The organism is Pseudomonas sp. LBUM1662 (assembly GCF_059695915.1).
In genome coordinates this window covers 3,275,001-3,736,373 of sequence record NZ_CP166793.1, presented here as the reverse complement: position 1 = coordinate 3,736,373, position 461,373 = coordinate 3,275,001, and the positions used below count along the sequence as shown (strand labels likewise).

Genomic DNA, 461,373 nt, shown 5'->3' with positions numbered 1-461,373 from the left:
AGCCGATTCAGCAGTTGTTTGCCAACTGTCTCGCACAAGTCGCTGACTGAAGCCGATACCGCAGATAGGGCCTGCAAAGAATGTAGTTTGGCTCTTGAAGACGCTAAAACTGTTATTTCTGACAGTGATGTTTTGTTCGGTTTTCCCCCTATCGTGGCGCTGTCAAACGGACTCGGCCGTCGGGAAGAATAGTTTCGTGGCATTCCCCTGACTGCCTGGAAACAACACTTCAAGAGGATGACGGCATGACAGCGCACGCTAGCAGGGAGCAAAAACCAGGTGATCTGGATGCAGGATTTGCTGACAACGGCATGATCAATATTGCACAAGGCTCGTCTCAGTGTGTCGTTGAGACAACCGCCGGAGAACTGCTTTACGTGGCTCAAGCAGGCAGTTCCCAATGGGTTTATCGTGCCGTTTCTGGCGGCACTCCCGACCCTGACTTCGACTCGTTCGAGTGGAACTTCGCCAAAGGCGCATTTGAAAGTCCTACACGTTTACTGGCTCGAGAAGACGGCAAGTTCCTGTTGATTGGTGACACGGGTCGTGGCCCCTTCACCAAACAGACGGCGATTACGCGATTCAACGAAACAGGAAGTCCTGATTTAATCTTTGGCACAGAAATTTTTCCTTTGCCCGTCGATCCTGTTCCTCCGGGCCACGGTTTGCAGACGTATGAACCCACGGGATGTCTCACTGCTGACAACCATGTTTTAGTTGGCTCAAGCTTCCAATTGGCCGACAGCGACGGCAACACCATCGATTCGGCAGGTCGCGTCTACAGCCTTGATGATCAAGGTAAGCCGGATATCGGCTTTGGCGACTCAGGAATGATCGAAGTCAGGTTCAACGGCCCGATTTCGAAGATCCTAAGCCTATCCGTCTTGCCAGACGGGCGTATCGTTGTGTTTGGGATCGTTGATCGCTCGACTCAGCACCAGGCAGAATCGAGGGCAGCTTTGGCGTGTTATCACCGGAATGGCAAGCTGGACACGACCTTCGGTATGGGCGGTTTTTGGGAGAATGATGATTTCACCAATTTCGGCGCGATGGCAGTGGATGGCTACAAGATAGTCATGGCAGCAGTCACGTCGATCGATAACGATGGCAAAGGTTATATCGCCGTGCAACGGGTGCTGGGTAATGGCACGAAGGATCCGTCCTTTAACGGTGGAACGACGCTGGTGGTTGATTTGAATACCGGCTTTTTAAACATACCTTCCATCGCCGTACAACCGGATAAAAAAATCGTGATCGGAGGGAGCGAGGATTTTCCTGAGCAGAAGCTGTACTGGTTGCGTATCACCGAAGGCGGGGTGCTCGACACTTCTTTTGGAGACTCGGGAGTCGTTCGGCAGCAAGCAGGCCGCGTCAATGACATTGTTGCCCAGCGCACCGGCAATCGAATCTTTATCGCGGCCGATCTGGACTCCCCTCAAGGTCGGCAACCGAAAGTCCTGGGTATCCAGAGCTAAATACGAACCCGCTCTCACAGGGGATTTGCGTCAAGCCTGAAATGCCGGGCACAAAAAAACCCGCCTATCGAGGCGGGTTTTTTAGTGGCTAGTGGAAGATCACTCTTCCAGGCTACCCATCGCAGTGGTGTTGAAGCCACCGTCTACATACATGATTTCGCCGCTGATGCCGGACGCCAGGTCCGAGCACAGGAAGGCGCCGGCGTTGCCGACTTCGTCGATGGTGACGTTGCGACGCAGCGGGGTTTGCGCTTCGTTGGCGGCCAGCATCTTGCGGAAGTTCTTGATGCCGGAAGCGGCGAGGGTGCGGATCGGGCCAGCCGATACGCAGTTGACGCGGGTGCCGTCCGGGCCCAGGGAGCCGGCCAGGTAACGAACGCCAGCTTCCAGCGAAGCCTTGGCCATGCCCATCACGTTGTAGTTCGGCATGGTGCGCTCGGCGCCCAGGTACGACAGGGTCAGCAGGCTGCCGTTGCGGCCTTTCATCATTTCGCGACCGGCCTTGGCCAGGGCCACGAAGCTGTAGGCGCTGATGTCGTGAGCGATGCGGAAACCTTCGCGGGTGGTGGCTTCGGTGAAGTCGCCGTCCAGTTGGTCGCCCGGGGCGAAGCCGACGGAGTGCACGATGCAATCCAGGCCGTCCCACTTCTTGCCCAGCTCGACGAAGACCTTGGCGATTTCTTCATCGCTGGCCACGTCGCACGGGAAGCACAGGTCAGGGTTGGAACCCCAGCTCTGTGCGAACTCTTCGACACGACCCTTGAGTTTGTCGTTCTGATAAGTGAAGGCAAGCTCAGCGCCCTCGCGATGCATGGCGGCAGCGATGCCGGATGCGATGGACAGCTTGCTGGCGACACCGACGATCAGTACGCGCTTACCGGCGAGAAAACCCATGTGTTGCTCCTCTCTTTCAGGTTATTGCGCAGTGGCCGGAGCCAGGAAAGCGGCTTCCAGCAACTGCTGTGTATACGGATGTTGGGGGGCGGCAAAGATACTTTGCGCGTCTCCCTGTTCGACCACTTGGCCATGCTTGACCACCATCAGCTGGTGGCTCAGCGCCTTGACGACAGCCAGGTCATGGCTGATAAACAGATACGTCAGGTTGTACTTGGTTTGCAGTGAACGCAGCAGCTCCACCACTTGGCGTTGTACGGTGCGGTCGAGGGCCGATGTCGGCTCGTCCAGCAGAATCAACGCCGGTTTTAGCACTAATGCCCGGGCAATGGCGATTCTCTGCCGCTGCCCACCGGAAAATTCGTGGGGGTAGCGGTTCCGGGTTTCCGGGTCCAGGCCTACCTCCTTCAATGCCGCAATAATCGCTTGTTCCTGTTCCGCCTCAGTGCCCATCTTGTGGATCCGCAGGCCTTCGCCGACGATCTGGCTCACGCACATCCGCGGGCTCAGGCTGCCGAACGGGTCCTGGAATACCACCTGCATCTCCCGGCGCAACGGCCGAACCTCGGCCTGCGTCAGGCAGTCTAGCTGCTTGCCTTCAAAACGGATGGCGCCTTTGCTGCCGATCAGCCGCAAAATCGCCAGACCGAGCGTCGACTTGCCCGAACCGCTTTCTCCCACAATCCCCAGGGTCTGTCCCTGAGGCAGGCTGAAATTGATGCCGTCCACCGCTTTGATGTGGTCGACGGTCTTTTTCAGAAAGCCTTTCTTGATCGGAAACCAGACTTTCAGGTCCTCGACCTGCAGCAGCGGCGGGCCGATAACGTTGGTCGCCGGCTTGCCGCTGGGCTCCGCTGCCAGCAGTTCCCGAGTGTACGGATGCTGCGGCGCGCGGAACAACTCTTCGCACGATGCCTGTTCGACGATGCAACCGCGCTGCATGACACATACGCGATGCGCAATTCTTCGCACAAGGTTCAAATCGTGACTGATCAGTAGCAATGCCATGCCCAGACGGGCCTGTAATTCCTTGAGCAATTCGAGGATTTTCAGCTGAACGGTCACGTCCAGCGCGGTGGTCGGCTCGTCGGCGATCAGCAGTTCGGGCTCGTTGGCCAGTGCCATCGCGATCATCACCCGCTGACGCTGGCCACCGGACAACTCGTGCGGCAGGGCCTTGAGGCGCTTGTGCGGCTCAGGAATGCCGACCATTTCCAGCAACTCCAACGTACGCTTGGTCGCGACCTTGCCGATCAGGCCCTTGTGAATGCCCAGCACCTCGTTGATCTGCTTCTCGATCGAGTGCAGTGGATTAAGCGAGGTCATCGGCTCCTGGAAGATCATCGCGATCCGGTTGCCGCGGATATGGCGGATGGTTTTCTCTTTCAGACTCAGCAAGTTTTGCCCGGCATACTCGATGGTTCCCGACGGATGACGGGCAAGCGGGTAGGGCAGCAGTCGCAGGATCGAGTGCGCGGTCACTGATTTGCCGGAGCCGCTTTCGCCGACCAGCGCCAGGGTTTCACCACGCTTGATGTCGAAGCTGACGCCTTCCACCACTCGCTGACAGTGATCGCCGACGACAAATTCGACGGCCAGGTCGCGCACTTCGATCAGATTGTCCTGATTCATTTCACTTCCTCGGGTCGAAGGCATCGCGAGCGGATTCGCCGATAAACACCAGCAAACTCAACATCAACGCCAGCACGGCGAACGCGCTCATACCGAGCCACGGCGCTTGCAGGTTGGATTTGCCCTGGGCCACCAGTTCACCCAGGGACGGTGCGCCCGGTGGCAAGCCGAAGCCCAGGAAGTCGAGGGCGGTCAGCGTGCCGATGGCGCCGGTCAAAATGAACGGCATGAAGGTCATGGTCGAGACCATGGCGTTGGGCAGGATGTGGCGGAACATGATCGCGCCGTTCTGCATCCCCAGCGCGCGGGCCGCGCGCACGTATTCCAGGTTACGCCCGCGAAGAAACTCGGCGCGCACCACGTCCACCAGGCTCATCCACGAGAACAGCAGCATGATCCCCAGCAGCCACCAGAAGTTCGGCTGCACGAAACTGGCGAGGATGATCAGCAGATACAACACCGGCAACCCGGACCAGATCTCCAGAAAACGCTGCCCGGCCAGATCCACCCAGCCACCATAGAACCCCTGCAAGGCCCCGGCAATCACGCCGATGATCGAGCTGAGAATGGTCAGGGTCAGGGCAAACAGCACCGAAATCCGGAAGCCGTAAATCACCCGCGCCAACACATCGCGGCCCTGATCGTCGGTGCCTAGAAGGTTGTCGGCTGAAGGCGGCGCGGGCGCAGGGACTTTCAGGTCGTAATTGATGCTTTGGTAGCTGTAGGGAATCGGCGCCCACAGCACCCAGGCGTCCTTGGCTTTCAGCAATTCGCGGATGTACGGACTCTTGTAGTTGGCTTCCAGCGGAAATTCGCCGCCGAACGCGGTTTCCGGGTAGCGCTTGATCGCCGGGAAATACCAGCCGTCGTCGTAGTGCACCACCAGCGGTTTGTCATTGGCAATCAGCTCGGCACCGAGGCTCAGGCCGAACAGCACCAGAAACAGCCACAGCGACCACCAGCCACGCTTGTTGGCCTTGAACAGTTCAAAACGTCGGCGATTGAGCGGGGACAGATTCATCTCAATGCTCCCGGCTTTCGAAGTCGATGCGCGGATCGACAAAGGTGTAGGTCAGGTCGCCGATCAGTTTCACCACCAGACCGAGCAAGGTGAAGATAAACAGCGTGCCGAACACCACCGGGTAATCGCGGTTGATCGCCGCTTCGAAACTCATCAGGCCGAGGCCGTCCAGGGAGAAAATCACTTCCACCAGCAGCGAGCCGGTGAAGAAGATCCCGATAAACGCCGATGGGAAGCCCGCGATCACCAGCAGCATGGCATTGCGGAACACGTGACCGTAAAGCACGCGGTGATTGGTCAGGCCCTTGGCCTTGGCGGTGACCACGTATTGTTTGTTGATTTCGTCGAGGAAGCTGTTTTTGGTCAGCAGGGTCATGGTCGCGAAGTTGCCGATCACCAATGCGGTCACCGGCAATGCCAGGTGCCAGAAGTAATCGAGGATTTTGCCGCCAGTGCTCAGTTCATCGAAATTGTTCGACGTCAGCCCCCGTAACGGGAACCAGTCGAAATAGCTGCCGCCTGCAAACACCACGATCAGCAGGATGGCGAACAGGAACGCCGGGATCGCGTAGCCGACGATGATCAGCGAACTGGTCCAGACGTCGAAGTGGCTGCCGTGTCGCGTCGCCTTGGCGATCCCCAGCGGGATCGACACCAGGTACATGATCAGCGTGCTCCACAGCCCGAGCGAGATCGACACCGGCATCTTTTCCTTGATCAGGTCGATGACCTTGGCGTCGCGGAAGAAGCTGTCGCCGAAATCCAGGGTGGCGTAGTTCTTGATCATGATCCACAAGCGTTCCGGCGCCGATTTGTCGAAGCCGTACATGTGCTCGATTTCCTTGACCAGCATCGGGTCCAGGCCCTGCGCGCCGCGGTAGGCGGAGCCGGCCACCGAGACTTCGGCACCGCCGCCGGCAATGCGGCTGGTGGCGCCTTCGAAGCCTTCGAGCTTGGCGATCATCTGCTCCACCGGCCCGCCGGGAGCGGCCTGGATGATCACGAAGTTGATCAGCAAAATGCCGAGCAAGGTCGGAATGATCAGCAGCAGTCGCCGAAAAATATACGCCAGCATTGATTACTCCGTGCCCGCAGGGTCGGCTTGCAGTTTGGTTTCGACTTCTACCGCAGGTTTCGCATCGGGCTTGACCCACCAGGTGTTCGTGCCGATGTCGTACTTGGGAGAGACTTTCGGGTGACCGATGTGGTTCCAGTACGCCACGCGCCAGGTCTTGATGTGCCAGTTGGGAATCACGTAATAGCCCCATTGCAGCACACGGTCCAGTGCCCGGGCGTGGGCCACCAGACTGTTGCGCGAGTCGGCGTTGATCAACTGTTCGACCAGTTGGTCCACCACCGGGTCTTTAAGGCCCATGGAGTTGCGGCTGCCGGGTTTGTCGGCGGCGGCAGACATCCAGAATTCACGCTGTTCGTTACCCGGCGAGTTGGACTGCGGGAAGCTGCCGACGATCATGTCGAAGTCCCGTGAACGCACGCGGTTGATGTACTGCGAGACGTCGACCCGGCGAATCACCAGGTCAATGCCCAGATCGCTGAGGTTGCGCTTGAACGGCAGCAGCACCCGTTCGAATTCGGTCTGGGCCAGCAGGAATTCGATAGTCACCGGTTTGCCGGTGGCGTCGACCATCTTGTCGTCGACGATCCGCCAACCGGCTTCCTGCAACAGCTGATAGGCCTTGCGCTGCTGCGTGCGGATCATGCCGCTGGCGTCGGTCACCGGGTTCTGGAAGGCCTCGGTGAACACCTGTTCGGGAATCTTGCCGCGGAACGGATCGAGGATCGCCAGTTGAGCGGCGTCGGGCAGGCCGGTCGCGGCCATTTCCGAGTTTTCGAAGAAACTGCGGGTACGCACGTAGGCGCCATTGAACAGTTGCTTGTTGGTCCATTCAAAGTCCATCAACAACGTGAGCGCCTGGCGCACGCGCACGTCCTGGAACACCGGACGGCGCAGGTTGAAGACAAAACCCTGCATGCCGGTCGGGTTGCCGTTGGGGATCTGTTCCTTGTTCAATCGGCCTTCGGTGACCGCCGGGATGTTGTAGGCGTTGGCCCAGTTCTTCGCGCTCATCTCCAGCCAGTAATCGAACTGCCCGGCCTTGAGGGCTTCCAGCGCCACCGTGTTGTCGCGGTAGTAATCGGTGGTCATCACGTCGAAATTGTAGAAACCACGGTTGGCCGGCAGGTCCTTGCCCCAGTAATCCTTGACCCGCTCATAGCGTATCGAGCGCCCGGCCTTTACTTCGGTGACTTTGTAGGGGCCGCTGCCCAGCGGGATTTCAAGGTTGCCTTTGTTGAAGTCACGGTTTGCCCACCAGTGCTTCGGCAACACCGGCAACTGGCCGAGGATCAGCGGCAGTTCGCGGTTGTTGCTGTGTTTGAACTTGAACAGCACGGTGAGCGGGTCTTCGGCGACCGCTTCCTCGACATCACTGTAGTAACCGCGATAGAGCGGGGCGCCGTCCTTGGTCAGCATCTGGAAGCTGAACACCACGTCTTCGGCGCGGATCGGATGGCCGTCGTGGAAGCGACCTTCCGGACGCAGGTAGAAACGTACCCAGCTGTTGTCCGGGGCTTTCTCGATTTTGCCGGCGACCAATCCGTACTCGGTGAACGGTTCGTCCAGACCCTGTTTGGCGAGGGTGTCGTAGATCATGCCGATGTCGTCGGCCGGCACGCCTTTGCTGATGAACGGGTTGAGGCTGTCGAAGCCACCGAACCCGGCCTGGCGGAAGATCCCGCCCTTGGGCGCGTCGGGGTTCACGTAGTCGAAATGCTTGAAGTCGGCCGGGTATTTCGGCGGCTCGTTGTACAGGGTCACGGCATGTTGCGGGGCGGCGCAGGCCAGCCCGGCGAACAGCAGACCGCTGGCCTGCAACAGCAGGGCGCGTACGGGTTTCATCGATCTTTCTCCGAAGATTTCAGCCACCACGCGGAGAGGCCCAGGGTGTAGGGCGGCGTAGTGACGAAGGCGAACCGGTTGCGGTAAGCCAGGCGGTGATAATTGAGGTACCAGTTGGGAATGATGTAGTGCTGCCACAACAAGACCCGATCGAGGGCTTTGCCGGCGGCGACTTGTTCGTCGCGGGTTTGCGCGGCGAGCAATTGCTCAAGCAAGTGATCGACCACCGGGTTGGCGATGCCGGCGTAGTTTTTACTGCCCTTGACCCCGACCTGGCTGGAATGGAAATACTGCCATTGCTCCAGGCCCGGGCTGAGGGTCTGGTTGAGCGTCATCAGGATCATGTCGAAATCGAACTGATCGAGGCGTTGTTTGTACTGGGCGCGATCGACCGTACGCAGTCTCGCGTCGATGCCGATGCTGGCGAGGTTCTCGACGTAAGGCTGGAGAATGCGCTCCAGGTTCGGATTGACCAACAGGATCTCAAGCTTGAGCGGCTGGCCTTTGGCGTTCTCGATCCGTTGCCCATTGAGCTTCCAGCCCGCCTCTGCGAGCAGCGCCAGGGCCTTGCGCATGGTTTCCCGGGGAATGCCGCGTCCTTCGGTCTTCGGCAGGCTGAAGGGCTCGGTGAAGAGCTTGGCAGGCAACTGCTCGCGATACGGCTTGAGCATCAGCCATTCGTGACCGACCGGCAGACCGGTGGCGGAGAATTCACTGTTGGGGTAATAACTCATGGCGCGTTTGTAGGCGCCGCTGAACAGCGTGCGGTTAGTCCACTCGAAGTCGAACATCAGCCCCAGCGCTTCACGGACCTTGGTCTCGGAGAACGTCGGGCGGCGGCTGTTCATGAACAGGCCTTGGGTCTGGGTCGGGATCTGGTGCGGGATCTGTGCCTTGATCACGTCGCCGCGGCGCACGGCCGGGAAGTTGTAACCGTTGTCCCAGTTCTTCGCCTGGTGTTCGATGTAGATGTCGAATTCGCCGGCCTTGAAGGCTTCGAAGGCCACATCGCTGTCGCGGTAGAACTCGACTTCCATGCGGTCGACGTTGTATTTGCCGCGATTGACCGGCAGGTCCTTGCCCCAGTAATCCTTGACCCGTTCGAAAATGATCTGCCGTCCAGGCGTGACCGACGTGATGCGGTACGGCCCGCTGCCCAGTGGCGGTTCGAAGGTGGTGGCCTTGAAATCACGACCTTTCCAGTAATGCTGCGGCAGCACCGGCAATTCACCCAGGCGCAGGATCTGCAACGGATTGCCGGCGCGCTTGAAGACGAATCGAATGCGCTGCGGATTGAGGATGTCGACCCGCAACACTTCCTGAAGGCTGGTGCGGTATTGCGGATGACCTTCCTTGAGCAGCAAGCGGTAGGAGAACGCAACGTCGTAGGCGGTAATCGGCGTGCCATCGTGGAACCGCGCCTCGGGGCGCAGGTTGAACACCACCCAGCTGCGGTCTTCGCTGAATTCCACCGATTGGGCGATCAGGCCGTAACTGGAGGTCGGCTCATCGCCGGACGGCGCGTACTGGCCGGTGCCGACCATCAACGGTTCGTTGAGCTCGTTGATGCCGTATTGCAGGAAATTGGGGGTGGAAACCGGGCTTGAGCCCTTGAACGTGTAGGGATTGAGCGTATCGAAGGTGCCAAACGCCATCACCCGCAACGTACCGCCCTTGGGCGCTTGCGGGTTAACCCAGTCGAAGTGGGTAAATCTGGCCGGGTACTTGAGCGTGCCGAACTGCGCATAACCATGGCTTTCGCTGATCGTCGCGCTTGCGGGGGAGCTCAAGGCCAGGCTGATCAGGAAGAGGAGGAGGGGACGCTTCAAGTCAGAGATCCGATCCAGGCGGCTTGGGCTTTGTGGGCCGTACAGTAACAGCTTGTATCGACAGGAAAAAGACAGGGGCTTAATGCGCTGCTAATGGCTGGCGCGATAGCACTGCCCATCGCATAACCTGTGGGAGCGGGCTTGCTCGCGAAAGCGGTTGTACATTCAACATTTATGTTGGCTGACACACCGCTTTCGCGAGCAAGCCCGCTCCCACAGGGCATCGCATTCTCGCCAGACGATCCGGGTTACAGGCAAAAAAAAGCCCCTGAATTCAGGGGCTCGTTTTTAGCGTGGCGAAGACACCGTCAACATCTGCCCAGGCTTCAACGCCTGGCCGACGCGCGGGTTCCAGCGCTTGAGGTGCTGCATTTCAACGTTGAAACGCTTGGCGACCATGTACAGCGAGTCGCCTTGCTGGACCTTGTATTGGGTCTGCGGCTTTTCCTTGGACGCCTTGCTGCTGGTTTTGCTGTTCGCTGCCACGACGGTGTTGACGCGACCGCTGCTGCGCTTGGCAGTGTCCTGCATCACCAGGGTTTGGCCGACCTTGAGGTTCTTGCCGGTCATCTTGTTCCAGCGCTGCAAGTCCTTGACGTCGACCTTGTTGGCCTTGGCGATGGCAGCCAGGTTGTCGCCGCGTTTTACACGGTAGGCACGTTTGAGGCTGGCAATTTCGGATTCATCAGCACCTTCGAAGACCGGCTTGAGCGACTTCTTGCTGATCAACTCTTCAGGACGCATGGTCGAGAGGCTGGCGGTCAGCAACTGTGCCTTGGACGTTGGCACCAGCAAATGCTGGGGACCGTCGATGGTGGTGCGCTGCTTGAAGGCCGGGTTGAGCTGGAACAGTTCGTCTTCGTCGATGTTGGCCACCGCGGCAACCTTGGACAGGTCCATGCGCTGGTTGATTTCGACGACCTGGAAGTACGGTTCGTTGGCGATCGGGTTGAGGTTCACGCCGTAGGCTTCGGGAGCCAGCACGACCTGGGACAAGGCCAGCAGCTTCGGCACATAAGCCTGGGTTTCCGCTGGCAGCGGCAGGTTCCAGTAATCGGTCGGCAGGCCGAGTTTCTCGTTGCGCTCGATGGCGCGGCTGACCGTGCCTTCACCTGCGTTGTAGGCCGCGAGGGCCAGCAACCAGTCGCCGTTGAACATGTCGTGCAGGCGGGTCAGGTAATCCATGGCCGCGGTGGTCGAGGCAGTGATGTCGCGACGGCCATCATAGAAACGGGTCTGACGCAGGTTGAAGTAACGGCCGGTGGAAGGAATGAATTGCCAAAGGCCCACCGCGTCGGCCCGGGAATAGGCCATCGGGTTGTAGGCGCTTTCAATCACTGGCAGCAGCGCCAGTTCCAGCGGCATGTTGCGCTCTTCAAGGCGTTCGACGATGTAGTGAATGTAGAGACTGCCGCGTTCGCCGGCGTTTTCAAGGAAGGACGGGTTGCTGGCGAACCACAGGCGCTGTTGCTCGATGCGCGGGTTGACGCCCAGGTTGTCCTGCAGCTGGAAGCCCTGGCGCATGCGCTCCCAGACGTCCTGCGGTATTTGCGGTGTAGGTTTCTCGCTGAGCCAGATAGGTTTCTGCTTGGCTCGCGCGGCAATATTCGGAACGTGTGTCGCTTCGGTCTGCGGCACATGGCTGGAACAGCCCGCCAGAGTGGCGGACACAGCCACCGCGATGGCTTGAGCCAGGCGGGTCAATGCGTCTGAATTGATGGCTTTACGAATAGATGACGACATTGGCTGGAAGTAAGTTCCGGGCAAAAATGTCGGGCGATTCTAGAAAGCGTACCCCCTGCGGTCAACCATTCAGAATTTTTGTACCAGCGGAGCGCCCGGTTAGAACTTATCTTTCCAAGCCCGAAGAGCAGCAAAGACCGCACTCGGAGCCCGGTTTTGGGTTCCATTCCGTTCGTCCACTTTTTCTTTAACGGATGTTTCGTCGACACGCAAAAACGGGTTGGTCTGCTTTTCAAGCGCCAGAGTAGAGGGCAGCGTCATGATTCCGGCTGCACGTTGCTCGGTCACTTTTTCCAGACGTGCGGCGGTGTGCGGATTGCCCGGTTCGACCGCTGCGGCAAACTTCAGGTTGCTCAGGGTGTATTCGTGGGTGCAGTAGACCAGCGTGTCTTCGGGAAGCGCGGCGAGGCGGCTCAGCGAGGTGTGCATCTGCTCCGGCGTGCCTTCGAACAAACGCCCGCAACCGGCAGCAAAGAGGGTGTCGCCACAGAACAGCAGGCCGTGATGGTAATAGGCGATATGTCCCAACGTATGTCCGGGCACGGCGAATACATCGAACTCCCAGCCCAGCACGCTGACACGGTCGTTGTCTTTGAGCGCCACGTCCCGCGCCGGAATGGTTTCGCTGGCCGGGCCGTAGACTGTCGCGTCTGTCGCTTTTTTCAGCTGCTCGACGCCGCCCACGTGATCATGATGGTGATGAGTGACCAGGATATCGCTCAATACCCAACCCGGATGTGCCGCCAGCCAGGCTTGCACGGGCGCGGCATCGCCCGGATCGACCACGGCGCAGCGCTGGGTGCTGTGGTCTTGTAACAACCAGATGTAGTTGTCGGTGAAGGCGGGCAGGGCACTGATCTGTATCATCGTCGGATTCGCCAAGCGGAAAACAATGGCGCATCTTAGAACTTCCTGGCGCGTTGGAGAATGCAATGACCGATAAAGCGTTCGCTCAGGCCGATCCTGAGTGGCTGAATTTGATCAGCGCGGCCCGTGAATGGCTGTCCGGCTCGATCGGGCAATTTCTGCTGGACGAAGAACGACGCATGCTCGAAGACGAGCTGGGGCGCTTCTTCGGTGGCTACCTGGTGCATTACGGTCCTTCGGCCCAGACGCCGCCGTCCGCACCGCAAGTGCAGCGCAATGTGCGGCTCGGTGCGCCGTTGCCGGGTGTCGAGATTGTCTGCGAAGAGCAGGCCTGGCCGTTGAGCGAGCATGCCGCAGATGTGGTGGTGATGCAGCACGGTCTGGATTTCTGCCTGTCGCCCCACGGTTTGCTGCGAGAAGCAGCGAGCAGCGTACGGCCCGGTGGGCATCTGCTGATCATCGGGATCAATCCCTGGAGCAGTTGGGGCTTGCGCCATGTGTTCGCCCACGACGGCTTACGCAAGGCGCGCTGCATCTCGCCGTCGCGGGTCGGCGACTGGCTGAATCTGCTGGGCTTCGCGCTGGAGAAACGCCGCTTCGGGTGCTATCGTCCGCCGCTTGCGTCACCCGCCTGGCAGGCTCGCCTGGCCGGTTGGGAACGCAAGGCCGGTGACTGGCAACTGTCCGGTGGCGGCTTCTATTTATTAGTGGCGCGCAAGATCGTTGTGGGCTTGCGGCCCGTCCGCCAGGAACGGCGTGAACCGATGGGCAAGCTGATTCCATTGCCGATGGCCAAGGTCAACCGTCGCAACATCGAGCCGTAATACACTCTTTATTTCCCGGCCGGGTCCGACCCGGCCTCGGGCATCGTCGGTCACTGATCGGCGAGCCACCGCATTTTCTGGATAGATTGGCATGAGCGATAGCGTAGAACTCTTCACTGACGGCGCCTGCAAAGGCAACCCTGGCCCGGGCGGCTGGGGCGCATTGCTGGTGTGCAAAGGCGTTGAAAAGGAACTGTGGGGCGGCGAAGCCAATACCACCAACAACCGCATGGAGCTGATGGGCGCGATCCGCGGCCTGGAAGAGCTCAAGCGTTCCTGCGACGTGCTGCTGGTGACCGACTCCCAGTACGTGATGAAAGGCATCAACGAATGGATGGACAACTGGAAGAAGCGCGGCTGGAAAACGGCGGCGAAGGAACCGGTTAAAAACGCTGACTTGTGGAAACTGCTCGATGAGCAGGTCAACCGCCACAACGTCACCTGGAAATGGGTGCGCGGGCACATCGGTCACCACGGCAACGAACGGGCCGACCAATTGGCCAACCGTGGCGTGGACGAAGTGCGCGGCTACAAACAAGCCTGACCACAATTCCCTTGTAGGAGCTGTGTAGGAGCTGTGTAGGAGCTGTCGAGTGAAACGAGGCTGCGATCTTTTGATCTTGCTTTTAAAAAGATCAAAGTCAAAAGATCGCAGCCTCGTTTCACTCGACAGCTCCTACAGGGGGTCGTGTTCACCGCATCAGTCGACCTGGCGGCGCGGCGTGTTAATATCGCCGCTTTTGCACGATTGACCCGTTGAGAGCTGAGCACTGATGGCCACCAGATCCGTTGTACTCGATACCGAAACCACCGGCATGCCGGTGGCCGACGGCCACCGGATTATCGAAATCGGTTGTGTCGAGTTGATCGGTCGGCGCCTGACCGGCCGGCATTTCCACGTCTACCTGCAACCGGATCGCGAGAGTGACGAAGGCGCCATCGGCGTCCACGGCATCACCAACGAATTCCTCGTGGGCAAACCGCGTTTCAATGAAGTGGCCGATGAGTTCTTCGAATTCATCAAGGGCGCGCAGCTGATCATCCATAACGCGGCGTTCGACGTTGGCTTCATCAACAACGAATTCGCCCTGATGGGCCAGCACGATCGTGCGGACATCACGCAACATTGCTCGATCCTCGACACCTTGATGATGGCCCGGGAACGTCACCCGGGGCAGCGCAACAGTCTCGATGCGTTGTGCAAACGTTATGGCGTCGACAACTCCGGCCGTGAACTCCACGGCGCCTTGCTCGACTCCGAGATCCTCGCCGACGTTTACCTGACCATGACCGGCGGCCAGACCAGCCTGTCGCTGGCCGGTAATGCGTCCGACGGCAACGGCTCCGGCGAAGGTGCAGACAACTCCGCCACCGAAATCCGCCGCTTGCCGGCCGATCGCCGACCGACCCGGATCATCCCTGCCAGCGAAGATGACCTGGCCCGGCACGTGGCACGCCTGGAAGCCATCGCCAAGTCCGCCGGCGCTCCGTCGCTGTGGCAGCAACTGGCCGAGGCCAAGGCGCAGGCGTAGGTCCTTTAAAGAAAAGATCGCAGCCTCGTTTCACTCGACAGCTCCTACATGGGTTTTGCGTTCCCCTTGTAGGAGCTGTCGAGTGAACGAGGCTGCGATCTTTTGATCCAGACAATGCCCAACGCCCCAGATGACCCATTTCAGTGCATCGACGCTCGCCACATCCGCTTCAACCCTCTACCCTGAGCATATTGGCAGGCCACGGTCTGCAGCCTCAGGACACTGAGCCTCATGTATAAAGATTTGAAATTCCCGGTGTTGATCGTCCACCGCGACATCAAGGCCGACACCGTCGCCGGTGACCGCGTGCGGGGCATCGCCCGGGAGTTGGAGCAGGAAGGCTTCAGCATTGTTTCGGCGGTGGACTACACCGAAGGGCGGCTGGTCGCTTCGACCCATCACGGCCTTTCCTGCATGTTGATTGCCGCCGAAGACGCCAGCGCCCATTCGCATTTGTTACACAATATGGCGGAGCTGATCGGCCTGGCGCGGGTTCGTGCGCCGGACTTGCCGATCTTCGCGCTGGGCGAGCAGGTGACGCTGGAAAACGCCCCGGCCGATGCCATGGCCGAGCTCAATCAACTGCGCGGCATTCTCTATCTGTTCGAAGACACCGTGCCCTTTCTGGCCCGGCAAGTCGCTCGTGCGGCGCGTAAATACCTTGATGGTTTGCTTCCGCCCTTTTTCAAGGCGCTGGTGCAACACACTGCCGATTCCAATTATTCCTGGCACACCCCCGGTCATGGCGGCGGTGTGGCGTATCACAAGAGCCCGGTCGGCCAGGCGTTTCACCAGTTTTTCGGGGAAAACACCCTGCGTTCGGACTTGTCGGTCTCGGTGCCGGAACTGGGCTCCTTGCTCGATCACACCGGCCCGCTGGCCGAGGCAGAAGCCAGGGCTGCGCGCAATTTCGGCGCCGACCACACCTTTTTCGTGATCAATGGCACCTCGACCGCCAACAAAATTGTCTGGCACTCGATGGTCGCTCGCGACGACCTGGTGCTGGTGGACCGCAACTGCCACAAGTCGGTGCTGCACTCGATCATCATGACCGGCGCGATTCCGCTGTACCTGTGTCCGGAGCGCAATGAGCTGGGGATCATCGGCCCGATCCCGCTGAGCGAATTCAGTCGCGAATCGATTCAGGCCAAGATCGACGCCAGCCCGCTGACCCAAGGCCGGGAGCCCAAGGTCAAGCTGGCGGTGGTGACCAATTCGACCTACGACGGCCTCTGTTACAACGCCGAGTTGATCAAGCAGCAACTGGGCAACAGCGTCGAGGTCCTGCATTTCGACGAGGCCTGGTATGCCTACGCGGCGTTCCACGAGTTTTTCGCCGGTCGTTACGGCATGGGCACCTCCCGTGGCGAAGACAGCCCGCTGGTATTCACCACCCATTCCACGCACAAACTGCTGGCCGCGTTCAGCCAGGCCTCGATGATTCATGTCCAGGACGGCGGGGCGCGGCAACTGGACCGCGATCGCTTCAATGAAGCGTTCATGATGCACATCTCGACGTCGCCGCAGTACAGCATCATCGCTTCGCTGGACGTGGCATCGGCGATGATGGAAGGCCCGGCCGGACGTTCGCTGTTGCAGGAAATGTTCGACGAGGCGCTGAGTTTTCGCCGGGCCCTGGCCAATCTGCGCCAGCACATTGCTGCGGACGACTGGTGGTTTTCCATCTGGCAGCCACCGTCGGTGGAAGGCATCGAGCGTGTGGTCACTGAAGACTGGTTGCTGCAACCCGACGCCGACTGGCATGGCTTCGGTGGCGTGACCGACGACTACGTGTTGCTCGATCCGATCAAAGTCACCCTGGTGATGCCCGGTCTGACGGCGGGCGGCGCACTGAGCGAGCGCGGGATTCCGGCTGCGGTGGTCAGCAAGTTCCTTTGGGAGCGTGGGCTGGTAGTCGAGAAGACCGGCCTGTATTCATTTTTGGTGCTGTTCTCGATGGGCATTACCAAAGGCAAGTGGAGCACGCTGCTGACCGAGTTGCTGGAATTCAAGCGCAGTTACGACGCCAACGTCAGCCTGGCGACGTGCCTGCCGTGCGTGGCGCAACAGAACCTCGCACGGTATCAGGGCATGGGCTTGCGGGATCTGTGCGATCAACTGCACGCCTGTTATCGCAGCAATGCCACGGCCAAACACCTCAAACGCATGTACACCGTGCTGCCGGAAATCGCCATGAAGCCGGCTGACGCCTATGATCATTTGGTGCGCGGCGAAGTGGAGGCGGTGTCGATCGATGCCCTGGCAGGACGAATTGCCGCTGTGATGCTGGTTCCGTATCCGCCAGGCATCCCGTTGATCATGCCGGGCGAGCGGTTTACCGAGTCGACCCGGTCGATCATCGATTACCTGTCGTTTGCTCGCACGTTCGACAGTAGCTTCCCCGGGTTTGTCGCTGATGTGCATGGACTGCAACACGAAGATGAGGGCAATGGACGGCATTACACCGTTGATTGCATCAAGGAATGAGGACCTTTCCGAGCATGCAACCGATCATGAATCCCAAATACCCAGGCCTTTCGGTGCGTGTCGCCGACGAGGGTTTCGCGCCTTACATCTGGGGCAGCGATTTCAGTTTTGAAGTTGCGGCCTATGGCGCAGCCGAAATCGGCAAGCCGGTGGAGCAGTGGCGGGTAACGCCGATCACCCCTTATCGAAAGTGTTACGGCATTGATCCCGAGGAGTTCAGCAGCTTCCGCGATGCCGCCGACAGTGCGGTGTTCATGGCCTATCTCGACGACGAGCCTGTCGGCCATCTGGTGGTCAGCACCAACTGGAACGGTTTTGCCCATATCGACGAGTTGGCCGTGCATGCGCCGGCGCGCCGTCATGGTGTGGCCAAGGCGTTGCTGGACGTGGCGCAGTTCTGGAGTCGCAAGAAGAAACTGCCGGGGATCATGCTTGAGACCCAGAACAATAATCTGGGTGCCTGCCGACTGTATGAGCGCTGCGGGTTCGTGGTAGGCGGCATCGATCATCTGCGCTATCGCGGCATCGACCCGAACACTGCCGAGGTGGCATTGTTCTGGTATCGACTGTTCGATAATCCGCTGGAAAACCCGCTCAGCTCGCCAACATCGCCACGGCTTGTTCCGTGATGATCTCCAGCAACACCTGAACGGACGGCATTGGCTCACCGTTTTTCAGGGTCAGGGCATAGAGGCTGATCGGCACCGCCGGCGCCAATGGGCAGGCATCCAGACCGCTCGATCTGGCACCGAGGGCGGTAAACGGGTCGACAATCGCCAGGCCTTCGCCGGCCTCGACCATGCTGCGCATCATCTGATGCGTCTGCACCCGCGTCTGGATGACCGGGGCAGGACGCAGGGCATGCAGTTTGTTGTCGAGCGCCGGGCTCAGCGGATCATGACCTTCCAGGCCAACCATCGATTGGCCGGCCAGATCCTGCAACGAAATGTATTTCTGCTTGGGTTGCAGCCAGCCATGGGGCGCCAACAGCTGGAGTTTGCCTTGGGCAATCACCTGGCAATGAATGTCGGCGTGGTCGGGATCATGCAGGCTTAGTCCCAGATCGCTTTCACGCAGCAGCAGGCTTCTGACGATTTCGCGGGTGGGTTGGCTCAGCAGGGTGCAAGGCGCGTCGGGAAGGCGTCGACGCAGGGCAGCGATGCTCTGGGGCAATAATTGCTGGGCCAGCGGCGGCGTGCAGATGATGCGCAGCGGGTGCGCCTGATATTGCTTGAGGCTGCTGGCCAGGCGCTGGACCGGCTCTAATGCGTCGTAGACGTGGGCGATTTCAACCTGCAGCTCCCGCGCCTCGCGCGTGGCCTGCAAACGTCCACGCACGCTGGAAAACAGCATGAATCCCAACTGATCCTCGGCGTCGCGCAAAAGGCCTTCGACCTCGGCCACCGGCAACTGCAGCCATTCAGCGGCGGTGCCCAGGTGACCGGTCTGCAGGAGCGCGTGGATCACTTCGATATGACGTAAACGCATGCGTGAAGTCCATGTTCAGCAGGTGAGGGAGTCAGTGACTGAATCCTAACTCAAGTGCGCGCATATGACTTCTGCTCATAACGCGAGGTTATGAGGCGGTAGTGATTTCCGGCCGGCTGCCGACATAGGTGTCGGGCTCGCGCACGATGGTGATGTTCGATTGCACCAGCAGAAACTGGTTGTCGTCGAGCTTATTGACGCGATCGCCAATGGCCAGTTTGTAGGTGGTCACAGGCGCCGAGCCAGTGAGGCCGTCATGCGAGGGGGTGGATTCCTGGAACTCATGCACGGAATAAACGCGGCCTTCCGCGTCTCTTGCATGGAACTGACCGACGAGTACTGCTGCCATCTGCTTAGAACCTCTGGAGATAAATCACTCAATTTGCGGTTCTGTAGACCGTGGTTAAGCGAAGTAAGTTTTCCTACAGGAAAAAAATAGTCAGGGACGTGAAATTCAACAGCCCACTGGGTGATTCGTCATCTATAACTACAAGTCTTTCCATCGAACAGTCGAGAATCTTCCATGAGCAACGTCTACACGATCGCCGTACTGGTCGGCAGCTTGAGAAAGGAATCGATCAACCGCAAGGTTGCGCTGGCCCTGGCCGACCTGGCGCCTGCCAATCTCAAGCTCACGATCGTCGAAATCGGCGATCTGCCGCTCTACAACGAAGACATCGATGGCGCTTCACCGCCGGCAGCCTACAGCACTTTCCGACAACAAGTGAGTTCATCCGACGCAGTGCTGTTCGTCACCCCGGAATACAACCGCTCGGTGCCGGCGCCGCTGAAGAATGCGATCGACGTGGGGTCCCGTCCGTATGGAAAGAGCGCCTGGAGCGGCAAGCCAGGTGCGGTGATCAGCGTTTCGCCGGGCGCTGTCGGCGGGTTTGGGGCCAACCATCATTTGCGCCAATCCATGGTGTTTCTGGATGTGCCGTGCATGCAGCAACCGGAAGCCTATCTGGGCGGCGCTGGATCGGCGTTCGATGAGGCGGGCAAGTTGTCTGAATCGGTGAAGCCGTTCTTGCAGAAGTTTATTGATGCTTATGGCAAGTGGGTCGAACAGCATAAGAAGGTGTGACCCAAACTGGAAATCCCCTGTAGCAGCTGCCGAGCAACGCGAGGCTGCGTTCGGCGACGAAGTCGTCGTAGACCCATAGCGCGCGGTATTCCTGAGACACTGCTTTGCCTGTTTTCACGACGACTCCGTCGTCGAACGCAGCCTCGCGCTGCTCGACAGCTGCTACAGAAGCCGGGCTATTCAGTCTTTGCTTTACTGCATATTCGAAATTCCATATATTCACGCCTCGTTTGTCCAGAGGCGTGTTTGTTCATGTCCAGTTCCCGCAGTCCCGTCGATATATTCAAAGCCCTGGCAGATGACACCCGCAGTCGCATCGCATTGTTGATTGCCCGCGAAGGTGAGTTATGCGTGTGTGAATTGACGGCCGGGCTGAACCTCAGCCAGCCAAAAATCTCCCGTCATCTGGCGCAGTTGCGCAGCCATGGCCTGTTGGCAGACCGCCGTCAGGGGCAGTGGGTTTTTTATCGCCTGCACCCGCAATTGTCGCCGTGGGTCATCACGCTGTTACAGGGCGCGCTGGCCGACCACGCTGACTGGCTGGCCGCTGATGTCGACCGTTTGCAAGCTATGGCAGATCGCCCGGTTCGCTGCTGCTAAATCCCGATTCTTTCTTTGAAGGCTGTTTCGCATGCTCATAGCGTCGCTGATTTTTCTGCTGACCATCACCTTGGTGATCTGGCAACCCAAAGGCTTGGGTGTTGGCTGGAGTGCGACACTCGGCGCAGTGCTTGCGCTGGTTTTCGGGGTAGTGCACCTGGGCGATATCCCGATCGTGTGGGAGATCATCTGGAACGCCACCGGCACCTTCGTGGCGCTGATCATCATCAGTCTGCTGCTGGACGAGGCGGGTTTCTTTGCCTGGGCAGCCTTGCATGTGGCTCGTTGGGGGCGGGGCAGCGGACGCAAACTGTTTGCTTATATGGTGCTGCTCGGGGCGCTGGTGTCGGCGTTATTTGCCAATGATGGCGCGGCACTGATTCTGACGCCCATCGTGATTTCCATGCTGCTGGCGTTGCGCTTTTCCCCGGCGGCGACCCTGGCGTTCGTGATGGGTGCTGGCTTCATCGCAGACACCGCGAGCCTGCCGCTGGTGGTGTCGAACCTGGTGAACATCGTTTCGGCAGATTTCTTCAATATCACCTTCAATCGTTATGCGGCAGTGATGATTCCGGTCAACTTCGTCAGTGTCGCCGCCACGCTGGGGGTGCTGATGTGGTTTTTCCGTCGTGACATTCCCAAGGATTACGACCCCGAACAACTGGAACATCCGTCAACCGCGATCCATGACAAGGCCACGTTTTATGCCGGTTGGGCGGTGCTGGTTATCCTTCTGCTGGGTTGCTTTGCCCTTGAACCGCTGGGCATTCCGATCAGTGCCATTTCCGCGGTATGTGCCGCGTTGCTGCTGGCCATCGCTGCCCGAGGCCACAGGATTTCCACGCGCAAGGTCATGAAAGAAGCACCGTGGCAGATCGTGATTTTTTCGTTGGGCATGTACTTGGTGGTGTACGGCCTGCGCAATGCCGGGCTCACCGGGTATCTGGCCGGGTGGCTGGACGGGTTTGCGCATTACGGTGTGTGGGGCGCGGCCATGGGCACCGGCGTACTGACGGCGCTGTTGTCGTCGATGATGAACAATTTGCCGACGGTGTTGATTGGTTTGCTGTCGATTGATGCCAGCCAGGCCACGGGTGTGGTGAAGGAGGCGATGATTTATGCCAACGTCATTGGCAGCGATCTGGGGCCGAAAATTACTCCGATCGGCAGCCTGGCGACGTTGTTGTGGTTGCATGTGCTGCAGCGCAAGAACATTCAGATTGGCTGGGGGTATTACTTCAAGGTCGGGATTGTGCTGACGGTGCCGGTGTTGTTGGTGACGTTGGCGGCTTTGGCGTTGCGGTTGTCCCTTTAGACCGAGGCGGCCCCTTCGCGGGCAAGCCTCGCTCCTACAGGATTTATGTCGAATGCAAATTCGGCGAACGACACAAAACTGTAGGAGCGAGGCTTGCCCGCGAAGAGGCCAGCGTAGACGCTACAAATCTCAGCCACTACCCGGCACATTCGGCCAAAGATCCGCCACCAGAAACAACCGCTCCGCTTCCTCCCAATCTCCCTCCGCATTCTCGATCAGCCGCACCATCAACTGGGCCGGCGCCTGCGGTTCCAGATCACTGAGCCACACCTCCAGCTGCTCGGTGGTCCAGGTCTGTTCCACCGGGTAATGCGCTGGCGCCAGCCACGCATGGCGGGGCAGGGGTTGCCAGCGGCCGAACGGGCGCTGCACGACAAAATCCGCCCAGTCCTTCTGATGCAACCAACTGCCGCGAAGATGCTGCGGATGCGCGCCGCCGGGTGGTTCTGCTTGTCCTGGCCACGGATACAACAGATAACCGCCCAGCCACAGATGCGCGCTGAACTGTTGAATATCCAGCGCCGCCAGCACCTCGCGGCTCTCTGCTCGAGCTGAAATCGGCAGTTGATGCTGCGTCAGGTGCGCCAGTTTGCGGTCCAGGCGATCATGACAGCCCGGCCCGAGCCACTGCGCCGTATCGTGTCCATTACCATTCTGCGGGCCCAGATACAGCTTGATCGCCAGTTCCAGGTGATGCACGCCATCGCGATCGCGCAGCAGCATGTCCAGCTCACCCAGCGTGTGGCCGGCGCGGCGGATCGGCATGTTGGCGGCAATCAACTCGATACCCGGCGCATGGCGCACCGCGTATTGCCACAGCCGTTCGTAATACAGGCCCAGTCGCCGGGTCCTGGCCTGCGCCAGCCAGTGCAGCAAGTCATAACTGTCGCGGTCGAGTTGCCTCAGCCAGCGTTCCAGCTGCCCGGGCGCCTGCACCCAGTCGCTGCCGGCCAGCGGATGGCGTTGCGGCCATGGCGTGATGTCGAGCATCGGCGGCGCGAGGATGACCCAGGCCAGGTCGCGCACTTCAGGGTGGCGCAACTGGTGGGGTAGCTGGAGCAAATCGGGAAATAGGATCATCTTGCGAGCATAGCCCTAAACATGAGTACACCCTTGTGGCTGAAAGGATTTTGTCTATCCCGCGCTTTCGCCCATAATCGTGTTTTTCGCCGTCGCAGGCGCCCGCATCCTGATAGGAGCCACATGGAGCAATTTCGTAATATCGGCATCATCGGTCGCCTGGGCAGTTCACAGGTGCTGGATACCGTCCGCCGACTGAAACGGTTTCTGCTCGATCGTCACCTGCACGTGATCCTCGAAGACACCATCGCCGAAGTCCTGCCCGGTCATGGCCTGCAAACCTCGTCACGCAAGATGCTCGGCGAAGTGTGTGACATGGTGATTGTGGTCGGCGGTGACGGCAGCCTGCTTGGCGCCGCGCGCGCCCTGGCCCGACACAATATCCCGGTGCTCGGCATCAACCGTGGCAGCCTCGGTTTCCTGACCGATATTCGCCCTGATGAACTGGAAGTCAAAGTCGCCGAAGTGCTCGACGGCCACTATCTGGTAGAAAACCGCTTCCTGCTGCAAGCTGAAGTCCGCCGCCACGCCGAGGCCATTGGCCAGGGCGACGCACTGAACGACGTGGTTCTGCACCCCGGCAAATCGACGCGGATGATCGAGTTCGAGCTGTACATCGACGGCCAGTTCGTCTGCAGCCAGAAGGCCGACGGCCTGATCGTCGCCACGCCCACCGGTTCGACCGCTTACGCGCTGTCGGCGGGCGGGCCGATCATGCATCCCAAACTCGACGCTATTGTGATTGTGCCGATGTACCCCCATACCTTGTCGGGTAGACCGATTGTGGTCGATGGCAACAGTGAGCTGAAAATCGTCGTGTCCAAAGATATGCAGATTTACCCGCAAGTCTCCTGTGACGGGCAGAACCATTTCACCTGCGCGCCGGGCGACACCATCACCATCAGCAAAAAAGCCCAGAAGCTGCGGCTGATTCACCCGCTCGACCACAACTACTATGAGGTCTGCCGGACCAAGCTTGGCTGGGGCAGCCGGTTGGGTGGTGGAGGCGACTGATGCTCGATCCCGCGCGTAGCTACGACCTGATCGGTGACGTGCACGGTTGCGCTCTGACCCTTGAGCACTTGCTCGACCGGCTCGGTTATCACAAACAAGGTGGCGTCTGGCGGCATCCATCGCGCATGGCGGTGTTTGTCGGTGACATCATCGACCGCGGCCCGCGGATTCGCGAGGCGCTGCACATCGTCCACGACATGGTCGAGGCCGGTCAGGCGCTGTGCATCATGGGCAACCATGAATTCAACGCCCTCGGCTGGGCCACACCGGCGCCGCCGGGCAGCGGCAAGCAGTTCGTGCGCGAACACACGCCACGCCATGCGCGCCTGCTTGGTGAAACCCTGACGCAATTCGAAGATCACCCGGGCGACTGGCACGACTTCCAGCAATGGTTCTACGAATTGCCATTGTTCGTCGATGCCGGACGATTCCGCGTGGTGCACGCCTGCTGGGATTCCGGCCTGATCGAACCGCTGCGCGCGTTGTTCCCCGACGGCTGCATCGATGAGCATTTCCTCCAGGCGTCTGCCGTGCCGGGCAGCTTCGCCTGCACCGTGTTCGATCGCCTGCTGCGCGGCACCGACATGCGTTTGCCCCACGGGCTGACCATGACCAGCGGCGATGGCCTGACGCGTTCGTTTTTCCGCACCAAATTCTGGGAAGACGACCCGCAAACCTACGGAGACATCGTGTTCCAACCTGACGCCTTGCCCGAGCCGGTGGCCCAGACGCCGCTGTCGTCCACCGAAAAAAACACCTTGCTGCGCTACGGCGTCGATGAGCCGCTGTTGTTCGTCGGCCACTACTGGCGCAGCGGCAAACCGGCACCGATCCGTCCGAACCTGGCCTGCCTGGATTACAGCGCGGTGCTTTACGGAAAACTGGTCGCCTATCGCCTGGACCAGGAAACCCGTCTCGATCCGCACAAGTTTGTCTGGGTCGATGTCGAGCGGCCGGAGGTGCTGCAATGACGGCCGTTGCTGTTTTACGCCTGCCGCTGGCAGTGGATTTGAGCGGGTTCGTCAAACTGCTGCAACGCATGCAGGTGCCGCATCGGGTCAGCGAAGAGTCCGGCGAGCAAGTGCTGTGGGTGCCGGCCAACATCAGCGAAGACGTGCGTTCCTTATATGAGCGCTTTCCGGCTGGCGACCCTGATCAGCAGCTGGATATTCCCGTCGCGCAAACCACCAGGCGCCCCGGTTTCGTCGAGCAACTCCGTCACGCCAAGGCGACTGCGCTGGTGTTGCTGCTGAGCCTGATTGTCGGCGCGGTGACGCTGCTGGGTGAAAACCTCGACACGATGCGCTGGCTGACCTTCCTCGATTTCCGCATCGTCGGCGAGTACATCCATTTTGTGCCCTTGGCTGACAGCCTGGCGGCGGGGCAGTGGTGGCGCCTGGTGACGCCGATGCTGATCCACTTCGGCATCCTGCACCTGGCCATGAACGGCATGTGGTACTGGGAACTGGGCCGACGCATCGAGTCGCGGCAGGGCAGCATCAACCTGATCGGCCTGACGTTGTTGTTCAGCCTGGTGTCCAACTACGCCCAATTTGTTTTCAGTGGCCCGACCTTGTTCGGCGGGCTGTCCGGGGTGCTTTACGGCCTGCTCGGGCATTGCTGGATATTCCAGTTGTTGTCGCCGAACCCGGCTTATCGCCTGCCGCGCGGCGTGCTGGTGATGATGCTGGTGTGGCTGGTGCTGTGTATGTCGGGGCTGGTCTCGATGATCGGTTTCGGCGAAATAGCCAATGCGGCCCACGTCAGCGGGTTGCTCGTCGGATGCTTGACCGGTTTGTTGGGTGGTTTGTACAACCGCCGTAAACTGGCCGTCTAATCAGTTATGTATTAAAGAGCGGAGCCCTTGATGTCCTCTTTTAACGAAATGATTCAAAACATCACCCCCGATATCTACCAGAGCCTGAAACTGGCGGTGGAAATCGGCAAATGGTCCGACGGTGGCAAACTCACCGCCGAGCAGCGTGAACTGTCGTTGCAAGCGATGATCGCCTGGGAAATCCAGAACCTGCCCGAGGAAGAGCGTACCGGCTACATGGGCCCGCAGGAGTGCAGTTCGAAGTCGATCAGCGTGCCGAACATCCTGTTCAAATCGGATGCCGTCCATTGATCGAGATTGGCCGTGGTGCAATCAGCAAAATGTCGGCACGCCTTGACGGGCCGAACGTGCAGTACGCGTTTCGTCTGGATGACGTCGAGGTGCCGGTCAATCCATTGATCGGCACCACGGTGCGCCTGGAATACCTGGGGGCGATCCATTGCTCCCATTGCGGGCGCAAAACCAAAACCAGTTTCAGCCAGGGTTATTGCTACCCGTGCATGACCAAACTGGCCCAGTGCGACCTCTGCATCATGAGCCCGGAGCGTTGCCACTACGACGCTGGTACGTGCCGTGAGCCGGAGTGGGGCGAGAAGTTCTGCATGACCGATCACATTGTGTATCTGTCCAACTCGTCGGGGGTGAAAGTCGGGATTACCCGCGCCACCCAGCTGCCGACTCGCTGGATCGATCAGGGTGCCCGTCAGGCGCTGCCGATCATGCGCGTCTCGACCCGCCAGCAATCGGGGTTTGTCGAAGACCTGTTCCGCAGTCAGGTAGCGGACAAGACCAACTGGCGTGCTTTACTCAAGGGCGATGCGGTGTCGGTGAACCTGGCCGAGGTTCGCGATCAGTTGTTCGACAGCTGCGCCGAAGGGTTGCAAGGTTTGCAGGAACGATTCGGCCTACAAGCGATCCAGACTATTGCCGATGTAGATGTCCTCGAAATCCGCTATCCGGTCGAGCAATACCCGGCCAAAATCGTCAGCTTCAACCTGGACAAGAATCCGATTGCCGAAGGCACGCTGTTGGGAATCAAGGGCCAATACCTGATTTTCGACACCGGCGTCATCAATATTCGTAAGTACACGGCTTATCAGCTCGCCGTGCATCAGTAAGGACTCCAGCATGCGCACCGAACAACCGAAGATGATTTACCTGAAGGACTATCAGGCGCCCGAGTACCTGATCGACGAGACGCACCTGACCTTCGAGTTGTTCGAGGACCACAGCCTGGTCCATGCGCAACTGGTGATGCGCCGCAATCCCGAGCGTGGCCCGGGCCTGCCGCCGCTGGTGCTGGATGGCCAGCAACTGGAGCTGTTGACGGCCAACCTCGCCGACCGCGAACTTGGCGTCGGCGACTATGAGCTGACCGAAAATCATCTGACGCTGCAGCCGTTGAGCGAACGCTTCACGGTCGACACCAGCGTGCGCATTCACCCGGAAACCAATACCGCGCTGGAAGGCCTGTACAAATCCGGCACGATGTTCTGCACCCAGTGTGAGGCCGAAGGCTTCCGCAAGATCACCTATTACCTCGACCGCCCGGACGTGATGAGCACGTTCACCACCACGGTGGTCGCCGAGCAGCACAGCTATCCGGTGTTGTTGTCCAACGGCAACCCGATTGCCTCAGGTCCTGGCGAAGACGGCCGGCACTGGGCGACCTGGGAAGATCCGTTCAAGAAACCGGCGTACCTGTTTGCGCTGGTGGCCGGTGATTTGTGGTGCGTCGAAGACACCTTCACCACCATGAGCGAACGCTCGGTGGCGTTACGCATTTACGTCGAGCCGGAAAACATCGACAAGTGCCAGCACGCCATGAACAGCCTGAAGAAGTCGATGCGCTGGGACGAAGAGGTCTACGGTCGCGAGTACGATCTGGACATCTTCATGATCGTCGCAGTCAACGACTTCAACATGGGCGCCATGGAGAACAAGGGCCTCAACATCTTCAACTCCAGCGCCGTGCTGGCCCGCGCCGAAACCGCGACCGACGCTGCACACCAGCGTGTCGAGGCGATCGTCGCTCACGAATACTTCCACAACTGGTCGGGCAACCGCGTGACCTGCCGCGACTGGTTCCAGTTGTCGCTGAAAGAAGGCTTCACCGTGTTCCGCGATTCCGGTTTCTCCGCCGACATGAACTCGGCCACCGTGAAGCGCATCCAGGACGTGGCTTACCTGCGTACTCATCAGTTCGCAGAAGACGCAGGCCCGATGGCGCACGCCGTGCGCCCGGACAGCTTCATCGAGATTTCCAACTTCTACACCCTGACCGTGTACGAAAAGGGCTCGGAAGTAGTTGGCATGATCCACACCTTGCTTGGCGCCGAAGGCTTCCGCAAAGGCAGCGACCTGTACTTCGAACGTCATGACGGCCAGGCAGTGACCTGCGATGACTTCATCAAGGCCATGGAAGATGCCAACGGTGTCGACCTGACTCAGTTCAAACGCTGGTACAGCCAAGCCGGTACGCCGCGTCTGGCGGTGAGCGAGTCTTACGACGCCGCCGCGAAAACCTACAGCCTGACCTTCCGCCAGAGCTGCCCGGCGACCCCGGACAAGGTTGAAAAACTGCCGTTCGTGATTCCGGTTGAATTGGGCCTGCTGGATTCGAAAGGCGCGGCCATTGCGTTGCGTCTTTCCGGTGAAGACCGTGATCAGGGCACCTCGCGGGTCATTTCGGTGACCGAAGCCGAGCAGACCTTCACTTTCGTCGACATCGCAGAACAGCCACTGCCATCGTTGTTGCGCGGCTTCTCGGCACCGGTGAAGCTGAGCTTCCCGTACAACCGCGATCAACTGATGTTCCTGATGCAGCACGACAGCGACGGTTTCAACCGCTGGGATGCCGGTCAGCAATTGTCGGTGCAGGTGCTGCAAGAGCTTATCGCTCAGCAGCAGAAGGGCGAGAAGCTGGTGCTGGATCAGCGCCTGATTTCTGCCTTGCGCACCGTGCTGTCCGACGAGACGCTGGACCAGGCGATGGTGGCGGAAATGCTCTCGCTGCCGGGCGAGGCTTACCTGACTGAAATCAGCGAAGTGGCAGATGTTGATGCCATTCACATCGCTCGCGAGTTTGCTCGCAAGCAATTGGCTGACGGTCTGTTCGAGGCGTTGTGGTTGCGTTATCAGGCCAATCGCGATCTGTCGAAGAAAACCCCGTACGTGGCGGAGGCCGAGCACTTTGCACGCCGCGCCTTGCAGAACATCGCGCTGTCGTACCTGATGCTCAGCGGCAAGCCGGAAGTGTTGGCGGCGACGCTGGAACAGTTCGAAACCAGCGACAACATGACCGAGCGCCTGACGGCGTTGGCAGTGTTGGTCAACTCGCCGTTCGAAGACGAGAAGGCCAAGGCGCTGGCGAGTTTCGCCGAGCACTTCAAGGACAATCCGCTGGTCATGGATCAGTGGTTCAGCGTGCAGGCGGGCAGCACGTTGCCGGGTGGTCTGGAACGAGTCAAAGCGCTGATGCAGCATCCGGCGTTCAACATCAAGAACCCGAACAAGGTGCGGGCACTGGTTGGCGCGTTTGCCGGGCAGAACCTGATCAACTTCCATGCGGCTGATGGTTCGGGGTATCGCTTCCTGGCGGATCTGGTGATCGAGTTGAACGGGTTTAACCCGCAGATCGCTTCTCGCCAACTGGCGCCGCTGACTCGCTGGCGCAAGTATGACGACGCTCGTCAGGCGTTGATGAAAGGTGAGCTGGAGCGGATTCGTGCTTCTGGTCAGCTGTCCAGCGATGTGTTTGAAGTGGTCAGCAAAAGCCTGGCTTGAGTCTGGCGATGCTCCTGCAGGGTTCGCTTGGGCCCTGTGGGAGCTGGCTCGCCTGCGATAGCGGCCTGACTGCTGAGCAGATCAAAATCAAAAGCAAAAGCAAGGCGGGCCAAGCCCATGCGTACGCGTAAACCAACGCACACGCGTCTCCTGTAGGAGCTGTCGAGTGAAACGAGGCTGCGATCTTTTGATCTTGCCGTCGCTTTACCCGACCCAAGCAATGCGCGCATTCAGTCCCTGAAAGATCAAGATCAAAAGATCGCAGCCTCGTTTCACTCGACAGCTCCTACAGGGTAATAGGTGTGTTGGAGTGAACACGCGCCCTGAGCCAGGCCGGCCGGTAGGCCGCCTCGCGTTGCTTTTGCGGTGCACACCCCATCGAGAGGCCGAGAGGAGGTTCTGCGCAGTGGGCAACCCGGCATGGATGCCGGGTTAGCCGCCCCCGGCCATGGATGGCCGATGGCGGCGGGCCCACGGAGCAGGACCGGAGCGAGGGCATGCCGAGCTTTAGCGAGGCACCGAACGTCAGGGGCAAGAGCCCTTGGTTACTTGGGGCTTTTCCAAGTGACCCGCTGTAAGAGCGGAACCAATAGCCGCCGTTACCGCAGAAATGGATATGTCCACAAAACCCCGAACCCCGAAACCCAATCACCCCGCCTGATACCCAATCATTCACCCAAACCCCATACCCCCCAGGTTAACAAAACATAACGTGGCGTCGATTGTCAGACCTTTCCAAACCCCGATAGGATAAGCCAGCTTCCGAAGGGGCTCTAGATTGCGCATTTCAGTACTATGCTCCAGAACAGGCAATCCCGATAAGCACCCCTTACGGCGCCCTGAAAGGTTGAACGACCTAACAATAATAATGGGGGAAGGTCTATGAGTGAGCCTGTCATGGGTGTGGGTATCTGCCGCCCGCCGGCATTACGCAAATTCGCGTTGCTGGCTACAGCGCTCTCGCTGTTGGGTTGTGCCGTGCTGTCGGCACCTGCGTTGGCCGCTGCGGCGCCAGCGTCCGACATTGTTTATGCCGTTGAATCCGCCAAAGCCAGCAAAAGCCTGATGCTCGACGTCGTACACGCCGGCAAGCGCCTCGTGGCCGTCGGGGATCGCGGGCACATTCTGTATTCCGATGACCAGGGCGCCACCTGGACCCAGGCCAAGGTGCCTACCCGGCAACTGCTGACATCGGTGTTTTTCGCCGATGACAAACACGGCTGGGCCGTCGGCCACGACGCACAGATCCTCTCCAGCGAAGACGGTGGCGCGACCTGGACCAAGCAATTCGAAGACCTGAAACGCGAATCGCCGCTGCTCGACGTCTGGTTCCAGGACGTCAACAGCGGCTTTGCCGTGGGCGCTTACGGTGCGTTGCTGGCCACCACCGACGGTGGCAAGCACTGGGAAGATGCCAGCGATCGCCTCGACAACGAAGATCAGTACCACCTCAACGGCATTGCGGCGGTCAAGGATGCCGGGCTGTTCATCGTCGGCGAGCAGGGCAGCATGTTCCGCTCCGCCGACTGGGGCCAGACCTGGGAAAAGCTTGAAGGCCCGTACCAAGGTTCGCTATTCGGCGTGATCGGCACGGCTCAGGCCAACACGCTGCTGGCCTACGGGCTGCGCGGCAATCTGTTTCGCTCCACCGATTTCGGCACCACTTGGGAACCGGTCGAGCTCAAGGCTGCCCGCGGTGCGCTGGAGTTCGGTCTGTCCGGCGCAACGGTACTCGACGACGGTTCCATCGTGATCGTCGGCAACGGCGGCTCGGTGATCCGCAGCAACGACAACGGCGAAACCTTCAGCGTGTTCAACCGTCCGGATCGCATTTCCGTTTCGGCAGTGACGGCAGCAGGCAACGGCAATCTGATCCTGGCGGGACAGGGCGGCGTTCGCGTCACCTCGCCGACCGGCGCAGAGAATGGCAAAAACGGGTCGTCCAAATGAGCCGGGCAAATAATAAGAAGGCGGGTCTATGACATCCTTGAGCAGTCATCATCAAGACAAGGCGACGTTTCTTGAGCGCCTGATTTTCAACAACCGCCCGGCAGTGATCGTCATCTGCCTGCTGGTCAGCATCTTCCTGTTCTGGCAGGCGACGCTGATCCGGCCGTCCACCAGTTTCGAAAAGATGATCCCGCTTGAGCATCCATTCATTCAAAAGATGATGGAACACCGCAACGATCTGGCGAACCTGGGCAACACGGTACGCATTTCCGTTGAGGCCACCGACGGCGACATCTTCTCCAAGGAATACATGGAGACCCTGCGTCAGATCAACGACGAAGTGTTCTACATTTCCGGCGTCGACCGTTCCGGCCTCAAGTCGCTGTGGAGCCCGAGCGTACGCTGGACCGAGGTGACGGAGGAGGGCTTCGCCGGTGGCGAAGTGATCCCGCAGAGCTATAACGGGTCCCAGCAAAGCCTCGACCTGCTGCGCAACAACGTGCTCAAGTCCGGTCAGGTCGGGCGTCTGGTGGCCAACGACTTCAAGTCGAGCATCGTCGACATCCCGCTGCTGGAGTCCTACCCGGACCCGCAGGACCAGGGCAAGTTGCTGGCGCTGGACTACCGCAAGTTCTCCCACGAGCTGGAAGAAAAGATCCGCGACAAGTTTGAAGCGCAGAACCCTAACGTGCAGATTCACATCGTCGGTTTCGCCAAGAAAGTCGGCGACCTGATCGATGGCCTGGTCATGGTGGTGATGTTCTTCGGCGTCGCCTTCATCATCACTCTGATCCTGCTGTACTGGTTCACCAACTGCATGCGCAGTACCGTGGCGGTGTTGAGTACGACACTGGTGGCGGTGGTCTGGCAGTTGGGCCTGATGCACTTCTTCGGTTTCGGACTTGATCCGTATTCGATGCTGGTGCCGTTCCTGATTTTTGCCATCGGTATTTCCCACGGCGTGCAGAAGATCAACGGCATCGCCCTGCAGTCCAGTGAAGCGGACAACGCGTTGACCGCCGCACGACGCACATTCCGTCAACTGTTCCTGCCGGGGATGATCGCGATTCTGGCGGACGCGGTGGGTTTCATCACGCTGCTGATCATCGACATCGGTGTGATTCGTGAACTGGCGATCGGCGCTTCCATTGGTGTGGCGGTGATCGTGTTCACCAACCTGATCCTGCTGCCGGTGGCGATCTCCTACGTCGGCATCAGTAAACGCGCCGTCGAGCGCAGCAAGAAAGACGCACACCGCGAACACCCGTTCTGGCGCCTGCTGTCGAGCTTCGCCAGCCCGAAAGTCGCCCCGGTGTCGATCGTCCTGGCCTTGCTGGCCTTCGGTGGCGGCCTCTGGTACAGCCAGAACCTGAAGATCGGTGACCTCGATCAGGGCGCTCCCGAGTTGCGTCCGGACTCGCGTTACAACAAGGACAACAACTTCATCATCAGCAACTACTCCACCAGTTCCGACGTGTTGGTGGTGATGGTCAAGACCAAGTCCGAAGGCTGCTCGCGCTACGAAGCCATGGCGCCGATCGACGAGCTGATGTGGAAGATGCAGAACACCGAGGGCGTGCAGTCGGCGATTTCCCTGGTGACCGTATCCAAGCAGATGATCAAGGGCATGAACGAAGGCAACCTGAAATGGGAAACCCTGTCGCGCAACCCTGACGTACTGAACAACTCCATCGCCCGTGCCGATGGCCTGTACAACAACAGTTGCTCCCTGGCGCCGGTGCTGGTGTTCCTCAACGACCACAAGGCCGCCACCCTGGATCGTGCGGTGCATGCCGTGCAGGACTTCGCCAAAGAGAACAACAAAGATGGCCTGGAATTCATCCTCGCGGCGGGTAACGCCGGCATCGAGGCGGCCACCAACGAGGTGATCAAGGAATCCGAGCTGACCATCCTGATCCTCGTCTACATCTGTGTTGCGACCATGTGCATGATCACCTTCCGTTCCTGGGCGGCGACCTTGTGCATCGTGCTGCCGCTGGTGCTGACCTCGGTACTCGGCAACGCCCTGATGGCCTTCATGGGCATCGGCGTCAAAGTCGCGACTTTGCCGGTGGTGGCGCTGGGTGTGGGGATTGGCGTGGACTACGGCATCTACATCTACAGCCGTCTGGAAAGCTTCCTGCGTGCGGGCTTGCCGTTGCAAGAGGCGTACTACCAGACGCTGAAGTCCACCGGTAAAGCGGTGCTGTTCACCGGCCTGTGCCTGGCGATCGGCGTGTGCACCTGGATCTTCTCGGCCATCAAGTTCCAGGCCGACATGGGTCTGATGCTGACCTTCATGCTGCTCTGGAACATGTTCGGTGCGCTGTGGCTGCTGCCGGCACTGGCGCGGTTCCTGATCAAGCCGGAAAAGCTGGCGGGGCAGAAGGGCAACTCGCTGTTCGCTCACTGATCCCTGGCTGAAACTAAAAAGCCGCAACCCAGGTTGCGGCTTTTTTACATCCCGAATTTCACCCCAACCTTTGTAGGAGCGAGGCTTGCCCGCGAAAGCGGTGTATCAGTAGATATTACTCGTGAAGTGACGGCCTCTTCGCGGGCAAGCCTCGCTCCTACAGGGGATTGTGGTGTTTAGGAGGGATCGGTGCCGAGCACGACGTTCAGTGCGCTGCGCGCATCGTCCAGCTGCACGAGCGTCGCATGCCGCGCACCCAGCGCATCACGGTTCTCGATCGCGGTGAGAATCGCCCTGTGCCGAGGCAGTGCCAGTTCATGCAGGTTCGGCCGCTGGTTGGAATGCTTCAGCGCTTCAGCAATCGCCACCGACAGCATGTTGCACAGGTTGGCCAACAGGTCGTTGTGGGTCGCATCGGCAATGCGGCTGTGGAAATCCAGGTCCGGTTGCAACAGCGCTTCAGGCGTCGGCGCAGCTTCCATGCGCTGGTAGGCTTCGCCGATGGAGGCGATGTCGGCGTCGGTCGCGAATTGCGCGGCGAGGGCAGCGGCAGCGGGTTCGATGATAGCGCGCACACTGGTCAGCAGGTCGAAGAATTCATTCTGCGGGCTGCTTTGCATCAGCCAGTGCAGCACATCCGGATCGAGCATGTGCCATTCCTTGCGCTGCTTGACCACGGTGCCGACCCGCGGACGGGAATACACCAGGCCTTTGGCAACCAGCACGCGGGTGGCTTCGCGCAGCACCGGGCGGCTGACCGCGTACTCCTCACAGAGCAGCGCTTCGGCAGGCAGTTTGTCACACGGCTTGAAGCGCCCGGAAACAATCTGCATGCCCAGTTCCTGGACGATGCGCGAGTGCATGCTTTTGCGGTCGGAGGGTTTGCGGTAATCCATGGGGAACGGCGCGATCCTGTGCGATGGAGATGCCGCGCATGATAGCAGGCGCGGCGCGGACGGTCGCCAGAGCAAGCACGGTCCTGAATAAGATGAAGATCAAAAATGTGGGAGCGGGCTTGCTCGCGAAGGCGGTGTGTCAGTCAACAAACGTGCTGAATGCGCTACCGCTTTCGCGAGCAAGCCCGCTCCCACAGGGTTTTATGGGGTTAGTGAGAGTGGCGGGGCACTTCGGAGCCGCGGCAACCGACGAGGAAGTCGAAATCGCAACCCTGATCCGCTTGCAGTACGTGGTCGATGTACAGCTGGCGATAGCCGCCCACGATCAATTGCTGCGGCGGTTGCAGATCCGCCATGCGCGCCGCCAGTTCTGCGTCGGGGATGTCCAGGTGCAAACGCCCGTTGGCGCAATCCAGTTCAATCCAGTCGCCTTCCTTCACGGTCGCCAAAGGTCCGCCGGCCGCGGCTTCAGGCGCTACGTGCAAAACCACCGTGCCATACGCCGTGCCGCTCATGCGCGCGTCGGAAATGCGCACCATGTCCGTCACGCCCTGAGCCAGCAGCTTGGCCGGCAAGCCCATGTTGCCGACTTCAGCCATGCCCGGATAACCCTTCGGCCCGCAGTTCTTCATCACCAGAATCGAATTGGCATCGACGTCCAGTTCCGGATCGTTGATCCGTGCCTTGTACATGTCGAAGTTCTCGAACACCACCGCACGCCCGCGATGTTGCATCAGTTCGGCACTGGCGGCGGACGGCTTGAGCACCGCACCCAGTGGCGCGAGGTTGCCGCGCAACACGCAGATGCCGCCGTCGGCGCGGATCGGGTTGTCGAGGGTGCGGATCACTTCGTCCTGGCCGTAGATCGGCGCGTCCTTGGTGTTCTCGCCGAGGGTCTTGCCGTTGACGGTCAAGGCGTTCGGGTGCGGGATCAGATTGGCTTCACCGAGGCGGCGCAGCACGGCTGGCAGGCCGCCGGCGTAGTAGAACTCTTCCATCAGGAAGCGTCCGGACGGTTGCAGGTCGACGATGGTCGGCATGCCGCGCCCCATCCGGGTCCAGTCATCCAGGTCCAGCTCGACGCCGATGCGACCGGCGATGGCTTTCAAGTGGATCACGGCGTTGGTCGAGCCACCGATGGCGGCGTTCACACGGATGGCGTTCTCGAAGGCCTCCTTGGTCAGGATCTTCGACAGCCGCAGATCTTCGCGGACCATCTCCACCGCACGCATGCCGGACATGTGCGCCAACACATAACGCCGCGCATCCACCGCTGGAATTGCTGCGTTGTGGGGCAGGGACGTGCCCAGTGCTTCAGCCATGCAGGCCATGGTCGACGCGGTGCCCATGGTGTTGCAGGTGCCCGCCGAGCGGGACATGCCGCCCTCGGCCGCAAGGAAATCGTCGATGGTGATGGTGCCGGCTTTCACTTGTTCACTGAGCTGCCAGACCACGGTGCCGGAACCAATGTCCTGGCCTTTGTGCTTGCCGTTCAACATCGGCCCGCCGGTGACGACGATCGCCGGCACGTCGCAACTGGCCGCGCCCATCAACAGCGCCGGGGTGGTTTTGTCGCAACCGGTCAGCAGGACCACGCCATCGATCGGGTTGCCACGAATTGCTTCTTCAACGTCCATGCTCGCCAGGTTACGGGTGAGCATGGCGGTGGGGCGCAGGTTGGATTCGCCGTTGGAGAACACCGGGAATTCCACAGGAAAACCACCGGCCTCGATCACCCCGCGTTTGACGTGCTCCGCGATCTGGCGGAAATGCGCGTTGCACGGGGTCAGTTCCGACCAGGTGTTGCAGATGCCGATGATCGGCTTGCCATGGAACTGGTGGTCGGCGATGCCCTGATTCTTCATCCAGCTGCGGTACATGAAGCCGTTTTTGTCGGCGGTGCCAAACCATTGGGCGGAGCGCAGGTTGGGTTTCTTATCAGACATGATCGATTCTCTTATTGTATGACTATATTGTTCGAGCTAAGGCGTAACATAAGCGCAATTTCGTCTCTTTGGAAGTGTTGTTGGGTAATTAGTATTACTATATAGTCGCTTTCAACGGAGGGATGGCCCTGGCGGTTTTCCGCGAGAGGCGTCCCCCGAGGTTCTATAACAACAACAATCGGAGACCGATCTCATGAGCCAGGAACTGCGGCTTATTCGTCGCATCACGCTGAAACTGATTCCCTTCCTGATCCTGCTGTACCTGATCGCCTATGTGGATCGCTCCGCGGTAGGTTTCGCCAAGCTGCACATGGGCGCCGACATTGGCCTGGGTGATGCGGCTTACGGTCTCGGCGCAGGGTTGTTCTTCATTGGCTACTTCCTGCTGGAAATCCCCAGCAACCTGATGCTCGACCGCTTCGGCGCCCGGCGCTGGTTCGCGCGGATCATGGTCACCTGGGGCGCCATCACCATCGGCATGGCCTTCGTCCAGGGGCCGCACAGCTTCTATGTCATGCGCTTTCTGCTCGGCGCGGCCGAAGCCGGATTCTTCCCGGGCGTCCTCTACTACATCACCCAATGGTTCCCTATTCGCCATCGCGGCAAGATCCTCGGGCTGTTTATCCTGTCCCAACCCATTGCGATGATGATCACCGGCCCGGTGTCCGGCGGTTTGCTCGGCATGGACGGCATCCTCGGCCTGCACGGCTGGCAGTGGCTGTTCATCGTGATCGGCACCCCGGCGATCCTGCTGACCTGGCCGGTGTTGCGTTACCTGCCTGATGGCCCGCAACAGGTGAAATGGATGGACCAGGCCGAGAAAGACTGGCTGACCGGCGAGCTGAAAAAAGACCTCGAGGAATACGGCCAGACCCGCCACGGCAATCCGCTGCATGCCCTGAAAGACAAACGCGTGTTGCTGCTGGCGCTGTTTTATCTGCCGGTGACCTTGAGCATTTATGGCCTGGGCCTGTGGCTGCCGACGTTGATCAAACAGTTTGGCGGCACCGATCTAGTGACCGGTTTCGTGTCATCGGTGCCGTACATCTTTGGGATCATCGGTTTGCTGATCATCCCGCGCAGTTCCGACCGCTTGAATGATCGCTACGGCCACTTGGCGGTGCTTTACGTATTGGGTGCCATCGGCTTGTTCCTCAGTGCCTGGCTGACGGTGCCGGTGCTGCAACTCGCGGCGTTGTGCCTGGTGGCGTTTGCGTTGTTTTCCTGCACGGCGGTGTTCTGGACCTTGCCCGGTCGTTTCTTTGCCGGGGCGAGTGCGGCGGCGGGGATCGCGTTGATCAACTCGGTGGGCAACCTGGGTGGCTACATCGGCCCATTCGTGATCGGTGCGCTGAAGGAATACACCGGCAACCTGGCCTCGGGGCTGTATTTCCTGTCAGGGGTGATGGTGTTCGGACTGGTGTTGACGGGTGTGGTGTATCGGTTGCTGGAGCGCAAGCATGTGCTGTCGGCGGACCAGTTTGCCGCCAGTGCGCGCGGTGCGACCCGTACCTGAAGATTCACACCGATCCATTGTGGGAGCGGGCTTGCTCGCGAATGCGATTGAACATTCAGCATTGATGTTGGCTGACACACCGCCTTCGCGAGCAAGCCCGCTCCCACATTAGCTTTGCGGTGTTTTCTAGTTTTGTTTACAGGAGAAAATCCATGCGTTTAGTGCAGTTCGAACTGAGTAACGGCGAGCGTCGCGTAGGCGTCGTCGAGGAGGGGCTGATCCGCGAAGTGCAGGATGCGCGCACTGTCCGTGATCTGGCCCTGGCGGCGATCGAGGCGGGCGTCAATCTGCAGCAGCAGGTGAAAAACCTGGGCCTGGGCATCAGCCATGATTACGCAGAGCTGCTGGCCCAATTGCGAATCCTGCCACCGCTGGATCACCCGGACCCGGCGCACATGCTGGTCAGCGGCACGGGCCTTACCCATCTCGGCAGCGCTTCGGCCCGCGACAAAATGCACCAGCAGGCCGGCGACGAAGCCGCGATGACCGACACCATGCGCATTTTCAAATGGGGCGTGGAGGGCGGTAAACCGGCGGCTGGGCAAGCCGGCGTACAACCGGAGTGGTTCTACAAGGGCGACGGCAGCATCGTCGTGCGTCCGGGCCACCCGTTCCCGCTGCCGCCCTTTGCCGAAGACGCGGGTGAAGAACCCGAACTCAGTGGCCTCTACGTCATCGGCCACGACGGCAAGCCGTATCGCCTCGGATTCGCGGTGGGCAACGAGTTCTCCGACCATGTGATGGAGCGCAAGAATTACCTCTACCTGGCGCATTCAAAATTGCGCAGTTGCAGCTATGGCCCGGAACTTCGCGTCGGCGAACTGCCGCAGCATCTGGCCGGCACCAGCCGCATCCTGCGTGACGGTGAAGTGCTGTGGCAGAACGAGTTCCTCAGCGGCGAGGCCAACATGTGCCACAGCCTGGAAAACCTCGAGTACCACCATTTCAAGTACAGCCAGTTCCTGCGTCCAGGGGACGTGCACATCCACTTCTTCGGCACCGCGACCCTGTCCTTTGCCGACGGCATTCGCACCCGACCGGGTGACGTGTTCGAGATCAGTCAGGCCGAGTTCGGCGCGCCGTTGATCAACGGGATTGCACCGGTTGAAGCAGCGTTCGAGCCCGGCACCGTCGGCACCCTTTAAAGGAGACACGCATGACCCAGATTCTTGGTCACAACTACATTGGCGGCCAGCGCAGCGCTGCCGGCACCGTCAAACTGCAAAGTGTCGACGCCAGCACCGGCGAAGCCTTGCCTCATGATTTCTTCCAGGCGACACCTGAAGAAGTCGATGCCGCCGCCAAGGCCGCCGCCGCAGCGTACCCGGCTTATCGCAGCCTGAGCGCGGAACGTCGCGCACAATTTCTCGATGCCATTGCCGACGAACTCGACGCCTTGGGCGATGATTTTGTCGCGGTTGTCTGCCGTGAAACGGCATTGCCTGCCGGACGTATTCAAGGCGAGCGCGGGCGCACCAGCGGCCAGATGCGTCTGTTCGCCAAAGTACTGCGTCGCGGCGATTTCTACGGCGCTCGAATCGATCAGGCATTGCCGGATCGCCAACCGCTGCCCCGGCCGGACCTGCGCCAATACCGCATCGGTCTTGGGCCAGTCGCAGTGTTTGGCGCGAGCAACTTTCCGTTGGCCTTCTCCACGGCGGGCGGCGACACCGCATCGGCGCTGGCCGCCGGTTGCCCGGTGGTGTTCAAGGCGCACGGCGGCCATATGGCCACTGCTGAACAGGTCGCTGATGCGTTGATTCGCGCAGCGGAAAAAACCGGCATGCCGGCCGGTGTGTTCAACATGATTTACGGCGGCGGAGTCGGCGAAGCGCTGGTCAAGCACCCGGCGATTCAAGCGGTCGGTTTTACCGGTTCGCTGAAGGGTGGCCGCGCGTTGTGCGACATGGCCGCCGCACGTCCACAACCCATCCCGGTGTTCGCCGAGATGTCGAGTATCAACCCGGTGATCGTGTTGCCGCAGGCCTTGGACGCTCGGGCAGACACCGTCGCCCGCGAACTGACCGCTTCGGTGGTGCAGGGTTGCGGACAGTTCTGCACCAATCCGGGTCTGGTGATCGGTATTCGCTCGCCGCAATTCACCGCGTTTGTGCAACAGATGGCGGGGCTCATCGGCGATCAGCCGGCGCAGACGATGCTCAACGCCGGAACCTTGAGCAGCTATGGCAAAGGCCTGCAAAAACTCCTCGCTCACCCGGGCATCGAGCATCTGGCTGGCAGCCCGCAGCAAGGCAATCAGGCGCAACCGCAGTTGTTCAAGGCTGACGTCAGCCTGTTGATCAATGGCGATGAAGTGCTGCAGGAAGAAGTGTTCGGTCCGACCACGGTGTTCGTCGAAGTCGCGGATCAGGCACAACTCAGTGCCGCGTTGAACGGCCTGCACGGGCAGCTGACGGCGACGATCATTGGTGAACCGGCGGACTTCGAACAGTTCAGCGAGTTGACGGCATTGCTTGAGCAAAAGGTTGGGCGGATCCTGCTCAATGGCTATCCGACGGGTGTTGAAGTCTGTGATTCGATGGTCCACGGCGGGCCGTATCCAGCGACTTCCGATGCGCGCGGCACGTCGGTGGGCACGTTGGCGATTGATCGCTTCCTGCGGCCGGTGTGTTTCCAGAACTATCCGGACAGCTTGCTTCCAGAACCGTTGAAGAACGCCAACCCACTGCGAATCCAACGCCTGGTGGACGGCAAACCCTCCCGCGACGCTCTCTAACAGCCGAGCCCCCCCCTGTGGGAGCGGGCTTGCTCGCGAAAGCGGTGTATCAGTCAATACATGTGTCTACTGACACTCCGCATTCGCGAGCAAGCCCGCTCCCACATTGAGCTATCATTGCGTCTTTCCCTTCAAAGATTGACTGCCATGACTGCCGCAACCGACACCTTGATCTCCACCCTCGAACACTGCGATATGGTGGAAATCGACGGGCTGCACGCCTTCGAATTCTCCCTCGATGAAGACGACAATCTGCACATCGAGCTCCTCGACGGCCGCGTGTCCAAGCACTGGGAATTCACTCCCGCCGAGGTCGAGGCCGCGACCTTCGATTCAACCCTGCAAAGCTGGCTGATCACCGGTGCTTCCGGCGAACACCGGTTGGTGTGCATGACCGCGTTCCGCGGTGATGACGACGAGGAAGAAGGGAATGAGGATGCATAAGCTCTGGCCACTGTTGATGGCCGGCAGCATCGGCGCGATGGGCATTGAGGCAGCATCGGCCGACGACTATCAATTGCTGGTCGGTTCCTACACAGCGGGGCAAAGTCAGGGGATTTATCGCCTGAACTTCGACAGCGCCACAGGCCAGATCAACCCCAAGCCGTTGCAAGTGGTCACCAGTGAAAACCCGTCCTGGCTGACCGTTTCCAACGATCAGCAGCGCCTGTTCGTGGTCAACGAAAACGGCCCGGGACAGAAAGACCCGGTCGGACGCGTCAGCAGTTATGCGATTGACCCCAAGACCCATGCACTGAGCCTGATCAATCAGGTGCAAAGCCTGGGCAACGAGCCTACGCATTCCAGCCTCAGCGGTGACGCCAGTCACTTGTTCGTCAGCAATTATTCGGTGGTTGAAGACCCGGGCGGCACACTGGCGGTGTTGCCGGTCGGCGCCGACGGCAAGCTCAAACCTGTGGTGCAGATGAGCAGTCATCCGGCGAGTCGGGTCAATCCCGAGCGGCAGATGTCGGCGCATGTGCATTCGACGGTTTCATCGCCGGACGGAAAGTACGTGTTCTCCAACGACCTGGGTGCCGACAAGGTCTTTGTCTACCGCTTCGATCCAAAGTCCAACCCGGAGCTGCCGTTGACAGCCGCCACACCGGCCTCAGTTGCGATGCCAGCCGGCAGCGGGCCGCGTCATTTGCTGTTCAGCGCCGATGGCAAACACGCCTGGCTGACCATGGAAATGAGCGCGCAGGTCGCGGTGTTCGATTACCAGGACGGCAAGCTCGAGCAAACGCAAATGGTCGATCTGGCGGCAGGTCAGCCGGTCTCCGACAAGGCTGCCGCGGCACTGCACGCATCGGCTGATGGCAAGTTCCTCTACGTCAGCAACCGTGGCACCGCCAATCAGTTGCTGGTGTTTGCTATCGACTCTGCGAGCGGCCACCTCAAGGAGCTGCAGCGTCGTTCGGTGGACGGTGATCACCCGCGCGAGTTCAGCCTTGATCCGAGTGGCAAGTTCTTGCTGATTGCCAATCAGAAGAGCAACCAGATTGTCGTCGTCGAACGCGATGCCAAGAGCGGTCTGCTGGGTAAAACCGTGCAGAAACTGCCGATGGATGCCCCGAGCGACCTCAAGTTCCTGGTGCGTCAATAGGCCGCAGGCCCCGGTTGATGGGGCCTGCACCCTTGTATTAATGAGACTGATATCTGCTAATGCTACAAAAGATTTCAAGGCGCCAACCTCGAAGGTTAAGTTTGCTTCACGGCCCCACCGGGCAAGCAAGCCAACTGAATCCGAGGAATACCGCCATGAACTTCAATCTCTTCTCCATCATCGCCGCATCCGCCATCTCTGCCACCGTTGCTCTGCCAGCCAGCGCCAACGTTGAAATCAGCGACAAAAAATCCCACACCCAGAGCTACACCCAGAAATACCTGCAACAGAGCGCCAACTTCTACGCGGCACTGGATCACAAGACCCAAGCCTGAAATTCAAGCCCTGCACCTTTTATGCAGGAGCGAAGTCACTTGCGTCGATCGGGCTGAACAGCGTCGAGAAACCTGAGTGATGTCGCTCCTGCATAACGCGTTTACGACAGCATCACATTGCCATCAATCAAGCGCTTGATATCACATAGCCATGCGTTTAGATTCGACGCTGAGTTTTTGACTCCTTATCTGATAACAAGGATCGACAGCATGGCGATGCGTCTGGCAGTGGTTCTTCTTTTTCTCTATTCCACCCCCATTCTTTCGGCTGCCCAGCCCGTTCCAGACGAGCCGGATGCGGCCCGTGAGCGCTTGATGAGTTTTATTGAAGACTGAAATAGACTGGCTTAATGATTAACGAAGCTGATGGTTACTATGGAAAACCCTGAGTGGTTGTCACAGCTTTTTTGATCGATTCTGTGGGCTCTGAAACATGCCCACGGAGATCACCATGGCCAGCTCAATCCTCACTTCTGCCAAATACGGCGCCTACCTGGCCATAGGTCTTTACGTGGCCCTGGTACTGGTCGTCAGCATTTCGGCGCAATCGCAACACACGTTTGAAGCTCCCGTTCAGGTCGCTTATCCCGCCATCCAGTTCGAACACCGCGCCCAAAACGCAGGGGTCGATCACGACGACTTGGCGGGAGTGGCAGGGGCATGAAAGGAGGCAAACTCTGGGTCATCGCCTTTCTGGCGTTCATGACCAATGGCGCTTCACTGTTGGGGATCGGGCAGGGCTCGGCGGGGTCCGTTGCGCGGTCCATCGAAGCCAATCACAACCTTGCGCGTAACATCGAAACCGCAAAAGCGCTGGGCCTGCTGGCCGGAAATCCACCCATGAAACGCCAAGACGATTTCTTCGGGCCGTTCCAGGTTGATTGTTCCGTTCTTGAAATGTGCGAAGTATTCGCCTGACACCGCCCCTTGTAGGAGCGCAGAGGTTGGTTACTTCTTCATGATTGCGGTGAACAGCTCTGACTCCAGAAACCGCTGCAACCACGCCTGCAACCGCACGTAAGGCGTCTGCCCGAACCATTCGCGATCGACATGAGCGAATTGCCGTATGAACGGCATCAACGCCACATCCGCGAGGCTCGGGTGGTCAGTCAACAAGTAGTCGCGCCCCTCCAGCAATTCATCCAGCTTGCGCAAGAACACCTCGCCCTGCGTCCGATAAAACGTCATCGGCTGCTCGGGGTAACGCTCGGCGTACTTGTAGCGATTCAGATGCACCTTGAACGCCTGATCGTTCTCTTCGATCAACGCGGCGATCAGTTGTTGCCCGGCAGGATCATCCTTGAGCAACCAGTCCTGCGGATCATTCTGCGCCAAGGCCCAGTGCATGATCGCCAGGCTTTCATCGATCACCTGACCGTCGACACTCAACACCGGGACCGTGCCTTTGGCCGATAGCGCGAGCATTTCGGCAGGCTTGGCCTTCAGGCTGACTTCGACAATCTGCAGCGCAACGCCTGAATAGCGCAACGCCATGCGCGCTCGCATGGCGTAAGGGCAACGGCGGAACGAATACAGCGTATTCATTTCACCTCCAGGGTGCTCAGGCCATTGCCCTGGCGGTGGACCTGGATCTGCACCGGAATTCGCTCATGCATTTCCTGCACGTGGGAAATCACCGCGACCTTGCGGCCCTGCGCCTGCAAGCCATCCAGCGCATCCATGGCCAGTTGCAGGGATTCCGGATCAAGGCTGCCAAAGCCTTCGTCGATGAACAGCGATTCGATTTTCAGTGTGCTGGAGGCCATCGACGCCAAGCCAAGGGCCAAGGCCAACGACACCAGGAACGTCTCGCCGCCCGACAACGAATGCACCGAGCGCAGCTCGTCGCCCATCTCAGTGTCCATCACCAGCAACCCGAGCATGCTGCCACCGCGTTTCAGGCGATAGCGCCGCACCAGTTGCCGCAACTGTACGTTGGCGTGATGCACTAGCAAGTCGAGGTTGTAGGCCTGGGCGATTTTGCGGAAGGTGTCGCCGGTCGCGGAACCGATCAACGCATTCAAACGGGCCCAGCGCTGATACTCGCTGTACGCATCGGCGATCTGCTGCGCCAGGGCCTGATTGGCGTTCTGCCGACGCTGATCCTCGGCCTGTTCGGCACGCAGTTCGGCGCAACGGTGTTCGCTGGCGGCGAACAGGTTTTGCAGGTCTGCCAGCGCCGTGGCGAGTTGCTCGGCGTCGAGATTGCCGTTGTGTTGCGCCTGGTGATTGAGCAAGCGCTGATCGCGTTCCTGCAAGCGCACGTTGGCCTGTTCGATGGCTTTTTCGCTTTGCTGCAAGTGCTGCCGCAGCTCGCTGACCTGTTGATCGTCGACGCTCAGCAGCGCTTCCAGTCCGCCATCGTCGAGCTCCGGATGCAGGGCACGCCAGTCGGCAATCTTCGCGCTCAGTTCGCGGTCTTCGGTTTCCAGAGCCAGCAGGCGCTCTTGTTTGGCTTTGAGTTCGGCGGCCAGTTCGACCAACCGCGTGCGCACTGTTTGCAGTTCCTGACTGGCCGTTGCCTGGGCATTGCGCGCCTGTTCGACGGCTTGGTCCAGTTGCTGCTGCCAGTGTTCGGCGCTGCTGTGTTCGCCGAGCAATTGCGTCAGCTGTTGTTGGCAAGCCTGTTGCTGCTCGGCGAGGACGCTGAACTGTTGTTGAGCCGTTTCCAGTGCCTGGATGCGAGCCAGTTGCCGGTCCTGTTCTTTTTCCAGCGTCTGCTGACGTTGTTGCTGTTCGCCGAGCTCATCGCGTCGTTGGTCAAGTTGCTCCAGACGCTGGACGATCTGCCGGTCAAGCTGCATGAAGGTCGCCGCCGGTTCGTTGCGCAAGGCCTCCAGCGTCTCGGCCGGGAGCAGGGTGCTGAAGGCGCCCAATTCTTCGTCGAGACGCTGGCGATCACTGCTCAGCTCACGCTGCTGATTGCTCAGGTGCTGAGTCGCTTGCTGGCTTGCTGCTTCGACACTGCGCAGTTGCTGCTGAAGGCGAGTGGCGTCTTGTTGGAGGGTGAGCAGGGCGGTTTGCCGCTGTTCATCCTGGGTGATGCTTTGGTTCAACTGGCTGTTTTGCTGCGCCAGCCAAGCGTCGCGTTTACTCGCGTCCTGAGCCAGCAACTGCGTGGACAACGGATGCGCTTCGAGGCTCGGCGTCAGGCCCTGTTGCTGGATGGCGAGTTGTTCCTGCTGCTGCAACAGTTCCTTTTGCTGGGCGATCAAGCCGCCGACTTCACCGCGTAAATCAGTGAGTTTTTCTTTGAGCAGGTCAACGGCTTTTTGCGCGTTGGCCTGCTCGCTTTCATCATGGCGGCCGAGGCTTTGCAGCAACGCTTCGGGCTGATGATAAGGATGGTCGGGGCTGCCGCAGACCGGGCATGGCTGATCGTCCTGCAACTGTGCGCGGAGTTCTTCGACACTGGCGCTGCGGGCCAGACGCTGACGCTCGAGCAGTTCGCGAGTGACGCTCAGGGTCTGTTCGGCGACCACCAGGTCGTTCTTGGTTTTCACGCCGTCCTGGGTCAGGCGATCACGTTCCTGCTGAGCGCTGAGCTGGCGTTGCGAGAGCTCGGCGCCGCGCTTGTCGATCTCCTGCTGGCTGGCCCACAGGCGTGTCAGTTCTTCGAACGCTCGCAGTTGTTTGCGGTTGTCCTGCAACAGGTTGCCCAACAACTGGATCTGTTCGGCCACGGCTTCGGGTTCGGCGCCGGCCTCTTTGTAGAGCACTTCCAAGTGCTGCTTTTGAGCCGTCAGTTCTTCGCTAGCGCGGGTGGCGCTTTGCTCCAGGGCGGCCAGTTCAGCCTGGCCCTTGTTCAAGCGATTGCCGATCAGCATCAGCTGTTGCAGGCGATCACGGTAAGCGTTCCACGCCTCGCTCAACGGTGCCAGGGGCGTGCTTTGCTCAAGCTCCCCGGCAATTCGCTCCAGACGTGCAGCCACCTGCTTCTGTTGCTCAAGCAGGCCGTGAATCGTGTTCTGCCCTTGAGTGCTGGCCAGTTCTGCCTGCTGCTTGAGTTCTGCACTCGCACTGGCGTCTTTGATCAGCCGGGCGAGGGTGCTTTGCGCTTCAAACGCCTGTCGCAGCAGCGGAGCCTTTTCGGTGTGTTGGCTTTGCGCTTCCACCAGCGCAGTCTGCGCAGCGCTCAGGCTCTGTTCGAGTTGCGCTTTGCGCTCGTCCAACTCGGCTTGCTGCTGGGTGTGTTGCTGAATCTGCGCCGCAAGCGGTGTGAGCTGGGCGGTGAGTTCGGTTTTGCGGGCGAACTGGTGCCGTTGCGGGGCCAGTTGTTCCAGGCGCGTCAGCTTCAACCGCTCGCCGGCCAGGCTTTCCCAGTGCTGCCGGGCGCCGGTCAGTTGCTCGACGGCGCTCTGCTGGTCATCTTGTATCTGGCGCAGCTCCTTGAGCCAGGTGTGCTGCAACTCAAGCTGTTTGAGCTGCGCTTGCTGGGTCTTGAGTTGCTGCTGCGCCTCTTTGAAACGTTCATCCAACTCAGTTCGCGCTTCGGGTGACAGTGGCGTCACGCCCGTGGCCTGATCTTGCAACAGCTTGTGTGCTTCGCGAGCCTCTTTAGCTTTGTCGAAAGCACGGCGACCGAGGCGGGTGTACAGCGCGGTGTCGGTGAGCTTTTCCAGCAGTTCGCTGCGTTCGTTGTCGTTGGCCTTGAGGAAGGCACTGAACTCGCTCTGGGCCAGCAGCACGGCGCGGGTGAACTGTTCGAAGTTCAGGCCCAGCACGGCTTCGAGCTGGGTTTTGAACTCGACTTTCTGACTGGCCAGCAACTGATCCTGATCGATGTCGCGCAGACTCTGACGACTGATTTGCATCTTGCCGCCGGCCTTTTCCCGGGCGCGATTGGCTTCCCAGCGCGCGCGATAACGACGGCCGTCGATGCCGACAAAATCCACTTCGGCATAGCCTTCGCCGGTGCCACGTCGCAGCAAGGTGCGTGGGTCGCCGGTGCTGATTTCGCCGTCGGCGTCCGGCGCTTTGGCAGACACTTGGGCATTGCTCAACCGTGGCACGGCGCCAAACAGGGCGAGGCACAAGGCGTCGAGCAAGGTGCTTTTGCCGGCGCCGGTCGGCCCGGTGATCGCGAACAGGCCGGCGCTCGCCAGCGGTTCAGCGGTGAAGTCGATTTCAAAAGGTCCGGCCAGGGAGGCGAGGTTTTTCAGGCGGATCGCGAGGATTTTCATGGTTGTTCGCTCTCCATCTGCACATCCTGCAACAGCTCGGCAAAGTCCTTCAGCGTCTGCTCATCGACCTCGCTGCCGTAGCTGTCCTGCCAGGCGCGACTGAACAATTCCTGGGGCGTGAGCTGGTCCAGTTCAATCAACGTGGTGCCGTCATCGGCGCCTTCGCGACTGCCGTTGCCGGCGTACTCGGCGGCGATGCGCACCAGGCGCACGGCTTTGCCTTGCAGGGCGGTTTCAACCTGGTGGCGCAAGTCGGGTTGCGGTTCGTCGAGCCGCACGCGCACTTCCAGCCACGGCTGGCGCTGGATGTCGGCGAGCAAATCGATGTTCGGCAGGTCGGCCAGTTGCAAGAGGATTTCAGCCAGGGGTGCAGGGCCGATGCGTTGCAGGTTAACCGCGCGAGGGATCAGTTTTGGTTCGACGCTGACCAGGGTTTCGCCGTCGAGCGTGACGTCGAGAATCTGATGCTGATAACCGATTTCCGAGAACGACAACGGAATCGGCGAGCCGCTGTAGCGGATGCGCTCTTCACCGTTGACCTTCTGCGGTTTGTGCAAATGCCCGAGGGCGACGTAGCTGATGCTCGGCCCGAACAGGCTGGCGGGCAGGGCTTCGGCATTGCCGATGATCAGGCTGCGTTCGGAGTCTTCCGAGACCGAACCGCCGGCCATGTGTGCATGGCTGATGGCAATCAGCGCCTGGCCCGGCTTGCGCTTGGCATTGGCCGCCTCGATCAGCCATTCATGAACCTGACCGATGCCGCGCAGGTAGTTGTCACCCAGCTGCGCGCCGGTCACTTCGGCAGGTCGCAGGAATGGCAGCGCCAGGCACCAGCCGGCAATTTCACCGCTGGCATCCGGCAGCGGCAGCAGCAGCCGTTCGGCATCCAGTTGGCCGTCATCCAGCCACAAGACCCGGCCGAGCGCATGGGTGCGCAAACGGCGCATCAACGGCGCAGGCAGTTCGATTCGCGAGCCGGAATCGTGGTTGCCGGCGATGATCACGATGGTCAGCAACGGTTGCTGCTCGTGGGCGCTGACGATGAATTCGTAGAGGCGTTCCTGGGCTTTGACCGGCGGATTGACCGTGTCGAAGATATCGCCGGCGATCAACAGCACATCAGGCTGGTCCAGCTTCAGCTGGCGCAACAGCCATTCAAGAAAGCAGGCGTGCTCGAAATCGCGTTCCTGGCCGTGCAGGTTCTGCCCAAGGTGCCAGTCGGAGGTGTGAAACAGACGCAAGGCGAACTCCGTAGGAAATAAGGTAATGGCCGCGTGGAAAATGATGGCGGCGAAAGGGGAGAGAGTTTACGGGTAAAGCGATATCAAACCTACCGCGGGAACTGGTTGCCAGCGATGGCTGCCTCAAACTCAACTCCAATTTCAAGGGCCCCTTCGCGGGCAAGCCTCGCTCCTACAGGACCGGGTGGCGACACGACCCTTGTAGGAGCGAGGCTTGCCCGCGAAGGCGTCCTAGAGGGCGGCGCGGGATTCAGGTTCGTTTCGCCAGCAAGCCGGCTCCTGCAGGATTGGGGTTATTTCGGATAAAGCGGCGGCAGGCCACTGTCACCCACCGGGTCCTGTACCCGCTCGGCAATCGGGATCGCCTTGATTGCCCGCCACAGTTCTTCGCCTTGCCAGTGCTGGCCGGTTTCGCTGTAGAGCGCGCCGTTCAGGCCGTCCAGTGCGTCGGACAGTGGCACGAAGCGGGCGGCCATGTCGGCAAGGGTTTCCGGTTGTTGCCGGGCCCAGGCGTCGAGGGCCTGGCGGGTGGCGTGAGGATCGTTGGCCTGGCAGGCACGTTTGAGTTCGTCGAGGACGGTGCGTGGGCTCGGGCCGGTCTGTGCGGCACGCAGCACGGCCGGTTGCCAGCGGCCACGCCACCAGAGGCCGAAGCCCAGCAACGTGGTGCAGGCCAGGATCAAGGTGCTGAGTTTCCACTTCCACAGGATTTCACTGTCGACGCCGGCATTCACTTGCGCGGTGCTCATCGGCGTATCGACCACCAGGCTCGGGTTGCTCGCCACTTCCAGGCTGCGGGCCGGCAGGCTGCTGTGTTCCAGGTGATCTTCGAAGGTGTTCCACCAGACCACTTCCACCGCAGGCAGCTCGATGGCGCCACTGCGGCCCGGCACCAGTGCTTCGCGATCTTCACGGCTGCCGATCAAACCGCGTTCGGTATTCTGGTTGCTCAGCACCGGTTGATCCGGGTAGCGCCGCAGGCCGTTGACGTCGGTGGCGGGCAGCGGCGGCAGTTGTGAGCTGGCCAGGCCTTCGGCCTTCAAGGTCAGGCTGCGGGTCAGCGAATCACCGACCTGCGCATGGTCCGGCTCCGGGTTCCAGCTTTCGCTCAGGCTCAGGCTGCGAGCCGGCAGCCAGGGCAGGTCGGCCGGGTAGGTAATGGGTTTGGCCTTGACCGTCAGCAGAATCGGGGCCGAGCTGACACGCATCAGTTTCCCGGATTTCGGCGCCTGGGCGGCGGCGTCCTGAGCGGGCTGCGCGTCCACAAGCGTGGCGCTGAACATCTGCGCCGGAATGGTCAATTCGCCGCTGTGTTGCGGGTAGATCGCATAGCGCATTTCGATCACGCCATGCCGCAGATTGTTGATGACTTTCTCGTACGTGCGCGACTCGCCCAGTTGTTCGATGCGCGCATCGGGAATCTGCAATGGGGTCAGGCTGCTGTCGTCGTACAGCGACACCGAATGGTAGATGCGCAAGGTCAGGATCGCCTGGGCCTGCACGTAGACGCTGGTCTGGTCGAGACTGGCATCGATGAATACCGGCGCCAGTTTGTTCGCGGTGTCCTGTGTTTCGCTTTCGACCACTTGCACGGTGATCGGCTGACTCTGGACGTCGCCCAGCTGCAACGGTGGAATCGTCACGCTGCCGTTTTCCTTCGGCAGCAAAGTGATGATCCAGCGCGTGGTGGCGCGGTTGTCGCCGTTCAGTGTGGTCAGTTGGTTGACCTGGCGGGTGCCGCGCACTTCGAACAGCGGCTCCAGCGGCGCCAGGTCAGGCTTGCCGAACTGCGTCACGTCGTTGGATTCCAGGGTCAGTTCAACCGTCTCGCCGGAGTTCAGGCGACTGCGATCGACGCTGGCGACCAGCGCTGCCGCCTGGGCCTGGGCGGTGCAGAGCAGCAGGGCGAGCATGAAAAGGGTGAAGCGGGTCATCGCGTTTTTTCCTGATCCTGATGTTGTTGCTGTTCGTACCAGAATTTGCGTCTGAGCAATTCGCCCGGGTCATCGGGGATCTTGCGCAGCCATTGCTCCAGCGCCTGACGCTGTTCGCCATCGATATTGTCGCTGGCCGGCCGCATCGGTGGCGTGGTGGTTTGCTCGTCCTCCAGTTCGCTGCCCGGGACTTCATTGGCGCCCGGCTTCGGTGGCGTCGTGGCCTGCTGCCCGGCGTCCGGAGTGGTCTGCTCGGCGTCGGATTTCGGATGGTCAGTGTCCGCCGGTTGCGTGGCAGCACCCGGTGGCGGCTCTTGCGCCGTGGTCTCGGGGTCGTCACTCGCGGTTTTCTGCGGCTCGACCGGTGGCGGTGCGTTTTTCTGCTTGAGCAGACTCTCGACCAACGCCTTGTTGGTCTGTGCCGGGCGCAGATCCGGTTGCCGCTCCAGTGCCTGTTCGTAAGCGTCCAGCGCCGCTTCCAGCTCACCGCTTTTAGCCAGGGCGTTGCCACGATTGTAGTGGGCGTGGGCATCGTTGCCCTGGGCGAACCGCTGGGCGGCGCCGCTGAAGTCGCCGGCCTCATACAGCGCCACGCCTTGCCACTGCGGATCTTCAAAGTGCTGCGACGCCTTGGCCGGATGGCCCTGCCTGAGCAAATGCAGGCCCCGTTGATCGGGGCGCAGCCACAAGTCTTCAAAGTCGAAGGCATAGCTCGGTTGCGGCAGCAGGAACAGCAGCGGCAGGCAGAACAACCAGCCACGACGACCGGCACAGGCGGCGAGCAACAACAGCGGCAGCAGCAACCAGTAACCCTGATCGGCCCAGGTGTCGAGGCGCAAGGTCTGGCCGTCGTTACGCAAGGTGCGTGGGCCATCGAGCAGGCCAAGCCCGCGCAAGTCGGCATCGTCCAGACGCGCCGGGCGATAGCGTCCGCCGAGGTCGTTGGCAAAGGCTTTCAGGCTCGGACTGTCCAGGTGCGGCACCAGAATCGCGCCCTGATCGTCCTTGAGGAAACTGCCGTCCTCTTGCGCGACCGGCGCGCCTTCGGCGGTACCGATCCCGAGCATCAGAAACTGCGTCGATTTTCTCTCCAGCGCCTGGCGAATGCCTTCACGTTCCAGGTCCGTCAGGGTGGAACCGATCAACAGGATCCGGCCTTCACCCAAATCGCCCTGATTGAGCAGCGCCAGGGCTTTGGTCACCGCCAGATCGGCGCGATGGCCGGCCTCGGGCATCAGCGATGGCTTGAGTGCGTCCAGCAGATTGCGGCTGGTCGACAGGTCGTCCGACAGTGGCACCAAGGTGTGCGCGCTGCCGGCGTAGACGACGATCGCGGTCTGGGCGTCGCTGCGGACTTGCAGCAGGTCCAACAGCTTGCGCCGGGCCTGTTCGAGTCGGTTCGGCGCGACGTCGGTGGCGAGCATTTCCGGGGTCAGTTCCAGCACAACCACCAGCGGGTCGGCGGGCTTCTGACTGAGTTGTTCGACGCGCTCCCAACTCGGCCCCAGCAAGGCCAGAACGGTCAGCACCCACGCCACGCCGAGGACGACCCACGGCAACTTGCTGTCGCGACCGTTGCCACCGCTCAGCAATGCGGCGTGGAAGGCCGGCGGCAGGATCATCTGCCAGCGCCCGGCGCGTTTTTGCCGGTGCCAGAGTTGCCAGAGCAACCAGCCCAACAGCGGCAACAACAGCAGCCACCATGGGCGGAACCAGTACGGCCACAGCGCACTCATCGGCGCCTCCGCAGGCGCAGGCGTTTGAGCCGCTGGCGCCAGTCAGGCAGTTGCGTCTGCAAAAACAGATCCTTGGTGAACAGCCGTTGCAGCGGGTTATCCGGCCAGCGCTCGCGCACCACCAGCAACATGCTCAACAGCAACGCCAGCGCCAAAGGCCAGTGATACAACGCTTGCGCCGGGCGTGCCTGGGTCGGTTGTTGAGTCACCGGCTCGAGTGTGTCGAGGGTGTCCTTGATGGTCTGCAGTTCTTTGCCATCGCGGGCGCGGAAGTACTGGCCCCCCGTAGCTTGGGCGATGGCTTTCAGCGCCGGCTCGTCGAGGTCCAGGCTCGGATTGACCCCAAGGAAACCCAGGGTGCCGCTTTGCTCCGGATCGGCGCCGATGCCGATCGGGTAGATTTTCACGCCTTCTTTGGCGGCCAGTCGCGCCGCTGTCAGTGGATCGATTTCACCGCCGTTGTTTGCCCCGTCCGTGACCAGGATCAGCACGCGGCTCTGGGCCGGACGCATGCGCAGCCGTTTAAGGGCCAGGCCGATGGCATCGCCGATCGCGGTGTTTTTGCCGGCGATGCCGATGCGCGCTTCGTCGAGCCACACGCGCACGGTGCGCCGGTCGAATGTCAGCGGCGCTTGCAGGTACGCCTGGCTGCCGAACAGGATCAGGCCGACGCGGTCACCGTCGCGACTTTCAAGGAAATCACCGAGCAAATGCTGGACCAGTGACAGGCGGCTGACGTCTTCGTCCTGCCACTGCATGTCGGGGAAATCCATGGAACCGGACACGTCCACGGCCACCAGCAGATCGCGACCACTGGCGGCAATCGGCAACGGATCGCCCAGCCATTGCGGGCGCGCCGCCGCCATCAGCAGCAACAGCCACAGCAAAATGAACGGTGCTTGCTGGCGCCACGCCGGCAGGTTGGCCCGGGCGCGCCGACGGGCCAGGCCTTCGAGGTCATTGAGAAAGCTGACTTTGAGCGCCGGTTCGCCACTGTCGGCCACCGGCAGCACGATGCGCATCAGCCAAGGCAGCGGCAGCAGGGCAAAGATCCACGGCCAGGCGAACTCAAACATGTTTGCGAATCCAGGTGTCGACGGCTTGAGTCAGGCCGGCGATGGCCTTGTCGTCGAGTTTGCATTCGGGTTTATAGGCGCCTTCGACCAGCACCATCCAGCGAGTCAGGCCGGCGGCGGGGCAGCGGTTGTCGAGGAACGCCAGCCATTTGCGCCCGTTGAGGGTGTGGCTCTGGCTGTAGGGGTAGTGGTTGCGGCACAGGCGTTTGAGCAAGCCGTTGAGCTGCTGCAACCAGGCGCCGGCGGGTGCGCCGTCGTAGGGTTTTGGCATCCGCGCGAGTTCCGCCAACGCAGCGATACGCACCGGGTCCAGCGGTTGTTCGGCGCGGATGATCGGGCGTTTATTCGGGATGAAGCGCCGCGCCTTCCACAGCCCGAAGCCGATCAGCGGCAGCAACAACAGCAACAGCCACCAACCGGGCGCGGGCGGCCAGAACTCGATGGGCGGCGGGGAGATCAGCGGTTGCAGTTGATCGAGGCTGCTCATCGACCTTTCCCCGGTTTTTGTGGGTTCAGGTATTCGCGCAGTTGCTCGACCATCTCGCTCTGGGTGCTCAACGGCATCAGCAATACGCGCAGCTTTTGCGCGAGCAGTTCCCAGCGAGCGATACGGGCTTCGGCCTGGGCGCGGTAGGTCTGGCGCAGGTCGAAATTCAGCGTGTCGAGTTCCAGTTGCGCGCCGCGTTCGGCGAAGCGAAGCAGCCCGGCGGCAGGCAGGGCGTGGTCCAGCGGATCGGACAGCGGCAGCAGCAACAGGTCGCAATGGCGTGACAACAGACTTAGCTGTTGCTCCGAACCTTCGGTCAAGGCGCGTTCATCACAGATCACAATCACCAGACTGCCTGGACGCAGCACTTCCCGTGCACGCCGCAGGGCCAGGTTCAGGGAGTCGCGGTTCTGCTCGCTTTCGGTGTGCAGCGACTGATTGACCCGTACCAGACGGTTCAGCAGTTGCAGCAGGCTTTGCTTGCTGCGCCGAGGCTTGATCTCGTAGTGCTCGTTGTCACCGAACACCAGCCCGCCGACCCGGTCGTTATGGCCCAGGGCGGCCCAGCCAATCAGGCTCGCGGCCTGGGCGGCGAGTACCGATTTGAACATCAGCCCGGAACCGAAAAACAGCCGACGGCTTTGCTCGACCATGATGAAAATCGGTCGTTCGCGTTCTTCGTGAAACAGCTTGGTGTGGGGTTCCTGGGTGCGGGCGGTGACGCGCCAGTCGATGGTGCGCACGTCGTCGCCGGCCTGATAGACCCGCACCTGATCGAAGTCGACGCCACGGCCACGCAGCTTGGAGTGGTGCAGGCCGATCAACGGGCTGCGCTGGCTCGGCGTGGAAAACAGCTGCACTTCGCGCACGCGATGGCGCATCTCGATCAGCTCGGCGAGGCTGACGCGGATGCCCGGCTCGGGCGGCAGGAGGGCGTTCATCGGGGTCAAGCGACGGCTACGACGTCGAGAATCCGCTGGACCACCCGGTCCTGATCGATGCCAGCGGCTTCGGCTTCAAAGGAAAGAATGATGCGGTGGCGCAATACGTCGAACAGCACCGCCTGAATGTCTTCCGGGCTGACGAAATCGCGACCCGCCAGCCAGGCGTGGGCCCGGGCGCAACGGTCGAGGGCAATCGAACCGCGTGGGCTGGCGCCGTAGGCGATCCATTCGGCCATCTCGGGGTCGAACTTGGCCGGGGTGCGCGTGGCCATGACCAGTTGCACCAGGTATTCCTCCACGGCGTCGGCCATGTACAGACCGAGGATTTCCTTGCGTGCGGCGAAAATCGCCTGCTGGCTGACCCGACGCTCGGGTTTGGTTTCACCGTTCAGGGCTTCGCCCCGGGCCTGTTGCAGGATCCGGCGTTCGACAGCAGCGTCCGGGAAGCCGATTTTGACGTGCATCAGGAAGCGGTCGAGCTGGGCCTCCGGCAACGGATAGGTGCCTTCCTGCTCGATCGGGTTTTGCGTGGCCATCACCAGAAACAGCGGCGACAGCTCGTAAGTGCTGCGCCCGACACTGACCTGGCGCTCGGCCATCGCTTCGAGAAGGGCTGATTGCACCTTGGCCGGGGCACGGTTGATTTCGTCCGCGAGCACCAGGTTGTGGAAGATCGGGCCTTGCTGGAACACGAAGCTGCCGGTTTCCGGGCGATAGATTTCGGTGCCGGTGATGTCGGCGGGCAGCAGGTCGGGAGTGAACTGGATGCGATGGAACTGGGCTTCGATGCCTTCGGCGAGTTCTTTGATGGCCTTGGTCTTGGCCAGCCCCGGGGCGCCCTCGACCAGCATGTGGCCGTCGGCGAGCAAGGCGATGAGCAAGCGCTCGATGAGTTTTTCCTGGCCGAGAATCTGCGTTGAAAGAAAGGTTCGCAGCGCTAGCAGCGCTTCACGATGTTCCATCGATGACTGTTCCTGGAAAGGGTGACCGAAGACGTTCGAATAACGCCAGGGCTGGGGGCGTTACTTTAATGCATCGCGGGGGGCGGCGACTAACGGCATTTTGTGCAAAGTGTGGGAAATGAGGGGCGAATTTGTTGGAGATTTGTAGGGGCGGGGAATTGCGGCGTGCTTTCGGACGCCTTCGCGGGCAAGCCTCGCTCCTACAGGTGACCGCGTCTGTCAGATACACGCGGTCCACTGTAGGAGCGAGGCTTGCCCGCGAAGAGGCCCTCCCAGACACCATCAAAGCTCGCTTATATAAGTCCCGGTGCCCTTGAGGATGTTCTGCAGGGTCAATTCAACTTCAGCCAGATCACTCGCATCCGTGCTGTGAATGATCTCCAGCGAATCATCGCCATTCAACGCATCCGCATCCGCCGCCGCGATTTCAATCAGCAAGCGAGTTGCGCTCAAGGTCACCTTCACGCCATCCAGCGTCGAAGGCTCGCCATCAAGGGTGATTTCCAGCTCGTCTTCGTCCGGGTAACGGGTCATCAGGAACATGTCGCCCTGTTCGCTGTGGCAGCAGAGCATGGCCATGTTGTCTTCTTCGTCATCGCACGGGTTGACGATCAAGAGGGGGGTGGTCATTTGCATGGGGAAATCCTGGCTCGGCGAGCGTTGAGAACGCAATAAAAGGCGATTCTGCCAGCCCTCGGGAATTTCTGCTTGGCTGAGTGTCAGAGGATGTGTCGTGAACACTTGGTGTGTTGCTGGTCATTTCTGGTACGGATGTGCCGTAAAACCGGGGATAAACCGCCCGTTTTCCTGCACGACTGCTAGTGTTGTTCGAGGCGTATGCCGCCAGCTGCGTACCGATGACCGAATATGTCGCAGCGCCGCAAGCACAGGCCTTGCCGCACTCGTTAAGCTGCGCATCGAATGGATATCCGTAAAGACATTGTGCAATTCATCGCACAGGCGTTTTTGCCGATAGCCATCCATGGAAGGTGAATGTGACCTGAGTGTCTCGTCCAGCTTCACCCACCTGTCATCCTGTTTCCTCTGCCCGAGAATCAGGAACAGGGTGACGGATCGCCCCGAAAGGGGTTTTGCACGCGACGCTTCCATCAATAACAAGCCCAAGCGGAGTACCACAGATGGCGTTCTTCACCGCAGCCAGCAAAGCCGACTTCCAGCACCAACTGCAAGCGGCACTGGCCCAGCACATCAGTGAACAGGCACTGCCACAAGTGGCGCTGTTCGCTGAACAATTCTTCGGCATCATTTCCCTGGACGAGCTGACCCAGCGTCGGTTGTCCGACCTCGCCGGCTGCACTCTTTCTGCGTGGCGCCTGCTTGAGCGCTTCGATCACGCGCAACCGCAAGTGCGCGTCTACAACCCTGACTACGAACGCCACGGCTGGCAGTCGACCCATACCGCGGTCGAAGTGCTGCACCACGACCTGCCATTCCTGGTGGACTCGGTACGTACCGAGCTGAACCGTCGCGGCTACAGCATTCATACCCTGCAAACCACTGTGCTGAGCGTGCGTCGCGGCAGCAAGGGCGATCTGCTGGAAATCCTGCCGAAGGGCACCCAGGGCGAAGGCATTCTGCAAGAATCGCTGATGTACCTGGAAATCGACCGTTGCGCCAACGCGGCCGAGCTCAATGTCCTGACCAAAGAGCTGGAGCAGGTTCTCGGTGAAGTCCGCGTCGCGGTCACCGATTTCGAACCGATGAAAGCCAAGGTTCAGGAAATCCTGACCAACCTGGACAGCAGCCAGTTCGCGGTTGATCCAGAAGAAAAAGCCGAAATCAAAAGCTTCCTTGAATGGCTGGTGGGCAACCACTTCACGTTCCTGGGCTATGAAGAATTCGTGGTTCGCGATGAAGTCGACGGCGGCCACATCGTCTACGACCAGGATTCCTTCCTCGGCCTGACCAAACTGCTGCGCACCGGCCTGACCTACGATGACCTGCGCATCGAAGACTACGCCGTGAACTACCTGCGCGAACCGACCCTGTTGTCGTTCGCCAAGGCTGCGCACCCGAGCCGAGTCCACCGTCCGGCTTACCCGGACTATGTGTCGATCCGTGAAATCGACGCCGACGGCAAAGTCATCAAGGAATGTCGTTTCATGGGCCTGTACACCTCTTCGGTGTATGGCGAGAGCGTGCGGGTCATTCCGTACATCCGCCGCAAGGTCGAAGAAATCGAACGCCGTTCCGGCTTCCAGCCCAAGGCTCACCTGGGCAAGGAACTGGCGCAGGTGGTTGAAGTGCTGCCGCGCGATGATCTGTTCCAGACCCCGGTGGACGAGCTGTTCAGCACCGTGATGTCGATCGTGCAGATCCAGGAACGCAACAAGATCCGCGTGTTCCTGCGCAAAGACCCGTACGGCCGTTTCTGCTACTGCCTGGCCTACGTGCCGCGCGACATCTACTCCACCGAAGTGCGCCAGAAGATCCAGCAAGTGCTGATGGATCGCCTGAAAGCCTCGGATTGCGAGTTCTGGACCTTCTTCTCCGAATCCGTGCTGGCTCGCGTGCAGCTGATTTTGCGCGTCGATCCGAAGAACCGGCTCGACATCGACCCGGTCCTGCTGGAAAAAGAAGTCGTGCAAGCCTGCCGCAGCTGGCAGGACGACTACGCCAGCCTGATCGTCGAAAGCTTCGGCGAAGCCCACGGCACCAACGTGCTGGCTGATTTCCCGAAAGGCTTCCCGGCCGGTTACCGCGAGCGTTTCGCTGCCCACTCGGCCGTGGTCGACATGCAGCACCTGCTGAGCCTGAACGAAAAAAATCCACTGGTGATGAGCTTCTATCAGCCACTGGGTCAGGTCTCCGGTCAGCGCGAGCTGCACTGCAAGCTGTATCACGCCGACACGCCGCTGGCACTGTCCGACGTGTTGCCGATCCTGGAAAACCTCGGTCTGCGCGTGTTGGGTGAGTTCCCGTACCGCCTGCGTCACAACAGTGGCCGCGAGTTCTGGATTCACGACTTCGCGTTCACCGCCGCTGAAGGCCTGGAACTCGACATCCAGCAACTCAACGACACCTTGCAGGACGCCTTCGTCCACATCGTGCGTGGCGATGCCGAGAACGATGCGTTCAACCGCCTGGTACTGACCGCCGGCCTGCCATGGCGTGATGTGGCGCTGCTGCGCGCCTACGCCCGTTACATGAAGCAGATCCGCCTGGGCTTCGACCTGGGTTACATCGCCAGCACCCTGAACAACCACACCGACATCGCTCGCGAGTTGACCCGGTTGTTCAAGACCCGTTTCTACCTGGCGCGCAAGCTGACCAGCGACGACCTGGAAGACAAGCAGCAACGCCTGGAACACGCGATCATCGCCGCGCTGGACGAAGTCCAGGTGCTCAACGAAGACCGCATCCTGCGTCGCTACCTGGACCTGATCAAGGCCACACTGCGGACCAACTTCTACCAGACCGATGCGAACGGCAAGAACAAGTCCTACTTCAGCTTCAAGTTCAACCCGCACCAGATTCCAGAGCTGCCGAAGCCAGTACCGAAGTTCGAAATCTTCGTTTACTCGCCTCGCGTCGAAGGCGTGCACCTGCGCTTCGGCAACGTGGCGCGCGGTGGTCTGCGCTGGTCTGACCGTGAAGAAGACTTCCGTACCGAAGTCCTGGGCCTGGTAAAAGCCCAGCAAGTGAAGAACTCGGTCATCGTGCCAGTGGGCGCCAAGGGCGGCTTCCTGCCGCGCCGCTTGCCACTGGGCGGCAGCCGTGACGAGATCGCAGCCGAGGGCATCGCCTGCTACCGCATCTTCATCTCGGGCCTGTTGGACATCACCGACAACCTGAAAGACGGCGCGCTGGTTCCGCCGGCCAACGTCGTGCGTCATGACGACGATGACCCGTACCTGGTGGTCGCCGCGGACAAGGGCACTGCAACCTTCTCCGACATCGCCAACGGCATCGCCATCGACTACGGCTTCTGGCTGGGTGACGCGTTCGCGTCCGGTGGTTCTGCCGGTTACGACCACAAGAAGATGGGCATCACCGCCAAGGGCGCGTGGGTCGGCGTACAACGTCACTTCCGCGAGCGCGGCATCAATGTCCAGGAAGACAGCATCACCGTGGTCGGCGTCGGCGACATGGCCGGTGACGTGTTCGGTAACGGCTTGTTGATGTCCGACAAGCTGCAACTGGTCGCAGCGTTCAACCACCTGCACATCTTCATCGACCCGAATCCTGAGCCGGCGAACAGCTTCGCCGAGCGTCAGCGCCTGTTCGACCTGCCGCGTTCGGCGTGGTCGGATTACGACACCAGCATCATGTCCGAAGGCGGCGGGATCTTCTCCCGTAGCGCGAAAAGCATCGCGATTTCCCCGCAGATGAAAGAGCGCTTCGACATCCAGGCGGACAAGCTGACCCCGACCGAACTGCTGAATGCCTTGCTCAAGGCCCCGGTGGACCTGTTGTGGAACGGCGGTATCGGTACTTACGTCAAAGCCAGCACCGAAAGCCACGCCGATGTTGGCGACAAGGCCAACGATGCACTGCGCGTGAACGGCAACGAACTGCGCTGCAAAGTCGTGGGCGAGGGCGGTAACCTCGGTATGACCCAGCTGGGTCGTGTCGAATTCGGCCTCAATGGCGGCGGTTCCAACACCGACTTCATCGACAACGCCGGTGGTGTGGACTGCTCCGACCACGAAGTGAACATCAAGATCCTGCTGAACGAAGTGGTTCAGGCCGGTGACATGACCGACAAGCAACGCAACCAGTTGCTGGCGAGCATGACCGACGAAGTCGGCAACCTGGTGCTGGGCAACAACTACAAGCAGACTCAGGCCCTGTCCCTGGCGGCCCGCCGTGCTTTCGTGCGGATTGCCGAATACAAGCGCCTGATGAACGATCTGGAAGGCCGCGGCAAGCTGGATCGCGCCATCGAGTTCCTGCCGTCTGAAGAAGCGATCAACGAACGCCTCGCGGAAGGCCACGGCCTGACCCGTGCCGAGCTGTCGGTGCTGATCTCCTACAGCAAGATCGACCTCAAGGAAGCGCTGCTCAACTCCCAGGTGCCGGACGACGACTACCTGACGCGCGACATGGAAACCGCTTTCCCGCCAAGCCTGGTGAGCAAGTTCTCCGCCGCCATGCGCCGTCACCGTCTGAAGCGTGAGATCGTCAGCACCCAGATCGCCAACGATCTGGTGAACCACATGGGCATCACCTTCGTTCAACGACTCAAAGAGTCGACCGGCATGAGCCCGGCGAACGTGGCCGGTGCTTATGTGATCGTGCGTGACATCTTCCACCTCCCGCACTGGTTCCGTCAGATCGAAGCGCTGGATTACCAGGTCTCCGCCGACGTGCAACTGGAGCTGATGGACGAGTTGATGCGTCTGGGCCGTCGCGCCACACGCTGGTTCCTGCGTGCCCGTCGCAACGAGCAGAACGCTGCCCGTGACGTCGCGCACTTCGGTCCGCATCTGAAGGAGTTGGGCCTCAAGCTCGACGAACTGCTGAGTGGCGAGATCCACGAGAACTGGCAGGCCCGCTATCAGGCATACGTCGAAGCCGGCGTGCCGGAGTTGCTCGCACGCATGGTGGCTGGCACTTCGCACCTGTACACCTTGCTGCCGATCATCGAGGCCTCCGACGTGACCGGCCAGAACCCTGCGGACGTAGCGAAGGCTTACTTCGCCGTGGGCAGCGCGCTGGACATCACCTGGTACCTGCAACAGATCAGCGCTCTGCCGGTTGAAAACAACTGGCAGGCCCTGGCCCGTGAAGCGTTCCGTGATGACGTCGACTGGCAGCAACGTGCGATCACCATCTCTGTCCTGCAACAGGGAGACGGCACTCAGGACGTGGAAACCCGCCTGGCGCTGTGGATGGAAGAGCACAACGGCATGATCGAACGCTGGCGCGCCATGCTGGTGGAAATCCGTGCCGCCAGCGGCACTGACTACGCCATGTACGCGGTGGCCAACCGTGAACTGCTGGACCTGGCGTTGAGCGGGCAAGCGGTAGTGCCTGCACCTGTTGCTGCAGCTGCCGAGCTGGAACCGGCTGCCTGAACAGGCGTTGAATGAAAAAGCCCCGCATTGAGAGATGCGGGGCTTTTTTTTGTCTGAAGGTTTTGTGTTGTCTGGACAGGCCTCTTCGCGGGCAAGCCTCGCTCCTACAAGAGACTGCGCATCCCTGTAGGAGCGAGGCTTGCCCGCGAAGGGGCCATTTGCCTTAATACAACTTCCGACCCGTTGTGTTATCAAGCATCGACACTTTATCTGTCGGCCTGGTCAATAAATTACTGAGCGACTGGTCAAACTTTTGCAATGCCCGAACTTGAACATTCTGTTGTTCGTTAATATCCGCCACGATCTCCTCACTGCGTTTGTAATCCGCCCATACCGGACTCAACGCTCTGGCATCATGCCCTTGTGCAGTGCCAATGTAATTGAAGTTCGCGTCATAGAACTGCGCACTGACATTCGCTTCGATATCCGAACTGCGCGATGTCATCAATTGGCTGCGGGTGTCGACGATGGCGACCACATCGGGCTTCGCCGCTTTGAGGCTTTGCATGTCCGGGTACACGGTCACCGAGCCGAACTGACGTTGCAGGGAGGCCTTGATCCAGTCCACGGCCTGGTCCGGTCTTGAGGTGGCGACGTAGGCGTCGTGGATCGACTGCACCAGCAGGCTCTGGCCGAAACCGGTGCCGGCGTTGGCCTGGTAGTCCTGTAGGTACGCGCGGTTGTCCTGGGTGTTGCGGCTGTAGACGACGCCCAACGAAACCTGGCTGCCGTTGGGAACGTGAGTGGCACTGCTGCGGCCCACCGGCTCGGTGAAGAGGCCGTCCAGCGAAGACACTGCTTTGGGCGCGGTGGGAACCGAACAGCCGGTCAAGAGAACAGTCATTGTCAATGTACTGACAAGCGCAAGTTTCATGGTGTTTCTCCAGTGAAACAACTTGAGTCGGAAAGTTGTAATGTCGGATTAATCCGGCGTGAGTCCAGACTAAACCCGTCGCTGCTGAATGAAATAGCCAATAACTGCACTTCCTGAGTGGCCAATAGTTTAATTGGATTTAAACAGTGCCCGGTCATTACGCCGGGAAATAAAAAGGCCCGAAAGGTTAATTCGGGCCTTTTTATTTATGGCTATTCGTTCAGCTATCAGTTTTCCAAGGGGATCAACACTTTCTCGTCGGGGGACAAGACCATGAAGACCAACAGTTTGGCAGGCTTGGTCGCGCTGGCGTTTTTCGAGATCAGATGTTCCGAACCGGCCGGCTCGTACCAATACTGCCCGGCCTTGTAGGTGATCGCTATCTCACCCTTCACTTGAGAAGTGATCGAGCCTGAAAGCACGTACGCCATGGCCGTGCCTTCATGCTTGTGGGCAATCGAGGATTGGCCGGGCTTGTAGTCGACCTCGATCATCATGGCTTTTTTGCCGGGTACGTTTTTCAACGCTTCATCCTGCAAAACCGTGACCTTCTCTGAAGGGCCTTCGTGAGCAATGGCAGTCGCGGAAATGGTCAGGGCAAGGGCGGCAAGCGGCGCAACAAGGAAACGCAAAGCTTTCATGGTTATCACCTGCGGTGGTTAGTAGTCAGAACCAACGATAGTCCGCAGGTGAGGCCAATCAAACAGCCAATGTTCGCGAAGGTGAGGGGACCAATCCAGCAGCTGAAAAGCAAAGATCGCAGCCTCGTTTCACTCGACAGCTCCTACAAAGTACGCAATGACCTGTAGGAGCTGTCGAGTGCAACGAGGCTGCGATCTTTGATCTTGTTCTAACGGATCGGAAAGCTGTTGAAGTCGACGGAATTAGCCAATTGGTTGTCGATCAGGCCAATAAAGCCTTGTACTTCAGGGCAATTGAAATGCGATTGCATGGCCGCTTCCGATTGCCAGCGGGCGCTGACGGTCCAGCGGTTGCTGTCCTCTGGGCAGCGGTCGACCATATAGGATTCACAGCCCGGTTGCTGACGCAGGGTGTCTACAATCTTTTGCAGTTGCTTACCCAGTTCTTCCGAGCGGCCGGCGGCGGCCTGCACCTTTACGGTATTGATCACTTCGTTGGACATTGCTCACACTCCTGAATCAGGCCGGACGAATCCTGCTCACTGAGGGATAACGCTTATGCAGGATAGGCCTGCACCTTGGGACCGCCAATAGCCAATCGCCGGATAAAGCCGCAGTCCAATCGATCAGGCGACCTGCTGCAAAATGTCACGCAAACGGTCCAGGGCGATGTCGATGTCCAGGGTTTCGATGGCGCCAAAGCCCAGGAAAAACCCGGCCCTTGGCGTTTGCTGGTAGAAAAAGCTGTCGATGGCGTAGAGCCCGACTTCGACCTTTTTCGCCAATTCGATCACCAATGGAATATCGACAGGCACTTTGCACATAACTGTCATGTGGAACCCTGCCGTGGTGGGCACCGGTTCCAGCCAGGGTGAAAGGTCGCCCGCCATGCGCGTCAGGATCCGTTCGCGGCGCCCGGCGTAGATCGTATGGCAGCGCCGAATGTGCTTGAGCAAGCAGCCTTCGGCGATGAACTTGGCCAACGCCCATTGGGGCAGGGTGGAGGTGTGCAGGTCGGTGAGCTGTTTGGCGCGGATGACGGCTTCAAGAATCGCCGGTGGCAACACCGCATAACCGAGCCGCAGTTCCGGCAGCATGGTTTTCGAAAAGGTCCCGACGTAGGCGACAATGCCGCGTTCGTCCATGCTCTGCAGTGAATCGGTAGGCCGCCCTTCGTAGCGGAATTCACTGTCGTAATCGTCCTCGATGATGATCGCGCCCAACTCGTACGCCCGCTCCAGCAGCGCAACCCGTCGCGCCTGACTCATCGGCATGCCCAGCGGAAACTGATGGGACGGGGTGACGTAAATCAGCCGGGTGCCCAACGGGATCTTGTCCACCTCAATCCCTTCAGCATCCACCGGCACCCCGATCACCGTCGCCCCGTGGGTGCCAAACAACAGGCGAGCCGGCGGGTAGCCGGGGTCTTCCATGGCGACAATGCTGCCTGGACGCGTCAGCACCCGGGAAATCAGGTCCAGCGCCTGTTGCGCGCCGTTGCACACCACCACGTCTTCATCCTGGCAATTGACCCCGCGGGAAAACGCGATATGCCGGGCGATCGCGTTGCGCAGCGCCGGCAAGCCTTCGGGCAGGCTGTAAAAGCCCTTGGAAGCGGCAATCTGGCGCAACGCGTGGGAGGTGCAGCGCCGCCAATCGTCCTGCGGAAACTGACCTTTGCTGGTCGCGCCTCCGATGAAGTCGTAGCGTAACGAGCCTTCCAGGGTCGGGTGGCGCAGGAACACCGGCAGGGTGCGCCAGGACTCGATTACCTCAAAGCTCGCCAGCTGCGAATGGCTTTGCTTGGGCGCGGCTTTCGCTGTGCGGGCATTGACGAAGGTGCCTTTGCCGATCACTCCGGTGAGGAAGTTTTCATAGGTCAGTTGCGCATAAGTGTCGGAAATGGTCTTGCGCGAAATGCCCAGCTGTTCGGCCAGCAAGCGGCTGGGCGGCAGCTGCGTCCCGGCTGCCAGACGACCGGATTCAATGGCGCTGCGCAGTTGGTTGTACAACTGGCCTGCCAGGTCCTTGCGGCCGTTGATGACAACATGAAGTTCCATACCGGCGAGGCTCCTGGGGCGATTGAGGCGCGTGTGCGTCGCGCAAGATTACCCGCATGAGCCGCTGTGCAGAAGTTGCGTGGGCGAAAAACCCAGGATTGGTCTGCTGGCGAATGGTCCACGGCTTTTTCGCCGAATTGGATCTGTAACGTCCGCGTGTCAGCGCCTACCTTGGAGGTCTCTACTCGATCCAAGAGACCGCCCCCATGAGTTCCCGCCTGGATTACTACAGCGCATCGCCCAAGGCGATGAAAGCGATGATTGCCATGGAGGCGCTGACCAGCAACCTCAGCATCGAGCCAGCGCTGCTGCACCTGATCAAGATCCGCGCCTCGCAACTCAATGGCTGCGCCTTCTGCACCGACATGCATTCGGTGGACGCGAGGCGCCTCGGCGAGACGGATCGGCGCTTGTATTCGATTGTGGTGTGGCGCGACAGCGGCTTCTTCAACCCTCGCGAACGCGCGGCGCTGGCCTGGACCGAAGCGGTGACGTTGCTCTCTGAAAGCCATGTGCCGGATGACGTCTACGCCTTGGCCCGGGAGCAGTTCAGCGAAAGCGAAATGGTCGACTTGACCATCGCGGTCACCACCATCAACAGCTGGAATCGCCTGGCGGTGAGTTTTCGGCAAACCCCCGGCGGCTGAATCGATTTTCCGCTGCGGCTGTCACGTCAGGTTCATAAACGCTGCGCAGGATGAGGGCTTCAAGGATAGAGCGACAAGGAGTCATAGATGTCATTCATGGAATCCACCCGCGCCGCCGGTATCGATCCGGTGCTGGCGCAGTCTTTCCGGGTCAGCGCCCGTTGCGGCTGTTTCATGCAGGCGGCCCGCAGCCTCAATATCAAATCAACCCAGTTGCGCAAACACCTGGCGCAGCTTGAAACGCAATTGCAGTGTTCGCTGTTCAATCATCAGGACAATGGCCTCGCCTTGAGCCGTGAAGGGTTGCAGCTTCAGGCGCAATTGATCGCCCTGGCTCATGAATACGACGTGCCGGTGATCGAACAACCGTTGATTCGACTGGCCGTGGCCGAGTCGATTCTGCATGACATCCTTGGCCGTGATCTGGTCGCGCTGTTGCGACGCAACGCCAGCGTGCGCCTGGACATCATCACACTGGACAGCGAGCTGTCGCTGCAAGCGGTCAGTGCCGATGTGGTGCTGTGGCTGGCCGGCACCGATTCCCCGCTGCCGGGCCCGAGTTTCCCGGTCAACGAGCCTCAGCGTCTGGCGCGACTGGATTATCTGCCACACATCGCCAAACGGTATTCACGCGTCGCGGCCCGGCCTGACAACCTCGATGACCTGGCCGACTTCATGCTGGTGCAATGGCAGCCGGACCGTCAGGTCGAGAGTTTTCGGCCGTGGAATGGCGTGGTCGATCAGCGTCTGGCCGGTGTGGTGCAGTTGCATTCTTATGAGTTGATGCTGGAGATGATCCGTTGCAGCGCCTGCATCGGGTTGCTGCCTAATTACATGAGCCGGTTTGACCGGGGCCTGGTCGCGCTATCGGGGTTGTTCGATCAGCCGATGCAGCGCCAGGTGTGGATGGCGGTCAATGCTGAGACCGCGGGTCAGGCCGAGGTGCAGATGATTGTCGAGCTGATCCACAACACCTTCAACGAGCGCCGGGACTGGTTCGAAGGCTGACACCGTCCCTGTGGGAGCGGGCTTGCTCGCGAAAGCGGTGGATCAGTCAAATCAATGCCAACTGAGCCGCCGCATTCGCGAGCAAGCCCGCTCCCACATTGGGTCTCGCCATGCCACAAGAACGCGTTGTAGAGTAAGCGGCCATGTCTGCATCAAGGATGAGTCACCCATGCGCGCCACCGATTCCGCAATCACCCTCGAACGCTTCAGCGAATCCCACATCGACGGCATCACCGCGCTCTACAACGACACGGCCATCACCCGTCAGGTCCTGCAAATGCCGTTTCAATCCACCGAGATCTGGCGCCAACGCCTGGCATCGGATAACGAGCGGCTGGTGAAACTGGTGGCGCTGCATCAGGGCGCGGTCATTGGCAACATTGGCCTGGAGCAATACTCGCGAATTCGCCGCAGCCATGCCGGCAATTTAGGCATGGCGGTCGCCGTGGAATGGCAGGGCAAAGGCGTGGGATCAAAACTGCTGGCGGCGGCGCTGGACGTCGCCGACAACTGGATGAACCTGCAGCGGGTCGAGCTTTCGGTGTACGCCGACAACGAAGCGGCCATCGGGCTCTACCGCAAGTTCGGCTTCGAGACCGAAGGCTTGTTCCGCGACTACGCCGTGCGGGACGGCCGCCTGGTCGACACCTTGAGCATGGCGCGTCTGCGCCGCATGCCAAGGTCTGACTGACTCAGTCACCCAACGCGAACGCCACCTCGGCCTGCGCATGCAGTGGCGTACGGTCTGGCGTTCTTCAGCGTTCTTGAAACTAGATAAAAACATGTAAACGTCACTCATGATGAGTCGCAGCAGATCAATAAATTGATCCCGCTTTTTACATCGCCTTTTCGGAAAATCAGTTGTTGTCAACTGTCAGGTCTGACAGTTGTCGGAAGAAGTGCTCAGGCGTATTAAAGGAGGCGATAGCGTCACTATTAAAAGCGCTCGTAGTGGCTTGGAAAAGTGATGTTGTTAATGCCTTTTACATAGAGTGTGGAAGGAATATTAATTATTTCGGGTGGATTGAACATGGCTGATGAACTTAAGAGTAAAAAAAGCACGACTGGTATTTTCAATGTGCGTGTGGAGGGGGAAAAGCCACTAAAGCAAGACTTGAAATCGTTTGATGTAAAAGCAGGAAGTGTTGAAGTTTTTGTTCAAGAGGGGGTCGGCGGTACTATGGAGACTAAACGTCTGTTCTTGCTTGGTTTTCATGGGGACTGTCCCAGTGGCCGCCATGAGGCTACTAGCCTGTTGAAAGTTGAATGTAAAGAGTGGTCGGACATGCATTCAATTGAGTATAAGGCCAAATCGGGCTGGGTCGAAGTCAGCACCACACCATCGCCGCGACGTATCACCGGGAAATTTGAAATGGTAGTGGGCATACACTCCAGTTCGCCACCTGGCGCACCTTCGGAAAAAAAGGTGTCGGGAGATTTTGATTTGACTAACGGCTAGTGTTTTTTTTGAGGCGAATTCCAGAGAAAAATTTGCCCGTAGTGCGATTTTGTACTGGCTGATTTGAGTTGTAAGTTTTACTAGGTTGAGAGTGTATCAGGCACTTTCGTCTGTGCCTGATACAACACTTTTGTGAAGAATTTATCGCTGTACCCAGAGCATGACACGCTTGCGTCGCACGCCCAGGTCAGGCTGACTCAGTCGCCCAACGCGAACGCCACCGCCGCCTGCGCATGCAGTTCGGTGGTGTCGAGCAAGGGGAGAGCGCAGTGCTCGGGTTTGATCAGCAGGCCGATTTCGGTGCAGCCGAGAATGATCGCCTGGGCGCCACGTTGGGTCAGCGACTCGATGACCTGCTGATACACCTTTCTCGATGCCTCGCTGATTACTCCGACGCATAACTCGTCATAGATGATCCGGTGCACGGCGCTGCGCTCCTCGGCGTCCGGCACCAGCACCGTCAATCCCATCGCGCTCAGGCGATCCTTGAGAAAGTCCTGTTCCATGGTGAAGGCAGTTCCGAGCAAACCGACTTTCAGCGCTCCGGCAGCTACAGCGGCTTGGCCTGTCGGGTCGGCGATGTGCAAGAACGGAATATTGATCGCCGCCTGAATCTGCCCGGCCACCTTGTGCATGGTGTTGGTACACAGCACCACGCACTCGGCACCGCCAGCCTCGAGCCGGCGCGCCGCATCCACCAGAATCGCCGCTGCGTCGTCCCAGCGTCCGGCATGCTGAGCTTGTTCGACAGGGCCAAAATCGACGCTGTACATGAGCAATTTCGCCGAACGCAACGGCCCGAGCCGGTCGCGGACCTGTTGGTTGATGAGGCGGTAATACTCGGCGCTGGACTCCCAGCTCATGCCGCCGATAAGGCCGATGGTGCGCATCCTGTTCTCCCATTATGTGAGTCGGGAGAGTGTCCTTTGTTTTAGGTAGATGGCGCTAGAGGGAGGCGCGATTTGCCGCACAGTGCCCTGGCGCTCGCGCTTCAGGGCAGCTAGTAGCGAGGCATCAGGGGAGGACCAGTTGATCCGATGCAACATATTGAAAACTCGCCTTCCCAGCCATGGTTGAAGGGGGTATGAGCCTGATCACAGGTACCCAGATCCTGGCAGTGGTTGAGTCACGGAAGTCTTTCTGATTGCTCCGGGCTTCCGCAAGACCGGCATTGTCACCACCCGCGATAAAAAAGAAGGCCATGAGTGGCAGGGTATTTTGCAGATTCTGCGGCCAGGTCTTGATGACGATTTCGTTTTGTTCGTTGAGTCCGGCAACGCCCAACATTCCTCTTGCCCGTACCGATTGATAAAACGGAACTGAAGCTGGTTTTCCAGTCGCCTCCGACACGTCAAATCCGCATTGCCGGATATGTTGATTGGTCGGTGAACTATCCCAGGCACTTTTCCATTGTTCCGCTGTAGTCACGCCGGCACTGCGGCAACGCTGGCTTTGAGAGGGATACGAGGCGTGATGACCGCAGGGTGTGGTTCGATTCCAGGTCCAGCCATCGATGGGAAAGGAGCAAAGGTAATCGAGATCGATCTTGTCCACTGGTGCGCCAAAGATGGGGTACAACATGAAGCCGTTGTTCTTACCCCATGCAAGGCGTCCCATATTTGCATCCTCCCTCAGGTAAGAAAACGAAACACCACCGTTTTTGACGGACGTCGGGCTTGGGTTCCAGACATGATGTGTTTCACCTGGTTGTTTATCGGTGACTCTGAGTGTGACCCCTGAGCACAGGAACGCCGGTGCAGTGACCGAGTTGTTGCAATTTTGAGATGTTTGATTGTAAAGATTGGTAAGTAAGTTAACGACTTCCGGTCCGGTCATCGCAGCATGTACGTTCCCGGTCGCGCCGATCTCCTGAGGCAATTGTCTATCGATCTGAGTACAGCCGAAAATGGATATAACAAGTAAAGTAAGTATGATGTTTTTCATAAGCGCTGGCTCAATCGTCAGATGGGTCTTTGCTGTTTCTACATGGTGATGGTTAATGCTTGTTCGGAATCAGCATGTGGCGTTTTAGTGTTTCGAGAAGTCAAGGGGCCTTTTCGGGTAAAGGAACAACATGGTTGCAACCGCCCTCCAACGTTTTTTCATATCCCACATCAGGTCGCCATGGCTCCAGGTTCCACTGCGGCTTATCTCTTGCTATTGCCAGGTGGCAGATCAGTTGATGGCGTAGTCCATGAGTGTTTTTCCAGTAGCGACTGTTTGAATAGTCGCGGGTCAGTTCGTCCCACAGATAAGGGGTGCCTTCCGGCTGTGTCCGTCTCGCACAAGGCGTGGGCGTGATAGAAAATGACCACTGGTAGTCGCGATAAAACCATTGCGCACTTTCTACGTATTGTACGCAGCGCTCAACGGTAAGAATGTAGCTGTCAGTTTTTACGGTTGCTGTTTGCGCATAGAGAGATGTATTAAAGCCTGACATTAACCCGATGATCAGCGGAAAATGACGGATAACGTTCAGGGCCGTTACGAAAGAGTTCCATCGCAAGATCTTCATTGGGTCACCACCTGATCTGCGGCAATGTAGGTAAACGTGGCTGTTCCGGTAGCGTTGACGGGAGGTGTCAGGCGGATGATAGGTACAACAATTTTCGGATTGGTCGAGTTGTAGAAATCTCGTTGATTATATTGGGCGTCTGCCAATCCTTCGTTTGAGCCACCTGCAATGAAAAAGAACGCCATGATGGGAAGGGTATTGGCGCGACCCGCAGGCCAGGTTCGTATAATAATTTCGTTATGTTCGTTGAAACCCGTAGTGCCCAGCATGGATTTTGCCAACAAGGACTGGTAAAACGCCGGCCCTGCCAATGTATTACGGTCATCCTCGACGTCGAAACCACATTGGCGAAGGTTTGGATTACCCCCCGACAAATTCCATACGGCAACTGCTTGTGCTGCGGTGGTCACACCGGCGTCTTGGCAACGTTTGCTTTGTACAGGATAGCTGGCGGAGGGTCCGCAAACTTCCGTTGCACTTCGATGCCAACCCCATGCATCCATCGGGTAGGCGCAAAGGTATTGCAACTGGTCTTTGCCAGCCGGCTGTTCGAGGAAGGGGTAGAGGATGTAACCATTGCCAAAACCCCATGCGAGCCGTCCAAAGTTTGCATCAGCCCTTAAGTGCGAGGCGGATATGCCGCCACTCGTCGTGGAGGTGGGGCTGGGGTCCCAGACTTTATAGTGTCCGGCAGGATCTCTCACCGTAACCCTGAGTGTGATGCCAGAACACAGGAACGCCGGTTGTGAGTCTACCTTGTTACAGTTGGTGAACTTCCTGCCATAAAGCGTAGTGAGCTGGGCCGCTACAGCGGGCCCATTTTGAGCATTGTTCCCACTGAATACGTCTATTGCATCAGTTGAGGTTTTATCTATCTGGCTACAACCCGCCGTCAATGCGAATAGAAGAATCCCGATTATTCTGAGCATGGCATAACCCCTCGCCGACAGTCGTATAACGATCCCGGCTTAATGATCAGTTGATTGTTTGGTGTGTCTAGTTAAAGTCAGGCGTAGTGTTCGTGTATCTATAAAGCAACTCTCAAACACCATGAAAAAATAAGCAGCTCATTAGTGTCAATTTTTTTCAGGGTGTAATTAAAAAATACGTCAAACCCCTTGTTCTCTGTCAGCCATGCCTGCAAGACAGGCAGATTTGTATAGGAGGGGTCTGTGATAGTGACTTCATCACCATATCGAGTGACCCGCCCGAACAATGCGAGCCGCACTTTATAATGACCTTCCAGTGTCGGGTAATAGGCTCTGAGGTTGGTTTTGTCCGAGGAGAGTGTGGGTTCTGGAAGGTGGTGTTTTTGCCCGGTGATTCGAATGTCCAGGGGGGCAGACGGAAGGTCCTCGGTGGTGCCCGGTAACCTGACGGTGTAACTGATCCGCGCACCTGTACCGATGCAGTCAACAACTTCCAGCCTCGGGATGTCAAACTTCAGCGTCTGCCCCGCATAAGAAACAGTTTGAATCTCACTGCCATACGTAGAATTGCGCCCGAGCCAATAAACTTTGACAGTTTGCCCGGCGGCGGAACCGGTGAAGTTAACCTCGATCGTAGCAAACTTGGCCTCATAGAAGTCTTTTTCAAAGTTTAATACGGTGCCGTTCTGTTCCTTGGCTTCCAGTACTTTGGGTTTGAGTAGATCCAGAATCGGTCGTTTGATGTGCACATCGATGTAAGCCGTACTTGACCAAATTGCCTGCGGGCCGGAAGAGTTGCCAACTTGATCGACGACCCTGTAGCGCATTGCAAATCGAGGGTTATCATTTTTGAACGCGTCTGCAAAAAGCTTCAGTACGATTGTGCCGGCAGTGGCTTGTGCAGCCGTTACCGTGTGCGGAACAGTGTGGCCATGACAATCAAGCGTGATTTTGTCGTACGCCCGCATGTAAGGGTACTTGAGTGTGACATCTACCCCTTGAGCGGCACGAATGGCATCGACACCCTTGGCGATAACGTCAGCAGGAAGTGTCATTCCAAGGTTGGGGTTGGCCCCGGATCCGGTTACTTCGCCGCCAGGGCGAGGAGTGTTAAAAAGAACGACAAGGTCTTCCGAGGTTTCCGGTTGCCCCTGACCAAGACGTTTGACGCTCAAACGAACCCGGTTGATTCCGTTCAGCAGGAATCCGCCCGGCAGATCCAGCGTGAATCTTTTGTTTTCCTCTCCGGGCTGGATTGTCTTGGTGTCAACGGCCGAAGGCAGGTTATTAAGCAATAGATCTGCGGTGTCGTATGCCCTCATGGTCAGCCAGGGGTCGACCACCGCTTGCACGCGGCCAGATGTAACAAGGGAAAGCGCAATGCCTCCCTGGGGATTGTCGGGATGAATAACTGGCGTCGTCCACCCCGGTATCAAGACCCTGTCGATCTTCAACGTTGAGTTGCTCATGAGCGTTGTTCCTTGGCTATGGGCCGTTGGCCTTCTTGTTACGTCCGCTGTGGGTTATCAAACACCTATCAGGCGAGCGCCGACTACTGTCAGATCTGACAGGTGAGGGTGTCTAAACCCCTGAAAAATTAACCGTTCGTCGTTTTCATCCACCGTCAAGAGATGTCCTTACGGCAGCTTTGTCGTACACCGATCACTGGCATCTGCCATGATTGACTCCCGCAGCACCGCTTCAACCAAAGGAACACCGCAATGGACGACGTACAGCAACTGGGCGAGATGCTCCGCCACTACGCGGAAAGCGAAGCGCACAAGAAGCAAGTGTTTGAGTCGCAATCGGCCGTGTGGGCGACGCGCATCGGTGAACTGTTCGACCAGATCCAGCAGTGGCTGGAGCCGGTCCAGATGCCGAATCTGCTGGAGGTGAGCCGCGAGGTGTATGTCGCTTCAGGGCCGAGCGTCCCGGTCGAGGCGTCGACGTTCAAGAGCGAGAAACTGAGCATTGTCATCGCCGGCAAACCGGTGGAGTTTGTGCCGGATGTGATGGGCACGGGTGGTCAGATTTCGTTGGCGGTGATGGGGTTGACGGCTGCGCGCTATGGCAGCATTTCGCTGGTGTGCCTGCCGCCGGCGACGAGCTGGCAGTGGCGCAAGACCAATGGCTTGAAAGACCCGGATACGTTTGCGTTCGATGCGAATTTCCTGGCTCAGCAACTGCAAAGCCTGATCCCCCGCGAACGTGGCTGAACCCTTGGCCTGACACATAACCCTGTGGGAGCGGGCTTGCTCGCGAAGAGGCCATAACATTCAGCATCAATGTTGAATGTCAGTCCGCCTTCGCGAGCAAGCCCGCTTGTATGTTTAGACTTGAAGGGGTGGGTCAGATTTCCAGGTTGCCCCAGCCTGGTTTAGCTTCTTCCGGCGCCACCGCTTTCACTGTTTTTCCCGTCGCCAATTCCACCCGCCGCGCCACCTCAGGGTCATCCGCAAACGGAATCAGGCTCGCATCCTCCAGACTCTCGTTCGTCTGGTGTTTCAGGCAATACTCGATCGCCAGCCAGAACCCCACGACCCCAAACAGATTCAGCACAATCTCGGTCATCTCAAACCTCACGCAATCTGCGCTTCACGTTCGGCCATCGCCACGTCCGAAACCCGCACGGTGCGCCACACGTTGTACGCCATCAGCAACATCCCGCTAAGGAAGAAAATTCCACCGGCAAAGCGCACCACAAACCCCGGATGGCTGGCCTGCAACGCCTCGACGAACGAATAGGTCAGCGTGCCGTCGTCGTTGATCGCACGCCACATCAACCCTTGGGTGATGCCGTTGACCCACATCGAAGCGATGTACAGCACCGTGCCGATGGTCGCCAGCCAGAAGTGCAGGTTGATCAGCGGCGTGCTGAACATCTGCTCCCGGCCGAAGACTTTCGGGACCATGTGGTAGATGGCGCCGAACGTGATCATCGCTACCCAACCGAGGGCGCCGGCGTGGACGTGGCCGATGGTCCAGTCGGTGTAGTGGGAGAGGGCGTTCACCGTCTTGATCGCCATCATCGGCCCTTCAAACGTCGACATCCCGTAGAAGGCCAGGGACAGCACCAAAAAGCGCAGGATCGGGTCAGTGCGCAACTTATGCCAGGCGCCCGAGAGCGTCATCATGCCGTTGATCATCCCGCCCCAGCTCGGTGCCAGCAGGATCAGCGACATCGCCATGCCCAGTGACTGCGCCCAGTCCGGCAACGCGGTGTAGTGCAAGTGGTGCGGGCCGGCCCAGATGTACAGGGTGATCAGCGCCCAGAAATGCACGATCGACAACCGATAGGAATACACCGGGCGTCCGACCTGTTTCGGCACGAAGTAATACATCATGCCGAGGAACCCGGTGGTCAGGAAAAAGCCCACGGCGTTGTGCCCGTACCACCACTGCACCATCGCGTCGGTCGCCCCGGAATACACCGGATAGGATTTGAACCAGTCGACCGGAATCGACAGGTGATTGACCACATGCAGCATCGCGATCACCACGATGAACGCGCCGAAGAACCAGTTGCCGACGTAGATATGCCTGGTCTTGCGTTGCACCACGGTGGTGAAGAACACGATGGCGTAAGCGACCCAGACCACGGTCATCCACACTGCGCCGGAGAATTCGATCTCGGCGTATTCCTTGGTGGTGGTGTAGCCCAGCGGCAGGGTGATCAGCATCACCACTATCACCGATTGCCAGCCCCAGAAGGTGAACGCGGCCAGTTTGTCGGAGTACAGCCGCACCTGACATGTGCGCTGCACCGCGTAGTAACTGGCGGCGAATTGCGCGCTGCCGGCAAAGCCGAAAATCACCAGGCTGGTGTGCAGCGGGCGCAAGCGGCCGAAGGTGGTCCACGGCAGGTCGAGGTTCATCTCGGGCCACACCAGTTGCGAGGCGATCCACACCCCCATCGCCATCCCTACGACGCCCCAGACGATGGTTGCCACGACGAATTGGCGGACGACCTTGTAGTTGTAGGCCTGTCCGATTATTGCTGTGCTCATGGTCAATGCTTCCACGGTTGCAAAGTCTTGCCAGGCCACCCGGACTGGCATGCCGTCAACTGTAGAAACACTGCCGTAAACAAAACAGACTCAGAAAAACCGAGTTTATGCGGATCAGATACAAGGCCTGCCTGCGGTGATCTGACGCAGTCTGATACGGTTTTTTAGTATTCAGGTGAATCTGTAACGCGCTGCGCCGCAGGTTCATAGTAATTACCTCAACGAGCCCCAGAGCTCGGCACCCACCGCAATCCCTGTGGGAGCGGGCTTGCTCGCGAAAGCGGAGTGTCATTCAACATCTTCGTTAGCTGATATACCGCTTTCGCGAGCAAGCCCGCTCCCACAGGTTCTATGCCAGACCCTGATGAGGTAGCCACATGTATCAGTACGACGACTATGACCGGGCCCTGGTCTTCGAGCGGGTTGCGCAGTTTCGCGATCAGGTCGAGCGTTTCATGACGGGCGAATTGAGCGAGGAAGAATTCCTGCCGTTGCGCCTGCAGAACGGCCTGTACATGCAAAAGCACGCCTACATGCTGCGCGTGGCGATTCCCTACGGGACGCTGAGCGCCAGGCAAATGCGCACGCTGGCGAGCATCGCCCGGGACTATGATCGCGGGTATGGCCACTTCACCACCCGACAGAACATGCAGTTCAACTGGATCGAGCTGGCGCAGGTGCCGGACATTCTCGAACGGCTTGCCCAGGTCGAGATGCACGCGATCCAGACCTCCGGCAACTGCGTGCGCAACATCACCACCGAAGCCTTTGCCGGTGTGGCCGCGGACGAGTTAATGGACCCGCGACCGCTGGCCGAGATCCTGCGCCAGTGGTCGACCATCAACCCGGAATTCCTCTACCTGCCGCGCAAGTTCAAGATCGCCATCTGCTCGGCGGAGCAGGACCGCGCCGCGATCATGATGCATGACATCGGCCTCTATCTTTATCGTGATGACAGTGGGCAGATGCTGTTGCGCGTCATTGTCGGTGGCGGGCTGGGGCGTACGCCGATCCTTGGCTTGCAGATTCGCGAGGGTTTGCCGTGGCAGCATTTGCTGTCCTACGTCGAGGCGGTGCTGCGGGTCTACAACCGCCACGGTCGGCGCGACAACAAGTACAAGGCGCGGATCAAGATTCTGGTCAAGGCCCTGGGCATCGAAGCCTTCGCCAAGGAAGTGGAGGAGGAGTGGCAGTACCTCAAGGACGGTCCGGCGCAGTTGACCGACGTCGAATATGAGCGGGTCGCCAGTGCCTTTGTGTCCCCTGACTACCGTTCGCTGTCCGACACGGACCTGGATTTCGGCACACGCCTGGCCGAGACCCCGGCCTTCGCGCGCTGGGTCACGCGCAACGTCCAGCCGCACAAGATCCCGGGTTACACCAGCGTGGTGCTGTCGACCAAACCGGGCTTCGACTCACCGCCGGGGGACGTGACGACCGAGCAAATGCTGGCCGTGGCCGAATGGTCCGAGCAGTTCGGTTTCGGCGAGATTCGTATCGCCCATGAGCAAAACATCGTCCTGCCGGACGTGCCCAAGGCCGATCTCTACGCGCTGTGGTGCCTGGCCTGCGAGCAGGGCCTGGGTTGCGCCAATATCGGCTTGCTGACCGACATCATCGCGTGCCCCGGCGGCGACTTCTGCGCGCTGGCCAACGCCAAATCGATCCCTATTGCCCAAGCGATCCAGGCCCGTTTCGAGGACCTGGATTACCTCCACGACCTGGGCGACATCAGCCTGAACATCTCCGGCTGCATGAACGCCTGCGGTCACCACCACATCGGCAACATCGGCATTCTGGGGGTCGATAAGAACGGCAGCGAGTGGTACCAGATCACCCTCGGCGGCAGCCAAGGCAAGAACAGCGCCCTGGGCAAGGTCATCGGCCCATCGTTCAGCGCCGCCGAAGTGCCCGGGGTGATCGAGCGGATCATCGCCACATTCGTCAGCTACCGCGAGAGCGAAGAACTGTTCGTCGACACCTTGCAGCGCATCGGTCTTGAGCCGTTCAAGGAACAGGTGTATCCGAAGATGCTGGAGGTTTCGGCATGAACAATCTGCTGAGGCTGGAGGAGGGTGGGGCGCGGATTGTGACTGACGATCCGTGGGTGCTGGTCAAGGATCCAGAGGGCGAGTTACCGGACGGGCCGCTGATAGTGCCGTTGAGTCGTTGGCTTCCAGAGCCAGGCCGGCACGCAGTCTGGCTGGGGCCGGATGATGAGGTGGAAAGCCTCAAACCGTGGTTTGACTCGTTGCCGCTGATTGCCCTGGATTTTCCGAGCTTTCGCGACGGTCGCGGTTACAGCCAGGCGTACCTGTTGCGCACTCGATTGGGCTGGACAGGGGAATTGCGCGCGGTCGGGGACGTGCTGCGCGATCAGCTCAGCCACATGCGCCAATGCGGGTTCGACAGTTTCGCGGTGCGTGAAGACAAATCCGCTGAGGACGCGCTGAAGGGGCTGGCCGGGATGAGCGTGTTGTACGGGCGTTCGGTGATTGAACCGCGGCCGTTGTTTCGTCGGCGATAGGCCGCCGACGAGGCGGGCGCATCCTGTTTCGCAGGATGCGCGGGGTTATCAGTTGATGCGGATCAGGGACGCGCGGGCGTCCGGGGAAAGCTGATCGATCTCCAGCAGCGTCAGGTCTTTTGGCGCTTCGGCGGTCAGGGGTTTGCCAAAGTTGCCCGCCGCATCCGTCGGCAGTTTGTACATCGCACCGGTCAATGGATCGACCACCAGCATGCCAATCAGACCACCGAACACCAGGTTGCCCCAGTACCAGCCACTCATGCTCGATTCCAGTGTCGCGCTGGTATCGGCAAAACCTTCTTTTTTGAAGGTGACGGTGTAGGACTCGCCCTTGAAGTAGCCACGGCCCGACGGCAGCGTCACAGAGTTGGGCGTGGAACCGCTGTGCACGACAACACCGGCCTTGTTCTTGATGACAAAGTTGGCACCGCTTGGCGTGCTCGACACGTTCACCGGGTATTTGCTGTCACCCACGATACTGGCGCAGCCTGAGGTCAGCAGTGCGGCGGACAGGGTGGTAACGGTGAACAGCGTGCGAAGGGCTTTCATTGTTGATCCTTTGGACAGGGCTTTGCCGTCTATGGCCGAGGCGCGCTTCATGCCGCCTCGAAGTTTTCTGGGGTGTTTTGCGCCGCGCACTTTATCACTGATATCAGTGGGCCATCATCCTGAATTTATGGATGAATCGATTATTCATGCGTAGGGGTATGTTGCGTTGCGGCGCAGGGTATTTTTGCTTGGGGCGCTGATGGCATTTTGGTAAAGTCCGCGCATTCTCAAAAAGGAGTCGGGTATGCGCAGGATTTTCGCGGTCGGGTTGGTGACATTGATGTTGGCGGGTTGCGGTGGTCCGAAACTGGACGGCACCAGCGACGAGAGCCTCACGGCATCGCTGGACAAGGTCACGAAAGACATGCCACAAGACAAGAAAGCCCAACTCCTTGAAGACTTGAAACTCATCACCTTCAGTAATATCGGCGAGGCTCTGACTGGCCAGATCACGGCCGAGCAAGCCAAAAACAACGTGCGCACAACGCTCAACGGTAAAACCGCTGAAGACGTCGCCGTCATCGCCGCCAACCTTCGCACCGAGCGTGCCCTCAAAGAAAAACAACAAGCCCTGGCCGAGATCAAGCAGCTGCAGGATATCCAGCAGATGGCGGAGAAAGCCAAGGTCGAGATGGCCAAGTTCCAGATTCTCAAGTCGGAATTTTATTTCACCGAGAAGAACAAGAATGTTGCGGCGCCGCACGGTCAACCGGTGGTGGTAGCGAAGGTCAAGAATGGCACGACGTACTCCGTGGCTCGTGTGGGTTTTAAAGGCACCGTGGCCAGCCCGGGCCGTGCCACGCCATGGTTTGTCGGCACAGTCGAATTGCCGATTCCTGGCGGTATAGAGCCGGGCGAGTCGCCAACCTGGGAAATCACGCCCAACCAGTTCAGCGACTGGGGCAAGCTTGATGCGCCCCCGGAAGCGCTGTTCAGCCTGGAAATCATCAAATTGGTGGGTGCCGACGGCACGCTGTTGTTCGACGCCAGCGGCCTGACTCCGCAGCAGACCGAGCGCCTGCAGGCGCTGCAAGACAAATACGCCGCTAACTAATCACTGAGATAACCGAGAACCCGCGCCAGCGGGCTTTCGGCTGCATGGAAGAAATCGGGAAAGGAGTCGAGTCGTGGGTGTGGGCAAGAAGGTTTTGGGGTTGATTGCGCTGTTGCTGATGTTGGCGCTGTGGGCCAGTTATTTTTATGTGTTCAAGGAAAACCGCGACGGCCAGTTAGGCGGAGCCTTTGACAGTACGGCGTGGTGCGGCACGCCACCGGCCAGCGACGCGGCTGCGCTGGGCAAGGATCAACTGACGCTGCGCATCACCAACACAATGCGCGGCGAGTTCATGCTCAGCGGTGCCGTGGTGGTGTCCGAGCGCACCTTTAACCGCTACGACCTGGGCCGTAACGAACTGCGCCTGCGCCTGGAACCCTTGCAGTGGTCGTTCGGCGTCACGCCGATTTTCCTCGAGCAGGTCAAGGTCCAGCCGCTGAGCCGCAACCTCGCATCCGCCCGCAAAAGCGCCTACGCCGAACTCGAGCCAAGGCCCATCGGGGTGCAGGGGCGGGCCACGGATTTTCCCTTCGATACCTATCGTTACGGCTACAAACCGGTGCTGTATTACCTCAAGGGCAACGAGCGCATCGACCTGAGGTTCAAGAACATCACCACGCTGATGGAGATGTCGAACACCTTCACTCCGATCCAGAAGTACAACCGCGTCGACTACATCAACGAACGCAACTCGATGATCCGCGATGAAGATTACAAGGCCTATGGCGCCCACGAGTGTGCGTTCAGCGTCGAGCGCAAAGGCTCGTTCAAGGTGATCGTGCTGTTGTTGCTGCTGGTACTGTGCCTGCCGTTGCTGCACGTGTTCTACCGCGATGAACCGGGGATCGATTTTCTCGCCACGCTGGTGAGTATCGGCGCGATCCGGGTGTTGTTGGTGGGGCCGATGAAGGACTTCCAGCTGTACACCATCGACTTCCTGTTCGCCGGGGTGATTATCTTGGTGGGCACGGTGTCGCTGATCAAGGCGATGCGGGCGAACAGTCGGCGGGAGTTGGCGTTGAAGAGTGGTTCTTCGTGGTGATTCTGATCTGAGACCGTGGTGACGCCATCGCGGGCAAGCCACGCTCCCACAGGTTTTGCGCAATCCTGTGGGAGCGTGGCTTGCCCGCGAAGGGGCCATTGGATCAGACCCCAATCACTTCAACGCCGGATCGCCCATGTTCATTTTCTTCCAGCCCTGCAACAACACCTGCGCTTTCGGTTCCTGTCCGTTTTCCAGGTAGTACTGGATCAGCGACAGCCGCGCATTGCGGTTGGCCGGCTGCACTTTCAACAACCGCTCCAGCTCTTCGCAGGCCTCATCGACCTTGCCGCTGTCGTGCAACGCCACGGCCAGCACGTAACCGTATTGGGCGCTTTGCGGTTCCAGTTGCGCGGCTTTGCGCAAGGCCGGCATGGCCTGGGCTGATTGGCCTGCACGTACCAGCGACAAGCCTTGGGTGTGTTGCAACAGGGCGGCATCCGGGTGTTCTTTCAGGCTTTGCGCCAACAGCGTCTGCGCTTCCTGACCGCGTCCGTTGGCTTCCAGCCATTGCACCAGCGTCACCAGCGCCGGGTAGAAATCCGGATCACGCTTGAGGGCGCTACGCAGCAGCGGTTCGACTTCATTGTTGCGACCGCTGGCCTGATAGAGCATTGCCAGGTTGAGGTTGGCCTCGGCGCGCTCGGCCAGGCTTATCTGCACCGCTTCGTACTCGGCAATCGCTGCATTCCAGTTCGCCTGGGCGTTGCCCAATCCGTTGCGCGCCACGCTCAGCAAGTCCCGGGCCGCGACGATGCGCACAGCCTTCACCGGATCGCCCAGCAACGGCGTCAGCAGCGGCGCACGCTCCGGTGGTGGCAGGAACGCGCTGATCGCCCGCACCGCGCTTTCACGCACTTGCGGTGCAGGGTTGCTCAGGTCTTTGGTCGCGAGTTTCAACGCCTGCTCGCTCGGGTACAGCGGCAATTCCGCGAGCAAGGTCGCACGCTGGATCGCCGGCAGGTTGCTGCGCTGCAGTTGCTCGTACAGGGCCTGCGCGGCGCCGGGCTGACCGTTGCGAATCAGCCACAGGCTTTCGTCGTAGCGCGGCGCCTGCAACGGGGTGGCGCTGTTCCACAGTTTGAATTGCTCGGTGACCTTGTCGCCGGCCTTGCCCTGGTGACAGGTCAGGCAGGCGTCCGGTGTGCCGAGTTTTTTCGCCCGCTCCGGGTTGGGGATGCTGAAGCTGTGGTCATGCCGGAAGTCATTACCCATGTAGAACTTGCCGGGCATGTGGCAATCCACGCATTGGGAGCCGGGCTGTCCCGGAGTGTGGCGGGTGTGTTCGATGGAATCGTAGTTCTTCGCCTGGAGGCCCTTGCCGTCGACGCCCGCCACCGAAGTTTTGCCGGCGGTGTTGTGGCATTGCAGGCAGACGCCGTTGCCCGGGGCCTTGAGTTCGGTGCTGTGAGGGTTGTGGCAGTTGCTGCAACGCACGCCCTTGTCGAACATTTTGCTTTGGACGAAGGAGCCGTGCTCGAACACCTCATCCTTGATCTTGCCATCCAGCGCGTACAGCTCGCGGGTCAGGGGACTCGGCAGGTAGTCGTCCATCAAGCGTTTGCCGACGGTGTAGCCGTCGTCCAGCGGTGCGCGGCGCGAATGGCAGCGGGCGCAGGTTTCGATTTCGACGGTGGCGTCCTTGTCCTTGAGGTCGACGGCAAAGCCTGCATGGATCAAATCAGTTTTTTTCGCCGTCCATTCCAGGTGATTGGATGCAGGACCGTGGCACGCCTGACAACCGACACCGAGGCTGTTCCACTGACTGTCGAAGGTGTTTTTTGTCGCGTCGAAATTACGCTTGTAGCCGGTGGTGTGGCACTCGACGCACATGAAGTTGGCGTTCTGGCTCGGCTTGCTCCAGTGCAGCGGGTTTTTGAAGTTCACGCCTTGGCCCGGATAGAGGTGAAACCAACGGTTTTTCTCGGTATCCCACGCCACGCCCAGCGCTTGCAAGCGGCCTTCGCCAACCTCGATCAGGTATTGCTGCAACGGCGCGATGCCGAAGGTGTAGGCCACTTTGAAGTCAGCATTCTTGCCATCAATGCCGGGCGTGTTGACCCAGAAGCCGTCGTCCTTGCGCGAGAAATGGGTGGTTTCGTTTTCCGTTTTGAACGTGACGTTTTTGAAGTCGCCCAGCATCGTCTCGGCATTGGCTTCCTGCATTGCCAATTGGTGATGTGAGCCTTGCCAATCCTTCGTCTGCGCGCTGTGACAGCCCTGGCATTGTTGCTCGTCGACCATCTTCGCCGGTGCCATGGCGACGGGTTGCGGTTTGGCCGGCTGAACGACCGGGGAGCTGACGGGTACGGTTTTGATCGGCGCTGGCGTACTGCTGAGCAGAAACCAGCCGATTGCCGCCACGGCCACCAGCAAGATGCCGATGGTGACGGGAAACAGGTAGCGGTTAATCAGGGTCGGTGACGAATCAGGGTTTGGGATTGCTGCTTTATTTTTATATTTCGGCATTGCGACTTCCGTAGTCCAGATGCGTTTGCCGTCAGGCGCGCGTTCATGCTTGGTGCAGCTTTGCCGGATGCTCTGCGTCTGTCAAATGGCGCATGTGAGCCATCCCGCAGCGATAGATGAATATTGTACTTTTTGAAAACAAAAACGCTGTGTGTTGGCTATAACTGTAATTCCCCTACGCAATACCGTTGTCGGCCTTCTGACAGGAGTTACAGCATGAAGCTAGCGTTAATGATGAGCACGTTGTGCATTGCCTCGATCGGGGTGGTGGGATGTGCCAGCAAAGTCGTTGAGCCGGACCAGTATTCAGGTTTTCTCAAGGACTACAGCCAGCTCAAGGAAGCCAAGTCGCCCTCTGGCGCGACGGTGATGCGTTGGGTTGATCCCAAGCTCGATATCAATAAATACACCAGCGTCTACATTGAGCCGACTCAGCTGTATCCGAAGCCGCAACCGACGGTGAAAATTCCGCAGGCGACCCTCAATGGCATCACCGCTTATTACGATCAGGCGCTGAAGCGCGAAGTGGGTAAATCCCTGCCATTGGCCGCAGGTCCCGGCCCGGGCGTGATGGTGGTGCGCGCTGCAATTACGGCAGTGAGCAGCAAGACAGAAGGACTGAAGCCTTATGAAGTGATCCCGATTGCGCTGGTGGCCGCGGCGGTCAGCACGGCCAGCGGTATTCGTGATCAGGAGACCGATCTGGCCACCGAAGCGGTGTTCCTCGATGGCGGCGACAATCACGTTTTAGCCCAGGTCGTGCGCAAGGGCACCGGCAAGCCGCTGGAAAACAGTGCTCAGGTGATGAAGGCCGATGACGTGAAAGGCGTGATCGATGGCTGGGCGTCGGATTTGCATCAGTCGTATCTGAAGCTTAAATCCAAGTGAAGCAGTGAGGCTGATGGCCTCATCGCGGGCAAGCCTCGCTCCTACGGTATTGAGTCGTTCGTCAATTTCATGAACGACCTGATCCTGTAGGAGCGAGGCTTGCCCGCGAAGGCGGCCTCAAGAACAACACATCAATCAATACTCAGCCCGCGCCAACCGGTTGTAATGGCTGATCAGCGAATCATACCCACGCGTCACCGCATAAAAATCATCACTCAATCGCTGCGGCTCAGCCTTGTTCTGCCAATCCTTGTGCAAGGTGTTCAACGCATTCAGATACTTCTGGGTCGGCCTGGCAATATGCGACCAGAGATAACTCGGCACTTCGTTGCGTTTTTGCGTTTCCGGCAATTGACGTCGGATGAACTGCTGCCGGTAATCCCAGGCCAATTGCAGGTCAGCGGTGGTTTTAGCCAGTGCCTGTGGCGTCAGGGTTCGATTTTTCACGCCCTCGGTGACAAGGTTCAGCGTGTCTCTGGCCTGGATCATGTAAGCCAGCAAATACCAGTGAATGTCCTTGCCCAGACGTGCTTCGATCAGGTTGAGTTGCTCGCGCCGTTGTTCAAGGTCCAACGATTCAACCTGCTGTCTCAGTACCGTTGACGCCGTGAGGTAGTCCTCGGCCCTGGATCTGAATTGATCGGCAAAGGCGGGCTGCACCTCACTGATGACGGTCGAAAAACGCGCCTGTCGGTAAAAGGTGATTTGCTGGGTAAGGGGCATCACTTGCTGTAATGCCTGCGCGTAGGCATCGGCTTTCAACACCAGCGGTGGTTCGTATTTCAGCAGTTTGAGTTTTTCGCTGATTGTCGACGAACAGATATCCCTTTGGATGCCAGGCGCATCACTGGCACCGTTGTCGTCGAAATCATGCTGGTTGGCGATCCAGTCGAGCACCGGCTCCGCAGGTTGCTTCGGCGATTTGTACAGTTCGTAGGCCACCCGCCAATGCACGTCGACCCGGTTGATGCAGTCGATCACCGGGCTCAGGGCATTGGCCTGCGCGGTGAGCGGTGCGTCGTGTTGATCCAGCCACAAGTCGATGCGGGCGACGAATTTCGAAGAGCCGGCCAACCCCATCAGGATCAGCATCGCAACGGTCGCCACCGGCAACAGCCATTTCGGGTTCATGGCTGGTTCTCCTGGCCGTACCACTGCTCAACGGTGGCCGGTGCGTTGCATTCGCTGGCGGTGACCGGCATGCGGCTGCACAGGCGTTCGGTCCACTGTTGCAGGCCCTGGTTGCGGTTGACCGTGCCTTGGCTTGAGATCACTTTGAACACGCCGAGTATTAACACCAGCCCCAAAATGCCCGCGCCCATCAGGCAGCGTTTGAGCACGGGGCTGGCGTGTTGCCAGGAAACGTGCGGGTTGACCTCCCGCCGGCGTACAAGTCCGACACCCGTCAGTGTGGTGACGTAAACGATGCTGCCGACCACGCCATAAACGTTGCCAATGCCCACCGCCATCGCAATGCAGGGAATCAAGTCGCGGAGTACTCCAAACGGCAGGGGCATGAGCGAGGGCGAAAGGCGCACACTCAATCGATCTTCCAGCAACCAGAAACGATGGGCGATGTGCCCCGAAAGCCAGTTGAGTACCCAACCGGCGACCGCGAATATTACCGACCAGAACACAGCAACGCCGATCAATCCGCCCAGACGCGTGCCCAACGGCGCGAATTGAACAAAGGAGCCGACCAGACAGGCAAGGACGATCCCCAGGTACATCGGCCAGCTGTCGTAGGCATGTTCCCAGTCTCGCCAGAAGAACGACGTGCCGCCCGGCAAGTCGGCGCAGACGTCCGGGTGGTTGGCATACAACGCAGAGCTGAGCTTGCGACATTGCACCCAATCGTCTTCGCGCAGGCGTCGGGCGAGGGCGCGACGCTGATTGAATGGGCCTGGTGCCAACAGCAAGTGGGCAGCACGATGCTCTGGCGTGGCGGCGGGTTCTGTGGCGAGGCGCCGTTGCCCGGCGAGGAATATCGGTGCTTCACGACGTTCCGCCAAGCGCTTGCGCTGTTGCGATAATTCTTCGATCAGTTCTTCGTCCAGCTCCAGCCGCTGCCAGAGACTGAACCAGTGAAAGGTCTCCATGGCCCAGTCGAGTAGCGTTTCGGAGGTCTCGAAGTGGTCGACGCAATGCCTCAGCACCGCATCTTCCATGACATCAACCGCGCCATGTTCGACGGCGATGGCATGGCGACGGTCAAGCTCGACACGGCTGATTCCGTCCAGCGAACGGCTGACCAGTTGCAGCGTGTCGACTTCCACCACCGACAGCCCGGTCAGGTCCCACGAGGCTTCGTCGCTTGCGTCATCCTCACGCAATTGCTCCCATTCCTTGATGCGCAGCGCTTGCTCGTACGCCTCTCGCAGCCGCTGAAAACCCTCGGGGTCTTCATCCGGGCGCGTCTGTTTGAGCAGGGTTGCGTATTGGCGTTTGATACGGCGTGTATCGGCATCGGCCGGGAGGCCGAGGATGGTCCAGCAACTCATTGCGTGTGCAACTCCATGAAAACCCGCGACGCGATCCGATAGTGGCAATTTGATTTTGCGCACCCTACCTGTTTCGCGTCGAAAAGTCCTCGGGTCTTACATCAGTCGCCGACGAACCAGCGGTAATACGGGTTGCCGCCATCGCCGCGCATCACCTCGCGGATGTCCCTGGCCCAGGCGTCCCGGTCACCGTCATAGGCATGCAGGCTTGCCCGATAGAACTGCATCAGCCGCTGCTGATGAGCGTTCATGCGCTCGATAAAGCCTGCGTCGGCATTCAGCAGCAACGGCGGCTGACGCAAGTCGAGCAGGGCCGGCAACACGCGACTGATTTCCTTGGCGCGTACCCACGGCGCGTATTCGATGCGCGGTTGATCGTCGGTCACTGGCTGCGCATCGGCGGCGAAACGTTCCAGCCCGGCGCGATCGGTCACCCAGGTCGCCAACAACGCAGCGGATGAACCGATGCCGACGTCCTGCAAGGTGCTGCGCACGCTGTCCTGCTGGAAGCGTTGGCTGATTTTGGCGGCGTCCAGTTCGATCGGTTCCATCGAGCCCACCAGCAGCATTTCGTGGAACTCGCTGGTCCACAGCGTCGCGTAGGGGAAGACGTCGAGAAAGCTGCGCACCAGCGAGCGCGAGTCGTCGATGTTCTGGGTCGGTAGCGGCAGCCATTGGGCGACCAGGCCTTTATTCTCAAGACGACTGGCGGCGAGTTGATAGAAGTCGCGCGAATACAGATTCACCACGCCGGCAGCGGAGGGCGGTGGTGGTTCAAGAGTGATCAGGTCGTAACGCTGCGGGCTGCGCAGCAATTCCTGACGCCCATCGCGCAGGCGGACATCGACCGTCGGGTCGGCCGCGGCATTGAAGTTGCCCTTGAACAGCGGCGCGGCTTTCACCACCGAGGGCAGCAATTCGGCGACGACGCGGTGTTCCAGCCCCGGATAGCGGGTCAAGGCGCCCGCAGTAATGCCCGTGCCAAAACCGATGACCAGCGCCGAGCGGGGTTCGCCGTTATGGATCAACAACGGCAGCAGCGCCTGAATACGCATGTAGCGCAGCGATGGCATGGCGTCACCGGTGTTCGACACGCCCTGGATGTACAGACGCTGGAACGCTTTTTGTCCCTTGCCCTGGGTGACCACGGCCACCGTTCCACCGCGTCCTTCTTCGTAGAACGCCAGCGTACCGTTGCGTGCACCGGGCAGCAGGTTGGCGAGTTTGCTGGTCGGGGTAAACACCGCCACGACAATCGACAACAGAGCGATGGCAATCACCGCCTGACGTCGGCCTTTCTTGACGTGATGGCCCTTGCGTACCGCGAAATAGCCGACCCCGGCAGCGACAATCGCCAACAGTCCCAAGGTGCGCACCAGCCCCAGCAGCGGGATCAGCAGGAATCCGCAGAGCATCACGCCGATGATCCCGCCGATGGTGTTGAACGCGACCACGGCGCCGACATCCCGGCCGACCCGTTCACGGCCGACACTCAGGCGCAGCGCCAGCGGAAACGCGGCACCCAGCAGCAAGGTCGGCACGAACACGATGCTCAGCGCCGCCACGGCAAACCGTGCGCTCATGCCCAACAGTTCGCTGCCGCCCATGGCCAGCGCAAGTATTTCGGCCTGGGATTGCAAGTACACCAGCCAGCGCCCGAGAAAGGCGACTTCCAGCAGGGCAATCAGGCCTGCGCCGGCAATCAGCAAGCCGAACACGCCCCAAGGATCTCGAATGCGATCAACCCGACGGGCCAGCACGGCGCTGCCGAGGAACAACCCGGTGAGGTACGTCGCCAGCACCACGGCAAAGGCATAGGTGCGGGTGCTCATGAATTGCACGATGGACTGCGACCAGACCACTTCGTAACCGAGCGCCACGCCGCCAGCGATGGAGTACAGCCACAGCGCCAGGCGATCAGGGGCTTTCTCAGTGTGATGTTTCACCGGGGCATCGATCGGTGCCACGCGCTGGCGTTGAAACCACAGCGCGCCTGCGGCGGCGAGCAAGTTCAGCATCGCCGCCGCCAACGCGCTGCCACGCACGCCAAGGGTGGCGATCAGCACAAACGCGGCGAGCAGGGTGCCGGCAATGGCCCCTGCGGTGTTCGCGGCATACAGTTGGCCGCCAGCCTTGCCCGATTGTTGCGGGTCAGCCGCCAATGAGCGAACCAGCACCGGCAGGGTGCCGCCCATCAGCAGCGCCGGAATGCCCACCAGCGCAAATGGCAACACCCACGCCGCCAGGCCGACGTGTTGCTCAAGCCAGGCGAACGGACTGGCGGCGAAGCTCAAGGCGAAGGTCGCACCGACACCCAGCACGGCCACCAGCACTTCCAGCCCGGCATACAGCAGCACCGGTCGTTGCAAGCGATCCGCCCAACGCCCGAACAGCAAACCGCCCAAGGCCAGGCCGGCAAAAAATGCACTGATCCCGGTGGTGATCGCATACACCTCGACGCCGACCACCAGCGACAATTGCTTGATCCACAGCACCTGATACACCAGCGCCGCGGCGCCGGAAACGAACAGCAGCAGGGCGGGAATCAGCAGCGTCGGGGACGCGGCGGTATGGGAAGCGGGTAGGGCCGACGACTTGCTGGCGACACGTGAGGACATTGCGGCTTGCCTTGTACAAAATTCGAATTCAACACAGATCTCTGTAGGAACTGTCGAGTGAAACGAGGCTGCGATCTTTTGATCTTGATTTTCGGCGGATCTGACATTGCTGAAGATCAAAAGATCGCAGCCTCGTTTCACTCGACAGCTCCTACAGGGTTCCTACACATTTCGGAAATAGGGCCGCTCGCCGGTGAGGGCGAACGGCGGTCGAGCGGTTTTACTGTGCAGGTGCAGCTTTCATTTTCTCAGCGATTTTTGCATCTACCGCAGCGCGGATCTGGTCGATGCTGAAGCTGGCCGGTTTCTGGCTAGGTGGATACTCGATGAACGTTTGCAGGAACCCCGCCGACTTCTGTACCGCTTGAGCGGCCAGGTAGACGTTCTTGGTTTGCCAATCGTAATACTGATCGGAAACCACGTCGGCGCGTTCGTACGGGTCCATCCTCAGGTTGAGGATTTTCGGCACGCGCAGGCACACGAACGGTTCGCTCCAGACTTTAAAGCCGCCCGGTTCGCGTTGTTCGCAGAACACCACTTTCCAGTTATCGAAGCGCATCGAGACCAGTACACCGTCGTCGTTGAAGTAGTAGAACTCCTTACGCTCGCCTTTCGGTTGTTGGCCGGTCAGGTATGGCAGTTGGTTGAAGCCGTCGAGGTGCACTTTGAAGTTGTTGCCACCCGATGTCGGCGCCCAGCCTTTGAGCAGCTTGCCTTTGACGTCGGTCTCGCCAGCCGCCGCGAGCAGGGTCGGGAACCAGTCCATGCCCGAGAACAGCTCGTTGGAGACTTCACCGGCCTTGATCTTGCCCGGCCAACGCACAATCGCCGGTACGCGATAGGCACCTTCCCAGTTGGAGTTTTTCTCGTTGCGGAACGGCGTGGTCGCCGCGTCCGGCCAGGAGAACTGGTTCGGGCCATTATCGGTGGAGTAAACGACGATGGTGTTGTCGGCGATTTTCAGGTCGTCGAGGGTTTTCAGCAGTTTGCCGACGTCGCCGTCATGCTCCAGCATGCCGTCCGCGTACTCGTTGCCGGGCATGCCGCTCTGGCCCTTCATCGAGTCACGCACGTGAGTGAATACGTGCATGCGCGTGGTGTTCATCCAGACAAAGAATGGCTTGTCCGCCTTGGCCTGTTTCTCGATAAACGCCTGGGCAGCCGCCGTGGTTTCGTCGTCGATGGTTTCCATGCGCTTGGTGGTCAGCGCGCCGGTGTCTTCGATCTTGCCATCGGCGAAGCTGTGAATCACGCCACGTGGGGTGTTGGCCTTGACGAATTCGGCATCGTCTTTGGGCCAATACGGCCGCTCCGGTTCTTCTTCGGCGTTGAGGTGATAGAGGTTGCCAAAAAACTCGTCGAAACCGTGGTTGGTCGGCAGGTATTCATCCTTGTCGCCCAAGTGGTTCTTGCCGAACTGGCCGGTCGCATAGCCCTGGGACTTGAGTGCCTGGGCGATGGTGATGTCACGTTTTTGCAGGCCGACCGGTGCACCCGGAATGCCGACTTTCGACAGGCCGGTACGCAACGGCGTCTGCCCGGTGATGAAGGAGGAGCGTCCGGCGGTGCAGCTGTTCTCCGCGTAATAGTCGGTGAACATCATGCCTTCCTTGGCAATCCGGTCGATGTTGGGAGTCTTGTACCCGACCACGCCCATCGAATAAGCGCTGATGTTGGTCTGGCCGATGTCATCGCCAAAAATCACGAGAATGTTGGGTTTCTCAGCGGCCCCGGCAGTCGCCGAAATCGCCATGACCGAGGCTGCCACCAGGGCGAGTTTCGGTAGCCACTTGCGTATGCGAGTCATCTGACTTGCTCCTTTTGCTCACTTGCGTCGCTCAAGCGCGACAAACGTTTATTGCTTTCCTGCGTAACGCTTTTTTATTTCACTTGCTCGGGCGCGGCGGCATCGAACGGATAGATGCGGCGCCATTCGGACGCCATATCCACGATAGTCCAGCCGCGGTTTTTTGCTTCGTCCAGGGCCTTGTCCAGGCGCCCGATCTGCGATTGACGGTCATAGGCCCATTCGCGTTTGGCGTCGGTGTGATGCACCAGGCCCATGAAGCGTTTGCCCGGGCCTGCGGCGGTCCACTGCAGCATTTGCAGGTCGCCATCGGAGTTGCCGAACGCGAGGATCGGTCGACGCCCGATCACCGCGTCGATGCTTTCCGGTTTGCCCGGGCCGTCGTCGTTGTGGGCCAGTTTCGGAGTACGCATGATCGAGGCCTTGCCGTCCTTGAACTCGAACGCGGTGACGAAGGTGGTGCCGATCACTTGCTCCGGCGGGATGCCGTAGACCTTCTCGGCAAAGGCACGCATGAACGCGGTGTCGCCCCCGGACACGATGTAGGTCTTGAAGTCCTGGCTGCGCAGGTAATCGAGCATTTCCAGCATCGGCTGGAAGATCATCTCGGTGTACGGCTTGCCGGTTTTAGGATGTTTGGCCTGGCTCAGCCAGGTTTTGGCGTAGTCATCGAAGGCGTCGGTGGTCATGCCGGTGTGAGTGGCACCGAAGATTTTCAGGATGCCGTCCATGCCCGTGGCGGCCAGGGCCTTGTGGTCGTTTTCCAGTACGGCCTGGAACGGCTGGGTGGTTTTCCATTCCGGATGCTGTGGCGCGGTGCGCTTGACCTCTTCCAGGGCAAACAGCAATTCGAAGTACATCGGCTGCTCGCTCCACAGGGTGCCGTCGTTGTCGAACACGGCAATGCGGTCCTCGGGCTTGACGAAATCCTTGCTGGATTGGTCGGTGACGGCCTGGACGAACTCGATGATGTTTTTCTTCGATGGCCCGTCGTTCCACGACGGCAGGGGTTCCGCGGCCAATGCCAGCAGCGGCAGGCTCAGGGCCAGTGCGAACAGCAGTTTTAACCCGTGGTGTTGGCGCAGCGATATCGGGTTCGTCATGGGAATTCCTTCTCGTGAACGGGATTGAGTGGACGTAAAGCGGGAGCCGCAGTGGATGTGTTGCGTCCAGCCTGACTATGCAGCGTAGCCAAGGATTTCTTGAATTGGCGCAGCGCCTGATCTTTGGTCGGTTGCTGGCTGTAACAGGCGCGTAGCAGGTCTTGCAGGCGCGGGCCGAGGTTGCCCAGTTTCACGCCCAGGCGGCTGCGACGGGCCCAGAGATAAAGGGCGCTCAGTTGCGCCGGTTTGCCATCGATCTGCGCCGGGATTTGCCGCCAGGCGAAGTCGGCGGACTCCAGCCAAACCGCGTGTCGGGCGCGGCGTCGGGCTTGCACATCAAGGTAAGCCCGCAGGATGAACGGACGGGCAAACCAGCCGAGCATCACCACGACCAGCAGCAGCGCCGACAGCACGAGCCAGTGGCCGGAGAGGTGCACGCGACTTTGCTGGCCGAGTTTTTTCAGGTCTTCGGTGATCGAGAACACGGGTTTGTAAGCGCTGTTGGCGGCGGCGTCGAAGCCCACGGCCGGAACCTGTGCGGTGCGGGTTTGTCCGGTGCTGGCGTCCCACCATTTCAGCTCGATGGCCGGCAAGCTGTGATGGCCTTCGGTGTCGATTCGATAAGTCACGGTGTCGATGCGTTGGCCGCCGTTGAAGTTGCCACGGCCGTCGTCGAGATTGCTGATGTGCGGGCTCTTGGGGTAACGGCTCAGACCGTTCACATCGCCCATCGACGGCGTCGGCAGTGACATGGCCATGGCGTCGTCGGCCTGCAAGGTCAGTTGTCGGGTAATGCTGTCGCCGACTTTCAGCGGCGTTGCCGAGTTGACGACGGTTTGCGTGAAGCGCAGCCCTTGCGCGACGAGCACCGGTTCACCGGGTGTGAAGCCTGGCGGTGTCGCGGCGGTGAAGTGCAAAGGCTGACTTTGCGCGCTCAGCGCGGTGCTGGCCTGGCCGGGCGTGGCGCGAACGGTCAGTGCCGGGATGTCGAAACCCTGAGCCAGATTCGGCGTGATCCGGTAGCTGTAGCGCATGCCGTTGAAGGATTTGCCGTCCAGCGTCTGGTTGATGTGTTCAGCATGACCGTCGGGTGGCAGGACGAGTGCGCCGGGCAGCTTCAGGTCGGGCAGGGCGGGAGCGTCGGTGAACCAGGTGTCGGTAAGGACGTCGAGTTGCAGCTCTAGCAGGCCGCCGACCATGATTGAGTTCGTGGGTTGCAGGCGGGTCTGAACGCGCAGGTCGGGTTCGGCGGCGTGGGTCGCTGTGGTGACAAGGCAGAGGATTATGGCTGTCAGGGTTGTGGTGAATGTTTTGACGCCATCGCCAGCAGGCTGGCTCCCACAGGGGATTTGTGGTGTGCGCAAACTCAATGTGGGAGCCAGCCTGCTGGCGATGGCAGCGACGCGGTTCATGGCTTGCCCCCCGCCTGATCCTGCAAACTGAACTTCTGCTTCAAAAACTTAGCCGGCGAAGTGCTCAGGTTCTGCAACCATTGCTCATCGGAAGCCGCTTGCTCGGTCTCGACCGGTTTGCTCTGTCCTTTGCCCGGTGCCTTGTCCATCTTGATTTCGTCCGGTTTGACCTCGGGTGCATTCTGTTCAGCGCTTTCAGTGTCCTTCTGCAAGGCAATCGCCAACGCCAGATTGGTCGTGGCTTCCGGGAACTGCGGCTGCAACTTCAATGCTTGCTGATACGCCGCAATGGCCTGATCAAACTTGAAGCGCCGCACGTAAATATTGCCCAGGTAGAAGTACGCCTGCGGCGTGTCGAGGCGGGCAAAACTGGCCAGCGCCAGGTCAAAATCGGCGGCGTTGTAGGCAGCGATGCCTTTCCAGTACGGGTCGACAAAATGCGCGGCGGCCTGGGGGAAGTGCTCGTGTTCGAAGGCCCAGCGGCCTTGCTGGTCGGGGGTGAAAAATGCATCGGTCAAGGCGTTGGCCTCGGCCGGTGCCGGTTGCAATCCGATGCCCAGTGCCAGCAACAAACCCGCCATCCAGTTCAGGCTCCAGCCCTTGCGCACGCTGAAGAAGGCGAGCAGCAGCAACGGCCAGCACAGCCAGTAACCGGCGTCTTTCCAGTGCAATTCGCGCTGTTCCTCGCTGGCACTCTGGAAATGTTGCTGGGCGTGCAGCTCGACCCAGTCCAGATCGTCGTCATTGAGGGTCAGGCTGCCCAGCGGCGCATTCACCGCTGACGCCAGTTGCTTGAGCGCGGCTTGGTCGAAGCTACCGAGCGCAGGGCGACCGTTGTTGTCGGTGCGTGGCTGGCCGTTGGCGTCGCGGATGATCCCGCCGTCCTCGCTGCCGACCGCCAGAATCAGCACTTGCAACGCGCTGTCGTCGAGTTGCTGGTCGAGCCCGGTGAGTTGCGACGTGTCCGCACCGTCGGTGATCAACAGCAGCGTCCCCGGGGTTTTCTCGGCGACCAGCAGTCGTTTGGCTTGCTCGATGACCGCGCCGACGTTTTTCCCCGGTTTGGCAATCAGGTCGGTACTCAAGGCCTGAATGAACGTGTCGAGCAGCGCCGGATCGTCGGTCGGCGGCAACACCAGATGCGCGCTGCCGGCGTAGGCGATCAAGCCGCTGCGGGCGCCGGCCCGGCGCTGGATCAGGTCGTGCAGCTTGTGTTTGGCCGCTTCCAGGCGACTCGGTGGCATGTCGCTGGCGTCCATCGACGGCGACAGATCGATGGCGATGATCAGCGGCGCACGGTTTTCCAGGAAGTCCGGGCGGTCCTGTTCCCAGGTTGGGCCGGCTGCCGCAATCGCGCCCAGAATCAACACCGCGCAGAGCAGATGCACGGGGCGAAAGCGCTGTTGATCCTGAGGCGTGATCAGCAAATGCGGCAACAGGTGCTCAGCGATGTTGCTGCGCAAACGCCGTTGCAGATCACGGCTACGTCGCCAGAGCATCGGCAGCAACGCGGCGAACGGCACCAGCAACAGCCACAGCGGACGCAGGAAATGGAAGTCACTGAGATTGATCTCCATCTCAAGCCTCCTGCCGCTGACGCGCGAGTGTCAGGTGCGGACGGAGCAGGGCGCCCAAATGGTAGAGCGCAAGCATGCCGATCGCGGCCCCGAGTGGCCACCAGAACAGGTCCTTTTTCGGCTGATGGCTGAGGGTTTTCACTTCGTGCGGAGTGAGCTGGTCGAGGGTGCTGTAGACCTGATCCAGCGCTGTGCGGTCTTCAGCGCGGAAGAACTTGCCGCCAGTGGCCTCGGCGATCTGCTGCAAGCCCTGCAGGTTGACCTTGGCTTCACCCTCCGCAGTCGGGTCGCCGATGCCGATGGTGTGAATCACCACGCCTTTGGCCGCGGCCATGGTCGCTGCGTGATCGGGGGGGATCGCGCTGCTGGTGTCATTGCCGTCGGTGAGCAGGATCAGCACTTTCTCTTGCTCATGGGCCTGATCGAGCAGCTTCAGGCTCAGGCCGATCGCATCGCCAATCGCGGTGTTCGGGCCGGCCATGCCGATGCCGGTGTCGTCGAGCAGCAGTGACAGACTGGCGTGATCCAGCGTCAACGGCGCCTGCGGATACGCGCCGCTGCCGAACACGATCAGGCCCAGGCGATCATCTTTGCGTTTATCGATAAAGCCGTGGACCACTTCCTTGACCGCCGCCAGACGATTGATCTTCTGGCCATTGGCGTCGGTGAAATCGGTGGTTTCCATGGATTGGGAAATGTCGATGGCGAGCATCAGGTCGCGCACCGGTTGCTGGCGTTCGATCGGTTTTTCGACGAACACCGGGCGCGCGGCGGCCAGCAGCACCAGCGCCCACACCAACAGATTCAGGACCCACTGCCAGCGGTTGTTGCGGGTTCCGGCCTGACTTGGCGCCTGACCGACCGCGCGGCTCATCGCGCCGAAAAACGGTACGCGCACGGCGCTGCGGGCTTCGCGGTAATCGGGCAGGTAGCGGTAGCCCAACCACGGCAGCGGCAAAAGGATCAGCAGCCAGGGGTAATCAAGCTGCCACATGATGATGCTCCACCCAGTGTTTGCAGGTGTCGAACAGGTGCTGACGCTGTTCCGGTGGCAACGCCTGCAATGTCGCATCAGGCGCGTAAGCCAGTCGGGCCAGTTGCTGGCTGAAGTCCGCCGGCAATCGCTGCGAACTGTGCCGCACCAAAAAGGCCTGCCAATCCTCACCCCCAAGTGCCCCGACATCCTCCTGTGGGAGCGGGCTTGCTCGCGAAGGCGTCCGGTCAGTCGACATCAATGTTGAATGTGAGGCCCTCTTCGCGAGCAAGCCCGCTCCCACAGGTTTTGTATTCCAAGGGGAGGGCATGGAGAGGGCTACTCGTTTGAGTAACTCTGGAAGTTCGCGCAGGGCGTTTAATTGATCGCTATGGCTTTGCAGTTCAGCCAACCGCACCAACGCCTCCCGCCGATACCGATCCCGCCGCCACTGCCAATACCGCCGCGCACCGACCAGCAACACAGCCATCACCAACACCCCGAGCAGCACCCACCAACCCCACGTCTGAGGCGCATAACTGACCGGCGCCGGCAGCGCAATTTCCTTCAGTTGTTCAATGCTCGGGACTTTCGGGTTCATCGCCGACCTCTGCCGAGTTCAGTACGCAATTGTTCCTGGGCATCGGTCGCCGTGCTGAACATCATCAGCGGCACCTGACTGCGTCGCAGCAGGGTGGCGACATCCTTGAGGCGGCCGCTGAGGAAGTCCCCCAGCGGCTGATGCACGCTGCGTTGTTCGACGGCCAGTTCTACCTGCAACTGGCCCTGGGTAACCAGCAAGCGCCCGTTTTTCGGCAGGTTCAGCGCCAACGGGTCATACACCTGCATGGCGATCACATCGTTGTGCGCGGCCAATTGGCGCATCAACTGCAACGTGCGCTCACCGGCGCCGGCAAAGTCGCTGATGATGCAAATCAAATGGTCGTGCCCGGCCACCGCCAGGCAATGCTGCAACACCTTGTCGAGCTGGTCTTCGCCCTCGGCGTCCGGGTTGGCGGCGTTGAGCTGTTGATTCTGCTCGGCAATTCGGCTGCACAACGCTTCGATCCGCTTGCGGCTGCGCAGCGGGGCGATGCGGTCGATGCGTTGGTCGTTGAACACCAGGCCACCGACCCGGTCCCCGGCGTTGAACACCATCCACGCCGCGAGCGCGCCCAACTCGGCGGCGATGGCCGATTTGAAGCTGCGTTGCGAACCGAAGAACATCGACATGCGCTGGTCCACGAGTATCAAGGCCGGGCGATCGCGTTCTTCGGTAAACGTGCGCACCACCGGTTTGCCGGTGCGCAGGGATGCGCGCCAGTCCAGGTGGCGCAGGTCATCCCCGGGTTGATAGCGGCGCAGTTCATCAAAGTTCAAGCCACGGCCGCGCAGGCGCGAAGCATGGTTGCCGGCCAGAATGCTGCCCTGGGGCTGACGCGCCACAAAACTCAGGTCACGGGCCTTGAACTCCAGCGCCATCAAGTGCGCCAGAGAGACATAGACCAGACCGTCGGCACTTTTCATTTTCAACCTCAGGCAGGAATCGCCACTTTGTCGAGCAAGCGATCAAGCACCTGATCCGCCGTGACACCGTCCGCCACCGCGTCATAGCTCAGCTGCAAACGATGACGCAGCACCGGATGCACCACGGCGCGCACGTTATCGGGCGAGACGAAATCCTGCCCCTGCAACCAGGCATCCGCCCGGGCGCAACGGTCCAGGCCAATACCGCCCCGAGGACTGGCGCCGATGGCGATCCAGCGGCCCAGATCGGCGTCGTAATCAGCCGGGTGGCGGGTGGCGTTGATGAGGTCGATCAGGTAGCGGTCGATGGCCGGGGAAACGTGAATGGCGCTGACTTCCCGGCGAGCGGCGAAGATCACGTCCTGTGACAGAGCAAAACCTTGCACCGCTGCGGTTTTGGCGCCCAAGGCAAATTCTTCCTCACGCAACAGCCGCAGCACCTGGCTCTCATTTTCCGCACTGGGGTAATCGAGCAGCACCTTCATCAGAAAACGGTCCATCTGCGCTTCCGGCAGCGGATAGGTGCCTTCCTGTTCGATCGGGTTTTGCGTCGCCACCACAATGAACAGCTCCGGCAGCACGTGGCTTTTGCCGGCCACGGTGATCTGGCGCTCTTCCATCGCCTCCAACAACGCAGCCTGAACCTTGGCCGGGGCGCGGTTGATTTCATCCGCCAGGATCAGGTTGCCGAACAGCGGGCCGGGCTGGAACTGGATCTCGTTCTTGCCATCGATCTGGTGCAGCACCTCGGCGCCGGTGATGTCCGACGGCAGCAGGTCGGGAGTGAACTGGATGCGACTCATCTTCGCGTCCAGGTGTTTGGCCAGCGCCTTGACCGTGCGGGTCTTGGCCAGCCCCGGCAAGCTTTCCAGCAGCAAATGCCCGTTGGCCAGCAGACCGAGGAGAATCTGCCGGATCACCTGGTCCTGGCCGAGCACCGCTTCGGCGATGCTGGCTTGCAGGGCGTTGAGGTCATTGAGTGCGGTCATGGAATGTTCCCTTTCTCAAAGGCATGCTCAAAACATGAAAGTAGGAATGACGGGAATGAACGACAAGCGGAAATTCCAGCGGCTGCTGATCAGGTCGTCCGGGTGGATCGCCGAGTATTGAATCTCCCCGGAGATCCGCACCGGCAGCTTGCCGAAGTTGAAAATCCGCCCGGCGCCGATGCCGATGGGGAAGGTGACTTTGTTGCCGCCCTCGGCCTTCCAGTTGACGGTGACGTTGGGCGTCATGCCGACGCGCCATTGCTCGGGGCCGGGGATGGTGCGCTGGATGAAGTACTGGATGTTGGTCAGGCTGACGTCCTTGCGGTTGCTGTCGCCACCGACTGACCACCAGTGCTGCGGGAACAGGCTCAAGGTCCAGTCTTCGCCCAGGTACGCCGCGACGAACGCCGGGCCGAGGGAATATTTTCCGGTGCCCAGCACGTCTTCTTCGGCGGTGGGAAACATCGCGGTCGGGCCGAACCCCCAGACCATCTTGCCGCCACCGGCGAAGCGGATCGGTTCTTTGGGCGAGAACACGCCGACGTAGGCCAGGTCGCCGAAGCCGCTGGTGCGGTCGAACGGGTCCCGCACCACCGAGGCGAAGTCGCTGCGGTCGCTCAAGATGTCGTTGGGGCCCATGCCGATCAGGTTGCCGGCCCGGTGATTGACCGGCGCGCTGACATAGCTGATGGGCAGGCGGTTGATCAGGTTCCAGTCTTCGCCGATTGAAATCGGGAAGGTCGGCATGAAGCTGTATTTGCCGAGCATGCGCGTGCCGTTGCTGTTCGGGCCCTTGAGCGCGGTGTAGTCAAACTGGTTGAACAGCAGCACCAGATTGCCCACGGGGTTGTCCATCAGCTTGGCGATCTGTTCCGTGGACGGATCGCAACCGGCGGCCACGACCTTTTTCAGGTCGATGTCGAAGTCCTGTTGGAGGCGATGGCAGTTTTCCGGATCACCCTTGGCGACCGGTTGCGCCGGGGTGTTGCCCAGGGTCGGCAAGTCGCCGCTGGCACAGGCGAAACCGCTGAACAGCACACCGCATAAGGTCAATCTGGAACCGATGGCCATCCCTGGTCACTCCTCAGAAAAACGCCAACGTCAGGTTGATGGCCACACCGTTACCTTCCGGGCGGTCCTTGGTGTCGAACTCGGGCACCCAACGAGCGCTGACGCTGGCCTGGGCATCGTTGAACTTGCCGGCCCAGCCAATCACCGGACCGGCGCCCACGGAACGCCCGCGAAAGCCATTGAGCGAGTCAGCGGTCTGGCCTTTGTCGTCGGTAATCTGCTGCACATAACCGCCCACCAGCCCGGCGCTCCAGCCATTGCCGAAGCCGTGCGTCCACATCGCATCGAGGGTGAAAATGTTGCCGTTGCGATAATCCGTGGCGTCGTTCTCGGTGTAGAACTCCAGGCCGCTCGACAGGGTGAACTCGCCCCCTTTGCCGTCCAGGTGAGTGAACGCCACGGTGGGCATGAAGGTGTAAGTGTTCTGTCCGGAGTTGGCGAGGCGATCGTCGTTGTAGGCACCGGTCGGCACGTAGATCGGCAGGGAAAACGAGATGTGGTTGACCTCGTCGAAGTGATAACCGGCCGCGATCGGTGTGATCAGCATATCGGCGAACTGCGTGCCGCTGTCTTCGCTGCCCAGCGTGCGACCGCGAGGGCCGGTAATGCTGATGTTGACGTCGGTGTATTGCACCGGCACACCGATGGCCGAGGCGTAGTTCCAGCGTCCCTTGCCGGTGTCCCAGACATGGGTGAAGTTGGCCATGGTGTAGGAGACTTTCATGTCCAGATCGGCGCCAATCTCGCCAACAATCGGCACACCCTTGCTGCCCTTGAGGTCGCCGTCATACCAGATGCTGGTAAAGGACATGACCCAGCCCGGTTCGGGCGGCACGATCCCTGCGTTGGAAAACACCTGTTGCCCGGTAATCGGGCGCCCGACACCCCCCTCGGTGGCGAAGCCCACCGGGCTTGCACCGATCACACACAGAGCCAGTAAAGGACGTACTACAAAGGGCCTGACCATGACTGACTCCGCTTACTGTTTTTGTGGGTTGACGGGCGTCAGTGGCGGAATTTGCCACTGGCCGCTGGTGACTTCAGGTTTTGGCAGGTACAAGCGCAAGACCCCGTAGAACGGGCCATTCGGCGCCGGTAACCAATTGCTTTGCAGCTCTTTGGCCGGTGCCTTGTTCTGCACGTAAAGGGTCAGGCCGCCGTCGGCATCAAGCTTGAGGTCGGGCAACATGCGCGAGTTGATCAGGTAACGATTCAGCGGGTTGGCCACCAGCAATTTGTTCTTGCCGTTGTACATCGTCAGCGACCAGAACGCGTCGGCCGGGGGCAGGGCGCCCTTGTCGAAATGCAGGGTGTAATCGTGTTTCGAGGCGTCGACCGGTTGACCGTCCTTGTCGACGAAATAGCCGATGTAGTTCGCCTCTTCGGCGGAGTTGCCGAAAATTCCCATGTTGGCGCCGGCGTAGCGGTACAGGTAATTGCCCTTTAGGTGATCGCGGGTGCCAAAGAAGTCGCCGCTGGTGACCTGGTGGGTATCGACTTTGTCTTTTTTGAATTGGGCGAACTCGGCTTTGGCATCACTGATACCGTCTTCCAGCGCTTGGCGCTGTTCAGCTTTCAGCTCGTGCAGTTTGAATGGCTGACCGGCTTCGATACCGATTTTAGCGAAGCGCGCGAGCAGGTCCTTCTCCACATCCTGGGCCGGGGCGAACGCCAGCATGAAGTTCAGGTAGCGGAACAGGTCCGGGGTGTCGCTCATGGTCGGCGTGGGTTTCGGCCAGGCAATCTTCGGCGCGGCCGGCGGGGCTTTCTGTTTGACGTAATGGCTCAGCGTTTCGACCTTGTAGCCTTTCTGGATTTGCTTGACCTTGGCCAGGTCTTTGTCATCGAACAGCTGCGTGCGATACAGGGCGTAGGCGATGTTGGTTTCGCTGCGCAGCAGCCGGTCCATGTTCACCGGTTGCTGACCTTTCCAGTCGGGGCCCGCGATCATGAAGTGACCGCCGTGGTTGCCCGTGCTGCGGGTGCCCAGGTAGGCAAAATTTTGCGTATAGGCGTCGATTAACTGCACGGAGTAGTAACGGTGTTCATCGATAGGTGGCAACGTCAGTACCACCGGTTCTGCGCGCAGGTCCATCCAGACGAACGAGTAGGGTGTGTCGGCATTCGGCGTGACGAAGGCGGTGTCCTTGGCCGTGAAGGCTTTGGCGGTGTTGCCGATCTTGTTGAACGGCGCCTTGAAGTTCGAACTCTTTTTGTCCACGGCCTGGGTGTAGAGGGTCTTGTACATCTCCACCACCGGGAAGCCGTACAGATAGGCTTCCTTGGCGATGCCCCGGGCTTCTTCGGGTGTGGCGGTGAAGTCGGCCCAGGCGCTGGTGCTCAGGGTGAGAGAGAGTGCGGTGAGCAACAGGCGGTTATTCATAAAACTTCCTTAGTAAACCCTTGGGCGTCATTCCACGGCCGTGATGTTGTCGAGTGCCGAGAGGGATGGCCGCTCGATCAAGAGCGGACCGGCGTAGAACCCGTGGATTGCTTCATGGCCCGGCAGACTGTTTTCCAACCCGATCTGGCCGACTCGGGTATCGAGGTCCTGGGCACCGACGCCGCAACTGACGAACATGGTCATCAGGCTGTAGCCGGCTATGCGAATTGCACTGTGCATACGAAATTCCTTACTTGCCGAACGTGACGTTGATCCCCGCGAACAGCGTGAACTGCGGCAGGCCGTCACCTTTGCGTTCGACGGTCCACTGCGGTTCGATGAAGGCGTTGAGGATATTGGACCCGGATTTCCAGACCTTGCCGCCACCCAAACCGAGTGGGATGTAATGGGTGTCGTTCTTCAGATCGAACGTCCACGTGCCGGTCGAGCGCAGGTACCAGCCCTTGTCCAGGTTATGAATGATGAAGGGCTGCAGCGTCGCGGTTTCGACGTGGGCACGGTCATGGTCGCCGGCGAAGGAGCTTTGATACTGCACCAGTGCGCCGAGCAAGCCGCGTGGCGATGAATCAATCGCAATGGCGGCCAGGCCCGCCTGCCATTTGCCGGTGCCCAGTTCATCCTGATCGGCAGTGGGGGCGGTGATTTGCGGGCCGATGCCCAACTGCACACCGTCGGTCTTGAGCAGAAAGATATCGAAGACGTTCAGATCACCTTCACCGGTGCTGTAGCCGCCATGCGGGTCGGGGCGCGTGCTGATCGGCACGGTGGCGCGCAGCAATTGCGGCACACCGATGAAATCACCGGGTGCAATCGGCAGCGTGCCGCGTAACAGCAGATCGTTGGTGTGGGCATTGGTGTCGTAAAGCTTGGGCGTGTAGTAGTCCTGAAGGTTGGCGCCGGGCGCCAGGTTCAGGGGGTTGTTACTTTTGTTGGCTGTGTCGGCGTTGTCCGCATGAGCACAAATCGCAGACGCCATTGATGCCGCCCACAGAAAGGCGTGCGCTCCCAATTTCTTTGACATGACTCCCCCGTTCCTTCGTGGCTCATATGGACAACTCGGCACTTGACGGCCGTTACTCCGTAATCTCTTTCCTATCAAGCCTGTAGGACACGTCTGTTGAAGTTAGCAGCTAACTTCGGGTTCGCCAGTCGGAAGGGGGGGGCTTTGGCTTTTTGTACAAGTTTTAGGTGTTTTTTTTTGTGTGCTAAAAAGTTAATGCGAATCAGGGGGTTGGGACAAAAGGCGTGAAGATCAAAAGATCGCAGCCTCGTTTCACTCGACAGCTCCTACAGTTGGAACGCGATCGCCTGTAGGAGCTGTCGAGTGAAACGAGGCTGCGATCTCTTGATCTCATGAAAATACTCAACGCGTTTTCATCTGCTCGCGAATCCGTTCTTCCTGCTCGCGCAGCTGCGGCGTGAACTCCTCGCCGAAATCTTCCGCCCCATATATAGGGCGTATCTCGATTTCCGCTTCGGTGCCCGGCATTGGGTTCGGACAGCGCTTGACCCACTCGATCGCTTCCTCTTTCGACTTGACCTCCCAAATCCAGTAGCCGGCGATCAGCTCTTTGGTTTCGGCGAACGGGCCGTCGATGACGGTGCGTTTTTCGCCCGAGAAACGCACCCGGGCGCCTTTGCTGCTCGGTTGCAGGCCGTCGCAGTCAATGAGGATGCCGGCCTTGGTCAGTTCTTCGTTGTAATTGCCCATCGCAGTCATCAACTCCTCGGTGGGCATCACGCCGGCCTCGGAGTCCGGGCTGGCTTTCACAATGATCATGAATCGCATGGTCTTGTCTCCGCTGGATTGTGGGTGATTCGAGTGTTAGTCGAATGGCCGCGTTGAATCGACAGGGATGCGTGAAATTTTCCTTTCGTCATGAACACCGGGTGGAGGCGGGAGAGGGCGGTACGCTGTACCCGACCCTGTGGGAGCGGGCTTGCTCGCGAAGGCGGTTTAACCTTCAGTGATGAATTGCCTGACACACTGCTTTCGCGAGCAAGCCCGCTCCCACAGGGTGATGTGGGTTGTATACAAGTTTTGTACAGGGGATAGGTCGTCGGCCCATTTCGTGGTTAACTTCGGCCTCTTCAAAATTCTCCACAACAACGTCAGAAGGACTCCGTTCATGGCTCAAGTCACTCTTAAAGGCAATCCGGTTCAAGTCAACGGCCAACTGCCACAAGCCGGTTCCAAGGCGCCAGCCTTTTCACTGGTTGCCGGCAATCTGTCCGACGTGACCCTGGCGAACTTCGCCGGCAAGCGCAAAGTGCTGAACATCTTCCCAAGCGTCGACACCCCGACCTGCGCCACTTCGGTACGCAAGTTCAACGCCCAGGCCAACGACATCGCCAACACCGTGGTGCTGTGCATCTCGGCTGACCTGCCGTTCGCCCAGGCACGCTTCTGCGGCGCCGAAGGCCTGGACAACGTACAGAACCTGTCGACCCTGCGCGGTGCCGAGTTCATCGAAAACTACGGCGTGGCCATCGCTGACGGCCCGCTGAAAGGCCTGACCGCCCGTGCCGTTGTGGTACTGGACGAAAACGACAACGTGCTGCACAGCGAACTGGTCAAGGAAATCGCTGAAGAGCCGAACTACGAAGCGGCACTGGCCGTTCTGAAATAAGCTCGCTTTTACAATTGTTAACGGCCTGGCCCTGTCCAGGCCGTTTTCATTTGTGCTTCAGTGTCTTAGATAAACCTCCTGTTACGTAAGCCGAAGGTAAATTGCCGGTAAAGGCGCTTTGCTTAATACCCACCAGTGCTTATCGTTCAGCCTCCTGTAGAAAGAAGCTCACGCGCCCAATGGTTGATCATTCCATGCAATCCTCCGCTTCCCGTAATCCTCGTCGCTGGCTGCTCGGCCTGCTTGTCCTGTTGGTCATCGCTGGCCTGTGCTGGAAATTCTGGCCTGCCGGCTCTGCCCAGAAGGACGGAGCTGCGCCGAAAGCCGTGGCCGGCCATACCGGCAAGTCGGGGGGAATGCGTCCGGGCTTCGGCGGGGCGACCGGACCGATCCCGGTGCGCGTGGCGCCGGCGGTCAAGGGTGACTTCCCTCTGTACTACAAGGCGCTGGGCACGGTCACTGCGTTGAACACCATCAATGTCCGCAGCCGCGTTGGCGGCGAATTGATGAAGGTCTCCTTCGAAGAAGGGCAGATGGTCAAGGCAGGCGACCTGCTGGCTGAAATCGACCCGCGTCCTTACCAGAACGCCTTGCTCCAGGCCGAAGGCACGCTGCTGCAGAACCAGGCCCAGCTGAAAAACGCTCAGGTCGACGTCGAGCGCTATCGCGGCCTGTTCAAGGAAGACAGTATCGCCAAGCAAACCCTGGACACCGCCGAAGCACTGGTCGGCCAGTACCTGGGCACGGTCAAGACCAACCAGGCGGCGGTCAACGACGCCAAACTCAATCTCGAATTCACCAGGATTCGCGCACCGATTGCCGGGCGTGTGGGCCTGCGGCAACTGGACGTCGGCAACCTGGTGGCGGCCAACGACACTACGGCGCTGGCGATCATCACCCAGACACAGCCAATCAGCGTCGCTTTCACCTTGCCGGAAAACAGCCTCGACATCGTACTGGCGCGCTATCGCACGGGCGCGAAACTACCGGCCGAAGCCTGGGACCGTGGCGACACCAAGTTGCAGGCCACCGGCGTGTTGCAGAGCCTGGACAACCAGATCGACGTGACCACCGGCACCCTGAAATTCAAGGCGCGCTACGAGAACCGTGATCAGGCGCTGTTCCCCAATCAGTTCGTCAACGTCCACTTGCTGGCCGACACGCTCAAGGATGTGGTGCTCGCACCTTCGGCGGCGATTCAGTTCGGCACTAACGGCACCTTCGTCTACGCCCTGGACGGCGACAAGAAAGTCGCGATCCGTCAGTTGAAAGTCGGCGCCAGTGACGGTGAAAACACCGTGATCACCGAAGGTCTGGCCCCCGGAGACCGCGTCGTCCTCGAAGGCACCGACCGCCTGAAAGAAGGCAGTGAAGTGGAAGTGGTCAACGACACCAAGGACGTACCGACCACCCCGACCGGCCACCTGCAAGGCAAATCGGCGGCCAGTTCGACTGAGCCGGCCGCTGCCGACAAGGCGAAAAAGGGCGGCGCATGAACATCTCGCGGCTGTTCATCCTTCGCCCGGTCGCCACCACGCTGAGCATGCTGGCCATTATCCTGGCCGGCGTGATCGCCTATCGGCTGCTGCCGGTGTCGGCATTGCCTCAGGTCGATTACCCGACCATCCGCGTCATGACCCTGTATCCCGGCGCCAGCCCGGATGTCATGACCAGCGCTGTGACCGCGCCGCTGGAGCGTCAGTTCGGGCAGATGCCCGGCCTGACCCAGATGGCGTCGACCAGTTCCGGTGGCGCCTCGGTGCTGACCCTGCGTTTCAGCCTCGACATCAATATGGACGTTGCCGAGCAGCAGGTGCAGGCCGCGATCAACGCCGCGACCAATCTGCTGCCCAAGGACCTGCCGGCACCGCCGGTGTACAACAAGGTCAACCCGGCGGACACCCCGGTGCTGACCCTGGCCATCACCTCCAAAACCATGTTGTTGCCCAAGCTCAATGATTTGGTCGACACGCGCATGGCGCAGAAAATCGCCCAGATCAGCGGTGTCGGCATGGTCAGCATTGCCGGCGGCCAGCGTCAGGCGGTGCGGATCAAGGTGAATCCGGAGGCCTTGGCGGCCAATGGCTTGAACCTGTCGGACGTGCGCACCCTGATCGGCGCGTCCAACGTCAACCAGCCGAAAGGCAACTTCGACGGCCCGACCCGGGTCTCGATGCTCGATGCCAACGACCAACTGACCTCGCCCAAGGACTACGCCAACCTGATCCTGGCCTACGCCAACGGCGCGCCGTTGCGCCTGAAGGATGTGGCGGAGATTGTCGACGGCGCCGAGAACGAACGCCTGGCAGCGTGGGCCAATGAAAACCAGGCGGTGCTGCTGAACATTCAGCGTCAGCCCGGTGCCAACGTCATCGAAGTGGTTGACCGGATCAAGGCCTTGCTGCCAAGCATCACCGACAACCTGCCGGCCGGCCTCGACGTCACGGTCCTCACCGACCGTACCCAGACCATCCGCGCCTCCGTCACCGACGTGCAACACGAATTGTTGATCGCCATCGCGCTGGTGGTCATGGTCACGTTCCTGTTCCTGCGCCGCGCGAGTGCCACGATCATTCCGTCGGTGGCCGTGCCGCTGTCGCTGATCGGCACCTTCGGCGTGATGTACCTCGCCGGTTTCTCGGTCAACAACCTGACCCTGATGGCCCTGACCATCGCCACCGGTTTTGTGGTGGACGATGCGATCGTGATGCTGGAGAACATTTCCCGGTATATCGAAGAAGGGGACAGTCCCCTGAATGCCGCGCTCAAGGGCGCCAAGCAGATCGGCTTCACCCTGATTTCCCTGACCCTGTCGCTGATCGCAGTGCTGATTCCGCTGCTGTTCATGGCCGACGTGGTGGGGCGCTTGTTCCGCGAGTTCGCCATCACCCTCGCGGTGGCGATCCTGATTTCCCTTGTCGTCTCCCTGACCCTGACACCGATGATGTGCGCGCGGTTGCTCAAACGTGAACCCAAGGAAGAAGAACAGGGCCGTTTTTACCGCGCCAGCGGCGCAACAATTGATTGGATGATCGCGGCTTACGGTCGCAAGTTAAAGTGGGTTCTCAAGCATCAGCCGCTGACCTTGCTGGTGGCGATCGGCACCTTGGCGCTGACTGTCTTCCTGTACATGGTCGTGCCCAAGGGCTTCTTCCCGGTGCAGGACACGGGCGTTATTCAGGGCATTTCCGAGGCGCCGCAGTCGATTTCCTTTGCGGCGATGAGCGAACGTCAGCAGGAACTGGCCAAGGTCATCCTGGCCGATCCAGCGGTGGAGAGCCTGTCGTCCTACATTGGCGTCGACGGTGACAACTCGACGCTCAACAGCGGTCGACTGCTGATCAACCTCAAGTCCCACAGCAACCGCGACCTGAGCGCCACCGAAGTGATCGCTCGCCTGCAACCGGAACTCGACAAACTGGTGGGCATTCGCCTGTTCATGCAGCCGGTGCAGGACCTGACCATCGAAGACCGCGTCAGCCGCACGCAATACCAGTTCAGCATGTCGTCGCCAGACTCGGAGTTGTTGAGCCTGTGGAGCGGTCGTCTGGTGGAGGCGCTGGCGCAACGGCCAGAGTTGACCGACGTTGCCAGCGATTTGCAGGACAAGGGCTTGCAGGTCTATCTGGTGATCGACCGCGATGCGGCGTCGCGGGTCGGCGTGTCGGTGTCGAACATCACCGATGCGCTGTACGACGCCTTCGGTCAGCGGCAGATTTCCACCATCTACACCCAGGCCAGCCAGTACCGTGTGGTGCTGCAATCGCAGTCCGGCGAGAAGATCGGCCCGGACGCGCTGAACCAGATTCACGTCAAGACCACCGACGGCGGGCAAGTGCGCCTGTCGAGCCTGGCGCACATCGAGGAACGGCAGGCGCAACTGGCGATCACGCATATCGGCCAGTTCCCGGCGGTGATGATGTCGTTCAACCTGGCCCCCGGCGTTGCGCTGGGGCATGCGGTGGAAATCATCGAGCAGGTGCAGAAAGACATCGGCATGCCGATTGGCGTGCAAACCCAGTTCCAGGGCGCGGCCGAGGCGTTCCAGGCCTCGTTGTCGAGCACCTTGCTGCTGATTCTGGCGGCGGTGGTGACCATGTACATCGTGCTTGGCGTGCTCTACGAGAGCTACATCCACCCGATCACCATTCTCTCGACCTTGCCCTCGGCGGCGGTCGGCGCCTTGCTGGCGTTGCTGTTGAGCGGCAATGACCTGGGGATGATCGCGATCATCGGCATCATTCTGCTGATCGGTATCGTGAAAAAGAACGCGATCATGATGATCGACTTCGCCCTCGACGCTGAACGCAATCAGGGCATGGACCCGGAAACGGCGATCTATCAAGCGGCGTTGCTGCGTTTCCGGCCGATTCTGATGACCACGCTGGCCGCATTGTTTGGTGCAGTGCCGTTGATGCTGGCCACCGGTTCCGGCGCGGAACTGCGCCAGCCGTTGGGTCTGGTGATGGTCGGCGGTTTGCTGGTGAGCCAGGTGCTGACGCTGTTCACTACGCCTGTGATCTATCTGTATTTCGACCGTCTCGGTCGGCGCTGGGGGCGCAAGTCTGAAGCCGCGGAAGCGGTCGAGCAGCCATGAACCTGTCCGGACCTTTCATCAAGCGCCCGGTCGCGACCATGTTGTTGAGCCTGGCGATCATGCTGCTGGGTGGCGTGAGCTTCGGCCTGCTGCCGGTGTCGCCGTTGCCGCAGATGGACTTCCCGGTGATCGTGGTCCAGGCCAGCCTGCCCGGCGCCAGCCCTGAAGTGATGGCTTCGACCGTGGCCACGCCGCTGGAGCGCTCCTTCGGCGCCATCGCCGGCGTCAACACCATGAGCAGCCGCTCCAGCCAGGGCTCGACCCGGGTGATTTTGCAGTTCGACCTGGATCGCGACATCAACGGCGCGGCCCGGGAAGTGCAGGCGGCGATCAACGCTTCGCGCAATTTGCTGCCGAGCGGGATGCGCAGCATGCCGACCTACAAGAAGGTCAACCCGTCCCAGGCGCCGATCATGGTGCTTTCGCTGACCTCCGATGTGCTGGAAAAAGGCCAGCTCTACGATTTGGCCTCGACGATTCTGTCCCAGAGCCTGTCCCAAGTGCAGGGAGTCGGTGAAGTGCAGATCGGCGGCAGCTCCTTGCCGGCGGTGCGCATCGAACTTGAACCCCAGGCGCTCAACCAGTACGGCGTGGCCCTGGACGATGTGCGCAACACCATCGCCAACGCCAACGTGCGCCGGCCCAAGGGCTCGGTCGAAGACGGCCAGCGGCTGTGGCAGGTGCAGGCCAACGATCAACTGGAAAAAGCCAAGGATTACGAGTCGCTGATCATCCACTACGCGGACGGCGCGGCGCTGCGCCTGAAGGATGTGGCCAAGGTCAGCGATGGCGTCGAGGACCGCTACAACAGCGGTTTCTTCAACAATGATGCGGCGGTGCTGCTGGTGATCAACCGTCAGGCCGGCGCCAACATCATCGAGACGGTCAATGAGATCAAGGCGCAGCTGCCGGCGTTGCAGGCGGTGCTGCCGGCCAGCGTCAAGCTGAACCTGGCGATGGACCGTTCGCCGGTGATCAAGGCCACGCTGCACGAAGCGGAAATGACCCTGCTGATCGCCGTGGCGCTGGTGATTCTGGTGGTGTTCCTGTTTCTCGGTAACTTCCGCGCTTCGCTGATTCCGACCCTGGCGGTGCCGGTGTCGCTGGTCGGCACCTTTGCCGTGATGTACCTCTACGGTTTTTCCCTGAACAACCTGTCGCTGATGGCGCTGATCCTGGCCACCGGGCTGGTGGTGGACGACGCCATCGTGGTGCTGGAGAACATTTCCCGGCACATCGATGAAGGCGTGCCGCCGATGAAGGCTGCGTACCTGGGGGCTGAGGAAGTCGGCTTCACGTTGCTGTCGATGAACGTCTCGCTGGTGGCAGTGTTTCTGTCGATCCTGTTCATGGGCGGGATTGTCGAAAGCCTGTTCCGCGAGTTTTCCATCACATTGGCGGCGTCCATCGTGGTCTCGCTGATAGTCTCTTTGACGCTGACACCGATGCTCTGCGCCCGGTGGCTCAAGCCGCACACGCCGGGGCAGGAAAACCGTTTGCAGCGTTGGAGTCAGCGGGCCAACGAGTGGATGGTGGCCAAATACGCCACCAGTCTCGATTGGGTGCTGCGTCACCGTCGATTGACCTTGCTCAGCCTGATCGTGACGGTCGGCGTTAATATCGCGTTGTATGTGGTTGTTCCTAAAACGTTTATGCCGCAGCAAGACACCGGCCAATTGATCGGTTTCGTGCGCGGCGACGACGGTCTGTCATTCAGCGTGATGCAGCCGAAAATGGAAATCTTCCGCCGCGCCGTGCTCAAGGACGACGCGGTGCAAAGTGTCGCCGGTTTCATCGGTGGCACCAACGGCACCAACAACGCCTTCATGCTGGTGCGCTTGAAACCGATCAAGGAGCGCAACATTTCCGCGCAGAAGGTCATTGAACGGCTGCGCAAGGAAATGCCCAAGGTCGCTGGCGCGCAATTGATGCTGATGGCGGATCAGGACCTGCAATTTGGTGGCGGCCGCGAACAGACCACCTCGCAGTATTCCTACATCCTGCAAAGCGGTGATCTGGGCGATTTGCGCGAGTGGTACCCGAAAGTCGTTACCGCGTTGAAAGCGTTGCCGGAGCTCACAGCGATTGATGCCCGTGAAGGTCGCGGGGCTCAGCAAGTGACCCTGATCGTCGACCGCGATCAGGCCAAGCGCCTGGGCGTCGACATGGACATGGTCACCTCGGTGCTGAACAACGCCTACAGCCAGCGGCAGATCTCGACGATTTACGACAGCCTCAACCAGTACCAGGTGGTGATGGAGGTCAACCCGAAATACGCCCAGGACCCAATTACGCTCAAGCAGGTGCAGGTGATCACCGCCGACGGCGCGCGGATTCCGCTGTCGACCATTGCCCACTACGAAAACAGCCTGGAAGACGACCGGGTCAGCCACGAAGGTCAGTTCGCCTCCGAAAGCCTGTCTTTCGACATGGCCGATGGGGTGACGGTGGAGCAGGGCACGGCGGCAATTGAGCGCGCCATCGCCAAGGTCGGCCTGCCGGAAAGCGTGATCGCGAAAATGGCCGGCACCGCCGATGCCTTCGCCGCCACACAGAAGAGCCAGCCGTGGATGATTCTCGGCGCGCTGGTGGCGGTGTATCTGGTGCTGGGTGTGCTGTATGAAAGCTACATCCATCCGTTGACCATTTTGTCGACACTGCCGTCGGCAGGGGTCGGCGCGCTGCTGTCGATCTATGCGCTGGGCGGGGAGTTCAGCCTGATTTCGTTGCTCGGGTTGTTCCTGCTGATCGGCGTGGTGAAGAAAAACGCCATTCTGATGATCGACCTGGCGCTGCAACTGGAGCGGCATCAAGGCATGGCGCCGCTGGAGTCGATTCGCAGTGCCTGCCTGCAACGTCTGCGGCCGATTCTGATGACCACACTGGCGGCGATCCTCGGTGCGTTGCCGTTGCTGCTGAGCCGTGCCGAAGGTGCGGAAATGCGTCAACCGCTGGGCTTGACCATCATCGGTGGGCTGATCTTCAGTCAGGTGCTGACCCTTTACACCACTCCGGTGGTTTACCTCTATCTCGACAAACTGCGCCATCGCTTCAACAAATGGCGTGGAGTGCGTACCGATGCTGCTCTGGAAACTCCGCTATGACTGACCGTTCGCTTATCAATCTGGCCACGCCGTTGGCCGCGGCCCGAGGCTCGCGCTTGCTGAGCCTGGCGCTGTGCGTGGCGATGCTCAGCGCTTGCGCTGTCGGCCCGGACTACCAGCGCCCGCCAGCCGCCGCGCCGGTGCAATACAAGGAAGCGGCCGGCTGGCGTCAGGCCAGCCCGAGTGATTCCCTGGCCCGTGGCGCTTGGTGGGAACTGTATGGCGATCAGCAGCTCAACGGCCTGATCGAAAAACTCAACAGCTCCAACCAGACCGTCGCCCAGTCCGAAGCCCAGTACCGTCAGGCCCAGGCCTTGGTGCGCAGTGCTCGGGGGGCGTTTTTCCCGACGGTGGATCTGACCGTCGGGAAAAACCGCTCCAGCCAGGGCACCGGCAGCAGCAGTTCGAGCCTGACCAGTTCCTCCAGCGGTATTCGCGATACCTACACCGCTCAGGCCGGGGTCAGTTGGGAAGCGGACATCTGGGGCAAGTTGCGCCGAGGCCTTGAAGCCGACACCGCCAACGCCGAAGCCAGTTTTGCCGATCTAGCGGCGATGCGCCTCAGCCAACAGTCGGAACTGGTGCAGAACTACCTGCAATTGCGGGTGATCGACGAACAGAAACGCCTGCTCGAAGCGACCGTCGAGGCCTATCAGCGCTCGCTGAAAATGACCGAAAACCAATACCGCGCCGGTGTCTCCGGCAAGGACGCGGTGGCCCAGGCGCAGACTCAGCTCAAAAGCACCCAGGCGGACATGGTCGACCTGATCTGGCAGCGCGCCCAGTTCGAGAACGCCATCGCCGTGCTGATCGGGTTGCCGCCCGCCGAGTTCAGCCTGGTCGAAACCAAGAACATTCCGGCATTGCCCGAAGTACCGCTGGGCTTGCCTTCGCAGTTGCTCGAACGTCGCCCGGACATTGCTTCGGCAGAGCGATCGGTGATGGCAGCCAATGCCAATATCGGCGTGGCCAAGGCTGCGTATTATCCGGACCTGACCCTGAGCCTGAACGGCGGTTACAGCAGCAGCACCTATGCCAACTGGATCAGCGTGCCGAACCGCTTCTGGTCGGTGGGGCCGCAACTGGCCATGACCCTGTTTGATGGCGGCCAGCGTTCTGCCGAGGTCGATCGCAGTGAGGCGGCCTACGACGAAACCGTCGCCAAGTACCGCCAGACCGTACTCGATGGTTTCCGCGAGGTGGAAAACTACCTGGTGCAGCTCAAGGTGCTGGAAGACGAAGCCGGCGTGCGCCAGGAAGCACTGGATGCCGCGCGAGAGTCCCTTCGGTTGACGCAAAACCAATACAAGGCCGGGGTGATTGCTTATCTGGATGTGGTAGTGGTGCAGGCCACGGCCTTGAGTAACGAACGCAGCGTGTTGAACCTGTTGCAGAGTCGCTTGATCGCCAGCGTGCAACTGATCGCGGCGCTGGGCGGTGGCTGGGACGGAGCGCTTGAGGTAAGCGAAAACAAATAGCCCGGCCCTGCGGGACTGCGGGGCCCGTGGATCCTGTAGGAGCTGTCGAGTGAAACGAGGCTGCGATCTTTTGACTTTGATTTTTTAAAAACAAGATCAAAAGATCGCAGCCTCGTTTCACTCGACAGCTCCTACAGGTCCTACAGGTCCTACAGGTCCAAAGGGATGCGTGGTGTTTTAGAGCCTTTGCGCACGATCAAACAAGCGTTTCATCGGTTTGATGGCCATCTGATTGCTTTTGTCAGTGCGTTCTTTTGTGCAATCAGTACAATCGCCCGATTTGCCCTCCCGAGAACGGAAGCAGTACGGTAGGGCGATCGCGAGAATGTCACATGCTTATCGGTAGCTATTCACCCACGCTGGTTATCATTTCGCTCTGTGTGGCGATTCTCGCCTCATACACTGCGCTCGACCTGACCGAGCGCATTGCCACTGCCAAAGGCCGTGCCGTGTTCCTATGGACAGCGGGCGGTGCGTTTGCCATGGGCGTTGGCGTCTGGTCGATGCATTTTATCGGCATGCTCGCGTTCACATTGCCCATCGACCTGGGTTACGACTTCACCCTCACGTCCCTGTCGCTGCTGACGGCGATCCTGTCCTGCGGCTTTGCGCTGTGGCTGGTCAGTCAGCCCCGGCTGCCGTCCTGGCAACTGGGATTCGGCGCGTTGATCATGGGCGCCGGGATCAGCGCCATGCATTACACCGGCATGGCCGCCATGCGCATGCAGCCGGGGATCGATTACGACCCGACGCTGTTTGGTGCGTCGCTGCTCATCGCCGTCGGCGCCTCGGGCGCAGCGTTATGGATCGCCTTCCGCCTGCGTCAGCACACGCCATACGTGGGCCTGCTTCGCGCCGGTGCTGCGGTGATCATGGGCCTCGCCATCGTCGGCATGCACTACACGGCCATGGCCGCAGCGCGATTCCCGGACGGCAGTTTCTGTGGCGCCGCCATCAGCGGCTTGAACGGCAAGGGCCTCGACAACCTGGTCCTGATTACCACCCTCGCGGTGTTGAGCATTGCCTTGCTGACCTCGGTTCTCGATGCGCGTCTTGAAGCCCGCACCGCCGACCTGGCGCGCTCGCTGACGGAAGCCAACCGTGAACTGACCCAACTGGCTTTGCACGACACCCTGACCGGTTTGCCCAACCGCATGCTCCTGGCCGACCGAATCGAGCAGGCCATGTCCAAGGTCCAGGAGCAGGGCGGCTGCTTTGCGCTGATGTTCATCGACCTCGACGGCTTCAAACCGGTCAACGATGCCTTCGGCCATCACATGGGCGATCAGTTGTTGCGTGAGGTCGGTTTGCGCCTGCGCGAGGACATGCGCAGTCAGGACACGCTGGCGCGCATCGGCGGCGATGAGTTCGTGCTGCTGGTGCGGCTCAGCGAGCCAAACGATGCATTGAATGTCGCGGCGCGTCAGGTCGGGTTGATCGGCAGTTCGTTCCGGGTTGCCGAACATGAGCTGCAGATTTCCGCCAGTCTCGGCATCGCGCTGTACCCGGGCAACGGCCAGACCGCCCAGGAATTGCTGATGAACGCCGACGCGGCGATGTACCACGCCAAGGGCGCCGGGAAAAACGGTTACAGCTTCTTCGACGCCTCGATGAACAGCAACGCGCGCAAACAGCTGCAATTGCTGCAGGATTTGCGCAACGCCCTCGAGCAGCAGCAGTTCAGTCTCTATTACCAGCCCAAGTTCGACGCCAGCAATGGTCGTCCGGTGGGCGCCGAGGCGCTGCTGCGTTGGGAGCATCCGACCCAGGGCATGTTGCTGCCGGACAAGTTCATCGACCTGGCGGAAAGGACCGGGCTGATCATTCCGATTGGTGAATGGGTGCTGAACGAAGCCTGCCGCCAGATGCGCGAGTGGTACGTGCTTGGCTACACCGATTGGCGCATTGCGGTGAACCTCTCGGCGTTGCAGTTCTGCCATGCGGGCCTGGTCAAGAGCGTCTCCAAGGCCTTGGCTACGCATCAGCTGCCGGCCAATAGCCTGACCCTGGAAATCACCGAAACCACCGCCATGAGTGATGCCGATGCAAGCATGACGGTGCTTCAGGAACTCTCGGAAATGGGTGTCGACCTGTCCATCGACGACTTCGGCACCGGCTATTCGAGCTTGATGTACCTCAAGCGCCTGCCGGCCAACGAACTGAAGATCGACCGCGGTTTCGTCCGCGATCTGGAGCACGACAGTGACGACGCCGCCATCGTCTCGGCTATCGTCGCCCTCGGCCAGGCGCTGGGCTTGCGCATCGTTGCCGAAGGCGTGGAGACCGGTGTCCAGCAAGACTTCCTGACCAAACTCGGATGCGATTCGTTGCAGGGCTACCTGCTCGGGCACCCGCTGCCGGCAGATCGCTTTATGGCCGACATTGTTCGCGGGGAACGATTGGCGACGGACGTTGTGCCTGTAGCAGCTGTCTAGCCCGCGAGGCTGCGTCCGGCTGCGCAGCAGTCTTAAACACGGTACGCACGTTCCTCTTGAAACACCGCGCTGTCTGATTTCACGGGCAGCTTCGCTGCCGAACGCAGCCTCGCAGGCTCGACAGCTGCTACGGAAGAATGCGGCTTCGCAGGCGCGAAAGCAGCTACAGGGAACGCCTACGGACGCCGCGTTGGCAGGATCAGTTGATGTGAGTCCATGCAAAAGCCGGCAATGGCGGTTATTCTTGGCCCCGATTGCTTACGCGTGAAGGGGAAAGTCAGCATGGACAAAGTCATTGTCATCACCGGCGGCGGCCGTGGTATCGGCGCGGCAACCGCGCTGTTGGCCGCTGAGCTTGGCTATCGGATCTGTATCAACTATCAGTCCGACGAGTCGGCTGCGCATGGCGTATTGGCGCAAGTCCGCGCACTGGGCGCTCAAGCCATTGCGGTGCGTGCGGACGTCAGCATTGAAGACGAAGTGATCAGTCTGTTCCACCGGGTGGACACCGAGCTGGGTCGTGTCACCGCACTGGTGAACAACGCCGGCACCGTCGGGCACAAATCCCGCGTCGACGAAATGTCCGAATTCCGCATTCTCAAAACCCTCAAGACCAACGTTCTGGCACCGATCCTCTGCGCCAAGCACGCGATCATGCGCATGTCGCCCAAACATGGCGGGCAGGGCGGCAGCATCGTCAACGTGTCCTCAGTGGCTTCGCGTTTGGGCTCGCCCAATGAGTATGTGGATTACGCCGCCTCGAAAGGCGCGCTGGACAGTTTCACCATCGGCCTGTCCAAGGAAGTGGCAGGCGAGGGGATTCGCGTCAACGCGGTGCGACCGGGGTTCATCTACACCGATTTCCATGCGCTGAGTGGTGATCCGGATCGGGTGAGCAAGCTGGAATCGGCGATCCCGATGGCTCGCGGTGGACGGCCGGATGAAGTGGCGGAGGCGATTATCTGGTTGTTGTCGGACAAGGCTTCTTATGCGACCGGGACGTTTGTTGACCTCGGGGGCGGGCGTTAACCTCTGAGACTTGTGTTGGGCGGGCTGGCCCCTTCGCGAGCAAGCCCGCTCCCACAGTTGAACGCGTTCCCCCTGTGGGAGCGGGCTTGCTCGCGAAGGCGCCAGGCCAGGCAGCATTCAACTATCAGAACGACCGCACTATCCGCCCCAACGTCTCCATCGCCTTCTCCGAATCCTCGGTCCACGGGCTGCCGTAATTCAACCGAATACAATTCCTGAACCGCTGTGTCGGTGAAAAGATGGGCCCCGGTGCGATGCTGATGCCTTGCGCCAGTGCCATCTGAAACAACTTCAACGAATCCATCTGCGGTGGCAATTCCAGCCACAGGAAATAGCCGCCAGCCGGCTGGCTGACGCGCGTCTGCGCCGGAAAATAGCGGGCGATGGCGGCGAGCATGGCGCTTTGCTGTTCTTCCAGGGCGTAGCGCAGTTTGCGCAGATGCCGGTCGTAGCCGCCGTGTTGCAGGTAGTCGGCGATGGCGGCCTGGGCCGGCATCGAGGCGCACAGCGAGGTCATGAGTTTCAGACGCTCGATCTTCTGCGCGTAACGCCCTGCAGCCACCCAGCCAATGCGGTAGCCGGGGGCCAGGCTCTTGGCGAAGGAACCGCAATGCATCACCAGCCCTTCGGTATCAAACGCCTTGGCCGGTTTCGGTGCCTGTTGGCCGTAATAGAGTTCGGCGTAGACGTCGTCCTCGATCAGCGGCACTTGATGGCTGCGCAACAACTCAACCAGCTCCTGCTTCTTCGCCTCGGGCATGGTCGCGCCCATCGGGTTCTGGAAGCTGGTCATGCACCAGCAGGCCTTGATCGGGTGGCGTTCCAGCGTTTGCGCGAGCACGCCCAGGTCGATGCCGTCGCGCGGGTGCACCGGGATTTCGACGGCTTTGAGTTTCAGGCGCTCGAGGATTTGCAGGCAGGCATAAAACGCTGGCGCCTCAATGGCCACCAGGTCGCCGGGTTCGGTGACCGCTTGCAGGCACAGGTTCAGGGCTTCCAGCGCGCCGTTGGTGATCAGCAGTTCTTCCATCGGCAGCATCAGCCCGCCGACCATGTAGCGCAGGGCAATCTGCCGACGCAGTTGCGGATTGCCCGGCGACATGTCGGTGACGACCATGCGCGGATCCATGTCCCGGGCGGCGCTGGCCAGGGAGCGGGACAGGCGTTGCAACGGGAACAGGGTCGGGCTGGGGAAGGCCGAGCCGAAGGGCACGGTGGTCGGGTCCTTGATCGAGTCGAGAACCGAGAACACCAGTTCGCTGACGTCGACTTCGGTGGATTCATTGACCTGGCTGCTGATCACCGGCTCCGAGAACGGGCTCGGCGCGTGCGCGTTGACGAAGTAGCCGGAGCGCGGCCGGGCACGGATCAGGCCCCGGCGTTCAAGCAGGTAATAAGCCTGGAACACGGTGGACGGGCTGACCCCGTACGTCTGGCTGGCGTAGCGCACCGACGGCACGCGCTGGCCGGGGCCGAGGACGCCGGAGCGGATCAGTTCAGCGATGTCGTCGGCGAATTTTTCGTAGCGTTTCATCGAGTGCCTGGATTGGTGTCATTCAGAGAAATCGAGGTGACTTCTTCGCGGGCAAGCCTCGCTCCTACAGTCAACACCGTACCGTAGGAGCGAGGCTTGCCCGCGAATAGCGCACCGCAGTCTAAGGGATCAACGGTTCATCGGCGCAACAAAACGGCTTTTAGCCACGCTGTAGATGTCCGGCTCGTCGCTGTCGGCAATCTTGAAACTGATCGTCTGCGAGCTGCTGCTCGGCCGTTCGGTGGTCATGGCCACCGACACCGGTACATCGACAATTTCACCCGGGGCCAGGCTCAGATCGGTCTTGCCTTGCAGCACGAAGCCTTCGCCATCCACCAGGCTCAGCCGGTAATCCTGACGCAGCTGGGTCTTGTTGATGACCTTCAGGCTGTAGATGTTTTCGATCTGCCCCTGACTGTTCTCGCGGAACAGGCCACGGTCCTTGCTCACGTCCAGCGACACCATCGGCCGTTCGACCAGGGCGAGGGCGAGGGCACCGATCATCACCAGCAGCACCGCCGTGTAACCGATCAGCCGTGGCCGCAGCAGGTGAGTCTTGCCACCTTGCAACTCATGCTCCGAGGTATAGCTGATCAAGCCACGGGCATAGCCCATTTTGTCCATGATCGAATCGCAGGCGTCGATGCACGCCGCGCAGCCGATGCATTCCATCTGCAAACCGTCGCGAATGTCGATCCCGGTCGGGCAGACCTGCACGCACAGCTGACAGTCGATGCAGTCACCCAGGCCTACCTCGGTCGGTTTCACCTCACGTTTGCGCGGGCCACGGTTTTCACCCCGGGCGACGTCGTAGGAAATGGTCAGGGTGTCCTTGTCGAACATCACGCTCTGGAACCGCGCATATGGGCACATGTGCATGCACACCGCTTCACGCAGCCACCCGGCGTTGATGTATGTCGCACCGGTAAAAAACAGCACCCAGAACAGACTGACACCGCCCATCTGCAGGGTCAGCAGCTCTTCGGCCAGCGGCCGGATCGGCGTGAAATAGCCGACAAAGGTCAGGCCGGTGAGCAGGCTGATGGCCAGCCACAACGTGTGCTTGGCCGAACGGCGAATCAGTTTGTTTAGCCCCCAGGGAGCGGCTTGCAGCTTGATCCGCTGGTTGCGTTCACCTTCGGTGATCTTCTCGCACCACATGAAAATCCAGGTCCAGGAACTCTGCGGGCAGGTGTAGCCGCACCAGACGCGGCCGGCGAACACGGTGATCGCGAACAGGCCGAACGCGGCGATGATCAGTAGCGCCGACAGCAGGATGAAATCCTGGGGCCAGAACGTTGCGCCGAAGATGTGGAATTTGCTTTCGGAGAGGTCCCAGAGCACCGCCTGACGGTCGCCCCAGTTCAGCCACACGGTGCCGAAGAACAGCAAAAACAATAGGCCCGCACCGCTTAGACGCAAGGTGCGAAACAGGCCGGTGAAGCTGCGGGTGTGGATCAGGTTGTCGCTTGACTTGGCCTTCATCTTTGGACGCGAAGGCTCATAGCTGTGTACTGAAGGGACGCTTTCTACGGTTCGGACGGGGATTCTTTCGCTCATGGTCTTTCGCTCATCAGCCTCCATCAGGCATGAGCACTATGACCAGCGATCTGTTTGCATAACAGACTCAGGTATTGCAATAAAAAGCGGATCAGATGGGCTTTGATCCGCTACCTGCGACAACTTGATGCACCCCGTCACAGCGAGGCGCAAGCGCCTATATCAAGCGCTTGCGGCGGTTGTTGATCCGCATCAGTCAAATCACCGAATCACTGTCCGTAGCCTTCAAATGCTTACGACCGTCCACTGCCCCTGCTACGGTCAATGCGTCGGCTTCTGCTTCGGTGATGTAGACGCGCTGGCCGTTGAGCTCAACCGCCGACATGGCTTTTTCCGAGTCGGTGATGATCGTGACATCGGGGCACAGGCGAATTTCTTCGCCGTTTTCGGTCAGGAAAAAGCAGGTCTGGTTTTCGATGCGCACAGTCATGGAGGTGTCCTTTTTTTAGCGGGTTCTAAACTGTTAGGGCGCATCCGACGGACATCGTTCTGTGCAACTGATTAATGGTCGGCGCGGTCCATCCACCCATAACGATCAATCACAAGGATTGCACCATGAACGCCTGGTGGCATGAGGTTTGGGTAACGCTGCAAGCAGAGTTCGCCGACATCGGCGATGCGTCACAACTGACGCGTATCACCGTGAGATTGCTGATCGCAGCCATATTGGGCGGCATTCTCGGTTTCGAGCGTGAACAAAAGGGCAAGGCCGCCGGGGTGCGCACACACATGCTCGTGGCCCTCGGTGCCGCGCTGTTTGTGCTGGTGCCGCAGATGTCCGGTTCCCAGGCCGACGCCATGAGCCGGGTGGTACAAGGGGTGATCGCCGGGATCGGCTTCCTGGGTGCCGGCACCATCCTGAAAAACCAGGAAGGCGATGAAGGCCACGTCAAAGGCCTGACCACTGCTGCCGGGTTATGGATGACCGCCGCCATCGGCGTCTCGGCCGGGTTGGGCCGCGAGGCGACGGCGGTGTTCAGTACGCTGCTGGCGTTGGCGATTTTCAGCGTGATGCCCAGGGTCGTGAAAATGCTCGACCGGGATAAGGACGAGCAGGAACGGCCCTGACGGAGGAGGTACTCGGGGTGACTGTAGGAGCTGTGTAGGAGCTGTCGAGTGAAACGAGGCTGCGATCTTTTGACTTTGATCTTTTTAAAAGCAAGATCAAAAGATCGCAGCCTCGTTTCACTCGACAGCTCCTACATTGGATTGTGTTGGGTTTAAGGGGAAACGATCACCGGCGGCATGGTGTTCGGTGGGTCTTCCCGAGGGGGTGGAGTGGTGCCGGGCGGCTCTTGCTCGGGCACCGGTTCCGGCTCGGTTGGCGGAATGGTCGGGTGGTCGATGTTCGGATCGGGCGTCTCGGCCGGGATAGGAATACTCATCGTTGAAGCCTCCAGTGGCACATGGCGTAAGTCGTGCTTAAGTTTGTTGACCGTCGTGCGAGGGATTTGATTCCCCGGCAAATGGGCGTGAACTTTTCCCCGCGCTTGTCGCTCGGAACCTAAGTGAGTTCATTTCGGGACCGATGGTTCTGCGTGAACGACGACCAGACACAAGAGCGTCCATGGGGCGTTAAGGAGAGATGCTCGATGACTGCTGAAAAACCGACAGAGCTGAACTACAACCCTCATATGCCGCTGTCGCAGGCACTACTGCTGCCGCGCATCGCTATCGAAAACGTTATGCCGACCCTCGATGGCGGGCAGTTTGCTGCCAAAGCCGTGGTGGGTCAGGACGTGGTGGTGACCAGCAAAGTGTTCGCCGACGGTCACGACAAACTGGCCGTGCGCATCCGCTGGCGTGCCGACGGTGACGAGGCCTGGCACAGCGAGGCCATGACCGAACTCGGCAATAACGGCTGGCAGGGCCAGTTCCGTGTCGAGGATCAGGGCCGCTATGTTTTTTGTATCGAAGCCTGGATCGACCAGTACGCCAGCTTTCTGTATGAGATCGAGAAGAAACACATCGCCGGCGTACCCATCAGCCTGGAGTTGCAGGAAGGGCGCAACCAGGTGCAACAAGCGGCCGAACGTGCGGAAGGGCCACTGAGCGAAGCACTGGCGGCGCTGCACCATGAATTGTCTGGTCTGCTCGAAGCCGAGCAGGTCGCTCTGTTTCTGCACCAACGCAGTGCCGACCTGATGGTCCAGGCGAATAACCGCGCTTATCTGAGTCTCAGCCCTGAATTTCCGCTGGACGTCGAACGTGAGCTGGCGCAGTTCGCCAGTTGGTATGAGCTGTTTCCGCGCTCGATCACCGACGATCCGGCCCGTCACGGCACGTTCAACGACGTGCACTCGCGACTGGCGATGATCCAGGACATGGGTTTCGACGTGCTGTACTTCCCGCCGATCCACCCGATCGGTCGCAGCTACCGCAAAGGTCCGAACAATTCATTGACCGCTGGTCCTGACGATCCGGGCAGCCCGTATGCCATCGGCAGCGAGGAGGGCGGGCACGAGGCGATTCACTCTGAACTCGGCACCCGCGAAGACTTCCGCCGATTGGTGGCAGCCGCCGCCGATCACGGTTTGGAAATTGCCCTCGATTTCGCGATCCAGTGTTCCCAGGATCACCCGTGGCTCAAACAGCATCCGGGTTGGTTCAACTGGCGTCCGGACGGCACGATCAAATACGCCGAGAACCCGCCGAAAAAATACCAGGACATCGTCAACGTCGACTTCTATGCCAGCGATGCGATTCCGAGTCTGTGGGTTGAGCTACGCGACATCGTCGTCGGTTGGGTCGAAGAGGGCGTGAAGATCTTTCGCGTCGACAACCCCCACACCAAGCCGCTTCCGTTCTGGCAATGGCTGATCGCCGATGTGCGAGCGTTGTACCCCGAGGTGATGTTCCTCGCGGAAGCCTTTACCACCCCGGCAATGATGGCGCGGCTGGGCAAAGTCGGTTACTCCCAGAGCTACACCTACTTCACCTGGCGCAACACCAAAACCGAACTGGCGACGTACTTCACGGAGCTCAACGAGTCGCCGTGGCGTGAATGCTACCGGCCGAATTTCTTCGTCAACACGCCGGACATCAACCCGGCGTTTCTCCATGAATCGGGACGCGCCGGATTTCTGATCCGCGCGGCGTTGGCAACCATGGGTTCCGGCCTGTGGGGCATGTACTCGGGCTTCGAACTGTGTGAAGCCGCGCCGGTGCCGGGCAAGGAGGAATACCTCAATTCCGAGAAGTACGAGATCCGCCCGCGGGACTTCAACGCGCCGGGCAACATCATTGCCGAGATCGCCCAGCTCAACCGCATCCGCCGCCAGAACCCGGCGTTGCACACGCACTTGGGCTTGACGGTTTACAACGCCTGGAATGACAACATTCTGTATTTCGGCAAGCGCAGCGCGGATGGCAGCAACTTCATTCTGGTGGCCGTCAGCCTCGATCCGCATAACGTCCAGGAAGCGAACTTCGAATTGCCGCTGTGGGAAATGGGCTTGCCCGACGACGCCAGTACCCAGGGCGAAGACTTGATGAGCGGCCATCGCTGGACCTGGCACGGCAAGTACCAGTTCATGCGGATCGACCCGACGCATCAACCGTTCGGCATCTGGCGAATCAGCACTTCTTAAATGTGCCACGCATCCCCGCGACGGTGAATCACCTGTAGGAGCTGTCGAGTGAAACGAGGCTGCGATCTTTTGATCTTGATCTTAAAAAGCAACATCAAAAGATCGCAGCCTCGTTTCACTCGACAGCTCCTACAGAGGGCCGTGCCGATCAGGTAATGGTGTGGCTTTACCGAATTCAACAGGAGTTTCAAATGGCGAAGAAACCCAAGGCAGCCACCTTCATCAAGGACCCGCTCTGGTACAAGGATGCGGTGATCTACCAGGTTCACGTTAAGTCTTTTTTCGACTCCAACAACGACGGGATCGGTGACTTTCCCGGCCTTATCGCCAAACTCGATTACATTGCCGACCTCGGCGTCAACACCATCTGGCTCTTGCCGTTCTACCCATCGCCTCGGCGCGACGATGGCTACGACATTGCCGAGTACCGTGGTGTCCACCCCGACTACGGCACCATGGCCGACGCCAAGCGTTTCATCTCCGAGGCCCACAAACGCGGTCTGCGGGTGATTACCGAGCTGGTCATCAACCACACCTCCGACCAGCACGCCTGGTTCCAGCGTGCGCGAAAAGCCAAACCCGGTTCGGCGGCGCGGGACTTCTATGTCTGGTCCGATGACGACCACAAATACAACGGCACTCGCATCATCTTTCTCGACACCGAGAAGTCCAACTGGACCTGGGACCCGGTCGCCGGCCAGTACTTCTGGCACCGCTTCTATTCGCACCAGCCGGACCTGAACTTCGACAACCCGCAAGTCATGAAAGCGGTGCTGTCGGTGATGCGCTACTGGCTCGACATGGGCATCGACGGCCTGCGGCTGGACGCGATTCCGTACCTGATCGAACGCGACGGCACCAACAACGAAAACCTGCCCGAGACCCACGACGTTCTCAAGCAGATCCGTGCCGAGATCGACGCCAACTACCCGGACCGCATGCTGCTGGCCGAGGCCAATCAATGGCCGGAAGACACCCAGCTATATTTCGGTGACACCGACAAAAAAGGCCTCAACGGCGACGAATGCCACATGGCGTTCCACTTCCCGTTGATGCCGCGCATGTACATGGCGCTGGCCCAGGAAGATCGCTTCCCGATCACCGACATCCTGCGTCAGACCCCGGAGATCCCGGCCAACTGTCAGTGGGCGATTTTCCTGCGCAACCACGATGAGTTGACCCTGGAAATGGTCACCGACAAGGAACGCGATTACCTGTGGAATTACTACGCGGCTGACCGTCGGGCGCGGATCAACCTCGGTATCCGTCGCCGCCTCGCACCGCTGATGGAGCGGGATCGTCGTCGCGTGGAGCTGCTCAACAGCCTGCTGCTGTCGATGCCCGGTACGCCGACGATGTATTACGGCGATGAAATTGGTATGGGCGACAACATCTACCTCGGCGACCGTGACGGCGTGCGCACACCGATGCAGTGGTCGATTGACCGTAACGGCGGCTTCTCCCGCGCCGACCCGGCGAGCCTGGTGCTGCCGCCGATCATGGACCCGCAATACGGTTACCTGTCGGTCAACGTAGAAACCCAGGCCGGCGACCCGCATTCGCTGCTGAACTGGACCCGACGCATGCTCGCCGTGCGCAAGCAGTCCAAGGCCTTCGGGCGTGGCACGCTGAAAATGCTCTCGCCGAGCAATCGACGGATTCTGGCCTACACCCGTGAATTTACCGGTGCCGACGGCAAGCACGAAATCATCCTGTGCGTGGCCAACGTGTCCCGTAGCGCGCAAGCGGCGGAACTCGACCTGTCGGCCTACGTCGGCATGGTCCCGGTGGAGATGCTCGGCGGTAACGCCTTCCCGCCGATCGGCCAGTTGAATTTCCTCCTGACGCTGGCGCCTTACGGCTTTTATTGGTTCGGACTCGCTGCGGAGAATCAAATGCCTAGCTGGCACGTAGAACCGGCGCAAAGCCTGCCGGACTTCACCACCCTGGTGCTGAAAAAACGCATGGAAGAACTGCTCGAAGCGCCGTCTCGCGGCACGCTGGAGCAGGGCATCCTGCCGAACTGGCTGCAAAACCGCCGCTGGTTCGCCGGCAAGGACGCGGCCATCGAGAAGGTCAACCTCGCCTACGGCGTACGCTTCGGCGATGCGCAACATCCGGTGCTGTTGAGTGAAATCGAAGTCACCAGCGGCGGCCAGACCAGCCGTTACCAGCTGCCGTTCGGCTTCATGGCCGATGATCAGGTCGGGCCGGCGTTGCCGCAGCAACTGGCGCTGTCTCGGGTGCGACGTGGCCCTCAGGTGGGCTTGATCACCGATGCGTTCAGCCTGGAAAACTTCATCCGCGCAGTGCTGCTCGGCATGCAGGAAAACACTGTATTGCCTTCGGACGGCGGCGAGATTCGTTTCGAGCCGACTGCCGAGCTGGCCAAACTGGGCCTGACCGCCGAATCGGAAGTGCGCTACCTGTCCGCCGAGCAGTCCAACAGTTCGGTGGTGATCGGCAGCAGCCTGGTGCTGAAGCTGATCCGAAAGGTCGCCTCGGGCGTGCACCCGGAACTGGAAATGAGTGCGTACCTGACCAATGCCGGTTTCAGCAATATCTCCCCGCTATTGGGTTCTGTGGTTCGCCGCGACGCTCAGGGCGAAGACAATCTGCTGATGATCGCCCAAGGCTATTTGAGCAATCAGGGCGACGCTTGGGAATGGACCCAGAACAACCTCGAACGGGCCCTGCGCGATGAACTGGCCGACGCCATGTCCGAGCAGGAGCAGCATTACAACGCCCTGGGTGAATTGAAAGACTTCGCCGGCATGCTCGGCCAGCGGCTGGGCGAAATGCACCAGGTGCTGGCGGCCCCGACCGATGACCCGGACTTCGCCCCGAAGGTCACCACACAAAAAGAGGCCCTGGCCTCGGCCAAGGACGTCGCGGCGCAGCTGGAACACTCGCTGAAGTTGCTCAAACAACATCAAAGCGAACTGAACCCGGCGGACAAAGCGCTGGTCACTCGTTTACTGGACAACAAAAAAGCCATCCTCAGCCACGTCCAGGACCTGGGCAAAAAAGCCGTCGGTGGTTTGCGCATTCGCGTCCATGGCGACTTGCACCTGGGTCAGGTGCTGGTGATCAAGGGCGACGCCTACCTGATCGACTTCGAGGGTGAGCCGGCACGGCCGCTCAGCGAGCGACGCGGCAAGCACAGCCCGTATAAAGATGTGAGTGGCGTGTTGCGCTCCTTCGATTACGCCGCGGCGATGGCGATCAACGTGCAGAACGTCGACAACACCGCCGATGCCCACGCGGCACGGCAACGGGTAGCCGACCGTTATTTGAATGAAGCAAAACAGGCATTTGTCGACGCTTATCGGCTGGCGGCAGCTAGTCTTGCTCATGCGTGGCAAGATCCGGAAGGCGAGGACGCCGCGCTGGCGTTGTTCGGGCTGGAGAAGGCGGCGTATGAGGTGGCGTATGAGGCGGAAAATCGCCCCACGTGGCTGCCGGTGCCATTGCACGGTTTGTATGGATTATTGAGTGGGCTTAAACCCTTTTCCGATCTTGGTGGAGAGTAGTTATGAGTTTCTCGAACAAGGAACAGGGTCACGCTAAAGAGGCGCTACTGCCCAGATCGCGGGATATCGACGCGCTGGTTCGCGCCGAACATCACGACCCTTTTGCAATTCTCGGCCCCCACGGCGATGACGCCGGTGGGCAATTCATTCGGGCTTATCTGCCGGACGCGCTGAGCGTGCAAGTGCTGGCCAGGGACTCCGGGGAAGAACTCGGCAACCTCGAAGCCACCCAGACGCCAGGCCTGTTTGTCGGCCACTTCGACCGGGCGCAACCGTACTTGCTGCGAACCCGTTGGGCCGGCGGCGAACAGGTGTCCGAGGACCCTTACAGCTTCGGCCCGTTGCTCGGCGAGATGGACTTGTACCTGTTCGCCGAAGGCAATCACCGCGACCTCAGCGCCTGCCTCGGCGCGCAGCTGAAGAATGTCGACGGTGTCGATGGCGTGCGTTTCGCCGTGTGGGCGCCGAACGCCAAACGGGTGTCGGTGGTCGGCGACTTCAACAACTGGGACGGACGTCGTCACCCGATGCGCCTGCGCCATCCTACCGGGGTCTGGGAAGTGTTCATTCCGCGCCTGCAGGCGGGGGAAACCTACAAATACGAAATCCTCGGCGCCCACGGCATTCTGCCGCTCAAGGCTGATCCGATGGCCCTGGCCACCTCGCTGCCGCCAGATACCGCGTCTAAAGTCGCTGCACCGTTGAGCATCGATTGGCAGGATCAGGCGTGGATGCAATCCCGTGCCGACCGTCACCTGCCGAGTGCGCCGCTGTCGATCTACGAATTGCACGCCGGTTCATGGCAGTGCGAACTGGACGATCTGGGTGAAGTGGCACGCCAGTACACCTGGCACGAATTGGGCGAGCGGCTGATTCCTTATGTGAAGGAACTGGGCTTCACCCACATCGAATTAATGCCGATCATGGAACACCCGTTCGGCGGTTCCTGGGGTTATCAGCTGCTGTCGCAATTCGCCCCGAGCGCCCGCTACGGTTCGCCGGAAGACTTCGCGGCCTTCGTCAACGCCTGCCACCAGGCGGACATCGGCGTGATCCTCGACTGGGTGCCGGCGCATTTCCCGACCGATACCCACGGTCTGGCGCAATTCGATGGCACCGCGCTGTACGAATACGGCAATCCGCAAGAAGGCTTCCATCAGGACTGGGACACGCTGATCTACAACCTGGGCCGCACCGAAGTGCACGGTTACATGCTCGCTTCGGCACTGCACTGGCTCAAGCATTTCCACGTCGATGGCCTGCGGGTCGATGCCGTGGCGTCGATGCTCTATCGCGATTATTCGCGCAAGGCCGGGGAGTGGGTGCCGAACCGCCACGGCGGACGCGAAAACCTCGAAGCCATCGATTTCCTGCGCCACCTCAACGACGTGGTCAACCTGGAAGCGCCGGGTGCGCTGGTGATCGCCGAGGAATCCACCGCATGGCCGGGTGTCAGCCAAAGCACGCAACAGGGCGGGCTGGGCTTCGACTACAAATGGAACATGGGCTGGATGCACGATTCGCTGCATTACATCCAGCAGGACCCGGTGTACCGCGGTCATCACCATAACGAGCTGAGTTTCGGCCTGGTGTATGCCTGGTCCGAGCGCTTCATCCTGCCGATCTCCCACGATGAAGTGGTGCACGGCAAGCACTCGTTGATCGACAAGATGCCGGGTGACCGCTGGCAGAAATTTGCCAACCTGCGGGCCTATCTGAGTTTCATGTGGGCGCATCCTGGCAAGAAGTTGCTGTTCATGGGCTGCGAATTCGGCCAGTGGCGCGAATGGAACCACGACCAGCAACTGGACTGGTACCTGCTGCAATACTCGGAACACAAGGGTGTGCAGAAACTCGTCGGCGACCTCAATCGGCTGTACCGCGAAGAGCCGGCGATGCATGACCAGGACGACGCGCCGCAGGGCTTCCAGTGGTTGATCGGCGACGATGCGATCAACAGCGTTTATGCGTTCCTGCGCTGGAGCAAGGAAGGGCGGCCGGTGCTGGTGGTGGCGAACTTCACGCCGGTGCCGCGTCAGGCCTATCGCATCGGCGTACCGTTCGCCGGGCGCTGGGGCGAGGTGATCAACAGCGATGCGGCGATGTATGCCGGGTCCAACTATGGCAACAGCGGCGGAGCCTTTACCGAGGAAGAGCCGAGCCATGGGCAGGCGCTTTCGCTGGTGTTGAATCTGCCACCGCTGGCGGTGTTGATCCTCAGTCCTGAGGGTTGATCTAGAACCGCTTTCGCGGGCAAGCCTCGCTCCTACAGTACGGTGACAACCTGTAGGAGCGAGGCTTGCCCGCGAAAGCGTCGGGTCTGACAAAACATAGCTTGAAGCCTGCCACTCACCACCGCATCCGCACCCCAAGACTCCCGATCAACCCGTTCAAATCATTGTCATCCACATCACTGCTGTAATCGGCGCTGACGTAAAGACTTACTGCAGGCGTCACTCTCGCCACCAGCCCCAACCCCACTTCGACCGTCGATGAATTGCGACTGCTGCTGATCTTCTCGACCTGATCGAGGTTCACGGTATTGCCGGTGTACACGGTGTGCCACAAGTTGGTCCGCACATAGGGTTCGACGCCCAGTCCGTTGATGTCGTAACTCCCTTTCAACCGTGCACCGACCCGGCCGCTCCAGGACGTCAGGTCACTGGACGACGCATTGCCTGAGCCGGCATAAGGTGTATCCAGGGTAATGCGCTGATTGATCAACTGCGCTTGCGGTTCGACCACCCAGTTCTCGCTCACGCCAATCGGAAAACCGCCTTCTACCGACAACGTTACCGCGCTGCCTTCGGTCGCCATCCGTGCGCCCTGGTCGTTACGGCTGTAGCCGTTGACCCGGCCGCCACTGGCCGACAAATCCACGTGCCAGCCTTGTGGCCCGGTCAGGCTCCAGTAGGCGCCGAGGCTCTGGCCTTGCAGGTTGAGGGTGTCGTTCGCCGGGTCGGCGAGTGCGCGACTGGTCAACAGGCCGTTGCTGTTGCCTTGTATCTGAGTCGTCCCGCCGATCAGACCAACCCGCTGGGTATGGCCACTACCGCTCTGCAGGGTCAGGATCGCCGGGCCTTTGAAATCGGTGCTGCCAGGGATAGCGAAACCCTGGGTCATGACATCGGCTTGTGCTTGTCGCGACGCTTGCCCGTACAACTGATCCCAGGCTGAAGGCGCGGCATCTTCGATGGTCAGGCGTGAACTTCGTGTATCGGAGGCGGCGCTGAAATGGCCGGGGTAGGGCGCGGTGATGTTGATGGTGGGCAGGGTCATTGCCGGCACATCCTGGCGATACCAGGGGGCGGTTTCATCCCCTGCAGGCCCTGCTTGCACCTCCATGGACGAACACAGCAACAACGAACTTGAGACAGTGCAAAAAGTGACTTTGATCTCTTGTTGGGTGAATGAAGTTTTCATGGGGGTCTACCTTGCAATCGCATGCCGTATCTCGCTCTGGCGTCTCTCCTACCCCGAATGAGGGGCGACCGAATGGATTGAGGCAAGCCGCTGGCCGCCCGATTTCGCGGGTGTCCTGGAGGTTTGCCCCTGGTGGAATTTCCGGGGGTAGTAACGTGTAGCTAAGAAGACCCTTGACACGGCGTCAAGAAAATGGCCGATAAGTGGTATTGGTATTTTAGCGATCGCAAGTGACTGATTTTTGCCACGCATCTAAGTTCTTGTTTGTTCGAAAAATCGTCAAAAACCCCGCGTGCCAGAGCCTTTGGGTAGCGGGCTATCGGTCTGTCGGAGGGAGGCTTTCGGCAAGGTTGTGCAGCTGAGTCCATGTCTCGATTCTGTCAGTAATGGCTCGCTGAAATGAACGCCTGGTGACCGGCATCCTGGTACCGGTTTGTCTGTCTGGCGAACAGGGTAGGCTGCGACTAGGCTGAATAATCAGCCATGAGAACCGGGCGCCTTGCCCGGCGCGGGGCAGGAGCGAAATCAATGAAAACCCAACCCAGTGTTTTCTGCCTGATGTTCACCCTGGCCTTTGCCCCGGGGGTTCGCGCCGAAGAGGCACCCGCGACGGACGCTACCCCGACGATCAACCCGCAGGTGGTCGACAAGCTGATTGATATGGGCAACTACTTGCGCAGCCTGTCGAAGTTTCAGGTAGACGCTGAAGTGTCCCGCGATACCGTTCTGGAGACCGGGCAGAAGATCAAGTCCGAGGCTTCGACGACCCTGAAAGTACTGGGGCATGATCGGATGTATGCCAAGACAGAAGGCGATATTCGAACCCGGGAATTTTTCTACAACGGCAAGAAACTGACCCAGTACTCGCCGTACCTCAAGTACTACACCACGGTGGATGCGCCGCCCAAGGTGTCCGAAGCCCTGCACATGATCGAAGACCATTACGGTATTCAGATCCCTATGGAAGACCTGTTTCTGTTTGGCAGCGATCAGGCGCAGATCGATGCACTCAAGGCAGCCTTGTATGTCGGACCGTCGACGATCAAGGGCCAACTCTGTGATCACCTGGCCTTTCGCCAAGAGGGCGTTGACTGGCAATTGTGGATCACCCGGTCCGAGAAGCCGCTGCCGTGCAAACTGGTGATCACCACCACCGATGAGCAGAGCTTTCCGGAATACAGCGCGGTGTATCACTGGAACCTGAAGCCTGGCCTGCAGGAGTCGATGTTCACCTTCAAACCGGCCAAGGGCGATGTGGCGATTCCACTGAAGAAAGCCGCTGAGCAGGGAGGGAAATGACATGAACAGGACAATGTCGTGGAGCCTGTTGTTATCGCTCGCCGCCACCACGGTGCTGACCGTCGGCCTGATCGCCGAAGCCGATGCCCGGCCACGCGCGCAAGGGCAGGCAAGGGCGTCGGTCAACCGCCCGCCGGCACCCAATGCCCAGCGGGCGCAGCGGATGAATACCTCGCAACGGGCAACCCAGGTGAATGCAGGTAATCGGGTGAATTCAGGCAACCGGGTCAATGCCGGGAACAACGTCGGCAACCGTACCAACATCAACAACAGCACCCGTAACGTCAACATCAACAACAATCGCGATGTCGACATTGATGTCGACGGTCGTGGCCGCTATGGCTACGACAATCACTACCACCCGATCGCCACGGCGGCGGCCGTGACAGCCACGGTCGCGGTGACGGCGGCGGTGGTCGGCTCGATCCTGACGCCGGCACAAATGCCCACCAGTTGCGTGCAGGTCATGCAATACAACACGGTTTACATGCAGTGTGGTTCGACCTGGTATCAACCGCAGTATCAGGGCAGCAATGTGACCTATGTGGTGGTCAACGCGCCGTGATGCGCTGACCGTTCAGAGGTGCACTTCAACTGCCAACGGCAGGTGATCCGACAGGTGTGTCCAGGGTTTATTGCCGAGAATGCGCGGGTTGTGGCTGCTGGCGTTGCGCAGGTAGATCCGGTCCAGGCGCAGCAGCGGAAAGCGCGCCGGGTAGGTTTTCGCGGGTCGGCCATTGTGACGCTCGAACGCTTCGTGCAGGTAATCGCGACGGGCGAGGGCGGCGTTGCCTTGCAGCTTCCAATCGTTGAAGTCACCGGCAATGATCACCGGCGCATCGTCGGGCAAGGATTCGAGCAGCAGGCATAGCAGCTGGAGCTGCAACTGGCGATGACTTTCCAGCAGGCTCAAATGCACGCAGATCGCGTGGACTTCAGCGTGCCCCGGTACGTCGAGGATGCAGTGCAGCAAGCCGCGCCGTTCGGGGCCGGTGATCGAGACGTCAAGGTTGCGGTGTTCGCGAATCGGGTACTTCGACAGCAGCGCGTTGCCGTGATGACCGTTGGGGTAAACGGCGTTGCGGCCGTAGGCAAAATCGCTCCACATGCTGTCGGCCAGGAACTCGTATTGCGAGGTCTGCGGCCAGTCGTTGTAACGGGAAGAATGCCGGTCATGTTCACCGACCACTTCCTGCAGGAATACCAGGTCGGCCGACGTACTGCGCACCGCTTCGCGCAGCTCCGGCAGGATGAAACGCCGGTTGAGGGCGGTAAACCCCTTGTGCGTGTTGACCGTCAGCACCCTCAAGCGATGAATCGCCGGGGGCGAGTCCAAGGGCACTGATTCGACGGCTCGCTGCTCGGAATCACTGGTCACGTTCACTCCTCTGAATCTGGGCTGCTTATGCATGCGACTGATGCAGCGGCGGGCAGTTCAGTTTGAGCGGCACCCATTCCATGTGGGAGCGGGCTTGCTCGCGAAAGCGGTGGGTCATCAACATTGATGTCGCCTGACACTCCCTCTTCGCGAGCAAGCCCGCTCCCACAGGGGATTTGCGTTGGAGGGGGAGTTGGGTCAGACGAAGACGACTTCATAGGGCAAGCGCATGCGCTCCAGAATGACCCGGGGCAGCAACGGCGCGATGCCGATGGCCGGTTCGCCGTCGAGCTGACTCGCGTAGGCGTGGGTGGCGTGGCTTTTGCGCGCGACGGTCCAGGTGTCGAGGCGGATTTTTCGTGCACGATGCCAGGGAAACAGTCCTTGATCCCGGGTCGGCCAGTGCCAGGCCCAGACCGGTAATTCGTTGATCGTCGCGCCGACCATGTTCGCCGCATTGGCGCTGGCGCGGCCGACGGCGTCATGGTCCGAGGTGCCGTCTTCGCGCCAGGTGCTGAACACCACGTCGCCGGGGCGCAAATAACGGGCGATGAATTGGGTCAGTTGGGTTTCACGCTCGGCCAGGGCGTTGTCGGTGAAGCCGCCGCGAATCCACTTCAGGCTGTGCATCGGCAATCCTAGCCGACGCAAGGCTTCGACGCTTTCCTGGCCGCGAAACACACTCAGGCGTTTCTCTGACCATTGTTGCGAGCCCGGATGGCTGGCGCTGCCATCGGTGATCGAGATCAATTGCAGGGGGTGACCGAGGGAGCAAAGGAGCTGAAGCAAGCCGCCGCACATGACCACTTCATCGCCGGGATGCGGCGCGATCACCACAGCGCGGGCGCCAGCGGGGACCAGGGTCTCGGTGTTGATGACGGGGATATTGTCCAGTTGCAGGGCGCTGTTCCAGATCTGTCCCGGCAAGCTGCTTTCGATGATGGAAACGGGTTTCATCGGGCTACGTCCTTGTTCTGTTTGATAGCAAAGTGCAGCGCTCCATACCCTGGATTGCCGCGAGCAGAGTATTGCTCAAGTCAGGCTGTTCGTCGCGTAGCGGTGTGATCTGATCCGGTTTTTTTTAACCAGCCTGTGCCAGACCTCGCAAATAATCGCCAAAACCACCGCGTGCCCGACTGTCCAGGCGGGCGCTGGTGAGTACTTGCGGACGATGGCTCCAGGCAATGTTGGCGCCGCAGCGTTCGAGTTGTCGCACCAGTTGCACATCTTCATCGCAGGCCAGCGGTTCGAAGCCGCCAGCGCGCCGGTAGGCGTCGGCGCTGATGCCCAGATTGGCCCCGTGAATGTGCCGATGGCCGTCGCGGGCCTGGTAATGCTGGTGATAGCGAATCTGTGCCGATTCATCGATCGACTCGTGCCATTCGTCCACCGTGACCGTGCCGCACACCGCATCGACGTCGAGGGCCAGTTGCGCCACCAGCCAATCCTGCGCGACCCGGCTGTCGGCGTCGGAACAGGAAATCCAGCGCGCCCCGCGATCCAGCAGAAACCGCGCCCCGGCGGCGCGGGCCTGACCGACGTTTCGCGCCTCGATCACCAGGCTGTGCACCGGATAAGCACCAACGATCTCCAGAGAGCGGTCGGTGCAACTGTCGAGCACCACCAGCACCTCGACGGTTTCACCGCCCAGAAGTTCGTGTTCGGCGGCGAGCAGGGCCGCTTCAAGACAGTCTTCGAGCAAGTCTTCTTCGTTATGCGCAGGGATCAGAATGCCAATCATCGCAAGCCCTCCAGAGCCGCCACGGAGCGGGGTTCACGACTCCAGAGTTCCAGCAGGAAATCCGCTTCCTGATGCAGGACCAGGCGCGGCAACCGCAAATGTTCGTGCAGCAAGTCATGCACCTGCCGGGCATTCAGCGGGCAGCCGTCGATGGGCGGGCGCCAGTGGCAGGCCAGGAGTTGGCCGTCGGCGGTCAGCGACTGGCCAGCCTGTTCGATCAGGCGTTTCAGGTCTTCTGCGTCCAGGTAATAGCCGATCTCGCTGAGTACGATCAGGTCGAATTTTTCGTCGGTCCAGTCAGCAGGCAAGCGAAGGTGACGGACCTCGGCGTGGTCGAACGGGCCCAGTCGGGTGCGGGCCAACGAAACGGCCGCGACGGCGGTGTCGCAACACAGCAGGCGATCACAACGGCTGGCCAGCTCAAAGCTCAGCTCGCCGTTGGCACAGCCGGGTTCAAAGATCGCCCGGTAGTGTGGACGGGGCAGTGCGGCGAGGGTGATTGCGCGTTTGCGCTGTTCATACCAGCGCTGGCGAAAGGACCAGGGATCATCGTTGCCGGCAAACATACCGTCGAAGTAGCGATCCTCCACGCTCATAAAAACACCACCTCGAACGGTTGCAGCAGTCGCTCCAGCACATAGGGCGCCAGCACCGGCGGCAAGCCGATTTGCGGGTCACCTTCCAACTGACTGGCAAAGGCGTGGATCGCGTGGCGTTTGCGCGCGACCAGGTGCGGGGCCAGGAGGATTTTCCGCGCCCGGTGCCACGGCACGAAGCTGTCTTCCGGCGCGGCCCAGTGCCAGGTCCACACGGGCAGCTCATGCACGGTCGCACCGGCACGTTTCGCTGCGGCAGCACTGGCCCGGCCCACGGCTTCGTGATCGCAATGGCCGTCTTCGCGCCACGTGGTGAACACCACATCGTTGGGGCGCAAATGACGTTCGATGAATTCGCTCAATTCTGTTTCGCGATCAGCGACCTGGCTGTCCTTGAAACCGCCGCGCAGCCATTTCAGGCTGTGCAGTGGCAACCCGAGACGGCGCAAGGCTTCGACCGATTCCTGAGGCCGGACCGCGCTCAAGCGCTCCACCGGCCAGCGTTCGGAGCCTGGATGGCTGGCGCTGCCATCGGTCACAGAGATCAGCTGCAAGGGGCGGCCGGCGGCGGCAAGGAGTTGCAGGAAACCGCCACAGCCCAGTACTTCGTCATCCGGATGCGGCGCGATGATTACCGCTCGTGCGCCTTCCGGCACCAGATTCAGGATGTCGATGACCGGCAACTGCGCGAGGTGACTGGAGGTCTGCCACACATGCAACGGCGTTCCTTGACCGACAATAGGGTTGGTTTTCATAACGTCCATGTTCCGCTGATGACCGTCTGGCCGAGGACGGCGAGGTCCCGTTCGGCGTGGCTTTGGCGCAGGAACACCGGCAGGTCGGCGATCAAGCGGGCGAACTGACGATCCTGGCAATAAGGACCCGCACCGAGGGCGTGGCCGACGTGCAGCATGACTTGTTCGGCAGCGTGTTCCACCACCGCCCGGGCGCGCCGGGCCAGCAGTTCGGCGTCGTCCAGCGGCGCAGCGTCGATCATTAATGCGCTGACCCGCAACACCTCGGCAGCGGCATGCAGCGCACTGTCGACGGCGCCCAGGTGGGCGAGGGCGTGGGGTTCTTCCCGTTGAGCGCAATGGCTGCGCAGGCGTTCGGCGATGCTCTGTGCCGCGCCGTACCAGCAGGCTGCAATGCCGATGCCGCCTTGCCAGAAACCGGGCCGGTCCAGGTAATCGCCGCGGTAGCCGATGGCTTGTGCTTCGGCGCCTTCGAACAGCACCTCGACGCTGCCGGTGGCGCCCATGCCGACCGCTTGCCAGCCCTGATCGGTCACGGTCACGCCGGGTTGATCCAGCGCCACCGCGACCAATTGCTGGCAGTCCTGATGATCCCAGGCCGTGAGCAACGCATGACTGACCACCGCCGCGCCCGAGCACCAGGCTTTGCGCCCGTTCAGCACAACCATATGGCCTTGCGGACGGACGCGCACCCGCGCCTGGGGCGGTTCGGCGGCCCACATGCCCCACGTGCTGCCCGGTGTGGGCGAGCCACCCAATTGCTGGATGATCGCCAGCGCATCGGTATGGCCCTCGTACAACTTGCACAACCCAAGGTCATGCGCACCGACCTCGGCCAGGCGCTGGAACCGCTCCAGCGTCTGGCCGCTGCCTGGCAGCGGAAGCTGATCGAGACCAGCCTCCACCAGCGCCCGCAGGCATAGGCCTAGTGCCTGAGTATCGGCGTAGTCCGGTGACTGGCGATCAAGAAATGCTTGAAGGTCCATTTCACTCTTCTTCCTCATGCTGCAATTCGAACAGCAGCAGCGAACGACCGGTGACGGAATATTCAACACCGAACTCGAAGCGTTCCTGCCCGCGAATCGACGGTTGATTGGTGTCGATCATGCACGTCCAGTGACCGCCGTCCGGCACTTCCGGCAAGGTGAAGTTGACGATGTCGTGGTGCGCGTTGACCACCAGCAACAAGGTCGCGTCACCGCCCTTGCGGCGGATACCGGTTTCCTGGGCACGGCCATCCATCAGCATGCCGAGGCAGCGGCCGTGGGCTTCTTCCCATTGTTCGATGGACATTTCATTGCCATCCGGGGCGAGCCAGGTCACGTCCTTGACGCCGATGTCCTCGTTGTAATTGCCCACCAGGAAGCGCCCGCGACGCAGGATCGGATAAGCCAGGCGCAACTTGATCAGGCGTTTGACGAACTTGAGCAGGGCCTTGCCGTCTTCGCTCAGGTCCCAATTGACCCAGCCAATCTCACTGTCCTGGCAGTAGGCGTTGTTGTTGCCATTTTGTGTCCGGGCGAATTCGTCGCCGGCCACCAGCATCGGCGTGCCCTGGGACAGCAGCAGCGTGGCGAAGAAGTTGCGCATTTGCCGCAGGCGCAGTTCGTTGATTTCCGGGTCGTCGGTCGGGCCTTCGACGCCGTGGTTCCAGGACAGGTTGTTGTTGCTGCCGTCCTGATTGTTCTCGTCGTTGGCTTCGTTGTGCTTATCGTTGTACGACACCAGGTCATTGAGGGTGAAACCGTCATGCGCGGTGATGAAGTTCAACGAGGCGTAGGGGCGACGGCCGCGCTGGTTGAACATTTCGCCGGACGCGGTCATGCGGCTGGCGAAGTCCGCGAGTTGGCCGTCGTCGCCTTTCCAGAACGCGCGCACGGTGTCGCGGAATTTGTCGTTCCACTCGACCCAGCCCGGCGGGAAACCACCGACCTGATAACCACCAGGGCCGCAATCCCACGGCTCGGCGATCATTTTCACCTGACGCAGCACCGGATCCTGGCGACAGGCGACGAGGAAGCTGTGACGTTCGTCGAAGCCCTCGTGGTAGCGGCCGAGAATGGTTGCCAGGTCGAAGCGGAAACCGTCCACGTGCATTTCCGTGGCCCAGTAACGCAGGGAGTCGGTGACCATTTGCAGCACGCACGGGTGACTGAGGTCGAGGGTGTTGCCGGTGCCTGAATCGTTGATGTAGTAGCGCTTGTCATCGGGCATCAAGCGGTAGTACGAGGCGTTGTCGATGCCGCGCATGGACAGGGTCGGGCCTTGTTCGTTGCCCTCGGCGGTGTGGTTGTAGACCACGTCGAGGATTACTTCCAGATTGGCTTCGTGCAGGTGCGCGACCATCTCCTTGAACTCGGCGATCTTGCCGCTGGCCAGGTAACGCGGGTCCGGGGCAAAGAAGGCGATGCTGTTGTAGCCCCAGTAATTGGTCATGCCCTTGTGCAACAAATGCTGGTCGTTGACGAAGGCGTGGATCGGCAGCAACTCCACCGACGACACCCCGAGCTTGCGAATGTGTTCCAGCACGTCATCGACCATCAACCCGGCGCAGGTGCCACGCACGTTCTCGGGGACGGAGGGGTGACGCATGCTGATGCCGCGCAGGTGGGTTTCATAAATGATCGTTTTGTCCCACGGGATGCTGACCCGTTGATCGTTGCCCCAGGTGTGAGCGGGGTCGATTACCTTGCACTTGGGCACGAAGGGCGCGCTGTCGCGCTCATCGAAACTCAGGTCAGCGTCCGGGTGGCCGATGGTGTAGCCGAACAGCGCTTCGGACCATTTCAGCTCGCCGACCAATTGCTTGGCGTAGGGGTCGATCAGCAGTTTGTTGTGGTTGAAGCGGTGGCCGTTGGCCGGGTCGTACGCACCGTAGACACGGTAGCCGTAAATCAGCCCCGGATGGGCGTCGGGCAAGTAGCCGTGGTAGATCTCGTCGGTGTATTCCGGTAGCTCGATCCGCTCCAGTTCCACTTCGCCGGCATCGTCGAAGATGCACAGTTCGACCTTGGTGGCATTGGCGGAAAACAAGGCAAAGTTGACCCCCAGACCATCCCAGGTCGCACCCAGCGGGAAGGGCAAGCCTTCACGGATTCGCGACGCCTCGGCGTGAGGTTCTGGCGCGGCATTCTTTGGACTGGTCATACATGCTCCTGCAAATAGGGGTGATGCAAACGATGTAATGTCGGCCGGCTCTTTGTAGGAGCTGTGTAGGAGCTGTCGAGTGAAACGAGGCTGCGATCTTTTGATCTTGATCTTCAAAAAAGCAAAGTCAAAAGATCGCAGCCTCGTTTCACTCGACAGCTCCTACACAGCTCCTACAGGGGAGCGGCGGTGTTCCGGTTTTTCGTGGGCGAACGCGCCCACAGTGGCCAGCGCGCTGGCCACGAGGTCAATCAGTACAGGTTCGGGAAGCGTCAGACAGCAGGCGGTTTGCGCGCTGCTTTTGGCTTCTTCTCTGCAGCTTTTTCGCCGGGCGGAATCACCTTCGACGCCGCTGCAGGCTTGGCCTTGGCTTTTGGCTCCGGGACCTTGCCATTGGCGGCTTTGGACACAGCAGGTTTGGCAGCGGTTTTACTGCCGGCCGCCTTCGGCGATTTTTTAGGGGCAAGGGCTTCGGCTTCAGCCAGTTTGCGAGCCATCTCCCAGTGCCGGGCTTCCTGGCCCTCGGGCTTTCCTTCCGATTCCCAGATTTGATAGGCAAATTCGCGGACGCGTTTATCGTCGGTACTCATCGCAATACTCCTGAACTGAACTCAAGCTTGGGTAAGAGTTTGAATAAAGAGATTGACCGGGAAATCCCCCAGCGCGGCGCTGATGTTCAGCTCCCTGTGGTGTGTGACTGCTGTGCTCGAAAAAAGTCCCTTCAGATTTTCCTCAGAGGCGGTGAGCGGTAATTTGACCCGCGTATCGCCCCAGCGCAGCGCATCCACCCGGGGTTCAGCACTGTTTTCCAGCAATGCGGCGCAACGTATCGGTACGATCACGATGGCCCGTTTTCCTTCATGTTCGCGAGCAAACGCCAGCACCCGGTGAGCCTGGCTACCGACGACGTCGAGGGCTTGATACGTCCCTCGTCGAAACAGCTCGGCATGCTCGGCCCGCAGGTTCAACACCTGCTTGATCAGGGTTTGCTTGATGCGCCCGTCACGCCAGTTGGCCAACAGGTCGGGCAGGTTCAACGGCACCTGCATCGCCTGTTGGCGGTTGGCGTAATCCACTGGCCGACGGTTGTCCGGATCGACCAGCGAGAAATCCCAGTATTCGTTGCCCTGGTACAGGTCCGGGATCCCCGGCACCGTCATTCGCAGCAAGGTTTGCGCCAAACCGTTGAGCGCGCCGGGCGCGGTAATCGTTTGAACCGCTTTGCCGAGGGCCGCGCGTAGCAGCTCACCCTCAGCACTCAGCAGCAGACGTTCGATGAAGACCTGCATGGCCTTTTCATAAGGCTCGTTCGCCGCGCTCCAACTGCTTTGCAGCTTGGCTTCACGCAAGGCCTTTTGCTGCCATTGCCACAGCCGCTTGGCGTAGTCCTCAAGCGCAGGCTGATCGTCACTGCGCAGGTCCAGCGGCCAGCTGCCGAGGATCGCTTGATAGAGGATCAGCTCATCGCCCGCCGAGGGCATCAGGTCATCGTCACGCAGGGGCCGGGCGAGTGTTCGCCAGAGCGGCACCTGCTCGGCGTACCAGGCGCTGCGTTCGCTCAACACTGCCAAGCGCGCGCGGGTGTCTTCGCCGCGTTTGTGGTCGTGGGTGGCGGTGGCCAGCAGGTTGTCCGGAAACTGTTCCAGGCGATTGAGGCAGACGGCATGGAAATCGGCGACCGGCGCACTGAATTGCTCGGTGCTGAAGCCCACGTCATTGCGCGACAGCAACACCGCCGAGCGATAGAACGCAGTGTCTTCCACTGCCTTGGCGGCGGCCGGGGACGTCAGTTGCTGGAACCGTACGCAGGCATGTTTGAGGATCTTGCGCGGGCGACCCACCGGGCGTTTGCGCCACGGCTCACCGCCCAGCCAACAGGCCAGGCAATCGAGCACCGGCCAATCGGCCTCGCTGAGGGTTTGCCGTGCACCGTCCATGGCTTGCTGGAAAAACACATCGTCTTCGGCAGAGCGGCCACGCGGACTGATGTAAGTGCGGTACACCGGGAAGTGCACGATCAGTTCCTGCAACGCCCGACGGATCGCGCCAAGGGTCAGGTCGCGGGTCATCACGTCGTCCCGGGCCACTTGCAGCAGCGCCTGGGCGACACTCTCGAAGTCACCGGCCAAAGAACCGTTGAGGATTTGCTGGCGCGCCAGTTGCGCTTCCTGGCGGAAGTCGGCGGGCCGTTCGCTGTAGCGATTCCACAGATTGCCCAGGTTTTCTGCACCTTGGGGATCATGCTGCAGCAACGACAACTGGTTCATGAATTCATAACCGGTGGTGCCGTCCACCGACCAGTCGCGGTGCAGGGTTTCGCCTTCGCCGAGGATCTTCTCGACGTAGATCGGCAAGTGCCGGTCGGGCGACAGCGTATCGACCCGACGCCGCAGTTTGCGGCAGTAACCGCGCGGATCGGCGAGACCGTCGATGTGGTCGATGCGCAGACCGTCGACCAGGCCTTCAGCCACCAGCTCGAAGATTTTCGCGTGGGTCGCTTCGAACACGGCGGGGCGTTCGACGCGCAAACCGCCCAGCTCGTTGATATCGAAAAAACGCCGCCAGTTGATGTCATCCGCCGCCGTGCGCCAACTGGCTAGGCGATAACTCTGGCGTTCGAGCAGGTGGTGCAGGCGCTGGAAACCCTCGGGCGTCAGCGAGTCGTAGGCTGTGAGATTCTGCTGGATGCACTTTAGGAGCGCAGGGTCACTGGCCAGTTCACGCAGCTCTGCCTTCAGCGGTTGCGCCAGGCTGTGCGCATCGGTCTGGTAGCTCAAGGCAGCGAAGCGGTCGGCGAGAAACTTGAGGGGTTCGTCGTCGGTTCGCAGCAGCTCACCGTAGCTCGACGGGCAGATCGGGAAATGATGCTCGTAGTGCTCGACATAAAACGCGCCGCGTTGGGCATCGAAACGCAAGGGCAGGGTGCCGTCCTGCAAGGCGACGCCGTAATCGCTGCCGAGGAAAGGCAACAGCAACTGGCCCTCCATCAGCGGATCGGGCGAGTGCCATTGAATATCGAAGAACTCGCCGTAAGGGCTCAGGCGCCCCCATTCCAGCAGGTCCAGCCACCACGGGTTATCACTGCCACCGACCGCCATGTGGTTGGAGACGATGTCGAGGATCAGCCCCATCTTGTGTTCGCGCAGGGTGCTGACCAATCGGCGCAAGGCGGCTTCGCCACCCAGTTCGGGGTTGACCGTGGTCGGGTCCACCACGTCGTAGCCGTGCATGGAGCCGGCGCGGGCGGCGAGCAGTGGCGAGGCGTAAACGTGGCTGATGCCCAGGCTGGCAAAGTACGGCACCAGCGGCACCGCTTGATCCAGCGTGAAACCTTTATGGAATTGCAGGCGCAGGGTCGCGCGCAGCGGTTGGATTAACGGATGAGTCATTGGTCACGCTCGCCAGCCTGAAGTCGCGCACAGGCGAGCAATTCCAGGCGCCGGGCGGCGTCCGGCACATCGAGCAGCACTTCGCTGCTACCGGGCAAGCGCCGCGACCAGTTGGGGTGCGTGTCGATGGTGCCCGGCAGGTTGGCCTGCTGTTCAATGCCCAGGGCATCTTCCAGCGGCAGCAACACTAACGGTGCCTTGGTATGACCGAGAAAACGCACCGCGGCATCCAGCACCTGGTCGGTTTCGTGGGACTCTTCGCGAAAGTTCTGCGGGTCCTCGCTCAGCACGCGGCGCAGACCTTCACGCTCGCGCTCACGGTGGTGGCGCCATTCGATTTCACCCGTGGCGTCGACCAGGCCCAGTCGGGCATTCCAGTCGATATCGCGGCCATGCCACCAGCCATTGAGTGTGGGCAGGTCATGGGTGCTGGTGGTCGCGAGGGCGTTGTCCGGCCAGTCGAGAATCGATTTGAAGTGCGCGTTGTCCTGTTCAAACAACAACACCCGCATGCCGAGAATCGAACGGGCGATGAGCTTCTCCCGCAGGCCATCCGCTACCGTCCCGAGGTCTTCGCCCAGGACGATCGCCTGATGACGATGGGATTCAAGGCTGAGCAAACGTAGCAAGTCGTCTACCGGGTAATACAGGTAGGCGCCGTCGGCCGGTGGTGAACCGTTGGGAATCACCCACAGGCGTTGCAGGCCCATGACGTGGTCAATGCGCAAGCCGCCGGCGTGGGCGAAGTTGGCCCGAAGCATTTCGATGAACGCACGAAAGCCGTTACGCACCAGGCCTTCCGGAGAAAACGCGGAAATACCCCAGCCCTGGCCAGTGCGGTTGAGAATGTCTGGCGGCGCGCCCACCGTCAGTGAGGCGAGCAATTCGTCCTGGCGACTCCAGGCCTGACTGCCACCGCCATCGGCACCCACGGCCAGGTCAGCGATCAGCCCGATGCTCATCCCCGAGCTGCGGGCAGCGGCTTGCGCGCGCTCCAGGCAGCGGGTGATCAACCATTGGCTGAAGGCGAAGAAGCCAATGCGACCGGCGTTCTCTTCGGCAAATTCGGCGAGGGCGGCGCTGCGCGGGTCGCGCCATTGTTCCGGCCACTCGCGCCAGTCGAGGGTTTCACCCTTGGCGGCGCGGGCTTCTTGAATGGCCTCGAAGCGGCAATGGTTTTCCAGGGCTTCGCCGGCGGCATGGCGGAAGCTGCTGAAGTCGGCATGCAACGGGTGTTCGCCCTGGACGAAACCTTCGTACAAGGCTTGCAGCAAACGATGTTTGGCTTCGGCGGCGACGGGCCAGTCAATCAGCGGCTGTTCTTCCAGATGTTGCAGCTCGGCGGCCAGGCCGGTGGCATCAATCGCAGCACGCCACGCGCGTTCGCCGAGGATTGCACCCGGTGCGGCATAGAGGCTGTTGAGGAACAAACGGCTGGACGGTGAATACGGGCTATAGCGCTGGGTGTCGCTGCCGAACATCGCATGCAGCGGACTGATCGCCAGCGCCTCGGCGCCGCGTTCGCCGGCCACTCGGGCGAGATCCTCCAGCGCCTGGGTATCGCCGAATCCGCAGTCGCCAGGGCGACGCAGCGAATACAACTGCACGCTCAGGCCCCAGGTACGCGGAATCGGACTGTCCACGGCATCGCCGACGCTGTAGCAACGTGTCGGTGCCACGGCCAGGGTAAAGGATTGTCCGTCGATGCTGACGTGCTGATACCCGACCGGAACCAGGCCCGGCAGCTTCGCCTCGGCATCCAGTTTCAGGTTGAGTCGTGAGCCATCTTCAAGGTGGATCTCGCACGGTGTTTCCGGCTCGAAGAAGTGCGCCAGGTCGAGGCTGACGCCGACGTCGGCGGTGATCAGCGGCGGCAGATGCCGGGTCTGTTGCACCTCCTGCAATTGCAGCAGGCTGGCGTCGATTTCCTGTGCGGTGCTGGCAGGGTGGCCGAGCCCGATCAGGACATTACGCAATACCGATGGGGCGACTTTCTGCGGGCGGCCGTTGGCGTCGATCCAGTCGACTGCCAAGCCGGCTCGGCTGGCCAGTATTTCCAGTTGCGCATCACTCATTGGCGCTCTCCATCCGGGGGTAGCAAGGGGGCTGCGGCCGTGAGGCTGACTAGCGCGCTATACGGGGCAAGGGTGCCCTGTTCCAACAGGCCGGCTGACTGAGGCGGTGTTTCGAACAACAACCTGGCGTCGGCCTGTGGGGAGTGGACCACTGGCTTGTCGCTGAGGTTCAGGTCAATGCGCAGCTGTCGACCATTACCCAGCAGCCAGCGCGCCGTCACGGCACCTTCGGCGAGCACCTCGGCCCCCAGTGCCTGAGCCCCTGGCAGATGCGGGATGATGTGGTCATGACGAATCCGCAACAGCTGGTGATACAGGCCCTGCATGGCCGATTGCCGGGTGGCGGTCAGTTTCGGCCGCGACGCCTCAAAGGTCTGCTGCGCGTTGGGGTCGGGGATCTGCTCGCGTTTATGCGGATCAGCAAAGGCGCTAAACGCTGCAAATTCATTCCGTCGGCCTTCGCGGACCAGCTCCGCCAGTTCACCGTGGTGGCTGGTAAAGAACAGGAACGGCTCCTCGGCCGCGAACTCATCGCCCATGAACATCAGCGGAATCATCGGTGACAACAGCAGCAGGGCTGTCGCTGCTTTCAAGGCGTCGAGGTGCGCCAGCTGATGCAGGCGCTCGCCGAAGGCACGGTTGCCGATCTGGTCATGGTTCTGCAAAAACAGCACAAACGCGCTGGGCGGCAAGTGACCGCTGGGCTCGCCCCGGGTTGTGCCGTGGCGGGTCACGTGGCCCTGAAACACGAAGCCCTGGCTCAGGCAGCGCGCCAGTTGTTCCGTGGGGTTGTCGGCATAGTCGGCGTAATAGGCGTCGGTTTCACCGGTCAGCAGAACGTGCAACGCGTTGTGGCCGTCATCGTTCCACTGCGCATCGAAGCCTTCTTCCAACAGGCTGGCCTGGTTGTGTTCGTTTTCGACCGTCAGCCAGACATGCCGCGCCGGATCGGTCTGTTGCCGAACCCGTTGCGCCAGTTCCTGGAGAAAGTCCGGGCTCTCAATGGCGTGCACGGCATCCAGACGCAAGCCGTCGAAGCGGTATTCCAGCAACCACATCAGCGCGTTGTCGATGAAGAAGTCCCGCACCTCGCGCCGGCGGAAGTCGATGGCTGCGCCCCAAGGCGTGTGCTTGTCTTCGCGAAAGAAGCCCTTGGCGTAGTGATGCAGGTAATTGCCGTCCGGGCCGAAGTGGTTGTAGACCACGTCGAGAATCACCGCCAGGCCATGGCCGTGGGCGGTGTCGATCAGGTGTTTGAGTTGTTCGGGAGTCCCGTAGGACGCTTGGGGCGCGTAGGGCAGAACCCCGTCGTAGCCCCAATTGCGATCGCCGGGGAACTGCGCCAGCGGCATCAGTTCGATGGCGGTGATGCCCAGATCGACCAGCCGCGCCAGGTGCTGCTCGACCTCACTGAAGCCGCCGAGCGCACCGACGTGCAATTCGTAGATCACGGCCTCGTTCCAGGGGCGGCCGGTCCAGGCACTGTTTTGCCATTGATAGGCGAGGGGATCGACCACCACGCTGTGGTCGCCGATATCGCCGGCCTGCGCTCGGGAGGCCGGGTCCGGCACCTCCAGTTCGCCATCAATGTTGTAGCGGTAACGCGTACCCGCCGGGCAGCGGGTCTTGATCACGAACCAGCCATCAGCCTGAGGCAACAGCGGCAAGGATTGTCCATCTTCCAGTTCGACACTGACGTAAAACGCATCTGGCGCCCACAAGGCAAAACGCGTGTGTTCTGCGTCCAGCATGATTGCGCCGTGGGGCCAGGTCTCAAGGGTCCGTAACGGCATCGGTGAAAACCTCTTTTTTACTGCCTACCCGATTTACCCAGGGCTTTGGCGACAAGTTGTTCGTAGAGTTCGGCGTAGGGTTCTACCGCCTTGCACCAGTTGAAAGGCGCGGCCATGGCGCGGCAACGCATGGCGTTGAGCAGGCCGGGGAAGGCAAACACCTTGAACGCGCGGCTCAGGGCTTCCTGGTAGCTCTCGACGGTGGATTCGTCGAACAGGAAACCGGTCACGCCGTTTTCAATGGTGTCGGCCAGGCCGCCGGTATTACGTGCCACCGGCAACGAACCGAAGCGCTGGGCGTACATCTGGCTCAGGCCGCAAGGCTCGTAACGCGAAGGCATCAGCAGGAAATCACTGCCGGCAAACATGCGTCGGGCGTCGGTTTCATTGAAGCCGATGCGCACGCCGATCTGCCCGGGGAAACGCAAGGCCAGTTCACGCATGGCTTGTTCTTCTTCTGGCTCGCCGCGACCGATGATCGCGATCTGGCCACCGTTGGCGACGATGTATTCGGAGACGGCTTCGGTCAGGTCCAGACCCTTTTGATAGACCAGGCGCGAGACCACGGCGAACAGCGGGCCCTCGGAATCTTCCAGGCCGAACAGCTCACGGACATGGGCGGCGTTGACCGCTTTGCCTTCCCAGTCACCGATGCTGAACGGGCAGAACAGGTGCGGGTCGGTGGCGGCGTCCCAGCTTTCATCAATGCCGTTTGGAATACCGCTGAGCAGACCTTGCTGGGTCTTGGCGGCAAGAAAGCCGTCGAGACCGCAGCCGAAGGCCGGCGTAGTGATTTCCTGGGCGTAGGTGGCGCTGACCGTGGTGATGTGACTCGAATAGGCCATGCCGGCCTTGAGGAACGACATCTTGCCGTAGAACTCCATGCCTTCCTGTTGCAAGGCATGGTTGGGAATGCCGAGTTCCGGGCACGAGCCAAGGCTGGTGACGCCTTGATAGGCCAGGTTGTGAATGGTGAACAGCGTCGGGGTGCGCTGTCCACGCCAGTGCATGTAGGCAGGTGCCAGCCCGGCCGGCCAGTCATGGGCGTGCACCAGATCCGGGCACCAGTGAATTTGTGCCAGATTGGCGGCAATATCGGCGGCAGCGAGGCCCAGGCGAGCAAAACGAATGTGGTTGTCCGGCCAGTCGCGGCCGTTGTTGGCGCCGTAGGGCGAACCTTCGCGCTCGTAGAGTTCGGGGCAGATCAACACGTAAATGACCAGACCGTCCGGCATGTCCATGCGTCCGATCTTGCAGGGCGGCAGTGCGGCATGCCCACCCAGTTCACCGATGATATGAATCGGGTTTTCGCTGTGCAGCACTTGCGGGTAACCGGGGATCAGCACCCGCACATCGTGCAGCAGTGCCATTGCTCGGGGCAGCGCTGCGGAAACGTCACCCAAACCGCCGGTCTTGACCAGATCGGCAATCTCGGAGGTGACGAACAACACCTTCTTTCGGTTCGGATTCTGACTGGCAGCCGGTGTCAGCGTCTTGGTACCCGGTACGCTGATCGATTGGGCGCTCGGAGCATTCACGGCGCTTGATTCGCCGACCTGCTGATGAGCACGCTCTCCCTGAATATCTAAAGCCGCACTAATCATATGAATCTCCCGTGTTGTTGATCTAATTCCAGGTCTGGCACCAACGGTGTTCGTGGCCAAATCCTGTGGCCGGGCGCAAACGCGCTTCGCATCGGTGAGCAATGCTGCCCCATGCGCTAATGCAGAAAGGGTGGAAGGGCCGTTGCAAGGAATGCACCAGTCGCTGTGGCCCCACCTTTAACCTGACCCCCGGTCAGGACCAAAAGTTTCGAGTTTCTTACCGCCAGATGACTGACCGGTTTTACCTCGCGAAAATGAGTCTAGGCCAGATCCTAGAGCGGTGCAGGTCAAGTGGCGAAATTGTTCGACAATCGGTGGGAAGAGGGTAAAGGCACAGCGGCTGAAGGGGGAAACGCACCGACGAAGGGCAGGTTTATTTTTCAGAGTGGGTCAAAACGGGACTGGCGAGTCACGTAAAAGAGCGAGATTTGGAGCGGGTTGCACCATTGCGGTGCGACTGTCTGAGGCAAATGCAGTGGGTTTGAGGGCCTCTTCGCGAGCAAGCCCGCTCCCACAGGTTGTCCGCGATCCAATGTAGGAGCGGGCTTGCTCGCGAAGAACGATGACGCGGTTTTCAGGCAAGCAAACGAATCGGCTCACCCGCCGACCACGCCTGAATGTCCTCGATCATCTGCGCAAAGAACTGATGGTAGTTCTGCTGGCTGACATACCCGACATGCGGCGTCGCCAACACATTGTCCAGCGTCCTGAACGGATGATTCACTGGCAACGGCTCCACGTCGAACACATCCAGCGCAGCCCCTGCCAGACGATTTTTCTGCAACGCCTTGATCAGCGCGGCCTCATCGACAATCGGTCCGCGTGCAGTGTTGACCAGCAGCGCCGAAGGTTTCATCCAGTTCAGCGCCTGGGCGTCGACCAGGCCACGGCTGCGATCACTGAGCACCAGATGAACCGACAGCACATCGGCCTGCTCGAACAACTCCTGCTTGCTGACATAAGTCACGCCGGCTTCAGCGGCCCGTTCGGCCGTGAGGTTTTCGCTCCAGGCGATCACCCGCATCCCGAACACCTGACCGAACTGCGCGACACGTTGGCCGATGCTGCCAAGGCCGAGGATCGCCAGCGTCTTGCCGTGCAGGTCGCCGCCCAGGCCTTGCTGCCATTTGCCGGCGCGCAGGGCATTGGCTTCGACCACGAGATTGCGGGTCGCGGCCATGATCAGTGCCCAGGTCAGTTCCGGCGCGGCGTGTTTGTAGCTGTCGGTGCCACTGACCTGGATGCCCAAAGCAGCAGCGGCCTTAAGGTCCAGCGCGGCATTGCGCATGCCGCCGGTGACCAGCAGTTTGAGTTTTGGTAACTGGCGCAGCAGCTCTTCATCGAACCGGGTGCGCTCGCGCATCACGCAGATCACTTCGAATGCGCCCAGCCGTTCAGCCAGGGTTGCGTTGTCGGCGGGGTAGTCATGGATAAAACTCACCTCGCCGAGGCTGTCCAGCACGGACCAGTCAACCACGTCACGGGCGACGTCCTGCCAATCATCGATCACCGCAATCTGCACAGCCATCAGCCTTACCTCATCAATGCACGGGATTGGTTTTGTTCAGCCAGTCGAGCAATGCCTGGTGGAATTTCGCCGGTTCTTCCATCTGCGGCGCGTGGCCCATGCCGGGGAATTCAACCAGGGTCGACTGCGGAATCAGCTTCGCCACTTGCTTGCCAAGCACATCGTAATGACCGAGCTTCGCCTTGACCTCGGGGGAGGCAATGTCACTGCCGATGGCGGTGGTGTCGGACGTGCCGATCAGCAACAGCGTCGGCATCTTCAGGTCCTTGAATTCGTAGTACACCGGCTGGGTGAAGATCATGTCGTAGATCAACGCAGAGTTCCATGCCACTTGCGTGTGCCCCGGGCCCTTGTTCAGGCCGGCCAGCATGTCGACCCAGCGATCGAATTCAGGCTTCCAGCGGCCGCCGTAATAGGTGTTGCGTTCGTAAGTGCGGATGCCGTCGGCGCTGAGTTTCAGCTCGCGTTCGTACCATTGATCGACGGTGCGATACGGCACGCCGAGGGCTTTCCAGTCTTCCAGGCCAATGGGATTGACCAGCGCCAGTTGCTCGACCTGATCGGGGTATTGCAGCGCATACCGCGTGGCGAGCATGCCGCCGGTGGAATGGCCGAGTACGCTGGCCTTCTGGATGCCGAGCGCTTTGAGCAGCTGCTGGGTATTGGTCGCCAGTTGCTGGAATGTGTACTGATAGTTGTCCGGTTTACTGGAGGTGCAGAATCCGATCTGGTCCGGTGCAATGACCCGGTAACCGGCTTCGCTCAGGGCTTTGATCGAACTGTCCCAGGTGGCGCCGCAGAAATTCTTGCCGTGCATCAACACCACGCTGCGCCCGTTGGCCTTGCCGTGGGCGGCGACGTCCATGTAACCCATCTGCAAGGATTTGCCCTGGGACTCAAACGCGAAGTGTTTGACGGTGTAGGGGTACTCGAACCCTTGCAGTTCCGGGCCATATTCCGGGCCTTCAGCGTGGGCCAGGACAGGCAATGCAGCCGTGAGAAAAAGACCAGGCAGCCAACGTGAGAGGGCAAGGGACATGGATGAACTCCGTAGGAAAGCTGCCGATGCTGGATCGGCATGATTAGGGCGACATTAAACACAGGCAATCGCCGCCGCTGATCGTTCAACCGATCCAGCCCAGCGTCGCCAGGGCCAGCACCCCGTAACGAGCGCCCTTGGCGAGGGTCACGATCAGCAGGAACCGACCCAGCGGCTCGCGCATGACGCCGGCCACCAGCGTCAGTGGGTCACCGATGATCGGCACCCAACTCAGCAGCAATGACCAGTGACCATAGCGTTGATAATGCTTTCGGGCCTGCTCCAGATGGCGCGGGCTGACCGGAAACCAGCGTCGGTCGCGAAACCGTTCGAGGCGACAGCCGAGCCACCAATTGACCACGGAGCCGAGGACATTACCCAGCGTCGCGACAGCCAGCAGCGACCACAGCCAATATTGTTCGCTGAGCAACAGCCCCACGAGCAGCGCTTCGGATTGCAACGGCAGCAAGGTCGCGGCACCGAATGCCGCGAAAAACAGCCCGATGTACGCGCCGCCGATCAATGAGCCGGGTAGTCCGCCACCACCACATCAGTGCCGTCCTTTTTCAGGCCGATCACTTGATAAGCGTCACTCATGCCGTCCATTTCCATGCCCGGCGAACCCATCGGCATGCCCGGCGCCGCAACACCCAGCAGGTCATCGCGTTTGCTCAAGGCCAGGACTTGATCCGCCGGCACGTGGCCTTCGACGAATTTGCCGTTGATCAGGCCGGTGTGGCAGGACGCCAGGCGCGGAGGCACGCCGTGCTGTTGCTTGAATTCGCTCATGTTGGATTCAACGTGGTCTTCAACCTTGAAGCCATTGGCCTCGAGGTGGCTGATCCATTTTTTGCAGCAACCACAGTTGGCGTCGCGGTGGACTTCGATCGGGATCAGGTCGGCGGCCTGGGCCAGGGAGGAGATGAAAAGGGCGCTCAGGGCGAGCAGACGCAGGTGGGTTCGCATGGGAGGATCTCGACTCGGATGGCGGTCAAAAAAAGAGCCATTTTGACCACTTTAGCCAATAAAACGGAGCGAGATTGTTTCGAAGTAATTCGCGCCCCGTGTAGGAGCTGTCGAGTGAAGCGAGGCTGCGATCTTTTGATCTTGCTTTTTAGGGTCAAGATCAAAAGATCGCAGCCTCGTTTCACTCGACAGCTCCTACAGGGGGCGGTGTGCCTACGGGTTCAAGCTATCAACGAACCTTGAACCGCCCCATGATCGAGCTGACGCGCGCATTGGCTTCGAGCAATTGATGCGTGTTGAGCTCGCTGGCCTGGCCGCTTTTCACCAGCTCATCCACCATGTGGCGGATCTGCACCATGCTGCGGTTGATCTCTTCGGTTACCGCGCTTTGTTGCTCGGCGGCGGTGGCAATTTGCGTGCTCAGGCTGTTGATGTGGCTGACCGAGCCGGCCATCTCATCCAGCCCCGTGTTGACTCGCGCCGTGGCATCGGCGGCGGACTGGCAACTGGCCTGGGTGTTTTCCATGGCACTCACCGACGAACTCACGCCCTGGGTCAGGCGCTTGAGCATTTCATTGATTTGCGAAGTGCTGGCCTGGGTGCGGGCGGCGAGGGCGCGGACTTCATCGGCGACCACCGCGAAACCGCGACCTTGCTCACCGGCCCGGGCCGCTTCGATCGCGGCGTTGAGCGCCAGCAAGTTGGTCTGCCCGGCAATGGCGCCAATCACCCCGAGAATCTCGGTGATGCGCTGCGCGTCCTCCTGCATGCTTTCGACTTTATGGGTGGCGCTCGCCACCTCGTCAATCAAGGCGATCACGCTGCTGGACGCTTCGCCAACCACAACCCGTGAACGGTCGGCGTTTTCGTTGGCGCGTTGGGTGAAGGCAGCGGTTTCGGCGGCATTCTGCGCGACGCTTTCAGCGGTCGAACTCATCTCGGTGATCGCCGTGACCGTCTGATCGGTTTCAGAGGCATGGCGCACCAGAATCTGGTTGGTATGGGCCGAGGTGCGTTGCAGGTTGTCGAGGCTGGACGCCATGGCGCCGGTGGCCTGGGTGACTTCGCCGATCATGTTCTGCAAGTAGACGATGAAGGCGTTGACCGAGTGCCCGATGGCGCCCAGTTCGTCCTCGGCGCGAATGGTGATGCGCTTGGTCAGGTCGGCATCGCCCGTGGACAAGGCGTCGATGTTGGCCTTGAGGATTTTCAAGCGCTGGACCAATTGGCGAATCGCGTAGATCTGCAGCAGTACCAGCAGGATCACCATCGGAATCTGCAGCAGGCTCAGTGTGCTGAGTACATCGTCACGCTGGGCGGTGATCAGCTTGGTCGGCAGGGCGGTGGCGAGGAACCACGGTGTCCCTTCGATCGGGCGCATGAAGAAGGTGCTGGCTTCACCGTTGTTGTCGAACTCGACCCGCTGCGACTGATCACGGTTTTGCAGGCCGGCCTTCACTTGACTGGCGAATGGCGAGTTGCCGGCCAGCTCACTGATGTTCTTCAGCACGATCGGCCCGCTGATCCGCGAGCTGTTGCTGATGATCTTGCCGTCGGCCTCGACGATCAGCATTTCTGCGCTGAGGTCTTTCTCCTTTCGCGCGATCAGGTCATTGAAGAAGCCCAGCGTCACGTCGATGGTGGAGACGCCATACGCCGCGCCATTTTTCTGAATGGCCATGGCGCAGTTGGTCCGTGGCTCGGCGCTGGCGTCATCTTTATAGGCTGCCGCCCAAGCGCATTGGCCGCGTGGGGTTTGCATGCCGCCCTTGTACCAGCTTTGGTCGTAATAGTTGGGGGCCGCGTCGCTGTTCCAGAACGTATTGACTGCCAGCTTGCCCGAGGCATCGCGGTGCCAGAATGTTCTGAATTTGTTGCGTCCGGCCTCACGCTGGCCGGGCAACGGCCAGATCCCGCCGCCGAACACTTTCAGCTCGCCGTACTGATCGACCAGGCCTGGCAGCACGGTATCGATGGCGGCGCTGTCGAGCAACGGAATGGTCTGGGTGATGCTGCGCTGTTGCGCCTGTACCTTGTTCAGTTCGCCCTGGATTTGCTCGGCGACTTCGGCGATGCGGTTCAGGGCGACCTGTTCTTCGGTGTGGCGAAGTTTAGGGGCGACCAACTGGCTGATGCCGACGACTGTCAGGACGAACAACAGCAGGATGAACAGGACCAGAAACAGCGTGTAGCGAGCCTGGATGGTACGGAATGCGGGCATGGGACCGGTCCTTGTGCAGCGTTCTTATTGTGGTTTTTTCGCTCGGAAAATCGGCGCTTCGAAGGGCTATCGGCCTGCACTTGGCGAGCTTTAGGTACGAACGTACAAGAATGCGGCGGGGGGACGGATGGTCGGGTCTTGAAAGGTGTCAATGTGGATACAAATGAGGCTGATTAGTTGCCTATACCAATATTGGAAAGTTGATATAGACCAATCAATCAGGGCACTTGGGCTGTGTATCTGAAATGTACGGAAATTGTAAAAACAGCAAATAGTTGTTGGTATGGCTAGTTGCCACGTTGATACTTGCCCGCTCTGAAATCGGGTTAAACAAGGAGTTTTGTATGGTCACGCAGTCGGGAGCTCAGTCATGACTATCGGCGATGCCGGGGCTTGGACGTCCAAGGCCGGTTTAATGGTCCAGAATACGGGCGGCGGCAAGCCTATCAAGCAAAGCGCCCGGATCAAGCAGATGCTGGCACTGGTAGGGACCAATCCAAACGCGCTGAGCACGGCGAAAATGGATGCAATGAAAATCCATCGAAACGTAAAAGGTTTCGACCCGGAAAATGTCTCCGCCAAACAAATGGGCAATCTCAGTTCCTTTTTGAGAGGCAAGGGACTGATTTCCGACATTACGTGGATGACGTTGATGAATGCCGGCGACAAGTTTGACCGTTTCGGGGTGCCGAATGACCCGGATGCAAAATTTAATGCGCTGGAGTATTTCGCCACGCAACTGGACACCATCCAGAACAACAGCATCAAGGGCGACAAGTATTCCGTTGGCCTGATTCCGGAATTCAAGACGGCGATCTACGTACTGCAGAACTTGCAGACTTACGGCAAGGGCAACGGTACGACAGTGCCTCCTACCGATGGTGGCGTCAGCTCCAAGGCCTGACGCTCGGCAGTGCTGGCCCACTCAGGCTGAGTGGGCCAGGCTCGATTACCGGTCAAGCAACTTCATGACTTCTTCTGGATAGCGCAAGCCGGCGGTGGCATGGGCCGGGAAGATCGCCTCCAGCGCGTGCAACTCGTCACGGCTGAGTTTCACCTCCAGTGCGGCAACATTCTCCTCAAGGTATCTACGCTGTTTGGTACCCGGAATCGGGATCAGGTAATCACCTTGCGCCAGCACCCAGGCCAATGCCAGTTGGCCCGCCGTCACCCCTTTGTCGGCGGCCAGGGCCTGCACCTGCTGCACCAGCAACAGGTTCTTCGCAAAATTTCCCCCTTGAAAGCGCGGGCTGAAGCGACGGTAATCGTCGGCGGCGAAGTCATCCGCGCTTTTCAGTGCACCGGTCAGAAAGCCTCGACCCAATGGACTGTAAGGGACGAAGGCAACGCCCAGACGCTGACACGCGGCCAGGCAACCGTTCTCTTCCTGGTCGCGGCTCCACAGCGAATACTCACTTTGCAGGGCGCTGATCGGATGAACCTTGTGCGCGCGCTCCAGCGTGGCGACTGACGCCTCACTCAATCCCAGATAACGCACCTTGCCGGCCTTCACCAACTCGGCCATGGCGCCGACGGTTTCTTCGATGGCCACCTGCGGATCGATCCGGTGCTGGTAATACAAATCCAGGGTTTCAACACCCAGGCGTTTAAGCGTGCCGTCGATAGAGTCGCGAATGTACTCCGGGCGACCGTTGACGCCGCGGGCGCCGGGGTTGGACGGATCGCGGACGATCCCGAATTTGCTGGCCAGGAACACCTGCTCGCGCTTGCCGACAATGGCCTTGCCGATCAGTTCTTCATTGGTGTGCGGGCCGTACATGTCAGCGGTGTCGAGCAGGTTGACCCCCAGTTCCAGCGCCCGATGCAGGGTGGCGGTTGCTTCGCGCAGTTCAACTCCGGTGGTATAGAAATCGGTCATGCCCATGCAGCCCAGACCGATGGCAGAAACCTGCGGGCCATTGTTGCCCAATTGACGTGTTTGCATGAATTCAACTCCCTGTGGTGTAAGCCCCTAGTGTTGACCTCGACAGAAACAAGATAAACCGGCTAAAACTGCTATCACTGTTTGTAATTTCTAAATAATCAACCGGAACGCCCCGACAATGGACCGTTTTAACGCCATGCGCGTGTTTACCCGGATCGTCGAGCTGGGCGGTTTTGCCAAAGCGGCAGACAGCCTGCAGTTGCCCCGCGCTTCGGTGACCATTCTGATCAAGCAGCTTGAGGCGCATCTGGGTGTGCAGCTGTTGCAACGGACCACCCGGCAGATCAGCCTGACCCTCGACGGTGCGGCCTATTACCCGCGATGTGTGAGGTTGCTGGCTGATCTGGAGGAAACCGAATCGGTGTTTTCCGCCGCCCGCCACAATCCCAAAGGCTTGCTGCGGGTGGACATGCCGTCGGGAGTCGGGCGCCTGATCGTGATTCCCGCATTGCCGCAGTTCACCCGTCGCTATCCCTTGATCGAACTGGACATCGGTTTGAATGACCAACCTGTCGACCTGATTCGTGAAGGCGTCGACTGTGTGCTGCGCGGTGGTTCGGCGCTGGATGATTCACTGGTGGCGCGGCCGCTGGTCATGCTCGACCAGGTGACCTGCGCCAGCCCCGACTACGTCGAGCGTCACGGCGCCCCGCACACGCTGGCGGACCTCGAAGGCCATCGGATGGTGGAGTATTTCTCCAGTGCAACCGGCAAGCGATTCGGGCTGGAGTTCATGATCGACGATCAGGTCCGGGTGGTGGATCTGCCCAAGCATGTCTCGGTCAACAGTGCTGATGGTTACATTGCAGCCTGCGAGGCAGGCTACGGACTGGTGCAGACGCCGTACTACCACGTCGCCCGGCAGTTGACCGAAGGGCGTCTGTGCGAAGTCATGAAATCGACGCCGCCCCCGGGGATGCCGTTGACGGCGCTCTATCCCCCACACCGCCAGTTGTCCCGGCGGGTGAGGGTGTTTGTCGACTGGCTGGTGGAGCTTTGCGCGCAGCCGGGCAATGACTTTCACAGGAAAGACTCAAGCGGCTGAGCGTGCGCTGCCCAGTGTTTTGGTGTTTCGCTGCAAGTCGTCGTGCAACTGTTGCATGTAGGGGCAATGCAGGTTGAGCGGCCGAAGCTGCGCCCCGCGATGAAACAGGGCGAACCATCCCTGACTGTCGGGGGCGGGCATCAACCCGGTGAAGGTGAAACCAAGCATCGTCAAACTGCGCAGGTCCTCGGTAAAGTGCCGCGACAACGCCAGTTGGGTCGAGATCATCCAATGTCCGGGCAATTGCCGGATCTGTTCCAGCAGACGGTTGTTCAAGCGGTGAACAACCACGTCGAAGCGGTTGTGGTGCTGGTTGATCTGCAAAGGCACCGCAGGCTGCATTGGCGTCTCGGGATGCGTCCCGAACAGCGCGCACAGGTGCTGCATAAATTCTCGGTAACGCTCGGGCCAGGGGATGTCGGGGAGTGGGCGCGCATGCCCTTCGACCACGTAGCAACCCATCACAATGGTTTCCGGATGCGGCTCGGCGAAGGGCGAAGGCACGTAGTCGGGAAGCACTCCGGTGCTGTGGAAACCGATGTTTGCGGCCATGCGTTGGGTGTACGGGTGGTGGGTCACTTGTTTGATCAGGACGCTCTTGAAACCCGAAGGCCCGGACTGCAACAGCAACTCCCGGCCCAGACGGGTCGCGATACTGAGCCCCTGCGCGGCGGGGTGCACCACGCTGAGGGCCAGTTCGGCAGTTTGCGGGGACACTTCCTGGCACAACGCGGCATGCCCCAGAACCCTTGTTTCGTCCACCGCCAGCATCGATTTCCAGCGGCCGTCGGCAATGTGCTGGCTGATCATGTTCGGCAGGTAAACATCCGGTTGCACGTAATGATCGCCATAGACCTCACGAAACAACTGGCTCACGGCGCGGGCGTCGCAAGGGCGAAAGCGTCGAAAAATCAGATGAGACATCACGCAGTCTCCGGTGATGGCGCGTCATAGGTGCGCAAATCCAGGACCCGCATCTGCTTGCCCGAGCGAGGGTGCAGGTTCAGGTCGGTGACGAGGCAGGACAGCACGCGCAATTCCAGCAGCCCTTCACGATTCAGTTGCTCGAGCGCCGGGTAGTGGGCCACAAGCGCTTCATACAGGGTCTGGCACAGCGGGGCGGTAGCCACGGTCTTGGCCTCAGGCACCCATTTCACACTGACGATGTCCTTGTAGCCGTCATGGTCGATACGCAGTTGCCATTGATCGGTGTCAGCCACGCGCTGGACGATCTGCATGATTTCGTCGATCAACAACGACATCGACCCCACCCGAACCCGCTGACTATGGGCGCTACGTCCCTTGAGGGCGAATTTGCGCATCGGGGTTGTGCCGGGCTCACGCCAGCAGGCGCAGTCGCCGACCGGATAACGCAGCAGTGGCATGAGCCGGCGTGTCAGGTTGGTCACCACCAACAATCCGGTACGGTCGCATTCTTCGATGACTTCGCCGGTCAACTCATCGACGATTTCCAGCACAGTCTGCGGTTCAAACACCCGATGCTCGCCCAGGGCGCAATCGCGGCTTGTCGCCCCGATCAGGCCAGCGTCGACGCTGGCATAGCCGATCGAGGCGATGCGCACGTTTGGAAACACTTGGGTGAAGATTGCCATTTGCGGGCCGAACAGGCTTTCGCCGCCGTACAACAACGTATCAACGCCACACAGCACCCGACGATGCTGAGCCAGGTACGCCGCAAAGCGCAGTAACTGCGCCGGTACGCCGACCAGCACGTTGATCCGGTGCTGATCCAGCGCATCGGCCAGGACGTCCATGCTGACTTCACCGGTGAACGGAAACTCACAGATGGACCGTTTGACATGCGCCAGCGCATCGTGGATGAACACGAAGCTGGCATAGAGATCGCCGCAGAAGAACAGATTGGCAACGCGGTCACCGTTCTCCAATTGAGAGGACATGCTCTCGCCAAACGTGCTGACCAGCGTTTGCCATTCCTCCTGGGAGTAAACCGACAGTTTGCCGTGGCTGGTCGAGCCCCCGGTCTTGAACACCAATCCATTATTGATCTGTCCTGTCAGCACGGGCCATTTGGTCAGGTCGTTACTGTCAGCCCAATAGTTGGCCATATCAGTCAGCGGCAAGTCTTTTAAAGTAAAACCTTCAGCGGGTAAGTGCTGCAGGTGTTTGCGATAGAAGTTCGAGTGTTGCCTTATATAAGGCACGAGTTGTTCAAGCGAATAAGGTGTGTTCACTGGGTTCTCTTTTTATCAGGCGTTTCTACGGTTTGAAAATTATCGATAGGTTTATTGTCTGTTATCGATAACTAACGGTATTTTTCCGCTGTGTTTGTTTCGAGTGAACTCGGACTCGGCGCACTCGTGAACTTCCACGGTTAACAGTGCCGCGCTCACGGCATTGGCCAAGGCTTCATGTTTCAACAAGTTTGCATACACCGTGTCGGCATTCAGGTTCGCCAAAACCGTCAGCCGCTCCCGGCCGTCGAGGGCATGGTCCAGGACCAGTTGAACAGGCAGGCCGACACTGTCCTGTAGCGCCAACGGAGAAATGAATTCCGTGCCCATCCGAATCAGCTTGCCGTGACGCTGCAGCAATTCGAATCGCGGTGAGTCGAGCCCGCAGGGACAGGCTCCGGGTATCCAGCGCCCGGTGTCGCCAACGTCGTACCGGCGCACGCTCTGACCTTGCCGGGCGCGGGAGGTGAACAGCAGTCGGCCGACCTCATTGGCCTGCACCGGCATGTCGTGTTCGAGATGCACGATTTCCAGGTGCTGGGTATCGCACATCAAATGAAAGACGCCGTCCTCGGTCGCCGTGCAGGCATGTCCCAACGGACCCGCGTCGACCGAACCATAGATCGCCGAGCGAATCGTCGACACTCCGCAGCTTTCCATCAGGCGCAGGCTCGTCTGGCCGGGGTGTTCACCGCCGAGGAACACTTTGCGGATACCGGCGTAGGTGCGAAGTCGGCTCTGTTCGTTGAAAAACAGGCGATGCAACGTACTTGGCATGCCGATCAACACGGTGATTTGGTGGTCGACAATCAGCTGGGCAATTTCGCTGAAGTCATCATGGTGTGGCGCGCCCATGGGAAAGTGGGTAACGCCCATCTGCTCCAGAACCTTGCTGAAGCTGGAGAAACCGCCATACAGGCTGCCACCGTAAAACAGGTTCATCACCCGGTCCGTCGACGGGTCGAGTCCGGCGGCAAACATCCCGTCCGCCGCCGCGCGCATCTGCCGATGAAAGTCGTGATAGCTGAACCCGGCCAGGGCCGGCGTGCCGCTGCTTCCTCCGGAACGGAAATACAGCTGTGCAGCGGCGTTGATCGGCTGGGTCATGAATGTATTTTTGTCCATGATCGGGTCATGGCGTGTATCCGGCACGGCAGGGAGCGCATCGAGCGTTGCCCGGCCCGGCACGGCCTCCGGCGCCAGACTCACCGACAGGCGACGACTGAAGCGAGACAGCGCGTAGACGCCGTCATGGGGCTCCCCCGGATAACCGTCATGAATCGAACCGCACGGGGCGATACGCGTGACGCCGGCATTGACCAGCGTGCGTACCAGTTCAGGCGTCTGTGCCGGAGCGCAAATCAGCGCGCAGCTTTGCAGGACTCTGCGCCAAGGCAATAGCGTCTCGGCGATCAAGTGTTGCGGCACCGGTTTGAGCAGCAACGTGCGAAACAGCGGCGAAGGCGCGAGCGTCTGCTGGTGATCCCAGATGACCCTCCATCCGGGGCCGGCCCAGACCTGGCCGGTCTGGTTTGCAAAGCAATGTTCCAGGCGCGCCATGGCGGTGCGGGTGGTGATCTCCGAAGCCTCCTGATCTGTCGGAACCAGCGCCGGCCAATGTGAAGCGCGACGCGTGAAGGCTTGCGCCAGACGCTCACCCAGGTCGCACAAAACCGTCGGATCGTCGCTGTCCACCAGCAGCCATTGCGGGCTGGAACACGCTTGTTGATCCAGACTGCACACCTCATCCACCAACGTATCCAGCGCCGAAGAACTCGCCGCCTCGGGCGACAGGTAAGCGAAGCTGATTCTGTGGCCCCAATCGATCCAGCGACACCCGGCCGGGATCTGCTGACGAATTGCCTTGAGTGCCTGTTCACCGCCCCAGGCGGCGACGCCATCAGCGTGGGTGCAGAGTTGCGCTACCTGAGCAGTGCTGACCGGCAACACCGCAACGTAATCCGCCAGCTTGCCGCTGGTGTCGCAGTGCACCAGCGCCGCGAGTAATCCGGCGGTCAATCCGTCATCGCTGGAGCTGGGGCGCAGCCAGTTGATGTTGCCGGCCAACAGGCTTTCCACGACCGCACAGAACGCCAGCATCGGCGCATTGCCCGGCGTGATGTGAACCACCAGTCCCAACGGGTGCCAGCTTTCAAAACACGCTTGCCGGTAATCGATGCGCCGCAGCGAGCGCGGTTGCACACCCAACTCTCGCTCAAGCTTGGTGACGAGGTTGCTGCGCTGGCAGAAGTCGACAAGTCCCAGTCGTTGATCGTTGTCGAGGGGAACATCCAGCCTGCCAGCCTGCAATTGCAGGATAAAACGGGCGGCTGCGTCGATCACGGTGGCACTGTCGATCGGCGCATTCAACAGCCGTGGCAGGTGTGGGTGCAGGTGTTCGAGGGCTGTCTCGAGGGTGACAACGTCACGCAATTCGCCATGGATCAGGTACATATCAGGCTCCTCCAATCAGTTCAGACGCGGCCATTGCGCAGCTTCGGCTGGCGGTCGTGCCGGCGCGTCCATGCAGTTCAAACCAGTCGGTCTGCAAGCCGCATCCGCAACTTGTACCGGGGTGCAGCGTCGCCAGATCGCCCATGACCACAGCGTGCGCGGGGCTGGAAGAAATGTAGGGCGACACGAACTCCAGCAACCCGCGCTGGCCGTAAGGCTGGACGGTGAACCCAGATGGATTGCGCACGAAGACCTTCGAATAAACCGGCACATGGAAATGCTGGTGAGCACACTGGATATACGGCACGGCATGCTCGACAGCGCCGTAGCCGTCCCGGCAGCGGGACAGGTCGATGCCCAGTTGGCGATTGATCCGTTCATACAATTGCGCCAAAGGGATTTCCTGCGCCGCCTGGGTTTTCCAGCCGCCACCGAGAAACACCAGTGACTCGGCCGGCAACTTCAGATCCGCCACGCCGGTGTCTTCCATGTGCTGCAACGCGTGGGAAAGGAACGCGGGGAAGCCGAGAATGCGCACGGGCAAACCGTCTTCGGCAAATTCCTGCAAGGCGCGGATCACCCCGAACAGATCGAACGCGTGACCGCTGCCGGTCAGGCGTAATCCGTAGGCGACGCGATTGACCGGCGCATAGCTGCACAGAAACTGATCGGTGTAGGCGGTGCCCAAGGTGATCGCAGCCTTGGGTTCATAGCTCAGGAGCAAGTAGTTGCACGGGGTGTCGGGAGTGTCCCAGCCGTAATGGCGAAAAATGTGGCTCACCATGCCTTGGGCGGCGGCCATGCTGCGCTCGTCGTAGCGCAGGCGACTTTTCTGGCCGCTGGTACCGGACGATGTCAGCTCCAGCGCGCCTTCGCCCGAGGGGCCGAACAACAGGTGACGTTTGAAATAGTGGGCGAAAATCGGCGGCAGTCTTGACCAGTCATCCAGTGTCTCCAGGTCCTGTGCGCCCAGACCGTTAGCGTTGAGCCAGCGCTCATAGCCCGGCGTGTGGTGACAATGGAACAGGCTGATTTCCCTCATGGCCCGGTCGAACAGGCCTTCGGGCACCGAATCCAGGCAATAGGGATGCGTTAACGCGCAAAGCGCGTCGGTGTGGGGTAAATGAATCATCAAAAAGACCTATCGGGTGGGGTCAGGCAGCAAGCGGGAGGAGGGAACGCCGCAGAAACAGGCGCAAGGGCAGCAGGCACATGAGCCCCGCTGTAGCCGCCATCAGGGCGAAGGATTCGTGACTGTCACCAACGCCGGCCGCCGCGATCAGCGAACCACCGCCGCCCATCACGGCGATCGAAATCATGCCGATCATGGCCGAGACCAGGCCTTTGCTGTCGTCGCTTGAGAACAGTGCGAGCCGGTAGAGTGCGGCATTGCTCATGCCAAGACCGATGGCATACAGCGCCAGGGCGCCGATCAGCAACGGTGTCGACGCGCCGTAGAAACCAATGACCATCAAGGCGATGAGCCCGACGCAAAACGGCCACAGCGCGTAGCGAATCAGTTGTGGCAATTGAGTATTGGCAATCAATCGGTTGAGTATCAGGTTGCCGAGAATAACGGCTGCAAACACCGGGATTTGCCACAGGCCGTACTGCAGCGGTGAAAGTCCCTGATTGTGGATGAGCAGGAGTGGCGCCAGCCCGATCCAGGCAATCAGGGGCAGGGTCATGAGCCCCAGCGCGACAGAGGCGCCGAGAAATCGCGGGTTGCCGAACAGCGAGGCATAACGGCGCACGGTGCCGCGCCATTCAAACGGCACCGCCGTCAGTCGCTGACCGTCATGGCGCAAGGTGCCCACGGTTTCCGGCATGAACACATAAAGCCCGAGCCAGACCACCAGACCGCCCAGACCCAGCAATAAAAACAGCTCCCGCCACGACAACCATTCCAGCAGCAGGCTGCCGAGCAATGGCCCCAGCAGTGGAGAGAGCAGCGCAACGTTCCCCAGCATCGCCATGATCTTTACCGCGTCGGCTTCGCAGAACACTTCTTGCAAAGCCGGGTAGCTGACCGCGATAACAAACCCCAGCCCCATGCCCTGAATCAGCCGCAAGCCATTGAACGCATAGATGCTGTGCACGCTGAACGCTGCGGCGCAGGCCAGGGCAAATACCGCACAACCGATCAGCAACAGCGTGCGGCGACCGAACTGATCCGACAGCGGCCCGATAAGCCATTGCAAAAGAATGCCGCCTGCCAGATAGAGATTGAAGGCGTAGGGGACATGACGCCCACTGGCGTTCAGTTCATGAGTGACGGTCAACATGGCCGGCATGATCATGTCGCTGGCCATGTAGGTCAGCAGTTCAAAAAGTGTTATTGCAATGCAAAAGCCGAACACATGAAAGGGGCTGATGTTTATAAGCGGTTTGAGCATGGCATCCCTGTTCTTCTTTTTAAGTTGAATAGCGGTTGTTGCGATGCGCCAAAGTTAATCAAACACGTATGAATACCTCCAACAGACTATTAAGACTGAAAGCTTCAATAGTTTGCGCGAGGTTTCGATGGGGGGAAGGGAAGTAAATGGGAAGTGAAAATGCATGTACGAAAATGCCCGCTACAGTGCGGGCATTTATTCAACAGTGGATTGGATAGGCTTCTTTTCTTACGAATGGATGTTCAACTACTTACGCACTATGACCTGAACAAACGTTATCGATGCTGGTAATAACCCGGTCCGCCGCGATCGTAATGGTGGTCGCCGTGCCAGCCGCCGTGGGGGAAAACGATGCAGCCGCTCAGGGTCAGCAGAGCGAGCAGGGGAATCAGCAGTGTGATTCGACGTAACATTTGAAAATCCTCATGGTTATCGCCGCAATAAAGCCAAATCTCTTCATCGGCTGTAACATGAGACCCCGTTTGCAGCGTCCCATTCCCGCACAAAGGTAGGGGCTTGGCATGCTTTCGGATACAAACCGGATACATTTTTCAGGTTCAGGAACTCGCAATGACTCAGTCGCAACGTTTGAAATACTCGATTCTGATCTCCCTGGTGGTGTTGGGGATCATGTTCGGCCTTTCGTATCTGCAAAACGCAGGCGTCATCAGCGAGAAGCTGTTTCAGTACATCGCCATCGGCGTGGCGGTTATCGTGGTGGTGATCAATGGCGTGATGCGTCGCAAGGTCAAGCCTTGAACGACGCACCTTGAGCTGATCAGTCGCGATGCAGCAGGGCTACAGCGTGTGGATGCAGGCTGTAGCTTTTGTCCGCGTTGAGCGTGATCACGCCTTCGCTGCACAAGCGTTTCAACACTTCTCGCACACTGAGAAAGGACAGGGGGATATCCAGGTCCAGCAAATGGCCGTGCACGCCGCGCACGCCCAGGCTGCGCTCGCTTTCGGCGGCGACCAGCAAGGCGTCGATGACCTTGAGGCGAATCAGGCTGGTTCGCAGTCCAAAGCTTTTGAGCAGCAACCTGATCCGCTCGTTGCCATTGCGCTCGCCTCGTTGACTGAAGACCCCGGAGCCCATGGCTGAGCTCTTGGGCGCGTGACTACCGTCCGTTGGCAGTTGCGAGTTGTACATGCAAAAAACTCCTTTTCCGAGCCGGCCAGGAAATGTGATGGGTGCTCTCATTGAATAAGACGTACGAGCAGGCCAAATAATGAAGGCCCGAATGTAGAAAATTCGTCACAGGCATGTCAGCGGCCTGTGAGATGGACGGATAAAGCGCCTTTCATGGCCTAAATTTTTGTCGTTGGTTTCGTTCCTAGAAGATGGCGCGGTGCGTGTTTGACGCAGGGTGTTTGTCTTTTCGATCAGGAGCGAGCGTGATTATTTCCAGGCAATTAACCAGGTTGAGCCTGGCGGGCATGTTGGTGGGGCTGAGTCTTGCGGCAAACGCGCGCAGTACGCCCGAGCAGGCGAGCGCCGATATTCGCCGCACCAGTTTCGGTGTGCCGCATATCCGTGCCGAGAACGAGCGTGGTCTCGGCTATGGCATCGGTTACGCCTACGCCCAGGACAATCTGTGCTTGCTGGCCAATGAGATTGTCACCGTCAATGGCGAACGTTCACGCTATTTCGGCCCGGATCAGCTGACGGTCGAGGAACGCGAAAATCAGGTCAGCGACCTGTTCTTCACCTGGCTCAATACCCCTGAAGCCGTCGCCGGATTCTGGAAGGCGCAAACCCCGCAGGTGCGTGATCTGGTCGAAGGTTATGTCGCGGGGTACAACCGCTCGCTGACCGAACGTCGCGCACAGGGTTTACCGCAACAGTGTCAGGGCGAATGGGTACGCGACATCACCTCGCAGGACCTGGTCAAGTTGACCCGCCGCCTGTTGGTCGAAGGCGGAGTAGGGCAGTTCGCCGAAGCGCTGGCAGGGGCGACGCCACCCAAGGCCGTTGCGCAGGCAGCGGGCGAAGGGGCGTCGTTTCAGCTGGCAGCCACACGCATGCAACGGTTCTCCCTGGATCGCGGCAGCAATGCGGTGGCGGTCGGCAGCGAACGCTCGTTCAATGGCCGCGGCATGCTGCTCGCCAACCCGCATTTCCCGTGGATCGGCGGGATGCGCTTCTACCAGATGCACCTGACCATTCCCGGCAAGCTGGATGTGATGGGCGCGGCGTTGCCGGGGCTGCCGATGATCAACATCGGTTTCAACCAGCATCTGGCGTGGACCCATACGGTGGACACGTCCAAGCACTTCACTCTGTATCGCCTGCAACTTGATCCCAAGGATTCGACCCGTTATCTGCTCGACGGCAAGTCGCTGCCGATGGACAAGCAGACCGTGACGGTGAACGTGAAGCAGCCCGACGGCCAGACCCAAGCGGTGTCGCATGTGGTCTACAGCTCGCAGTTCGGTCCGATCGTGCAGTGGCCGGGCAAACTCGACTGGGACAATCAGTACGCCTACAGCCTGCGCGATGCCAACCTCGAAAACGACCGGGTGTTGCAGCAGTGGTACGCGATGAATCAGGCCACCAGCCTCAAGGATTTGCAGGCCTCGGTGCACAAGATTCAGGGCATCCCGTGGGTCAACACCCTGGCGGTGGATAATCAGGGGCATGCGCTGTACATGAACCTGTCGGTGGTCCCGAACGTCAGCGCCGACAAACTGGCCAAGTGCAGCGACCCGCGCATCGGCTTGCAGATGATCGTACTCGACGGTTCCAACAGCGCCTGTGCCTGGGACATCGACCCGAACGCCGCGCAAAAAGGTATTTATGCGGCGGACAAGTTGCCGCAACTGCTGCGCAAGGATTACGTACAGCACTCCAACGATTCGGCGTGGATGGCCAACCCGGCGCAACCGCTCACCGGTTTCTCGCCGCTGATCAGTCAGGAAGGCCAGGCACTGGGGCTGCGCTCGCGTTTCGCTCTCGACCGGTTGAGCACGCTAGGCAAGGCTGGCCCGGTCACGGCGGCTGATCTGCAACGGATGGTGATGGACGATCAGGTGTATCAGGCCGGGCAAGTGATGCCGGATCTGTTGCAGTTCTGCGCTGGCGACCTGGGTGGCGATGCCGCAACGCTTGCTCCGTTGTGTGCCAGTCTCAAAGCGTGGGATCGCAGCGCGAATCTGGACAGCGGGCTCGGTTTTGTTCACTTCCAGAACGTGATGGAACCGTTGCAGCAAGTCCCAGGCATCTGGCGAGTGGCGTTCGACCCGAAAGACCCGCAACACACACCGCGTGGGCTGGCGCTGGATAATCCGCAGGTGGGCCAGGCTATTCGCGAGGCGATGCTGGCGTCGGTGGAACAGGTCAAAAAGCTTGGGCTCAAGGATGACAGCCGCTGGGGTGACATTCAGGTGGTCAGCAGCGGCGGCCAACAGACACCGATCCACGGCGGGCCGGGCACGCTGGGCGTGTACAACGCCATACAGAGTGTGCCGAGAACCGATGGCAAACTCGAAGTCATCAGTGGCACCAGCTATTTGCAAGTGGTGACCTTTGATGACAAAGGCCCGCATGCTCAAGGTCTGCTGGCGTTCTCGTTGTCCAGTGACCCGGCGTCGAAGTATTCCCGGGACCAGACCCAGGCCTTTTCGAAGAAGCAGTTGAGCCCAATGCCGTTCACCGAGCAACAGATCACCGCGGACCCGCAGTACCAGGCGCAGACGATCCGCGAGCAGGATGAAAAAGCCGGGAAGGTGGCCGCTCAGTAAGAGGAGGGTGGTTCAAGCAATAAAAAAGGCCGCATCCCGTTAAGGGTTGCGGCCTTTTCAGCTTTTAGGGGCTTGTAGCGGGATCGAATTGAGCACCGGATTACCTTCCTTGTTACGGGTCAGGTAGACCGGCAGCACCTTGGGCAGGGAAGCCACCAGGTTGTTCAGTTCCTTGATGTTGTAGATGCCGCCCAGACGAATCGTGCCAGTGCTGTGGTCAGCGACCATGATCGGTTTGCTCAGGTAACGGTTGATCAGCGGCAGGGCATCATTCAGCGCCAGATCGTCGAGCACCAGTTTGCCACTGCGCCACGCCAGGGAATTGTCGTTGGGGTAGGTCTGATTGATCTGCGGTGTGAAGTCGCCGTGTTTATAGCGCGCCTGCATCGCAGGCCCGAGGCGCAAGCCATCGCCCGGAAGATCTGCGTTGCTGCTGACCAGCACCGAGCCTTCAATCAGGTTGACGCGCACCTGATCCTCGTACATCCAGACGTTGAACTTGGTCCCGGTGACCCGAATCCTGCCGTCCGCTGCCCTCACGACAAAAGGGTGCGCCATGTCGTGGCTGACGCTGAAGAAGGCCTCGCCTTTCTCCAGCGTGACCCGGCGCTGATCCTTGTAGTTGCTGAACGTCAGCTCGCTACCCAGGTTCAGTTCCACCTGGCTGCCGTCGCTAAGGGTGACCTGACGGACCGTGTCACTCGCTTCGAAGTGCTGATACGAATTGGGTAGCCAGCCCATGTTCCAGCCGCTGTACGCCGCCAGTGGCAACGCCAGGGCGCACACGGCGGCGATGCCGACCGAGCGCCAGGGCGTGGCAGTTTTGAAGCGAGGCACCGATGTGACGGCTTCTGGACGCGGCAAATCCCCCGCGACCTCCCAGATCTCCAGCATGGCCTCGTATTCAAACGCGTGCAGCGGATGAGCGTCACGCCAATGCTCGAAGGCAATCCGCTCTTCGGTGGTGCAGTCGACAGCGTGCAGACGCATGCACCAATGCGCAGCGGCATCGGTGATGGCGTCATATTCGGCTTGCGAGAGAGAATTGTCGGTCATTGACTCATCCTGATTTCCCACATTCTAACCTCGTGGGGAAGCATGCGAGAACAGCCGTCATGGCAATTAACCATCAAATGAGAACTATTTTTGACATCAGGGGGTGCTGACGTGCAGTTCACGGCCCAGATGACTGATCAACCAGGCAACGCTGTCGGCGTTTGCGAGTTGGACCGACAGCCTGGCCATTGGGTCTTTCCTGAATGTGTGGCGGGCACCGCTCAGGTTTTCTGCGCCGGTCAGGGCCAGAATATGCTCCTTCACACGATCGGTATCTTCTCCGGAAGTGCTGCCCAAGTCCTCCCACTCCGCGGTATCTGGGTCCTGGACCATAAACAGCCGGGTAAGGGGAGTTTTCAGCGACAGTGCGGTGCTTTGCAGTTCGCTTAATGCTTTTTTCAGAGCCCTGGCGATCGGGGTAGCTGTTCCGATCAGATCGGGAAAAGGTCTGCCGGAATCAACATAGGAAATATCCGAAGCCTTGCAGGCCGTGTGGGCGAGCTCATGAATCAGCGTCGCCGCTCGGGAATGGGTATTGATAGGGAAGGCCGTGTCGGAAAGATGCTCACGGTAATGACTGAATCCGGGCGCGAAGAATTTTTCTGCCAGATAGATCTTTTGTTTTACATCCGCTGGAACGGTAAAGCCGTACGTATGTTCCGCCCCTTCGATCAGCCGGCCCACCACAAAACGCTTCGACTTGGCATTCCTGAGCGTGGGGTCCAGCAACGCTGCAAAAATATCGCCCACCACTTTTTCGAGTTTCTCCACCTGGGCCGCTGACACCGACGGCACGTCGATGAAATCCATGATGAGCTGATGTACGGGAGTGACCGTTCCGTCGGTCGATTTCAGCAATTCCAGATTCCGAAAGGCATTCCAGGCGTAGGTGGTCGCCAGGTCCAGCGCGGAATCAATCTGACGGGCCTTCTGCGGAAACAGTTGGCGGATCCGGTGCATGCCATCGGCGTCGACATTCATGCCCTCCCAAACCGTCAGGGCCGTCTCCAGCCTGCTGACGAGGCCAGGACGGGCCGCCGACGGTTCCCTGTCCAGCATCCATTGTTTCGCTACATTCTGGCGCAGGCGAGGCCCCCGTTTTTCTCCGTCGCTGATGCGCCAGCGGGTGCCATGTTTGGCGACGGGATAGACTTTACCCTCCACCGGTCCGTAGTGCTTTTTGGTCGTCGGGTGCGTGTAGAGCCCAAGCGTAGAGTCGTGTGTCAGCGACCCCAGGTCGACTTCGAGGCTTTCATGTCGCTGCAGTCGAGTGCGTTCCGGTGCTGTTATATCGACGTTCTGCCACTTGGCTCGAGTGTCAGGGGGTTGCGTCGCAGGCACGACCGGAGACGAAGGATGCTGCGATTCATCTCCCAGCGACAGGCGTAACGAGGCCAGTTGTGAGATGCCGCTGATAAACGCGCTGATCGCTGCGCCCCATTTGTGCGTCTGAAGGTCTTCGGCGGACTGCTTGATATCGCGATAACTGCGCCACACCGTGAGGGGGTAAGCGAGTTTGCCCATGCAGAACGAAAAGGCCTCGTGCAAATCTTCGCCCAGCACCTGCTTGATGGTTGCCCATTCGCCTTGCTTCTGGTTATCCGACTGAAAACCGAGTAATCGCCCCAATAGCGCGGCATTGTCATTGAACAAATGCTGGAACAGATTCCCTTGGACCGGGTTGGACGCCAGCGTGACCGGCGCCAACTGGGGGCTGTTGGTCATCATCCGGTATTGCACCTGCGTGCGGTCAGGCTGAGGAAGGTTCATGAGCACCCAATCCAACAATCCGCCGTGGGACTTCAGTTCCGTCAGCAATTGTGTTTCGTTGGCGTATTCCTTGACTCCGTGCTGCGGACTGTGAGGCGCGACAAGCACGTGTGGCGCCTTGCTATCGGCTTTGGAGCCGATCAGATAAACGCCAGGCACTTTGATCGACCGCCCGTTCCTGATACCCAGAAATTCCAGCGGACGAATGATCGCGTTCGCACCCTCGATTGCCGCACGGGCGATGGCGTCGGGCATGTCCATGACTTGCCGGATCAGGTCAAACCCCGTCTTGCTCAGACGCTCCTGGAGTTTTTCCGCGTGGGCGTAGTGCATCAGTTGCCACGGCAATTGGGTATGGAACCGTTTCCTGCGCCCCGCGTTTGCCTTTGTGTCTGCGAGGGCGTCACTCAAGATCTTTTGCTGATGCTCGCCCGGTTTCAGGTTGCGTATCAGGTCTTTGATGTAGCTTTCGTCCATATCCTCGGGAATCACAGTGGCATCCAGCGACACCAGTTTGAAATGGGCCTTATCCAGATCCTCAAGGTGATTCAACGCAAAATCAGTCAGGATTTGCGGCCTGACCGCAGCGCCTGGGCGTGCGTTGATGCGGACCTGAACTTGATCCGGATCGATGTTGAACGTGTCTGCCTTGAGCTGTTTCTCAAGTTCATCGTGAGCCGTGCGGCGCAGTGACGGAATACCGGCAAGGTAGTCCTGATCGTCTTTGACGTTATCGAGGTATTGCTGCAGCAGTTCGCCATGCAATATCAAGTCTTTGACCGGCACTTTTGCCAGCCAGGCCGGCAATTTTTGCCGGGTCGTCAGGGACTGGGCAATGTCCCTGGCGCGGCGTAGTCCCGTCTGGGGCTCGCGTAGCCCCACCAGATTCAAAAGGCTGGCGAGTGGCGTGGCAGGGAGCTTCGTGGCTAGCGCGCGGCTGACCAACGTTTTGTCCAGATGGACATAGGGTTTTTGCAGGTAATCGAGAAAATGGCCAAAGATCTGTTGCAGCGGCGCCAGCGTGTAAGTCATTCCCGGCAATCGCTCGCTGCGGCCAAGATTCTCCAAAAGGGTTGTTCGCTGATCATCGTCTTTGAGACGTCGACCGAGTTCGTCCAGCAGCGGCGTCAAAGCCTTGAACGCTTCGAACCCGAATGCAGGTGTCCACAAGATCGCTTTGCCCGAATGCATAGGGTCCAGGCCACCTCGCTCAGTCAGCAAAAAACAACTGGCCAGTTTCAGCACGTCTGTCCCATCGCCGGCCTTTAATGCCAGGGAGAAGACATCGGGCAAGAAACCGTTTAATGCCGCGCGTTGCAGGTGTACCGGGGAATCGAGCACGGTGCTGACGATGGCCTGTTCTGTCGGCCCCAGCGTGCGGGTGACAGCGCGCAGCTTCAGTTCACTGCGCAAGGCTGTTGACAGGGTATGCGTAAAACTCGATTGCAAGCTCGCCACCGATGAGCTGACGAGGTCCAACGCCTCGGTCAGCGTGCTGGTTGTTGCGGGAATGGCCGGGTGGCTTTCAAGGCGCTGGTCAAGCGCCTGCTCAACGGTATCAAGCAGTGCCAGTTCGGCTTTGGCCGACTCGGCGCGCACGGTGGCCGGTCGCGCGCTCCGGCGATGGTCGATCCGGGTACTCCAGCGCCCCCCAGCGTCGCTGGTCAACAGTCGGTCATCAATCAAACCCCGGACGTCCAGCGCCTTATCGATCAAGGCATAGGGGTTTAGCGTGCCTTCACTTTCGCGGTACAGACCCAGGGCATGGCTCAGGTTATCCCGCTGTTTGACCAGAATGTCGGCCATCAATTGTTTAAACACCGGGCCGACGACTGTTTTGCCTTCAATCACGCGCTCATCCGGCTCGAACGCCAGAAAAGTCTCGCGTTCGTTCAACGACATGAAATTGAATAACGTGTCTTCATGGCCTTCGCTTTTCATCATCTGCAGCACGATGTTCCTGACGGCTGGCAAATTGCTTGTCGCCTCGATGCCTCTGGATGGGGTGTACAGAAAGCCCAAGGTGTTGACGCTCCCGATCATCAAGGAGGAGGCCAGTTCGGCGAAATGCTTGAGGGGCGCGGTGACACGTACCTTTTCGATACGAAGCGGATCTCTCCTGTCAGGCGCAAGGCTGACATTCATCAGTTTCAGGTATTCCTGCGTCGTCAACGTCCCTTGTTGACGCTGGTTGAGAAGTCTCATGTGGAAGGTGTCGCGCAGGCACTCGGTGAAGAATTCCAGCCGTGACAGCCCGTTGCTCATGGGGGTATTCCAGAATGTGTCGAGCAGGCTTTGCAGATGAGGCGTAAAGCTGTATGCGATCTCTTTTATTCCGTTCTCCCAGGCCAGGTTGTCGGCGTCGCTGCTCACACCGTGTTCGGGGTTGGAAAAAACCCTGGAATCACCCGTAGGCCAGTGATGGGTCAGGTAAAAGTGCAACAGGGCATCGCTCAGTGAGTACGATGAAATCGTGTGCTGGTTTTCGCTGTCGTCGAGGGCTGAAATTGTCCTGACAAAACTCTTCAGGCGCGTCAGGCGCTGGTCCAGTTTGGGGAAGGGTATTTCCAACGCGTTCTTGAGGACGTCGTCGAGCATCGATTGCAGGGTCGGTGCCTTGACCAGTTCGGCCATCATCGTGGTGAGGTCTTGCGCCTGATTGCGGTCGAGGATGAGCTGCTGGTCCTGGAAGACCGCGCCTTCGATTTCTTTCGTTGCAATGTCGGGTATCGCGCTGGCCGGTAAAGACGTGCGCTGTTCGATGGAGAGAAAACGCAACAGCTCTCGCTTGCCGATGGTCTGCGCCAGCCACTCCTTGAGCCGGCTTTTGAGGTCGTCCATGTCGGCGAATTTGATCAGGCCTTTCCACGGCGTGTAGAGCGTGACTTCGCCATCGTCGGGTCGACTCATGGCGAAGGCTCCAGCCAATGGGATATCCGGGGCACCCGTCACCCGCAGCAACAGCTGACAGGCGAACATCGGGTCTTTATGCGTGATGCGGGCGGTGTGGGTGGCCCGATACACATGCTTCAACCACTTCAGGTCATCCATCGAGAACATCAGCGTTTTCTCGCGATCCCCTGGCTGTTTGGCAATGGAGGCGCGTTCTGCTTCGTCAAAAAAATACGGCAGGGAGGGATCAGTCATGTGTTTTTCTCAGTGTCGCGACCGGCGCTTGATCGCGGGTCGTCAGGTCGGGAAAAACACTACGGTCATTGAAAGGCGCCGGTGCGGTACATATTGCTTGAGCGGAGCAGGCGCTCGAGACTTGACAGGACGCCGGTACAACAGCGCTTAATCGACGTCTGCTGTTGGTTGCCGAGCAACCTCGTTTCCCCTGGTGCCCGTATTCAATAATAAAACTGGAGCTTCAGATGACCGCAACGCCCGAAGTGGCCGTCAGTTCGACCACCCAATCGCTCGATTTCGACGCGCTCGTTCTATTGCTTGAGCAAATTTTCCTGCGCCACGGCACCTCCGCCGAAGTCGCCAAGACCCTGGCGTTGAACTGCGCCGGCGCTGAACGCGATGGTGCCCACAGCCATGGCGTGTTTCGTATTCCAGGTTATGTCTCGACGCTCAAGAGTGGCTGGGTCAATGGCCAGGCCGTGCCCGTGGTCGAGGACGTAGCCTCGGGGTTTGTCCGGGTTGATGCCGACAACGGTTTTGCCCAGCCCGCGCTTGCGGCCGCCCGAGCCCTGCTGGTGGAAAAAGCCCGCAGCGCCGGGATTGCGGTGCTGGCAATCCGTAACTCCCACCATTTCGCGGCACTGTGGCCGGATGTCGAGCCGTTTGCCTATGAAGGGCTGGTGGCGTTGAGCGTGGTCAACAGCATGACGTGCGTGGTGCCCCACGGCGCCGATCGGCCGTTGTTCGGCACCAACCCGATCGCCTTCGCCGCGCCCCGGGCTGACGGTGAACCGATTGTCTTTGACCTGGCCACCAGCGCCATTGCCCATGGCGATGTGCAGATTGCCGCGCAAAAAGGTGAGCGCTTGCCAGCGGGCATGGGCGTGGACGGTCTTGGTCAGCCGACTCAGGATCCGAAGGCGATTCTGGAGGGTGGCGCGTTGCTGCCGTTTGGCGGGCACAAGGGTTCAGCGCTGTCGATGATGGTGGAACTGTTGGCGGCGGCCCTGACCGGCGGCAATTTCTCTTTCGAGTTCGACTGGAAGAACCATCCGGGCGCCAAGACGCCGTGGACCGGGCAACTGCTGATCGTGATTGATCCGAGCAAGGCGGCCGGACAGAATTTCGCCGAACGCAGTCAGGAACTGGTCCGTCAGATGCACAGCGTGGGGCTCAAGCGCCTTCCGGGTGATCGACGTCATCACCAGCGAACCAAGTCCAACGCGCAAGGTATTCAACTGGATGCCCAGACATTGGCGAATTTGCGAGAACTGGCAGGGCTCTGAAACGCATTTTGTAGGAGCCAGGCTTGCCGGCGAAGGCGTACTTGAAATCGCCTTCGCCGGCAAGCCCGGCTCTTACAGCTTCAATGTGTTTCTGTTTAACGGATTAACGACGGCCCAGCAACAACCCGACCACCAGGCCGAAACCGGCTGAGATCGCGACGGTCTGCCATGGATGGCCACCGATGTAGGTTTCCGTCGCGTCGACCACCGGTTTTGTGCGGTCGCGAACGCTGGTGACCGAATCCCGGGCCTGCTGGAGTTTCTGGGCGATTTGCCCGCGAAGGGTCTCTGCTTCCTCACCCACCAGTGAAGCGCTGCTTTTCAGCAGTTTTTCCGACTCTTCGATCAGGGCTTGAAGTTCGCTGAATGCCTGATCCTTGATCTGGTCATTGGCAACTTGTGCGGCGGTTTTCCGGGCCATTGGGTACTCCTTGCAGGTAAATGGGCAGTGAACAATGGAGTCTTGCACGATAGAAAAAGTTGCAGTGGATTTGCACGTCGACTGTATGCCGAGGAAAAAATCCGGAGTCGGACATTTCGCCCTACAGTGTAAGATGTCGCCTATTTTACGCAGCAGGTAACTCCCATGAGCTTCAATCTGGCCGACAAACCCCTGGCTGAGCGCGCAGCGCTTGAAGATGAGAAATCCCGTCTGTTCGACCTCTGGCAAAGCAACCTTGGCAAATCCAAGGGCGAGGCCGCGCGGTTGTTTGGCGAGCGCGCCAAGCGCAAGGGCAAATGGGCGGAATGGGTTCGTGCAGAACTTGACGCCATGTCGCCGCCGGAATTCGCGAACATGGTACGCAGTGAAGTGAACCGCTTGATGGCCGCCAAGTAAGGCCCGCCTTTCACGCAAAACTCGCGACAATGGCCTCGCGCACTTTCAACACCACCGGATCGAGTTGCGTGCTGGTGCGCCAGCCCAATTCGATCGGGTAGCGCGGCAAGGCCAGAGGGCAGGGCAGCAGCGCCAGTCCGCAGAGCGCCGCAATGCTTGCAGCAGCATGCGCCGGAATGGTCGCCACCGCCTGACTGCCCTTGAGCAGGTGTGGCAACGCAGCAAAGTGCGTGGTCGAGGCGCACACCCGCCGATTCAGCCCCAGCGCTGCCAACCCCTCATCGGTGATCCCGATAAAGCCGCCCGATGACACCAGAATGTGCTCGCGGGCGACGAACTCCTCCAGCGTCATGGTCTGTTGCCCCTGCGCCAGGCTGAGCGGATCCACCAGGCACAGATAACCGCCTTCACCCAGCACTTGACGACTGAGCAACCGCTCGGTGAACCCGCCTGCGGTGATCGCCAGATCAATGCTGCGTTCCATCAACGCCTGAGCGACGATCTGACTGTGCGTCTGCCGAAAGATCAGGCGCAACTTCGGCGCACTGTGGGCAATGGCCTCGATCAATCGTCGACCGTAGGCAATCTCGAAATCATCCGATAACCCCACCGTGACCGAGCGACCGTCGTAGTGATTGGCCGCTGGATCGACCATCGCCAGGCTCTGCCGGCATTTGTTCAGCGCGTCACTCACTACCGGTTTCAACTGGTTGGCCTTGAGCGTCGGCGCCAGGCCACGGCCGGTGCGCACGAACAACTGATCGCCATACAGTTCGCGCAGCCGCCGCAACGCCGCGCTGACGGCCGATTGCGTCACGCCCAGGCGCAGCGCCGCACGGCTGGCGCTGGACTCTTCATGCAACGCTTCGAAGACTTTGAGCAGGTTGAGGTCAACGGTGGCGATATTCATTTGGCTCATATCATTCAGCAGTGAATCGGGCTGTATACATGATCCTGTGACGCATCAGAATGAGCAACACCTCATTGCTATCGGAGTGACCGCCATGCCCAAGTCCAGTGTTGCAGCGTTGCAAATCGGCGCCTCGCCCGGCGGCAAGGCCGAAACCCTTGAACAGATTCTTGCGTGGGAAAACGCGATTATCGAATCAGGCGCCGCGCTGGTGGTGATGCCGGAAGCGGTGTTGGGCGGTTATCCCAAAGGCGAGGCGTTTGGCACGCAATTGGGCTACCGGTTGCCGGAAGGCCGCGAAGCGTTTGCCCGGTATTTTGCCAACGCCATCGACGTGCCCGGCGCCGAAACTGAAGCACTCGCCGGATTGTCGGCCCGCACCGGGGCCAACCTGGTGATCGGCGTCATCGAGCGCGCCGGCAGCACGTTGCATTGCACGGCGCTGTTGTTTGATCCGCAGGCCGGGCTGGTCGCCAAACACCGCAAACTGATGCCGACTGGCACCGAGCGATTGATCTGGGGCAAGGGCGACGGCTCGACGCTGCCGGTGATCGACAGCCAGGTCGGGCGGATTGGCGCAGTGGTGTGCTGGGAAAACATGATGCCGCTGCTGCGCACCGCGATGTACGCCAAAGGCATCGAGGTCTGGTGTGCGCCGACAGTGGATGAGCGGGAAATGTGGCAGGTCAGCATGCGCCACATCGCCCATGAAGGACGCTGCTTTGTGGTCAGCGCGTGCCAGGTCCAGGACTCACCGCAGGCCTTGGGCGTGGAGATCGCCAACTGGCCGGCGGATCGGCCGCTGATTGTCGGCGGCAGTGTGATTGTCGGGCCTATGGGTGACATTCTGGCGGGGCCGCTGCGTGAGGGCGCGGGATTGCTGGCCGCTGAAATCGACACTGACGACTTGATCCGCGCGCGGTACGACTTTGACGTGGTCGGGCACTACGCGCGCCCGGATGTGTTTGAGCTGACCGTCGATGAACGGGCCAAACCGGGTGTCCGCTTCACCACATGACCCCCTGTGGGAGCTGTTGCTGTTCACATAAAACCTGTGGCGCCTGCGCTAAAGTGAACAACACTACCTTGTGGGAGCGGGCTTGCTCGCGAAGAGGCCATAACATTCAACATCTATGCTGAATGTGCCGGCCTCTTCGCGAGCAAGCCCGCTCCCACAATGGCGTCGTTTTACCAGTTGCCCGCAGTCGCGCCCGGCAAGCTCAGTTTGCCGGTGTCGACAAAACGCATCGTGCCAAACAAACCACCCGCCAGTTTGCCCCGCAGCACGTAAGGCAGGTTATTCAGCGTTTGCGTCTGGCTCAGCCCCAACGTCTGGCGAATCACCGAAAACGCCGAAACGCTCACCGGCACGCTCAACACGGTTTCGGAAAAGCGTGCAATCGAGCCCGACTGATCGCTGACCCCGGAGGCCAGCGGCTGGCCGTTGACCTCCAGGTCCAGCGCCACGCCGTTGTAGTCGATGGGTGTTTCATTAGGGTTTTGCACGCGGATCTTCACGGCAAAGCGCACTTCCATGTCCTGGCTTTGCAGCGGCTCGATGCCGACCACATTAATGTTCAACGGGTCGCGATGGGGGAAGAGGGCGCAGGCGCTCAGGGAGAGCAACAGCAGGGAAAGGATGACGGCGTGGACGCTGCGCATGTAGACGCTCTCATAAAAAAAAGGGCTGACCCGCCACTGGCTCAGCCCTCGAGCTTTCTAGCGGTTCAACTGTGCGACCGCTTGAGGCCGTGCGGGTTCACCCTTGGCCGGGACATCGGGGTTTTCCATGACCTGGAGGATTGAAGCTTCCGGGTCGAAATCGTCCTCTTCCAGCTCGATGAACTCCTCGGGCAGGAAGATGTTCAGCACGATAGCGCACAACGCCCCGACGGTGATTGGCGATTCGAAGATGTTGTGCAGCGCCTTCGGCAACTCGCGCAACACCTCCGGCACCGCCGCAACCCCCAGCCCCATGCCGATGGAAATCGCCACGATCAGCATGTTGCGTCGATGCAAGCCGGCTTCGGCGAGGATCTTGATCCCGGCCACCGCCACGGTGCCGAACATCACCAGTTCCGCGCCACCGAGTACCGGTTTGGGCATCAGTTGCAACACCGCGCCGATCATCGGGAACAGCCCCAACAGCACCAGCAGGCCGGCGATGAAAAACGCCACGTAACGGCTGGCCACGCCCGTCAACTGGATCACGCCATTGTTCTGCGCGAAGGTCACCATCGGCATGCTGTTGAACACCGCCGCCATGGCCGAGTTCAGGCCGTCAGCCAGCAGGCCGGATTTGATCCGACGGATGTAAATCGGGCCCTTGACCGGCTGCCGGGAAATCATCGAGTTGGCGGTCAGGTCACCAGCGGCTTCCAGCGGCGACACCAGGAAAATCACCGCCACCGGCACAAACGCCACCCAATCAAAATTAAAGCCGTACTTGAACGGCACCGGCACGCTCATCAGCGGCACGTCGGGCAGGCTGGCGAAATTGACGTCGCCCATCAGCCAGGCGACGACGTAACCCAGCGTCAGGCCAATGACAATCGCCCCGAGGCGCAGGAACGGCACATCGACCCGGTTCAACACCACAATCGTGCCGAGCACCAGCGCCGCCAACGCCAGATGACTCGCCGCACCAAGGTCCGCCGCGCCGAAGCCGCCGGCGATGTCGGTCATGGCGACCTTGATCAGCGACAGGCCCATCAGGGTGATGATGGTGCCGGTCACCACGGGCGTGATCAGCATCCGCAACTTGCCGATGAACTGGCTCAACACCACTTCGATGAACGCGGCGAAAAAGCACACGCCGAAGATCGTCGAGAGGATTTCGTCGGTGCCGCCACCCCGGGCCTTGACCATGAACCCGGCACTGAGGATCACGCTGATGAACGAGAAACTGGTGCCTTGCAGGCACAACAGGCCGGAACCGATCGGGCCGAAGCGCCGCGCCTGAACAAACGTGCCCAGGCCCGAGACAAACAGCGCCATGCTGATCAGGTACGGCACTTCGCTTTGCAGGCCGAGGGCGCCGCCCATGATCAAGGTCGGGGTGATGATGCCGACAAAACTCGCCAGTACGTGTTGCAGGGCGGCGAAGACTGTGGCGGTGAGATGCGGGCGGTCGTTGAGGCCGTAGATCAGGTCGGAACGGGACTGGGGTTTTGCGTGTTCGGAAGAGGTCACGAGGAAAGCGCCAGGGAGCGGGTCAAAAATGGAGGCGCAGGATGCCAGAAAGCGGCGAAAGATCAAAAGATCGCAGCCTCGTTACACTCGACAGCTCCTACATTGAAATGCGATCCCCTGTAGGAGCTGTCGAGTGAAACGAGGCTGCGATCTTTTAATCCTCAGGCAAACGCCGCCAGCAAATCCTCTTCAAAGGCTTTCTGCGCATCCCCCGGCACCTGCGCACGATGGCGCGCCAGGTGAAATGCCACATCAAAACTCAGGTCATCCCGGCGCACGGCGCGCAGCAAGCCTTTTTCTTCCCAGCTACGGGCGAAATGATCGGGCAAATAACCCACATGCTTGCCGGAAAGGACGAAAGCGAGGGTGCCTTCGACCTGCTCGGACCGAGCTGAACATAATTTGCCTTGAAACGGCTCGTCGCTGCGAAGAAAACGATAGGGATGATCAACCCGGTCACATGCCTGCAACGCCAGATCGTCCGGCGCATCGTCGGTAAACAATGGATGCCCAGGGGCGCAGTACAGGTGCTGGGTTTCGCTGAACAACTCGCGGTAGTCAAACGCGCTTTGTACCTGGGAGAAATAGCCGATCGCCAAATCCAGTCGTTGTTGCAGCAGCAGGCGTTCCATTTCGCCGGGCATGGCGCTCATCAACTCGATGCGCACCGACTCGTTCCGCTCACGAAAACGCCGGATCGCCTCGGCGACTTTTTGCAGCACCGATTGGTCAAGGGCTTCGGACAAGCCCAGGCGCACTTCGCCGATCAACCGTCCTGCCACGCCATTGGACTGATGACGGAACGCTTCGATGGACTCAAACAGCCCGCGCGTTGCGCTGAGCAACTGTTCGCCCTTGGGTGTGATCCGGAATCCACCCTTGCCGCGACTGCACAGTCGATAGCCGAGTCGGGTTTCGAGTTTGGCCATTTGTTGGCTGATGCTTGACTGGCTCAACCCCAGTTCACCTTGCGCTGCGCTGAACCCGCCGCACTCCACCACGCGGACAAACAATCGCAGCAGTTGCAGGTCGAGGTCGTGGAGTTGACCGAGCATCAAACATTATTCCGCAATAAAGTCAGGTTAACAAACTTGATATTTCGCCAATGTAACCGAGCGCGCACGCTGCAACCACTTCCTCTGGTCAGGTGTTCGTCATGGCTCCCGTATTCAAGCTGTGTTTGCCCGCGCTGTTCCTCGCCATGGCCGCGTCGGCCCAGGCTGAGGAAAAGACCCTCAACCTCTACAGTTGGGCCGATTACGTGGCGCCCGAAACCTTGCAGCGTTTCGAAAAGGAAACCGGGATTCACGTGCGTTACGACACGTTCGATTCGTCGGAAGTGCTGGAAACCAAACTGCTGACCGGTGGCAGCGGCTATGACGTGGTGGTGCCGTCCTCCAGCGTCCTGGCTCGCGGCTTGGCGGCCGGTGCGCTGAAGGAGATTCCTCACGAAGGGCTCAAGGGTTACGCCAACCTCGACCCGGACCTGTTGGAAAAACTCGCCGCCGTCGACCCCGGCAATCGTTTCGGCGTGCCGTATACCTGGGGCACGCTGGGCTTGGGGTTGAATGTCGAGGCGGTGCAAAAACGTTTGCCGGGGGTGCCGCTCAACAGTCTCGACTTGCTGTTCAAGCCGCAATACGCAAGCGCGCTGAAGGACTGCGGCATCGCGATTCTCGATTCGCCGCAAGAAGTGATCGGCCTGGCGTTGCACTATCTCGGTAAAGATCCCTACAGCACCGACAAGGCGGATCTGACCGCCGCCGAGGCCTTGTTGCATCAGTTGCAGCCCAATGTGCTGTACGTCGCCACCGGGCGGCAGATCAACGATCTGGCCAATGGCAGCGTGTGCCTGGCCTTGACCTACAACGGTGACGCCAGCATGGCCGCCGACCAGGCGCGCAAAGCCAACAAACCCTATGAAGTGGCCTACCGGATTCCGAAGGAAGGCACGCTGGTCTGGCAGGACAACCTAGCGATTCCCAAGGACGCGCCGCACCCCGAAGCCGCCCGGGCGTTCATCGAATTCATGCTGCGCCCCGAATCCGTGGCGGCGCTGACCAACACACTGTTCTTTGCCACAGCCAACCAGGCCGCGACGCCGCTGGTGGACGAAGCCGTGCGCACCGACCCGGACATCTTCCCGCTGGCCGACACCCGCGAACGGCTGTACGCCGACCGCAGCATGAGCCTCAAGGACATGCGTTCGCGCACGCGCCTGTGGACCACTTTCCGTAGCCGCCAATAAATAAAAAGGAGATCACCATGGACGCCCCGATGCAAAACGATCAGGCCATCACCCGCGACAGCCTCTACGGTACTGCCGCCGAAAGCACCTACGCCGGTATCACCAGTTTCATGCGCCGTCGCTACAGCCGTGATTTGCGCGGTGTCGACGTGGTGGTCAGCGGCGTGCCTTTCGACACCGCCACCAGCAACCGTCCCGGTGCGCGCTTCGGACCGCGCGGCATTCGCGCCGCGTCTACCGGCATCGCCTGGGAACGCCACTGGCCGTGGACCTTTGATCCGTTCGATCATCTGGCGGTCATTGACTACGGTGATTGCGACTTTGATTACGGCTCGCCGCACTCGGTGCCTGAGAGCATCGAGGCCCACGCCGAGCACATCCTGAATGGCGGTTGCGCGATGCTGACGTTCGGCGGCGATCACTTCATCAGCTATCCGCTGCTCAAGGCCCATGCGCGCAAACATGGTCCGTTGTCGTTGATTCACTTCGATGCCCACAGCGACACCTGGCCGGACGAAGAGGGCAAGCGCGTCGATCACGGCACGATGTTCTGGCACGCGGCCAAGGAAGGTCTGGTGGATCCGTCGCGCTCGGTGCAGATCGGTTTGCGCACCACCAATGATGATCACCAGGGCTTTCAGGTGCTGGATGCGCGGCAAGTGCATCGGCAAGGGTGTGAGGCAATCGTCGAGGCGATTCGTGCGCGGGTGGGGGATAACCCGGTGTACCTGACGTTCGACATCGATTGCCTCGACCCGGCTTTCGCACCGGGCACCGGAACGCCGGTGTGTGGAGGTTTGAGTACGGTGCAGGCGCTGGAGATTCTTGGCGGGTTGCGCGGGATCAATCTGGTGGGCATGGACGTGGTGGAAGTGGCGCCGGCCTACGACCATGCGGACATTACTTCGCTGGCGGCGGCGACGTTGGCGATGGAAATGCTGTGCTTATACGCGGCCAAACATAAGGTCGACCGGTAAGACGCCTTCGCGGGCAAGCCTCGCTCCTACAGATTTGCAGCGAACACAAAGTCTGTGAACGCCAAAAACCTGTAGGAGCGAGGCTTGCCCGCGAACCTTTTTCAGGCCACTGGAATGATCGGCAGGTCGAGGGTTACGGCTCCGGTAAACCGTGCAAAAGACCCGGCAATGGATTCATGCGGCACACCTTTCGCCACCTCACTTATCCCATCCAGCCGCGCCACTTGCTCCGCATTCAACTGCACCTGCAAAGCCCCCAACGTCGCATCCAGCTGCTCCCGCGTGCGCGAACCCAGAATCGGAATCAGCGCCGTCGTCGAGCGCGTGGCCTTTTCACGCAGCCAGGCAATGGCCACGTGAGTCGGGCTGGCCCCAATCTCCGCCGCAACGGCCAGCAAGGTATCGAGCAGGGCGGTTTCCCGTGCGCTTTTTTCGGCGTGAATCAGCATGCCGAGTTTGGCGGCGCGGTTGTCACCATCATTGTTGCGGTACTTGCCGGTGAGGAAGCCGCCACCCAGCGGCGACCATAACGTCGCGGCCAGGCCCAACGCCTCGGCCATCGGCAGTTGTTCACGTTCAGCCGTGCGTTCGGCCAGGCTGTACTCGACCTGAATCGCGGCAATGGGCGAGAAGCCGCGCACTTCAGCCAACAAATCCGCGCGAGCGATGCGCCAGGCCGGAAAGTTCGACAGCCCTGCGTAGTGAATCTTGCCGGCACGCACCAGGTCGTCAAAGCCGCGCAGGATCTCTTCCATCGGCGTGACGCCATCGCTCATGTGCGCCCAGAACAGGTCGATGTGATCGGTGTTGAGTCGTTTCAGGCTTTCTTCCACGGCGCGAACCATGTTCTTGCGGTTATTGCCGGTGTGGGAAATGCCTGCGGCTGGCGTGGTCCCCAAGGTGTATTTGGTCGCAATGACCAAGCGATCACGCTCCGCTGCAATGAACTCGCTCAGCATGGCTTCCGACTGGCCGCCCTGATAGCCGTTGGCAGTGTCGATGAAGTTGCCGCCGGCTTCCAGGTAACCATCGAAAATGCGCTTGGCTTCGTCACGCTCGGCGCCATGGCCCCAGCCGGTACCGAAATTGCCGGCGCCCAGCGCCAGTTCCGAAACCCGCAAGCCGGTTTTGCGACCGAAGACTTTGTAATGCATGAGGTGAACTCCTGGAGAACGACGGCGGGATCAATTTAAATGTCTAGCAACATGTATTTAATATGATGCGAGTAATATGAGCCGTCAAGGCGCTTTTCCATTCAGGGCAAAACAGCCGACCACCGGGTGGATGGAGTTCCTTTGTAGGAGCTGTCGAGTGAAACGAGGCTGCGATCTTTTGATCTTGATCTTTTACGCACGCATTGCGTCGGTTGGGCAAAGCAACGGCAAGATCAAAAGATCGCAGCCTCGTTTCACTCGACAGCTCCTACAGGGGGCGCGTTGAGTTTACTCGTGCGCGTGAGCTCAGGCCGGCCGGTAGGCGCCTCGCTTTTGATTTTGATCTGCCCCACAACATCGCGCCCCCCGGGGAATTCGCTACTGCCAGTTTCTGACAGCAGCCTCTGCTAAGCTCCGACGACTTTTCAGGAAAGAGCCTGCCGATCGTGTCGCGTACCACTCGTTTACTCACTTTGCTGCAAGTGCTGCGAGGCAAAAGTCGTCCGGCCACGGCCGCGATGTTGGCCGGCGAGCTGGAGATTTCCGAACGCACGCTGTACCGCGACATCGCTGAGCTGACGGCGCTGGGCGCACCGATTTTCGGCGAGGCCGGTGTCGGTTATGTGTTGCGCAGCGGTCTGTTCCTGCCGCCCTTGATGCTCAATGCCGACGAAACCGAAGCCATCGTGTTGGGCTTGCGTTACGTCGATCAGCGTGGCGATGAGGTGTTGAGCAAAGCCGCGGCCGACGCACTGGCAAAGATTGCGGCGGTGTTAGACCCTGAAGCTCAGGACGCCTTGCGCAACCCGACGGTGCTGCCAGGCCCGCGCGGTTATGGTTATCCGCAAAATGCCGTGCCGTTGAACGTGTTTCGCCAGGCCATCCGCGATCAGTCGAAGCTGAACATCGACTATGCAGACGTCCATCAAGTGCCCAGTCAGCGGTTGATCTGGCCATTGGCGCTGGGCTTTCTCAATGAGGTGCGGATCATCGTCGCCTGGTGTGAATTGCGCAGTGCCTACCGCACCTTTCGCACCGACCGTATCTCGGCCGCCCATGAACAGGGCGAGCGTTACCTGGGGCGACGCAGCGACCTGTTGCGCACCTGGCACAAGCAAATGCAACTGGATGACGCCGGACGTTTCACTCCTGACAAGAACTGACACAGACCTGTTTTAGCATGGCTCCAGAATCAAACAACAAGGAGCCGCACCCATGTCCAATCCAGCCTCTTTACTGGCACCCTCCATCGCCGCCTACATTGCTGCCGCCAATGCCCGCGACACCTCGCGGGTCGGCAGTTTTTTCGCTGAGGATGCCAACGTGTTCGATGAGGGCCAGCACCGGATCGGCACGCAAGCCATCGCCCAATGGATGCAAGACACCGCGCAGCGTTATGAACCACGAGTCGAAGTACTCGACGTTCAGCAACGCACCGGCAAAGTGCTGGTACACAACCTGATTTCCGGGACGTTTCCCGGCAGCCCTCTGGAACTGCGTTACATGTTCCGTCTAAACGATCAGGGCAAGATCGCCCGGCTAGACATCTCTCTGTAAATCCAGACGCCGTGGCATACTCCCGCGCATGAATGTCGACTCTCCCCTAAGCGCCTGGCAACACGCCATCGAACAAAAGGGCTTCGTCCAGGACGAAGCCCAGGAACATGCCGTGTGGGCGCTGCAAAAATGCCACGAAGCCTTGCATGAAGGGCGCACGCCGGTCACCGGCGTTTATCTCTGGGGCCCGGTCGGGCGGGGCAAGACCTGGTTGATGGACCAGTTCTATCAAAACCTCAAGGTCCCGGCCCGACGCCAGCACTTCCACCACTTCATGGGCTGGGTGCATCAGCGCTCGTTCCAGCTGACCGGCACCGCCGACCCGTTGAAGGCATTGGCCCGAGAGTTGAGCCAGGAAGTGCGGGTGTTGTGTTTCGATGAACTGTTCGTCAATGACATCGGCGATGCGATCATTCTCGGGCGTTTGTTTCAGGTGATGTTCGAGCAGGGCGTGGTGGTGGTCTGCACCTCCAATCAGCCGCCGGACCAACTGTACGCCGATGGCTTCAACCGCGACCGTTTCGTGCCCGCCATCGAGGCGATCAAACAGCACATGCAGGTGATCGCGGTGGACGGCGGCGAAGACCATCGCCTGCACCCGGGCGCTGGCCTGCAACGTTATTGGGTGGCGGCGCCCGGGCAACCCAGCGCGCTCGGTGAAGTGTTCAAGGGCTTGACCGTCGGCCAGTCAACGTCCAGCGAGCCGATCACGGTCGGTTACCGTTCGATCAACGTTGTGCAGGCCAGTTCGACGGTGCTCTGGTGCCGCTACGCCGACCTGTGCGAGCAACCGTTTGCCGCCATGGACTTCATGGCGCTGTGCGACACCTTCAGCGCTATTCTGTTGAGTGAGGTGCCCAACCTCAGCGCGCAGAAACGCGAAGGACGCATCGCCCGAGGCACCGAGGACGGTGCCGAGCGCGTGGTGGCCGGTGATCGCGAGCTGCCGCAATTGTCGGTGCATGACGACGGTGTCCGGCGTTTCATTGCGCTGGTGGACGAGTGCTACGACCGCAAGGTGCCGCTGTACCTCGAAGCGCAAGTGCCCATGGCGGCGCTGTACACCGAGGGTTATCTGGAATTCCCGTTCCGCCGCACATTAAGCCGTCTACAGGAAATGCAGCTGCAACGTTTCGCCGAAGCCTGATGGCCGGGAGCCGCGAATATGAATCAGCCTCTGTCTCACCATTTGTTGACCATGGCGTACCAGAATGCTTGGGCCAATCACCGACTCGCCAAGGCGTGGAATCAGTTGAGCCCGGCAGAACTGGCGGCACCGCGCGTCAGCTTCTTCCCCAGCCTCATTGCGACCCTCAACCACATCCTCACCTGCGACTGGTTTTACGTGGATGCGCTGGAGCGCGAGTTGCGCGGTGACGATCCACACCCTGATTGCTATGTGTTCTTTGCCCAAGACGAACCGTTCGCGGTGGGCGCCGATCTGCAGCGTGAACAGGCGCATGTCGACCGTCGCCTGATTGCCTACTGCGAGCAACTGCGCGACGCCGATCTTGGGCGAATCGTGACCATCGCCCGGGACACGCCGCAACATGACAGCCGTTTGCGCCTGCTCTCGCACCTGTTCGAGCACCAGCTTCATCACCGCGGCCAGGTGCACGCCATGCTCAGCGGCACCTCGGTCAAACCGCCGCAACTGGACGAGTTTTTCTGTGCCGGCGAATCGCGCCTGCGGGCCGAGGATTTTGCCGAGTTGGGCTGGACCGAAACGCTGATCTGGGGCGTTTGAAGCAGGTTCGGGTTGTCGACGAATGCGCCTCGCGATAATGTCCGTCGACCTCCCGGCGCGAGCGACGCGCCGGGACAACTTGACGGGACGTTGACGATGGAAATGGAATCCGCAGAAATTCTGGTACTTCAAGCCAGCTACACCAATCCGCTGCATGCCGAGGCCATCGGTGTCGTGCTCAATGCCTATGCTGAAGACCCGATGGGCGGTGGGCACCCGTTGCCCGAAGACATCCTGCAACAACTGCCGGGGGAACTGGCCAAGCGTCCCCATGCGTTCAGCGTACTGGCGTTTGTCGGCGGTGCGCCGGCCGGGCTGGTCAATTGCTTCGAAGGTTTCTCGACGTTTGCCTGTCGGCCGCTGGTCAACGTGCACGATGTGTCGGTCGCGCCGAAATTTCGCGGCCTGGGGCTGAGCCAGAAGATGCTGCAAAAGGTGGAAGATATCGCCCGTCAACGGGGCTGCTGCAAGATCACCCTGGAAGTCCTCGAAGGCAATGCTGTCGCGCAGGCGTCCTATGGCAAGTTCGGATTCGCGCCCGGCATGTTCGACCCGGCCCATGGCCGCATGCTGTTCTGGACCAAAGAGCTTTAACGGCGCATGAACAGCCGCGATGGCGCACAGGGCAGGGTGCCCAAGGCAGACAACCCGTGGGCGATTTTCCTGATCTTCCTGCGCCTGGGGCTGACCTCGTTTGGCGGCCCTGTCGCGCATCTGGGCTATTTTCGCAGTGAGTTCGTAGCGCGTCGGCGCTGGCTGAGCGAAGCCGCTTACGCCGAGTTGATTGCCCTGTGCCAGTTTCTTCCGGGCCCGGCGAGCAGTCAGGTGGGCATGGCGCTCGGTTTGTCCCGTGCCGGGTACTTGGGGGCATTGGCGGCGTGGGCAGGTTTCACCTTGCCTTCGGCGTTGATACTCACGCTGTTGGCAATCGGCATCACACACGGTGGCTGGGCGTTGCCGGCGGGTTTGATTCACGGGCTGAAAATTGTCGCCGTCGCCGTGGTTGCCCAGGCCGTTTGGGGCATGGCCCGCACGTTATGCCGGGGTCCGGTGCGCGTGGGCATCATGCTGATGGCGACGGTCGGGGTGTTGCTCTGGCCAACGGCTGGCGGGCAGTTAGCGGTGATGGTCGTGGCGGCAGTGATCGGATTGGCGTTGCTGCACAACACAAATGCAGCACAGCAGGACGGCCTGTCGATTCGGGGCAGTCGCCTGGCAAGCTGGCTGGCGATTAGTCTGTTCGTGATTTTGCTGCTGGGTTTGCCACTGATCGCGCATCGCTGGCCAGATGCGCTGATCAGCCTGTTCGACGGCTTCTACCGTACAGGGGCGCTGGTGTTCGGTGGCGGCCACGTCGTATTGCCGCTGTTGCAAAGCCAGGTGGTGAACACGGGACTGCTGAGCAATGACGTGTTTCTCGCCGGTTACGCCGCCGCTCAAGCGATTCCGGGGCCGCTGTTCACCTTCGCGGCGTTTCTCGGCGCGTCCATCAGCGGCTGGAGCGGGGCACTGGTGTGCATCGTGGCAATATTCCTGCCGTCGCTGCTGTTGGTGATCGGCGTCCTGCCATTCTGGCAGCGTTTGCGTGGCAATGGCCGGGTGCAAGCGGCGCTGGCCGGGGTGAATGCCGGGGTGGTCGGGTTGTTGCTGGCCGCACTGTATCAGCCGTTGTGGACCACCTCGATTTTTAGCCCGCTGGATGTCCTGTTGGCGGCGCTGGCCTTGATCGCGCTGCTGTTCTGGCGATGCCCTCCGTGGTTGCTGGTGCTGCTGGGTGGTTTGTGCGGAGTGTTGCTGGATGCTTGAAACCTTTCGATCGGGCATGAAAAAGGGCGCCTCTCAGGACGCCCGTTAGTCATCGTTTATTTCGGCCGATAGGTTTCGGTCACTTGGGCGGTTTGATCGTTCGGAACCCTCAGTTCAATAGATCTGGTTTCGACGCCATTAGCCTGCTGTTGTTTGAGATGCAGGGTTTCGAAGTAATACCGCATGCGCTCGGCGCCGCCTTCGGCGAATGCTGCGGTCGAACCGAACATCATCAGACTGGCGAGGATCAACGCTGTACGTTTCATGGTTTGCCTCCCACTACGGATATCGGGTGCCTTTCATCCATGAACCAATGTCGCCGGGACATTATCCGCCGATTCCGGTTTTTGGGAATTAATCGCGTCAGAGCTTCCAGTCCAGGCTCAAGGTGACCGTGCGCGGGTCGCCCCAATAGACGCCGTTGTAGAACCCGACGTTGTCGTAATACTTCTTGTCGAACAGGTTGTCGACGTTCAGCGAAGCGGACAGGTGCTTGTCGAACTGGTAACGCGACATCAGTTTGACCACGGTGTACGCCTCCTGGCGGATGTTGGTGCTGGCGGTGATGATCTCGCCATCGGCGCCACGGCCAACCGGGCGTCTGGCGGCGCGGTAGACGTCGCTTTGCCAGTTCACCGCGCCGCCCACGGTCAGTGCCTGCCAGTCGCCGGGCAGGCGATAGGCCGTGGAAAAACGGAACATGTTCAACGGCTGGTTGGTGTTGTTGCGCTGCTTTTCGCCATTGGTCGAGTGGGTGTAGGTGTAGCCGGCCGTCATGTTCCAGCCCGCCATGACTTCGCCGGAGACCTCGGCTTCGAAACCCTGAACCTTGTTGCCCTTGCCCCCTGATTTGAAGAATTCCTCACCGGTGACCGGGTCCGGTGGCACCGAGTCGTCGAGTTCGGCGACGTTGTCCTGCTTGCTCCAGAACACCGCAGTGGCGAGGTTGAGTCGCTCGTCCAGCAGGCTGCCCTTGAGCCCCAGCTCATAGTTGCTGCCGACCACCGGCTCGAGGTATTTGTGATTGCTGTCACGCTCGTCCTGCGGCTTGAAGATGTCGGTGTAGCTGACATACGCCGTGTACTCGGGGGTGATGTCGTAGAGCAACCCGGCGTACGGCGTCCACATGTCGTTGTGCTGCTGGCTGGTGTTCTCGACACTGGTCAGTTGCAGGTTGCCGTCGTACTTGTTGGCTGTTTTCGAGATTTCCCAGGTGCCATAGCGACTGCCGAGTACCGCGTGCAGGTCGTTGGTCAGGGTCAGGCGCGTGGCCAGGTAACCGGCCTTTTGCCGGGTGCGTTCATCCGAGCCTTTCAGGCCGGTGACGGTGTCAGGGAATTTGGGAATGCCACCCATGTACTTCCAGTCGGGGACTTTCTCGTAATCAGCCGACCGTGGGCCGTCTACCGTGTAGGGGTTGTCTTCGCTGCGTTCGGCTTCGCCATAGCCGATCATCATTTCGTGCTCACGCCCGAACAGCGAATAGGGGCCGGACACGTTGAAGTCATACGCCTTCATTTTTTGCGTGCCGACCATGTGGCTGACGTTGGCGAACATGCCGCTGCGATCCGCCTCGGGGAAGCCGCCACCGCCGTAGTAGATCTTGCCGTCGGTGTCACTCTCGCGGTGGGTGTAGGCCGCCTTGAGGTGCCAGCCGGCGCCCAGTTGCTGGTCCAGCGTGGCAAACGCGGTCTTGTCCTTCAACGGCCATGAACTCCACGGCGTGGCCATGTTGGTGGAGCGTGGGAGGTTGGCTTTGCTGCCGTCAGCGTTCCAGTACGGCACGGTGCCCCAGGAGGTGCCTTGCACCTGTTTGTCCTGATAGTCGTAACCCCCAGCCAGCACGGTGTCGTCGGTCAGGTCGGCTTCGAGAATGCCGTAGCCGACTTCCCGTTGCAGCGCGTACTTGTCGCGGTAAGAACCGCTGTCGCGATAGGCCAGCACACTGCGACCGCGCAGGCGCCCGTCGAAGGCCAGCGGTCCGCCGACGTCCACATAGCTGTAGTAATCGTCATAACTGCCACCGCTGACACCGGTCTGGGCTTCCCATTGCGCGGTCGGCCGTTTGCGCACCATGTTGATGGTCGCAGAAGGGTCACCGGCACCCGTTGTCAGGCCGGTCGCGCCGCGAACCACTTCGATGCGGTCGTAGATGATGGTGTCGGAATCAGACTTCATGTAGCTGAAGGTGTTGAGCATCCCGTCGATCTGGAAATTGTTGATCGAGTAACCGCGGGAGGAATAGCTGACGCGGTCCGAGTCGTTGTGCTGAACCACCACGCCGGTGGTCTGGCTCATGGCTTCGGAGAGCGTGCCGAGTTTGAAATCGTCCATCTGCTGGCGCGTGACCACGGACACCGATTGCGGCGTTTCCTTGATCGACAGGTTCAGGCGCGTTGCGGTGCTCATGGCGCCGGTGGTGTACGACTCGGTGTTTTCGGTGGTGGTGCCCAATCCCTGGGCGGTCACATTGGTGGCGCCCAGTTCAAGGGTGCGACTTGGTGCTGGATCTGGGGCGGATTCAGCCAATAGATCGGGGCTCAGGGCAGCACTGCACAGGCCCAGGGTAAAGGTCATGGAACGGGTGATAGGCGCGAACATCGCAGCCGACTCCTTGTCTTCGAGGGAAAAATTCCGTTTGTTCAAAGACGAAGGGGGGAGAGGGGATTTAGGTCTAAACGAGAATTATTGTTATTTTAAGATGTTTCGAAAATGGCTTTCAGGCAGAAGAAAGCAGAAAACACATGACCTGTGGCCTCATGCGAAGCCCTGTGGGAGCGGGCTTGCTCGCGAAGGGGCCGTCAGCTTCAACATCAACGTTGGCTGACACACCGCTTTCGCGAGCAAGCCCGCTCCCACAGGTTCTTTATCTAGAGAGCTACTTCTGAGCCACTTCCGGATCCGCCGGCGTGCCCTTGGGCTTCATCAGGCTGAAGTCAATCAACGGATGCGACTGACGTTCATACGGATTGCCAATCATCAACGGCCGCGGCTTGAAGCTGTCGCTGACCAGGCTCTTGCTGCGGTCCAGTTCATCGAAACTCAGACCCGCCAGATCCGCCCAGGTGTGGATCAGCTGCGAGCTGCTGTAAGGCCGCGCCAGGTCACCGGCAAAGCTCCAGTCGTGGGTTTCACGCCATTTCGGCGATGCCCAGGCCATGAACGGAATGGTGTACATCGGTGCCGTCGGCTTGGCTTCGTTGCGCCCCAGCGTACTGTGGCCCGCGGAGTCGAAAACATCTTCGCCGTGGTCCGAGAGGTACATCAGGAAGCCGTTTGGATCGGACTTGGCGTAGTCCTTGATCAGACTCGAGACCACGAAGTCGTTGTACAGCACGGCGTTGTCGTAGCTGTTGTACGTCGGCACCTGATCGTCACGCACGCCCTCGGGCACGCCTTTGCGATCGGTGAACTTGTTGAAGGTCGGCGGATACCGGTACTGATAGCTCATGTGCGTGCCGAGCAAATGCACCACGATCAGCTTGCGCGGCGCGGCGTCTGCCAGGGCCTTGTTGAACGGCGCAATCACGTCGCCATCGTACTGCGCGGCGTTCTGGTTGCGGTTGTTGTTCAGGTACACCTGCTCGTCGGCCTGTTCGGAGAACGTCGTGAGCATGGTGTTGCGCTTGGTCATGGTTTGCTGGTTGGTGATCCAGAAGGTCTTGTAACCCGCCTGTTTCATCATGCTGACCAGCGACGGCGTGGACAGGTACAGGTCCGGGTTTTCTTCGTCGGCGAAGGTCAGCACTTGCTGCAACGCCTCGATGGTGTAAGGGCGCGGGGTGATGACGTTGTCGAAGACCGCCATTTGGTCCTTGAGCTTGTCCAGTTCCGGCGTGGTTTCACGCGGGTAGCCGTAGAGGCTCATGCGCTGGCGGTTGGTGGATTCGCCGATCACCAGCACCAGGGTCGCTGGCTGGTTGGCCATCGTGTCCTTGAGGTTCTTGAGCGGTGGAATCTTGCTCGCGCTGTCGAGCATGTCTTGCATGCCGGCCAGGGTGTCGAGGTAACGGTGATACGCCACCGCCATCTGCCAAGGCACCGCCGGCTCGATACGGGTTTCGAATTTCTCGAAGCCGCCGGCCAGGCTGCCGGTGCGCGCGGTTTGCTTGATCAGCGGGTAACCGACCACGGCCACCAGAATGGCAGTCGCGGCCACCAGCGCACGACCGCGCGGCATGTACACCGGGCGCAGGCGGGTCCACAGGAAATACGCGAACAGGGTGTGGGCGAGGAACGCCGCCACCATCCACCAGGCGAAATACTGGGTCATGTACTCGCCCGCTTCAGAGATGTTCGATTCGAACATGATGAAGATGACGCTCTGGGAAAATTCCTGCTGATAGATGAAGAAGTAACCCAGGCTGGCCATCGAACAGGCCCACAGCACCACGCCGATCAACGCGGCCATGACGCGAGTCTGTCTAGGGAACAGCAGCATCGGCGCGAGCCAGATGGCGCTCATCACAAAGGCCTGGCGGAACCCGGTGAAACCCGAGGTGCCCGTCAGTTGGATCAGCAGCTGGGTAATGCCGGAAAAATACCAGAAGAACAGGAATAACCAGAGAAATCCTGCCCAATCAAAACCTTTCGCAGTCGTAGTGCTGCGTTTGAACACAGTCATTCAGCGCTCCAGCCAAGTAATCACGTCGACCCGTCGGGAGCCTTCCATGTTGCCGACGAACGGAAGCCGCGCGGATACCGAGCGGCCATAATGAGCCGGAGTATCAACACTTCGATGTGAAAACTTTGTGAGTTGCCGTAAACGGCAAGGCAGGGAAGCGGTATCGGAAACAGCAGGAGGCTGTTTCCGAATCAAGCGAGGTAATCAGGCGTGAGGAGCACGCTGAGTGACGGGCAAGGGCTGAGCCGAAGAGCTTTGTGTGAGTAAGCGCAGCTGCGCGAGCTCCTGCTTCAACAAGTCGCGCTCTTCTTTCAACTGGCGCAATTCATCACGACGGATCGTGACGTAAAGGGTTTGTGCTGGCCGTGCTGCTTGTACTGTGCCCATTGCTCACCTCGCAAATGGCTGTCTCAACTGTAAATCCGCTCCGACATCGGTGCTTATTTACTATCGGCGCCAATCTTGATTTCTTTTGCCCCTGAATGGAACTTTTTTATTTTTCATGGTCGTTGTGTCTTCAGTTCGATTTCTGACGTTATCAGTCAGGATCGGGCACAATGCCCGGAAACTTCACGCCAGCGCTCTGGACTAACCCACATTAGTCGCGTTGGGCTATAACCTTTGACACACTTTATTTGTAGTAGGGAGCATCAGCACATGCAACTCGGGATTATTGGACTGGGCCGCATGGGCGGAAATATTGCGCGTCGCCTGATGCTCAACGGGCATACCACCGTTGTTTACGACCGCAATACCGCCTTCGTCGACACCCTGGCCGCAGAAGGCGCCAAGGGCGTCATCGACCTGCCAGCGCTGGTCGCAGGCCTGGCCAAGCCACGTGCGGTGTGGGTCATGCTGCCGGCCGGCGCGCCGACCGAAGACACCATCGACACCCTGAGCACCTTGCTCGAAGCCGGCGACACCATCATCGACGGCGGCAACACCTTCTATAAGGACGACATCCGCCGGGCGAAAACCCTTTCGGAGAAAGGCCTGCACTACATCGACGTCGGCACGTCCGGTGGCGTCTGGGGCCTGGAGCGCGGTTACTGCATGATGATCGGCGGCGAAGCCGAGGTGGTTAAACGCCTTGATCCGCTGTTCGACAGCCTGGCACCGGGCATGGGCGACATCCCGCGCACCAAGGACCGCAAATCGGAAGACGATCGCGCCGAGCGCGGTTACATCCACGCCGGTCCCGCAGGCTCTGGCCATTTCGTGAAAATGATCCACAACGGCATCGAGTACGGAATGATGCAGGCCTTCGCCGAAGGCTTCGACATTCTCAAGACCAAGGCCAGCGAAAACCTGCCGGAAGACCAGCGTTTTGACCTGAACGTGGCCGACATTGCCGAAGTCTGGCGCCGTGGCAGCGTCGTGTCGTCCTGGCTGCTCGACCTGACCGCCGACGCACTGGCCAGCGATCCGAAGCTCGAGGGTTACTCAGGCTCGGTGGCGGACAGCGGTGAAGGTCGCTGGACCATCGAAGCTGCCATGGAGCAATCGGTGCCTGTACCGGTGCTGTCGAACTCGCTGTTCTCCCGCTACCGTTCGCGCGGCCAAGGCACCTTTGGCGACAAGATTCTCTCGGCCCAGCGCTTCGGCTTCGGCGGCCATGTGGAGACTTCTAAAAAATGACTCGTCTGATCCGCAATAAATCCAAGGCAGAACCCGCACCACCGACCACGCTGTTTTTGTTCGGTGCCCATGGTGACCTGGTCAAGCGTTTGCTGATGCCGGCGCTGTACAACCTGAGTCGCGACGGTCTGCTTGGCGATGGACTGCGGATCATCGGCGTTGACCACAACGCCATCAGTGACGAAGCCTTTGCGCAGAAGCTCGAAGATTTCATCCGGACCGAAGCGGCCACCAAAGTCGGCAAGGGCGATGAAGCCCTTGACCCGGCGCTGTGGGCCAAACTGGCCAAAGGCATCAGCTACGTCCAGGGCGACTTCCTGGACGACAGCACTTATCAAGCGCTGGCGGCGAAAATCGCCGCCAGCGGCACGGGCAATGCGGTGTTCTACCTGGCCACCGCGCCCCGTTTCTTCAGCGAAGTGGTGCGCCGCCTCGGCGCCGCCGGCTTGCTGCAAGAGACACCCGACGCGTTCAGAAGGGTAGTGATCGAAAAACCGTTCGGCTCCGATCTGCACACCGCTGAAGCCTTGAACGCGTGTCTGCTCAAGGTGATGTCGGAAAACCAGATCTATCGGATCGACCACTACCTGGGCAAGGAGACCGTGCAGAACATTCTGATCAGCCGGTTCTCCAACAGCCTGTTCGAAGCGTTCTGGAACAACCATTACATCGACCACGTGCAGATCACCGCCGCCGAAACCGTCGGCGTGGAAACCCGTGGCAGTTTTTATGAACACACCGGCGCCTTGCGGGACATGGTGCCCAATCACCTGTTCCAGTTGCTGGCGATGGTGGCAATGGAACCGCCGGCTGCTTTTGGCGCCGATGCGGTCCGTGGCGAGAAAGCCAAAGTGGTCGGCGCGATACGCCCGTGGTCCACGGAAGAGGCGCGGGCCAACTCGGTGCGGGGCCAATACACGGCCGGCGAACGCGATGGCAAACCCTTGGCCGGGTATCGCGAGGAAGGCAACGTCGCACCCGACAGCAACACCGAAACCTACGTTGCGCTGAAGGTCATGATCGACAACTGGCGTTGGGTCGGCGTGCCGTTCTACCTGCGCACCGGCAAGCGCATGAGCGTGCGTGACACCGAGATCGTCATCTGCTTCAAGCCTGCGCCTTACGCGCAGTTCCGCGATACCGAGGTCGATGAGCTGCAACCGACCTATCTGCGGATCCAGATTCAACCCAACGAAGGCATGTGGTTCGACCTGCTGGCCAAGCGGCCCGGGCCGGCGCTGAAAATGGCCAACATCGAGTTGGGTTTTGCCTACAAGGATTTCTTTGAAATGCAGCCGTCCACCGGCTACGAAACGCTGATCTACGATTGCCTCACTGGCGATCAGACGCTGTTCCAGCGCGCCGACAACATCGAGAACGGCTGGCGCGCCGTGCAGCCATTCCTCGATGCCTGGCAGCAGGACGCGAGCGTTCAGAGCTATCCGGCCGGCGACAACGGCCCGAAAACGGCCGATGAACTGCTGGCTCGCGACGGTCGCGTCTGGCACAGCCTCGGATGAGTGACGTCCCGCAACAGCCCATCCGTTTTCTGTTGAGCGACATGGACGGCACCTTGCTGCTGCCCGATCACACGCTCAGCCAGCGCACCATCGAGGCCGTCCGATCCTTGCGCGAGGCTGGCGTGCTGTTCAGCCTGGCCACCGGGCGTCCACCCAAAGCCATGCTGCAGCAGATCGAAGCCCTCGGTGTCGACTTGCCAACGGCGGCGTTCAATGGCGGCACGATCGTCAATCCGGACGGCAGTTTGCTGGTCGCGCATTATTTGCCGGCCACCGCTGCGCTGACGGCGCTGGCATTGTTTGCCGATCAGCCGGACGTGGAAGTTTGGGTGTTCAGCGGTGGTGACTGGTTACTGAAGGACCCGAACGGGCCGATGGTTCCGCGCGAGCAGCACGGCCTCGGCTATCCGCCGGTGGTGGTCGAGAGTTTCGAGCCGTTCCTGACGCGCATCGACAAGATCGTCGCCACCAGCAACAACACGCAGTTGTTGATTGAACTGGAAGCGCAGTTGTTGCCGAAGGTGGAAGGCCAGGCACAGGTCTCGAGGTCGCAGCCGGTGTATCTGGACGTGACGGCGATGCAAGCGAACAAGGGCGCGGCGTTGGCGACACTGGCCGAGTTTCTCGGTGTGCCGCTGGAGCAGACTGTCGCGATGGGCGATGGCGGCAATGACCCGGCGATGTTTCATTGTGCCGGGTTGTCGATTGCCATGGGGCAGGCGGAAGAAGCGGTGAAGCGCCAGGCCGATGTGGTGACAGGCGCCAATACCGAAGACGGCGCGGCCCAGGCGATTGAGCGATACATCCTTAACCCCTGAACTGATCCCCTGATCCCTGTAGGAGCTGTCGAGTAAAACGAGGCTGCGATCTTTTGACTTTGATTTTTTAAAAACAAGATCAAAAGATCGCAGCCTCGTTTCACTCGACAGCTCCTACAGGTTGGTCGGTGTTTACAGCCAGTAGCTGACGGCGTACCAACCCAACACACCCATCACCACCGTGTACGGCAACGCCATCCACACCATCCGCCCATACGACAGCCGAATCAGCGGCGCAATCGCCGACGTCAGCAAGAACAGAAACGCCGCCTGACCATTGGGCGTCGCCACGCTTGGCAGGTTAGTGCCGGTATTGATCGCAATCGCCAGCGTCTCAAAGTGTTCCCGACTCATATGGCCGGAGATGAATGCCTGTTTCACTTCGGTGATGTAAATGGTCGCCACAAACACGTTATCGCTGATGGCCGACAGCAGACCGTTGGCAATAAACAACATGCCTGGCTGCTGATCGGCCGGCAGCGCCAGCACCCACTGGATCAGCGGCGTGAACAACTGCTGATCGTGGATCACCGCGACCACTGCGAAGAACACCACCAGCAATGCCGTGAACGGCATGGCGTCCTTGAACGCATTGCCGATACGGTGCTCGTCGGTAATGCCGGTGAAGGCGGTGATCAGCACGATCACCATCAAACCGATCAGGCCCACTTCAGCGACGTGAAACGCCAGGCAGCCAATCAAAATTAGCGCCGCCAACCCTTGAACGATCAGGGCCGCGCGTTGGCGCGAGGTGCGTTCAGCGTTGTCTTCGGCGGCGTAGTTGGCCAGCACTGCGCGCACGTTGTCCGGCAGCAGTGTGCCGTAACCGAACCAGCGCAGTTTTTCCAGCAGCACGCACGTCACCAGGCCTGCGACCAATACCGGCAGTGAAACGGGCGCAACTTTCAGAAAGAACTCGGAGAAGTGCCAGCCCATTTCATGGCCGATCAACAAGTTCTGCGGCTCGCCAACCAATGTGCAGACACCGCCCAACGCCGTGCCCACAGCGCCGTGCATCAGCAGGCTGCGCAGGAACGCGCGGAACTGATCAAGGTCGTCATGATGCAGTTTGGGGAGGTGCTGGTCATTGCTGAATTCACTGTCCTGGCGCGGATCGTTGCCCGACGCAACGCGGTGATACACCGAATAAAACCCCACGGCGGCACTGATGATCACCGCCGTCACCGTCAAGGCATCGAGGAACGCCGACAGAAAGGCCGAGAGGAAGCAGAACATCAAGGCCAGCAGGGCCTTGGAACGAACCCCCAGCAACAGCCGCGAGAACAGGAACAGCAGCAGGTCTTTCATGAAGTAGATGCCGGCCACCATGAACATCAGCAGCAGGATCACCGGAAAGTTGTGCACCAGTTCGTCATAGAGCGCCTGGGGCGTGGTCATTTTCAGCAGCAGCGCTTCGACCAGCAGCAACCCGCCGGGCATCAGCGGATAACACTTGAGCGCCATGGCCAGGGTGAAGATGAATTCCAGAACCAGCAGCCAACCGGCCGCGACCGGGCCGACCGTCCACAACACCAGGGCGTTGAGGATCAGGAAGCCGACAATGCTCGCCTTGTACCAGCGGGGTGAGTGGCCGAGAAAATTATGCGCGAAGGCCTGGGCCATTGAACCGGACATCGGCTACTCCTTGTATTAAGAAGCGCGCAACTTGCCGTAAGCCGAGGGGAAGATCAAGTGTGGGAAAAGTTGTTGTCCTGACCGAGATAGCGCACCACGACCGCCCGATAGTTGCCATCCAGCGAATAACCGCCTACGACGATGCCTCCATCCGCCTGAACGGCCACCGACGTGGCGGTGTCCAGGCTGTGGCCCAGACGCGTGCGAACCCAGCAGGTGCCCTCGGCGAAACCGGGATCCAGTTGTCCTCCGGGTAAATACCGGGCCAGCAGAAAGTCCGCTTCAACCCCGCCAATCGTGGCGCCCACCGCCAGTACTCGGCCGTCCGGCTGGAGTTGCGCGGCGTTCCACTGGCAACCGCTGCGCCCGATTTTCAGCAGGTGTGGCTGGCCACCGTTGCAATGAACGTCCGGGCGACCGTTGCTGTGCAGTTTCAGCGCCAGGCTGTGCATCGGATCGCGACTGCTGCCAAAACACTGCAAATCGCCATCTTCCAGCTGGACGATCTGGCTGACCTGAACACTGTGCCCCTGAACACTGAAGGTCATGAAACCATCCACGGCGAAGTGATCATCCAGGCGGCCGTCGGGCAAGTAGCGCGCGAGCAAGCCTTCTTCAGGAAAATTCATCGATCCGCCGACCATAATCCGGCCGTCTCGCTGCACCATCAGGTTGCTGAGCCAGGAGTTCATCAGCAAATGCCTGACCATGACAAAACCGCGGCCGTTGAAGGAGGTATCGAGCTCGCCTCTGTCGGTGAGGCGAATCAGCAGGCCAACGTGATCGGCCAGTTCGAATGGGTGGTTGGCCAGCAGCAGGATTCGGCCGTCTGCCTGTACCTGGACGTCGCAGGCTTCGGCCCCCGGTACACCGGGAGGGAGCCAGGCGTCGCGCACACCCAGTGACAGATTCCCCGGCAGCCGAATGACACAGAGTCCATTGTCGCCAAATTCCTTGACGGGTTGACCTTGCGAGTCCAGCAGCGCCAAGGCCGGCAGCGTTCGGTGAGCGTCTTCATAGTGCAGGCCGGCGACCAGGATATTCCCGTCGTCCAATACCAGGACTTTGCCCGCCATGGCCTCGTAACCGCGCTGGAATTGCCCGATGACACTGCCTTGAGTACCGAATGCCAGGTCCGCGGAACCGTCTGCAAGCAAGCGAGCCAGACCAAAGCAGTGGCCGCCGCGCGTGCCGACTTTCGCCGCCACCAGCACGCGACCGCTTGAGTCGATCGCCACGCTGTTGGCGATGCTCGATGTGCTGCCGGCAAAGTACACCTGGGTTTTGCCTTTGGTGGCGAAATTTTTATCAAGGTGGCCGGCCGTGTACTGCGTTGCAGGTCGGGCAAAAGCAGTCTGGTTTGGCATGCGCGCATCTCCTTGCGAGCTGACCGAATCCCGGGGACCGGGAGGACAACTGCGTGTGCCAAACATTCAATCCCTGAACGCTCGATTGCACAACTGTCACAACTAACAGGTGGAGGGTCGCTTTGTGCCAGAACAGTGTCTTTTCGAACCACTGGCCAGCGTGCCAAGTAATAAAGCAAAAAAGATCGCAGCCTCGTTTCACTCGACAGCGCCTACAGGGGATACGTATTTCCATGTAGGCGCTGTCGAGTGAAACGAGGCTGCGATCTTTTTACGCTTTAAACCTGAGTCTTTTAGTGCGGCATGGACCACGATTGCAGCGTGTAACCTTCTTCGCACAATTCGGCGCGAGCTTCTTCCAGAATGTGTTCAAGTTGCGCCGGGTCGGAATACGCACTGCTTGGGATCTGCGTGCGGCCGATGTGGGCATTGGTGCGGTCGATAATGGTCAGGCTGAGTTCGCCATTGCCGTCTTGTGGGGCCCAGGCCACGCATTGGAAAGGTTGGAATGCGCGGTCGGCAATCAAAAGAGCTTCGTTGATACGGAGCGGGGCGGTCATGGGATCTTCTCTCTATATGCCCAATCAAGTGACAGGCCGTCGGTTGGGCTTACCGTTCGGCTGGTTACTTGTACTGATGCCCTCAACCGGGGGTCAGGTCACACCCAAATCAAAAGAAATTTCAACTTTCTTTCATATACTCAATGCAGGGGCAGCTTTTGAAAGCTTAATGAAAGGTTGAACTCGTTAGGTAACTAACAAACTCGTTCTTATAACTAATAACGCAATATCCCTATAGTCAAACGGTACAAGGCAGTGTCAAATTCTTGCTAATGTTACAGCCAGATCCGCCAAACGACTGTTTTTAATAATATTTCCTAAAGTTTGGCGTCAAGGAACAGTCATGATCGAAACGCCTGCGTTACGACGTCTGTTAGTGGTTGACCCCTGCGACGACTGCCATCGTCTGTTACCGGGTCTGCGCTCTGTGGGCTGGGATGTTGACAGCTGTTCCCTGGAGAACGCCGGCGACCGAACGTGTGACGTTGGCCTGTTGCGATTACAACCCTTTCATCTGGAACGCCCGGAAGCCGTCAAAGAACTGATAAGCCGCAGCGGTACCGAGTGGATTGCCGTCCTGAACCAGGAAGTCCTGCGCCTGCAAAACGTCGGCGACTTTGTTTGCGAATGGTTTTTTGACTTCCATACCTTGCCGTTTGATGTCTCCCGGGTGCAAGTCACACTGGGCCGGGCATTCGGCATGGCGCGTCTGCGCGGGCAGGGCACGATTCATATCGATCAACCTGAGCACGAGCTGCTTGGCGACAGCAAACCGATTCGCGAACTGCGCAAATTACTCAGCAAACTGGCTCCCACCGAGTCTCCGGTATTGATTCGTGGGGAAAGCGGTACCGGTAAAGAACTGGTCGCCCGCACGCTTCATCGACAATCCCAGCGTCACAACAGACCTTTCGTGGCAATCAATTGCGGGGCCATTCCCGAACACTTGATCCAGTCCGAATTGTTTGGCCACGAGAAGGGAGCCTTTACCGGCGCCCACCAACGCAAAGTGGGTCGTATCGAAGCGGCGAATGGCGGCACCCTGTTTCTCGATGAGATCGGTGACTTGCCGCTGGAGTTACAAGCCAATCTGCTGCGTTTCCTGCAGGAAAAACACATCGAACATGTCGGCGGCAGCCAGCCTATTCCGGTGGATGTGCGGGTATTGGCGGCGACTCACGTCGACCTCGAGGCGGCGGTCGAGAAAAAAAGCTTTCGTGAGGATTTGTATTACCGCTTGAACGTACTGCAAGTGGTCACCGCGCCACTGCGTGAACGCCAGGGTGACTTATCGATGCTGGCTAACCACTTTTCCCACTTCTACAGCCATGAAACCGGCCGCCGCCCTCGTAGCTTCAGCGACGACGCCTTGATTGCCATGGGCAAGCATGACTGGCCGGGCAATGTTCGCGAGTTGGCCAACCGGGTACGTCGAGGATTGGTTCTGGCCGAAGGCCGGCAGATCGAAGCACGAGACCTGGGGCTGATCAGCCAGCACACCATTCCCGCGCCGATGGGCACGCTGGAAGATTACAAGACCCGCGCTGAACGCCAGGCCTTGTGCGATGTTCTTAACCGTCACAGCGATAATTTGAGCATCGCCGCCAAGGTGTTGGGGATTTCCAGGCCTACCTTCTATCGTTTGTTGCACAAGCATCAGATTCGTTAGACGCCAGGATCAAAAGATCGCAGCCTCGTTGCACTCGACAGCTCCTACAGGATGAACGCATTCCAATGTAGGAGCTGTCGAGTGCAACGAGGCTGCGATCTTTTGATCTATTTGTTGTCGTGGATCAGAAGTAGTACGGGAATTTCAGGCTGAAGGAAAAGTCTGGCGAGTCATCGGTCAAGCCGATGGCCAGGTTGGGTACGATCGTCAGGTTGTCGGAGGCGGCCAGGGTCATGCCGATGTTGAAGTTGGCCGAGTTGTAATCGCTGTTGGAAATCGACTGCCAGTCACCGCCATCCGGCCTGATCTTGCTCTTGCGGGCGAACTGATCGGTGAACGAGAACGACATACTCATCTTCTCGTTCAAGGCGAATGCAATGCCGGCGCCGACCTGCCAGGAATCGCCCAGTTTCACGTCCCCTTTCACCTTGGAGCCGACCTGAGGGCTGATGTCGCTGAACGAGTCCTGCACGTTGTAGGTGTAGGACAGACTGCCGAACAGCACGGCAGGGTCGAAGGTCTTGACCAGCGAGATACCCGGGGTGATCGCCCAGACACCATTGCCGGTTGGCAAATCCTCGGGGACCGAGAGGTTGTCGTTGTTCGGGTCGCTGACCAGCTTGATGCCGTAGGGGTCCTTGCCGGTCGGCGCCTTGACGCGCAGTGTAGCGACCGCGTCGGGCAGGTTGGCCGACTCATCCAGAAACTTGTAAGCAACGCCGACGTTCACGTCGCCGATGGTCGGGTCGCGGGTAACGGTTGCGTCAGACGTCACCGGGCCTGCGCCACCAGCGCCACCGGAGGAATACGTCGATTCGCGGTAAACCACGGGGACGTTAATGTCGAACTGCCAGCGCTGTGCCACGTTGTAGCGGGCGGTCAGGTCCAGGGTCCAGTTGTCGGCCTTGATGCGGTCGAGGTTGATGTTGCCGAGAAAAATCGAGTCCAGTGCGAGGAAGCCGTTGAGCGTCAATGCACGAGTATCGTAGTGCGTGTAGGTCAGGCCGGTTTCGACGCTGAACTTGCCGCCACCGAAGAAGCCGCTGGCTTCGTCATACAGGTTGGAAACGCTTTGCGCAGGCTCCGAATCGTCTTTGAGCGATTGGCCGTATGAACTGCCGGTGGTTCCGGGGGCGCCGGCAGCCACCGCCTGACCACCCCTGGCCGGTTCGGCGGGGGATTTGGTCAGGCGTTTGGGAGCGGGTGTCGCAGGTGCTTCTTCGACTTGGCGAACGCGTTGCTCAAGTACCATCAACGCGTTCTGTTGTGCTTCGTAACGCTGTTTCAACTCCATGAGTTCTTGTTTTAGGATTTCGACCTGGGGGTCCGGTGCTGCGTATAGCATTGTGGCCGGGGCCAGGCTACTCAAACATACCAAAGCTCTGAACGTTGAAGATCGTTGCATGGGTTAGCCGTCCCTTCTGACTACATCTGATGAGACTGAGCGTAGATCAGAATCCGAGAGTGCGAAGACCTTTGAGCTGGTCCAGGTTGCCGCTCACGGATCCGGCTGACGGCACGTTGTCACGCAGCACGACATTGAAGGATGTGAGGTTACGGACCTGGTTGCTACTGCCGAGCAAAGTCGTGTTCTGCATCAGTCCACCCTGGGCCAGGCGTTGCATGGTATTGCCCTGGTTGTTATTGGCCACGATGTTGAATTGCACACCCGAACCGGTCGAGGAAACGCTCAGCGAGCCTGCGCCATTGGCGCCGACCAACGTCGTGCCTGCGGCCAATGCCTGGCCCTGTTGTTGCGTTGCTGGCGCCTGATTAGCCTTTGTGACGTTGATATCAACGTTGTTGTAGGCCGTATTATTGTCGCCGGCAGCCCGTACGACTTGGGTGACACCTTCGGTGGTGTTGAGGCCGCTGCCGCCAGTGACGGTGCCGGTGCCCGTGTTGGTGTTCGCGCCTTGCGAGCGCGTTGAGCCATTACCTTTTTCGTCGATCATCGACACATAGAACTGTGGCTTGATGGTTGATTGTTGAATTTGCATCGAGGACGTTGCCCCGATCACTTCACCGTTGGCGTTTTGCCAGGTGCTGGTCATCGCAATGCCAAAGCTGATGATCCGTCCCGGCATGACATAGCGGCCTCGCAGGGTCGCCAATTCCTGATCCTTCAGTTCGATGGGTTTGAAGGTTTGTGCCTGGGTCGGCAGGCTGGCGGCCAGGCAAACCACGGCCAGCCAGATTGGAGTCTTCATGGGATGCTCCCGGAGCGTCATGCTCACTTGTTATTAGAAGAAGTCGCTTTGGATAAATCCAAAATCCATCAACTCTGCGTCCTGCACCGGGCTGAAGGCGTTGACGCGATTCCTGGCGGTCAGTGGCATGGGCGGGTCGAGCAACGCGTTGGTTTTGTCGTAGCCCTGGCCAATGATGGCAAAGATGATGCCGTTCCAGCCTTTGATAAAATCGTCGACTTTGTAGCGTTTATGACCGAGTACCGGATCGCCGATATAGACCCAGCCTTCATGGACTCTTTGCATGACCACAAAATGTTTGTAGCCACGAATATCCATGAGTACTACAACCGGAATTCTGATGTCGTTTAACGTTTCCGGCGCTACCCGATAGCCACGGGCCCGCATGCCGATACTTTCCACGTAACGCTTCATGTCGAGCATGGAGAAGCCCTGGACGCGGACAAGGTCCTGATCGGAGTGAGCCAGCATGCCTTCGATGATCTGTTCTTCATTCACATCCAGCCAATAGGCTTGGCGCAAGATGGTCGCCAGCGCAGCTGCGCCGCAACTGAAGTCGGTTTTTTGTTGTACCAGGTCGGCAAATTTGCGCTCGCGAATGCTCTGGATCGGCTTATACACAACTGCACCGCCCGGCAGGATGGACAGGGGCATTTGTGCAGCCTCGATCACACCGGCCACGCAAAGCAAAAATGCCAAGGCGATAATGCGCATGATGGGACGCCCTCTGGTGGTGTTGAAAAAGGCCCCCGTAAGGGGGCCTCCAGAGACAGCCATTAGAACGAGTTGTTGGAAATGGCCAACGAGTTGCTTTGTTGGTTGCCCACACCAGCAGCCACGTTGACGCCCAGGTTGCCGCTGCCACCATTCACCGAACCGGTCAGGGTTGCAGTGTTGGTCACAGGGTTGGCCCAGCCAGTAGGAGTCAGCACTTGATAAGAGTAGGTATTGCTCAAATCATAAGAGCTGCTTTCACTGTAGGCTTTCGCTTTTGCGTACTCAGACTCGGACGATTGACTGCCCGATTTTTCGTACGAGGAGTCACGCGACTTCGTGTACGACTTGTCGTACGATTTTTCGAATGACGAATCGCGAGATCTGTCGTACGAAGAATCGCGTGACTTGTCATACGAAGATTCGTGCGATCTGTCGTACGATTTGTCTATCGAAGCATCAAGCGTTGCGTCGAGCGATGCGTTAAACGATGCATCGGAAGAACTGCTGCGAGTGCGGTCGCCCCAGCCGTTATTGACGGTAGTGGAGTTGGAAGCCGCCGCAGTAGCGTCCAACGTAGCGTTCAACGAAGCATTCAACGAAGCACTCGAAGAACCGCTTGCACTGCTGCTGTTGGAACCGCTGGCATTGCTGCTGTTGGAACCACTGGCATTACTGGCGCTGGAACCGCTTATATCAACGCTTTTTGAACCGCTGGCGTCATAGCTTTTGGAACCGGCTTTGTTCCAGCTGGAGGAAGCGCTTTGGCTGCCGCTTGCCTCAAACGACTTATCTTTGGAGAAACTGCCGCTCGCCGAATTGGTAACGGTGATTGTATCCACACGATAAGTCCGATCGGCATTGTTGTTCACAATCAGGCCTGGGCCTTGTTGATCGGCAGAAGCGGTGGCTGTTGCGTTACCGAGTGGAGCATTGGTATTGGCAATGGCCATGGTGTTTTTCTGTTGGTTCAGGTCGCCGCCGGCAATGTTGATCCCCATATTGCCGCTGCCGTTATTGCCCGATCCGCTCATCGCGCCAGTGTTTGTGACGCCGTAGTTGTCGACACGGTTATTGTTGCTGTATTGCCGGACGCTAGCGGTAGCAGAGGCAGTGCCAAACACGAAGCTGTTATCCAGACTTGAGTCTGAAGCAGCGTTTGCAATGGCGGCCGCGTTGTCTTGTTGGTTGCCGGCGCCGGCTGCCACGTTGACACCGACGTTGCCGCTGGTGCCTGTGGCAGAGCTGCTCATACTGGCATCGTTGACAGTCCCTTCGTTACGGATGCGGTTACCGGTACTGCTCTGGTTATCCCAGGCATTGGCAGTCGCGTAAACAGGGATCTTTGTTGGAGGAGGAGTGTGCTGACCATTGTTGTTATGGCCATTGTTATGGCCATTGTGGTGGTCGTCACGCTGCCCAGCTTGTACAGCAACAGCCATGACCGCAGCAATTGCGAAAACCAGAGGCTTTATTGCCATCGAAGGTTTCATGGTGATTCTCCGTACTTATTTTAGGTTAAGTGTTGTTTCTTACCTTTTGGGTCAATCCGCGACCCGTACGCTTAGGGTGTTGGCCATTCGGTTTCCCACCCCGGCGCTCTGATTCAGCTGGATCACCCCACGGCTACCGGTGAATGCCTGGTCACTGGTAGTGACCTGGCGATAGCCTGGTGCAGAGTCAGTTGGATCGGAGTTGTTGAGCAGCGCCACGTTCTGTTGCATGAGGACGCTGTCGTCGATGCTTTGCGGCTGAGCACTGATGCTGATACGCAGTGCGTTGGCTTGCTGATTACTGGCACCCGTGCTCTGGTTGACGCCCAGTACACCGTTGCCGTGGCTGAAGGAGTCGCCTTGAATGCTGGATCGGGCATCGACGCCGGGATCGACGTGCGTGCGCAGCCGCTGGCGAATCTGCGTGGTCGCACTGGCGTTGGTGCCGATGGCAATGGCCCGGGCGTTGGCCTGTTGCTGATAATCGCCCGCGGCCTGGTTGACCGTGAGGTTGCCCTGGTACTGCATGCCCGAACCGTCGATGTCGGCGTTATTGATGACGGGAGGTTGGGCAAAGGTCGATGCACTGCAAAACATGGCGATCATCAGCAGCGTACGATTCATCTTAACGGTCTCCCGTTATGATTTTCAGAGCACCCAGGCCTTGCTGGATGTTTGAATTGACCATGTTGGCAATACCATTGCCCGAATTTCCAGAACGTCCGGCGGGGAGGTTGGACAGTTGGCTCTGGTTGCTGATATTGCCGCCCAGGTTATTGGTGTTTTGAGTGACCAGGCGATTGATGCCTGCGCCACTGGCAACGTTGGCAAAGTCGCCGTCGCTCAACTCGTTCGTTTGCTGGAGGATTTGTCTGGACGGGTTGGCATTGACGGTGGTGGGGTTAGGGTCGGGAATGACTGGCGGGATCGTTGCGTTGCGAGTCTGGACATCACGTTTGATGGTAATGATGCCGTTGTCAGCCTGTACAGGCAGGCAGACTGTTGAGCCCAGTGCGCATCCGATCAGCAGGAAGCTATAGATGCTTCTATCAAATTTCCCCACGGCGGCAATTCCTTCTGTAATTGGAACGCTGGCCCTTATCAGCGTTGCGAGGTAGAGAGCAGAAGGTGTGCCGCTTTCTGTTTTTCCTTAAAAAACAGTTGGTTGACTTAATTTGTCGGGGTGGTCAAAAAAATTATGTAACGCCACTGAGACAGACCCGCGCAAAAACGCCGTCCATGCGGGCGGCGGTGCTCGCTGGGGGCATTGAAGGCACGTTGTATCACTGGCTTAACATTTTCTTGCGGGAACGCTCGGGCCGCTTTAGATCGCGGGTTTGCGCAGGAATGGGTGTTTCAGGAATGGACAGTTGCGGAGGGGCGGGGCACCCCGGTCAAGCCTTGAGCAAGCGCGTCACGGCCTCGAATGCCGCGTCCTTGCGCTGTAGCCAGTCACCTTGCACTACCTGGCAAGGCTGGCGGTGCAGGTCAAGCCAATCGAGGCTGGCCTGGAAAAACGCCTGGCGTTCTGCCAGTTGCGGTTGGCAACGCTGGCCATCGTCATGCCAGGCCACGTTTTCAGGGCTCAGCAGCAAATGCAGGTCGTAGTGCCGCGCCAACAATGCGGGTTCGATCCATGGCGGGCAAGCGCCAAACAATGTGCGACTCCACAGGATATTGCTCAGAAGGTGCGTATCGAGAATCAGCAGTGACGGTTGCCGGTTTCGTGCTTCGTCCTCCCACGTAAGCTGGCCATGAGCTATCGATGTAATGTCATCGTAGCGGGTTTCCCGGGCTTCGCTGTCTATAAAGTGCCGAACGTACTCATTGACCAATATGCCGCCAAAGTTGGCGTGAATCTCGTTCGAAAGCCAGCTTTTGCCGCTGGATTCAGGGCCTGTGAGCACTAGTACCTTCATGCGCGCAAGGCCGGGTCGGTACGCCATTCACGCCATCCTTGAATGGCCAGCAGCAAGAACAGGGCATAGAGGGTGGCAGTCAGGTACATGCCTTTATAGATGAACAACCCGACGAAAATCACATCAACGGCGACCCACAGCGGCCAGCATTGCACACGTTTTTGCGCCATCCATAACTGCGCCACGAGGCTGAACCCGGTCAATGCGGCGTCAAGCCAGGGCTGCGCGGCATCGGTCCAGTGCGCCATCGCGGCACCCAGCAGCAAACTGGCGAGGGCGCCAGCCGCCAGGCCTATTGCGATCGACTTTCCATCGAGCCGGCTGACCTGGCGACCGGAATTCGCCTCACCCGCGCGGGTCCATTGCCACCAGCCGTAAATCTGCAGCGCGGCGTAGATCACCTGCAGGAGCATGTCCGAATACAGCTTCACTTCAAAAAAGATCCAGCTATAAAGCAGCACCATGACCAGGCCGATTGGCCAGCACCAGGGGTTCTGTTTGACCGTCAACCAGACGGCAATCACGCCGAGGGTAGCGGCAAACAGCTCAAGCCCGGACATGGGGATTCCTTGGGGAAAACGAAAGAGGGGGCGGATTGTACCGACAGACGCCGTCAAGTAGAACCGACTCACGCGGCCTGTAGCCGCTGCCGAGCAGCGCGAGGCTGCGTTCGGCGACGAAGTCGTCGTGAAAACGGCCCCCGCGGTGCACCCGTAACACCGCGTTCGCAGGGTTTACGACGACTGCGTCGCCGAACGCAGCCTCGCGCTGCTCGGCAGCTGCTACACGGGTGTTGTTAAACCCGGAACTGTTTGAGCAGGCCGTTCAACTGCTCGCTCAAGTCCTTGAGCCGCACGCTGGCCACACTCGATTGCTCCGCCGCCAGCGCGGTGCTGTGGGACAACCCCGCCGCCTGGGTGACGTTCTGGTTGATGTCTTCCACCACATGGGCTTGCTGCAAGGTCGCGCTGGCGATCGATGCGTTCAGCCCGTTGAGGTTGCGCAGCGCCTGGCCGATTGCATTCAGGCTGGCGCCGGCCAGACCGGCCTGTTCGATGGTCAGCTGCGAAGCCCGGCTGCTGTCGCCGATCACTTTGACCGCCGCTTCGGAATGGGTTTGCAGGCGTTCGATCATCGACTGGATCTCTGCCGTGGACTTCTGGGTGCGCTGGGCCAACAGCCGCACTTCATCGGCCACCACCGCAAATCCTCGACCTTGCTCACCAGCCCGGGCCGCTTCGATGGCTGCGTTGAGGGCCAACAGGTTGGTTTGCTCGGCAATCGAGCGGATCACCTCGAGCACGCTGCCAATCTGGTTGCTCTCAGCCGCCAGGGTACGAATCACTTCAACCGCTTGATCGATGGTGCCGGACAGTTTGTCGATCTGCTGCAAGCTGCCATCAATGTTGATCTGCCCCTGCTGCGCCTGAGATTCGGCGTCGCGCATTTCGCTGGCGGCATGCTCGGCATTCTTGGCCACATCCTGCACGCCGTAAGTCACTTCGTTAATGGCGGTCGCCACCAGTTCCATTTGTTGGGATTGTTGCTGGCTGCGTTGCTGGGCCTGGGCGGCATCGTTGCCCAGATCGCTGGAAGACTGGCCCAATGCGCTGGCGGACACTTGCAGCTCGCTGATGACCCCGCGCAGTTTGGCGGTGAAGGCATTGAAGTGCCGGGCCAGTTGAGTGACTTCATCCTGGCCATGGGTGTCGAGGCTGCGGGTCAGGTCGCTTTCGCCGCTGGCGATGTTGGCCATGGCGTTCACGGTGGCCTGCAGCGGACGCACGATGCTGCGAGCGATCATGATCACCAGCAACGCCATGATCAGCGCAATCACCAGACCGACGAAAGAAGCCTTCCAGACCTGGGCATGGAACTCCGCTTGCATGTCATCGATATACACGCCGGAGCCAATCACCCAACCCCACGGCTCGAACAGTTTGACGTAGGAGGTTTTTTCGACCGGGTCGCTGGCACCCGGTTTAGGCCAGCGGTAGTTGACCGTGCCGGCACCCTTGGCCTTGGCCACGGCGACCATTTCGTTGAACAGCGCAAAACCGTCCGGGTCGCGGATTGCCGAGAGGTTCTGGCCATCGAGCTTGGGGTTGGCCGGGTGCATCACCATCACCGGCGTCAGATCGTTGATCCAGAAATAGTCGTTCTGGTCATAGCGCAGCCCACGCACGGCGGTCAGCGCCTGCTTCTGCGCGGCATCGCGGGTCAGCGTGCCGGCGGTTTCCAGGCCGTGGTAGTAAGTCAGGATGCCGCTGGCGGTCTGCACCACGTGCTGGGTTTTCTGGGCCTTCGCCTGGTAAAGGTCGCTATGGATCTGCTTGAGCATCAACACGCCCAACGTCAATAACATCACCACCGACACGATCAAGATGAGCCACAAGCGTCGGCTGATCGACACACTGCGCAAGCTGTTCATAACGCTGTCACTCCGATTTCTTTTTCTTGTAATAAACGATTGCCAGCATCCAACCACGCTTTGCCGGTCGGGCATATGCGACCCAAGTCTCATTACGCGGCAGCGTTATCGAGGCTTGTCTGATAGGATTTCGGCCCCGCGCAGAAAAACCTGAATCCAAGTTGATTTTTCACGGAATTTTTACGGTTTCGTCTGGATCCTTTGTGCGCGGGACTTCGGCTACGCTTGGCGCAGTGAACGATTAAAAAACTAACGGGGCATGCCTTGGCGCATCGTCTTTGGGGGATTGATGGATCTTTGGACCGCCTTTCAGGCATTGATTCTTGGGGTTGTAGAGGGGCTGACGGAGTTTTTGCCCATTTCGAGTACCGGTCACCAAATCATTGTGGCTGACCTGCTCAACTTTGGTGGCGAGCGCGCCATGGCTTTCAACATCATTATCCAGCTCGGGGCGATCCTGGCGGTGGTGTGGGAATTTCGCCGCAAGATCTTCGACGTGGTCGTCGGCTTGCCGACGCAACCAAATGCCCGACGCTTTACCGCAAACCTGTTGATCGCTTTCCTGCCTGCCGTGGTATTGGGGGTGATTTTTGCCGACCTGATCCACGAATACCTGTTCAACCCGATCACTGTGGCCACGGCATTGGTCGTGGGCGGGATTGTGATGTTGTGGGCGGAACAGCGTCAGCACGAAGTGCATGCCAACACCGTCGACGACATCACTTGGAAAGATGCTTTAAAAGTCGGTTTCGCCCAGTGCCTGGCCATGATTCCCGGGACCTCGCGTTCGGGCTCGACCATCATTGGCGGCTTGCTGTTCGGGTTGTCACGCAAGACTGCTACCGAGTTCTCGTTCTTCCTGGCGATGCCGACCATGGTCGGCGCAGCGGTGTACTCGGGCTATAAGTACCGTGACCTGTTCGTGCCGGCTGATCTTCCAGTGTTCGCGATCGGTTTCGTTACCGCGTTCATCTTCGCGATGATTGCCGTCAGAGGCTTGCTGGTGTTTATCGGTAGTCACAGCTACGCAGCATTTGCCTGGTATCGCATCGCGTTCGGCCTGTTCATTCTGGCCACGTGGCAATTCGGATGGGTCGATTGGGCCGCAGCACGCCCATGAATGACGCCAGCGCGCGCAACAACCCCGGACGTCGGTCCGGGGGCGAGCGGGTCCAGCATCCACGGTTGAAACTGCTGGTGTTGGCGATCCTGTGCGCGCTACCGCTGACGGGCTCGGTGTCGCTGTGGCTGCACGGGGTTTCGCTGATCCCGCTGGCGGCCTATGGCATCGTCAGTGTGCTGGCGTTCTTTCTGTACTGGAGCGATAAGCGCAAGGCGCGCGCCGACAGCTGGCGCACCCCGGAAAACGTGTTGCACGCAGTGGAATTGGCGGGCGGCTGGCCGGGTGCCTTGCTGGCTCAGCAGGTGTTTCGGCACAAGACCCGCAAGGTCTCGTTTCAACTGGTGTTCTGGCTCATTGTGCTGATGCACCAAGTGTTCTGGATCGACCAGTTGTTCCTCGGCGCCCAGTTGTTTGCATTGCTCTAAAGCAGCAAGCTGACCTGGGCACGCTTGGGCAGCTTGCTCACCACCAACTGGTGCGAGCGTTTCAACAATGCCTGCAGTTCCTCGGCACCCAGCGGGTAGGGTGTTTGCATGATGATCCACTGGGCCCGCGCCAGATACGGCGCCGGGTGAATGCCCGGGCGGTCGCAATGTCCCAGGAACAGATCCTTGTCGACCTTGAAGGCCAGTGAATCACCGCGCAGGTTCTGCAAGGCGAACATCTTGTTCCCGGCAATCGAAAACACCCGTACGCCTCCCCATTTATAGTCTTCCCGCGCACCGGGCAGCGCGAGGCAGAATTGCGCGACGTCCTCTTCGCTCATGCGTCCAGCCTTCATATCAATCGGTCCCCACAGGCATTGAATGATTCGATCAAATGGTCGATCCAGGCGCGCACGGCCGGCATCACCCCGCGCCGATGAGGGTAGACCGCTTGCAGCCAGCCGCCAGGCAATGACCAATCGGGCAGCAACTGCACCAGCGAGCCATTTTCCAGTTCCTGTTCGCAATACATCATCGGCAGCATGGTAAAACCCTGGCCGGCGAGCGTGCACGCCTTGCGCACGATGAAATCGTCGATGCCCAATCGCGCTTCCAGGCTCAAGTCATAGCTTTTGCCCTGTTGATCGAGCATGCGAATGTGCACCATGCGGTCGGCTTCAAGCGCGCCGAGCACCGGCAAGGTTTTCAGGTCTTCGGGGTGGTTGATCTCACGCTCATGCAGGAAGGCCGGGCTGGCGACCATCGCCATCTGTGCCTGGCGCAGCCGACGGGTCACCAGCAGCGGGTCCTCGTCACCTAAATCCCGGACCCGCAGCGCAACATCGACACCTTCGGTGACCAGATCGACCCGGCGATTGATCAGCATCACTTCCAGTTGCACCTGGGGGTATTTTTCAAGAAATCTGCTGATCACCATCGGCAACATTTCGTGGGCCAGGCCGACGGGGCAGGACACCCGCAAGCGCCCCCGAGGTTCGCTGGACATACTGGCCACGGCTTCATCGGCCATCTCCGCTTCCAGCAGCATCGCCTGACAGTGCCGCAGGTAACGTTCGCCCACGGCCGTCAACTTGAGTTGGCGTGTGGTGCGTTGCAGCAGGCGTGCGCCGAGGCGTTCTTCCAGCTCGGCAATGCGCCGCGACAGCCGGGACTTGGGAATCCCCAGCAAACGCCCGGCTGCAGCGAAGCCGCCGGCTTCGACCACCTTGGCGAAATAGTAGAGGTCGTTGAGGTCTTGCATGATTGGACATCCGATTGTTCTATCAGTGGGACGAACTATCGCATTGTTGCGGACTAATCAGCTATTGGTTTCATCTGTAGGATCCTCCCCATCAGATCGCCCGGTGGCGATCCTCACCTGGAGATCCCTTATGAAACTGTTGCATATCGATTCGAGCATTCTTGGTGACAACTCGGCTTCCCGTCTGCTGAGCAGCGAAGTCGTCAAAGCCTGGCAAGCCGCCGAGCCAACCGCCGTGGTGACTTACCGCGACCTGGCCGCAGACGCCATCAGCCATTTCTCCGCCACCACCCTGGTTGCCGCCGGCACCACCGCTGAATTGCGCAACGCTGCGCAACAGCATGAAGCCGAACTGAGCGCCACCACCCTGGCCGAATTCCTCGCTGCCGACGCCGTTGTCATCGCAGCGCCGATGTACAACTTCACCATTCCAACCCAACTCAAGGCCTGGATCGACCGCATTGCCGTTGCCGGTCAGACCTTCCGTTACACCGAAGCCGGCCCTGAAGGCCTGTGCGGTGGCAAGAAAGTCGTGATCGTTTCTACTTCCGGCGGTCTGCATGCCGGCCAAGCGACTGGCGTTGCCCACGAAGAGTACTTGAAGGTGCTGTTCGGCTTCATCGGCATCACCGACATCGAGTTCGTTCGCGCCCACGGTCTGGCCTACGGTGACGAAGTGCGCACCAAAGCCATGAGCGATGCTCACACGCAAATCAGCGAGCAGTTGTTCGCCGCTGCGTAAGACTCGCGTAAAGAACTCAAACAGCTCAGGCATCACCCAAAAAACTCTGTATTCTGATCACGCAAGTGCCAGATACGGAGTTTTTTGTTTCTGGCCATTACAGATTGTGGCCCGGGTTATGCAGTCGAGGGTTACCGACTCCGGTTCAGTAACAAGGTGGGGCATCCCATGGTGCGTCTTTGTGCAACGTTTCTGATTTGCCTGCTCAGCAGCCTGAATTCAGTGCACGCCGCGCCTGGGTTACGTCCTCACTGGAGCGTCGGCTTCCATGAGATGAGTTTTCTCGACCCGCTGGATTTGCAGCCGATGCGCGCCATCGCGTTCTATCCCTCCAGCGACCGGGAACACACCAGCAAAATAGAGGGTTACACGGTCGAAGCCGGCGAAGACACCCGCGTTGCGATGGGTCGTTTCCCGATGCTGATGCTGTCTCACGGCAACACCGGAACACCCCTTGCGCTGCACGACCTCGCCACCTCGCTGGCGCGCAAAGGGTTTGTGGTGGTGGCGGTGATCCATCCCGGTGACAACTCCAAAGACCACAGCCGCCTCGGTACGTTGAGTAACCTTTACGGTCGGCCCATCCAGATCTCCGAAGCCATTACCGCGACCCTGGGCGACCGCATGCTCGCGCCTTTCGTTAATGCCGATCAGGTCGGCGTGATCGGGTATTCGGCAGGGGGCGAGACGGCGTTGATCCTGTCCGGCGCGACGCCTGACCTGGATCGTCTGCGTCGCTACTGCCAGGAACGCCCGGACGACCGCGATGCCTGCAACACCCAAGGCGAGTTGATTGTCGACCGTGATGACTTGCAGCCGGTGGCGGATCCCCGCGTGCATGCGTTGCTGCTGATGGCGCCGCTGAGTTTGAAATTCGGCCGCCACACCCTGGCCGACGTGCATGTGCCCGTGCTGCTTTACAGCGGCGATGGCGACAAACTCGTGGCATTCGACAAAAACGCCGCCGCCCTGGCGCGCAAACTGCCGATCGCGCCGGACTTCAAATTGCTCGCGGGGGCAGGGCACTTCGTGTTCATGGCGCCTTGCAACGAAGAGCAGATCGCCGCCATGCCGGCGCTGTGCACCGATGCCGACGGCGTCGACCGCGAAGACATCCATCGCAACATGGTGTCCGAAGCCGGGCGGTTTTTCTCCCATGCCCTCGGCAAACCGACCCGAGCCGGAATGCAAACCGCCGACCAGTGAAATTCCTGAAGGCCCGTGTAGGAGCTGTGTAGGAGCTGTCGAGTGAAACGAGGCTGCGATCTTTTGATCTTGATCTTGATCTTTTAAAAGCAAGATCAAAAGATCGCAGCCTCGTTTCACTCGACAGCTCCTACACAGCTCCTACACAGCTCCTACAGGGATTTTTGGGTGTCAGGTTATGGCGCGGCGTTTCAGTAATAAGGTCAGGCCAAGCCCGGTCACCGACAACATCGCCGCACTGAAGAAAATCCACGAATACCCCAGGTTCAACGCCACCGCGCCCATCAATGGCCCGGCAATCGCCAGCGCCAGATCGAAAAACACTGCATAAGCGCTCAAGCCTGCGCCGCGACTGGAGTTGGGCACTTGCTTGATCGCTTCAACCCCCAGCGCCGGGTACACCAGTGACAGACCAAACCCGGCCAGACCCGCGCCGATCAGCGTATAAGCGGTCGAGGGCGCGAGCCACAGCAGCACCAGGCCCACGGTTTCAATGCTCATGCAGGCAATCGCCGAGGTGAACCCGCCGAAGCGGCTGATTGCGGAGATAAACAGCAATCGCGACAAAATAAAGCAGATGCCGAAGACCGTCAGGCACCAGGCCGCGCCGGTCCAGCCACGACTGACGTAGTAGAGGGTAATAAAGGTGGTCAGGGTGCCGTAACCGATGGACGCCAGGCTCAGGCTCGCGCCAAACGGCGCAATGCGCCCGAACACCGCCCAGAACGGCAGGCGTTCGCCGCGAATCACCGGCACCGAAGGTTTGTTGCGGATCAGCAACAGCGCGGCCAGGGCCAACAGTGAAAGTGCTATCCCCAGGCTGGCGAAGCCGTATTCGGCGACCATCACCACGCCCAGCGGCGCACCGATCGCAATGGCGCCGTAAGACGCAATGCCGTTCCACGAAATCGAACGCGCGGTGTGTTCCGCGCCGACCTGGCCCATGCACCAACTGATCGTGCCCACGCCAATCAAGCCTTGGGCGATGCCGAGCAACAAGCGCCCGGCAATCAGGATCAACAGGCTCAGCAGCGGAAAGCCCTGTAGCAGCGTCGAAATCAACGTCAACACGCCACTCAACACAATCCCCGACAAACCGTAAACAATCGCCCGTTTGGTGCCAATGGTGTCCGACATACGTCCGGCCATGGGTCGACTGAGTAGCGTGGCCAGGTATTGGGAGCCGATGGTCAACCCGGCGATGATCGCGCTGAAACCCAGCTGCTCATGGACATAGCCCGGCAACACCGCAATCGGCAGGCCGATGCAGAGGAACGCAATAAAGGTATAAAAAACGATGGAGACGATCTGCAGGGTGATCGCCATGGAGCTTTGCGGTGGCAGTTGCTGCACTGACATGACGGCTCGTTCGCGGGCGGCGGTGGGAGAGTTGCATCATGGCGTGGGTGGGAAATAAAAGGAAGCAGGCTAACTAAAATCAAAAGATCGCAGCCTCGTTTCACTCGACAGCTCCTACAGGAATTTCGATCGACGGACATACGCGGACGATCGGCAACCACATTCCGCTGTAGGAGCTGTCGAGTAAAACGAGGCTGCGATCTTTTGATCTTAAAAACAAAAAGCCCCGTCACAAGGACAGGGCTTTCATATAAAGCAGCGTCTATTTAGAACACAACGCCCTGGCTACGCAGGTAGTCATCGTAAGTACCGCTGAAGTCGATCACGCCGCTAGGGCTGAGTTCGATAATGCGGGTCGCCAACGACGATACGAACTCACGGTCGTGGCTGACGAAGATCAGCGTGCCCGGGTAGTTTTCCAGCGCCAGGTTCAGCGCTTCGATGGATTCCATGTCCAAGTGGTTGGTCGGTTCGTCCATGATCAGCACGTTCGGCTTTTGCAGGATCAGCTTGCCGAACAGCATGCGACCTTGCTCACCACCGGAGATGACCTTGACCGACTTGAGGATTTCGTCGTTGGAGAACAGCATGCGACCGAGGGTGCCGCGAACGATTTGCTCGCCGCCCTGAGTCCATTGGCCCATCCAGTCGAACAGGTTGCAGTCGTCTTCGAAGTCGTGAGCGTGGTCCTGGGCGTAGTAGCCCAGTTCCGCGGCGTCGGTCCACTTCACGGTGCCGGCATCCGGGGTCAGTTCGTTGACCAGGGTGCGCAGCAGGGTGGTTTTGCCGATACCGTTCGGGCCGATGATCGCCACGCGCTCGCCGGCTTCAACCTGGAAGCTGAAGTCCTTGAACAATGTCTTGCCGTCGAAGCCTTTGGCCATGCGCTCGACGATGACCGCCTGACGGTGCAGCTTCTTGGTTTGTTCGAAACGGATGAACGGGCTCACGCGGCTCGAAGGCTTGACCTCGGCCAGCTGGATCTTGTCGATCGCCTTGGCGCGGGAAGTGGCCTGCTTGGCTTTCGAGGCGTTGGCCGAGAAGCGGCTGACAAACGATTGCAGCTCGGAAATCTGTGCTTTCTTCTTGGCGTTGTCCGACAGCAACTGCTCGCGGGACTGGGTCGCCACGGTCATATATTCGTCGTAGTTACCCGGGAACAGACGCAGCTCGCCGTAATCCAGGTCAGCCATGTGGGTGCACACGCTGTTCAGGAAGTGACGGTCGTGAGAGATGATGATCATCAGGCTGGAGCGCTGGGTCAGAATGTTTTCCAGCCAGCGGATGGTGTTGATGTCCAGGTGGTTGGTCGGTTCGTCGAGCAACAGCACTTCAGGATCGGAGAACAGCGCCTGAGCCAGCAATACGCGCAGTTTCCAGCCTGGGGAAACCTCGCTCATCGGGCCGAAGTGCTGCTCGATGCCGATACCCAGGCCCAGCAACAGTTCACCGGCACGGGATTCGGCGGTGTAGCCGTCCATTTCGGCGAATTCGGTTTCCAGCTCGGCCACAGCCATGCCGTCTTCTTCGGTCATTTCCGGCAGCGAGTAGATACGGTCGCGCTCGGCTTTAACCTTCCACAGCTCTTCGTGACCCATGATCACGGTATCGATCACGGTGAATTCTTCGTAGGCGAACTGGTCCTGGCGCAATTTACCCAGACGCACGTTCGGTTCGAGCATGACCTGGCCGCCGGATGGCTCGAGGTCGCCACCGAGGATTTTCATGAAGGTCGACTTGCCGCAACCGTTGGCGCCGATCAGACCGTAGCGGTTGCCCGCGCCGAATTTGACCGAAACGTTTTCGAATAGCGGCTTGGCGCCGAACTGCATCGTGATGTTAGCTGTAGAGATCAAAGGTTTTTCCTGCGAAGCATTCAGAGTAGCTAGGGTTGCGGCAGTACCGATTCAGTACCCGTTTCCGGTTTTCAAACCACGGGAAATGCATCCCGGTCAGAAGCGGAAGGTCCATCTGGCAATAAGTGGACAGCAGCAGTTGGAGCGCTTGGCCCGAGTCGAAGTGCGCTGAGACGGGGTTCATTCCCGTATCAACCAAGGGGGGCGCGTAATGTTTGGCGGCGATTGTACTGGTCTGGCTCTTTAAACGATAGGGCGTTGAGGTCGCGCGGGCGCTTTGGTGGCACCAGCGGACAGATTTTCACATTTGAAGGTTAACTATTGGTTACAAAATGAGACTAAAATGCCACTTTTCATCAGGCGCCGACCGTCGGCGCAGGCTCAAGGACGCGCCACCGGGACCGCTCTTTCGTATTCAGACGCTGCACAAGACCCCTGGGCCGCCGGGTTGGCGGGGGAAGCAGTTTGTTCACCTCTGACGTGTGACGATTTCTGTGAAACTGATCATTGCCGCTATCTATGTAGTATCCATTGCCTACGTCCACCTGCGTGGTCGGGTGCGCCACAAGCTGGGCCGCCAACTGAGCGATCACTCGTCGTTTCTCGCGCCGATCAATTGCTTCCTTTATCTGTTCTCGAAAATCCCCAACAAGCCTTACCTTAACCCGGCCGATTTCCCGGACCTGAGCCCGTTGCAGGAACACTGGGAAGAAATTCGCGCCGAAGGTCAGAACCTGCTCAAGGCCGGCGAGATCAAGCGTTCGAACCAATACGACGATGTCGGTTTCAACTCGTTCTTCAAGACCGGCTGGAAGCGCTTCTACCTGAAGTGGTACGGCGACAGCCATCCTTCGGCAACGAAACTTTGCCCGCGTACCACTGAGCTGGTGCAAAGCATCGGGTCGATCAAAGCCGCGATGTTCGCCGAGTTGCCGCCGGGGTCCAAACTGGTCCGCCACCGTGATCCCTACGCCGGTTCTTACCGTTATCACCTGGGCCTGGAAACGCCGAACGATGCCGGTTGCTACATCAACGTCGATGGTGAGAGCTACCACTGGCGCGACGGTGAAGCGGTGATGTTCGACGAGACCTTCATTCACTACGCCGAAAACACCACCCAGCAGAACCGCATCATTCTGTTCTGCGACGTCGAGCGGCCGATGAAATATCGCTGGGCGGCGGCATTTAACGGCTGGTTCAGCCGTAACGTGATGTCCGCGGCGGGCGCACCGAATGATGCGGGTGACAAGACCGGAGGCATCAACCGCCTGTTCGCCAAAATCTACAAGATTCGCCTGCGGGGCAAGGCGCTGAAGAAGCGTAATCGCAAACTTTATTACCTTGAGAAGTGGGCGATTTTTGGCGGGTTGCTGGCATTTTTTGTACTGATCTGAATGGTGTGTTGCAGCGTATGGCCCCTTCGCGAGCAAGCCTGCTCCCACAGTAGACCGCGATCTAAAGTGGGAGCGGGCTTGCTCGCGAAGGGGCCGATAGACTCACTGCAAATACAATAATCAGCCACGAGACGTCTTCGTGGCTTTTTTCTGCGTAGCCGGTTTCGCCGCCGGTTTGGCCTTGCCGGCACTCTTGCCCCCCAAACTGCGTTTAAGCAACTCAGTCAAATCAATCACATCCGCCGTTTTACGCTCCTCTTCACCAGTCGCCGTTTCCACATCCTCGATCTTGCCTTCATTCGCCTTCTTCTCGACAAGTGCCATGATCTTGTCTTCAAAACTGTCGCGGTAATCCTCGGGTTTCCAGTCCGCGCTCATGTCCTGCACCAGACGCTTGGCCATGTCGAGTTCGCCCTTGGCCAGTTCGGGTTTGGTCACTTCAGTGCCCAACTCCAGCGTATCCAGGCTGCGCACTTCGGCAGGCCAGCGCAGCATCACCAGCACCATCGCCGATTCCAGCGGCATCAACGCCGCCAAGTGCTGACGGGTATGCAGGACAACGTGGGCGAGGGCGACCTTATTGGTCTTGCTGAGGGTTTCGCGCAACAGCGCATACACCTTGCCACCGCGTTTATCCGGCGCCAGGTAGTAGGGCGTGTCGATGTTTTGCAGAGGAATCTGTTCGGCGTCGACAAAGGAAAAGATATCGATCGTCTGTGTGGATAACGGGTGCGCCGACTTGATCTCCTCCTCGCTAAGCACCACGTAACGGCCCTTTTCGTACTGCACACCTTTGACGATATTTTCCTTGGTGACTTCCTTGCCGGTGACCTTGTTGACGCGCTTGTAACCCACCGGGTCCATGCTGCGACTGTCGAGCCAGTCGAAATCCACCCCTTGCGAAGAGGTCGCCGAGACCAGCGCCACAGGGATATGCACCAGCCCGAAACTGATTGCGCCTTTCCAGATTGCCCGTGCCATGGTCGTCTACTCGCAAGTGATGTGTTCAGGTGACCCGCGGCGCGGCGCAAAAGTTTCAGCGGGCTGCGGCCCGGTCCTGTTGGGCCGTCAACTGGTGTTACATCTTGTGAAAGAGGTTTTAGTTAACAAATCCGAACCCCCGGCGTAGCGTGCTATCGAAGATCCTATCCACCCTGACGCCCGGAGGCCTACCATGAACCGATTCGTGCTCGCCTGCACCGTACTGGCATTCAGTGGCCTGTTGAGTCAGTTGGCCCAGGCATCGCCATCGTCGTCATTGCTGCTGGCCCAAAGTCCAACGGGCATCGGCAATAACAATCCTTACAACAGCCCGATCCGCCGGGCCAATCCCAATAGCATGCAGGGCACGCAGCCCAGCGCTCCAGTCATTCGCGGGCCGAACACCGTGCCCGTGCCGCGGCCACCCACGCTGGATAACGGCGGCATCGGCAATCGCTATCCCCAGAACCCGACGGTGCCCGCCAGCCCACCGAAATTCATTCCCAATCCGCCACATCGAGACGCCGACACCAGCAACCGTTGAACGGCAGGACAGCGTTCTTGCCAGCCATTCGAACGACAAAAGGAATCGTGCATGTTGCGTAAAACCCTCTTGGCCACCTTCTGCGCCAGCGTACTGATCTCCGCCACGGCGCCCGTTCTCGCGGCGCAGCCCCAGGAAATGAAAAGCGAACAGGGCACTCTTGAGGTCACGCAAGTTGCCGAGGGCCTTGAACATCCATGGGCCCTGGCGTTCCTGCCGGATCGCAAGGGCATGCTGGTCACTGAACGGCCCGGCAACCTGCGGGTGGTCGGTTACGACGGCAAGCTGTCGGCACCGATCGATGGTGTGCCAAAGGTCTGGGCCAAGGGGCAGGGCGGCTTGCTGGACGTGGTGCTGTCGCCCGACTTCAAGCAGGACCGCACGATTTATCTGTCTTACGCCGAGGGTGGAGGTGCAGGGGACAAGGCCGGTACGGCAGTAGGGCGAGGACAATTGTCCGAGGACCTGAAAACCCTCAAGGACTTCAAAGTGATTTTCCGTCAGGAGCCCAAGCTTTCAGTCGGCAATCACTTCGGCTCGCGACTGGTGTTCGACCGCGACGGCTATCTGTTCATCACCCTTGGCGAAAACAACGATCGGCCGACCGCCCAGGACCTCGACAAGCTGCAAGGCAAGGTCGTGCGGATCTATCCTGACGGCAAGGTGCCGGACGATAACCCCTTTGTCGGCCAAGCCGGCGTGCGCCCGGAAATCTGGTCCTATGGCCAGCGCAATCCGCAAGGCGCGGCGCTCAATCCGTGGACCGGCGTCCTCTGGGAGAACGAGCATGGCCCTCAGGGCGGAGATGAAATCAACATCGTCGAACGCGGCAAAAATTACGGTTGGCCGGTGGCGACCCACGGCATCAACTATTCCGGCCAGCCGATCCCGGAAGCCAAGGGCAAGACCGCTGAAGGCACCGTGGCGCCGCACCATGTCTGGGAAAAGTCCCCCGGCCTCAGCGGCATGGCGTTCTACGATGCGGATCGCTTCAAGGTCTGGCAACACAACGTGTTCATCGGTGCGCTGGTGAGCCAGGAGTTGATCCGTTTGCAGTTCGATGGCGACAAAGTGGTTCACGAGGAACGCTTGCTCGGCGAACTCAACAAGCGCATTCGCGATGTGCGGCAGGGGCCGGATGGTTATCTGTATGTGCTGACCGATGAGGACGAGGGCGGCTTGTACAAGTTAGGCCTGAAGTAACTCTCCCCCCTGTAGCAGCTGCCGAAGGCTGCGAAAGATCAAAAGATCGCAGCCTCGTTTCACTCGACAGCTCCTACAGGGTGGACGGCGTATTCCTTGTAGGAGCTGTCGAGTGAAACGAGGCTGCGATCTTTTGATCTTTCGGCCTACGGCAGCTGCTACAGGGTTTTGTGTCGCTCATGATCGGGCATACAAGATCACCGACGCCCGAAGCTTGCCCCGGCCAAAGCTGCACATCTTCTCGAACTCGCTGTGGCTGACCGGCAAATGCTGGCAATCCATCGGTTGGCGATGCTGGCTGTGGTCCACATCCGGGTCGTGCAGGTAGACGAATTCATCATCGCAATCAGTGACGATCACCCAATGAGGTGCCTTGGAGCGGGTCAGCCGATAGCTGCTGATCAGCACCAGCGGTTGCCCGCCATCGTTCAGTAACCGTGGCAGATCCAGCGGGCCGCCGATCACTCGTTCCACATCCGTCTCTTCTAACTGTGCGGTGAACTCGTCGTGCACCAACCGCATTACGTCTTTTTTATGCTCATCGCGCACGCCGTCCAGAAACAATGGGCCTTGCGTACTCAGCTGCAGCCGCACCCGAAAACCCCGGCGCCAGGCCGCCAGCGCCAACCCTTGAGGGCTGCAGCCACCATGGCCTGAGGTCATGAACACCGTCGTCGCCTCGCGCCAGATTTGCAGTTCTTCGCGACGCTCCAGCCATCGCTCGCCTTGCAGCGCGCCCATGGCCATCAGCAAGCAGGCCGGGCCGCAGGTGAAATCTGTGGTTTGTCGGTACCACGGGACCTTGATGTTGCGCGAATCGCGGTGCTCAAGGATGCGTTTTTCCAGGCGTAGCGCATCAGCGTGATCCTGGTAATAGTCATGAATCAGCGCGAAACGCCGGTAGCCGTTGCGCTCATACAAGGCAATCGCCGCCGGATTGTCGATACGCACTTCAAGGCGCAAGTAGGCGCAATCATGCTCAAGGGCACAGGATTCGATGCGTTCGAGCAACTGCTTGCCCAGTCCGCTGCCGCGCGCCCCGGTCGCGATGGCAATCGAGTAAAGCCGCGCCAGCGAAGTGCCCCGGTGAAACAGCACCACCGCGTAACCGACCAATTGCTCGCCACGCTGGGCCACCAACAGCTGCCCGTGGGCCCGGGTGATCATCCACATAAAGTTGCGACTGTTGAGCCGGTCCGTGGTGAAACATTGCTGTTCCAGTTCCAGCAGCGCGGGTAAGTCTTCAACTACCGCCAAGCGAAAGACAGTATTCATATGACCGCCGTAAAAGTTGCGTAACGAAACGGGACTTTCGAAAAAGTTCGTGCTTAATAGGAAAGGTCTTGTTCTCCAACGGATCAATCACTATGTCAGCGGTACAAGGTCATTGGCGCGAAGTATCCGAGCAAACTTTGCCGGCAGCAACTTATTTAAATGACGCAGGCAGAACTTCAAGTCAGTTGATTATCATCGTCGAACGCAAGGAAGACTGGGCCTCGTATTTCCCCAGCGAAGACATTGTCAGCGCCCAGGAATACCTCGAGCAGACACGGGACAACGACCAGGAAAAACGGGTCCAGGTTATCAACCTGTGCCGCAGCTACAAGTACCTGGGGCACGGTTATTACTGCTCGTTGCTGGCCGAAGCGCGAGGGCACAAAGTCATTCCGTCGGTGCGGACCATCAGCGAATTGACCCGCAAATCCCTGTACGGCCTGGCACTGGACGACCTGGATAAACCTCTGGAAAAAGCCCTGAGCAATCATCTTTACAGCGATACCGAAGGCTTTACCTTGACGTTGTATTTTGGCAAAACCAATATCGAGCCGTTGCAGGATCTGGCGCGACAGTTATTTGAAGTGTTTCCGTGTCCAATATTATTAGTTGAGTTTCGCCGAACTAATGGCTGGCACATCGAAGGTATAAAGTCTGGCGCCTTGCATAAGTTGCGCGAAGACCAGGAAGATCAATTCGCCAACTCGCTGGACAGTTTCAGTCGTAAGATCTGGCGTGTGCCGCGCTCACGGCGTTTGGCCCGTTATGACCTGGCCATCCTGCATGATCCGCAGGAAGCGTTGCCGCCCTCTAACGCGAAGGCGCTGGACAACTTCGTACGCGTCGGCAAGACCTTGGGCATCGATGTCGAGCTGATCGAGCGCAAGGACTACGCACGGATCGCCGAATACGACGGCCTGCTGATCCGCGAGACCACCAGCGTCGACAACCACACCTATCGCTTTGCGAAAAAAGCCGAGAGCGAAGGGTTGGTGGTGATGGACGACCCGGCGTCGATCCTGCGCTGCACCAACAAGGTCTACCTGACCGATCTGCTTAAGAGCCATCAACTCGGCATGCCCGCCACCGAAATCCTCTACAAGGATCGACCGGAAGATTTCGAACGGGTCGGCGAACGCCTGGGTTTTCCCTTGGTGCTGAAGATCCCCGACGGCTGTTTCTCCCGGGGCGTGATCAAGGTCGAAAGCCAGCAAGCCTTGCTCGAAGCGACCGCCGAACTGTTCGAACACTCAGTGCTGTTGCTGGCTCAGGAATTCTTCTACACCGAATACGACTGGCGCATCGGCGTACTCAACCGCAAACCGATCTTCGCCTGCCAATACTTCATGTCCAAGGGCCATTGGCAAATCTACAACCACAAGGCCAAGGGCCAGGACATCAACGGCGAATGCCGCACCCTGGCGGTCCACGAAGCCCCGCGAGCCGTGGTCGACCTGGCCGTGAAAACCGCCAACCTAATCGGCGACGGCCTCTACGGCGTGGACCTCAAGCAGTCCGGCGACAAGGTGGTGGTGATCGAAGTCAACGACAACCCGAACATGGACGCCGGCATCGAAGACGCGTACCTGCAGGACGATCTGTACTCGCTGGTGCTGGAGGAGTTCGTCCGTCGGCTGGAACTGAAACGTCGCGGCCAGGCCTGGTGATCGGCCGATGATCAAAAGCTTTCAACTGGCTGGTGGCGCGCTGCAATCGGTCGAACGACTCGATGCCGAAGTGATGCTGTTCAGCAATCCCGATGCCGCCGAGCGAGACTTGTTGCATAGCCACTTCAAGCTTGATGAGCATGCGCTGGCCTCGGCCCTGGACCCTGACGAGGTGTCGCGCATCGAGTTTCACCCCGACAACCTGTTCCTGATCTGGAAGCGCCCGGAGAATTACTCCGGCGCCGGCAGCCTGGCCTTTGAAGTGTCGTCGTGTGGCCTGTTGTTTTCTGCGCAGCGATTACTGGTAATCGCCACCGACGACACGCCGCTGCACGGACTCGGCACCCGGCAACGGTTGAACACGCCGCTGGATGTGTTGCTCGACCTGCTGTTCAACAACATCCATCACTATCTGGGTCACTTGAAGGTAATCAAGTTGGTTGCGCGGGAGTTGCAGCAGAAATTCAACGCGTCGATGCAGAACCAGCACCTGATCCAGATGTTCAACCTCAGCGAAAGCCTGATCTATTACATCAATGCGATTCACAGTAACGGCGCGGTGCTGACGCGGCTGCGCAACCACGCGGCCAAGGAACACTTCAGCGCCGAAGCCATCGGCCTGATCGACGACCTGATCATCGAAAACAACCAGTGCTACAAACAGGCGGAAATCTACTCCACGGTGTTCTCCGGGCTGATCGACGCCCGGGGCAACCTGATGAACAACAGCATGAACAACCTGCTGCGCAAACTGACATTAATTAACGTGGTGTTTCTGCCGCTGAACCTGATTGCGAGCATTGGCGGCATGTCCGAATTCAGCATGATGACCGGGGACACGCCGTGGTGGGTGTCGTATCCGTTGTTTCTGACGGCGATGATGATTGGGGCGGGGGTGATGGTGCTTGGGCTCAGGCGTCTGGCGAAATGATGGTGTCGGCTTTCAGGCCTCCTTCGCGGGCAAGCCTCGCTCCTACAGGGGAATGCAAACCAATGTAGGAGCGAGGCTTGCCCGCGAAGGCTCTATCAGCATCACAACACTACTTTGGATCAAACTCGCTGGCCCGCATCAATACAACTCTTACGGTTCTTTAACCCCCGAACCACGAGATACAGTAACGGCCCGACAGACACAAAAACTGCCGTGATCAACAAATACGGCAGCACTGAAACCGCCGACTGCCCACGCCCGCGCGCATCCCTGTACATCCAGATTCCCGCTAGCGTCGCCAACAGATAAAGATCAATCACCACCTGCGCAGTATCCGGGCGTGACATCAGGCTGATGCCGAAATCGATCAGCGACTGCTCCGCCTGGAGAATCACTGAAACGGTGTAACCGGCAAAGGCGATCAGGGCAATAAGGGGCAGGGCGACAGACTTCATGGTTTCCTTCCTTGGGACAATGAGCAGAGTCGCCAGCCTACAGAGGCCGAAGAAAATTGACCATTGACTTGCCATCAACGCCCGGCTAATTTCCAGCCATGACTTTCACCGTATCGCGCTGCCAGCCAAGCATTATTACCGCCATTCCTTATCTGGCGGGCTAGCTCACGACTGCAGCACCCAACCCGCCCTAGAGGCGGGTTTTTACTTTCTGTCTCCTGGGCTCCGATCAACGTCAGGAGACGACCATGAGCAGCACCACCGCCCAGCAGGCTTTGCTTGAGCACTACGTGAAAAAGATCCTCGCCGCGCCGGTGTATGAGTTGGCGGTGCGCACACTGTTGCAACCGGCGCCCGCGCTGTCCGAGGCCTTGGGCAATCAGATCCTGCTCAAGCGCGAAGACTTGCAGCCGACCTTTTCATTCAAGATCCGCGGCGCCTACAACAAGCTGGTGCAACTGAGCGATGCGCAAAAGGCTCACGGCGTGATCACCGCGTCGGCGGGCAATCACGCCCAAGGTGTGGCGTTGGCGGCGCGCGAGTTGGGGATTGCCGCCACCATCGTCATGCCCTGCACGACGCCAGAATTGAAAGTGCTCGGGGTGCGCAGTCGCGGTGCCGATGCTGTACTGCATGGCGAAAGTTTCCCGTTCGCCCTCGAATACGCCCTGCGCCTGGCCGAACAAACCGGTCGCACCTTCGTGTCGCCGTTCGACGATCCGGACGTGATTGCGGGGCAGGGCACTGTCGCCATGGAGATCCTGCGCCAGCATCAAGGCCCGCTGGACGCGATCTTCGTCCCGGTGGGCGGTGGAGGGCTGATCGCCGGCATCGCGGCGTACGTCAAATACCTGCGCCCTGAAGTCCGCATCATTGGCGTCGAGTCAGAGCATTCCGCCTGTTTGTACGCTGCATTGCGGGCAGGAGAGCGGGTTGTACTGCCCAACGTGGGAACGTTCGCCGATGGCGTGGCAGTAGCGCAGATCGGCGCTTATGGATTCGAGGTGTGTCGGTTCTGCGTTGATGAGGTATTGACGGTCAGCAATGACGAACTCTGCGCCGCCATCAAGAATATCTACGACGATACCCGCTCGATCACCGAACCCTCCGGCGCTTTGGCGGTGGCCGGAATAAAAAAATACATCGCTCGGACTGGTGTGCGTGGTCAAACGCTGGTGGCGATCGACTCGGGCGCAAATATCAACTTTGACAGTCTGCGGCATGTCGCGGAGCGCGCCGCTTTGAGCGGCGTCTCAGCGTGAGGAACATCAGGGCAACAGCGGGCGCAGGAAGGTCCGCTCGTAGCTGACAATGAACTTCTTCTCGACCAGAGAGGCGACCAGCGCGGTGCTTTCGGCGTCGGTCATTGCGATGTGGCGATAACTTTCATAATCGGCCAATGAAGGAAAACTGAACAGGCAGTAAGCGATATTGCTCGCGCCCTCGGAAGGCAGGAAATATCCGTGGTGCGTGCCGCCGAGACGTTCGACGATACCCAGCCAGGCCTTGGCGTAGGTTTCGAACGCGTCCAGTTGGTAGGGATCGATCACATATCTGACGTGGCAGGTAATCAAAGTCGTGCTCCTGTGAAAGATTATTCCTGGACGGCTTTCTCGACCTTGCTCGACGCCGACCAGATCCGATAGCGGACTTCGACGTCCTTGGGCACGTAGAGCACGATCGGCAACTTGCTGTTGTAACGAAGCATGAAGCCGTCACCGACCACCGGTACGAACTCCTTTTTAGGCTTGCCGTCGGGGCAGGCCATCATCGTGCTCATCGGGCCGATGACTTTTTCCAGGCGGTAAAAGGGGTAGCCCCAGCCTTCAAGGTTTTTTTCTTCAAGGATACCGCCGAGGCGTTGGCGATTGCAGTCCACGGTCAGGGTCTTGCCGGCCAGCACCTCGACCTGGAAGTTTTCTTCCTGGGGCTGCGGCGCTACATGAATGACCTGGCGGGTAAAGTCGCTCTCGGCTTTGGGAAACGGCGCGACCGTTTCGAGTTTGGCGGCATGGGCCGCGCCGGACAATCCGGCCACAATCAGCCCAGCGGTAGTGATGCAGGTCAATGAACCCATGATGCCTCCTTGCGTGTGAGTAAAGTCAGCAGATACTGGATTGAAAGGCGCATTCTTACCGTCGCCCGCCACCAATGCAAATCCGCCCGGGGTTGTATGCAAATTGCAGGGCTGGAGGGGCGCTTTCTTGCAGATTGCATGAAGCCATTTATAGGCAAATCCGCTAAATCATTGATTTGCCGATGAGCTGCACGGCGAAATTTTCGGCATGTTTTATGCTCAAGCAGTTCTTAGGTTGACCGGGACAATATTGAGTCAGCTGTGGAACGAGAAAACGGTCCGTTGTTGAGACGCAGAAGCCCGCAAAGGAAATAAAGCGGGAGATCTCAACAACCGCCGACGTTGGATATTAATTGGCAGTCTCACAATTAGGAGAGGGTCGCCATGTTTCTTTCTGCCTTGGAACTTCGCAATATCGTCGAAAGCAGTTTTCTGCCGAAACGCTGTCAATGCACGCTGTCGCCGGACCTGTCGATGACCGTCAAGGTGTATTCCGACCGTGAAACCGATCACCTTGATTTGATAAAGACCGGGATAGATGCCAAGCACCTGAACGGTTGCCGTGAAATAAACGACCTGATTGCCGGTCTACGCTCTGAGATGCAGCATCGGGAAGCGAGTCAGACACTGCATCCCGACAAAAAAGCGCTTTAACCAGCCGTTTCGAGTTCTGCTGATACGCGCCGGGTCTGGATAAACCCCAGTCCCAGCGCCGACTCGACCACCACAGCCAGCAATATGCCCGGCCCGGCATGGCCATTGAGCCATTCGCCGAAACCCAGCACTGCCAGACCAAAACACCCGACGGTAAACCCGGTGCTCAGCGCATTGCGGGTCACGGACGGCGCCTCGTTTCGAACCATATAAAACATCACACCCAACGCCGCGAACAGCACCGCACTGCGCCGCGCAACAAACCCTGCCGCCGATGAAAATTCAATACTCCAGATCGCCAATAACCATTGCGGCATCAAACCCCAGACCAGGGCCAGCAGAAAACACAGAAGGGAAGTGAAGGTCGACAGAGTGCGAAACGATAACTGCATGGCGAATCCTTGCGGCAGTGAGGGAGGCGCCAAAGCATAGCGCCTGATCCCTCACAGGTGTACCGCAAAGTGCTAAATCAGAGCTTTCCGTCAGTTCTGATAACTGCACGCGTCAGAAAGCTTCCGGTAGCTGATTTCTTCAGGCTTGCCTGACGTATCGATGTACTTCATATCGGCCGTGATCACTTTGCATTCCAGTGTGTTCGGCTCAGTCAGGGCGACCACTTTGCCGATGTTCAGCGGCATACCGTAGTGATAGGGGGTGGCTTGCGAGGACGACGTGTCGTTGGCCTGCGCAAGACCAGTAAACGCGGTGCAGGCGAGGGCGGAAGTCATCAGCAGCGTGCGGATGTTCATGGGACGATCTCCAGTGCAGACGTTGAGTCAGCTCGACGGATTGAGCGTCGAACCTGCCGCACTGGGCGTCAGAAGAACCTGAGGGCGTGCGGTCCAGTAAAGTCTTGGACCGCGGGGTTAACAGATGGTTAACCCAGCTGAACGCCGCCTGTCGCGAGGTTTTTTCTGTCGGATGATTCGTTAGGAAAGCGTCTACAAAGTCTTCGGCCTGGTCCTACAAGGTCAGACGCCTTGTCGACTTTCGCCGGATGGGTTGAAGCGATTACTGTTTGGGCTCGCTGCAAAATCAGCGGACAGGTTTGGTCACCTGTAAGAACAGTGCACATATGTGTGCCATGATTCGCCCTGCGGACATCTACGTCCTTACGGCGCATTGTTGTGGCGGCTGTGTGCAGGACGCCTTCGGGCGAGCTGAGTTACTGTTCTCGGTTGACCAAGCCTGTATACAGTCCGCCTCCCATCGTTTGGTCACGGTAGGGGCGGTTACTTCAAAACAGACGAGTAACTTACTATGCCTACGCTAAACCCGTTTCCAGATCGCTACCGTTCAATCAACAGCAGCGTTACCGACACAAGTCCTTTGGTGATCGACACCGAAGCCAATCCCCAAGACATCCTCGAAGCCGCTTTACAGCGGGTCCGGGCTGCCAGCCAGTTACTTGAAACCCTCCATTGCCAATGCTTCAAGCACGGCGATGTTCAAGATATTCCGCACATTACCCATGCGCTTTATCTGCTGACTCAGGATGGTTTTGATCTGTTGCAGGTGGCACAGCAGCGGATGATGGGGTGGAAGGCGCCCGCCTGACGTCGCACCTGCAAAATCGAGCCTGCCTCTTGGGGGGCAGGCTTTGAAGCCTCACTAGCCGTCACAAGGTGGGGGTGGGCACTCTGCTTAGAAACAGTTTCAAGCCTTGCTGATATTGCTCTGCGTCCATGGCATCGCTGTGTCTGGGGATGAGATATGCCTTTCCCTTACGATCCAGTTCGCTCAGGGCCATGAAGTGGCTGCTGAGCGATAGTTGTACATGTTTTTACTTTTCACCTGACCAATACCAAAGCGTATCGCCCCAGCTGGACGCACTAAAACTTGGCATAATCTCGCCTTGTTGAAAGTGACGTCTGGAGTTGGCCTGTGCCGGGGTGAACCAATAGCCTGTCTTACTGCACGGTTGTCCTGCTTCTACACGAGTAACTTGAGATCCATTAGTCGGCTGATAATTTCGGGCATAATCGACTAAATCCTTTGGATAAACCATATGATCTATTTTGCTGTCTTCTATGCCATACAAAAATGCAATTGCACCTGCTTCAAATGCCCAGTAACCGACGTAAGTTCCTTCATCTCCTTGAAGGTGAGTGTCATGCCAAGGAGCTTGCTTAAAGGCTGGATACCATTGCTGGCAATATTTTTTCAGAAGTTTCGGCGGTTCTTGTTTGTTATCGGTGTAGATCGCTTGAATAAGTAACGTATAGACGTCGTGATACCATTCGTCTACATCGTGCCGATGAGGCATTACTTTGTTTAGCAAGGCTTCATAAAGGGTGTCCTCACCTGCATATCCTGCGTCGTCAATGAGTTTGACAAAGCGCGGAAGCAAGTCGGTTCGGTGTAGAAGTATACACAGACTGATCACTTGGACGGCTTCTTCGTATTGGTTCGGCCAGTCGTCTATTGCTAATGGCGATATGTTCGGGACGCCCTGATACTCGGCCAAGGCTTTTTGGCGGATCTCGTACTTTTCCACCAGGTCTTCAAGCATAGGAGCAAGGGCATCAATGTTTTCACCCGCCGTATAAGTTGCGAGTAATTTATCTAAAGCAAGAGTCTGGAAGTATTTGGCGCGTTGAGACGCTTCCTCCAAAGCAGAGTCGGATTTGAATTTATTTATTTTGAAGAACTCTATTAGCTCATCGTGTTCTCTGAGAAAGTTCTCGTAGTGTTTGGTGCTAAAAAAATTCTGTCGCATGTTCATGGGTGTCAAACCTCAATCTTTAGTGTATCCAGTGCGCCATACTTTTTGGTCAGAGACTTTTTGCGTTTGTTTACAAACGCTTTAACTTCTGCTTCGTTGTAATGAAAGGCTTTGTGAACATGGTGTTCACTTTCATTTGAGTTTTTTATTCTGGCCTCAGCATGCTCTTTTGGGCTGGAGCTCGGGTGGTAAAGTGGGGAGTAAAATAAATGTCGACTATAAGAGGTTTCTACTTGGGCGGCGAGTATACGATTGCCGACAGCTTTTTGGAGGTTACTAAGTATCCATTCCACGCTCATCTGTACGAGTATTTCTTTGGTTTTGGTCGTACTGATTTTTGAGCTTTTAGAAGGCGACGTTTTTGATCTGCCGGTGGTTTTGGTAGTCGCGCTTTTTTTACCATTTGCATCTTGTTCGTTTTCGATGGGTTCAAGCAGTGTACTTGGATCGCCCAATCCGGATACGCCTAGCTTAGAGCCAACACTAGGTTGACGTGTATTGTTGGGTTTACGCATGAATTTCGGCGCGTCTTCATTTTTGCTTGCCTTTGCCTCAACAACGGCAAATTTCTCGCCTCCATTGTTGGAAGGAGTGGCGCGCCAGACGGCATCGATCCCCGTCCCATTCGCACCATCCGACAGCTTGTAAAGCACGTGACTTGCCTTAGGACTCCCCCCCGCCGAAAGCTTCCCCGTCTTACTCGCACTAGGCACACCCTCAAGCCACTTCCCATCCGCGCCCTTGTCATGCCCATCCCAATCCTTGCCCCAGCCAAACTCCACTGCGCAGATGTAGTCGGCAATGTGCTCCCCACTAACCCCCAATCCTTCATTCAAAATGCTGGACGGGGCCTGAAGGCCTACCTTGGAGGCTTCGACCTGGTTGGAATGGGTGCCGCTCGCGCCATCGGTGCCCTTTGTCGCAACGGCCGGGTCTTTGTTGGCAGGCTTTTCAGCTCTTTTCGGGTGGCTTGAGCCGGAGGAGGCCGCAGAACTGTTGCGCTGCATGCCTTTCCATTTAAGCAGCCGCTTCTCAACGATGCCGACCATGGCCGGCATGTTGTCACGGGAAGCTGCGAGGACGGTGACGACTGATGTTTTGGCCCAGTTTGGCAGGCTCTGGAACGTAGAGGAGCCTTTCACGCCGGTGATGATTTCGTCGAGTTCGGCACGCAGTTTTCCCGCGTCGAAAATCTGTTTGAGCAGCTCTTCGGGACTGGTTTTAACCCCGCATTCCTGGAGGACGAAGCGAAGCAGGTCGAACAGGACCGGGGCGTAGCGTTGCGGGTCTTTGTTGACGATTCGCAAGCTCTTCTTCAGGCCGTCGCCCGGTCCTGGAACCCAGCCGATCACGGCCATCAACAGATCGAATTGCGCGTCTTCCTTACCGTCCGTTGACTCTGCGTTGTAGAGGACGATAGAGGATTCGATAGTGTCGTAGGCGTCGATGGCCTGGCCCAGAAACGGCACTGCGCCGAGCGCGATACCTTTTGCCAGTTCAATCGCTGCTTCTTGATAAGCGGCGCTACGGTCTTCGCCACCCTCGTTTGCGCTCTCAGCTACTGCCTCGCTCATGTCAGCCTCCCTGCGGCTTTCTCCACTAATGCTTGTAAATCAACCTGATCCGGGTCCAGGCCCAGCTTGCGTAAATCTCCGTTAACTTTCTCGTCCGAGTTCTGCACGACCGTTACGCTTTCACGATTGAACGGCCTCGGATCCTCGCCGTAATACACTTTGGCCGGTCCTTTCGGCACATCTTCCAATCGGGCGAAGCCGTCGTCATCCAGCACGCCTTCACGCGTGGAGCCATCGGCGAAGTCAACGCGATACGACGCACCCGGCACCGGCTCAAGGTTGTCGTAATGCAGGTTCAATTCCAGCCAGGTCGGGTTGGGCTTGGCTTGTTGCATCAGGTGCCCGGCGATGTCGGCGGCGGCGAGGCCGGGTATGAGGGGGGCGAGGATTCCAATCCCTGTCCCCACCCCAGGCGAGCCCCCAGTGTTCACCTTCACCTCAGCCCCACTAATCGTCACGCCCCCGGCATCAACTTTGACGAAACTCCCGCCAGCCTTGGCCGTCAGTTCCATCCCGCCTTCAACGACTACCTTGTTACCAGCGTGGTAATGAATCTCCTGACCCGCCTCGACAAACTGCGCCGTCCCCACTTTCACATGCTGAGTTGTAGCCACGGTCAGGTGATCATCCGCCCGCGCCTCAGTCTTGCGGTCCAGATGGGTAATCCGGTGTTCTTCAACCTTGAACTCGCTGAAAACATTGGCCTCAACCGTGTCATGGCGTTCATTGCCAATGCGGATCTTCTGGTCGTGCTCGATGTTTTCGTCCCAGTCGCGCTGGGCGTGCAGGTAGATCTGTTCCGCACCTTTCTTGTCTTCGATACGAAACTCGTTGTAACCCTTGCCACCCGGTGAACTCAGGGTCTTGAAGGTGCTGCGGGTCTTGTTCGCCGGCAGGTCGTAGGGGACGACGTTTTCCTTGTGGAACAGGCAGCCGGTGATCAGCGGTTGGTCGGGGTCGCCTTCGAGGAAGGTGACGAGAACTTCCATGCCGACGCGCGGGATGGCGATGCCGCCGTAGGCACTGCCGGCCCAGCCAGTGGCGACGCGCAGCCAGCAGCTGGTGTTGTCGTTGGCCTGGCCGTCGCGGTCCCAGTGGAATTGCACTTTGACGCGGCCGTATTCGTCGCAGTGGATTTCTTCGCCGGGCGGGCCGGTGACAATGGCGGTCTGGCTGCCCAGGACTTTCGGTTTCGGGTGTTCGAGGGCAGGGCGGAAGTGTGCGTCCCACGGGGTGGCGAGGAAGGTGTTGCGGTAGCCTTGATGGAAATCATCTTTATTGTGGGTGACGTCGCTGGTGACGTTTTTACCCAGCACCTGCGGCTGTTTGCCTTCGTGCACGACTTCGAGCAACAGCCAGAGGTCGTTCCACTCAGCGCGCGGGTGTTCGCTGAGGGCCATGAAGTGGCCGCTGACCAGGGTGGGCTCATCGCCTTTGCCTTCAGCCAGTTTGTAGTCGCTGCGATGGCGTTCCAGCGCGCGGGTCGCCAGTTGTTTGCCGCGTGCGCGGTCGGTGAAGCGGCCGGGGTAGTCGTAGTCTTCGAGGTCCGGGGCGAAGGTGCTCTTGGCCGCGCCTTCGGGCAAGATGCTCGGTTTTTCGAAGTCGTAATCGCGGCGGCTGACGCGGGAGGTGCGGGTTTCCAGGCGCAGGTTGAAGCGCTTGATCACCGGTTTCGTGGCGGCCATACCGGAGTCTTGCTGGTAGGCCACGGGCGCAAGTTTGCGGAACACCGTCTGGTCATCGCCGAACACCAACGTGTGGCCGCTGGCGCTGTGCTGGAAGTGGAAGTGAATGCCTTCTTCTTCACACAGGCGCTGGATGAAATGCAGGTCGGATTCGTCGTACTGCACGCAGTAGTCGCGCTCGGGGTAGATCGCGCCGAGCTGGAAACTGTAGGCGTCGGCCAGGATGCCGCGTGCTTCCAGCACCTGAGCAATGATCTTGGGCACACTTAAATGCTGGAAGATCTGCTGGTCATGGTTGTGGCGCAGGTAAGCGAGTTGCGGGACCAGGCTGATGCTGTAGCGCGTCAGGCTTTTGCCGGAATCGCCTTGCTCGATGCGATAGACCAGGCCGTGGATGATGCCTTCGCCGGTAGCGCCGAAGGTCAGGCAGCCAGGCTTGTGCAGCAACTCTTCGAGTTTCAGGTCGGGATGGGCGCTGACCAGTTCGATGTCGAAACAGAACGGCTGATTGAGGGTTTCGCGACCGACGAAGCTGAGCACTTGCAGGTCAACGGAAACGCCTTCCAGCGTCAGGGAAATATGGGTTGCGTTCGCGTCCAGCATGCCTTTAATTCCGTCCTTTGAATAAGCTGGTGCGGATGGTGCAGCATTAAACCGCCTCGTTCAAGGCGCAAATGGCGTAGGTGTGGAGGCCTTGGGCTATCGGGAAAACCCTTAGATACGGGGTTTCGGCCAATGGATGCGGGAGATACTTCGTCATTCGTTCCTGAACAAGACAGCGTCACACCTTGCGGCGATCCGGAATTGACCGTCGTTTTCAGGCTTTCGGTGGTGTGACCGTTGGATTGGCGGCGTGTGTTACACCGCCATCGCGAGCAAGCTCGCTCCACATTGGATTGTTGTCGAGCACAAAACCTGTGTTCACTGAAGATCTACTGTGGGAGCGAGCCTGCTCGCGATGAGGGCCTTACATTCAGCGCAATTCCAACTGTTGCCGATACGGCAAATCCGGCCCCGTCTTGCTGCACGTCAACGCTGCCGCCTTCACCGCAAACTTCAACATCCCGTCGATTTGCCCGCGCTCAAGCGATTGCACACCCTCAACCGAATCCAGTTGCTGCTCCGTCAACCAGGTAATCAATGCCGCCTGGAACGTATCGCCTGCGCCCACGGTATCAGCGATATTCACGGCGCTCGCCGGCACCGACCATGAGCCATGCTGGCGGCTGAACACCGTCGCACCCTCGCCACCACGGGTCAGGAACACCAACTGACAACGATGCTGCAGCCAACCTTCAATCACTCGCTGCGGATCCTGTTCGGGATACAACAGACTCAAATCTTCATCGCTGACTTTGATCAGATCCGCCAATTCAACCAGCGTCGCAATCCGCGAGCGCCACAGTTCGATATTCGGCTCTGGATTGAGACGTACATTCGGATCAAGGCTGATCAGGCGTTTACCGCTTTCGCGCTGAACCAATGCCAGCAACGTGTCGGCAATCGGCTGCACCACCAGCGAAAAAGAGCCGATGTGCAAACCACGCACGTCTGGCCCCAGCTCAGGCAGATGCTCTGGTTTGAGCTGGCGATCCGCGCAACCTTCACCGCGAAAGCTGTAGTGCGGCGAGCCATTGGCGCCGACCGCGACCATTGCCAGCGTGGTCGGTGCGGCGAAGTCCACGAGGTAGTCGGGACGCACGCCTTCTTCTATCAGCACTTGCTGCAAGCGTCGACCGAGGTAGTCGGTGGAGAGTCCGGCAAACAGCGCCGCTTCCACGCCCAACCGCCGAAGTCCGACCGCCACGTTGAACGGCGAGCCACCGGCGATTGCCTTGAAATTCACTTTTGAAGCCAGGCCGCTGGCGTCGTCTTCACTGAAGAAATCGAACAGCGCTTCGCCACACACCAGATACATAATTGTTCGCTCTTTAAAGGGTTGCGACATGCTGTTGATAGCGTTCATAGGCCTGCTGACAGGCCGCCACATTTTGCGCAATCGGCAAGGTTTCACTGGCCGGATCGAGCGTCACGCAGCGCTCGCAAAGGTCCGCCAGGCTGTCCTCGTGGCCGTTTGCCCAGGACTTGCACCACGCTGCTTGAATCGCCGCGCCGAGGGCCGCGGCTTCGCTTTGTTTGGTGCAGATGACCGGGGTGTTCATGATGTCGGCGACGATCTGCCGCCACACCGGACTTTTCGAGCCGCCGCCGATCAGGCAAATGCTGCGGCTTTGTAAGCCATTCTGGCGCAGCAGGTCCAGTCCATAACGCAAACCGAAGGTCGTGCCTTCCACCACGGCGCGGCACAGATTGGCCTGGGTCAGGTTGGTCATGGTCAGGCCGTGCAGGCAGCCGGTGGCATGGGGCAGGGCGGGGACGCGCTCGCCATTAAGGAACGGCAGCATGCACACGCCTTCGGCACCAATCGGCGCTTGCGCCACCAAGGCGTTGAACTGCTCGATATCGAGGTCGAACAGCTCGCGAATGACGCCCGTGGCGTTGGTCAGGTTCATGGTGCAAATCAGCGGCAACCAGCCGCCGCTGGAAGAACAGAAGGTCGCGACCGACGCCTCCGGGCTGACTTTCGGCTGGTCGGAATAGGCGTACACCGTGCCCGAAGACCCGAGGCTCATGGTGATCGCGCCGGGCTTGATGTTACCGGTGCCGATCGCGCCCATCATGTTGTCGCCGCCACCGCTGGACACCAGCGCCTGGGGGTTGATGCCAAGGTGTTCGGCGATGCTCGGCAGGATCGTGGCGACCGCTTGATGCGCATCGATCAACTCCGGCAATGCGGCTTGCAGACGGCCGCTCGGGTCGATGTCGCGCAGCAACTGCAAATCCCATTGGCGGGTTCGTACATTGAAATACCCTGTGCCGGAGGCATCGCCATACTCGCTGCAACTGCGGCCGGTGAGCCAGTGGTTGAGGTAGTCGTGGGGCAGCAGGATGCGGGCGATTCGGGTGAAAATGTCCGGGTGCTGTTCTTTGGTCCACAGCAGCTTGGAAACGGTGTAGCCCGGCGCGATGACCACGCCGAGGCGCTCCAGTGAACCCTTTTCTCCACCGAGGTGAGCCAGCAGACGGTCGTTCTCCGGGGTGGATTCGGTGTCGCACCAGAGCTTGGCCGGACGCAGCACCTGACCTTGGTCATCGAGCAGCACCAAGCCGTGTTGCTGGCCAGAGACGCCGATGCCGAGGATGTCCTGACCGTCGACGTTTGCGGCGAGCAAGGCACGGCGGGTGGCGAGAGTGAACGCTTCCAGCCACTGGCTGGTGTCTTGCTCGCGACGACCGTTGGCGCCGCTGATCAAGCTGTGTGTCGCGGCGCCCTGACCGAGAACCTGGCCGCTTTGGGCGTCGAGGATCACGGCTTTGGTGCCTTGGGTGCCGCAGTCGATGCCGAGGAATAAGTGTTGGTTTGCCATGGAGGGTCCTTGGTGTGTCTGGTCTATCTCGGTGAAGCCATTCGCGAGCAAGCCCGCTCCCACATTAGATCTTCAGTGGACACGGATTTTGTGTTCGACAATGATCGAGTGTGGGAGCGGGCTTGCTCGCGAAGACGGCAGTGGTTTCACTGCAGCGCTTATGCCAGAACCCGCTCCAACGTCCGCGACACACCCACTTCACGCAAGCTGTTGCAGCACCATTCAAACGCCGCCACAAACTCAGGTGAATTCGGAATCTGCGCACCAAAGATCTCCTCAACCCCCAGCAACCGCTGGGTAATCAACGCATCATCCGCCACCAAAGCCTGGCAGAACGTCGCCCGTGGATCGGGAATCGAGTAAGTATCGCCATTCTCATCCACCCCCTTCAAATACAACGCCCACGCCGCCACGACCAACGCGGCGCGCCTGGTCTCCTGGCCGTCGGCAATCAAACGATTGATCGTCGGCACAGTGAACTTGGGAAACTTCGACGACCCGTCCGAACACACACGCTCGAGCTGATCGGCAATCGCCTGATTGGAGAAACGCGCCACCAGCGTGTTCTTGTAATCCGTCAGATCAATCCCCGGTACGGGCGACAGCTGCGGTGTGACATCCAGGTCCATATAAGCCCGCATGTAGCGCACAAACAGCGGGTCATTCATGGTCTCGTGAACGAAGCGATAGCCCTTCAAAAACCCCAGATACGTCAGGGCCAGATGACTGCCGTTGAGCAGTTTGATCTTCATCTCTTCATAGGGCGTGACGTCGTCGGTGAATTGCACGCCGACCTTTTCCCAGGCCGGACGCCCATTGACGAACTTGTCTTCCAGCACCCATTGCACAAACGGTTCGCAGACCACCGGCCAGGCATCGTCCAGCGCGTGTTTGTCGGCCAGTTGCAGGCGATGTTCGGTGCTGGTCATCGGGGTAATGCGGTCGACCATGGCATTGGGAAAGCTGACGTTGCTGTCGATCCAGTCGCGCAGATCGGCATCGCGCAAGGCGGCGAACGCCAATAAGGCCTTGCGGGTGACCGCGCCGTTGTGCGGCAGGTTATCGCAGGACATCAAGGTAAAGGCCGGCGTGCCGGCAGCGCGGCGTTTGGCCAACGCGGCGCAGAGAAAGCCGAACACGGTTTTCGGTGCGTTCGGGTTCGCCAGGTCGTGCTGGATTTGCGGCAGGTGGGCCATGAACTCGCCGTTGCTGTCGTCGATGCAATAACCGCCTTCGGTGATGGTCAGCGAAACGATGCGGATCTCTGGACTGGCGAGTTTGTCGATCAACACCTGTGCGCCGTCTTCGGCCAATAGCATGTCGCGAATCGCACCGATCACTCGAACTTCGGTGTCATCGGTGTCGCCCAGTTCGAACAGGGTGAAGAGGTAATCCTGCTCCTTCAGATCGTCCCGGGCGCGGCGGTCTTCGGCGCGCAGGCCGACCCCGCAAATCGCCCAGTCCAGACCTTCGCCGGTATTCATCAACGCGTCGGTGTAATACGCCTGATGGGCCCGGTGAAAACCGCCGACACCGATGTGCGCGATGCCCTGGCGCGTATCGCTCAGGGTGTAGGCGGGCAGGACCACCTCGGGGGCGAGGCGGTTGAGATTGTGTTTATTGAGTTTCATCACAGGCTCTCTAAATCAGGCCGCTGCGCGCAACGGGCGGGTCAGCGCCACGCCGTCGGCATCGAATAAATGGCAGTGTTCGGCGTCCAGGTGCAGGCTCAAGGCTTCGCCGTATCGGCTGGCCAGGTCGCCACGAACGCGCATGGTCAGCGCTTCGCCTGAAGCGGTCACGACGTGGCAAAAGGTGTCGCTGCCCAGGCGTTCGCTGACGTCGGCGGTGACTTGCAAGGTGCAGTCGCCGGTTTGCGCGAGGTTCAGGTGTTCCGGGCGAATGCCCAGGGTCACGGCGCCGCCGATGTTCAGGTTGGCGCCGGTCAGCGGCAGCATGATGCGGGTGCCGGCATCCAGCAGAACTTCACAGCTTTGGGCGTCTACGCGGGTGACTTTGCCTTTGAGGAAGCCCATTTTCGGCGTGCCGAGAAAGCCTGCGACGAACAGGTTGGCCGGTTGGTGATAGAGATCCAGCGGAGAGCCGACTTGCTCGATTTTGCCACCGTTGAGGACGACCACTTTGTCGGCCATGGTCATGGCTTCAACCTGGTCGTGGGTCACGTAGATCATCGTCGCTTGCAGGTCTTTGTGCAGGCGCAACAGCTCCAGACGCATCTGCACCCGCAGGGCGGCGTCGAGGTTGGACAGGGGTTCGTCGAACAGGAATATTTTCGGGTTGCGCACGATGGCGCGGCCGATGGCTACCCGTTGACGCTGACCGCCGGACAACTGTTTCGGTTTACGTTCGAGCATCGGCCCGAGTTCGAGGATGCGCGCCGCTTCACCGACTTTCTTTTCCACTTCGGCTTTCGGCACGCCGGCCAGGTCGAGGGCAAACGACATGTTTTTGCGTACGCTCATGTGCGGGTACAGAGCGTAAGTCTGAAACACCATCGCCAGGTCGCGCTTGGCCGGGCTGACTTCGGTGATGTCGCGGCCATCGAGTTCGATGGTGCCACCGCTGACTTCCTCGAGCCCGGCGATCAGGCGCAGCAAGGTGGATTTGCCACAGCCCGACGGGCCGACGAAGACCACGAATTCCTTGTCGTTCACTTCCAGGTCGATGCCTTTGATGATGGAAAAGCCTTCGAAGCCTTTTTGCAGATTCTTGATTTTCAGGTTGGCCATGATGATGGGCCTCCGCTTGTTGTTATTCGGTTGAGCCGGGCAGGCTTTTCTGTAGGAGCCAGGCTTGCCGGCGAAGGCGTTCGGGAGATAGCCTTCGCCGGTAAGCCAGGCTCCTGCAGGGGGGATCGTGTTGGGGCGGCGATCTTCATTTGACGGCGCCAAACGACAGGCCGCGGACCAGTTGTTTCTGGCTGATCCAGCCGAAGATCAGGATCGGCGCGCAGGCCAGGGTCGAAACGGCTGACAACTTGGCCCAGAACAACCCTTCGGGGCTGGAGTACGAAGCGATCAACGCGGTCAGCGGCGCGGCTTTCGACGAGGTCAGGTTCAGCGACCAGAACGCCTCGTTCCAACACAGGATCAACGACAGCAAGACCGTGGACGCCAGACCACCCTTGGCGATCGGCAGCAGCACCCGGACCATTTCTTGCCACAGCGTGGCGCCGTCCAGACGCGCGGCTTCGAGGATGTCTTTGGGGATATCCTTGAAGTAGGTGTAAATCATCCAGACCACGATCGGCAGGTTGATCAGCGTGTAGATCACGATCAGCGCGATGCGCGTATCGAGCAGGCCGAAACTCTTGGCCAGCAGGTAGATCGGCATCAGCACGCCCACCGGCGGTAGCATCTTGGTCGAGAGCATCCACAGCAGCGTGCCCTTAGTGCGCTGGGTTTCGTAGAACGCCATCGAGTAGGCTGCCGGCACCGCGATCAGCAGGCACAGGGCCGTGGCGCTGAAGGAAATCACTACCGAGTTCCAGGCAAAACTGAAGTAGTCGCTGCGCTCGTTGATGTGCAGGTAGTTCTCCAGCGTTGGCGTGAAGATGAACTGCGGCGGTGTGGCGAAGGCGTCGATTTCGGTTTTGAAACTGGTCAGCACCATCCAGAAGATCGGGAAGAAGATCAGGATCGCGATGGCCCAGGCCAGAGTGCCGAGCAGCAGGCTTTGCAGGCGGCGGGATTGTTGAAGGGTCATGGCGCAGGCCTCAGGTCTTGTCGGTCAGGTTTTTGCCGATCATGCGCACCAGCACGATGGCCGCGATGTTGGCGATCACCACCGCAATCAGGCCGCCGGCGGACGCCATGCCGACGTCGAACTGCACCAGCGCCTGGTTGTAGATCAGGTACGCGAGGTTGGTCGAGGCGTAGCCGGGACCGCCGTTGGTGGTGGTGAAGATTTCGGCGAACACCGAGAGCAGGAAGATGGTTTCGATCATCACCACCACCGCAATCGGCCGCGCCAGGTGCGGCAGGGTCAGGTGCCAGAAGATCGCGATGGGGCCGGCGCCGTCGAGGCGCGCGGCTTCCTTCTGTTCCTGGTCGAGGGACTGCATGGCGGTCATCAGGATCAGGATCGCGAACGGCAGCCATTGCCAGGACACGATGATGATGATCGACAGCAGCGGGTAATGCGCCAGCCAGTCCACCGGTTGCGCGCCGAACAGTTTCCAGATGTAGGCCAGGATTCCCGACACCGGATGGAAAATCAGGTTCTTCCAGATCAGCGCGCCGACGGTGGGCATGATGAAGAACGGCGAGATCAGCATCACCCGCACGATGCCGCGACCGAGGAATTCACTGGCCTCGAGCAAGGCGCTGATCAGCACGCCCAGGACCACGCTGATCAGCAACACACTGCCCACCAGCAACAGGGTGTTGGTCGCGCCGGGCATGAACCCGGAGTCGGTCAGGAAGTAGGTGAAGTTCTCCAGCCCGACAAACTCGTTTTCGCCGGGGTAGAGCAGGTTGTAGCGGATCATCGAAAAGTAAACGGTCATGCCCAGCGGCACGATCATCCACAGCAGCAACAACGCCACCGAGGGGCTGACCAGAAACCAGCCGGGATTGGCCAACCGGCTTTTACGCACCGGCTGGGGAATGTCCATGTGAGCTTTGGCAGTTGAAATATTCATGACATTTAACCGATTGGGAGCAGGCAGGTGAAGATCAACTGTAGGAGCGAGGCTTGCCCGCGAAGGCGGCTTGTCGGACACACCGCTTTCGCGGGCAAGCCTCGCTCCTACAGAGGGCGTGGGTTACTTGGGGTAACCGGCGCGCTTCATTTCACGTTCGGTAGTTGACTGCGCGGCGGTCAGCGCCTGGTCGACCGTGGTCTGGCCGATCAGCGCCGCCGAGAACAGCTTGCCGACCTGGGTGCCCACCGCCTGGAATTCGGGAATGGTCACCAGCTGGATGCCGATGTAAGGCACCGGTTTGAGGGTCGGTTTGCTCGGGTCCGCTGCTTTCAGCGACTCCAGCGTCACCTTGGCAAACGGTGCCGCACTCATGTAAGCCTCGCTGTAGGTCGAGGCCCGAGTGCCGGGCGGCACGTTGGCGATGCCGTCTTTTTCGGCGACCAGCGCGCCATATTCCTTGGAAGTAGCCCAGGCACTGAAGGTTTTCGCCGCGTCCTTGGCCTTGGAACTGGTCGGGATCGCCAGTGCCCAGGAATACAACCAGGCCGAACCTTTATCGGTGGTCTCATGCGGTGCGTAGGTGAAGCCGACGTGGTCGCTGACCTTGCTTTGGGTCTTGTCGGTGACGAAGGAGCCGGCAACGCTGGCATCCACCCAGATCGCGCATTTGCCGCTATTGAACAGCGCCAGGTTTTCGTTGAAACCGTTGCTGGACGCACCCGGCGGGCCGGATTTTTTCATGGTGTCGACGTAGAAGTTCAGCGCGTTTTTCCACTCGGGACCGGTGAATTCCGGCTTCCATTGCTCATCGAACCAGCGCGCACCGTAGGCGTTGGCGACGGTGGTGATCAGCGCCATGTTCTCGCCCCAGCCAGCCTTGCCCCGCAGGCAGATGCCGTACTGTTCTTTGTCTTTATTGGTCAATTTGCTCGCGAATTCGCCGATCTGGGTCCAGGTCGGGCGCTCGGGCATGGTCAGCCCGGCCTCCTTGAACAGGTCGGTGCGGTAATAGGTGATGGAGCTTTCCGCGTAAAACGGCAGGGCGTAGAGCGAGCCCTTGACCGAAAGGCCTTCACGCACCGACGGGAACACGTCATCGAGGGCGTAGGTGGCCGGCAAATCCTTCATCGGCTCCAGCCAACCCTTGGCCCCCCAAAGTGCGGCTTCGTACATGCCGATGGTCAGCACGTCGAACTGCCCACCTTGAGTCGCGATGTCGGTGGTCAGGCGTTGGCGCAGGACGTTTTCTTCCAGCACCACCCAATTGAGCTTGATGTCCGGGTGCTCGGCCTCGAAGGTTTTCGAGAGCTTTTGCATGCGGATCATGTCGCTGTTGTTGACGGTGGCGATGGTCAGGGTCTGAGCGCCGAGGCTGACGCTGCTGAGGGTCATGCAGGTGAGGGCAAGCAGAGCTTTTACAGAAGGTTGCATCGTGCACTCCTTTTCTGCACCCGATGGGGGACAGAAGGACAGTTATTGTTTTTGTGTCTTCCGGGGCAGGAAGAATGTGCACTGATTACAGCCTTCAATTGAGGATCATACAAATCATCCGTAGCACAAAAACCGATACTATTTTGCACTGGGATTAAAGGAGGGAACTTCAAGGACAGGCTTCGCGGAGGTGAATGGTCATCGATTTTGTACAGGTTTGCAGACCCTACAGGAAGTGCACAAAACCTGTGGGAGCGGGCTTGCTCGCGAAAGCGGTGTGTCAGCGTGCAGAAAAGGCGCCTGACACGCCGCCTTCGCGAGCAAGCCCGCTCCCACATTTGAGGGTGTTTACCCGAGGTTTTGTTCGGTCAACCGCTGCACCGCCAACCGCCGGTAATGCGAAGGCGTCATGCCCTTGAGCTGCTGAAAACGCCGATTGAAATTGGAAATATTATTGAAACCGGATTCGAAACACACATCGGTCACAGGCTTGTCGCCATCGGCCAGCAACTCGCAGGATTTGCTGATGCGCAGGCGATTGACGAACTCGATGAAGCAGCGCCCCGTAGCTTGTTTGAACACCCGACTGAAATAAGTCGGCTTCATGCCCAAATGTTCCGCGACTTCCTCAAGGGACAGGTCCCGGGCGTAATGCGCAAAAATGTAATCCACCGCCCGGTTGGTGCGATCGATGTTGTGTTCGTCCGCCAGTTGAGGGGTGGTGGCACCCGATAGCAACTGAAAATCGTCAGAGGCTGCGAGCAGCTCCAGCAGAATGAAAAAGTGCCCAAGCCGTGTTACGCCTTTGGTGTCGGCGATGCGTTGCATCAACGTCATGGCCTGGCGGATCGTGCGTTTGCAACGAAACTCGATGCCGTACTGCGCGCGTTCCAGCAGGGGTGCCAGTGTCTTGAGTTCCCCGAACACCTGGTGACCGCTCTCGAACAACTCGTCCGTGAAGTTCACCAGCATGTCGCGTTTGGGCACTACCTCGTCTTCGGCCACCTGGCTGATCCAGTTGTGGGGCAGATTGGGGCCGGTCAGGAACAGGGTTTCCGGATAGAAGTTGCCGATGTAGTCGCCGATGAACACTTTGCCGGAACTGGCGACGATCAGGTGCAGCTCGTATTCCTTGTGGAAATGCCAGCGCACCAAAGGGCAGGGGAATCCATGCTGGCGATAGATGATCGACAACCCGTTGTGGTCGTCCATCAGTTCGTAGGAAGGATCGGTGACTTTGGCGGTTCGGGTCATGTCAGGGCACTTCTTATTGTCATTGCGCCCCGATCATGCCTCTTTCCGGGTAAGGAATGCCAGCGTGCAGCAACCTGTGTCAGGCGGGGTCCCGATCATGCAAGGCGGCACCGTAAACAGCTTTCATGCTATTGGCGCTCCAGCAGTAGCGGACTATTTCCGACTCCTCGAAGAAGTCGGTGCTGATGATGCTGCAACGGGTGACCCAGTCGCGGGTGGTGTGAAACCAATCGTCAATCTGGGTTTTGATGTGCTGAGGCCCACCCAGCAGCGAGTAGCACGTCGCCGGCAACGACCAGAGAAATGTCGTATAGGGCGCGCCTATGAGCGTGGTGCGGATATGGGAGTGCAGGTCGCTTGCGTCAGTGAATACCTTGCCATTCCACTTATGGGTGATTGATGGCCAGAAATACTCGCTGTCCAGCCCGGGATTAGCCGGTGCTGCAAGGACAATACGGCGCCGTGAACTGACGTTCTTGAGTTGCTCGATGGTACTGAATGCACCCAAAGCAGAGATCAGGCGCGAACGCAGGCGGCGCATGAGCAACTCGTTGAGCTGCGCGTGGTTGAAAGGCTTCGACGCATCGCCCAACTGGTGGAAGTCGAAGAGGATGAACTCGTCGGGATTTTCATCGAGGAAAACCGTCACCGCATCGATCAACTCATCAAGAATGCGGTGGGATTGGTAACCGTTGTGATGGAAATAGAACACAGGGTCGTGTGGGCCGCCGGTATAGCCGAGCCGAATATCGAACGCTCGTGCGCCATTCGCCAGTTGCCAGGCAAATGAATCGTTCTGGCAGGTCGTCCAGTTCCCGAGCACCACCTCGTAGTTGGGTGCCTTTTTGTCCATGCCGGCATTGTGCGTGCCGGGCCAGACAAGATCGGTCAGCTTCAACCGGCCGATGTCCAGTACGTTACTCATCCACCGGCGTTTATTTAATGTGATTGCTGTGCGGGTCATGACAGTTCCTTGTCGTTGATTCGCTCCATCCGTGAGCGAAGCCGTTCAGGTTGGGATGTGGCGGTGTGCCACATCCGTATTGATCGCCTGCGTAAAAAGGCTTTCATGACCCAGCATAGGACTGTGCGACAGCATTGCCAGTCGCGGAAATACTTGCTTAAAAATAGCCATTTAATGGCGCAGCAGTTAATTGGCCCGTTTGGCGGCCTTACTTATATTCACCGCCCGGCAATACGAAACAATAGCGCTCTCTTCAATAAAGTCGACGTTGATAATGTTGCACCGGGTCGCCCAGTCGCTTTTATTTGGGTCAAACCACACGCCTAGTTCATCGTGAATATCGACCGGGCCACCGAGCGCGCTATAACTGGTCGCGGACAGGGACCACGGCGCCCATGTGCCTGGCGGATATTTCATGACTTTTATAATGTGCTGTTCCAATTCGGCGGCACTGGTTATGCCGTTGCCAGACCATTTGTGCTCGACCTGCTCAATGAATACATTTTGATCAAGGGCCTTGTTTCTGGGGGCGGCCACCAAAATTCGTTGTTCAGAACTGATGCGTCTCAGTTGGCGGAGGCTCAATGTCCGATTCCCCGCAGGGATCAATCGCCATCCCAGCATGTGGATAATCATGTTGTTGAAATAAGTAAAATCAAACGATTCCCCGCTCAACTCATGAAAATCGAGAATGATAAATTCATCGGGGTTCTGCGTAAGAAAGTTCCGGACATCGGTCACAAGGTTCCCCAAGGTGCGACCATTGCGGTAACCATTGTGATGGAGGCAGAATTTCCCGAGCCCCGATGCGCCTGCGTCATACGTCAATCGGATGTCCAGCACGCGGGAACCATGGCGAAGCTGGGAGTAAAACGATTCGTGCTGACAAGCCAGCCAATGAGCGCCGGGGATAAGTGGCCAGGACGCTTTCCAGTCGCTACCGGCGTTATGGGTGCCCGGCAGTGTCATCTCAAAGAGCGACAATGTATCGATGGCCGGTGTAGCGGCCATCCAGTTATTAGTGGTGAAGTTATTTTGGTCAACAGTATCCATTTAATGCATCCTTGCATTGATGTGCTTCATTAAAATAAGTTGTGCCGAACCGGCTGATCTAACTTGAGTTCGGCGTGTTGTTTATAGGGCGGGCAACACGTTTGGTCAATGATCGCGACAATGCAAGGTATGTATTTCTAATGTGCAACTGCTAAATCGGATTGCGGTTTTTAGCTTCAATCCATTGCGCCATGTATTGCGTACTTTTGTGGTGGTGATGACGCAACATGCTGCCCGTAAAGTTCTGACTTCTTAGTTGTGGCAGGTGTTGTTGGCAATACAATAGTTTTTCAATCAGGGCAGGACCATGTTGCGACTGGCGATACCGATCGGCCAGTAATGTTTGCCCTTGGGATTGGGCCTCCCTCCAAAGCGCTTCATCCTTGTAAAGCTGCACGGCGCAATCGGCGAACTCCTGTGCCGTGCGGGTCACGCCTCCAGGCCAGCGATGATCACCCTGCATCGCCTCTGCGCCGATGGGTGTCGTCACCGAAGGCGTGCCACACAACATGGCGTCGACAATCTTGCCCTTGATCCCTGCACCGAAGCGCAACGGCGCCAGGCACACACGCGCCGCCGACATGACTTGCAAGGCATCTTCTGCCCAGTTCATGACATGAAACCCCTGGGCCGGGTTGTGCAGAGCAGTGGCCTTGGGCGGTGTGTAAGCGCCATAGATATGCAACTGGGCCGAGGGCAGTTGTGCACGGATCAGTGGCCAGATGACGGTTTTCATCCAGAGGACGGCATCCCAGTTCGGGGCATGCCGGAAGTTGCCGATGCTCAGGAAATGCGCCCGCTGTTCAAACGGTATCGGCGTCGAATCCGCTACTTCGACCATCAGCGGACACCAATGCAGCAAGTTGCGTGGCATTTTGAACTGCTCGACCAGCAGCTCGATTTCCACTTCAGAAATCATCAGGTTCAAGTCGCAACGATACAGCGCAGCAACCTCCCGTTTGGCCAGATCGGTATCGGCCATCAATTCGAACTCTTCGCACAATGCCGGCGCGAACAGGTCGCTGAAATCATTGTTGTCGTCACTGGCCTTCAAACGGTCCTTGAGGCGCTGATGCCGGGCGTGCCGCAGGCTTTGCAGATCCGAGGTTTCAAGCACTCGCAACGCATCAGGACACTGCTTCTCTACTCGCCAGCCGAACTGCTCTTCCATCATGAACTGGTCAAACAGCACGATGTCCGGCGCCAGTTCTCTGATAAACGCGTCGAAGCTGCTGTTGTTCAACTCGATCGGCACTTCGCGAATGCCCAGCGCGGTCAGATCAGCCCGATGTTCGCCGGTACCGGCCGGGCTGCTGAACGTTATGTCCCAGCCCTGTTGCAAAAACGTTTCGAGGATTTGCATCACATGCCCACTGGCCGCCGAAGAACGGGGCTCGGGCCAGACGTAACCAATTACCAAGACTTTGGTTGCGCAGGGTTGACTCATTAACGGGTATTCCTTGGGGCGGGTATAGGGCAGGGGGAAACGGGAGGGCGCGACAACGGGATTCAGGCAAGCATGCCCTTGACCTTATCCCGCAACTGATCAATGGAAAACGGCTTGCCGATCACCTGCATGCCTGCAGGCACATCAATACTTTCGGCATAACCACTGGCAAACAGGATCGGCAGCTCAGGGTGCAGCATCCGCGCCTGCGTCGCCAGTTCACGACCATCCATCACGGGCAGACCCACATCGGTCATCATCAAATCGATGTGCTGGTCTTCATCGTTGAGGAATTCCAGCGCCTGTTCGCTACCGTCGGCCTCAAGGACTTTGAACTCCAGCTCCTCCAGCACGTCGACGATCAGCATGCGCACGATGGCATCGTCTTCTACTACCAGGATGATGGACGGGTCGGAGGACATAAAAAGGGCTCTCAAGTGAAATTCAGGGTCGCCGGTCGATCGAAATCGCCGGGCTCTAGCATGAGTAAGTCGCAGATCCCGACAAGTTCCCAGCGCTGTGCAAAAAAGAATAGCTGTACAAGAGGCGGCAGGATAACCGCTCCTTTGACCGAGAGCAGCTAAATGCGGGGATTTGCCCGCATACACCTCATAAAATTGGATCAATGTGGCCGTTTTGGGGCAAACTCCTTGGTTTTGAACAGTTCGACAAGGCCTTCCCATGACCCCTGCGTCTTCGGTTGATGAGCAACGATTCCGTAAACTCCTGAGCCGCAACATCAGCCTGCCGTTGGGTGTCGGCGTGCTCAGTGCCGTGTTCTTCGTCTCACTGATCACTTACCTGCTGTCGGTGATCCAGTGGGTCGAACACACCGACCGGGTGATCAATAACGCCAATGAAGCGGTGAAGTTGACCGTTGATCTGGAAACAGGGATGCGCGGCTTTCTGCTCAGCGGCGATGAGCATTTCCTCGACCCTTACGAAACGGCCAAGCCGAGAATCGAAGTCGCGCTCAATACCTTGCTCGATCTCACGTCCGACAACCCGGTACAAACCGATCGTCTGCACCGGCTCCAGGCCTTGCAGAAGGACTGGGCCACCTACGCGCAGACGATGATCGAATTGCAGCGTTCAAGCGGCGATTACCGTAGCGCGGTCAAAGCGGGCCATGGCAAGCGGCTGACCGACGAAATCCGCAAGCAATTCGAAGACGTGATCGACATGGAGCAACAGTTGCGTACCACACGCAACGAGGAAGTGCGCCGCACCACGATCTGGAGCATTTCCCTTTACCTGTTGTTCATCCTTGGCATCAGCGGGTTGCTGGCCTACATCGGCCGCCGGGATTTGCTCAACCTGTCTCAGAACTACAGCACCAACCTGACTGCGCAACAGACCGCCGCCTCTCGCCTGGAACAGCAAGCGTGGCTGCGCAATGGCCAGACCGAGCTGGCCGAGCAGGTGTTGGGGCAACTGTCCCTCAACTTGTTGGGCCGCAACATTCTGCAGTTCTGTGCCCAATACCTGGGCACCGCCGTCGCGGCTATTTATGTGCGCGAAGAACATGGCGGCCTCACGCGAGTGGCGTCTTACGGGTTTTCTCGCGAGCAGGAAGAGCGTGACCAGCAGATTTACAGCGATGAGGGAATTGTCGGCCAGGTGGCGCGACAGGCTCGCTTGATCCGTCTGGATAACGTGCCCAGCGATTATTTCAAAGTCTGCTCCGGCCTGGGCGAAGGCCTGCCGCATAGCGTGCTCGTGGTGCCGACCAGCGACGATGATCGGGTCAACGGCGTGATTGAACTGGGCTTCCTGCGCCCGCTGGATGACCGCGATGTCGAATTGCTCGAACTGATCGCCGGCAACATCGGTACGTCGATCGAAGCGGCGCGCTATCGTCAACGTTTGCAGGAAGTGCTGGCCGAAACCCAGCAACTCAACGAAGAACTGCAAGTCCAGCAAGAAGAACTCAAGACCGCCAACGAAGAACTCGAAGAGCAATCGCGGATTCTCAAGGAGTCCCAGGCTCACCTGGAAACCCAGCAAGTCGAGTTGGAGCAGACCAACGAGCAGCTCGCCGATCAGGCGCAAATCCTCGCCGACCAGCGTGATGCGATGGACCTGAAGAACACCGAGCTTAATCAGGCTCAGGCCCAGCTTGAAGAGCGCGCCGAAGAGTTGCAGCGCTCGAGCAAATACAAGTCCGAGTTCCTCGCCAACATGTCCCACGAACTGCGCACGCCGTTGAACAGTTCGCTGATCCTGGCCAAGTTGCTGGCAGAAAACCCTCAGGAAAACCTCAGCGCCGAGCAGGTGAAGTTCGCCGAGTCGATCTATTCCGCCGGCAACGACTTGCTCAACCTGATCAATGACATTCTCGATATTTCCAAGGTCGAAGCCGGCAAGCTGGAAATGCGCCCCGAGAACACCAGTGTTGCGCGTCTGGTGGACGGGCTGCGCGGGATGTTCGAACCGATGGCCTCTGACAAGAAGCTGAAGTTTGAGATCGACCTTCAGCCCGGTTCGCCGATGATGCTGTTCACCGACCGTCAGCGCCTGGAGCAAGTCATCAAGAACCTGCTGTCGAACGCGGTGAAATTTACCGAAAAAGGCACGGTCAGCCTGACGGTAGCGTCCCAGCCCGATGACGGCATTGCCTTTATCGTCCGCGACTCCGGAATCGGCATCGCCGCCGACCAGCAGGAAAGCATTTTCGAAGCCTTCCGCCAGGCCGACGGCACCACCAATCGCCGATATGGCGGCACGGGCCTGGGCTTGTCGATTTCCCGGGACCTGGCCGCGTTGCTCGGCGGTTCGATCAGCGTCACCAGCGAACCGGGGCAGGGCAGTGTCTTTACGCTGGTGCTGCCGCAGCACTACGTCGAACCGAACGAAGTGCCGGTCGAACCAAGGCAGCCCACGCCTGTCGCCATGGCACCGAGAGCGGCAACGCCTGAACGGGTGCCTTTGATCGCCGAAGTCGATATCCCTCGATTCAACGATGACCGCACCAAGGCGCCATTCACCACCCGTTGCATCCTGGTGGTGGAAGACGAGCAGAACTTTGCGCACATCCTCTACGACCTGGCCCATGAACTGGGTTACCAGTGTCTGGTTGCCCACGGTGCCGATGAAGGCTACGACCTGGCCAAGGAGTTCATTCCTGACGCCATTTTGCTGGACATGCGCCTGCCGGATCATTCCGGGCTGACGGTGTTGCAGCGCCTGAAGGAACATGCCGAAACCCGTCATATCCCGGTTCATGTGATTTCGGTCGAGGATCGGGTTGAGGCCGCCATGCACATGGGGGCCATCGGTTATGCGGTCAAGCCGACCACCCGCGAAGAGCTCAAGGACGTGTTCGCCCGTCTTGAAGCCAAGCTGACTCAGAAGGTCAAGCGGGTGCTGCTGGTCGAAGACGATGATTTGCAGCGCGACAGCATTGCGCGCCTGATCGGCGACGACGACATCGAGATCACCGCCGTCGGCCTGGCGCAGGAAGCGCTCGATCTGCTGCGCACGACCATTTTCGACTGCATGGTCATCGACCTGAAGCTGCCGGACATGCTCGGCAACGACTTGCTCAAGCGCATGTCGACCGAAGATATCTGCTCGTTCCCGCCGGTGATCGTCTATACCGGACGCAACCTGACGCGGGACGAAGAGGCCGAACTGCGCAAGTATTCGCGCTCGATCATCATCAAGGGCGCACGTTCGCCCGAGCGTCTGCTGGATGAGGTCACACTCTTTCTGCACAAAGTCGAATCCAAGTTGTCCCATGATCGCCAACGGATGCTCAAGACCGCGCGCAGTCGCGACAAGGTCTTCGAGGGCCGCAAAGTACTGCTGGTGGACGACGATGTACGCAACATCTTCGCCCTGACCAGCGCGCTCGAGCAAAAAGGTGCAGTCGTGGTCATCGGCCGGAACGGTCGGGAAGCGATTGAAAAACTGAATGAAGTCGAGGACATCGATCTGGTGTTGATGGACGTGATGATGCCGGAGATGGATGGCTTCGAAGCCACCATCGAGATCCGCAAGGACCCGCGCTGGCGCAAGCTGCCGATCATTGCGGTGACGGCCAAGGCCATGAAGGACGATCAGGAGCGCTGCCTGCAGGCCGGCTCCAACGATTACCTGGCCAAGCCCATCGACCTGGACCGCCTGTTCTCACTGATTCGCGTGTGGTTACCGAAGATGGAACGCATTTAGTGGAACGCATTGGTTCAATGGAGCGAAGCAGCGAAATCGAATTGCGGTTGTTGATCGAGGCGATCTACCTCAAATACAGCTACGACTTTCGCGATTACTCCGGCGCTTCGATCAAGCGCCGGGTCAATCACGCGTTGGCGCAGTTTGAGTGCAATACCATTTCGGCCCTGCAAGAGAAGGTGCTGCACGACCCGACGGCGTTCATGCAGTTGCTGCAATTGCTGACGATTCCAGTCAGCGAAATGTTTCGCGACCCGTCGCACTTCCTGGCGATCCGCAACGAAGTGGTGCCGCTGCTCAAGACCTATCCGTCGATCAAGATCTGGATTGCCGGTTGCAGCACGGGTGAAGAAGTCTATTCGATGGCGATCCTGCTGCGCGAAGAAGGCTTGCTCGATCGCACCATCATTTACGCCACCGACATCAATCCGCGCTCGCTGGAGAAGGCCAAACAGGGGATTTTCTCCATGGAGAACGTCCGTGCCTACACTCATAACTACCAGCAGGCAGGTGGCCAGCGTTCGTTCGCCGAGTACTACACGGCGGCGTATGGCTACGCGATTTTCGACAAGACGTTGTGTGAGAACGTGACCTTCGCCGATCACAGTCTGGCAACGGATAGCGTCTTTTCAGAAACCCAATTAATTTCATGTCGTAATGTTTTGATCTACTTTAATAAAAAGCTTCAGGATCGTGCGTTCGGTTTGTTCCATGAATCCCTTTGCCATCGCGGATTCCTGGTGTTGGGCAGTAAGGAAACCCCGGATTTTTCAGCCTTCGGCAACCAGTTTGTGCCCTTGGTCAAACAGGAACGGATCTACCGAAAATCATGAACACTGCAGCGGATTTGCCTTCTATAGAAGCTATCGTGATCGGCGCTTCGGCCGGTGGCGTGGAGGCGTTACTCAACATTCTCAGTCCGTTGCGTGAAGGTTTCGCACTGCCGATTATCGTGGTGTTGCACCTGCCCGACGAGCGTCGCAGCCAACTGGCCGAAGTCTTCAGACGCCGGGTGGCGATGCCTGTCGAGGAAGCCAGCGACAAAACGGTCGTGGAAGCCGGAACCCTGTATTTCGCTACACCGGGTTATCACTTGTCGGTGGAACAGGACCGCAGCTTTTCCTTGAGCCTGGAAGAGCGCGTGCATTACTCGCGTCCGTCCATTGATTTTCTGTTCGAGTCCGCCGCCGATGCCTACGGTTCAAGCCTGGCAGCCGTGCTGCTGACCGGCGCGAACCGCGACGGCGCTCGCGGGCTGGCGCAGGTCAAACATCGTGGCGGCCTGACCATCGTGCAGGACCCGGCCGAAGCCCAGGTCGCGACCATGCCTCGGGCAGCGATAGATTTGCATCAACCGGACCACATTCTCCCTATACGCGGCATCGGCCGTCTGCTTGTCGAGCTGGAACGAATAGCATGCTGAGTAACATCCAAGCCAAACTGCTGATTGTCGACGATCTGCCGGAGAACCTGCTGGCGCTCGAGGCGTTGATCAAGCGTGAAGACCGCGTGGTCTACAAAGCCTTGTCCGCGGACGAAGCGTTGTCGCTGCTGCTGCAACACGAATTCGCCATGGCCATTCTCGACGTGCAGATGCCCGGCATGAACGGCTTTGAACTGGCCGAGTTAATGCGCGGCACAGAAAAAACCAAGAACATCCCGATCGTGTTTGTCAGTGCCGCTGGCCGCGAGTTGAACTACGCGTTCAAGGGCTACGAAAGCGGTGCCGTGGACTTCCTGCACAAGCCGCTGGATATTCATGCGGTCAAGAGCAAGGTCAACGTGTTCGTTGACCTGTATCGCCAGAGCAAGGCGATGAAGCAGCAGGTCGAAGAACTGGAACAGGCTCGCCGCGAACAGGAAGCGTTGCTCAAGCGATTGCAGACCACCCAGAATGAGCTGGAGCAAGCGGTGCGCATGCGTGACGACTTCATGTCGATCGTCGCCCACGAAGTCCGTACGCCGCTCAATGGCCTGATCCTCGAAACCCAATTGCGCAAGATGCACCTGGCCCGGGACAACGCGGCGGCGTTCACTCTCGACAAGATGCACGCCATGGTCGACCGTGACGAGCGGCAGATCAAAAGCCTGATCCGTCTGATTGAAGACATGCTGGATGTGTCACGTATCCGCACCGGCAAGCTGTCGATCCGCACGACGAAGTTTGACCTCGTACAATTGGTCAGCAATCTGTTGCAAAACTTCGCGCCGCAGGTCGACGCCGCCGAGTGCTCCGTGACGTTTACCGCCGAGCAGCCAGTGGTCGGCAACTGGGACGAATTTCGTATCGAACAAGTGATTTCAAATCTGCTGACCAACGCCTTGCGTTATGGTGGCAAGAGCCGGATCGATGTGAGGGTCTACTGTCACGAGGGTCAGGCACGGGTCGAAGTGCAGGATCGCGGGATCGGTATCAGTGAAGAAAACCAGAAGCGTATTTTTCAACAGTTCGAACGGGTGTCAGCCAAAACCGTGGTCGCGGGGCTGGGACTGGGGCTGTTTATTTCCGAACAGATCGTCGCCGCCCATGGCGGCTCCATCGCCGTCGAGAGCAAGATCAACGAGGGCGCCTTATTTCGCGTTTGTCTGCCGCTGTAGGAAATCAGCCGGATAAACGCAACCTCTGATCGACCTCACGGTCGTATCAGCTGCTATTGACCGAACAAAGGCTTCCCATGAGTGAAGATGCACAAGATGTAGTACTCATCGTCGAGGATGACCCCTCGATCCTGATGGTATTGTCGGCTTACTTGTCGGGTGAGGGTTACCGCGTACTGCAGGCCGAAAACGGCGAGCAGGCCTTCGAAATACTGGCGAGCAAACCGCACCTGGACATGATGATCACTGACTTTCGCCTGCCTGGCGGGATCTCCGGCGTACAGATCGCCGAGCCTGCCGTGAAGCTGCGACCGGAACTCAAAGTGATTTTTATCAGCGGTTATCCGCAGGAAATCCGCGAGACCGACAGCCCGATCACGCGCAAGGCGCCGATCCTCGGCAAGCCGTTCGATCTCGATGTGTTGCAAGAATTGATGCAGGAAATGCTGTCCTGACGCGATACCTGTAGGAGCTGTCGAGTGCAACGAGGCTGCGATCTTTTGATCTTGTTTTTAAAAATCAAAGTCAAAAGATCGCAGCCTCGTTGCACTCGACAGCTCCTACCTACGGGGGCGTTGTTCAGAGGCGGATCATTTCCCGCACCTTGGCCGTCAACAGGTCGAAGGTGAACGGCTTGGTGATCATCTGCATGCCAGGGTCAAGGAAGCCGCCGCGTACCGCCGCGTGTTCGGCATAACCGGTGATGAACAACACTTTCAGATCAGGTCGGTACTGCCGACCGATTTCCGCCAATTGCCGGCCATTCATTCCAGGCAACCCGACGTCGCTGATCAACAGGTCGATACGTTGGCCGGAGTCGAGAATCGGCACCGCGCTGTCGGCATCGCCTGCTTCGACGAAGGCGTAGCCCAACTCACTCAATACCGCACTCACCAGCACACGCACCGCCGGATCGTCCTCGACGATCAGCACGGTTTCACCGTCTTGAGCGTAAGGCGCGTGGGCGATATCGATCAGCGTGTCCTCGATCACATCACCGTTGTAGCGCGGCAGATACAGGCTGACGGTGGTGCCGTTGCCCACTTCACTCTCGATGGTCACGTGGCCGTGGGACTGCTTGCTGAAACCGTAAATCATCGACAAGCCCAAACCGGTGCCTTGGCCGATCGGTTTGGTGGTGAAGAACGGATCAAAGGCCCGGCTGATGGTGCCTTCCGGCATGCCGCAGCCGGTGTCGGTCACGCGCAGCACAACGTAATCACCCGGTTGCAGGTTGCTGTGGACCTGGGTGAAGCGCTTGTCCAGATGTTGATTTGAAGTATTGACCACCAGTTTTCCGCCCTCGGGCATGGCGTCGCGGGCGTTCAGTACCAGGTTGAGGAGGGCGCTTTCAAGCTGATTGGGGTCGGCCTCGGCCACCCATAGGTCCTCGCTCAACTGCATGTCCAACTGAATACTTTCGTTGATGCTGCGCTGCAAGAGCTCGCCCATGGACACCACCAGGGTGTTCATTTCCACGGGTTTGGAATCCAGCGACTGGCGTCGGGAAAACGCCAATAGGCGATGAGTCAGACCCGCGGCGCGATTGGCGGAGGTCACCCCCAGATCGATCAGGCCGTCCAGGTCGTCGGTGCGCCCCCGGGCCAGGCGTCGACGCAGCAACTCAAGGCTGCCGATGATGCCGGTCAACATGTTATTGAAATCGTGGGCGATGCCGCCGGTGAGTTGGCCGACCGCTTCCATTTTCTGCGACTGTCTAAGGGCTTCTTCGTTGTGGCGCAGTTGGGCGGTACGCTCCTCGACTTGTTGCTCGAGGGTTTCCAGCGTGTTTTGCAGGCGCAGCTCGCTTTGACTCAGGTCGATCAACCGGTCCCTGGCTTCATACTGTCGTCGTCGCCCACGCAACGCGGTGGTGACCAGGCTGATCAGCGTGACCGGATGAAACGGACGCTCGAGGAAGGTAACGTTGCCCAGCTGCGGGCCGAGGCGCGATGCGGGGTTCTGTTCCGGGCCGCCGTGGTGGGTCAGCAGTACGATCGGCAAGTCTGACCAGGCCGGTTGTTCCTCGATCAGGTTCAGCAGCGGCTCGAGGTCACACCCGAGCAAGGCTTCCGAAGAAATCACCAGCAGGCCGGCACCTAATGCGATCTCGCTGCACAGCGTGACCAGATCCCGAGTCACCAGGCCTTCGAAACCCGCCTCGTTGAGCATCATCAGCGCGATCTGGCTGTCACGTCCCAGCGGCGCGAGAATGATCGCGCGCTCGGACATCGCTTCGAGCGCATTCACCGGCCATCATCCTGAAGGAGTGGCTGGCTGGCGCCCATATAGGTCGGCACGCCGCGCAACACACCCTGGAATGCATCCAAAGGTTCACCGATTGTCATGCCCGTGCTGCCGATGCGGTATTCGCGGATGGTCGATTCATGGCTGCCGGTGCGTTTCTTGATGATTGAAATGGCCCGGCGGACCTTGCCCAGGGCTTCGAAGTAACGCAACAGAATCACCGTGTCGGCCAGATAAGTAATGTCGACCGGCGCCTGCATGTCCCCGACCAGCCCGTGTTGGGCCACCGTCATGAACGTCGCGGCGCCTCGGCGATTGAGGTACAGCAGCAACTCGTGCATGTGCAGCACCAGCGCATTTTCCTCGGGCATCGCAGCCTGATAGCCGTTGATGCTGTCGATGACCACGGTTTTGATATTGCGCTCATCGACACAACGACGAACCCGGTGGGAGAACTCGCCGGGGGACAGTTCGGCGGCGTCTACTTGTTCGATCAGCAGGTTGCCGGTGTCTTGCAGCGCTTGCAGGTCGATGCCCATGTTTTTCATGCGTTCGAACAGCAGCCCCAGCTCTTCATCGAAGATAAACAGCGCGGCTTTTTCACCCCGGGCGACGGCGGCTGCAGCGAAGATCATCGAGATCAGCGACTTGCCGGTACCGGCCGGGCCGAGAATCAGCGTGCTGGAACCGGTCTCGATGCCGCCGCCGAGCAGGGCGTCCATTTCCTTGATGCCGCTGGTCAACTGCTGGCGGACGTAACCGCCACGGTGTTCAGCCGCGACCAGACGGGGGAATACGTGAACGCCGTCGCCCATGATGGTGAAGTCGTGATAACCGCCGCGGTACTTCTGACCGCGGTATTTCACGACGCGGATTCGCCGGCGTTCGGCGCCATAGTTGGGCGTCAGTTCTTCGAGGCGAATCACCCCGTGCGCCACACTGTGCACGGTTTTGTCGAGGGATTCGGTGGTCAGGTCATCGAGCAATAGCACGGTGGCGTCGTAGCGCACGAAATAGTGCTTGATTGCCAGGATTTGCCGGCGATAACGCAGCGAACTCTGGGCCAGCAGACGGATTTCGGAAAGGCTGTCGAGGACCACCCGGGTCGGCTTGACCCGTTCGACCACTTCGAAAATCTGCTTGGTCGCTTCGCCCAGCTCAAGGTCCGAGGAATACAGGAGGCTTTGCTGATGCTCGGCATTGAGCAGGCTTTCTGGCGGGGTCAGTTCGAAGATGTGGATGTTTTCATCCAGCTCCCAACCGTGGGACAAGGCCCCTTGGCGCAGTTCGCGCTCGGTTTCTGAAAGCGTGATGTACAACGAGCGCTCGCCGGCACGGGCACCGGCCAACAGAAAATGCAATGCGACGGTGGTTTTGCCGGTTCCGGGTTCACCCTCCAGCAAAAACACATGGCCGCGGGACAATCCACCGGCCAGGATGTCATCCAGACCTTCGATGCCGGTGGCGGCTTTTGCACTGAACAACTCGTTAGATGTAGACAAAAAAAACCCTCTCATGACTAGGGGAAGCGAGGCAGCAGGCCTGAAGTGCCTGAATGGACTGCCTGATCACTTGACCTTTTGCCGTGGCGACGGTTCAACCTTTTTGTTGGCGTTCCAGAGGGTGCCTTTACAAGCCTTGCTGCAACGCCGGGTCGTCCGGGTTGAGCTGTTCCAGCTGCGCCAGAAGGATCTGTACGTTCTGCAACTGGCCGCTTTCCTTCCAGTAATTGATCAGCAACACCCGCGCCTTGCGATCGGCCGGGTGGCGCTGGACGATTTCCTGCAACTGTTTTTGTGCCGCTTCCAGTTCTTGCTCGCCATGCAGTGTGGTCGCCAGGTCGTAGCGATAATCCTTGTTGTTCGGTTCGATCTCGACCGCTTTGGACAGACCGAGCAGGGCGAACTCACTTTGCCCGTGGTGCAGCAACCAGAGCCCCAAGGCATGTTGCAGGTAGGCTGAGTCGGGCTGGGCCTTCAACTGTTTCGCCAGCAATTGCCGCGCCGCGTCGCTTTGCCCTTGCCTGTCCAGGACTTCAATCTGCATCACCAGCGCCGGCAGATTGCCCGGACCCAGCTGCAGCGTGCGTTCCAGTGCCTGCTGCGCCTCTTTCAGTTCGGCGTTGTGCAGGTGCAGGCGAGCCAGTTGGTATTGGGTTTCGGCGCTGGCGGGTTGACTCTTCAGCACCTGTTCCCAGGCATCGATGGCTTGTTGCAACGGCCCGAAATACAACCCGAGGTCATCTGGCGACAGGCCCAGCAGGGCGTTGATCGCGGCAAACCGCACGCTTTGTTCGCTGTCATCGAGCAACGGCCCGATCAGCAAGCTGCGCTGCCCGCTGGGCACCAGTCCGCTGATGCTTTTTATCGCTGCAATGCGCACGTCGGCCGAGGGGTTTTGCAGGTCTGCGTCTGCCAGTTTCAGGGCTTGCGGGCTCGGGTAGTTAGGCAGTTCAGCATGTAACCAGACTCGGCGCTTGGCCGACAGGTCAGGGCGACCCAATTGCTGGTACAGAACCCGCGCGGCCCCCGGTTGCCCTGCGCGCGCCTGGGTCAACGCTTCGCTGTAACCGCGTTTGATGGCTTCCGGCACCACGGGTGTCGTGCTACGCAGGAAAAGCCAGGCAAGGGCGATGGCGAACAGGACACAGAGGCAGATGAGCAAGTAGCGGCGGGACTGGGGCATGCAGGAATCCGGGAGCTGGCGACTTTTGCAAAGCTGTCAGCTTCGGTCAGGTGGGCGTGTGAGTCAAACCCTGACTCAGTTCAATATCGGCGAATTTGCCTACAGGTCGCGTCGACATTGAAACCCGTCGAAGCGATGAAGCAGTGACTACGCTTGCTGGAGATGACTCGACGAGTGTTCCCATGCAACCGCTGCTCCAATACTTCAAGGCAATGCTCAACCCCGGACAAGGGGTGCTGTTGTTCGCCTTGAGAACCATCACGGCCGGGCTGCTGACGCTGTACCTGGCCTTCCTGTTCGACCTTGACCAGCCCAAGTGGTCGATCATGGCGGTGGTCATCGTCAGCCAGCCATTGGGTGGCATGGCCCTGGCCCGCAGTTTCGGCCAGGTCATCGGCACCACACTGGGTGCGGTCGTCGCGGTCTTGATCATGGCGATCTTTCCCCAGGCGCCGATGCCTTTCATTATTACGCTGGCCTTGTGGCTGGCGCTGTGTACCGCTGGCGGTACCTTGTTGCGCTACACAAGTTCCCAGGCCTTTGTGCTTAGTGGTTACACCGCGGTCGTGGTCGCGTTGCTGGCGGTGCCGGATCAGGACGGCACGTTCCTGCTGGCGGTCACCCGCGTCACCGAGACGCTGCTGGCGGTGGCCTGCGTCTGCGTCGTCAGCCTGCTGACCGCGCGCCCGGAGGCGGTGGCCCGGAGCTACTTCGCCAAGATCGATCAGGTCATCAAGCTGCTCGCGACCCATGCGGCGGCGGTGATTCGAACCGAGGAGAGTGAGGGTGATTTCCACCGCAGGCAGATGCAATTGCTGGGTGAAATCAGCGCGCTTGAGGGCTTGCGTCGGCATCTGTATTTCGACGCACCACGGTTGCGCAGCGCCAATGGCCTGGTGCAGCTGCTCGGCAATCAGCTGGTGCTGCTGACCTCTCGGCTGACGGCGTTGCGCCACCAACGCGAATTGCTGGCCGAGCGCTGGAAGGGCGATCTGCCCGAAGAGATCCAGCTGTTACGCGCCGAAGAACTGGACTTTCTCGACGAGCTGGCCGTGAAGGGACGCACGTTGTCGGCCGAGGCGCGGCACCATTTTTCGGCGCTGCAACAGCGCTTCGATGATCAGGCCTACAAGGCCGAACAACTTACCGAGACGATGCCTGCCACCCTGCGTTCCCTGGCCTGGGCATTGCGCTGGGAACAGGCGCGGATGCTGGAGCAACTGGGGCAGATTCTGGAGCTGAGCGACGCGATCCAGGATGGACGTGAAGCCAGTTGCGTGTTCCGCGGCCAGGAGAACCCGCTGCATCTGGATTTCACCTTGGCGGCGATGAACGCGATCCGGGCCTTTAGTGCGTTGCTGGTAGCCGGTCTGATCTGGATCGAGACCGCGTGGGACGGGGCCCGTGGCGGGATGATCGTGGTGGGGATTCTCTGTTCGCTGATGGCGACGTTTCCCCGACCGTTGCTGGCCGCCCAGAGTTTTGCCAGAGGGTTGGGCCTGGCCCTGGTGGTGTCGGCGTTCTATCTGTTCATGCTGGTACCGATGATCAGTGACTTTGAGTTGCTCGCGTTGTTGCTGGTGCCCTTGCTGTATGCCGTCGCGGTGGGGTTGTCCAGTCCGCCAACCACCGGCACAGGCATTGGACTGGGGCTGACGACCATGTTGTTGCTGGGCCCGCAAAACGCAGGCGTCGGCCAAAACACCGCCATTCTGTGGTTCGAGTTTGCCGGTGCGTATATCTGCGCCGCGGCACTGGCGCTCAGTGTCTATGCGTTGATCTTCCCGTTCAGGCCGGTTTTGCGGATGCGTCGACTGTTCAACGAAAACCGGGAGCAGGTCTACGCCTTGCTGAAGACGCCGGTCACCGATGAGCAACAGTTTGCCTTCGAAAGTCGCATGGTCGATCGCCTGACCATGATGCTGGGCCTGTTGCCAGCCACCCACGACAAGCAATCCGGCGAGCTGTTCGAAGTCAGCCTCGGGTGCATGGCACTGGGGGTGGCGTTGAACCAGCTCAGGCAGCAGGGACAAAGCAACACCTTGTTGAGTACCGACCAACAAAATCGTTTGCTGGCATCGGTCCGGGAGACCGGCAGGTTTGTCGCCGGACGACCCGGTATTGACGTTGACCGGCTGCTCGGACACATGCACACCTTGGGCGATGAAATGGACGACCTGCAGTTAGATGTTCATGAACACTTGTGGTCGGTGTTCCGGATGCGCGTAGCGCTGCTGATCGTCGTGTCGTTTCTGGAGCGTCATCGCAAACATTTCGAAGCCAAAGAACCGGAAGGAGTACCGGCCCTTGCCCATTGATCTGGAAATAGGTGGCGTCTACCTCCCGCCAATCGCCCAGGCCTTGCTGCTGGCCTTGCCGATTTTTTTGTTGCTGGACTGGATCCTGAGACGCATCGGCGTGCTGCGTTTCGTCTGGCATGAAGCCTTGTTCGAGGGCGCGTTGTATGCCTGCGTATGCGCAACGCTGATCCTGGTGATGGGAGCCTGATGCCTTGAAGAAGATCCTTGCCCGACTCGCGACTGTTGCAGTGGTGTTGCTGGCCTTCGTGCTTGGCTGGTTCGCCTGGGAACATTACACCCGCGCGCCCTGGACCCGGGATGCGCGGGTGCGCGCCGATGTGGTGACCTTGTCCGCGGATGTGTCGGGACGCATCGTCAGCCTCGGTGTTCAGGACAACCAGCATGTCGAGAAAGGTCAGTTGCTGCTGGAAATCGATCCCTCGCGTTACGCCCTGGCGGTGGAACATGCCAGGCGTTCCGTAGAAGTGGCGAAAGCTTCACTTGGGCAATCCGAAGCCACTATTGTCGCCAGTCAGGCGCAGCTTAAACAGCGTCAGAGCGAGGAGCGCCGTCGCCGTACACTCAAGGACCGCGCGGCGATTTCCGGCGAAGAGTGGGAAAAATCCAACACCGATGTCTCGGTGGCCCAGGCCGATTTGCTGCGCAACCAGGCCAATCTGATTCTGGCGCAGGCCAATGTGCAACTGGCCGCGGCAGCCTTGACTCAGTCTGAACTCGACTTGCAGCGCACCCGCGTCGAATCGCCCGTCACCGGTTTCGTCACCAACCTGCTGACCCGTCAGGGCGATTATGCAACGGCGGGTGGTGCACTACTGGCGCTGGTGGACAGCGATTCGTTTTATGTCAGTGGCTACTTTGAAGAAACCAAGTTGCCGCGGATCGAGGAGGGCGCCCGGGTCGACATCGAACTGATGAGTGGCGAACGTTTTGGCGGCACTGTGCAAAGCATCGCCTTCGCTATCGCCGACCGGGAAAACCTGCCCGGCGGCCGCTTGCTGGCCAACATCAACCCTAGTTACACCTGGGTCAAACTGGCGCAACGGGTGCCGGTGCGGATCCAGATCGATGCTGACTATGCCGCCAAGAACCGCTTGCGGGCCGGGACCACCGCCACAGTAACCATCCTGGAAAACCAAAGAACCCAAAACCAACGCTAATCCCCTTGTGGGAGCGGGCTTGCTCGCGAAGACGGCTGCACATTCAACATTCATGTCTGCGGACAGATCGCATTCGCGAGCAAGCCCGCTCCCACAGGGATTTGTGCCGCATTTTCGATCGAGCAAAAAAAAGCCCCGCGACCGAATGAGACGCGGGGCTAAAAAATTGGTTGGTTGCGGCCAACCAAAGGAGCTCTTTAAAAACTTACTGGCTGGCGACTGTCTCTGGTTGCCAGCCGCCGCCAAGGGCTTTGTAGATCGCGACAATGCCGCGATAAAGATCGGTTTCCGCAGAGGCCTGGGTGTCTTCGGCTGCCAGCCGCTCGCGTTGGGCATCCAGCAAAACGAGGAAGTCCACGGTGCCTTCGCGGTAGCGAATCTCGGCCAGGTCCGCAGCAGCCCGGCTCGCTTCGCTTTGACGAATCAGCGAAATCAGGCGTTGCTGACGTTTGCCGTAGTCACTGAACGCGTTCTCTGATTCTTCCAGCGCCAACAGCACTTGCTGCTCGTAGGTCGCCAGCGCGCCTTCGGCATCGGCATCGGCGCCGCGCAAACGGGCCCGCACGCTGCCCAGGTCAAACGCTGCCCAAGTGATGCTCGGGCCGAGTGTCCAGGCATTGGCTGCCGAAGAACCGATTTGCGAACCGCGCCCCGCGGTAAAGCCAAGGAAGCCGCTGAGGCTGACCCGAGGGAACAAATCAGCCTTGGCCACGCCGATACGGGCAGTGGCTGAAGCCAGTTTGCGCTCGGCGCTGAGGATGTCCGGACGACGTTGCAGCAATTCACCCGGATCACCGATCGGCAACGCTTTGGCAATCGCCGGCAAGTCTTTTGGACTCAGGTTGACGGACAGCTTGTCTGGACGTTCACCCAACAGGGTGGCGATACGGTTTTTCTGCCGAACCTGTTCAGCCTGCAGCTGCGGCACGCTGGCTTCGACCGAGGCGAGGCGTGCATCGGCACGCTCCACGTCCAGTTGATCGCCGACGCCGGCATCACGCAGGCTTTCGGTGATCTTGCGTGACTCCTGCTGGTTGTTCAGGTTGGCCAGAGCAATCTTTTCCCGCAGTTGTGCACCGCGCAGTTGACCGTAGGCGTCCACCAGTTCGGCAATCATGGTGACTTGCAGCTGGTACAGATCGGCTTCCAGCGCTTGCTGTTCGGCGTCGGCCGATTCCAGGTTGCGCTGGATACGGCCAAACAGGTCGATCTCCCACGCCATGTCCAGACCCAGATCGTAACGTTCGCTGTTGACCCGCTTGGTGGTCTGACCCGGAATCTGACCTTTACCCAGATCGCTGCTGGCGCGGCTGGTGATGGTCGGCATGGCGTCATTGCTGACGTCATCGCGAATCGCCCGGGCTGCTTTCCAGCGTGCGAAGGCTACGCGCAGATCACGGTTGCCTTGCAGCGATTGAGTCACCAACTGGTTGAGGGTCGGGTCTTCGAACTGCTGCCACCAGATGCCTTCGAAACGCGAGCGATCGAAGTTTTTCTGACCGGCAGCGCCATCGGTGGCGGTAGTGATGTTCGCCGGCTCAGTGGCTGGAGTCTTGTAGTCCGGGCCGACGGCACAGGCACTCAGGGCCAGTACCAGAAGGCTCGGCAGGAAGGCTTTCAGGCTCATTGTTGCGCCTCCAGTTGCTTGTCCAGTTTTAGCGCTTTGGCCGCTTTGCGTTTTTCACCGCGCTCCACAAAGTTACGAATCAATACGTAGAACACTGGCGTCAGCAACAGACCGAAGAAGGTCACCCCGAGCATCCCGGAGAACACGGCCACACCCATGGCGTGACGCATTTCGGCACCGGCACCGCTGGAGAACACCAGAGGCACAACACCCATGATGAACGCGAAGGAGGTCATCAGGATCGGCCGCAGACGCAAGCGGCAAGCTTCCAGCACCGCAGCGAGCGGGCTCATGCCTTCGTCCTGCTGTTTATCCTTGGCAAACTCGACGATAAGAATCGCGTTCTTACACGCAAGTCCCACCAGTACGATCAAGCCGATCTGGGTGAAGATGTTGTTGTCGCCTCCCGAAGCAATCACACCGATGATGGCCGACAACAGAGTCATCGGTACGATCAGGATCACCGCCAGTGGCAGGCTCCAGCTTTCGTATTGAGCCGCGAGTACCAGGAACGCCAGCAATACGCAGAGCGGGAACACGAACAGCGCGGTGTTGCCGGACAGAATCTGCTGGTAGGTCAGGTCGGTCCACTCGTAGGTCATGCCGTTCGGAAGTTCTTCCTTGAGCAGTTTCTCGATGGCTGTCTGAGCCTGGCCGGAGCTGTAGCCTGGGGCTGCCGCACCGTTGATTTCAGCGGTGATGAAGCCGTTGTAGTGCATCACGCGGTCCGGCCCCGAGGTGTCGCTGACCTTGATGAAGGTCGCCAGCGGGATCATCTCGCCTTTGTTGTTACGCACTTTCAGCTGACCGATCTGGTCCGGCTCGAGACGGAACTGTTGTTCAGCCTGAACGTTGACCTGATAGGTGCGACCGAAGCGGTTGAAGTCGTTGGCATACAACGAACCCAGGTAGATCTGCAGGGTGTCGAAGATGTCGCTGACGGCCACGCCGTGGGTCTTGGCTTTTTCCCGGTCGATGGCGGCATCGACCTGCGGCACGTTCACGGTGTAGCTGGTGAACAGGGCGGCCAGTTCAGGCACGTTGTGGCTCTTGGTGATGATGTTCATGGTTTCTTTGTACAGCTCGTCGTAACCCAGGTTGCCCCGGTCTTCGATCTGCAGTCGGAAACCACCAATGGTGCCCAGGCCTTGTACCGGCGGCGGCGGGAAGATCGCCATATAGGCTTCCTGAATCCCGGCGAACTGACCGTTCAAGGCACCGGCAATCGCACCGGCGGACATGCTCGGGTCTTTACGCTCGTCGAACGGTTTCAGGGTCACGAACACGATGCCCGCGTTAGGACTGTTGGTGAAACCGTTGATCGACAGGCCCGGGAAGGCCACGGCGCTTTCCACACCCGGCTGTTTCAGGGCCAGGTCAGACATGCGTTTGATCACGTCCTCGGTGCGGTCCAGGCTCGAAGCGTCCGGCAGTTGCGCGAAGGCCACCAGGTATTGCTTGTCCTGGCCGGGCACGAAACCGGTCGGGGTGTGGGCGAAACCAAAGAAGGTCAGCACCATCAGGCCTGCGTACAACAGCAGGGCAATACCGCTGCTGCGGATAACCCGGGCTACGGTGCCGACATAGCCATGGCTGGCGCGTTCGAAGAACCGGTTGAACGGACGGAACAGCCAACCGCCCAATAGTTTATCAAGCACTTTGGTAAAGCGATCTTTCGGCGAATCGTGGCTCTTGAGCAGTACGGCGGCCAGGGCAGGGGACAGTGTCAGCGAGTTGAATGCCGAGATCACGGTCGAGATGGCAATGGTCAGGGCAAACTGTTTGTAGAACTGGCCGGTGAGTCCGGAAATGAACGCCGCCGGGATAAATACCGCACACAGCACCAGCGCCGTCGCGATGATCGGCCCGGTCACCTCTCGCATAGCTTTCTTGGTGGCTTCTACGGGCGTTTCTCCCAGCTCGATGTGCCTCTCCACGTTCTCCACCACCACGATGGCGTCGTCCACCACGATACCGATGGCCAATACCAACCCGAACAGCGACAGGGCGTTCAGCGAGAAGCCGAACAAGTGCATCACGGCAAACGTACCGATCAGCGAAACCGGCACCGCCACCAAGGGAATGATCGAGGCACGCCAGGTTTGCAGGAACAGAATCACTACCAGAACCACGAGGATCAGTGCTTCGAAGAGGGTGTGGACCACCGCCTCGATGGAGCCGCGCACGAAGATCGTCGGGTCATAGACGATGCTGAAGTCCATGCCTTCCGGGAAGTTCTTCTTCAGTTCGGCCATCTTGTCGCGAACTTCGTTAGAGATCTCGATCGCATTGGAACCAGGGCGCTGGAAGATCGGGATCGCCACCGCAGGCTGGTTGTTCAGCAGCGAGCGCAGCGCGTATTGGCTGGAACCCAGCTCAACGCGAGCGATGTCTTTCAGACGCGTGATTTCACCGTTGTCGCCGGAGCGAATGATGATGTTCTCGAACTCTTCTTCAGAAACCAGACGGCCCTGAGTGTTGACCGACAGCTGGAACGCAGTGGCATTCGGCGCAGGCGGCGCACCCAATGCACCGGCAGCGACCTGGCGGTTCTGTTCACGAATCGCGGTCACCACATCGGTGGCGGTCAGGTTACGTGAAGCGGTCTTGTTCGGATCGAGCCAGACCCGCAACGAGTAGTCGCCCATACCGAACAGCTGCACGTCACCGACACCGCCCAGACGCGCCAGCTCATCCTTGATGTTGAGCAAGGCGTAGTTGGACAGGTAGAGCATGTCGTAACGTTTGTCCGGCGAGGTCAAGTGCACAACCATGGTCAGGTCGGGCGAGGCCTTGTCGACGGTGATACCGATGCGCGTCACTTCCTCTGGAAGTTTCGGCTCGGTCCGCGTCACACGGTTCTGAACCTGAACCTGTGCGTTGTCCAGGTCGGTGCCCAGGGCAAAGGTGATGGTCAGGGTGATTTTGCCGTCAGCGGTGGACTGCGAGGACATGTACAGCATGTTCTCGACGCCGGTGATGGCTTGCTCCAAGGGAGCGGCCACGGTTTCACCGATGACTTTCGGGTTGGCGCCGGGGAAGTTGGCACGGACCACAACGGTCGGCGGCACCACTTCCGGGTATTCGCTGATCGGCAACTGGAACAGCGAGATGGCACCGGCGATCAGGATCAGCAGCGAAAGCACCGCTGCGAAGATCGGCCGTGAAATGAAGAATTGGGAAAAATTCATCGGAGTTGTCGTCCCTTAACCGCGTGGAGTCGCAGCAGCCAGTTTCACAACCGAACCCGGCGCGACCTTGGCAGGTGCGACTTGGGGCAGGTTGCTGGCTTCCAGCGCTTGTCGTTGTTGTGCGAGAGCCGCGAGGGTTTGTTCGCTGGCCATCGGGATCACCTCAGGGGTGACCGGCGAGCCAGGGCGAACACGTTGCAGCCCCTTGACGATGACGGTGTCATCCTTGTTCAGACCGCTGCGCACGATGCGCAGACCTTCGATCTTCGGACCCAGCTCGACGGCGCGATAAGCCGTCTTGTTGTCGGCATCCATCACCAGCACGAATTTTTTGCCCAGATCGGTACCGACCGCTTCGTCGTTGATCAGCACGGCGGAGTAGGTGCCGCTGCCGACCAGTTTCAGACGGGCATACAGGCCGGGGGTGTATTGTCCGTCGGCATTATCAAAGACAGCGCGACCGCGGATGGTGCCGGTTTTCGGGTTGACCTGGTTGTCGACGAAGTTCATCACGCCTTGGTGCGGGTTGCCGTCTTCGTTGGACAGACCGAGGTAAACCGGGGTGGTTGCACCGCGTTTGCCCTGGCGAGCGAGTTGGGTGTATTTGAGGAACACACGTTCGTCGGCGTCGAAGTAGGCGTAGACCTTGTCGGTGGAAACGACGCTGGTCAGCGCGGTGGTGTCGGCGGTCACCAGGTTGCCGGCGGTGATTTCCGCACGGCTGACGCGGCCGCTGATGGGCGCGGTAACACGGGTGAAGCTCAGGTTCAGTTTGGCCAGGTCCAGTTGCGCCTGGATGGCGCCGACGGCAGCGCGGGCTTCCTGGGAAGCGCTGGTGCGCGAGTCAGCGAGTTCAGCAGAGATGGCGTTGCTCGTACGCAAGCGTTCGCCGCGCTGGGCTTCGTTTTCGCTGCGAGTGGCGTTGGCGCGACCCTGGGCGACCAGTGCTTCGAGGCGGCGGACCTCAGCCTGGAAGGGGCGTGGGTCAATCTGGAACAGCAAGTCACCTTTCTTGACCAGTGCGCCTTCAGTGAAGGCCACTTCATCAATCTGGCCGGAGACCCGCGGACGAATTTCTACGGTTTCTGGCGCTTCAAGGCGCCCGGTGAATTCGTCCCACTCGTTGACCGGTTGTTCCAGTACCTTGGCGACACTGACTTTGGCCGCGGGCATGGTAGCGGCAGACTCCGGAGCCTTGCCGCAGGCGCTCATCACCAGTACGGCCAACATGGCCAATGGGAAGCGCAAATGTTTGAGTGACTGTTCCATGGATGCATCCGCCAATGTATTGAGATGGGCGGATGATGAGCGGCGGGGTGGTATCGCACGAATCGAATGAAGCGAAGGTAACTATCATTCGGAATGATATAAGTTCGAAGCCAGCCCTCTAGCATGCGCCTTACATAAGAGGGCGATCAATTGGCTTGATGACAATTCTGTGTTGCGTGGAATGCAAAGGGTTGGCTTGAGACCGAGTCGCAGCGTTCGCGGGCAAGCCTCGCGCCTACAGGTTTTGTGTCGTGCGCACATTTTGTGAACAACACAGAACCTGTAGGAGCGAGGCTTGCCCGCGAAGAGGCCATCAGCCCCAATAAAAGATCAGGATCAAGCCAGGCTATCCGGATCCCCAAAGAACATCTGAATCCTGGACCGCAACCAACGCTCACCCGGGTCATTGTCCTGCGACCCACGCCACGCCATGTGCAATTCAAAGCTGCGCACCGGCAACGGCGGGTCTTCAGCCCGCACACCGCCAGCCGCCGTCAACGCATCGGCAGTGTAATCCGGCACCGTCGCGACAATATCGGTGCCGCTGAGGAGCGTGCTGAGTCCGTTGAACTGCGGCACGGCGAGCACCACATGCCGTTTGCGTCCGAGCTTTTCCAGTTCTTCATCTATAAAGCCGCTCAGGTCACCGGCAAAGGACACCAGTGCATGGGGGCGGGCGCAGAAGTCATCCAGGCTCAACGGCCCCGGCACCGTGTCGGCACGCAACAGCTTCGGCATGCTGCGACGCAGCACTTTGCGCTTGGCGTTGGCCGGCAGGTCGGCGGTGTAGCTGACGCCGATGGAGATCTCGCCCGAGGCCAGCAGGCTCGGCATCAGGATGTAGTTGGCCCGACGCACCACCAGCACGATCCCTGGCGATTCGGCACGCAAGCGCTTGAGCAGCATCGGCAACAACGCGAACTCGACATCGTCCGACAGCCCGATGCGGAACACCGCCGTACTGGTTGCCGGGTCGAATTCCGCCGCACGGCTGACGGCGGTGGAAATCGAATCCAGAGCCGGAGAGAGCAGGGCGAAGATTTCCACCGCGCGGGCGGACGGCTCCATGCTGCGCCCGGTGCGCACGAATAAAGGATCATCGAACAGCCCGCGCAGGCGCGAGAGCGCCGCACTGATGGCCGGCTGACCGAGGAACAATTTCTCCGCAGCACGGGTCACACTGCGTTCGTGCATCAATGTTTCAAAAACGATCAACAGGTTCAGGTCGACACGACGCAGGTCATTACGATTCATCTGGAGTCCTGGCAGAGTCATCAAGCTTGACGAGAGCGGCCATATGAGAACAATGGCCGGCATGAATATTACGGGGAAAGGCTGCTACTCTGCACCGAATAATTCAGTTTCCATGGAACGGCTGCTCCGGTTTTTCACGACAACCGTTGATCCTGTGGATGCTGCGGAATCAATGACAGGCATGTCGACTATTAATAGCCACTGATAGTCTTGGGTAGAAAGCCCAGATAGAGTTCAGGGCATTAGAGGTTTCTTTGACGAGGTTTGCGATGTCACGCACGATCCGTTTTCACAAGTTTGGTCCAGCCGAGGTGCTCAAATGCGAAGAGCATGCGGCAGCTCTCCCTGCTCCGGGCGAAGTGCAGGTGCGCGTCGAGGCGATTGGCATCAGCTGGTACGACATTCTCTGGCGCCAGAACCTGGCCTCATCCCACGCTCGTCTGCCTTCTGGCCTTGGCCATGAAATGTCCGGCGTCGTGACGGCGGTCGGTGAGGGCGTCGATGACCTGGCAGTCGGTGACAAGGTCGCCAGCTTCCCGGCTGAAAGCCCCAACGATTACCCGGTTTATGGTGAGCAGATCGTTCTGCCGCGCTCGGCACTGACCCGTTATCCGGATGTGCTCAGCCCGATCGAAGCCAGCGTGCATTACACGCCGCTGTTGATCGCCTACTTCGCTTATGTCGATCTGGCACGGGTCAAACCCGGGCAATTTGCCTTGGTGACTGACGCGAGCCACTGTGCCGGTCCTTCGTTTGTGCAATTGGGCAAGGCATTGGGTGTGCGGGTAATTGCCGCCACCAAGACCGCTGAAGAACGTGAATACCTGCTGTCGCTGGGTGCCGAAAAAGTTATCGTCACCGAGGAAGAAGATCTGCTCATGCGGATCAACAAAATCACCGACAACCGCGGCGTGGACGTGGTGTTCGATGGCCTCGGCGGCCCGCAGATGTCACTGCTCGGCGATGTGCTGGCGCCTCGTGGCAGCCTGGTGCTGTACGGTCTGCAAGGCGGTAACCAGACACCGTTCCCGGCCTGCGCAGCGTTCCAGAAGAACATTCAGTTCTTCGTTCACTGTATCGGCAACTTCACCGGCAAGCCGGAACTGGGCATCATCCAGGACCAGGTCGCCCTGCAACGCGCCTTGCGTGACATCAACCAGCTGACCGCTGACCGCGTGCTGCTGCCGCTCAAGACTCGGGTCTTCCCGTTTTCCGAGTTTGTCGAGGCGCACCGCTACATGGACGAATGCCCGTGTCGCGAACGGGTCGCCCTCCAGGTCGAGACGGCGTAACGTCTGCTGAAAAAAGTCCGTGCTTGCACGGACTTTTGCATTCTCCCTCCCAATGATGAGACGTCCCGTCAACCTGTGATGGGGCCGTTCAGCAACTGAACTGGTTTTTGCTCTCAATCTGTATCTTCTAATCACCCTGTAAGCCCCGATAATTGAATGATTACTTTCATCTCAAGGAATGAGCTATGGCTGGGTATTGGATAGATACTTTTCATTGCGCTCCGGCAATACAAACTCAACAAATAGCGCGCTATCGAACAATTGCCGAAAAATTAATGGCGACTTCTTTCTTTATTTCTCGTGCTACATGTCTGTGGGACGTTGTCAGATATTTCCTAGGACCCGTCGTGCGGTCGCAGGGCGCTTGCTCTGCGGGGCTTTGCAGCCATCGCAAGCGGATAGGGTCACAAGTAAGCTCGATTCATTTCAAATAATTACTAAAAACTAAGTGTTAGCATTTGATATCAATGCACAACACTTTATTCATGACAGACAGTCGTTTGCATAACGCATGCAGTTGTTTGCGTGACATCGAACCTATGCGTAACAGGTAAACAATGATGAGCCATACCCATGAACAGGCAATGAACTATGTTTATCAGCAAGTTTTGCAACGTTTGCTGAGTTTCTTCTCACGCGCCGAGCGCACGGCATTGCAGTTGATGATTCAGCGTCTCGTAGTGGCCGCGGGTGGCATGGAGCGTATCGGTGAATACAAAGTGCTGGCGATCCAGTCCGGAACCCGCGACAGTTGTTACACACTGGCACTGCTGCGTGCCGCGCAGCTGAGCATCGCCGGCCGGGCGCCTGCGACCTTCCAGCTGCGAGTGGCGACCTTGCGCACGAACGGGGCAAGCTCGACGGCCCTTGAAAACGTCCATCGCAGCTGCAGTGCATTGTTTCTCTACGATGATCCCCGCGTCGAAATGGTGATGGTCGATAACCGTGAAGTCCTGCCGTTCAGCCACCAAGCGCCGGTTTCCGAAGCCGGACGCGAGTCGAATCGTCTCAATCTCTTGATGGTTGGCCACCGGCGGAACTGGAACGGTCCGCTCGACCTGTGGGACGACGGCTACCTGGCAACGGGCGAGTTTTATGGGCAAATCTCCCGCTGGGAGCGGGGCGTCGATGCGTTGGTCAGCAGCGATTCACCTCGTCAGCAAAAGCAGTTTATGGATGGGTTGAACCGGGCGGCGCAAAAGGCCGGTCTCAAGGCATCCAATTGCCCTGACTCCGGTTATGAGGCGCTGTTCGCACGACTGGATGAACTGGGCAGCGATGGCTACCGCGAGTTTTATCCTGAACATAGCCAGGCCGAGTGGCGCCCGGCCGAATCATTTGAGGCATGCCGGCGCACGACCTTCATCGATATTCACGACATGCTGGTCAGCAACCTGGAAGATCGCTGGCCACTGCTCACCGACTTCCTCGGGTTTCAGCCTGACGAACTGGCCGCACAGCTTAGCGACAACGAATTCGTCAGCCTTTCGATTTGCGCGCACGTTCGGGGGCTGCAGGCTTGTTATGTTCACGGTCGCACGTATGAAGCAGGCGTTGCCGAATACGTGCAGCGGACCTTGGTGATGATGCGCCGCAAACAACTTCCCGAACGCTTTTGCGAGCAGGCAATGGAGATGTTCGGCAACCCCACGACAATGTCCGACCAGCGTGCACGAGCATCAACCGAGACCCAGAAAAGTCTCGGCTTGAGCGAGGCTCAGCTCGTTTGTTTGCTGTTCGCACCCTTTGTCGAGAATGGCGCCTCGCTTGAGCGTTTTTTACGCCAATGTCATCCCGGCATGCTTGTGGCGTTGCCCGATCTGCACCGGGCGATGCAAGGCAAACCGGCGCCCGAGCAGGTTCTGCAATGGATGGTCGACGTCAGCGGGCTGCCCGTCAGTTTGATCGGCACGCTTTACCGCATGGAGCCGGTGGCCAGGGGCGAGGCGCCTGGCCCGGAAATCGGCGATGCGGACGTGCAAACGTTGGACCTTGACGCGGGCGCCACTGCAAATGGCGAACGGTCAACGGGGCGTTGAGGGTGCCGGATTTTACCGCGTTCACCCGCAAGCGCCCCGTGCGTAGCATGTTCGGTCGTTACCCATGAAAGGACCACGCGAAACCGACTTCGCCTATCAGGCGGTCTACCGTTACCTGACTAACCTCATCAACGAACCGGTCAGCGACACGCGAGTCCGCCTCCCTTCATTGCGGCAGTTGGCGGACCGATTGAGCGTGTCGATTTCGACCATCCAGTACGCTTATTCGCTGCTGGAAAAGGAAGGGCGGGTTTACTCGGTCGCCAAATCCGGTTATTACGCGTTGCCCGTGTCCTCCATTCACCCGCTCAGCAGCGGCAATGATCTGCTCGAGACGGTTTATGTGAATGCCAGGCGTCCGGGAATGCTGGTGTTAAGCGCGGACGAACCGGCGTTGCTTCAGCCTCTGGACAGCCCGTTATTACTGCTCGAAAGAGAGCTGCTGCGTCAGTACCCGCGCCAGCCGCAAACGACTTCACAACCTTGCGGAGAACTGGAACTGCGCGCCGCCCTGGCCGCACGCTATACCTCCTCTCCGGCACGCTGCTGGCACGCCGATGACGTCTATATTGGCGCTGATTTGCGTGGCGTCCTGGAGATCCTGATCGCCGTGCTGTGTCTCAAAGACGCCACGGTCGTCGTCGAATCACCCTGTGACTGGACAATTCTGCGTTTGTTTCAGGACGCTGATGTCCAGGTCATCGAGCTGCCCCTGCAAGCCAATGGCAGCCTGGACCTTGAGCAGTTGACGCAATTGCTCGAGACCGAGCCGGTGCGGCTGGTCATGCTTTCATCCGGCCTCAACATGCCTCGTGGGAGCGTGGCCTCTCACAGCAACAGGCAGGCAACCGCTCAACTGCTGGAACGTCATGGCAGCTGGGTGCTGGAGAACGACTGTTACGGCGAACTCGAATTCGAGCCCGACGGCCTGCGGTTTCGCGATCTGCTGAACCCGGATCGGCTGATCGTCTTCTCCACTTTCGAAAAATCCATCGGGCCGGAGGCACCTTATGGCTATCTGCTCTCGCGGCAACTGAGCGTTGAATTGCAGCGGCACTTTTTGTTGCGTTCGTTCCGCTTGTCTCCGATTCGCCAGAAAGCCATTGCACGGCTATACAGCAATGGGCGAATCGATCAGCACTTACTGGTGTTGCGTCGGATGCTCAAGGACCGCAAGGCGCACATGACCCAACTGTTGCAGGAGCGTCTGGGCGATGCCTTGCACTTCGTCGAGCCCTTGGGCGGTGCTACGATTTGGGTGCGGTCTTTGCGTCAGGTCGATGTGCGTCGGGTGTTTCAGCGTCTGCTCAAGCATCAGGTAGTGATCGCACCCGGGGAATTGTTCAGCCTCCACGGTTTGCACGCGCAGCACTTGCGCCTGAGCCATACCTTTGGCGGCGACCACGACCTCGCGGCGGCCATGGGTTTGCTGGGTGATGCCTTGCGCCTGGAATCGATCGATTGAGCAGGGCCGGGGCGCCGGCGATTGTTAACATTTCGCCAGGGATCGATAACGTCGCGCTGCGGTCAAACTGCCAGTAAACTGCGTTCCTATTCCTGAACCACTCTATTCCAGAGGTTTTGCATGACACTCAGTCCTTTTGCGGGCAAACCGGCACCGGCAGAATTGTTGGTCGATATCCCGCGACTGGTAACGGCCTATTACACCGGCCAGCCTGATGCCTCCATCTCTACCCAACGCGTTGCCTTCGGCACGTCCGGACACCGAGGCAGCTCGTTCGACCTGAGTTTCAACGAATGGCATGTTCTGGCGATCAGCCAGGCCATCTGCCTGTACCGTGAGGCCCAGGGCATCGACGGTCCGCTGTTTGTCGGCATCGACACCCATGCGTTGTCCACCCCGGCCGGCACCAGCGCCCTGGAAGTGTTGGCCGCGAACGGTGTCACCGTGATGATCGCCGAGGGCGACGAATACACGCCGACCCCGGCGATTTCCCACGCGATTCTTTGCTACAACCGCGGCCGCACTTCGGGTCTGGCGGACGGTATCGTCATTACGCCGTCGCACAATCCGCCGCAAAGCGGTGGCTACAAATACAACCCTACAAACGGCGGACCGGCGGATACCCACATCACCAAGTGGATCGAAGCCAAAGCCAACGAACTGCTGAGCAACAAGCTGGCCGGCGTCAAACGCATCAGCTACGAGCAGGCACTGAAGGCCAGCACGACCCACCGCCACGATTACCTCAATACCTATGTCGCCGACCTGATCAACGTGATCGACTTCGATGCCATCCGTGACGCCAAGCTGCGACTGGGTGTCGATCCGCTGGGCGGAGCAGGGGTGCGTTACTGGTCGGCGATTGCCGAACATTACCGTCTGGACCTGGAAGTCGTGAACAAGCAAGTCGATCCGACGTTCCGTTTCATGACCGTCGACTGGGACGGGCAAATCCGCATGGACCCATCGTCGAGCCATGCCATGCAAGGCCTGATCGGTCTGAAAGAGCGTTTTGACGTCGCGTTCGCCTGCGACCCGGATCACGATCGCCATGGCATCGTGACCCCGTCCGGTGGCCTGCTGGCGCCGAACAGCTACCTCGCCGTGTCGATCGACTACCTGTTCCAGAACCGTCCGCAGTGGCGCGCCGATGCGGCCGTGGGTAAAACCGTGGTCAGCAGCGGCTTGATCGATCGAGTGGCCAAGCGCCTGGGCCGTCGCCTGTACGAAGTGCCGGTCGGCTTCAAATGGTTTGCTGACGGTCTGTTCGATGGTTCGCTGGGTTTTGGCGGCGAAGAAAGCGCGGGTGCCTCGTTCCTGCGCAAGGACGGTAGCGTCTGGTGCACCGACAAGGACGGCTTGATTCCGGCATTGCTGGCCGCGGAAATGACCGCTCGCACTGGCCGCGATCCGAGCCAGGCCTACCGTGCGTTGACCGATGAACTCGGCGAACCGTTCTCGGTGCGCGTCGACGCCAAGGCCAATCCTGAACAGAAAGCCTTGTTGAGCAAGCTGTCGCCGGATCAGGTCACCTCGACCCAACTGGCGGGCGAAGCGATCCAGAGCATCCTCAGTCACGCACCGGGTAACGACCAGGCGATCGGTGGTCTGAAAGTCATGACCGAGAACGGCTGGTTTGCGGCACGGCCTTCGGGTACCGAGGATATCTACAAGATTTACGCTGAAAGCTTTGTGAGTGATGACCATCTCAAGCAGTTGGTTGCAGAGGCCCAGACGTTGGTGGATGGCGCTATTTCCGCGAAGTAATTGAGGGGGCCCTTCGCGGGCAAGCCTCGCTCCTACAAGGGCGGAGTCGATCACATGATTGTGGGCGATATCTATCCTGTAGGAGCGAGGCTTGCCCGCGAAGACGCCAGCACGACCACTCAAGATTCAGATGTAAAAAGGGGCGACCATCAACGGCCGCCCCTTTTTTTGCCCTGCAATTACCCGATCAAGCCAGATCCACCAACACGATCTCACTGTCCTCAATCGCGGTAACCCGCAACACCTGCTCATCCGCCACCGCCACGCCGTCTCGAGCTTGTGCACGCAAGCCATTGACTTCAATGACGCCGGTAGCCGGAACCAGGTAAGCGCGACGGCCACTGTCCAGACGGTATTCGGCGGACTCACCGGCCTTCAGGTTCGCCGCCACCAACCGTGCATCGGCACGAATTCGCAGGCTTTGATCGTCCCCGGCCTTGCCACTGGCCAGGGTCACGAAACCCTCGCGCTGGCCTTTCGGGAACGGTTTGGCGCCCCAGGAAGGTGCCAGGCCGGATTCATTCGGGATGATCCAGATCTGGAAGATCTTGGTTTCACCGGCTTCCAGGTTGTATTCGCTGTGGGCGATCCCGGTGCCGGCGCTCATGACCTGAACGTCGCCCGCTTCGGTGCGGCCCTTGTTGCCCAGGTTGTCTTCGTGGGTGATTGCACCTTCACGAACGTAGGTGATGATTTCCATGTCCCGGTGCGGATGTTTAGGGAATCCGGTGCCGGCGGCGATCACATCGTCGTTCCATACACGCAGGTTGCCCCAGTTCATGCGTTTCGGGTCGTGGTACTCGGCGAACGAAAAGTGGTGATGGGCATCCAACCAGCCATGGTGGGCGCCGCCCAGGGAGTTGAAAGGTCTGAGTTCAAGCATGATCGTCTCCTGAAAAGGTTCGTCATGGGGCAGAGCGCCTGAGCCACGAAACAAGAACCGGTGGTTGATGGCGGGCATCATCTATCAGGCACCCATCGATAAAAAGCGTAAAAAATGCCTCATCATGATCGAGTTAGTTGATATCAAATAACCTCGAAACATTCTCATCCAGCCTTCACTTCATCGTATAAGCCAATGACCTGTAAGCATTTCACTAGAACTCAATGGCAAATACGGACACCATAGCGATCGTCAGCCTCACACCCTGGAGTCAGTCCGCGTGCCGCAACACACCCCCGATCTTCCTCCCGAACTTCGTCCCTTGGCCGAGATGCCTCTGCTCAAGCGCCTCGCCGCGCGGTTCTTTGGCCATGGTCTGACCCGATTGCGCGCGCAACACCGTGCGTCATGGCTGCACGGGCAAGCCGACGGTTTTCGCAGTGGCCACAGCGCCGGGGTCGATTACGGCTATAAGGAAGGCAAAGCCGAGGGGTTGGAGGAAGGTCGGCAGGTGCTGTTGATCCGCGATTCGCGCTCGACCGAGCACCGGCCACCTAATGTCGATGAGAACTTGTTCGACGATTGGCGTCTGCCCTTGAGCGCCGAGCTGAAGAAGCGCATGAAGGCCGATGTCGCCCGACTGCTGCCACCTCACGCCCAGCCCAGTACTGCGCAGTGGAAGATGATTTTCAGCGACACGCCCTCGACGTCGGTGATCGCCGGCGCCGGTGCGGGCAAGTCGACGACGCTGGTGCTGCGGATCCTGCTGCTGACCCATTACCTGGGGTTTGAGCTGAGTTCGATGACCGTGGTGACCTTCACCCGTGAGTCGCGCAAGGACTTCATTAATAAGCTGATCGAGTTGTTTGCCTTGTGGGGCCGGGCGCTGAGCCTCAAGGAGGCGCGTGATCTGGTGCGCACCTTCCACTCGCGAATCCTGCCAATGGTTCGCAGCCTGCCGGGCTTTGAGCGTCTGCAAGCGTTCGAAAACCTCAGCCATCGCGCGCAAAACGGCGATGAGGAGGTCGACAGCAATCCCTTCGACCTGCGCATCAACGACGCCCAGCGTCAGCAACTCAATGCCTGTTTTCATAGCTTGCACACCCGCGATGAGCGTTTCCGCGAACTGATCAAGCCGTTGTCCCGTCATGCCTTGCAGCTCAAAGAGCTTGAGCGCGATCACCCTGACGTGCAGAAACGCATGGCGGTGACCGAGTTGGCGGCCAAGCGTGACGAGGAACTCTGCGACACGATTGAAGATCTGTGGTTTCGCGCTGGCGCCTGGCCGATCAAAGGCATCGAGCCCAATCGGCAGGCTTTCGATATCAATGGCTCGACCTTCCATTGTCACGGCTACATTCCGACGCTGGATGCCTGGGTGGTACTCGGATTTGACCCTCGGGAAAATCCGCAGGTCTGCCGCCCGAATGCCAAGTTGAGCGTTCGCGCGGAATGGGCGGTAAAGCGCACCCTGTTTCAAGCTTTCTGTCGTAAGCCTTTGATATGGCTGGATAGTTATGAGTCATCGAAGCGCGTTCTGGCCTCCCTGGCAGGCGATGCCAGTGCCGGACCGGGCTTTGATTACAAGGTCAAAGGAGAGCTGGGATCGGCCCCGTTGCTGGACTGTTTTGTGGCTGCCGCGGGGTTTATCGAAAACCTGGGCCTGGATGTGCCGAATGCGGTCGGCCAGATGAGTTTCGCCAAAGATGATCCTGACCGGTTTTTCTTCGAGGCCTTGAGCCTGCTCTGGCGCGCCCTGGAGGATCATTTGCTCGATCAAAAGCCACCGGTGATGACCTACAACCGGATGTTTGCCTTGTTCAGCGAGCATTCCCCGGAAAACCTGAAGCTGCTGAGTGATGACCTCCTGAGGCCTTTGTCACATTTGATGATCGACGAGTTTCAGGACGTATCGCCACAGATTGTCTCCTGGATCCGCGCCAGTCTGGCCGAGATCCGCAGCCGCGGCCCGGCGATGCACGTCGGACGTGGCGCGCAACGGTCATCCTTGCTCTGCGTCGGTGATGACTGGCAGTCCATTTATGGCTGGCGCGGCAGTTCGCCGTCGTATTTCATGGAATTCAACAAGGAATTCCCGTCACCGAGTACAACGAAAGTGATGCTCAGCGACAACTACCGCAGCCATCAGCACATCATTGATGCCGCCGAGCATATCGTCCGTGCAGCGCCATCGATCGCTGGAAAGAAGGCCAAGGCCAGCGGTGAACCCAAGGCGCTATTACCGGTGAACGTCATGGATCGAGACGATCAGGGGATGGCCCAACGCCTGATCCAGCACTATCGACAAGGCGATTCGATCTTGATGCTTTATCGAAAAAGCAGCGATAAGTTATTGATAGAACAGCATATTCAGTCTGTAGTTAATGTGGATTCTAGCTTGCCGTACGAAGCTCGTCGTATCAAACAGCTGACGTATCACAGCGCCAAGGGCTTGCAGGCAGACGCGGTGTTCTTGCTCGGTGACTGCCAGCACCTGACCAGCTCTCCTTACAAGAACCAGGTCTATCGTATGGCGGGACTTGGCAAGGCAGGTGACAACGAGCCTTACGACAACGCACAGAAAGACGAAATCCTGCGACTGGCTTACGTCGGCATCACGCGGGCAGTGAGTCATTGCTACTGGTATGTTGATGGCCAGGACACTCAGGCGGCCAATATGCCCAAGGCGTCAGACAGGGTTGGCAAGGACAAACCCTTCTTCGCCGATCACCGCCAGGGTCAGAAACTGGCCTGAACCCGACACCCACAAAAAAGCCCACCTAATGTGGGCTTTTTGTTGGGCGTTTGACCTTCAGGCATAACTCTTGAGGGCCACGGGAGGAATGAAAGCCTCAAGCTCGTCTTCCACGGCTTCGATTATTCGTTCTACGTCCGCGGCATTCATCACGGTAGCGCAAGGGATGCCTGCAATGGCGATCATGGTCTCACCACTGGCGCGGTCAAACAGGCGGGCAATCATGCTGCCCGGGGCGTCCATGCTCGCCTCGAATCCCATGGGATGAAAATGCCAGCGCATCAGCTGGCAGGCGTTTGGAAAGGTGACTTTACTGAATGACCCTTTATTCATGTGTTGCCCGCCTTCTTCATCGAGCGCTTCCTTTAGCTCATGTTAGGAGGGAAGAGCCTTCATTGGCTCAACCGGTGACTGCCTTTAAAAGTAGCATCCGGATGTGAAAACCATGTGATTTTTTTCAGTCCGTTTGGCGATTGGTCGCGTTTTTTTGATGTGGATCACACGCCGGGCCTTGCTCGACGCTGCGCCGATTCGGTCTGGTCATTGAAGCCGTGGCCGAACTTCGGCAAGCTCGGTTTTTTTTTCGTCGAGTCCTTTATGCACGCCGATGATGATGGCCCCCTGCAAACCCAGGTCACGGGCGAGACGGTCATGCGCTACCACCTGTGCTGGAAACACCGGGACCTGGACGGGGTCATGGCGCTTTATCACCCGGACATTCAGTACAACGACTTTTTCCAGAACCGGGTCATGTGCCTGGATGAGTTGCGCGAGTACGTGCGCGGCAGCATGCCGCGTAATCCGGACGAAGCGCTGGAGCATTCGGATCGCATACGCCTGGACGGCAACACTGCGTTTATCCAGTATCAGATGACCTTGCGTGGCGGTGAAGGGCTGGTGTCGTTCCGTTCCAGTGAGGCCATCACGGTGCGTGACGGGTTGATCTGGCGCGTCAACGAATACGCGTCCCTGGTGCGTGAACAACCGCAAAGCAATACCGCTGCGAACTTGCGCCCGGCCGCGAGCCGACTCGGACTTTCTCCGCGTCAGCTGAGTTTCATGGCTGAGGACCTGCAACAGTATTTCCAGCGCCAGCAGCCTTATCTGGACCCGGAACTCGATTTGCAACGGGTAGCCAAGGAGTGCGGGTACAGCCGCAATCAGATTTCCTACCTGCTGAATCAAGTGCTGGGTCAGAGTTTCTACCGCTACGTTAACCAGGCGCGGTTGCAGCATTTGCTCGCGGCGCTGGACGCCGCCACGCCACCGGTGCGTGTTGATGAGCTGGCGTTTGCCGCCGGCTTCAATTCGTTATCGGCGTTCTACAGTTGTTTCCGCCAACACACGGGGCTGTCGCCCAAGGCCTACGTCAAACAAATTTCTTTGCGTGCACGCGCGCACGACAGTCCCTGAGCCCACGCACTAGGATCGACGCCATCGAAGTTTGAGTGGCGGAGTCTTGCATGTCGGCGTGGCGCACAATCAGTTTGTGGATGGATCAACTCGACGAGTCTCTGGTGGCGCGTCCGGCGCTGGAACACGATCTGGACGTCGACGTGGCCATCATCGGCGCGGGCTACACCGGACTCTGGACCGCGTATTACCTCAAGCGCCTGGCGCCAGGCCTCGACATCGCCATCATCGAAGCGCAAACCGCTGGTTTTGGCGCGTCGGGCCGTAATGGCGGCTGGCTGATGGGCAATCTGCTGGGTGAAGACCGTCTGCTGGCCGGTTTGCCGCCGGAGCAACGCCGCGCATCCTTCGATCTGCTGCACAGCATTCCTGATGAAGTAGAGATTGTCATCGAACGTGAAGGCATCGACTGCGATTATCGCAAAGGCGGTGTGCTTTACTGCGCCGCCCGTTATCCCGAGCAGGAAGCCAGCCTGCGCGACTACCTCGACAAGTTGTACAGCCAAGGCCTTACCGAAAGCGATTATCGCTGGCTCAGCCCCGAGCAGCTGGCGCAACAGATCAGAGTTGCGAAGCCTTATGGCGGTATCTATGCACCGCACGTCGCGACCATTCACCCGGCAAAGTTGGTGCGGAGTCTGGCAGAAACGGTCGAGCGCATGGGTGTCAAAATTTACGAGAACAGCGCAGTCATGCACTGGCAGTCGGGGAGTTTGCGCACCGCCAAGGCTCAGGTTCGCAGCCGCTGGATCGTGCCGGCGGTAGAAGGTTATTCGGTCACGCTGCCGCCACTGGGCCGCTATCAGCTACCGGTACAAAGCCTGATTGTCGCCACGGAGCCGCTGTCCGCCGCGACCTGGGACGAAATCGGCCTGAACCGCGGCCAGGCGTTCAGCGAAAGCAGTCGCCAGGTCACCTATGGCCAGCGCACTGCGGACAATCGCCTGGTATTCGGTGCCCGGGGCGGCTATCAGTTTGCCGGCAAGTTGCGCCATGACTTTGACCTGACCACCAGCGAAGTGGAGTTGCGGCGCTATCTGTTCAGCGAACTCTTTCCTCAACTCAAGAACGTGCGGATCACTCACGCGTGGGGCGGCAACCTGGGCATGTCCCGGCACTTCAAGCCGCACATGCTCTGCGATCACGTCAGCGGCATTGCGCTGTCTGGCGGTTATGGCGGGGAGGGCGTCGGTGCCAGCAACCTGGGCGGCAGAACCCTGGCGGATCTGATTCTGGAGCGAGACACCGAACTGGTTCGCCAGCCTTGGGTTATTCCCCAAGGCGGGCTCGACACGCTCAGGGCCTGGGAGCCCGAACCCTGCCGCTGGCTGGGTTACAACGCAATCATCCGTAGCTTCGTCCACGAAGACCAGACCCTGGCCAACCCGGCTACGGCCCCTTGGCGCCGCAAACTGGCGAGCAAGGTGGCGGGGTTCATGGAAGGGTTCATGCACTGAACGGCACGCTTTTCATCTACAGGCTCAATCGACAGGTACTCCCATGGGCATCACCCAATTCAAGAACACCGCAACACTGGAACTGGACGAGTCGAATCACGTCGCCGTGCCACTGGGAACACCGGTGGCGGTGGCTTCGACCACCAGCGCCGAGCGCGACGACGGCGTCGAAACCGGCGTCTGGGAATGCACCCCCGGCCGCTGGCGCCGGCAGATCGTTGCACAGGAATTCTGTCACTTCATCCAGGGCCGCTGCACCTTCACCCCGGACGACGGTGAAACCCTCTACATCGAAGCCGGCGATGCGCTGATGTTGCCGGCCAACAGCCTCGGCATCTGGGACATCCAGGAAACCGTGCGCAAGACCTACGTTTTGATTTTTTGATTTTTGATCCTTTGATTGCCTGCCAATAGCGCTCCAACAAAAAAAAACGGCCCATACAGGAATCGACTCATGATCCGAAAGACACTGACCCTCGCACCCCTTGCGCTCGTCGCGTCCCTCAGCCACGCGGCCGAGACCGTCAAGATCTACAACTGGTCGGACTACATCGCCCCGGACACCACCAAAAACTTCCAGAAAGACACCGGCATCGCCTTCAGCTACGACGTCTACGACAGCAACGAAACCCTCGACGGTAAGTTGATGACCGGCAAATCCGGGTACGACGTGGTGTTCCCGTCCAACCATTTCATGGCACGGCAGATTCAGGGCGGGGCGCTGAAGAAGCTCGACAAGAGCCAACTGCCAAACTGGAAAAACCTCAACCCGGTGTTGCTCACCGCGTTGCAGACCAACGACCCGGGCAACGAACACGGTTTCCCGTACCTGTGGGGCAGCACCGGCATCGGCTACAACATCGCCAAGGTCAAAGCCGTGCTGGGCGACAACGCGCCGGTGGATTCCTGGGACCTGATCTTCAAGCCCGAGAACATGGCCAAGCTGCAAAAGTGCGGCGTAGCGATCCTCGATAACGGCCCCGAACTGCTGCCGGCCGCGCTGAATTACCTGGGGCTACCGCACCACAGCAAAAACCCGGAAGACTACAAAAAGGCTGAAGCGCTGCTGATGAAAGTCCGCCCTTACGTCAGCTATTTCCACTCATCCAAATACACCAGCGACCTGGCCAACGGTGACATCTGCGTGGCCGTCGGCTTCTCCGGCGACATCCTGCAAGCCGAGAACCGTGCCAAAGAAGCCAAGAACGGCATCGACATTGGCTACGCCATTCCCAAGGAAGGCGCCGCTATCTGGTTCGACATGGTCGCCATGCCCGCCGACGCCCCGGACGAAAAGGCCGGTTACGCGTTCATGGACTACCTGCTACGCCCTGACGTCATGGCCAGCATCAGCAACTACGTGCACTACGCCAACGGTAACCAGCAAGCCGACAGCCTGATCGATCCGGCCATCAAGAACGATACCAAGGTGTATCCGAGCCCGGAAATGATGGGCAAGCTGTTCGCGCTGGAGGCCATGCCGCTGAACATTGACCGGATTCGCACGCGAGTGTGGAACAAGATTCGGACGGGGAGTTGAGGGTTCATATTCTGTAGCCATTGAGCCGGTCGGGCTTGCAGGCAACGCTGTAGATTCCGGGCTTCCTTTCAATGAATCAGGAGGCAATGGAATGCCTGTTTGTTCAAATGCGGGACTGCTGCGCACCGCCCGTTTCTCTGAGTCAGGACGTATTTATCTGCTAAAGGCTGTCGTTGACCAACGACAGCCGTTTTTTGCTGATTGGCGGCTGGGAAGGTTGGTTGCTTTGCAATTGCGCGAGGCTCAAGAAGACAGCTGGGCTGATTTTTTAACGTGGGTTGTGATGCCGGATCATATGCATTGCCTGGTGCAGTTGCATGACAAGACACTGGCGGAGTTGATGTGCCGAATAAAGTCGCGGAGCAGTTTGGCGGTCAATCAGGCGCTAGGGCGGCGAGGGCGGTTATGGCAAAAGGGGTATCACGATCGTGCGGTTCGGCGGGAGGAGGATGTGAAGGATCTTGCCCGGTATGTCGTGGCCAACCCGATACGAGCGGGGCTGGTGACGCGGGTTCACGATTATCCACTGTGGGATGCGTGTTGGTTGTGAGTGTCTGACGACTGCTGCGTTCGGCTGCGAAGCAGTCGCCAAAATCTCTCATCCAATATAAATCCGTCTGATATCAATCCACTGGCACTCATACTAATAAGTCCAAAAAAACGAGACACCCTCGACAAAAAACAACTTACCCCTATTTAATATTTAAATACGCAATTGTCAGACAATTAGTCCGAATCCCTCAACTTAAAACTATATTTCGACAGCACAGGCATTGTTTCCGGGTACTTGCTGGAGTTGCACAATTTGACGTCAAAAAAAATGTAGACGTTTGATTTCGAATTGTGTCAGTTTTCTTTCGCCTTCATTGGGCGAGTGATAGGACGATCTCGCCAGAGATTGTCGCTATCTGACAAAAACTGTTCCATTGCTTAACAAGGAAGTGTGTTTATGTCGAAAGTAAAAAACAACGCTATTGATCTTGCCGAACAGGCCTTTTCGCCATTGCAAGCATTGGCTGCGCCCAGTTCCGCCTACAACCAGATCGACAGCTTCAGCCATCAGTATGACCGCGGCGGCAATCTCACGGTCAATGGCAAACCCTCCTATTCCGTCGACCAGGCAGCGACCCAATTGCTGCGTGACGGCGCTGCCTACCAGGACAAGGACGGCAGCGGAAAAATCGAGCTGACCTACACGTTCCTGACCTCGGCGTCGTCGAGCACCATGAACAAGCACGGGATTTCCGGCTTCAGTCAGTTCAGTGCTCAACAGAAAGCCCAGGCCGTGCTCGCCATGCAATCCTGGGCCGATGTGGCCAAAGTCACGTTCACCGAGAAGGCCACAGGCGGCGATGGTCACATGACCTTCGGCAATTACAGCAGCGGCCAGGACGGCGCAGCGGCATTCGCCTACCTGCCTGGCACCGGTGCCGGTTATGACGGTACTTCGTGGTACCTGACCAACAGCAGCTACACGCCCAACAAGACGCCGGACCTGAACAACTACGGTCGTCAAACCCTGACCCACGAAATCGGCCACACCCTGGGCCTTGCCCACCCCGGCGACTACAACGCCGGTGAGGGCGCGCCTACCTACAACGACGCGACCTACGGGGAAGACACCCGCGGTTACAGCCTCATGAGTTACTGGAGTGAAAGCAATACTGACCAGAACTTCAGCAAGGGCGGCGTCGAAGCCTATGCGTCCGGTCCGCTGCTGGATGATATTGCCGCCATCCAGAAGCTCTACGGTGCCAACACCACCACCCGCACCGGTGACACCACTTACGGCTTCAACTCCAACGCCGGTCGCGATTTCCTGAGCGCGTCTTCCTCGTCAGACAAGGTCGTGTTCTCGGTTTGGGATGCGGGCGGCAAGGACACACTGGATTTTTCCGGTTTTACCCAAAACCAGAAAATCAACCTCAATGAAGCCTCGTTCTCCGACGTTGGCGGTCTTGTTGGCAACGTTTCCATTGCCAAGGGTGCAACCATCGAGAACGCAATCGGCGGTTCGGGCAACGACCTGCTGATTGGTAATGGCGTGTCCAACGAGCTGAAAGGCGGGGCCGGCAACGACCTCATCTACGGCGCGGGCGGTGCGGACAAATTGTGGGGCGGCACCGGTTCGGACACGTTTGTGTTCGCAGCCAGCAGCGACTCCAAGCCAGGTGTTGCCGACCAGATCCTCGATTTTGTCAGCGGCCTGGACAAGATCGACCTGACCGGCATCACCAAAGGCGCGGGTCTGCACTTCGTGAGTTCGTTCACGGGTGCGGCAGGCGATGCAGTGTTGACCTCCTCTGGCGGTAACAGCCTGTTGTCGGTGGACTTCTCCGGGCACGGCGTGGCTGATTTCCTGGTCAGCACCGTTGGCCAGGCGGCGTTCTCGGACATCGTTGCGTGATGTGACGCGAAAAGGAGGGCGGCGCCGATGCGCCGTCCTCTGTGCCAAAGGCCGCAAGCCGGAGTACAACAACTTATGGTTCATAAAGCCTTTACCCACCGAACAACCGCGTGGCTCCTGGCGACATTGATGATTTTTTTTGGAGAGACAGCCATGGCGAGCAGCCTGAAATTAGCAGATCCCTCGGAACTGGCCGGTAAATGGCAGGCGACCCTGAGCGCCAAAAACGACTCGCCCGAGCCCCAGGCGTTGCAAGACAAACCCTCCAACGTGTGCGTCATCGACTTTCAGCAAACCCAGACATTGGGTGAGGGCGCCAGCTGCCTCAGTGCCTGGCTGGACGGCAAAACCGCGATCGGCTGGTTTCCGGAACCGGACGGCATTGCGATCACCGGCAACGAAGGTTCGAAGATTCTGTTTCTCAGCCGTCAGCGTGATGGCACCTACAAAGCCACATTGAAATCCGCTCTGGTCATAACACTTGTGCGCCAGACGCAGTAATGAACAAGCGGCGGCGAAAAGAGTGACGGTCATTATCGTTATAAGCACCAAACCAGATTAAAAGTTGTTATTGGTTTGTAAGCGCTAGTGCGCCAAACCTATATCCGCCTCTGCGCGGGCAGTTAATGGAAACTTCGTCAGGCATGACGAGGAATAAGACCTCAGGAAGAACCCATGAAGATGGCAAAGAGCCCGGCCACCGCACCGTTATTCAAGGCACTGGGCGACTATAAAAGCATCCTGATCAGCGTCGGTTGTTTCACCGCGTTAATTAACGTTTTGATGCTGGTTCCGTCGATTTACATGCTCCAGGTCTACGACCGCGTGTTGTCTTCGCAAAACGAAACTACCTTGGCCATGCTGTCGCTGATGGTGGTCGGATTTTTCGCCTTCATCGGTGTGCTGGAGATCGTGCGCAGCTTCATCGTCATCCGCATCGGCAGCCAGCTGGAGCGCCGTTTCAACCTGCGGGTCTATCAGGCCGCGTTCGAACGCAACCTGCTCAAGGGCGAGGGCAACGCCGGCCAATCCCTCGGCGACCTGACCCACATTCGCCAATTCGTCACCGGTCCCGCGCTGTTCGCCTTCTTCGATGCGCCGTGGTTTCCGGTCTACCTCTTTGTGATCTACCTGTTCAACGTCTGGCTCGGTGTGTTCGCCACCGTGGGTGCGATGGTGCTGATTGGCCTTGCCTGCCTCAACGAGGCAATGACCAAAAAACCCTTGGGCGAAGCCGCCGGGTTTTCCCAGAAGTCCAGCCAACTGGCCACCAGTCATTTGCACAACGCCGAAACCATTCAGGCGATGGGCATGCTCGGGGTCTTGCGCAAGCGCTGGTTCCAGGTGCATTCGCGTTTTCTCGGCCTGCAGAATCAGGCCAGCGACACCGGCGCCATCATCAGCTCCCTGAGCAAAACCTTGCGCCTGTGCCTGCAATCGCTGGTCCTGGGCCTGGGCGCGTTGCTGGTGATCAAAGGCGACATGACGGCCGGGATGATGATCGCCGGCTCGATTCTGATGGGCCGTGTCTTGAGCCCCATCGATCAACTGATCGCCGTGTGGAAACAGTGGAGCGGCGCCAAGCTCGCTTACCGTCGTCTTGATTCGTTGCTGCAAGCCTTTCCACCCAGTGACGAAGCCATGGCGCTCCCGGCGCCGAAAGGCCAGATCACCTTCGAACAAGTCAGCGCCGGTCCTCCGGGACAACGGGCGGCGACCCTGCACATGGTCAATTTCAGCCTGGGTGCCGGCGAAGTGTTGGGCGTACTCGGCGCCTCCGGCTCCGGCAAATCGACGCTGGCCCGGGTGCTGGTCGGCGTCTGGCCGACCCTCGGCGGCACTGTGCGGCTTGATGGCGCAGACATTCATCGCTGGAACCGCGACGACCTCGGCCCGTACATCGGTTACCTGCCCCAGGACATCGAATTGTTCAGCGGCAGCATCGCCGAAAACATCGCCCGGTTTCGTGAGGCCGATCCGCAGAAAGTCGTCGAAGCCGCGCAACAGGCGGGCGTTCATGAACTGATCCTGCGCATGCCGCAGGGCTACGACACGGTGCTGGGCGAAGACGGCAGCGGTTTGTCCGGCGGCCAGAAACAACGGGTGGCGTTGGCCCGCGCGCTGTACGGCCAGCCAAGCCTGGTGGTGCTGGATGAGCCCAACTCCAACCTCGACACCGTGGGCGAAGCGGCACTGGCCGGCGCCATCGCGCAGATGAAAGCCCAGGGCACCAGCGTGATTCTGGTGACCCATCGTTCCTCGGCGTTGGCCCAGGCCGACAAATTGCTGGTGCTCAACGAAGGTCGTTTGCAGGCCTTCGGCCCTAGCCAGGAAGTGCTCAAGGCACTCTCCGGCGCCCAGGAACAGCAACGTGAAAAAACAGCGCAAGCACCGGGCGGGCTCAGCATGAGTCGCCAGTATCAGCCCACGACAAGGAATTCGGGTGTATGAGCAGCGCTCGCATGAACACTGAAAACGAAGCGACGATGGAACACGATTACATCGCCGAACGCCCCGAGCGTGATGCGCGTTTCTTCGCCCGCATGGGCTGGATCCTGGCGATTGTCGGCGCTGGCAGTTTCTTCACTTGGGCCAGTCTTGCGCCGCTCGACCAAGGCATTCCGGTGCAAGGCACGGTCGTGGTCTCAGGCAAGCGCAAAGCCGTGCAATCGATGAGCAACGGCGTGGTCAGCCGGATCCTGGTGCGCGAGGGCCAAGTGGTGAAGCAGGGCCAGCCGCTGTTCCAGCTCGACCAGACCCAGGTCGCCGCCGACGTGCAATCGCTGCAGGCGCAATACCGCATGGCCTGGGCCAGCCTGGCTCGTTGGCAGAGTGAACGGGACAACCTCAAACAGGTGAATTTCCCCGCCGAGCTGAGCAACGACCCCGAACCACGCCTGGCCCTGGTACTTGAAGGCCAGCGGCAATTGTTCAGCAGCCGCCGCGAAGCGTTTTCCCGCGAGCAGGCAGCCTTGCGCGCCAGCATCGAAGGCGCCAGTGCGCAACTGGCCGGCATGCGCCGCGCGCGTACGGACCTCACGGCTCAGGCCAGCTCCTTGCAACAACAACTGAGTAATCTTCAGCCGCTGGCGGACAACGGCTACATCCCGCGCAACCGCTTGATGGAATACCAGCGGCAACTGTCGCAGGTGCAGCAACAATTGGCGGAAAACAGCGGTGAAAGCGGCCGGGTCGAGCAGGGCATCCTCGAGTCGCGCCTGAAGCTGCAGCAGCACATCGAGGAATACCAGAAAGAAGTCCGCACGCAACTGGCCGACGCGCAGCTCAAAAGCGTGACCCTGGAAGAGCAACTGACCTCCGCCGGGTTCGATCTGCAACACAGCGAAATCATCGCCACCGCCGACGGCATTGCGGTCAACCTTGGGGTTCACACCGAAGGCGCAGTGGTCCGTCAGGGCGAAACCTTGCTGGAGATCGTGCCTCAAGGCACTCGCCTGGAAGTGGAAGGGCACCTGCCGATCAACCTGATCGACAAGGTCGGCACCCACTTGCCGGTGGACATCCTGTTCACTGCGTTCAACCAGAGCCGTACACCACGAGTACCCGGCGAAGTCAGCCTGATCTCAGCCGACCAGATGGTCGACGAGAAGACCGGCGCGCCGTACTACGTGCTGCGCAGCAGCGTCAGCGACCAGGCCATGGAAAAACTCAACGGCCTGGTGATCAAGCCCGGCATGCCGGCGGAAATGTTCGTGCGCACCGGTGAGCGTTCACTCCTCAACTATCTGTTCAAACCGCTGCTCGACCGGGCAGGCTCCGCGTTGACCGAGGAATAAGGATGTTCGGCTGTATGAATAAGCTTTCAATGCTCGCAGCCACCCTGGCGTTGCTGACGTGCAACAGTGTGATGGCCGCCATGGGGCCGTTCGAGATCTATGAGCAAGCGTTGCGCAATGACCCGGTGTTCCTTGGCGCCATGAAGGAACGCGATGCCGGTCTTGAAAACCGCATCATTGGCCGTGCCGGGTTGTTGCCGAAGGTTGGTTACAACTACAACAAGGGCCGCAATACCTCCAAGGTCACCCAGATCAATGAAGGTCGGCCGGACTTCACCGAGGACCGCAACTACAGCAGCTACGGTTCGAACCTGACCCTGCAACAGCCGTTGCTCGATTACGAAGCCTACGCGGCGTATCGCAAAGGCGTGGCGCAATCGTTGTTTGCCGACGAAGCCTTCCGCGGCAAGAGCCAGGAGTTGCTGGTTCGTGTGCTGGAAAGCTACACCCAGGCCCTGTTCGCCCAGGATCAGATCGACATCGCGCTGGCGAAGAAAAAAGCCTTTGAACAGCAGTTCCAGCAGAACGAACAAATGTTCCGCCAAGGCGAGGGCACGCGCACCGATATTCTTGAGGCCGAGTCCCGTTACGAACTGGCGACCGCCGAGGAAATCGAGGCGCGCAACGAGCAGGATGCGTCCTTGCGCGAACTGGGCGCGCTGATTGGCGTGCCCGCCGTCGACATCACGGACCTGGCGCCGCTGGACCAGAACTTCCAGACCTTCAGCCTGCAGCCGGCCAATTACGACACCTGGCACGAGATGGCCGTGGCTAATAACCCGAACCTGGCTTCCCAGCGCCAAGCGGTGGATGTCGCGCGGTATGAAGTCGAACGCAACCGCGCCGGGCACTTCCCGAAAGTCAGTGCCTACGCCTCTGTGCGCCAGAACGAATCGGAAAGCGGCAACACCTACAACCAGCGTTACGACACCAACACCATCGGCATTGAAGTCAGCGTGCCGCTGTATGCCGGCGGCGGGGTGTCGGCGTCGACCCGTCAGGCCAGCCGCACCATGGAGCAGGCCGAATACGAACTGGACGGCAAGACCCGGGAAACCCTGATCGAGCTGCGGCGGCAATTCAGCGCCTGCCTGTCCGGGGTGAACAAGTTGCGGGCCTATCAGAAAGCCCTGAAGTCGGCCGAAGCGCTGGTGGTCTCGACCAAGCAAAGCATCCTGGGCGGTGAGCGGGTGAACCTGGATGCGTTGAATGCCGAACAACAACTATTTACCACCCGCCGGGATTTGGCCCAGGCAAGGTACGACTACCTGATGGCCTGGACCAAGCTGCATTACTACGCCGGGACCTTGAGCGAGCAGGATCTGGCCAAAGTTGACGAGGCGTTCGGCCAAGGCCCAAGAACGCAATAGGCCTCACACCTACCCCTGTAGGAGCTGTGTAGGAGCTGTCGAGTGAAACGAGGCTGCGATCTTTTGATCTTGGCTTCTAAAAACCAAAGTCAAAAGATCGCAGCCTCGTTTCACTCGACAGCTCCTACACAGCTCCCACATACAACAAAAAGAAGCGAGAAGTGAACATGGACGTACAGATCAAGCCGATGTCGGTCGGCACGCTATTGCTTTGGATTTCAGTTGTACCCGGTGTTGCCCTGGCGGGCACACCAGGTGATGCCGCCAGCTGGCGTACCGCAGAATTCCAGCGCGACTGGGGACTGGCCCGCATGCAGGCCGATCAGGCCTACGCCGTCGGCATCACCGGCAAAGGCGTGAAAATCGGTGAACTCGACTCAGGCTTCGACGCGTCCCACCCCGAATTCTCCCCCGACCGTTACCACGCAGTGACCGCCAGCGGCAGTTACGTCGACGGCTCATTGTTCAATGTCGACGGCACCCTCAACGCCAACAACGACTCCCACGGCACCCACGTCGCTGGCACCATCGGTGCGTCCCGCGATGGCACCGGCATGCACGGCGTGGCGTACAACGCGCAGGTCTACGTCGGCAACACCAACAAGAACGACAGTTTTCTGTTCGGCCCCAGCCCGGATCCGCGTTACTTCAAAGCGGTCTATAACGCCTTGGCCGACGCTGGCGTGCGGGCGATCAATAACAGCTGGGGCAGTCAGCCACCGGACGTCAGCTATCGGACCCTCGACGATCTGCACGCCGCTTACGCGCAATACTGGAACAAAGGCACCTGGATTGATGCGGCGGCTGACGTTTCCCGTCGCGGTGTCATCAACGTGTTCAGTGCCGGCAACAGCGGTTACCCGAATGCCAGCGTGCGGTCGGCCTTGCCGTATTTCCAGCCGGACCTGGAAGGCCACTGGCTGGCGGTGTCCGGGCTGGATCAAAGTAATCAGCAGAAGTACAACCAGTGCGGCATCGCCAAGTATTGGTGCATCACCACCCCCGGCGCGAAGATCGACAGCACCATTCCCGACGCTGGTTATGCGATCAAGTCCGGCACGTCCATGTCCGCACCGCATGCCACCGGAGCCCTGGCGTTGGTGATGGAACGCTATCCGTACATGACCAACCAGCAGGCGCTGGAAACGCTTCTGACCACCGCCACCCAACTCGACGGTTCGATCACCCAGGCGCCGAACACCCGCGTTGGCTGGGGCGTGGCCAACCTCGAACGGGCGATGCGTGGACCGGGGCAATTGCTCGGACGCTTCGACGCCAATCTGGGGGCAGGGCAGAGCGATGTCTGGAGCAACGACATCTCGGACAACGCGCTGATCCAGCTGCAGAGCGAAGACGCGGCCGAACGCAGCGCCTGGCAGCAGATATTGAGCACCAGAGGTTGGCAGAACGGTGTGCCTGCCGGTGCGAGCCAGCAAGATCAGACGGATTACGCCGTCGGCATGGCTCGTGATTCAGCCGGCGCCAACCGGGTCTACGAAGGCAGCCTGATCAAGTCCGGCGCCGGACGCTTGATGCTGACCGGCGACAATAGTTATCGCGGGCCGACCACGGTCAATGGCGGTTTGCTCTCGGTCAACGGTTCGCTGGCATCCAGTGTGACCGTCAATGACAGCGGCACCCTGGGCGGGTCGGGACGAATCGGCGCCCTGACCGCCAACCGCGGCGCCACCGTCGCGCCGGGCAATTCCATTGGCACCTTGCAGGTCGCTGGCGACGTGACGTTTGCTCCCGGCTCGACCTACGCGGTGGAGCTGTCGCCAACCGCCAGCGACCGCATCGTCGCGGGCGGCACGGCCACCGTCAGTGGCGCGACGGTCAGCCTGTCACTGGAAAACAGCCCGACCTTGCTCAGCACTCAACAAGTGCAAAGCCTGCTCGGTCATGAATACAACATCCTGCAAGCGGCCGGCGGCATTCAAGGTCAGTTCGGCGCGGTGCTGCCCAACTATCTGTTCATTGGCGGCAGCCTCGATTACGCCGCCACCGGCATTCAACTGAGTGTGGAGCGCAACGATACGACGTTCGCCAGCGTCGGCCAGACGCCGAACCAGCGTGCCGTCGCGTCCGCCGTGGAAGGGCTTGGAGCGGGTAATCCGGTTTACGAAAGCCTGTTGCTGTCGCCCACCGCGACGTCCGCACAGCAGGCGTTCCAGCAGTTGTCGGGGGAAATCTACCCCGCGTTGGGTTCGGTGCTGATCAATGACAGCCGCTACCTGCGTGATGCGGTCGGTGAGCGACTGGTTGATGCCAAAGGTGCGCAAAGCAATGGCTGGATCAAGGCATTGGGCGCCTGGGGCAAGACCGATGACCGCCATGACACCGCCGGTTACACCACCTCGATTGGCGGCTTGCTCGCCGGTGTTGATGGCGCGATCGACGAGCAAACCCGCATCGGCTTGGTCACCGGCTACAGCGACAGTTCGGTGAGCATGGGCTCGGGCACGCATTCATCGGCCAAGGTCGACAGCTATCACTTGGGTGCCTATGCCGGCCGCGAGTTGGGTGCTTGGCGCCTGAGTGCCGGTGGTGCCTACAGCTGGCATCGCGCCGACGTCAAACGTGACCTGCAATACGGCGATGTCAGCGCCAAACAGAAAACCAAGGTCGATGCCGGCACCACCCAAGCGTTCGGTGAGGCGGCGTATCGCCTGAACCTGCAACCGCTGGCGCTCGAACCCTTTGCCAACCTGGCCTACGTGCACCTCGACACCGAGGGTTTCACCGAGAAAGGTGATGGCGCTGCATTGAAGAGCAGCGGCGATACGCGGGAGGCGGTGCTCAGCACCTTGGGCGTGCGCGCGTTGAAAACCGTGAACCTGTCTGGCCAGCAGCAGCTTGAGCTGGGAGCGAGCCTCGGCTGGCAGCACAACCTGAGCAATACCGATGCTGAAGAACATTTGGCCTTTGCCAGCGGCAGCACGGCGTTCACGGTGGAAGGTTCGCCCATGGTGCGTGATGCGGCGCTGGTGGGTGCCCATGCCAGCCTGGCCCTGAGTCGGGATGTTCGGGTGAACTTCGACTACACCGGCCAACTGGCCAGCCGCGAGAAGAGCCATGGCGTGGGGCTGAGCCTCAATTGGCAGTTCTAACGCGGTAAAGGGCTGGAACACCGCACCCCCTGTAGGAGCGTGGCTTGCCCGCGAAAGGGCCGTGACATTCAGCATTGACGTTGGCTGACACACCGCCTTCGCGGGCAAGCCTCGCTCCTACAAGTTGCGCGCCCCGGCCACAAGGATTTTCGCAACACAACTAAGGACGGTAGCTGGATGAATAAGAAGTACAACAACCTTGCCTTGCTTTGCGCACTGGCCTCAGCAGGCACCGCACAAGCCGTGCCCTACGTGGAAAACGGTCGAGCAGGCGATCCGAATAGCTGGCGCAGCGCCGAATTCAATGCTGATTGGGGCCTGGGCGCCATCAATGCTCAGGACGCCTACGCCGCCGGTTACAGCGGCAAAGGCGTAAAACTGGGGATCTTCGATCAACCGGTGTACGCCCAGCACCCGGAGTTTTCCGGTGCCAACAAAGTGGTCACCCTGGTCACCCGCGGCATCCGCGAATACACCGACCCGTACATCCCGGTCAAAGCCGGCGATGCGTTTGTGTATGACGGTTCGCCCTCGGTCGGATTCGACGGCAAGCTCGGTTCCCACGGCACTCACGTCGGCGGGATCGCCGCGGGCAGCCGTGACGGCAACCCGATGCACGGCGTGGCGTACAACGCGCAAATCATCAGCGCCGACAACGGTGACCCGGGCCCCGAAGACGGGATCATCCTCGGCAACGACGGCGCGGTGTACAAGGCAGGTTGGGATGCGTTGATCGCCAGCGGTGCACGGATCATCAACAACAGCTGGGGCATTGGCATCACCGATCGTTTCGATCTGGGCGGCCGCGACCCGGCCTATCCGCATTTCACCGTGCAGGACGCGCAACTGCAGTTCAATCAGATCCAGCCGATCCTCGGCACGCGTCAGGGCGGCGCCTATGACGGTGCGATCGCGGCCGCTCGCAGCGGCATCGTGACGATCTTCGCCGCCGGCAACGACTACAACCTCAATAACCCGGACGCCATTGCGGGCCTGGGCTATTTCGTCCCGGAAATCGCACCGAACTGGATGACCGTGGCGGCCTTACAGAAGAACCCGGACCTCAACAGTCCGGACCTCTACAACATCAGCACTTTCTCGTCGCGCTGCGGCTACACCGCGAGTTTCTGCGTGTCGGCGCCCGGCAGCAAGATCTTCAGCGCCGTCATCGGCGGCACCAATGCCGACAACATGACCATCGGCTACGCCAACAAAAACGGCACCTCCATGGCGGCGCCGCACGTCGCAGGTGCGGTGGCGGTGCTGATGGAACGCTTCCCGTACATGACCGGCGCCCAGGTTGCCAGCGTGCTGCGCACCACGGCGACCGACATGGGCGCACCGGGCGTCGACGCGCTGTACGGCTGGGGCATGATCAACCTGCGCAAAGGCATCGATGGCCCGGGGATGTTTGTCACCGAGCAAGACATCCCCGAAGAGTTCCGCATTCAGGGCGCCTACGGTTCCAGTCAGTTCGTCGCGGACTTGCCCGGTATCGGCGCGATTATCGATGCGGGCAAACCGACCGAACGCGTGTGCACTGACGTGCATTGCGGACTGGACGTGTGGCGCAACGACATTTCCGGCCATGGCGGCCTGACCAAGCAGGGCATCGGCACGCTGGTGCTGACCGGCGCCAACACTTACGCCGGCCCGACCCTGGTCAATCAGGGCCGACTGGCGATCAACGGCTCGCTGCTCTCGGCGGTCACGGTCAATGACAGCGGCATCCTCGGCGGTAACGGTCGTATCGGCGCATTGACCGCGAAAAGCGGCGGCACCGTGGCGCCGGGCAACTCCATCGGCACCTTGCAGGTGGCGGGCGACGTGACGTTCGAGCCTGGCTCGACCTACGCCGTGGAACTGTCGCCGACCAGCAGCGACCAGATCATCGCGGGCGGTAAAGCCGTGATCGACGGCGCAACCGTCAGCCTGTCCCTGGAAAACAGTCCGACCTTGCTGACCACCAGCGAAGTGCAATCCCTGCTCGGCACTCAATACAACATTCTGCAAGCGGCCGGCGGCATCGAAGGGCGGTTTGGCGCAGTCCTGCCGAACTACCTGTTCATCGGCGGCGCGCTCGACTACTCGGCCACTGGCATCCAGTTGGCGGTCGAGCGCAACGCCGCGTCCTTTGCCAGCGTCGGCCAAACCCCAAACCAACGCGCTGTCGCGGCAGCCGCCGAGCAACTGGGCGCGGGCAATGCGCTCTATGAAACCCTGCTGCTGTCGCCGACCGCCGCCGTCGCGCAACAAGCCTTCCAGCAACTGTCCGGCGAGATTCACCCGGCAATCGGCACGTTGTTGATCAACGACAGCCGTTACCTGCGCGATGCCGTCGGCGAACGCCTGCGTGAGCGTGATTTGTTCGATGCTGCGGCACCGACCGATGACCGCAGCAACGCCTGGGTCAAAGTCCTCGGCGCCTGGGGCAAGAGCGATGGCGGGCATGACAACGCGAGTTCCAACAGCTCCATCGGCGGCTTGCTGGCCGGTGTCGACGGTCTGATCGCTGAAGATACGCGCCTGGGTTTCGTTACCGGTTATAGCGACAGTTCGTTGAGCATGGGCGATGGCACGCATTCCTCCGCCTCCGTCGACAGCTACCACTTGGGTACCTACCTGGGCCATGAAATCGATGCGCTGCGCTTGAGCGTCGGCGGCGCTTACAGCTGGCATCGCATCGATGTGAAACGCGACCTGCAATTCGGCGACGTCAGCGGCAAACAGAAATCCAAACGCGATGCGACCACCGCGCAACTGTTCACCGAAGCCGCGTATCGCCTGGACCTGCAACCGCTGGCACTGGAACCGTTCGCCAACCTGGCTTACGTGCACCTCAACAGCGACAGCTTCACCGAGAAAGGCGATGCGGCAGCGCTCAAGGGCGGCGAAGACAACCGTGACGCCGTGCTGTCGACCCTTGGTGTGCGAGCGAGCAAAGCCATTGCCCTGTCGGACCAACAGCAACTGGAACTGTCCGGCACCCTGGGCTGGCAGCACAACCTGAGCAACACCCGTTCCGAAGACCACCTGGCCTTCGCCAACGGCAACACCGGGTTCAGCGTGCAGAGCGTGTCTCTGGATCGAAACGCCGCGGTTATTGGTGCGCGCGCCGGTCTGGCGGTGGCCAAGGATGTGCGGGTGAGCCTGGATTACAACGGACTGCTGGGCTCCAACGAGAAAGACCACGGTGTCGGTCTGACACTCGACTGGCAGTTCTGATTTAACGCAAAGGAAGCACACAACATGGGACTGTTTGATTACAAAAATGCGCACGGCAAGGCGTTGTACAGCGACGCCATCGCGCTGACGCTTTACGCGTACACGCCAACCGGGCAGCCGCTGCCGGCGACCGGTTGGGCGCCGATTGGCGCTACGCAACTGGGCTATCAAGGCAAGGTCGGCGCTCAGGGCACCTTTTATGGCGAGAAGGACGGCTTCACCAGCGCCGAAGCGGAAGTCCTCGGCAAGTACGACGCGGCGGGCAAGCTGATCGGTATCGGCATTGCTTTTCGTGGCACCGGCGGCCTGGGGTACAGCGACACCTTCGGCGACATGAAGAACAACCTGCTGGCTGCCGTCGGCCCGGTGGATTACGCGACGAACTATGCGAAAAACGCCTTCGACAACTTGCTCAAGAACGTTGCGGCATTTTCGATTGCCCATGGTTTGAGCGCCAAGGACGTGATGGTCAGCGGCCACAGTTTGGGCGGGCTGGGCGTCAACAGCCTCGCCGAACTGAGCGGCAACAACTGGGGCGGTTTCTTCAAGGACGCCAACTACATCGCGTTCGCCTCACCGACCCAGAGCGCCACCGGCAACAACGTGTTGAACATTGGTTATGAGAACGACCCGGTCTTCCGGGTCCTCGACGGCACCACGTTCAGCAGTGGTTCGCTGGGCAAGCACGACGGGCATCAGGCGTCGGCGACCAACAACATCGTCAACTTCAATGACAAGTACGCGTCCACCGCGCAGAACCTGGTGCCGTTCAGCATCCTCAATCCGCTGAACTGGTCGGCCCATGGCTCGCTGGGCTATGCCGACGGTTTGAACCGGGTGATCGACTCGCGGTTCTACGACCTCACCAATAAAGACTCGACGCTGATCGTGTCAAACCTGGCGGAATCGTCCCGTGGCAGCACCTGGGTCGAGGACCTCGGTCGCAGCGGCGAACCTCACGTTGGCAGCACGTTCATCATCGGCACCGACAGCAACGATCTGCTCAAGGGCGGTGCCGGTAATGACTTCATTGAAGGACGCGACGGCAACGACCGGTTTCGCGATGACGGCGGCTATAACCTGGTGCTGGGCGGCAAGGGCAGCAACACCTTCGAATTGCAGAAGCCGTTGCAGAACTTCAGCTTTGCCAACGATGGAGACGGCACGCTGTACGTGCGTGATGCCTACGGCGGCATCAGCATGACCCGCGACATCGGCGCGTTGGTCAGCAAAGAGTCGGGGTCATGGTGGGGGAGCAAGGAGGTGACTTACAGCGTCACCGCCAATGGCTTGCTCAATGGCAGCGAGCTGAACCACTACAACCACTCGCTCAACGGTGACGCCTACGGCAACACACTGGCGGCCAGCGTCGACGGCGACTGGTTGTTCGGCCATGCCGGCGACGACCTGCTGCGCAGCGACAAAAACCAGGTGACTTTCGTCGGTGGCGCGGGCAACGACGTGATGCAGGCATCGGGTGGCAACAACACCTTCCTGTTCAGCGGCGCCTTCGGCTTCGACGCGATCAATGGCTACCAGGGCAACGACAAGCTGGTGTTCCTCGGGGTTCAGGGCGCGGGGCAGGGTTACGACTACAAGCAACACGCTTCGCAGTCGGGCCATGACACGGTGCTGAAGGTGGGCGATTTTGCCGTGACCCTGGTGGGCGTGGGGCTCGACAACCTGTCGGCTTCAGGCATTACGTTTGCGTAAAAGCTGCATGCACTAAATGCTCCGGGGCGCCTCGGGAGCGAGGCGTCCTGGTTGTGAGCTATCTCTGACAATTCCAACAAAGAGAGAGGCAATACCAATGGGTGTGTATGACTACAAAAACTTCGGCACAGCTGATTCCAAAGCGTTATTCACCGACGCGATGGCGATCACGCTGTATTCCTATCACAACCTCGACAATGGCTTTGCCACCGGTTACCAGCACAACGGCTTCGGCCTTGGTTTGCCGGCGACCGTGGTCACGGCGCTGTTGGGCAGCACCGATTCCCAGGGTGTAATCCCGGGTATTCCATGGAATCCCGACTCGGAAAAAGCCGCACTGGAGGCCGTGCAAAAAGCTGGCTGGACGCCCATCACCGCCTCGCAATTGGGCTATGACGGCAAGGTCGACGCGCGCGGAACGTTCTTCGGCGAGAAGGCCGGATACACCAGCGCGCAGGTCGAGATCCTCGGCAAGTACGACGCTCAGGGCCATCTGACTGAAATCGGCATCGCCTTTCGCGGCACCAGCGGCCCGCGGGAAACCTTGATTGGCGACTCCATCGGCGACGTCATCAACGATCTGTTGGCGGCGTTCGGTCCCAAGGATTATGCGAAAAACTATGTGGGCGAAGCCTTCGGCAATCTGCTCGGCGACGTCATGGCCTTTGCCCAGGCCAATGGCCTGTCAGGCAAGAATGTGCTGGTCAGCGGCCACAGCCTCGGCGGGCTGGCGGTCAACAGCCTGGCGGACTTGAGTACGGACAAGTGGTCCGGGTTCTACAAGGATTCCAACTACATCGCCTACGCGTCCCCGACCCAGAGCAGCACCGACAAAGTGCTCAACGTCGGCTATGAAAATGACCCGGTGTTTCGAGCCCTCGACGGTTCGTCCTTCAACGTGTCGTCGGTGGGCGTGCACGATGCCGCCAAGGCCTCGGCGACCGATAACATTGTCAGTTTCAACGACCACTACGCCTCGACAGCGTGGAATGTGCTGCCGTTCTCCATCCTCAACATCCCGACCTGGATCTCGCACCTGCCGACCGCGTATGGCGACGGTATGAATCGGGTGATCGAATCGAAGTTCTACGACCTCACCAGCAAGGACTCGACGATCGTCGTCGCCAATCTCTCGGATCCCGCGCGCGCCAATACCTGGGTTCAGGACCTGAATCGCAACGCTGAAACCCATAAAGGCAGCACGTTCATCATCGGCAGCGACGGCAACGACCTGATTCAGGGTGGCAAGGGCAATGACTACCTGGAGGGGCGTGACGGTAACGACACCTTCCGCGACGGTGGTGGCTACAACGTCGTGTTGGGCGGCAAGGGCAGCAACGTACTGGACTTGCAGCAGTCGGTGAAAAGTTTCGATTTCGCCAATGACGGCGCCGGTAATCTCTATGTTCGTGATGCCAATGGCGGCATCAGCATCACCCGGGACATCGGCAGCATTGTCAGCAAGGAACCGGGGTTCCTGTGGGGGCTGTTCAAGGATGACGTGACGCACAGCGTGACCGCCAATGGCCTTGCCGTCGGCAACAACCTGACCGCATACGAATCATCGGTGAAGGGCGGCGCGGGGGCCGATACGCTCAAGGCGCATGCAACGGGCGACTGGTTGTTCGGTCTGGATGGCAACGATCATTTGCTCGGCGGCCAGGGCAATGATGTGTTTGTCGGCGGGACGGGGAATGACCTGATGGAGTCAGGGGGCGGGATTGATACGTTCCTGTTCAGCGGGGCGTTCGGTCAGGACCGGGTGCTGGGGTATCAGGCGAACGACAAACTGGTATTCCTCGGGGTTCAGGGGGTAGCGCCAAATGATGACTATTGGGCGCATGCCACGGCGGTGGGGCAGGATACGGTGCTGACGTTTGGTGGGGATTCGGTGACGTTGGTGGGGGTTGGGCTGGAGAGCTTGTCTGGCTCAGGGATTGTGATTGCCTGATGTTGATGTGGCGCCGGTAAGGGCCTCTTCGCGGGCAAGCCTCGCTCCTGCAGGGGTTGTGCGATTCCTTGTAGGAGCGAGGCTTGCCCGCGAAGAACGATAACGCGGTAAACCTGCCTGAATTCGTGACCCGACAGTCACCCAAGGACTCCAATACCTTGCAACAACAGGATTGAATACGGGATCAGGAGATTAAGAAACGTGAGTAACAGCAAGAGGCACATCATCGGTTTGGCGCTGGCCCTGTTATCGGGGAGTGCCGCTGCGGAGTTGCCTCACAGCTCGATCTTGAGCCGCTATGGCATGACGCCAGATCAATTGCCGACACCGGCATCGCCGGAAACCGTCGAACCCCTTGAAGAGAAAAGCCGTTTCCAGCTTCAGCCGGAAGAGCCTTTTGTGACCTTTCGCTCGGGGGAAAAGCAACCGGAGATCACCGGCAACATCAGCATCGATCGCGCGATGCAGCAGGATTACGAGCGTTGCCAGAAGACTAATGAAGAACTGAGGAGGCGGGGAGGGAAGTTCATCTCTTGCGATAACAGCACGCCGTGGATGCCGTAGATTTTTGGCGCCTGTGAGGGCCTCATCGCGGGCAAGCCTCGCTCCTACAGGGTTGTGCTATTCCCTGTAGGAGCGAGGCTTGCCCGCGATGAACGATGACTCGGTCCTCAGTCTTCCTCGCGAACCGTGGCCACTTCGTCGGCGTTGACCTTCACTTTCGCGCCAGAAATATCCTCAAACTCGTAAAACCCATCCTTGGTCTTGGTTTTCGGCATGTCCTTGGTCAAATACTGGGTGCCGTTCTGCAACGTCACGACCGTTGGCGTGGAGCAACCGGCCAGGGCCAGGAAGGCCACCGCTGCCAAGGGCAAACCCAGAGTCTTGATATTCATACCCACCTCTCAAATGCTTGAAAAAAGCCGCTATGCCGGTTGGTGCCGCAGATCGGCAGAAAGTTCGATGGTCACCTGAAAATAGCCAAATAGCGCCGCCGCTTATCCTTTTCCGTTTGCACCGGGTACGCCGTAGCTGTTATCTGTACGCATAACCAGTACTCGCTCGCCATGGCCTTATTTTCCTGTGACTGCAAATCCTCTCGACGACCCGTTCTATTACTTGAACAACTTCATGCAAGTGCTTGATTGGCTTGAACATCGCTATGCCGATGTGCTGAGCGTCGAGGAGCAAGCCTTCATCCGCGATTTCCGTCGGCAACCCCGAGAGTCCCGGGCGCTGCTGGTGAGGATGGTGATGCGCAAGGGCCTGCATTTCAGGGCCGGCAAATTGAGTTACGGCGAAATCGGTGACATTGCCAGCGCTGCCGAGCCGTTGCTGGCGGCAGGCTGGATCTCTGATCAGTCGCCGTTGCAGATCGAGGAACTGTTCGACGTTCTGCTCAAGGCCGAGATTCTTCAGTGCTTCGGTGCGGCCATCGAGCAACCGAAAGGCAAGAAGACCGAATGGCTGGCGTCCCTCAGTGAGCTATTTTGCGAAGCGCAAAGCTTCGCGCAATGGTGCCCGCCACTGAACGATCGGCTGTTCACGTTGACCCTCATGGACCTGTGTGACCGCTTGCGGCTGATGTTCTTTGGCAACCTTTACCAGGACTGGTCGGAGTTCGTGTTGGCCGATCTCGGCATCTTTACCTATGAGAAAGTCGAGTTCTGCGCCGAATCCCGGGGCCTGCGCTGCCGTGAAGACGTCGACGCCTGTCTGTTCCTGCACCACTGCCAGCAACGTTTCGAGGCCGGTGAAGACGTGGCGGCCATTGTCGAGCAGATCAACGAACTGCAACTCGACAACCCATGGCTGCAACGGCGTCGGGGCAAACTGTTGTTCCAGATCGGTCAGCACTGCGAACGCCTGGCGGATTTCTCCACGGCGCTGACGATTTACCGCGATTGCGCCTACCCCGGTTCACGGGTGCGCCTGATCCGTGTGCTGGAGCGCTGCGGTGAATATCAGTTGGCCCTGCACCTGGCCACGCACGCGGAGCAATCGCCGGAAAGCGCCACCGAACATCAGCATGTATTGCGCGTGTTGCCCAGGCTGCGACGCAAACTGGGCGGGCCGGCGATGAAGCGGCCATCCCCCCGGGAAATGCTGCGCCTGGACCTGCAATTGCCCAGAACCGATCTGGCGCTGTCGGTCGAGTTTCATGTTCAGGCACACCTGGCGGAGGATTCGGCGCCGGTGCATTACGTCGAGAACAGCCTGATCAACTCATTGTTCGGGCTGTTGTGCTGGCCGGCGATCTTTGCCCCGTTGCCGGGAGCTTTTTTCCACCCGTTCCAGCGCGGGCCGGTGGACCTGCTCAATGAGGACTTCCATGCGCGTCGCGCGGATGTGTTTCAGGCCTGTCTCACTGAACTCGATGACGGCCGTTACATCCAGACCATCCGTGAACGTTACGTAGCCAAGTGGGGGGTGCAGTCCCCCTTCGTGTTCTGGGGCGCGCTGAGCGAAGAGCTGCTGGATCAAGCCCTCGACTGCCTGCCCGCCGAACACCTCAAGCACTGGTTCAACCGTTTGCTGCTGGACATCAAGGCTAACCGCGCCGGAATGCCGGACCTGATCCAGTTCTGGCCGCAGCACAAGACCTATCGCATGATCGAAGTCAAAGGCCCCGGCGATCGCCTGCAAGACAACCAATTGCGCTGGCTGGAGTTCTGTCACGAACATCAGATGCCCATCGCCGTCTGCTATGTGCAATGGGCGGAGCAGAGCGCTTGAGCTATAGCATTGCAGTGCGGGCGCTGTGTGAATTCACCGCCAAGGTCGGCGACCTCGACCTGCGATTTACCCCGTCGCCGACCGCGCTGGAAGGCATTGTCGGGCACCGCACCGTCGCCTCGCGTCGAAGCGAGGGCTATCAAAGCGAAGTCGCCCTCGAGGGCCTGTACAAAACCTTGAAGGTCAAGGGCAGGGCGGACGGCTATGACCCGGCGCAAAACTGCCTGGAAGAAGTCAAAACCTACCGCGGCGACCTGAGCAAGCAACCGGCCAACCACCGGCAATTGCACTGGGCCCAGGCCAAGGTCTACGGCTGGTTGATGTGCCAGAAGCTGGAGCTGGCGCAGATCAATCTGGCGCTGGTGTACTTCGACATCGTCAGCGAAAAGGAAACCTGCCTGGTTGAAGCTTACGGCGCCGATGAGCTGCAGCAGTTCTTCGGGCATCATTGCGACCTGTTCCTGCAATGGGCCGAGCAGGAAATGGCCCATCGCGAGGCGCGCAATCGTGCGGCGCAACAGTTGGCGTTTCCCCATGCCGACTTTCGTCCGGGGCAACGGCATCTGGCGGAATCGGTGTTCAAGGCCGTCAGCACCGGTCGTTGCCTGATGGCTCAGGCGCCGACCGGCATTGGCAAAACCGTGGGCACGCTGTTTCCGATGCTCAAGGCCCTGGCACCGCAGCAATTGGACAAGGTGTTCTTCCTCACGGCAAAAACTCCGGGGCGCAAACTGGCGCTGGACGCCGCGCAAGTGATTCTTGATAGCCCCGATGCACCGCCGCTGCGGGTATTGGAGATGATCGCCCGGGACAAAGCCTGCGAGCACCCGGACAAAGCCTGCCACGGCGAATCCTGCCCGTTGGCCCAGGGTTTTTACGATCGTTTGCCGGCTGCCCGCCAGGCCGCCAGTCAGTTGAGCCTGCTGAACCAGAACGCATTGCGCGAGGTGGCATTGGCGCATGAGGTTTGCCCTTACTACCTGAGCCAGGAAATGGCCCGCTGGGCAGACGTGGTGGTCGCCGACTACAACTACTACTTCGATTTCAGCGCGTTGCTGTTCGGACTGGCCCAGGCCAATAACTGGAAAGTCGCGGTGCTGGTGGATGAGGCGCACAACCTGGTGGAGCGCGGCCGGCAGATGTACAGCGCCACGCTCGATCAATCGATCCTCAACGGGGTACGAAAAACCGCACCGGACGCGCTGAAAAAGCCATTGCAGCGGGTCAATCGCGAGTGGAATGCCCTGCATAACCTGCAACTGGCCCCGTACCAGGCGTACGACAAGGCCCCGGAAAAACTTCTCCAGGCGCTGTCGTCGTGCAGCGCGAGCATCGGCGATTATCTCAACGATCACCCCCAGGGCCTGGACAGCGCGTTGCAGGGTTTTTACTTCGACATGCTGCAGTTCTGTCGTGTGGCCGAACTCTTCGACGAGCAGTTCCTGTTCGACATCAGCAAGCGCGACCTCGATCGCAAACAAAACCTGTCGCAACTGTGCCTGCGCAACGTGGTGCCGGCCGGCTTCATCCGCCCGCGCCTGACCGCTGCGCGCAGCACGGTGCTGTTTTCCGCGACGCTCAGCCCGCGGCATTATTACGCCGACCTGCTGGGCACTCCGACGGACACGGTGTGCATCGATGTCGAATCGCCGTTCCATGCCGACCAGTTGAAAGTGCACATCGTCAGCCAGATATCGACCCGGTTCGTCCACCGCCAGGCATCCCTCGAACCGATTGTCGAGCTGATCGCCCGGCAATTCAGCCAGCGCCCCGGCAACTACCTGGCGTTTTTCAGCAGCTTCGATTATTTGCAGCAAGTGGCGCAGTTACTCGCTGAACGACACCCGCAAATCACACTGTGGTCGCAGTCCCGAGGAATGGCTGAAGGGCAACGTCAGGCCTTTCTCGATCAGTTCACAGCGCACAGTCAGGGAGTCGGTTTTGCGGTGCTGGGCGGAGCGTTCGGTGAAGGCATCGACTTGCCCGGCGCACGCCTGATCGGCGCGTTCATCGCCACCCTGGGGCTGGCGCAGCTCAATCCGGTCAATGAACAGATGAAACATCGTATGGCGGCGATTTTTGGTGCCGGTTATGACTACACCTACCTGTATCCCGGGGTGCAGAAAGTGGTGCAGGCGGCAGGACGGGTGATCCGCACCCAGCAGGATCAAGGGGTGGTGATGCTGATTGATGACCGGTTTGGCGAGAGCAAGGTCAAACAATTGCTGCCGCGCTGGTGGGCGGTTGAGCCGACGCATTTTCACTCTATTGCGTAGGGATTTTTACCTTTTAAAACAGTGACATATCTTGAAAGACTCGCTCGTTTGAACAATCGAGGAATACAAGCTTTATTCAACGGACCGGCATCACTTTTCAGCCGGTTCTTTGATAAGGAAATCAAGGTATGTCCGTAACCCCGAAGTATTCCTATACCCCCGAGCAAGTCACCACAGCATTTAATGAAATAAAAACGACGCTGTTTCGGGGCATTACTGCCCAGACCATCCCAAAAATGCTGGTCGTGGCCGGGCTGCAAGGGTCAGGTAAAACCTATCTGCTGGAAAAATCCCTTCTGCCCTCCAAGCGCTATGACACTTATGTCCGCCTGTACCTCCCCGAATACCGGGAAAAACACCCTCAATACGCCGAGATGAAAAAGCTTGGCAGCCTGCATGCCTATGAGCATACGGAAGCCTTTGTCCGGGAAGTCAGCGAGAAAATCTTCACCGAAGCCTTTACCCTCAAATACAACATCATCATGGAGTGTGCCTTCGACGAAATCGGATTCGCTTCTTTCCCGCCGCTGGCGACGGCTGCCGGTTATCAGTTTGAAGTCCACATTGTCGGTTGCACACAAACGTTTGCTCACCTGTCGAGCATGAAAAGAGCACTCAGGAGCGCGGAGAAACAGGAACTTGAAAGGTTCGTCACGTTATCGGCACTTCAGACCAGCCTGCATAACACGCAAGCAATCATCCTGGCGTTCGAGACGGCGGCAAAAGCGATCAGTGGCTCCGAATTCAATCTGTACGAGCGTGGGTTCGGCGCATTGAAAGACCGCGCCTTGCGTGCCCAGAGCACCTACACCAAGGCTGCCGATGGTGCTGTCACCGTTACGACATCCAAGGTTGCTTTCGCATACACCGCCTATTTCAGCATCATCAATAACCACGTCCTCGCCGTAAGCGAACGGGACGAAGTGGTCAAAGAGTGTCATGTGGCGCTACATAAGGCGCGGGTTCACGCCCAGTATGTCCCGAACGTTGTCTACAGCGACCTGTACGCCTACATCCTCAAATACGTGAACCGATAAGAAGTCGTACCCATTCGGCGGCGAAGCGATGACAGTCGCCCGGCCAGCGAGCAGTCAGCAACTGGCCATCACGCACGGCGAAACCTCGTTGTGGCTGGTCCGCCGAATCACGCACCGCCAGGAATGGCCCGCGTAGGAAGTCCGTCGGACTGGACAGTGCGGCGGTGACTTCGGCTTCGACAGTTTGAGGATAAGTCCGGTAGTAGCGTCCTAGCCAGGCCGCGGTCAGTGCCCAGGCAGGCAACTCCATGGTATTGGCGACCAATGCGGTAACCTTGCGACCTTGCAAGACCGAAAGCCCGGAGTCGGGGTCGAGGGTGCGGGCGAACAGCAAGACGCCATGACAGACCGCTGCCACCGGTTTGTCTGCCTTGAAAAAGTGCAGGACGATCCGTCGGGCTTGCTCAGACTCCAGCAGGCTGCGCATGCCCTTGGCGTGACCGCCAGGAATCAGCAACCCGTGGAACTGGCCGGGGTCTATATCGTCATAGGACAGCGGTTTGCGAAATGACGGGTCTTCGATCATCCGTGCGTAGCTGGCAAGGTCGGCCTTGCGTGTCATTAGTAACGGGTTCAAGGGGCCGAAGCCGATGTCCACCAGGCGCGAGTCGGCGTAGGCGGGCAACCCCTCGGGTGACGCAAATCGCACGTCGAAACCGGCCTGTCGCATGGCTTGCCATGGAACGCTGCTTTCAGTGGGATCGTAGTCAGAAGTTGGCAACAGAATAAGGATCATCGGGGCGCCTTGAATCGGCCGGGAATGGCGATTGGCGTCGAGAATAGGTGGTCCGGGCGCTATGCTCCAGTGCACGAACGTTTTCTGGCTTACCAGATCCACGGTTTGTCGCATACTCCACAAAACAATAATCACGGGTGTGATCGATGAGCGATATCCAGTCCAAAACCAACTCTATCGAGGAAATGCGCTTTCGCCTGCTGATAGAAGCCGTGGTGGACTACGCGATCTACATGATTGATCCCGACGGCGTCATTACCAGCTGGAACGCTGGCGCCAGGCGTTTCAAGGGGTATGAGGAGGCGGAGATCCTCGGTGAGCATTTCTCACGGTTTTATACCGAAGAAGATCGCCAGGCCGGTCTGCCCCAGCGCGCGCTGGACACGGCGATCCGCGAAGGACGTTTCGAGGGCGAAGGCTGGCGGGTCCGCAAGGACGGCACGCACTTCTGGTGCCACGTGGTGATCGATCCGATTCGCGATCCGAACGGCAAGCTGTTGGGTTTTGCCAAGATCACCCGGGACCTGACCGACCGAAAAATGGCCGAAGAAACCCTCAAGCAAAGCGAGCAGCAGTTTCGCTTGCTGGTTCAGAGCGTCACGGATTACGCCATCTATACGCTCGCCCCGGATGGACGCCTGACCAACTGGAACCTGGGGGCCCAGCGAATCAAGGGCTACCGTCCCGAAGAAGCCATCGGCCAGCATTTTTCGATCTTCTACACCCCCGAAGACCGCGAAGCGGGTGAGCCGCAACGTGCGCTGGAGACAGCGAAGCGGGAGGGCCGTTTCGAAAACAAGGCCTGGCGCGTGCGCAAGGACGGCACACGGTTCTTTGCCCATGTCGTGGTCGATCCGATCTGGGGCGAAACGGGCACGTTGCTGGGTTTTGCCAAAATCACCCGGGATATCACCGAGGCCACGCTTGCACAGAAAGCGCTTGAGCAAACCCGTGAAGCGCTGTTCCAGGCCCAGAAGATGCAGGCCATCGGTCAACTCAGTGGAGGCATTGCCCATGACTTCAACAATTTGCTCACGGTCATCCTTGGTAACCTGGAAATCGTGCGCAAACGCGTGGGAGAAGATCCGAAAGTCACTCGATTGGTGGACAACGCCACCCAGGGTGCCTTGCGTGGCGTTTCCCTGACCCAGCGCATGCTGGCTTTCGCCCGGCGTCAGGAACTCAAGTCTGAATCCGTTGAGATCCCTGCGCTGGTGGAAGGGATCAGTGGGCTGTTGCGCAGCTCTCTCGGACCTTCCGTACAGCTCGAAACACGCTTTTCCCCCGACCTCGTACCGGTCGTGGCCGATGTCAATCAACTCGAACTGGCGGTACTGAACCTCGCCACCAATGCCCGGGATGCCATGCCCAACGGCGGCAAAATCGTCATTAGTACCCGGACCGAAGAAATCCCCGATCAATCAACGTTAATGCTGGAGGCCGGCCGATATGTCTGCCTGAGTGTCAGCGATACAGGAGAGGGGATGGATGAGGCCACCCTGGCCTCGGCCATGGACCCGTTTTTCACCACAAAAGGCGTGGGCAAAGGCACTGGGTTGGGGTTGTCGATGGTGCATGGCTTTATCGAGCAATTGGGCGGGCGATTCATTCTCAAGAGCCAGAAGGACATGGGCACCACCGCTGAACTCTGGATACCCGCCGCCACCGCTAGTTCGGTCATCAAACCCGCTGCAGCGGAAATGGAAGCACCGCCGGTGGCTCAATTGTGCGTATTGGTCGTGGACGATGACAGCCTGGTGTTGACCAGTACCGGTTTGCTGCTGGAGGACCTCGGCCACCGGGTACTCAGTGCGGTGTCCGGCACACAAGCGCTGGAGCTGTTTAACACCGAGCAGCACATTGACCTGGTCATTACCGACATGGCGATGCCACAAATGAATGGCGCGCAACTGGCAAAAGCCATCCGGACCCTGAGGCCAAACCTGCCGATTATTCTTGCCACGGGTTATGCCGAGCGCCTGGAAGGCTTCGCGACCGAACTCCCGCGCTTGTCCAAGCCTTATACCCAACTCAATCTGGTGGAGGTCATTGCCCAAGCCATGAAATGACTGGCACTGCGCTCAGCCGTTCGCGTTCTTCCTGAAGCCGCGCAAGTTCATGGCACACAGGCAAAACTGCAACACGATCAATGCATAGGCGTGGGTGTGGTAACCCCAGATCACCCACAACAGGTTGCTGACGATAAAGCAGCTGAAGCCCCACACCCTGCGCGAGGGTGTTTGTGAGCCGATCAACCACGCCGCCAGCACCGTGACCAGCATCGCCGGCCATTGCACCCAGTCGAGAGAGTCCATGCGCGGTCCTTGAAGTCAGAGTCTGTATCTGAAGGACCACGGCGGCGAAGCAGCGTTCGAGCGAGGCGCATTAAATCCGGCTGAACTTTGAATGGGCAGGTTTCTTCTAAACGCTTTCCCAGCTCATGTGTAGTCACCGTGCCAAGAATACTGACCAAAGCCCCAGCCGAAGAAACCCTGACCGAACACAACGCCAAGATGTTCGGCTCGCCAAAGGAGCGCCTGGATTTCTACCGCCGGGAAATCCAGTACGAGACCAGCATTCTCGCCAATCGAACCGATGCTTATCTCGCTGCGCAATCGTTTCTTGTGATTGCCTTCGCGTCCTGCATGTCCAACCTCAATCCCGAGTGGGGGAAACTCTTCACCCTGGTGGTGCCGCCGTTCCTCGCGTTGCTGGGGTTGCTCAGTTCGCTGAATGCCTGGCCGGGGATTCGTGCGGCCTATGACATCATCGATCATTGGCACTTCAAGCAAAGTGAGTTGCTGCGCAGCGAGCCATTGATGGGGTTGGCGTACGATGAATCCCCGCTGTTCAGCGAGATGGAATCGTCCCACAAGGGTTATCGCAAATCGCTGCTTTTTTCCGTGCGCACCCCTTGGATCTTCGCCACCTTCTGGGTGTTGCTGGGCAGCTACGCGGTTTACATCCAGGTGACCAATCCGGGTGGCTGATCCGCACTTGCAAAAAGCCCGGCATTTGCCGGGCTTCTTTACATCGGACAAGCGAATCATGCCGCCATATTAGGCGTGCTCATTTCTTTCTTGTACTGGGCTTTCAGCGTTTCCATCTGCGCACCCAACTCTTCCAGGGTGGCTTTGCCCAGCAGCTTTTTGGCTTGAGGGAACATTTCTGTTTCCTCTTCTTCGATGTGATGCTCCAGCAGCTCTTTGACCACCTTCACTCGACCTGCAAATTCGGGAGTGGAAGGGTCGGTGACTTTCAGGTCCGGCAGCACCAGTGAATCCACGGTGCGGTGTTCTTCCTTGGCTTCGTAATACATGACGTCCTGTTCCTTGCCTCCGGCCTTTTTATATGCCGGGTACAAGACTTCCTCTTCGAGGCGGGTATGGATGGCAATTTCCATTTCAAGCTTGGCCAGCAGCTCGGTGCGTTTTTTAACGCCACGCTCGGTGGACTCGCTCAACTGGGTCAGGATGCCCTTTACGCGTTCATGGTCAGCTTTCAACAGGTCGATTGCATTCATGGTCGAATCTCTCAAATAGTCACGGGGATGGGCGCAAACGGTCTCATGGCCGTAGGTCGCTCATTGTCCTGGAGCATTTGTCGTGCCGATTTTCGATCTGCCAGTAACCCCATATAAAACAACAAGTTGAAAAGGCTGATGGCGAACTGAGGTCGTGCAGGCTGCATGAGTCCGGAAATTGACTCATGCAGTTCGCGGCGCGAATTTTTTCCGTCGGAAAATGTGAATTTTTGGCGTCTTACCGTCGATCAGATTCGCCACATGTTCATTGTCAGCAGCCGGGTTCTTTCGGGCTCAAGCCCGATCTTCAAGCTGCTGGCGCAACCGGTGGGAGTTGTTCACCGACATCGGGATCGGCGGGAAATCCTCGTTGAGCACGCGCAGATGCTCAATCGCTTCCTGAAACTTCAAATCAGCCTTCCTGCGCATCGCCCGATAGCGCTCAAACCGTTCCATGTCCATCTCGCCGCTCTCAAGCATCTCGAAGGCGCAGCGGCTCAGCGCCTGGGCGTCTTCGAACATCTGGCGATTGCATTCCAGGGCGAACGCCCTGCAGGCTTTGATTTGATCGGGGGTTGAACAATGGATCATGACCGGCACCTTTAACGTTCCGAGGTCCCCTTTGAAGGCATCGTTGCCACAGTGGAACCGAACACTGTCGTGTCCCGCCGTGCTGAAAAAGTCAGGCGGAATTAAGTGTGTGACTGTCGGGTTTCGCAGGGATTTCAAATATCTGATGGCGAAAATTCGATGGGTCCAACCGAAAATACGCAGGCGAAAAATCAAATAACCTGTTTCTTGTGCCGTTCATAGCGGGCGAGGGTGGGTTGCGTGCTGACCCCGTGGATCAGAATGCTTAAGGCAACCACGGACAACGTCAGGTCCATGCACAGCGTCGACACCGACGGGCCCAGCCCGTGATTCAAGGCATAGAACAGGTAATACAGGCTGCCGATGCCGCGTATGCCGAACCAGCCGATCAACATGCGCTGGCGCCAATCGAGCAACCGGCCCCATGGCATCACGGCGACACTCAAGGGGCGAACAACGCAAAACAACACCCCGCCGACCAGCAGCGCGCGCCAGTCCCAGTGAGCGATCAGCACAACGCCGAGCAGCGTGACCAGAAACACTTCCATGGCCCGCTCCACCAGGCTGCCGAAGGCGAGCATGTCACCCATCATGATGCCCGCCGCGACCTGAGTGTCTTCAAGGTGCTCGGTGTCGCCATGCACCGCGTGTTGCGGTTCGACGTTCTGGTGACCGACCACCGGCTGGACCAGATGCTCGGCCGGGACTGCGTCATTGCCCGTGGAGCTGACTTCTTCCTGACGCAATCCGAGGCCGGCGGCGAATACCGACAAAAACCCGTAGGCGTGGATCGACTCGGCCCCGACATACGCCAACGCAATCAAGGCGAGGGCGAGGTAATCGTTCGGGGACAGCGTGCTGTCATCGTTCTTGATTCGCAGTGACAACGTCAGGCGCCCGATGCCGCGTCCCATCCAGTAACCCATCAACAAGCCGGCCGGAACGGCCCAGATCACGCTGCGCAGCACCCAGTCGCCAAACCAGCCGGGATTACCCTCATGTTGCAGCAGGAGCAGGCCAAGGATCACGAACGGAAACGCAATCCCGTCATTGAGCCCGGCTTCACCGGAGAGGCCAAACCGCACACTGTCGTCATCCCGCGCGTCGTTGACCTGAACCAACGCAGCGAGCACCGGGTCGGTCGGCGCCAGGATCGAGGCGATCAGCATCGACACGCCCCACGACAATTGCAGCCCGTAATGCAGCAGCAAACAGATGCCGACAATGGTCAACAGCATGACCGGGCCGGCCAGGCCGAAGGCGACCCTCCAGTTTTTATGCTTCAGCGGCGAGCGCAGTTTCAGGCCACAGACAAACAACGAAAAGAGCACCGCGACTTCCGTCAGGTGTTCCATCCAGATCGACGCATCAGCGGTGTCCAGCTTCAACAGCCCGAACCCGGCCGGCCCGATGACGGCACCCAGCACCAAACACACAGCCGACGTGGTCACCGGCATCCAGCGCAGGTAGGACGAAGTCAACGCCAGCGTCAGCAATACGGCACCCAACACGGCCACCCATATAATGAAACTCATGCTAGATACTCGCTGGGAGTGGGCCGTGTTTGTGGGCCTCTGGGGATCAACCGAGCAGCCCGTGATGGGGGCCTAAACGTATTGAGCGGGGAGATTTGTCAGGGGTTCATTTTTTCGCGTGTTCGCCGAGGTCCCTGGTAGCAGCTGCCGAGCAGCGCGAGGCTGCGTTCGGCTGCGAAGCAGTCGTAAACCCTGCACGTACGGTTTACCTGAAACACCGTGGCTGAATGGTTTTACGACTGCTGCGCAGCCGAACGCAGCCTCGCGCTGCTCGTCAGCTGCTACGAAGGGATCGGTCACAACATTGGTTTGCCGCCGGTTACGCCGTAGCGCTGTCCGGTGATGTAACTGGCCTCGTCCGACGCCAGCAGCACATAAATCGGCGCCACTTCCACCGGTTGTCCCGGGCGACCCAGCGGGGTTTGTGAACCGAAGTTCTGCACTTCGTCATCGGGCATGGTCGAGACGATCAGCGGTGTCCAGATCGGCCCCGGCGCCACGCTGTTCACCCGGATGTTTTTCGGCCCGAGCATCTGCGCCAGGCCGCCGGTGAAGTTGGCGATCGCGCCTTTGGTTGTGGCGTAAGCGAGGAGGGTAGGTTTGGGCATGTCCGAGTTGATCGAACTGGTGTTGATGATCGAGCTGCCGGCCTTCATGTGCTTCATTGCGGCCTGGCAAATCCGGAACATGGCGGTGATGTTCACGTCGAAAGTCATCACCCATTCTTCGTCCGGGATGTCTTCGAAGTTCTCGTGAGTCATCTGGAAGGCGGCGTTGTTGACCAGAATATCGATCCGGCCGAAGCGTTCGACCGTCTTGTCCACCAAGGCCTGGCATTGCGCTTTCTGCGCGATGTCGCCGGGCAGCAGGATGCATTGGCGTCCGGCCTGTTCGACCCAGCGTGCGGTTTCCTGCGCGTCTTCATGTTCGTTGAGGTAGGCGATCGCGACGTCGGCCCCTTCACGGGCGAAGGCGATGGCCACCGCGCGGCCGATGCCGCTGTCAGCCCCGGTGATCAGGGCGATCTTGCCGTCCAGCCGGCCCGAGCCTTTGTAGCTTTGTTCGCCACAATCCGGATACGGCTCCATTTTCTTTTGCGAGCCGGGAACAGGCTGGGCTTGTTTCTTGAAGGGTGGTTTTGGGTAATCGGTCATCATGAAATCTCCGTTCTCAGGGCACCAGTGTCAGAGGGTTGACCTTGGGGTTTTGCCTTGAGTTCGGTTGGATTTCAGAGCGTTCACAAAACCCCAAAACCACGCAAATCCCCATGTGGGAGCGGGCTTGCTCGCGAAAGCGGTGTGTCAGTAATACATATGTCGTCTGACACTCCGCTTTCGCGAGCAAGCCCGCTCCCACAGGTGATTTGTTGTGTTGCTGAGGGGGGTCAGGCCTTGAGGTTGCGCAAGCTGCGCTGCATGCGCGCCAAACCTTCCTCCAGCAACGCCCGCGGACAGCCGAAGTTCAGGCGCACGAATTGCCGGGCGTTATCGCCGAAATCCAGGCCGGGGCTCAGGCCGACCTTGGCCTGATCGAGGAAGAACTGCTGCGGGTTGTCCAGCCCAAGGGCCGAGCAATCGAGCCACGCCAGATACGTGCCTTGCGGGATGTTCATCGTCACACCCGGCAAACGCGCGCGGACCGCTTCCACCAGATAATCCCGATTGCCTTGCAGGTACGCCTTCAACCCGGCCAGCCACGGGCCGCCTTCGCTGTAGGCAACGCGAGTCGCTTCCATGCCCAGCGGGTTGACGCTGTCGACCATGCCGCAACGGGCATGATTGACCCGCGCTCGCACGGCCGGGTCCTGAATGATCATGAAAGAGGTTTTCAGGCCGGCAATGTTGTAAGCCTTGCTCGCCGACATCAGGGTGATGGTGCGCTTGGCGATCTCGGGGCTGAGCGAGGCCGTGGGAATGTGCACGCGGCCATCGAAGCACAGCTCGGCATGAATCTCGTCAGAGATGATCCACGCGTTGTGTTCCAGGCAGATATCGGCCACCGCTTGCAGCTCTTCCTGTGGGAAAACCTTGCCCAGCGGGTTATGCGGGTTGCTCAGCAGCAGCGCACCGCCGCCGGTCAGTGCCCGACTCAAGGCCTCGATCTGCGTGCCATAGGTGCCGTCAGCCAATGCGTCGAATTCGAGCTCAACCTTGTTCAAACCCCAATGGCCCGGCGCATGGCGCAGCGGCGGGTAGTTCGGCACCTGAACCACCACGGTTTGTTGCGGCTCGACCAGTGCCTTCAGCGCCATGTTGAAACCCGACTCCACGCCCGGCAGGAAGATCAGTTCTTCAGGCAAGACGTGCCAGGCGTATTTGCTCCAGAGGTCGGCGACGATGGCGGCGCGCAAATCGTCCTGAGGCACGCTGTAACCGACCATCGGGTGTTCCAGGCGTTTGCGCAGGGCTTCCAGGATGACCGGTGGCGCGGCGAAGTCCATGTCGGCGACCCACATCGGCAACACGTCGGCCGGGTAGCGGCTCCACTTGGTACTGCCGGTGTCGTGGCGGTCGAACACCTGATCAAAATCGAAGGTCATGCTCAGTCTCGTAAAAAGCGTGGTTGAACGTGGCGCCATGATAAACGCCAAGCCCCTGTGGGAGCGAGACGGTAATTCCCCGAACACCACAAATCCCCTGTGGGAGCGGCGGTGCGACGATTCGACTTGCTCGCGAAAGCGGTCTGTCAGTAATACATATGTCGCCTGACACACCGCTTTCGCGAGCAAGCCCGCTCCCACAGGGTTATGTGTGATGGCTGGAATACGGGATGCCCGATGGTCGGTTTTCAGGCAGTCAGTTCTTCCGTTGGCTAGAGTTTCAAGTGTCGGTAGCCACGCTGCCGCCACCGTGATCGTCCAGAAAAACCCGGCAAAAGTACCGGGTCTCCACCTGATCAGGAGTGCACGATGGACCTCAACCGTCGTCAGTTCTTCAAGGTCGCTGGTATCGGCCTTGCGGGCTCGAGCCTCGGCGCGCTGGGCATGCTCCCGGCGCCGGCCTTCGCCGAGCAGGTACGCCATTTCAAACTCGCCCACACCCATGAAACCCGCAACACCTGCCCGTATTGCTCGGTCGGCTGCGGATTGATCATGTACAGCCAGGGCGACACCGCCAAGAACGTCGCGCAAAGCATCATTCACATCGAAGGCGATGCCGACCACCCCGTCAACCGCGGCACCCTGTGCCCCAAAGGCGCGGGCCTGCTGGACTTCATTCACAGCCCCGGGCGTCTGCAATACCCGCAAGTGCGCAAGCCCGGCAGCAGTGAGTGGACGCGCATCTCGTGGGATGAAGCGCTGGACCGCGTCGCCGACCTGATGAAGGCCGACCGCGACGCCAACTTCATCGAGAAGAACGATAAGGGCCAAACGGTGAACCGCTGGCTGACCACCGGTTTCCTCGCGGCCTCGGCGGCGTCCAACGAAGCGGGCTATATCACGCACAAGGTCATTCGCAGTCTCGGCATGCTGGGGTTTGATAACCAGGCGCGTGTCTGACACGGCCCGACGGTGGCAAGTCTTGCCCCGACGTACGGCCGTGGTGCCATGACCAATACCTGGACCGATATCGCTAACGCGAATCTGATCCTGGTGATGGGCGGCAACGCAGCAGAAGCGCACCCGTGCGGTTTCAAATGGGTGACCGAAGCCAAGGCGCACAACAAGGCGCGCTTGATCGTGGTCGACCCGCGTTTTACCCGGACCGCCTCGGTGGCCGACTATTACGCACCGATTCGCACCGGCACCGACATCGCCTTCATGGGCGGGCTGATCAATTACCTGCTGACCGAGGACAAGATCCAGCACGAGTACGTGCGCAACTACACCGACGTATCATTCATCGTCAAAGCCGGGTATGGCTTCGAGGACGGCATCTTCAGCGGTTACGACGTGGCCAAGCGCGCGTATACCGACAAGTCCGGCTGGGGTTATGAACTCGGCGAGGACGGCTTCGTCAAGGTCGACCCGACCCTGCAGGACCCGCACTGCGTCTATCAATTGATGAAGCAGCATTACAGCCGCTACAACATTCAACTGGCGAGCCAGATTTGTGGCATGCCGGTCGATGCCATGCAGAAGATCTGGGAAGAAATCGCCACTTGCTCGCAGCCGGGCAAGACCATGACGATTCTGTATGCGCTGGGATGGACCCAGCACTCGATCGGTTCGCAAATCATCCGCAGCGCCGCGATGGTGCAACTGCTGTTGGGCAACGTCGGCATGCCGGGCGGCGGCGTCAATGCCTTGCGCGGGCACTCCAACATCCAGGGCCTGACCGACCTCGGCCTGCTGTCCAACTCGCTGCCGGGCTACCTGACCTTGCCGGGCGATGCCGAGCAGGATTACACCGCCTACATCACCAAACGCACGCAAATGCCGTTGCGTCCGGGGCAACTGTCCTATTGGCAGAACTACAGCAAATTCCACGTCAGCCTGATGAAAGCCTGGTATCGCGACAACGCGACGCTGGAGAACAACTGGGCTTACGACTATTTGCCGAAACTGGACATTCCCAACTACGACATCCTCAAAGTGTTCGACCTGATGGGCCAGGGCAAGGTCAACGGCTATATGTGCCAGGGCTTCAACCCCATCGCCGCGCTGCCCGATAAAAACCGCGTGATGGCGGCGCTGGCCAAGCTGAAATGGCTGGTGGTGATGGACCCGCTGTCCACCGAGACCTCGGAGTTCTGGCGCAATGTCGGGCCGTACAATGATGTGGAAACCGCCGGTATCCAGACCGAAGTGATTCGCCTGCCCACCACCTGTTTCGCCGAGGAGGACGGCTCGCTGGTCAACAGCAGCCGCTGGCTGCAATGGCACTGGAAAGGCGCCGATGGACCGGGCGAAGCGCGCACCGACGTGCAGATCATGAGCGAGCTGTTCCTGCGTCTGCGCCAGCGCTATCAAGCCAAGGGCGGCGCTTATCCCGACCCGATCCTCAAACTGTCCTGGCCATACAAGATCGCCGACGAACCGACGCCGGAAGAGCTGGCGCGGGAAATCAACGGCTATGCCATCGCCGATTTCACCGATGCCACCGGCGCAACGATCAAGAGCAACGCGCAACTGGCCGGTTTCGGCCAGCTCAAGGACGACGGCAGCACGGCGTCCGGTTGCTGGATTTTCTGTGGCAGCTGGACCGAGACCGGCAACCAGATGGCCCGGCGCGACAACAACGACCCTTACGGCATGCACCAGCATCAGGGCTGGGCTTGGGCGTGGCCGGCCAACCGGCGGATTCTCTACAACCGCGCGTCAGCCGACCCGCAAGGCAAACCGTGGGACGAGAAAAAGCGCCTGGTGTGGTGGAACGGCAAAGCTTGGGGCGGCACCGATGTGCCGGACTTCAAAGCCGACACGCCACCGGAGGCCGGGATGAATCCGTTCATCATGAACCCCGAAGGCGTGGCGCGGTTCTTTGCCGTCGACAAGATGAACGAGGGCCCATTCCCCGAGCACTACGAGCCGTTCGAGACCCCGATCGGCATCAACCCGCTGCACCCGCAAAACAAGAAAGCGACGAGCAACCCGGCGGCGCGGATCTTCGATTCGGTGTGGGATTCCCTCGGCGTGGCCAAGGACTATCCCTATGCGGCGACGAGCTACCGGCTGACCGAGCATTTCCACTTCTGGAGCAAGCATTGCAAGCTCAACGCGATTGCCCAACCGGAGCAATTCGTCGAGATCGGCGAAGTGCTGGCCAAGGAGAAGGGAATAGTGGCCGGCGACCGGGTCCGCGTCAGCTCCAAGCGCGGGCATATCGAGGCGGTGGCGGTGGTGACCAAGCGGATTCGTCCGCTGCAGGTCAACAATCAGGTGGTGCACCAGATCGGCATCCCGCTGCACTGGGGATTTACCGGCCTCACGCGCCACGGCTACCTGACCAACACCCTGGTGCCGTTCCTCGGCGATGGCAACACACAGACCCCGGAATCCAAGTCATTCCTGGTCAACGTGGAGAAAGTCTAAATGGCCAGCCAAGACATCATTGCCCGTTCGGCCACCACCACGGTCTCGCCCTCGGTGCGCAATCAGGAGGAAGTGGCCAAGCTGATCGACACCACCAAGTGCATCGGCTGCAAGGCCTGCCAGGTCGCCTGCTCGGAATGGAACGAGCTGCGCGACGAGGTCGGCCACAATCTCGGGACCTACGACAACCCGCAGGACCTCAGCGCAGAAACCTGGACCCTCATGCGCTTCACCGAGCATGAAACCGATGCCGGCAACCTGGAGTGGCTGATCCGCAAGGACGGCTGCATGCACTGCGCCGAACCCGGTTGCCTGGCGGCGTGCCCGAGCCCGGGGGCGATCATCAAGCACGCCAATGGCATCGTCGATTTCGATCAGGACCATTGCATCGGCTGCGGCTATTGCATCACCGGATGCCCGTTCAACATTCCGCGGATCTCGCAAAAGGATCACAAGGCCTACAAATGCACCTTGTGTTCAGACCGGGTGGCCGTGGGGCTGGAACCGGCCTGCGTGAAAACCTGCCCGACCGGCGCCATCGTGTTCGGCACCAAGGAAGACATGAAGGAACACGCCGCCGAACGCATCGTCGACCTGAAAAGCCGCGGCTTCGATCAAGCCGGTCTGTACGACCCCGAAGGCGTGGGCGGCACGCACGTCATGTACGTGTTGCATCACGCGGACACGCCGACGCTCTACGCCGGATTGCCAGGCAGCCCGACGATCAGCCCGTTGGTGGAATTGTGGAAGGGCGTGAGCAAACCCTTGGGCTTGCTGGCGATGGGCCTGGCGGTGCTGGCCGGGTTCTTCCACTACGTGCGCGTCGGTCCGCAGGTGGTTGAAGAGGATGAATTACCGCCGCTCAAGGACCCGGCGGTGCATGAAGTCGATCCATCGGTGCACACCTTTGATCCGCGCGGGGAGGACAGACCATGATCCGCAGACAGATCCTGCGTTACACCCCGAACCAGCGCACCAATCACTGGCTGGTGGCGATCCTGTTTTTCATGGCCGCGTTGTCGGGTCTGGCGCTGTTCCATCCGGCGCTGTTCTGGCTGAGCAATCTGTTCGGTGGCGGACCGTGGACGCGCATCCTGCACCCGTTCATGGGCGTGGTGATGTTTGTGCTGTTCCTTGGCCTGGTGTTTCAGTTCTTTCGGGCCAATTTCTTTATCAGCAATGACCGCTTGTGGCTCAGGCGCATCGGGCGGGTGATCGTCAATGACGAGGAGGGCGTGCCGCCCATCGGCAAGTACAACCCGGGGCAGAAACTGCTGTTCTGGACCTTGCTGATTTGCATGCTGGTGTTGCTGTTCAGCGGCTTGGTGATCTGGCGTGCGTACTTCAGCGAATATTTCGGCATCACCTCGATTCGCTGGGCGATGCTGCTGCATGCCTTGGCCGGTTTTGTGCTGGTGTTGAGCATCATCATCCACATCTACGCGGGCATCTGGATCAAGGGCTCGATCAGCGCCATGGTGCATGGCTGGGTCAGCCGCGCCTGGGCGAGGAAGCACCATGAACTCTGGTACCGGGAAGTGACCCGGGACGAAAACCCGGATCGACCGATCAACAAAAAAGGATGACCTCTTGGCGACCATTCTTGAGCCTGGCGAGATCGAAGCGGCGGCGGGTTCACCGCCGTTCCTGCACTTGCCGCCGAGCAACCTGTTCGCGTTGCGGGCGCTGCGCCTGGAAAAACTGGCGGATGGGCATCCATTGGCCGATTACCTGCGCCTGGTGATCGACCTGTGCCGGGTTCAGCAGGACCTGCTGGACGATCCCCCTGTAAAGGCGCCACTCGACCGCGAACGACTGCGAATGTGCCAACAACACGGTTTGCCACCGTTCGCCGCCGACAGCCTGGTGCGCGAGGACATCTGGTTGGCGTATCTCGACGCCTTGCTGCAGCGATTTTCGCCACCGCCAAACGCTGCCGTCGAGAAAGCCGTCGCCTCCTTGCGCGACGCCAATAACGGTCAACGCAAAGCCTGGGCGATCGCCTTGGTCAGCGGCCAGTATTCGATGCTGCCGGCGGCACTGGTGCCGTTTCTCGGCGCGGCTTTGCAGGCTGTCTTCAGTCATTGGCTGCTGAACACGCCGGACCTTGCACTGAAACCCGGCGACAGCCTCAGCCAATGCCCGGCCTGTGGTTCACCGGCCATGGCCGGGGTCATCCGCCATCGCGGTAAACACAACGGTTTGCGTTATCTGGTGTGCTCGTTGTGCGCCTGCGAATGGCACGTGGTGCGGGTCAAGTGTGTGTATTGCGAACAAAGCAAAGGCCTGGAATATGTCAGCCTTGATGACGACCGCCACGCCGCCAATCAGGCGCCGTTGCGCGCCGAAACCTGTCCCGGCTGCCACAGTTACCTGAAACTGCTGTACCTGGAAAACGACGCCGAGGCCGAAGCGTTGTCGACCGACCTGACCAGCCTGATGTTGGACATGCGTCTGGAGCAGGAAGGTTATGTGCGCCCGGCGCCGAATCTTCTGCTCGCTCCGGGAGGCGACTAAGCACAGCGGCTACACTCAGGCGCGACAGTCAACGTTTGCGGGAGCGCCTGATGCCTGCCAGATCCGCCAGCCCAGCCTTGCGGCTGCCGTCCATCGACAGTTTGCTGCGCCATCCGGCGTGTCAGCCATTGGCCGAGCGCTATGGCCGTGACGCGCTGCTGACCAGCCTGCGGCAGTTGCTGGATGACCTGCGCGAATCGGTGCTGTTGAGCCAACTCGACGCCGTTGAACTCACCCCCGAAGTGTTGGCCGGCAGAGCGGGCGAGCGCTTGGCCCTGCAGCATCGCATCCACGTACGCCGGGTGTTCAACCTGACCGGCACGGTGCTGCACACCAACCTCGGCCGCGCCTTGTTGCCGGACGAAGCCATCGAGGCGGTGCAAATGGCCGCCCGCTATCCGCTCAATCTGGAATTCGATCTGCACAGCGGCAAGCGCGGCGACCGTGACGACCTGATCGAAGGCCTGATCCGCGAACTGACCGGCGCCGAAGCGGTGACCGTGGTCAACAACAACGCCGCTGCCGTGCTGCTGGCGCTCAACAGCCTGGGCGCGCGCAAGGAAGGGATCATTTCCCGGGGCGAGTTGATTGAAATCGGCGGCGCCTTCCGCATTCCCGACATCATGGCCCGGGCCGGTGTCCGCCTGCATGAAGTCGGCACCACCAACCGCACCCATGCCCGGGATTACGAGGCGGCAATCGGCCCGCGTAGCGGGTTGCTGATGCGTGTCCACGCCAGTAATTACGCCATTGAAGGCTTCACCGCCCGAGTGCCAACGGCCGAGTTGGCAGCACTGGCGCATAAACACGGTCTGCCGCTGCTCGAAGACCTCGGTAGCGGCAGTCTGCTCGACCTGACGCGTTGGGGCTTGCCCGCCGAACCCACGGTGCGCCAGGCGCTGATCGATGGCGCGGACATCGTCACCTTCAGCGGCGACAAGTTACTCGGCGGTCCTCAGGCCGGGTTGATCGTGGGTCGCAAAGACCTGATTGCGAAGATCAAAAAGAATCCGCTCAAGCGCGCGCTGCGGGTCGACAAGTTAACCCTGGCAGCCCTCGAAGCGGTGTTGGGTCTGTACCGCGATCCGGATCGACTGGCCGAACGGTTGCCGAGCCTGCGCCTGTTGACCCGACCGCAGGCCGACATCCTTGCCCAGGCGGAACGCCTGCAACCGTCATTGGCGCAGGCCGTGGGCGAAGGATGGACCGTCAGCGCGGTGCCGGCGCTGGGCATGATCGGCAGCGGCAGCCAACCGGTAGCGCGCCTGCCGAGCGCGGCGTTATGCCTGCGGCCAGAGGTCAGCAAGCGTCTGCGCGGGCGGCAATTGCTGGGGCTGGAGGCAGCGTTTCGCCAGTTGCCGATTCCGGTGCTGGGCCGACTTGACGACGACGCGCTGTGGCTGGACCTGCGCCAACTGGATGACGAAGCCGCGTGGCTGGCGCAACTCGATCAATTGCAGGTGCCCGGGTGATCGTCGGCACCGCCGGGCACATCGACCACGGCAAGACGCTGTTGCTCCAGGCGTTGACCGGTCAGGCCGGCGACCGTCGGCGGGAAGAGCGCGAACGTGGCATGACCATCGACCTCGGCTATCTCTACGCGGCGCTGGAACCCGGCGCGGCACTCACCGGTTTTATCGACGTGCCCGGCCATGAACGCTTCACCCACAACATGCTGGCGGGGGCTCAGGGCATTGATCTGGTGTTGCTGGTGGTCGCTGCGGATGACGGCGTCATGCCGCAGACTCGCGAGCATCTGGCAATCGTCGAACTACTGGGCATCCCTCGGGCCTTGGTGGCGATCAGCAAATGCGACCGGGTCGATGCAGCCCGTGTGCAAGCCGTACGCGAACAGATCGAAACCTTGCTCGCGCCCGGACCATTTTCCGGCGCGCCGCAGATTGCACTGTCGAACGTGACCGGGGAGGGTGTCGAAGCATTGCGTCAGGCGTTGCTGGACGCGCAGCGGGAAGTGCTTAAGCGCAGCACGAGCGGCGGTTTTCGGCTGGCGATTGATCGAGCGTTCAGCGTGGCCGGTGCCGGTATCGTAGTGACCGGCACCGCAGTTTCCGGGCAAGTTGCCGTGGGCGATACGCTGATGCTCGGTCCGTTGGGAAAAACTGTCCGTGTGCGTGGCTTGCATGCGCAAAATCAGGCAGCGGACAGCGCTTTTGCAGGCCAGCGAGTCGCGCTTAACCTGAGCGCCGAGCGCCTGGCATTGGAGCAGATTCACCGAGGCCATTGGCTGGTCGCCGAGTGGCTATACGCACCGACCCAGCGCCTGGACATCGACCTGCAGTTGCTGGCCAGCGAATCCAAGGCCTTCGAGCATTTTCAGCCGGTGCATGTTCACTTGGGCACTCAGGATGTCACCGGGCGAGTCGCGCTGCTGGAAGGTGCCAGCGTTGCGCCGGGCGAGCGGATGTTCGCGCAGATCCTGCTGAATGCGCCGGTGCAGGCGGTGAAGGGCGATCCTGTGATCCTGCGTGACCAAAGTGCCCAGCGAACCATTGGTGGCGGACGGGTGCTCGACCCGTTCGCGCCGACCCGACACCGCCGCAGTCCCGAGCGACTGGCGCAGCTCCAGGCGCTCGCCACCCACATTGCTCTGGAAGACGTCCTGCCTGCGTTATTGGTGAATAGCGAAACCGGGCTCGATCCGCAGCGCCTTGAGCGTCAATTCAACCGACCGCGTGACACCTGGGTGCTGCCCGCCGATGTCCGTTTGATCGCTACGCGCCAAGGTCCGTTGCTGTTCAGTGCGGACCGCTGGGAGGCTTTGAAAGCGCCGCTGCTGGAGCATCTGGCGCGCTTTCATCAACTCGAACCGGACCAGATGGGACCCGACCGGGATCGCCTCCGTCGCTTCACCGGCACTTCGTTGGACCGTCCGACCTTCATCAGCCTGCTCGACGAACTGCTCGCCAGCGGTTCCCTGCTTGCCAGCGGGCCTTGGCTGCATCTGCCCGAGCATCAGGTGCGCTTGAGTGAAGAGGATGAAGCCCTGTGGCAACAGCTGCAGCCGTTGTTCGAACAGGCCAGTTTCAATGCGCCGTGGGTGCGCGACCTTGGTCATGATGAAGTGACGGTGCGTTTGCTGTTGCGCAAAATGGCGAGGCTCGGGCTGGTGCATCAAGTGGTCCGCGACCTGTTCTACACCGACGCAATCATCCGTCGATTGGCGGCTATGCTTGTGCAACTGGCCGCGCAGGACCCGATGATCCAGGTCGCTGCGTTTCGCGATACCGTGGGCCTTGGGCGCAAGCGCAGCATCCAGATTCTCGAATACTTCGATCGGTTGGGCCTTACCCGACGCTTCGGCGACAAGCGCCATCTGCGCCTCGACAATGCGTTGGCCCAAAGCAAAGACAACTGACTTCAAGGAAGACAATCGCGCCCGGTGGCGCGGCCGGGCTTCAAACCCGGTTGGGGACGGCATCCGTTCCCGGGCAGGTTCGACTCCGGCTGTCTTCCGCCATTTCCTCAAACACCCCCAATCCCTGTGGGAGCGGGCTTGCTCGCGAAGACGGCCTGGCATTCAACATCAATGTCGACTGAACTGACGCCTTCGCGAGCAAGCCCGCTCCCACACTGACCGCATTACATTCCCTTCAAGTTCAGCGGGTACTGGATCACCACGTACACCCGGTCAATGTCATCGCCGGCCTGGGCAGTATTGGCCCGGTGCGACACATGGGACAGTTGCAGGGACAAACCCTTGGCCGCACCTGACTGCACGATGTAACGGAGGTCGATATCGCGTTCCCAATGCCGGCCGCCATCGCCTTGTTGAGGCACGTATTGACCGACGGACTCATCAAAAGGGTTGTAGGCGCCGCCCTTGGGCGCGTGGGTGCCGTCGATCTGGCTGCCCGTGACGTAACGGGTCATGAAATTCAGGCCGGGAATCCCGAAGGTACTCAAATCGAGGTCGTAACGTGCCTGCCATGAGCGTTCGTGGGCGCCGTTGAAGTCGGCGTACTTGATCGAGTTGGCGAGGTAGATCGAGTCTCCGCCGACAAAGTCGAACGGCGTGTCGCCATTGATTTTTTGATACGCCAGGGTGAAGGCATGCGCACCGACGGTGTACTTGCCCGAGAGGCTGAACGCGGTGTTGTCGATGGCGCCGGCCAGCGCTTTGCCGGTGTCCTGCGTGTGGTAGAGGTTGGCGTCGAGGAACACGCCAGGCTGCTTCAGGTGCAGGTTGGCGTAATACTGATGCCAGGTGTCGGTCAGTTCTGACGCGTAGAGCGCGCCGCCGACGGGGCGTTGGGTGAACAGGTCGGTGCCGAGAAACGTAATGCCGCCGGCCTCGGTGTTGGCACCGTAGCCATAGAAGTTGCCCTTGCCCGAAGCACTGTCCTGGTTCTTGAATGCCGTGAAATGACCGGCCACCAGATTCATATCATCGATTTCGCGGCTGTTCAGCAGCAAGCCTGTGGCGTACTCCGGTTGCAGGCGTTTGTCCGCGGTGTCGAACACCGGGGTTTCCACCATCATTTCACCGAAGGCCAAGGTGGTTCGCGAAGCTCTGATTTTCAGTGCGCCACCGCCACTGGAATAGTTGTCTTCGCTGCGACCGTCATCATTCACGGGCAGCAATCCGGTGCCGGAATGGCCCTTGCCGCCATCCAGTTTCAACCCCAGAAAGGCATGAGCATCCAGGCCAAAACCAAACGTACCAGGTGTGAAACCGGATTCAAAAGTGCTGATAAAGCCTTGAGCCCATTCCGCTTTATAGCTTTTGCCTGTCGGCGAAGGGGATCGGTAGTCGCTGTTGAGGTAGAAGTTGCGGCTGAGCACGTCAAGCGTCGCGCCGTCGAGAAACCCTTGTGCGGGTTCATCAGCCAAGGCGGTTCCGGCGAACAGCATCGACAACCAAAAGTGCTTGCGAAACGTCATCGTCAATCACCACGCAGCAGCGACTGCGCAATCTCCGCAGTCGCTGGCTATTTACAGGAAAAGCGCTTAGTGGCCTTCCGAGGCACCGAACATGGTTTTGGCGTAGATCAGGCCAAGACCGTAGGAGCCACCGTTGGCAATCGAGGTTTTCACGGTTTCTTCGTAGGTCTCGGTACGTGCCCAGTCACGCTGCAGTTCCAGCAGGTATTGCAGCGAAGTCATCGGGCGGGCGCCGATCTGGATCATGCGCTGCATGGCCATTTCGTGGGCTTCGGTGCTGACGTCGCCACAGGCATCGGCAATCACGTAGACCTCGAAACCCTGGTCGATGGCCGACAGCGCCGGGCCGACGATGCACACCGAGGTCCACAGGCCGGCGAGGACGATTTTCTGTTTGCCGAAGGCGTTGACTTCAACGGCGATGCGCTCGTCTTCCCAGGTGTTCATGCTGGTACGGTCGATGACGTTGTGTTCCGGGAACACCGACTTGATTTCGTCGAAGATCGGCCCGGAAAAGCTCTTCTCGGCGACGGTGGTCAGGATGGTCGAGACCTTGAATCCCCGCGCAGCCTTGGCCACGAGTGCGGCGTTGTTGCGCAGGGTGACGGCGTCGATCGATTTGGTCGCGAAGGACATCTGCGACTGGTGATCGATCATGATCAGGGTGTGGTCGGTCGGGGTCAGCAGGGTTTTGCCGGGAACAGCTTTGGCGATGGCCATGGCGAGGTCCTTACGGGTGAGTGAGGAGGCCATGGTTGCGCAGATTCGGGTGGGGATATTGAGTCGGTGTGCTGTGTTTGGCGCTTTTTTGCGGGGAGCGAGGGAGCTTTTCGGAACGCCGCTTCTGTAGCAGCTGTCGAGCTTGCGAGGCTGCGTTCGGCTGCGCAGCAGTCGTAAAACCTGAGTACGCGGTGAGTCTGACGCACCGCATTGTCTGACCTTACGACTGCTGCGCAGCCGAACGCAGCCTCGCAAGCTCGACAGCTGCTACAGAGCCGGGCGCAGGCGGCTACAAGTCAGGCGCTGAGCCCGGGTTTTTCGCCGCGCGGGGCCGTCTGTCATTGCATCACATAACGCCCGGGCGCCGATTCAATCGCCTGGTATTGCGTGTTGCCGGTGTGCAAAACCGAAGGCTGGCGCTCGCCGGCCTGGTCTGCGAGCCAGACGAACCAGTCATTCCACCAGCTGCCGGCATGTTCCTGGGCATTCATGAACCAGGTTTCGGGATCTTTAGTGACCCGATTATTGGTCCAGTAATGGCGTTTTTCCTTGGCCGGCGGGTTGATCACTCCGGCGATATGCCCGGAGGCTCCCAGTACAAAGCGCTTGGTCCCGGAGAGCAATTGGGTGCTGGCGTAAGCGCTGCGCCACGGCACGATGTGGTCATCATGCGTTGCGAGGATGTACGCCGGCGCATCGATGGCACGCAGATCGAGCTTGACCCCGCAGCAATCCAGCTCACCGGATTTCAGGTCGTTCTGCAAGTAGGTGTGGCGCAGGTACCAGCAGTACATCGGGCCTGGAAGGTTGGTGCTGTCGTTGTTCCAGAACAGCAGGTCGAGGGGGATCGGCTTCTGGCCCTTGAGGTACTTGTCGACGTTGTAGTTCCACCACAAATCGTTGGGGCGCAGCAGCGAGAAGGTGTTGCCCATGTCCTCGCCCTTGAACAGACCGATGGGGCCATCCAGGCCGCCGATGGTGCGCTCGCGATAGGCCACCAATTGCTCGTCGACGAAGATGTCGATAGGGCCGGTGTCGAGGTAGTCGAGGAAGGTGGTCAACAGGCTCACGCTGCCGATGTCCTTGTCGCCGCGGGCCGCCAGCACGGCCAGCGCCGAACTCAACAGTGTGCCGCCGATGCAGAAGCCTACGCAGTTGGGGCGTTGCTCGCCGCTGATCTCGCGGGTCACTTGCAGGCCTTTGATGATGCCGGTTTCGATCAGGTCATCCCAGGTGGTGCCGGCGTGCGCCTGATCGAAGTTGCGCCACGACATCAGGAACACCGGGTGGCCTTGTTGCAACAGATGGCGAACCATCGAGTTGTCCGGGCGCAGGTCGAGGATGTAGTACTTGTTGATCGACGGCGGGACGATGAACACCGGACGCCGGTACTGGGTTTCGCTTTGCGGGTAGTACTGAATCAGCTGGAACAGTTCGTTCTCGAACACCACTTCGCCGGGGGTGTTGGCCAGGTCGACGCCGACGGTGAAGGCGCCGCTGTCGCACTGGCGCATCTTGCCTTCCTGCAGGTCGCTGGCCAGGTGCAACAGGCCGGTGAACAGGCTGCCGCCCTGGGTGTCGACGACGCGTTGCAAGGCATCGGGGTTGCTCGCCAGAAAATTGCTGGGGGCACCGGCGGCAATCGCCTGCTCCACCAGGTACAGCAGGCGCTGGCGGGGTTTCTTGTCTTTGATCGGTAGTTTATCGAGCAGCTTCAGCAGGAAACCGGCGTTGAGCAAGTAGAACGCGGCGAGGGAGCCGAACAGTGGCGTGCTCCAGTTGCCGCTGGCAAAACGCCGATCTTCGAAGGAAAACGGTTGGCCGGTCAGCAGGCGCTGGCCCAGATCACCCCATTGGGTTTGATACTCGGTTTGCAGACTTTCCAGGGTGGTGCGTGGAAGGTCGAACCACTTTTCGTATTCCTGGCCGGTGAACCATGGATTGGTGCTGACCCACAGGCGTAATTGTTGCACTGCAAAGGAGGCAATGAACGGGACCTGACCGGACCAGAAGGTGTTGAAAGTGTGCGCGTTATTGTCCATGGAACTCCTTGCCCACATCGGAAAACCGGGCAGAAAAAAACCGCGGTGCCGGAATTCGGCACCGCGTCAGCAGTCAAGCAAGCAGTCCTGTGTTTCTTGTTTTTATCGTTCGATGACCAGGCTGACGCCTTGGCCGCCACCGATGCACAACGTGGCCAAGCCTTTTTTGCCGTCACGGCGAATCAGTTCGTGCACCAGCGACACCAGAATCCGTGCGCCCGACGCGCCGATCGGATGACCCAGCGCAATCGCGCCACCGTTGACGTTGACCTTCGCGGTGTCCCAGCCCAATTCTTTGCCGACCGCCAGTGATTGCGCGGCGAACGCTTCGTTGGCTTCGATCAGGTCGAGGTCGTCGAGGCTCCAGCCGGCTTTCTCCAGCACCAGGCGAGTGGCCGGGACCGGGCCGATGCCCATGATCGACGGGTCGACACCTGCGCTCGCGTAAGCCTTGATGCGCGCCAGAACCGGCAAGCCGAGGGCTTGGGCCTTGGCGGCGCTGGCCAGCAGCAACACGGCGGCACCATCGTTGAGGGTCGACGAATTGCCGGCGGTGACGCTGCCGTCCTTCTGGAACGCCGGCTTGAGGTTGCTCAGTGCTTGCAGCGTGCCGCCCGGGCGCGGTTGTTCATCCGTATCGAAGACCAGCGGATCGCCCTTGCGCTGAGGGATCAGGATCGGGGTGATTTGCCCCTTGAAGTAGCCCGCTTCGATGGCGGCGGCCGCTTTCTGTTGCGAGGCGGCGGCGAACGCGTCCTGAGCTTCGCGGCTGAGACTGTACTGAGCGGCCAGGTTCTCAGCGGTGATGCCCATGTGGTAGTCGTTGAAGGCGTCCCACAAACCGTCCTGAATCACGCTGTCTTGCAATTGCGCATGACCCAGGCGCAGACCGGTGCGGACCTTGGGCAGCACATACGGCGCCAGGCTCATGTTTTCCTGACCGCCAGCAATGATCAGCTCGGCGTCGCCGCAACGGATCGCCTGAACAGCCAGCTGCACAGCCTTGAGGCCCGAACCGCAGACCTTGTTCAGGGTCAGGGCAGGAGTGGTGAAGGGCAGGCCGGCCTTGATTGCCGTCTGGCGGGCCGGGTTTTGTCCTGAGCCTGCGGTGAGGACTTGGCCAAGAATCACTTCATCAATCTGAGTGCCGTCCAGACCGGTCTCTTCCAGCAGACGGCGAATCACTGCGGCGCCCAGCTCAGTGGCTGGAATCGCCGACAAGGCCCCTTGAAAACTGCCGATGGCGGTACGTGTAGCGGCAACGATTACGACTTCGTTCATGCGTGACCTCATTAAGATTCTGTCCAGCGGGAGCAGGGCGTCCTTGCCCTGATCGGTCTACTGCATGTTCATGCCGCCGTTCACCGAGAAGTCGGCGCCGGTGCTGTAGCCCGATTCATCGGACGCCAGCCACGCAACGATCGAAGCGATTTCTTCGGGTTGGCCGAGGCGCCCGACCGGGGTAGCGGCAATCATGGTGTCGAGGATGTCCGGGCGGATGGCCGCGGTCATGCTGGTCTGGATGTAACCCGGGGAGACGGTGTTGACGGTCACGCCCTTGCCGGACACTTCCCGCGCCAGGGCCATGGTGAAGCCATGGATGCCGGCCTTGGCCGCACTGTAGTTGGTCTGGCCGAACTGGCCGCGCTGACCGTTGATCGAGGAGATATTGATCACCCGTCCCCAACCCTTGGCCAACATGCCTTCAATCACTTGCTTGGTGGTGTTGAACACGCCGCTGAGGTTGGTGCCGATGACCGCGTTCCAGTCCTCGTGCGTCAGTTTGCGAAAGGAAGCATCGCGAGTGATGCCGGCGTTGTTGACCAGCACATCGATAGGGCCGAATTGTTCGCGCGCCATCTCGAAGGCCTTGCGCGTCGACTCCCAATGGGTGATGTCGCCGTAGATGCAGTCGAACTGATAACCCGCCGCGAGCTGGGTGGCGATCCAGTCATTCTTGCGGGCGGAATCGGCGCTACAGCCGACGATGACCTTGAATCCTTCCTTGTACAGGCGCTGGCTTATCGCCGTGCCAATCCCACCCATACCACCCGTGACCAACGCAATACGACCAAGCGACTTCATAAGCTCCGTTCCTTTTTTGTTTTTGCGCTGCAAGATGGGCGATTGTTCGGTATTGGCGGGGGATGCGGAAGTGTTGGGAGGTGACGGCGTGGTGTCCAACGGTGCCACGAGCGGTTTAGTTGCGTCGGGGCGACGAATGGCCCGAAACACTGGCTAAAAGTGAGGAGTACCTATACTGGGATCAATATTGGCAACGAAGCATCCCGTTAGAATTTTGATTCATCGCAGATCAGTTATGGCTCCGGACAGGATGTCCGGTTCCACAGGTCATTGAGGACGCCATGTATAGAATGAGTTCAGGCTATGCCAGCGTGCTGGTAAATACGCTCTCGGCTCAAGGACTGGATGTCGCCAGTCTGTGTCGGGAGGCTGGACTAGACATTAATCTCGCGAACAAACCAGGCGCGTTTTGCGAGCGAAAGGCCATCTATCGACTCTGGGAACTGGCCGCTGAGGCCTCAAGTGATCCGGACATCGGCTTACGGGCCTATGGCAGTTTCCACCCCGGCAGCTTTCAGATCGTCGGCTACACCATGATGTCCAGCCTGAATCTGAAAAAAGCCCTTGAACGCCTGGTTCGTTTCAGTCCGTTGATCGGCACCGGGTTCAGCCTTTTCTTTACCGCCGAACAGCAACATTACCGCCTGTCCAGCCTCGACCATCAGCAGCATGGTTCGGTCAAACCGCGCCAGTACACCGATGCCGGGCTGGCGTCATTGCTGAGTTTCTGCCGCAAGCTGTCGGGCGGCGAAGCACCGCACCCCTTGAGCGTTGAGTTCACTTATCCCGAACCGGAAGACATCTCCGAGCATCGGCGGCTGTTTGGCTGCAATCTGGAGTTCGACGCGCCTTACGACAGCATTTTGTTTGACGGGCAGGAGCTGATGCGACCGTTGAGCATGGGCAACGAAGCGTTGGCCGTGCTGCATGACAGTTTTGCCGAGGCGCAACTGGACCTGCTGTTTGGGTTTTGCATTGTCGGGCGGATTCGCGCGCTGATTACCGAGCGCTTGAGTCAGGGCCAGGGGCAGTGCGACATGGAATCGATTGCCGCTGCGTTGAACATCAGCAAGCGCACGCTGCAACGGGCGTTGGAAAAGGAGGGGACTCAATTCAAGGACGTGCTGAACGCGGTGCGCCGGCAACTGGCCGATTTCTACCTGCGCCACTCTCACTTCAACATGAAGCATGTGGCGTATCTCCTTGGTTTTCATGACCACAGCAGCTTCAACAAAGCCTGTACCCGTTGGTTTGGCATGACACCGGGGCAGTACCGCTCCGATGAATCGTTTGAAATCGAGGAAACCGCGCCAGTGTGACGCGGTGCTCGTCAGCGGTCCGGGGTTATTTCACCGGCGGTTTTTTAACGCTTTTCTTGCCTTTGGCAGGTTTGCGAACGGGAGTCGCAGCCTTGGCGATTGGCGCGGTAGTCGCTACTACAGTTTTTTGCGCGATGGGCTTGGGTGGTGTCGGCGCAGGTGCGACAACCAAGGCTTCCTCCTCGACAACATCGGCTTCACCAGGAGGTTGAGTCAAGTTGAAACCCGGCAACGGCACATCGAGCAGGGTGTGCAATTCACACCAGAACGGGTTGTCTGCGCCGCTGGTCAGCAGTTCCGGGAGCAAATTGGCCACGGCCGCCAGCACCTGTTGGCGCTCTTCGACCTCGGCCAGCATCAGGGGCAAGCTGTGCAGGCTTTCCTGCGGGTGGGTGGCGACCAGCAGTTTCTGCAGGCGCAGGGTTTCACGCAGGTCCAGAGGCTCGGCGCTGTAGTCCTGCAGCAGCACCTGCAATTGCAGGATCAGTTTCTCGACGCTTTGCTTGCCCGGCTCGTCGCTGTCGCGGCCCAGCAGGAACAGGATCCGGATCAAGGCTTCCATCAAACCGCCCACGGGCAGGGCGTCCTGAAGGCGTTCGATCAAGACTTTATCGTGCTGCTCGGCATGCCCCTGGAGATCGCGCCCCGAGGTATTGCCGGCGAGGCTGTTAAGCACGCCATACACACCGTAAAAACTCATTTCCTGAGCGGCATCACGCAGGTCCCGATAGCCGTTCAAGGCGTCCTGGATCTGGTTGGAAAACAGATCCTGCCAGGCCAGCAACGGATTGGACGGATGGGCGGGATGACGATCTTTGTTCACTTGCGCGGCACTGCCTGCCAGCCACCAGAGCGCCGGGTTCAAACTGTTCCACATCACCTGTTGCTGGTGGAACGGGTGAGCCTTGCGCATCATTTCGGCGGTCGGCTCGTTAATCAGCTGACGCAACCACGGCCGTACACATCCATCGTAAAGCGTGTTGTTGAAGTCAGAGGCACGCTCGACCAGCGCGAATTCGCGATCGTCGTCACGGGGCGGCGGCACTTCACCATGGATGTCGGCGATACGGCGGGGCTCGAAACGCACGGCGTACGGCGTATCCGAGTGTTCCGGCAGGTCATCGATGAGCATTTCATAGAGCCCGCCCGGCAGTTCATTGATCGCGTCGACGGCACCCAGCAACTCGCGGTGTTCACGTCGCGCCACTTCGCCGGAAACAAAAATGCCCAGATGACCGATGCTCGCATGTCGCAGGTACACGATGGTGCGACCGGCATTTTGCAGGGCGAGGTCGCTGGGATAGACGTCGGTGATCCAGTCCAGCGCCTGTTGCGGGGAGGTGATGTTGTCGCCATAGGAGCAGAACACCACCACCGGCACTTCGATGCGTTTGAGGTCAAGCCCGCTGCTCTTGCGCCCGAGGCCGCCGGACAGCTGATTGCCAATGAACAGGTCGTCGACAATCATCTCGATCTCTTCACCATTGAGCAGGGTCGGGCTGCCCCACCAGCGTTCGAAATCCAGGAAGCGCGGGGCTTCGCTGTCGACTTCGCTGAACAGGTGGTAGTACTTGCCCCACAAGGCGTTGGCCGGGTCGAGGCTTTCGAAATTGCTGACCAGCCAGGTGCCGTCGAAACGGTCATTGCCCAGGTCGCTGCCCAGGCGTGCCATCCAGCCGCCGCCCAGCAATCCGCCGGTGTAGCGCATCGGGTTGCGGCCATTGACGCCGGCCCAGTACGACAGCGGCGCGCCATTGACGATGATCAGTCCCGGCAATTCCGGGCGGGTCGCCGCCAGGCCCATCAATGCCCAGCCGGCCTGGCAATTGCCGATGACCACGGGTTTGGCACTGGAAGGATGTCGCGCGCTGACCTCTTCGATAAACCGCGCCTGAGCTAAAACGATGTCCGCCAGGGTTTGCCCCGGGCGTGGCGAATGGCTGAACGAGATGAAATAGGTCGGGTGGCCGGCGCGCAAGCTTTCACCGATGACCGAATCCTGTTTAAAGCCGCCGATCCCCGAGCCGTGGCCGCCGCGCGGGTCAATGATGATCACCGGTTGTTTTTTGCTGTCGAGCTGTTGCCCGGGGCCCGCAAGGATCTGCAGCAGCGAGTAGTTGACCGGGCGCGGCAGGTCTTCACCGGCAATCAGGGTTTCATGATTGAACTTGAGCAGCAGCGGATACCCGGCGCGTTCGTGGGCCAGGGTGTTGTCGCCGCGCTGACGCAAGGTGTCCCAGAACAGCACGCTGCGTTGGCCCAGGTCGGTGAGGTATTCCTGCCAGTCAGCGGCGGTTGGCTGTTTAAGCAGCCCAAGGCTTGAAGGGGCGTAGGTTTTGGCTTGGCGCTGCTGCACGGCGTCGAGGACGTTGCGGGTGTTGAGACGCTGCAGATGGTTGAGGTGCTCGAATAAACCGGACGGAGTCGAAAGCCCTTCATCTTGCATCGCAATATTTTCTTCCTGACCCATCGTGAACTCCTGATGCCATGCGTGGGAACGTCGCCATGGCTAATAGAAGCCAAGCCGGCCGTTCGATTTTCACGAGTGTATAGGGAATACCGGTCAAGGAAGCGAACTTTATTGTGCGCTGCACAAAATAGCCGTTGCTAAATAGTTTTGTGCACTGCAATATTCAACCTAACGCGATGGCTGGCAGGATCGCTTCGCGTCCTCAGGTCCATCCGGGCCTTTCAGTACCAGGAGATTCAAGCATGTCTTTTTTCAATTCGGAAAAACTGCAAACCGCTCAGAAAGCCAACCTCGATCTTTTGCAGCAGATCAGCGGCAAAGTCTTCGCCAGCGTTGAACAGCTGAGCCAGTTGCAGTTCAAGGCACTGCGCGACTCCACCGAAGAACACTTCGAAGGCGTGCGCAAGCTGCTGGCCGTGCGTGATCCACAGGGTTTTGCTGATTTGCAGGCGTCGTTCACCCAGCCGAGCGCGCAGACCGAACGTCTGGCCGAGTTCAATCGTCAGGTTCAAGCGCTGATCGTGGGCACGCAGTCGGACATCGCCAAACTGACGTCGAGTCAGGTCGAGGCGGGCACCCAGCAAGTGAATGAGTTTGTTGAATCGATCAGCAAGAATGCACCGGCCGGTTCCGAGCCTGTCGTGGCTGCCTTCAAGTCGGGCCTGGCGAATGCCGGTACCGTGTTCGAAAGCGCACAGAAAGCCGTGAAACAGGCTTCCGATGTGGCTCAGAGCAATTTCGACGCCGCCACTGCCGCTGCCGCCAAAGCAGCACCGGAAGCGGGCGCCAAGGCTACCAGCGGTAACAAGTAAGTCGTTTCAGGCCAGCGGCACAAAAATGGCGATGGGTTTATTCCCCATCGCCATTTTTTTTCGGCCCGCTTTCGGTGCCGGGCTTGGCGCCAAACATGCCGAACAGGTTCTGGGTATTGAGGTACAAGGCCTTGGACTGGTCGACATACTGGCGCATCAGGTCCTGCATGACCGGGGCCTGTTGATGCATGAAGTCGCTCCACGCCTCGGACGACTGCGCGCCGGTCTGCGACTGGATGTCGATGACGGTCTGGATGCTTTTGTCGAGGTAGCTGCCGAGCACGCCCTGATACGGACCATAGAACTGGATAATCCCCATCAGCATCTCGCTGGTGAAGATCGGCTCTCCGCCGCTTTCGGCTTCCAGAATCACTTGCAGCAGGATGCTGCGCGTCAGGTCCTCGCCGCTCTTGGCATCGACCACCTGAAAGGCAACTTTATCGACGACTAACTGACGAATGTCTGCCAACGTCAGATGACTGCTGGTGTGGGTGTCATACAGTCGGCGATTGGGGTACTTCTTGATCAGGCGGGGGGTGTTATCGGTCATGCGGGCGTCTCGCGGCGGGCCTGGTTTGCAGGCATCTTAACCTACTATGGCCACTGCCGCGGTGTGCTGTCGGGGAAGGGAGGCCACGCTCGACCTCTTTAGTGCTTCTGAGGCCGCCTTCGCGAGCAAGCCCGCTCCCACACTGGATCTTCAGTGTTCACAAGTCCCCTGCGGGAGCGGGCTTGCTCGCGAAGAGGCCCGCCAACACACCGCAAAACCTGAAGAAAAAAAGGGAACCCGCCGCCAAGCGAGTCCCCCCTTTGTGAAACCTGAACGGGTTTACCAGATCGGCAGTGTGTAGCTGACAATCAAGCGATTCTCATCCAGATCACTGCCGAAGTTGGTCGACCGCACCGTCGCATTCCGCCATTTCACCCCGACATTCTTCAGCGGACCGCTCTGCACGACATAACCAATGTCGGTATCACGCTCCCATTCCTTGCCTTCCGGACGGTTGCCGCCCAGGTCGATATTGTCGCCGGTGATGTAGCGGGTCATGAAGGTCAGCCCCGGCACACCCATGGCCGCGAAGTTGTAGTCGTAACGCGCCTGCCAGGATTTTTCGTCCTTGCTGGCGAAGTCACCGATCTGCACGAAGTTCACCAGGAACGCATCGGTGCCGTTGACGTAAGCAAAACCGGTGTCGCCGCTCATGCCTTGATAACCCAGGCCAAACGCATGCCCGCCGAGGCTGTAGGTGAACATCGCGCCAATCGCATTGTTGTCGACATTGCTGCCGCCATCATCCGTGGAACGGCCGTAGCGCAGGTCCGTCTTCAGCGACTGGCCCGTGGTCACCGGCAACACGTAGGTCAGGTTCACCAGGTGCTGGCTGTAGAAATTGTCGAGGTGACCGTAGCTGTAGCCGGTGGCGAGGTTGCTGGTCCATTTGTAGTTGAGGCTGGCGAAATCGAAGCTGTCGCTGTCGACATGCCGCGTGGTGATGCCTTTGGCGCCGGTGCGGGTGATGCCCATGTCCTCGTAGTCCGAGGAGTCGCGCTGATTGACCTGGGTCAGCCGTCCGGCGTCCACGGTCAGGCCTTCCACTTCCAGCGAGGTCAACTGACCGCCCTTGAAGGTTTGTGGCAACAGCCGTGAATCGTTGGCCAATACCGTTGGCAGTTTGGGCAGCAGCGTGCCGAGTTTCAGCGTGCTTTTGGAGGCGCGCAGTTTGGCGGTCAAACCCAGTTCGCCGTACTCGTCCTGCGCCCCTTTGCTCGTGTCGCCATGCCGTTTGAGCAGGCCGGAACCTGCGCGATCAGGGCTGGAATCAAGCTTGACGCCGACCAGGCCAATCGCATCGAAACCGACGCCGATCAAACCGTCGGTGAAGCCCGACTCATAACGCAGCAGAAAGCCCTGGGCCCATTCCTCTTGTTTGGATTGGGCGGCGTTGTCCTGGCGATAATCACGGTTGAAATAGAAGTTGCGCAGCTCGAGGCTGGCCTTGCTGTCTTTGACAAAGTCCGCAGCAGCGGGGGCCGAGAGGCTGATGACGCCGCCGGCCAGCAACAGACGGGTAGCGAGAGTGCGGGTGTTGCGGTCCATGGTGAAGCCCCTTTGTTTTTATTATGGAAAGACAGGTCCCGCGGCCCTCGCCAGGCAGGCGAGGGCTTATCAATAAAAAACGCGAACGCCGAAGTGATAGGAGCGTGGCGCCGCGTGCGGTTCAATCGTTAGAACTGTTCGGCACTCAGGCCATACAACGAGGCACTGCCGGCGAGAATGGAGTGCTCCAGACTCAACGTGCGCGGGAGCAGGCGGCGGATGTAGAAATCAGCGGTGGCGATCTTCGCGCCATAGAACTTGGGGTCATCGCTGAGTTTTTTCTTCGCGACCTGGGCCATGCGCGCCCATAACCAGGCGTAGGCGACGTAACCGAACAGGTGCAAATACTCGACCGAAGCCGCGCCGATTTCGTTGCGATTGGTGGCGGCCTGGTCCTGCAGCCAGTCGCTGAGGTTTTCCAGACGCTGCACGGCATCGAACAGTTGCACGGAGTAGGGCGCGTCGGGCTGATGGGCGAAATGACGGATTTCACCGGTGAACTGGCGCAGCGCGGCACCGCTGTCGGCCAGCACTTTGCGGCCGAGCAGGTCCAGCGCCTGAATGCCGTTGGTGCCTTCGTAGATCTGCGCGATGCGCACGTCGCGCACCAGTTGTTCCTGGCCCCATTCGCGGATGTAGCCATGGCCGCCGAACACTTGCTGGCCGTTGATGCAGCTTTCCAGACCGGTGTCGGTGAAGAAGGCTTTGGCCACTGGCGTCAGCAGCGCGACCAGGGTTTGCGCGCTGTCGCGCTCCTTGGCGTCATCGGAAAACTTCGCCAGGTCCAGTTGCTGCCCGACGTAACTGGCGAACGCGCGGCCACCTTCGGTCATGGCTTTCATGCTCAGCAGCATGCGGCGCACATCCGGGTGGACGATGATCGGGTCGGCGATTTTGTCCGGAGCAATTGCACCGGTCGGCGCGCGACTCTGCACACGTTCGCGGGCATACGCCACGGCGCTTTGATAAGACGCTTCGGCGCAGCCGATGCCCTGAATACCGATGGACAGGCGCTCGTAATTCATCATGGTGAACATCGCCGCCAGACCTTTGTTGGCCTCGCCGACCAGCCAGCCGCTGGCACCGTCGAAGTTCATCACGCAGGTGGCCGAGGCTTTGATGCCCATCTTGTGTTCGATCGAACCGCAGCTCACGGCGTTGGCATCGCCCAGTGAACCGTCGGCATTGACCAGAACCTTGGGCACGACGAACAGCGAGATACCTTTCGGCCCGGCCGGCGCGTCCGGCAGTTTGGCCAACACCAGATGCACGATGTTTTCGGTCAGATCCTGATCGCCGCCGGTGATGAAGATCTTACTGCCGGTGATGCTGAAGCTGCCGTCAGCCTGAGGTTCGGCGCGGGTGCGGATGATCCCCAGGTCGGTGCCGGCGTGGGCTTCGGTCAGGCACATGGAACCGGCCCAGCGGCCTTCGTACATCGGCGGCAGGTAGCGTTTTTTCAGGGTTTCGCTGGCGTGGGCATCCAGCGCCAGGCAGGCCCCGGAACTCAACGCCGAATACAGGGCGAAGCTGGAGTTGGCGCCGTAAAGCATTTCTTCGAACTGCACGGCGAGCATCTTCGGCATGCCCATGCCGCCGAAATCGGCGTTACCGGAAAGACCGACCCAGCCGCCTTCGATGTAGGTGGCATAAGCCTGTTTGAAGCCGATCGGCGTGCTGACCTGGCCATCGAGCCACTGGGCGCCTTCTTCGTCGCCGCTGCGATTCAACGGCGCAATCAGGTGCGAAGTGACTTTCGCCGCCTCCTCAAGAATGGCATCAGCCGTCTCGGCGTCGACGCTGTCGGCGAGGGCCGGCAAGCGTGCCCACAGGGCCGGGGCATCGAACACTTCATGCAGCACAAAACGCATGTCGCGCAGCGGGGCGTTGAATTCGGGCATAACGTGAACCTCAAAAGGTGTGCGATGGGCACGGCGCTGCAATGGCAGGCCGTGCCCTTTCAATCAATGAGCCGAAGCGCTGGCGGCACCGAGGCCGGTCTGGGCACGAACGAACTGGTCGGCGTAGGCATCGCGCTCCTTGTCGGCCCGCACGCTGCGGTCGAGTTTGGAGACGACGACGATCACGAAGAACGCCAGCGGCATGGAGAACAGCGCCGGGTGGTCGTACGGGAAGATCGCGTGGGCATGGCCGAGCACGGTGACCCACACCGCTGGCGACAGGATCACCAGTACCAGCGCGCAGATCAGGCCGGCAAAACCGCCGAGGATCGCGCCTTTGGTGGTCAGGCCTTTCCAGTACATGGCCATGATCAGCACCGGGAAGTTGGTCGACGCGGCGATGCCGAAGGTCAGGCCCACGAGGAACGCGACGTTCATCTTCTCGAACAGAATGCCCAGCAGAATCGCGATGATGCCCAGGCCAACCGTGGCCATGCGGGTTACGCGCATTTCCTCTTTCTGAGTGGCTTTGCCTTTCTTGAACACCGTGGCGTAAAGGTCATGGGAAATCGCCGAGGCACCGGCCAGGGCCAGCCCGGACACCACCGCCAGAATCGTGGCGAAGGCCACGGCCGAGAGGAAACCGAAGAACAGGTTGCCGCCCACAGCTTTGGCCAGGTGCATGGCAACCATGTTGCCGCCGCCGATCAAGGCGCCGCCGACTTCGCCATTAACGTAGTACTGCGGGTCGGTGCCGATGATGACCATGGCGGCAAAGCCCAGTGTGCAAACAACGAGGAAGAAGAAACCGATGAAACCGGTGGCGTAGAACACCGACTTACGCGCCTCTTTGGCGTTCGGTACGGTGAAAAAGCGCATCAGGATGTGCGGCAGGCCGGCAATCCCGAACACCAGACCCAGGGACATCGAAGCGGTGTTGATCGGGTCGGCGAGCATCGAGCCGGGGCCCATGATGTTCCAGCCGCTGGCATGGGCCTGGACGGCTTTGTCCGCGAGGGTTTCGTAGCTGAAACCGAACTGCGACATGGCCATCACCGCGAGGGTGGTGCCGCCAGCGAGCAGTAACACAGCCTTGATGATCTGCACCCAGGTGGTGGCGATCATGCCGCCGAAAATCACGTAGACCAGCATCAACGCGCCGACGATCACCACGGCAACCGGGTAATCGAGGCCGAACAGCAACTTGATCAGCTGACCGGCACCGACCATTTGCACGATCAGGTAGCAGCACACCACCGTCAGCGAACCGAACGCGGCGAAGATCCGCACTTTGTTCTGGTCCAGGCGATAGGACACGATGTCGGCGAAGGTGTAGCGGCCAAGGTTGCGCAGACGTTCGGCCATCAGGAAGGTGATGATCGGCCAGCCGACAAAGAAGCCGATGGTGTAGATGAAGCCGTCGTAGCCTTTGGCGAACACCAGGCTGGACAGCCCCAGCAGCGTGGCCGCGGACATGTAGTCACCGGCAATCGCCAGGCCGTTCTGGAACCCGGTGATGCCACCGCCTGCGGTGTAGAAGTCCGACGTGGATTTGGTTTGTCGCGCAGCCCACCAGGTAATGGCCAGCGTGCCCAGCACGAAGACGAAGAACATGCCGATGGCATGCAGGTTCAGCGGTTGTTTTTCCACCACGCCCACGGCCGGGGCGGCGAGGACCAAGGAGGCCGGCAACAGGCCAGCAGCGGTGAGGATCAGCTTACGAAGGAAAGTCATCACTTGCTCTCCTCAAGAATGGCGGCGCCCAGTGCATCGAAGCGCGTGTTGGCGCGGTAGACGTACCAACCGGTCAGCAGCCAGGAAAAAATGATGATCGCCGCGCCGACCGGCATGCCCAAGGTCAACATCCGATGTTCGCCGAGCGGCGCATGCAGCCACTGCGGGGCAAACGCCACGACCAGCATGAACGCGTAGTAAGTGCCCAGCACCGCAGCGCTCAGCGACCAGGCCAGGCGTGAACGGCTGCTCACCAATTGAAGGAATTTCGGATTGGTCCGAATGCGTTCGCAACGTTGGGTATCGGTTGAATGGATGTCGATCATGGGTGGCTCCACATTGTTTTTGTTATCAACGTTTGAGGGCGGGGCAAGCCGAATCCGGCGCGCACGAGCCCGAAGCGGCAGGTGAAACACCTGCCGCCGGGTGGGTAAAACGTCGGTTCGGGTTAGAGCGCTTTAGCCCTGTCGCGCAGGACGTACTTCTGGATCTTGCCGGTGGACGTTTTCGGCAACAGGGTGAAGATCACCGTGCGCGGCACTTTGAAACCGGCCAGATGCTCACGGCAGAAACTGATGATGTCGGCCTCGCGCACGTCCTGGTGATCGGCCTTCAAGGTGATGAAAGCGCAAGGCGTTTCGCCCCATTTTTCATCGGGACGGGCGACCACGGCGGCTTCCATCACACCCGGATGGCGATACAGCACACCTTCCAGTTCGATGGTGGAAATGTTCTCGCCGCCGGAAATGATGATGTCCTTGAGCCGGTCCTTGATCTCGACATAACCGTTGGGATGACACACCGCCAAGTCGCCGGTGTGGAACCAGCCGCCTTCGAATGCTTCGGCGGTGGCGGTCGGGTTCTTAAGGTAGCCCTTCATCACGGTGTTGCCGCGCATGAAGATCTCACCGATGGTCTGACCGTCGCGTGGGGTCGGTTCCAGCGTTTTCGAATCGCCGACCATCACGCCTTCGAGCGTCGGATAACGCACGCCTTGGCGGGATTTGATCTCGGCGCGTTCTTCCAGCGGCAACTCATCCCATTCGGCATGCCAGGCGCAAAGCGTTACCGGGCCGTAGGTTTCGGTCAGGCCATAGACGTGGGTGACCTTGATGCCCATCTCTTCGACGGCGCCGATCACTTTGGCCGGTGGTGCCGCGCCGGCAACCATGGCGTTGACCGGGTGATCGATGGCCGCTTTCGCCGATTCCGGCATGTTGACCAAGGCATTGAGCACGATGGGTGCCGCGCACAGGTGCGTCACTTGATGCTCGCGAATCAGGGTAAGGATTTTCTGCGGATCGACTCGACGCAAGAACACATGCACGCCGGCCATTGCGGTGATGACCCACGGGTAGCACCAGCCGTTGCAGTGGAACATCGGCAAGGTCCAGAGGTATACCGGATGGTTGCCCATGGCCCAGGTCATCTGGTTGCCCAGCGAGTTCAGGTACGCGCCGCGATGGTGATAAACCACGCCTTTCGGGTTGCCAGTGGTGCCGGAGGTGTAGTTCAGCGAGATGGCTTGCCACTCGTTGGCAGGCCATTGCCAGGCGAAATCCGGATCGCCTTCGGCCAGCAGCGCTTCATAGTCCAGATCGCTGACGGCCTGACCTTCACCGTACTCCGGGTCATTCACATCAATGACCAGCGGCGGGTGATCGAGCATGCCGATGGCTGCGTGAATCACGTCATGGAACTCGCGGTCGGTGATCAGCACCTTGGCCTCGCCGTGCTGCAGCATGAAGGCAATGGCTTCGGCATCCAGGCGCACGTTGAGCGGGTTGAGCACCGCGCCGATCATCGGCACGCCGAAATGCACTTCCAGCATCTCGGGAATGTTGGGCAGCATCACCGCCACCGTATCGTTCTTGCCGATGCCGCGACCGGCCAGCGCCGAGGCCAGACGCCGGCAACGGGTGTAGGTCTGCGCCCAGGTGCGACGGATCGAACCGTGGATGACGGCGGGGTAGTGGGGGTAAACGCTGGCGGTGCGCTCGATGAAGCTGAGCGGGGACAAAGCAATGTGATTGACAGCCGAAGGGCCTAGCCCTTGTTCATAGATCGACATGACGGGGTACTCGGTGGCTGATTGTTAGCTCTACGGATGGCCTGTTCAGCGTAGCCGCTGGGGTCATCCTTTATGTCTGGGGTGCTTTATATAACAATCTGCCATGCATATGGAAGTACAACCTACGCAGTATAGTAGTTGTACTATATTTAATTCTTCGGCTTCCAAATGAATGCGGCGATACCTCTAGCACCGGTATATTCTTGGCTCCCCCGACAAAGCGGACATGTGATGACCCTGACTCCCGTTCGATTGCACAGCTGGTTGCGCCTGCAACGCGAGGGCGTGTCCCTGGCCGCCCGGGCGGACGCGTTGTGCCGTGCGTTGCAGGAATGTCCCGAGGTGCGCCGGGCGGTTTACCTGAGCTGGCAACCCAACGCACGGATTTACAGCCACGAGGGCGCCGCGCAGCATTTCCCGCCAGGCCTGGGCGATCCGTCACTGGCCAGCGATCAGTTGCTGTTTGATCGGCTGGTCGAGACCGGGCGGCTGGACCTCGCGCAGGTACGGCAACTCGATTGCTGGTTGTCCGGGCGCTTGCGCCGCGCCGCCATCAGCCATGGGCAGGTGTTTGATCTGGCGTTGCAGGCGGGGCAGGCTGGCCTGTTGCTGGTGGAAGTCTGCGACGGCGTGAGCCTGGATTGGCTGGGTTGGGTGCAGGATTTGCTGACCACCTTGCTCAGCAGCGTCAATGGCATGCTGCGGGGTTCGCCGCTGTTGGGTCACGACCCGCAACCGAGTCTGTTGCTCGATGCGCAGGGCCGGCCGCTGGAGTTCAACGCGGCGCTGCTGGCGTTATTGGCGGAAAAGCCGCTGACCGAAGTGCTGGGTTTTCTGCCGGTGAATCACCGGGTGCTGGTGCGCGCCTGCCTTGATCAGCAACGCGCCATCGAAGGTGTCGAAGCGCAGTTCGAAGCGCAGATCCTGATCTGGACGTTTATCCCCGATCCCCAGGACAACCGCGTGCTCGCCCGTTGCCGCGATGCCACGGTGCAAGTGCTGGCCGAACGCGAAGCCGCCACGGCACGCCGGTTGTATCGGCTGATCATCGAGAACACCACCGACCTGATTTCCCGCCACACCCCGGACGGGCGTTTTCTCGATGCCTCGCCGGCGTCCTGGACATTGCTCGGCTACTGGCCAGAAGAACTGCGCGGGCAGATGGCCCAGGGTCTGTTCCATGGCCAGGACCTGGCCAATCTGGTGCAGCGCGCCCGGGATGCGCTGGAGCAGGACGGTTATCACACCATGACGTACCGCATTCGCCACCGTGCCGGGCATTACCTGTGGTTCGAAACCGCCAGCCGGGCGATCCGTGAAACCTACACCGGCGCGGTGGTCGAAGTGGTCAGCGTGTCCCGAGACATCACGGCCCGGGTGCAGGCCGAAGAGAACAAGCGGCGCCTGGCCGAAGTGGTCGAGGCCAACACCGATCCGGTCCTGTTTATCGACCCTGACGGGCAAGTGACGTACCTCAACCCCGCAGCGCGGCGCATCCTCGGTATTGATGAGCAACAACCGATGCCGGCCCTGGCGGAGCTGTTTGCCAGCGCTGACCTGACACGCCTGCAACGTGACGGCTGGAGCCGCGCCGAACGTGACGGCGTGTGGAGCACCGATGCGCGGTTGCAGCCGCCCGGTGGCGGCACGTCGGTGCCAGTGTCGCTGGTATTGCTGGCGCACCGTTCGGCCGGCGGCGAGCGCTATTACTCCCTGGTCGCCCGGGACATGACCGAGCGTGAATTGCGCGAGGTGCAACAGCGCCGCCATCAGGACGAACTGGCGCACACCGCGCGATTGGTCACGCTGGGTGAACTGGCCTCGGGCATTGCCCACGAAATCAATCAGCCATTGGCTGCCGTGGTCAATTACGCCAATGCCAGCCAGCGCTATCTACAGACTCTCGACTCCAATCCCCAGGCTGCCGAACGAGTGGCTCAAGGGCTGCAACGCATCACCCAACACGCGACCCATGCCTCGGAAGTGATCAAGCGTCTACGGGCGTTTCTGCGCAAGGGGCAGCGGCGCATGCAGGCGCTGAATTTTACCGACGTCGCCCGGGAGGCCGTGCGTTTGTGCGCCTGGGAGGCGAGCAATTGCCAAGTGACAATCGAGGATCGACTGCCGGATAATCTGCCGCCCGTTTATGCCGACCGGGTCTTGCTCGAGCAGGTGCTGCTCAATCTGCTGCGCAACGCCATCGACGCTAACCGCGAACAACATCCGGGGCAGCCCTCGCTGATCGTGATGACGGCGGAGCAGGGCGGTGGTGCCACCGTGGAAATTCGTGTGCAAGACCAGGGCCCGGGCGTCAGCGAGCCCGAACTGGAGCAGATATTTACCCCGTTCTATACCAGCAAGGCCGATGGCCTGGGCCTTGGCTTGTCCATGAGCCGCAGCATCATCGAAGGTTTCGGCGGTGAATTGCAGGCCCGACGTCAACCGGTCGGCCTGCTTATGTGTTGCCGCTTGCCGCTTGCCGGCCCAACAAAACAACAACAGGAATAATGCAATGGCAGGTGTGACGGAGCACGTGGTGTATGTGGTCGACGATGACCAGGGCATGCTCGATTCAACGGTCTGGCTGCTGGAATCGGTCGGGCTCAAGGCCTTGCCGTTCACCAGCGGCGTGGAGTTTCTCAGCGCCTGCGATGCCACGCTCGATGCCTGCGTGCTGCTCGATGTGCGCATGCCCGGCATGGGCGGTTTGAACGTGCAGGAAGAAATGCGCGCCCGTGAACTGAATCTGCCGATCATTTTCGTCAGCGGCCACGCCGATGTGCCGATCGTGGTGCGGGCGTTCAAGGCCGGCGCCCATGACTTCATCGAGAAACCCTACAACGAGCAATTGTTGCTGGACAGCGTGCAGCAGGCGCTTAGCAACTGCGCCGCCAACCGTTCGGGCAGTCAGGGCCATGACGCCTTGCAAGCCCGTTTGCTGACACTGACCCCCCGCGAGCGCGATGTCCTGCTGCCGCTGGTGCAGGGTTTCACCACCCGGGAAATCGCCGAGCAACTGGGCGTCAGCGCAAAAACCGTCGACCTGTATCGCTCGCGGGTGATGAAGCGCATGCAGGCCAATACCCTGCCGGACCTGGTGGGCATGGCCATCGCCGCCGGACTGGTCGATCCGTTGAAACTGCGTTGATACCTCGCGCCGGGGATTGAGCGTCTATGCTGGGCTAACCGATCCCCTACCGTTGCAGTGACCTGCAAGGAGGCATCCGTGGAGCCCACGCCCTTTTCCGAGAAAACGCTCACTCGCACGCTGCTCGATGTGCTGATTCGTGCCGGGTTGATCGCTGTCCTGGTGCTTTTTTGTTTCGAGATATTCAGTCCGTTCCGCGACCTGATGTTGTGGTCGCTGATCCTGGCGATCACCCTTTATCCGCTGCAAGAGCGACTCAGGGGCAGCCACAAACCAGGGCATGTGGCGACGCTGATCATTCTGGTCGCCATCGTCATCCTGATGGTGCCGATCTACCTGCTGGGCACCTCGATTGCCGACTCGGTCGAGCGGGCGATGGAAGTCGTCAAGAGCGGCGGCTTTCATATACCGCCGCCGGCCGAGTCAGTCGCCAGTTGGCCAGTGGTGGGCCAGCCGCTCACTGATCTATGGCTACAGGCCTCCACCGATCTGCCCGACCTGACCGAGAAGTACGTACCGCAGATCAAACATGTCAGCCTGGGCCTGTTGGGCAAACTGGCCGGCGTCGGCATGGGTTTCCTGACGTTCATCTTCGCCTTGATCATTGCCGGGATTTTCATGGCCCACGGTGAAGGTGGCAGCCGCGCCGCCGTCCAGATTGCTTCAAGAGTCGGCGGTCCGGCCCGGGGGCCGAAAATCGCCGAACTGTGTACTGCGACCATTCGTGCGGTCGCACTGGGCGTGGTCGGCATCGCCTTCATCCAGATGCTGCTGGTGGGCCTCGGTTTTGTCTTCAAGGGCATTCCCGGTGCTGGCCTGCTGGCCTTGGCGGTGCTGCTGCTCGGCATCATGCAGTTGCCAGTGAGCTTGATTACGCTGCCGGTGATTGGCTTTGTCTTCGCCACCGAAGGCGCCAACACCGCGACCATTATTTTCTCCATCTATGTGTTCATTGCCGGCCTGGTCGATAACGTCCTCAAACCTTTGCTGTTGGGGCGCGGTGTCGATGTGCCGATGCCGGTGGTGCTGATTGGCGCATTGGGCGGCATGGTCACCAGCGGCATCATCGGGTTGTTCATCGGCCCGGTGGTCCTTGCCGTCGGCTATCAATTATTCTGGCAATGGGTACAGGATCAACCGCCGGAGGGTGGAGGGCCGCCGCTATGAATGAGCAGGAAGATGAACTGCTGGATCAGGTGCTGATCGCCCGTGGTGGCCATCGATCTCAGCGAAATCGGCTATTCCTGATGCGCCGCGGAGGGATGAATCATGACCGTACATGCCTGGGAAAAACTCTATCTGGATGACCTGAGCCTGGGTCAGCAGTTCGAAAGCGACAGCCTGCTCGTCCATCGAGCGTCAATGCTGGCCTTTGCTCAGGAATACGACCCGCAACCGTTTCACCTCGACCCTGAAGCCGCCGAGCTGAGCCTGTTCCGTGGCCTGGCCGCCAGCGGCTGGAACACTGCGGCCCTGACCATGAAACTGCTGGTGGACAGCGTGCCGTTGGCGGACGGCATCATCGGGTTGGGCATCGAGCTGAGTTGGCCGACGCCGACTTATCCCGATGACCTGCTACGCCTGCAATGCACCGTGCAGGCCATCGAACCGTCCAGCACCAAGCCCGACCGGGGCGTAGTGACGATGTTCATGGAAACCCTCAATCAGAATGACAAGGTGGTGCAGCGAGCGACCGGCAAACTGCTGGTCTTCAGGAGACCGCCGCCTGACTGAAAAGTAGTTATAGGTTTTAGGGCGCGCGCATGATGGCGCAGGCCAGTTTTCACCGAGTCAGTCGAGCGCGCTCTGTCGATGGCAGGGACCGGAGGAGGCGTTGTGAAACCATTTCTGCCCAGGCCCAGCGCCTCAACGATGAACATGTTGCGTGAAGGGTGCCTGCAACGCCGTGACGCGGTGCCGCAAGAATTGACGGAACAAGCGGTCATCCCGGGCATCCCGAATGCGCGTTATTGGCTGGACCGGGACCTGACGGCGTTCATCCGCGATGCCACCCTGGCCAACGATCGCGAGGTCGAGGCGCTCGCCGACACCGAGTTGCCCCCCGATGCGCTGCCACTGGCCTACTATCTGGCGATTTCGGGGGGCGGCGACGCCGGCACCTTCGCGGCAGGCATCATCGCCGGCTGGACCTTGCATGGGAGCCGACCGGCTTTCAAAGTCGTCACCGGCATCAGCGCGGGCGCCTTGGTCGCTCCGTTCGCTTACCTGGGGCCTGAGTACGACAGCATCATTCTGGGGATCTGCAGCGCAATCGGTCCGAAAGACGTGTTCCATGCGCGAAGTGTGCTGACCCGTCTGGCCAGCGACGGTATCGCGGACAGCAAGCCGCTGGCGCGCCTCATTGCCAAGTACATCACCGCCGACGTGCTGGCGGCCATCGCCGCGCAGTACGCCAAAGGCCGGCTGCTGATGATCGGCACCACCGACCTCGATGCCGGACGGCCCGTCACCTGGAACATGGGCGCGATTGCTTCCAGCGGAGCACCGGGCGCGCTGCACCTGTTTCGCAACATCATGATCGCCTCGATGAGCATTCCCGGCGCCGTTTCACCGGTCATGATCGATGTGGAGGTCGACGGCCAACAGTTTCAGGAAATGCACGTGGATGGAGGCGTCCTCACTCAGGTCTTCCTTTACCCGCCGGGCACCGTGATGGCGCTGAACAGCGTGGCTGGCGCGCGTATCCGCCGGGCCCGGCATTTCTATGTCATTCGCAACGGCAAACTGGAACCGCAATGGTCCGGCACCAAGCGCCGGACCTTGAGCATCGGCGGGCGGGCCATCAGCACCTTGATCCAGACCCAGGGGATCAGCGACCTCAATCACATTTACCGGATCGCCCAGCAGGATGGCGCGGACTTCAATCTGGCGTACATCGGCGCTGATTTTATCTGTCCGCGCAATCAGAAATTCGATGGCGAGTACATGAAGCGCTTGTTCGATTACGCCTTTCAACTCAGTGCGAAAGGCTATCCGTGGCATAAATCGCCGCACAGCTGAGTTGTCCGAATGAAATTTATGCTGTAGTTTTTCATGAAATTATAAAAAGATAATTTCATGAGGCTTGTATGTTTCAGCAGTCCACGCAGCATGTCGCCAGCTATTACGCCCACAGTTGCGCCGATCGCCTGACCACCCGGCCAGCGCTTTCGGGTGAGCAAACCACTGAGGTGGTGATTATCGGTGCCGGCTTCAGCGGCCTGCACACCGCGTTGCGTCTGGCCTTGGCCGGCAAGCGCGTGACGCTGCTGGAAGCCAGCCGCGTGGCGTGGGCTGCGTCGGGACGCAATGGCGGGCAGGCCATCCTCGGCTGGTCGTGCGACATGCCGCCGCTGGAAGCGGCGCTGGGCTATGAACGTGCGCGGCGGTTGTGGGACGGCATGCGCTGGGCCGCGCAAGAGCTGCGTGAACTGCCGGCTCGGCATGGTTTCGATTGTGATTATCGCGCCGGGCATTTGTGGACATCGGTCATGCCGCGTCGGGTCGGTCAGTTGACCGAATGGCAGCGCGAAGCCAGTCACAAATGGGGCCACGATGGCTTGCAGTTCATCAGCCGTGAACAGTTGCCGGAATGGGTCGCCAGCGAGCGCTATCAGGCAGGGCTTTATGACCCTGAGGGCGGGCATCTGAACCCACTGAAACTGGCCCTCGGTCTCGCCGCCGCCATCGAACGCGCGGGCGGGCGTATTCATGAACAAAGCAAGGCGTTGAGTTATCGAGAGGAGGGCGGTCAGTTCCGGGTAAACACCGAACGCGGATCGATTCGCGCGGATGTGCTGGTGCTGGCCTGCAATGCCTATCTCGACCAGCTCGACCCGCAACTCGCCAGTTGCGTGCTGCCCGTGGGGACTTACCAGGTCGCCACCGCACCGCTGACGGCCGAGCAGGCCACGGCGCTGTTGCCGAGCAATGTCTGCGTCACCGACAACCAGTTCGTCCTCGACTATTTCCGTCGTACACCAGACAACCGCCTGCTGTTCGGCGGCGGCTGCACGTACCTGGGCGGCATGCCCAAGGACATTGCCGGCGCAACCCGGCCGTTCCTGGAACGGGTTTTCCCGCAGCTCAAAGGCGTGGAGCTGGAATTTGCCTGGGGCGGGCATATCGACCTGACGCTCAAACGCACGCCGGACATTGGCCGGTGGGGTGATCGCTACTGGCTTCAGGGTTACTCCGGTCATGGCGTGCTGCCGACGCTGGCTGCCGCCCGCGCCGTGTCCGATTCGATTCTCGGCCAGAGTGACGAACTGGCGTTGTATCAAGGCTTGAGTAACCCCAGCTTCCCCGGCGGTAAGTACCTGGCGGCGCCGCTGGAAGCCATCGGCAAGGCGTGGTATCGACTGCGCGACAGCATTTGAGGAAGGAATTCCAGGCATGAACAAGCAAGAAGAAATCGCTGCGCTGGCGATCCTTATTCACGACCTGCGCAAGCACAAGAAATACACCTTGAAGGACCTGGCCGACCAGATCGGTCGTTCCGTCGGCTTTCTCTCGCAGGTCGAACGCGGCCTGTCACGGCCCACCGTGGCCGACCTGACGGCAATCAGCGAAACCCTAGGCGTGCCGACCACCTACTTCTACAGCCTGCCCAAACCCAAGGAATTGCCGTGGGTCACCCGGCCGGACGAGCGCCGCACGCTGTATTACGCCAATGGCATTACCGACATTCTGGTGTCGCCGAAAATGCGTGCGTCGTTTTCCATGCTCGAAAGCCACCTCGAAGCCGGCGCCAGCAGTGGCGAGCGGCACTTGAGTGACAGCTCGGAGCAGGGCGGCTACGTGCTCGAAGGCGAACTGACGCTGTGGTTGGGCGATGACGAGGCCGTCACCTTGCAGGCCGGCGACAGTTTTCAATTCGACAGCCATACCCGTTGCCGCTACGGCAACCTCACCGAGCAGCTCACGCGAGTACTCTGGGTCTACACCTGATAACCACAATAGGACCAACCATGATGGACGCTGATCTGCTGGCCGAGGTGCGCGCCTTTCGCCAACGCTACCCCGATGTACGTTACGTCGACCTGATTTCCCTGGACATTCCCGGGCACTTCTACGGCAAGCGCTATCCCGTGGACATGCTGGAAAAGGTCGCGGCCGGCAGCGCGCTGAAGCTGCCGCAAAACTGTGTGCTGCTGGGCGTGCAGGGCGGGTTGTTCAAGATTGGTGACTATTGCTTTAACGACGGTGACCCGGATGCGCTGCGTCGTTTGGTGCCAGGCACACTCAAACCGGTGAGCTGGGAAGCGCAACCGCTGGGGCAGATGCTGATCACCTCGGACGGCACCGAGCAACCGATCGTGTTCGAACCGCGCCAGGTCCTGGCGCAAGTGTTGGAGCGGCTCGCCGGCAAGGGCATTCATCCGGTGGTGGCGTTCGAGCTGGAGTTCTATCTGTTCGATAAAAAGCTGCGCGACGGACTACCGCAATTCCCTCGGGATGACCTGACCGACGATGCCGACGATCAACCGAACATGCACATCGAACGCCTGTCCCGCTTTGCGCCGGTGCTTGATGACATGGTCGAGACGTCGCGGGCGCAAGGCATCGACACCACGGTAATCACCGCCGAACTCGGCCCGGGCCAGTTCGAGATCAATTTCGGTCACCTAGACGATGGTTTACGTGCGGCGGACTGGGCCGCCTTGTTTTGTCGCAGCACCCGTGGCGTGGCGCTGAAACACGGTTATCGCGCCAGCTTCATGGCCAAGCCTTACTTGCAGCACCCGGGCAGCGGCATGCATGTGCACGTCAGTCTTTATGACGCTGCCGGCAATAACATTCTCGCGGCGAACCAGCAGCAATCACTGCGTCATGCGGTGGCGGGCTGCCTGGAATTGCTGCCGCATTGCATGCCGATTTTCGCGCCGAACCAGAACGCGTTTCGCCGTTTGGGCGGCACGACGAACATCGCCACGCGGGCAAGCTGGGGTTTTGAGGATCGCGATGCATGCCTGCGCATTCCGGAATCGGATGCGAAAAACCTTCGCATCGAACATCGCCTGTCGGGTGCCGATGCCAACCCGTATCTGGTGTTGGCGGCGATTTTGGTGGGGTTGGAACATGGCCTGGAAGCCGGCAACGAACCGATCCTGCCACTCAACGAAGACCGCAGCAGCGGAGTCGACTTCCCGCTGGAAATGCTCGAAGCGGTGCGCGCCATGCAACACCAACCGCAGCTGCGCGAAGGGCTGGGTGCAGAGTTCGTCGACGTGTATTGCGAGAACAAGCGCCAGGATCATCTGGCGTTCATGCAGGAGATCAGTGCGCGGGAGTATCGCTGGTATCTGTAATGCACTTTTATAAAGCTTTCGTGCTGGGCCATGCACTACGTCAAGGCAGAAACGGCGGGGTTCATAGTCTTCAGGGCCTGGCAAAGGCCTTAAAACACTGACTTTCAGCGTTTGGCACAATCACTGCATTACATCGATCAAGGCCCACCGTGAACGCAGTCGAGTGGGCCGCCCCCTCGGTCAACGACGATCGATTCGTGGGCTACATCGGTGGGTCAGGCATAGACGTCTGGTTTCAACACCGCAAAAGAACAGGCAAAGACGCCTGGAACCGCAAGGTTTCAGGCGTTTTTTTTTGCTTTTTGAACCGTGATGGGCTTAGCCGGGTGCTTCTTATGAATTCCAATGTGGCCGCGTTGAACAAGCTGCAAACGCTGATCGTGATCGGTAACGGCATGGTCGGACACCATTGTGTCGAACAGCTGATCGAGCGCGGGGCGCTTGATCACTATCGGCTGCACGTCTTCAGCGAGGAGCCGATGCGTGCCTACGACCGCGTGCACCTTTCCGAATACTTCACCGGCCGTGACGCCGAGTCGCTCGCCTTGGGCGAAGCTTCTCTGTACCAGACCCCGGGCGTCACCTTGCACTTGGGTGTGCCGGTCCTGGAAATCGACCGCGCCCGGCGCCAGCTGATCACCGCACAAGGCTGCGTCGCCTACGACAAACTGGTCCTGGCCACCGGGTCCTACCCGTTCGTGCCGCCGATCGAAGGCGCCGAGGGCGATTCACGCCTGGTGTACCGCACCCTTGAAGACCTCGATGCGATCCGCGCTGCGGCGTCCAACGCCCGACGTGGCGTGGTCGTCGGCGGTGGCTTGCTCGGGCTGGAAGCCGCCAACGCCTTGAAAAGCCTGGGCCTGGAAGCCCATGTGGTGGAATTCGCCCCGCGCTTGATGCCGGTGCAACTGGACGAGCAGGGCGGCCGTGCGCTCAAGGCACAGATCGAACGCCTCGGCGTCGGTGTGCACCTGTCACGCGGCACTCAATCGATCAGCGCCGGCGAGGACTATCGCTATCGGATGAATTTCGCCAATGACGAATTCCTCGAAACCGACCTGATCGTGTTTTCCGCCGGCATCCGCGCCCAAGACACCTTGGCGCGCCAGTGCTCGCTGGAAGTCGGCCCGCGTGGCGGCGTGGTGATCGACAACCAATGCCTGACCAGCGATCCGCACATTTACGCCATCGGCGAATGTGCTGCGTGGAATGGCAGCATTTTTGGCCTGGTCGCCCCGGGTTACCAGATGGCACGCGGCGTAGCGGCGCTGCTGTGCAACGAAGCCGCCGAGCCGTTCATGGGCGCGGACATGTCGACCAAACTCAAATTGCTGGGCGTCGATGTCGGTTCCATCGGCGATGCGCATGGCAGCACGCCGGGTTCGCGCAGTTATCAGTTCATCGACGAAACCACCGCCAGCTACCGCCGATTGGTGGTGGATGCGACCGGCAAACACGTGCTCGGCACAGTGCTGGTCGGTGACAACAGCTATTACGACACGCTGCTGCAATACATGCAGAACGCGATTGCCTTGCCGGCGGAACCTGCCAGCCTGATCCTGCCGTCGTCCGAAGGCGCACCAACCCTGGGCCCGGGCGCATTGCCCGAGTCGGCCACGGTCTGCTCGTGCCACAACGTCACCAAGGGCTCCATTTGCTCGGCCATCGACGGTGGCTGCACCGACCTCGGCCTGCTCAAGTCGCAAACCAAGGCCTGCACCGGCTGCGGCGGTTGTGCCGGGCTGCTCAAGCAGGTCTTCGAGCATGAGCTGATTGCCCGTGGCGTCAGCGTCGACAAGAGCCTGTGCGAACACTTCGCCTACACCCGTCAGGAGCTTTACGCGCTGGTTCGGGTTGAAGGCGTGATCACCTTCGAAGAGTTGCTGGCCAAACATGGCCGTGGACACACCGGTTGCGACGTGTGCAAACCGGCGGTGGGCTCGATCCTCGCGTCGTGCTGGAACCAGCCGATCATGGACGCCTCACTGGTGCCGTTGCAGGACACTAACGACACCTTCATGGCCAACATGCAGAAAAACGGCACCTATTCGGTGGTGCCGCGCATCCCGGGTGGCGAGATCACCGCCGACAAACTGATCGCCATCGGTGTGGTAGCGAAGAAATACGACCTCTACACCAAAATCACCGGCGGCCAGCGCATCGACCTGTTTGGCGCGCAGTTGCACGAATTGCCAGACATCTGGGCCGAGCTGATCGAAGCAGGTTTTGAAACCGGGCATGCCTACGGTAAATCGACCCGCACGGTGAAGTCCTGCGTCGGCAGCACCTGGTGCCGTTACGGCGTGCAGGACAGCGTGCAAATGGCCCTGACCATCGAGGATCGCTACAAGGGCCTGCGCTCGCCGCACAAGCTCAAGTTCGCGGTGTCCGGTTGCACCCGCGAGTGCGCCGAAGCCCAGAGCAAAGATGTCGGCGTGATCGCCACCGAAAAAGGCTGGAACCTCTACATCGCCGGCAACGGCGGCATGCGTCCGCGTCACGCCGAACTGTTTGCCACCGACCTCGACGATGAAACCCTGATCCGTTACATCGACCGCTTCCTGATGTTCTACATCCGCACCGCCGACAAATTGCAGCGCACCTCGGTATGGCGTGAAAGCCTGGAAGGCGGCCTCGATTTCCTCAAGGACGTGATCATTCACGACAGCCTTGGCCTGGGTGAAGAACTCGAATCGCAGATGCAGTTGGTGGTCGACCGCTATGAATGCGAGTGGGCCAACGCGCTCAAGGACCCGGAAAAACTCAAGCGCTTCCGCACCTTCGTCAACGATAAACGCCCGGACCCGGACATCCACTTTGTCCAGGAACGCGGCCAGCGGCGCCCGATCATGGCTGCCGAACTCAACCTTATCCCTGTCACCGAGGAGATTGCCTGATGAGCCAGCCCACTACCCGACGCATCGCTTCCCTGGAAACCGCCGACGCCTGGCAAACCGTGTGCGAGCAACAGGACCTGGTCAGCAACTCCGGCGTGGTCGTGTGGCTAGACGGCGCGCAAGTGGCGCTGTTTTACCTGCCGGGTGCCGAGGGGCGGACCCTCTACGCCATCGACAACCATGACCCGCAATCCGGAGCGAATGTCATCGGCCGCGGCCTGGTCGGCAGCATCAAGGGCGATCTGGTGGTTGCCTCGCCGATCTACAAACAGCATTTCCGGCTGGAGGATGGAAGCTGCCTGGAGTACCCGCAACAGCGTTTGCGGGTCTGGCCGGTGCGATTGAACGGCGGGGTGGTGGAAGTCGGGGTGGTTTGACGGTCATTAACGGCATCGCGCAACAGAATCGGAGCCACGTATGAAAACAGCCGCACAGTTGCTGAAACTCAAGGTCGTACAAAACCGCCAGGTGCACAGCATCGCGCCTGACGAAATGGTGCTGGACGCCTTGAAACTCATGGCCGAAAAGAACGTCGGGGCACTTCCCGTCATCGAAAAAGGCCAGGTGGTCGGGGTGATCAGCGAGCGCGACTATGCCCGCAAGGTCGTGCTGCAGGGGCGTTCTTCGGTGGGCACGCCGGTGCGCGACATCATGAGCGCGCCGGTGGTGACAGCGCCGAGCCAGCAGAGCATCGAGCGCTGCATGGAAGTCATGACCGACAGCCATCTGCGCCATTTGCCGGTGGTAGACGACGGCGAACTGATCGGCTTGTTGTCGATTGGTGATCTGGTCAAGGAAGCCATCGTCGAGCAGGCCGACCTGATTCGGCAGCTGGAGCATTACATTCGCGGGCACTGAGTGGTCACTTGGGATTAACCTTCACATTCGCGCGTTTTAGATGACTGCTGCGGGCAAAAACGAAGCTACTTTTCGCTCGTGGGAGATACGCTTATCTGCAAGACTAATGTCCCACGCAAGCAAGTGTTAAGACCGTGAAAACACGATTAAAAACGCCGAAATAAGCAATAAAAGTGTAGAGACTGACTTGAATGCAAGTCGTTATTTGCCTTCATCTCGGCTTCAAACTGGCCAAGTAGGGGCGGATTCGCATCAGGGCTAAGGAGGCCACCAAAATGGCAGTTGCATCACAAATCACCCGCGCCCATTGGATATACCCAACAGGAGACTCATCACCAATTCCCTCGAAAGGTCGCACGAGTTCCATCCATCCTGAAACAACGAGGCAACAGATTGCGCAATATGCTACGGCAGGCAATGGGTTGATTAATTTGGAAATGTTCATAGCCAAAAACGTCGTCAGGACAAAGTATCCGGCATACGCCAATACGAATCCTATTAGGTTCTTCCATTGTGTCTCCCCTAGATAATCCTTTGTCCAGGGCACAGCCACGAGGATGAGAAGGAGGATGGCAAGCAGGCCTTGAGCTTTACATCCGACCTTATGTTTTAGAGATGTGGTCAGATACCAACCAGTCAGAACACAACCCAAGAACGCAACGAAGTGAGCGACCTCTTTAGACCCGAAGGCCCAAGCTGGATTGGAGCCAACCATGTACAAAGGCAGAAAAGTAATGGATGGGGCCGCAAATAGGCCTATGGCGAGAAGGAGGATGCCCATCAAGCCGATACCGGCCCGGAGAACCTCATGCTTTCGATCTGGATTCTTAAGCGTCGTAAATGAGCGCCATGCAATGCGTCCCTTGGCCCCTGACTCATGCTTAACGTACTCGACTCTGTAATTCGTCTCACTGCGAGGATCAACTGCGGCTACGAAAATGCTCTCGATTGCGTCGCACCCTCGATCCAGCGCTTGACGTGCGTGGGGCGCGCCTGCGCCTATGGAGGTGTATTCATCTGTAACGTCCCTGATCGTTACATAGCCTCGGTTCGTAAGCGATTCGACAAGCCAGCAAGTTTCTTCAGTCAGGACCAGCAGCCAGGATGATTCGCCCAGTCTCTTGAGTTCCTGATTCGCGAAGGAGAGGAAGTCAACAGCAAGGAGGGGTTCAGGTCGGGCAGGGCGAATAACCCCCGTTTTATAGGGTAAGTCGAGCATGAAGTACGCAAGTGTATTACCAGCGGCAACGTTTCCAGCGCCACCTACAGCAATCAGTCGAGAGCCTTCAAAGGTGACTGGTGTCTTCGGTACGAACAGCTTGGACTGAATATCCCACGATCCAAGGAATGAGTTAGTGGTAAGCGTATCTCCCGCCAAAATCTTTTTGTCCCAAGTGATCGTTGTCAAAATGTCGAACCATGCTGATTAAGTGGACGGATTGTACAAGAGTGCTAGCCGAAGTTCAGTTGAACTGGCGCAATGGTTCCGGGGCTCAATCGGGTGTTATTACGTTCAATCTGCGACCGCATACCCTCAAACGAAACACCGTACAGATAGGAAACCTCAAGACCGAAATCCGGAATGAATTAACGGAAAAAAGGCTGTGTCTTGGCTACTTGAAAATAGATAAAGGGGTGTGAGCCAGATAGTGACGTTCCTGGCAGAAATATGCAGACATCGAACTGGCCGAGAAAAATCAGCTGACAGGCTCGACCGTGCAACTCATTTCCCGTGAGCCTGGCTTCTGGAAAAGCACCACGCTGCCGTCCTGCCAGAAGCTGTAGTTGCCTTGGTAATCCTTGCCGGTGTAGCGGGTGCCCGACTCGCTGGGCACCTGGTTCAGGGTGACCGCGGTGTTGGCCCATTTCAGGTAAACAACACCCGGCCGCGTGCTGAAGAAGGTGGCGGCAATCAGCGCATTGAACCCTGCGCAACGATACGCCAGAGGGCCTTCGGTGAGTCGGTCCGGGTCTTTGGTCCGGACAATCGCCGAGCCTTGGCGCAGCTGGTGCGCGCGCTCGGCGTAACTGCGGATGACGCATGCCTTTTGCTCTGGTCCCGAGGCACACTCGTTACGGGCAGCGATCCAGAACTGCTGGTCGATGATGACGTTGTCCGGGGGCGGAACCGAGCGTTCATCCGTGAGCGCCAGGCGATACAGACGCGTCAGTTCATTGTCCATCTGCATCAGTTGCGGGTCGCGACAGATGAGCTTTTCGACGGAGGCTTTTGCCTGAGTGCAGTCGATACCGGGAGGAGGCGCAGCGTTTGCGCAGGTACTCGCCGCCGCGCACACGCCGGCAGCGAGCAGACAGGTGAAAAGGGCCGTGACCGTTTTCATGTTGGCTTCACCCAGATCATGACTTGATGCCCGGATTGCCGTGGGTGTACGCAGTGTAAGTCAGTGTTCAAAAGTTGCCACACCCGCCCGGCGGCGGGGGGGCCTCAGAATCGGTCCAGCCTGTACGGATCAATTGCGGGTAACCCATGGGTAGCGGTCGCCGGCAAAGCTAGCTGGGCGATGAGTTCGGCAGTGACCGCTGCCTGCGTCAGGCCCAAATGCTGGTGACCGAAGGCGAGCAGCACCTTGCCGTCGCACACTCGATCGATGATCGGCAGGGAATCCGGCAAGGACGGGCGAAACCCCATCCACGGCGTGGCAGCCTCAGGGTTCAAGTCGCGCTTGAACAGGCCTTCACTCAACCGGTGCAACTGCCAGGCACGTTCCATCACCGGAGGCCGGTCGAGGCCGGCGAACTCGACGGTGCCGGCCAATCGCAGCCCATCGGTCATCGGAGTCATGATGAATTTGCGCTCCAGCGAAGTGACGGCAAACGGCAAGCGCCCGTGTTCATGGGGCAACATCAGGTGATAGCCGCGCTCGGTATCCAGCGGTACGTTTTTGCCGGTCAGCGCTGCCGTCAACTTCGCGGAGTGCGCGCCGCAGGCGATCAGGGTCTGGCGGGCGGTCAAACAGCCCTGGTCGGTGATGAGCGAGACGCCGTGCTCATGCAGGTTTGCACCCAAAACCTGTTGCTTGAGGAAATGCACGCCGCTGGCTTTGGCGGCATGGACCAGTTCGCAGACCACCCGGTAAGGGTCGAGAAAATGCCCGGTGCGCGAAAAGAACAGCCCGCCCTGAATCCCCTCGCTGAGTTGCGGCGCCGCCTCGCGCACGGCGTTGGCGTCCCAAAAATCGACCGGCACCTGCTGATGCCGCATCCGTGCCTGTAGCGCTTCAATCGCCTGACGCGAATCGGCGCGCTCGAACACCAGTAACGAGCCGTCCTCCCGCATTAGTTCGGGGCGGGCAATGTCCCTCAACAATCGGTTCCAGGCGCCGAGGCTGCTTTCGTTGAGCGCACGGATACCGGCCACGGTCCGTTGGAACGGAGCCGGGCGCAGATTGAGCAGCAAGCGCGTGAACCAAGGCAGGGCACGCGGCAGGTATTTCCAGTCCAGGCGCAGCGGGCCCATCGGGTCCATGAGCATGCCGGGCAGGCGTTTGAGGATGGACAGGTCGGCGATCGGAAACACCTGTTCGGTCGCCAGATGCCCGGCATTGCCAAACGAGGCGCCTCGGCCGGGATCCTGCTGGTCGATGACCACCACCCGCAGACCCTGGCGTGCCAGTCGCAAAGCGCAGGCGACACCGATGATGCCGGCGCCGACCACCGCCACATCTGCGTTGTCGTGCGGGTTGTTTGGAGCGGGGGAGTCAGACATTTTCCTGGGTTTCCCTCTGGCCATCGAGCAGGCGGCGCAACTGCAACGGATTGCTGTGCTTGAGTGCGGCAGGCAGCAAGGCGTCCGGGAAGTCCTGATAGCAGACCGGCCGCAGGAACCGCAGGATGGCAGCGGTGCCGACCGAGGTCGTGCGCGAGTCGGAGGTGGCCGGGAAGGGACCGCCGTGGACCATGGCGTCGCACACCTCGACGCCGGTTGGCCAGCCGTTGACCAGCAGGCGGCCGGCCTTGCGTTCCAGCGCAGGCAATAACGCCCGGGCGCTTGGCAGGTCGGCGTCATCCAGGTGCAGGGTGGCGGTCAACTGACCTTCGAGGTGTTCGATGACCTGACGAATTTCGTGGTCGTCGGCGCATTGCACGATCAGCGAGGCGGCACCGAACATTTCTGCCTGCAAGTGAGTGTCGGCGAGGAAATCCTGTGCCTGGGTGACGAACAGATGGGCCTGGCCTTGGTTCGGCGTTTCACCCTTGAGACCGGTGGCTGACGCTTGGGCACGCTCACGCATCGAGCCGACGCCCGCCTCATAGGCATTGAAGATGCCGGGCGTGAGCATGGTCTGCGCGGGGCTGCGCTTGACGAGGTCTGCCGCTGTATTGATGAAGCGATCGAGGGCCGGACCTTGACGGGCAATCACCAGGCCGGGGTTGGTGCAGAACTGGCCAGCGCCCTGGATCAGGGAGGCGACGAAACCCTGAGCCAACGCTTCGGCGCGGGATTGCAGGGCGTCCGGGAACAGCAACACCGGGTTGATCGAACTCATTTCCGCGTACACCGGAATGGGTTCGGGACGTGCCTGGGCCGCCTGGCACAACGCAATACCGCCACTGCGCGAACCGGTGAAACCCACAGCCTTGATACGCGGGTCGGTGACCAAAGCGATACCGACTTCACGGCCGGAGCCGAACAGCAGCGAAAACACGCCTTCATGCAGATCGCATTTCGCCACGGCCCTGGCCACCGCGCGGCCCACCAGTTCGCTGGTGCCAGGGTGGGCGCCGTGGGCTTTGACGATCACTGGACAACCGGCGGCCAATGCCGATGCGGTGTCACCTCCGGCAACCGAGAACGCCAGCGGAAAATTGCTCGCGCCAAACACGGCTACCGGCCCCAGCGGCACTTGGCGTTGGCGCAGGTCCGGACGCGGCAGGGGTTGGCGTTCAGGCAGCGCTGTGTCGACCCGTACGTCCAGCCATTCGCCGGCCCGCACGGTGCGGGCAAAGGTGCGCAATTGCTGGCAAGTGCGGCCACGTTCACCCTGGATGCGAGGGCGCGGCAGGCCTGTCTCGGCGACGGCGCGTTCGATCAGCTCATCACCCAGGGCTTCGATCTCAACGGCGATGGCTTCGAGGAAATCAGCGCGTGCCGCCAGTGAGGTTTCGCGATAGCTGTCGAAGGCTGCCCGGGCCAAGGCGCAGGCGTGTTCGACATGCTCGCTGGTGCCGCCGGGATAGGCCGGATCGAGCGGTTTGTCGGTGGCGGGATCGATCGCCCGGATCGCTTCGCGAGTGCCGGTAATGGCGTGCTGACCAATCAGCATCTGGCCTGTCAGAGTCATTAGCGCTTTCCTGGAAAAGAGGGTGGCCCGCTGTGTTTCACAGCGGGCGCGTTCAGGTGAGGTCAGGCGACGTTCTGTTCTGCCGACCAGTTTTCGTACCACTGGCGGAACAGCGCGTACTGGTTCTCGGCGTAATGACGCTGGACATCGCTGAGCGCATCGGTCTCGTTGAAATGCAGGGTGTATTCCTTGTTGCCGTTGAGCACCATCAGGTGCTTGTAATACAGCACCAGGTCGCAGCCTTCATCGAAGGACGACAAGACGGCCAGCGCCGATTCGAGCTCCCTCGCCAAGCGCCGAGCCTTGGAGTCGCCTTTGGCCGCCTGCTTGCTCAGGGCCACCAATTGCAGCACCTCGCGGGGCAGCGCGTTGCCGATGCCGGTGATGGCGCCGGTAGCGTTGCAGTTGACGAAGCCATGCACCACTTGGGTGTCGACACCGACCATCAGGGTGACGTCATCGTCCTTGGAGGTGATGTTTTCGGCGGCGTAGCGCAGGTCGGCGGCACCGCCGAACTCCTTGAAGCCGATCAGGTTCGGGTGTTCGCGACGCAGTTCGAAAAACAGATCTGCACGGGTAGCGAAGCCATAGTAAGGACTGTTGTAGATCACTGACGGCAGATTCGGGGCCGCCTTCAGGATGGCGGAGAAATGAGCCTTTTGCGCAGCAGGAGACGCACCTCGGGAGAGGACGCGCGGGATGACCATCAAACCATGGGCGCCGACTTTGGCTGCATGGGCCGCGTGGGAAATCGCTTCGCGGCTGTTGACCGCGCCAGTACCGACAATGGTCGGAACGCCGGCGGCGACCAGACGCGCCACGCCTTCCTGACGCTCGGCTTCGGTGAGCAGGGGCCAGTCACCCATGGAACCGCAATACACCACCGCACTCATGCCGATATCAATCAGTTCGCGACCTTTGGCCACCAACGCGTCGAAATCGGGTTTGCGCTCGGCGGTGCAGGGGGTCATCAGTGCAGGAATGCAGCCAGTGAAGATGCTATCGCTCATTGTTGTAACTCCTTGAAGCGTTCATTCAAATGGATTGAGGGAAGTGCCGCGTGGTCGCTCAAATGCCCCACGCGAAGGGATCCTGTTCGTCGATCAGCAGCGTGCTGTCGGCGGTCATGAAGGCCTGGCCGGTAATGAACGGGCGGACACGTTCGCCTTCCCATTCGTAGCTGCCGACGAATTGGCTGGCAGTGATGCTCGCTTGTACCCAGGGCTCACCGGCGGCCAGTTTTCCATCGGCTGCCAGACACGCCAGTTTGGCGCTGGTGCCGGTGCCGCAGGGCGAGCGGTCGTAGGCCTTGCCCGGGCACATGACGAAGTTGCGACTGTCGGCACGGTCGTCGTCGGCAAACAGCTCGACATGGTCGATGAGGGCGCCGTCTTCGCCATGAATGCCCTGGGCTTCCAGGGCCTTGAGCATCGCCCAGGTGTACTCGGTGAGGGCTTCGACGTTGTCGAGTCGCAGCACTTGACCGTGGTCGGACACCAGGAAAAACCAGTTGCCGCCCCAGGCGATATCGCCGTAAACCCGGCCGTGTCCGGGGACTTCCACCGACACTTGTTGGCGGTAGCGGTAGGCGGGCACGTTGCGCAGGGTCACGGTGCCGTCGTCATGCAACGTGGCGCTGACCGGGCCGACCGGTGTGTCGATCTTGTGCACGCCAGGCGCGATGTGCCCCAGGTAATGCAACGAGTTGACCAGGCCGATGGTGCCGTGACCGCACATGCCGAGGTAGCCGGCATTGTTGAAGAAGATCACGCCGCAGGTCGCATCCGGCGAGACCGGCTCGCAATACAGCGCGCCGACCAGCACATCGTTGCCACGGGGCTCCAGCAGGCAGGCCCGACGCCAGTGGTCATGTTGATCGCGCAGGGCATCGCGCTTCTCGACCATGGTCTGGCCGGGCAGTGGGGGGAAGCCGCTCATCACCAGACGAGTCGGTTCGCCGCCGGTATGAGAGTCAATGACATGAACCCGTTTCATATACCTATCCTTTAGAAGTGCGCAGGGGCAGGGCGTTGGGTCGTTGTGGTGCCGGCGCGTGTCGAATCGGCTTCGCTTTCATCGTCTTCGGACTCGAGACGGACCAGGTACGCCGGCACGCCGGTGGCCGCCCCCCAGCAATAGATGCCCAGCGCGCAGGCCGCCACGACGAGGGTGTCGAAGGGATGGCTGAGGACGCCAAGACCACCAAAGCTGCCGAGTTTGGAGAGCACGATGGTCACGGCGTAGAAGCCGATCAGCCATGCGGACGAGCGTACTTGTTGGGTCAGGCTCAGATGTTGAGTCGGTACAAAACGGCCACACAGCAGGTACACGACGAACATCAGAATCTGCAGGCCAAGCAGCCAGGACACGGTGCTCCAGCCCGACCAGTAAACGATCAGCGCAGCGATGACGAATGACAGCGGACCGAGGACGCTCATCCACTTGACCCTGAACGGGCGCGGCATATCCGGCGCATTGCGACGCAGCGCGGCGACGGACACTGGAGCGACGGCGTAGCTCAACACCAGCGCGGCGGATACCACGTTGATCAGGGCTTCCCAGGAGGGGAAGGGCAGGGTCCAGAACACCGACAGGGCAAAGGTCAGCCACAGCGCCGGGCGCGGGATGCCGGATTGTTCGTCGATACGGGTGAACACCTTGAAGAAGGTGCCGGTTCGCGCCCAGCCATAGATCACTCGCGGTGTCGCGTTCATGTAGATGTTGCCGCAACCACTGGGGGAGATCACCGCGTCCGCGACCACCAGATAAGCCAACCAACCCACGCCGAGCGCCAGGGCGATGTCGCGATAAGGCAAGGCCAATTCCTTGGCCACACCGGCCCAACCGTTGGCCAGCATCTCGGTGGGCACGCCGCCGAGGAAAGCGACCTGCAACAGCACATAGATCAAGGTCGAAAGCAGCACCGACAGGATCAGTGCAATCGGAATCGTCCGTTGCGGATTCTTCACTTCGCTGGCCACCGAAATGATCGGCGTCAGCCCCAGGTAAGCGAAGATCACACCGCCAGCGGACACCGCCATCTCGATACCCGACAACCCGAATGGCGCAAAGCCTTGTGCCTGGAAGTTTGCCGGTTTGAAGAAGGTGAACAGCACACCGATGACCAGCAGCGGAACAATGAACTTGAACACGCTGACCAGGTTATTGGCCATGGCGAAAGTCTTCACGCTCCGGTAGTTGAGCAGGAAGAACAGGCAAAGCAAACCGAATTGCACGAGCCAGCCAATGATCGTCGGATCGCTGGAACCGGCCTTGGTCAGCTCGGGAAACCAGGCAGCGGCATATTGGCGAGAGGCGACCACTTCGATCGCCACCAGGCTGGTGAAGGCGATCAGCGTGATAAACCCCATCAAGTAGCCCAGCAGCGGACCATGGGAATACACCGGATAACGAACCACGCCACCGGCACGCGGCAACGCCGCGCCCAATTCGCAATAAACAATGCCCAGCAGCAGGACCGCAAAGCCGCCCAGGAGCCAGGAAAAAATCCCCGCCGGCCCCGCAATCGCAGAGACGTGGCTGGCTGCGAACAACCAGCCGGAACCGAAAATGGCGCCCAAGCCGATAAACGTTAGGTCCATCAACGAGAGTTGTTTTTTGAACTTGCCTTTGCCTGACATAGCGTCGCCTTCTTGTGAGTTATTGGATAGGCAGGTGTGCATGCAATGGCGATAGAGTGAACGCGTCAGGACGCTGGCGATTGATGTTTTCCATGGATGCGAATGACGAAATCAGCACAGTACGGATGGCTGATCCGGCCATGTCGCTATCAACTCGACATGGCGTCAGCCTTGGGGCAATCTGCCTGCGCGCGCCTCAATACCGGCGCTGAAAGGTCCTGAGCGAATTGGGCGCAAGCGTGGTTTTTTAGTGGGAGAACACGACTAATGACGCAGAACGCATTGGCGATCCTGTGCCAGGGGAACGACCGGAATCGTCCCGATACCCTCGAAGAATTACTGGCGGGCGTGGCACTGCTGTTGCCGATGCTGGATGTCATCCCCAATGCCGCGATCTTTATCAAAGACGTCAAGGCGCGCTATGTCATGGCCAACAGCACGCTGGTTCAGCGCTGCGGATTGAAACAGCTGCAACCGCTGCTGGGGAAAACCAGCGCCGAAGTCTTCCCGGAACAATTGGGGCCTGGCTACACCGAACAGGATCGTCGTGTACTGGAGCAAGGCTTTGTCTTGGAAGACCAATTGGAATTGCACTTGTACGGCAGCCGAGAACCCGGCTGGTGCCTGACGCATAAACGCCCGTTATATAACCGCAACGGTGAAATCATTGGCCTGGCAGGGATTTCGGTTGACCTGCAAACGGCCAGTGACACACATCCGGCCTATCAACGATTGGCCGCCGTGGATGAACACATTCGCGCGCACTTCAACCGCCGCATCACCTTGGGCGAACTCACGCGGATCGCCGGCATTTCAGTGGCGCAACTGGAAAGGTATTGCAAGCGCGTGTTCCACCTGACGCCGCGGCAGATGATTCAAAAAGTTCGCCTGGAACACGCACATCGTTTGCTGCACACCGAGATTCCCATTACCGACGTGGCACTGCAGTGCGGTTACACGGATCACAGTGCATTCACTCGGCAGTTCAAGGCGTTGACTGGATTTACGCCACGGCAGTATCGGCAGGCGACGGGGTATTGAGTTGGGCTGAGCCGTGATCGGAGATGGATTTGAGGCCCATTAGCGGAAACCGGGTTAGAGTGTTCAGCAATGTCTGTTCATAACGGCCCTCCACTCGATTCGCACAGTCGCGCCAAGCGATTCCAGCGAACGAACCGGGCAAATAAAACCATCTATCAATCGTTGTTTGAAGAATGAATCGTCCGCTGTTTGTTTCTCTAGATGGGCCCAAGGGAACCGGCAAAACCACATTGTTGGAGGCCGTTACGAAAGTACTGAGGGCAGACAACAAAAAGGTGATCCGACTTTCCGAGAGTAAAAGCGATCCCTACAGGGGTGAAACAATGGCTCTCGTTAACAGACTCGTCAGAAATCCCAGCCGGGATCTGGAGTTCGAGGTGTGTGAGCGCCTTGCTGATAGCCGTACCTGGATTTCCCGGCACGTGCTGACGAAACAGCCACCCGGCAGCATTATCCTGATCGACCGCTGGTACCCGTCTGATGCGGCGTTTCGCCGGATCGTCCCGTTTGCAGAGATTCTGCAGTTGAACATTGATCGAAAGGTGCGAGTGCCAGACTTGCATGTCGGGGTTGTCACCGACCCGGAAATTTCATGGGCGAGGGCTGCCGCACGATCGCGTGGGCTGAGCAGTACGGTGATGCATAAGCTGGAAGAACATGTCGCCAGTACCCAAGCGTTCGAGCGAGCAGTTTCAGATAACGGCTGGGTTTTATGCCGTAACGAAGGAACGATCGAAGATGCGACGATGCAGGTGGTTTCTGAGATCTATAGCGTCCTTCGAAATCCCGTGGGGGAAGATCGCTGTGCTGGCCTTGATGCGGTTGAGGTAGATCGTTAGCAGAATTGCTGGAACAGGGAGTTGAGTTGGCTCGTACTGGGATGGGGATTGGTGGCCTGGCAGAACCTTCGGTAGAAGTTCCGCTCTGACACATCATTTAACATAATATACATTACACGTAACAACGTGTTTCGAGATTAGCCCGGTTGCACGCAGATTTTGAAGCGTTCAACTCACTGACCCCTCATTCCTGGGTCAGCTCGCCAATCAGCTCAGAATGCTCTGGAAATTGCTCGCTAAGCTTTTTCCGATTTCCCAGTTCCATATCCGCGTAATCAAACCCTGGTGAAACCGCTTCACTGATCAATCCGTATCCCGACGATCCATCGATAAGCCGCGAAGCTTTCCAGACTCCGCCTGGTACATGCAGCTGCAAACATTCTCCGGCGATAACGTTGCTGCCCATCACCACAGTTTTAGTACGTCGAAGCAATTCTGACCCCAGATCTGGAAGCAAAATGAATTAACGCGCATCTGTTGCCTTGTCGCTAACATTACTTCCGCAAAAATCGCCATTTTTTCGTAGACGCCTTTGTTCATTCTGTCCACTTATGCAGTCGCTCTTGAATTACTTCGTGTGTCATTCGTAGGTCGCTCTGAGATCCTTGCTCGTTATCGCAATTAGCCGATCTGCTAACGAACGGGCCAACGTCAAGCGTTCTGTCGAAAGTAAGTGCACCAACAATTCCGGTAGAAATTATTGAATCACCTTTAGATGAAATCACGATGTCATCACGTTAGGGGGAATTCAGACCAAAGGTATTAAATTCGTCTTGGAGGTAATTCTTTCATCATGCCAGCAAAGAACTAACTTAAGACCTAAGGTAACAAGCATGTTCGTTTCCCAATCGATCAAGCACCAGTCCAACGGGTCAAACGTGGACTTCAATATTCAGTGAAACCCTCAGAGCTCGGAGGTTTTAACTTTGCTGAAACAGTCGTAAAATTGGCTTTTTTGCACGTTTATTTTCAATGTGGCTCAACAAAATTAATCTAATCCAGATTGGTGAGTTCGAGGCTTTCCTGGAAATATGTCGGGTCAAGCAACGTAATGATCTCTCGCGGCGAGAGATAATGTCGCATTGCTAAAATGTCCAGTTCTGTAAGAAAACGCACCAAGCTGCCCACTTCAGCAATGTCTAGCTTTTCACAAGCCTGCTGATAGTCAACACTTATCGCTCTGTCAATCTCGAACAGAAGTCCCACGCTCTCGACCCTGGTAAGCCCGTCCTTCCCTGACTCTATTTTAGAGTTACGTGCAGTCAACATCATCCACCTCTATCGAAGCGTCAACGTGTGACCCTTAAAGGTTTTTCGGCACGGTGGGCTGCCTCCACTTCCTTTAGACCGAGCACATGCTTGAGCCTATAGGTTGTTTCACAGCTAGACACTTTCCGGTCTAGATCACCTCGCATCTCTAGCAAGGCGATGACTTCATTCACTTTCACGTCGAATTTTTTCATGAGCATGGAGAGCTTTTCAGCGAAAACCAGCTCACGCTGAATGCCTTCGTCCTGTCGAAGAGCACTGATTTCCTGCTCAAGCTCATGGATGCGTTCTTGAGCAAGGCGAATTGCTTCCAGCCGGTTCGGCGCGTTCATACCAAAGCGAGCTCCACGGTCTCCTCATCGAATTGTAGCGTACCCAGATGCCCCCCTTTACCATTCGTCTGAATCGAAAACGATAGTTGCACGTTTTGCAAAAGAGCTCTGTGTAGATTGTTGCCTGTTCGACGAAGATAGCTTACGAAGCAAATCCTTTTGATAACCTGCCTCTATCAAGCATCCAGCGCAGTTCGAGTAGCATTCGATGCATCAGCCCAGAGGAAGAACGCTTAATCCATAAATTGACGTTTTTTCCGCTGAGTCGAAAATTTGCGTTGAATTGAGTCAATTTGTGCGAAACCCGTAGAGCCTGGCGTATATTCGAATCCAATTATGGTCAAATTGGGCTGTTCATAGGCCGAGACAGCACGCAGAAACCGTTCACCCTGTTGATCCGGATGTTATTGATGGCTTCCCTCTTATATTTTTCCAGCGCTACCCCACCGAATCGTGCGTAGATCTAAGGTTGAGTAGTCCATTCGTCTATTCCATACGGATGATTGTGCCCAATAGTATTTGCTTGAGCGCAGTGTACTTAAGGTATTTTTATGTACGATAATTTTTATAAATTTAATAACTCGACTAAAGAGGCATTTAGTTGAGTTAAATATTGCATCGGTTTGAGACGGTGCGCATTAGAATTCTTTTTCTTAACGAGTCCACTCTCCTCATAATCCTGATCTCCGGACTTCGGCTCAGCACCTGTTCATAACACCCGATAGCGTCGCGAGTGCGGCCAAGTGCCTCATGCGCAAGCCCGTGCACCTTCAACGTGGTTGGCTTCCACCCCGAGTTGTTATTCGCCCCCAGCGTGAATGATCTAATCAGAGGAGCCAAAATCCTCTCCTATTGAACCGTACCGAGCCTAGTTTGAGCATGGACTGCGTAGTCAAAATAACGTACGTCTAGTTAGTTGAGCTCAGTAAGACTGCATCCGCAGCATTCGCTTCCAGCGCCCCGCCGCCCGGTACGGGCACTCCCCTCCCCCCGGTGACTTTCATAATCAACACGAGCCAATTCTCATCCAATCCGTTCTGGTCGTCAGCACGCAGCGGCGTCGCAGCGAAAAGCTCTACACCTTCTTTGAGGTCGAACAGGGAAAGCTTGTACCCATCGCCAGTCTGGCTGTTTGCGGTCAAACGGAAGCCCAGGCGTTCGGTTCGCGAATCCTCCTTTCGAGATGTTCGCGGAAAGCATTCCCGCTCACTGCTGTGTAAGCGAACGCACGCGCCCAGCAGAGCAAAAGGCCAGCAGAATGCTATCTTAGCAAACTGTCATGGAACGGGTGCCCAAGTGAACGAATACGACTTTTCGCGTCTCAACGACAAAGAGTTTGAAGTGCTGTGTACTGATCTTATCGGCGCCGACAAATGCGTCAGGTTTGAACGATTCAAGCCTGGCCGCGACGGTGGAGTTGATGGGCGGTATTTCACACTCACTGGCACTGAATGGATCTTGCAAGCCAAGCACCGCCCTGGCACTCCATTCCCTCAGCTAGTGACACACCTACGAAACTCCGAGGCGTCAAAGGTTGCTGCACTTAACCCAGAGCGCTACCTTCTAGCGGTTTCGCATTCGCTTACGAGGCTGAACAAGGAAGAACTGGTCGCGGCTCTACGCCCTCAGGCGTCCTGCCCAATCGAAGTCTATGGTCGGGAGGATCTGAACGATCTTCTTGCCAGACATACCGAGGTTGAACGCCGGCACTTTAAGCTATGGATCAGCAGCTCTGCTGTTCTGTTCAGCTTGATCAACAACGCCATCAATGGCCGCAGCGAAGCCATGATGAGAGACATCCTGGAGAAGTCAAAAATCTTCGTCCACACCCTCAATTTCGAATCGGCCGTGGACAGACTGAACAAGCTCGGTACCGTTATCATCACGGGCGAACCAGGCATCGGAAAAACAACGCTGGCGGAGCAGCTTATTCTGCTCTACGCGAGTGATGGTTTCGAGCTCACGTGCATTAGTGAACACATCCAAGAGGCAGAGCAAGCGTACGCGCCTGATCGGCACCAGCTCTTTTACTTCGACGATTTCCTAGGACGAAATTACCTCGAAGCGCTGTCAGGTCATGAAGGTAGCCAGATCGTCAATTTTATCAAGCGGGTAAGCCGTGACCGGGCGACGAAGAGATTTGTACTGACTTCGCGTTCCACGATCCTGAATCAAGGACGAATCCTCAATGATGTCTTTGAGCATAACAACGTTCACAGAAATGAGATGGAGATCAAGCTCGACTCGCTTTCAAGCTTGGACAAAGCCCATATTCTCTACAATCACATTTGGCATTCCGGGCTTTCACCCGAGCACATAGACCAATTTTATATCGAAAAGCGATACCGTCAGGTAATCAACCATCGGAATTTCAATCCGCGGCTTATTCAATTCATCACAGACCCTCAGCGCCTAGACGACGTGGCAGTTGCTGGATATTGGGAATACATTCAGGATCTTTTGGATAACCCAGCAAAAATCTGGGCTCATCCATTTGACGCGCAATTAGACGACTTTGGCCGATTTCTCGTGCTGCTGGTGGCGTTCAATGGCCAGAACATACTGGAGCACGATTTAGCTGCAGCGTATGCCAGCGGTTTGCTCATGCCGGGACACGCGAATTTTGTGGGCAAGCGTGACTTTCACTATGCCATACGCCACTTGTCAAATTCACTAATAACGCGAATCGTGGTAGGCGACAAGGTCTATTACAAGCTGTTCAACCCATCGCTAGGGGATTTTGTGCTGCATCGCTACTCAGGCTTAATGGATTCGCTCGAAAGTGTCTTCAAGAGTCTGCGCAACCTCAGTGCGCTCAACGTGCTGCTGGACATGTCGGAAAACAAGTTGATTGGGCACAAATCAAAAGGCGAAATGCTAATTTCACTTCTCGAACACGAGGAGGCATTGAGTTTTAAAGGTTGTGATCCAGAATATCTTTCGAAACTCTATCTATGCGCCGTTAGAGCGCACCCTTCTATTGCAGTCACCCCAGTTTCCAGAGCGCCAGGGGGAAGTATTCAGCGTCTAAAGAGAATAGCTCAAGCGCTATTGATCAGCCCCATCACACACAAATACATAAACAGCTTAAGACTGATAAAAACGTCTTTCGGCTTCGAGTTAATCCCATTAGAAGAGTTGCAAAAATTCGTCTTGGAAGTCATTACCTTTGGTGTCGGGAGTGAGGAGCTGCCAGTATTAGGAGAGCTTGTCGCGGAGCTCGAACTCAACGAAATCCACGACGCCACTGAGCCGTTTTCAACTCTCGCTCAAAACTTCATGTACGACGCGCTGGATGACATGTTCGACGATGGGGACGTGTTTACAAACGGTGATGATTATTCTGCTGCATGCAAGCAACTCGAGCATATGATCCAGGATAAGTTTACGAGCTGGCAGATCGCACCAACCAACGCAATGATCGATGAGATCGTGGATGCATTCGATGTCCGTGAGCGGATGAGAAACTACTTTGAGGACGCAGATCAGCACTATATCTCGCCTCGAGCTGAGCCGAACCAGCTTGAGACAATGAGTATCGATGACCTCTTTTCCAGGGATCGCTAAAACTTTTTCGAGGTTTGCTTACTAGCTTGGTCAAACAGGCAATTTCGAAACTCGCTCGTCCCAGGTCTCAAGCACAAACACGGCGATGGTGTGGGCAGCATGCACAGCTAGCCGAGCATGTCGGGGTTTAAGTTTATAGGGACGTTTCACTGAACCGTGAGCGGAACTGCCGTGTGTACGCAACGCACCGATGCCATTAACTGTTGCCATGATTCCACTGATGATCTCTTGCAGATCTCGCTCCTCGACAATCGACGCGTCCAGGCCGAGATCGACTTTGACAACCTTCCACACAGCCTGAAGATCCTGTTTAGCAGGCATAGTGAGATGAGAGTGTTCCTCGATATAGATTTTGAAAATGGTTTCGAGAATGTTGCACGCTGCAGACACAGCTTCACGGGGGCTTGCGGTGACGTTTTTCAGAGCTCGCTCGAACTCAAAATCGATGACTTCAAGATTTCGCGCCTTAACCAATTCTGCCAGCGACTTGGTGGCTATCCCCTGGCCTCGATGCAACATCCCTCCTGGGCTGTAAGAGAATCCTGCTCTGGCTAAGCTGTCCTTGATCCTATTTACCCTGGTTTTTTGAGCCTCAATGGCTGCTTCTGGTTGCCAGAAGCTCGTGCTCGGTTCCGGCGGCTCCATGTATTTTTCAATAATGCGCCCAATGACGGAAAGGGAGAGTTCGCCGCATTCCTTGTTGATTCGTCGAAGCCACTCAAGCGCCTTTACAGCCTTGCTTCCGTCAGGTGGATCACCGGGTGCCTCCGCGTACATAAAAAGGCTATCCAGGCTCGCATGCGTCTCCGTCTCGGAAACAGCGTCAGCGATAGCGGCCAGAACATATGCAGGAATGGGAAGCTTATCCATCAGCTAGACATCTCGTAGGGCGTCCCTGCGATTGTAGCTGAGGCTTAGTGAGGTCACTAGCGCAGGCTAACGGCTAGATGTCGACCATCCAGGTATCAGATACACCTCTAAAGTCTGGCTGAGACACATCGGATTTCATTCAAACGAAGATGTGGGCACGCTTTCATGTGAACCAGGCACCCGGCTTAACACCAGGTGCTTGGCTTTATGGCCACGCCCACCTGCACCGATGTACTCCCAATGAGTAATACATCGCTCTATCGCGGTTAGATCAATGTGACGAAGGAGAAACTAGATCATCAAGGCATGCTTATGTCTCATCGAATACCGATCGGTTGGCTTCGAGGAAAGAAATTTCCCATGAGAACCCCCGAAACCACATTCGTTGACGTTGGCCCCACGAAGGTCTGCTCCCTCAAGTTTGCACGAGAAGAAGTCTGAGCTGCGCAGATAGGAACGGCGCATATCGGCGCCGGTGAGATTTGCGCGCGAAAAGTTACCTTCGTATACGTGAATCCCCGGCCAGGTTGAATACAAATCGTCCATGTGCATGAATCGGCAACGCTCCAAGTTAGCCCCCATGAAATTCGTTGCGGATTCTGCCCAAGCCGAGTTGAAGACGCTATTAGGCGCGTGCAGGCCCTCGAAACTGAGGCAGTCGAATTCCACGACCGTATACAGATGATTGTACAGCTCCTGGCTGAAGTGGAATTGCTCAAAGGAAACACCACGTTTGCGCGCAACAATCCCAATCGGATGGCATTTATCTGCAGCCTCAACCAGAACCTTCAGTTGAGCTTCGAAGAGCTGTGGTGTGTAGAGAAGCCGTACAGGCTGATCCCAGGCGCCATTTGATAGGTTTTTTTCGTAGTAGGCTGCACAAGCCTTACCTTCTTTCGAGACTTCGTTGTAGCCGATTCCCATCTCTCGGGCCGTGATTTGGAGCCAATGGTTCAGTTTGAGCTCACCGGCAGTCTGGCGCTTGTATAGAGAGAGCGCGGCTGGGCTAGTCGGCCTAATTGGGAGAGCGGAACGCTGTTTTGCCAGGTATCGAATATGCTGGTGCAGTTGAGATTCAACATGCTTCATGACTATTCCTCGTCAGGTACTGGCGTCCTAGTCTCCACCACCTGAAAAAGGAATGGTTTTTGGGTATTGCATACAGCGCTGGCGCGATTGCTTCACAGGATCTAGGACTGAAGGCCGCCAGGATGACCCGTCCAAAATCCTGCTAAAAATCGCTTCAAAAGTCAACACTGCACCCGCCACGCTGAGCAGGCTATCTATGGACGGACTCACTTGGGGGGGGGTAGGCCCGCTCTCGTGATGCGAGTGGGCCAATACGTAGACACAGTTCATACTGACGACCAGCTCGTACTCTTCTACCCAAGCTCGGCCTTCGATCGACCCAGTATGAATTTGGAACCCATTGGGTAACCACAGGCCTTAATCGCAAAGAAGCAGTCCTGTCACCCGCTCCGCCGCTCCGAGTCGCACCGCAGATATCCCGTGACACCTTGGGGATTAATCGGATAAAGCTCCTCCGATGGCCTTGGGCGGCTGGTGAGAACGCAGTCCAGGATTGTGGCGCAGGTACGGTAAAAATCATGTGGCTGAGTACACGATGTGCCCGGCGGTTGGCTCTGCTGTGTTCGTAGTGAGCGGTACGTCACTCCGCCCTCCCTTCGCTACATTGGTAGCCTTCAAAAGTGGCTGAAGCTCAGCATGTAGACGATGGTACTCCTCAAATTCTGAAGACACCTTTTGATCGACCAACGCCAAATTCTCTCCATTTCCGGACGTTTCAAGAGTGGTCAGATCGACCTGGCGATCCTGACAAAATCGCTCCAGCAGAATCCAGAACGGCTCCCTGTGATCGATGTGCAAATTCTTTCGATCTGTGATGATCGCCCCGCTCACCGCACAACTTACCGGCATGCCCAGCGCGTCACGAAATGCGATCAATTGAGAGCGCACAGCAAACCTCAATGCCTCGCATACCCTGCCATGTGGCGATTGGACGACACCGGTGATGCAGCGTTTGTAGGAGAAACCATCTTCACTGCCATCGGTGCGAACAAGTTTGATCCCCCTACCCGCTCCCAAGGCATTTCTCACGATCTTGACGTGGTCGATCCCGACACCAATTTTTCTGCTTGCCTCCTGATGCAGTGCTATTAGCAGGTGTATTTTTTGGACTGCGACCTTGTTGGTGATCACGCCTATTGGTGCGTTTTGCAGATAGTCTTTGAGTCGATCCAGCAGCTTTTTTTTGATTTGTACTCAAACGGCCCCAACCAGAACATTCAGAAGTCTCCCTACCTCATCGGTTAATCCGAGTCGCGATCGCAAGACGCTGGGTGTCGCCTCGTCAGAGAAACCGCAAATAAACATCAGGTCGTAGTCCTACACCACTACCTGATCAGCCTCAGTCGCCATAGCGTCCTCCGTTGTCGCATTGTTGGTAATGCCAAAAGGAATGTGTACAGACGGAGCAACCGCGCTGGTCGATTTCAGATGCCCTGATTGGTCATCGAAGAAAATGTGCGGTTTCAGTACGCCCAAAATCTTTCCTTTCTCGATGCCCCCCAGAAAGAAAGCGTCGTTGGCCATGACACCCCAACTCTTGAGCGTATTCATTGCACGCTCATGAGACGGAGCATTACGTGCCGTCACGATCGAGACGCGGATGCGGTTTTCGTACTTCGGATTTTCCTTTTTGTGCTTCTCCTCGACCGATTGGATCTTGGAAATGCGCACCATGAACTCCTTCAGCGGCCCAGGGTTATGCGGCTCCATCACGTTCTTCACTTCATGGGCATGAAACACTGACAAGCCAGAGGCCTGCATGATCGTTTCAGATTCGTCGCCGGCGAGTACGCCGTCAAAGTCGAATGCGATGCGTAGGGTTTTGTCGGCTTCGTCGTCTTCGAATTTCGAGTCGAGCACTTGGCCCGCCGGATACCCGGCTTTAATAGCGGCTTCCACGTCTTTTTTGTCACCAGACAAAAACAAAGCGATATTCAGTGCCGGTATGTACTCGTAGGGAGATTTGCCTTGCATGAAAATCGCCCTGGTCATTCCGAGTCCGTAGTGCTCGATAGTCTTCAGTACGCGCAGCCCGGTATCAGGATCATTTCGCGAAAGAAGAATGACCTCTACTAGCGGATCCTCAGGATTAACGCTCAAGTCATTCACCGACAGCAAACGCTTGATGAAGGGGAATGCAATCCCCTTAGGAAGCGGGACGTGGAGGTTTTCTTGCTGAAATTTGCGGTACTCCTCCTCTCCCTGACTCTTGAACACGGCATCCGACGCCACCAAGTCGAAAACGGCGCTGGAAGCCACGCCTATTACCAAACGATTTTCTAGGTCATAGGGCATTCTTATCACTCATCTAAAATCAGGTTTACCAGGGTTAATTCAATCTGCGTCATTCAAGCAGCCTCTCGCTAACGCGCAGGATTTAAGTAGTTGCTTGTATATATAACACTTGATGCTTGTCAAGCGAAAGTCTCTTGCAAAGTAAAAATCTGCCATGTTAGCTTGTTCATATAACAATAAAAAGGAGTTATGCAATGGAGCCTTATTCCATTCACGTTGTACATTCAGAAAATACCAAAATGGCTTTTGTGATCTTTAATGACTTAGGTGAAGTTCCGCAGTCAGTGCGCGAGTGCAAATTCCAAACGATCGGATGGATATTATATGTGTTCGACAAAATGCGGGCGCTCGTAGACGAGTGGGACGAAATTGTCCATGAAAGCAACGTTTCCGATGCGTTGATAAATCTGGCGTCATTGGACTGGGAGACTGCGCGTGCGCTTGTGCGAGCTGAAACCTGGCGGGAGCGTTTCAGCCTTATTTGGCCGGTACTGAGCTATCAAGAACAAGAGCTAGCATTACGGTATGACTATGACGAAGAGTGCAATAAGAATTATTGGCCAGGTTTTGACTCGTTTAACATTATGTTTCGCGACTTTTTTAAAGAATCTCCCCTTCGAAATCGTAAGCGTGTGAGCACTGTAGGCCTGGACGAATAAAAAGAAGGCCACTCGTGCCGAATGGCGACTTCTTCTACGAGAAGACTCTCGCAGTAGGAAGCGGGACGTGGAGGTTTTCTTGCTGACATTTGCGGTACTCCTCCCCCCAGGCTCTGAAACACCGCGACGGACGCCACCAGATCAAACACGGCACTAGAACCCACGCCGATCACCAAACGGTTTTCTAACTCGTAGGGCATTTGAACCTCTCTCGATGCCTTTGAACGCAAAGCTAGATGGGCACAGAAGGTACCTATCGACTTTTTGGGCGTAGCGCGATTTACAAACCACACGCGCCACTTCTTATTCGAGTTGCTGGATCACACCATTCCTTTAGGCTTGGCGGTGGCGCTAATGAGATCTCCCTTCTCCGTGATGGTCTGAACGAAACCTCTCGTTTGAAGAGCATTGACCAACCTCATGTTGAGATCGGTGTGTGGCACCTCAATTTTTTTGACGTTTGGTGAAAGCTTTGTGAAGCCGTCATCGCTCAGCATGCCAAGAACGGAGGCTGCTTCTGCCCAGCTGCACGATGGTAAGCATTGCATTAGTACTTCAGAACGCTGAGCTGAAGTCAGCCCCTCCCCACTTGAGAACTTCTTGAGTGCGGGGATAAACGCAGACGGAAAGCTTGTAGAGTGTCGATTGGCGATGCGGCAGGTTTCAGTGACCTCTTTGACGGCCTCGCTGTTGGTATCGAAGGCTTCAATCGGTAACGCCGCCCACATTTGAACTTTTTCATTCAGCTCAAGCGCACCGCTTTTGCTGAGAGCCCGCGCCATTTCGATGGGCAGTTGGGATAGATCAATTTGGTCGCGTGCCTGTACCCAATGCGCCGCGAGATACGCAGCTTCCAAATCTGCACTGAATCTGCTAATGCAATCGCGGATCTCGGGGCGATATGCCAGAAACGCCGCACTTGCGAGCATCTCCCAACGCTCCCTTGATTGCAGTCCCTTGAGGATCACGGGATCGCTCAAGACTATATCCGAGAAGAGCAATTCGAGCGTTTCGTTAGATAACCCTGTTGGGGCGAGTAGGTACTTCTGCAGCTCTTGATGCATGGAGGTATTGAAGTCCCAGAGATCACCTCGTACCTCTTTTACATGGCGATGGATGAAGCCTGCGAAGGCCTCCATATCCAAGGTTTGGCAACCTTTATGTTCCAAAGCGGGCACGAGTACGTCTTTGAAGAATATCCAAACTGCTTCAGACTTCAATTTCACCCGATCAGACAGCAACACTTTTGCCCACAGCGACGGGGTTATGTCTTCAAGTCGGTCGAAGGTGCATGTCGTTCGATCAAACAGTTGAATCACGGCACCTGAATCGTCCGACTCTTCCAAGATGGCCTGTACCAGTTCGGTAAAGGAGGTCGCGGACTCGTCCAGCGTTCCAACTTGGGCTAAAAGCGTGTTTGTAAATTCTTCTGGAGACTCAAGCAGGAGGTCATTCAGGCCCTCAATCTCCAGTGCCTGCAGACGGCGATACGAGATGATGCTTATGCTGTGATCGGTCTTGTTGGCATGAATGAATTCGACTTTTTGGCAAATCAGCGTGAGCATGTTCACGTTTATCTCAACGCATCGCCTCTTGATCAGCTTCTTGAGGTCGTCTAGGGGGATGCCGTCATTTAGCGCAGAGAAGCGTATCGGCAGCTCGGTCAGCCAAGGCCAGCCTTTACCTCCAGTCTCGAGTCCAGACATCAAGCGCGAGACATCTTCGAGACTTGCAATAGCATCATAGATCTCCTTGCCCGGCATAGAGTCAAGCTGTCTGAGCTGGGCAACCTCCAGTCCATCCAGGACTGCACCGATCAGTGCTTGCCTCAATACCGTTGACTCGAATCGCTCGTCGCTCAACAACGCGCGTAACAGGCCAGGCTCCAGAACATAAAGAGCTTGAATGAACCTTGGAGATGTCGCGGTTGACATCAAAACTTCGGTCGCTTGCGCCATCCTGTTCATATGTCCATCAAGCCCACCCTTGAGGATGGTCGCGAGCTTACTGCGCTCATGACTCATGCAGGGATCGCTGTATGGACAACTAGAAAGGTATTCGATCAGTGCGACAATGATGCCCCTACCATCGCTCAGATCATCAGTATCCAGCTTTTCCATGACCTTACTTGGGGCGCTGATCACAGTCGCGACGTCCGCGGAAACGCCACGTCTCAGCTCCAGAATCAGATTTTTATCTTCGGATGTGAGGGATCCTTCGTAGAAGTAGCCGAAGTAGTCCGTGTAGTCGGTATCGAAGTATCCGTGTCGCATCAGGTAAATGACGACGTCCAAGCCATTCAGTTTTTGAGTGATGACTTCTCCATAGGTTTTTTTGGCAGCGGCACGGAAGGTTTGATGATTGATTCGGCTTGATTCTATTCGCTGCTCGGCCATCTCATCATCGATATCAATAAGGGTTCGTTGGAGCAGGTCATACCTTTTATGGTACGACGTCGACGTTAAGAGTTCCTTCGACCCCACAACCTCTGACGCCTGCATACCCCGCCTATGCTCGGAGCTGATCATCTGTAATCGAGTCGATTGATTGAAAATCCCGTCAAAAACTTGATCGGTCACAAAATCGAGCATCGTAAACATGCTGCCCTGTACAACCTGGACATAGTTCGCGCCTGGTAAATTTGAAGCCTTCTGAAGCTCAAGCCAAACGTACGCCCGCAGCTCTGCCGTACTCTCAGCGATTTCCTGTACCCGCTTCTCCCGCATCCCTCGCAACGCCTGGTAAGTATCCTCAGCGTCCCTGGACTGCTGGAATCGCCATTCGTTGAAACCATGGATGGTCTCGTAAATGACCCCACGTCGTTTTACCAAGTCAGCGTATTCAGCAGGATGCAGATTGCGAATCGCGATGATTGAAAACAGCTTGTTCGGATCAAGCTTCAGACCAGAGCCACCGCTGAGAATGCTGGAGAACATGTCGAATTCGTTGACGATATTCTTGATCAACCGCATATCATCAATGAGGTAACAAACGGTTTCGACCAACGAGTCATTAAGCCCGACGTCCAGTGCTGCCCCATTGAACTGTCGCTCACGAAGCATCTTGAACATTTGCTCGCGAGAGTTCTCGGAGTTGACCACGGGAATTATCGGAATGATCAGGTCGAAAAATTTTGTTTTCTCGCCCACGGCGAACAGCTCGTCGCGAAGCGCGTAAATGAAATAAACGGGGCGTTTGATTTGCGGGGATTGCTTGATGATGAAATTGATTTCCCGCAGCCGCGTGAAAACGTCATGAATTCCAAATCTGTCCACATCCTCGACCACCACGATGTCGATTTTGCTGCGTTCAAAGCAGTAGACAATTTCATCAACATTTTTGTGCAGCACGGAGCCGTAATGGGTCGTTTCCAGCTTTCCACCCTTGATTGTGAGGCCGTCAATGCTGAACAGGGACAACAGCTTCAACGTCGAGAACAGCATGTAGATGCCACCACCCACCACCACCAGAACAGCTGACCACCCCGGGATCCAGAGAAGCCATTCGACCAACCAAGCTGGGTCGACTTTCGGTAGCTTCTCAACTGTCGGGACGTAAAGTCTCAGTACGCCTACGATCATCAAAACGTAGAAAAATGTACGCCCCCAGATGTTGGACGAAGACGCCTGGATGATTCGCTTCAATCGACTCTTCGGCAGTTCATCTGACGGTACCGCGTACAGCAGTTGCTGAACGATGGTTTCCTCGATGCGCGTCAGAATATCCGAATCGGTTTTTTTCTCTGCATCTTTAGGATCTGTAGCGCTTGAACTGGATTCAGCGGGAGCGACTGGAGAATCAGCTAGGGTCTTCCCTGCCCCACCCTTGTTCAGATCTTTACCGAAGGCTGCCAGCGACACGAATGCATAGGTGAGTTCAGGGTGACGATCGACAAACGTACGGATGACGCTGCTTTTGCCGGCGCCATACTCACCAGTAATCGCGATATTACGGATCTGGTCGTTGCTCAGTGCGCTCAGCAGCTCACTCTCGTAACGACGTGACCGATCCACCTCCAAAAGAACAGGCGTCAGCGGCTCGAAGACATTTTTACCGCTAGGCACAGCCAGGTATTCACGTGCGGCGGCCACTGCTTTGTCGCCAGCTTTTCTGTAGCGTTTGTACTGTCCCATCGCATGATTCAAGAGCGAGCTGACGTGCTCGCGCTGCGGAGAAAACACCTGAGCTAAACGACGGAACATCCCTGTCTCCTATGCCGCTGAAAGGCTGTCCGGGAGAACCGCCCAAAATAATCTTTACTTGATACCCACAGTCGCTGCGGTACCCGTTTGTACAAGAATTACCGATGATAGCGCACCGCCATCCCGGAATGTGACGAACTCGTTGCTGCTTCCTTAAAGCACGTCTTCTGGAGACCATGCATGCCTACATTGCTCGCCGGATCACACTTAATTGTCGGCCGCGGCATATACACCCATCACGGTATCTATGTCGGTCACGATCAGGTGATCCACTACTCCGGTATGGCTTCTGGAGTTAACAAGGGATGCGTCGAACCAACCTCACTGCAAGTGTTTTCACAAGGCAAGACGATCAAGGTCAAGACGTATCGGAAAAGCCCTTTTAGCGGCGCTCAGATTTGTCGACGGGCGAGATCCAGAGTCGGTGAGAACAGGTACAACATGTTGTTCAACAATTGAGCACTTCGCCACTTGGTGTGTGACTGGCAAACATTCCAGTGAACAGGCCAACGCTGCAATCACGCGCACCAGCGAAGCTCTTGTTCCTCAACTCATTGCGAAAAAAACGGCAGAAAAAGTAGCTGGGCCAGTAGTGCTGTCTTTTATCGCGAATGGATCTACAGCTTCCGCAGGGAAACTTATTTCGGGTCAAGTAGCGAGAACCGTAGCGAGTCAGACGACACGTTCGGTGGTGGCCAGAGCTGCTGCCCACGGCTCGACAGGATTTGCGGTGTCTGGTGGCGCGGGAGGATTAACTTCCGTTGGTCTTGGGATGGTCGGCATTGCGGGAGGATAAGTTGTTACACCGGTGGTGGTTGCGGCTGCAGTTGGGGTATGCACGACCTACGTCGTGAGTAAGATCTGGGACATTTTGAACGATTGGTAAGCCATTCATAGATTGAAGCTGCTTAGAAACCGTGTGACGGCACCAGCCTCATAAATGAGGTCGTGTATTCTGTACGAGGTACTGGGCTTTCCTCGACTTGACGCCGAGTGGGCACCCCCACATGTTCTGGGAATTTGTCGGGTTGTCGATTTTCGCTTGCCTGCTATCGAATATGCAGTCGATTCACCGATATGCCTTGGTTAAGCTCCCTGCCAATGATCAAGCGCGTTATGTGCGGTTGAAAAACTGTCTGCAGCGAATCACCCCACGCGAAGAGGTTGCGAGCGCTCACCAGCACCTTCAGGAAGAGACTCGACTCTTGGAACGACAACATGGATTTATGCTGGACTCGGCAGGGACTTATAGGGCCCTGCGGGTACTCAGCGGTGGTATCGCCGTCATCTGCTGGTTCTGGTCAAAGTGGCTGCTCGCACGCGGTTTCGACGTGACTCAGCTCGTGCCTTTCTTCGAATGGATGAGGTAATAATTGGAGCCCCGCGGTCGATACCCCTGCAGCTACCACAAAAGCACGTTGAAGTCCTAACGCGCGGCAGTCATCAACAGCCGACCTCACGAGAGAAGTACATGAATTTTATCGAGCTGATTCAGCGCCAGGCCGAGCAGGTATTTGGCAACAAAGAGAAAGCGGATATGTGGCTCAATCAGCCGAAAACAGAATTCGGTGGATCCACTGCGCTGGAGCACGCACACAGTGAAAATGGATACGTAAAAGTCAAAGATGAACTTGAGCGAATCCGGCATGGGCACTCCTCCTGATCGTGAGCACTCATCTGTAGCGCCGGAAGGCGATGATGTGTCAGCTCCCCTCCTCTGAGATGCTGCTCGCTGGCAGAGAAAAAGCCACGCTGGTAAGGCGTGGCTAGGGAGTTTTACTTGATTGAGTTACTTGAGGGTTCCTAGCTTCTGCCCAAGCGTTCGTTTAATGCTGACGTCAATGTGATACCTCGGCAGAACAGCAGCAGTCAGTGCATTTTCATCCCAGAGTCTGCAAGCTTCCTCTGTGCTCCATTTTCCACCTTTTCTAAGGGCGTGAGCGCTCATCACAGTTTCAATCAGCTGCTGCTCGAACCACTCGCGGACGACTTGTTCAATCGGCCCGCCTGGGCCGCCGGCACCAGGCACGTTGGCATAACGTTGCTCCCAACGCTCGACCATATCAGTGACGACCCGAAAGTCAGAGTTTACCTTGATTAGGTTGCTGTCAAAGATGTAGTTCGCAGCGCGATCCTCCATCTCATCTTTAGCTCGTGAGTTATCTTCAATACTCACCCATGCCACTTCAGGCTCCGTATTCTGATCTATGAACTCAGCCTGAGTGCCTTCTTCAGCCGTGAAGAGCGCGTATAGATCACCTTGTCGGCCTCCCTTACCACCTGACGAGCCAGATCCGGAGCCTGCCTCACCACCTTTTTGGTGTGGCTCTCCTCCAGCATTGCTGTTGGCATGAGTGATTGCGTAGGCACCTTTTGGGTGGGGACGGTAACGACCAAACTTAAACAGCTCATGAATTGTTTTTAATCGCTCGCGAATAGCTGCTCGGTGGTCACTGCTCTTCGCTTTGTGGCCGATCTGATCCTGAAAGGCCGCCAGTTCCTGAGGCATGTTCTCTCTGAATTCTGCTGCATACCCAGCCCAATCCAGTTGTTCACCGCCGATCAAGAGCGCCGTGCGAGCGGTGTTTGCTGCGACCGCGAATGTGTTGTCTGGTTTGACGTAAATTACGACTCGCTCACAACCGAAGATTACGCCGAATGATTGGAGACGCGCGTAACCAGCATTGCTCATTAATACCTCGTAGAGCTCATCCTGGTACAACGCCGCGACATGACCTGGTGGGGTGTAGTGCCCGCTATTGAGATCTACATCATCTTTTAGGATGTACCAGAAAGCCGTTGCGTCGACTCGGGGCAACCTGATTTTCCCGAGCGCCTGGCTGTTGGCTTCCAACCAAGGAGCCATACCAGTGACGGTACGTAGAAAACGATGTTGATCATGCGGAGGGTTTTCCCAACCTTCGATGGCAGACACCACGATGCCTTCGGGAAATTTGAAGAACCGCGAGTTGAGGTAGCGCAGAATCCACTTGCGTGGCATGCGGACGTTTTCAGGTGGTTCGATCGTGTTATGAGCGGAGTGTTTTCCAAGCAGGATCACCATTGTTCCATGCTTTTTGATGATGTCAGGCTTCGGTTTGTTCGTAATATGTGACCAGAACTCGCCACTGGAATAGCGTTTCAAGCCATATTGACCATTAGCGTCTCTGTGCAGGTGGATCATGTATCCACGCCCATCGACCCAACTCATGTAGATCAAGCCTTCGGGGTTTGCAGGGGCGGCAGAAATCTTGGCACCTACACCAAAATTGCCCGAGGTGGATTGCTCGTTAATGGAAGAGCTCAAATGATTGATGTACTTGACCATCTCCTCCCCGGTCATGCCAACACCGGTATCGATGATGCAAAGCTTCTGCTCGCCTGCCAGGGCTTCTAGATTTGTCTCGACAGTCCACCTGATTACACCTACACCTCCGCCACGCAGAAGACTTTCGATGGCATTACAAGTGAGTTCACGCAGGAACTGTAAGTTTGAGCAGTCCTGATGAAGTCGGTTGATGAGAAAGGCCATATTGGCCACTTGCATTGGGGAAAAATCGGAGTTTACCGGCGCCACGCCGGAAGTTTTTGGCTGGCTCATGATAATCACCCATTCCTTCGGGAGCGGTATCAGGGGCTCCCGAACTCTTTAGGATGGCGGCCTTGAAGGACAGCAAGCTGTGCGACTCGACCGTCGACTGCATCCCACTAGGGATAAATAAAGAATAGTTCCAGATTTACCCCAATCTTTTTTTCCCGGACAGAGGGACGGCTAGGGTCATGGTCTGCTTCTTTCGTAAGGCGAAATTCGAGCACGACCCGTACTCAACTTTGGCGTTGGTGAGACAAAGTATGCCGATTCTACGAGCACCAGATACTGCCTGTGACGAAACCGATATCATTGATCCATCAATCATTTGTCGGCGCTGTGGCTGATGCCAAGCAAGGAGGCGATGAGTCATGACATCCACTACAGAATATTTCCCCCGCCAGCTTCAGCTTGCCATGAACCAGGGACGTGCGCGGCAAATTGATGAGGAGGAACTGATAGAGATTGCCGGGCCGAAAATTGTCTTGGGCGAGCCGGGTATGGGAAAAAGCCGGTTGATCCAAGAGATTGCAAATAGGCTGGGCGTGAAGGTAGTTCAAGCGTCGCGATTCATGCAAAGCGGCGATCCAAGTCGTTTTGTCAGCGAAGGGAAACCTCTGCTCATTGATGGTTTGGATGAAGCGATGTCGCGGCACGAAGGTGCAGCAGTTGACATGGTTTTCGCGAAGTTGGATGACGCCGGAAATCCGGACTTTATTCTGTGCTGCAGATCCCGAGAGTGGCAGTCGCGCAGCGTCGATAGCTTGCGGGACATTTACGATGTCGAACCCAGCATTTTGACGATTGAGCCCTTCAGTCGATATGAGGCGACTTCGTTTTTGAGGCAATATCACCCGCAAACAGATGTCGACCTTGTGTTTAACCATCTTGAAGCACAAGGGATCGCTGACTTGTATAAAAACCCACTGACACTGGGATTGATGGGGCAAGTTGCCGAATCAGATTCCGCACTGCCGCCAACGAGGGCTGCATTGTTCGAGCGTGTGTGCGAATTGATTTGGCCTGAGCACGACCGCAATCGTCAGGACAGTGGGCTTGGGAAGATCACTGAGGAACAGGCCTTATCCGCCGCAGGTGCAATAAGTGCGGGTTTGCTCCTAGCGGGGGCGAATACCGTTACTACCGCGGGGCACCGTTTTATAAAAGACGGAGATATTCGTCTTGCTGAGCTAGAAAGCCTTCCGGGAACAGAAGCCGCCAGAGCCATTTTCTCTTCAAAACTCTTTCAAAACATTGGAGCGCATCGAGCCGAGCCAATTCATCGGGTGATAGCGGAATACCTTGGCGCTCGATGGCTATCACAGCAGGCAAAGAACTCGCGTTCGCAACGGCGTTTGTTGTCCCAGCTACACGTGGGGGGTAACGTTCCAGCCAGCTTGCGTGGGCTTCACGCGTGGTTAGCTTTTCACAGCTCAGCGATGGCAAAGGCTGTCATCACCGCGGATCCCTTTGGTGTTTTGCGTTACGGCGAAGTCACGGATCTCACGGCAGAACTAGCTCAGTGCATGTTCAATGCGCTTGAGGCGTTAGCCGTGGCTGATCCCTTTTTTCGAGCTCAGGATTGGGGAAGTCATTCTGCTGCGGGCCTGATGACACTTCCTCTTCGAGACCAAATCGAATCGATCATCACCTCTACGAAGAGCAATGCTCACCTTCGTTCACTGCTAATAGAAGGCCTCAACGGTACGCCGCTGGCGGCTGATCTGGCGGAAACGCTTGAACAAATCATAATTTCCCCCGCGTATTCATACTATGAGCGTGAGAATGCAGCACTCGCACTGATGCCTCATCGCGACCGAACTTGGTGGCAGGCAACAATTTCCAAGCTGTACGACGCATGTGAGGAGGATGCTTTTCAGCTAGCTCGTCATTTTATCGAAGAGCTTAACTGCGATGTCGCAGACACTGTTTTGGTTGAGGTCATGCTGGCGTCGATGGGGCTCTTGGTGTGTCCATTCCCCAAAGTCGATGGCGCACGGCTCCGGCCATTCCGCTATTACCGTCCCATCGTTGAAATGCTTGAGTCAGACAGGCTAATAAAAGTACTCACCCTACTTACCGAATATGCCACGTTGATGGTGGATATCGATGTTGAGGGCACAAATGATTTGGCTCGAACTATAGCTGCGATCCTCACACGCGCCATTGATGAGAATAGGGTGACGTCCCTGGATGCGTCGCTACTGTGGAACAGCCTCAGCGCAATGCAGTATTTGGACTCGTACGATACCAGCGAGAAGAAAGCACTCCAGGAAAGGCTGGACGCATCTGATGAACTGCGTCATTCCATCCAAAAGTACGGCCTGTACGAGCTGAACGCTCACGAGTCCTTACGTACGGTTGAGTACGACATGAACGATCGTATGATTGGACTCACGTGGCGGCCGAAAGATGTCATTTGGTTTTTTGAGCACCTTGCGCATACCGATAATAAAAACACCAAGGCACGACAGGATTGGTGCGATCTGATGCAGATCGCATCAACGAAAGATGGCTTCGATCCCGATTTGCTTGAGGCCAGCAAGCTATTTCAGGCTGGAGACATGGAGCTAGAGGCATTTATATACAAACTCGAAAATCCGCAAAAACCTGACCACCTGGTTAAACGAGAATTGGCTGCTGCTCAGCGCCTTGAGGAAAACCGTATCGCCTATGAGGCGCACCGCCAGAAATATCTAGAGCACCGCGTTGCGTTGCTAGCAGGAGAGCTTCAGGGGATCGTACCTGCTGCAAAGACCTATCTGGGCTTCCATCAAATTTACGGTAATGCGACTTCTCAGAAAGTTGCACTCGTTCAATGGCTCGGTTGCGAGTTGGCTGAAGATGCTATGGCTGGCCTTGAGGCGGTGCTCCATCGCAGCGGACTCCCCTCACCTGCCGAGGTCGCTGCGAGTTTTGCGCAGGGCACCACATGGAACTATTGCTACGCGATCATGGCAGGATTGCTGGCAAGGCAACGGTCTGGTGTGGGGTTCGCTGATGTCTCTACCGAAATTAAGACGATCGGTCTGTTGTTATGCCTCAACAACCAGTTGGCTATCTCTGCTGCGGAGGTTGACTCCCTTCGTGAAGCGCTCGAACCTCACGTTGTCGCGACCGAAAGTGAACGAGATATTTTTGCACGACTGTGGATCGACCCTTCAATCGTAGCGCGGCTCTCGCATATTTCCGGCCTTCAAATACTCACCCATGACAAGTATTGGCAATCCACGGGAGTAAAACTCTCCATATCCTGGCTCATGGGTTGTGTCGACATGCCGGAAAATATCGAGCTGGCCTTAATCGGGTGCCTTACTCACGCAGAACAGCCCAATCTGCTGAAGCCCCTTGCGGAGGCTCGTTCGGAGTTTGTTTTTGACTCAACTGAGCGAATGTTAACTTGGCGAGCTATCGACGTACTGGTTCGCTTCGATTCGGTGCAGCACGACCTTTCTGACGTCGCCAATCGCTACCCTGAGTTCATATGGCACCTGAGAAGGTTTTTTCAGAGTGGTCGGCGCGGCAAGGTGCATCTGGTGAATGTTGCTCAAGCCAAATGGATCATCTCCCAGTTTCGTAAGCAATGGCCTTATGCAACTATGCTCGGCACCGGCCAAGGTGACAAAAATCCCTACGATGCGACCGATTTTCTCCGTGCGTTGGTTAACAGGATTGCCAGTGATACCAGTCTGGAAGCGAGTATCGCGTTGCAGGAACTCATTTCAGAACCCAAAGACAGCTACAGCGATCTGATCTTGCATATGGCGATGGAGCAGCGCCAGAAACAGGCTGAGGAGCATTTCGCTCCGATGCAGCCAGAAGACTTATGTCGACTGCTGTGCGATGGGCCACCATCGAATATGAATGATCTCAAGTCGCTCGTTTTGGAGGAGCTAGCTGTAACTCAACAAAAACTAATCGGTGACGATCTGGATATAGTCAGTCATTTCTGGAACGACAAAGGGGTTCCGTACAATGAGAATCTCTGTCGTGACCGCTTGGCGAGTCTGATTACTCCTGTTTTAGATCGCTATGACATTCAGCGGATAACAGAAGCGGATATGCCGAAAACGAAACGCGCGGATCTAGCATTTGCTCGGGGTCAACTCCAACTTCCGATGGAGGTTAAGGGGCAATGGCATCCCGAAGTCTGGAGTGCTGCGAAAGACCAGCTCGAACAACAATATATGATTGATTGGCGCTCGCAGCGGTGCGGGATTTACTGCGTACTCTGGTTTGGCCCCATGCACTCAGACAGCGGGAGAAGGCTACAAAACCCTCCGTATGGGTTGATGGCGCCCTCGTCAGCGGGTGAAATGCGCTCGATGCTGATTGATCTTTTACCTCAATCGCTGCGTGCACTGATCGATGTAGTAGTAATCGATTTTGAAGCGGGTAAGGCTAAGCCACGTGACACCACGCCATAAACGGCGCACTCAATCGAGTAACTTTGCCTTGGGTCGCAAAATTGGCGTACTGGAGCACACGACTAGCTGTCGTGCCCCCCTGGTTAATGCGACATAGAGATGGTTGGCAACCATCTCCTCAGGATTCAACACCACTGCGATATCTGCCTCGAGTCCTTTGAGCAAAAGCGTACTACCAACGGATCGCCGAGACATTGGCCACCCCACGTATCGATTCTGTTCGCGGATACTGACAGCCGCATTCCCAAACGTCATCGATCCATCGGCTGCGAGGCTGAGGGCTTTTTTACAATGGCGCAAAATCTCTGGACGATAGACGCGAACCTCTGGTTGATCCCGAAGGGCATCGAGTAACAACAAAGCTGAACCGAAGTTTGGTGCTGCCATAAAACGCATCCCAAATTGCTCCGCTTCTGTCGCAGAATTTTGAGCTTTGCCTGTGCTCTGGCTACTCAACCGCCTGATGAACACCGCAATATCGAGATTAGTCATCAGCCCTTGCGCAAACTTGAGCAGCACGTTCAGTGCATCAGGTGAGCCGGGATCGAACGTTCGTTCGAAGGCAGTCAAATCCTTTAGATCGGCCGCTTCAACAGTCACTGCGCCTGATGTCTGGCTAGCGACTTTCCGTTGTCCTCTCGGATTGAAGCTATCCCCGATGACAAGCACCTGATGGTCGACTGACGTCGTTCTTACTCTAGCCGCTTCAAGTCGTTGTTCATGGGCGCTTGCCGCTTCGAGGGCAATCCACTGCACTTGCACAGGCGCCACCCTTAACCCGGCAATAATCTGATGTTGCGGTTGAGTAATTGCACTGACTTGACCACCCATTTGCAATCGACCTGAGCACCCATTTGCATCGGACTTGACCAGCATGTTCCGAAACTCTGACAGGCAGAAAACGGCCAAAAGCATCCTTTGGTGAAAGACAGAAACCTGCTGGATTCACGTTGCGCGACTCGGCGAGCAAGAACCGGCCACCACCTTACTCATTGGTCTTTAAAAGCGGCCTCCAGTGGATGTGACCGCCTACGCAAATGTTGACGTTCCTGGTTGACTACTGGGGTCTACGCTTGCCTGATCATTAGTTGACAGGAGGCTTCATGAGCACCTTCCCTATCGTTGCCACGGTTCTTTCGATGTTGTTGGGACTGTCTGTCACCCGCCTGCTGCTTGGTGCTTTGACCGTTTTCCGCATCCGTCGTGCGGCGCCGCCCGATTGGGTTGCTCTTGTCTGGGCAGTAATGCTTTTTACGACACAACTTGATTTTTGGTGGGCTGTCAACGCACTGCCTGAGGTAAAGTCGTCATACTCATTTCCAGAATTTTTATTGCTCTTTTTATTGGCGCTATCGCTGTTTGTTTCTGCCGCCCTATTGCTGCCAAGCCGAAGTGAGGACGAGCAAAATGGCCTTCGTGTTTACTTCGAACAGGATGGCCGGTATGCACTTTTGTCTTTGTCAGCTTATCTTTTTCTAGGATTTGTCGTAAATATTTTGTTATTTAACGCATCTCCGATAGCGCTGTGGGCGGCCTTCGAAATAATTATGATGGTTCTTCCTATCTTTGCATTTGCTGCCAAATCACGCAGGCTATATTCGATTATTACCCTCATTTACGTGCCGCTTAACGTGATTGATTTAGCCATTTCACTAACAAACTAAGCCAGTTTTTGATTATTTGGAATCCACGGTTGTTTCCGAAAATCCGCCTCGGGTCAAATGCCGTCTTCACAACCGGCAGAATTCGGCCAAGGCGAACGATTGATATATTTCCTCGCCCACAGGATAGAGCCTGAGGTGTCATCAGAGAGTCAGTTAGGGACGAGCTTCATTGTATTCCTCCCGTTGAGTTCTCCCCGGGAAAGCGATACAGCGGTCGACAGACATTAAGTTCCAAGTGTGCCGGACATTCTCTGAGAACGCAGTACTCGAATTCAACGAGGACTCAGGGTTGACGCAGGACTATTGAGAAACGCATTCCAGACCTCATATGCATCGTGATGCTGTTTTGTTGAATCGTCCTAGTCGGGCCCGGGAATATATAGGAATGCAACCAGGCTCATGACGCCCATGGTCCCAGCATCCAGTTCGATCAACTGTGTATTCGAGTGGATTCTAAAGACATCTAACGAAGGTATAATGCGAGCCCAGCGGATATTACCGCTATTTGAGACGCAAGCACTTTTCAGGCAGTAGAGCGCAGCCATGGTCTAAAGATTCATATTCTCGAATGTCCTCTTCCGCGCTTGATTGGGCATCCAGATTTGTTCCGGAGGTGCCATCCTGCGGGATAACTAGCAATGCCGGAGTCAGCTGCAAGATGAAACACAAACAAGTGAGAGTTGGCAGACTGAATTCAGTGCACGCCCAATGCTTGCCTCCAGGTCTGAGATATAAACTTTATCGTCAGAGCGGTTCGGCTAAAAACGCGGTGCTGTTGCTGGAGCCCACCATTGAATGTCATCGTGCCGGTTCTGTTTCGTACGTGCCTCGCGCATGCACTCTGCGTTACTTGCGAACAATGTCCCGGCTTGTTGAACGAGTTTGCGCCACTCGGTACTGGTAATCAGGCCTTCGCATTCCATATTGTCAGCAGACCGCAATAGCCTGTCGTACCTGTCCTCAGCATCGATGCCGTTTTCGGAAAGTGTAAAGAGTTCTTGCCAGGTTGTTAATGCCAGCCTCCTTCGCACCTCTTTCATCGTTCTCCCCCCGGTTGTCGTGGGTAGTAGATATCAACAGCACTCACTCGTTCAATTTTAACCGAATGCATCCTAAGAGCGCCGGCTATGTTCGCCAGCGAACAGACGAACAGCCTTTAACGTCTCCACACTCAAGTTGAAAAGCTACGTCCACCAAGCGCTGCTCGGGGCTGGCGCACTGCGTTGGCGCACCTATAAAAATGCACGCAATTGTATGATGCGTCTCAGGCTCAGGACCTTATGAATAGCATATGGACACGCCTACAGAAGGTAATTTCTCGCTCGTCCGTTTTTTGGCGAACCCGCCTATTTCCTCCGCCCCAATTCAAATTCGAGCCCATCTTGCGCTCGGAACTTTTCAGCGCCGATCAGATGGCCAATCACGGCATCGCCTTGGCCGGGCAGCATCGCCTGACCACGCTGTCCGCACGGGACTCGATGCTGCACAGGCTCGATGCCAACGAGGAGTTGCTCAAACGCAGCAGTACGGCGCTGGCCAACGCGCAAGTGTCCAGCCGACGAGTGACGCCTGCAGCGGAATGGCTGCTGGACAATTACTATCTGATCGATGAAAACATTCGCACCGCCAGAACGCACTTGCCCAAAGGCTATAGCCGTGAGTTGCCACGCCTGATCAACGGCCCGTCGGCGGGGCTGCCTCGCGTCTATGACATCGCGCTGGAGACCATCTCCCATGGCGACGGTCGAGTCGATGAGGAAAGCCTGAGCCGCTTCATTTTTTCCTATCAGACCGTGATGCCGCTTGCGCTGGGCGAACTGTGGGCGATACCGATCATGCTGCGTCTGGCATTGATTGAAAATCTGCGGCGAGTGGCCTCCAGAGTCATGGCCAACGCCGGCGAGCGCAATCTGGCCGATGACTGGGCCGAACACCTGATCGAAACCGCGGAACGAGACGTCAAAAGCGTGGTGCTGACCGTTGCCGACATGGCCCGCTCCGCACCGCCGATGACCGCCGCTTTTGTCGCCGAATTCACCCGCCGCCTGCAAGGCCAGAGCGCAGCGCTGGCCCTGGCGCTGAACTGGATGGAGCAGTCGCTGAGTGAGACAGGTTCCAGCATCGAACGCCAGGTGCAGCTCGATGCGCAACAACAGGCTGCGGATCAGGTGTCAATTGGCAACAGCATCGGCAGTTTGCGCCTCCTGTCCGCCACGGACTGGCGCGAGTTTGTCGAGTCGATGAGTCATGTCGAGCAAATTCTCAATGAAGACCCGGCAGGCATTTACCGGACGATGGATTTCAGTACCCGCGACAGCTACCGGCATGTCATAGAACGCCTTGCCCGCAGAAGTCCCCAGCACTCGGAAATCCAGGTCGCCCGCGCCGCGATCAATCTGGCCGCGGTCGGAACCGCTACCGTCCCCTGCGAACTGCTGGCGCGCCATGTCGGGTATTACCTGGTCAGCGCAGGACTGCCGACGCTGGAGCGACGACTCAAGGCCAGGGTGCCGCTTCATGAGCGCTGGAAACGGTTGTTGCAGCAGTCGCCGCTGATGTTTTATCTGGCGCCGGTGGCTGTTCTGACGTTCATCTTCGCCTGGCCTTTACTGGCCTCCGCGCAGCGCGACGGGATGCCCGATGCGGCGCTTCTGATGATGGCGATTCCCTGCCTGATCATGACCAGCCGACTGGCGATCAGCCTGATCAACTGGCTGGTGACGTTCAGTCTGTTGCCGACGACGCTGCCGAAAATGGATTTTGCCAGCGGTATTCCCGATGACGCGCGAAGTCTGGTGGTGATTCCGACGCTGATCGCCAGCCCGGCAGATGTGGACGAACTGGTGGAAGGTCTTGAAGTGCGGTTTCTCGCCAACCGCGACAGCAACCTGTATTTCGCGTTGCTCAGCGATTTTCTGGACGCGCCTGAAGCGTTTCAGCCGCAAGACGCCGAGCTGATCACACAGGCCTCCCGTGCAATCACCCTGCTCAACCGAAAATACGCGGACGGACTCAGCGACCGGTTCTTTCTGCTGCATCGGCCGCGTCGCTGGAACGCCAGCGAACGTGTGTGGATGGGGCATGAGCGCAAACGCGGCAAGCTGATTGACCTCAACGCGCTGTTGCGTGGCCATGGAGAGGAACGCTTCAACGCCATCGTCGGCGACACCACGCCATTGCGCGGGGTGCGTTACGTGATCACGCTCGACACCGACACCCTGCTGCCGCGCGATGTCGCTCGCCAATGCGTGGCGGCCATGATGCACCCGTTGAATCGTCCGTTGTTCGACAGTGGCGGCGAGCAGATCATTTCCGGCTACGCGGTGCTGCAACCGCGAGTGGGCATCAGCCTGACCAGCGCCACGCGCTCGATCTATGCCCGGCTGTTTGGCAGTGATGCCGGCGTCGATCCCTACACTCGGACGGTATCGGACGTTTACCAGGACCTGTTCCAGCAAGGTTCTTTCATCGGCAAAGGCATCTACGACGTGGACGCGTTCACCTGCGCCCTGGAAGGTTGCTTGCCGGATAACCAGATTCTCAGCCACGACCTGATCGAAGGGTGTTATGCACGATCCGGCCTGCTCAGCGACGTGCAAGTCTACGAGCAATACCCTTCGCGCTACGGTGCCGATGTCAATCGACGGCATCGCTGGGTTCGTGGCGACTGGCAACTGCTGCCGTGGATATTGCCGTGGGCGCGCAACGCCGACGGCAAGTGGGTGCGCAACAGGCTGAGCGTCATGGCACGCTGGAAGATTCTGGACAATCTGCGGCGCAGCCTGGAACCGCTGGCGCTGTTGCTGATGTTCGCATGGGGCTGGTTTGCCAGCAGTCAGCCAATGAACTGGACCCTCACTGTCATCGGGTTGATGGTGATTCAACCGTTGCTGCGAGCGGTGACCGATCTGATGCAGCCCCCCGCTGATGTGCCCTACGGACAATACCTCAGGGCGCTGTTGGGGGATCTGGCACAAGACCTCGCCCGGGCGGGTCTGGCGCTCGCCTGGCTGCCCTACGAGATGTTCTACAGCGCCGACGCCATCCTGCGCTCGCTCTGGCGAATCGGCTTCAGCAGACGCCGGCTGTTGCAGTGGCAGCCCTCGCGCGAGGTCGAGCGCACCACCGAAAACCGGCTGTCCGGCCTCTATCGCCAGATGTGGATCGAGCCGGTGTCGGCCCTGATCTCACTGTCCCTGCTGGTGAAGGATCCGCAGACGCTGGCCATCGCCAGTCCGCTGCTGCTGTCGTGGTTAGTGGGCCCCTGGATCGCTTGGTGGCTCAGTTCGGCACCCAAGCAGTCGGTGTTCGCACCGTCGACGGATGATTTGCGCTTCCTGCGGTTGCTGGCGCGCAAAACCTGGGCGTTCTTCGATCAATACGTCGGACCCGAGGACCATTGGCTGCCACCGGACAACGTGCAGGAAGACCCCAGGCCTGCCATTGCCCATCGCACCTCGCCCACCAATATGGGCATGTCACTGCTCGCACACCTGGCCGCTCACGATTTCGCTTACTTGAGCACCGAACGGCTGCTGTCCCGGCTTGCGGCGTCTCTGGACAGCATGGACGGCCTGGAGCGTTATCGGCAGCATTTCTATAACTGGTACGACACGCAGACCCTCGAGCCGCTGCGTCCGCATTACGTCTCCACCGTCGACAGCGGCAACCTGGCGGGCCTGCTGTTGACGTTGAGCACCGGCATTGCGCAGTTGGCAGACGCCCCGATGTTTGGCCCTGCCGTGATCAAGGGCCTGCGCGATACCCTGGACATCCTTGCAGATTCCCAACGCGCCTCGGGGGCGGATAAATACGCCCTGCCACTGAGAAAAGGCCTTGAAACGGTCTCGCAAGCGGCGCCCCCTGAGGTGCTGGCAGACCTGCTGCACACGGCTCGCAGCATGGCCACTAGCCAGCCAGCGGACACCGACGAGGAAAGCCTCTACTGGCGAGAAGCGTTCATCCGTCAATGCATCGATTGGACAGAAGAACTGCAGCGTTATCGCCTCCCTGCCCCCTTGGTTACGATTGAATCGCCTCGCACCTTGCGTCAACTGGCCCACCTGAACCCCACAGACTGGGGCGCCGAGCATCGTCCTGAAATCGAGCGGGTCCGTAGTGACGCCGCGCAGCGTCTGGAAACCCTCAAGCGTCTGGTGTTATTGGCCAATTCGCTGGCGCAGATGGATTTCTCTTTGCTTTACGACAACCAGCGCGACCTGTTTGTCATCGGTTACAACGCCGAGGAGCGCAGGCTCGACACCGGTTACTACGACCTGCTGGCGTCCGAGGTGCGGCTGACCAATTACGTGGCCATCGCTCAAGGACAAATCCCCCAACGCGCCTGGTTCACCCTGGGAAGGCTGCTGAGTGAAAACGCGGGCGTACCAACGTTGCTATCCTGGTCGGGTTCGATGTTCGAATACCTGATGCCAATGCTGGTTATGCCCAACTTCGAGGGCAGCCTGCTGGACCAGACTTGCCGCGCGGCCGTGTCGGTGCAGATCGAACAGGGCAACAGGCTGGGCATTCCGTGGGGCGTTTCGGAGTCAGGTTATTCCGCCGTCGACGCGCACTTCAATTATCAATACCGCGCCTTCGGCGTTCAGGCCCTGGGGCTCCAGCGCGGGCTGAGCAATGACGTCGTGATAGCACCCTACGCCAGCGCCCTGGCGTTGATGGTCGACGCCGATGCGGCCTGCAAGAATCTGCAACGCCTCGCCCTGCAAGGCTCCGCTGGACGTTTCGGTCTGTATGAAGCCGTGGATTACACCGAGGCCCGCTTACCCCGCAGCCAACACTTCGTCGTGGTCCGGTCGTTCATGGCTCACCACCAGGGCATGAGCTTGTTGGCCTTGACCAGCCGACTGCTCGACCAACCCATGCAACACCGATTCGAGGCCGACCCGGCGCTGCGATCAGCCCTGCTACTGCTACAGGAGCGGGTGCCGAAATCCGCCGCGCCGTACCTGCAAACCGCGCAGTCGCCGGTACTCGGCGATGTCGGCCAGGGCCAGGATACGGGGCTTCGGGTGTTCTCTGATCCGGGACGCAAGCGTCCGGCCGTGCAGTTGCTCTCCAACGGTCGCTACCACGTCATGCTGACCAGCGGCGGCGGCGGTTACAGCCGCCGTAATGAAATGGCGATCACCCGTTGGCAGGAGGATGCCTCACAGGACAACTGGGGAACGTTCTGCTACTTGCGCGATGTCCAGAGCAACACGGTCTGGTCGCCTGCGCATCAACCGACGATGCATCAACCCGAGAGCCACGAGGCGATCTTCTGTGATTCCCGTGCAGAGTTCCGTGCGCGCAACCTGGATTTCGACACGCACCTGGAGATTGTTGTCTCGCCTGAAGACGACATCGAACTGCGCCGCCTGCATGTAACCAACCTAGCGTCATCGGCCAAGACATTGGAGATCACCACCTACGCCGAAGTCGTGCTGACAACCCCGGTCAACGACGCGATGCACCCGGCGTTCAGCAAGCTGTTCGTGCAGACCGAATTACTGCCTGCGCTTCAGGCCATTATCTGTAGCCGCCGCCCCCGGGCCAGCGATGAACCGACGCCGTGGATGTGCCATTTGCTGGCGGCACACGGGGTGGACATCGATGCGATCTCGTACGAAACCGATCGCGCCCGGTTCATCGGCCGAGGACGCAGCCTTGTGTCACCTGCCGCCCTTGATGCCGATTGCCAGCGCCTGTCAGGCAGCGCGGGCCCGGTCCTCGATCCGGTGATCGCAATTCGCTGCAGGATTACCCTGCAACCTGGCCAACAGGCCACCATCGACCTGGTCACCGGTGTCGCCGACAGCCGTGATGACTGCCTCTACCTCATCAACAAATACCGTGACCGCCACCTCGCCGACCGCGTGTTCGACCTGTCCTGGACCCATAGCCAGGTGCTTCTGCGTCAGCTCAACGCCTCATTGTCCGATGCCCGTCTGTTCGAGCAGATGGCCTCGTCGTTGCTTTACGCGAACGCCTCGATGCGCGCCAACCATGCGGTGTTGGTTGCCAATCGCCGCAATCAGCCGGGGCTCTGGGGTCAGGCCATCTCCGGCGACCTACCCATCGTGCTGCTGCAAATCCAAAGCCTGGACAACATCGCCCTGGTGCAGCAATTGGTTCAGGCCCACGCCTACTGGCGGCAAAAAGGGTTGGTGGTCGATTTGTTGATCTGGAACGAAGATCAGGCGGGTTATCGCCAGCAACTGCAGGACGCGATCCTGGGCCTCATCACCTCAGGCAGTGAAGCCGCTCTGCTGGATCGTCCGGGCGGAATTTTTGTGCGCCCCGCGCAGCAGATGTCGAATGAAGATCGCATGCTGTTCCTATCGGTTGCCAGGCTGGTGCTGAGCGAAGATCTGGGCAGCCTGTCCGAACAGATTCATCGCCGCAAAGTATCGCCGGTGCACGCGCCGTTTGTGGCGACCCGGCATGTTCAGGCTCGGCCGGCACCGGTAAGACCGAATCGTCCCTTCCTGCTGCTGAGCAACGAATATGGCGGCTTCAGCGCCGATGGCGGTGAGTACATCATCACCGGGCTCGCGCCCGGTCCGACACCTGCGCCCTGGGTCAACGTGATCGCCAATGCCCATCTCGGCACGGTGGTCTCACAAGCCGGCAGTGCCTATACCTGGGCCGAAAACGCCCATGAATTTCGCCTGACGCCCTGGCACAACGATCCGGTCACCGATCGCAGCGGCGAAGCCATTTACCTGCGCGATGAAGAGACCGGGCACTTCTGGTCTGCAACGCCTCAACCCTGCCCCGGACAAGGCCCGTACCAGACCCGTCACGGTTTCGGTTACAGCGTGTTCGAACATGAAGAAGACGGCATTTACAGCGAGCTGTGGATCTACGTGGCGCTGGATGCGCCGATCAAATTCTCGCGGCTAGTGTTGAGCAACCGCTCGGGACGCCACCGGTCATTGTCGGTCACAGGGTATGTGGAATGGGTGCTGGGCGATCTGCGCAGCAAATCGGCGATGCATGTGGTCACCCAATCGGATCCCGCCAGCGGGGCCTTCTTCGCCCGCAACGCCTATTCGGTGGAGTTTTCCGAGCGAGTGGCGTTCTTTGACACCGACACGATCGATCACGGTGTCAGCGGTGACCGTACTGAATTCATTGGCCGCATTGGCACCCTCGCCTCACCGGCAGCAATGCAGCACGCTGGTCTGTCCGGGCGCATGGGCGGCGGTCTGGACCCTTGTGCCGCCCTGCAAGTGTCGATCGAACTCGGCGAGGGTGATACACGGGAAGTCATTCTGCGGCTGGGGGCGGCGTCTTCCAGTAACGCCGCCACCCAGCTGGTGCAGCGTTATCGGGGCAGCCGGGTCGCTGCCGAGGAATTGCATAAAGTACGGGAACACTGGCGTTCATTGCTCGGGGTGATTCGTATTGAAACGGGCGCGCCTGAGGTCGACGTCATGGTCAACGGCTGGTTGATGTATCAGGTCATCGCGTGCCGTTTCCAGGCCCGAAGCGGCTACTACCAGTCAGGTGGCGCCATCGGTTTTCGCGATCAGTTGCAGGACAGCATGGCGATGATCCATGCCGATCCGGCAGCCGTGCGAGCGCACCTGTTGCTGTGCGCCGACCATCAGTATGTGGAAGGCGACGTGCAACACTGGTGGCACCCGCCGATGAATCGAGGGGTTCGCACCTCCTGCTCCGACGACTTTTTGTGGCTGGTGGCCGCCACCAACCGCTATGTCGAAATGACCGCAGACGTGGGTGTGCTGGAAGAAGTCGCCGGATACCTGGAAGGACGCCAACTGGTGGCCGGCGAAGAGTCCTACTATGACCTCCCCGGTGAATCGCCCCTGCGAGAGTCCCTGTATCAACACTGCGTGCGGGCCATTGAACACAGCCTGCGCCGCGGTCATCACGGGTTGCCGCTAATGGGTTCCGGTGACTGGAACGACGGCATGAATCGCGTCGGTCACCTGGGTGCAGGTGAAAGTGTCTGGCTGGGCTTCTTCAGCTACCAGGTGCTGGAGCAATTTGCGCTGACCGCTCGCCTGCACGGTGATCACGCATTTGCCAAACGCTGCAGCGACAGCGCGGTGACACTGCAACGCAACCTTGATCAAACGGCCTGGGACGGCGCCTGGTATCGCCGTGCCTGGTTCGATGACGGACAAATGCTCGGCTCGGCGAGCAATGAAGAATGTCGTATCGATTCCATTGCTCAAAGCTGGTCAGTGCTGTCGGGGGCCGGCTCTGCCGTACGTCAGATCAAGGCCATGCAGTCATTGGATGAGCATCTGGTCAAACGTGACATCCGCGCCGTGTTGCTGCTCGATCCCCCGTTTGACAAGGGCGCCCTGGACCCCGGCTACATCAAGGGCTACGTGCCAGGCGTGCGCGAGAACGGAGGTCAGTACACCCATGCTGCCGTTTGGGCGGGCATGGCGTTTGCGCAGTTGGGTGAAGCCGGCAAAGCCTGGGAACTGTTGAATCTGATCAACCCCGCCGCGCCTGCCAACAACGCTCAAATCGAGACCTATAAGGTCGAGCCCTATGTCATGGCCGCGGATGTCTACGGTGCCGCGCCCCATGCCGGCCGAGGTGGCTGGACCTGGTACACCGGTTCTGCAGGCTGGATGTACCGGCTAATTGTCGAGTCGTTGCTGGGCGTACAACGCAGCGGCCACACGCTCAGAATCGAACCGCTGATACCGGTCGACTGGCCGGGCTTCATCCTGCACTACCGCTTCGGCAAAACCCTCTACCACTTTGATGTGCGTCAGGGCAGTTCGACCTCTACCTCCATGACCCTCGACGGCCAGCCATTGAGTGACGCTACGCTGACACTGGAGGACGGCGGTCTGGAGCACTGGGTCCGGGTAGATTGTCGCGTCCGGGCACCCAGGCCTCAGGCGCTGGAATACGAGCATGTCGTCGATGAATAGACATTGAGCACCAGCCATGGCGTGCATGGGAGTACCCTGAGCGTGCACGCCCCTGTTCCGCCATGGATGCTCTGCCATGCATGCCTCCCCCGATCCAAGCCACAATCATTTACTGGCGGCGCTCCCGACCGTCGACCTCCAGCGTCTTGTTCCGGACCTGGAGCAGGTCATTCTGGCGCTGGGGGATGTGCTGTATGAACCGGGGGACACCTTGCGGCACGTTTACTTCCCGACCGATGCCATCGTCTCCCTGCTGCATGTTACGGAAAACGGCTCGTCAGCAGAAATCGCCGTGGTCGGAAACGAAGGTTTGATCGGCATTGCGCTGTTCATGGGGGGCGAAAGCACCTCCAGTCGGGCGGTGGTGCAGAGTGCCGGTGGTGCATTTCGCCTGCCGGGGCAAAAACTCAAGAAAGAATTCAACCGTCATGGCGATCTGCTCCTGCTGATGCTGCGTTACACCCAGGCGCTGATCACGCAGATGTCACAGACCGCCTTGTGCAATCGCCACCATTCGATCGATCAGCAACTGTGTCGATGGCTGCTGTTGTCGCTGGATCGCCTGCACGGCAATCGCCTGAACATGACCCAGGAGCTTATCGCCAACATGCTGGGCGTGCGCCGCGAGGGCGTCACGGAAGCGGCCGGCAAACTGCAGCGTCAAGGCGTCATCGAGTACAGCCGAGGCCAGATCACGGTTCTGGATAGAGCGCGCCTTGAACGGCTCAGCTGCGAGTGCTACCTGGTGGTCAAGACCGAAACCGATCGACTGTTGCATTACACCCGTCGTCAGAACGAGTGATGCGGCAATACCTGCTGTCCCTTAAACCTGTCAGCGAGCGGATATTGCTCCCGCTAACCTAGCATAAGACTAGGGTGAGTAAGCGCTCCAGGGACGGATGCAACGCGAACAGTGGGCCACAATTGATCGATGACCCGTATAGCTTTATGCGAAGTCCCCCAACTCCGCGCCACCAAGATGTCGCAGGCAGCGACAGACCACCTTTCCGGCGCCCCCCCCCCGCTTTAGTAGATATGCGCGCGCGGCAGCTCTTGGCTCAGAGGGTGTAAAAACGCTCATGGACCTCATCGTCGTGGAGCAGTGACGTTCGTTGGCTGAGCGAGCGCACGGTCGTGACAAGCAGCACTATTACGGTTGCTGGTTTCCGGTTAAAGAAGACGAGTTTTTCGAGTTTGGTGTGAAATGACACCGCCTTACTTCGGCACGGTCCTCTCCGTCGACGCTCATCTCAAGCTCTGGCATGCGATGCAAGCGAAAGGCTGCAACAAAGTGGTGGATGTTTGCGAAACGCATAACATTCCAGCGCTCAAGTTGCATCTGCGCATGGGTTATCAGGAGTAGGGTCGAATCATGCAATTTACGGCTTGTTCGGTCTCTGGCGCTTCTATCGTGAAAGCCTCGACGAATGGACTCGACTGGATCAGTTACGCAAGCCCGTGACAGCATCCATCACCTCAGCCGCTTGAGATTGCACGCTTCTATCTGGCGCAGCATCAGAGTTCAAAGAAGAGATTTAACGCTAGCTATTTCCAAGTAATGAAACACTGTAGTCATAACCGGATATTTGCGGCACCGAGTAGTTCACGCGAGCCTGTTCAAGCCGGGCTCGAGTGCGCGAGATATCAAAACCCGATTTCGATGAGAACAGCCTGCCCATTAATTCGGCTGATATCCGAAAATGACCACACCCACGCAGCGAGTTTCAATCCAGAGCCCAGGCCTAAGTTGCGAGGGCGCCTCAGCGTTGCATATCAAACACTTCATGTAAATCCTCCTAATGGCGAAGACTAGTATAGTCGAGGGCGAGGAAAAAGCATGGTAGCGTACCTATTTATATATCTAACGTTTTAAGGCCTTTTTCATTCTAGGAGCTCGACCAGCTGAAAATGGCACTGTCACTTTCGCGGATTAGCAAGCAGGCGCTTACACTGAACTTCTCTGCCTTGTGGTGGAATTGAGCTAATTAAGGTACGAGCGTGGACGTTAAAAGACGCAATCTACCATCGCTTACGGGGTGGGTAATCGTTGTTCATGACGACCCAACCCTGCGCATGTTGACGGTGGAAATCTATGACGCCCCCCTATAGGGCACTTTTGGTCGCCCACGGTTGGTCGTGGCCGGCAGTAATCGGCCCAGAGTGTGTAAAAAACGCTTCGCCAAAATTGAAGTGTGCGCGTCTACGTTCAATCTGAAATTTATTGGCCCGTCAGCAGATGTGGATTTCGCATAGAAGCGCGATTTCCAGTCCGGTTTTGAGTACCTGTCGCGCTGAAAAACGTTTTTACACAGTCTCGGCCATGAGCGGCCACTCAAATAGATGATATCGCTGTAGGTTCGCGGGAAAAATCGCATCCAGTAAACAAACATATAGCTTCGCAAATCCGAATTTCGCATGTAGGTCTACGCTTCTCCATTTACACACATCTGGAGACACCGTGATGATCCGAGCCCTGTTGATCGCTTCCATGCTATTTGCCGTAAGCTTTCCAGCTCATGCTGACGTGACGCCATTTCCTTCGACGTTTCATACGCAAGACATCGCGGTAGAGGGCGCCAAAATCCATGTGCGCGTTGGTGGCAAAGGGCCGGCCGTAGTGATGCTGCATGGCTTCGGCGACACCGGCGACATGTGGGCGCCATTGGCCGCCGACCTGGCCAAGGATCATACCATCGTGGTGCCCGACCTCCGCGGTCTGGGCTTATCGTCGATTCCGGAGAAAGGTTACGACAAGAAAACCCAGGCGGGCGACGTTCGTGGGGTGTTGGCGGCGCTGGGCATCGAGAATGCGGTGATCATAGGTCACGATATAGGTACCATGGTCGCCTTTGCCTACGCCTCTCGCTATCCGCAACTGACCGATCGGTTGGTGGTAATGGACGCGCCGGTGCCCGGTATTCCGCCGTGGAACGACATCGTTCGCTCTCCAATGCTATGGCACTTCGACTTTGGCGGCCCAGACGCCGAGCGTCTGGTGGCCGGCCGTGAGCGCATTTACCTTGACCGTTTCTGGAACGAGTTTGCGGGTGATCGTACCAAGGTCGATGAAGCCACCCGCCAGCATTACGCCAAACTCTATGCCCGCCCCGGTACAATGCACGCAGCCTTCGCCCAGTTTCGCAGCATTCGCCAGGATGCTGTGGACAACGAAGCGTCTATGAAGACAAAGCTGACCATGCCGGTGCTGGCCGTAGGCGGTGAAAAATCCTTCGGCAACAACGAAGCGATCGTGATGCGCAATGCCGCAGACAACGTCAAGGAGCTAGTAATTCCGGGCGCAGGACATTGGCTGATGGAGGAAGCGCCCACTCAAATCATCCAGGCGATTCGCGATTTTATAACCCAGTGACGACTGCGCAGATAAACCTGCTTCTTCTGGAAATATTATCTTGAGCCAAGGCCCGCGAGGTTAGTAGCTTTTCGCATTCTCGAACAAATCTGGCTGGGGATTTTTGGGATTGAAACGAAGAATACCTTGCTCAAGGTCAACATGGACGTAGGCTTCGGTCGAGTGCATTGAGTGCCTGCTTTGGGTCGTTTTCTGCCTCTCGCGATGGGCAGAAAACGACCCAAGGCTGCCTGTCGCAAGCGCCAGCCATGGGTAGTGCGTTGCCTGTAATCACGCCCTCGCGCCGCCTCGTTCTCCGAAGCGTTCACGATAGAAGCTCGGTGCCACACCCGTTGCTTTGCGAAATGCCACGCGGAAGCTGTCAACAGACGCGAATCCACACCGCTCTGAAATCTGGTCGTTGCTCAGGCGGCTGCTTTCCAGCAGCTCACGCGCCAATGTCATGCGTGCCTGCTGCAACCAGGCTTTAGGCGTCATGCCGGTCGCATCGCTGAAGCGCCGTAGAAAGGTTCGTTCGCTCATCAGCGCCTTGGCCGCCAGTTGTTTGACCGACAACGGCTCGCCCGCGTGTTGCAGCGCCCATTCCATAACGGGTGCCAGGGCGTCGCGAGGTGCTTGCGCTACAGGGGCAGGGATGAACTGTGCTTGCCCTCCCGAGCGCTGCGGCGCCATGACCAGCCGCCTGGCAACGGTATTGGCCACCTGCGTGCCGAAGTCCCGGCAGACCCGATGCAGGCACGCATCAATGCCGGCGGCGCTGCCGGCAGAGGTAATGAGCTGGCCGCTGTCCATGTAAAGTACGTCGGGGTCTACTTCAATGGCGGGAAAACGGGCCCCCAGCTCACTGGTATATCGCCAGTGCGTCGTGGCGCGCTTGCCGTCCAGCAGGCCCGTGGCGGCCAGCACGAACACACCAGAGCAGATCGACAGCAGTCGAGCCCCGCGATCATGAGCAGCACGCATTGCGTCCAGGAGCGCCTGCGGTGGCCGCTCCTCCCGATTACGCCAGCCCGGTACGATGATGGTTCGAGCCGCGGCCAGCAATTCAAGGCCGGCATCAGCTACGACCTGCATGCCGCCGAGTGCACGCATCGGCCCCTCATCTACAGCCACGATGCGATGGCTGTACCAGGAAAAATCAAACTCCGGGCGCGGTAGCCCAAAAATCTCCACGGCAATACCGAATTCGAAGGTACACAGGCCGTCGTAAGCCAGCACAGCCACTAATCCTGGATCTTGATACATTGGCGGAAAATCACCGGTCGCTGTCTAGTGCGCCACTGTAGCGGTATCCGGCGGGCTCCTACAATGGGGCCACTCTCAATCACCGAGTGATCACCATGACTAGCCTAATCCGTGAAACATCTGCCGCAACTCCCTCAGCCGCCTTGCTGCATTTCAGCCAGCGCCTGGCGTTCGAGACTGACTGTTCCGACGTCTACCACAGCCAGGAACGGGGCGAAGTTGACTATGTCCTCATGGATGTCAGAAGTCATGAGGCTTACCTTGCAGGGCATGTGCCGGGCGCGAGCAATATTCCTACCCGTGACATCACTGCCGAGCGCATGGCCGACTTTCCACCCGACACGTTGTTCGTGGTCTATTGCGCCGGCCCTCATTGCAACGGAGTGCACCGGGCCGCGATACGCCTGGCCGGTCTCGGCTATGCGGTAAAGGAAATGCTGGGGGGTGTCACTGGCTGGCTCGACGAAGGGCTGCCCTTGGATGGCACCGACTCTTTGGAAAACGCCACTGTCCATGGAGTTTCCTGCGCATGCTGAGGCCGGGGGGACGGGTGCGTCCGGCGCGCCCGGATGACGCAGAGACCCTTATTGAATTGATGCGGGCCTTGGCGCATTTTGAAGACTACCTCGACGAGTTCAAGGTCGACGCAGATGCACTGCGGGCCCGTGCCTTTGGCGAAAATGCTCAATGCCACATCGTTGTCGCCGAATGGGAGGGGCAGATCGCCGGCTATGCTGTCGTACTCGAAATTCCCTTCACCTTCGATCTGCAGCCGACGGTGCTGTTGAAGGAGCTGTACGTCACACCGCATTGCCGTGGCAATAGTCTGGGCAAGGCGCTGATGCATTACATCGCACGCTGGGCGCTGGCTCGCGGGGCCGGGCGGTTGAAGTGGGACGTGATGCTCGGTAACGAGCCCGCCGAAGCGTTTTATCGGCAACTGGGCGGGCAACGGGACCAGAAATGGATCGCCTACCACCTGGGACAACATGAGTTGGGTGAACTCGCGATGCCATTGGCCGTATAACGACGGTCTGAGCCAGGCCGCCGCTGTTCTGAACCAGACCTTTTTATAACCCGTCCAACACCATAACGTTTGTGGAGAGAACACATGGTTACTTGTTATCTGAGATACGTCCTCGATCCCTACAAGATCAAAGAGTTCGAGCACTACGCGAAGCTGTGAATTCCCTTGGTGGAAAGGTTTGGTGGCCGGCATCACGGCTACTTCCTACCGTCCGAGGGTGCCAACAATATCGCAATAGCGATGTTCACCTTTACAAGCTTTGCCAAGTGCGAGCGCTACCGCGAGCAGCCCATGATCGACTCGGAGTCCATCGCCGCCTTCAAGTTCGCGGACGATTCGAGGTGCATCATGAGCTATGAGCGCAAGTTCATCAGACCGGTCTTTGGTAGGACAGGCCAAACGCGGCAAAAGTGCACCACTACGTGAGAGGCTGCTTCTGGCCGACTGCTGCCCTTCCTGGCGGGCAGCATCTGGCCGTTCACTGCCGGTCATGTTTACCAAGGGGGGCGGGTCAAATCCAGCGCAGACGTTTGTAAGGTCGAATGCAAATGGGTGGTCAAGTCAAGGTAATTGCCCAAGTGTCAGCGAATCTGGAGAAGTGGTTCGAGCCAGTGGCGAGTTCAGCTAGTCTTCCCGCAACACTTACTCAAGGAAGATACCCATGTCAGATAACTCTGAGGCCCGCATCGCCACAGCAGACGCACTCACGCTACTCCTGCACAACCAGCACGCCATATGTGCGGCCATTGAGGAGGTGACCAAGTGGCTTTCTGAGAATGGAGTGGGGAGCGTTGCCGCTAACGCAATTGCGGCCATGGAAACGCTGGGCCGGAATGCTCAAGGCATCACAGGCGCCATCATGCGGCTACGGCAGTTATAGGTATACTCCTACTGTCGCACAGAAAAGCGCTAAAACAGAGTGCCTCCAGCCATCACCAATGGGTCTCAAGTGAGTCAGCAAATGAATTATGTTGAGTTGGTTCAACACCAAGCCGAGGCGGTATTTGGCAACAAAGCAAAGTCTGAAGCTTGGCTGAGTCAACCCAAGACGGCGTTCGGTGGCCGTTCACCGATCGAGTTTGCTTGCTCGGAAACGGGGTATATCTCGGTAAAGGAGACGCTGGAAAAAATCGACCAGGGGCATGTTTGTTAGGCCAATTGGCGGCCTCGTCAACAGATTGAACAAGGCCTGCTCCAGCAAGGAGATGAGGCTCACCAGGTGGCAATGACTAAGGGAGTGCGGCCGATACCATTTAGGCGTAACTCAAGACTAAGGTTCACTCACCACCCGGACACAGGCCAATCTCCCAGCCCAAAAAGTCCTCTTTGATCGCATCATCCGCGTAGCCGTCCTGTAACAACCTTGCTTGGATCGAGCGAAGCAGATGGGCTTCAATCCTTGGCGCAAACTCACAAATCGCGACGCGTCATCAAACGAGCTGAGTACCCACGCCCTGCTATGGAGTAACGCCCATAGCATCAGCGTCGCATCGGCTTCCACGCTAGATGCATGCAGTCGCACCGGCGCATCCAGTCCTGGCGCTCGCCTGAAGTCGTCCAGCGCATCACTCACTAAAATGCGAAAAGTGTCAGGCCCATAATGTGCCTGAGCATCGCGTTCCTGACCTTTCTAGGTCCTGGAGTATTCGGCTAGCGTTGCCACTCCCATTCATGTGGGCATACACGCGGATAACGCCTTAGCTCGAACAACGTTTGATCAGGTGACGTTGTGGACAACGTGCGCAGTGCGCTGGAAACAATAGGGAAGAACGAGGAGTTCATCAATATGACGATCGCTGTGCTCATGACACCAGAATAATTACTTAGGTAAAGACCTTTCGACCATTTAGTCACCTGCCATGAAGGTCTTCTCTGGGTCCAGGCTGTGTGAAAACGCATTCGCCGTTTTGAAGCCTGCGTTGCTACGTAAAATCTGCCAGAGTTTGGTTGGTAAGCAGCCGATGCGGTCAATTATTAACCGGAGAATGTTGGTAGGAATAGAGGAGATTTCTTATGACCGACCACATGGTCCATTTCCATTGTTAGATTGATCAAACAACTACGGAGCGTTTCAGAGCCTGCTGTCATGGAGCCTTGGAACAAGGCGCGACATCGTTGCTGCTGAAACTCCCGCCCAGCGGCCGCAGCGCCAGCTTTGAATTCACGCTGTTATAGCTTCCACAAGTTTCTTCCGGTTCCGTTGTGTGAGGTAAACACCGGAAACATTGAATCGACGGGGATCATCATGTCCTTAGCGGCTGGCAGGCGCATTACGTCGCTGCCCAAGTTCCTAATCCATCCGATGAGCAAGTTTTGCAGCCAAAAATACGTGGACCATCAACGTTGAGGGAATATTTATCCACGCTTGATAATGACCTCGATCGATATGTCGAAATATAAAATCTGGAAACAAGAGGCACCGCCGAGAAACTTGATATTTTTTCACTGCCTTTCTGCGCAAGAGAAAGTCATCGCGGCCGAAGACTCCTTAGCCTAGGGGCTTGCCCAGAAAGTGAAAAAGATTATTTTTCCAAGCGATATAAAACACTGGAAGGTTACAGGGGGAAAATTACAGCGTGATCGCCACCTGCAGCAGCGGGCTAGACTGGCCTCGCACCGACTACTGCAGACCGGAGGTGTTCGCAGAGTTGATCCTGCAAAGCTCTGAACCGGGCCTCCAGCTGGTCCATTCGATCTAATTCCGCTGACCATTCGTCATCCGTTGCGCGACGGAGATGATTAACAGTGGCCTGCCATTCTGTATGAGCTCGGTCGATGGCATTCAACAGTTCTAAAGAGTACGAATCCAACAGCAAACTCGATAATTCATTGAGGTAAGCCAATTTAGAAAGTCCATATATAAGAAAATACGATGGAAACCCGGATTAGATGGCACACGTATCTGGCGTACGCTGGTTCAGTCTCGCGATCGACTTATCTGGAAAGACCGACCATCACTCAGAAATCGGGGCTATCGAAATAGCCCCGGATCGCCATTCGCTTCAACGTCAGCAAACGTTTAAACGCTTGCGGCCAGTTCAGGGATGGCTTCGAACAGGTCCGCCACCAGGCCGTAATCGGCCACCTGGAAGATCGGCGCTTCTTCGTCCTTGTTGATCGCAACGATCACTTTGGAGTCTTTCATGCCGGCCAGGTGCTGGATCGCGCCGGAGATACCGACCGCGATGTACAGCTGTGGAGCAACGATCTTGCCGGTCTGACCGACCTGCATATCGTTGGGTACGAAACCTGCGTCGACCGCGGCGCGGGAAGCACCGACGGCAGCGCCCAGCTTGTCGGCCAGGGCGTACAGGTGTTTGAAGTTGTCACCGTTCTGCATGCCGCGACCGCCGGAAACGACGATTTTGGCAGCGGTCAGTTCCGGACGATCGGACTTGGCCAGTTCTTCGCCAACGAAGCTCGACGTGCCGGCGTTGTGCGCAGCAGCAACCGCTTCAACGGCAGCCGAACCACCTTCAGCAGCGACCGGGTCGAAACCGGTGGCACGCACGGTGATCACTTTGACCGCAGCGTTCGACTGAACGGTCGCGATGGCGTTACCGGCGTAGATCGGACGCTTGAAGGTGTCAACGCTTTCGACCGAGATGATCTCGGAGATCTGGTCAACGTCCAGCTGAGCGGCAACGCGCGGCAGGATGTTTTTGCCGTTGGAAGTCGCGGCAGCCAGGATGTGGCTGTAGCCCTTGCCCAACTCTGCAACCAGAGGCGCTACGTTTTCCGGCAGCTGGTGAGCGTAGGCAGCGTTGTCAGCTACCAATACTTTGCTCACGCCAGCGATTTTCGCAGCGGCTTCAACCACGGCGCCAACGCCCTGGCCTGCAACCAGAACGTGGATGTCGCCACCGATTTTAGCGGCAGCAGCAACGGTGTTCAGGGTAGCAGGAGCCACAACCTTGTTGTCGTGCTCAGCGATTACCAAGATAGTCATGATTAGATTACCTTCGCTTCGTTTTTCAGTTTCTCGACCAGTTCAGCCACCGATTTGACCTTGATACCCGCGCTGCGTGCAGCTGGCGCTTCGACTTTCACGGTCTTGTTGGTGGAGGCGGTGGAAACGCCCAAAGCGTCCGGAGTCAGCACTTCGAGAGGCTTCTTCTTGGCTTTCATGATGTTTGGCAGGGACGCGTAGCGCGGCTCGTTCAAACGCAGGTCGGTAGTGACGATGGCTGGCAGTTTCAGGGAAACCGTCTGCGCGCCGCCGTCGACTTCGCGAGTCACGGCAACGCTGTCGCCGCTGATTTCGACTTTCGAAGCGAACGTGCCCTGACCGTAGCCGCTCAATGCAGCGAGCATCTGGCCAGTCTGGTTGTTGTCGCTGTCGATGGCTTGTTTGCCAAGGATCACCAGCTGAGGCTGTTCCTTGTCGACAACCGCTTTCAGCAGTTTGGCAACGGCCAGGGAAGTCAGGTCTTCAGCGGACTCGACGAGGATGGCGCGATCGGCACCCAGAGCCAGCGCGGTGCGCAGTTGCTCTTGAGCGGTGGACGGGCCGACGGAGACGACGACGATTTCAGTCGCAATGCGCCCTTCTTTTATGGAGAGCTCTTTCAGGCGTACGGCTTCTTCCACTGCGATTTCGCAGAACGGGTTCATCGACATCTTCACGTTAGCGAGGTCGACGCCGGAATTGTCCGCCTTGACGCGAACCTTCACGTTGTAGTCAACCACTCGCTTGATGGCTACGAGGACTTTCATTACGGGCTCCCTTCAGAAAAAAATCTTTTGACCAGACTTGTGCGGCTCAACCGGACGAGTCGCCGAGTTGTTCGATGACACCTTGAGCTTTCAATTCGGCCAGGCGGTTGTCATCCAGACCCAGTCGGCGTTTGAGCACTTCGTCGGTATGCTCACCCAACATGGGCGCGGCGCGCAGATATTCCACCGGCGTACCCGACAGTTTTATAGGGCTGCCCACCGTGACAAAGTCCGGGTTCAACGGGTGAGGAATGTTCACCAGCATCTCTCGCGCCTTCACCTGTGGCTCGTCCAGCGCTTGAGCGATGCTGTTGATCGCGCCCACTGGCACACCCTGCGGATGGACCCGTTCCACCCATTCATCGGCACAGCGAGTCAGGAAATGTTGCGAGAGAATCCCGATGATCTCCTCGCGGTTCGCCACCCTGTTCGCGTTGCGGGCAAAGCGCGGATCTTTAGGCAACTCCGGGAGTCCGATCGCATCACACAGCGAGATGAACTGGCTGTCATTGCCGCAGGCAATGATGAAATCGCGATCGCTGGCACGAAACACTTGATAAGGAACAATATTTGCATGAGCGTTGCCATAGCGCCCGGGGGGCTTGCCAGAGGCGAGATAATTCTGGCTCTGGTTGCACAGCGTGGCGATTTGCACGTCCAGCAATGCCATGTCGACATGCTGGCCCAAGCCGGTCTTCTCGCGACTGAGCAATGCCGCCTGGATGGCGACGGTGGAATAAAGCCCGGTCATAAGGTCTGAAAACGCCACCCCTACTTTTTGCGGACCACCCCCCGGTAAGTCGTCGCGCTCACCGGTGATACTCATCAGCCCGCCGATGCCCTGGATTATGAAGTCGTAGCCGGGCTCCGCGGCGCGCGGGCCGGTCTGACCGAAGCCCGTTACCGAGCAGTACACCAGCCGCGGATTGATTTGCGACAAGCTTGAATAGTCCAGCCCGTATTTCGCCAGGGAGCCAGCCTTGTAATTTTCGATCAGCACGTCACAACTGGCGGCCAGCGCACGCACCAATTCCTGCCCTTCGGCCGTGGCCAGGTTGAGTGCCACCGATAACTTGCCACGGTTGGTCGATTGGTAATACGAAGCTTCCTGAGTGGATTCTTCGTTTCCATCACTCATCCACGGCGGGCCCCAACCACGGGTATCGTCGCCCGCGCCGGGTCGTTCAATCTTGATGACTTCAGCCCCCAGGTCAGCCAACGTCTGGCCACACCAGGGACCGGCCAATACGCGGCTCAGGTCAAGCACGCGGTATCCGGTCAAAGCACCCATTTCATTTCACCTTTATTTGGCGAGCTCATACGCGCTCGATAACCATCGCCAGCCCTTGGCCAACACCGATGCACAGACTGACGACTGCATAGCGCTTGCCACTCACTTGCAAGGCGCGAGCCGTGCTGAGTGCCAGCCGCGCACCTGATGCGCCCAGCGGATGGCCGACTGCGATGGCTCCGCCGTTGGGATTGACACGTGGGTCATCAAAGTCCAGACCCAGCCCCTTGAGGCAGCCCAGCACTTGGGAAGCGAAGGCTTCGTTGATCTCGATGATGTCCATCTCCGCCAGGCTCAGCCCGGCGCGTGCTACGGCTTTGTTGATCGCCTCAACCGGCCCGAGGCCCATGATACGCGGAGCAACACCGACGGCGGCTGCGGACAAAATACGCGCCATCGGCTCCAGACCATGGATCTCACCGCCCGCTTTGGAGCCAATCAACAGCATGGCTGCGCCGTCGTTTACGCCGGACGCATTGCCGGCCGTGACCACTCCGCCTTCGGATAAGGGCTTAAGTCGGGCCAATGCCGTGAGATCGGATTGCGGACGGGGGTGTTCGTCCTGTTCCACGATATGGGGCGGTGTCTTGCGGCCGGTGGGAACGCTGACGGCCAACAGCTCTTGTGCAAAGAAACCTGACAGTCGCGCGGCTTCATAACGGGCTTGGGAGTTGGCAGCGAAGAGGTCCGCCTGTTCACGGCCGATGCCGTATTCGCGAGCGACGTTGTCGCCAGTCTGCGGCATGCTGTCGTTACCAAACTCAGCGATGATCCTGGGGTTGGGAAAGCGTGCGCCGATGGTGCTGTCAAAAACCGTCAAGTCACGGCTGTAGGCGGTTTCTGCCTTGGCCATGACAAACGGCGCGCGGGACATGCTCTCCACGCCGCCGGCGACAAACAGCTCGCCTTCGCCACAGGTGACCGCACGCGCAGCGTCAATGACCGCCGCCAGGCCACTGGCGCAAAGACGATTGACTGTCTGCCCGGGCACCGTTATCGGCAGACCGGCCAGCAGCGCCGCATGGCGGGCAATATTTCGACTGTCCTCCCCCGCTTGGTTGGTGTTACCGAGAATGACGTCCTCGATGGCATCACCGGGGATAGCGTGGCGGGCGAGCAGTTCACGGATAACCAGAGCGGCAAGATCGTCCGGACGAACCGGCGCGAGTGCGCCACCGTGGCGACCGAAGGGAGTGCGCAGTCCTGCGAAGATATAGGCGTCGAGCATGGAAACTCCTTAAGGCAGAGGTCAGTTCAGCGTCGATTCAATGTGACGCAGCGATAAGCCCAGGGACGCACGACGGCGCAACCAGGGACTCGGGCGATAACGCGGGTCGCCAGTCAGCTCAGTCATGCGTTCAAGAATAGTCAGCAGGCGTTTGGCGCCCAGGCTATCGCCCCAGGCCAGCGGCCCCCGGGGGTAACCCAAACCACGGCGCACACCTTCATCCAGGTCGTCGACACTGGCGATCCGTTGTTGAACGATATCGCCCGCCAGATTGACGATCAGCGCCAGCACACGCTGGGCGACGAAACCTACACTGTCATTGATCACGCTGACGCCGACCCCGTCGCGAGCGAACAAGGCATGCGCGGCATCGCGCATATCGGCGCGGGTCGCAGGGGTCGGCATCAAAGTGCGATGGCGACCAAGCTCGGGCAACAGATCAATACAGACCGTGCGCGTTGCATCGGTGCCGAACCGGCTGGCGGCAGCGGACGCATCCAGGCCGTACGGTGCGAGCAAGCAAAGCGCCTCGCTGCCTGGTGTAGCGCCCTGCTCCACCGTCGCGCCCAGGGTTTCCAGCAGAGCAGTCAACGCGACACGATCGTCGTCACACTCGGTGCCGAGCCATACGGAAGGCATCGCGTCGACTTCCGGTACAGGCTGCGGCAACGGCGGCTCGACCATCTGCCCGTTGGCATAGCGATAGAAGCCACGTCCTGCCTTACGGCCGATATATCCGGCCTCCAGCATCTGCCGGGTCAGCGCCGCGGGTCGATAGCGTGGTTCCTGATAAAACTGGTTGTAGATCGATTCAATCACCGGGTGAGAAACGTCCAGCGCCGTCAGGTCGAACAGCTCCAGCGGCCCCATGCGAAAACCCATGCCCTCACGCAGGATACGGTCGATCTCGCCAGGCCCGGCAACGCCTTCCTTGAGCATTTGCAGGGCTTCGGTGCTATAGGCACGACCCGCATGATTGATGATGAACCCCGGGGTGTCCTTGGCGCGAATACCACGATGGCCCACGCGGTCAGCCAATGCCTGCAAGCAGTCGCCGATCTGCGGATCGGTCGCCAGGCCGTCGATCACCTCGACCACTTTCATCAGCGGTACGGGATTGAAGAAATGGAAGCCCGCCACGCGCTCTGGGTGTTGGCATTTGCGGGCAATACTGGTCACCGACAGCGACGACGTATTGGACGCCAGGATGCAATCAGCGTCGACCACTGCTTCCAGCTCGCCCAGCAAGGCCTGTTTGGCCTCAAGATTTTCGATGATGGCTTCAACCACCAGATCAACCTTCGCCAGCTGCGCTAAAGACGTTGCCACATGAATACGATCAAGGGTGGCCTGCGCATCACCCTCGGCGATCTTGCCCTTGCTGACCAGTTTTTCCAGGGTTTGCTTCAAGCTTTCACGGGCCGCTTGAGCCGCGCCGTCACGATTATCAAAGATCGTGACTTGCACACCTGCCTGGGCCGCAATTTGCGCAATTCCGGTCCCCATCACGCCCGCACCGACAATCGCCATATGATTGATTATTCGTGCCATGAATTACTCTCCGACAAAGTTGGCTGGACGCTTTTCCAGAAAGGAACGAGCGCCCTCTTTCTGGTCCTTGGAGTCGAACAACAGCTGGAACGCCTTGCGCTCGAGGACCAGCGCGCTGTCCAGCGGCAGATCAGCACCGGCGAGGATGACTTCCTTGATCTGAGACACTGCCAAGGCAGGCAGCGCGGCAATCTGCGCCGCTAGTTCCAGCGCGCGCGGGATGGTTTGTTCGTCCTTTACCATCTCGCTGACCATACCGATGGCCAACGCTTCGGGGGCCGGAACCATGCAGCCCGTGAGGGCGATACGCATCGCCTTGAACTTGCCCACGGCACGGACCAGACGCTGGGTTCCACCGGCACCCGGCATCAGCCCCAACTTGACTTCCGGCTGACCGAAGCGGGCCGATTCCCCGGCGACGATGATGTCGCAGTGCATCGCCAGCTCGCATCCACCGCCCAAGGCAAAGCCGTTTACCGCGGCGATCACCGGTTTTGGGCAGCGGCTGATGGCCTCCCACAGATATTCGGTATGGCGCAGATACATCTCGATCGGCGTGGCGTCGGCGAATTCGCGTATGTCGGCGCCCGCGACGAAGCAGTGCTCGCCTCCTGTCAGAACAATGGCGCGAACGCGGGGGTCAACGGCCAAGGCTCGAAAATGCTCGGCCAGTTGCGCACGCACCGCGGCGTTAAGCGCATTTTTGGCATCAGGCCGGGAAATCTGGACAAGTGCGACTGCGTCATCGCGAATTTGCAGGGACACGACAGAATCGAGTGGGGAGCTCATACGTTCCTCTATTTGTTTCGCCAGGCGAAACCAGATACCGAATTAATGATTTATCATAGGGATTGTCTGGACGATCTGTAAACAACCGATCGTCAAACTTTGGTCTAGTCCTAGCAATCAATGGGATTTATTAGGACAGATCCGAATAAAAGGTAATGGCAATTCAAGTTTCGCTGTGCGAAACTTGATTTTATTTTCTTGCATTTTTCAGAATTGAGGTCCTAACATGGCACGCATCAAGTCAGCCCAGCCCCTATCCACTGCAACTGGAACAGACGAGGCGGGCTTGTTGAGAATGGGTAATGTCGACCCGGCAAGCGGCATGAGTGAGGAGGAAAGTGGCGGACAGTTTGTAACGGCACTTGCTCGCGGACTGGAGCTGATGAGGTGCTTTACGCCTCGGACTAACGTGCTCGGCAATCAGGATCTGGCCCGGATGACGGGACTGCCCAAGCCGACCGTGACGCGCCTGACCAATACGTTGATGCGCCTTGGATGTCTCAAGCGCGAGGTGCACTCGGGCAAATACCAGCTGGACGTGGGCGTATTGGGATTTGGCTACGCAATGCTCTCGAACCTGTCGATTCGCGCGGTGGCCCATCCCTTGATGGAGGAGCTGGCAAATCACGCTCAAGCCGCTGTCGCCATGGCTGCCCGCGACCGTCTTCAGATGGTCTACGTCGACGTGGTGCAAGGCCAGGGCAACATGACCATGCGCCGCCAGACCGGCAGCTATTTGCCTCTGGCGCAGAGCTCAATGGGTCGCGCTTGCCTGGCGGCGATGCCGGAAACCGAGCGAGAGTTTTTGCTGGACCACATTCGCCAGCGTGAAGCCGAGCAATGGCCGGTGATTCGCAAAGGGCTTGACCGTGCGTTCAGGGACTACGCCGATTATGGGTTTTGCGTTTCGATCGGTGAATGGCACCGCGACGTCAATTCCGTCGCAGTGCCGCTGCTACACCCGCAATACGGGCTGCTGACTTTCAATTGTGGCGGCCCCAGCTTTCAGTTGCCGCGAGAAAAACTCGTGGACGATATCGGCCCCCGGCTGATTGATATGGTCAATAACATTGGCGCCACCGCTCGCTGACGCAACGGTAGTGGCGCCTGATTAATCGGCTCGCTTGGGAGCCATGAGGAGCGCACATGATCCGTGATACCGAAACCCTGCAAATCCTGCTGGACTCTCTCCGCCAGTTCGTGAATGAAGCGTTGATTCCGCGGGAAAACGAGGTGGCCGAGACTGACAATATCCCGGATGACATTGTTGCGCAGTTACAGGAAATGGGCTTGTTCGGGCTGACCATCCCGGAAGAGTACGGCGGCATGGGTGTCACGATGGAGGAAGAGGTCAATATTGCTTTTGAACTGGGGCGCACCTCCCCGGCCTTCCGTTCCTACATCGGCACCAATAATGGTATCGGCTCCATCGGCATCCTGCTGGACGGCAGCCAGGAGCAGAAAAACAAGTACCTTCCAGGCCTCGCGTCTGGCGAGCTCTTGAGTGCCTTCTGCCTGACCGAACCCGATTCCGGCTCCGATGCCGCGTCGTTGAAAACCACCGCCGTTCGCGACGGTGATCACTATGTGATCAACGGCACCAAGCGCTTCATTACCAATGCCCCCCACGCCGACATTTTTACCGTGATGGCGCGCACCAACGCGGGTATTAAAGGCTCTGGCGGTATCAGCGCGTTCATCGTGGAACGCACCACCCCAGGCATCTCGTTGGGCAAATGCGATCACAAGATGGGCCAGAAAGGCGCACATACCAGCGATGTCATCTTTGAAAACGTTCGCGTACCCGCGACTCAGTTGATCGGCGGTGTCGAGGGCGTGGGTTTCAAAACTGCCATGAAAGTGCTGGACAAGGGACGCTTGCATATCGCGGCCTTGAGCGTTGGCGCAGCAGAGCGAATGCTCGCTGACTCCCTTCAATACGCCATTGAGCGCAAGCAATTCGGCAAGCCGATTGCCGAGTTCCAGCTAATCCAGGCGATGCTCGCCGACAGCAAGGCGGAAATTTACGCCGCACGCTGCATGGTCCTGGACGCTGCACAAAAGCGCGACCAAGGCTTGAACATTGGTACCGAAGCCTCCTGCGCCAAGATGTTCGCAACCGAGATGTGCGGCCGAGTCGCCGACCGCGGCGTGCAGATCCACGGTGGCGCGGGCTACGTCAGTGAGTACAGCATTGAACGCTTCTACCGTGACGTGCGCCTGTTCCGAATCTATGAAGGCACCACACAAATTCAACAGCTGGTCATCGCCCGAAACATGATTCGCGACGCTCAAGGCTGAAACCTCCAAATAGACGCTGACTCAAGCCCTCCCCTGTTCCCATAAATACAATAAGGTGACCTGATGGACGCTGCTGCTCAGGCCAATGCTCAGTCATTGACCAAAAAAAACATCTGGGTGTTGGTATTCGCATTCTGCTTTCTTGGATTGTTGATCGACGGTGCTGATCTGATGCTGCTCTCCTACAGCCTAAACAGCCTGAAGGCCGAATTTGGCCTGACCAATGTCGAAGCCGGCAGCCTCGGAAGCTTCACGCTGGCTGGCATGGCCATCGGTGGCATCTACGGTGGATGGGCCTGCGATCGGTTCGGCCGGGTCAAGACCGTCGTCTGGAGTATCGTGCTTTTTTCGGTAGGCACGGCCATTCTCGGGCTTACGCAAAACTATTGGCAATTCGCATTTACCCGGTTCGTCGCATCATTGGGAATCGGTGCCCTCTATGTCGCCTGCAACACCCTGATGGCCGAATACGTGCCGACCCGCTACCGCACGACCGTATTAGGTACGCTGCAAGCGGGCTGGTCGGTGGGCTACATCGTCGCGACACTGCTGGCGGGCTGGATCTTGCCGATCCATGGCTGGCGCGTGTTGTTCTACGTCGCCATTATCCCGGTAATTATGGCGGTAGTGATGCAGCGATTCGTGCCTGAACCACAAGCCTGGATCAACGCTCAAGCCGAGCGAGCCAAACAAAAAGTCCAGGGCATTCAGAATCGGGCTTCGGGTAAACGCGAAAGCAAGTACAAGCAGATCTTCAATGATCCAAAGGCACGCTTCATGTTTATCTCCTGGGCATTGACCGCCGGCTTCCTGCAATTTGGCTACTACGGCGTAAACAACTGGCTGCCAACGTACCTTGAAAGCGAACTGGGCATGAACCTCAAATCCATGACCGGTTATATGGTTGGCACCTATACCGCCATGATCCTGGGCAAGATTCTCGCTGGACTGGCTGCGGACAAGATTGGTCGCCGTGCCGTGTTCGCCTTCGGTGCATTAGGAACTGCGGTTTTTCTGCCCGTGATCGTGCTGTTCCAGAGCCCGGAAAACATACTTTGGATGCTGGTAGTGTTCGGATTTTTATATGGCATTCCATACGGTGTAAATGCCACCTACATGACTGAAAGCTTTGAGGCGAAATTCCGAGGGTCTGCGGTAGGCGGTGCCTACAATATTGGCCGCCTGGGCGCAGCGATCGCTCCTGCGGCCATCGGCTATCTCGCATCGCAGGGCTCGATCGGCGTGGGCTTTCTGGTCATGGGTGCTGCCTACTTCATCTGCGGCGTAATACCGGCGCTCCTGATTCGAGACAAGCAATTTGACCCGCAGAAGCAATAGAAACGGTCAGCGCTCTCAAAGCTGCGGGTCATCAAGAGATGTCTCGCTGAGCTTACGGTAACCGTTTCTGCGCGCGCACAGGGGTAATGCCTTGGCTAACCATGCCCCCCTCAGGCGCCGCCGTCGCGATCAGTCCCCACAACCCCGGCAATACGAAAGCCGCCACGACTCCGACGCCAAGGAAAATCAAGGACCGTGCAACGGCGGCCCTCAGGAATTCGGCACGCCGCAACATCTGCTTTGGGGCGAGAGCAATTCTTCATTACAGGCAGCTACCGGCCCAGAGTGTGTAGAAACGTGAGATTGGGTTTCTATATCGACGCTAGGAGACCGTGCTCCCCCCCGGTGTCAGGATAGTTATCGCCTTCTCGATTTTTCCTAAAAAAGCATACCGGGGGGCGGAAAGAGACTGGTCGTGCCGTACTATTCACCTGAACGCAGAGCCACATTAACCAAGATGCCGCTTCCCCCGCTGAACCTGTCGATGGCCGAGGTTTCCCGGCGCGAAGGGGTCAGCGAAATGTATTTGTCCAACTGGCGCAAGCAGCTCGTTCCCGAAGGAAGTGCAGTGTCCGAAAATAAGCAATCGACTCAGAACTGGTCAGCCGAAACCAAGTTTGCTGTCGTCCTTGAAGCGGCTGCTTTGTCCGAGATCAACCTGGGCGAGTATTGCCGCCGCAAAGGCCTTTACCCCGAACAAATCACTGCTTGGCAGCAAGCCTTCATCACCGGCCAGAAATCGGAAAAGGCCCAGCAAAAAGAAGATCGTGAACAGTCTTGCAAGGACAAGAAACACATTCAGGAACTTGAGCGCGAACTGCGCCGCAAAGACTAGGCGCTCGCTGAAACAGCCGCGTTGTTGGTGCAGCGAAAATAGTTCAACGACTACTGGGGGGCGAACGGCAACGAGGACAACTGACATCTTTGCCTGAACGGCAGTTACTCGTTGGGGATACAGAAAGGATAGATCTGTGTCATTGGTGACGGATGTTTCTCGGATGTAGGGTTGGATATTCCCTGACGCCAGCAGACGCATTAGAACTCGCGTGTAGGAAGACTCCAAATCATTGCCAGTGAGCGCTTCGCTCGGTTGCCACCTACCCCCCATTCAGGGAGAGAGGATGCTAAAATCCGCTACGCATACCGCCCGCTTCTTAGTGTGATGAGACATCCAACATGAACGCCGATTTAAGCGAAGAGGAGATGCGCCAAGCGCTGCTTGGCTCATCCAATCCATCTGAACCTGATCCAACACCGCCGAAAGCACCTGAGTCTCTAATCGTCTCGGCGCAACGAAATAGCCCAAAGCCCCGCCCCGCCGGGAAACCACTCTCTCCGAAACTGAGGGTAACGCTGCACGCAACCAAAGAGTTCGAAGGAGCCGTCGAAGTTTTCACTTACGACGCCAACACCTTAAGTACATTTGTTGCAGAGCAAGAAGCCAAGAGCGAGGCGAAAAAGAAGAAATTCCGCTACTTCGATGTGGTGTCGATCAAACCCATCTAACGCTCGCACCGATAACCTCGTTAAACCACACCCCGAAGTGGTTAATCACATCCAGTCGACTTCTGAACAGGACTTCAGGAGGCACTCCATGAATAACCCAATGGCTGGGTGAATCTCACGTCCTTTATTGCGCTCGAATGCCACCTGTGGTTCAAGCGCCTGCGAACTACTCATATCCCTCCTCCCCTTATTGTGGATTATAAATTCACTCGCCTTGCCTCATATGCTAGGCCAACGTCGGACAACCTTTCAGAAGCATTTTTGCGTTTAGCTTAACGGGACAAGTCGTAAAAAATTATTTTACTATGCCGTGTCGTTAGTTGACAAAATGGCAATGAATTTATCCTTGCAACGGGGAAAAGGTTCGTGGGATATTATAGTCATTGCATATAATAACAATAAAAGGAAAGTAGCGATGTCTTATTGCATCAATGTTAGCCATCTCGAAAGAGAAACCGTGGTCTCCGTCGAGATAAACGGCCCAAGTGAGGAATACCGGTCAGTCCGAATCTCCCAATTCCAATGTATCGGCTGGCTCTTGGGTATATTCGACAGTGCTCAACGGCTGATTGACAGGTCTGATGGGCTTTTGAACCCCGGTTATGACCAGGAGGCGTTGGAGCGCGTGGCTGGGCTATCAACTGATCAAGCCATCCAACTGCTCGCGCTGACAACGCTCAATGAGCGCTTTGAATACGTGTGGGAGGTAATAGGGGAAAGCGAACGTGAAACGGCGAGTGTCATGGATTTTCGTTACTACGACAATTTCTGGCCTGGTTTCGATGCCTACAGCCTCATTTGGAATCCTACGCCCTCCCCCTCCCCTGGTCAGGCGCTTCCTTTGCCGGCAAACTTCCCCAGCTTTTCTACGCTGAAAAGCTAGAAATCAGGTGGCGCGCAAGTCTTGCTGCTGGGATTACTGACCGTCGTCGCCGTTGCCGTCGCCACCTGGCTGGTCAGCCGCAGCGTGATGCGCCCGCTGGGCGGCGAACCGAGCAACATGACCGTACTGGCGCGTCGCTTGGCCGCAGGCGAGCTGAACCTGCCGACCGAACAACGACAACAGGCCGGCTTGATGTTGGCTTTGCACGAAATGGCGCAGGCCTGGCGCGATGTGATTGAGCGTCTTCGCCAATCGAGCCAGGATGTCGGTCAGGCCAGCAGCGATATTCTATGCGCCGCCGGACAAACCAGCGAACGCCTGGACCTGCAGCAAGAATCGCTGGAAATGGTAGTCAGCGCCGTCGAGCAAATGTCCAGTACAGTCCAGGAGATCGCCCGTAACGCCACCGACAGCGCGCAGGGCAGCACCGCCGCACGGGGTACCTTTGGTGAGATGCAAGGTACCCTGCAACAGATGATCGGCCAGCAGGGACGCTTGCTGAACGACATTGGCCGGGCTGGCAGAGTGGTAGACACTCTGACCAGCGACGCCCTGCAAATCGGCACCGTGCTCGCAGTGATCCGCGGCATTGCCGAACAAACCAATCTATTGGCACTCAACGCCGCGATCGAAGCCGCGCGCGCCGGGGAACAAGGCCGTGGCTTTGCTGTAGTCGCCGACGAGGTGCGCAACCTTGCCCAACGCACAAGCAGCGCCACCGAAGAAATCCTAGCAATCACCAACACTTTGCGGGGCTCTTCCACTGAAGCCCTTCAGGCGATGCAGGCCTCGGCCGAACAAGCACATACGCTGGAGCGTGAAACCCAAGTCGTGCTGACTTCGCTCAGCCAGTTGGACAACTCCCTGCAAGGCGTGCACGCCCTCGCCGTGCAGATCGCAGTCGCCGCTGACGAACAGGCAGGAACCACGCAGGAAGTGAATCAGCACATGCACCGTTTGCACGATATGACTCGGGACAACCGGCAGAATGCCGCTCATACCCGCAGCAGCGGCGAGCATCTGCAGCAAGTGGCCAACAACCAACAAGCCCTGGTACTGCGCTTCCGTCTATAACCGCCGGCACTGAGTCCCGCCGGGTGGCCGCCTGTAAGGACTGGCTGCAATGGGTCGGATCGCGACGGTCTAGCATCGACCGTCGCAACGGGTGGTTAAACTTCCGTCTGTTCCGCCATTCCCAAGGCATCATGACCTCGATTCCCAGGTATCTGACGGTGCTTTCAAGCTTCGTATGACCAAGCAGTAGTTGAACAGCTCTCAGGTTCTTCGTCCTCCGATAAATTAGCGATGCTTTGGTTCTCCGTAGCGTATGAGTACCGTACATCGTTGCGTCAAGGCCAATGGCTGTTACCCACGCTTTGACTAGTCGACGTCTTCGTCGACGAACTTGACCTGGTCAAACTGGGTTTTGAAGGCGCCATACCAGCCGATACTGGCCGGGCTGCTTACCACCCCGCGATCCTCCTGAAGATCTACATCTACGGCTATCTCAACCGCATCCAGTCGAGCCGAGAAGAGCAAGGTTGAACCTGGAAAGCAAAAAACTCAAAGCAAACAGTTTTATTCTTATGTCAACAACTCAAAATTTAAGAGTCCTGTTGGCGCTAATACTCAAGAGGAAGCACTGAGCGCCTTGAATAAAGACATTGATAAAGCAGAGCAAGACGCTTCAAAGCCTTTTCTAAATCATATTAGCGGTAAAATCACAAATCGGCCTGCACCCACCTGTAAAATAGGTGAGCATCAAAAAAATTGGTGGTGTGAAAGAACTGTTACTTTTACCGGCCAAACGTATTCAGATCCAGCAAAAGAAAAGCAAGCCACGCGTACAACTAAAGTGCAAGAGCGATAAAGTCAGTCAAACAGCTGATTATTGACGGCAGGCCAACTCTAGGCCTGCCTCACAATTATGACTACGCCAATCATAGAATACTTACACGCCTAGCCTGATCACCCGCTGCTCCAAATCAGGCGGTCATAGTCCTGATTCCGCGCATCCGCGGCACTCGGGCCGTCGAGACGTGTCGATGCTGTTGACGGCGCCACTGGGCTTTTTCGACCTGCCGCGCGCCCCTCGCAACCGCAAGCGCTCATCCGAAGGTTAGCTCAGCTCGCGCACCCAGGCGGAGATAGCCGGTTGCTGATGGACGCGGAATGCCACTCAGAGTTTGCCTTCATGGGCGCAGTTAGTAGGGTTATTTTGAAGCTGTCCCTTCGCTGATTCATCTGGCTTCCAGTTCATGATCAACAACTCACCACTCCCCCAGCCTTGCCAGGCGCTGGTTGGTGTTGCAGTAGCGGAATATCCAAGATCCCTAAGTAAACTGACGGATGGTGGAGAGGCCATCGCTTGAACAGGGTCTCTGGCTGAGTCAGGCGAGCTGGCAGATCTCAAACTTGACAGAACACCAGCAAACGGCTGGCCGTACTACGTGGCAATTTAGTCATCTCGCCCCGCGCAAGTAGATTTACCTATGGTAGGCAGGAAAATACTTGCATACGGAAAATGCATATCTATGTATGGTTTTTTTACCCAGCTAAAGCTTTCTATATTCTTGGATGCGTGGTTTTATTTTGGTGTTTTTAACTATTGTCTGTCGCGTTTTGTAGTTGATTTGAGTGCGACTCCGACTTTGTCTCCTGGCCTGATTTTATAAAGCGGCCGCGCTGTGTGCAGATACGCACGGCTCGCACTGCTAAATTCTTGCACTCCATTGCTACGATGCGCAATCGTTAGCCTGGCCCCTTTATTAGGTACGCTCTACCCCCCGAAATTAAACACCACTTGCCAGCGCCCGTGATTGGCAAGTTTTATAGAGCAGGAGTACATAAATGCTACAGGTAACTATTCGAACACGGCTTCTTGTTCTCGTCGGCACTATGCTGCTTGGCTGCATAGTGATCGGTGTGATGGGAGAGAGTGCCCTACACCGCAGCATCGCTGGCCTCAATACGGTTTATCTAGACAGGGTCGTTCCCCTGCGTGATCTGAAAGTCATCGCCGACCTGTACGCGGTGAAAATCGTCGATACCAGTCACAAGGCACGCAGTGGTCAGCTTACCTTTTCCCAAGCTGAGCGTGACGTGAAAGATGCGGATCTCGAAATCGACAGGCTTTGGTCAGCTTACCGAAAGACCAACATGGTCGAGGAAGAGCAACAATCAGTAAAGGAACTCTCAACGTTCGTTGAAGCGGCACAAGCCCCTATCGAACGCTTGAAAGATATGCTGGCTAAGAGCGACAAGGCTGCACTTGATCGTTTTGTTGAAACCGAATTGTATCCAATTATTGACCCTCTTTCGGACAGATTCAGTAAACTGATCAATATTCAGTTGGAAGAATCGAAGCGCGTCTACGACGAAGCCATCGCATTGTACGACTTCACCCAGATCATGTTCGTGATACTGCTACTGGGTGTTCTGATTTGCAGTAGTGTTTTCGCCGCACTGCTGATACGTAGTATTACTCGGCCTTTGGCGACGCTCAAAGACGCGGCGGCCCGGGTGGCGTCAGGCGATCTTAGTCAAAAGATTCTCGTGCATGGCAAGGATGAGGTCACCGAAGTACAGCAATCGGTGCAGACGATGCAAGCCACATTGCGCAGTACGTTGCAAGACATCCAAGGTTCTGCGACTCAGCTGGCATCCGCGGCCGAGGAGCTTCAGGCTGTCACCGAAGGAACGGCGCAGGGCATCCATCAACAAAATGAAGAGATGCAAATGGCGGCGACGGCCGTGACCGAAATGTCAGCGGCGGCAGATGAAGTCGCTAACAGTGCCAGCCGTGCTTCCGACGCCTCGCGTGTGGCGATGGAGTTGACCGATGGCGGGCGCAAGCAGGTCGTGCTCACTCGTGAAACCATTGATCAGCTCAGCAACAAGCTCACCATCACCACCGGCACGGTGGTCCGATTGGCTGAGGAAGCATCGAATATCGGTCGTGTGTTAGACGTGATTCGTGCCATTGCGGAACAGACCAACTTACTTGCCCTCAATGCGGCCATCGAAGCGGCGCGAGCCGGTGAGGCGGGCCGTGGCTTCGCGGTAGTCGCTGATGAGGTTCGCAATCTCGCTCAGCGTACACAAACCTCCACCCAAGAAATCGAAAAAATGATTTCCGCGATCCAAAGCGTCACCCAAGAAGGTGTACGCGATATGCACCACAGTGGAGAGTTCGCAGCACGCAGCCAGGCATTGGCCAGTGAAGCTGACGAGGCGTTGACGCTGATAGCAGAACGGATCACTGAAATCAGCGGGATGAATCTGGTCATTGCCAGCGCGGCCGAAGAACAGGCACAAGTGGCACGAGAGGTCGATCGCAATTTGATCGCCATCCGTGACATATCCGATCAGAGCAATGATGGCGCACAGCAGACTTCGGTGGCCAGTGGTGAGGTGGCACGATTAGCCACAGATCTTAACAACTTGACCAGCCGATTTCGGATGTAGTCAGTCACTAACTGACAAGACTCGGTTTTCGCGACCGCCAACGAGTCGAATTGCCGACGTTGAAGGCTGGATCACAACGCCAGCGTTAGCGCCGCAGGTTTGACTTTGGGAGGTTGCTCCGACGTTCAGCTCAAACATAGTGCCGGCACCGGTTCGAACGAACTTTAAGCTTTGCGCCGGCTGCTCCCCCTATCGCGGGCACTTGAAGATGCAACAGATTTTCTCCATTTATCCGCTGCTCGATGAACTTAAGTACTTTGTGGCCAACGATTGCATGTAGAAAATTTCTGACAGCCCGCTACGTTCGGATGATCCGCCTACTCCGGGTAATCATCGCCATCAACAACTAAATTGAAGGAGCGAATTCAAAGCACAACTGACCATTAAGCAGTCTTTAACTTAAATTAAGTGTATTCACCAAAACCCTAAAAAAACCCGAGTAGTTTTACCTATTCACAACCAGTATAAATACTCAACCATCAAGTGATGGCATGATCCATGTTAGAAATATGAGCACTCCCTCTCTAGCACAGCAGGTTGACTTTCAGAAAATTAAAATAAAAAAAGCCCGCACAGAGCGGGCTAAAATGCCCATGAACGAGCAAAACCAAGCTACTTTCTTTTATTGAAATCGTCAATATCCAAACAAAATTTCGGTCGACGATTTTTATGAAGAACATTACCAACATAAAACACCTGAAACTTCCGGTATATCTTTCGATTTACGATGAAAGAATAAAAAGTCATTAAGCCGGGTGTTCCATTTACCAAAGTGTTCAAAAACGCAAATCAGACCAAAGCTGGGCCTGCCATTTGGTTGGCCCAGGTCTCTTTCGTGGTTAGGGCCGGCGGATGTTTTGGGCAACACTGCCGAGCACTTGGGTACGAATCGGTGCACCGCAGAACAACGGACTGATGCCGTTAGCTTTCGATCAGGAGCAACAACGCCGTTTTTCAGTATCCAGACATAACGCCCGATGGGATGCATCGAGATGCATGCCTATTTCAGGGCTAGAAGATTCTGTTTATTGAGGACCATTAAGCAGAACCCATTGTTGGTTTTGCACGCTGACAAGCGCACGGGCGCGTAGGTCGTGCCCGAAATGGTCAGTTGGGCTTAAGTTGTAAACCCCATGGGTACCGACGACGTTTTTGGTTTTTTCCAGCTGCTCACGCAAGCTTTGGCGGAATTCGGGGCTTCCGGGTTGGGCGACTTGCAGTGCGCCAGGTACTGCGGCTTCCACCAAGCGCATGGCGTCATACAAATAGGCTCCAAAAGGAGAAAGGCTATTTGCACCAAACTGTGCCTCATAGCTTTGGGCGTATTCGCTCGCGATTGCCTTCGACGGATGGTCGTCCGGTAGCTTGTCCCACACCACTACCGGTCCAACGGGCAGGATGGCCCCGTCGAGGGCTTTGCCGCCGATCCGCAAGAAGGCGCTATTGGCAGCGCCATGAGTGTGGTAAATCGCGCCCTTGTAGCCGAGCCTGCGCAGTTCGGTATGGGGGAGCGCAGCGGGAGCTCCGGCAGCGCCGATCAGCACTGCGTCAGGTCGTGCACCGATGACTTTCAATGCCTGGCCACTGACAGAGGAATCGGTACGATTGAAGCGCTCATCGCGCACCAGTGTAATGCCGGCTGCGGGAGCCAGTTCACCGAGGGCCTTAAACCAATCCTCGCCCCAGACGTCGTTGAAGCCTATATAGCCCAGTGTTTTTACGCCGTTGTGCTGCATGTGCTCGATGAGCGCCTTGGCCATAAGGGCATTAGTTTGAGCGATAGTGAAGATCCAATGATTCTCGTTGTTTGGCGGGACGTAAGGAGCAAGCGCTATCTGCGCTGTGCTGCTTTCTTTGGCGACTTGGGCGACCGCCGAGGAGGTTGGCACCGTGGTGGAGCCGATCAGCAGGTCAACAGCCTGTTCACTCACCAGTTTGCGAGCGTTCTTGGTGGCCGCGGTACTGTCGCTAGCGTCGTCCAGCACAATGTAATTAACGGTTTGCCCAGCGATCTGTTTGGGCAGTAGTTGCACGGTATTACGTTCTGGAATGCCCAGAGAGGCTCCAGGCCCGGTTGTTGAAAGGATGATGCCGATAGAGATGTCGGCATGAGCCGCTGTTGTCATCGATGCAGCTAAAAACAAGACGATGTGGCGTTTCATGGAAGCTCCAGGTGGTTTTGTTGTTCTATGTGAGAGGGAACTTTGATCAGCAGGTTTTTGCTTACTCAGGCATCTAATGCTTCAGTTTTGGGGGGGCCGAATGCAGTGGGTTTACGGCCCAGATAGGACTCAATGACTTGGGGGTTCTGCGCCAGGTCTTCAGCTCGACCTTCCAGAACCAATTCGCCTAGCTCCATGACATACCCGTAGTCCGAGATCTTCAGCGCGGCTCTTGCGTTTTGCTCCACCAAGAGGATCGAAACGCCGCTGCGTCGCAGGTTCTCGATAATCGAGAACGTTTCGTTGATCACCCTCGGAGCAAGACCCAGGCTGGGTTCGTCGAGCATCAGCAATCGTGGTTTGCCCATCAATGCGCGCCCAATGGCCAGCATCTGCCGCTCGCCGCCGGAGAGGGTGCAGGCTGCCTGCTGACGACGTTCATACAGTCGCGCAAACAAACCGAACACCTCATCCAGGCCCTGGTCGTGATCCCGCAGACCGCGACGGTGGCGACTGAATGCGCCCAGCCGCAGGTTGTCCTCCACGCTCATCGGGCCGAACAGTTCGCGGCTTTCCGGCACCAGCGCCATGCCCATGCCAACGCGTTGCGCAACGCCCTTGTGGGCCAACAGCGGTTGGCCCAAGTAGCGCACTTCGCCGGTAGCGGGCAGCAAACCCATGAGGGCTGCCATCAAGGTGGTTTTACCCGCTCCATTGGGGCCGATCAGGCTGACGATCTGGCCTTCCTCGACATGCAGGTCGAGCTTGCGCACGGCTTCGACCTTGCCATGACTGACCGATAGGTTACGTACTTGCAATAGATGGCTCATTCCACCCCTCCGAGATAGGCGGCCAGCACCGCCGGGTTGTCCTGTATTTCTTCGGGGGTCCCGGCAGCAAGACGCTGGCCGAACTCCATAACAACGACGTGGTCAGCCAGGCGCATGATGAAGTCCATGTCATGCTCCACCAACAGCACGCCCAGGCCTTCGCCGCGCAATTGTTCGAGCAGACCGGCCAACGCTTGTTTTTCGCCATATCGCAGACCCGCCGCGGGCTCGTCGAGGAGCAACAGCAAGGGATCGCTGCACAGGGCACGAGCGATCTCGACAATACGCTGCTGTCCCAGAGCGAGGCTGCCGGCAGGGGTGTGGATGAATTGACCCAGTCCTACACGTTCGATTTGTCGCGCTGCTTCGGCCAGAATCCGTTTTTCTTCCTCGCGCTCTGCGTGCAGCAGTGAACGCAGGAGTCCTGCATTTGCGCGGCTATGGGCGCCCAGCGCGACATTCTCCAGAACACTCATTTCCGGTAGCAGCCGCACGTGTTGGAAGGTGCGGCTCACGCCCAGCCTGGCGATTTTGCGTGGCGGGAGGCCGTCGATGCGCTGGCCCAGAAACAGGATCTGTCCAGCAGTGGGAGGTAATACCCCGGACAACAGGTTGAACAAGGTGGACTTGCCCGCGCCGTTCGGGCCGATCAGCGCTGTGATTTCGCCTGATTTGACCGCTAGGCTCATATCATTATTTGCGACAAGCCCGCCGAAACGCTTCACCAAGCCTTCGGCTATCAGCAGCGGGGAGCCATTCGTGGGTGGCTGGCGCCGAGGCAATGCAGTTGCATCGGCGAGGGGCAAAATGGAAGCGCGAAGTGTCGGCAGGCGATTACGCAAAAGTGGTATCAGACCTTCTCGGGCATATTGCAGTACGAGAATCACCAGCACACCGAAGAAAATCATTTCGAAGTTGTCGGCATGCCCGAACAACAGCGGCAACACGTCTTGCAGCACCTGCTTGATCAAAGTCACAAGCGCTGCGCCAACCAGCGCACCCCATAGGCTCGCAGTGCCACCCAGGACAATCATGAACAGGTATTCGATACCCATGTTCACCGAAAAAGGTGTGGGGTTGATCACTCGTTGCATGTGCGCATACAGCCAGCCGGATAGCGAAGCAAGCAGGGCTGCCAGCACGAATGCGATCAATTTGCTGCGTGCCGTGTCCACACCCATGGCCTCGGCCATGCCGCCAGCTTCCTTGAGACTGCGGATGGCGCGACCCTGACGACTGTGCAGAAGATTGTCGAGCAGCCAGATGCTGGCGATCAGCAAGGCTCCGATCAACAGGCTGAAATCTGCTGCGCTGTCGATCCGCCAGCCAAACAAAGCGATGGTTGGCAGATCTTGAATGCCGCCAAAACCGCCCAGCCCCGGCAAATTGCCAAACAGGTAATAGATCGCCAACCCCCAGGCCAGGGTGCCGATGGGCAAGTAGTGACCCGCCAGGCGCAAGGTCAGCAGGCCGAGTACCAAGGCGACGACAAGGGTCATACTCAAGCCGGCCAGAAGCCCTAGCCAGGGTGATAACCCCAGCGTGGTACTGAGTACTGCAGTGGCATAAGCGCCGATGCCGACGAATGCTGCCTGGCCGAACGACGTCAGGCCGCAGACCCCCGTCAATAACACCAGGCCCAACGCAACCAGGCTGTACAAGCCGATGTAGTTAAACAGGCTGACGTAGAAGGACGGCAATATCTGAGGGGCAATACAGGCTGCCAAGAGCAGAAGAAACAGCGGTATGAGACGACGGGCCATTAGTGTTGCTCCTCAATATTGGGGTGTTTCAGCGAGAGCCAGAGCAACACGGGTATGACCAGTGTAAAAACGATGACCTCCTTGTAGGCCGATGCCCCGAAGGTCGCGAAACTTTCCAGCAGACCCACCAGGAAGGCACCTCCGGCGGCCAATGGATAGCTGATCAGACCGCCGATGATTGCGGCAACGAAGCCCTTGAGGCTGATGAGGAAACCGGAGTCGTAATACAAGGTTGTCAGTGGACCAATGAGGATTCCGGAAATGGCCCCGATGAAGGCTGCCAGCGCAAAAGCGCTCTTGCCGGCGAGTTGAGTGGGAATGCCCACCAGTTGCGCGCCTGTGCGGTTGAATGCCGTGGCTCGCAAGGCTTTGCCATACAAACTGTGGCCAAAGAAAACGTAAAGCAGTCCGATCAACAGCAACGCACACCCCACCACCAGCAGACTTTGCAGGCTGATCGACAGGTCACCGAACATCAGGCCGGCATCACTGTAAGACTCGGTTCGCACGCCTTCAGCACCGAACATCCACAAGGCTGCCCCGATCAGCACGATGTGCACTGCGACCGAAATAATCAGCAGCAGTAACACCGAACTTTGGGCTACCCGCTGATACACCAGCCGGTATAGCAGCGGTCCCAACGGCGTAACGATTGCCAGTGCAAAAATGATCTTTATCAGGCCAGGCAGGCTTTGCAGGTCAAAAGTGCTGAGCATTACAAGCAATGCAAGTGGCAGTGCCAGATAGCTGAGCGCGATTCGTGGCAATTGCCATGGCTGTCGGTGTTTCAATGCGATTGCACTGTCGAGCAGGCATGCCGCGATTGAGCAGCCGATCAACAACCACAACGTGCCGGGTAGAAGGCCGGACTGGAGAGTGGCTAGAGTCAGGGCGCTGAAGGTAACGAACTCGCCCTGGAAAACCAGGATCGTGCGGGTCACCGAAAACACCAGAACCAGCGCCAGAGCCACCAATGCATAGATGGCGCCTGTGGTCAGCCCGTCCTGGGTAAGAAATGCCAAAATTGAAAAGTCCATGAGTGATCCTCAGTGGAATGCGAGCAGGACGGAGGTGGCTTCGAAGCGCGGAGCGCTGTAGGTGCAATAACCACATGGATGGCCAGGGAGAAGCGCCGATTTCATTCGATTTCGATGTGTCGGAACGGTGCATACACGCTGCTGCATGATCAGTAATCCAATGTTGTTGTTATTGTTGTGGTGAGAGCGCTGGCGTTAATTGCTAAGCCTCACCTCACTTGTTCATGTTGGAATCCGGAATAACCACCGCTATCCGCGTACCTCTACCCAAGCCTGAGTCCAGCGTGAACTCTCCGGCAAAAAGCCGGGCTCGTTCGGCCATGTTCATCAAGCCCATGCCCTTGCCGCTCTGCGTTACGCCCGCCGTGTCGAAACCGCTTCCGTTATCGTTGATCGTCAGGTGAATCCCGTCATTGCGCCGCCTGAGTGTTACTTCGACCAGGCTGGCACCGCCGTGCTTGAGCACGTTGTTCAAGGCCTCCTGGAATATTCGGAACAGCGTGACTTCAACGCAGGCATCCGGACGCGGTTCCAACTCGGCACACTCCAACCGGACGCGCACGCCATCGGGCATATCTGACGGAATTCTCTCGACCAACCGGTGCATGGCTTCAATCAGGCCCACGCTGTCCAGAGGCGCTGGACGCAACATGTTCGACAGATTGCGCACCTTGCCCAGCGCCTCGTCTGCCACCCGGACCAGCGCGGCCAGACGCTGTTCCTGGTCCCCGACAAGATGACGCAGGACCGAGTTGGCGCTGATCTTGATGAGGGTTAACAATTGCCCCACATCGTCATGCAGTTCACGTGCGAGATGACACCGCTCGCGCTCCTGCAGTTCGATCATCCGCCTGAGTCGTTGCGCACAGGCTTGGGGCTGGTCGAGGTCATGGCACAGCCCCTGCGACTCGATAGCATCAACAATAAACATCCGGGCAACCTCACACTCTAAATAGGCACTACCGAGGGACGGCAGTGAGGAACAGGCGCTGGATGGCGCCTGCCCGGCCAGTCGCTGCTCGACTACCAAATTGCCAGGGTGTAATCGATGTTCACCCGTGTCTCGTTGTCATCGCGGAAGGTCGCCGCCGGGGCGAAATCGTTGCGATACCAGGCATGACGCAGACGTACGCTGACCCCTTTGAATGTGCCCGACTGCACGACATAGGACAGTTCGACATCTTTTTCGCTTTCACTGAGGTCGTCTCCACCCAAAGCTGTTGGCAGCTGGATATTGCTGCCATTGAGGTAGCGCACCATGCCTTTGAGACCCGGCACTGCGAGGCCCGCAAAGTCGTAGTCGTAGCGCACTTGCCAACTACGTTCTTTCGGGTTGATGAACTCGGAGCTGAGCGAGCCCTCGGACACCACCAGGGGTTCAGTCCCTGTCAGATATGGCATCGCGGTGTCGCCATTGAGCTGCATATAGCCAGCGCCCAGGCTGTGGGCGCCCACCGTATAAGTGAACATCGCCCCCAGATTTCGGTTGTCGACATGCCCGGCCTTGGCCGCACCGTCTTCCCCGGTGATGAAGTAGCGGACATCCGTCTTCAACTTTCCAGGACCGATAGGTTGTATCTGCTCGAAGCCGAAGTAGTCCTTGCGATACATTTCGTCCAGCACGGCATGGTAGTACTTCAGTGTCAGGCTATCGGACCATTTGTAATCACCGCCCAGGAAGACGAACTTGTCCGATTCAGCCTTGGGGTTGAAACGGCCGTTGGGCGATGCGACGGTCATTTTTTGGTAACTGGTGGAATCGCGCAGGTTGATGCGGTCCAAAAAGCCGACACTCAACGACAGCTTGTCCAGATCCTGCGAGCGCAAATAGGCACCACGAAAGGTCTGCGGCAACAAGCGTGTGGGGCTGGCGAAGGCGATCGGCAGGAACGTACTGATGGTCCCGGCTTGCAGTTCCGTCTTCGAGATTTTCATTTTGCCGGTCAGGCCAAGCTCCGAATAATCGTCGCGCGGCTCTCGGCTGGGCACGTCGTACGGCAGCAAACCTGTACCCGTACGGTCCGGCGATGAATCGAGCTTGACGCCCAACAGCCCCACGGCATCGATACCGAAACCCACAGGTCCCGGGGTGAAACCCGAACTGTATTTGAGAATAAAGCCCTGGGCCCACTCGCGGGCTGCCGATTGCGCGGACGTGCCTTTGTAGTCGCGATCGAAGTAGTAATTGCGCATCGTCAGACTGGCTTTACTGTCTTCGACAAAACCGGCGGCCTTTACTTGCCCGGCAAGAACGGTGAGAACAAAACAAACAGCGATACTCGAGGGAACGCGAACTTGAGCTTTCATGGTTTTCTCTATTTTTATTAGTATTGAACGGGTCCTTACTGCTGGCGTGTCCCTGCCGCCGAACCTGTTGAGCGACCACGCAGGCGTGCCCAATCAAGTTCGGGTGTTTCTCGTTCTAATCCGTTAGTTAACGTTGTTGCGTTTATACAAATGCATCAGCGTAGAAATTGGATTCGAGCAACTCTCGCTGCCCGATAAAGTCGCGACGGGCTGAATCCACAACGATCGGTGCACCACAGGCATACACCTCGAAGCGCTTCAACGAAGCAAAGTCGGACAGGACCTGTTGGTGGACAAAGCCGCAAGCGCCTTGCCACTGACAGGCATCGTTCGGCTCCGAGAGCACCGGGATGTAGTTCAACCAGGGTAATTCGGCCTGCCACTTGAGCAACTGCTCGTGATGGTAGAGATCCTTGCGCTGCCGGCCACCCCAATAGAGATAAACCGGACGCGTGTTATTACCCTGTTCACGCAGTTGCTCAAGCAACGCCTTGATCGGCGCAAAACCGGTACCACTGGCGAGAAAGATCATCGGTTGATCGTTCTCACGCAGATAAAAAGAACCATAAGGCCCTTCTAGACGAAGCAGTTCGCGCGGTTTCAATGCATTGAATACATGCCCGCTAAAACTGCCCCCTGGCATATGACGGATATGCCACTCAAGTTGATTATCCACTGTCGAGCGCGTCGCCATCGAATAACTGCGACGGCTGCCGTCCTTGAGCAATACTTGCGCATATTGGCCGGGGTAATAATTGAACGTGACCGTAGGCGGCAACATCAGTCGCACGACCATGACATCGTCGGCGACCTTTTCGATGCTGGCTACGCGGGCGGCCGTCTGCTGAATCGAAATGCCGCGCAGTTCGGTGACTTCCGGAGCATCGATGACCAGGTCCGAGGTCGCTTTGGCACAGCAAAACAAAGCGAGTCCGGCAGCACGTTCCTCTTCGCTCAGTACCTCCAGCGAACTATTGGCATGATCGACACTGCCGCTCACTACCCTGCCCTTGCAACTGCCACACGTCCCTTCACGGCAACTGTGCTTTAGCATCAGCCCGTCCGCCAACGCACCATCCAGGATGGTCTTGCTCGCATCCAGATCGAATTGTTGCCCAGCTGGTTGAATATCTACGTGATAGGTCATGGCATTTGCTCATTTACTGTGTCATGAAAAATTAACGGCGCTGGGCCGTCAGCAAGTCGAGCGCGACGTCGACGATCATGTCTTCCTGACCGCCGACCATCCGGCGCTTGCCCAGTTCGACGAGGATGTCGAGGGTCTTCAAGCCGTACTTGGCCGCAGCAATTTCAGCGTGGCGCAGGAAGCTCGAATAGACCCCGGCATAACCCAGCGCCAGGGTTTCGCGATCCACCCGCACCGGCCGGTCCTGCAGCGGGCGCACGATGTCGTCGGCCGCATCCATTAGCGTGTAAAGGTCGGTGCCGTGGTTCCAGCCCAGACGCTCGGCGGCGGCAATGAACACTTCCAGCGGCGCGTTACCGGCCCCGGCGCCCATGCCAGCAAGGCTGGCGTCGATGCGGTCGCAACCTTCTTCGACGGCGGTGATCGAATTGGCCACCCCAAGCGACAGGTTGTGGTGCGCGTGCATGCCGGTTTCGGTTTCCGGTTTGAGCACAGCCTTGAACGCACGGAAACGGTCGCGGATGTCCTGCATGTTCATCGCACCACCGGAGTCGGCCATGTACACGCAGGTGGCACCGTAGCTTTCCATCAGCTTGGCCTGCGCGGCCAACTGCTCGGCCGGGATCATGTGGCTCATCATCAGGAAACCGACGGTGTCCATGCCCAACTCACGGGCGTACTCGATGTGTTGTTTCGACACATCCGCTTCGGTGCAGTGAGTGGCGATGCGCACTACTCGCGCCCCGGCGTTGTAAGCGGCTTTCAGGTCATGCACCGTGCCGATGCCCGGCAATAACAGGGTGGTGATCTTGGCGTGGCTGATGACGTCGGCGGCGGCTTCGATCCACTCCAGGTCGGTGTGCGCGGCGAAGCCATAGTTGAAGCTCGACCCTTGCAGACCGTCACCGTGGGCGACTTCGATCGAGTCGACCTTGGCCTTGTCCAGCGCGCGGGCGATGTCCTGCACGTTCTGCAGCGAATACTGGTGACGCACCGCGTGGCTGCCGTCGCGCAGGGTCACGTCGGAGATGTAGAGTTTTTTGCCAGGATTGAAAGTCATGTCGGTCTCCTCAGGCGTTCAGCATCGACTGCGCCATGCGCTCGGCGGTGGCCAAGGCAGCGGAGGTCATGATGTCGAGATTACCGGCGTAGGCCGGCAGGTAATGGGCGGCGCCTTCAACCTCGAGGAACACCGAAGTCTTCAGCCCGGAGAACGTGCCCAGGCCCGGGATGTGCAGCGGAGCGTCTTCAGGAATGACGTCGAACTGCACGTGTTGTTTCAGGCGATAACCGGGCACATAAGCCTGTACGGCTACGGCCATCTCGAGAATGGACGCCTCGACCTCAGCCTGATCGGCTGCCTCGGACAACACAAACACCGTGTCACGCATCATCAGCGGTGGCTCGGCCGGGTTCATCACGATGATCGCCTTGCCCTTGGCCGCGCCGCCAATCACTTCGATGGCTTTGGAGGTGGTTTCGGTGAACTCGTCGATGTTGGCGCGGGTGCCGGGGCCGGCAGATTTGCTGGCAATCGAGGCGACGATTTCCGCGTAGTGCACCTTCGCCACACGCGACACCGCCGCGACCATCGGGATGGTTGCCTGGCCACCGCAAGTCACCATATTGACGTTGAGCTGAGCGATGTTCTGCTCCAAGTTGACCACCGGCACGCAGTACGGGCCGATGGCGGCAGGCGTCAGGTCAATCAGGCGGATGCCGGGTTTGATCGAGCGCAGGAACGCGTCGTTCTTCACATGGGCGCCAGCACTGGTGGCATCGAACACAAAGTCGATGTCCTTGAACACGTCCAGGCGGGTCAGGCCTTCAACGCCTTCATGGGTCACGGCCACGCCCATGCGCTGGGCGCGGGCCAAGCCGTCGGAAGCCGGGTCGATGCCGACCATGACCGCCATTTCCAAATACTTGGCGTTACGTAGAATCTTGATCATCAGGTCGGTGCCGATATTGCCGGATCCAACGATGGCGACTTTCAGTTTTCTGGAACTCATTTACTTTCTCCATACGCTTCGTCGAGAAGAATCACGGTCGGGTCCAGCGTCTCGGCATACAGACGCTTGACCGCATCAGCACGCAGTCCAAGTGCAGCACGTTGGTTGATGTAACCCTTGTCAGTAATTTCCCCATCATCGAGGCTCGGCGGCGAGTCGAGGATGACCATGCGCACGGCATGCTGCGAGGACGCAGGAGATTGCCGGGCCAGTGCTTGGATACCCGCACTAAGGGCCTGGCGAATGGCAGGTACTAGCGCCAGTTGTTCAGCGTTCATTCGCTTGCCGGCGGCTCCGGCCAAGGCGCGTAACGCCGGCGTCGGATAGATCAATGCTCCAATCACGTCTCGGTCATGTCCGCAAATCACGGCGTCAGAAGCGTAAGGCGCCAAGACACTCACCAGCCGTGGGCGCAACGTGCCAACGGAAACCCATGTGCCCGTGGTCAACTTGAAGTCTTCAGTGACCCGCCCATCAAACACGATGCCTTTCTCCGGGCGCTCGGGATCGAGCAGTCGACCGGCATCGCCAATCTGATAGAAGCCCTGTTCATCGAACGCCTCAAGGCTGCCTTTCGGGTCGTTGAGATACTGCTGAAACACTGAGGGTCCGCGTACACGCATTTCCAGCTTGTCGCCGCTGGGCACGAACTTGATCTCTACGCCCGGTACTGGCAGGCCGATGTTGCCTGGTTTGTCCAAACGGTAATGAACATTGGTGAGCACCGGAGAGGTCTCGGTCGCGCCCCATTCGCTGGTAAAGAACAGAGGCTTGTCGCGCACCTTTTCCGCACAGGCCATCAACCGGTCCCAGGTGTTCTGTGGCAAAGCCGCAGCGGCATAGAACAGCATGTCCAGGCGACCGAAAAGTGCTTGCGCCAACTCCTCGTCGCGCTCCAGGTAAGGCAGTAGCGCTTCATAGCCACGAGGGACGTTGAAGAACACCGTTGGCTGGACGGATTTGATATTTTCCACCGTCCGCTCGATGCGCCCGGTCACCGGTAATCCATCATCGATATAGAGCGTGCCGCCGTTGCGCAGCACCATGTTGAAGTTGTGGTTCGCGGCGAAGGTATGACTCCACGGCAGCCAATCCACCACGACCATTTCACTGCCTTCGAGAAAGCGCCAGCATTGGGCGATCGATTGCTGATTGGCGCACAGCATGCGATGGGTATTGATGACCACCTTGGGCGTGCCAGTGGAGCCGGAAGTCAGCATATAGCGGGCGGGGACATCGCCATCGAGGCACAGAAAGGCATCCATCACCTGCGCACTTTCGATCCGGTAAAGCAAAGGCAGTGGCAGCGCGCCTGGAACTGCCTGGGCGTTGCGCGCAACCACGACGGGACAGTCCGGTTGAATCAATTCGATTGTGCGGCGATAGGTGTCGCCATCGTTGATGAAGATCAACGCCGGTTGCAGCTGCGCCACGATAGACTTGAGCTTGCTGCAGCCGCTCTGTGTATTGCGCGAATAAGCGACCGAAACGGTGGCCACCGCAATACCGACATGCATGGCCGCCAGCGTAATCAATGCCTGATCGATGTCGTTTTCCGACAACACCAGCACCGGTCGACCGGGCACCGTATCGAGCTCCAGCAAACCCTGAGCCAGAGCACCGACGCGTTGGCGAACCTCGCTGTAGTTCAAGGTGAACCAGACGCCATTGCGACGCTCGGCCAAGTAAGGGCGCAGTGGCGCCTCGTGCGCCCATTGCTCCAGCCACTCGCCGATACAACGGGCATAGGGTTGCAGAGGTTCCGGAGATCGCAGTATGAAACTGCCCGCCTCACCTGGCTCGACAGTCACGCGAGTAGGCGCCAACTTGGCAGGATCGTCGAAAAAGTCGTACACGGCACGCCCTCACAAGATCAACAGACAGGTCTGCTGTCTCATCATCATTATTTTTGTTTTTACGGGTGCAGGTTCAACAACCCGGCCCCCTGTCGCATGACCCCAAACGGTCAGCGCATCACACTCATACGAATCGGCAGCTCACTTCACCCAGTCGGGTCAGTTTCAAGCGCAGGCTGTCACCGGTGGTCACCGGCACCATGGGGCCCAAGGCTCCGGATAACAGCACGTCGCCTGCGCGCAGTGGCCGGCCAAATTCGGCCATGGTCCGCGCCAGCCACAGGCAGGCGTCCAGCGGGTTGCCGAGGCAGGCTGCGCCCACACCGATTGACGCCTGAGCACCATTTTTTTCCAGCAACATGCCTTCCAGCGCAAGGTCCAGATGGGCCAGGCGCACAGGACTCTTGCCCAGGACGTAGAGTCCCGAAGAAGCATTGTCGGCCACCGTATCGACCAGGGTGATTTTCCAGTTTTCGATAGCCGAATCGACAATTTCCAGCGCCGGCACCAGGTACTCCACCGCGCTCATCAGCTCGCCCAGGGTTGTGTCCGGATTGGGCAAGTCACGCCCCAACACGAAAGCGATCTCACCCTCGGCCTTGGGCTGAATCAGGCGGGAGCTGTCGATGGCATCGCCATCGCCGTTTTCCATATCGGCAAACAACATGCCGAAGTCTGGCTGATCGACGCCCAACTGTTCTTGCACGGCCAGTGAGGTCAAGCCGATTTTACGCCCGCTGAGGCGACGCCCGGCGGCCAGCGCGGCCTGGGTATTGAGTTCCTGTACGGCATAAGCATCAGCCAGCGTGGAAATCTGGAAGCGCTCGGAGATGCGCCCGCAGGGGGTTCGCGTCATGCGCGCCTGCGCCAAAGCCGAGGCGGCAGCCTGAATGGAATCGTGGTTCATGGAGTAGCTCCTCAACAATTGGTAGTAACCGCTCAATGCGAGCGTTGCTGACTGGTCAGGTAACCCTGATGCAACTCATCGACCAGCTCGGCGACGCTGTAGCTGCGCTTGATCTGCCCTACGCCCTGCCCCGCTGACCACACGTGTTTCCACGCTTTGTTGGCGGAGGCAATGTCACCGGAAAAATCGATACGCGTGTTGTTCTCGGCGTCTGGGTCAATACCGGCCTTTTCCAGGGAAGGTTTCATCCAGGTCGCGAGTACCCCACTGACCGCTTTGGTGGTAGCCACGTCATCCATAGAGCAGCCCACCAGCATCTCCCGGTAGGCGTTTTCGACCAGGCTCTCGTGGGCCGCGACCAAACGAGTACCCACCAGGGCAAAATCGCAGCCCAAAACTTGCGCCGCATGGATGTCGCGCCCATTCGAAACAGCGCCGGCCAGACCGAGCGGCCCGTCCCAGAACTCGCGGACTTCAGCGACGAAGGCAAAAGGGTTGTAGCTGCCGGTATGGCCGCCGGCACCGTTACAGACCAACACCAGACCATCGACCCCCGCATCGACAGCCTTGCGTGCCAGGGCCGGAGTGATGACGTCAGCGATCACTACGCCGCCATAACCATGGACTGTTTCCAGCACGCGCTTGGGGCTACCCAGGGCCGTGGAAACGATCTGCGGCTGATAGTGTTTGACCAGCTCCAACTCGGCTTCGAACCGATCGTAGGTGCTGTGCACGATCATGTTCAGCATCCAGGGTGCCCAGATCTGGCCATGTGTTTTCGCGGCCTCACGCTCGACAACGATCTGAGTCAGCCAGTAGTCCAGTTGCTCTACGGTACGTGCATTGGGCGCTGGCATGCTGCCGACAATACCTGCCTGACAACAGGCATTGAGCAACTGCGGCCCGGAAACCAGGAACATCGGGGCGGCCAGGACCGGCATCGGTAAACCAGCGAACAGTTTCAGCAACTTCTGTTGGGGTGCACTCAAGGAACGGCTGTAGACACTCATGGGTCTTTTCTCTTGTTATGGGTACAACTACAAGGCTGACTTCAGGCCTTTCTGTGGCTGGCCGCGCCCGGGCTGCGAACTTCCCAGCCACCATCGCTGTGGATGATGTTGGCGGTGGTCAACCCGGAGTTTTCACGGGAGGCCAACAGCACATAGTGGCCCGTGTGATCCTCCGGTTCTGCGATGCGCTGAAGCGGCACCGCCTGCGCGGCGCCTTGCTCGAAACCCGGGATCTGGTTGAGCGGAACACTTCGCGAATTAAGCCCATCGAGACTCTTCATGGGTGTATTGGTCGCCCCGGGAGCTACGCCATTCACGCGGATATCCGGAGCCAGTTCGTAGGCCAGCTGACGGATCATGCCGACCAGCGCATGTTTGGCGGTGACGTAGAGAATGCCGCCACCGCCGGCATAGAAAGCACTGTTGGAGAGGGTGAAAATCATGCTGCCGCGACTGGCGCGCAAGGCATCAGTACTGCATCGTGCGCCCAGCATGTAGCCCTGAACATTGATGGCGAACAAGCGCTGAAATGCACTTTCAAACTCTTCAGGGGCAATGCGGTCCAGGCGCGTGAAGTAGTCAAACACCGCCGCGTTGCCGACAAACGTGTCGAGCTTGCCGAACGCATTCAGTGTGGCCGCCACTGCGCGTTGATTGTCTTCATATTTCGAGACATCGCCCTGCACCGTGATGATGGCGTCGCCCAGTTCGCTGCGCAGTGCGCTCAGCTGTTCGTCGTCACGCGCCATGACGCACACCCGTGCGCCTTCGTTCACATAACGCCGAACGATGGCGCTACCGATGCCGCCCGTGCCGCCAGTGACCAATGCTGCTTGTCCTTCGAGCCAACCCATGTGCGTATCCTCAGAGGAAAGTGTTGATGTTCTTGCACAACAACATTGCGTTTGGAATCAGGATCTTGCGCTTCAGCAACTTCAGTCCGTCGGCTTCGCGGCGCAACACATCCTCACGGCGCCCGACCAATTGATGGGACTCGTCCAGACCACGGCTGCGGATGTTCATGAAGCAAGAGAACGCAATGAACTCGCCTTCCTGTTCACCGGCAAACACCTCGATATTGCTGATCAGGTGAACGTTGCGCGTCGGTGGATTTTCAGCCCAGGCCGACGGCTGCTTGAACCGTGCGACCCGACGCTGCAGATCGCGCATGCCGTCGTCGAAGAAGGCCATGTGTTCCAGCCTGTAGGGGCCAGACTTGTCTTCGCGTCGGCGGTTCTCGATACCGGGCATCCAATAGTGGATGGTCTCGCTGAGCGACTGCAGCCACTCATCCCAGGACTCGTTGTCGAGCAGGCGAGCCTCACGCAACAAAAAGGCCTCGACGGCGCGTTTGTCTTCGAATGCAACGGGTTGTTCCATTGGCAAAGCATTCATTTCGGTCCCCTCAACGCATCTTGCCGTTACGATCTGGTACGTCCGCCCAGGTGGGCGATTGCAACAGGTCTTTCCAGCGCTGATAGAACGCGCGCGAGTTGCATTCGTTGAGTTGCCCCTTGAAGACATTGCCAGGCAGTTCGCTGTTTTCGATGCGCGTATCCATGCCAAGGCCGACGTACAAATCCTGATAGCGCGTGACCATCCCGCGGCTGGTCTTGGTGCAGTACTCCCAGTTCTCGCCGTCGTCCATTTCGAATACGCCGGTCGGAGAGAAGGTCATCATCGCGCCACGGCGCCATTTGTCCTTGATGTCCTGTGGTGCATTTTTGTTGACGATGACCCAGGTAAACAGCTCTATCTTGTGGGGCCCTCGCGGTTGCCAGATGCGAACCGTGTTCTGCCCCGGCAAGAAAGAGAAGTTGGGGAACACGGTGAACGATGAAATCGAACCGATCAGCTTGGAGCGGAACTCGCCCAGACGCTCCGCCACTTTCGGGCGCAATACGTGCAGGTATTTGTTGATGTCTTTTTCGCCCAGGGTTGCAGCGTTGCCCACCACATCGGTGGCGAACTCGTAGCCGTGGCCATTCCAGTTCACTGAATACGATTCGGGAAGGTCGCCGACATTGGCCACCGGCCCGCCGAGCATGGCCTTGGCCGCGGAGTCGTGTGTCCAGCCACCGTGGAGAATGTCGCCGACGAAGTTTTCAGCCGCGACCTTCCAGTTGCATTCGATGGTTGAACGGATGCAACCACCGAGAAACTCACTGCCGCCCTCGTCCATGTCGAGCATGACATCCAGGTACCAGGTCATTGGCCCCAGGTACTCTTCAAGTGTCGGTGCATCGTCGGCAAAGGTGGCAAATACCAGGCCCTTGTAGGTCGCAACACGTGCTTCGCGCAGTCCATGTTTTGACTTGTCGAAATTGCTTTCCTCATAGCACTTGGATTCGTGCATACCCAGCAACCGGCCGCCATCGGCACCGAATGACCAGCCGTGGTAGTTGCAGATAAAACCACGCGCATTACCCGCCTCGGCGAAACAGATCTTGTTGCCACGGTGTGGGCAGGCATTGAGGAATACCTTGAGCGATGCGTCCTTCTGGCGTACCACCAGGACCTCGTCCTCGCCCATGCTGGTGGCGAGATAGTCACCCGACTTCGGCAACTGCGATTCATGGGCGACGAACAGCCAGCAACGCGCGAAAATCTTCTCGAGTTCTTGTTCGTAGATGGCCTGATCCCAGAACACCTTGCCGGACAAGCGGCCTTCCTCCATGTCGCATACCCGGTCAAGGTTGGGCAGGCTGGGTGTAGGCTCAATGGTTCTGAGTGGTATGTGTTTGCAGTTATCCATTGTTCTGGACTCACAAGGAATACGGGTGGAAAGACAGGCCTTCGTGCCGGGCGTCAGGCGTCAGCCAGTGCGGCATCGCTGGCATGTTCGAGGTCGGCGAAAACCTCTTTGTCGGTAACGATGATCCGGTACGTGCGAAGGTGCTTTTCACAGGGGAAGGTCACTGCTTCGCCCGTCCGGATATCAAACTGCCCCCAATGCACCGGGCAGGTGATCAGGTGGTCTTCCAGATCGCCTTCTGCCAGGGAAGCCGTGGCGTGTGTGCACATGTCAGAGGTGGCATAGAACGTGCCGCCCAGGTTGTACACACAGATATCTTCTGCAGCGCCATGGCTGACTTTTTTCAACTCACCTGGCGACAGTTCATCGCGCTGGCACAGCAATACTCGGCTCATGACTTTTCCTCACCAGCAAACAGTTGCAAGAAACCCAACCCGGTGACCCAGGCAGGCACGGCTTCATAGGCGATGACTTCACCGGCCGGATTGGCGACGGCAGCCATGGCGCAGGCGAAATTGCGGATTTCCATGGCGCCATTGCCGGCGCGGCGCAAAATCTCTTCATCCGAATAGGCGCATAGCGCTTGCAGATCGCCGTTGACGCCGTGAGCAAGAATCTCTCGGTCGAAGTCCTCGGCCACCCGGCCCATTTCCGCCGTGCCTACCCAGTGGCTGATGCCGCCGCTACCGATAATGACGACGCGCTCGTCAGCATCGAACGACTCCACCGCCGCACGGATCTGGCGACCCAGGTCGGCAGCTCGCTTGAGCGAAATGTATGGGTCCACGCCACAGGCCAGGTACACAGGAATAGTCGGCAACTCTCGACCGAGAATCTGCTCAGCCGGCTTGACCGTCAGCTGATGTGGAATCGAGAACGAGTGATCCACGGTGAAGCTGCGCGCCACTGTCCAGTCGATGCCCTGCCCTTCGCCATGCGAGACGATATGACCGGCCAGTTGTTCCTGGTTGCGCACCACACCTCGTTCCAGCCCCGGCAACCGATCCAGTGGACCATCGACATCACCGGTACCGATGACATAGCGCGGCAGGCACTGGGTGCCGAACAGGATGTAATGATCGCAGCCGACGATGATCACCGAGGTCGGCGCCAACTGCGCCAGGCGCTGGGCACATTGCTCGTATGCATCCCAGACCGCATCACCTTGGGCCTGCGGCGGCGCGTTGGGGGCGACGAACATGACCGGGTCATGCGGCATCCAGAAACCACCTACTATCTTGCCCATTGGATCACCCCTTGAGTGCGGCGGAGAAAGCCGCGCGTTGTTCGTCGGTTGCACCCAGGCGCTGCTTGTACAGCGACATGCTTCGCTGAGGTGCCAACTCCTGCCAGAAGCCCATGGTCAACATCGGATTGACCCCGACCGCTTGCAGAGCGGCGACATCGAAACCCACGACCATTTCAACTTCTTCTTCACTCAATGCGAAACGCCCGAGAAAGCCTTTGGGGTCTTCGCGAAAACGCTCTTTGGAGGCGCGATCAACTGAGAGTTGCCACAGCGCTCGCTCCAGTAGATTTCGGCTCATGTCGGATCACTCGCTCAGGAAGTCGCGAACCAGCGCCACGAAGCGACGCGGTTGCTCGCTTTGCACCCAGTGGCCGCAACGGCCGAACAGATGCAAATCGGCATTCGGTACGCTATTGGCGATCAGCATTCCGCAGGAGGGCGGCACCACGCGATCTTCACGGCCATGCACGACCAGGGTCGGCGCGATGATCTTGGCCAATGCCGCGGCAGGGAAACCCTTGACCAGCGTTTCGCCCTCGGCGGCTGGCTTGGGAATGAGCTTGCGCAAGGCTTCCTGGGAACCGGCGCGGGCACTGGCTTCGTAACGCGCCTTGACCAGCTCGGGCGTGATCAAGGCCTCGTCGTATGGGAACAGCGCCATCAGCCGCTGCATGTTTTCCAGGGATGGTTCGTACTCCCATGCACCGCGTAGCCCCGGCGTCTGCACGAATTCACCGGCAGGCGTTCCCAACAGGACCAGCTTGTCGACCCGCTCCGGGGCGAACACCGCCAGGCCAATGGCGACCGCGCCGCCAAAGGAATTGCCGACGAAAGAGGCCTTGGCAATATCCAGCGCATCCATGATGCCGACCAGGTGGTTGACCCACAATTTGATGTCGTACTTGGCCTCTTCCTGGAACTCGGTGAAACCGAAACCGGCAATGTCCGGCACGATGACCCGCCATTTGTCAGAGAAGGCCGACATGCTCCGGGACCAGTTGGTCCAGCCCGAAACGCCAGGACCGGAGCCATGGAGCAGAAACAGAGCATCGCCCTGACCTGCTTCGTGATAGTTGGTCTTGTGTCCTGCTGCCAGCAGGGTTTTTCCAATACCGCCCATAAGGCCTCCGGTTGTTTTTATTTATGAAGATACAGATGTGTATCTGTATGCTAGAGAGGAAACCCGGGCACGTCAACACGCAAAATACAGACATGTATGTCAGTATTGGGCGCAGAATCAGGTGCTAGAGCGGGAAAATGATTTTCCTGATAGGATACATAACTGTATCTTTATGATGAACGGTCAGCCGGATACAAAAAGAACTGTTCAATACACCTGTGAATTGCGGCTGCCTGGAAAGCCGCCAGGCGTTAGAATGTTTTTCCTTGCCCGAGGCGCCCTACCCGCCCCCGGCACTCATCCAGTTGGTTGGACAAGGCCCTAGCACAATGTCAACACGCACCAGTCTCACTCGAGAAGATTGGATTCATGCCGCACAGCATGTCCTGGTTACCAGCGGCGTAGACGCCGTTCGGGTCGACACTTTGGCCAAGGAGTTGAAGATCACCCGTGGCAGCTTTTACTACCACTTCAAAAGCCGTGGTGAATTACTCGAAGGCATTCTGGGCAACTGGCGGTCCCGTGCGACCGAGGATGTCATCCTTCAACTGCGTACCGCGCACACTTCACCGCTCCAGCAATTGCAACGCTTGCTAGAGCTGCCCTCCCACGGCCAGACCGCTCGCGAAGCCGCCGCCATTGAATTGGGGATACGCGCCTGGGCACGCCGGGACGATAAAGCCCGGCAAGCCATCGACGAAGTCGACCGCTATCGCCTGAACTATATCGAGGGCCTTCTGATACAAGCTGACGTGACGCAGAGCGAAGCCTGCGATCGCGCTTATCTGATCTATGCCTATCAAATCAGCTTGTCATTGCTGCACAGCGAAGACACTGCGCAAGACCGCAAGGATCGCAGCGCTCGCATGGCACGCATTCTGATTCCTGAATTACTACCTGCGTGACATGGACAGCGGTGGCCCCACACACATTCAGGCACTAATAGGCGCTCCCCCCTGAAACCCAGGGAAGAATGAACCCTGCAAATACCTCTCGCGCGCCGTACAGAACAGACGTTGCGGCCGGACTACCAAGTCAGCACCGGCGAACATGTGATGAGGAATTATCGACAGGCAGGCAAGGCCCCGGATAGGCGCTGGTGGCGAACGGGCTTTTCAGCAAAACCGCAAAACAGAACCCTGTGAGTTGACTGTCAGACGCAGGCGACATCAACCCAATTGAACCTGGATCTGTTTCACTACGCCCTGCATCGCGGGCAGATAACGGCGCGCAGCTTCCTCAATGGGCATCGCCTTGGCGATGTAGACCAGATTCAGGCAGCCCATCACCCGCTCCTCGTGCATGACCGGGATCGCAATGGCGGCGATCTTGCGCTCCTTGCCCCAGTGTGAATTGTTTTCGCCATACCCCTTGGCCAAGGTGTGTTCCACCAGTCGCTCGACAAAACGACGGTCGGCGGCCAGCGGTGATTGTTCATCTTCGCGGCCGATCATCAATTCGATCAGCTCTTCCCGCTCGGCGGGTGGGCAGAACGCAAAGTATGCACGTCCGGTCGCGGTCATCAGCAACGGCAGGCGCCGGCCAACCATGGATCGGTGAAACGACAGGCGGCTGAAGCGATGGGTGGTCTCGCGAATGACCATGGCATCGCCGTCCAGCGTGCACAGGTCGGTCGGCCAGATGACTTCCTGCAACAACTCGCCGAGCAAGGGGGCGGCGATGGAGGAAATCCATTGTTCATCGCGAAAACCTTCACTGAGTTCGCGAACTTTCAGCGTCAATCGATAGCTGTCATCCGACTCGCTACGCCGTACATAACCTTCAGCCTGCAAGGTCTCCAACAGCCTGCGCACGGTGGTGCGGTGCAGCCCGCTCTGCTCCGCCAGTTGCGCGGTGCTGGCGCCGCCGTCGAAGCGGTTCAAGCCGTTGATCAGTGCAAGACCTCGCATCAGGCCACGCACGGCTTTGTATTCGGTCTCGCTCATGGTTTGCTCCTTTATTGTTGTAAATCAATCATGTGCACTCAGTGCACACTAACAAGGGTTGTCGTTGTCGACCAGCCTTGTGATTTCCATACTGCGCCCAACAAGAAATCCAAAAGCGCTGTACGGAGATGACCATGAGTTCTGCACCCACTCCATCCACATTGGACCTGACCACCGACGTCGCCATCGTTGGTGCCGGACCTGTCGGCTTGATGATCGCCAATTACCTGGGCCAATGTGGTGTGAACGTCACCTTGGTGGAAAAGCTCGACAGCCTGATCGACTACCCCCGCGCCATCGGTCTGGACGACGAAAGCCTGCGTACTTTCCAGGCCGTCGGCCTGGCCGACAACGTGCTGCCGCACACCACTCCCTGGCACGCCATGCGCTTCCTGACCCCCAGGGGTCGCTGCTTTGCCGATATACAGCCCAAGACCGATGAGTTCGGATGGTCGCGCCGCAACGCCTTCATCCAGCCCTTGGCCGACCGCGTACTGTTCGAAGGCCTGCAGCGCTTTGACAACGTCAAGGTGCTGTTCGGCCGTGAGCTCGAAGGCTTCGAACACAATGACAGCGGCGTAGTGCTGAACCTCAAGGATCAGAACGGTCGCGGTGAGCGCCTTCAGGCCCGTTATCTGATTGGTTGCGACGGTGGCAACAGTCTGGTGCGACGCAGTCTGAACATCAGTTTCGAGGGTAAGACCGCGCCTAATCAGTGGATCGTTGTCGACATCGCCAACGACCCGCTGAGCACGCCCCATGTTTACCTGTGCTGCGACCCGGTGCGCCCTTACGTTTCAGCCGCCCTGCCCCACGCTGTTCGCCGTTTCGAATTCATGGTCATGCCTGGCGAGACCGAAGCCGAACTGAGCAAACCCGAGAACATGCGCAAGCTGCTGGCCAAGGTGCTGCCAAATCCGGATCGCATCGAATTGATCCGCAGCCGCGTCTATACCCACAACGCTCGCCTGGCCGGTCGGTTCCGTGAGGGCCGGGTGCTGCTGGCCGGCGATGCCGCGCACATCATGCCGGTATGGCAGGGACAGGGTTACAACAGCGGCATGCGCGACGCCTCCAACTTGGCCTGGAAACTGTCACTGGTGATCAAAGGCCTGGCCGCCGACAGCCTGCTCGACAGCTATGAACAGGAACGCCGTGACCACGCCAAGGCGATGATCGACCTTTCGGTGCTGGCCGGCCACGTGCTGGCACCGCCAAAACGCTGGCAAGGCACCTTGCGTGATGGTTTGTCGTGGCTGCTCAACTATGTGCCGCCCGTCAAACGCTACTTCGTGGAAATGCGCTTCAAGCCGATGCCGCAATACACCGAGGGCGCCTTGATCGTACCCGGCGAAAAAGGCTCACCCGTGGGCAAGATGTTCATTCAGCCCCGGGTACTGACCGAAGCTGGCGAAACCGTGTTGCTGGATGAGGTGATCGGCGAGAACTTCGCGATTATCGCCTGGGGCTGCGACCCGACCTGGGGCCTGACGCCTGCACAGATCGATCAATGGCAAGCACTAGGCACGCGTTTTATCCAGGTACTGCCGGACGTCCAACTCAAAGCCGCCAGTGACGTCAGCCAAGGGGTGATCCGCATCGGTGACAGCACCGGCCGCCTCAAGGAATGGTTCGCCCGCGGTTCGGCCTCGATTGCCCTGGTGCGTCCGGATCGCTTCCTTGCCGGCCTGGCCATTCCGCAAACCGTCGGCCAGGCCTGTGATGAATTGGCCCTGGCCATCAAGGCCCTGCCGCAACCCGAAGTGGCGATCCCCGCCAGCAAGGTGGCCTGACATGAGCGCTTATCTGCATTGCCTATCCCATACGCCGTTGGTGGGCTACGTCGATCCGACGCCCGACGTGCTGGCCGAGGTCGAGGGCATGATCGCTGATGCCCGTGAGCGCATCGCCCGCTTCGAGCCGGAGCTGATCGTGCTCTTCGGCCCCGACCACTACAACGGCTTTTTCTACGACGTGATGCCGGCCTTCTGCATCGGCATGGCCGCCCATGCCATCGGTGATTTCGACACCGCCGCCGGCCCCTTGGACGTGCCCAAAACGCTGGCCGAATCCTGCGCCCAGGCGGTCCTGGATGCCGGTGTCGACGCTGCCGTTTCCTATCGCATGCAGGTCGACCACGCGTTCGCCCAACCGCTGGAGCTGTTGCTGGGCGGTTTAAGGGAATGCCCGGTGATTCCGGTGTTCATCAATTCGGTCGCCGTGCCGTTGCCCGGCTTCAAGCGTGCTCGCCTGCTCGGTGAAGCGATCGGCCAGTGGGCGCAGTCGCTGAACAAGCGCGTGCTGTTCCTGGCTTCCGGGGGACTGTCCCATCAACCTCCGGTGCCGGAACTGGCCAAGGTCGATGCGCGTATGGCCGATCGACTGATGGGCAGCGGTCGCCAATTGCCGGCTGATGAGCGACAGGCGCGCCAGGAGCGCGTGATCCAGGCCGCCCGGGATTTCGTTGAAGACCAACGCAGTCTGCATCCGCTTAATCCCACGTGGGATCAGCAGTTTCTCGACACCCTGGAACAGGGTCGCCTGAGCGACCTCGATGCCCTGGGCAATGACGAACTGTCGTCACTGGCCGGCAAGTCCACTCACGAAGTGAAAACCTGGGTCGCCGCCTTCGCGGCCCTTTGCGCCTTCGGCCCTTATCAGACCGAAGGGCGCTACTACCGTCCGATTCCCGAATGGATCGCAGGCTTCGCCGCCCTTGGCGCCCAGCCGCTGAACAACAACCACTGAATCTGAGGAACACTGCCATGACTGCCACTGCGCCAGCTTTCACCGAAGCCTCTACCAGCCGTTTTGTCGACATCAGCGAAGGCGAGTTGAAGCTGCGACTGCATTACAACGACGTGGGTCAGGGAGCCGAAACCGTGGTCATGCTCCACGGTTCCGGACCCGGTGCCAGCGGTTGGGCCAATTTCCATCGCAACATCGAACCGTTGGTTACCGCCGGTTTCCGCGTGATCCTGATGGATTGCCCGGGCTGGAGCAAAAGTGACCCGATTGTTTGCGACAGCTCGCGCTCAGACCTCAACGCCCGTGCCCTCAAGGGGCTGGTTGATGCGCTGGATCTGGACCGTGTGCACATCATCGGCAACTCCATGGGCGCCCACAGCACCGTAGCCTTCGCCCTCGCCTACCCTGAGCGCATCGGCAAACTGATACTGATGGGCGGCGGCACCGGCGGCCCAAGCGCCTTCGTGCCGCAACCTACCGAAGGCATCAAGCTGATCGGCGCGCTGTACCGCGAACCGACCATTGAAAACCTGAAGAAGATGATGAACGTCTTCGTCTTCGACGCCAGCAGTCTGACCGAAGAGTTATTCCAGACCCGCCTGGACAACATCCTGGCGCGCCGCGATCACCTGGAAAATTTCGTCAAGAGCAGCACCCTCAATCCCAAGCAATTCCCGGACTTCAGCCACCGCCTGCACGAAATCACCGCCCAGACGCTGCTCGTCTGGGGCCGCGAAGATCGCTTCGTGCCCATGGACACCGGCCTGCGCCTGCTGGCCGGCCTACCCCAGGCACAACTGCATGTGTTCAATCGCTGCGGCCACTGGGCCCAGTGGGAACACGCCGAGACCTTCAACCGCATGGTCCTGGACTTCCTGACCCACTGATCACCGAGGCTGACATGAACCCTATTCAAGACACCCTGGAACAGCTCGCCGCCGACCTGCGTCAGGCCGAAGCCCGCAACGAAGCCATTGCGCCCCTGCGCGAGCAGATCGGCGAAGACAACGCCGAGGCCGCTTACACCATCCAGCGGCTCAACGTCGCCCACGGCGTGGCCAGCGGCCGACGTGTAGTCGGGCGCAAGATCGGCCTGACCAATCCCAAGGTGCAGGCGCAGTTGGGCGTCGACCAGCCGGACTTCGGCACCCTGTTCGCCGACATGTGCTACGGCGACAACGAAAGCGTGCCCGTAGATCGTGTGCTGCAACCGAAGATCGAGGCGGAAATAGCCTTGATCCTCGACCGCGATCTGCCCCGCGCCGACACCACGTTCGCCGATGTGATGGCGGCCACCGGCTGGGTCGTCCCGGCACTGGAAATCGTTGGTAGCCGGGTGCAGAACTGGAACATCCGCTTCGTCGATACCGTGGCTGACAACGCCTCCAGTGGCTGCTTTGTATTGGGTGGCCCGGCTCGACGTATCGATGGGCTCGACCTGCGCCAGGCCAGCATGCGCATGACCCGCAATGGCGAAGAAGTGTCCAGCGGCAGTGGCGCCGAATGCCTCGGTCATCCACTCAATGCGGCCGTGTGGCTGGCCTGCACCATGGCTCGCCTGGGTGATCCGCTGCGGGCGGGCGACATCATTCTCACCGGCGCACTCGGTCCGATGGTGCCGGTCGCTGCCGGTGATCGTTTCGAGGCCGAGATCGAAGGCCTTGGCCGGGTTGGTGTGGACTTCACTGCCGAGTGATCGGCGATTTGCGTGCAAATGAGGCATCAACAATGAACAAACTCAAAGTCGCCATCATCGGTTCCGGCAACATCGGCACCGACCTGATGATCAAGATCCTGCGCAACGCCAAACACCTGGAAATGGCCGTCATGGTCGGCATCGACCCGGCCTCCGATGGCCTGGCCCGTGCCCAGCGCATGGGCGTGGCCACCACCCACGAAGGCGTTGAAGGCCTGACTCGCCTGGACGCGTTCAAGGACATCGACTTCGTGTTCGATGCCACCTCGGCCGGTGCCCACGTCAAGAACGACGCCTTCCTGCGCTCGATCAAACCCGGCATCCGCTTGATCGACCTGACCCCGGCAGCCATCGGTCCATATTGCGTGCCGGTGGTCAACCTGGAGCAGAACCTCAACCAGCTCAACGTCAACATGGTCACTTGTGGCGGCCA

At 59.0% G+C, this 461,373-nt stretch carries 367 protein-coding genes, 1 tRNA gene and 12 pseudogenes (2 of these 380 running past the window's edge); 171 read left to right on the top strand and 209 right to left on the bottom strand.

The window, feature by feature from the left end:
* Both ACA049_RS16680 and ACA049_RS16675 read left to right on the top strand, forming a co-directional pair.
* Positions 1-50, top strand: the 3' end of a protein-coding gene (locus ACA049_RS16680; RefSeq protein WP_497328407.1) for a LysR family transcriptional regulator. It extends 817 nt beyond the left edge of the window; only the last 50 of its 867 coding nucleotides appear in the window; its start codon lies off the left edge, out of view; the stop codon is at positions 48-50.
* A gap of 195 nt (positions 51-245) precedes the next feature.
* Positions 246-1,475, top strand: a complete 1,230-nt coding sequence (locus ACA049_RS16675) for an NHL repeat-containing protein (RefSeq protein ID WP_497328406.1) — start codon at positions 246-248, stop codon at positions 1,473-1,475.
* Positions 1,476-1,574: 99 nt separating this feature from the next.
* On the opposite strand, the gene fabI is transcribed toward ACA049_RS16675, so the two are convergent.
* From fabI to gloB, 8 genes are all read right to left on the bottom strand, one after another.
* The gene (gene fabI / locus ACA049_RS16670; RefSeq protein WP_008152082.1) at positions 1,575-2,369 is read right to left on the bottom strand and encodes an enoyl-ACP reductase FabI; all 795 of its coding nucleotides are present in this window, start codon (positions 2,367-2,369) and stop codon (positions 1,575-1,577) included.
* 21 nt (positions 2,370-2,390) lie between these two features.
* A complete protein-coding gene (locus ACA049_RS16665) occupies positions 2,391-4,001 on the bottom strand; it encodes an ABC transporter ATP-binding protein (RefSeq protein ID WP_497328405.1) in 1,611 nt (536 codons plus the stop codon).
* 1 nt (position 4,002) lies between these two features.
* Positions 4,003-5,022: an ABC transporter permease gene (locus ACA049_RS16660; protein ID WP_497328404.1), complete on the bottom strand. Its 1,020-nt coding sequence runs from the start codon at positions 5,020-5,022 to the stop codon at positions 4,003-4,005.
* Position 5,023: 1 nt separating this feature from the next.
* Entirely contained in the window at positions 5,024-6,097 is a 1,074-nt protein-coding gene (locus ACA049_RS16655) for a microcin C ABC transporter permease YejB (protein WP_497328403.1), read from the bottom strand.
* 3 nt (positions 6,098-6,100) lie between these two features.
* Complete coding sequence (locus tag ACA049_RS16650) at positions 6,101-7,942, bottom strand: extracellular solute-binding protein (RefSeq protein ID WP_497328402.1); 1,842 nt, start codon at positions 7,940-7,942, stop codon at positions 6,101-6,103.
* A complete protein-coding gene (locus ACA049_RS16645; RefSeq protein ID WP_497328401.1) occupies positions 7,939-9,771 on the bottom strand; it encodes an extracellular solute-binding protein in 1,833 nt (610 codons plus the stop codon). The genes ACA049_RS16650 and ACA049_RS16645 overlap by 4 nt, the downstream gene beginning before the upstream one ends.
* A 288-nt stretch (positions 9,772-10,059) precedes the next feature.
* Positions 10,060-11,514 carry a transglycosylase SLT domain-containing protein gene (locus tag ACA049_RS16640; RefSeq protein WP_497328400.1) on the bottom strand — a complete coding sequence of 485 codons (1,455 nt, stop codon included), beginning with the start codon at positions 11,512-11,514 and terminating at the stop codon, positions 10,060-10,062.
* Positions 11,515-11,613: 99 nt separating this feature from the next.
* A complete protein-coding gene (gloB, locus tag ACA049_RS16635) occupies positions 11,614-12,381 on the bottom strand; it encodes a hydroxyacylglutathione hydrolase (protein WP_497328399.1) in 768 nt (255 codons plus the stop codon).
* Between the two features lie 65 nt (positions 12,382-12,446).
* On the opposite strand from gloB, the gene ACA049_RS16630 reads away from it, so the two are divergent.
* From ACA049_RS16630 to ACA049_RS16610, 5 genes are all read left to right on the top strand, one after another.
* Positions 12,447-13,205, top strand: a complete 759-nt coding sequence (locus ACA049_RS16630; RefSeq protein WP_497328398.1) for a class I SAM-dependent methyltransferase — start codon at positions 12,447-12,449, stop codon at positions 13,203-13,205.
* 91 nt (positions 13,206-13,296) lie between these two features.
* Positions 13,297-13,749 carry a ribonuclease HI gene (gene rnhA / locus ACA049_RS16625; RefSeq protein ID WP_008028618.1) on the top strand — a complete coding sequence of 151 codons (453 nt, stop codon included), beginning with the start codon at positions 13,297-13,299 and terminating at the stop codon, positions 13,747-13,749.
* Between the two features lie 229 nt (positions 13,750-13,978).
* Complete coding sequence (dnaQ, locus tag ACA049_RS16620; protein ID WP_497328397.1) at positions 13,979-14,737, top strand: DNA polymerase III subunit epsilon; 759 nt, start codon at positions 13,979-13,981, stop codon at positions 14,735-14,737.
* A 231-nt stretch (positions 14,738-14,968) separates the two neighbouring features.
* Complete coding sequence (locus ACA049_RS16615; protein WP_497328396.1) at positions 14,969-17,224, top strand: Orn/Lys/Arg family decarboxylase; 2,256 nt, start codon at positions 14,969-14,971, stop codon at positions 17,222-17,224.
* 14 nt (positions 17,225-17,238) lie between these two features.
* Positions 17,239-17,853: a GNAT family N-acetyltransferase gene (locus ACA049_RS16610; RefSeq protein ID WP_497328395.1), complete on the top strand. Its 615-nt coding sequence runs from the start codon at positions 17,239-17,241 to the stop codon at positions 17,851-17,853.
* On the opposite strand, the gene ACA049_RS16605 is transcribed toward ACA049_RS16610, so the two are convergent.
* Both ACA049_RS16605 and ACA049_RS16600 read right to left on the bottom strand, forming a co-directional pair.
* Complete coding sequence (locus ACA049_RS16605; protein ID WP_497328394.1) at positions 17,819-18,712, bottom strand: LysR family transcriptional regulator; 894 nt, start codon at positions 18,710-18,712, stop codon at positions 17,819-17,821. The genes ACA049_RS16610 and ACA049_RS16605 overlap by 35 nt on opposite strands.
* Before the next feature lie 88 nt (positions 18,713-18,800).
* Positions 18,801-19,061 (bottom strand): hypothetical protein, encoded by a 261-nt coding sequence (locus ACA049_RS16600; protein ID WP_094467661.1) that lies wholly within the window; start codon positions 19,059-19,061, stop codon positions 18,801-18,803.
* A 174-nt stretch (positions 19,062-19,235) separates the two neighbouring features.
* Here ACA049_RS16600 and ACA049_RS16595 point away from each other — a divergent pair, with 174 nt between their 5' ends.
* The 3 genes from ACA049_RS16595 (at position 19,236) to ACA049_RS16585 (ending at position 21,711) form a co-directional block, all read left to right on the top strand.
* Positions 19,236-19,796, top strand: coding sequence for an NADPH-dependent FMN reductase (locus ACA049_RS16595; protein WP_497328393.1), 561 nt, complete (start codon positions 19,236-19,238; stop codon positions 19,794-19,796).
* Positions 19,797-20,048: 252 nt separating this feature from the next.
* Positions 20,049-20,396 (top strand): metalloregulator ArsR/SmtB family transcription factor, encoded by a 348-nt coding sequence (locus tag ACA049_RS16590; RefSeq protein ID WP_497328392.1) that lies wholly within the window; start codon positions 20,049-20,051, stop codon positions 20,394-20,396.
* A gap of 31 nt (positions 20,397-20,427) precedes the next feature.
* Positions 20,428-21,711 (top strand): arsenic transporter, encoded by a 1,284-nt coding sequence (locus ACA049_RS16585; protein WP_497328391.1) that lies wholly within the window; start codon positions 20,428-20,430, stop codon positions 21,709-21,711.
* Between the two features lie 129 nt (positions 21,712-21,840).
* On the opposite strand, the gene ACA049_RS16580 is transcribed toward ACA049_RS16585, so the two are convergent.
* On the bottom strand, positions 21,841-22,791 hold the full coding sequence (locus ACA049_RS16580; RefSeq protein ID WP_497328390.1) for a DUF1853 family protein: 951 nt from the start codon (positions 22,789-22,791) through the stop codon (positions 21,841-21,843).
* A 123-nt stretch (positions 22,792-22,914) separates the two neighbouring features.
* On the opposite strand from ACA049_RS16580, the gene ACA049_RS16575 reads away from it, so the two are divergent.
* The 8 genes from ACA049_RS16575 to ACA049_RS16540 all read left to right on the top strand — a co-directional run bounded on the left by ACA049_RS16575 (position 22,915) and on the right by ACA049_RS16540 (position 33,791).
* Positions 22,915-23,805 (top strand): NAD(+) kinase, encoded by an 891-nt coding sequence (locus ACA049_RS16575; protein ID WP_010459816.1) that lies wholly within the window; start codon positions 22,915-22,917, stop codon positions 23,803-23,805.
* Positions 23,802-24,776: a metallophosphoesterase gene (locus ACA049_RS16570; protein ID WP_497336883.1), complete on the top strand. Its 975-nt coding sequence runs from the start codon at positions 23,802-23,804 to the stop codon at positions 24,774-24,776. Before ACA049_RS16575 ends, ACA049_RS16570 begins: the two co-directional genes overlap by 4 nt.
* Positions 24,773-25,642 carry a rhomboid family intramembrane serine protease gene (locus ACA049_RS16565; protein WP_497328389.1) on the top strand — a complete coding sequence of 290 codons (870 nt, stop codon included), beginning with the start codon at positions 24,773-24,775 and terminating at the stop codon, positions 25,640-25,642. The genes ACA049_RS16570 and ACA049_RS16565 overlap by 4 nt, the downstream gene beginning before the upstream one ends.
* A gap of 30 nt (positions 25,643-25,672) precedes the next feature.
* Entirely contained in the window at positions 25,673-25,933 is a 261-nt protein-coding gene (locus ACA049_RS16560) for a YeaC family protein (RefSeq protein ID WP_090183249.1), read from the top strand.
* Positions 25,930-26,760 (top strand): DUF2797 domain-containing protein, encoded by an 831-nt coding sequence (locus ACA049_RS16555; protein ID WP_462035213.1) that lies wholly within the window; start codon positions 25,930-25,932, stop codon positions 26,758-26,760. The genes ACA049_RS16560 and ACA049_RS16555 overlap by 4 nt, the downstream gene beginning before the upstream one ends.
* Before the next feature lie 10 nt (positions 26,761-26,770).
* Positions 26,771-29,428: an aminopeptidase N gene (pepN, locus tag ACA049_RS16550; RefSeq protein WP_497328388.1), complete on the top strand. Its 2,658-nt coding sequence runs from the start codon at positions 26,771-26,773 to the stop codon at positions 29,426-29,428.
* Positions 29,429-30,310: 882 nt separating this feature from the next.
* Positions 30,311-31,378, top strand: a complete 1,068-nt coding sequence (locus ACA049_RS16545) for a WD40/YVTN/BNR-like repeat-containing protein (protein ID WP_497328387.1) — start codon at positions 30,311-30,313, stop codon at positions 31,376-31,378.
* A 28-nt stretch (positions 31,379-31,406) separates the two neighbouring features.
* A complete protein-coding gene (locus ACA049_RS16540) occupies positions 31,407-33,791 on the top strand; it encodes an efflux RND transporter permease subunit (RefSeq protein ID WP_438659371.1) in 2,385 nt (794 codons plus the stop codon).
* Positions 33,792-33,967: 176 nt separating this feature from the next.
* Here ACA049_RS16540 and ACA049_RS16535 read toward each other — a convergent pair whose 3' ends face one another.
* Together ACA049_RS16535 and ACA049_RS16530 are read right to left on the bottom strand one after the other, a co-directional pair.
* Complete coding sequence (locus ACA049_RS16535) at positions 33,968-34,687, bottom strand: FadR/GntR family transcriptional regulator (protein ID WP_497328386.1); 720 nt, start codon at positions 34,685-34,687, stop codon at positions 33,968-33,970.
* 209 nt (positions 34,688-34,896) lie between these two features.
* Positions 34,897-36,633, bottom strand: a complete 1,737-nt coding sequence (locus ACA049_RS16530) for an IlvD/Edd family dehydratase (RefSeq protein ID WP_497328385.1) — start codon at positions 36,631-36,633, stop codon at positions 34,897-34,899.
* A gap of 193 nt (positions 36,634-36,826) precedes the next feature.
* Between ACA049_RS16530 and ACA049_RS16525 the strand changes: the two genes are divergently transcribed.
* From ACA049_RS16525 to ACA049_RS16485, 9 genes are all read left to right on the top strand, one after another.
* Complete coding sequence (locus tag ACA049_RS16525; protein WP_497328384.1) at positions 36,827-38,149, top strand: MFS transporter; 1,323 nt, start codon at positions 36,827-36,829, stop codon at positions 38,147-38,149.
* Positions 38,150-38,301: 152 nt separating this feature from the next.
* Positions 38,302-39,294, top strand: coding sequence for an AraD1 family protein (gene araD1, locus ACA049_RS16520; RefSeq protein WP_497328383.1), 993 nt, complete (start codon positions 38,302-38,304; stop codon positions 39,292-39,294).
* Between the two features lie 11 nt (positions 39,295-39,305).
* Positions 39,306-40,886 carry an aldehyde dehydrogenase (NADP(+)) gene (locus ACA049_RS16515; RefSeq protein ID WP_497328382.1) on the top strand — a complete coding sequence of 527 codons (1,581 nt, stop codon included), beginning with the start codon at positions 39,306-39,308 and terminating at the stop codon, positions 40,884-40,886.
* A 147-nt stretch (positions 40,887-41,033) separates the two neighbouring features.
* Positions 41,034-41,330 carry a DUF5629 family protein gene (locus ACA049_RS16510; RefSeq protein ID WP_497328381.1) on the top strand — a complete coding sequence of 99 codons (297 nt, stop codon included), beginning with the start codon at positions 41,034-41,036 and terminating at the stop codon, positions 41,328-41,330.
* Positions 41,317-42,492: a lactonase family protein gene (locus ACA049_RS16505; RefSeq protein ID WP_497328380.1), complete on the top strand. Its 1,176-nt coding sequence runs from the start codon at positions 41,317-41,319 to the stop codon at positions 42,490-42,492. The genes ACA049_RS16510 and ACA049_RS16505 overlap by 14 nt, the downstream gene beginning before the upstream one ends.
* Before the next feature lie 155 nt (positions 42,493-42,647).
* A complete protein-coding gene (locus ACA049_RS16500; protein WP_473656206.1) occupies positions 42,648-42,827 on the top strand; it encodes a hypothetical protein in 180 nt (59 codons plus the stop codon).
* 210 nt (positions 42,828-43,037) lie between these two features.
* Entirely contained in the window at positions 43,038-43,163 is a 126-nt protein-coding gene (locus ACA049_RS16495) for a hypothetical protein (RefSeq protein ID WP_255141673.1), read from the top strand.
* 115 nt (positions 43,164-43,278) lie between these two features.
* Entirely contained in the window at positions 43,279-43,491 is a 213-nt protein-coding gene (locus ACA049_RS16490; RefSeq protein WP_497328379.1) for a hypothetical protein, read from the top strand.
* On the top strand, positions 43,488-43,745 hold the full coding sequence (locus ACA049_RS16485) for a hypothetical protein (RefSeq protein ID WP_497328378.1): 258 nt from the start codon (positions 43,488-43,490) through the stop codon (positions 43,743-43,745). The genes ACA049_RS16490 and ACA049_RS16485 overlap by 4 nt, the downstream gene beginning before the upstream one ends.
* Before the next feature lie 30 nt (positions 43,746-43,775).
* Here ACA049_RS16485 and ACA049_RS16480 read toward each other — a convergent pair whose 3' ends face one another.
* From ACA049_RS16480 to ACA049_RS16435, 10 genes are all read right to left on the bottom strand, one after another.
* Positions 43,776-44,372, bottom strand: coding sequence for a glutathione S-transferase (locus tag ACA049_RS16480; RefSeq protein ID WP_497328377.1), 597 nt, complete (start codon positions 44,370-44,372; stop codon positions 43,776-43,778).
* Positions 44,369-48,010, bottom strand: coding sequence for an AAA family ATPase (locus ACA049_RS16475; RefSeq protein ID WP_497328376.1), 3,642 nt, complete (start codon positions 48,008-48,010; stop codon positions 44,369-44,371). The genes ACA049_RS16480 and ACA049_RS16475 overlap by 4 nt, the downstream gene beginning before the upstream one ends.
* Complete coding sequence (locus ACA049_RS16470; protein WP_497328375.1) at positions 48,007-49,251, bottom strand: exonuclease SbcCD subunit D C-terminal domain-containing protein; 1,245 nt, start codon at positions 49,249-49,251, stop codon at positions 48,007-48,009. Before ACA049_RS16470 ends, ACA049_RS16475 begins: the two co-directional genes overlap by 4 nt.
* 293 nt (positions 49,252-49,544) lie before the next feature.
* The gene (locus ACA049_RS16465) at positions 49,545-51,185 is read right to left on the bottom strand and encodes a BatD family protein (protein ID WP_497328374.1); all 1,641 of its coding nucleotides are present in this window, start codon (positions 51,183-51,185) and stop codon (positions 49,545-49,547) included.
* Positions 51,182-52,921: a tetratricopeptide repeat protein gene (locus ACA049_RS16460; RefSeq protein WP_497328373.1), complete on the bottom strand. Its 1,740-nt coding sequence runs from the start codon at positions 52,919-52,921 to the stop codon at positions 51,182-51,184. Before ACA049_RS16460 ends, ACA049_RS16465 begins: the two co-directional genes overlap by 4 nt.
* Complete coding sequence (locus ACA049_RS16455; RefSeq protein ID WP_497328372.1) at positions 52,918-53,997, bottom strand: vWA domain-containing protein; 1,080 nt, start codon at positions 53,995-53,997, stop codon at positions 52,918-52,920. The genes ACA049_RS16460 and ACA049_RS16455 overlap by 4 nt, the downstream gene beginning before the upstream one ends.
* On the bottom strand, positions 53,990-54,484 hold the full coding sequence (locus tag ACA049_RS16450; protein ID WP_497328371.1) for a DUF4381 domain-containing protein: 495 nt from the start codon (positions 54,482-54,484) through the stop codon (positions 53,990-53,992). The genes ACA049_RS16455 and ACA049_RS16450 overlap by 8 nt, the downstream gene beginning before the upstream one ends.
* Positions 54,481-55,425: a DUF58 domain-containing protein gene (locus tag ACA049_RS16445; protein WP_438659141.1), complete on the bottom strand. Its 945-nt coding sequence runs from the start codon at positions 55,423-55,425 to the stop codon at positions 54,481-54,483. Before ACA049_RS16445 ends, ACA049_RS16450 begins: the two co-directional genes overlap by 4 nt.
* Before the next feature lie 5 nt (positions 55,426-55,430).
* Positions 55,431-56,390, bottom strand: coding sequence for an AAA family ATPase (locus ACA049_RS16440; RefSeq protein WP_003218556.1), 960 nt, complete (start codon positions 56,388-56,390; stop codon positions 55,431-55,433).
* 282 nt (positions 56,391-56,672) lie between these two features.
* Positions 56,673-57,026 (bottom strand): hypothetical protein, encoded by a 354-nt coding sequence (locus tag ACA049_RS16435; RefSeq protein ID WP_497328370.1) that lies wholly within the window; start codon positions 57,024-57,026, stop codon positions 56,673-56,675.
* A 503-nt stretch (positions 57,027-57,529) separates the two neighbouring features.
* On the opposite strand from ACA049_RS16435, the gene ACA049_RS16430 reads away from it, so the two are divergent.
* Positions 57,530-62,431, top strand: coding sequence for an NAD-glutamate dehydrogenase (locus ACA049_RS16430; RefSeq protein WP_497328369.1), 4,902 nt, complete (start codon positions 57,530-57,532; stop codon positions 62,429-62,431).
* 163 nt (positions 62,432-62,594) lie between these two features.
* Here ACA049_RS16430 and ACA049_RS16425 read toward each other — a convergent pair whose 3' ends face one another.
* From ACA049_RS16425 to pdxR, 4 genes are all read right to left on the bottom strand, one after another.
* Positions 62,595-63,305, bottom strand: a complete 711-nt coding sequence (locus tag ACA049_RS16425; RefSeq protein WP_497328368.1) for an ATPase — start codon at positions 63,303-63,305, stop codon at positions 62,595-62,597.
* Positions 63,306-63,532: 227 nt separating this feature from the next.
* A complete protein-coding gene (locus tag ACA049_RS16420) occupies positions 63,533-63,946 on the bottom strand; it encodes a cupin domain-containing protein (RefSeq protein ID WP_497328367.1) in 414 nt (137 codons plus the stop codon).
* A 209-nt stretch (positions 63,947-64,155) separates the two neighbouring features.
* Positions 64,156-64,449, bottom strand: a complete 294-nt coding sequence (locus ACA049_RS16415; protein WP_497328366.1) for a putative quinol monooxygenase — start codon at positions 64,447-64,449, stop codon at positions 64,156-64,158.
* Positions 64,450-64,572: 123 nt separating this feature from the next.
* A complete protein-coding gene (gene pdxR, locus ACA049_RS16410; protein ID WP_497328365.1) occupies positions 64,573-66,006 on the bottom strand; it encodes a MocR-like pyridoxine biosynthesis transcription factor PdxR in 1,434 nt (477 codons plus the stop codon).
* 206 nt (positions 66,007-66,212) lie between these two features.
* On the opposite strand from pdxR, the gene ACA049_RS16405 reads away from it, so the two are divergent.
* From ACA049_RS16405 to ACA049_RS16390, 4 genes are all read left to right on the top strand, one after another.
* On the top strand, positions 66,213-66,653 hold the full coding sequence (locus ACA049_RS16405) for a carboxymuconolactone decarboxylase family protein (protein ID WP_497328364.1): 441 nt from the start codon (positions 66,213-66,215) through the stop codon (positions 66,651-66,653).
* A gap of 87 nt (positions 66,654-66,740) precedes the next feature.
* A complete protein-coding gene (locus ACA049_RS16400) occupies positions 66,741-67,661 on the top strand; it encodes a LysR substrate-binding domain-containing protein (protein WP_497328363.1) in 921 nt (306 codons plus the stop codon).
* Between the two features lie 169 nt (positions 67,662-67,830).
* On the top strand, positions 67,831-68,352 hold the full coding sequence (locus ACA049_RS16395; protein ID WP_497328362.1) for a GNAT family N-acetyltransferase: 522 nt from the start codon (positions 67,831-67,833) through the stop codon (positions 68,350-68,352).
* 339 nt (positions 68,353-68,691) lie between these two features.
* Entirely contained in the window at positions 68,692-69,120 is a 429-nt protein-coding gene (locus tag ACA049_RS16390) for a hypothetical protein (protein ID WP_497328361.1), read from the top strand.
* Positions 69,121-69,317: 197 nt separating this feature from the next.
* Here the strand turns inward: ACA049_RS16390 and ACA049_RS16385 are convergent, their stop codons facing one another.
* From ACA049_RS16385 to ACA049_RS16365, 5 genes are all read right to left on the bottom strand, one after another.
* Positions 69,318-70,010: an aspartate/glutamate racemase family protein gene (locus tag ACA049_RS16385; RefSeq protein WP_497328360.1), complete on the bottom strand. Its 693-nt coding sequence runs from the start codon at positions 70,008-70,010 to the stop codon at positions 69,318-69,320.
* Positions 70,011-70,134: 124 nt separating this feature from the next.
* A complete protein-coding gene (locus ACA049_RS16380) occupies positions 70,135-71,064 on the bottom strand; it encodes a halovibrin HvnC (protein ID WP_497328359.1) in 930 nt (309 codons plus the stop codon).
* A 100-nt stretch (positions 71,065-71,164) separates the two neighbouring features.
* Positions 71,165-71,635: a DUF2599 domain-containing protein gene (locus ACA049_RS16375; RefSeq protein ID WP_497328358.1), complete on the bottom strand. Its 471-nt coding sequence runs from the start codon at positions 71,633-71,635 to the stop codon at positions 71,165-71,167.
* Positions 71,632-72,564 carry a halovibrin HvnC gene (locus ACA049_RS16370; protein WP_497328357.1) on the bottom strand — a complete coding sequence of 311 codons (933 nt, stop codon included), beginning with the start codon at positions 72,562-72,564 and terminating at the stop codon, positions 71,632-71,634. The genes ACA049_RS16375 and ACA049_RS16370 overlap by 4 nt, the downstream gene beginning before the upstream one ends.
* A 98-nt stretch (positions 72,565-72,662) precedes the next feature.
* Positions 72,663-74,033: a hypothetical protein gene (locus tag ACA049_RS16365; protein ID WP_497328356.1), complete on the bottom strand. Its 1,371-nt coding sequence runs from the start codon at positions 74,031-74,033 to the stop codon at positions 72,663-72,665.
* Between the two features lie 252 nt (positions 74,034-74,285).
* Here ACA049_RS16365 and ACA049_RS16360 point away from each other — a divergent pair, with 252 nt between their 5' ends.
* Positions 74,286-74,780 (top strand): hypothetical protein, encoded by a 495-nt coding sequence (locus tag ACA049_RS16360; protein WP_497328355.1) that lies wholly within the window; start codon positions 74,286-74,288, stop codon positions 74,778-74,780.
* 133 nt (positions 74,781-74,913) lie between these two features.
* Here the strand turns inward: ACA049_RS16360 and ACA049_RS16355 are convergent, their stop codons facing one another.
* The gene (locus ACA049_RS16355) at positions 74,914-75,135 is read right to left on the bottom strand and encodes a cbb3-type cytochrome c oxidase subunit 3 (RefSeq protein WP_497328354.1); all 222 of its coding nucleotides are present in this window, start codon (positions 75,133-75,135) and stop codon (positions 74,914-74,916) included.
* An 8-nt stretch (positions 75,136-75,143) separates the two neighbouring features.
* Positions 75,144-76,571 (bottom strand): cytochrome-c oxidase, cbb3-type subunit I, encoded by a 1,428-nt coding sequence (ccoN, locus tag ACA049_RS16350; RefSeq protein ID WP_497328353.1) that lies wholly within the window; start codon positions 76,569-76,571, stop codon positions 75,144-75,146.
* A gap of 377 nt (positions 76,572-76,948) precedes the next feature.
* On the opposite strand from ccoN, the gene nirA reads away from it, so the two are divergent.
* Positions 76,949-78,622 (top strand): nitrite reductase NirA, encoded by a 1,674-nt coding sequence (gene nirA, locus ACA049_RS16345; protein WP_497328352.1) that lies wholly within the window; start codon positions 76,949-76,951, stop codon positions 78,620-78,622.
* The gene (locus ACA049_RS16340; RefSeq protein ID WP_497328351.1) at positions 78,619-79,098 is read left to right on the top strand and encodes a DUF934 domain-containing protein; all 480 of its coding nucleotides are present in this window, start codon (positions 78,619-78,621) and stop codon (positions 79,096-79,098) included. The genes nirA and ACA049_RS16340 overlap by 4 nt, the downstream gene beginning before the upstream one ends.
* Before the next feature lie 48 nt (positions 79,099-79,146).
* Here the strand turns inward: ACA049_RS16340 and ACA049_RS16335 are convergent, their stop codons facing one another.
* The gene (locus ACA049_RS16335) at positions 79,147-79,647 is read right to left on the bottom strand and encodes a hypothetical protein (RefSeq protein ID WP_497293622.1); all 501 of its coding nucleotides are present in this window, start codon (positions 79,645-79,647) and stop codon (positions 79,147-79,149) included.
* Positions 79,648-79,891: 244 nt separating this feature from the next.
* On the opposite strand from ACA049_RS16335, the gene ACA049_RS16330 reads away from it, so the two are divergent.
* Positions 79,892-80,701 carry a DUF6694 family lipoprotein gene (locus ACA049_RS16330; protein ID WP_497328350.1) on the top strand — a complete coding sequence of 270 codons (810 nt, stop codon included), beginning with the start codon at positions 79,892-79,894 and terminating at the stop codon, positions 80,699-80,701.
* Positions 80,702-80,774: 73 nt separating this feature from the next.
* Positions 80,775-81,743, top strand: a complete 969-nt coding sequence (locus ACA049_RS16325; protein ID WP_497328349.1) for a hypothetical protein — start codon at positions 80,775-80,777, stop codon at positions 81,741-81,743.
* A 114-nt stretch (positions 81,744-81,857) separates the two neighbouring features.
* On the opposite strand, the gene ACA049_RS16320 is transcribed toward ACA049_RS16325, so the two are convergent.
* Complete coding sequence (locus ACA049_RS16320) at positions 81,858-84,212, bottom strand: tetratricopeptide repeat protein (RefSeq protein WP_497328348.1); 2,355 nt, start codon at positions 84,210-84,212, stop codon at positions 81,858-81,860.
* A gap of 216 nt (positions 84,213-84,428) precedes the next feature.
* Between ACA049_RS16320 and ACA049_RS16315 the strand changes: the two genes are divergently transcribed.
* Positions 84,429-85,100 carry a DUF3313 domain-containing protein gene (locus ACA049_RS16315; protein ID WP_497328347.1) on the top strand — a complete coding sequence of 224 codons (672 nt, stop codon included), beginning with the start codon at positions 84,429-84,431 and terminating at the stop codon, positions 85,098-85,100.
* A gap of 135 nt (positions 85,101-85,235) precedes the next feature.
* Here ACA049_RS16315 and ACA049_RS16310 read toward each other — a convergent pair whose 3' ends face one another.
* The 17 genes from ACA049_RS16310 to ACA049_RS16230 form a co-directional block, all read right to left on the bottom strand.
* Positions 85,236-86,231: a DUF3829 domain-containing protein gene (locus ACA049_RS16310; protein ID WP_497328346.1), complete on the bottom strand. Its 996-nt coding sequence runs from the start codon at positions 86,229-86,231 to the stop codon at positions 85,236-85,238.
* Positions 86,228-87,601: a J domain-containing protein gene (locus ACA049_RS16305; RefSeq protein WP_497328345.1), complete on the bottom strand. Its 1,374-nt coding sequence runs from the start codon at positions 87,599-87,601 to the stop codon at positions 86,228-86,230. Before ACA049_RS16305 ends, ACA049_RS16310 begins: the two co-directional genes overlap by 4 nt.
* Before the next feature lie 101 nt (positions 87,602-87,702).
* The gene (locus ACA049_RS16300) at positions 87,703-90,219 is read right to left on the bottom strand and encodes a spermidine synthase (protein WP_497328344.1); all 2,517 of its coding nucleotides are present in this window, start codon (positions 90,217-90,219) and stop codon (positions 87,703-87,705) included.
* A gap of 220 nt (positions 90,220-90,439) precedes the next feature.
* A complete protein-coding gene (locus ACA049_RS16295; RefSeq protein WP_497328343.1) occupies positions 90,440-92,026 on the bottom strand; it encodes an arylsulfatase in 1,587 nt (528 codons plus the stop codon).
* A 74-nt stretch (positions 92,027-92,100) separates the two neighbouring features.
* Positions 92,101-93,129, bottom strand: a complete 1,029-nt coding sequence (locus tag ACA049_RS16290; RefSeq protein ID WP_497328342.1) for an HAD family hydrolase — start codon at positions 93,127-93,129, stop codon at positions 92,101-92,103.
* Positions 93,126-94,541 (bottom strand): BatD family protein, encoded by a 1,416-nt coding sequence (locus ACA049_RS16285; RefSeq protein ID WP_497328341.1) that lies wholly within the window; start codon positions 94,539-94,541, stop codon positions 93,126-93,128. Before ACA049_RS16285 ends, ACA049_RS16290 begins: the two co-directional genes overlap by 4 nt.
* Positions 94,538-96,118, bottom strand: a complete 1,581-nt coding sequence (locus ACA049_RS16280; protein ID WP_497328340.1) for a vWA domain-containing protein — start codon at positions 96,116-96,118, stop codon at positions 94,538-94,540. Before ACA049_RS16280 ends, ACA049_RS16285 begins: the two co-directional genes overlap by 4 nt.
* 1 nt (position 96,119) lies before the next feature.
* Positions 96,120-97,112, bottom strand: coding sequence for a vWA domain-containing protein (locus tag ACA049_RS16275; protein WP_497328339.1), 993 nt, complete (start codon positions 97,110-97,112; stop codon positions 96,120-96,122).
* Positions 97,099-97,692 carry a DUF4381 domain-containing protein gene (locus ACA049_RS16270; RefSeq protein WP_497328338.1) on the bottom strand — a complete coding sequence of 198 codons (594 nt, stop codon included), beginning with the start codon at positions 97,690-97,692 and terminating at the stop codon, positions 97,099-97,101. The genes ACA049_RS16275 and ACA049_RS16270 overlap by 14 nt, the downstream gene beginning before the upstream one ends.
* Positions 97,689-98,618 (bottom strand): DUF58 domain-containing protein, encoded by a 930-nt coding sequence (locus tag ACA049_RS16265; protein WP_497328337.1) that lies wholly within the window; start codon positions 98,616-98,618, stop codon positions 97,689-97,691. The genes ACA049_RS16270 and ACA049_RS16265 overlap by 4 nt, the downstream gene beginning before the upstream one ends.
* An 8-nt stretch (positions 98,619-98,626) precedes the next feature.
* Positions 98,627-99,607: an AAA family ATPase gene (locus ACA049_RS16260; RefSeq protein WP_497328336.1), complete on the bottom strand. Its 981-nt coding sequence runs from the start codon at positions 99,605-99,607 to the stop codon at positions 98,627-98,629.
* 27 nt (positions 99,608-99,634) lie between these two features.
* A complete protein-coding gene (locus tag ACA049_RS16255; protein ID WP_497328335.1) occupies positions 99,635-100,678 on the bottom strand; it encodes a hypothetical protein in 1,044 nt (347 codons plus the stop codon).
* A gap of 13 nt (positions 100,679-100,691) precedes the next feature.
* The gene (locus ACA049_RS16250; RefSeq protein WP_497328334.1) at positions 100,692-101,645 is read right to left on the bottom strand and encodes a SphA family protein; all 954 of its coding nucleotides are present in this window, start codon (positions 101,643-101,645) and stop codon (positions 100,692-100,694) included.
* A gap of 12 nt (positions 101,646-101,657) precedes the next feature.
* Entirely contained in the window at positions 101,658-103,061 is a 1,404-nt protein-coding gene (locus ACA049_RS16245; protein ID WP_497328333.1) for a DUF1254 domain-containing protein, read from the bottom strand.
* 27 nt (positions 103,062-103,088) lie between these two features.
* Complete coding sequence (locus ACA049_RS16240; protein WP_497328332.1) at positions 103,089-103,301, bottom strand: hypothetical protein; 213 nt, start codon at positions 103,299-103,301, stop codon at positions 103,089-103,091.
* 10 nt (positions 103,302-103,311) lie between these two features.
* Positions 103,312-104,103 (bottom strand): hypothetical protein, encoded by a 792-nt coding sequence (locus ACA049_RS16235; RefSeq protein WP_497328331.1) that lies wholly within the window; start codon positions 104,101-104,103, stop codon positions 103,312-103,314.
* A gap of 342 nt (positions 104,104-104,445) precedes the next feature.
* Positions 104,446-104,871: a YciI family protein gene (locus tag ACA049_RS16230; RefSeq protein ID WP_497328330.1), complete on the bottom strand. Its 426-nt coding sequence runs from the start codon at positions 104,869-104,871 to the stop codon at positions 104,446-104,448.
* A gap of 340 nt (positions 104,872-105,211) precedes the next feature.
* On the opposite strand from ACA049_RS16230, the gene tpx reads away from it, so the two are divergent.
* The 7 genes from tpx (at position 105,212) to ACA049_RS16195 (ending at position 118,355) form a co-directional block, all read left to right on the top strand.
* Positions 105,212-105,712: a thiol peroxidase gene (tpx, locus tag ACA049_RS16225; RefSeq protein WP_497328329.1), complete on the top strand. Its 501-nt coding sequence runs from the start codon at positions 105,212-105,214 to the stop codon at positions 105,710-105,712.
* A 179-nt stretch (positions 105,713-105,891) separates the two neighbouring features.
* Positions 105,892-107,208, top strand: a complete 1,317-nt coding sequence (locus tag ACA049_RS16220) for an MdtA/MuxA family multidrug efflux RND transporter periplasmic adaptor subunit (protein ID WP_497328328.1) — start codon at positions 105,892-105,894, stop codon at positions 107,206-107,208.
* Positions 107,205-110,309, top strand: coding sequence for an MdtB/MuxB family multidrug efflux RND transporter permease subunit (locus ACA049_RS16215; RefSeq protein WP_497328327.1), 3,105 nt, complete (start codon positions 107,205-107,207; stop codon positions 110,307-110,309). The genes ACA049_RS16220 and ACA049_RS16215 overlap by 4 nt, the downstream gene beginning before the upstream one ends.
* Positions 110,306-113,413 (top strand): efflux RND transporter permease subunit, encoded by a 3,108-nt coding sequence (locus ACA049_RS16210; protein WP_497328326.1) that lies wholly within the window; start codon positions 110,306-110,308, stop codon positions 113,411-113,413. Before ACA049_RS16215 ends, ACA049_RS16210 begins: the two co-directional genes overlap by 4 nt.
* A complete protein-coding gene (locus tag ACA049_RS16205) occupies positions 113,410-114,891 on the top strand; it encodes an efflux transporter outer membrane subunit (RefSeq protein ID WP_497328325.1) in 1,482 nt (493 codons plus the stop codon). The genes ACA049_RS16210 and ACA049_RS16205 overlap by 4 nt, the downstream gene beginning before the upstream one ends.
* 332 nt (positions 114,892-115,223) lie before the next feature.
* Positions 115,224-117,326, top strand: a complete 2,103-nt coding sequence (locus ACA049_RS16200; RefSeq protein ID WP_497328324.1) for a putative bifunctional diguanylate cyclase/phosphodiesterase — start codon at positions 115,224-115,226, stop codon at positions 117,324-117,326.
* A 282-nt stretch (positions 117,327-117,608) separates the two neighbouring features.
* Positions 117,609-118,355: an SDR family oxidoreductase gene (locus tag ACA049_RS16195; protein ID WP_497328323.1), complete on the top strand. Its 747-nt coding sequence runs from the start codon at positions 117,609-117,611 to the stop codon at positions 118,353-118,355.
* A gap of 124 nt (positions 118,356-118,479) precedes the next feature.
* Here the strand turns inward: ACA049_RS16195 and mapR are convergent, their stop codons facing one another.
* From mapR to ACA049_RS16180, 3 genes are all read right to left on the bottom strand, one after another.
* Positions 118,480-119,889 (bottom strand): GntR family transcriptional regulator MpaR, encoded by a 1,410-nt coding sequence (mapR, locus tag ACA049_RS16190; RefSeq protein WP_131061905.1) that lies wholly within the window; start codon positions 119,887-119,889, stop codon positions 118,480-118,482.
* Between the two features lie 129 nt (positions 119,890-120,018).
* Positions 120,019-121,449, bottom strand: a complete 1,431-nt coding sequence (ccoG, locus tag ACA049_RS16185; RefSeq protein ID WP_497328322.1) for a cytochrome c oxidase accessory protein CcoG — start codon at positions 121,447-121,449, stop codon at positions 120,019-120,021.
* Positions 121,450-121,645: 196 nt separating this feature from the next.
* Positions 121,646-121,879: a DUF3203 family protein gene (locus ACA049_RS16180; RefSeq protein ID WP_094467598.1), complete on the bottom strand. Its 234-nt coding sequence runs from the start codon at positions 121,877-121,879 to the stop codon at positions 121,646-121,648.
* Positions 121,880-122,004: 125 nt separating this feature from the next.
* Here ACA049_RS16180 and ACA049_RS16175 point away from each other — a divergent pair, with 125 nt between their 5' ends.
* Complete coding sequence (locus tag ACA049_RS16175; RefSeq protein ID WP_497328321.1) at positions 122,005-122,517, top strand: MgtC/SapB family protein; 513 nt, start codon at positions 122,005-122,007, stop codon at positions 122,515-122,517.
* A 152-nt stretch (positions 122,518-122,669) separates the two neighbouring features.
* Here ACA049_RS16175 and ACA049_RS16170 read toward each other — a convergent pair whose 3' ends face one another.
* Entirely contained in the window at positions 122,670-122,834 is a 165-nt protein-coding gene (locus ACA049_RS16170; RefSeq protein WP_497328320.1) for a hypothetical protein, read from the bottom strand.
* A gap of 207 nt (positions 122,835-123,041) precedes the next feature.
* Between ACA049_RS16170 and ACA049_RS16165 the strand changes: the two genes are divergently transcribed.
* The 3 genes from ACA049_RS16165 (at position 123,042) to glgB (ending at position 130,806) form a co-directional block, all read left to right on the top strand.
* Entirely contained in the window at positions 123,042-125,039 is a 1,998-nt protein-coding gene (locus ACA049_RS16165) for an alpha-1,4-glucan--maltose-1-phosphate maltosyltransferase (protein WP_497328319.1), read from the top strand.
* A 191-nt stretch (positions 125,040-125,230) separates the two neighbouring features.
* Positions 125,231-128,572 (top strand): maltose alpha-D-glucosyltransferase, encoded by a 3,342-nt coding sequence (gene treS, locus ACA049_RS16160; RefSeq protein ID WP_497328318.1) that lies wholly within the window; start codon positions 125,231-125,233, stop codon positions 128,570-128,572.
* A gap of 2 nt (positions 128,573-128,574) precedes the next feature.
* Entirely contained in the window at positions 128,575-130,806 is a 2,232-nt protein-coding gene (gene glgB / locus ACA049_RS16155; RefSeq protein ID WP_497328317.1) for a 1,4-alpha-glucan branching protein GlgB, read from the top strand.
* Between the two features lie 115 nt (positions 130,807-130,921).
* Here the strand turns inward: glgB and ACA049_RS16150 are convergent, their stop codons facing one another.
* The gene (locus tag ACA049_RS16150; protein ID WP_497328316.1) at positions 130,922-131,995 is read right to left on the bottom strand and encodes an autotransporter domain-containing protein; all 1,074 of its coding nucleotides are present in this window, start codon (positions 131,993-131,995) and stop codon (positions 130,922-130,924) included.
* 528 nt (positions 131,996-132,523) lie between these two features.
* Here ACA049_RS16150 and ACA049_RS16145 point away from each other — a divergent pair.
* Positions 132,524-133,294, top strand: a complete 771-nt coding sequence (locus tag ACA049_RS16145) for a DUF2092 domain-containing protein (RefSeq protein ID WP_497328315.1) — start codon at positions 132,524-132,526, stop codon at positions 133,292-133,294.
* Position 133,295: 1 nt separating this feature from the next.
* Positions 133,296-133,859 carry a hypothetical protein gene (locus ACA049_RS16140; protein ID WP_497328314.1) on the top strand — a complete coding sequence of 188 codons (564 nt, stop codon included), beginning with the start codon at positions 133,296-133,298 and terminating at the stop codon, positions 133,857-133,859.
* A 12-nt stretch (positions 133,860-133,871) separates the two neighbouring features.
* On the opposite strand, the gene ACA049_RS16135 is transcribed toward ACA049_RS16140, so the two are convergent.
* From ACA049_RS16135 to ACA049_RS16050, 18 genes and pseudogenes are all read right to left on the bottom strand, one after another.
* Positions 133,872-134,672: an endonuclease/exonuclease/phosphatase family protein gene (locus ACA049_RS16135; RefSeq protein WP_497328313.1), complete on the bottom strand. Its 801-nt coding sequence runs from the start codon at positions 134,670-134,672 to the stop codon at positions 133,872-133,874.
* 198 nt (positions 134,673-134,870) lie between these two features.
* Entirely contained in the window at positions 134,871-135,629 is a 759-nt protein-coding gene (locus ACA049_RS16130; protein WP_497328312.1) for a PIG-L deacetylase family protein, read from the bottom strand.
* Positions 135,630-135,753: 124 nt separating this feature from the next.
* Complete coding sequence (locus ACA049_RS16125; protein ID WP_497328311.1) at positions 135,754-136,413, bottom strand: glycosyltransferase family 2 protein; 660 nt, start codon at positions 136,411-136,413, stop codon at positions 135,754-135,756.
* Complete coding sequence (locus ACA049_RS16120; RefSeq protein WP_497328310.1) at positions 136,410-137,009, bottom strand: SAM-dependent methyltransferase; 600 nt, start codon at positions 137,007-137,009, stop codon at positions 136,410-136,412. Before ACA049_RS16120 ends, ACA049_RS16125 begins: the two co-directional genes overlap by 4 nt.
* Positions 137,006-137,764, bottom strand: coding sequence for a PIG-L deacetylase family protein (locus tag ACA049_RS16115; protein WP_497328309.1), 759 nt, complete (start codon positions 137,762-137,764; stop codon positions 137,006-137,008). The genes ACA049_RS16120 and ACA049_RS16115 overlap by 4 nt, the downstream gene beginning before the upstream one ends.
* Complete coding sequence (locus ACA049_RS16110) at positions 137,761-138,750, bottom strand: acyl-CoA dehydrogenase family protein (protein ID WP_497328308.1); 990 nt, start codon at positions 138,748-138,750, stop codon at positions 137,761-137,763. The genes ACA049_RS16115 and ACA049_RS16110 overlap by 4 nt, the downstream gene beginning before the upstream one ends.
* A 1-nt stretch (position 138,751) precedes the next feature.
* Positions 138,752-140,911, bottom strand: a complete 2,160-nt coding sequence (gene glgX / locus ACA049_RS16105; RefSeq protein ID WP_497328307.1) for a glycogen debranching protein GlgX — start codon at positions 140,909-140,911, stop codon at positions 138,752-138,754.
* Positions 140,912-141,183: 272 nt separating this feature from the next.
* Entirely contained in the window at positions 141,184-141,501 is a 318-nt protein-coding gene (locus ACA049_RS16100) for a DUF2934 domain-containing protein (RefSeq protein ID WP_497328306.1), read from the bottom strand.
* A 21-nt stretch (positions 141,502-141,522) separates the two neighbouring features.
* The gene (locus tag ACA049_RS16095) at positions 141,523-144,300 is read right to left on the bottom strand and encodes a malto-oligosyltrehalose synthase (protein WP_497328305.1); all 2,778 of its coding nucleotides are present in this window, start codon (positions 144,298-144,300) and stop codon (positions 141,523-141,525) included.
* Positions 144,297-146,375 (bottom strand): 4-alpha-glucanotransferase, encoded by a 2,079-nt coding sequence (gene malQ / locus ACA049_RS16090; RefSeq protein WP_497328304.1) that lies wholly within the window; start codon positions 146,373-146,375, stop codon positions 144,297-144,299. Before malQ ends, ACA049_RS16095 begins: the two co-directional genes overlap by 4 nt.
* Positions 146,372-148,168 (bottom strand): malto-oligosyltrehalose trehalohydrolase, encoded by a 1,797-nt coding sequence (gene treZ, locus ACA049_RS16085; protein ID WP_497328303.1) that lies wholly within the window; start codon positions 148,166-148,168, stop codon positions 146,372-146,374. The genes malQ and treZ overlap by 4 nt, the downstream gene beginning before the upstream one ends.
* A 17-nt stretch (positions 148,169-148,185) precedes the next feature.
* Entirely contained in the window at positions 148,186-149,772 is a 1,587-nt protein-coding gene (gene glgA, locus ACA049_RS16080) for a glycogen synthase GlgA (RefSeq protein WP_497328302.1), read from the bottom strand.
* Between the two features lie 574 nt (positions 149,773-150,346).
* Positions 150,347-151,300, bottom strand: coding sequence for a D-2-hydroxyacid dehydrogenase family protein (locus ACA049_RS16075; protein ID WP_497328301.1), 954 nt, complete (start codon positions 151,298-151,300; stop codon positions 150,347-150,349).
* Positions 151,301-151,313: 13 nt separating this feature from the next.
* Positions 151,314-152,339 carry an alpha/beta fold hydrolase gene (locus tag ACA049_RS16070; RefSeq protein ID WP_497328300.1) on the bottom strand — a complete coding sequence of 342 codons (1,026 nt, stop codon included), beginning with the start codon at positions 152,337-152,339 and terminating at the stop codon, positions 151,314-151,316.
* An 85-nt stretch (positions 152,340-152,424) separates the two neighbouring features.
* Entirely contained in the window at positions 152,425-152,859 is a 435-nt protein-coding gene (locus ACA049_RS16065; protein WP_109636035.1) for a YqaA family protein, read from the bottom strand.
* Positions 152,859-153,305, bottom strand: a complete 447-nt coding sequence (locus ACA049_RS16060; RefSeq protein WP_497328299.1) for a DUF411 domain-containing protein — start codon at positions 153,303-153,305, stop codon at positions 152,859-152,861. Before ACA049_RS16060 ends, ACA049_RS16065 begins: the two co-directional genes overlap by 1 nt.
* A 229-nt stretch (positions 153,306-153,534) precedes the next feature.
* Positions 153,535-154,059 (bottom strand): annotated as a pseudogene (locus ACA049_RS16055) (methyl-accepting chemotaxis protein); the annotation flags it as partial.
* A gap of 336 nt (positions 154,060-154,395) precedes the next feature.
* A pseudogene (locus ACA049_RS16050) lies at positions 154,396-155,526 on the bottom strand (HAMP domain-containing protein); the annotation flags it as partial.
* Positions 155,527-155,896: 370 nt separating this feature from the next.
* Here ACA049_RS16050 and ACA049_RS16045 point away from each other — a divergent pair.
* Positions 155,897-156,430, top strand: a complete 534-nt coding sequence (locus ACA049_RS16045; protein ID WP_497328298.1) for a hypothetical protein — start codon at positions 155,897-155,899, stop codon at positions 156,428-156,430.
* A gap of 45 nt (positions 156,431-156,475) precedes the next feature.
* On the opposite strand, the gene ACA049_RS16040 is transcribed toward ACA049_RS16045, so the two are convergent.
* Positions 156,476-157,471, bottom strand: coding sequence for an aldo/keto reductase (locus ACA049_RS16040; protein WP_497328297.1), 996 nt, complete (start codon positions 157,469-157,471; stop codon positions 156,476-156,478).
* A 118-nt stretch (positions 157,472-157,589) separates the two neighbouring features.
* On the opposite strand from ACA049_RS16040, the gene ACA049_RS16035 reads away from it, so the two are divergent.
* Positions 157,590-158,516 (top strand): LysR family transcriptional regulator, encoded by a 927-nt coding sequence (locus tag ACA049_RS16035; RefSeq protein ID WP_497328296.1) that lies wholly within the window; start codon positions 157,590-157,592, stop codon positions 158,514-158,516.
* Here ACA049_RS16035 and ACA049_RS16030 read toward each other — a convergent pair.
* From ACA049_RS16030 to ACA049_RS16005, 6 genes are all read right to left on the bottom strand, one after another.
* Positions 158,505-159,440 (bottom strand): GNAT family N-acetyltransferase, encoded by a 936-nt coding sequence (locus ACA049_RS16030; protein ID WP_497328295.1) that lies wholly within the window; start codon positions 159,438-159,440, stop codon positions 158,505-158,507. The genes ACA049_RS16035 and ACA049_RS16030 overlap by 12 nt on opposite strands.
* A complete protein-coding gene (locus tag ACA049_RS16025) occupies positions 159,440-160,729 on the bottom strand; it encodes a phenylacetate--CoA ligase family protein (protein ID WP_497328294.1) in 1,290 nt (429 codons plus the stop codon). Before ACA049_RS16025 ends, ACA049_RS16030 begins: the two co-directional genes overlap by 1 nt.
* A 51-nt stretch (positions 160,730-160,780) precedes the next feature.
* The gene (locus ACA049_RS16020) at positions 160,781-163,183 is read right to left on the bottom strand and encodes an aldehyde dehydrogenase family protein (protein WP_497328293.1); all 2,403 of its coding nucleotides are present in this window, start codon (positions 163,181-163,183) and stop codon (positions 160,781-160,783) included.
* Position 163,184: 1 nt separating this feature from the next.
* On the bottom strand, positions 163,185-164,315 hold the full coding sequence (locus ACA049_RS16015) for a LuxE/PaaK family acyltransferase (protein WP_497328292.1): 1,131 nt from the start codon (positions 164,313-164,315) through the stop codon (positions 163,185-163,187).
* A 22-nt stretch (positions 164,316-164,337) separates the two neighbouring features.
* Positions 164,338-165,579, bottom strand: a complete 1,242-nt coding sequence (locus ACA049_RS16010) for an MFS transporter (RefSeq protein WP_497328291.1) — start codon at positions 165,577-165,579, stop codon at positions 164,338-164,340.
* A 275-nt stretch (positions 165,580-165,854) separates the two neighbouring features.
* Positions 165,855-165,992 (bottom strand): hypothetical protein, encoded by a 138-nt coding sequence (locus ACA049_RS16005; RefSeq protein ID WP_497328290.1) that lies wholly within the window; start codon positions 165,990-165,992, stop codon positions 165,855-165,857.
* A 157-nt stretch (positions 165,993-166,149) separates the two neighbouring features.
* Between ACA049_RS16005 and ACA049_RS16000 the strand changes: the two genes are divergently transcribed.
* Positions 166,150-166,338 (top strand): hypothetical protein, encoded by a 189-nt coding sequence (locus tag ACA049_RS16000; protein WP_008024801.1) that lies wholly within the window; start codon positions 166,150-166,152, stop codon positions 166,336-166,338.
* 19 nt (positions 166,339-166,357) lie between these two features.
* On the opposite strand, the gene ACA049_RS15995 is transcribed toward ACA049_RS16000, so the two are convergent.
* Positions 166,358-166,729 (bottom strand): fe2+ zn2+ uptake regulation protein, encoded by a 372-nt coding sequence (locus ACA049_RS15995; RefSeq protein WP_497328289.1) that lies wholly within the window; start codon positions 166,727-166,729, stop codon positions 166,358-166,360.
* A gap of 245 nt (positions 166,730-166,974) precedes the next feature.
* Here ACA049_RS15995 and pvdQ point away from each other — a divergent pair, with 245 nt between their 5' ends.
* On the top strand, positions 166,975-169,320 hold the full coding sequence (pvdQ, locus tag ACA049_RS15990; protein WP_497328288.1) for a bifunctional acylase PvdQ: 2,346 nt from the start codon (positions 166,975-166,977) through the stop codon (positions 169,318-169,320).
* A gap of 57 nt (positions 169,321-169,377) precedes the next feature.
* Here pvdQ and ACA049_RS15985 read toward each other — a convergent pair whose 3' ends face one another.
* Together ACA049_RS15985 and ACA049_RS15980 are read right to left on the bottom strand one after the other, a co-directional pair.
* A complete protein-coding gene (locus ACA049_RS15985; RefSeq protein ID WP_497328287.1) occupies positions 169,378-170,376 on the bottom strand; it encodes a FecR family protein in 999 nt (332 codons plus the stop codon).
* Between the two features lie 96 nt (positions 170,377-170,472).
* The gene (locus ACA049_RS15980) at positions 170,473-175,293 is read right to left on the bottom strand and encodes a dermonecrotic toxin domain-containing protein (RefSeq protein WP_497328286.1); all 4,821 of its coding nucleotides are present in this window, start codon (positions 175,291-175,293) and stop codon (positions 170,473-170,475) included.
* 227 nt (positions 175,294-175,520) lie between these two features.
* On the opposite strand from ACA049_RS15980, the gene ACA049_RS15975 reads away from it, so the two are divergent.
* Positions 175,521-176,561: an Ldh family oxidoreductase gene (locus ACA049_RS15975; RefSeq protein ID WP_497328285.1), complete on the top strand. Its 1,041-nt coding sequence runs from the start codon at positions 175,521-175,523 to the stop codon at positions 176,559-176,561.
* Between the two features lie 103 nt (positions 176,562-176,664).
* Here the strand turns inward: ACA049_RS15975 and ACA049_RS15970 are convergent, their stop codons facing one another.
* Entirely contained in the window at positions 176,665-176,982 is a 318-nt protein-coding gene (locus ACA049_RS15970; protein WP_497328284.1) for an ElaB/YgaM/YqjD family protein, read from the bottom strand.
* A 165-nt stretch (positions 176,983-177,147) separates the two neighbouring features.
* On the opposite strand from ACA049_RS15970, the gene ACA049_RS15965 reads away from it, so the two are divergent.
* Positions 177,148-177,399 carry a hypothetical protein gene (locus tag ACA049_RS15965; RefSeq protein WP_010460650.1) on the top strand — a complete coding sequence of 84 codons (252 nt, stop codon included), beginning with the start codon at positions 177,148-177,150 and terminating at the stop codon, positions 177,397-177,399.
* Positions 177,400-177,409: 10 nt separating this feature from the next.
* On the opposite strand, the gene ACA049_RS15960 is transcribed toward ACA049_RS15965, so the two are convergent.
* The gene (locus tag ACA049_RS15960; RefSeq protein WP_497328283.1) at positions 177,410-178,318 is read right to left on the bottom strand and encodes a LysR substrate-binding domain-containing protein; all 909 of its coding nucleotides are present in this window, start codon (positions 178,316-178,318) and stop codon (positions 177,410-177,412) included.
* A gap of 85 nt (positions 178,319-178,403) precedes the next feature.
* On the opposite strand from ACA049_RS15960, the gene ACA049_RS15955 reads away from it, so the two are divergent.
* The gene (locus tag ACA049_RS15955; protein WP_497328282.1) at positions 178,404-179,327 is read left to right on the top strand and encodes a carbon-nitrogen hydrolase family protein; all 924 of its coding nucleotides are present in this window, start codon (positions 178,404-178,406) and stop codon (positions 179,325-179,327) included.
* Between the two features lie 170 nt (positions 179,328-179,497).
* On the opposite strand, the gene ACA049_RS15950 is transcribed toward ACA049_RS15955, so the two are convergent.
* The 3 genes from ACA049_RS15950 to ACA049_RS15940 form a co-directional block, all read right to left on the bottom strand.
* Positions 179,498-179,971 (bottom strand): LEA/WHy family protein, encoded by a 474-nt coding sequence (locus ACA049_RS15950; protein ID WP_497328281.1) that lies wholly within the window; start codon positions 179,969-179,971, stop codon positions 179,498-179,500.
* Between the two features lie 57 nt (positions 179,972-180,028).
* Entirely contained in the window at positions 180,029-181,501 is a 1,473-nt protein-coding gene (locus ACA049_RS15945; protein WP_497328280.1) for a nucleobase:cation symporter-2 family protein, read from the bottom strand.
* A gap of 161 nt (positions 181,502-181,662) precedes the next feature.
* The gene (locus tag ACA049_RS15940; RefSeq protein WP_497328279.1) at positions 181,663-182,556 is read right to left on the bottom strand and encodes a LysR family transcriptional regulator; all 894 of its coding nucleotides are present in this window, start codon (positions 182,554-182,556) and stop codon (positions 181,663-181,665) included.
* Positions 182,557-182,657: 101 nt separating this feature from the next.
* On the opposite strand from ACA049_RS15940, the gene ACA049_RS15935 reads away from it, so the two are divergent.
* Positions 182,658-183,749, top strand: coding sequence for a polyamine ABC transporter substrate-binding protein (locus ACA049_RS15935; protein WP_497328278.1), 1,092 nt, complete (start codon positions 182,658-182,660; stop codon positions 183,747-183,749).
* A gap of 17 nt (positions 183,750-183,766) precedes the next feature.
* Positions 183,767-184,726 (top strand): agmatinase, encoded by a 960-nt coding sequence (gene speB / locus ACA049_RS15930; protein WP_497328277.1) that lies wholly within the window; start codon positions 183,767-183,769, stop codon positions 184,724-184,726.
* A 101-nt stretch (positions 184,727-184,827) separates the two neighbouring features.
* Here speB and ACA049_RS15925 read toward each other — a convergent pair whose 3' ends face one another.
* On the bottom strand, positions 184,828-185,880 hold the full coding sequence (locus tag ACA049_RS15925) for an aldo/keto reductase (protein WP_497328276.1): 1,053 nt from the start codon (positions 185,878-185,880) through the stop codon (positions 184,828-184,830).
* A 446-nt stretch (positions 185,881-186,326) separates the two neighbouring features.
* On the opposite strand from ACA049_RS15925, the gene ACA049_RS15920 reads away from it, so the two are divergent.
* The 6 genes from ACA049_RS15920 (at position 186,327) to chrA (ending at position 190,990) form a co-directional block, all read left to right on the top strand.
* A complete protein-coding gene (locus ACA049_RS15920; RefSeq protein ID WP_497328275.1) occupies positions 186,327-187,043 on the top strand; it encodes a helix-turn-helix transcriptional regulator in 717 nt (238 codons plus the stop codon).
* Positions 187,044-187,095: 52 nt separating this feature from the next.
* A complete protein-coding gene (locus ACA049_RS15915) occupies positions 187,096-187,437 on the top strand; it encodes a nuclear transport factor 2 family protein (RefSeq protein WP_497328274.1) in 342 nt (113 codons plus the stop codon).
* Between the two features lie 28 nt (positions 187,438-187,465).
* Entirely contained in the window at positions 187,466-188,584 is a 1,119-nt protein-coding gene (gene zapE / locus ACA049_RS15910) for a cell division protein ZapE (protein ID WP_497328273.1), read from the top strand.
* An 18-nt stretch (positions 188,585-188,602) separates the two neighbouring features.
* The gene (locus tag ACA049_RS15905) at positions 188,603-189,184 is read left to right on the top strand and encodes a DinB family protein (RefSeq protein WP_497328272.1); all 582 of its coding nucleotides are present in this window, start codon (positions 188,603-188,605) and stop codon (positions 189,182-189,184) included.
* 102 nt (positions 189,185-189,286) lie between these two features.
* Positions 189,287-189,778 carry a GNAT family N-acetyltransferase gene (locus ACA049_RS15900; protein WP_497336881.1) on the top strand — a complete coding sequence of 164 codons (492 nt, stop codon included), beginning with the start codon at positions 189,287-189,289 and terminating at the stop codon, positions 189,776-189,778.
* 6 nt (positions 189,779-189,784) lie between these two features.
* Positions 189,785-190,990 (top strand): chromate efflux transporter, encoded by a 1,206-nt coding sequence (gene chrA / locus ACA049_RS15895; RefSeq protein ID WP_497328271.1) that lies wholly within the window; start codon positions 189,785-189,787, stop codon positions 190,988-190,990.
* Positions 190,991-191,046: 56 nt separating this feature from the next.
* On the opposite strand, the gene ACA049_RS15890 is transcribed toward chrA, so the two are convergent.
* The 4 genes from ACA049_RS15890 to ACA049_RS15875 form a co-directional block, all read right to left on the bottom strand.
* Positions 191,047-191,256 (bottom strand): hypothetical protein, encoded by a 210-nt coding sequence (locus ACA049_RS15890; protein WP_461981970.1) that lies wholly within the window; start codon positions 191,254-191,256, stop codon positions 191,047-191,049.
* Between the two features lie 97 nt (positions 191,257-191,353).
* Positions 191,354-193,591: a TonB-dependent siderophore receptor gene (locus ACA049_RS15885; RefSeq protein ID WP_497328270.1), complete on the bottom strand. Its 2,238-nt coding sequence runs from the start codon at positions 193,589-193,591 to the stop codon at positions 191,354-191,356.
* 277 nt (positions 193,592-193,868) lie between these two features.
* Positions 193,869-195,614, bottom strand: a complete 1,746-nt coding sequence (locus ACA049_RS15880) for a phosphoethanolamine transferase CptA (RefSeq protein ID WP_497328269.1) — start codon at positions 195,612-195,614, stop codon at positions 193,869-193,871.
* Positions 195,615-195,818: 204 nt separating this feature from the next.
* Positions 195,819-196,001 carry a DUF6026 family protein gene (locus ACA049_RS15875; protein ID WP_109630878.1) on the bottom strand — a complete coding sequence of 61 codons (183 nt, stop codon included), beginning with the start codon at positions 195,999-196,001 and terminating at the stop codon, positions 195,819-195,821.
* A 270-nt stretch (positions 196,002-196,271) separates the two neighbouring features.
* Here ACA049_RS15875 and gnd point away from each other — a divergent pair, with 270 nt between their 5' ends.
* The 3 genes from gnd to ACA049_RS15860 are packed head-to-tail and all read left to right on the top strand — an operon-like array spanning position 196,272 to position 199,590.
* The gene (gnd, locus tag ACA049_RS15870; protein WP_497328268.1) at positions 196,272-197,252 is read left to right on the top strand and encodes a phosphogluconate dehydrogenase (NAD(+)-dependent, decarboxylating); all 981 of its coding nucleotides are present in this window, start codon (positions 196,272-196,274) and stop codon (positions 197,250-197,252) included.
* Positions 197,249-198,772 (top strand): glucose-6-phosphate dehydrogenase, encoded by a 1,524-nt coding sequence (gene zwf, locus ACA049_RS15865; protein WP_497328267.1) that lies wholly within the window; start codon positions 197,249-197,251, stop codon positions 198,770-198,772. The genes gnd and zwf overlap by 4 nt, the downstream gene beginning before the upstream one ends.
* Positions 198,769-199,590 (top strand): HAD family hydrolase, encoded by an 822-nt coding sequence (locus ACA049_RS15860; RefSeq protein WP_497328266.1) that lies wholly within the window; start codon positions 198,769-198,771, stop codon positions 199,588-199,590. The genes zwf and ACA049_RS15860 overlap by 4 nt, the downstream gene beginning before the upstream one ends.
* Before the next feature lie 132 nt (positions 199,591-199,722).
* On the opposite strand, the gene nhaB is transcribed toward ACA049_RS15860, so the two are convergent.
* The 3 genes from nhaB to ACA049_RS15845 form a co-directional block, all read right to left on the bottom strand.
* Complete coding sequence (gene nhaB, locus ACA049_RS15855; protein ID WP_497328265.1) at positions 199,723-201,225, bottom strand: sodium/proton antiporter NhaB; 1,503 nt, start codon at positions 201,223-201,225, stop codon at positions 199,723-199,725.
* A 53-nt stretch (positions 201,226-201,278) separates the two neighbouring features.
* Entirely contained in the window at positions 201,279-202,592 is a 1,314-nt protein-coding gene (locus ACA049_RS15850) for an NHL repeat-containing protein (RefSeq protein ID WP_497328264.1), read from the bottom strand.
* Between the two features lie 293 nt (positions 202,593-202,885).
* The gene (locus ACA049_RS15845) at positions 202,886-203,152 is read right to left on the bottom strand and encodes a hypothetical protein (RefSeq protein ID WP_497328263.1); all 267 of its coding nucleotides are present in this window, start codon (positions 203,150-203,152) and stop codon (positions 202,886-202,888) included.
* Between the two features lie 343 nt (positions 203,153-203,495).
* Between ACA049_RS15845 and ACA049_RS15840 the strand changes: the two genes are divergently transcribed.
* Positions 203,496-204,821, top strand: coding sequence for a sigma-54 dependent transcriptional regulator (locus ACA049_RS15840; RefSeq protein ID WP_497328262.1), 1,326 nt, complete (start codon positions 203,496-203,498; stop codon positions 204,819-204,821).
* 124 nt (positions 204,822-204,945) lie between these two features.
* Here ACA049_RS15840 and fapF read toward each other — a convergent pair whose 3' ends face one another.
* From fapF to ACA049_RS15790, 10 genes and pseudogenes are all read right to left on the bottom strand, one after another.
* A complete protein-coding gene (gene fapF, locus ACA049_RS15835) occupies positions 204,946-206,226 on the bottom strand; it encodes a fibril amyloid transporter FapF (RefSeq protein ID WP_497328261.1) in 1,281 nt (426 codons plus the stop codon).
* Between the two features lie 46 nt (positions 206,227-206,272).
* Positions 206,273-207,031, bottom strand: coding sequence for a fibril amyloid subunit FapE (fapE, locus tag ACA049_RS15830; RefSeq protein WP_497328260.1), 759 nt, complete (start codon positions 207,029-207,031; stop codon positions 206,273-206,275).
* A gap of 33 nt (positions 207,032-207,064) precedes the next feature.
* Entirely contained in the window at positions 207,065-207,745 is a 681-nt protein-coding gene (gene fapD / locus ACA049_RS15825) for a fibril amyloid maturation endopeptidase FapD (RefSeq protein ID WP_497328259.1), read from the bottom strand.
* Between the two features lie 62 nt (positions 207,746-207,807).
* Positions 207,808-209,238, bottom strand: coding sequence for an amyloid-like fimbrin subunit FapC (gene fapC, locus ACA049_RS15820; protein WP_497328258.1), 1,431 nt, complete (start codon positions 209,236-209,238; stop codon positions 207,808-207,810).
* Positions 209,239-209,289: 51 nt separating this feature from the next.
* Positions 209,290-209,862, bottom strand: coding sequence for a fibril amyloid subunit FapB (gene fapB / locus ACA049_RS15815; RefSeq protein WP_497328257.1), 573 nt, complete (start codon positions 209,860-209,862; stop codon positions 209,290-209,292).
* A gap of 1 nt (position 209,863) precedes the next feature.
* The gene (gene fapA / locus ACA049_RS15810) at positions 209,864-210,301 is read right to left on the bottom strand and encodes a functional amyloid chaperone FapA (protein ID WP_497328256.1); all 438 of its coding nucleotides are present in this window, start codon (positions 210,299-210,301) and stop codon (positions 209,864-209,866) included.
* A gap of 331 nt (positions 210,302-210,632) precedes the next feature.
* On the bottom strand, positions 210,633-211,157 hold the full coding sequence (locus tag ACA049_RS15805; RefSeq protein ID WP_497336879.1) for an AAA family ATPase: 525 nt from the start codon (positions 211,155-211,157) through the stop codon (positions 210,633-210,635).
* The gene (pnuC, locus tag ACA049_RS15800; RefSeq protein ID WP_497328255.1) at positions 211,154-211,717 is read right to left on the bottom strand and encodes a nicotinamide riboside transporter PnuC; all 564 of its coding nucleotides are present in this window, start codon (positions 211,715-211,717) and stop codon (positions 211,154-211,156) included. The genes ACA049_RS15805 and pnuC overlap by 4 nt, the downstream gene beginning before the upstream one ends.
* Positions 211,718-211,953: 236 nt before the next feature.
* Positions 211,954-212,688, bottom strand: coding sequence for a methyl-accepting chemotaxis protein (locus ACA049_RS15795; protein ID WP_371928399.1), 735 nt, complete (start codon positions 212,686-212,688; stop codon positions 211,954-211,956).
* 123 nt (positions 212,689-212,811) lie between these two features.
* A pseudogene (locus tag ACA049_RS15790) lies at positions 212,812-213,498 on the bottom strand (cache domain-containing protein); the annotation flags it as partial.
* Between the two features lie 379 nt (positions 213,499-213,877).
* On the opposite strand from ACA049_RS15790, the gene ACA049_RS15785 reads away from it, so the two are divergent.
* Both ACA049_RS15785 and ACA049_RS15780 read left to right on the top strand, forming a co-directional pair.
* Entirely contained in the window at positions 213,878-214,708 is an 831-nt protein-coding gene (locus ACA049_RS15785; RefSeq protein WP_497328254.1) for an undecaprenyl-diphosphate phosphatase, read from the top strand.
* The gene (locus ACA049_RS15780) at positions 214,705-215,136 is read left to right on the top strand and encodes a DUF1294 domain-containing protein (RefSeq protein WP_497328253.1); all 432 of its coding nucleotides are present in this window, start codon (positions 214,705-214,707) and stop codon (positions 215,134-215,136) included. The genes ACA049_RS15785 and ACA049_RS15780 overlap by 4 nt, the downstream gene beginning before the upstream one ends.
* Here ACA049_RS15780 and ACA049_RS15775 read toward each other — a convergent pair.
* Both ACA049_RS15775 and ACA049_RS15770 read right to left on the bottom strand, forming a co-directional pair.
* Entirely contained in the window at positions 215,133-215,492 is a 360-nt protein-coding gene (locus tag ACA049_RS15775; protein WP_497328252.1) for an MmcQ/YjbR family DNA-binding protein, read from the bottom strand. The genes ACA049_RS15780 and ACA049_RS15775 overlap by 4 nt on opposite strands.
* Entirely contained in the window at positions 215,489-216,397 is a 909-nt protein-coding gene (locus ACA049_RS15770; protein ID WP_497328251.1) for a LysR substrate-binding domain-containing protein, read from the bottom strand. The genes ACA049_RS15775 and ACA049_RS15770 overlap by 4 nt, the downstream gene beginning before the upstream one ends.
* Before the next feature lie 130 nt (positions 216,398-216,527).
* Here ACA049_RS15770 and ACA049_RS15765 point away from each other — a divergent pair, with 130 nt between their 5' ends.
* Together ACA049_RS15765 and ACA049_RS15760 are read left to right on the top strand one after the other, a co-directional pair.
* On the top strand, positions 216,528-217,139 hold the full coding sequence (locus ACA049_RS15765; protein ID WP_077747806.1) for an FMN-dependent NADH-azoreductase: 612 nt from the start codon (positions 216,528-216,530) through the stop codon (positions 217,137-217,139).
* Positions 217,140-217,307: 168 nt separating this feature from the next.
* Positions 217,308-218,345: an alpha/beta hydrolase family protein gene (locus ACA049_RS15760; protein ID WP_497328250.1), complete on the top strand. Its 1,038-nt coding sequence runs from the start codon at positions 217,308-217,310 to the stop codon at positions 218,343-218,345.
* Between the two features lie 171 nt (positions 218,346-218,516).
* Here the strand turns inward: ACA049_RS15760 and ACA049_RS15755 are convergent, their stop codons facing one another.
* Positions 218,517-219,704, bottom strand: a complete 1,188-nt coding sequence (locus ACA049_RS15755) for an MFS transporter (RefSeq protein WP_497328249.1) — start codon at positions 219,702-219,704, stop codon at positions 218,517-218,519.
* 266 nt (positions 219,705-219,970) lie between these two features.
* Entirely contained in the window at positions 219,971-221,560 is a 1,590-nt protein-coding gene (locus ACA049_RS15750) for an ABC-F family ATPase (RefSeq protein WP_080943075.1), read from the bottom strand.
* A 494-nt stretch (positions 221,561-222,054) separates the two neighbouring features.
* Here ACA049_RS15750 and lpxO point away from each other — a divergent pair, with 494 nt between their 5' ends.
* Complete coding sequence (gene lpxO / locus ACA049_RS15745; protein WP_497328248.1) at positions 222,055-222,954, top strand: lipid A hydroxylase LpxO; 900 nt, start codon at positions 222,055-222,057, stop codon at positions 222,952-222,954.
* 120 nt (positions 222,955-223,074) lie between these two features.
* Here lpxO and ku read toward each other — a convergent pair whose 3' ends face one another.
* Entirely contained in the window at positions 223,075-223,935 is an 861-nt protein-coding gene (gene ku / locus ACA049_RS15740; protein WP_497328247.1) for a non-homologous end joining protein Ku, read from the bottom strand.
* A 193-nt stretch (positions 223,936-224,128) separates the two neighbouring features.
* Here ku and ACA049_RS15735 point away from each other — a divergent pair, with 193 nt between their 5' ends.
* Positions 224,129-224,479 carry a hypothetical protein gene (locus tag ACA049_RS15735; RefSeq protein WP_497328246.1) on the top strand — a complete coding sequence of 117 codons (351 nt, stop codon included), beginning with the start codon at positions 224,129-224,131 and terminating at the stop codon, positions 224,477-224,479.
* A gap of 51 nt (positions 224,480-224,530) precedes the next feature.
* On the top strand, positions 224,531-225,682 hold the full coding sequence (locus tag ACA049_RS15730; protein ID WP_497328245.1) for a PQQ-dependent sugar dehydrogenase: 1,152 nt from the start codon (positions 224,531-224,533) through the stop codon (positions 225,680-225,682).
* A 177-nt stretch (positions 225,683-225,859) separates the two neighbouring features.
* Here the strand turns inward: ACA049_RS15730 and rimI are convergent, their stop codons facing one another.
* Positions 225,860-226,957, bottom strand: coding sequence for a ribosomal protein S18-alanine N-acetyltransferase (rimI, locus tag ACA049_RS15725; RefSeq protein WP_497328244.1), 1,098 nt, complete (start codon positions 226,955-226,957; stop codon positions 225,860-225,862).
* A 92-nt stretch (positions 226,958-227,049) separates the two neighbouring features.
* On the opposite strand from rimI, the gene ACA049_RS15720 reads away from it, so the two are divergent.
* Together ACA049_RS15720 and ACA049_RS15715 are read left to right on the top strand one after the other, a co-directional pair.
* Positions 227,050-228,624, top strand: coding sequence for a RimK family ATP-grasp domain-containing protein (locus ACA049_RS15720; protein ID WP_497328243.1), 1,575 nt, complete (start codon positions 227,050-227,052; stop codon positions 228,622-228,624).
* A gap of 7 nt (positions 228,625-228,631) precedes the next feature.
* On the top strand, positions 228,632-229,555 hold the full coding sequence (locus ACA049_RS15715; RefSeq protein ID WP_497328242.1) for a magnesium transporter CorA family protein: 924 nt from the start codon (positions 228,632-228,634) through the stop codon (positions 229,553-229,555).
* Between the two features lie 119 nt (positions 229,556-229,674).
* On the opposite strand, the gene ACA049_RS15710 is transcribed toward ACA049_RS15715, so the two are convergent.
* Positions 229,675-230,010: a DUF2834 domain-containing protein gene (locus tag ACA049_RS15710; RefSeq protein ID WP_497328241.1), complete on the bottom strand. Its 336-nt coding sequence runs from the start codon at positions 230,008-230,010 to the stop codon at positions 229,675-229,677.
* Between the two features lie 248 nt (positions 230,011-230,258).
* On the opposite strand from ACA049_RS15710, the pseudogene ilvA reads away from it, so the two are divergent.
* A pseudogene (gene ilvA, locus ACA049_RS15705) lies at positions 230,259-231,254 on the top strand (threonine ammonia-lyase, biosynthetic); the annotation flags it as partial.
* A 24-nt stretch (positions 231,255-231,278) separates the two neighbouring features.
* Here ilvA and ACA049_RS15700 read toward each other — a convergent pair.
* On the bottom strand, positions 231,279-231,584 hold the full coding sequence (locus tag ACA049_RS15700) for an NIPSNAP family protein (protein WP_497328240.1): 306 nt from the start codon (positions 231,582-231,584) through the stop codon (positions 231,279-231,281).
* A gap of 20 nt (positions 231,585-231,604) precedes the next feature.
* The gene (eco, locus tag ACA049_RS15695) at positions 231,605-232,087 is read right to left on the bottom strand and encodes a serine protease inhibitor ecotin (RefSeq protein WP_497328239.1); all 483 of its coding nucleotides are present in this window, start codon (positions 232,085-232,087) and stop codon (positions 231,605-231,607) included.
* 384 nt (positions 232,088-232,471) lie between these two features.
* On the opposite strand from eco, the gene ACA049_RS15690 reads away from it, so the two are divergent.
* Positions 232,472-232,741, top strand: a complete 270-nt coding sequence (locus ACA049_RS15690; protein ID WP_497328238.1) for a DUF1652 domain-containing protein — start codon at positions 232,472-232,474, stop codon at positions 232,739-232,741.
* Here the strand turns inward: ACA049_RS15690 and ACA049_RS15685 are convergent.
* Together ACA049_RS15685 and ACA049_RS15680 are read right to left on the bottom strand one after the other, a co-directional pair.
* A complete protein-coding gene (locus ACA049_RS15685) occupies positions 232,738-233,133 on the bottom strand; it encodes a hypothetical protein (RefSeq protein ID WP_497328237.1) in 396 nt (131 codons plus the stop codon). The two genes, ACA049_RS15690 and ACA049_RS15685, sit on opposite strands and share 4 nt — an antisense overlap.
* Positions 233,134-233,223: 90 nt before the next feature.
* Entirely contained in the window at positions 233,224-233,490 is a 267-nt protein-coding gene (locus ACA049_RS15680; protein WP_077747819.1) for a DUF2790 domain-containing protein, read from the bottom strand.
* A gap of 511 nt (positions 233,491-234,001) precedes the next feature.
* Between ACA049_RS15680 and ACA049_RS15675 the strand changes: the two genes are divergently transcribed.
* Positions 234,002-234,298, top strand: coding sequence for a hypothetical protein (locus ACA049_RS15675; protein WP_497328236.1), 297 nt, complete (start codon positions 234,002-234,004; stop codon positions 234,296-234,298).
* Between the two features lie 226 nt (positions 234,299-234,524).
* Here the strand turns inward: ACA049_RS15675 and ACA049_RS15670 are convergent, their stop codons facing one another.
* The 15 genes from ACA049_RS15670 to ACA049_RS15600 form a co-directional block, all read right to left on the bottom strand.
* Positions 234,525-235,466, bottom strand: a complete 942-nt coding sequence (locus ACA049_RS15670; protein ID WP_497328235.1) for a PoNe immunity protein domain-containing protein — start codon at positions 235,464-235,466, stop codon at positions 234,525-234,527.
* A gap of 5 nt (positions 235,467-235,471) precedes the next feature.
* Positions 235,472-237,040, bottom strand: coding sequence for a hypothetical protein (locus tag ACA049_RS15665; protein WP_497328234.1), 1,569 nt, complete (start codon positions 237,038-237,040; stop codon positions 235,472-235,474).
* The gene (locus ACA049_RS15660; protein WP_497328233.1) at positions 237,037-239,328 is read right to left on the bottom strand and encodes a type VI secretion system Vgr family protein; all 2,292 of its coding nucleotides are present in this window, start codon (positions 239,326-239,328) and stop codon (positions 237,037-237,039) included. The genes ACA049_RS15665 and ACA049_RS15660 overlap by 4 nt, the downstream gene beginning before the upstream one ends.
* A 370-nt stretch (positions 239,329-239,698) precedes the next feature.
* Complete coding sequence (locus ACA049_RS15655) at positions 239,699-240,643, bottom strand: carbohydrate kinase family protein (RefSeq protein WP_497328232.1); 945 nt, start codon at positions 240,641-240,643, stop codon at positions 239,699-239,701.
* A 13-nt stretch (positions 240,644-240,656) separates the two neighbouring features.
* On the bottom strand, positions 240,657-242,153 hold the full coding sequence (xylB, locus tag ACA049_RS15650; protein WP_497328231.1) for a xylulokinase: 1,497 nt from the start codon (positions 242,151-242,153) through the stop codon (positions 240,657-240,659).
* A 158-nt stretch (positions 242,154-242,311) separates the two neighbouring features.
* Positions 242,312-243,784: a mannitol dehydrogenase family protein gene (locus ACA049_RS15645; protein ID WP_497328230.1), complete on the bottom strand. Its 1,473-nt coding sequence runs from the start codon at positions 243,782-243,784 to the stop codon at positions 242,312-242,314.
* Positions 243,785-243,799: 15 nt separating this feature from the next.
* Positions 243,800-244,903, bottom strand: coding sequence for an ABC transporter ATP-binding protein (locus tag ACA049_RS15640; RefSeq protein WP_497328229.1), 1,104 nt, complete (start codon positions 244,901-244,903; stop codon positions 243,800-243,802).
* A 145-nt stretch (positions 244,904-245,048) separates the two neighbouring features.
* On the bottom strand, positions 245,049-245,879 hold the full coding sequence (locus ACA049_RS15635; RefSeq protein ID WP_007936731.1) for a carbohydrate ABC transporter permease: 831 nt from the start codon (positions 245,877-245,879) through the stop codon (positions 245,049-245,051).
* Positions 245,880-245,889: 10 nt separating this feature from the next.
* Complete coding sequence (locus ACA049_RS15630) at positions 245,890-246,816, bottom strand: carbohydrate ABC transporter permease (RefSeq protein ID WP_497328228.1); 927 nt, start codon at positions 246,814-246,816, stop codon at positions 245,890-245,892.
* 123 nt (positions 246,817-246,939) lie between these two features.
* Entirely contained in the window at positions 246,940-248,250 is a 1,311-nt protein-coding gene (locus ACA049_RS15625) for an ABC transporter substrate-binding protein (protein WP_497328227.1), read from the bottom strand.
* 348 nt (positions 248,251-248,598) lie between these two features.
* Complete coding sequence (locus tag ACA049_RS15620; protein ID WP_497328226.1) at positions 248,599-249,504, bottom strand: AraC family transcriptional regulator; 906 nt, start codon at positions 249,502-249,504, stop codon at positions 248,599-248,601.
* A gap of 79 nt (positions 249,505-249,583) precedes the next feature.
* A complete protein-coding gene (locus tag ACA049_RS15615) occupies positions 249,584-250,468 on the bottom strand; it encodes a phosphatidylinositol-specific phospholipase C domain-containing protein (RefSeq protein WP_497328225.1) in 885 nt (294 codons plus the stop codon).
* A gap of 186 nt (positions 250,469-250,654) precedes the next feature.
* Positions 250,655-251,521 (bottom strand): phosphatidylinositol-specific phospholipase C domain-containing protein, encoded by an 867-nt coding sequence (locus ACA049_RS15610; RefSeq protein WP_497328224.1) that lies wholly within the window; start codon positions 251,519-251,521, stop codon positions 250,655-250,657.
* Between the two features lie 151 nt (positions 251,522-251,672).
* Positions 251,673-252,968, bottom strand: a complete 1,296-nt coding sequence (locus tag ACA049_RS15605; RefSeq protein ID WP_497328223.1) for a glycosyltransferase — start codon at positions 252,966-252,968, stop codon at positions 251,673-251,675.
* A 62-nt stretch (positions 252,969-253,030) separates the two neighbouring features.
* A complete protein-coding gene (locus ACA049_RS15600) occupies positions 253,031-253,390 on the bottom strand; it encodes a response regulator (protein WP_497328222.1) in 360 nt (119 codons plus the stop codon).
* A gap of 259 nt (positions 253,391-253,649) precedes the next feature.
* On the opposite strand from ACA049_RS15600, the gene ACA049_RS15595 reads away from it, so the two are divergent.
* The 5 genes from ACA049_RS15595 to ACA049_RS15575 all read left to right on the top strand — a co-directional run bounded on the left by ACA049_RS15595 (position 253,650) and on the right by ACA049_RS15575 (position 260,194).
* Positions 253,650-257,141: a response regulator gene (locus ACA049_RS15595; RefSeq protein WP_497328221.1), complete on the top strand. Its 3,492-nt coding sequence runs from the start codon at positions 253,650-253,652 to the stop codon at positions 257,139-257,141.
* Positions 257,142-257,158: 17 nt separating this feature from the next.
* A complete protein-coding gene (locus tag ACA049_RS15590; protein ID WP_497328219.1) occupies positions 257,159-257,974 on the top strand; it encodes a CheR family methyltransferase in 816 nt (271 codons plus the stop codon).
* Positions 257,971-258,564 carry a chemotaxis protein CheB gene (locus ACA049_RS15585; protein WP_497328217.1) on the top strand — a complete coding sequence of 198 codons (594 nt, stop codon included), beginning with the start codon at positions 257,971-257,973 and terminating at the stop codon, positions 258,562-258,564. The genes ACA049_RS15590 and ACA049_RS15585 overlap by 4 nt, the downstream gene beginning before the upstream one ends.
* The gene (locus ACA049_RS15580; RefSeq protein WP_497328215.1) at positions 258,558-259,739 is read left to right on the top strand and encodes a hybrid sensor histidine kinase/response regulator; all 1,182 of its coding nucleotides are present in this window, start codon (positions 258,558-258,560) and stop codon (positions 259,737-259,739) included. The genes ACA049_RS15585 and ACA049_RS15580 overlap by 7 nt, the downstream gene beginning before the upstream one ends.
* 77 nt (positions 259,740-259,816) lie before the next feature.
* Positions 259,817-260,194 (top strand): response regulator, encoded by a 378-nt coding sequence (locus ACA049_RS15575; RefSeq protein WP_059405185.1) that lies wholly within the window; start codon positions 259,817-259,819, stop codon positions 260,192-260,194.
* Positions 260,195-260,318: 124 nt separating this feature from the next.
* Here the strand turns inward: ACA049_RS15575 and ACA049_RS15570 are convergent, their stop codons facing one another.
* The 3 genes from ACA049_RS15570 to ACA049_RS15560 form a co-directional block, all read right to left on the bottom strand.
* Positions 260,319-261,989, bottom strand: a complete 1,671-nt coding sequence (locus ACA049_RS15570) for an ATP-binding protein (protein ID WP_497328213.1) — start codon at positions 261,987-261,989, stop codon at positions 260,319-260,321.
* Complete coding sequence (locus ACA049_RS15565; RefSeq protein WP_497328211.1) at positions 261,986-263,488, bottom strand: ATPase domain-containing protein; 1,503 nt, start codon at positions 263,486-263,488, stop codon at positions 261,986-261,988. Before ACA049_RS15565 ends, ACA049_RS15570 begins: the two co-directional genes overlap by 4 nt.
* A gap of 127 nt (positions 263,489-263,615) precedes the next feature.
* Complete coding sequence (locus tag ACA049_RS15560; protein ID WP_497328210.1) at positions 263,616-264,671, bottom strand: tetratricopeptide repeat protein; 1,056 nt, start codon at positions 264,669-264,671, stop codon at positions 263,616-263,618.
* Between the two features lie 182 nt (positions 264,672-264,853).
* Here ACA049_RS15560 and ACA049_RS15555 point away from each other — a divergent pair, with 182 nt between their 5' ends.
* From ACA049_RS15555 to ACA049_RS15545, 3 genes are read left to right on the top strand one after another with little or no spacing between them, the layout of a single operon-like run.
* Entirely contained in the window at positions 264,854-266,989 is a 2,136-nt protein-coding gene (locus tag ACA049_RS15555; protein ID WP_497328208.1) for an FUSC family protein, read from the top strand.
* Positions 266,979-267,179, top strand: a complete 201-nt coding sequence (locus ACA049_RS15550; protein WP_497328206.1) for a DUF1656 domain-containing protein — start codon at positions 266,979-266,981, stop codon at positions 267,177-267,179. The genes ACA049_RS15555 and ACA049_RS15550 overlap by 11 nt, the downstream gene beginning before the upstream one ends.
* A gap of 4 nt (positions 267,180-267,183) precedes the next feature.
* Positions 267,184-268,149 carry an HlyD family secretion protein gene (locus ACA049_RS15545; RefSeq protein ID WP_497328204.1) on the top strand — a complete coding sequence of 322 codons (966 nt, stop codon included), beginning with the start codon at positions 267,184-267,186 and terminating at the stop codon, positions 268,147-268,149.
* A 205-nt stretch (positions 268,150-268,354) separates the two neighbouring features.
* Here ACA049_RS15545 and ACA049_RS15540 read toward each other — a convergent pair whose 3' ends face one another.
* The 4 genes from ACA049_RS15540 to ACA049_RS15525 all read right to left on the bottom strand — a co-directional run bounded on the left by ACA049_RS15540 (position 268,355) and on the right by ACA049_RS15525 (position 275,490).
* Positions 268,355-269,776 carry an efflux transporter outer membrane subunit gene (locus tag ACA049_RS15540; RefSeq protein WP_497328203.1) on the bottom strand — a complete coding sequence of 474 codons (1,422 nt, stop codon included), beginning with the start codon at positions 269,774-269,776 and terminating at the stop codon, positions 268,355-268,357.
* Positions 269,773-272,967, bottom strand: coding sequence for an efflux RND transporter permease subunit (locus tag ACA049_RS15535; RefSeq protein ID WP_497328201.1), 3,195 nt, complete (start codon positions 272,965-272,967; stop codon positions 269,773-269,775). Before ACA049_RS15535 ends, ACA049_RS15540 begins: the two co-directional genes overlap by 4 nt.
* 15 nt (positions 272,968-272,982) lie before the next feature.
* The gene (mexE, locus tag ACA049_RS15530) at positions 272,983-274,236 is read right to left on the bottom strand and encodes a multidrug efflux RND transporter periplasmic adaptor subunit MexE (RefSeq protein WP_438660113.1); all 1,254 of its coding nucleotides are present in this window, start codon (positions 274,234-274,236) and stop codon (positions 272,983-272,985) included.
* 336 nt (positions 274,237-274,572) lie between these two features.
* Entirely contained in the window at positions 274,573-275,490 is a 918-nt protein-coding gene (locus tag ACA049_RS15525; RefSeq protein WP_008026287.1) for a LysR family transcriptional regulator, read from the bottom strand.
* 269 nt (positions 275,491-275,759) lie between these two features.
* On the opposite strand from ACA049_RS15525, the gene ACA049_RS15520 reads away from it, so the two are divergent.
* The 4 genes from ACA049_RS15520 (at position 275,760) to pgm (ending at position 282,053) form a co-directional block, all read left to right on the top strand.
* The gene (locus ACA049_RS15520) at positions 275,760-276,782 is read left to right on the top strand and encodes a zinc-dependent alcohol dehydrogenase family protein (protein WP_497328199.1); all 1,023 of its coding nucleotides are present in this window, start codon (positions 275,760-275,762) and stop codon (positions 276,780-276,782) included.
* Positions 276,783-277,342: 560 nt separating this feature from the next.
* Positions 277,343-278,821, top strand: a complete 1,479-nt coding sequence (locus tag ACA049_RS15515) for a hypothetical protein (RefSeq protein WP_497328198.1) — start codon at positions 277,343-277,345, stop codon at positions 278,819-278,821.
* 64 nt (positions 278,822-278,885) lie between these two features.
* On the top strand, positions 278,886-280,286 hold the full coding sequence (locus ACA049_RS15510; RefSeq protein WP_497328196.1) for an aminotransferase-like domain-containing protein: 1,401 nt from the start codon (positions 278,886-278,888) through the stop codon (positions 280,284-280,286).
* A 120-nt stretch (positions 280,287-280,406) separates the two neighbouring features.
* A complete protein-coding gene (gene pgm / locus ACA049_RS15505) occupies positions 280,407-282,053 on the top strand; it encodes a phosphoglucomutase (alpha-D-glucose-1,6-bisphosphate-dependent) (protein WP_497328195.1) in 1,647 nt (548 codons plus the stop codon).
* A gap of 187 nt (positions 282,054-282,240) precedes the next feature.
* Here pgm and ACA049_RS15500 read toward each other — a convergent pair whose 3' ends face one another.
* Positions 282,241-282,936 carry a pirin family protein gene (locus ACA049_RS15500; protein ID WP_497328194.1) on the bottom strand — a complete coding sequence of 232 codons (696 nt, stop codon included), beginning with the start codon at positions 282,934-282,936 and terminating at the stop codon, positions 282,241-282,243.
* Positions 282,937-283,216: 280 nt separating this feature from the next.
* Between ACA049_RS15500 and ACA049_RS15495 the strand changes: the two genes are divergently transcribed.
* Entirely contained in the window at positions 283,217-285,691 is a 2,475-nt protein-coding gene (locus ACA049_RS15495) for a UvrD-helicase domain-containing protein (protein ID WP_497328192.1), read from the top strand.
* Positions 285,692-285,748: 57 nt separating this feature from the next.
* Here ACA049_RS15495 and ACA049_RS15490 read toward each other — a convergent pair whose 3' ends face one another.
* A complete protein-coding gene (locus tag ACA049_RS15490) occupies positions 285,749-286,024 on the bottom strand; it encodes a DUF1652 domain-containing protein (protein ID WP_150778429.1) in 276 nt (91 codons plus the stop codon).
* A gap of 264 nt (positions 286,025-286,288) precedes the next feature.
* Between ACA049_RS15490 and ACA049_RS15485 the strand changes: the two genes are divergently transcribed.
* The 15 genes from ACA049_RS15485 (at position 286,289) to ACA049_RS15415 (ending at position 308,238) form a co-directional block, all read left to right on the top strand.
* Positions 286,289-287,104, top strand: a complete 816-nt coding sequence (locus ACA049_RS15485; protein WP_497328191.1) for a helix-turn-helix domain-containing protein — start codon at positions 286,289-286,291, stop codon at positions 287,102-287,104.
* Positions 287,105-287,154: 50 nt separating this feature from the next.
* Entirely contained in the window at positions 287,155-288,561 is a 1,407-nt protein-coding gene (locus ACA049_RS15480; protein WP_497328190.1) for an NAD(P)/FAD-dependent oxidoreductase, read from the top strand.
* A gap of 43 nt (positions 288,562-288,604) precedes the next feature.
* Complete coding sequence (locus ACA049_RS15475) at positions 288,605-288,946, top strand: cupin domain-containing protein (protein ID WP_497328188.1); 342 nt, start codon at positions 288,605-288,607, stop codon at positions 288,944-288,946.
* 69 nt (positions 288,947-289,015) lie between these two features.
* A complete protein-coding gene (locus ACA049_RS15470; RefSeq protein ID WP_497328186.1) occupies positions 289,016-290,101 on the top strand; it encodes a polyamine ABC transporter substrate-binding protein in 1,086 nt (361 codons plus the stop codon).
* Positions 290,102-290,192: 91 nt separating this feature from the next.
* Positions 290,193-290,651, top strand: a complete 459-nt coding sequence (locus ACA049_RS15465; protein ID WP_497328185.1) for an REP-associated tyrosine transposase — start codon at positions 290,193-290,195, stop codon at positions 290,649-290,651.
* A gap of 399 nt (positions 290,652-291,050) precedes the next feature.
* The gene (locus ACA049_RS15460; RefSeq protein WP_497328184.1) at positions 291,051-292,508 is read left to right on the top strand and encodes a serralysin family metalloprotease; all 1,458 of its coding nucleotides are present in this window, start codon (positions 291,051-291,053) and stop codon (positions 292,506-292,508) included.
* A 75-nt stretch (positions 292,509-292,583) separates the two neighbouring features.
* Positions 292,584-293,009, top strand: a complete 426-nt coding sequence (locus ACA049_RS15455) for an AprI/Inh family metalloprotease inhibitor (protein WP_497328182.1) — start codon at positions 292,584-292,586, stop codon at positions 293,007-293,009.
* A gap of 174 nt (positions 293,010-293,183) precedes the next feature.
* Entirely contained in the window at positions 293,184-294,959 is a 1,776-nt protein-coding gene (locus ACA049_RS15450; RefSeq protein ID WP_497328180.1) for a type I secretion system permease/ATPase, read from the top strand.
* Positions 294,956-296,305 carry an HlyD family type I secretion periplasmic adaptor subunit gene (locus ACA049_RS15445; RefSeq protein ID WP_497328178.1) on the top strand — a complete coding sequence of 450 codons (1,350 nt, stop codon included), beginning with the start codon at positions 294,956-294,958 and terminating at the stop codon, positions 296,303-296,305. The genes ACA049_RS15450 and ACA049_RS15445 overlap by 4 nt, the downstream gene beginning before the upstream one ends.
* Positions 296,306-296,307: 2 nt before the next feature.
* The gene (locus ACA049_RS15440; RefSeq protein ID WP_497328176.1) at positions 296,308-297,675 is read left to right on the top strand and encodes a TolC family outer membrane protein; all 1,368 of its coding nucleotides are present in this window, start codon (positions 296,308-296,310) and stop codon (positions 297,673-297,675) included.
* A gap of 167 nt (positions 297,676-297,842) precedes the next feature.
* On the top strand, positions 297,843-300,785 hold the full coding sequence (gene eprS / locus ACA049_RS15435; protein ID WP_497328174.1) for an autotransporter serine peptidase EprS: 2,943 nt from the start codon (positions 297,843-297,845) through the stop codon (positions 300,783-300,785).
* Between the two features lie 177 nt (positions 300,786-300,962).
* On the top strand, positions 300,963-304,010 hold the full coding sequence (locus tag ACA049_RS15430; protein ID WP_497328172.1) for an autotransporter domain-containing protein: 3,048 nt from the start codon (positions 300,963-300,965) through the stop codon (positions 304,008-304,010).
* A 24-nt stretch (positions 304,011-304,034) separates the two neighbouring features.
* Complete coding sequence (locus tag ACA049_RS15425) at positions 304,035-305,723, top strand: polyurethane esterase (protein WP_497328170.1); 1,689 nt, start codon at positions 304,035-304,037, stop codon at positions 305,721-305,723.
* Positions 305,724-305,820: 97 nt separating this feature from the next.
* The gene (locus tag ACA049_RS15420) at positions 305,821-307,674 is read left to right on the top strand and encodes a polyurethane esterase (RefSeq protein ID WP_497328168.1); all 1,854 of its coding nucleotides are present in this window, start codon (positions 305,821-305,823) and stop codon (positions 307,672-307,674) included.
* A gap of 201 nt (positions 307,675-307,875) precedes the next feature.
* Positions 307,876-308,238: a hypothetical protein gene (locus ACA049_RS15415; RefSeq protein ID WP_497328166.1), complete on the top strand. Its 363-nt coding sequence runs from the start codon at positions 307,876-307,878 to the stop codon at positions 308,236-308,238.
* Positions 308,239-308,345: 107 nt separating this feature from the next.
* Here the strand turns inward: ACA049_RS15415 and ACA049_RS15410 are convergent, their stop codons facing one another.
* Positions 308,346-308,570 (bottom strand): YgdI/YgdR family lipoprotein, encoded by a 225-nt coding sequence (locus ACA049_RS15410; protein ID WP_497328164.1) that lies wholly within the window; start codon positions 308,568-308,570, stop codon positions 308,346-308,348.
* 187 nt (positions 308,571-308,757) lie between these two features.
* Between ACA049_RS15410 and ACA049_RS15405 the strand changes: the two genes are divergently transcribed.
* The 3 genes from ACA049_RS15405 to ACA049_RS15395 all read left to right on the top strand — a co-directional run bounded on the left by ACA049_RS15405 (position 308,758) and on the right by ACA049_RS15395 (position 313,723).
* A complete protein-coding gene (locus ACA049_RS15405) occupies positions 308,758-310,410 on the top strand; it encodes a VRR-NUC domain-containing protein (protein ID WP_497328162.1) in 1,653 nt (550 codons plus the stop codon).
* Positions 310,407-312,686 (top strand): ATP-dependent DNA helicase, encoded by a 2,280-nt coding sequence (locus ACA049_RS15400; RefSeq protein ID WP_497328160.1) that lies wholly within the window; start codon positions 310,407-310,409, stop codon positions 312,684-312,686. Before ACA049_RS15405 ends, ACA049_RS15400 begins: the two co-directional genes overlap by 4 nt.
* A gap of 128 nt (positions 312,687-312,814) precedes the next feature.
* Positions 312,815-313,723 (top strand): zeta toxin family protein, encoded by a 909-nt coding sequence (locus ACA049_RS15395; protein WP_497328158.1) that lies wholly within the window; start codon positions 312,815-312,817, stop codon positions 313,721-313,723.
* On the opposite strand, the gene ACA049_RS15390 is transcribed toward ACA049_RS15395, so the two are convergent.
* Positions 313,704-314,459: a DJ-1/PfpI family protein gene (locus ACA049_RS15390; protein WP_497328156.1), complete on the bottom strand. Its 756-nt coding sequence runs from the start codon at positions 314,457-314,459 to the stop codon at positions 313,704-313,706. The genes ACA049_RS15395 and ACA049_RS15390 overlap by 20 nt on opposite strands.
* A 146-nt stretch (positions 314,460-314,605) precedes the next feature.
* Here ACA049_RS15390 and ACA049_RS15385 point away from each other — a divergent pair, with 146 nt between their 5' ends.
* Positions 314,606-316,528 (top strand): hybrid sensor histidine kinase/response regulator, encoded by a 1,923-nt coding sequence (locus tag ACA049_RS15385; protein WP_497328154.1) that lies wholly within the window; start codon positions 314,606-314,608, stop codon positions 316,526-316,528.
* Between the two features lie 12 nt (positions 316,529-316,540).
* On the opposite strand, the gene ACA049_RS15380 is transcribed toward ACA049_RS15385, so the two are convergent.
* The gene (locus tag ACA049_RS15380) at positions 316,541-316,774 is read right to left on the bottom strand and encodes a hypothetical protein (RefSeq protein WP_109631148.1); all 234 of its coding nucleotides are present in this window, start codon (positions 316,772-316,774) and stop codon (positions 316,541-316,543) included.
* A gap of 138 nt (positions 316,775-316,912) precedes the next feature.
* Between ACA049_RS15380 and ACA049_RS15375 the strand changes: the two genes are divergently transcribed.
* Positions 316,913-317,449: a hypothetical protein gene (locus ACA049_RS15375; protein WP_497328152.1), complete on the top strand. Its 537-nt coding sequence runs from the start codon at positions 316,913-316,915 to the stop codon at positions 317,447-317,449.
* Positions 317,450-317,505: 56 nt separating this feature from the next.
* Here ACA049_RS15375 and ACA049_RS15370 read toward each other — a convergent pair whose 3' ends face one another.
* The 5 genes from ACA049_RS15370 to ACA049_RS15350 form a co-directional block, all read right to left on the bottom strand.
* Positions 317,506-317,982, bottom strand: a complete 477-nt coding sequence (locus ACA049_RS15370; RefSeq protein WP_497328150.1) for a PA2171 family ribosome-binding persister protein — start codon at positions 317,980-317,982, stop codon at positions 317,506-317,508.
* A gap of 294 nt (positions 317,983-318,276) precedes the next feature.
* Positions 318,277-318,768 carry a hypothetical protein gene (locus ACA049_RS15365; RefSeq protein WP_497328148.1) on the bottom strand — a complete coding sequence of 164 codons (492 nt, stop codon included), beginning with the start codon at positions 318,766-318,768 and terminating at the stop codon, positions 318,277-318,279.
* Positions 318,765-320,108 (bottom strand): cation:proton antiporter, encoded by a 1,344-nt coding sequence (locus ACA049_RS15360; RefSeq protein ID WP_497328146.1) that lies wholly within the window; start codon positions 320,106-320,108, stop codon positions 318,765-318,767. The genes ACA049_RS15365 and ACA049_RS15360 overlap by 4 nt, the downstream gene beginning before the upstream one ends.
* Before the next feature lie 296 nt (positions 320,109-320,404).
* On the bottom strand, positions 320,405-321,262 hold the full coding sequence (locus tag ACA049_RS15355; RefSeq protein ID WP_497328144.1) for an SDR family oxidoreductase: 858 nt from the start codon (positions 321,260-321,262) through the stop codon (positions 320,405-320,407).
* A 230-nt stretch (positions 321,263-321,492) separates the two neighbouring features.
* Entirely contained in the window at positions 321,493-322,647 is a 1,155-nt protein-coding gene (locus tag ACA049_RS15350) for a MalY/PatB family protein (RefSeq protein ID WP_497328142.1), read from the bottom strand.
* 369 nt (positions 322,648-323,016) lie between these two features.
* Here ACA049_RS15350 and fdnG point away from each other — a divergent pair, with 369 nt between their 5' ends.
* The 7 genes from fdnG to ACA049_RS15315 all read left to right on the top strand — a co-directional run bounded on the left by fdnG (position 323,017) and on the right by ACA049_RS15315 (position 332,077).
* Positions 323,017-326,082, top strand: a complete 3,066-nt coding sequence (gene fdnG / locus ACA049_RS15345; protein ID WP_497328140.1) for a formate dehydrogenase-N subunit alpha — start codon at positions 323,017-323,019, stop codon at positions 326,080-326,082.
* Positions 326,083-327,018: a formate dehydrogenase subunit beta gene (gene fdxH / locus ACA049_RS15340; RefSeq protein WP_497328138.1), complete on the top strand. Its 936-nt coding sequence runs from the start codon at positions 326,083-326,085 to the stop codon at positions 327,016-327,018. It abuts the gene before it with no gap.
* Positions 327,015-327,668, top strand: a complete 654-nt coding sequence (locus tag ACA049_RS15335) for a formate dehydrogenase subunit gamma (protein ID WP_497328136.1) — start codon at positions 327,015-327,017, stop codon at positions 327,666-327,668. Before fdxH ends, ACA049_RS15335 begins: the two co-directional genes overlap by 4 nt.
* Before the next feature lie 4 nt (positions 327,669-327,672).
* Positions 327,673-328,599 carry a formate dehydrogenase accessory protein FdhE gene (gene fdhE / locus ACA049_RS15330; protein WP_497328134.1) on the top strand — a complete coding sequence of 309 codons (927 nt, stop codon included), beginning with the start codon at positions 327,673-327,675 and terminating at the stop codon, positions 328,597-328,599.
* A gap of 50 nt (positions 328,600-328,649) precedes the next feature.
* Entirely contained in the window at positions 328,650-330,071 is a 1,422-nt protein-coding gene (gene selA / locus ACA049_RS15325; RefSeq protein WP_497328132.1) for an L-seryl-tRNA(Sec) selenium transferase, read from the top strand.
* Positions 330,068-331,975: a selenocysteine-specific translation elongation factor gene (gene selB / locus ACA049_RS15320; protein WP_497336877.1), complete on the top strand. Its 1,908-nt coding sequence runs from the start codon at positions 330,068-330,070 to the stop codon at positions 331,973-331,975. The genes selA and selB overlap by 4 nt, the downstream gene beginning before the upstream one ends.
* A gap of 6 nt (positions 331,976-331,981) precedes the next feature.
* Positions 331,982-332,077, top strand: a tRNA-Sec gene (locus ACA049_RS15315).
* Between the two features lie 122 nt (positions 332,078-332,199).
* Here ACA049_RS15315 and ACA049_RS15310 read toward each other — a convergent pair.
* From ACA049_RS15310 to phbB, 5 genes are all read right to left on the bottom strand, one after another.
* Entirely contained in the window at positions 332,200-333,501 is a 1,302-nt protein-coding gene (locus ACA049_RS15310; RefSeq protein WP_497328130.1) for an OprD family porin, read from the bottom strand.
* 66 nt (positions 333,502-333,567) lie between these two features.
* Positions 333,568-334,221 carry a hydrolase gene (locus ACA049_RS15305; protein ID WP_094467459.1) on the bottom strand — a complete coding sequence of 218 codons (654 nt, stop codon included), beginning with the start codon at positions 334,219-334,221 and terminating at the stop codon, positions 333,568-333,570.
* 338 nt (positions 334,222-334,559) lie between these two features.
* The gene (gene phaC, locus ACA049_RS15300) at positions 334,560-336,263 is read right to left on the bottom strand and encodes a class I poly(R)-hydroxyalkanoic acid synthase (protein WP_497328128.1); all 1,704 of its coding nucleotides are present in this window, start codon (positions 336,261-336,263) and stop codon (positions 334,560-334,562) included.
* Positions 336,264-336,365: 102 nt separating this feature from the next.
* Positions 336,366-337,544 carry an acetyl-CoA C-acetyltransferase gene (locus ACA049_RS15295; RefSeq protein ID WP_497328126.1) on the bottom strand — a complete coding sequence of 393 codons (1,179 nt, stop codon included), beginning with the start codon at positions 337,542-337,544 and terminating at the stop codon, positions 336,366-336,368.
* 57 nt (positions 337,545-337,601) lie between these two features.
* Positions 337,602-338,348, bottom strand: coding sequence for an acetoacetyl-CoA reductase (gene phbB / locus ACA049_RS15290; protein WP_497328124.1), 747 nt, complete (start codon positions 338,346-338,348; stop codon positions 337,602-337,604).
* A 281-nt stretch (positions 338,349-338,629) separates the two neighbouring features.
* Here phbB and ACA049_RS15285 point away from each other — a divergent pair, with 281 nt between their 5' ends.
* Positions 338,630-339,667 carry an AraC family transcriptional regulator gene (locus tag ACA049_RS15285; protein ID WP_497328122.1) on the top strand — a complete coding sequence of 346 codons (1,038 nt, stop codon included), beginning with the start codon at positions 338,630-338,632 and terminating at the stop codon, positions 339,665-339,667.
* A gap of 25 nt (positions 339,668-339,692) precedes the next feature.
* Here the strand turns inward: ACA049_RS15285 and ACA049_RS15280 are convergent, their stop codons facing one another.
* Positions 339,693-342,137 carry a DUF3141 domain-containing protein gene (locus ACA049_RS15280; RefSeq protein ID WP_497328120.1) on the bottom strand — a complete coding sequence of 815 codons (2,445 nt, stop codon included), beginning with the start codon at positions 342,135-342,137 and terminating at the stop codon, positions 339,693-339,695.
* Between the two features lie 242 nt (positions 342,138-342,379).
* Between ACA049_RS15280 and phaP the strand changes: the two genes are divergently transcribed.
* Positions 342,380-342,949, top strand: a complete 570-nt coding sequence (gene phaP / locus ACA049_RS15275; RefSeq protein ID WP_497328118.1) for a TIGR01841 family phasin — start codon at positions 342,380-342,382, stop codon at positions 342,947-342,949.
* 37 nt (positions 342,950-342,986) lie between these two features.
* Here the strand turns inward: phaP and phaR are convergent, their stop codons facing one another.
* The 6 genes from phaR to ACA049_RS15245 all read right to left on the bottom strand — a co-directional run bounded on the left by phaR (position 342,987) and on the right by ACA049_RS15245 (position 350,753).
* Positions 342,987-343,499 (bottom strand): polyhydroxyalkanoate synthesis repressor PhaR, encoded by a 513-nt coding sequence (gene phaR / locus ACA049_RS15270; protein WP_497328116.1) that lies wholly within the window; start codon positions 343,497-343,499, stop codon positions 342,987-342,989.
* A gap of 279 nt (positions 343,500-343,778) precedes the next feature.
* The gene (locus tag ACA049_RS15265; protein WP_497328114.1) at positions 343,779-345,047 is read right to left on the bottom strand and encodes an OprD family porin; all 1,269 of its coding nucleotides are present in this window, start codon (positions 345,045-345,047) and stop codon (positions 343,779-343,781) included.
* Positions 345,048-345,175: 128 nt separating this feature from the next.
* Complete coding sequence (locus ACA049_RS15260) at positions 345,176-346,948, bottom strand: acyl-CoA dehydrogenase C-terminal domain-containing protein (RefSeq protein WP_497328112.1); 1,773 nt, start codon at positions 346,946-346,948, stop codon at positions 345,176-345,178.
* A 63-nt stretch (positions 346,949-347,011) separates the two neighbouring features.
* A complete protein-coding gene (locus tag ACA049_RS15255) occupies positions 347,012-348,682 on the bottom strand; it encodes a cation acetate symporter (protein WP_497328110.1) in 1,671 nt (556 codons plus the stop codon).
* Positions 348,682-349,008, bottom strand: coding sequence for a DUF485 domain-containing protein (locus tag ACA049_RS15250; RefSeq protein ID WP_497328108.1), 327 nt, complete (start codon positions 349,006-349,008; stop codon positions 348,682-348,684). The genes ACA049_RS15255 and ACA049_RS15250 overlap by 1 nt, the downstream gene beginning before the upstream one ends.
* A 122-nt stretch (positions 349,009-349,130) precedes the next feature.
* Positions 349,131-350,753 (bottom strand): acyl-CoA synthetase, encoded by a 1,623-nt coding sequence (locus tag ACA049_RS15245; protein WP_497328106.1) that lies wholly within the window; start codon positions 350,751-350,753, stop codon positions 349,131-349,133.
* Positions 350,754-350,984: 231 nt separating this feature from the next.
* On the opposite strand from ACA049_RS15245, the gene ACA049_RS15240 reads away from it, so the two are divergent.
* The 11 genes from ACA049_RS15240 to ACA049_RS15190 all read left to right on the top strand — a co-directional run bounded on the left by ACA049_RS15240 (position 350,985) and on the right by ACA049_RS15190 (position 363,967).
* Entirely contained in the window at positions 350,985-353,261 is a 2,277-nt protein-coding gene (locus ACA049_RS15240) for a PAS domain-containing sensor histidine kinase (RefSeq protein WP_497328104.1), read from the top strand.
* 4 nt (positions 353,262-353,265) lie between these two features.
* On the top strand, positions 353,266-353,901 hold the full coding sequence (locus tag ACA049_RS15235) for a response regulator transcription factor (RefSeq protein WP_497328102.1): 636 nt from the start codon (positions 353,266-353,268) through the stop codon (positions 353,899-353,901).
* A 78-nt stretch (positions 353,902-353,979) separates the two neighbouring features.
* Entirely contained in the window at positions 353,980-355,068 is a 1,089-nt protein-coding gene (locus ACA049_RS15230; protein ID WP_497328100.1) for an AI-2E family transporter, read from the top strand.
* Between the two features lie 102 nt (positions 355,069-355,170).
* On the top strand, positions 355,171-355,635 hold the full coding sequence (locus ACA049_RS15225; protein ID WP_497328098.1) for a MaoC family dehydratase: 465 nt from the start codon (positions 355,171-355,173) through the stop codon (positions 355,633-355,635).
* 102 nt (positions 355,636-355,737) lie between these two features.
* Positions 355,738-356,922 (top strand): patatin-like phospholipase family protein, encoded by a 1,185-nt coding sequence (locus ACA049_RS15220; protein WP_497328096.1) that lies wholly within the window; start codon positions 355,738-355,740, stop codon positions 356,920-356,922.
* A 68-nt stretch (positions 356,923-356,990) separates the two neighbouring features.
* Positions 356,991-358,280: an NAD(P)/FAD-dependent oxidoreductase gene (locus ACA049_RS15215; protein ID WP_497336739.1), complete on the top strand. Its 1,290-nt coding sequence runs from the start codon at positions 356,991-356,993 to the stop codon at positions 358,278-358,280.
* Between the two features lie 16 nt (positions 358,281-358,296).
* A complete protein-coding gene (locus ACA049_RS15210) occupies positions 358,297-358,851 on the top strand; it encodes a helix-turn-helix domain-containing protein (protein WP_109631250.1) in 555 nt (184 codons plus the stop codon).
* A 20-nt stretch (positions 358,852-358,871) separates the two neighbouring features.
* Positions 358,872-360,212 (top strand): glutamine synthetase family protein, encoded by a 1,341-nt coding sequence (locus ACA049_RS15205; RefSeq protein WP_497336737.1) that lies wholly within the window; start codon positions 358,872-358,874, stop codon positions 360,210-360,212.
* Between the two features lie 335 nt (positions 360,213-360,547).
* Positions 360,548-363,109, top strand: coding sequence for a nitrite reductase large subunit NirB (gene nirB / locus ACA049_RS15200; protein WP_497336735.1), 2,562 nt, complete (start codon positions 360,548-360,550; stop codon positions 363,107-363,109).
* Positions 363,109-363,486 carry a nitrite reductase small subunit NirD gene (nirD, locus tag ACA049_RS15195; protein ID WP_497336733.1) on the top strand — a complete coding sequence of 126 codons (378 nt, stop codon included), beginning with the start codon at positions 363,109-363,111 and terminating at the stop codon, positions 363,484-363,486. Before nirB ends, nirD begins: the two co-directional genes overlap by 1 nt.
* 40 nt (positions 363,487-363,526) lie before the next feature.
* Entirely contained in the window at positions 363,527-363,967 is a 441-nt protein-coding gene (locus tag ACA049_RS15190; RefSeq protein WP_109631260.1) for a CBS domain-containing protein, read from the top strand.
* 211 nt (positions 363,968-364,178) lie between these two features.
* Here ACA049_RS15190 and ACA049_RS15185 read toward each other — a convergent pair whose 3' ends face one another.
* From ACA049_RS15185 to ACA049_RS15155, 7 genes are all read right to left on the bottom strand, one after another.
* Positions 364,179-365,375, bottom strand: coding sequence for a hypothetical protein (locus ACA049_RS15185; RefSeq protein ID WP_497336731.1), 1,197 nt, complete (start codon positions 365,373-365,375; stop codon positions 364,179-364,181).
* Between the two features lie 289 nt (positions 365,376-365,664).
* Positions 365,665-366,309, bottom strand: a complete 645-nt coding sequence (locus ACA049_RS15180) for an MliC family protein (protein WP_497336729.1) — start codon at positions 366,307-366,309, stop codon at positions 365,665-365,667.
* Between the two features lie 104 nt (positions 366,310-366,413).
* Positions 366,414-367,694, bottom strand: a complete 1,281-nt coding sequence (locus tag ACA049_RS15175; protein ID WP_497336727.1) for an NAD(P)/FAD-dependent oxidoreductase — start codon at positions 367,692-367,694, stop codon at positions 366,414-366,416.
* Positions 367,687-369,270, bottom strand: a complete 1,584-nt coding sequence (locus ACA049_RS15170; protein WP_497336725.1) for an aldehyde dehydrogenase (NADP(+)) — start codon at positions 369,268-369,270, stop codon at positions 367,687-367,689. The genes ACA049_RS15175 and ACA049_RS15170 overlap by 8 nt, the downstream gene beginning before the upstream one ends.
* Before the next feature lie 62 nt (positions 369,271-369,332).
* Positions 369,333-370,280: a dihydrodipicolinate synthase family protein gene (locus ACA049_RS15165; protein WP_497336723.1), complete on the bottom strand. Its 948-nt coding sequence runs from the start codon at positions 370,278-370,280 to the stop codon at positions 369,333-369,335.
* A 58-nt stretch (positions 370,281-370,338) separates the two neighbouring features.
* The gene (locus tag ACA049_RS15160) at positions 370,339-371,265 is read right to left on the bottom strand and encodes a 4-hydroxyproline epimerase (RefSeq protein WP_497336721.1); all 927 of its coding nucleotides are present in this window, start codon (positions 371,263-371,265) and stop codon (positions 370,339-370,341) included.
* An 11-nt stretch (positions 371,266-371,276) separates the two neighbouring features.
* The gene (locus ACA049_RS15155; RefSeq protein ID WP_497336719.1) at positions 371,277-372,911 is read right to left on the bottom strand and encodes an APC family permease; all 1,635 of its coding nucleotides are present in this window, start codon (positions 372,909-372,911) and stop codon (positions 371,277-371,279) included.
* 267 nt (positions 372,912-373,178) lie between these two features.
* Here ACA049_RS15155 and ACA049_RS15150 point away from each other — a divergent pair, with 267 nt between their 5' ends.
* Entirely contained in the window at positions 373,179-373,952 is a 774-nt protein-coding gene (locus ACA049_RS15150) for a helix-turn-helix domain-containing protein (protein ID WP_497336717.1), read from the top strand.
* A 173-nt stretch (positions 373,953-374,125) separates the two neighbouring features.
* The gene (locus tag ACA049_RS15145; RefSeq protein WP_497336715.1) at positions 374,126-374,791 is read left to right on the top strand and encodes a dTMP kinase; all 666 of its coding nucleotides are present in this window, start codon (positions 374,126-374,128) and stop codon (positions 374,789-374,791) included.
* A 184-nt stretch (positions 374,792-374,975) separates the two neighbouring features.
* Here ACA049_RS15145 and ACA049_RS15140 read toward each other — a convergent pair.
* The 3 genes and pseudogenes from ACA049_RS15140 to ACA049_RS15130 all read right to left on the bottom strand — a co-directional run.
* Positions 374,976-375,209, bottom strand: a pseudogene (locus ACA049_RS15140) (cupin domain-containing protein); the annotation flags it as partial.
* Positions 375,210-375,784: 575 nt separating this feature from the next.
* Positions 375,785-376,060 carry a hypothetical protein gene (locus ACA049_RS15135; protein ID WP_497336713.1) on the bottom strand — a complete coding sequence of 92 codons (276 nt, stop codon included), beginning with the start codon at positions 376,058-376,060 and terminating at the stop codon, positions 375,785-375,787.
* Positions 376,061-376,080: 20 nt separating this feature from the next.
* Positions 376,081-376,392 carry a hypothetical protein gene (locus ACA049_RS15130; protein WP_497336711.1) on the bottom strand — a complete coding sequence of 104 codons (312 nt, stop codon included), beginning with the start codon at positions 376,390-376,392 and terminating at the stop codon, positions 376,081-376,083.
* Positions 376,393-377,688: 1,296 nt separating this feature from the next.
* On the opposite strand from ACA049_RS15130, the gene ACA049_RS15125 reads away from it, so the two are divergent.
* Positions 377,689-379,959: an nSTAND3 domain-containing NTPase gene (locus ACA049_RS15125; RefSeq protein ID WP_497336709.1), complete on the top strand. Its 2,271-nt coding sequence runs from the start codon at positions 377,689-377,691 to the stop codon at positions 379,957-379,959.
* Between the two features lie 30 nt (positions 379,960-379,989).
* On the opposite strand, the gene ACA049_RS15120 is transcribed toward ACA049_RS15125, so the two are convergent.
* The 4 genes from ACA049_RS15120 to ACA049_RS15105 all read right to left on the bottom strand — a co-directional run bounded on the left by ACA049_RS15120 (position 379,990) and on the right by ACA049_RS15105 (position 384,213).
* Entirely contained in the window at positions 379,990-380,829 is an 840-nt protein-coding gene (locus tag ACA049_RS15120) for an abortive infection family protein (RefSeq protein WP_429514856.1), read from the bottom strand.
* Between the two features lie 291 nt (positions 380,830-381,120).
* Positions 381,121-381,918: a pentapeptide repeat-containing protein gene (locus ACA049_RS15115; protein WP_497336707.1), complete on the bottom strand. Its 798-nt coding sequence runs from the start codon at positions 381,916-381,918 to the stop codon at positions 381,121-381,123.
* A 516-nt stretch (positions 381,919-382,434) separates the two neighbouring features.
* Positions 382,435-383,049, bottom strand: a complete 615-nt coding sequence (locus ACA049_RS15110; RefSeq protein ID WP_497336705.1) for a DUF3223 domain-containing protein — start codon at positions 383,047-383,049, stop codon at positions 382,435-382,437.
* A 186-nt stretch (positions 383,050-383,235) separates the two neighbouring features.
* The gene (locus ACA049_RS15105) at positions 383,236-384,213 is read right to left on the bottom strand and encodes a 5'-nucleotidase (RefSeq protein ID WP_497336703.1); all 978 of its coding nucleotides are present in this window, start codon (positions 384,211-384,213) and stop codon (positions 383,236-383,238) included.
* A 194-nt stretch (positions 384,214-384,407) separates the two neighbouring features.
* Here ACA049_RS15105 and ACA049_RS15100 point away from each other — a divergent pair, with 194 nt between their 5' ends.
* Complete coding sequence (locus tag ACA049_RS15100; RefSeq protein WP_497336701.1) at positions 384,408-384,872, top strand: hypothetical protein; 465 nt, start codon at positions 384,408-384,410, stop codon at positions 384,870-384,872.
* Between the two features lie 320 nt (positions 384,873-385,192).
* Here the strand turns inward: ACA049_RS15100 and ACA049_RS15095 are convergent, their stop codons facing one another.
* On the bottom strand, positions 385,193-389,074 hold the full coding sequence (locus ACA049_RS15095; protein ID WP_497336699.1) for a YobI family P-loop NTPase: 3,882 nt from the start codon (positions 389,072-389,074) through the stop codon (positions 385,193-385,195).
* A 180-nt stretch (positions 389,075-389,254) separates the two neighbouring features.
* Between ACA049_RS15095 and ACA049_RS15090 the strand changes: the two genes are divergently transcribed.
* The 3 genes from ACA049_RS15090 to ACA049_RS15080 all read left to right on the top strand — a co-directional run bounded on the left by ACA049_RS15090 (position 389,255) and on the right by ACA049_RS15080 (position 390,737).
* A complete protein-coding gene (locus ACA049_RS15090) occupies positions 389,255-389,533 on the top strand; it encodes a lecithin retinol acyltransferase family protein (RefSeq protein WP_497336697.1) in 279 nt (92 codons plus the stop codon).
* A 548-nt stretch (positions 389,534-390,081) separates the two neighbouring features.
* On the top strand, positions 390,082-390,444 hold the full coding sequence (locus ACA049_RS15085; RefSeq protein ID WP_497336695.1) for a hypothetical protein: 363 nt from the start codon (positions 390,082-390,084) through the stop codon (positions 390,442-390,444).
* A gap of 101 nt (positions 390,445-390,545) precedes the next feature.
* Positions 390,546-390,737 carry an antitoxin Xre/MbcA/ParS toxin-binding domain-containing protein gene (locus ACA049_RS15080; RefSeq protein WP_497336693.1) on the top strand — a complete coding sequence of 64 codons (192 nt, stop codon included), beginning with the start codon at positions 390,546-390,548 and terminating at the stop codon, positions 390,735-390,737.
* A 126-nt stretch (positions 390,738-390,863) separates the two neighbouring features.
* On the opposite strand, the gene ACA049_RS15075 is transcribed toward ACA049_RS15080, so the two are convergent.
* Complete coding sequence (locus tag ACA049_RS15075; protein ID WP_497336691.1) at positions 390,864-392,675, bottom strand: ATP-binding protein; 1,812 nt, start codon at positions 392,673-392,675, stop codon at positions 390,864-390,866.
* Between the two features lie 359 nt (positions 392,676-393,034).
* Here ACA049_RS15075 and eruA point away from each other — a divergent pair, with 359 nt between their 5' ends.
* Positions 393,035-397,090, top strand: a complete 4,056-nt coding sequence (gene eruA / locus ACA049_RS15070; protein WP_497336689.1) for an NACHT domain-containing antiphage protein EruA — start codon at positions 393,035-393,037, stop codon at positions 397,088-397,090.
* A gap of 9 nt (positions 397,091-397,099) precedes the next feature.
* Here the strand turns inward: eruA and ACA049_RS15065 are convergent, their stop codons facing one another.
* Positions 397,100-397,966 carry a hypothetical protein gene (locus ACA049_RS15065; protein WP_497336687.1) on the bottom strand — a complete coding sequence of 289 codons (867 nt, stop codon included), beginning with the start codon at positions 397,964-397,966 and terminating at the stop codon, positions 397,100-397,102.
* Positions 397,967-398,193: 227 nt separating this feature from the next.
* On the opposite strand from ACA049_RS15065, the gene ACA049_RS15060 reads away from it, so the two are divergent.
* The 5 genes and pseudogenes from ACA049_RS15060 (at position 398,194) to ACA049_RS15040 (ending at position 412,053) form a co-directional block, all read left to right on the top strand.
* Positions 398,194-398,754, top strand: a complete 561-nt coding sequence (locus ACA049_RS15060; protein WP_497336685.1) for a hypothetical protein — start codon at positions 398,194-398,196, stop codon at positions 398,752-398,754.
* 1,280 nt (positions 398,755-400,034) lie between these two features.
* Complete coding sequence (locus tag ACA049_RS15055; protein ID WP_497336683.1) at positions 400,035-408,683, top strand: GH36-type glycosyl hydrolase domain-containing protein; 8,649 nt, start codon at positions 400,035-400,037, stop codon at positions 408,681-408,683.
* 76 nt (positions 408,684-408,759) lie between these two features.
* Positions 408,760-409,485 carry a Crp/Fnr family transcriptional regulator gene (locus ACA049_RS15050; protein WP_497336681.1) on the top strand — a complete coding sequence of 242 codons (726 nt, stop codon included), beginning with the start codon at positions 408,760-408,762 and terminating at the stop codon, positions 409,483-409,485.
* Positions 409,486-409,825: 340 nt separating this feature from the next.
* A pseudogene (locus tag ACA049_RS15045) lies at positions 409,826-410,171 on the top strand (N-acetyltransferase); the annotation flags it as partial.
* 973 nt (positions 410,172-411,144) lie between these two features.
* Positions 411,145-412,053: an alpha/beta fold hydrolase gene (locus ACA049_RS15040; RefSeq protein WP_497336679.1), complete on the top strand. Its 909-nt coding sequence runs from the start codon at positions 411,145-411,147 to the stop codon at positions 412,051-412,053.
* Between the two features lie 270 nt (positions 412,054-412,323).
* Here the strand turns inward: ACA049_RS15040 and ftrA are convergent, their stop codons facing one another.
* Positions 412,324-413,298, bottom strand: a complete 975-nt coding sequence (gene ftrA, locus ACA049_RS15035; protein ID WP_497336677.1) for a transcriptional regulator FtrA — start codon at positions 413,296-413,298, stop codon at positions 412,324-412,326.
* A 95-nt stretch (positions 413,299-413,393) separates the two neighbouring features.
* Between ftrA and ACA049_RS15030 the strand changes: the two genes are divergently transcribed.
* From ACA049_RS15030 to ACA049_RS15005, 6 genes and pseudogenes are all read left to right on the top strand, one after another.
* Complete coding sequence (locus ACA049_RS15030; RefSeq protein WP_497336675.1) at positions 413,394-413,834, top strand: rhodanese-like domain-containing protein; 441 nt, start codon at positions 413,394-413,396, stop codon at positions 413,832-413,834.
* Positions 413,828-414,325: a GNAT family N-acetyltransferase gene (locus tag ACA049_RS15025; RefSeq protein WP_497336673.1), complete on the top strand. Its 498-nt coding sequence runs from the start codon at positions 413,828-413,830 to the stop codon at positions 414,323-414,325. Before ACA049_RS15030 ends, ACA049_RS15025 begins: the two co-directional genes overlap by 7 nt.
* An 84-nt stretch (positions 414,326-414,409) precedes the next feature.
* A pseudogene (locus ACA049_RS15020) lies at positions 414,410-414,751 on the top strand (NIPSNAP family protein).
* A 235-nt stretch (positions 414,752-414,986) separates the two neighbouring features.
* On the top strand, positions 414,987-415,205 hold the full coding sequence (locus ACA049_RS15015; protein WP_497336671.1) for a hypothetical protein: 219 nt from the start codon (positions 414,987-414,989) through the stop codon (positions 415,203-415,205).
* An 81-nt stretch (positions 415,206-415,286) separates the two neighbouring features.
* The gene (locus ACA049_RS15010) at positions 415,287-415,478 is read left to right on the top strand and encodes an antitoxin Xre/MbcA/ParS toxin-binding domain-containing protein (RefSeq protein WP_497336669.1); all 192 of its coding nucleotides are present in this window, start codon (positions 415,287-415,289) and stop codon (positions 415,476-415,478) included.
* An 893-nt stretch (positions 415,479-416,371) separates the two neighbouring features.
* Positions 416,372-416,891 (top strand): annotated as a pseudogene (locus ACA049_RS15005) (ATP-dependent Clp protease proteolytic subunit); the annotation flags it as partial.
* Between the two features lie 453 nt (positions 416,892-417,344).
* Here the strand turns inward: ACA049_RS15005 and ACA049_RS15000 are convergent.
* From ACA049_RS15000 to ACA049_RS14975, 6 genes are read right to left on the bottom strand one after another with little or no spacing between them, the layout of a single operon-like run.
* On the bottom strand, positions 417,345-418,274 hold the full coding sequence (locus ACA049_RS15000; RefSeq protein ID WP_497336667.1) for an electron transfer flavoprotein subunit alpha/FixB family protein: 930 nt from the start codon (positions 418,272-418,274) through the stop codon (positions 417,345-417,347).
* A gap of 2 nt (positions 418,275-418,276) precedes the next feature.
* The gene (locus ACA049_RS14995; protein WP_497336665.1) at positions 418,277-419,041 is read right to left on the bottom strand and encodes an electron transfer flavoprotein subunit beta/FixA family protein; all 765 of its coding nucleotides are present in this window, start codon (positions 419,039-419,041) and stop codon (positions 418,277-418,279) included.
* A gap of 46 nt (positions 419,042-419,087) precedes the next feature.
* A complete protein-coding gene (locus ACA049_RS14990) occupies positions 419,088-420,332 on the bottom strand; it encodes a CaiB/BaiF CoA transferase family protein (RefSeq protein WP_497336663.1) in 1,245 nt (414 codons plus the stop codon).
* Positions 420,333-420,357: 25 nt separating this feature from the next.
* Positions 420,358-421,560 carry a 3-oxoadipyl-CoA thiolase gene (locus ACA049_RS14985; RefSeq protein WP_497336661.1) on the bottom strand — a complete coding sequence of 401 codons (1,203 nt, stop codon included), beginning with the start codon at positions 421,558-421,560 and terminating at the stop codon, positions 420,358-420,360.
* 21 nt (positions 421,561-421,581) lie between these two features.
* Positions 421,582-423,111, bottom strand: a complete 1,530-nt coding sequence (locus ACA049_RS14980; protein ID WP_497336659.1) for a 3-hydroxyacyl-CoA dehydrogenase — start codon at positions 423,109-423,111, stop codon at positions 421,582-421,584.
* Between the two features lie 3 nt (positions 423,112-423,114).
* Complete coding sequence (locus ACA049_RS14975; RefSeq protein WP_497336657.1) at positions 423,115-423,900, bottom strand: enoyl-CoA hydratase; 786 nt, start codon at positions 423,898-423,900, stop codon at positions 423,115-423,117.
* Positions 423,901-424,126: 226 nt separating this feature from the next.
* On the opposite strand from ACA049_RS14975, the gene ACA049_RS14970 reads away from it, so the two are divergent.
* From ACA049_RS14970 to ACA049_RS14940, 7 genes and pseudogenes are all read left to right on the top strand, one after another.
* The gene (locus ACA049_RS14970; RefSeq protein ID WP_497336655.1) at positions 424,127-424,990 is read left to right on the top strand and encodes an IclR family transcriptional regulator; all 864 of its coding nucleotides are present in this window, start codon (positions 424,127-424,129) and stop codon (positions 424,988-424,990) included.
* Positions 424,991-425,046: 56 nt separating this feature from the next.
* Positions 425,047-426,201, top strand: a complete 1,155-nt coding sequence (locus ACA049_RS14965; protein WP_497336653.1) for an acyl-CoA dehydrogenase family protein — start codon at positions 425,047-425,049, stop codon at positions 426,199-426,201.
* Positions 426,202-426,264: 63 nt separating this feature from the next.
* Positions 426,265-427,539, top strand: coding sequence for an MFS transporter (locus ACA049_RS14960; protein ID WP_497336651.1), 1,275 nt, complete (start codon positions 426,265-426,267; stop codon positions 427,537-427,539).
* A gap of 388 nt (positions 427,540-427,927) precedes the next feature.
* A pseudogene (locus ACA049_RS14955) lies at positions 427,928-428,487 on the top strand (IS3 family transposase); the annotation flags it as partial.
* A 228-nt stretch (positions 428,488-428,715) separates the two neighbouring features.
* Complete coding sequence (locus tag ACA049_RS14950; protein WP_497336649.1) at positions 428,716-429,045, top strand: hypothetical protein; 330 nt, start codon at positions 428,716-428,718, stop codon at positions 429,043-429,045.
* 415 nt (positions 429,046-429,460) lie between these two features.
* Complete coding sequence (locus tag ACA049_RS14945; protein ID WP_497336647.1) at positions 429,461-429,928, top strand: hypothetical protein; 468 nt, start codon at positions 429,461-429,463, stop codon at positions 429,926-429,928.
* 87 nt (positions 429,929-430,015) lie between these two features.
* Entirely contained in the window at positions 430,016-431,002 is a 987-nt protein-coding gene (locus tag ACA049_RS14940; protein ID WP_497336875.1) for a methyl-accepting chemotaxis protein, read from the top strand.
* Positions 431,003-431,097: 95 nt separating this feature from the next.
* On the opposite strand, the pseudogene ACA049_RS14935 reads toward ACA049_RS14940, so the two are convergent.
* Positions 431,098-431,327 (bottom strand): annotated as a pseudogene (locus ACA049_RS14935) (tyrosine-type recombinase/integrase); the annotation flags it as partial.
* Between ACA049_RS14935 and ACA049_RS14930 the strand changes: the two are divergent.
* The 4 genes and pseudogenes from ACA049_RS14930 to ACA049_RS14915 form a co-directional block, all read left to right on the top strand.
* A pseudogene (locus ACA049_RS14930) lies at positions 431,309-431,458 on the top strand (transposase); the annotation flags it as partial. The pseudogenes ACA049_RS14935 and ACA049_RS14930 overlap by 19 nt on opposite strands.
* 121 nt (positions 431,459-431,579) lie before the next feature.
* Positions 431,580-431,798, top strand: a complete 219-nt coding sequence (locus ACA049_RS14925) for a hypothetical protein (RefSeq protein ID WP_497336645.1) — start codon at positions 431,580-431,582, stop codon at positions 431,796-431,798.
* A 980-nt stretch (positions 431,799-432,778) separates the two neighbouring features.
* A pseudogene (locus ACA049_RS14920) lies at positions 432,779-433,537 on the top strand (MCP four helix bundle domain-containing protein); the annotation flags it as partial.
* The gene (locus tag ACA049_RS14915) at positions 433,532-434,395 is read left to right on the top strand and encodes a methyl-accepting chemotaxis protein (RefSeq protein ID WP_497336873.1); all 864 of its coding nucleotides are present in this window, start codon (positions 433,532-433,534) and stop codon (positions 434,393-434,395) included. The pseudogene ACA049_RS14920 and the gene ACA049_RS14915, both read left to right, overlap by 6 nt.
* A 1,025-nt stretch (positions 434,396-435,420) precedes the next feature.
* On the opposite strand, the gene ACA049_RS14910 is transcribed toward ACA049_RS14915, so the two are convergent.
* The 19 genes from ACA049_RS14910 to ACA049_RS14820 form a co-directional block, all read right to left on the bottom strand.
* On the bottom strand, positions 435,421-436,557 hold the full coding sequence (locus ACA049_RS14910) for an ABC transporter substrate-binding protein (protein WP_497336643.1): 1,137 nt from the start codon (positions 436,555-436,557) through the stop codon (positions 435,421-435,423).
* Between the two features lie 65 nt (positions 436,558-436,622).
* Positions 436,623-437,387: an ABC transporter ATP-binding protein gene (locus ACA049_RS14905; protein ID WP_497336641.1), complete on the bottom strand. Its 765-nt coding sequence runs from the start codon at positions 437,385-437,387 to the stop codon at positions 436,623-436,625.
* A complete protein-coding gene (locus ACA049_RS14900) occupies positions 437,384-439,150 on the bottom strand; it encodes a branched-chain amino acid ABC transporter ATP-binding protein/permease (protein WP_497336639.1) in 1,767 nt (588 codons plus the stop codon). The genes ACA049_RS14905 and ACA049_RS14900 overlap by 4 nt, the downstream gene beginning before the upstream one ends.
* Entirely contained in the window at positions 439,150-440,187 is a 1,038-nt protein-coding gene (locus ACA049_RS14895) for a branched-chain amino acid ABC transporter permease (RefSeq protein ID WP_497336637.1), read from the bottom strand. The genes ACA049_RS14900 and ACA049_RS14895 overlap by 1 nt, the downstream gene beginning before the upstream one ends.
* Positions 440,188-440,401: 214 nt before the next feature.
* Positions 440,402-441,118, bottom strand: a complete 717-nt coding sequence (locus ACA049_RS14890) for a sensor histidine kinase (protein WP_497336635.1) — start codon at positions 441,116-441,118, stop codon at positions 440,402-440,404.
* Positions 441,119-441,210: 92 nt separating this feature from the next.
* A complete protein-coding gene (locus ACA049_RS14885) occupies positions 441,211-442,494 on the bottom strand; it encodes an OprD family porin (RefSeq protein WP_497336871.1) in 1,284 nt (427 codons plus the stop codon).
* Between the two features lie 142 nt (positions 442,495-442,636).
* On the bottom strand, positions 442,637-443,641 hold the full coding sequence (locus ACA049_RS14880) for a CDP-6-deoxy-delta-3,4-glucoseen reductase (protein ID WP_497336633.1): 1,005 nt from the start codon (positions 443,639-443,641) through the stop codon (positions 442,637-442,639).
* A gap of 31 nt (positions 443,642-443,672) precedes the next feature.
* Positions 443,673-444,701, bottom strand: coding sequence for a 4-hydroxy-2-oxovalerate aldolase (dmpG, locus tag ACA049_RS14875; protein ID WP_128607777.1), 1,029 nt, complete (start codon positions 444,699-444,701; stop codon positions 443,673-443,675).
* 10 nt (positions 444,702-444,711) lie between these two features.
* On the bottom strand, positions 444,712-445,653 hold the full coding sequence (locus ACA049_RS14870; RefSeq protein ID WP_497336631.1) for an acetaldehyde dehydrogenase (acetylating): 942 nt from the start codon (positions 445,651-445,653) through the stop codon (positions 444,712-444,714).
* Positions 445,650-447,509: a feruloyl-CoA synthase gene (locus ACA049_RS14865; protein WP_497336629.1), complete on the bottom strand. Its 1,860-nt coding sequence runs from the start codon at positions 447,507-447,509 to the stop codon at positions 445,650-445,652. Before ACA049_RS14865 ends, ACA049_RS14870 begins: the two co-directional genes overlap by 4 nt.
* Before the next feature lie 124 nt (positions 447,510-447,633).
* Entirely contained in the window at positions 447,634-448,416 is a 783-nt protein-coding gene (locus ACA049_RS14860) for a 2-keto-4-pentenoate hydratase (protein WP_497336627.1), read from the bottom strand.
* Between the two features lie 32 nt (positions 448,417-448,448).
* The gene (locus tag ACA049_RS14855; RefSeq protein ID WP_497336625.1) at positions 448,449-449,426 is read right to left on the bottom strand and encodes an NAD(P)H-dependent flavin oxidoreductase; all 978 of its coding nucleotides are present in this window, start codon (positions 449,424-449,426) and stop codon (positions 448,449-448,451) included.
* 41 nt (positions 449,427-449,467) lie between these two features.
* Entirely contained in the window at positions 449,468-450,280 is an 813-nt protein-coding gene (gene hcaB, locus ACA049_RS14850; protein WP_497336623.1) for a 3-(cis-5,6-dihydroxycyclohexa-1,3-dien-1-yl)propanoate dehydrogenase, read from the bottom strand.
* Between the two features lie 10 nt (positions 450,281-450,290).
* A complete protein-coding gene (locus tag ACA049_RS14845; RefSeq protein ID WP_497336621.1) occupies positions 450,291-450,821 on the bottom strand; it encodes a 3-phenylpropionate/cinnamic acid dioxygenase subunit beta in 531 nt (176 codons plus the stop codon).
* Positions 450,822-450,831: 10 nt separating this feature from the next.
* Positions 450,832-452,103, bottom strand: a complete 1,272-nt coding sequence (locus tag ACA049_RS14840; protein ID WP_497336619.1) for an aromatic ring-hydroxylating oxygenase subunit alpha — start codon at positions 452,101-452,103, stop codon at positions 450,832-450,834.
* Between the two features lie 131 nt (positions 452,104-452,234).
* The gene (locus ACA049_RS14835; protein ID WP_497336617.1) at positions 452,235-452,576 is read right to left on the bottom strand and encodes a non-heme iron oxygenase ferredoxin subunit; all 342 of its coding nucleotides are present in this window, start codon (positions 452,574-452,576) and stop codon (positions 452,235-452,237) included.
* Positions 452,573-453,427 (bottom strand): DODA-type extradiol aromatic ring-opening family dioxygenase, encoded by an 855-nt coding sequence (locus ACA049_RS14830; protein ID WP_497336615.1) that lies wholly within the window; start codon positions 453,425-453,427, stop codon positions 452,573-452,575. The genes ACA049_RS14835 and ACA049_RS14830 overlap by 4 nt, the downstream gene beginning before the upstream one ends.
* Before the next feature lie 4 nt (positions 453,428-453,431).
* Positions 453,432-453,728, bottom strand: coding sequence for an extradiol ring-cleavage dioxygenase (locus tag ACA049_RS14825; RefSeq protein WP_128607770.1), 297 nt, complete (start codon positions 453,726-453,728; stop codon positions 453,432-453,434).
* A 6-nt stretch (positions 453,729-453,734) separates the two neighbouring features.
* Positions 453,735-454,550 carry an alpha/beta fold hydrolase gene (locus ACA049_RS14820; protein ID WP_497336613.1) on the bottom strand — a complete coding sequence of 272 codons (816 nt, stop codon included), beginning with the start codon at positions 454,548-454,550 and terminating at the stop codon, positions 453,735-453,737.
* Positions 454,551-454,879: 329 nt separating this feature from the next.
* Here ACA049_RS14820 and ACA049_RS14815 point away from each other — a divergent pair, with 329 nt between their 5' ends.
* Positions 454,880-455,455 (top strand): TetR/AcrR family transcriptional regulator, encoded by a 576-nt coding sequence (locus tag ACA049_RS14815; RefSeq protein ID WP_223503034.1) that lies wholly within the window; start codon positions 454,880-454,882, stop codon positions 455,453-455,455.
* A gap of 264 nt (positions 455,456-455,719) precedes the next feature.
* On the opposite strand, the gene ACA049_RS14810 is transcribed toward ACA049_RS14815, so the two are convergent.
* Positions 455,720-456,496: a DNA-binding transcriptional regulator gene (locus ACA049_RS14810; RefSeq protein ID WP_223503036.1), complete on the bottom strand. Its 777-nt coding sequence runs from the start codon at positions 456,494-456,496 to the stop codon at positions 455,720-455,722.
* A 134-nt stretch (positions 456,497-456,630) separates the two neighbouring features.
* Here ACA049_RS14810 and ACA049_RS14805 point away from each other — a divergent pair, with 134 nt between their 5' ends.
* The 5 genes in view from ACA049_RS14805 to ACA049_RS14785 are tightly spaced (at most 32 nt apart) and all read left to right on the top strand, a layout consistent with a single transcriptional unit that may run on beyond the window.
* On the top strand, positions 456,631-458,289 hold the full coding sequence (locus ACA049_RS14805; protein ID WP_497336610.1) for a bifunctional 3-(3-hydroxy-phenyl)propionate/3-hydroxycinnamic acid hydroxylase: 1,659 nt from the start codon (positions 456,631-456,633) through the stop codon (positions 458,287-458,289).
* Position 458,290: 1 nt separating this feature from the next.
* Positions 458,291-459,244 carry a 3-carboxyethylcatechol 2,3-dioxygenase gene (gene mhpB / locus ACA049_RS14800; RefSeq protein ID WP_497336608.1) on the top strand — a complete coding sequence of 318 codons (954 nt, stop codon included), beginning with the start codon at positions 458,291-458,293 and terminating at the stop codon, positions 459,242-459,244.
* 17 nt (positions 459,245-459,261) lie between these two features.
* Entirely contained in the window at positions 459,262-460,131 is an 870-nt protein-coding gene (locus ACA049_RS14795; RefSeq protein ID WP_497336606.1) for an alpha/beta fold hydrolase, read from the top strand.
* Between the two features lie 14 nt (positions 460,132-460,145).
* Positions 460,146-460,940: a 2-keto-4-pentenoate hydratase gene (gene mhpD, locus ACA049_RS14790; protein ID WP_497336604.1), complete on the top strand. Its 795-nt coding sequence runs from the start codon at positions 460,146-460,148 to the stop codon at positions 460,938-460,940.
* Positions 460,941-460,972: 32 nt separating this feature from the next.
* A protein-coding gene (locus ACA049_RS14785) for an acetaldehyde dehydrogenase (acetylating) (protein WP_497336602.1) crosses the window boundary here: on the top strand, positions 460,973-461,373 show its beginning. The gene runs 535 nt beyond the window's last position; 401 of the gene's 936 nt are visible here — the first part of the coding sequence; its start codon is at positions 460,973-460,975; the stop codon falls past the right edge of the window.

Coding starts and splice junctions, on each gene's coding strand:
- ACA049_RS16295 (WP_497328343.1), bottom strand. CDS start 92,026: ATGACTCGCATACGCAAGTGGCTACCGAAACTCGCCCTGGTGGCAGCC.
- ACA049_RS16340 (WP_497328351.1), top strand. CDS start 78,619: ATGAACAATCTGCTGAGGCTGGAGGAGGGTGGGGCGCGGATTGTGACT.
- ACA049_RS16615 (WP_497328396.1), top strand. CDS start 14,969: ATGTATAAAGATTTGAAATTCCCGGTGTTGATCGTCCACCGCGACATC.
- rimI (WP_497328244.1), bottom strand. CDS start 226,957: ATGAATACTGTCTTTCGCTTGGCGGTAGTTGAAGACTTACCCGCGCTG.
- ftrA (WP_497336677.1), bottom strand. CDS start 413,298: ATGTATCAAGATCCAGGATTAGTGGCTGTGCTGGCTTACGACGGCCTG.
- ACA049_RS16560 (WP_090183249.1), top strand. CDS start 25,673: ATGTCCTCTTTTAACGAAATGATTCAAAACATCACCCCCGATATCTAC.
- ACA049_RS15085 (WP_497336695.1), top strand. CDS start 390,082: ATGTTCTGGGAATTTGTCGGGTTGTCGATTTTCGCTTGCCTGCTATCG.
- ACA049_RS15975 (WP_497328285.1), top strand. CDS start 175,521: ATGACCGCAACGCCCGAAGTGGCCGTCAGTTCGACCACCCAATCGCTC.
- ACA049_RS16530 (WP_497328385.1), bottom strand. CDS start 36,633: ATGTCTGATAAGAAACCCAACCTGCGCTCCGCCCAATGGTTTGGCACC.
- ACA049_RS15105 (WP_497336703.1), bottom strand. CDS start 384,213: ATGCCCTATGACCTAGAAAATCGTTTGGTAATAGGCGTGGCTTCCAGC.
- ACA049_RS16215 (WP_497328327.1), top strand. CDS start 107,205: ATGAACATCTCGCGGCTGTTCATCCTTCGCCCGGTCGCCACCACGCTG.
- ACA049_RS15950 (WP_497328281.1), bottom strand. CDS start 179,971: ATGCGCAGCGTCCACGCCGTCATCCTTTCCCTGCTGTTGCTCTCCCTG.
- ACA049_RS16630 (WP_497328398.1), top strand. CDS start 12,447: ATGACCGATAAAGCGTTCGCTCAGGCCGATCCTGAGTGGCTGAATTTG.
- ACA049_RS15940 (WP_497328279.1), bottom strand. CDS start 182,556: ATGCTCGGTCAACTCCACGACCTCGACCTGCAACTGCTGCGATTGTTT.
- ACA049_RS14880 (WP_497336633.1), bottom strand. CDS start 443,641: ATGACCTATCACGTAGATATTCAACCAGCTGGGCAACAATTCGATCTG.
- ACA049_RS15165 (WP_497336723.1), bottom strand. CDS start 370,280: ATGAGCGATAGCATCTTCACTGGCTGCATTCCTGCACTGATGACCCCC.
- ACA049_RS15255 (WP_497328110.1), bottom strand. CDS start 348,682: ATGACTTTCCTTCGTAAGCTGATCCTCACCGCTGCTGGCCTGTTGCCG.
- ACA049_RS15960 (WP_497328283.1), bottom strand. CDS start 178,318: ATGAGCCAAATGAATATCGCCACCGTTGACCTCAACCTGCTCAAAGTC.
- ACA049_RS15630 (WP_497328228.1), bottom strand. CDS start 246,816: ATGAATATTTCAACTGCCAAAGCTCACATGGACATTCCCCAGCCGGTG.
- ACA049_RS16665 (WP_497328405.1), bottom strand. CDS start 4,001: ATGAATCAGGACAATCTGATCGAAGTGCGCGACCTGGCCGTCGAATTT.
- glgA (WP_497328302.1), bottom strand. CDS start 149,772: ATGATTAGTGCGGCTTTAGATATTCAGGGAGAGCGTGCTCATCAGCAG.
- ACA049_RS16365 (WP_497328356.1), bottom strand. CDS start 74,033: ATGAGCAACTCAACGTTGAAGATCGACAGGGTCTTGATACCGGGGTGG.
- ACA049_RS15660 (WP_497328233.1), bottom strand. CDS start 239,328: ATGCTGGACGCGAACGCAACCCATATTTCCCTGACGCTGGAAGGCGTT.
- mhpB (WP_497336608.1), top strand. CDS start 458,291: ATGAGCGCTTATCTGCATTGCCTATCCCATACGCCGTTGGTGGGCTAC.
- ACA049_RS15845 (WP_497328263.1), bottom strand. CDS start 203,152: ATGACCGCCCCGCTCCGTATCAACGAAGCTCTTTTGATTGCCGACCGC.
- fapC (WP_497328258.1), bottom strand. CDS start 209,238: ATGAAACCTTCGATGGCAATAAAGCCTCTGGTTTTCGCAATTGCTGCG.
- zapE (WP_497328273.1), top strand. CDS start 187,466: ATGAATGTCGACTCTCCCCTAAGCGCCTGGCAACACGCCATCGAACAA.
- ACA049_RS15795 (WP_371928399.1), bottom strand. CDS start 212,688: ATGGAACTGGTGGCGACCGCCATTAACGAAGTGACTTACGGCGTGCAG.
- ACA049_RS15360 (WP_497328146.1), bottom strand. CDS start 320,108: ATGAGTTTCATTATATGGGTGGCCGTGTTGGGTGCCGTATTGCTGACG.
- malQ (WP_497328304.1), bottom strand. CDS start 146,375: ATGAGTGATGCGCAACTGGAAATACTGGCCAGCCGAGCCGGCTTGGCA.
- ACA049_RS16275 (WP_497328339.1), bottom strand. CDS start 97,112: ATGTGGCAGCTTGATTACCCCTGGCTGCTGATCCTTTTGCCGCTGCCG.
- ACA049_RS15915 (WP_497328274.1), top strand. CDS start 187,096: ATGTCCAATCCAGCCTCTTTACTGGCACCCTCCATCGCCGCCTACATT.
- ACA049_RS15535 (WP_497328201.1), bottom strand. CDS start 272,967: ATGAATTTTTCCCAATTCTTCATTTCACGGCCGATCTTCGCAGCGGTG.
- ACA049_RS15445 (WP_497328178.1), top strand. CDS start 294,956: ATGAGCAGCGCTCGCATGAACACTGAAAACGAAGCGACGATGGAACAC.
- ACA049_RS16045 (WP_497328298.1), top strand. CDS start 155,897: ATGACTATCGGCGATGCCGGGGCTTGGACGTCCAAGGCCGGTTTAATG.
- ACA049_RS14845 (WP_497336621.1), bottom strand. CDS start 450,821: ATGAATGCTTTGCCAATGGAACAACCCGTTGCATTCGAAGACAAACGC.
- fdxH (WP_497328138.1), top strand. CDS start 326,083: ATGGCCAGCCAAGACATCATTGCCCGTTCGGCCACCACCACGGTCTCG.
- ACA049_RS16310 (WP_497328346.1), bottom strand. CDS start 86,231: ATGAACCCGAAATGGCTGTTGCCGGTGGCGACCGTTGCGATGCTGATC.
- ACA049_RS15090 (WP_497336697.1), top strand. CDS start 389,255: ATGCCTACATTGCTCGCCGGATCACACTTAATTGTCGGCCGCGGCATA.
- ACA049_RS14810 (WP_223503036.1), bottom strand. CDS start 456,496: ATGAGCGAGACCGAATACAAAGCCGTGCGTGGCCTGATGCGAGGTCTT.
- ACA049_RS16125 (WP_497328311.1), bottom strand. CDS start 136,413: ATGATTGGCATTCTGATCCCTGCGCATAACGAAGAAGACTTGCTCGAA.
- ACA049_RS15645 (WP_497328230.1), bottom strand. CDS start 243,784: ATGAAACTCAATAAACACAATCTCAACCGCCTCGCCCCCGAGGTGGTC.
- ACA049_RS15885 (WP_497328270.1), bottom strand. CDS start 193,591: ATGTTCGCGCCTATCACCCGTTCCATGACCTTTACCCTGGGCCTGTGC.
- ACA049_RS16460 (WP_497328373.1), bottom strand. CDS start 52,921: ATGAGTGCGCTGTGGCCGTACTGGTTCCGCCCATGGTGGCTGCTGTTG.
- ACA049_RS15030 (WP_497336675.1), top strand. CDS start 413,394: ATGACTAGCCTAATCCGTGAAACATCTGCCGCAACTCCCTCAGCCGCC.
- ACA049_RS16575 (WP_010459816.1), top strand. CDS start 22,915: ATGGAGCAATTTCGTAATATCGGCATCATCGGTCGCCTGGGCAGTTCA.
- ACA049_RS15595 (WP_497328221.1), top strand. CDS start 253,650: ATGACCCCTGCGTCTTCGGTTGATGAGCAACGATTCCGTAAACTCCTG.
- ACA049_RS15970 (WP_497328284.1), bottom strand. CDS start 176,982: ATGGCCCGGAAAACCGCCGCACAAGTTGCCAATGACCAGATCAAGGAT.
- ACA049_RS16145 (WP_497328315.1), top strand. CDS start 132,524: ATGAAAACCCAACCCAGTGTTTTCTGCCTGATGTTCACCCTGGCCTTT.
- ACA049_RS15280 (WP_497328120.1), bottom strand. CDS start 342,137: ATGGGTCAGGAAGAAAATATTGCGATGCAAGATGAAGGGCTTTCGACT.
- ACA049_RS15160 (WP_497336721.1), bottom strand. CDS start 371,265: ATGAAACGGGTTCATGTCATTGACTCTCATACCGGCGGCGAACCGACT.
- ACA049_RS16395 (WP_497328362.1), top strand. CDS start 67,831: ATGCGCGCCACCGATTCCGCAATCACCCTCGAACGCTTCAGCGAATCC.
- ACA049_RS15145 (WP_497336715.1), top strand. CDS start 374,126: ATGAATCGTCCGCTGTTTGTTTCTCTAGATGGGCCCAAGGGAACCGGC.
- ACA049_RS15785 (WP_497328254.1), top strand. CDS start 213,878: ATGGATCTTTGGACCGCCTTTCAGGCATTGATTCTTGGGGTTGTAGAG.
- rnhA (WP_008028618.1), top strand. CDS start 13,297: ATGAGCGATAGCGTAGAACTCTTCACTGACGGCGCCTGCAAAGGCAAC.
- ACA049_RS15335 (WP_497328136.1), top strand. CDS start 327,015: ATGATCCGCAGACAGATCCTGCGTTACACCCCGAACCAGCGCACCAAT.
- ACA049_RS16370 (WP_497328357.1), bottom strand. CDS start 72,564: ATGCTCAGAATAATCGGGATTCTTCTATTCGCATTGACGGCGGGTTGT.
- ACA049_RS15620 (WP_497328226.1), bottom strand. CDS start 249,504: ATGACCCGAACCGCCAAAGTCACCGATCCTTCCTACGAACTGATGGAC.
- hcaB (WP_497336623.1), bottom strand. CDS start 450,280: ATGGGTTGGCTCGAAGGACAAGCAGCATTGGTCACTGGCGGCACGGGC.
- ACA049_RS14985 (WP_497336661.1), bottom strand. CDS start 421,560: ATGCTCGACGCCTATATCTTCGCAGGACTGCGCACTCCCTTCGGTCGC.
- nirB (WP_497336735.1), top strand. CDS start 360,548: ATGAATTCCAATGTGGCCGCGTTGAACAAGCTGCAAACGCTGATCGTG.
- ACA049_RS15410 (WP_497328164.1), bottom strand. CDS start 308,570: ATGAATATCAAGACTCTGGGTTTGCCCTTGGCAGCGGTGGCCTTCCTG.
- ACA049_RS15460 (WP_497328184.1), top strand. CDS start 291,051: ATGTCGAAAGTAAAAAACAACGCTATTGATCTTGCCGAACAGGCCTTT.
- ACA049_RS16040 (WP_497328297.1), bottom strand. CDS start 157,471: ATGCAAACACGTCAATTGGGCAACAATGGCCCGCAGGTTTCTGCCATC.
- tpx (WP_497328329.1), top strand. CDS start 105,212: ATGGCTCAAGTCACTCTTAAAGGCAATCCGGTTCAAGTCAACGGCCAA.
- ACA049_RS14995 (WP_497336665.1), bottom strand. CDS start 419,041: ATGAAAGTCCTCGTAGCCATCAAGCGAGTGGTTGACTACAACGTGAAG.
- ACA049_RS14980 (WP_497336659.1), bottom strand. CDS start 423,111: ATGGCACGAATAATCAATCATATGGCGATTGTCGGTGCGGGCGTGATG.
- ACA049_RS16380 (WP_497328359.1), bottom strand. CDS start 71,064: ATGAAAAACATCATACTTACTTTACTTGTTATATCCATTTTCGGCTGT.
- ACA049_RS15475 (WP_497328188.1), top strand. CDS start 288,605: ATGGGCATCACCCAATTCAAGAACACCGCAACACTGGAACTGGACGAG.
- ACA049_RS14885 (WP_497336871.1), bottom strand. CDS start 442,494: ATGAAAGCTCAAGTTCGCGTTCCCTCGAGTATCGCTGTTTGTTTTGTT.
- ACA049_RS15250 (WP_497328108.1), bottom strand. CDS start 349,008: ATGATCGACATCCATTCAACCGATACCCAACGTTGCGAACGCATTCGG.
- ACA049_RS16180 (WP_094467598.1), bottom strand. CDS start 121,879: ATGACTGTGCGCATCGAAAACCAGACCTGCTTTTTCCTGACCGAAAAC.
- eprS (WP_497328174.1), top strand. CDS start 297,843: ATGGACGTACAGATCAAGCCGATGTCGGTCGGCACGCTATTGCTTTGG.
- ACA049_RS15840 (WP_497328262.1), top strand. CDS start 203,496: ATGATCGAAACGCCTGCGTTACGACGTCTGTTAGTGGTTGACCCCTGC.
- ACA049_RS15305 (WP_094467459.1), bottom strand. CDS start 334,221: ATGGCCATCGCCAAAGCTGTTCCCGGCAAAACCCTGCTGACCCCGACC.
- ACA049_RS16425 (WP_497328368.1), bottom strand. CDS start 63,305: ATGAAACTTGCGCTTGTCAGTACATTGACAATGACTGTTCTCTTGACC.
- ccoG (WP_497328322.1), bottom strand. CDS start 121,449: ATGAGCGAAAGAATCCCCGTCCGAACCGTAGAAAGCGTCCCTTCAGTA.
- ACA049_RS14860 (WP_497336627.1), bottom strand. CDS start 448,416: ATGAACCACGATTCCATTCAGGCTGCCGCCTCGGCTTTGGCGCAGGCG.
- ACA049_RS16515 (WP_497328382.1), top strand. CDS start 39,306: ATGACCCAGATTCTTGGTCACAACTACATTGGCGGCCAGCGCAGCGCT.
- fapD (WP_497328259.1), bottom strand. CDS start 207,745: ATGCGCATTATCGCCTTGGCATTTTTGCTTTGCGTGGCCGGTGTGATC.
- ACA049_RS16360 (WP_497328355.1), top strand. CDS start 74,286: ATGGACGACGTACAGCAACTGGGCGAGATGCTCCGCCACTACGCGGAA.
- ACA049_RS15235 (WP_497328102.1), top strand. CDS start 353,266: ATGGCAGGTGTGACGGAGCACGTGGTGTATGTGGTCGACGATGACCAG.
- fapE (WP_497328260.1), bottom strand. CDS start 207,031: ATGAAGACTCCAATCTGGCTGGCCGTGGTTTGCCTGGCCGCCAGCCTG.
- ACA049_RS16260 (WP_497328336.1), bottom strand. CDS start 99,607: ATGACCGCACTCAATGACCTCAACGCCCTGCAAGCCAGCATCGCCGAA.
- ACA049_RS16535 (WP_497328386.1), bottom strand. CDS start 34,687: ATGGATTACCGCAAACCCTCCGACCGCAAAAGCATGCACTCGCGCATC.
- ACA049_RS15155 (WP_497336719.1), bottom strand. CDS start 372,911: ATGTCAGGCAAAGGCAAGTTCAAAAAACAACTCTCGTTGATGGACCTA.
- ACA049_RS15640 (WP_497328229.1), bottom strand. CDS start 244,903: ATGGCCAACCTGAAAATCAAGAATCTGCAAAAAGGCTTCGAAGGCTTT.
- ACA049_RS15485 (WP_497328191.1), top strand. CDS start 286,289: ATGCACGCCGATGATGATGGCCCCCTGCAAACCCAGGTCACGGGCGAG.
- ACA049_RS15310 (WP_497328130.1), bottom strand. CDS start 333,501: ATGACGTTTCGCAAGCACTTTTGGTTGTCGATGCTGTTCGCCGGAACC.
- ACA049_RS14900 (WP_497336639.1), bottom strand. CDS start 439,150: ATGGCCCGTCGTCTCATACCGCTGTTTCTTCTGCTCTTGGCAGCCTGT.
- ACA049_RS16315 (WP_497328347.1), top strand. CDS start 84,429: ATGAAGCTAGCGTTAATGATGAGCACGTTGTGCATTGCCTCGATCGGG.
- ACA049_RS15665 (WP_497328234.1), bottom strand. CDS start 237,040: ATGAGCGAGGCAGTAGCTGAGAGCGCAAACGAGGGTGGCGAAGACCGT.
- ACA049_RS14855 (WP_497336625.1), bottom strand. CDS start 449,426: ATGAGTGTCTACAGCCGTTCCTTGAGTGCACCCCAACAGAAGTTGCTG.
- chrA (WP_497328271.1), top strand. CDS start 189,785: ATGAACAGCCGCGATGGCGCACAGGGCAGGGTGCCCAAGGCAGACAAC.
- ACA049_RS15095 (WP_497336699.1), bottom strand. CDS start 389,074: ATGTTCCGTCGTTTAGCTCAGGTGTTTTCTCCGCAGCGCGAGCACGTC.
- eco (WP_497328239.1), bottom strand. CDS start 232,087: ATGGGTTCATTGACCTGCATCACTACCGCTGGGCTGATTGTGGCCGGA.
- ACA049_RS14990 (WP_497336663.1), bottom strand. CDS start 420,332: ATGGGTGCTTTGACCGGATACCGCGTGCTTGACCTGAGCCGCGTATTG.
- ACA049_RS16115 (WP_497328309.1), bottom strand. CDS start 137,764: ATGAAAACCAACCCTATTGTCGGTCAAGGAACGCCGTTGCATGTGTGG.
- ACA049_RS15735 (WP_497328246.1), top strand. CDS start 224,129: ATGAACCGATTCGTGCTCGCCTGCACCGTACTGGCATTCAGTGGCCTG.
- ACA049_RS15715 (WP_497328242.1), top strand. CDS start 228,632: ATGATCAAAAGCTTTCAACTGGCTGGTGGCGCGCTGCAATCGGTCGAA.
- ACA049_RS14910 (WP_497336643.1), bottom strand. CDS start 436,557: ATGAAACGCCACATCGTCTTGTTTTTAGCTGCATCGATGACAACAGCG.
- pdxR (WP_497328365.1), bottom strand. CDS start 66,006: ATGGAACTTCATGTTGTCATCAACGGCCGCAAGGACCTGGCAGGCCAG.
- ACA049_RS15055 (WP_497336683.1), top strand. CDS start 400,035: ATGAATAGCATATGGACACGCCTACAGAAGGTAATTTCTCGCTCGTCC.
- ACA049_RS15285 (WP_497328122.1), top strand. CDS start 338,630: ATGTATAGAATGAGTTCAGGCTATGCCAGCGTGCTGGTAAATACGCTC.
- treZ (WP_497328303.1), bottom strand. CDS start 148,168: ATGCCGTTACGGACCCTTGAGACCTGGCCCCACGGCGCAATCATGCTG.
- ACA049_RS16545 (WP_497328387.1), top strand. CDS start 30,311: ATGAGTGAGCCTGTCATGGGTGTGGGTATCTGCCGCCCGCCGGCATTA.
- ACA049_RS15130 (WP_497336711.1), bottom strand. CDS start 376,392: ATGAACGCGCCGAACCGGCTGGAAGCAATTCGCCTTGCTCAAGAACGC.
- ACA049_RS15205 (WP_497336737.1), top strand. CDS start 358,872: ATGATGGACGCTGATCTGCTGGCCGAGGTGCGCGCCTTTCGCCAACGC.
- ACA049_RS15480 (WP_497328190.1), top strand. CDS start 287,155: ATGTCGGCGTGGCGCACAATCAGTTTGTGGATGGATCAACTCGACGAG.
- ACA049_RS14795 (WP_497336606.1), top strand. CDS start 459,262: ATGACTGCCACTGCGCCAGCTTTCACCGAAGCCTCTACCAGCCGTTTT.
- ACA049_RS15115 (WP_497336707.1), bottom strand. CDS start 381,918: ATGAAGCATGTTGAATCTCAACTGCACCAGCATATTCGATACCTGGCA.
- ACA049_RS15605 (WP_497328223.1), bottom strand. CDS start 252,968: ATGAGTCAACCCTGCGCAACCAAAGTCTTGGTAATTGGTTACGTCTGG.
- mhpD (WP_497336604.1), top strand. CDS start 460,146: ATGAACCCTATTCAAGACACCCTGGAACAGCTCGCCGCCGACCTGCGT.
- ACA049_RS15370 (WP_497328150.1), bottom strand. CDS start 317,982: ATGAATGCAATCGACCTGTTGAAAGCTGACCATGAACGCGTAAAGGGC.
- ACA049_RS15050 (WP_497336681.1), top strand. CDS start 408,760: ATGCATGCCTCCCCCGATCCAAGCCACAATCATTTACTGGCGGCGCTC.
- ACA049_RS14840 (WP_497336619.1), bottom strand. CDS start 452,103: ATGGAGGAAGGCCGCTTGTCCGGCAAGGTGTTCTGGGATCAGGCCATC.
- ACA049_RS14960 (WP_497336651.1), top strand. CDS start 426,265: ATGGACGCTGCTGCTCAGGCCAATGCTCAGTCATTGACCAAAAAAAAC.
- phbB (WP_497328124.1), bottom strand. CDS start 338,348: ATGAAGTCGCTTGGTCGTATTGCGTTGGTCACGGGTGGTATGGGTGGG.
- ACA049_RS15080 (WP_497336693.1), top strand. CDS start 390,546: ATGAATTTTATCGAGCTGATTCAGCGCCAGGCCGAGCAGGTATTTGGC.
- ACA049_RS14870 (WP_497336631.1), bottom strand. CDS start 445,653: ATGAGTTCCAGAAAACTGAAAGTCGCCATCGTTGGATCCGGCAATATC.
- ACA049_RS16650 (WP_497328402.1), bottom strand. CDS start 7,942: ATGAAACCCGTACGCGCCCTGCTGTTGCAGGCCAGCGGTCTGCTGTTC.
- selA (WP_497328132.1), top strand. CDS start 328,650: ATGCCTGCCAGATCCGCCAGCCCAGCCTTGCGGCTGCCGTCCATCGAC.
- ACA049_RS16440 (WP_003218556.1), bottom strand. CDS start 56,390: ATGGAACATCGTGAAGCGCTGCTAGCGCTGCGAACCTTTCTTTCAACG.
- ACA049_RS15850 (WP_497328264.1), bottom strand. CDS start 202,592: ATGCCAAACCAGACTGCTTTTGCCCGACCTGCAACGCAGTACACGGCC.
- ACA049_RS15670 (WP_497328235.1), bottom strand. CDS start 235,466: ATGAACATGCGACAGAATTTTTTTAGCACCAAACACTACGAGAACTTT.
- treS (WP_497328318.1), top strand. CDS start 125,231: ATGGCGAAGAAACCCAAGGCAGCCACCTTCATCAAGGACCCGCTCTGG.
- ACA049_RS14805 (WP_497336610.1), top strand. CDS start 456,631: ATGAGTTCTGCACCCACTCCATCCACATTGGACCTGACCACCGACGTC.
- ACA049_RS14970 (WP_497336655.1), top strand. CDS start 424,127: ATGGCACGCATCAAGTCAGCCCAGCCCCTATCCACTGCAACTGGAACA.
- ACA049_RS15380 (WP_109631148.1), bottom strand. CDS start 316,774: ATGGACTCTCTCGACTGGGTGCAATGGCCGGCGATGCTGGTCACGGTG.
- ACA049_RS16150 (WP_497328316.1), bottom strand. CDS start 131,995: ATGAAAACTTCATTCACCCAACAAGAGATCAAAGTCACTTTTTGCACT.
- pepN (WP_497328388.1), top strand. CDS start 26,771: ATGCGCACCGAACAACCGAAGATGATTTACCTGAAGGACTATCAGGCG.
- ACA049_RS15040 (WP_497336679.1), top strand. CDS start 411,145: ATGATCCGAGCCCTGTTGATCGCTTCCATGCTATTTGCCGTAAGCTTT.
- phaR (WP_497328116.1), bottom strand. CDS start 343,499: ATGACCGATAACACCCCCCGCCTGATCAAGAAGTACCCCAATCGCCGA.
- ACA049_RS15225 (WP_497328098.1), top strand. CDS start 355,171: ATGACCGTACATGCCTGGGAAAAACTCTATCTGGATGACCTGAGCCTG.
- fapB (WP_497328257.1), bottom strand. CDS start 209,862: ATGAATCGTACGCTGCTGATGATCGCCATGTTTTGCAGTGCATCGACC.
- zwf (WP_497328267.1), top strand. CDS start 197,249: ATGACTCGTCTGATCCGCAATAAATCCAAGGCAGAACCCGCACCACCG.
- ACA049_RS15580 (WP_497328215.1), top strand. CDS start 258,558: ATGCTGAGTAACATCCAAGCCAAACTGCTGATTGTCGACGATCTGCCG.
- ACA049_RS16675 (WP_497328406.1), top strand. CDS start 246: ATGACAGCGCACGCTAGCAGGGAGCAAAAACCAGGTGATCTGGATGCA.
- ACA049_RS15575 (WP_059405185.1), top strand. CDS start 259,817: ATGAGTGAAGATGCACAAGATGTAGTACTCATCGTCGAGGATGACCCC.
- ACA049_RS15880 (WP_497328269.1), bottom strand. CDS start 195,614: ATGACTGTGTTCAAACGCAGCACTACGACTGCGAAAGGTTTTGATTGG.
- nirD (WP_497336733.1), top strand. CDS start 363,109: ATGAGCCAGCCCACTACCCGACGCATCGCTTCCCTGGAAACCGCCGAC.
- ACA049_RS16355 (WP_497328354.1), bottom strand. CDS start 75,135: ATGACCGAGATTGTGCTGAATCTGTTTGGGGTCGTGGGGTTCTGGCTG.
- ACA049_RS16450 (WP_497328371.1), bottom strand. CDS start 54,484: ATGAGCAGCCTCGATCAACTGCAACCGCTGATCTCCCCGCCGCCCATC.
- ACA049_RS16565 (WP_497328389.1), top strand. CDS start 24,773: ATGACGGCCGTTGCTGTTTTACGCCTGCCGCTGGCAGTGGATTTGAGC.
- phaC (WP_497328128.1), bottom strand. CDS start 336,263: ATGGACAATAACGCGCACACTTTCAACACCTTCTGGTCCGGTCAGGTC.
- ACA049_RS14890 (WP_497336635.1), bottom strand. CDS start 441,118: ATGTTTATTGTTGATGCTATCGAGTCGCAGGGGCTGTGCCATGACCTC.
- ACA049_RS15075 (WP_497336691.1), bottom strand. CDS start 392,675: ATGAGCCAGCCAAAAACTTCCGGCGTGGCGCCGGTAAACTCCGATTTT.
- ACA049_RS15980 (WP_497328286.1), bottom strand. CDS start 175,293: ATGACTGATCCCTCCCTGCCGTATTTTTTTGACGAAGCAGAACGCGCC.
- ACA049_RS16140 (WP_497328314.1), top strand. CDS start 133,296: ATGAACAGGACAATGTCGTGGAGCCTGTTGTTATCGCTCGCCGCCACC.
- araD1 (WP_497328383.1), top strand. CDS start 38,302: ATGCGTTTAGTGCAGTTCGAACTGAGTAACGGCGAGCGTCGCGTAGGC.
- ACA049_RS16175 (WP_497328321.1), top strand. CDS start 122,005: ATGAACGCCTGGTGGCATGAGGTTTGGGTAACGCTGCAAGCAGAGTTC.
- ACA049_RS16510 (WP_497328381.1), top strand. CDS start 41,034: ATGACTGCCGCAACCGACACCTTGATCTCCACCCTCGAACACTGCGAT.
- ACA049_RS15770 (WP_497328251.1), bottom strand. CDS start 216,397: ATGCAAGACCTCAACGACCTCTACTATTTCGCCAAGGTGGTCGAAGCC.
- nhaB (WP_497328265.1), bottom strand. CDS start 201,225: ATGTCCGGTTCAATGGCCCAGGCCTTCGCGCATAATTTTCTCGGCCAC.
- ACA049_RS16505 (WP_497328380.1), top strand. CDS start 41,317: ATGAGGATGCATAAGCTCTGGCCACTGTTGATGGCCGGCAGCATCGGC.
- ACA049_RS16490 (WP_497328379.1), top strand. CDS start 43,279: ATGGCCAGCTCAATCCTCACTTCTGCCAAATACGGCGCCTACCTGGCC.
- ACA049_RS16000 (WP_008024801.1), top strand. CDS start 166,150: ATGACTCAGTCGCAACGTTTGAAATACTCGATTCTGATCTCCCTGGTG.
- ACA049_RS14815 (WP_223503034.1), top strand. CDS start 454,880: ATGTCAACACGCACCAGTCTCACTCGAGAAGATTGGATTCATGCCGCA.
- nirA (WP_497328352.1), top strand. CDS start 76,949: ATGTATCAGTACGACGACTATGACCGGGCCCTGGTCTTCGAGCGGGTT.
- ACA049_RS16415 (WP_497328366.1), bottom strand. CDS start 64,449: ATGTCCAACGAAGTGATCAATACCGTAAAGGTGCAGGCCGCCGCCGGC.
- xylB (WP_497328231.1), bottom strand. CDS start 242,153: ATGGCAAACCAACACTTATTCCTCGGCATCGACTGCGGCACCCAAGGC.
- ACA049_RS15060 (WP_497336685.1), top strand. CDS start 398,194: ATGAGCACCTTCCCTATCGTTGCCACGGTTCTTTCGATGTTGTTGGGA.
- ACA049_RS16010 (WP_497328291.1), bottom strand. CDS start 165,579: ATGCTCAAACCGCTTATAAACATCAGCCCCTTTCATGTGTTCGGCTTT.
- ACA049_RS15555 (WP_497328208.1), top strand. CDS start 264,854: ATGCAACCGCTGCTCCAATACTTCAAGGCAATGCTCAACCCCGGACAA.
- ACA049_RS15500 (WP_497328194.1), bottom strand. CDS start 282,936: ATGCTTGAACTCAGACCTTTCAACTCCCTGGGCGGCGCCCACCATGGC.
- ACA049_RS16095 (WP_497328305.1), bottom strand. CDS start 144,300: ATGACTCATCCGTTAATCCAACCGCTGCGCGCGACCCTGCGCCTGCAA.
- ACA049_RS16300 (WP_497328344.1), bottom strand. CDS start 90,219: ATGTCCTCACGTGTCGCCAGCAAGTCGTCGGCCCTACCCGCTTCCCAT.
- ACA049_RS15675 (WP_497328236.1), top strand. CDS start 234,002: ATGCCTACGCTAAACCCGTTTCCAGATCGCTACCGTTCAATCAACAGC.
- ACA049_RS15540 (WP_497328203.1), bottom strand. CDS start 269,776: ATGAGCCTGAAAGCCTTCCTGCCGAGCCTTCTGGTACTGGCCCTGAGT.
- ACA049_RS15470 (WP_497328186.1), top strand. CDS start 289,016: ATGATCCGAAAGACACTGACCCTCGCACCCCTTGCGCTCGTCGCGTCC.
- ACA049_RS14835 (WP_497336617.1), bottom strand. CDS start 452,576: ATGAGCCGAGTATTGCTGTGCCAGCGCGATGAACTGTCGCCAGGTGAG.
- dmpG (WP_128607777.1), bottom strand. CDS start 444,701: ATGACTTTCAATCCTGGCAAAAAACTCTACATCTCCGACGTGACCCTG.
- ACA049_RS16035 (WP_497328296.1), top strand. CDS start 157,590: ATGGACCGTTTTAACGCCATGCGCGTGTTTACCCGGATCGTCGAGCTG.
- ACA049_RS15585 (WP_497328217.1), top strand. CDS start 257,971: ATGAACACTGCAGCGGATTTGCCTTCTATAGAAGCTATCGTGATCGGC.
- ACA049_RS15000 (WP_497336667.1), bottom strand. CDS start 418,274: ATGACTATCTTGGTAATCGCTGAGCACGACAACAAGGTTGTGGCTCCT.
- ACA049_RS16420 (WP_497328367.1), bottom strand. CDS start 63,946: ATGAAAGCTTTGCGTTTCCTTGTTGCGCCGCTTGCCGCCCTTGCCCTG.
- ACA049_RS16235 (WP_497328331.1), bottom strand. CDS start 104,103: ATGTCAAAGAAATTGGGAGCGCACGCCTTTCTGTGGGCGGCATCAATG.
- ACA049_RS16655 (WP_497328403.1), bottom strand. CDS start 6,097: ATGCTGGCGTATATTTTTCGGCGACTGCTGCTGATCATTCCGACCTTG.
- ACA049_RS15610 (WP_497328224.1), bottom strand. CDS start 251,521: ATGGATACTGTTGACCAAAATAACTTCACCACTAATAACTGGATGGCC.
- ACA049_RS15875 (WP_109630878.1), bottom strand. CDS start 196,001: ATGGGCACAGTACAAGCAGCACGGCCAGCACAAACCCTTTACGTCACG.
- ACA049_RS16220 (WP_497328328.1), top strand. CDS start 105,892: ATGGTTGATCATTCCATGCAATCCTCCGCTTCCCGTAATCCTCGTCGC.
- ACA049_RS16245 (WP_497328333.1), bottom strand. CDS start 103,061: ATGAATAACCGCCTGTTGCTCACCGCACTCTCTCTCACCCTGAGCACC.
- gnd (WP_497328268.1), top strand. CDS start 196,272: ATGCAACTCGGGATTATTGGACTGGGCCGCATGGGCGGAAATATTGCG.
- ACA049_RS15510 (WP_497328196.1), top strand. CDS start 278,886: ATGAAAGGACCACGCGAAACCGACTTCGCCTATCAGGCGGTCTACCGT.
- ACA049_RS16130 (WP_497328312.1), bottom strand. CDS start 135,629: ATGAAACCCGTTTCCATCATCGAAAGCAGCTTGCCGGGACAGATCTGG.
- ACA049_RS16255 (WP_497328335.1), bottom strand. CDS start 100,678: ATGGCCATCGGTTCCAGATTGACCTTATGCGGTGTGCTGTTCAGCGGT.
- ACA049_RS15015 (WP_497336671.1), top strand. CDS start 414,987: ATGTCAGATAACTCTGAGGCCCGCATCGCCACAGCAGACGCACTCACG.
- ACA049_RS15525 (WP_008026287.1), bottom strand. CDS start 275,490: ATGAATCGTAATGACCTGCGTCGTGTCGACCTGAACCTGTTGATCGTT.
- ACA049_RS15395 (WP_497328158.1), top strand. CDS start 312,815: ATGTCCGTAACCCCGAAGTATTCCTATACCCCCGAGCAAGTCACCACA.
- ACA049_RS16195 (WP_497328323.1), top strand. CDS start 117,609: ATGGACAAAGTCATTGTCATCACCGGCGGCGGCCGTGGTATCGGCGCG.
- ACA049_RS15430 (WP_497328172.1), top strand. CDS start 300,963: ATGAATAAGAAGTACAACAACCTTGCCTTGCTTTGCGCACTGGCCTCA.
- ACA049_RS16580 (WP_497328390.1), bottom strand. CDS start 22,791: ATGATCCTATTTCCCGATTTGCTCCAGCTACCCCACCAGTTGCGCCAC.
- ACA049_RS16165 (WP_497328319.1), top strand. CDS start 123,042: ATGACTGCTGAAAAACCGACAGAGCTGAACTACAACCCTCATATGCCG.
- ACA049_RS14895 (WP_497336637.1), bottom strand. CDS start 440,187: ATGGACTTTTCAATTTTGGCATTTCTTACCCAGGACGGGCTGACCACA.
- ACA049_RS16030 (WP_497328295.1), bottom strand. CDS start 159,440: ATGTCTCATCTGATTTTTCGACGCTTTCGCCCTTGCGACGCCCGCGCC.
- ACA049_RS16590 (WP_497328392.1), top strand. CDS start 20,049: ATGTCCAGTTCCCGCAGTCCCGTCGATATATTCAAAGCCCTGGCAGAT.
- glgX (WP_497328307.1), bottom strand. CDS start 140,911: ATGACCAGTCCAAAGAATGCCGCGCCAGAACCTCACGCCGAGGCGTCG.
- phaP (WP_497328118.1), top strand. CDS start 342,380: ATGTCTTTTTTCAATTCGGAAAAACTGCAAACCGCTCAGAAAGCCAAC.
- ACA049_RS16265 (WP_497328337.1), bottom strand. CDS start 98,618: ATGAAAAGTGCCGACGGTCTGGTCTATGTCTCTCTGGCGCACTTGATG.
- ACA049_RS16540 (WP_438659371.1), top strand. CDS start 31,407: ATGACATCCTTGAGCAGTCATCATCAAGACAAGGCGACGTTTCTTGAG.
- ACA049_RS15175 (WP_497336727.1), bottom strand. CDS start 367,694: ATGTCTGACTCCCCCGCTCCAAACAACCCGCACGACAACGCAGATGTG.
- pnuC (WP_497328255.1), bottom strand. CDS start 211,717: ATGTCCGGGCTTGAGCTGTTTGCCGCTACCCTCGGCGTGATTGCCGTC.
- ACA049_RS15755 (WP_497328249.1), bottom strand. CDS start 219,704: ATGTCAGTGCAGCAACTGCCACCGCAAAGCTCCATGGCGATCACCCTG.
- ACA049_RS16200 (WP_497328324.1), top strand. CDS start 115,224: ATGCTTATCGGTAGCTATTCACCCACGCTGGTTATCATTTCGCTCTGT.
- ACA049_RS15710 (WP_497328241.1), bottom strand. CDS start 230,010: ATGAAGTCTGTCGCCCTGCCCCTTATTGCCCTGATCGCCTTTGCCGGT.
- ACA049_RS15170 (WP_497336725.1), bottom strand. CDS start 369,270: ATGACTCTGACAGGCCAGATGCTGATTGGTCAGCACGCCATTACCGGC.
- fabI (WP_008152082.1), bottom strand. CDS start 2,369: ATGGGTTTTCTCGCCGGTAAGCGCGTACTGATCGTCGGTGTCGCCAGC.
- ACA049_RS16475 (WP_497328376.1), bottom strand. CDS start 48,010: ATGAAAATCCTCGCGATCCGCCTGAAAAACCTCGCCTCCCTGGCCGGA.
- ACA049_RS15490 (WP_150778429.1), bottom strand. CDS start 286,024: ATGAATAAAGGGTCATTCAGTAAAGTCACCTTTCCAAACGCCTGCCAG.
- ACA049_RS16075 (WP_497328301.1), bottom strand. CDS start 151,300: ATGGCTGTGCAGATTGCGGTGATCGATGATTGGCAGGACGTCGCCCGT.
- ACA049_RS15215 (WP_497336739.1), top strand. CDS start 356,991: ATGTTTCAGCAGTCCACGCAGCATGTCGCCAGCTATTACGCCCACAGT.
- ACA049_RS16480 (WP_497328377.1), bottom strand. CDS start 44,372: ATGAATACGCTGTATTCGTTCCGCCGTTGCCCTTACGCCATGCGAGCG.
- ACA049_RS16250 (WP_497328334.1), bottom strand. CDS start 101,645: ATGGTCAGGCCCTTTGTAGTACGTCCTTTACTGGCTCTGTGTGTGATC.
- ACA049_RS15955 (WP_497328282.1), top strand. CDS start 178,404: ATGCCCAAGTCCAGTGTTGCAGCGTTGCAAATCGGCGCCTCGCCCGGC.
- ACA049_RS16280 (WP_497328340.1), bottom strand. CDS start 96,118: ATGGAGATCAATCTCAGTGACTTCCATTTCCTGCGTCCGCTGTGGCTG.
- ACA049_RS15590 (WP_497328219.1), top strand. CDS start 257,159: ATGGAGCGAAGCAGCGAAATCGAATTGCGGTTGTTGATCGAGGCGATC.
- ACA049_RS16585 (WP_497328391.1), top strand. CDS start 20,428: ATGCTCATAGCGTCGCTGATTTTTCTGCTGACCATCACCTTGGTGATC.
- ACA049_RS15265 (WP_497328114.1), bottom strand. CDS start 345,047: ATGGACCGCAACACCCGCACTCTCGCTACCCGTCTGTTGCTGGCCGGC.
- ACA049_RS15350 (WP_497328142.1), bottom strand. CDS start 322,647: ATGACCTTCGATTTTGATCAGGTGTTCGACCGCCACGACACCGGCAGT.
- ACA049_RS15690 (WP_497328238.1), top strand. CDS start 232,472: ATGTTTCTTTCTGCCTTGGAACTTCGCAATATCGTCGAAAGCAGTTTT.
- ACA049_RS15805 (WP_497336879.1), bottom strand. CDS start 211,157: ATGAAGGTACTAGTGCTCACAGGCCCTGAATCCAGCGGCAAAAGCTGG.
- ACA049_RS15635 (WP_007936731.1), bottom strand. CDS start 245,879: ATGACCCTTCAACAATCCCGCCGCCTGCAAAGCCTGCTGCTCGGCACT.
- ACA049_RS16495 (WP_255141673.1), top strand. CDS start 43,038: ATGGCGATGCGTCTGGCAGTGGTTCTTCTTTTTCTCTATTCCACCCCC.
- ACA049_RS16120 (WP_497328310.1), bottom strand. CDS start 137,009: ATGAGCGTGGAGGATCGCTACTTCGACGGTATGTTTGCCGGCAACGAT.
- ACA049_RS16390 (WP_497328361.1), top strand. CDS start 68,692: ATGGCTGATGAACTTAAGAGTAAAAAAAGCACGACTGGTATTTTCAAT.
- ACA049_RS15390 (WP_497328156.1), bottom strand. CDS start 314,459: ATGATCCTTATTCTGTTGCCAACTTCTGACTACGATCCCACTGAAAGC.
- ACA049_RS15775 (WP_497328252.1), bottom strand. CDS start 215,492: ATGAAGGCTGGACGCATGAGCGAAGAGGACGTCGCGCAATTCTGCCTC.
- ACA049_RS15730 (WP_497328245.1), top strand. CDS start 224,531: ATGTTGCGTAAAACCCTCTTGGCCACCTTCTGCGCCAGCGTACTGATC.
- ACA049_RS16305 (WP_497328345.1), bottom strand. CDS start 87,601: ATGAGTTGCTGGACCATCCTCGGCCTCCCGGCCGATGCCGATACACGC.
- eruA (WP_497336689.1), top strand. CDS start 393,035: ATGACATCCACTACAGAATATTTCCCCCGCCAGCTTCAGCTTGCCATG.
- ACA049_RS15655 (WP_497328232.1), bottom strand. CDS start 240,643: ATGTATCTGGTGTGTGGCGAAGCGCTGTTCGATTTCTTCAGTGAAGAC.
- ACA049_RS15520 (WP_497328199.1), top strand. CDS start 275,760: ATGTCACGCACGATCCGTTTTCACAAGTTTGGTCCAGCCGAGGTGCTC.
- ACA049_RS15245 (WP_497328106.1), bottom strand. CDS start 350,753: ATGTCGATCTATGAACAAGGGCTAGGCCCTTCGGCTGTCAATCACATT.
- ACA049_RS16445 (WP_438659141.1), bottom strand. CDS start 55,425: ATGAACGCCCTCCTGCCGCCCGAGCCGGGCATCCGCGTCAGCCTCGCC.
- ACA049_RS16385 (WP_497328360.1), bottom strand. CDS start 70,010: ATGCGCACCATCGGCCTTATCGGCGGCATGAGCTGGGAGTCCAGCGCC.
- ACA049_RS15985 (WP_497328287.1), bottom strand. CDS start 170,376: ATGACCGACAATTCTCTCTCGCAAGCCGAATATGACGCCATCACCGAT.
- ACA049_RS15260 (WP_497328112.1), bottom strand. CDS start 346,948: ATGCCCGAATTCAACGCCCCGCTGCGCGACATGCGTTTTGTGCTGCAT.
- ACA049_RS16610 (WP_497328395.1), top strand. CDS start 17,239: ATGCAACCGATCATGAATCCCAAATACCCAGGCCTTTCGGTGCGTGTC.
- ACA049_RS15355 (WP_497328144.1), bottom strand. CDS start 321,262: ATGACCGATTACCCAAAACCACCCTTCAAGAAACAAGCCCAGCCTGTT.
- ACA049_RS14940 (WP_497336875.1), top strand. CDS start 430,016: ATGCGCCCGCTGGGCGGCGAACCGAGCAACATGACCGTACTGGCGCGT.
- ACA049_RS16205 (WP_497328325.1), top strand. CDS start 113,410: ATGACTGACCGTTCGCTTATCAATCTGGCCACGCCGTTGGCCGCGGCC.
- ACA049_RS15135 (WP_497336713.1), bottom strand. CDS start 376,060: ATGTTGACTGCACGTAACTCTAAAATAGAGTCAGGGAAGGACGGGCTT.
- ACA049_RS16005 (WP_497328290.1), bottom strand. CDS start 165,992: ATGTTACGTCGAATCACACTGCTGATTCCCCTGCTCGCTCTGCTGACC.
- ACA049_RS15210 (WP_109631250.1), top strand. CDS start 358,297: ATGAACAAGCAAGAAGAAATCGCTGCGCTGGCGATCCTTATTCACGAC.
- dnaQ (WP_497328397.1), top strand. CDS start 13,979: ATGGCCACCAGATCCGTTGTACTCGATACCGAAACCACCGGCATGCCG.
- gloB (WP_497328399.1), bottom strand. CDS start 12,381: ATGATACAGATCAGTGCCCTGCCCGCCTTCACCGACAACTACATCTGG.
- ACA049_RS14825 (WP_128607770.1), bottom strand. CDS start 453,728: ATGAGCCGAAATCTACTGGAGCGAGCGCTGTGGCAACTCTCAGTTGAT.
- ACA049_RS15100 (WP_497336701.1), top strand. CDS start 384,408: ATGGAGCCTTATTCCATTCACGTTGTACATTCAGAAAATACCAAAATG.
- ACA049_RS16290 (WP_497328342.1), bottom strand. CDS start 93,129: ATGACGAACCCGATATCGCTGCGCCAACACCACGGGTTAAAACTGCTG.
- ACA049_RS15680 (WP_077747819.1), bottom strand. CDS start 233,490: ATGAACATCCGCACGCTGCTGATGACTTCCGCCCTCGCCTGCACCGCG.
- ACA049_RS16640 (WP_497328400.1), bottom strand. CDS start 11,514: ATGTCGTCATCTATTCGTAAAGCCATCAATTCAGACGCATTGACCCGC.
- ACA049_RS15465 (WP_497328185.1), top strand. CDS start 290,193: ATGCCTGTTTGTTCAAATGCGGGACTGCTGCGCACCGCCCGTTTCTCT.
- ACA049_RS14965 (WP_497336653.1), top strand. CDS start 425,047: ATGATCCGTGATACCGAAACCCTGCAAATCCTGCTGGACTCTCTCCGC.
- ACA049_RS16100 (WP_497328306.1), bottom strand. CDS start 141,501: ATGAGTACCGACGATAAACGCGTCCGCGAATTTGCCTATCAAATCTGG.
- ACA049_RS14820 (WP_497336613.1), bottom strand. CDS start 454,550: ATGGGCGGTATTGGAAAAACCCTGCTGGCAGCAGGACACAAGACCAAC.
- ACA049_RS16375 (WP_497328358.1), bottom strand. CDS start 71,635: ATGAAGATCTTGCGATGGAACTCTTTCGTAACGGCCCTGAACGTTATC.
- glgB (WP_497328317.1), top strand. CDS start 128,575: ATGAGTTTCTCGAACAAGGAACAGGGTCACGCTAAAGAGGCGCTACTG.
- ACA049_RS16430 (WP_497328369.1), top strand. CDS start 57,530: ATGGCGTTCTTCACCGCAGCCAGCAAAGCCGACTTCCAGCACCAACTG.
- ACA049_RS16400 (WP_497328363.1), top strand. CDS start 66,741: ATGTCATTCATGGAATCCACCCGCGCCGCCGGTATCGATCCGGTGCTG.
- ACA049_RS14905 (WP_497336641.1), bottom strand. CDS start 437,387: ATGAGCCATCTATTGCAAGTACGTAACCTATCGGTCAGTCATGGCAAG.
- ACA049_RS14950 (WP_497336649.1), top strand. CDS start 428,716: ATGAACGCCGATTTAAGCGAAGAGGAGATGCGCCAAGCGCTGCTTGGC.
- ACA049_RS16285 (WP_497328341.1), bottom strand. CDS start 94,541: ATGAACCGCGTCGCTGCCATCGCCAGCAGGCTGGCTCCCACATTGAGT.
- ACA049_RS15120 (WP_429514856.1), bottom strand. CDS start 380,829: ATGGATAAGCTTCCCATTCCTGCATATGTTCTGGCCGCTATCGCTGAC.
- ACA049_RS15905 (WP_497328272.1), top strand. CDS start 188,603: ATGAATCAGCCTCTGTCTCACCATTTGTTGACCATGGCGTACCAGAAT.
- ACA049_RS15995 (WP_497328289.1), bottom strand. CDS start 166,729: ATGTACAACTCGCAACTGCCAACGGACGGTAGTCACGCGCCCAAGAGC.
- ACA049_RS16060 (WP_497328299.1), bottom strand. CDS start 153,305: ATGCGAACCCACCTGCGTCTGCTCGCCCTGAGCGCCCTTTTCATCTCC.
- ACA049_RS15925 (WP_497328276.1), bottom strand. CDS start 185,880: ATGCATTACAAAGTCTTCGGTCGCAAAACCGGCTTGCGGGTTTCGGAA.
- ACA049_RS16015 (WP_497328292.1), bottom strand. CDS start 164,315: ATGATTCATTTACCCCACACCGACGCGCTTTGCGCGTTAACGCATCCC.
- mapR (WP_131061905.1), bottom strand. CDS start 119,889: ATGAAACGCTACGAAAAATTCGCCGACGACATCGCTGAACTGATCCGC.
- ACA049_RS16485 (WP_497328378.1), top strand. CDS start 43,488: ATGAAAGGAGGCAAACTCTGGGTCATCGCCTTTCTGGCGTTCATGACC.
- ACA049_RS15420 (WP_497328168.1), top strand. CDS start 305,821: ATGGGTGTGTATGACTACAAAAACTTCGGCACAGCTGATTCCAAAGCG.
- ACA049_RS15780 (WP_497328253.1), top strand. CDS start 214,705: ATGAATGACGCCAGCGCGCGCAACAACCCCGGACGTCGGTCCGGGGGC.
- ACA049_RS16230 (WP_497328330.1), bottom strand. CDS start 104,871: ATGCGATTCATGATCATTGTGAAAGCCAGCCCGGACTCCGAGGCCGGC.
- ACA049_RS15150 (WP_497336717.1), top strand. CDS start 373,179: ATGACGCAGAACGCATTGGCGATCCTGTGCCAGGGGAACGACCGGAAT.
- ACA049_RS15965 (WP_010460650.1), top strand. CDS start 177,148: ATGAGCTTCAATCTGGCCGACAAACCCCTGGCTGAGCGCGCAGCGCTT.
- ACA049_RS15615 (WP_497328225.1), bottom strand. CDS start 250,468: ATGACCCGCACAGCAATCACATTAAATAAACGCCGGTGGATGAGTAAC.
- ACA049_RS14945 (WP_497336647.1), top strand. CDS start 429,461: ATGTCTTATTGCATCAATGTTAGCCATCTCGAAAGAGAAACCGTGGTC.
- ACA049_RS16455 (WP_497328372.1), bottom strand. CDS start 53,997: ATGTTTGAGTTCGCCTGGCCGTGGATCTTTGCCCTGCTGCCGCTGCCT.
- ACA049_RS15935 (WP_497328278.1), top strand. CDS start 182,658: ATGGCTCCCGTATTCAAGCTGTGTTTGCCCGCGCTGTTCCTCGCCATG.
- ACA049_RS15515 (WP_497328198.1), top strand. CDS start 277,343: ATGAGCCATACCCATGAACAGGCAATGAACTATGTTTATCAGCAAGTT.
- ACA049_RS15440 (WP_497328176.1), top strand. CDS start 296,308: ATGTTCGGCTGTATGAATAAGCTTTCAATGCTCGCAGCCACCCTGGCG.
- ACA049_RS15385 (WP_497328154.1), top strand. CDS start 314,606: ATGAGCGATATCCAGTCCAAAACCAACTCTATCGAGGAAATGCGCTTT.
- ACA049_RS16240 (WP_497328332.1), bottom strand. CDS start 103,301: ATGCACAGTGCAATTCGCATAGCCGGCTACAGCCTGATGACCATGTTC.
- ACA049_RS16210 (WP_497328326.1), top strand. CDS start 110,306: ATGAACCTGTCCGGACCTTTCATCAAGCGCCCGGTCGCGACCATGTTG.
- ACA049_RS16070 (WP_497328300.1), bottom strand. CDS start 152,339: ATGTCCCTTGCCCTCTCACGTTGGCTGCCTGGTCTTTTTCTCACGGCT.
- ACA049_RS15860 (WP_497328266.1), top strand. CDS start 198,769: ATGAGTGACGTCCCGCAACAGCCCATCCGTTTTCTGTTGAGCGACATG.
- ACA049_RS15455 (WP_497328182.1), top strand. CDS start 292,584: ATGGTTCATAAAGCCTTTACCCACCGAACAACCGCGTGGCTCCTGGCG.
- speB (WP_497328277.1), top strand. CDS start 183,767: ATGGACGCCCCGATGCAAAACGATCAGGCCATCACCCGCGACAGCCTC.
- ACA049_RS16435 (WP_497328370.1), bottom strand. CDS start 57,026: ATGCAAATGACCACCCCCCTCTTGATCGTCAACCCGTGCGATGACGAA.
- ACA049_RS16660 (WP_497328404.1), bottom strand. CDS start 5,022: ATGAATCTGTCCCCGCTCAATCGCCGACGTTTTGAACTGTTCAAGGCC.
- ACA049_RS15900 (WP_497336881.1), top strand. CDS start 189,287: ATGGAATCCGCAGAAATTCTGGTACTTCAAGCCAGCTACACCAATCCG.
- ACA049_RS15450 (WP_497328180.1), top strand. CDS start 293,184: ATGAAGATGGCAAAGAGCCCGGCCACCGCACCGTTATTCAAGGCACTG.
- ACA049_RS14975 (WP_497336657.1), bottom strand. CDS start 423,900: ATGAGCTCCCCACTCGATTCTGTCGTGTCCCTGCAAATTCGCGATGAC.
- ACA049_RS15025 (WP_497336673.1), top strand. CDS start 413,828: ATGCTGAGGCCGGGGGGACGGGTGCGTCCGGCGCGCCCGGATGACGCA.
- ACA049_RS15685 (WP_497328237.1), bottom strand. CDS start 233,133: ATGCAGTTATCGTTTCGCACTCTGTCGACCTTCACTTCCCTTCTGTGT.
- ACA049_RS15425 (WP_497328170.1), top strand. CDS start 304,035: ATGGGACTGTTTGATTACAAAAATGCGCACGGCAAGGCGTTGTACAGC.
- ACA049_RS16500 (WP_473656206.1), top strand. CDS start 42,648: ATGAACTTCAATCTCTTCTCCATCATCGCCGCATCCGCCATCTCTGCC.
- ACA049_RS16465 (WP_497328374.1), bottom strand. CDS start 51,185: ATGACCCGCTTCACCCTTTTCATGCTCGCCCTGCTGCTCTGCACCGCC.
- ACA049_RS15240 (WP_497328104.1), top strand. CDS start 350,985: ATGACCCTGACTCCCGTTCGATTGCACAGCTGGTTGCGCCTGCAACGC.
- ACA049_RS16595 (WP_497328393.1), top strand. CDS start 19,236: ATGAGCAACGTCTACACGATCGCCGTACTGGTCGGCAGCTTGAGAAAG.
- pgm (WP_497328195.1), top strand. CDS start 280,407: ATGACACTCAGTCCTTTTGCGGGCAAACCGGCACCGGCAGAATTGTTG.
- ACA049_RS16320 (WP_497328348.1), bottom strand. CDS start 84,212: ATGCCGAAATATAAAAATAAAGCAGCAATCCCAAACCCTGATTCGTCA.
- ACA049_RS15765 (WP_077747806.1), top strand. CDS start 216,528: ATGAAACTGTTGCATATCGATTCGAGCATTCTTGGTGACAACTCGGCT.
- ACA049_RS16525 (WP_497328384.1), top strand. CDS start 36,827: ATGAGCCAGGAACTGCGGCTTATTCGTCGCATCACGCTGAAACTGATT.
- ccoN (WP_497328353.1), bottom strand. CDS start 76,571: ATGAGCACAGCAATAATCGGACAGGCCTACAACTACAAGGTCGTCCGC.
- ACA049_RS16605 (WP_497328394.1), bottom strand. CDS start 18,712: ATGCGTTTACGTCATATCGAAGTGATCCACGCGCTCCTGCAGACCGGT.
- ACA049_RS15600 (WP_497328222.1), bottom strand. CDS start 253,390: ATGTCCTCCGACCCGTCCATCATCCTGGTAGTAGAAGACGATGCCATC.
- mexE (WP_438660113.1), bottom strand. CDS start 274,236: ATGGAACAGTCACTCAAACATTTGCGCTTCCCATTGGCCATGTTGGCC.
- ACA049_RS15560 (WP_497328210.1), bottom strand. CDS start 264,671: ATGCCCCAGTCCCGCCGCTACTTGCTCATCTGCCTCTGTGTCCTGTTC.
- ACA049_RS16170 (WP_497328320.1), bottom strand. CDS start 122,834: ATGAGTATTCCTATCCCGGCCGAGACGCCCGATCCGAACATCGACCAC.
- ACA049_RS14830 (WP_497336615.1), bottom strand. CDS start 453,427: ATGGGCAAGATAGTAGGTGGTTTCTGGATGCCGCATGACCCGGTCATG.
- ACA049_RS15625 (WP_497328227.1), bottom strand. CDS start 248,250: ATGCAACCTTCTGTAAAAGCTCTGCTTGCCCTCACCTGCATGACCCTC.
- ACA049_RS15760 (WP_497328250.1), top strand. CDS start 217,308: ATGGTGCGTCTTTGTGCAACGTTTCTGATTTGCCTGCTCAGCAGCCTG.
- ACA049_RS15065 (WP_497336687.1), bottom strand. CDS start 397,966: ATGCTGGTCAAGTCCGATGCAAATGGGTGCTCAGGTCGATTGCAAATG.
- ACA049_RS16405 (WP_497328364.1), top strand. CDS start 66,213: ATGAGTTCCCGCCTGGATTACTACAGCGCATCGCCCAAGGCGATGAAA.
- ACA049_RS16330 (WP_497328350.1), top strand. CDS start 79,892: ATGCGCAGGATTTTCGCGGTCGGGTTGGTGACATTGATGTTGGCGGGT.
- ACA049_RS14915 (WP_497336873.1), top strand. CDS start 433,532: ATGCAAGCCACATTGCGCAGTACGTTGCAAGACATCCAAGGTTCTGCG.
- ACA049_RS16270 (WP_497328338.1), bottom strand. CDS start 97,692: ATGAACCCGAAAGTCCCGAGCATTGAACAACTGAAGGAAATTGCGCTG.
- fapF (WP_497328261.1), bottom strand. CDS start 206,226: ATGCAACGATCTTCAACGTTCAGAGCTTTGGTATGTTTGAGTAGCCTG.
- ACA049_RS16600 (WP_094467661.1), bottom strand. CDS start 19,061: ATGGCAGCAGTACTCGTCGGTCAGTTCCATGCAAGAGACGCGGAAGGC.
- ACA049_RS15720 (WP_497328243.1), top strand. CDS start 227,050: ATGTCAGCGGTACAAGGTCATTGGCGCGAAGTATCCGAGCAAACTTTG.
- ACA049_RS16020 (WP_497328293.1), bottom strand. CDS start 163,183: ATGTACCTGATCCATGGCGAATTGCGTGACGTTGTCACCCTCGAGACA.
- ACA049_RS16335 (WP_497293622.1), bottom strand. CDS start 79,647: ATGAAAGCCCTTCGCACGCTGTTCACCGTTACCACCCTGTCCGCCGCA.
- ACA049_RS15890 (WP_461981970.1), bottom strand. CDS start 191,256: ATGAAACGTACAGCGTTGATCCTCGCCAGTCTGATGATGTTCGGTTCG.
- ku (WP_497328247.1), bottom strand. CDS start 223,935: ATGGCACGGGCAATCTGGAAAGGCGCAATCAGTTTCGGGCTGGTGCAT.
- ACA049_RS15010 (WP_497336669.1), top strand. CDS start 415,287: ATGAATTATGTTGAGTTGGTTCAACACCAAGCCGAGGCGGTATTTGGC.
- ACA049_RS15180 (WP_497336729.1), bottom strand. CDS start 366,309: ATGAAAACGGTCACGGCCCTTTTCACCTGTCTGCTCGCTGCCGGCGTG.
- ACA049_RS16110 (WP_497328308.1), bottom strand. CDS start 138,750: ATGGACCTTCAAGCATTTCTTGATCGCCAGTCACCGGACTACGCCGAT.
- ACA049_RS15295 (WP_497328126.1), bottom strand. CDS start 337,544: ATGAACGAAGTCGTAATCGTTGCCGCTACACGTACCGCCATCGGCAGT.
- ACA049_RS15190 (WP_109631260.1), top strand. CDS start 363,527: ATGAAAACAGCCGCACAGTTGCTGAAACTCAAGGTCGTACAAAACCGC.